This is a genomic window from Acinetobacter wuhouensis (genome assembly GCF_001696605.3).
Lineage (GTDB): Bacteria > Pseudomonadota > Gammaproteobacteria > Pseudomonadales > Moraxellaceae > Acinetobacter > Acinetobacter wuhouensis.
In genome coordinates, this window is the sequence record NZ_CP031716.1 from 1,211,100 (window position 1) to 1,672,472 (window position 461,373).

Sequence of the window (461,373 nt, forward strand, 5' to 3'; positions counted from 1 at the left end):
GTTTACTCCGCATCGTCCAAGTTAATTTCAAAATTCCAATATTATGCCTTTCTTATATAAGCGAGGCATAATGTCAAAATGAGGACAATATTTGCATTCATCATCACGCAGATGTAAGTTAAATATTGCCTTATTACTCCAAATTTAAAACAAAAGCTGATCTAGAATGAAACTCACTCAAGTCGATTTTCAGGAACGTCGTGACCGCCTCGCTGAGCAAATGGGTCCGAATAGTATTGCCATTATCGCAACCAGTCCTGAAGTGATGCGAAATGCTGACGCAGATTATAAATTTCGTGCGGACAGTAGTTTTTTCTATCTCACAGGATTTGCCGAGCCTCAAGCTGTTGCTGTGATTGAAACCGATGCGGAAGGTGAGGAATATATCTATAGTTTATTCTGCCGTGAACGTAACCGTGAAATGGAGATTTGGAATGGTTACCGTGCAGGTGTAGATGGTGCAGTCGATGACTATGAAGCAGATGAAGCCTATGCAATTGATCTGCTTGATGAAGAAATTATTGCCAAAATATTAAATAAAGAAAAATTATTTTATCGGATCGGACAGCGTACAGATTTTGATGCCAAAGTTAGTGCTTGGATCAAACAAGCACAGGATGAGAGTCGTGGTTTCGGTGTGCCTACACAATTGATTCAACTTGATCAAATTTTAGATGAAATGCGTTTGCATAAATCTGAACAAGAAATTGAATTGATGCAAATCGCTTCAAATATCAGTGCAGAAGCGCATACGCGTGCCATGCAACACGTCCGTCCAAATATGATGGAATATGCACTCGAAGCTGAATTGAATTATGTGTTTGGTCAGAATGGTTGTGTGCCATCGTACAACAGTATTGTTGGTGGCGGTAAAAATGGCTGTATTCTGCATTATGTTGAAAATAATCAACCACTCAAAGATGGTGATTTGGTTTTAATTGATGCTGCTTGTGAATATGAATGTTATGCCTCAGACATCACAAGAACTTTCCCTGTGAATGGGAAGTTTAGTCCTGAACAGAAAGTACTGTATCAAATTATTTTAGATGCTCAGATTGCTGCGATTGATGCCATTCAAATCGGCAATTCTTATAGAGAACCACATAACATCGCTGTACGAATTATGGTTGAGGGTTTAGTCAAACTTGGCATTATGCAAGGTGATGTTGATCAAATCATTGAATCTGAAAGTTATCGTCAGTTTTATATGCATGGCACAGGGCATTGGCTGGGTATGGATGTGCATGATGTCGGTGCTTATAAAGATCGTCATGGCAATGCTCGTCTGTTTGAGCAAGGCATGGTGATTACGGTTGAACCTGGTTTGTATATTGCACCTGATGATGAAACTGTAGATGCCAAATGGCGTGGGATTGGTATTCGTATCGAAGATGATGTTGTTGCGACTGCACATGGTCCATTGGTATTGACCAAAAATGTCGTGAAGTCAGTTGATGATATTGAAGCGTTGATGGCACAGTCAAAATAAATTTTGAGTTGTGAAGTTAGCTATAGATTTAATACCAGTCAGTTTAGAAATTGATTGGTATTATACTATTTGAGCTTTCTTAAATTGAAAATTGGGAAAATTTAGTTTAAAAAAACATGAAATGAAAGAATCTAATCAATTATTTCTTTGCTATAAGTTACTAATTTAAAATAATTAATATTTTTCATGATGCTCGCTCTATTCAATAGGGTGGTTATTTTTGAAGTCTTTTCCATTTTCTAATTTGCGTTCTAAAATTAGTAAAAGGAGCAACTGTATTTATGTGAATCCATTTATATACAGGCCATTGAGCAGGTGTCGTTGCCCATTTTCTTTGGTTGATTGAAAATAATTCATCATCTGTTAGGCTTTGAACCCAATCTATAACCTCATCTACTTTATTTGATAATAAAACTGTATTTTCATCAAGAGAATGCTGACCATATTCTTGGTAAAACTCTTGATATAGAGCACCTAAATTATTCCATTTAAACCCTTCTTTAGGTGTTATAACTTGTATTCCTGCCTTTTCATCCTTTTCCCATTTTAATAGTAAATTGACCCATCCTAATTGGTAGGAAATATTTTGCGAAGGAGTCTTATCAACACCATTCATTATTTTATTTTTATCGTCTTCTGAAACATGACTAAATTCTGCTAAATATTTGTTAAACGAGTTTCTAATTGCATCTATTAATTCTTCTTTGGATTCATAAATCTTCATGTTTAACTTTTCCTAAAATTAACATAAACACTTTATGCGAAATATACGTGTTTGTTAAGATATTTCAATAGCTTGTATCTATTCAAAACTGATTTTAACTCAAACTTAGTTTTCTGTGAAATTGCTCTCTTCTATAAAAAGGATTCAGACGATTTTTGTGCGAAAATTGATGGTTGTGTACCAATTCAAAACAACAATATTGATTTTCCATACAAAAATAATCGTGCTTCATGTAAGATGAAATCAATCAAGATTATAAGGATTCGGTTCGCTGAATCGCGTATAGAAAGGATCAAAGCATGCAACAAGAAGTCATCATCGTTGGCGGTGGAATGGTTGGGCTGAGTTTGGCACTGATGCTGGCAAAAGCCAATATTGCAGTAAAACTTTTAGAAGCTGTGAAATACCCAAATTATGATGATGGAACTGTTGCACCTTATCATTCAAGTTTCGATGCACGAAATACTGCATTATCCCGTCGTACTGTACAAATTTACCAAAAACTAGGTTTGTGGGATGCCTTACAAGAACATGCGACCCCAATCCTTGAAGTACATATCACCGAACAAGGAAGCTTTGGTAAAGCACGTTTGAAAGCTGATGAAGAAAAAGTCGAAAGTTTTGGTCAAGTGATTGAAAATGCTTGGTTAGGACGTGTGTTACTTACACAAGTTCGTCAACAATCATTAATTGAATTGATCGATGGTGTGCATGTGTCATCATTAAAACAAGATGGTGATTTTGTCTATGTTGAAGCAACACGTAATGACGAATATACCCATTCACTCAAGTCAAAATTGGTGATTGCTGCTGATGGACGAGATTCATTCTGTCGTCAAGCACTTGGTGTAGGTGTCGATGTGCATGATTATGATCAGGTTGCGATTGTGACTACAGTACAAACCTCTAAACCACATCAACAGGTTGGTTTTGAACGTTTTAGCCATTTAGGTCCATTGGCATTATTACCATTACCAGGTGAATGTCGTCGTTCAGTAGTTTGGCCAGTACAAAAAGGCACAGAAGGCGAATGGTTAGGTGATGAAAATGATCAACATTTCCTGGATGCTTTACAAAAAACCTATGGCGACCGCGCAGGAAAGTTCCAAAAAACAGGTAAGCGTTTTAGTTTCCCATTGTCACAAGTTTTGGCAGAGAAACAAGCGGTTGGAAGAGTGATTTTAATGGGCAATGCGGCTCACACCATTCATCCAGTGGCAGGACAAGGCTTTAACTTGTGTATGCGTGATGCAGATGTATTACTGCGTTATATTATCGAACAGATTGCCAAATCCGATGATATTGGTGAACCTGAAATGCTTAAAGCCTATGAGCAATCACGTTTAGCAGATCAAAGACGTGTGATTAAATTCTGTGATTCAGTCGTGCGTGGGTTTAGTAATCAAAACCCGATGCTGAAATTATTACGTAATACAGGTTTGGTGGCTTTTGACGTGATTCCTGGCATTAAACCGCTTGTTGCCAACTATGCGATGGGGTTAAAAGCATGAGTGATTTAAATCAACACGCAAATTTACTCGATGTTGTCATCATTGGTGGTGGCTTAGTCGGTGGACTCACTGCATTGCTATTAGCACAGGGTGGAGTGCAAGCGACGGTGTTAGATGCTGCGCCAATTCTTGATGCTGAAAAGACATTATCCGTTGCAAATCCACGTGTTTTAGCGCTCAGTCAAGCCACGATTCATTTACTTAAAACAGTCAATGTTTGGGATAAACTTGCTCGTCAAATGCCGTATACAGGCATGCAAGTGTGGAATAAAAATGGTTATGGTGAAATTAACTTCGGTCAAGCCTCAGAAAAATTTCCAACTGCTGAACAAGCTTTAGGTTCAATGGTTGAGCCAAGTTTGTTGAATCTAGTAATTCAGCAACAAATGCTGGAAAAACTGCAAGATTATCGTACTCAAGTTAAAGTGGTTCGAGTGGAACAAGGTGTCGGTTGTTGGATCATTAAATTAGCGGATGGTACTGAGCTTAAAACTAAATTGGTCATTGGTGCAGATGGTGCAAATTCATTTGTTCGTGAACAAGCTTTTATTGATTTAGATGTTCTAGATTATAAACAAGCAGGTTTGACGTGTGCGATTCGGACTACTCAACCGCATCAGTATGTGGCACGTCAGATTTTCCACCCAACAGGGCCTTTAGCATTTTTACCGATGGCAAGTTTAAAGCCTGAACAAGCGGAACATTGGATTTCAATTGTTTGGACATTACCTGATGATTATGCAGATGAATTTTCCGGTTTAAATGATCAAGATTTTTGTCAATTATTAACACGTGAAAGTCACCACATGCTCGGTGAGGTATTAGAAGCGACTCCACGAGCTAAATTCCCACTTAAAGCACGAGCAGCGCAACGTTATGTGAAAGATGGATTGGCATTAATCGGTGATGCAGCCCATGTGATTCATCCTTTGGCAGGGCAAGGCGTCAATATTGGTTGTTTGGATGCGGCTGTTTTATGCGATGTGTTATTAAAAGACAAAAAACGCGGTGTCTGGGCGCATGAGCAAACTTTAAAACGTTATGAACATCAGCGTAAAGGACAGAATGATGCCATGATGCATAGTATGTCTGCGATTGGATTTTTAGAGTCTGCTGAACTATTCCCATTTGTGTGGGCACGTAATTTTGGTTTGAAACAAGTTGAGAAACAACCATTTTTGAAAGACCAATTTATGGCTCAGGCAAATGGTTTGGCAACATTAAATCGTACTCAATATGCAGTTTAAATCTATTGGTGATATTTTTTAAACAATCACTTAAATAAAATTACGATTTTGATTAAAAAAAATTCACTTTTGTGCATTTAGATACTAGTCGAATCGGAAAGAGCTTGATACATTTCTTGCTAAAGATCACCAATTTTCAGTTGGTATATCAAAGTCATTGATGGGGAGTGCAAGATGACAGATTCAAATGATTATGATGATAATTCAGAAGACAGCGTTGTAGATGATGATGAGGCAAAAGCTGCCGAAAAAGGTGCTGCTGCCAGTGATTCTACCGTAAGTGATTCTGATCTTGCCGAGGCTGAAACTTTGACAGTAACAGCTAAGAAAAGACAACGTGAAGCCCTAGAAGATGAAGTGGCTGCATTTTTGGCACGTGGTGGAAAAATAACAGAAGTTCCACCAGATGAGTCTGCTGAATAGTCATAAAATTTTAAAATGAAGCATCACACTAGTGGTGCTTTTTATTTGGAAAAATGAGGTTGGATAATGCTTAAAATTTTAGGGCGTGCTGATTCAATTAATGTTAGAAAAGTCCTGTGGCTATGTGATGAACTGAATTTAGCGTATGAACGAGAAGACTGGGGACGAGGGTTCCAATCTCCAAGATCACCTGAATTTATACATTTTAATCCAAATGCAACCATTCCTGTTCTTATTGATCAAGAGTTTGTTCTTTGGCAGTCGAATAGCATTATTCGTTATTTAGCGAATCAATATACTGGGGAAAAGTTGTATTCAGAGCATCCTCAAAAACGGGCATTGATTGATCAATGGATCGATTGGCAGGGCATTGAACTGAATAACAGTTGGACATATGCATTGATGCATTTAGTGCGAGATTCACCATTGCATCAGGACAAGATTCAAGTGGAAAATAGTATCCAAACTTGGACAAAAAATATGGAAATATTGGATGCTCAGTTAGGAAAGACCCAAGCCTTTGTTACAGGCAATGAGTTTACACTAGCCGACATTCCTATTGGTCTATCTGTTCAACGATGGCTACTCACACCACTTGAACATCCAGTTTTAGACAATGTTCAAAAATACTATGATCTACTCAGTCAACGACCTGCCTATCTCCGTTGGGGAAATAATGGTCAGAATTAATAGGGTCTGTTGACATTTCATAAATGGCTTGCGTTGTCGGCTAAAGTAGAGCAAACGAGGCATGAAATGAAAAGAATGGTGGTTCCATTTTTAAATTTCATAACGAAGTTTGTGATAATTTTAGCCACAACCTGAGCAAGAACAAAGCACTGCTTTGTTTGCAGCGCAAGGCGCAGCGGGGGACTGGTGTATTTTTTGCTGCTACTTCGTTATGAACTACTCACTTAGAATGACTAAGTTTCGTATTTCACGCCTAGTATCAGCTAAAAAATACACAAAGTCGCAAACATAGACGAATTGTCAACAGACCCTAAATGTTTACATCATAAATTATGTAACAAGTGTCTGAGTTTAAAAAACTCAGCCACTTTAAAGATACGATTTAATTCATTTTTAGCCTGAATAGCTCAGAATTTAGTCTTCTTTTTGTGTTAATTCTAAAGCGCGTTGATACGCAACTTTCTTTTTAATCCCAGTCAAATCTGCAGCCAATTGAGAAGCAGCTTTTACGGAAAGATCTTCAAGTAAACGATTAAGTAGCTTATCGAGTTTCTCTTGATCCATGTCTTTTTCTTCTGGTGCACCACCAATGACTAAAACAATTTCGCCTTTTTGTTGATGGTGATCATTTTCGATAAAAGTCACCAATTCACCCAAAGTCATTTTTTTAATGGTTTCAAAAGTTTTGGTAATTTCACGTGCAAAACCAACAGGACGATCCGCCCCAAACACTTTCGACATATCTTTTACGCTATCTAAAATACGATGTGGCGCTTCATAGATAATCATGGTTTGGGTTTCATGTTGAAGCTTTTCGAGCTGAATTAATCGTTGAGATTGTTTCGATGATAAAAAGCCTTCAAAACTAAAGCGATCGCTGGGTAAACCGACCGCACTCAATGCCGCAATTGCAGCACAAGCACCAGGTACAGGAATCACACGAATACCATTCTCTTGCGCAGCACGAACTAATTTAAACCCCGGATCACTGATTAATGGTGTACCTGCATCACTCACCAAAGCAATGTCCGCACCATTTTTTAGTTTTTCTACAAGTATATCAATTTTGTTACTTTCATTATGATCATGACACGCTGTGAGCGGAGTTGATATATTATAATGCTTTAATAATTGAGCAGATTGACGTGTATCTTCTGCCGCAATAATAGAAACAGACTTTAATACTTCAATAGAACGAAAAGTCATATCATCTAAATGCCCAATTGGGGTCGCTACGACAAATAATTGAGCACTCATAAAGGTCTCCATGAAAAATAAATTAGTATTGAACAGTATAAAAAGAGTGGCGCTATTGGGAATAGTTGGATTTGCCGTCCAACTTCACGCAGAGATTCTGGTCATTTTACCTGAAACAGGCCCTATGTCGCGAGCTGGATTAACGATTAAACAAGGAATATTGAATGCTTCACAAGCATCAAAAAATGAAATTCCGTTGAAATTCGTCAATTCTGATCAAATTCCGATAAAAACAATTTTAAAGAAAGAGGTCAATAAAAAGACCGAGATGATCATTGGACCATTGGCGAGACCAGATGTTGAAGTTTTGGTGAGTACTAAACCTAAAATTCCTGTTTTAGCGCTAAATGAAGTATATCAGTCTGATAAGAATGTGTGGCAATTCAGCCTGTCCAAAAATGATGATGCTTTGGCGTTATTAGACTTTATCCAAAATGATAAAGTGACGAAACTCTATATTGTTCGTGAAAAAGGTACAGAAACCGAATCCATTAACTTCCTCAATGCACTTTTTTCTAACTTCTCTGGTGAGGTTGATCCTATCGATGAAATGCCTAAAGTCATTGGAAGAAATGAGGGGATATTGTTGCTTGGAACCAATAATTGGTTGTCGAGTATACCTCGACTACAGGAAAAGCGTATTTATACACAAGCCATTGCAATCGAAGAGCAAAAGACTTTGCCAAAAGGCATGAAGTTCTGTGATGTTCCTGCAATTTATGAAAAAGAGTGGAAAGAGGTCGTTAAGGCAAATAAAGAATTACCTAAATCTTTAGCGTATCAACGATTGTACGCATTTGGTGGTGATGCATGGTATATCGCTCAAAAATTTGTACTTGACCCTCAAATTAAAACATTAAGCTTCAATGGTCGAACGGGTAAAATTAAAATTGATGGAAATCGTGTTGAGCGAATTCCACAGTGTTTTGAACGTTCAAAAGCGAATTTAGTGCCTTTGTATATGTTCTTCGAAAGATCGAAAGATGTGAAATAGTTAAATTAGTTTGAAATGACGATTTTTTCTCTCGGAGCGTGGGCTGAACATGAGGCAGTCGAACTACTGATTCAGCATCATTATGAAGTTGTAAAATTGAATTATTTTTCACGTTTTGGTGAAATTGATATTATTGCAAAATTAGCACAAGATCTGGTATTTGTTGAAGTGAAAGCAAGAACACCCACTCAGATGGGGCATGCTTTTGAAGTGGTGAGTTTATCTAAACAACGGAAAATGTTGAAAACAGCACTGCTATTTTTACAAGAATATCCACAATTTGCACAATATTATTGCCGTTTTGATGTAATTGGTTTTGATTTACATCATAAAATTGCAAAAAACGTACAGCCAGACCTGAGTAAAATCTCTTATGATCGATCTTGGATTGAAAATGCATTTACTTTAGATGCAGACTTGATTAATCTGTGATGTATATTTAGGCACAGTTATTTAAAAAATAAGATATTTTCCAGCATGTTAACAATATAAAAGCATTGTTATACAGGCTAAAATCAATAGGAGTCTTGCTGAGTGTTAAAGCGTATTGTCATCACCATGATGTGTGTAGCAAGTTTGTCTGGTTGCGCAAGTTTTATATCCGGTGGTACAGGTTCTGCACCAGTCGGAACAGAAAGTGGTGTGAGATCTTTAGGGCAAGTTTTTATTGATTCTTCTATTGAGCGTACTGCTAAAATTAACTTATATAAATTAGATGTTCGCTTTAAGCAATCGCGAGTGAATATCAATAGTTTTCATAGTAATGTTTTACTCACTGGGCAAGTTCCAGATGCACATTTAAAACAATTGGCTGAAGATAACTTACGTGCAATGAGTGATGTTAAGACGGTACATAATTATATTACTGTCGGTAGCCAAATTGGTTATAGCACCATTATGCAAGATGCCACAGTGACTGCAAATACACGTGGTTTGATCATGAAAGCCCCTGTAGTTTCAGACAATAAGGTTCTTGTACATACTGAAGATGGGGTACTATACATATTGGGTCGTTTGAATAATGCTGAAGTTAATGATTTAAATGATGTTTTACAAAAGGTTGGCAATGTGACTAAAATTGTGACTTTGATTGATAATATCGAACAAGCCAATAACTCACTTCAGCCTTCAGCTTTTACAGCACCTGTAGTCGGCAATGCGCAGCAACCTGATGTACAAACACCAGTTGCAATTGATCCGAATGCGGCAGAGCCATCAAATAATGTTATTCAGCAGTAAATTACAGCCTTTAAAAAAGAAACTCCTTAAACAGTTTGATGTATTAAAGTCGCAGTACCAAGATTTTCGTTTATACGATTTAGGTAGCATCACGATTAATGGATTAACTCCGAAAAAGGGTTATTCCATTAAACACAATGTTGCTTATGGTTTGAAAGCAAGACAGCGTTTAGACCTCTATGTTTCTAATCAAACTCAACTTAAGCCATTAATTGTCTTTGTACATGGTGGTGCGTGGAGTCATGGCGATAAAACAGCGTATAAATTTGTTGGAGAGGCATTTAGTCGTTTTGGTTATGATGTTGCTGTGATGAATTACCATTTAGCACCAACACATAAATTTCCAAGTTATATTGACGATCTGGCGATTGCTTTAAACTTTTTGGAGCAACAACAGTCTCGACTGGGGATTTCAACGGCAAAAATTGCCTTGATTGGGCATTCAGCTGGTGCTTTTAATATTGCCTCCTTACTCTATCACCCGCAACATTATTCATTGGCGATAAAGCAAAATATTAAAGCATTAATTGGCATTGCTGGGCCTTATCATTTTGATTATAAAGGTGATCCATTAGCAGAAGATGCTTTTGATCAAGCTGTACCCTATCAACAAGTGATGCCTTATTATTTTGTCGAAAAGAATGAGGTGAAACATTACTTATTCTTGGCACAGAATGATCAAATCGTGAAAGATACCAATTCTTTGGACTTTAAACAGCAGCTTATTGCGCAAGGTAATCATTGTGAAATTGTGACTATTCCCAAAACAGGTCATATTTCAATTATGGGTAGTGTCTCAAGCCTGTTTAGTCGCTTCTTTAAAACACGTTCTGAGATTATTCAAATTTTGGATCGTGAAATGAAAAATCCCCAATAAATTGGGGATTTTTTTGAACATTATTTTTTGAGTAATACATTCATTCTTGATGCATAGGTGTATTGTGAATGACATGTTCAATCATAGCATGCGCAATACTACCTGAGAATGGTGTTTCTGGTAGATCATCAAATTTAAAGAAATGTGCATCACTAATTTCTTCTTCTTGCAGTACGATTTCACCTGATTCATATTCAGCTTTAAACGCCAGCATGAGATTGCTTGGAAATGGCCACGGTTGGCTAGAAAGATAGGTGACATTTTTCACCTTTAAACCAACTTCTTCCAAAGTTTCTCGTTTTACAGCTTCTTCAAGTGTTTCCCCAACCTCAACGAAACCTGCAATCAGTCCATACATACTGCCTTTGTTTTTCGCATTTTTTGCTAAAAGAATTTCATCATCGCCACGGGTAATCACAGTGATAATACAGGGTTGTACGCGTGGATACTGATGATAACGGCAAGCAGGGCAAACCATAGCATATTCAGTAGGGTGGACTTCTGTTTCATGCCCACAATGGCTGCAAAATTTATGATTTCGGCGCCATTCAAGCAGTTGTAAAGCTCGACTGGCTTGTTCAAATTCAGTTTTTGTCCATTGTGAGATCAACTGACGAATAGGAATAAGTTGGTAGCCTGCCGGAATTTGATCTTCAATAAAAAGATCTCGGGCAATGATTTGATCACCCGAGTTAAAGCTAAGATCATTTGCTAACTTTTCAACTTTAGGAAGTTGTAGGTTTTCATCCACCAACAGTTGATGATGGTGGAAGATATAAGCAAGTGATAGTTCTGAATTTTGGTCAGACATTAAGCTACCGTTTTTAAGTTTTGACTACTTGTTAGTGCGACATCAAACATTTTTTGCAAAACAGGTTGTTTGTTTTGTAAGTTTTCAATCATCATATCTGCACTTGCCAAGACATCGAGAAGTTTATTAACTTGTTCTTTGTTCAATACTTGCTCTTTCTCTAAACTTTTTTGAACAAATTCAGCAGATTGAAGTAGAGCTTTTTGACCATCACGTGCTGCAAGGAAGATCAGCGCACCGCCGATTTCACGGAATTGCGATGGAATAGATTCTAGATTGGTCTGTGGTTCTTGTAGGTATTGCACCAGTGATTGCGCACTCAAATCTACCAAGGCTTTTGTTTCAGTCAGTAGGGCATCATGTGCCTCATCTAAACGATCTAAAGAAATTTGTAAATTATTCACTTTAAGCTGTAAACGATTCGAGGTGTAGTTTCGCTCAAGAATACCAATAGAATTCATCGCAGAAAGAATACTATTCATCAGTTGTTGCGCATAGTTTTCATCTTTTAGCATATTGTCTTGAGAAAGAAGATCAGCTTGTTGTTTCAGTTCAATATATGCTTCGTTCAAATTCAAGACCTTAAACACATGTGCAAGATCAGTCAGTTTAGTTTTCAATTCTTGAGTTTTTTCATCACTCATATTTTGATAGTTAAACTCAATATCATTACGAATCTGTGACATTTCATCTGTAATGAGCTGGCTGATGCTATGCACAGTATTGAAATCAGGGCCATACAAATGACGGCTAAAAATTTGTAGTTGTGTATCTGTGAGAATATCTTCACCAATATTGATTTGATCACGGATATGTTGTGAAATTTCATCTTCTTGACTAATACAAAGACTCAGTATATTGGCTAAATCTGTTAATGATGCTTTGAAATCATTTTGATTTTTGAAGAAAGTTGAAATATTGGTTTCAATACTGATTAAGGTTCTCAGGCGTGTATCATTGAGAATTAAATTGTCAATTTGATTGAAGGCTACAGAAGTTAATGCCCAATATTGAGCACTGGTTTGGTCTTTCGCTTCATTGGCAAGATATGCACCGACCAGTTTAATTGCTTGTAAATCTAATTCAGTTTCTTGTTGTTTCAGAAGTTTATGCAAACTGAGTTTATACAGTTTATGCACATAAACTGATTTTTCCAATTCTGGAGGTTGTGGCAAAGTAAAATTCGGTGTTACACAGTCAAGAAGTGGTGCAATCGCTTGCCCTTCAGGTGTGAGTTCTAAACCTAGAGCGAGTTCTAAACGATTCAGTGTGTCGTGTAAGAATTGAGGTACCTTGACTTCACGTAAACAAATAAACTCGATATAGCGTTTGAGCATGGTCGTCCCTTCGCTCAATGCAATCACATCTTGGGTATTTACTTCACGTGGATTTTGCATGATTTTGCGCATCAATAATGCCGCAAGCTCGGTAATTTTTGCGACTTGTGGCATATCAATTAACATCAGTACATGGGCACATTGTTCAAATTGAAGTAATGCATCATCAATACCAAAAGGTAATGTTTGATCTTCAACTAAACTACTGACAGCAGATTCTACTTGTAAAATTGAATTATCAACTTCTTTTTTAATAATTAGTAATGCTGTCGGATCAAAATGTATAGAGGTTTGGTAAGACATTGATCTGCACCTATCCTGGGTATCTAAATGTTCTATATCGAGCTCTCAAAGAAGTTCGATTTTCTAAGTTTAATATAGCTGAAGAACAGAATCTTTACATAAAAAAATAATGATTTATGTCAAAAATTATTTTGCAAAAATGCAAGCTTCCCCATGCTTTTCTTGGAATTGTTTGATCCAGTTATCGTGCGCTTCAAGTTCTTCAGCTGAAGCTAAAATAACAGGAACTTCGATTTCGATTTTTTGTCGTGCGGTATTCCCCAAAGCTTGCTCAGTATGTTCAGAAATTGCATCCATGTCAAAGGATACTTGCCCACCTGTCATTGCCAAGTAGACGTCAGATAAAATCTCTGCATCGAGTAATGCACCGTGGAAGGTACGGTCACGTTGCGGAATTTCATAACGACGCACTAATGCATCCAAAGAGTTTTTCTGTCCTGGATGTTTGCTTTTCGCCATTGCCAAGGTATCTGTCACTTCACAGACTTCAGACAGTGCTTGTAAACCACTGCGTTTGAACTCCATATCTAAGAAGTTCATATCGAAGCTTGCGTTATGCGCAATAATTTCACTGCCTTTTAGGTAGTCAAAAAGCACCTGTGCAATTTCATCGTATTTAGGTTTATCTTTTAAGAATTCGTCTGTAATACCATGGATGGCTTCAGAGTCACCTACAGGTTTTTCAGGATTGATATAAATATGAATCGAACTACCTGTGAGTTTACGATTGATCATTTCAATCGCACCGACTTCAATAATACGGTCACTATCCTGATAGTAGAAACCAGTGGTTTCTGTATCGAGAATAAATTGACGAGGTCCATGTAATTTTATGGTTGCAGGTGTAATGACGATTTGTGGGTGAATATTCGTTTCTACATGAAGTGTTTCGTTATGTTCGATATCTAAGTCCATGACTTGATCATTCACCATATTGTTTTCATTATCAACTTGAACCGCTGCTTGTTCGTCAACCTGTGGATGTGACTGTGACATATTTTCAGTTGACCGGTTTTCTTCATTTGACATCATTTCATCCTCAGAATCTACGAAATCAAAACCAAAAGGGTCATCTAGTAACCAATCTTTTTCAATTTTTTTTTTATCATTTTCTATAGGATTCTGTTGTTCAATCGAATCTTGCAGGCTGCCAGTTTTTGGGCTAGTCGTAATCGAAGTTGTCGTTTTACCTGCAAGTCTTTGCTCAGTACCTAAGTTGGCTAACTGATCTGCCATCTCATTACCTGGATGTCCTGCATGTCCTTTGATCCAATTCCATTCAATTTCACGACCTTGGCATGTAGCATCTAACTTTTTCCAAAGATCTGGATTTTTGACATCTTTCCAGTTTTTCTTTTTCCAACCTTCGATCCACTCAGTAATACCACGTTTAACGTAGTTAGAATCTGTCCAAATGATCAATTTTTCAGAAATTGGGCAAAAAGCAATACCTTCGATGGCTGCGGTAAGTTCCATACGATTATTGGTTGTGTCTAACTCGCCACCACATAGTTTATGTTCTTCATTTGGCGTGATGATATATGCTCCCCAGCCACCGGGACCGGGATTGCCTTTACAAGCGCCATCGACATAAAGGATGAGTGTTTGCGACATAGATATAACCAATGAAAGTGAATTAAGCGTTGAACATCGTAGGTGAACAATTTATTGTATACGCAAATCGGCGTTTTCTACGCATGAACAGAGATTTTTTTAATTTCTTGTAACATTTGTATGCAATAAGCATTCAAATTTTGCCTTGTATGCGCGTATAGCTCTACTAAAATGGCAAAGATAAAATAATTTACTAATATGTTGTTCGGAACCCTTATGTTTAAACCTACCACAATGGTGTGGCAACCTACTGCGTCTGTTTTCTTTAAATTATCATTATTAACATCTGCATTCGCGGCACTAGGTTTGACTGCTGGGTGTTCTTCTACGCCAACATCGTCAAAAGTTCAAACATCAACCGCAGGAATGTTGGATGCGAATAGTTTAGATTCGCTCGAAGATTTACTTTCTGCAACAGATATGCGTGCAGTAGAGGGTGATCGTTTACTGATCTTAAAGCATGGTGATGTTTGGAAACGGATGTCTGTCGGTTTTAAAATGAATGAAGACCGCTGGGATCCGAGGATTGATGCACAGCGGAGTTGGTTTGCTGCACGTCAACCTTATATTGACCGCGTGAGTGCGCGTGCATCACGTTATTTATACCACACTGTAAAAGAAGCAGAACGTCGTGGTTTACCAACAGAATTAGCTTTATTGCCAATTATTGAAAGTTCTTATGACCCTGCTGCGACGAGTAGTGCGGCAGCAGCGGGGATGTGGCAGTTTATTCCAAGTACAGGGAAAATTTACGGATTAAGACAGACCAGTTTATATGACGGACGTCGTGATGTGGTTGAGTCTACTCGTGCAGCCTATGAGTTCTTAGGAAGTTTATATAATCAGTTTGGTTCTTGGGAATTGGCTTTGGCTGCTTATAATGCAGGACCTGGTCGTATTCAACAAGCGATTAACCGTAACCAAGCTGCGGGTTTGCCTACAGATTATTGGTCTTTACGTTTACCACAAGAAACAATGAACTATGTGCCAAGATTCTTGGCTGTAGCGCAAATTATTAAAAGCCCTTCTAAATATGGTGTTTCTTTACCGCCAATCGCCAATCGTCCACACTTTAGAGAAGTGGCTGTACCACCAGGTGTGCAATTGAATCAAATTGCCTCGATTACTGGGTTAAGTCGTGCTGAACTTTATGCATTGAATCCAGGGCATCGTGGTGAAAGTGTTGATCCAAATAGTACTCTACGTGTATTAATTCCTGCTGATTTAAGTCCAACCATTGACAGTAAATTAAAAGCTTTAAAACCAGGTTATGATGGAGGGCTGTGGGCGAGTAATAATAGTCCATCGACAGCAACACAAACCTTGTCTCCTACAACGGTTTCTGGTGTTACTCAATCTATTACCCCTGCAAAAGCGGTTCCACCAGTCTTAACAAGTAATCCTAAACCAACGACATCTTATTCATCGTCGAGTTCAGCCAGTCCGTTAAGTGTTTTAAAAACAACACCATCGAATGCTGATGCTTTAGCAAAATTTGCGACCAATGCAGACATTCCAAGCGCACCACGTATTCCTGTGGCAGTGACGCCTGCTACGAATGTCAAGCCAGTTGCGATTGAACCACCAATTTCAGCCAATGAAAAAGCGCAAATTCTTGCAGCCGTAAAAGCTGAAGGAGAGAAAGAGACAGTCAAACAAGTTTTAGAACCTCAAGCAACGCAAGCCGAGAAAGAAGAAGTTGTGAATGAGATTAAAGCCATTGCACCGCAAGGTACGGAGGTTTTAGATCCGTACGATGGCAAAATTAAGTTAACGGCAATTCAAACCAGTCAATCTGTTGCTAATGTACAAGGTAAGGAAAATACGGTTGGTTTTGCTTATCCAAAAGGTTTAGCGGATACAACGCCAGCCAATTCTGAAGAAGCAAAATTAAATAAAGATAAAAACTTTAAAAAGACTGACAGCGAAGTTGTAGTTGAACCACCAAAAGGTAAACGTAGTACTTACACTGTATTATCTGGTGATACTTTAGCGACGATTGCCTTAAAAAATGGTGTGAATTGGCGAGATATTGCCAAATGGAACCAAGTTGATCCAAATGGTACTTTGTTTGTTGGCGCAACTTTATATTTATATGATGCGAAACCTCAAGTTGATGCACCTTCAAAAAAATCTACAGATACAGCACCAACAACTTATGTGGTTAAACCCAATGACAGCTTAACCAGTGTTGCAAACGAGTTTGATTTATCTGTTTCGCAATTGGCGAGTTACAATAACTTGACGACGAGTAGTAATTTATTTGTTGGGCAGAAGTTGAAATTGAAAGATTCAGCTGATGATAAATTGTCTGAAATTAATAAAACTGTGGTTCGTGCAGATACATCTAAACCTGTTGCCAAAATCAAAACCAAGACTTATCAAGTTAAGCGTGGTGAATACTTAAAAGTCATCGCTGATCGTTATGCTCTATCTGTAAATGAACTTGCTGATTTAACCCCAGGACTCGATATTTCTAGGAGTTTGTATGTTGGTCAAAAAATTAATGTACCTGTCAATGAAGTAAAAGAAATTGATTCAAAACTTGAATCTAAAGTGGTTGATCAAAGTAAATTTAAAAATGTAAAAGCTGAAACTGAGTACAAGACTGAAAATTATAAAGTTCAGCGTGGTGATACATTATCCAGTATTGCAACTCAGTCTAAGTTGACACTTTCTGAATTGGCAGAGTTGAATAAAATTTCTCCGTCAAAAAGCTTGCTCGTTGGGCAGACGATTAAGATTCCAGAAGGAAGTACCACACCAGACAGTTACACTGTTCAAGCAGGAGATAGCTTAACCGCTGTCGCCAATAAATATGGGTTACAAGTCAGTCAGGTTGCAGATTTAAACGGTTTAAACACTACATCGGGCTTATTTGTTGGACAAAAGTTGAAACTCACAGGTACACCTGAACCAACAGTAAAAGATAAAGCACATTCTAAAAATGAAGTGAAAGCTCAAGCTGCAAGCAAAGACGTACATGTCGTGCAATCGGGTGAAACTTTGGCAAGTGTTGCACGAAAATATAAGCTACAGCTTTCTTATTTAGCTGACTTAAATGGTTTATCGCGTAATGCATCTTTGAATATTGGTCAGCATTTGAAGCTAGAAGGCGAAACTGCGAAGACCAATCAAATTAAAGAAGCAAAAGATCGTGAAGATGTCAAAGCATCTGCCAAAACGGTTGCAAAATTGACAGGTAAAGACACTGAAAGTTATACGGTGAAATCAGGTGAGTCGTTGAATGCGATTGCAAGTCGTGTTGGTTTGTCTGTGCAAGAATTGGCTGATCTCAATGATCTTAAGTCTCGTGCAGGTTTGCAACGTGGACAAACCATTCGTATTCCAAAAACTGTATCGGATTACAAAGTGAAAAGTGGCGACTCTTTGATTCGTATTGCAAGCAAATACGGCATAGATTCAAGTGCTTTGGCGGAAATGAATAATCTTAAGCCTACAGCTTCTTTGCGTATTGGTAGCGTGATTAAAGTTCCAAGCCTTTAATTAACAGCTTATTCTAAATAAAGGAAATTAGGGGAATGTACCTAAATTCTATCTATGTAAGTCCAATCGGGCTTACATTTGGCTTGTGCATGGCAACAATGCATTTGCATGCTGCTGTGCAGACAACAGCGTATATTGCCATTCACAATACACCTCATTATGCCAAGTTTCAGGCGATGCCCTATGCCAATATCAATGCCCCTAAAGGCGGTTATATCAGTACTTCCAGTTTAGGGACTTTTGATAATCTCAATAGTATGAATGGTAAAGGTAGTTCAACTGAAGGGATTAACTATCTATTTGATACTTTGATGGATAGTTCTTTGGATGAGGCGGGGGTACTTTATCCATTATTGGCAGAGAAAGTCACTTTTGATCCGAAAAAAACCAATTTTGTGATTTTTCATTTAAATCCAAAAGCGCGCTTTAGTAATGGCACAGCAGTCACCGCTGAAGATGTTAAATTTACTTTTGATACGATTCAGAGCAAAGCCAATCTTGGTTTTCAAATGTATTTATCGGATTTAGCCAAGACTGAAGTTTTATCTCCAACCCAAGTTAAAATGACATTCAAATCTGAACATAATCCAGATATGCCTCTGATTTTGGCTAGGATTGCGATTTATTCAAAAGCGGATTGGAAAAATAAAGACTATACCAAAGTTACGTTGCAGCCGATTTTAGGTTCAGGTCCTTATTTGATTGATCAGATCGATGCAGGGCGGAGTATTCGTTATAAGCGAAATCCAAATTATTGGGGCAAAGATTTAGCGGTAAATCGTGGGCGTTATAATTTTGATCAAATGAAGTTTGTCTATTATCGTAGCCCTGAAATTGCATTTGAAGGATTCAAGTCTGGACAGTATAGCTTTTACCAAGAAAAAAATGCACGGAACTGGGTCGCGGAATATCTATTCCCCGCAGTTAAATCGGGTTTGGTACAGAAATATACAGCAAAAATTGAAACACCAGCCCTCACACAAAGTTTGGTCTTTAATACCCGAAAAGCGCCATTCAATGATATTCATTTTAGACAAGCTTTAACCTATGCCTACGATTTTGAATGGATCAATAAAGCATTGCTCTATGGTCAAAATATCCGTCTGCAAAGCTATTTTCAAAATAGTGAATTGGCAGCGACTGGTGCGCCGAGTGCTAAAGAATTAGACATTCTTAAACCTTATCTTCACCAACTTAATCCGCTACAACGTCAAGGTACGTTGAGCAATTGGAAATATCCAGTTTCAGATGCCAGTGGATTTAATCGCCAAAACTTGCTCATCGCACGTTCAATTTTACTCAAATCAGGATACCAGTTTAAAAACGCGCAATTGGTAGATCGTAAAGGGAATCCGATTCAAATTGAATTTTTAATTCATCAAGATGGTATACAACGAACACTGTTGCCATATATTCGCAATTTAAAAAAACTAGGCATTCAAACGACGATTCGTCAAGTGGACACGCCACAATATACGGAGCGCATGCGCCGTTTAGATTTTCAAATGACGCCGATGAATATGCCACAGTCTTTAACCCCAGGGGCTGAACAGGCGCAAATGTGGGGGAGTCAAGCGGCAGATGAGATAGGCAATTACAATTATTCAGGCATTAAAAATCCTGTTGTGGATCAATTAATACAGCAGATTATTCGTGCACCGAGTAGAGAGCAATTGGTACTACATACGCGTGCCTTAGATCGTGTTTTGAGAGCAGGTTATTACCAGATATTGACCTATGGCAATGATCAAAATTGGTATGCTTATTGGAATATGTACCAGCAACCGAGTGTGAAACCTAAGTTATCTTTAGGTTTAGAATATTGGTGGTCAGATTCTACTCAAACAGAAAAAGTGACTCATTATTTAAAAAATAGGTGATTTAAAAAATAGGTGATTTAAAAAATAGGTGATTTAAAAAGTTGATGATTTAAAATCATGGTGCTTTTCAATGAAATTTGTATAAATCAACGTTTAGAAGAATAATTGTGTATAGGTATTAATCAGCTTCATTGGATTATTGGTGTTATAAAATAATACAATTATACAGTGCTGTAATGAGGTTATAAGGAACAATGTTTTAATGGGCAGATATATACTCAAAAGATTATTTTTAATCATTCCAACATTGTTCTTTGTGTTATTGATCAATTTTGCGATTACGCAAATTGCGCCAGGCGGCCCTGTTGAACAAGCGATTCAGCAAGCTGAAAACTTTCAAGGTGTTGATGGAACGACGGCAGGATTATCTACCTCAGTCAATCGTCAAGAATACCGCGGTGCTCAGGGATTAAGTGAGGAGATGGTCGATAAAATCAAAGCACAATATGGCTTTGATCGACCTGCGCATGAACGATTTTTTTTAATGTTAAAAAGCTATCTAACTTTTGATTTTGGAAACAGTTTTTTTAAAGATAAAGCCGTGACGCAATTATTATTAGAAAAAATGCCAGTCACGATTTCATTGGGTTTATGGAGTACCTTACTGATTTACCTGATTTCGATTCCACTTGGAATTAAAAAAGCCAAAAAACATGGTTTATTGTTTGATAAATCTACCTCGTTACTGCTCGCAATCGGTTATGCGATCCCTGCTTTTGTTTTTGCAATTTTGTTGATCGTGTTTTTTGCAGGTGGTTCTTATTTTCAATGGTTTCCATTGCAAGGCTTTGTTTCTGAACAATTTCAAAGTTTCAGTTTATGGGGCAAAATTATTGATTATTTCTGGCATATGACCTTGCCTTTACTGGCTATGGTATTGGGTGGTTTTGCCAGTTTGACTTATCTGACCAAATACTCGTTTATGGAAGAAATGGAACGGCAATATGTTTTAGCTGCACGCGCTAAGGGATTTGGGCAAAACTATGTCTTGTATAAACATGTATTTCGTAATGCAATATTGGTGATTCTTGCAGGTTTGCCTGAAGTAATTGTTGGCGTATTTTTTGTTGGCAATTTACTCATCGAAATTATTTTTAATTTAGATGGAGTCGGGTTACTTGGTTTTGAAGCAATTCAACAGCGTGATTATCCTGTTATTTTTGGGACATTGTTCTTTTTAACTTTGTTTGGACTGGTTTTACGACTGATTTGTGATGTGATTTATAGTGTGATTGACCCTCGAATTGATTTTGAATCGCGAGGTGCAAAATAATGTCACCGATCCTACGCGCACGGTTAAAAAAATTTAAAGGCAATCGATTAGGATACTTCTCTTTTATTTTATTCATCATTCTTTTTGTGCTCTCTCTTTCTGCAGAGTTGATCGCAAATGAGAAACCATTATTGGTGAAATATAATCAACATTATTACGCGCCAGTATTTAACGTCTACCCGGAAACAACATTTGGTGGTGTATTTGAAACGGAAGCAGATTATCGTGATCCTGTAGTGCAGCAGCTCATTGACGAAAAAGGTTGGGCAATTTGGCCGATATTACGTTATTCCTATCAAACGCCAAATTTGGATTTAAGTGTACCAGTCCCATCGCCACCGACAGCACAAAATTGGTTAGGAACAGATGATCAAGGGCGTGATGTTTTAGCACGTATTCTATATGGACTACGTATTTCATTACTCTTTGGACTTGTCTTAACGTTGTTTGCTTCGGTGATTGGAATCATCGTTGGTGCAATACAAGGCTATTATGGTGGATGGGTTGATTTAATCGGTCAAAGAATATTAGAAGTCTGGGGGGGATTACCGACTTTATTCATGGTGATGATTCTCGTCAGCATATTTACACCCAGTATTTATTGGTTATTTCTGATCATGTTGCTTTTCGGTTGGACAGGTTTAGTTGGCATTGTACGTGCTGAATTTTTAAAAGCACGAAAGTTAGAATATGTCAGTGCTGCACGGGCTTTGGGTGTGAGTGATCTGATGATTATGTTCCGACATATTCTTCCTAATGTCTTAAGTTCTAGTTTGTCGCAGCTTCCTTTTATGTTTACTGCAAATATCACAGCACTGACTGCTTTGGATTTTTTAGGCTATGGTTTACCACCAGATGCTGCTTCTCTAGGTGAGTTATTATTGCAAGGGAAAAATAATTTAAATGCGCCGTGGTTGGCTTTATCTGGCTTTTTTAGTTTGGCTTTGGTGCTTTCATTATTGATCTACATTGGGGAGGCAACACGTGATGCATTCGATCCAAGACGCCAAAAATGATCCAAATTTGTTGCTCTCAGTTCAAAATTTACATATTGAAAATGAGCAAAAAACGGTATTGGTGGAAAACCTTAATTTTGATTTACATCGCTGTGAAACGGTCGCGATTGTAGGGGAAAGTGGCTCAGGAAAGTCGATTAGTGGTTTGGCACTGATGGGGTTACTTGCTGAAAATTTAAAAGTCACGGGTCAAGCAGTTTACCATGAGCGAGATCTTTTACATCTAGATTCCAATGCTTTACTCAATATTCGGGGTAAAAAAATTGGCATGATTTTTCAAGAGCCCATGACCGCACTCAACCCTTTGCACAAAGTTGAAAAAATTGTAGGCGAAGCTTTGCTTTTAGAAGGAATGTCTAAGGATAAAGTCAGAAAACGTGTCTATGATTTACTCTGTGATGTGGGAATGGATGATCCCGAGGAAAAGTTAGATCGTTATCCACATGAGTTATCTGGCGGGCAAAGACAACGTGTTCTAATTGCTTCGGTATTGGCACAGAAACCCGAAATTATCATTGCTGATGAGCCAACGACAGCACTCGATGTAACGCTTCAATCACAAGTACTGAATTTATTACAACTATTGATTCTCAATCACAATATGGCAATGATTTTAGTCAGTCATGATCTAAATTTAGTGCGTAAATATGCCAACCATGTGATTGTGATGAATCAAGGGAAAGTAGAAGAAAAAGGCTCGGTTAAAAATATTTTTAACAATCCTCAAGCTGAATATACCAAGTTTTTATTGAATCAAGATTTTGGTGAAGCCAATAAACTACATTCTGAAAATCATTTGGTTTTATCTTTACACCGAGTCGGTGTTAAATTCCCGATTCAGCAGGGAATATTCAGTCGAAAAAAAGAGTATTTCGTTGCTGTTGAACCAATAAATTTACGTTTACATCGTGCTGAATCCATCGGAATTGTTGGAGATAGTGGTTCTGGAAAAACCTCATTGGCATTGGCAATCGCGAGATTGATTGAAAGCTCTGGGAATATTGTCTTACTCAATCAAGATTTAAATCGTTTAAGTCAACGAAAACTTCGACCATTACGTTCCAGTTTTCAGATCGTATTTCAAGATCCTTATAGTAGTCTGAATCCTCGCATGACTGTTGAACAGATTATCCGTGAAGGCTTGGAACTTCAGAAATTAAAAGAATCAGATATTATTATTCAAATGAATGAAATTTTGAATAAAGTAGAATTATCGATCACAGTGAAGCAAAAATATCCGCATGAATTGTCAGGAGGGCAGCGACAACGTGTGGCATTGGCTCGAGCGGTTGCACTAAAGCCACGATTGCTGATTTTAGATGAACCAACCTCAGCATTAGATCGAACGACACAACGAACAATTGTAAAATTATTGCGCCAATTGCAACGTGACTATCAAATCAGTTATCTATTTATTAGTCATGATTTACAAGTTGTAAAAGCACTTTGTCAGAAAATTTTAGTATTAAAAGAATCAAAAATGATTGAGTTTCAGGATACACAAGCCTTATTTGATAAGCCTTTGAACGATTATACAAAAAGATTAATCGCTGCTAGTCAATATTAAATCTAGGTCAAGAGATGGATCCGTAAATTTGAACAACTCCTATAAGTGATATTCTGCTCCTCAAATGATGTTATAAACATCAATATATGGAGTATTTTATGGCACGTAGACCAAGAAGAAATCATTCAAATGATTTTAAAGCTAAGGTAGCACTTGCTGCGATTAAAGCAGAAAAAACACTTGCTGAATTGAGTGCTGAGTTTGATGTTCATCAAAACCAAATTATTGACTGGAAAAATCAATTGATCTCAGCTTCCTCGCAAGCTTTCGATCAATCAAAAGCTCCAACAGAACCACCCATCGATCTAAAAAAACTACATGCAAAAATCGGTGAGCAGGCATTAGAAATTGATTTTTTAGAAGGTGTGTTGAAGAAACTGGGCCGCTTCAACCACAAAAGTTAATCGACGACTCACTTCAGATTTCAGTATCTAAGCAAGCTAAGCTGCTGAAAGTCTCCCGTGGTTGTTATTACTATCGCCCAAAACCTGTGAGTGCATCAGATCTGAAGCTGATGCGATGTATTGATGAATTACATATGCAATATCCTTTTGCAGGCAGTCGTATGATGCGTGATTTGTTGAATCGTCAAGGACATCATATAGGACGACGTCATACACGTACTTTAATGAAGAAAATGGGTATTCAGGCGTTATATTGCAAACCAAATTTAAGCCAGGCTAATCAAGCTCACCGTAAATATCCATATCTGCTCAAAGGGTTGGCTATTCAGCGCAGTAATCAAGTGTGGTCTACGGATATAACGTATATCCCTATGGCAAAAGGCTTTGTTTATTTATGTGCTGTGATTGATTGGCATAGCCGCAAGGTACTTGCGCATAGGGTATCGATTAGTATGGAGGTGGATTTTTGTATTTCGGCTTTAAATGAAGCGATTGAAAAATATGGTCGACCTGAAATATTTAATACAGACCAAGGCAGCCAGTTTACCAGTGATGCATTTATTGATGTATTGAAATCAAATGGCATTCAAATCAGTATGGATGGTAAAGGTCGATGGGTAGATAATGTGATGGTTGAACGATTATGGCGGAGCGTTAAATATGAAGAGGTGTATCTCAAAGCTTATAGCAGTGTCACAGATGCGAAAAAGCAATTAAGTGCATATTTTGAGTTTTATAATTTGAAACGACCTCATTCGAGTCTAGACAAAATGACACCAAATGAGTTTTACTATGATCAGCTACCCCAACAAAACAAGGTGGCTTAACTAGAGCGGAATATCACTTATAAATACGCTTTTAGTTGTTCAAACAAGTGGGACCACCTCTGTCATTTCCTCAATATTCTTTTTTATATTCACTTACAAAGTTGACAAAATGCATTGTCAAAATTACTCTTGATTTAGGATAATATTAATTTAGAGTAAAAACTCTAATCACTAAAAAGAGATTTGACCATGAGCCATCTTGCACAATCATTCGATATAAAAAAGACTACATTTAAAAACCGCATCATCAAAGGTGCAATGAGTGAAGCACTTGCCAATCATGCAGGTCAACCGAATCATTTACATCTAGGTTTGTACGATGCTTGGGGCAAAGGTGGCTTAGGTTGTGCAATCACAGGTAATGTCATGGTGGATTTTCGTGCCAAGAATGAGCCTGGTGTTGTTGTTGTTGAAACTGAACGTGATTTAGTAAAACTGACTGAGTGGGCAAATGTCGGTAAAAAGCACAAAATGGTGCAGTTAATTCAGCTTTCACACCCAGGACGTCAGTGTCCGCGTGGTTTAAATGCGGAAACTGTTGCGCCGTCGGCAGTTCCTTTTAGCCCATTATTGGCTTCTACATTTGGCACACCACGTGCACTTGAAGAAAGCGAAATTTTAGATTTAATTCAGCGTTTTGCTGAGTCAGCACGTATTTGTGAAAAAGCAGGTTTTGAAGGCGTGCAATTACACGGTGCGCATGGTTATCTGATTAGCCAATTCCTTTCACCACTGACCAATAAGCGTACTGACCAATGGGGCGGTTCGATTGAAAATCGTATGCGTTTCTTATTAGAAATTTATAAAGCTGTACGTGCCAAAACTTCTGAAAATTTCATTGTATCCGTGAAACTCAATTCGGCAGATTTCCAACGTGGTGGCATCACTGAAGAAGAAGTGATTCAAGTGTTTAAGGCAATTGATGATGCAGGCATTGACCTGATCGAAGTTTCAGGTGGTACGTATGAAGCACCTGCAATGGCAGGGGCGAAAGCTGATAAGCGTAAGGAAAGTACGATTGCGCGCGAGGCTTATTTCCTCGATTTTGCTGAGAAAATCCGTAAAGAAGTGAAGTGTCAGTTGATGGTGACAGGTGGTTTCCGTACCGCGCAAGGCATGAATGCTGCTTTAGATAGTGGGGCATGTGAATTTATCGGAATTGCACGTCCTTTGGCTGTTGAAACCGATGTAACCAATAATCTTATTGCAGGGCGTGATGTGCGTTATGCAGTTGAGCAGATTAAAACTGGTATTCCTTTTGTCGATAAAATGGCGATTATGGAAATTCTTTGGTATGCAGCACAATTCAAAGCGATTGGTGAAGGGAAGAAACCGAATCCTAAGTTGTCACCATTAAAAGTATTCTTCAATTATGCGAAGAATAATGTCAAAGCTGTGATTCAAGGTCGTGTGAATTCACGTAAGTCGGCTTGAAATATTGATGGATTAAAACTAAAAGTCATTTTTTAGTTGCAAAATGTATCAAAATTGCTCAAAAAGAAAGCGACTTGTTTATGAGTCTCTTTTTTGAGGATAAATGGCAGTTTTTAAAATGCTTAAATTATTGATTTTAAATAAAAATATAAAAACGATTTCGTATAAGCGCCATTATGTTAAATGGGATAGGAAGTTGTAAAAAGAAAGTTTTGTGTATAAGTTAAATTTTTACTTAGAAAAACGTAAAGATGAACAAATTTAAATTTTTTTATACTGACTATTGTGAAGGTAAAACAATTCCTGCTGAAGATTCAGATCAGTGGTATGTAACGAAAGAAGAAATATTACACAGCATGGATTGTGTACTCCATATGCCAGATAATTTTTTAGGAATTATAGATAAATATGAAAATACACTTCAGTTTGCTGTAAACAAGGATAGATCAATCCATATGGAAATACCGTCACCTAAAGAACTCGGATCTTATGGGAAAGAAGGTACTTTAGAAGATGCTTTAAATATTGTTAGGAATCTAGGTGAGTTGATTAGTCTAGATACTATTGATGATCTAAAATTTAAAAAGTGGAATCCTAATTAGATTTTAATTTCGTCACTAAATGACCATGATATGTATGGATATTATATAGATTTCCTAAAATTAGCATAATACAGCTTATGCGAAATCGACTATATTAGTTTAATTATTTCAATAATTTGTAATCCACAAAAAAAGCCTAGTTTTCTTAAACTAGGCTTTTTACATGAAATTTCATTGTTTCACATAAAAAATCATGGTCAAGTGGTTTAAAAACGATTTATTATGAAGATCGTGCAGGCTTTTGAATTATCCCGCCATCATTGAAAAGATGTCTATGAATCATACTATTAAACTCTGATTAATCACTTTTGTAAGAATAGAAACCACATCACTGTGATTTCTATTTATGATCATTACTGAAATTCAATAATGATTTACTCTAGATTAGGCAAACTGACCATTTTGAAAATCAACAAAAGCCTGCTGAATCTCAGCCTGAGTATTCATGACAAATGGACCATGCGCGACAATAGGCTCATTCAAAGGTTCACCATTCATCATCAATAATTTAGCATCTTGCAAACACTCAATTTCAACCTGATCAACATCATGACTTAAGTAAAGCGTTTGTAGATTATGAAAAATCTGACCATCCACTTTCACTTCACCACTTAAAACAAAGATGATGTGATTCCACGTAGGATTTAACTCAAAATGCTGTTTGGCATCTTTATTTAGACGAATATCCAATAAATTGATCGGGCTAAAAGTCTGTGCAGGACCTTTAACAGTGCGATTACCATTTGAATATGTGCCTGAGATCACACGAATAATCCCTTGATCATGTTCAAGTTGAACTTCAGGAATATTCTGCTCAGTTAATTCCTGATAACGAGGCTCCGTCATTTTGGCATGGCTTGGTAGATTGACCCAAAGCTGAATCATGTCCAAATTTCCGCCTGTTTGGGCAAAGCCTTTAGAATGATGTTCAGCGTGCATAATGCCACGACCTGCGGTCATCCATTGCACTTCATTTTTACCAATCGTACCGCTATTGCCTTTGGAATCATGATGTTCAAGTTCGCCATCATAAACTATGGTCACTGTTTCAAAACCACGGTGTGGATGCATCCCAACACCACGTTGATGTTCATCACTAGGACTGAATGGGTATTGCTCAGTATAACCCATGACTAAAAGCGGACTGGTTTGATTGCCCATTTCTTCCATAGGTAACATAGAATTGGTCGGGAAACCATCGCCTACCCATGTGCTACGGTTACTGGTATAGGTTTTTTCAATTACATTCATATTTTAATTCCTCAAATTTATTATTTCGCTTAATTGTATTAATTGAGGTATAAATGCAGGATTACAGCGTAAATTAGACAACAGATTTTTCTAAAAATGGAACAATGATGCAGAATCTCAATGATTATTACTATTTTGTTCAAGTCGTGAAATATCAAGGTTTTACCAAAGCCAGTGAAGAGTTGGGTATTACAAAATCCAAGCTTTCACGCCGTATTTCTGACTTAGAAAGTCGTTTAGAGGTTCGTTTAATCCAGCGTAATACACGTAAATTTGCGGTCACTGAGGTTGGACAACAGTTCTATGAACATTGTTTAAAAATCTTAGATGATGTCAATCAAGCCGAAAACTTTATTCAGCATACTTTGAGCAATGAACCCTCAGGTTTAATTCGATTGTCTTGCCCCGTAGCATTAGTGAATACACCTGTAGGAGAAATGGTCGCAGAATATATGCACCACTATCCTGATGTTCAAGTTCATTTATTATCAACCAATCGTCGAGTGGACTTGATTGAAGAGGGGATTGATTTAGCCATTCGCGTGGTGAGTACGCCTTTAGAAGACAGTGAATTAATCATTCGTGAATTGGATGCATGGGAACATGTTTTGGTGGCATCTCCAGAACTATTTAAACATTATAACAAACCTTCGCAATTGGATGATTTAAAGCAATTGCCAAGTATTGGTTTTCAAACACCGAAACAAGTTTGGATGCTACAAAAGCGTACTGAACAGAATGTTTTTCATGATATTGAACATCATCCAAAACTACGCACTGACAATTTCCATGCGATGAAATCCGCCGTGTTAAAAGCGGTTGGTGTTGCATCATTGCCGAAGGTTTATGTGTATGAGGAATTAAAAAATGGAAAAATGATTGAAATTTTACCTGAATATTATTTACCTAAAGGCGTGATTTATGTGGTGTATACGTCTCGGTTAGGGATGTTGCCTGCGGTACGTAAATTTTTAGAATTTTTAATTGAACAGTTTAAACAATTAAATCTCGACGAGATTAGCAAGCAGTGCCCTAAACATGATTAAGGCACTGGTATATAACATTATTTAATGTGCGCAGAATGCCATATTGAAGTATTCAAATAATTCAGGGGTGTTCAACCACAACAGCATCGACAATCCAAAAAGTAGAATCAGCCCCATCCAGATGCTACATTTTAGCCATGAAAATGTATTAGTCATCGACGACAGCCTCCTCGTTAACAAAGAAATGTACCAACACGCCAAGAACACTAAGCGCAATGGATAGCGCCCAAATGATATTGTAGTTCCCTGTTATATCATGGTTGAGACCACCAAGCCAGCCACCAAAGAAAGAGCCGACTTGGTGAGTAAAGAACACAATCCCACTAAGCATGGTCAGGTATTTGACTCCAAACATATTGGCAACAATCCCGTTGGTGAGCGGAACTGTGGAGAGCCATAAAATACCCATCACGATACCGAAGGCATAGACTGTCCAAATACTCAGGGGTAGCATTAAAAATGCGACGATGGCAACACCGCGTAAGCCATATAAGCCCATGAGTAGATGTGGTTTAGAATATTTATCACCGAGCCAACCAGCCGCATAAGTTCCCACAATATTAAAAAGTCCGACCAGTGCTAAGAAGACAGTTCCAGTTGAAGCATCAAAACCATGATCGATTAAATATCCTGGTAAATGAATTCCCAAAAATACCACTTGGAAACCACATACAAGGAAACCCAAAGCAAGCCATAAAAAGGGTTTATGATTAAATGCGATTTTTAGAATTTCTTTGAAACTTAAGTTTGGACGAGTTGCTTGACTAACTGCGTTGGGAGCGACATACATCGGTGCTTTTAACATCCACGCTAAAGGCACAATCAATACAACAAGAATTGCAGTGATGATGAGTGCAGAAGACCATCCAAAGTTTTTAATCAGGAGTAAGGTCGTTGGTAACATGATGAACTGACCGAAAGAGCCTGCTGCACTTGCGATCCCCATTGCCATACTACGTTTACTTGGATGAGCCGCTCGTCCGACTGCTGAAAGTAATACAGAAAATGATGTTGCTGATAATGCTAAACCGATAATCAATCCAACACTAAAATCAAGCAGGAGAGCATTTGAGCTGATCGACATCAGTAATAGACCAATGGTGTAGAGCACACCACCGACTGCAACAACTTTCTTACTACCGTACTTGTCTGCCAAAGCGCCTGTAAATGGTTGTACAGCGCCCCACAATAGGTTTTGAAAAGCAATCGCTAAACTGAATACTTGATGACTCCAGCCAAACTCATGACTCATTGGAACTAAATAAAGCCCGAAGCCATGACGTACACCGAGTGAAAGTGCTAAAATAAATGCACTGCCAATCAACATATAGATCAAAGGCTTAGAAAATTTTTGCTGTTGTTGCGTTGCTTCCATATATTACCTTTTATGTGACTGATACATTGTAAACTAAGCATTTTTAGACATTGTTGATAATCAACTGATGGTTTTTGAATAATAGGTTGGAATATTTTATGGAGCAATTCTGAAACTGATTATACAAAAATACAGTAAATAGATTATAATCATAATCTATAATAAAAATACATTTTTTTATTTGAAAAATGTACAGGCTCAAGCTGATTGGCTCAGTGAGTAAATGAAATTCTGATTGGGAATAGTGACTATGCCTCGTGTCTCAAAGCAATTAGCGCAAGAAAATCGTAAAAATATTGAAAATATATCTTCTCAGTTAATCCGTGATAAAGGTTTTTCTGTGAGTGTTTCTGATCTTATGAAAGCTGTTGGATTAACACATGGCGGTTTTTATAAACATTTTCAAAATAAAGATGAGTTAATTGACATTGCTTGCAAAGATACTTTTCGGCAATCTGAACAAAAGTGGAACAGTATTATTGCGGAGACAGGTTCTGAACATGAGGCGCTTAATCTAATTTTTACGCGATATTTATCTGAAAAAAATTTAGCAGATCCAGGAAAAAGTTGTCCTCTATCTTCTTTGTCAATGGATGTAGCAAGAGAAGAGGAGGGAAAGGCAGTCAAGCAAACATTTCATCAAGGTGTTGAAACTTTATTAAAAATTTTAACAACATTAAATGATCCTAAGCATGAAAATACTCAACTTTCAGAACAAGCGATTATTCAGCTCAGTTTATTGTCTGGTGCACTGACTTTGGCTAGATCTGTTGACCATGATTTGGCGTTGAATATTTTGGATACAGTCAAAGATTTTTTGATTCAATCTCAAACGACAGAATAACGGATGTTCCGAAGTAATATAAAAATACCTTTTTCTTTATCATAAAAGTGGAGACACGATAACGTCATCCGCAATTGTTTGAAATGAAGAACAAATACATCGTATTTGTTCTTTTTTTGATTGTAGTATCGTTGCTGAAGTTTAATAACGATAACCAATACCCATGTAGGTTAATAATGGATCTGTATCAATGGTTGTAGTGGCATGATTTAAAACTTGACCATTATTTTGATTGACCACGTCGATACTAATATCATTGCTTAATTTAGCATAGGATACCGAAGCAACCGCGAACCAACTTGGGGTGATGTCATAAGTAAACCCAGCAGTGACAATTGGAGCAAAGGCATCATCAGCTTTGACTTTGATTTTTGGATTAGCAGATGAAGTTTTTTTATCGAGTGATGCACCTGCTTTATTATCGAGAATATTTTGCACCATATGCCCAGAAGCGATTAAATCTGCCTGCACAGCAGGATGGGTTTTTAATTCATTGAAGTATGCGTACATCACGCCGACACCTAGATAAGGTCGGAATTTATTAACTCCTGATTTGCCAAATTGATATTGCAGTTCAAATGCAGGTGTCCAAGCACGTGCCGTAGAAACAACGTCTTGTGCTGATAGGTCAGTGATAAAAATATCCTTTTTTAATGGCATTTCACCTAAGCCGAAGAACTTAGAGGTATCACTTGGAAAGGCTGTTCCCCGCATAGGTGAATAAATTTTCCCTTTACCTTTAATATCAACTTTTGGGGGAATTCCGCCTTTCATTTCAAGTGCCCAGTTGTCAGTAAATTGATATTTCGACATGATTCCAAGTGTATCTACATCTTGTGGTTCGAGACCTGTATCTGCTGCTGTCCATTGAGATAAACCATTGATTTCAGACTCACCACTCAAGTTGGCAGGTAACACACCATTTTTAATCAATTGAAAAAATTCACCTACACCTAAAATACTTTCAAATTTGGCATATTGTTTTTTTCCTTCATCGGTTGAGGTATCAATGGATGTTTTGACCGAATCCACTGAAACTTCACCAACTTTTACACGTGTTTTTTCTTGAATTGGCGTTGTTACTCTGATCGGATTTGTTTTACCTTGAGGCATGACATGGAGCCAACCAGCGGAAATTGAAAAGCGTTTAAAACCATCACCTTCTTTCATGCTAAACAATGGGGATTTAGCAAATGACACTGTTGGAATAAGCATCAATGCCATAAAAATTTTTGAAGTTTTCATTGAGATGTCCTTCTCTTTTTTTGATTCAATTTATTTTTCAAAGAGAATTCATTAAAGAAGAAGTTACAGATGATAAGGAGGGTGTATTTTTAAGCCACATGGGGGGCATAACGGACTTTTGATTTTATTTAAAAAAAAGTGTTTAAAATACAGTTGGTTATTTTTGTTAAGTACGTTTTATAAAAAAGTTAACTTATTGTTAATAAATGTCAGTTTATGAAACAAATTGCCAAAAAATAAAAACCAAATAGTCTAACTATATGGTTTTTATATTAAATTTTAGATAAAAATAGATGATTATTTATTGCATTAGGAGATACTTAGTCTGATCAAATTAGGTTAAAAACGATAGCCGACGCCTGCATAACCTAAAATTGGATTAATCTCGATGTCTGTTTTAGCATTAATAAGTTCGCCATATTTTTCATCAGAAATGGTGATTTGAGTTTTACCTTTTAGCTGAGCATAAGACACAGAACCTACTGCAAACCAGCGGTCATTAAAATCATAAGTAAAACCTACTGTGGCTACAGGGGCAAATGCATCATCTGCTTCGAGTTTAACTTTAGGATTCCCCGAACTTTTCTTACCATCTAAGGCTGCGCCTGCTTGATTGTCTTTCATATTAATCAACATGTGACCGGCATTGATTAAATCTTGTTCAATGGTTTTATTTAGTTCTAATTCGTTAAAATATGCATACATCATACCGACGCCAATATAAGGGCGGAATTTATTTACACCTGTTTTGCCGAAGTGATATTGAAATTCAAAAGCAGGTGTCCAAGCGCGTGCAGAAGCAGCTTTATCCTGTGCACTGAGATCTGTAATAGCAATATCCTTCTTCAGTGGTAAATCACCAATAATTGCTCCAACACCAGTCGGTGAGGCAATGCCTGTGAGTGGTGCGTAGATTTGACCTTTACCAATAATATCTACTTTGGGAGGGAGACCAGCTTTAACTTCTAAAGAAATATTATCGGTAAAGAAATAATTAGACATGATCCCTAGTGTCGCGACATCATCCGCTTCTAAACCCGTTCCTTGAGCTTCCCATTGTGAAAGACCATTAATTGTAGCTTCACCTGAGACATTCGATTTTAAATATTTAGTGTCTCCTTCTTTATACGAGATCAACCCTAATAAATCTAAATCAACCGCTGTCTTTAATAGGTTTTTTTTAGTTGTTGCATTGGGTTTGCTTTCATCAATAGCACCAAGTACTGAATCCATTTTTACATCACCCACTTTGGTTTTTTCACCTTCGGCAACAGAAGTGTTGATCTGAATGGGCTGTGCTTTACCTGTTGGCTTTACATAAAGTGCGCCCACAGATACGGAAAAACGCTTAAATCCATCACCATCTTTAAAACTAAAATAAGGTGAATCGGCATAGCTCATTGTTGGAACAGCAGAACACGCTGTTGCAATACAAAATAACGTTTTTTTCATAGATTGGACTCCATGTCCGAAATTGATACTAATTTTTATAGGTTTTATTATTAAAATTATTGAGGGTAAATTTATGTAGGCATTAGAAGGCTTTTTATTTAGTGAATGTTATTTTTTTACGGTTTTATTCATTATTGGTTGAAGAATGAATGGCTTTAGGTAACTATTTTACAAGAATATTACATTTTACTTTTTATAAAGTTTATAAATTAATTAAATTAAATCATATTATTAAGTTTAATTGTTATCTATTTTAAAATGAAAAAGATCATCCTAAGATGACCTTTTTTCAATTCGATATGTTGCTTAAGTCAATGACTTACTTATTTTTGGAAGCGTGATAAATCTTCTTCTGGGCGAGCAGTGAGCACTTCGACACCATCTTTAGTGACCAGTAGGGTGTGTTCATACTGTGCAGACAAACTATGGTCTTTAGTCACAACAGTCCATTTGTCACCCATTAAACGAGTCTGCCAAACACCTGCATTGACCATCGGTTCGATGGTAAAGGTCATACCTTCTTCTAACACCATCCCTGTATTGTTTTGACCATAATGCAGCACTTGAGGCTCATCATGGAACACAGTTCCGATGCCGTGACCGCAATATTCACGAACTACACTGAAACGTTCTGATTCAACATATTTTTGAATGGCAGCACCAATATCACCAATCGTTGAACCTGGTTTTACTGTTTCCATACCACGGTACATGGCTTCTTGTGCAACTTTACATAGACGGTCTGCAATAATAGACGTTTCACCGCCCACGATGTACATCATGTTGGTATCGCCATGATAACCATCTTTAATCACAGTCACATCAATATTGAGAATATCGCCTTTTTTCAAAATTTTACTTTCAGATGGAATCCCGTGACAAACCACATGGTTCACAGAAGTACAAATGACATGTTGAAACGCTGGACGACCAGGTGCTGCGCCATAACCTAAACAAGCAGGAATCGCATCTTGCTTATTGACAATATAGTCATGACAAATCGTATCCAATTCAAGTGTAGAAACACCTGGTTTGATATGCGGTTTGATCATATCCAAAACTTCTGCAGCCAAGCGACCAGCAACGCGCATTTTTTCAATTTCATCTGCGGTTTTGATTAATCGACGGGGAGCTTCGTAAGTACTGTTCATGATCTTTAAAAACTTTTGGAAATTTGTATGTGACTATGGTATAAATAGCCGCCCAAATTATCAAATGCTTTCTGTTACTTTCTTTATGAAAGGTTTACGGAAATATTGATCAGGGTAATTTAAAAATCCGCACATATGTCGTCACATATCTCTGGGTGCCCGTAAGGGTGGAGAATGCTGGACATATGGAGGCCTAACCCAAACTTTAAGGTATATAGAAAATGGCAGATTACAACGTAAGCATGCGCGACCTTCTTACAGCTGGCGCGCATTTTGGTCACCAAACTCGCTTCTGGAACCCAAAAATGCGTCAATACATTTTTGGTGCGCGTAACCGCATTCACATCATCAACCTTGAACACACTGTTCCTGCGTTAAACGATGCTTTGAATTTCGTTAACAACCTAGCAAGCAAAAAGAACAAAGTATTGTTCGTTGGTACTAAACGTGCTGCTTCTAACATCATCCGTGAACAAGCTCAACGCGCTGGTCAACCTTATGTAGATCACCGTTGGTTGGGTGGTATGTTGACTAACTGGAAAACTCTTCGTCAGTCAATCAACCGTTTGAAAGATCTTCAAACTCAATCACAAGATGGTACTTTTGCTAAACTTACTAAACGTGAAGCATTAGAACGTACTCGTGAAATGGAAAAACTTGAACGCTCTTTAGGCGGTGTTAAGAACATGGGTGGTTTACCTGACGCATTGTTCATCATCGACGTTGATCACGAAGCGATCGCTATTAAAGAAGCTAAGAACCTTGGTATTCCAGTAATCGGTATCGTTGATACAAACTCTAACCCAGATAACGTAGATTTCGTTATTCCTGGTAACGATGATGCGATCCGTGCTGTAACTCTTTATGCTTCTGCTATGGCTGATGCGATTCTTGCTGGTAAAGAATACGCTCAAACTCAAGCAAATGCTCAAGCTAAAGGCGAAGAAGCTGCGAAAGAAGCTCCTGAGGCTTAATGCGTTTTTGACGCAAGCTTGTCATTTTTGTGATTTAAAATGATGACAAATTGAGCGTCGAGAAAGCAAAACGGCCCAGAGGTACCTTTGGGCCGTTTTTGTTGAACAGATTCATATTCTACCCGTATTTAGGAGAACAACATGACTGCAGTTACTGCGAGCATGGTAAAAGAATTACGTGACCGTACTGGTCTTGCAATGATGGAATGCAAAAAAGCATTAACAGAAGCAGACGGTGACATCGAATTAGCGATTGATAACCTTCGTAAATCTGGTCAAGCAAAAGCAGCTAAAAAAGCTGGTAACATTGCTGCTGATGGCGCAATCACAATTGCTCAAGAAGGCAACAAAGCACTTCTTTTAGAAGTGAACTGTCAAACTGACTTCGTTGCTAAAGACGAAAACTTTGCTGGTTTCTCTGCACAAGTTGCTGCTGCTGCTTTGGCTGCAAACGAAACTGACGCTGCTAAAATTGCTGAATTGAAACTTGCTGACGGTTCAACTGTAGAAGAAGCGCGTATTGCACTTGTTCAAAAAATCGGTGAAAATATCCAAGTTCGTCGTGCAACAATCGTTGAAGGCGACAACCTTGCGGTTTACAAACACGGTTTACGTATCGGTGTTGTAGTTTCTTACGCAGGTGATGCTGAAACTGGTAAAGGCGTTGCAATGCACGTTGCTGCATTTAACCCAGTTGCTGTTACTGCTGAAGGCGTTTCTGCTGAGCTTATCGCGAAAGAGAAAGAAATTGCAGAAGCAAAAGCGATCGAATCTGGTAAACCAGCGAACATCGTTGAAAAAATGGTGACTGGTTCAGTTGAAAAATACTTGAACGAAGTTGTACTTGAGCGTCAAATGTACGTAATCGACAACGAGAAAAAAGTTGCTGACGTACTTAAAGCTACAGGTACTACAGTTGCTCAATTCGTTCGCTTCCAAGTAGGTGAAGGTATTGAGAAAAAAGCTGAAATGAGCTTTGCTGATGAAGTTGCTGCTGCTCAAGCTGCCGCTGCTGCTCAATAATTTTACTGATTCAGTAGAATGAAAGAACCCCTCACTGTTGAGGGGTTTTTTTGTATCAGAATTTTTAAATATATGATGTCGCTGTAAGCTGTATTTAAAAACGGATTTATTACAAATCAAGTTGATGATTCTCGTATAATTATAAAGATCAAATTGTTTAGATACATATTTTATGGCGAATAAAACTCAACTCGGCATTGGTACTGCAATCGCATTATTGGCAGCAGCGTATTTTGGTATGGATTCCAATCAATCAAAAAACAACTCGCAAGCTCAAGCCGAATCTTCTCAACAGCATCAAATTGATAATTCTAAAAATACACAGACTCAAACAGCGACTCATACAGATATTGAATCACATTCGAACAGTCAAAATCAGCATGGCTTAGAGGTTATTCGTAAAGCCTATGATAAAAAACTTAGCAATGTTCAGGTTCAATCTATTGGTAAAGTTAAAGCAATATTAAGAGATGATAACGAAGGTTCACGTCACCAAAAATTCATTCTTTCTTTAGATAATGGTTTAACCGTACTAGTCGCACATAATATTGATTTAGCGCCACGTATTGAGAATTTGAAAAAAGGCGATATGGTGGAGTTTTTTGGTGAGTATGAATATAGCAACCAAGGTGGTGTAATGCATTGGACACATCATGATCCAAGTCGTCGCCATACGAATGGATGGTTGAAGCACGATGGAAAAACTTATCAGTAAAATTTAAAAAGTGATGTCCTAATATTTATTACATTATGGAATTTGCTTTCGAAGATATAGTTTTTAAATTCAATAAGATATAAGTAATTAAAAGTAGGTTGTTTTCATAAATTACTTGTTTCAATTTAAAGGTTGGTAGAGCCTCATTTGTTTTTCAAAATTTAGATTGGTTTGTGTAGGCGCTCTTTTACTTTTCAAAGATGAAAAGTAATAAAAATCTTTTGTTGTACTGAGGGTAAATTCATTTACCCCAGTCCAACGGGCGACATTCATGTCGCCAAACGCGATAGCACTACTACTCTAGGAATCATGATTATGAATTTTTAGATTAATTGCTAATACTTAACAAGTTTATATTTTAAAAAGTGATCGTGTTTAAGAATATTTAACGTCAGTTCGATAAATTATTTTAATAATTTCAGTAGGGTAAGGTTCATTGTGACGGAGTCTTATCGGTTTTGTTCATATATTAGGATTAGCCTTCGGCTCGACCACACTTTTGTTTCGGCAAAAGTGGGCAAAACCATTGTCCTTCGCAGAACTCGTCAGCTACCGAAATATATCAAGATTATCGCAAAAACATTAACTTGCAAGTTGAGCCCTGCCTCAAACAATTGCGAAGGACGTTTCCGCGTATCAAATTTTTGGAAGAAATCAACTCCGAACCCAGGTTATTTATTGTTTTAAGGAAAGTTATTTGTCTCTAGAAAGCAATTTTGTTCTATACCTTGTGTCTAAGCATGCTATTTTAAAGCGTCAGTAAAATATTTGAATCGAAGGCATGCTGGAGTGGGCAAACTATTTCCACCTAAAAGAGTTGGGTGGATTAGAGCTATTAAAAGCGCAATATCATCAAAAGCAATTTTCAAAGCATGTGCATGAAGGTTATTGCATCGGTGTGATTGAAGAGGGTGCGCAAAGTTTTTTTCGCACAGGGCAATTACATACAGCTCCTAAAGGTGACATTATTTTAGTCAATGCAGATGAAATTCATACAGGTTCATCTGCGGTTGAATCGGGTTGGAAATATCGTGCGATTTATCCAACACCTGAGATGTTATTGGATGCAGGACAAGATTTTTTCACTGTTAAAAATAGCGTGCCGTGGTTTCCTAGTGCAGTTGTGCATGATATTGGGCTTGCACAACAATTATCATTACTCTTTGATTTATTAGAACAAAAAGACAATGCCTTGTTAAAGGAAAGTATGTATTTATCCACATTGGCGCGATTGATTGGTCGTTATGGTCGTGCCAAATTAACCCAAGCAGAATTGCCTGAAGCGCAGCGTAAAGTTGAGTTGGTCAAAGATTTATTAAGCAGTTTTCCTGAACATGATTATTCACTGACGGATTTAGCTAATCATGTGGGGTTGAGTCCTTGGCATTTTTTACGTGAGTTCAAAAAATATACAGGTTTACCGCCGCACAGTTGGTTAGTACAAATTCGTTTACGTAAAGCGCAACAATTACTAAAACAGGGCATGAATATCGCAATGACTGCGCAAAATTGTGGATTTTCGGATCAAAGTCATTTTAATCGGCATTTTAAAAAAGCAATGGGTGTGACACCTACGCAGTATTTGAGTACTTTGAATTTATAATTTGCTTTGGCGCAATTTTTATTCTTGAAAATCCTAAATAGCAATTTTGTTCAAGTCATCAGCAAGTATTTCCAAGATACTCAAACTGTCTAGCGTTTGAGATTTTAGAAATGAGTAGTCCATCTGAACCTTGTTGTATTGAGGCGCAATCACAATCCATACTCAATAAGAAAGCATTTTTCCAAGGTGTATTTGATATTCTGCCTTTATCCATTGCAGTTTTGCCGTGGGGGATTTTAGCTGGGTCGATGGCGATCAATGCGGGATTGTCTTTTGCTCAGGCATTTGCCATGTCGGCTGTAGTCTTTGCGGGTGCAGCACAATTGGTGAGTTTGGGATTGGTGATGGCAGATGCTTCAGTATGGACGATTCTGATCACGATATTCTTTTTAACCAGTCAACATCTGATTTATGCGCTGAACTTTCGCAAAGATGTTGTACAGTTTCCCTTAAAACAGCGCTTGGGTATTGGATTTCTATTAACCGACGAATTATTTGCTGTTGGGATTGGTGAAAATAAGCAACGTACATTTGCTTATCTATTTGGTGCAGGTTTATGTTTTTATTTGGCTTGGTGCTTATTTAGTTTGTTGGGTATTTTACTAGCTCAATCCATCCCGAATTTAGAAAATTTACATTTAGATTTTTCGATTGTCGCTGTATTTATTCTGATTATTGTCCCAATGATCAAAAACAGAGCCACGCTAGTTGGTGTGATTTGCACTTTAATATTTGCCTGTATTTTTAAATATTTCCAATTTGAGGGTGGACTTGTGTTGTCAGGTATTCTCGGGATGTTGAGTGCAATGTATACGGCAAAAATTATCGGCACTGTAAATAAAGGAGCGCAAAAATGACGTGGACTTTATTGCTCAGTTTGGCGGTGATTGTATTTCTAAATCGTTATATTTTTCTTGAACCTAAATTTGCCTTCAAATTGCCTCAATTTATTGAACAGATGTTGCAGTATTCAGCACCGTGTTTACTGACTGCGATTTGCGCACCGATTGTATTTTTTAATGGTGATCAATTTCGTAGTTTGCCTTTAGATGCTTATTTTTTAACGGCAGTGATTTGTGTAATTTTGGCACTTATTTCTAAGAAAATTCTGGTGAATCTTGGGTTAAGTTTATTGTGTTTTTATGCTTTATTTTATCTATTAAATGGATAGAAAAGCAGGGAAATTTTGTTGAAAATTTCCCTTGTGCTTATTTTGCGTTAAACAGCCAGTTTTTGGCGTGTTTTCCATTTAGGTAGTACTTTAGCTAAATAGGCATCCATACACCATACAGGACCAATGAGGAGGAACTGGAGGTCTTTAAAGAAAGAAGGTTTCTTTCCTTCGACTTTATGACCATAAAATTGTCCAATCCAAGCCAGAACAAAAACGCCAATATAGAATCCTACGCCAACTGGAAGTAAGTAAATCACCCACGCCATAATAGCAACAAGTGCGACCATCGCAACGGCTAAAACGAGATCTAAGCGTGCATAAAATACTAAGGTCAGCACAATGATCAATGCCGTGAGTGTCGCGCTAAAGTGAGCCAAAATGCCAATGATGGCAAATAGAATTGCGGGAACACAAGCCCAGTGAATCATCTTATTGGTTTTGTTTTGATGGCTTTCGCTATATTCATCAAACCATTCAGTAATTGTTTTCATCGTTCTATCCTTGTGTAATCGTTTTTCTATCTTGTTTGAAAATATATACCAGAACCTAAATCTGGTCAAAATCTCAACTGACAATAAGTGCTGTATTTAAGGTCAATTAAATACTTTAATGCGTTGCTTGGTAGAAATTTAGAATCGGCGTTGCCAAAGCCTGATTCTGTAGTTTTAACGTCACTTGGATTTCTTGAAAATTAAAATCACCATCCGAATAATAATAGGCGATGCCATGTGTTTTATTCGGGTAGTTTGGAATTTGATAACTAAAATATGCTAAATTTTTTCGTGGTCGAACAATGGTGAGATATTTATGTGGGTCACAGACATATCCATATTCATTTTTGACACTTTCTTTGGTTAAATTCGGAAAATAAAGCGTTGCAGGACGCATACCACAGCCTGCACAAATTGAAGAATTATATACAGTGATGGCTTCATCTTGTTTTGGACTCATCAACATTGCAGATGCAACACCTGACGGCCCCATATCTGCGTTCATGATTTTCCAATCTTTAGGCGCTAATATTTCACCAATTCCCGGAAAATAAACAATTTTGAATTTAGATGAAAGTGAATCTGACAAATCAAAATTGAGCTTACAAGATTTAACTTTGCAATCGTCATAATCACGGTAGTACTTTTCATCATCAGAAAATGGATTCGCAATTGCGACACCGACTGCTGCGACTTTATTTCGTTTCAACTGCACCATTCCGATATTTTCAATTTTCATCGCATAGTGAATATTGGGTGAGGGATCATATTGCGGAAAAGTAGGTTTGAAAATTTCAGAACCTGCATGTGCGTATCCGATAGAAAGGAGTACGCACATGCTTGCAATCATGTGATTCGCTAAAGTTTTTCTTTTTATTATTTTCCGAAGCTTCATGTTGTGTTCTTCTTTGCGTTTTTACTGTTGAGTGGGTTGTGCTAAGGGGTAAATTTTCTGACCTTCTTTATAGGTTGCGACAATTTTAATGTCTTTGATTCGTTGAGATGGAACTTTCAGGGGATCTTGATCCAAAACCACTAAATCAGCCAATTTCCCTTGTTCTAACGTGCCTTTGGTTTTGTCCTCAAAATATTGGTATGCCGCCCAATCTGTGACCGTTTTTAAAGCAATATACGGGCTAACTTTTTGCTCTTCACCCAATACATCACCTGAGCGTGTGCTTCGATTGACTGTCGCATCTATCACCATCATGTTTTTCGGTGGAATGACAGGAGCATCATGATGTTCAGTAAAAATTATGCCACGTTTTAAAGCAGAGCCTGTTGGGGAAATACGATTCGCCCGTTCAGCACCTAACGTTTCATGTTTATGCCAATCTCCCCAGTAATATGTATGTAAGGAGAAGAAAGATGGAATTAGCCCTAAATCTTTTGCACGATCCAATTGGTCTTCACGCATGGTTTGCGCATGAATGATGACATTACGACGATCTTGTTTACCATATTGCGTATTTGCTGATTCAATCGTTTGAATATATTGGTCAATTGCTGCATCACCATTGGCATGCGCCAAAATTTGCCAATGATTTTGATAGGCTAAGTTAATGGCATCTTGCACAGTTTTGATATTTGGATAAGCAGGATAACCACGATAGTCCTTAGCTTTGCCTTCAGGTGGAATTAGATAGGGTTTTGTGAGCCATGCTGTTTTACCTTGTGGTGAACCATCTAGACTAATTTTCACTCCGCCAATTCGAAAATGGTTTTGGTAATTCAAGCTACTGCCATTTTTAAGCATATACGCTTTTTCATTCATAATGTCAGGATAGACCACGACATCTATCGGGAGTTGACCTATATTGGCAAAACTACGCCACATTTCAGAAGTTCCCGCATCTGCACGACCCTCTTGTACAGTGGTATATCCATTTTGAATATAGGTTTTTAAAGCAGTCTTCGCCATATTTTGCATGATTTCAGGGGGGACTTTGCTAAAAGCAAAGCCCATTGCAGAAAATACAGCGGATTCCTCTAGAACTCCATCGGGCACTTGGCTATTTTTTTTACGACGAATAATGCCACCATCAGGATTTGGCGTATCTTTATTTATTTTTAAAATTTCTAAGGCTTTATGGTTGACTGAAGCCAGATGCCCAGATTGATGCAAGATAATAATCGGTTGTGTGGTCGAGATTTTATCTAAATCATCCGCAGTGGGGTGGCGTTTCTCATCAATTTGAGCGTCATCATAACCATTGCCAATGATCCAACCTGAAGCGGCTTGAATAAATGCTGGGTTTTTTGCTTGCCAGTCTTTCATGGCTTGGATTAACGAAGCAATATTGGTCACTGTTCCATCTGGAGTAGGGTAGAGATTGGCAACCGTTTGTTGTAGACCTACACTATTTAAATGGCTATGTGCATCAATAAATCCAGGTAAAAGGGTATGTTGATTAAGATTGATTTCTTCAGTGTTGTTTTGTTTGAGCTGTTTTGCTTGTTTTAGACTTCCTGCATAAGTGATTTTTCCGTCACTGATTAAGAGCGCTTCCACATAGTGGGGAGACATTCCTTGCATGGTCAAAATCGAGCCACCATAAAAAAGTTTGCTCGATGTGTTTGGGGGGATCGTGACATTGGGCTGTGCATTATTTTGAGTTTGCGAGAAATGGGTACAGCCACTCAAAAGGCTAAAACTGCTTATGCAAATGATAGGTGCAATGAATTGACCGAGTTTGAATGAATTCCACTGAAACATAATGACTCACCCCTAACTTTTAGTATTGCTCTATTTGAATATATCTAACGACTTATCCTGATTAAACTAACAAACAATTCAATCCAAGTATAGGAAATTGGATTATTATTCACCTATTTTATTGTGTGAGGATGTAAGGTTTGCATCGTATGAATACGGCTTGAACTAAATCAACTTTTTTCTAAAAAGTAGCAAAGCCAGTAAACAAAGTGCCAAAGCGATGAACGATGGGCCATAGCCAATCGGGTTAGCCAGTAAACCGACGATGACCGCACCTGCGACAGCACCACCATAGTTGAAAATATTCACTCGTGCGATGACTTCATCTCGGCGATTTTCATCCAAGCGTCCTGCAGCAGAAAAAGTCAGTGGTACTAAAGCGCCTACAGCAACGCCTGCGAGTGCAAAGCCTAAAATTGCAAAGGTGAGAGAATGTCCAATTCCTGCGATTGCACAGCCTATCGCACCAATTAAAATCGTTGTGACAGCAAGCCATGCAGCATTTTTAAATTTTAAAATAAAATCTAAGCTTAACCGAGTAATGAGAATACCGATTTGGTAAGCCGCATAACCGAGTGGGGCAACTGTTGCTGAACTGGCCAATACATCTTTCAGGTAGATTGAACTCCAAGTGCTGATCGCAGAATCAACCGTAAATGCAATGAGTATGATTAGACCAAAAATCCATAACTGTTTTTGTGGAATAGGATTTTTGGTTTCTGAGATAACAGCAGAATTTTCTCTCTGTTGAAAAAGCCATTTTTTAGAACACAGTGCAGTCATGAGGGCAATAGTTACAGCAATGAATAATGCTGTGGTCGCGCCAAAGCTTGTCGACACTGTTGCAGACATGATCATGGCACCTAAAAAAGCGGCTGCGGTATAACAAGCAAAGAAACCGCCTAATGCACTTTTCCCAAGACGTTGCTCCATCATTACAGCTTGCATATTTAATGCAGCATCTAAACACCCGAGTCCAAGTCCGTACAGTAGAAAACTGGCAACCATGACCATAACACTTGAACTGAATGCCGCAACAGCAATTCCGATTGCTTCAAAAAGAAACGCAATGACAATGGCAAATCTTGAACCGAGTTTTACCGCAAGGCGATCTGCCAAAACAGAACCTAGTGCTGCTGCGATACAGACACCTAAAATAATGATTGAAAGTAGGTCTTCAGAAAGTTTAAAACGATTTTTAAATGTCGGGAGTGCGGTCATTACCGTGGCATATCCCAAACCTTGAGTGGCAAAGCCTAACGCGATCACTTTTCTTGTTTTTGCAAGTGTTGGATTTTTTCCGATAGAAACAGAGTGGTTTGAATCCATGTCTCGCTCACATTGTTATTTTCAGTTTTATTTTGATGGGTACGTCCTGTACATCTATTCTGATTTTAACTTGAATGAAGCGAAAGAAAAGGGGAATGTATGACACAGTTAAGGGGGCAAATCGGACATGCAAATATGTAAGGTAGATTTACGATGCTAAACGTAGATTTGGTGAAGCATTAAAAAAGCCACTTAAAAAGTGGCTTCGTTAAATGCATGCAGTCGTGATTTACGAGTTTGGACCATCAACGCGTTCAATGCTCACGCGTCCTGTTCCTGAATTTGTAATACCTAAACGTTTCGCAGCGCCATAAGAGAGGTCAAGTACACGGTTACCGTGGAATGGACCGCGGTCGTTTACTTTTACCACGACACTTTTACCATTGTCTTTATTCGTCACACGAATAAAACAGTTCAATGGCAGGCTACGATGTGCAGCAGTCAACTCATTCATGTCGAATGTTTCACCACTTGCTGTTTTACGACCGTGGAATTGACGACCGTACCAAGATGCAACACCAGTTTGGCTAAATTTGCGAACTGTGTTTGAAGCAACTTCATTAAGTTTATCAATTACTGAAGGCTCATCTTCAGGTACTTGAATTTTTGCTGCAATAGTTTGACGACGAACTTTGTCGGCAGAACGTTCAGTAATTGACAAACTGTTTAGGTTTGAAAAGTGCGAATTAAAATTCGTTGAGTCTTTGCTAATCACACGAGAAGCCAAGCTCGAACTTTCAGAATCATTGTTTAAATATGATGACTGAACCATTTCTGAGTTGACTTGCGTCATACTCAAACCCATGGTCAGGGCTATCATATATTTGAGTGAAGCATGCATCGTTTAACTCCTTGGAACCCCATGTTTAACTTTCTAAGTCGCTGAAAATTAACCATACGAGGTCTGTAAATTCACTTTTGCAACTGCATTTAACGAAAAGGATAATATTCAAGCTATCATAAAAGTGTCTAGTATTATTTAAATAATAGTTACAAAAAGGACAAATTCTTACAGGTTTTGATTAAAAAATAAACAATAATGTAACAAGATATTTAATTTGTATGAAATACACCCAATTTATTAAATATATTTCTTGACTTATTTGTTGTGTAGGAAATTACAAGCTCTAACGGCTTGTAATCTCAGTCCCTAAAAGCCATAACGCAGTTGCGTACATGCGACTTTTATTATAGGTGGTAATGACCTGAAAATTTGGATAAGTGATGTAGTAAATAGGTCCAAAATCATCTTGTAATTGAATAACATTGACCAAATCAAGATCATCAATTTTGACCGCAGGATTGAGCGGTGCGATGCCTAAATTTTTAATTGAGCCATAGGGAACAGGTTGAGTAAGATCTTTCGCGATAATTGATTCAGGATTGGTTCCTGTATAACGCGCTAAAAATGCAATCGGTTGATCGCGTTGCCAACCATTTTGTGCAAGGTAGTTTGCAATGGAACCAATTGCATCTACTGCTGAATTACGCAGGTCTACATGCCCATTGCCATCATAGTCCACACCAAACTTTGGAATATTACTTGGCATGAATTGTGGATAGCCAACAGCGCCTGCATAAGAACCTACAATCGAATTTGCTGGAACACCATCTTTATATGACCAAGCGATGAGTGCCGCCAGTTCATCTTGGAAGTATTGCGCACGACGTGGATAACCAAATCCGAGTGTTGCAAGTGCATCACGAGTGATGAATGAGCCTTTATTTGCCCCATATCCAGTTTCTACACCTAAAATCCCAAGAATGATCTCCTGAGGCACACCAAACTGCTGTTCTGCGCGATTTAGGGTATCTGCATATTGGTTTTGAAAACGTACGCCTTTTTGAATCGTACCTTCAGCTAAAAAGTTAGTTTTATATTGATACCAAGGTTTACTTTCACCTGGACGATCCATAATCTTAATAATATTGGGTAAGTTGCGAGAACCATTCATTGCCCAATCGACTTGTTCGTTGCTTAAACCATAGGTTTGCATGGTTTTTGCTTTAAAGTTGTTATATTCAGGGCTATTTGCAAAATCATTGGCTTGGCAAAAACTGGTCACTGAAAAAGCAGCTGCACAAAAAGATATATTTCTGACCTTTTGTAAAAACCCTAAATTAAACATAGGTTATATTTCCTAATTCTTTATGTTGAAAATGACTTTAAGTGAAAGTTACCGATGGTTGGGGCAACGAATATTAAGATTAACGATGTGTATGAATCGACATCACGATGCCAAAAGTCGCCATCAAGGTAATAATAGCAGTACCGCCATAACTCATAAATGGTAATGGCACACCGACAATAGGTAAGATACCACTGACCATGCCTGCATTTACAAATACATAAACAAAAAATGACAAAGCAAATGTGCCTGCGACTAGGCGACCAAAGTTATGAAAGCATTGTAGACTGATTTGGAAGGTCCTAAAAATAATACAAAAATAGATCGTAATCAAAAGCAATATACCAATCAGCCCAAACTCTTCAGAAAATGCTGCAATAATAAAGTCTGTATGACCTTCTGGTAAAAAATGTAAGTGGGACTGCGTACCTTCCAAGTAACCACGTCCCGTAAAACCACCTGAACCAATGGCGGTTTTTGATTGAATAATGTTCCAACCTGTGCCCAAGGCATCGGCTTCAGGATTGATTAAAGTCAGTACACGTTGCCGTTGATAGTCATGCAGTAAAAATTGCCATGCAATGGGAATAATGACTGCGACAGCGCCAATTGCACCTAAAATCATCGTCCAAGACAGTCCACTGAGAAAGAGCACGAAAATACCACTGGCTAAGATAAGTAGTGATGTTCCTAAGTCAGGTTGTTCTGCAATAAGGATAAAAGGAATTCCAATCATAATTAAAGACAGGAACACATTTTTAAAACTTGGCGGTAAAGGGTTACGTGCTAAAAACCACGCAATCATCAACGGCATTCCCACTTTTAAAAACTCACTGGGCTGCACACTGCCAAAACCAGGGATTCCGATCCAACGCTGCGCACCCATACGAACCTCACCAAAGAGTTTGACTGCGACAAGGCATACAATTCCAAACAGGTAAAAGTAGGGCGCAAAGGCTTGGTAAACTTTGGGTGGTACTTGCGCCAATGCAAACATGACCAAAAAGCCGATTCCAAAACTCATGGCTTGTTTAGAGACCAACCCCATATCTTGCGCAGAGGCACTATAAAGTACTGTCAGACCAAGTAAGGCATTTAAAAATAAAAATAGACTTAACCAGGGGTCAATATGTAGTTTTTGCCAACGAGAAGGGAGTTGGGATGTGCTGAGACCATCACGAGGTGCTTGCCGTAAAAATTTATATTGAGCGTTTGGATCCATTGGTCTGTTTTGGTGCAATAAAAATGTGTCTCGGGCATGCTATCATAATCCCTATTGATGGCAACGTATGGTAAATGTTGAAGTCAATGGTTTACGGCTATTCATGAGCAAATTGAATATGTTAAAAAGCAAAAATTAAGGATGTTTTAAGTTGCCAATGTTACTGCTATTGTGAAAAAATAAACTAAAACAATTATTTTTCATTTATTGATTGCTTAAATATTTTTAAGCTTATGATTTTTAATTGATAATAAGTAAGCTGTTAAAGCGAACGTGATTGCAAATAAAAATGCCCTCATCATGGAGAGCATTCTTATTCATTAAAAAAAACAATTAAATTTTAACGATCAATTAAAAAATAAAGTGTCGTAATATTCAGCAACTGCTTTGATTTCAACCTTATTTAAGCTTGGAATCAATTTATCAATTGCAATATGCACAGCTTTACCCACCGCAGCCGCGCCAATATCTGCACCTTTACGTTTGATCATGCCTAAATCTAAGGTTTTGTTGAAGTCACGCATGAAGTGATTAATGGTTGCATCTGCAAATTGCTTCATTTGTTCAGACAGTACGGCACGATTAGTATCGCCAGCTGATGCAACCTCTGCAAAACTATTCTTTAAATTGGTAATTAAATTTGCATCTAAAGATTCACCAACGCGGAATTGCCCTTGTGGATCTTTAAATAAGCTACGTTCAGAAAACTCGACAGAAGCACGTACAACGTTATTATCCGCTTTACTCAATAACTGCTTAAGTAAAACCGCAACAGTAGATTTTACATATCCAGCAAGTTTTTCAGCTGTGTCACGTTTGTCGCTCTCTGGAAAGCGACGAACAAGTTCAACCAAAAGCGTATCAATAATTTCTTCATTAATAAGCAAAGCTGTTTGATCACGTAAAGGATAAAGTGGTTCGTTAGAGTTTTTTTTCTCGATACCTGTCTGAATGTTCTTTAATAGTTCTTCAGAAGGTACAAAACCAAAAAAAGGCATGTGTTCAACCTCAATGTTTTATTGTCGCGCCAATCGGATTGGGCTTGGCATCCATGATTCATCAGATACACGGTAAGGGTTAATGTCTAAACCACCACGACGTGTATACGTTGCATAAACCATCAACTTTTCAGGTTTTAAATTTTGCCAAATATCGGCAAAGATTTGCTCCACACATTGTTCGTGGAAACCGTTATGCTGACGATAAGAGATAATATAAGCTAAAATGCTCCGATAACAAGGTTTATTGCCTTGATAACGGATAAAAACAGTGCCCCAATCTGGCTGACCTGTCACAGGACAATTACTTCTAAGCAAGTGAGAATATAGTTGAATATCAACGTTTTCCGCAGATTTATTCGCCTGATTATCCAATGCTAAAAGACTTGCATCAGGATGATTGACTAAGCGGTCAGGTTCTTGATCATCAATACAAATGCCTTGTGGTTTGGCAATGTCTAACTCATCCACTTGAAATAGCGTCAATGTCACAGGCGCTTGTGCTGCATTGGACAAGTCTTTTTCAACGGTGTGAATAAAAGCTTGTTGCGAATCAAACTGGGTAAAGTTCATACTATTAAAGTAGAGCTTTAATGATTTTGATTCGATTAAGTTTGGCGATGTTGCAGGTAGCGCAATGCGACCAATCGCAACTTGTGGAATCCCTTTGGCATTTAACCAAGAAATTTCGAAAACATGCCACCAATCCTTTCCTTTATATATGCCATCGACATGCGCATATTGCTCACGTGCTTCTGCACGCGAGATCGGGAAAAGGATGTCAGGTTGATAAGTTGTAGGGTAATTGGTGTCTTTACCTAATAAAGAAAGTTCGACAGACATTATTCACGCATTCCTGAACCACGAGAAAGTAAATAGTAAGCAATACCGTAAAGTACGCCACAGCAAAGTGTCACGATGATTAAAGACAACGAAACATTGACATCGCTATGACCTAAGATCCCGAAACGGAATGCATTGACCATATATACAATCGGGTTGACTAAAGAGAGATTTTGCCAAAATGGGCTTAAAGCACTAATTGAATAGAATACACCACCTAAATAAGTCAGTGGTGTTAAAACAAATGTAGGGATAATCGAAATATCATCAAATGATTTGGCATAAACCGCATTGATAAATCCGCCCAAAGAGAATAAGAGGGAAGTCACAATGACGGTATATATCGTCACGAAAATATTATGTATATAAAGGTCAGTGAAAAACAAACTCATTGCCGTCACGATTGCACCGACGAGTACACCACGACAAACACCACCAATCACATAACCACACAAAACCATGTGCAAAGGCACAGGGCTCATGATCAATTCTTCGATGCTTTTCTGAAATTTAGCACTAAAGAAACTTGAGGATACGTTGGCATAACTATTGGTAATCACAGCCATCATGATCAAACCTGGCACGATGAATTGCATATAGCTAAATCCACCCATTTGTCCAATGCGAGAGCCGACCAAATTACCAAAGATCACAAAGTACAAGCTCATGGTGATCGCAGGTGGTAATAATGTTTGTGGCCAAATCCGCATAAAGCGGCGAATTTCTTTATAAACTAGGGTGTAGAGTGCAACACGGAGTTGGGTGAAATTCATTGTGCTGCTCCTTCAAGATTTTTCTCAACCATTTTCACAAATAGCTCTTCTAAGCGGTTCGATTTATTACGCATACTGCGTACACGAATGCCTTGAGATTCTAAAAGTTGAAATAAATCATTTAAAGAATGCGCTTGATCCATCGTAACTTCTAAAGTTAAAGGATCAACCAAATTAAATTTCAAACCAATAATTTCAATATTCAATGGTTCAATCGGATGTTCTAAATCGAAAATAAAAGATTCTTCGGTCAATTGCGTCAAGAATGATTTCATTGATGTGTCTTCTTTAATCACGCCGCGGTCAATGATCGCAATTTGACGACACAACATTTCAGCTTCTTCTAAATAATGTGTAGTGAGAATGATTGAAGTACCATTCTCATTCATTTCGGTGAGGAAGTCCCACATCGAACGACGTAGTTCAATGTCGACACCCGCAGTCGGTTCATCGAGAATTAGCAATTTCGGTTCATGCATCATGGCACGAGCAATCATTAAACGGCGTTTCATACCACCAGAGAGCATACGACCTTGGGTATTACGTTTTTCCCAAAGCCCTAATTTTTCTAGATAATGTTCTGCACGTTGTTCTGCGATCTTTTTCGGAATGCCGTAATAACCCGCTTGGGTCACTAAAATATCAAAAGTTTTTTCAAACTGACCAAAGTTAAACTCTTGTGGAACGACACCTAAGCATTGTTTGGCATCGGATGGGTGAGTATCTAAATTATGCCCAAAAATTTCAACTGTACCCGATGTCTTACGGGTTAGTGAACTGATGATCCCGATTGTTGTGGATTTACCCGCACCGTTTGGTCCTAAGAGTGCATAAAACTCACCTTCTGGAACAGTTAAATTGATTCCTTTGAGTGCTTGGAACCCATTGCGATAGGTTTTCGATAAATCTCTTAACGTCAGCGCATCAGTCATGAAATTCTCACTTGGTTTTTGGAGTGTGTATTGTGAGCGATCTCAAACAATAAACCAAGTGAGTTAGGTGGAATTCTGCATTGCATATATAGGATGTTGTATAGAGCCTGCTCAGCAATTGAACAAGTTGTTTTATAAATGCTTTACCTAGTACGATTTTTTGTTATGATGTGCCCACTTCTTTTAAGCGCCCATAGCTTAACTGGATAGAGTACGGGTTTCCGAAGCCTGTGGAGTGAGTTCGAGTCTCGCTGGGCGCACCATTTTAGACACTAAAAATAATAAAACGATAATTCATCTGGTTCATAGAATATGCAAAGAATCGCTATAACTATATTCAAAATTATTCTTGGTTTTGTTATTGCTTATGTTGCACTAAATCTAATGCCTTTATGGAAATCATTTACTTTTATTTTGTATTTCATTGCTTTGATATCATGTGCTTATAGTGGATCAATAATGACATTGTTTTTGAATGAAATATCTTTTGAAAATAAAAAGTACGCAGTTATTGTGAGCATATTACTATTGATTAACACCCTCGCACTATTTTTGCTATTAAACGTCTATACAGAGCCATTAGAGCAACTGGCGAATTTCGATTTAGCATTATCAATCATTGCGATCATATTTATGTTGATTGTCTTTATTTTTAACATTCCTTTATTTTTTTATTTAATCAAAGAGTTGATTCTCTACAGTTTAACCCAAGCTAAGAAAGATAAATAAAAGTATGGTTGTATCAGTGCAAATATAAAATGAATGCTATAGGTTCAGTAAAAAACTTTTATCCTGCGTAGATTGCTATAAAAGCAATCATAATTACTGATCAATTGTGTGCTATATTTTTCAAAATTTTTAATTTAAGTGAAAATAAAAATGAAATTTTCTTTTTTTGATTTAAGTGGTAGCAAAATTAAAGGTGAATGCATTCTAGTCGAACCATCGCCATTAGCAAAAGGTGGTGCTTTGCATGACCTTGTTGCAAATGATACAGCCTTAGAAGCTGCACTTGGTGAATTTACCTTTTATGAAATGATTGATCCAGATCAAATTGAACTATGGACAAAGTTTGCCGTAGATCAAGAGAATAATGTCATGCAAAGTGATAAGTTACCTAACTTTGTGCAAATTGGGCGCGATTGGAAATTATTGGATTAACGAGCGGTGAAGTCAAATGAGGCTATTGTGATCAAGATAGCATTTAATAATGACGCATCGGGCGCAAAGTGGTGATCCATCCAATTTTATATAAAAAGATGAATACGATGATGATCGCAAGTCCGATAAAAAAGTCTTTTTTATTCTTATCCATAGCTTTTTATTTAAAGTAGTTAAAATGATGCTTATTAATAAGTGTTTTGAATACGTGCACTATTATCCTCCAATTTTACAAATTTTCAATTTCAATATTGCTGTAATAAAGTTGAATAGTGTTACCGCATCTTGCTAAGAAAATGATTACTGACTATATTAAAACTACAGTAGGTCATTAACCATATGAGGCTACTATTATAGTTGGACAGATCAATGACAGCTTATTGAGTTTATAGCTCCAGTCTAAACAAGAAATAAGCACTAGCTTTCCAACCTAAAGAGCTCGCAGAAATGCGAGCTTTTTCAATTTTGAAATCTAATGAAATAATTTTGAAGTCCCACTATTACAAAAGTAATGCACTGTAATTTATTAATTTTTATTATGATTTTGATACAAACTTACCAAGTCTTAACATTGCCATAATATCTAACATCTTCCTATGAAAACTTATATTCATGTCATGCTATAAAAACTCAGGATTAAAAAAAAGAGGGAAGAGCAATGAATCAGATGATCACCGTAAAAGTCAAAGATCAATATAGCAATGAGGTCAATGCTATGGCGTGGCTTAATAATTTGCATGAACAGGAGCATGCACAAGGTTTAGCATTGTTTAAAAAAATTGATCATATTATTGTTGAAGGTGAAAAGATTTTACCCAGTATCGAGTTGTTGTTTGAAAGCCGTGAAAGTGACAGCATTTATCGTGTTATTGAGCAAGTCAATTAGTAGGTTATTATGAATAAGCGAATTGGCTAAAATTGTATGAATCAGAAGAGTTGGATTTGGCTTTAATCCAACTCTTTTTACGTTTAGAAATATTTATAGAACTCAAACTGGTGATTGTTGTTGGTAGTTAGAAGCGATTTTTCCAAAGTTTTCGGGCAGTGAGCATTGCTTCTTCATAACTATTTACAACACCCATGGTATATAGCGCGATTCCCATTGTTTCAGGTACCGCGATTTCACCATATTCATGGTTTTGCGTACCTTCCCAAACAGCTTTGAATACAGCTAAATCAAGTTCTTCTTCTATAGGGCTGCGATTATCCGTCAGTTTTGGCAGTTCATGTTCATACAATTCGCCATTTTTAATCCCACAGATCAATGTCTTCGCATCCGGATTACGTTCAAATTCTCCACCTTCACCTTTGATCACCGCACTATTTTTATAGCCCAGTTGAAAAGCCGCCTGTTGGTGCGAACTACGATAAGCAGGGTGGAAAATTGCTTGCATGGTTGCTTTGGCATTAAATGGATTGATTAAGCGCGCGAGTGTATGAATAGGCGAACGTAATCCCATGACATTACGAAGATTAATTAAATCCTCTAAGACGGGTGAAATAACACTTAAAGGTAAATACGCAAAATTATGTTGAGCAAGTTGTTGTTTTACGTCAGTTTCATTTTGGCAAATGGGGAAGCCTAAATATTCTAAAACTTGTTCGGTATAAACACGATTCATGGTGTGACCAGAAGCGCCATGCATCACGATTTTATAACCGTGTTTGGCTAAGGTTAGTGCAGCCAATAAAAACCACGGATAATGTTTACGTTTACCTGCATAAGATGACCAGTCTAGATCCACATCCAGAGTTTGAAAATTCAATTGGTCTTTGGTCGCTTGGACAAAGCCTGTGAGTTCATTTACTGATTCTTCTTTGACACGGAGGAGCATGAGAAATGCGCCGAGTTGAACATCTAAGACTTCATCTTTCAAGATCATCGAAAAAGCTTGGTATGCTTCATCATAAGTAAGTGATCGTGCACCATTTTTTCCTTTTCCCACGATTCGGACAAATTGGGCAAAAGGGTGTTCAAAATCTTTATAGAGATTACGTTTTGTGTTCATTTTTGATAGGCGAAGATGAGAAAAAACTGTCCTCTACACTATGCCACAAATGCTAAAAATGACATAGGTATAGCAGGTATTAGACTAAGGTCTAAGCATAAATTGAATAATTATTAAGCAATTTTAACATTTGAGTTGAGATTGATGAGTAAAAATTAATTAAAATGTCATACGAATTGTGTTTTATTTTTCATCTCCTGTGCTGCGTTTATTCTTATTGGCTTATCGCGTAATAGAGAATAGATCTTAAACATCGTTATTTGTTGTCCTTCCTTTAGAAAGCTGAGGTTTTCTAAACGGGCTTTTATTTTTTAAAAATACGGTTTTCTAGATTCTTTTTAATTGAATTAAAAGGGGGTTTAGAGATGGACAACATTTAGGTGGCATTAACATTGAATATTTCTTCACAAAGAAATAGAGAAAGAATTAATTATCATGGCTAAGAAACCTCTATATAAGTCACTTTATTTTCAAGTGATTATTGCCATTATTTTAGGTGTAATCGTGGGACATTATTTCCCAACGACCACGCACTTAATCAATGGTGTTGAGAAAACTGTTCCTGGTTTAGGTGAGCAACTTAAACCCTTAGGTGATGCTTTTATTAAGCTCATCAAAATGATTATTGCTCCTGTGATTTTCTGTACTGTTGTCAGTGGTATTGCTGGTATGGAAAGCATGAAATCAGTCGGTAAAACGGGTGGTATTGCGCTTTTATATTTTGAAATTGTGTCAACAATTGCACTGATTATCGGTTTGGTGGTAATCAATGTTGCTAAACCTGGTGTGGGAATGAATATTGATCCTGCGACTTTGGATACATCTGGTATTTCAAAGTATGTAGAATCAGGTGCTGCGCAATCGACAGTTGAATTCTTCTTACATATTATTCCAAATACAGTCGTTGGAGCTTTTGCAGAAGGTGAAATTCTGCAAGTGCTTTTATTTGCATTGTTATTTGGTTTTGCATTACACAAGTTAGGTGATGCTGGTAAGCCTGTATTGAAGTTTATTGATCAGATTGCACATGTATTCTTTAACATTGTAAATATGATCATGAAACTTGCGCCAATCGGTGCGTTTGGTGCAATGGCATTTACCATTGGTAAATATGGTATCGGCAGTCTTGCTCAACTTGGACAATTGATTGTTTGTTTCTATATTACCTGTTTGCTATTCATTTTCATCATTCTAGGTACGATCAGCCGTATCTGTGGTTTCAGTATTTTAAAAATGATCCGCATGATTCGTGAAGAGTTATTGATTGTATTGGGGACTTCTTCTTCAGAATCTGTGTTACCACGTATGTTGAAAAAGCTTGAAATTGCAGGTTGTGAAAAGTCTGTGGTTGGTCTAGTCATTCCGACCGGTTATTCATTTAACCTTGATGGTACATCTATTTATTTAACGATGGCTGCGATCTTTATTGCGCAAGCAACCAATACACATTTAGATATTTGGCATGAAATTACATTGCTAGCAGTGTTATTGATTTCTTCTAAAGGTGCTGCGGGTGTAACAGGTTCTGGCTTTATTGTGATGGCTGCGACTTTGTCAGCAGTAGGTCATATTCCAGTTGCAGGTTTGGCGTTGATTCTGGGTATTGACCGTTTCATGTCTGAAGCGCGCGCATTAACGAATTTGGTGGGGAACTCATTGGCAACGATTGTTGTTGCAAAATGGGTAGGCAAATTGGATACAGCTAAACTGAATGAAGCGTTGAACAATCCTGAAGAAGTGGATCGTAAAATGCTTGAAGAATCAAAAGAAGCACATGCTTAATTTATTCTTGATTTAAAGATTCAAAAATGGAAGCTTCGGCTTCCATTTTTTGTTTCGATTTTATAATTTAAAATATCGAATCGCATTACCTCGTTCAATTAAAGCGTGTTGCAAGTGCTGAACTTGCTTATTATTGGCTTGTTGGTTTTCCAATTGTTGTTGGAGCTTCAAAGCAATCAATTCCTTTGCAAGACGCTTATTGGCATGTTGGCTACGTTCAGACATGACTTTGACACTAATTCCTGAAGCAACATGTGTCGCATGAATGGCAGAATCAGTGGTATTAACATGTTGCCCGCCTGCACCTGAAGCACGGCATGCTTGGAAGATAATGCTGTCATCAGTCGGGAGTTGTTGTGGTACTTCCATGAGTGAAACACCGACAAACCAATTTTTACGTTTATGATTTGGTCGAATTTTACTTTGAAATGTCCATTGGATCGTACCGAGCCAATTATTCAGCCAATTTTTTGCATCATCATTCACATTTAAAAGTATAGAAGAATAACCATACTTGGTTTCATTGCTTTCTATAATTTCTAAATCTATTTTCTGGTTTTTTGCTTCTTTTTGCATTTCTTGCAAAGTGTATTTTACAGCGAGTTCACATTCTGCGGGTCCAAGCGCAGCACTAATTTGGACGATAGACAATATTGGTATTCCTTTGAATTAATATAGATAAAAATATTTAATTTAAAAAGTAGATGGATAAATTGTTAATGCGCTCATTTGTGAGTCATTGATTTACTTTTTTTACAGATATAATTATAAGAAAATATCTGAGTGAAAAACAATCAAAATAAGTCAAGAATCAGCTTTAATTGAGAAATTATAAAAATTGTTTAATAAAATTCATGTTCATCTGAAGAATACTATTCGAGAATTTTTTCAAAATATGGCAGAATATGCGGTTTTAAAGATTTCAGAGGATTGGCAGCATGCGCTTTGTTGATGAAGCAGTCATTACCGTAGAGGCTGGCGACGGTGGCAATGGCGTAGCCAGTTTTCGCCGTGAAAAATTCGTACCATTTGGTGGTCCAGATGGTGGTGATGGTGGTCGTGGTGGTAGCGTATATATTCAAGCTGACGACAATACCAGTACCTTAGTAGATTACCGTTATACCCGTAAATTTCGCGCTGAACGTGGTAAAAATGGTGCTGGCGCAAACTGTGCTGGACGTGGTGGTGAATCCGTTACTCTATATGTTCCAGTCGGAACGACAATTGTAGATACCGAGTCTGGCGATATTATTGGTGACTTAATTGAAAATGGTCAAAAGGTACTTGTTGCAGGCGGTGGTGATGGTGGTTTAGGAAATACCCATTTCAAATCATCAACTAACCGTTCACCGCGTAAGTGTACTCACGGTTTTAAAGGTGAATTCCGTGAAATTCGTTTAGAACTTAAGGTTCTTGCGGATGTAGGCTTATTGGGTATGCCAAATGCGGGTAAATCAACATTTATCCGTGCGGTATCGGCTGCAAAACCAAAAGTTGCAGATTATCCATTTACCACCATGGTTCCTAACCTTGGTGTGGTCGATGCTGACCGTCATCGTTCATTCGTGATGGCAGATATTCCTGGTTTGATCGAAGGTGCAGCGGAAGGTGCAGGTTTAGGGATTCGTTTCCTTAAGCATTTGGCACGTACACGTATTCTCCTACATATTGTCGATGTACAACCGATTGATGGTTCAGATCCTGCATATAATGCGAAAGCAATTTTGGAAGAATTGAAAAAGTTCTCACCAACTTTGGCAAAATTACCTGTAGTACTTGTACTCAACAAATTGGATCAATTGCCTGAGTCTGAACGTGAAGAATGGTGCAACCATATTCTTGAAGAATTACAATGGGATGGTCCAGTATTTAAAACTTCAGGCTTAATGTCTGAGGGTACAAAAGAAGTTGTGTATTACCTCATGGATCAAATCGAGCAACAACGTGAGTTGGAAGCAGAAGATCCAGAGTATGCTGCAAAAGTGAAAGCATTCCGTGATCAGCTTGAAGCTGAAACACGTGAACAAACAATTGCCGCAAAAGAAGCTTATCGTGAAATGCGTCGTCAACAACGTCTGGCTGGTCTATTGGCAGATGATGATGAGGACGATGATGGTGACGATGGCGAAATGGAAGTGTATTACGTACGTTAATCAAGCGTACAACTGAGGACAAGATGATAGAAGTGGTAGATGGGCAACGTCAGCTCAAGGCTTTAAAACGTATCGTTGTTAAAATCGGATCATCTTTACTCACAGCAAATGGGCAAGGTTTAGATTTGGATGCAATTTCGCACTGGGCGAAACAAATTGCAGATCTACACAATGCAGGGCATGAGATTATTCTCGTGTCTTCAGGCGCTGTGGCTGAAGGTATGGTTCGTATGAAGCTTGAGAATCGACCCACCGATCTACCCAGTCTACAAGCTTGTGCTGCCATTGGGCAAATGGGCTTGATTCAAACTTGGTCTAGTGTTTTAGAAAATCATGCCATTCAAACTGCACAAGTTTTATTAACCCATGATGATTTAGCAGATCGTCGTCGTTATTTAAATTCTTGTGACGCATTGCAAAATTTGATTGATTGGCGGGTGATCCCTGTGATCAATGAAAATGACACAGTCTCTACCGATGAAATTCGTTTTGGTGATAATGACACGCTTGCTGCGATGGTTGCAGGTCAGGTGCATGCCGACTTATTGATTATTCTTACAGATCAACAAGGTATGTTTGATTCAGACCCTCGTTCAAATCCAAATGCCAAATTGTTTGATACGGTTCGTGCAATGGATGAATCGCTGTTTGATATGGCTGGCGGTGGTGGTAAGTTTGGTCGTGGTGGGATGTTGACCAAAGTACGTGCTGCCCGTTTAGCTGCGAAGTCTGGTTGTCCTACACTCATTGCCAGTGGTGAAAGTGATAATGTTCTTGCTCGCTTAATGGCGGGTGAATTACTCGGTACTTTATTCATCACTGATGATGATCGTGTAACTGCACATCAACAATGGTTGGCGGCACACTTACAAACCGCAGGACGTTTGGTAATTGATGATGGTGCTGTGAAAGCGATTAAAGAAAACCACCGTAGTTTATTGCCTGTGGGTGTAAAAGCGGTTGAAGGACATTTCGAGCGTGGTGATGTGGTGGAATGTGTCGATACACAAGGTCATCGTGTTGCTGTTGGGCGAGTTAATTTCAGTTCTCGATCTGCTGAAATCGTCAAAGGTTTAGCCTCTGATAAAGTGCATCAAGTCTTAGGTGAAGCACGTTCTTTGGAAATGATTCACCGCAATCACATGTCTATTTATTAAGTTAAAATTGGCATAATGATTTGTTTTAAATAATAAAATGATAGAAAGCATTTTTATTATTTTAAATCTTTGAAATATTGATATGGGCATATCTGCGTAGGGTAGTGCCCATTTTCAAATCCCATTCCTGATCCTCCTTGGATTGTCCTATCTTGTAAATGATTGATAAAATTTTGAAGACTAATAATTTTCCATTCTAGAAAATTTCGATCTTTTTGATTGTCGATTCTTTTTACAACATAGCTTACGGCTAAACCTGTAGCTGTGCTGAGATCTGTTAAGTCCTTAATTCGGCTTATATCCATACCAAAGCCTTGAGGGTGCATTTTACTTAAATCTTTTTCCTTAACTTCGATGAGCGTATAGCTTTGTGTATCAGGTTTATAGGCAATTGCATCAATATCACTTGGGATGCCATGCACTCTTGAATAGCCAATGTAGCCATCAAAAATGAGTCGCTGAACATATAGATCTAGTAAATATTCAAATTCAAAACTTACTAATTTTTCTTGCCAGAGATTCACAATTGATTGTGAAATTTGTTGAGGTTGAATTGTATTTACTCTGCTCGGGAAATGATTTAAAAAAGTTTCTAAGCTTGTTTTATGGAAATGATGTGTCGTGGGATCGTATTGAAATACGTTTATTTTAGGTGTTTTCAGGCTTTCATTGAAAAGAATTTGTTCTGAAATATGCCATTGATCAAAAGGGATATTTTTATCCCACTGTATAAAATATAAATGTTCACAGGGTAATTTTGAGAGTGAATCATAGATTTTTATGTAGCGATCAGGATGATCCGAACTCACTGTAAAATAGATCGGATTGATTATCGAACGTGTTTTGGGTAGTTTGGGAATGAAATAACCACCTGTGAAAAAGTTTGAAATATCTCGATTTTGACTTACCCATTCATGGAAATTGAGTTCACCGACAAAACCTTTAAAACGGCTGATATATTGCTTTTCACCCAATACATTTTTTGATAGGACAGTATGTAAGGCTTTGAGTAGATTATTTTTGGAATGATTCATTTTTAGTATTTGAAATAGAATTATATTTTTATTTATAGCAAACTATTTTATTTCAATCGAGTTAATCCCCAGCTTGAATTAAAAATTAAGCGGAGATTTGTTTCGGGTATTAAATGTTTATTTAAGATATTAGTTTATGTAATTGAAAAAATTATAATTAAGCTAATTTTCGAGCACTATTTAATCTTGGTAAATTCTGATCTTCTCCTACCATATATTTAAAATCAGCTAGGCTCAGCATTTCATTGTCTTCTATGCTATTACCATAAGCATAAATATTTTCATATTGATCAAGCTCATATTTTTCTAAAATACGGATGCGTTTTTGTTCAGAGCTACAGTCTGGCGTGGAATAGTCACCTGTAAAAATACCATTAATGATTTCTGTTTCAGTACAAATCAGGTCGATTTTTAAAATTTGACACATCACTTCAAGATAAATATCGACTGAAGCTGAAACCAAAACGACATCATCACCTTGATTCTGATGGTCGATCAGTCGTTGATATAGTGATTGATCGAGTTGTTCGATTAAGCGAGAGCAATAATCTTCTACAAGATCTAAAATTTCAGCGGCATTTGCATTTTTAAACATGGATTTAAATAATTTAATTCGCATCGCATGAGCAGGGTAGATATTTAAATAATACGCCTGAATCCACGGCAGTATTTTAATACCCTGTTTAACGATATGGCGTTTTGACAAAGCGTAAAAGATGAACCCTGTGAAACTGTCTTTTTTACACAAGGTACCATCAAAATCAAATAAGGCTAGGTTTTTATACGTTTTGCTCGTTGCATGCATGTTTCATATCGTCCGTTTACGCGGCTTGCATACCAGTTTGTATTATAATCGCGACTTAATTTAGGGCCAGAAATCACCACTTCAGGCATAATAGCATAGATTGGCTCTTTACCTGTTTTGGATTGATAGAGCTTAGACACCGCGATATATGTTTGTGTTTTTTCGAAACTGTCTTCTTTTTCTTGTTTTAAATCATTGCGTAGCTGACGAGGTGTGACCAATACATTATTTTTTGAAAATAAAGTAGTGAGCGCCTTTTCAGTTGTGGTCATCGCAGGGCGTGGGTCACCATTTTTATCATAAGATAAGAGGTCACCATCAAGATCTAAATCGATATCAGATACTTTCTCGATCATTTTCTGGAAAGCAGCATTACGACTTGAGTACATCCCTGAATTATAATCAGCAAAACGATAAATTGGCTTATCATACTTTGCTGGATACATCATCAAACGATGGATACCATAGTAAAGTCCACCAAACTCAGTATATAAGTCATCACGTAATTCATTGGTACTCATACTAGTACGCTTATGATCTTTGGCGTAATTGATGTGTACTTGCATCGAACCTAAAGTGGTAATCGGGTTTAATTTTTCAGCAAAATCTTGACCAACAAATTTGGCAGCACCAGTTAATGCACTGATATGATAATGTTTAGTCATATAGTCAAATATTTCACGATAAAGAACGTCAAGCTCTTTCTCATTTTTTACTCGACTCATTTGCTTTAAGTAGTTGTCTTCAGGTGTGGGTTGGTTTTTTAACACATCCTGAAAATAACCTGCAATTGGACCACCGATGGTTGTTCCTAATTTCGCTTCAAATTTTTCTTGCAGACGTGAGCTTACTTCTTTTACTGCTTTCGCCCCTAATCCTGGGACATTGGGATTGGCAATAAAGTTAGATTCCTGATCTACTACCGCGATAATTGAACAAATATTTTCTTTAGTTTTTGGAATTTTTAATTCTTCAGATATATCAAAAATATCTTGTGCCCATGATTTACGATCATTGACACGACTAGGGATAAGCTTACGAATTTGATCACTTTCTAAAGTCGGTTCATCATCATGTGACCACCAAGAACCATTACCACAAGCAGTTAAACCTATAGCAAGTGACACTAAACAGAGTGAACGGAGAAGGTTTTTTTGTTGACCAATTTTTTTCATACTGATGAAAACACACCTAGAAATGGATGAGCTCAGTGAGCTGATGCAGTATACTATGACTAACTTAAAATGTATGAATATATATGTATATCGGTCAGTATCAACTGTCAAATAATTTAATTGTCGCACCGATGGCAGGTGGGTTCGATATAAGATAATTATATATTTATATCAATATCTTATGTTTTTTTGTAGGCTCCATAAGAGTCTTTGCTGATAATAATCATAGATCCTTTACCTAGACAGGTAATTTAAATTGAACGTACAACAATTGATTAATTTCTTAAAGACTGAATTAGCTACGTATACGGATTAAAACCTTGGGGCTGAGGGAGCAAACATATCTAATTTGTATGGTATCTTCTTTTGCAATCCTAGTATCAGATTAATGAGAAATTAAAGCATCTACTTTATTTTACAATACATCGTTGTGCAATCTCAGCAATGTTTTGATGATCAAGATTTACATGCTCCCATTTCTGCATTTGTCCTATCATCCATTCAAAATCTGAGGCTTTGGGTGTAACCTCCTGCGGTACAAAATGCTGAATAATATGTTGAATTTTATGAAATTCAGGCACATGAACTGACTCAGAACAATCAAAACGAATAATGTTATAGTCAACGAGTATTTTCCACACTTCATTAATATTAATCGCAGAATCAATTGTAGACATCTGTTGCAAATCCTGTTGTGCCCTCATGATCGCTGTGCAAAGTGCATTGAGCGTTGCAGGATATTGTATTGCCCAATCTTGTGTGACCGCTAAAACTTTATCAGCAACTTCTGGAATAATCGCTTTACTTTCAGCAATGACATGACTGTAACCTTGAATTTCAGCCTGAATATTCCAAGGCTCTCCAACACAAAAACCATCAATCGTATGTTTGGCAATGCTTTCAACCATATAAGGCGGTGGAAAAGTCAGTAATTTTGCTGACTGTGCAATGTGTTGATCTGCCAAAGCCAACCATTCTCTTAAACAATAATGATGAATTGAATGTTTAAAAACATGTGCAAGATGAATAGTTTGCTGTTGTTGTATTGCCTGTGCAATTTTTTCAGCAGATTGTTTTGGGCTATCTTGTGTTGAAATATTTAAATCAAAGCATAATTTTTGACTGATACTGATAAATGCACGATTGACACTTAATACCAACGGCGTTTGCAAGGGAATGCCAATGTGATCTGAACCCATCATGGCTGCTGGCAGCATTGCCGATAAACAATGCGCTGCATCCAAAAAACCAAAAGCCAAACGATCACGCAAACTTGCCCAAGAGGCTTCCTTGACCAAAATCACATTTAAGCCCTGTTCAGCAAAATAACCCTGATGCTGTGCCCATAACAGTGCAATACAGTCCAAAAGTGGGACATAGCCCAACTGAATATCTGTTTTTTCTAAATGATTCATTCTGCATCCTTTATTTGACCTTGTAGCAGTGCTTGCGCATCAATAAGTCTGCGTGCCATTTCACCAATGGTCATACGATGGCTCATGGCATTTTTTCGTAGCAACTGAAAGGATTGTTCTTCATTAAGCTGATGTAATTTCATGAGTAAAACTTTTGCTTTTTCAATGTCTTTACGGTCAGCGAGTTTGGTTTTGGTATCTTTTAAATCAGCTTCAAGCTTTTTATGCTTTTTATATTGTTGAATGGAAATCTGCAAAATACTATCGAGTTTGTTTGGATCAATCCCATCGACTATATACGCCGTGACCCCTGCATCTATGGCATTTTTAATGGTGTCTTGATGACTGTTTTTGGTAAAAAGAACGGTCGGTAAATCAAACTGACTGACACAACTTTCGATGACATCCCGTTGCGGGTGATCCATGTCCAATAAAATCACATCTGCTTGTATTTGTTGTAAATAAAAAATATTTAGTTGGTCCGTGATCAGACAGGCAACCACATCAAACTGATGTTCGATCAATGTTTTTTTGATGAATTCTGCGCGTTCAGAATCATCATCAATCAAGGCTATTTTAAGTTTTGGCATGATGAATCAGGAAAAGCCTGAGGGTAATACAAGCCATAGCAATTATTATGCCATTGCAAAAATGAATGATATGGCAAATCAAGTAAAGGTTTCTCAAACAATTTGTTCGTTCATCCAGATGCTTATGCACTTGAATGATGCAAAATGCGCAAATTCATTGCATTACCAGCGTGGGCGAGATTATTTGTAATGACTTTACTTCATCAATTTATGTGTATTTTATTTTTACTAATTTATTTTCTTATTGTTCAGTAAGTAAAAACAATGGTTTGTGGTTAATTTTGAATATTGGCATAGTCATTGCTATATCTCCTATGAGTCAACGATGACTCTTAAAATTTGTAAGACGGCCAACGACGTCCGCTCTGATCGATCTGAAAAGCATTATTTATTTTATTTGCTTTTTGGAAAACCCAATACGTTCAGTTCAGGTAGGAGATGGCGATGTCTTCAAATTTAGATACGAAAAAAGCCACAAAAATCAGTCTTTTTAATTTCAGCAGTGCAGCCATGCGTGCTTTCCACATGAGTTGGCTCGCATTTTTTGTCTGTTTCTTTGCATGGTTTGCCTGTGCACCTCTGATGCCTGTAATCGCAGGTGAATTTCACCTTACGAAAGATCAAATCGCCAATATTAATATTGCTGCCGTTGCGATCACGATTCTTGTACGTCTGATTGTTGGCCCACTCTGTGATAAATACGGCCCACGTAAAACCTATACCGCATTACTGATCATCGGCAGTATCCCTGTTTTTGGTGTGGCTTCAGCAAATAGCTATGAATCCTTTTTGTTCTTTCGCTTATTGATCGGTGCGATTGGCGCAAGCTTTGTCATCACGCAATACCATACAAGCATTATGTTTGCACCAAATGTAGTCGGGACTGCCAATGCCACCACAGCAGGTTGGGGCAATGCGGGTGGTGGTGCTACACAAGCGTTAATGCCTTTGATGCTCAGTGCATTGGTGATGTTCGGTGTAGAGCAAACGATGGGTTGGAGAATTGCACTGATCGTTCCCGGTGTATTGATGCTGATTGTTGGAGCGATGTATTGGAAATTTACCCAAGACTGTCCACAAGGTGATTTTAAAGAACTACGTACGCAAGGCATCCAAGTGGGAAGCGATAAAAAAGGTGGGATTGCCATTCTCAAACATGCAGCAAAAAATTACCGTGTTTGGATTTTATTTGGTGCGTATGCAGCTTGTTTTGGCATCGAAATCTTTATTCATAACATTGTCGCAATGTATTACGTAGATCATTTCCACTTTGGCTTAAAAGAAGCAGGGATGGCAGCAGGCATTTTCGGTTTATTGGCACTGTTTGCTCGAGCTTTGGGTGGCATTGTTTCTGACAAAGTTGCGACTCAAAAAGGTTTAGATGGTCGCACCAAAGTGTTATTCGCAATGATCTTGATGGAAGGTTTATTCCTGATTGTATTCTCACAAATGAATACAGCAATCCTTGCGATTCTTGCCATGACAGTATTCGCACTCTTTACGCATATGGCATGTGGTGCGACTTATGCGCTCGTTCCATTTATTGACCGTGATGCTTTGGGTGGTGTAGCAGGCATTATTGGTGCAGGAGGAAATGTTGGTGCAGTGGCAGCAGGTTTCCTACTCAAAGGGATGTTAGACATTCAAACGACCTTGATGGTACTCGGTGGTTTAGTGGTAATCGCTGCAAGTTGTGTGCTGATGATTCGCTTCTCAGTGGAACATAAAGAAAAAGAACAAAAATTGTTTGAAGAAGCGCTATTGGAGCGTAGTCGGATGGAACAAGCTTCCGCAACCATGAAACAAAATAGTGCAGCTTAATAGATAAATAACGATAAAAATTGAGGAGAATTGAGATGAAATTAGTGATGATTGGTCATGGCATGGTGGGTCACAAATTCATTGAATCTGTGTTGGAACATGCAAGTGATGACGTAGAAATTACCATTTTGGCAGAAGAGCCACGTTTGGCGTATGACCGTGTACATTTAACTGAGTATTTCACAGGTAAATCAGCAAAAGATTTAACCCTTTGCCGTTCAGATTTTGCGGATGCTTATGGCATTGATTTACGTCTAAGCACCAAAGCTACGGCGATTGATACCGCTAATAAAACCGTGACCACCAATCATGGTGATGTAATTAGCTATGACAAACTTGTTCTTGCCACAGGTTCTTATGCATTTGTTCCACCTATTCAAGGCAATGATCGTGAAAATTGTTTTGTTTACCGTACTATAGACGATTTAGATGCAATTCGTGCTGCAAGTTTAAATGCAAAATCAGGTGTGGTGATTGGCGGAGGTTTACTTGGCTTAGAAGCTGCCAAAGCCTTACGTGATTTAGACCTAGAGACGCATGTTGTCGAGTTTGCACCACGTTTAATGGCGGTGCAAATTGATGATTTGGGCGGTAAAGTTTTACGTTCTAAGATCGAAAATTTAGGGGTGAAAGTTCATACCCAAAAAGCCACATCATCTATTGAAAATGGTGTAAATGCCATGCATGTGATGAAATTTGGCGATGGTTCTGAACTTGAAACGGATATTGTTTTATTTTCCGCAGGAATTCGTCCACGTGATGAATTGGCACGGATCAGTGGTTTAGCCATTGGTGAGCGCGGCGGTATTGTCATTAATGATTATTGTCAAACCTCTGATGCTGATATTTATGCAATCGGTGAATGTGCGCTGTGGCAAAATAAAATTTACGGTTTAGTTGCACCTGGTTATGACATGGCGCGTATTGCTGCAAAACATGTCATGGCGCAAAGCTGTACTGAGTTTGCAGGTGCAGACATGAGTACCAAGTTAAAACTGATGGGGGTAGATGTAGCCTCTGTGGGTGATGCACATGCGATGACACCAAATTCACTTAGCTATTTTTATGCTGATGAAGAATCCATGACCTATAAAAAAATCGTGGTGAATGCTGAAAAAACCAAACTGCTTGGTGCAGTTTTAGTGGGTTGCGCCAAAGAATATAATGACTTGTTGCAAATGATGCTGAACGGATTGGCATTGCCTGAAAATCCTGAAAGTTTAATCATGCCGGGTTATGCACAATCTTCAGCAAAATCAGGCGGTAGTGGTGTTGATCTACTGCCTGATAGTGCAACCATCTGTTCATGTAATAATGTCTCTAAAGCGGATATTTGTAGTGCGATTGCGGATGGTTCGACTTCTTTAGGTGCACTAAAAAAATGTACCAAAGCAGCAACGGCTTGTGGTGGTTGTGCGCCATTGGTCACTCAAGTTCTAAAATCTGAGTTACAACGTCAAGGTGTGACCGTCAATAATCATCTCTGTGAGCATTTTGCTTACTCACGTCAAGAGCTATATCACTTGGTACGGGTCAATGAAATCAATACTTTTGATGATTTGATTCAACAACATGGGCATGGTTTGGGTTGTGATATTTGTAAACCAACGGCAGCCAATATTCTCGCCTCTTGTTGGAATGATTTTGTCCTTAAATCGAGCCATGCAGGTTTGCAAGACAGTAATGACTATTATCTAGGCAATATCCAAAAAGATGGTTCTTATTCTGTTGTGCCACGTATGGCAGGCGGTGAAGTCACTCCCGATGGCTTAATTGCGATCGGTCAGATTGCCAAAGAATATGGTTTATATACCAAACTCACAGGTGGACAACGGGTCGATATGTTTGGTGCGCAAGTGCATCAACTACCTGAAATTTGGCAAAAACTGATTGATGCAGGTTTTGAATCGGGTCATGCCTACGGTAAATCTTTACGTACCGTGAAATCCTGTGTGGGTAGTACGTGGTGTCGTTATGGGGTAGATGATTCTGTGGGTTTAGCCATTTTCCTAGAAAATCGTTATAAAGGTCTACGTTCTCCGCATAAATTAAAAATGGCAGTTTCAGGCTGTACCCGTGAATGTGCCGAAGCGCAAAGTAAAGATGTGGGTGTGATTGCAACTGAAAAAGGTTGGAACTTATACGTGTGCGGTAATGGTGGGATGAAACCACGCCATGCGGAACTTTTAGCCTCTGATTTGGATACGCAAACCTTAATCAAATATATCGACCGTTTCTTTATGTTCTATATCCAAACGGCGGATCGTTTACAACGGACTTCGGTATGGCGTGACAATATGGAAGGTGGTTTAGATTACCTCAAAGATGTTGTTATTCACGATTCTTTAGGTTTAGCGGATGAACTCGAACGCCGTATGAGCCATGTCGTCGGCACTTATCAAGATGAATGGCGTACTGCAATTGAAGACCCTGAAGTGCGTAAACGCTTTGTGACCTTCGTCAATGCCAAAGCAGAACAACAGCAAGATCCACACATCCAATTTGCAGAAGTGCGTGGACAAATTCGTCCAAAAACTGATGCAGAACGTGATGTAACTCGTATTCCTGTGGTTGAAGCTTAATTTATAAAAGTAAAAACTTTTATTTAGTTTTAAAGCCCTCTTTCTAATTTCCCCCAGACGGGGAAAGGATATAGAGCTTAAATAAAAGTTTAAAAGGATAATAAAATGACGATTTTAAAAGATATGAATGAATTAGATTGGATAGATATTTGCGCTTTAGATGATATCACTGCGAATACAGGTGTAGGTGCTTTGATTGGCGAACAGCAAATTGCCATTTTTCGTGTTGCAAATGAAAAACGTGTCTATGCCCTAAGTAATCAAGACCCGTTCAGTAAAGCTTTTGTCATGGCTCGAGGCATTATTGGCGATCTACAAGGCGAGCGGGTGGTGGCGTCACCGATTTACAAACAGCATTTTAGCTTGGCGACAGGACGTTGTTTGGAAGATAAAGATCAAAAACTCTTGGTTTTTCCAAGCAAAATTGAAAATGATCGTGTCATGATCAGCCCGATACCACAAAAAACCTATATTACCAATAATGCTTCTTCTCAAGAGAAAATGAAGCTGGTGCTGATTGGGAATGGTTTGGCAGGGATGCGTTGTCTAGAAGATCTGCTCGATATGGCACCTGATCGCTATGAAGTGACCGTGATCGGTGAAGAACCATGGGGGAACTACAATCGTATTATGTTATCGCCAGTGTTATCGGGAGATAAAACCATTGATGACATTATGTTACATCCACATGCGTGGTACAGTGATAAAAATATTCGCTTCATAGCAGGCGATCCTGCGGTCAAAATCGACCGTCCACGTAAACAGGTCTATACCGAAAAAGGCTTAATGGTGGATTATGATCGCCTGATTTTAGCGACAGGTTCTAAACCTTTTGTCCCACCGATTTCAGGTGCAAATTTAAAAGGGGTGATCAGCTTCCGTGATATTTATGATGTCAATACCATGCTCGACTACTGCAAAGACAAAAAAAATGCCGTCGTCATTGGTGGTGGATTATTGGGGCTAGAAGCTGCATACGGACTAAAACAACGTGGTATGAATGTCACTGTATTACATTTGATGGATCGCATTATGGAGCGTCAATTAGATGCTAAAGCAAGCCAAATGTTGCGTCATAGCATTGAAGCAAAAGGCATTCAGATTATTACCGAAGCCAATACTGAAGCTTTATTGGGTGAAAATGGGCACGTCAAACAAGTCTGTTTAAAAGATGGCACAGTATTAGAAGCTGATTTAGTGGTTTTTGCGGTGGGTATTCGTCCGAACATGGCTTTGGCGCAAAGTGCAGGACTACGTTGTAACCGTGGTGTCATGGTCAATGACACCATGCAAACTTATGACCCAAGCATTTATGCGGTTGGGGAATGTATTGAGCATCGTAATCAAACCTTTGGTTTGGTTGAGCCACTGTGGGGACAGGCGTTTATTTGTGCATCACACTTGGCAGAGCATGGCAGTTTAACCTTTAAAGCTCCAACTGTGCCAACGCAGTTAAAAGTCAGTGGTTGTGATGTATTCTCTGCGGGTAACTTTGAACCTAAAGATGATTTTGAAGACATTATTCTAAATGATGAAAAACGTCAGATTTATAAACGTATTATTATTCAAAAAGATAAAGTCATCGGTGCGGTGTTGTTTGGTGATACTGAAGACGGTGCATGGTATGCAGAACTGATTTCTGATCAAACGCCAATTTCTTCGATTCGTAATAAATTGCTCTTTGGTAAAGATTTTGCTTTAAAGAAAGCAGGGTGATTCATTACTTATTAGCTAAATCCCTCCCAACCTCCATTTAGAAAAGGGAGGAGTATCGTGTATCTACTTTTTTGTAGTGATGCAATTACTCCCTCCTTTATTAAAGGAGGGATGGGGAGGATTAAAGCTTATGTACAAAAAATTATTTTTGCATTGATCGCAGTGGACTGAACCAAAGATACCTAATTTAGGAGCATCGCAGAAAATGAAGAGTATCCCTGTAATGGAACTGCATAGCTCCACAGAAAATATAATCAAAACAACAGATACAACTTGTCCTTATTGTGGTGTGGGATGTGGTGTCACCGCAACAGTGCAGGAAACTGCTCTAGGACAAAAAGTGTCAGTGGTTGGGGATCAAAAGCATCCATCGAATTACGGAAAACTGTGTATTAAAGGCAGTAATCTCGCCGATACAGTAGGTTTAGAAACTCGTGTGTTACATCCAATGTTTGGACGTAAAGTCGAGTCAGAACATACCTATGCCTATACGCGTCAAACAGCAGACTGGGATACAGCTACAGATTTAATTGCCAATAAATTTCAACATTATATTGATCAATATGGACGTGACAGTATTGCTTTCTATGTGTCAGGACAGTTGCTGACGGAAGACTATTATGTGGTGAATAAATTTGTCAAAGGCTATCTCGGTACAGCCAATATAGATACCAATTCACGGCTCTGTATGTCCTCTGCTGTAGCAGCACATAAACGTGCATTTGGGGAAGACCTCGTTCCTGCAAGTTATCGAGATTTTGAACATACCGATATGGTGGTGCTTGTAGGTTCAAATACAGCGTGGTGTCATCCTGTTCTATATCAACGAATTATGAAAGCCAAAGAAGAGCGAGATTTATTCGTTGTGGTGATTGATCCACGTTTTACTGCGACTTGTGAAGCTGCTGATTTACATTTACCGATTTTAATTGGTCAAGATGTGGCGCTTTTTAATGGTTTATTGCAATATCTTGTAGAAAATGGTTATGAAGATCATGAATTTATTGCAAATCATACACAAGGTTTAAATGCTGCTTTAGACAGTAGTTTAGCTGAAAAAAATATTGAAGATGTTGCTGTTAAAACAGGGATTTCACTTGAAAAATTACAATTATTCTTTGAAAAATTTGCCCAAACTGAAAAGGTGATGACCTTATTTTCTATGGGGGTCAATCAGTCCTCACGTGGGGTAGATAAAGCCAATAGCATTATTAATTGTCATTTATTAACAGGGAAAATTGGTAAATTAGGCGCAGCACCTTTTTCCATGACAGGACAGCCCAATGCGATGGGAGGTCGTGAAGTCGGTGGCTTGGCGAATATGTTAGCGGCTCACTTGGAACTTGAAAATCCTGCGCATCAACAATTAGTACAAGAATTTTGGCAGAGTCCTTATATTGCCAAGCAAGCGGGGTTAAAAGCGGTCGATCTATTTGAAGCTGTTGAAAGCGGTAAAATTAAAGCCATTTGGATTATGGCGACCAATCCTGTGGTGAGTCTACCTGATGCAGATCAAGTCAAGCGTGCTTTGGAAAAATGTGAATTTGTGGTGGTGTCTGATATTTGCCAAGATACAGATACGACTCAATATGCAGATGTACTGTTGCCTGCGCTCGGTTGGGGGGAAAAAGACGGTACAGTCACTAATTCAGAACGCCGTATTTCCCGTCAAAAAGCCTTTTTAGATGTCCCGATGCAAGCCAAAGCCGATTGGTGGGCAGTATCACAAGTGGCAAAAAAATTAGGATTTGAGGGTTTTGATTTTGAAAATAGTCATGACATTTTCAAAGAGCATGCTCAATTATCAGCTTATCAAAATGCTGAAATTTCAAAGCGTTCAGAGATCGATCATTTCCGTTATTTTAATTTACAAGGACTGACAGATCTTTCCGTTGATGAGTACAACCAACTTAAACCTGTTCAATGGCCCATAGTTCGACCTGATCAATCGAATGATGATTATGCACAATTATTTTCCAATGGTCAGTTTAGCCATGCCGATGCTAAAGCCAAATTTATTGCCACTGTAGCAATTGATCCTGTGCATCAAACAAATCGTGAATATCCGCTGATTTTAAATACAGGGCGGATTCGGGATCAATGGCACACGATGACACGTACAGGTTTATCTGCCAATTTAAGTACGCATAAAGCCGAGCCTTTTTGTGAAATTCATCCTCAAGATGCCTTAAAGTTCGGGGTTCAAGATGGGGAGTTGGTGGAGATTCAATCCGCATGGGGTAACTGTGTATTGCGTGCAACTGTAAGTGATCATATTCGCCGTGGGCAGGTTTTTGCACCGATTCATTGGAATGATCAATTCGCATCAGATGCACGGATTGGTAAAGTGGTGAATCCTGTAGTAGATACCATTTCAGGAGAACCTGAATTTAAACATACGCCTGTGATCATTCATCCATTTTATACGCAGTGGCAAGGCGTATTTTATGTCAGAGATAATTTTGCTCATTTAGTTAAAAACAGTATTGAAAATGTCGTGTGGTGGACAAAGATTCAGACGGCAAAAGCGGTGCGTTATGAACTCGCAGATCGTCACCGTTTTAGTCAAACCACGGAACGTTTAAAAGAATTATTGCCTTTAGATGATGAGAGTTTTGAATGGCTCAATCTTGAAGATCAAACCGCACATATTAGCCACACGGTGGTGTTGCAAAATGGACAATTGGTGGCAAGTTTATATATTGCACCGAAAGCACTTTTACCTGATCGGGATTGGGTGGCGAGCTTATTTAAACGTGAACGTCTGAGTGCGATGCATCGTAAGGCTTTACTTGCAGGACAAGCCATGTCGATGGGCAATAACGAAGGTGCTTTGGTCTGTAGCTGTTTTAAAGTCGGCAAAAATCGCATTATTCAGACCATTAAAGAAAATAATATTTCCAATGAAAAACAAGTCACAGCCTGTTTAAAAGCAGGTGGCAACTGTGGCTCATGCTTACCTGAAATTCGCGGTTTGATTAAAGCGTGTCAAGCGGAGGCGACTGAATGAAAACAATTCTGAAAAATATCAGCATGGGAAAAGATTATCCACCAACGGAATTGGTCATTTTGGCAGGTGGTCAGGCACGGCGCATGAATGGCTTAAATAAATTATTGCAAAAATTTGATGATCAAATCCAACTGATTAAAATTCATCAACAGCTTAAAAGTAAAGTCACTCAGGTATGGGTCAATAGTCATCGGGATGATTCTATTTATCAAAAATTGATTCCCAATATTCATTGTTATCAAGATGATGAAAAGGGTTTTCATGGTGCTTTGATGGGAATGAAAAGTGCATGGTCACATGTGCAAAGTGATTATGTGTTATTTGTCCCATGTGATGTGACATTTATTCCCAAACGTGTGCTTGAAAAACTGCATCAGGCTTTAGCACGTAATGCTTTGGCAGAAGTGGCGTATGTAGAAATCAATGGAACAGCACTCTATCCATTTTGTTTGGTAAAGCGCAGTGCTGTACAAGTCATCGCTATGCATCTTGCACAACAGCAGCGCAGTTTAAAACAGTGTTTTGCTGATTTGCACGCTCAAGTTGCAACTTTTAAAAATCACGCACTGTTTTTTCACAGCATTAATTCTTTGGATGAATTACAACAATATCGACTCTTGAAATCTCTTTAGATTTAAACCATCAGTATTTTATTTTCAGTAAAAACTCTCTTTTGCGTAATGTTGGAACACTTTTTGCAATTTTATTGTCAATAAAATGATGCAGTTTTTAAGTTTTAAAAATTGAACTTAAACAGTGCGAAAGAGTCTGTGTATGAACGCAATATCACATCGTAATATACAAAATGGCACAAGTCCCTTTGAGGATCAATTTGGTCGCCAAAAGCGCAAACTGAGAATTTCAGTGACAGACCGCTGTAATTTTAAATGTGTTTATTGCATGCCTGAACATCCACAGTGGATGAGAAAACAGGATTTACTCAGTTTCGAAGAACTCTATCAATTTTGTGATTTTATGGTGCACCGTGGTATTAAACATATCCGCATTACAGGGGGCGAGCCTTTAATGCGCCAAGGTGTGGTGCATTTTATTACCGAGTTACAACAGCTTAAAAAAAATGGACTCAAAAAAGTTTCGATGACTACCAATGCGCATTATTTAGCGCAATATGCTGCGGCATTAAAACAAGCGGGACTTGATGATTTAAATATCAGTTTAGACAGTTTAGATGCAGAGCAATTTCTAAAACTGACCCAAAAGCAACTACAAGCTGTACTTGATGGCATTCAACAGGCTCAAGAGGTTGGATTACCAATTAAAATCAATGCCGTTCTGATTAAAGGCATGAATGAAGATCAAATTCTACCTTTGGCACATTGGTCAATTCAAAATCACTGTGTTGTCCGTTTTATCGAATTTATGCCCTTGGATGGTGATGCGCAATGGTCAAAAGCGCATGTCGTGACTGAACAAGAGATTTTAAATATATTGAAACAAGATTTTGAGGTCACAACCCAACAGGGAAAATCTTCAGAACCTGCTCGGCAATATTTAATTAATGGTCATCCAATAGGGATTATTTCCACAATTTCCAATTCTTTTTGTGGGACATGTGATCGTTTACGTTTAACTGCAAAAGGAGAGTTTTATAACTGCTTATTTGCACCGCAAGGCATTGATCTGAAAACACAAATTCAAGGATTAAATACACAGCAGAGTGATGCAAGAATTAGGCTACATCACACTTTGCTGGAATATATTTGGCATAAAAAACAAGGTTTTGATGCGATTCAGCAGGAAGAGTCCACATTTAAAATATCTGCGAAAAATATCGAATCTCGCAAAATTAGTATGTATATGATTGGAGGTTAAGATGACAGATCAATGCAGTAGTAGCAAAGCGATTACAGTTAAAGTGCAGTGTTTTGGAGCAATCGAACGACAACTGCCACAAGATTTACATCTGCAATTTTCATCTCAAGTCATGATCATTGATGTGCTTGCTGTTGTAGTGCGGACATATCCTGAATCTTCTGCGCTGTTGGAACGCTGTGCTTGTGCGGTAGGCGAGGACATTATTCCACGTCAAAGCCTATTGAATACAGATACAACCTTAGTTTTATTGTCCCCTGTGGCAGGAGGTTAAGTTGATGAATATACAGGTTAAAACACCCACCAAAGATTTTAAACGCATTCAGGATGTACCTTTAAGTCAAGATAGCTTCGATGCAATTCAGGTTTTTCCTGAATGTGGTGGCATTGGCATGTTTATTGGAACAGTACGCAATCATCATGAGGGCAAAGCCGTTCAGGCACTGAAATATACCTCCTATGCACCTGTATCAGAAAAAATGATTCGTCAAATTGAACAAGACATTCAGCTTAAATACGGCGTGTCTTATGTGCGGGTAATTCATCGGGTTGGGGTATTAGAAATTGGTGAAAAAGCCATTATTGCGATTGCCTATGCAGCGCATCGCCGTGAAGCCTTTGCTGCCTGTGAGGAAGCGGTAGAACGGGTAAAACACGAAGTACCTGTATGGAAAGAGGAATTTTATGTGGATGGCACAAGTCAATATGTTGCAGGATGTTGTATTCGTAAAGATTATGCTGATTCAGAACAGATGACATCGCATTCTCATCATCATGGCACATGTGATCATCAACATACAGATGATGCTGAAAGTATAGATTTTACTGAGCAGGAATGGATGTAAATTCAGATGCTTTTCTATTCTTAAAACCATGATCTTTAAAATTAGAAACAGGAATGTGAAATGAAAAATGTGGGCATGAAAGCAGACAGTTACCGTACCGCAGTGGCAACAGGGATTTTACATGCACCGTCACATTGCATCGAACTGTTACGCAATGGTAATACTGAAAAAGGCGATGCGCTCAAAACAGCACGTATTGCAGGGATTTTGGGGGCGAAAAAAACCGATGAACTGATTCCTTTATGTCATCCCTTACCGATTTATCGAGCTGATGTCGACTATGAGCTGTTTGAAAAGCATGTCGAAATTATTGCTACTGTAGAAACAATAGGACCTACAGGGGTCGAAATGGAGGCTTTGACAGCAGTCAGTTTGGCAGGATTAACCCTTTACGATATGTTGAAGCCACATTGCGAACCTGAGGATTTATTGCTTGATGGTATCCAATTACAAAAGAAAAAGGGTGGAAAGTCACATTTCACTCGTATCCTCAAAGAAAGTCTATCGGCTTCGGTGATTGTACTGTCTGATACTGTTGCCGCAGGCAAAAAGCCGGATACCGCAGGACAGAATGTTTTAGAGATTTTACAGGAAGCCAATTTTAGCAATATTGCCTATCAGGTCATTCCTGATTCACCTGAGCAACTTTTAGCGTTAATCGAACAACAAAAAAATCACTATCCCTTGATTTTAACTGTGGGGGGTACAGGACTTGGACCGAAAGATCTGACTGTAGAAACCATTCAACCTTTATTAAAACGTGAAATTCCCGGTTTGATGGAAGCTTCTCGCAGTTTTGGGCAACGCCGTACACCCTATGCTGCGTTGAGTCGTGGCGTGGCAGGTTATATTGAAAATAGTTTGGTAATGACTTTGCCAGGGAGTCGTCAAGGTGCATTGGAATCTTTAACTGCAGTTTTACCTGCTTTAGTTCATCTATTTGATGTACAAAAGAATATTCCACATCAAGGGGGATATTTATAATGTCAGGATGTGGTGCAGAACACGGCTTAATTTCTGTTGATCAAGCTTTGAATTTAATTGTAGAAAAAACCCAAGCTTTATCAGTGGAAAGCATTCCACTACAACAAGCTTTAAATTTTTATTTGGCTGAAAATGTCTACTCACAGATCAATTTACCCTTATTTTCACAAAGTGCGGTGGATGGTTATGCAATTTGTGCAAGGGATGAGATTGAAGCAGATACGGTATTTGAATTGATTGGAGAAATTCGGGCAGGGCAAACAACCGATCTATTTTTGCAGCAAGGTCAAGCCATGCGGATTTTTACAGGTACAAAAATTCCTGTAGGAACAACTACGATTGCACGGCAGGAAATCGTAGATTTACTTGATTCAAATCAAATTAAAATTACAGAACAATTAAAACAACATGCTGATCTGCGAGATGTAGGCGAAGAAATTGCCATTGGGCAATGTCTAGCAGAGCATGGACAACAACTTTCTGTTGGGGCAATTGCAGCCTTGAGTATGGCTGGCATTCAACAAGTTAAGGTTTATCAATACCCTAGAATCGCTGTGGTGATCACTGGTGATGAAGTGGCTGAAACAATAGAGGATTTTGCATCAGGTCAAATTTTTGATGCCAATGCGCCGTTGATTCGAGCATGGTTTGCACAGCGTAACCAACAGGTCGATATTTTCCATGTGCAAGATACAGCGGAAGAAGTAAAGACCTTACTACATGATTTAACTGAAAATTATCAATTAATTTTGACCACAGGCGGAATTTCTGTTGGTGATTATGATTTTATTCGTCCTGTGGCTTTAGATTTAGGCTTTGAACAGATCTTCTGGAAAATCAAACAGAAACCAGGTAAGCCTATGTTTTTTGCCGAACTATCCAAAGTTGATCAAACACATTGTTATTTGTTGGGTTTACCGGGCAATCCTGCTGCTGTCTATGTGGGTATGCAGATTTATACGGCAACATTATTAAATGCGTTACAAAGTCAAAAACAGCTCCCGCAATGGTTTCAGGCAAGGCTCAGTCATGATTTAAAAGCGGATACACGGGAGCGTTTTCTGAGAATGTCAGCCCATTTTGAACAGGCAAATTTAACAGTAAAAAGTTTAGGCAAACAACAATCTCACATGTTGAGTAATTTGATGCATGCCAATAGTCTCGTACGCATTCCAGCACATGAACAGATGCAAGCAGGGCAAATCGTGCAAGGTATTTTTATTTAATTCAAATTTATTGATGATGAACAATAAAAGAGGAAATTCAATGATTAAAAAAATGCTTTTAGCGAGTGGATTGATCTCTTTTGTGGGCTTCAGTCATGCTGAAACCGTTAAAGTCTATGCTGCTGCAAGTTTAACCAATGCACTGACGGATATTGTCGAAATCTATGAAAAACAGCATCCTCAAACCGATATTGTCCCTGTTTTTGGCGCATCTTCAGCGCTCGCCAAACAAATTGAAGCAGGTGCAAAAAGTGATGTGTTTTTCTCTGCTGATGTGGACTGGATGAATTATTTAATCAAAAAGCAGATGATTCATGCGCAACAGGTCAAACCATTATTAAGCAATCAATTGGTGGTGATCAGCCCGAAAAACTTGAATATTTCATTCAAAGCACAACCCAATTTTAATTTTGCTCAAGCCTTTAAAGGACGTTTATGTACAGGGCAAATGGAATCTGTACCTGTTGGAAAATATGCCAAACAAAGCTTAATTAAACTCAATTGGTTGGACAGCTTAAAGGGGCGTATTGTTGGAACTGACGATGTACGTTCAGCTTTGGCATTTGTAGAAAGAGGTGAGTGTGAAGTAGGAATCGTCTATAAAACCGATGCTTTAATCAGTCAAAAAGTTAAAATTATTGGGACATTTCCACAAAATAGTCATCATCCGATTATTTATCCAATGGCTTTGACCAAACAAGGTGAAAAAAATGCTGATGCACAGCAATTTAATCAATTTGTGCATCGCAATCCTCAGGCAAAAGCAATTTTTGTGAAATATGGTTTTATTGTAAATCCATAAATCAGCCGAATTGATCGATGAACCTATTTAGCCTTAGCCCCGAAGAATTCAGCGCACTATATTTGTCTGCAAAAGTTGCGCTGTTTGCAACGGCATTTAGTTTGCCTTTTGCTATTGCATTGGCATGGGTTCTGGCGCGTTATGATTTTAAATTTAAAGTCATTGTCGAAGCTTTTTTACAACTCCCGATGGTTTTACCGCCTGTGGTCTTGGGTTATCTCTTATTGATTTTATTTGGTAATCAAGGATTTATTGGACGATATTTATCTGCAATGGGCTTTGAATTGGCATTTAATTGGAAAGGGGCAGTACTGACTTCAATGATTGTTGGTTTTCCTTTACTTGTGCAACCAATTCGCTTGGCATTTCAACTTTCAGATCGGCACTTGGAAGAAGTTGCACAAACTTTAGGTGCAAGTTTCAGGCAAATATTCTTTAAAATATACTTACCTTTGGCATATCCAGGCATTTTGATGGGCTGTATTTTAGGTTTTAGTCGTAGTCTTGGTGAATTTGGCGCAACGATAACATTCATTGGTAATATTCCTGATGAAACCCGTACCATTCCCATTGCGATTTATTCATTTTTACAACAACCTGACGGGGAAATCATGGCAATGCGTTTGGTTATATTGTCATTGATTTTGGCATTTGGAGCTTTGATTGTTAATTACCTTGTTCTTCACAAATACAAAAATGAACCAAATGGATAATATTGGGAATATTTTAAATATTGACTAAAAAATGAATGTATTTCTTTTATTTATATTACACTCTTATTGTTTAAAACTCTTTGAATAATAAATGGTTATAATTAGTTCACTTACTTTCCCTTTCATAAGCTTGTTCATCAAAAGAAGATGAACAAGCATTTGTGTGCAGATTATTAAAATCGTATGATCTTACCAACTATATTTGATACCTACTTGAAAGTTGGTTGGTGCACCATAGTAACTATTTAAAGTTGATAAATGATATTTCTCATTCAATAAGTTATTAACATTTAAATTTGCTGTGAGATTTTCATTGAATTTATAACGCGCCATTAAATCAACTATGCCATAGCTCCCTTGTTCAGATTTAAATGAATCAGTACGTGTGATATATGTGTAAATATCACTTTGCCAACGGATTCCAGCACCTACGGTTAGTGCCTCATCTAACTGTGGTAATGTATATGAAGTAAATAATTTAGCTGTATTATTTGGGACATCACTATTTAAGTTGTTACCTTTACTATCTTGGGAAATATTGCGTGTAAAACTCGCTGAAATTTGCCATAAATCAGAAAGTTTACCAGTAGCTTCTAACTCAATCCCACGGCTTTTTGTACCTGATTCAGCACGATATGGCGACACTTTTTGTCCATTCGGTAGCGTAATTTGCGGTGCACCAGTAATTAAAATAGCTTTATTGTCTTCTTTTGTTTGGTAGATTGCAGCACCGATATTTAACTGATTATCAAAAAATTCACCTTTGACCCCAATTTCAGTACTATTACCAATCAATGGATCGATAAAATTTCCATTTACATCATATCGATCTTGTGGTGAGAAAATAGTGGTATAGCTAGCATAAGCTGTCCAATTTGGGGTGAAATCGTATGTTAGCCCTACATAAGGAATGATTTCATTTTCTTTTTGCTTTTTGTTTGTCGCTGTGCCACCAGTTTCTGGATTAGTTTTTGAAATTCGTTCCCAATCATCAAATCGAGCACCGATAATCATGGCAAGTGGGTCACTTAGTTTTAAACGAGCAGCACTAAATGCAGAAAGGCTTTTTTCATCCGTACTATACCAGCCATTAGTTTTTAAATCTGGTTTAGCTGGGCTGTAGCCATCCCAAGTAAAAATATTATCTATAGTGCTAACATTCCAACCCGTTGAGCTAGGACGTTTATTTTTACTTTTGGCATAAGTAGTTCCAACAACAACTTCATGCGTTTGATTCAACAAATCAAATGAGCCATTCACGGTTAAATTGAATAAATCTTGGGTAGGTTTATAGTCCCAACGCGTTGCATAAAGCACACTACCAGCACCAGTTTCTTTATTTATTCCAGAACCAGAAAATACATAGCCGACAATTTCATCAGAAGAGGTAATGGTACGAGATGCAACCCCTTTTATTTTCCAATTATCATTAAGCTGATGCTCAATATCGGCAAAATAGCCTGTCGTTGAGCGATCAGATGTTGCCCAATTTGCGGCAGCTGAATCAGATCGTGACCAATTAATCGCTGTCCCATCTGTATAATAGGTAGGTAAACCACTACGAGCAATGCCATCTATATCAATCTGTTGATAACTCACGCCAAGGCTGGCTTTGGTTCTATCATTCAAATCTGCTTCAACAACCCCATAAGCGACTTTTCGTTCCTCGCTATAACGGTCTATATATGAATCACCTGTTTGATATGCAAATACTGTACGTCCGCGGATTGTACCTTCTTTATTGAGTGGGCTAGAGACGTCGAGATCAGTACGGTATGTATCCCATGAGCTGGCATTTGCACTCACAGATGCTTTAAAATCTTCTAATGGTTTCTTGCGTACCATATTGATACTTGCACTGGCTGTACCTGCACCAGTCATCAACCCATTCGCTCCACGAACAATTTCAACTCGATCAAAAAGTGCTGTATCTTGGCTTTGAAAAATACTGGAATATGAATTGAGTAGTTTTATACCATCTAATAAATAACTATCTACAGTTTGACCTCGTGCATAAATTGGAGAGTTGTCTGAGCCGATATTCCCCCCTTGTTTAATGGTTAATCCTGCGGCTTGATTGGCGACATCCATGAGCTGAGTAAGATTTTGATCTTCCATTTGTTGTCGAGTAACAACACTCACTAATTGTGGAGTTTCTTTTAATGACAGTGTTAAACCTGTTGAGGCTGTTGTTGCCTTGGCTGTATATGACTTAGTCCCTTCTGTCGTTAATGGGTTTTCTTGATTTGCCGTGACTATTATTGCGGGTAATTGTGTAACTTCACTAGCGGAAACGTTCAGATCTTGAGTTGTTGTATTTACTTGAGTTGTGCTGAGTTGGGAATGCTGAGTTTCACTGGCTATTTTGTGATGTGGTTTAATACTAAAACCACCATTTTCAAGTCTAACAGCTTCTAAATTGACAGGTTGTAATAACTTTTCTAAAGCTTGTTCAGGTGAATATTGTCCCTGTAATCCATTACTATTTATTTTTGAAAACGCTTGTGCATCATAGCTAATCGTTATTCCTGTTTGAATCGCAAGCTGTTTTAAAGCTTGGTCAAGTGTGCTTTTGTTTACTTTGACTGTTTGTGTAGTTGCTGCATATCCACTGGTTGATAGTACTCCTAATGTAAGTGCTGGAGTACTTAGTAGAACTGCCCGAATAGCAATAGCTAATGTGGTTTTTACTTGAAATTTCGACATAAATTTGCATCTGAAAGAATGTTTATCTATTAGTCGAATGAATAAAAAAAAGAGCTCATTGTTTTACGATTTTTTTATATGTTTTGAAATTTAAAAGATATTTTTTATTGCTATTGAGCAATCAACAAAGTTCAAACTAATACTTTTCAACATGGAGTATATATGGACTATAAAATTCTAATTTAAGACCGTTGGCATGAGCGATAGTCTCAAGGCTTTGATCAATGTTTACTAAGGAAAATACACCTGAAATTTTAATATTTTCAATATTTTGATCTATATAGTAAGTACCTTTCTGGTAGCGATATAATTCGTATAAAACCTTTTTGAGAGACCAGTTTTCAACGACGAGTAAATGTTGAGTCCAATAGGGTTGGTCATTTTTTAAAGGGATTGCATTAGATATATGTTGTGCATTAAAAACAGCACGAAATCCTTGTTTGATTATTTTTTCTTTTGCAAGCTCAGAGGAGTGAATGGCTACAGCATGTTCATAAACATTTAATTTAGTTTTCTCCTTTTCTTGCCGTACAGTAAATTGAGTACCTAATGCTTCCAATTCGCCATTTGAAGTGCTCACGAAGAAAGGACGTTTGTAAGCGTCTTTTGCAGTCTTTATATAAATTTCACCTGTAATAAGTTTAATTTTCCGTGATTGCTTTGTGTATTCGACATTGATGTAGCTATTGCTGGCGAGTATAAGTTGGGAACCATCTTCTAAAGGAATATTCTTAATTTCACCAATATCAGTGTGATAGTCAGCTTGCCATTTTGACCAAGGTAATTGATACAAAAAAAATGTGAGCATAGAAAGACCGATTATGCTCAATAACGTATTATTTTTTAAAGTTTGATGAAATTCATTCTTTGAATGAGCAAAAGATTGATGTTTTAAATTTACGGGTAGTTCATTGAGTCCTGAGATGATTTTTTGCACTTGCTCAATGGCAAGTGCATTTTCAGGTTTTTGATTTTTCCATTGTTCAAATTGTTGATATTGTTCATCATTGACTTCTCCAGAATGTAGAATTACGAGCCAATCAGTCGCTTCATCTAAAACTTGTTCGGATAGTTTTTCTGGATTTGCCATAAGTGAATTTAAATTATTGTTGTAAGCTTATACAAGCAAGAAAAGCAAGCTTCATATCGCGTTTTACTGTTGCTTCAGAAATTTGCAACTGTTCTGCAATGGTTTTGTAAGTCAAACCATCAAGTTGTGATAATAAAAACACTTGAGTTGCTCGTGCGGGTAATTTTTCCAAGACTTTATGGACTTGAAATAAAGTTTCTCTAATACAGATTTCATGTTCAGCAGATGGATAGTACTCAGCAGGCAATTGGGCTAATGCCTCTAAATATAAACGTTCAACCTGTTGATGACGCCAATGATCAATAATGACATGTTTGGCAATGCCGAGTAACCATGCTTTGGGTTCTTGAATATTTTCATGTTGATAATGGCTTTTTAGAGCACGATAAAAAACTTCCTGACTTAAATCTTCAGATTGATGATGATGTTGAAGTTTATGCTTAAACCAAGAGAGTAAAGTCGTTTGATGTGCTTGATAAACATGGCTAAACCATAACTGCTTATGTACATTTAAATTCATCGAATAGCCTTAAAACAGAATCAATCAAATCCAATTTCAAGTAAAGAAATAGAATTTAATAAAAATATTTGTTGAATCTTAATGATAATCATTATTAAATGCAATATTATTACTTACACAAAGTAACATTTATTTTGAGCTGTTTATCTATCTCATCCGTCTTAGTAGGTAACGATGCGTAATCACTGTATTACGTTTGCAATGTTAGTGGTCTAGTCATGAAATCCCATTCTTTCAAACTCAATGCTCAACAGCATTATCGATTTACTGTGTTTATACGCATTTTACTTGCCGTATTTGGTGGTTTTGGTGTGGCAAATTTAACAGTTGCTATGGTGGGATTATTCTTTCCAAGTCAACAGGCAATTGCCACATATACAGGTTTTTTGCTCAGTTTTATTGTTTGGTTGGTGTTGATCTTGGCTGTATTTAGTATGAAAAGTACTTTGAAAACAGTCTGCTTATCCATTGGTCTGTTATTGAGTCTTGGTTGTATCGTGAGTGCCTTAAAAACTTGGGGGAGTATATGAAAGAGGGCTTTCGTCAAAGTATGGCTTGGCTTCATACATGGACAGGTTTAGTTGTTGGTTGGGTTTTGTTTTTTGTATTTTTAACGGGCACAGCAGGTTATGTTCAAATTGAATTGACACGCTGGATGCAGCCTGAACAACCTTTACAGTCCAATGTATTGGTTTCTGAAAAAGAACAGGTTGATAAAGCCTATGCGTATTTAATGCATCATCCTGAAGCACAAACAGCTGAACGTTGGGGGATTAACCTACAAACCAATCAACGTGGTGCAGATGCATTTGCAGTGAATTGGACTTTGCCACCAAAAGAGGAAGGACAACGGGGTAAGTATCAGAAAGAAGTGCTTGATGTTTCATCGGGTCAACCTGTTTCAGAGCAAATTAAACCACGTGAAACGGGTGGTGGTTTTACACTTTATCGTATGCATTATGCTTTGCACTATATTCCTTATGATTGGGGTATTCAGATCGTAGGCATTTGTACGATGTTTATGTTTGTTGCCATTATTTCGGGCATTATTACTCATAAAAAAATATTTAAAGATTTCTTTACCTTTAGACCCGCCAAAGGTCAACGCTCTTGGTTGGATGCGCACAATGTCATTAGTGTGATTGCTTTACCTTTTTATATCATGATCACCTATAGCGGTTTAATTTTCTTTGCCAATGCTTATATGCCTTTGGGCGTCCCTATGGTGTACGGTGCGGGAGAGAAAAATACAGAGCGTTATTATGCTGAGCTTTATCCAACAAATTCACGTTTTAATAAGGAGCATTCTGCTGTTCCACGAACAATGGATGAAATACAACAAAAATTTGTCCCTATTCAACCTTTACTCACAAACGCTCAAAATGAATGGGGCGGGGCTGGTAAAATCAGTCAGGTAAATTTTTATCCTGATCAAGGTAAAACACCTGCAAAAATTGAATTCTACCAAACGGGTAGTGAAACGATTGCAAGAAAACGAACATCTTTAAGTTTTGATTTATATACAGGTCAAAAGATTGTTCAGGAAAAGTCCAATGAGGATAAAGCACCAATGGTCTTTGGTACAACAGTACTGGGATTACATGAGGGCTTATTTGCATCACCATTTGTACGTATTTTATATGTGCTGACAGGACTTTTAGGCACTGCCATGATTGCAACAGGTTTAGTGCTGTGGACAGTCAAACGCCGACCAAAACAATTAAAGTCAAACCGAATGAGCTTTGGGCATGCACTTGTCGAACGCTTAAATATTGCCATGATTGCAGGTTTACCTCTTGCCATCGCGGTATATTTTTGGGCAAATCGTTTGATTCCTAGCGAATTTGCTAACCGTGCCAATTGGGAAGTGCATTGCTTATATATCACGTTATTGTTGAGTTTTGTTTATGCCTTGAGTCGACCCATTGTCCGAGCTTGGATTGAGATATTGGCTTTTGCTGCTTTGGCTTATTTATTGTTGCCTATCCTTAATTTTATTACGACAGATCGTCATTTGGTTGTATCACTGCGTCATCAAGATTTCGCTTTAGCCAGTATAGATTTGGGATTTATTTTCCTCGGGGTCATCTTGGCGTGGGCAAGTTATCGCGTGTGGAGTAAGCGGGATTCTATTTTAAAACCTGTTGTTAAAAAAGCCAAAAAACCACGTGTTGCTCAGACAGATGATGTGACTGAAATTCCGCGTTCAGAGGAGTTGTCATGAGCATTGTGTCGATCAATATTTTAACTACGATATTTCTAAGTTACCTCGGATTATTCGCTTTGAATCTTTCAATGGAACGCAATGCAAAATTGGTTTTAAAAGCACCATTGTCTTTGAAAAAAAATCAGATCATCAAAGTTTTGGGATGGAGTTTTCTAGCACTTTCATTATTGCACTGTATCTGGGCATGGGGAATCTCTATAGGCATTGCTGCATGGTTTGGTGTGATTACGCTCATCGCTGGCATCATCGTCTTTATTCAATCTTATCAAGCACGATTGAATTTAAATTTATCAAGTATGGCTTTTTTGATTGTGATTGGATTGCAATTTTTTCGACTGTAAATGAGTGAGTTTTTATGAGTGATTCAACGGTAGATGTAACAAAGAAGCATCATTCTTTCGGTCGAAAATTGAAATATGGGATTGGCTTTTCTTTATTGATTGTTTTGATTATTGGGGGGGTGTATTGGAAAAAAGTCTCCAATAAACCCAAAGAAGAATATAGCCAATGGAGTAAGCCTGTTCCTGTACGTATCGTCCCTGTACAGCGCAATAACTTAGATGTTGAAATTAAAGCCATTGGTACCGTTGTCCCTGTCCATACTGTGAATGTGCAAAGTCAAGTTTCAGGGGTATTGCAACAGGTTCATTTTAAAGAGGGGCAATGGGTGAAAAAAGGGCAATTGCTTGCTCAAATTGATCCTGCACCATTTACAGTGGCTTTGGCACAGACTGAGGGTACAAGACAGCAAAATCTTGCACAACTGCAAAGTGCAGAAAATGAGCTTAGTCGTTATCAATTATTATTTAAGCAAGATTCTATTGCAAAGCAACAAGTTGAACAACAGCAAGCTTTGGTAAATCAGCTTAAAGGGCAAATCCAATCCAATCGTGCACAGGTTGATGCAGCAAAACTACAATTGTCGTATAGCAAAATTTATTCACCGATTGAGGGACGTGTTGGTTTTAAGCAAAAAGATGTAGGAAACTTGATTCAAGCCAATGAAAGCACTGCTTTGGTGACCATCACGCAAGTTCACCCGATCTATGTGCAATTTGCCATCGCTGAGAATCATCTCGCAGGATTACGTGAAACCTTAAAATCAGGTCAACAGGTCAAAGTCAGTGCATGGGACAAAGCTGAACAGCAGCAGCTCGCAGTGGGTCATGTGCAAGCTTTGGACAATCAAATAGATGTTAGTACAGGGACTTTAAAGCTAAAGGCGACATTTGATAATCGTGATGATCGCTTATTTCCAAATCAATTTGTCAATGTTCGTTTAAATGCACAGACCATTCAGAATGCTGTCAGTATTCCGAGTGATGCTGTGCAGTATGGTGCAAAAGGCACGTATGTTTATATCATCAACAAAGACCATAAAGCTGAGGTTAGAAGCCTAAAATTGGGTCTAAGTAGTAATGGTCAGTTCGAAGTTTTAGCAGGTTTAGACGGTACTGAAAAAGTGGTACTTGAGGGAATTGACCGACTTTCAGATGGTAAAGAAGTTCAAATTATTTCTGATGAGCAAAAACATCGTCCTGTAACGGAATCTGCTACTGGATAAATCATGAATATTTCAAGGTTCTTTATTTTACGTCCAGTAGCAACAACGCTTCTGATGTTGGCATTGCTAGTCAGTGGTCTGCTTGTTTGGCGAATGCTTCCTGTATCTGCGTTACCGCAAGTGGACTATCCAATTATTCAGGTGTATACCTTTCAGCCAGGTGCAAATCCAGACACTGTACAACGAACCATTACTGCACCACTTGAACGTGAAATGGGGAAAATAGCAGGCTTAAAACAGATGTCCTCCAATAGTTCAGTTGGGGCATCTGTGATTACATTACAATTTGATCTCCGTGCTGAATTGGGTGTCGTCGAGCAAGAAGTTCAGTCTGCATTAAGTACTGCAAGTAGTAAGTTACCGAGTGATTTACCTACGCCACCGATCTATCGCAAAGTCAATCCTGCTGATGTTCCTGTGATCACCCTTGCGATTAGCTCAGAAACCTTACCCTTAACCACTGTATATGACATGGTGGATACTCGAGTTGCGCAAAAGCTGTCGCAATTGACAGGTGTAGGAATGGTCAGTCTTGCTGGTGGACAGCGACCTGCAATCCGAGTGCAAATGAATCCAACTGCATTAGCGAGTTATAAAATGAGTGCTGAAGATGTTCGATCTGCCATTCATTCTGCCAATGCAAATCAGCCAAAAGGTAGTTTTGATGGACCATTTCGTAGCACAATGTTGGATGCTAATGATCAGATTCGTTCAATTGCGGATTATGAAGCTTTAATTCTTCGTTGGAATAATGGAGCACCCATTCGCCTTAAAGATGTTGCGACCATTATCGAAGGTAGTGAAGATCGCTATATGGCAGCATGGGCAGACAGCCAATCTGCAATTTTAGTGAATGTGCAACGTCAACCGAATGCCAATGTGATTCAAGTTGCTGATCAAATTAAACAAGTTTTACCGGAACTACAACAAAACTTACCTGAAAATGTCAAAATTCGTATTTTGACTGATCGAACTGAAAGTATTCGTAGTTCGATTCACGATGTGCAAAAAGAATTAGTTTTTGCAGTATGCCTAGTGGTGATGGTGACATTCTTATTTTTAAGAAATCTCTCTGCCACCATTATTCCGAGTATTGCCGTACCGCTGTCGATTATCGGTACATTTGTTTTAATGTACTTTTTAGGATTCTCAGTCAATAACTTAACCCTCATGGCGCTGACTATTGCCACAGGTTTTGTGGTCGATGATGCAATTGTGATGTTGGAAAATATTGCCCGACATCGAGAGTCAGGCGAAAGCTTGTTACAAGCGGCACTCAAAGGTTCACGAGAAATTGGTTTTACCCTGATTTCACTCACTATATCGTTAATCGCCGTGCTTATTCCTTTATTGTTTATGGGCGATGTCGTGGGGCGTTTATTCCATGAATTTGCCGTGACTTTAGCAGCGGCTATAGCATTATCTTTGGTTGTTTCTCTCACGCTTACTCCGATGATGTGCGCTTATTTACTTAAAAATACGAAACACAGGGCTTCACGTAGCCGATGGAGTTTGGATTGGGTGATTCAGCAATATGGCAAAGGTTTAGAATGGGTATTTAAACATCAAACTTTCACTTTGGTCGTGATGTTGAGTACTGTCATGTTGGCAGGTGTCATGTATTGGATGATTCCTAAAGGTTTCTTCCCTGTACAAGACAGTGGTGTGATTCAGGTCGTCACAGAAGCACCTGATGATATTTCGTTCCAAGCCATGAGTGAACGTCAACAGGCTTTGGCACAACAAATTTTAAAAGATCCTGCGGTTGAAAGTTTATCCTCCTTTATTGGTATTGATGCTAATAATCCGAAGCTCAGTAATGGCCGAATCCTGATTAATCTGAAACCTTATGCTGAACGTGATCCCGCATCACAAGTGATGACTCGTTTGCGAGGAGAATTTGATCAAGTCAAAGGTATTCAAGGCTGGATGCAGCCTGTGCAAGAGTTGAGTATTGAAGATAAAATTAGCCGAACGCAATATCAATTGAGTCTTACTGCAACTCGCAGTGCAGATTTAGAGCAATGGACACCTATTTTAGTTGATGCTTTACGTAAACAGGCTGAATTTGCTGATGTCACTAGTGATGGTGGCGGATTAGGCTTACAAGCTTTTATTGATGTCAATCGTGATGCAGCAGCACGTTTAGATTTAAATATTGAAGACATTAGTTTAGCGCTGCAAAACTTGTTTGCACAAAGACAAATTGCCACTTTATACACGCAGTCGAACCAATACCGCATCGTGTTGGAACTCGCTCCAGAGGTGACACAAGGTTTTGATGCTCTCGCACAGACTTATATCCACAATAAAAATGGTGAACCGATTCTACTCAGTTCAGTGGCAACAATTGTTCAAAAGCGTGTACCAATTCTGCTACAACAACAATCACAATTTCCAGCCAATGGGGTGTCATTTAATCTGGCACAGGGCGTGGCATTGGGTGATGCAATTCAGGTGATTCATCAAGTTGAACAAAAACTCAATTTACCGATAGATGTCAAAGTGAAATTGCAAGGTGCTGCGGCAGCCTATGAAAATTCAAAACAACATACATTTTGGTTAGTGATTGCTGCGATTGTCACTATGTATATCGTATTGGGAATTTTGTACGAAAGCTTTATTCATCCTATTACCATTCTTTCCACATTACCCTCAGCAGCAATTGGAGCTTTACTCGCCTTGTTTATGGTCAATCGACCTTTAGACATGATCGCTTTAATTGGCATTATCTTGTTGATTGGTTTGGTGAAAAAAAATGGCATCATGATGGTGGACTTTGCCTTAGCTGCTCAACGTAATGAAGGTTTATCGCCTCAACAGGCAATTCACCAAGCAGCACTCATGCGTTTCCGTCCTATTTTAATGACCACTTTAGCGGCATTAGTCGGGGCAATTCCATTGATGTTGGCATCAGGGGCGGGGGCGGAGCTGAGACAACCGCTTGGCATTGTCATGGTGGGGGGATTGTTGCTCAGTCAGGTTCTGACACTCTTTACTACACCTGTGGTGTATTTGTTTTTCGATCGCTTACAGCAGTCATTTAGCCAATCAGATGCAAGCTCATTTGTAAGCGATGATGTTGGGAGAGAGTCTTGAAATTACTCTCAGCCTTTATTCATCGACCTGTTGCAAGTGTGCTAATTGCCATTGCAATTGTACTATTAGGTGTTTTGGCATATTTGCGCTTACCTGTTGCAGCCTTGCCCCAAGCAGATATTCCAACCATTGTGGTGCGGGCAAGTTTACCTGGGGCAAGCCCTGAGAGTATGTCTGCTACAGTAGCAACACCACTGGAACGTGCCATGATGGGCGTGTCTGGGGTGAAAGCCATTAACTCGTCAAGCAGTCAAAGTTCAGCGCAAGTGGTGCTACATTTTGATTTGGCAACAGATATTAATGAAGCCGCAAGAGAAGTACAAGCCGCCATTAATGCTGCAATGTCTCAGTTACCCTCAGGTATGCCAAGTCCACCTGAATATTTCAAAGTGAATCCAAGTCAAAGTCCTATTTTTTATTTGGCATTGAGTTCACAGCATTTATCGGCAGGTAAATTATACGAAGTTGCCAGTGATTTGTTACAGCCGAATTTGGCACAATTGAGTGGGGTGGGGGAAGTTTCGATTGATGGTGCTTCTATGCCAGCGGTGCGGATCACCTTAAATCCCAATGCGCTGATTTCACAAGGGGTAAGTTTAGAACAGGTGCGTGAAGCGATTGTTAAAAGCAATCGTACACAAGCACTCGGTGTGATTGAAACTGAGCAATTACGTTGGCAAGTGGCACTTTCAAACCAATTAAAAACAGCTGAAGATTTTGCCAATCTTCCTATTCATAAAAGTGCTCAAACGATTGTACGGTTAAAAGACGTTGCAGAGGTTCAAGATTCAGTAGAAAACCGTTATGTCAGTGGTTTTCATAATGGTCAAGCTGCGGTCATTATTAAAATTAGCCGACAACCCAATGCTAATACAGTTGCAACCATTGAGAAAATTAAACAAAGATTGCCTGAATTACAAATGATGATGCCTGAGGATGCAAAACTCACCACAGTAATGGATGGTTCGAAAATTATTCGGGCAGGTTTGGACGAAGCACGAGAGACCTTATTATTTTCGATCATTTTAGTGGTGATTGTGGTGGCTTTGATGCTTGGACGAGTACAAAGTGCATTGGTGCCTGCTGTTGCTTTGATTGTAGTGTTGATTGGTGCAAGCAGTTTGGTGTATTTGGCAGGGTTCTCACTGAATAATTTGTCCATTATGGCGGTCATTGTTGCCATTGGACTTGTCGTTGATGATGCAATCGTGGTGCTTGAAAATATTGAGCGTCATATTGAGCAAGGTGAGCAACCTATTCAAGCTGCATTAAAAGGCATTCAGGAAGTTGGGACAACATTAATTGCCATGAATTTGGCTTTGGTGGTGATCTTTATTTCTATTTTGTTTATGGGCGGTGTGATTGAGCGTTTATTTAGAGAATTTTCTTTAACTTTAGTGTTCATCGTTATTTTATCTGTTGTCATTTCTTTAATATTTACACCAAGTTTATCGGCACGTTGTTTGAAACCATTGCCAAACGATCAAGCTCAAACTTTATATCAATATAGTCATCGTTGGATGCAGAAGCTTAATCAGGCTTATATCACCTCATTAAAATGGATGCTCAGACACAGTTATCTGGCGATTTTATTGTGGATCAGTGCAATCGCAGGTTCTGTTTATGTGTATCAGACTTTGCCTAAACGTGTATTACCTGAGCAAGATACAGGGCAAGTTGATGCATTTATTCGGGGCGATGATGGATTCTCATTTCAAATTATGCAGCCCAAAATTGCGGCTTTTAGTGCGTACTTATTAAAAGATCCTGCTGTGCAAAATGTCGTAGGTACATCAGGAGGTTCAGGTGGTACAACCAATTCATCTTTGATGGTGAGTTTAAAACCTAAAGCAGAACGCGATGGTCAAAGTGCGCATGATGTTGTCGAGCGTTTGAAACAAAATGCGCCGTGGCAGGCAGGCGCAATTTTTTCGGCACGTGTAAAACAGGAACTCGAACTTGATGATCCATTTGGTGGCAGTGGTCAGGATTATATGTTGCTTTTGCAATCTGACAATGTGGCTTTGTTACGTGAATGGGTACCTAAAGTTGCTTTGGCAATGCAAAAACTACCTCAACTTGAAGAGGTTGAATCCATGGGGGATGAAGGTGCACAACACGTAACGCTTGATATTGACCGTGAGGCTGCTCAACGCTTAGGGGTAAATATAGAAAGTATCGCCAGTGTGTTAAATAACTCATTTTCACAGCGTCAAATTTCAACGATTTATGATCAAACGCAACAGTTTCATGTGGTGATGGAAGTCGATAAACGCTTTACTGAACAGCCTGAATCATTAGCACATATCCGCGTACCCAATCAGCATGGTGAATCAGTTCCACTGAGTAATTTTGCCACATGGTCTTATGGTATCAGCAATGATCGAGTTTACCGCCGTAATCAGTATGCAGCGATGGGCATTGGCTATGTGGTTAAACCTGAATATAGCAATGAACAAGCCGATGCTGCGATTCGTTCAGTTTTACCTGACGTCATGTTACCAAACGAAATATTTATGACCAGTGATAAAGAGGCTGAAGCTCAAAGCTTACAAAGTGGATTAACTACACCTGTGCTGATTTTAGCGGTGATTTTGTTAATTTATATTGTTCTAGGCGTGACTTATGAAAGCGTGGTACATCCGTTTACGATTTTATCCACCATCCCCGCAGTTGCCTTAGGGGCATTATTGACGCTGTGGACATTCGGTTTTCATTTTAGCTTAATCGCTTTGTTGGGCATGTTTTTACTGATTGGTGTTGTGGTGAAAAATGCCATTCTTCTGATTGATTTTACTTTGAAGGAAAGGCGGGCAGGAAAATCAGCCAATCAAGCCATATTATCAGCTGCGGAACTACGGTTTAGACCCATTTTAATGACCAATACCGCAGCGTTATTAGGTGCTATTCCATTGGCACTCAGTTGGGGCGAAGGTGCTGAATTACGTCAGCCTTTAGGTGTCGTGATCGTAGGTGGTTTGGCGCTTGGGCAATTACTCACCTTATATACCACACCTGTGTTGTATCTAGTTTTAGAAAAAAGTGCTGAATTTTTTAAAAAATCGAAAAAAGTGCATGTAATTGGTTGAGGGAAATAGGAAATATGATGCAAAGTTTAGTTTATAAAAATGTGATCAGCCTCAGTTGCATACTCATTTTAACCGCATGTAGTTCTCATGTTGTCGTACATCCGCCTGAATATCAGATTCCAATTGTACAAGCAGATGATCAATATAAATATGCAGATTTAAATTGGACACCAACCTCAACCATTCAAATTTCTGCTGGGCAATGGTGGGAAATTTATCAAGACCCTGTCTTAAGCCAATTGATGCAACAATTAAATCTAGAAAATTTCACATTAAAGCAAGCTGAAGCACGTTATCAGCAAGCACAGGCTTTACTTGAGATACAACGTGCCAATCGTATCCCCAATATTACTGCAACGAGTTCTGCAAACCGTAATGGCGCAAAAAACACCTCAACAAGTAGTCAATTTGACTTAGGTGTTCAAGCCAGTTGGGTGCTAGATTTGTGGGGACGAGTGGCGAAAGCCATCGAAGGGCAACAAGCCAATCTTGAAGCGAATCAAGCGGATTTGGATGCGATTAAACTTAATCAACAGCTTTTAGCGACAGAAGCGTATTGGACGATTCGTGTACTAGATGCACAATCAGATGTACTAGGGCAAACTGAAAAAAGTTATCTACGTTCAGTTCAGATTTTAAAGAATCAATATCATGCAGGCATGATCGCACGTGCTGATGTGATTCAAGCAGAAACTCAATTAAAACAGGTACAAATTCAGCAGATTGAAGCTACACGAGATCGAAATTTACAAGAAAATATTTTGGCTGTGTTACAAGGCAAAAGCGTTGCTCAATTCCAATTAAGGAAACAAAAGCAGACTTTGACTGTTCCACAGCTTCCAACACAGCTGCCAAGTCGATTATTAATCCAACGTCCTGATGTGATTCGTGCAGAACGAGAATTGGCAAGCACACATGCAGCATTGGGTCTAGCACAGACAGCATGGTTACCAGATCTGACGATAGGTCTAAATGGCCGTGTAAATAGCCAAATTTTTAGTCATCTTTTTTCATCACCACACTATTTGTGGTCTACAGGTTTACAAGCGACAGCGATGCTTTTTGATGGTGGTAAACGTGATGCTGAAATCGCACAGGCACAAGCACATTATGCTGAAAAATTAGCAGCTTATAGACAGTCGATATTAACAGGTTGGAAAGAAGTCGAAGATGCTTTATTACAGGCATCAAGTTTTAAACAGCAACAAGTTGAACAAAACAAATTATTGGCTTTGGCAATTGAAAATGAGCAAGTGGCAATGCGACGTTATAACGCAGGTTTAGTGAGCTATTTGGAAGTGATCTCAGCGCAAAATCTCAGATTACAGGCTGAGCAAACAATTTTACAATTACAGCAATCGCAGTTAAATAATACGGCGCAGTTGGTTGCAGCATTAGGGGGAAGAGTGAAATGAGATGGGGCGTTAAGATATTTGAGTTTTGATATATGCTGAAATGAAAAGGCTTTCACATGGATAAGTTAAAATATGAAATACTTAAGTTTAGAAGGATTTAAAAAATTAATTGCTTAGGAAGCTGAAAATGATTTTTATGGAGCAGTTTAAGCAAATTGAGGTACAAATTACGGTGCCTATGATTGAAGCGATATTCAGTCTCTTTAAGATGCAGATAACAACATTTTCTTGTTAATTCCATTGAATTTAATTAAACGCTTTTTGGCATATCTTCAAAACGATTCAATTTCATTTACCACGAACACGACGTGCCCAAAGTAAGATCATCAAGTTCAACCACACCTTCAAAAGTAGAATTTTATTCACAAGCTTGGCTATTTTATTATGAATTTTAATGAAGCTTCATTTGCTGGAACGGACATAAATATTGGCTAATTCTGCAGTGTCAGTAGCAGTAAAATCCATGGTAAAAGAGTGAATAATTTGTCTGAATTTCGCTTCTGTAATTTTAGAACACTAATAATATCTATTTTTATATTTTATATTAATAGGTTACGATATATTTGGATATATTATCTTCCTAAGCCCACAAGATAAATTGTTCTAAAGTTTTTGACACAACTCGAACTTCAGGATTTAGAATAGCGGGGTTAACAAGTATCTCCTCTTCAAAGTGTTTAATCAATTCTTTCGCAAGTGATTCTTTGGCAAAAGTTCTAGTTTTATTGAATGTGGTTTTATCCTGATGCTTGATACGTCTATGAGCTGTATTCGTAAATCTTTTATCAACCTTTTGACGTTTTGTAATCGTTCATGTCTATCCCTATGTTCGTGCTACAATTTTTATAAATGCTACAATATTAAAAATTGTAGCACTCTTTAAGCAGTGAATACTTTGAAATATGCGAAAATGTTTGAGAATACAGGAAATTTAAAATTGAGTAAAAACAATGTTATTGCTGATTTATTCGATCGATCAAAGCATTCTCCTATATTTGTCGCGCCGATGGCAGGTGTGACTGATCGTCCATTTAGAACACTGTGTAAATACTTTGGCGCTGGGCATGCGGTCAGTGAAATGATGACCTCTGATCAAACTTTACGTATGACCAAAAAAAGTTTGTATCGTGCTAATTTTGATGGTGAACTTGCCCCAATTTCAGCGCAAATTGCAGGTTCAGAACCTGAACAACTGGCCGAGGCGGCACGCTATCAAGTCGCCAATGGTGCGCAGATTGTCGATATCAATATGGGTTGTCCTGCTAAAAAAGTCTGCAATAAACTTGCAGGTTCAGCACTGCTTAAAGATGAAGATTTGGTTGCACGAATTTTGGATACGGTGGTTGCTGCGGTGGATGTTCCTGTGACATTAAAAACCCGTTTGGGCTTTTTAAATGGTCATGAAAATATTATGCGAGTTGCCAAACGAGCAGAGGAAGCAGGCATTGCAGCGCTCGCTTTGCATGGACGTACTCGTGAAGATATGTATTTAAATACAGCACGTTATAGTTTGATTAAAGAAGTCAAAAGCATGTTGTCGATCCCTGTGATTGCCAATGGTGATATCGACAGTCCTGAAAAAGCCAAATATGTGTTGGATTATACAGGTGCTGATGCGGTGATGATTGGGCGTGCAGCTCAAGGTCGTCCGTGGATTTTTCGTGAAATTGATCATTATTTAAAAACAGGTGAACATTTAGCTGCACCTGATATTCAAGAAGTGAAAGATGTCTTACTTGGGCATTTAGCTGAGTTGTATCAGTTCTATGGTGAATACTCAGGTTGTCGCATCGCTCGAAAACATATTGCGTGGTATACCAAAGGTTTACGATCAAGCAATGAGTTCCGTCAAAATATGTATAAAGTTGAAAGCACGATTGAGCAAGCTAAGGTGGTTGAGGACTATTTTAATCACTTGCTGGATCAAGGAAATATCATGAGTGATGTGCAAGTGGAACAAGTAAATTTGTTAGAAACAAAATGAGTGGTGGATGAGATCTGATTTTAGCAGATGTGATTTGAGGAATAGTTGTGTGAAAATGAAAGTGAATTGTCTTTTAGGTGATTCATAATCAAAAGGAAAAGTCATGAAACAACAATTATTACTTATGGCTCAATACAATATTTGGGCAACAAATCGACTTTGTCTTCATCTGGAACATGTTTCTGATGAAGATTTCTACAAAGATATAGGTCTTTATTTTAAAAGTATATTTGGTACGGTCAATCACTTATTATTAGGTGAGCATTATTTATGGTATCCACGCTTTGCTGAAGGGATTTCGCCTGCGCTAAAATTGACAGATATTGTTGAGCCGAGCAAAGAGAAGTGTCTTTTACAACTACAACAAAAGTCTTATCAATGGATCGCTTTTATTGAGTCTTTAACTCAGCCACGTTTAGATGGGCTTTTAACCTATAGACGGGTCAATGGTGAAGAATTGAGTTTGCCTTTTGCAGCAACATTGATGCATGTTTTTTATCATGGTACCCATCACCGCGGGCAGATCACAGCAGCGATAACCGCTTTAGGTTATGAATGTCCTGAGCTGGATTTGGTGTATATGCTTTCTGAAAATCAGCGAAGCAAATAGACGTTATTGTAACAACGTCTATTTGAGATTTACTATGTTGGATTTAAGCGTGATTCATTTCCACAACCAATTGATTAATCAAATCAGGTGCTTCAAGTTGTCGAATTTGTGCCACATTTGAACCTGCCCAGAAAGCACCATAACCCACATCGTCATTTTTTAAGGCTAAAGCATTTAATTGTTTAGCAATGTCATAAGCGTATGGATAGGGTGCAGAATCGGGACGATTTGCTTGATCAATTTCAGCTTGCCAATGATTAATTAGACCACGAGCTGGTCGACCTGAAATTGTTGCTGTTATTTGAGTAATGGGTTGGTCGAATAGGGCTTGGCGATACGCAGCATTGGCATTTGATGATTTACATTGAACAAATGCTGTACCGAGTTGAACCGCATCAGCCCCCATTTTCATCATAGCTTTTGCTTGTGCACCATTCATTATTCCGCCTGCTGCAATGACAGGTAATGAACAGTGACGTTTAATCAATTGAACGAGGTCAGCTGTTTTAATTGCGCCATCAATATTTGCATTAAAAATACCACGATGACCGCCCGCTTCAGTACCTTGCGCGATGATAATATCAATACCCGCAGCTTCTATTGATTTCGCTTCAATTAAATTGGTCGCTGAAACCATAGTAATAATACCAGCATCTTGTAATCTTTTTATTTGATTGCTGTGCGGAATCCCAAAATGAAAACTTACTGCTTTGGGTTTCGTTTCTAAACAAAGATTTAAATAATCATCATTGTCTTTAAAACTTGGATAAATACATTTCAACTCAGTCGGTGGTGTCGCACCAAATTTCTCAAATTCAGGTTTTAAATAATTAATCCAATTTAGATTGGCTTCGACATCCGTTGGACATGATTCGTGGCAAAAAAAGTTAAGCTGAAATGGCTTATCTGTCAGTGCTTGCGTCGCTAAAATTTGCTGTCTCGCTGTTTCAACCGAATTTGCCCCTAGACCCAATGAACCTAAAGCACCTTGATTGGAAACTTCAGCAGCTAATTCAGGAGTCGAGACACCTGCCATAGGCGCGAGCAGGATCGGATGTTTAATTCCTAATTGGTTTAGTAGCGACATACTTTAACTCCTTCAGTTTGATTTAACTTTGCCGAAGCTTTTAACAATAAGCAAATTATGTTCAATATTTATTAATTAAATACATTTAAAATACATCTTATGCGGTTGCATGAATGATTAAACGGTTGAGACATTAAATAAAGAACCGATCCAACTTGAGAAAATCATTGCGAGAATGCCCCAAACTGCAACACGTAAACTACCTTTGAGCATGGATGTCCCTGCGAAATAACTAGATAATGCACCTAAAAATGCTAAAGAAAGTATTCCGACGACGAGTACAATTTTACTCAGATAAATTTCTGGGCTAAATAGTATGGCGAGTGTGGGTAAAAGTGCCCCAACTGAAAATGAAAGGGCGGAAGATGCTGCGGCTTGAATTGGTTTGGCAGTGGTCATTTCATTGATTCCAATCTCATCTCTGGCATGCGCTTCTAAAGCATCTCTTGCTGAGAGTTGGATTGCAACTTGGTGTGCAAGTTCAGGGTCTAAACCACGATGTATATAGATCTGGGTGAGCTCTTTAAGCTCTAAATGTGGGTTTTTTTCGAGTTCTCTAGCTTCAATTTTTAGATCAGCTTCTTCAATATCAGATTGAGATTTAACTGAAATATATTCACCAGCAGCCATTGAAGTTGCACCAGAAATTAAGCCTGCAATACAGGTAATTAAAAGGGTGTGACTTGAAGCACCACTGGCTGCCATACCCATCACTAAGCTGGTGACAGAAATGATGCCATCGTTTGCACCTAAAACGGCTGCTCTTAACCAACCTGTACGTTGTATAAAGTGTTGTTCTAAATGATGAGAATGCGGCATAGTGATAACTCAGTCATGTTTTAAGAATATTTAGAACTAAGTATATGATAAAAATTATGATAAAAATAAAAAAGCTCCTATTAAAAGTGCATTTTTTGAAAATGCACTTTTTAAAACGCTTGGTTTTATAATCTTTAAAATCATAAACTTATTCCAATAAATGAATCTCAATAGCATTGTGTTTATCTATTTTGTTTTAATATTTTTGGACATTTTTAGTGTTTTGGTTATATTTTACGTTAAAATGTTCAACCAATTACGCCAAGTTTACGCCCAAAATGAAGCTTCCAAAACCTAGAAAACGCGGTGAATCTTATCGAATTGAGCTCATGTTTAATGGTACAAGAATAAGCGCAACGCGAGATACTGAAAAAGAATGTGAGCAATGGGCGATGCTCAAGTTGCTCGAATTAAAAACAAATCAGCATCTCAAGGAGGATATCAAACAACATTATCCTTTTTCCGCATTAATGTCTAAATATTATGAAGAAGTTGGTAAATCTCTTAAGTCAAAAAGATTCATTAAAATATCAATTAGCCAATTTATCAAAACCTATCCAATTCTGGCTGAAACATCAATTCATGATATTACGCCACAAATACTTACTGATTGGCGTAATTCAAGATTAAAGAAAGTTAGCTCAGCCTCTGTGTTGAGGGATATTTCTTTATTTTCAGCAATCTTTTCTTATGCTCAGAAAGAATTATTTTTGATTGATAAAAATCCTTTCTCGCTAGTATCTAAACCATCCCAACCCAAGGCAAGAAATAGGCGAATCAGTGAAGAAGAAATTGCTTTAATTCTTGATGCTCATGATTATCAAATTGGACAAGTACCATCAAAACAAGAGCATTTTATTGCATGGGTATTTTTATTCGCAATTGAAACAACAATGAGACAGGGTGAGATACTTTCGATCAAGCGATCAGATATTTATGAGGACTATATTCATTTACCAATGACTAAAAATGGAGATGCTAGAGACGTTCCATTATTAGATAGCGCAAAAGAACTTTTAAAGCTCATTCCCAACAATGGATCTGAAAAGCTATTAGATATAAGTAGTACAACTTTTCAGAATATGTTTGGAAATAGAATAAGGAAAATTGGATTAACTGACTTCCATTTTCACGACACAAGGCATGAGGGAATAACAAGGATGGTGAGAAAAAGAAAAATTCCAGTTGAAATGTTGGCAAAGATTACAGGGCATAAAACTATTGGTATTTTGATTAATACTTACTACAACCCAACAGCCACAGAAATAAGCAAAATGCTAAACGAGTCTAATTGACTCGTTTAGCACCACGTTTACTTTTAGGATTTTGACTCAAGATTGCCATTGCTGTTTTGGAGTCGTACAAAAACTTTCCATCAGATCCCTGATTAAATCCATCCAATCTTTTAATGATTGTTGTTTTTGCCATCCCGTACTTCTCAACAAGCCATGCTACGGACACAAGAGTGGGTATTTTTTCCATTTCCAAGCCAACAATCTCACCACCAAATGCACTTTGACCAAGCATCACTTGAGGAGGTGTATCGCTTTCAACAGTAATAAGATATTTAAATGACCCCATCAACCTTCCTCCTTTCTGTAAGCCCAATAATCGATACTCGGCTCAGCAGTTAAAACCAAATCTTTTTTACAGTTTGTGCACTTAATATCCCATTCACCAATATGGTCATCTTCATGCACTTGATTGTTAATATCTTCTCGATTCATACCCCATGAACAGTAGGGGCAGTCAAAGTCCATCATGCTATTGCTCCCATCAAAGCCCGCACTCGATTTAATTCAACTTTAGTATGAGCAGTACCACCACTATTTATATCTAGATAAAATTGCAGAAGATCCTTTTTATTTTGAAAATCGTACATCTGGATAACGATTCGCAAATCTCGCAAAATCACACGCATCGGCAGATCATTATGCTTGATTCCAAATACTGTTAATTCGCCTTTAATAAATTTACGAATAGCAGTGAGTCGCTGCAATCCATCAACACAAACAGTCTGCTCAGGAAGGTCACCGTTTAAATCAACTTCACGCCAAGCAGGATTATTAAAGCGAATAGTTAAGCCGCTTTCATCTACAATTCTACGAAGCACATTCTCTAAAAAATTTACTTGCTGCTGTTCAGTCCAAACATGCCCACGCTGGAAGTCGGGATTAAAATCAATACCATCTGCACAATATTCACTTTCACCTTGAATCCAAGTTTCAAGATAATTAAAACCGCAGTGAAAATTACGAATAGGGCGCTCAATTGGTTTGATAAGAGCATTAAATTCACTTATTTTCATGCCCTTGCTCCTTATGCTTAGTCATAATATTTGCACCACAAAAAGGGCAATAATTTAAAGCAACACGATTTTTCTTAAATCTACCTGCGACAATTTCAAGACGTGAAGATTCACGATCTCTAATCGTCATAACTTGCGCTTCAATATCACCGTAATGATTGGTGGTTACTTCTTTTAAAGATGCACACATATTTAACCAGTTGCCAGTGTTCACGCATTGATCACTCATGCCCTTGCTCCTGTGCTTTGATCATGGCTTTACAGTATGCCGCTACTTTTTCAGCCTCTTCTTTTGTTTTGAAAATTTCGTAATATCCAATATCGTCATTTTCATCATCCCATTGAATAGCAGCAAAAACTGGATCTTGATCTAATTCATATGAGATACGATGCTCAACCTCTACGACCTCACCGACTGGTGTATCACAAAGCCAATCAGGGTCTTCACGATAGATATTTTCGCTTTCATCTAAATACCAGGTTTTGATTTCTTTAACCGGCACCAAAACAAAACCTTCCGGGATGGCTTGGGCTTTAGAAAAACTAATAGCTTTTAACCACATCGCCCAACCAGTATTCACACGGTGAAAAGTGTCATTTGCATCATCTTTATAAATCGGATCAAGACCATCTTTTACAACATAGTTACCTTGCTCCATATCAAAAACAAGGACTTCAGCACGGTCTGTCAACCAATATTTTGCTTCGAAATTTGGTAATTGCTCAGCCCAAAATGATTGTTTCTCTGCCAATGTTGGCATTCCTTTAATATCCATCACGCAACCTCACTTTTTTTACGAATTTCACGTGCGAAAAGCGCGTATGCATCATCTTCACTAAAGTTAATATCAATTAAGAAAAATCCATTTGGTGCAATCGGATCCCATTTTGTAATATCGCAATTGTCCATCATGATTTCCCAATCATCAGAAGACACAGAGCTTTCTAAATAAAAGATAACTGTCTCAATATTGAAATGATCCAGCATTGCTCCCCATGCTTCTGATGAGATGACTTCGTCATCCGAATGATATTTATCTAAGTAAGCAAGGTAAGTAGGGTGTGACCAAGTTCCCATCTCATCGCGAATAATTTCAGCAGGTTTTAATTGATTAATTTCCATCACAACCACCATAATTCTATTAAAATAAATAATTACCGTTAAATTTGAGCCTATTCTTTTATTGGAATAGGATTATGCTGCTTGCTCCCACTTAAACCCCCGTTTATCAAGCAATTCACAAAGCATGTCTTGAGCAACACGAGTTTTATTTATCAATTGCTTTTCACGCTTTGCATCTCGCTTACGGAATAATGTTGTGATTCGAAGCTCAGGGGTGATATGCCCAACAATGTGCCAATCTTCTGGTTCATGTTTTTTAATTAGATGACTTGGAGTGTCTACCAATCCAAAAACCAAGCCTGAATTCCCCTTATCCCAAAGGTGCATGTATGTGTCTAATTGCCATTCATACAGCTTTTTTTGACCTTCTTTTATAGTTAAGGGAAAGGTGTCTTTTGAGTAAGACGACTTAACATCTAAAATTAAATCTTCTTCATCCTCGCAAATATCGCACTCACCAGTGAATAGATCAGAAGTTTTACGAACCTTATTCTTGACATAAAAGTTGCCTGAAACTTGGTTGTATAAAGCAATTGTTTGATCTTCTACAGCACGACCTTTTTCAATTTCAAGCGTATTAAGATTAGGTTTCCACCCCAACATTATTTGCTTTTCCATTTCATAAATATGGGAGAGCGCACCCTCAGACAAAGTGTCTTTTTCAGGGTAAGACATAAGCTTACCCACACCTGAGGCTCTAAACTGAATCATGATCAAGCACCTCGGTTTGAGCGCGAACATAATGCTCTTGTTCACTAGTGATGTTGTAATGAGCCTTTAGTGACTCTAAATCACCTTGACCTGCTTTGATTTTAGTAATGGCTTTTTCAATTTGTGCGTCGTTTAGGGTAGGGCGAGAATCTGTTGCAATCTTATTTTCATCAGAAACATCATTGCCTACAGTGATAATTTTTCCCTCCATTTCCTCTTTGGTGTACTCATCACCAATTTCTTCAGGAAATGCTTTACGGAGAGCGCCTGCTTCAGCACATTTTGATAACTGACCACGCTTACGCTTTGTCCACATTGAATTTAAGCCACCACCTTTTACAGTTGCGCATGCTTCTTCAAAATATTCAGTGTGAGCAAAAGCAACCTTTTCACCATGAATCATTCGATAAACAGTTACGGTACAGAATTCAGGAACAGTGTGAGAAACGCCACCAAAATTAATATCAATCATTGGACCAAATACTGGAGCCTCAATTCCTGCATAACTGTTAGAGCGAGAAGCTGTAATTCGATGTTCTGCAATGGATGGCATGATAATGTCACGCCATTCGGTGTTTCCTGTTTTAGAATCCTTCACATTCATTGGGACGATGTGGCAAGGCTTTTTCATGATGTCGAGATTACGCGCTTTCGCATATTCAACCGCCATAACGATTGATTCAGGTTTCGCGCCAGGAAAGATTGATGAAGTCAGGGCAGACCACATAGCTTGATCAACATCGTAATCTTTAAGCGATACACCCAATTGATTTTCCACTTGAGCTACAGCATTCATATTCATCTCCAAGGCGGTTAGACCGCCAATTTTTTAATATTTAATAGACACGTTAGGCACAGAGTTTTTCGCAATCGCACGAATCACATCTTTCGCCATTTCTTCTGTAAGACTTGGAATCTCAAAGCAAAGAGCTTTTACTGCTTCACAATTGATTGAGCGCATGTGTTCAATATTAGCTTTACGCGCTTCTTCGGCTTTTCGCTCAGCTTCTGCTTTTGCTTCCGCTTCACGCTCAATACGCAAACGCTCAGCTTCAACAGCTTTTTGACGATCAATTTCAGCTTGCTTTTCACGCTCAATAGCTTGTTGCTTCAATTGTTGCTCACGTAATTCAGCCTGTTCTTTTTCAATCTTTAATTGAGATTCGCGCTGTTCTGCTTCAAGCTTTTCACGCTCCACACGCTCAGCTTCAAAACGTGCTTTTGCTTCTGCTTCACGTTGAGCTTTTTCAGTAGCCTCACGAGCAATAGCTTCTTCACGCTCTTTCTGTTGACGATCAATTTCAGCTTGTCGTAAGCGTTCAAGTTCCGCTTGTTCGGCTTCAAGCTTTTCACGGTCGGCTAATGCTTTGCGCAGTGCTTCCAGTGTTTCAAATTTGGCAAGCTTGGCTTGTTCTTCGAATTCCTCATACTGCGAACCAATCTCAAGGTTTTCCAAAAACTCAATATCGCCTTTTAACTTTAACGAAGTAGCATCAGCTTCAGGTGCGTGATCTTTAATAAATTGAACAGCTTCTTTATGCTTCGCCACGCGATCCTTTTCAGCTTGCTCCCAAGCATCGCGAGGCGCCAAGATTTCATTCCGAAGTTCATCAAACTTTTTAACAGTCGCAATGCGGTCATCATCAATAAGCTTGATTTGAGCCTTTTGCTCAGCAACCAATTCCTTGCCACACTTCTCAATAAATGTCTTGGATTTACTAATTTTTAGAGCGAGCGAGCCAATCTGATCTCGTCCTTTTTTAGTGGTCACATCAGGCACATGTGAACGCGCTTCTTGAGCAATGCGCTCGAACAATTCAGCAGTGCCGCCTGGTGTGCGAAATGCAGATACAACAATGTTTTGATCCGCGATTTCTAATTCAAATTTTGCATTCATATTCTTATCCTTGTGCCATTTCAAATTTTTCAACCGCATCCGCTTCAAGCCATTCATTCAACTCATAAACCTGAGATTCAGTCAGTATGAACTCAACACTCATTTTTGTTTCTTCAAAGTCAGAGCGAGTTACAACAGCAAGTGTTCTGCTATCAACTTCGAATTTTGTATATTCAACTTCATAGCCGTTTTGCGGGTTTGACTGAGGCTCTAAATAAGCCATATCAGTGAGCTGTTCACCTTTGATTTCACAATCAATTGAATACATTCCAAACGTGAAACTAAACGTCACAACATCGTGTTCAACTTCAATTGATTTCTTATCAATAGCAAAAGGAAAGCAGGGCGCGAACAATTCAGGTTTGGTTTGAGTGTTCATCATTTAACTCCAGCAATCGCAGCGTTAATCTTTCCAATCTCATAACGATCGACGTATGCGTTCACAGTCTCGTCATGACGAACCACGTTCAGAATGTCCAGAAACTCGACCGAAGCACCATCTAACGCATACTCGACATAGATGTTGTAATCGTTGGCTTTGACAGTAGCGATACAGGTCTCATTGCAAGTACGGTTAAGCACTTCATATTTTTGAGCCGTGATAACCACTTGATGACTATCATCAGCAACTTTGGCAGGCTGGAATGCGTAAGCTACTGCTATCCCCGCGCTGATTGATGCTGCAATGATTGCAGACTTGAGAATATTGAATTTAGTTGTCATAATGACCTCGTTGTGTTGAAGCCCGATTTGATGTCCAGTCCAGTCGGGCTTTTTTGTGTTTACGAGGCTTATGTTCGGTTAATCGAACAATAAAGTCAATACTTTTGTTCGGAAAATATAAAAAATAATTCGGTTATACGAACTTTTGATTTTTGATAGACAAAATAAAACCCGCCATTAATGCGGGTTCTAAAACATTTTTATTCTAATTAGATAGGCTGAACTTTTTAGCTGGTCTGAACGACCCAACGTACTTACCAACAAGAGTGCAATTATCTTTTAATGGAATTATTTGTTCGCCCCAGTTTGGGTTTAGTGGCTTTAAATAATACCCATTAGGTTCAACAATTAACGCTTTAAACGTGGCTTCACCATCACAACTAACTACAACCATTTCGCCTGTTTGAATATCACTTAAACACCAATCAGGGTCAATGCAAATTTTCTCACCTTCTTCAAAGTGCGGGGCATTGCTCAAGCCGCGAACACTTAAATAAAAACTTCGTTTCCCTGCGCCTGGCACCAGAGGGAGTTTCTCACACTCTTCTAAATTACTAATTGATTCCATATCAGTCCAACTACCTGCCTGCACCCAAGATATTACTGGCGCATAACCCACTGTTGCAATTGGATTTATATCGATACTTGAGTCAATGCGACTATTTGTGTCGCCATCTTTACCAGATAGTAGCCAAGTTGTAGATGCTCTTAAGACAACCGCAAGAGATTCTAAATATTTTGCACTTGGAGCGTTCGCACCATTAAACCATCCTGACACCGTGCCGCGCCCAGCACCAGTGGCGCGAACAATATCAGCTTGGCTCACGTTTAACTCTGAGCTTCTTCTGTTTAGGCGATCCGTAAAATTTTCCATATCAATCCCTCATATTATGTTCGGAATTATGAACAACTTTATTGACAGTTACCCGAACAAGTGGTTCAATAAGTCGAACTCATTTCGTTCGGGTAATTGAATATGCAAGTTAAAGACCTGCGAGAATTTTACGGGGTTAAAAACAACTCCCAGCTCGCAAAAGAAATTAATCGTGGTCGGTCAACAATTCACGGTTGGGAGATTGGTGGTATTCCACCAAAAACCCAAGCAGTCCTTGAGCTTTTAACAAAAGGCAAAGTAAAGGCTGATCGCAAACAACTATGCGCATAAGGACGAGCATTACACATGGGAGTCGATGATTTGAAAGAAGCAATCGAAAAAGGGTATCTGGGCGGGAAATACACCGTTCCGAAAACCATCAAATTTACACATGAAATGCTTGATGCAATCACTGTTGCTAGCGAAACCAATGAGCAAGATTTGTGTAACTGGGTGCGTGAGGTCATAGCGAAAGCTCTACTTGCTGAAGATGCTAAGTATGAGCGTATGGCAAGAGCGCGTAATCGGTCAAAGTGTACTTCGGGCACTTTGGTACACCAAAAAGAAAGCCCATCTGCTGTAACAGATGAGCTTGATGTTCAATAAGGAGTCTAACCAGCATGAACATGCCAATTTTAACACAGTTTGGAAATTCTGAACAATCAATGACTAGCTTGGAGATTTCAGAGCTTGTTAATTCAGAACACCCGCATGTGCGCACCTCAATTGAGCGCCTAGTTAAGCGTGGAGTAATACAACTTCCCCCAATGCGTAAAGTTGAAAATAATCAATCACTTAGTCCAAATAAATATACAAATGTTTATGTTTTTTCTGGTGAGCAAGGAAAATTAGACTCAATCACTGTAGTTGCTCAGCTTTGTCCAGAGTTTACGGCAGCACTGGTAAGGCGCTGGTATGAGCTGGAAAACCAAAACGCTGTGCGACTACCTCAAACATTTGCTGAAGCACTTCAACTTGCAGCAGATCAGGCGCGCCAATTAGAACTCGCAGCACCAAAAGTTCAATATTTTGACAGCGTTGCGGATCGAAAAAATCTTCTTAATGCCACACAAGTTGGTCAAAAGTTCGGCATGTCTGCAAAAGTCTTAAATAAAACTTTAGAGGATTTTAAGGTTTACAACAAAGCAATCAAGCGCAGCCGTGTATTTCAGCAATGGTTTATTGATCGTGGCTTTGGTGAATTAAAACAAACCGAATCAGGACACCCTCAAGCCATGTTCACCACCATTGGAGAGCAATGGATTCATGAGCAGTTTGTAAGTGAGGGGGTTATTTAATGAGCATGCTTAACCATCAAATGGTTGCTCTAATTGACACAATGAACGATAGGCCTATTGCTTTTAATCGCCACTATGTCGCGCTTGGTTGCGGTATCAATGGCGCTCTCATGTTGTCTCAGATGGTGTATTGGTCAAAGCGCACCAAAGACCGTAATGGTTTTTTCTATAAGACTCAGGATGAATGGGAGGAAGAAACTGGCCTTGGTCGTCGTGAACAGGAAACCGCTCGTAAAAAATTGCGTGAGCTTGGTTTTGTGTCTGAACATAAGCGCGGTGTGCCTTGCAAAGTCCACTTCAAGGTCGAGCATGATGCACTTTATGCTGCTCTTATTCAGTATGCACAAAACAGCCAATCCAGTATGGCGGATTCCGCCAAACTAGAATGTACGAATCCGCCAAACAGTAATGGCGGAAAGCGACAAACTAATACAGAGAATACAGCAGAGACTACATCAGAGAATACCAATATATATAAGGAGAAATTCAACTTTGCTGATGCTCTGGTTTCTCAAGGGGTAGATCAAAAGCTTATCTCTGAATACATGGAAGTTCGTAAAGCGAAGAAAGCTGTTAATTCAGAAACAGCATTCAAGTCTCTTATCTCTGAACAACAAAAATCTGGTCTCACTTTAAATCAGGTTATTGAACACTGTGTTGTGAACTCATGGAAGGGATTTAAGGCGGAGTGGATTAAGAGTTCAAATCAAGCCAAACCAAAGCAACAACGTGAACAAGCATGGGCCGATTACTACGCAAAACGAAATCAGCAGCAGCCGAACAACATCATTGATGTGATTGAGGTGCAGCATGACTAATTTCTTTTTTGGCCCACAGCAAGCCCAGCAGCTTATTGACACTATGCGCGTCATTCACGGAAACCTGTTTACACATCAAATGGGTAACGTGTCACCTGATCAAGTTGAAACTATCATCATAGGTGCGATGGTTGGCGTGTCAGAGGCTCAATTCCACTTCGGATTAGCACAACTAAGCACACAGCCTTATTGCCCGTCTATCGCGCAATTTAGAGCGTTATGTGTATCTGGTTCTTGGTGGTCAATTGATGAAGCTTGGGCGCGCGTCTGCGAATACACCAAAGACCGCAAAAAAAACAAGATTACCACTCTGGCTAAATACGCTTTTGACCAAGTTGAATACCTAATCAACATGGGGCAGATGAAAGAAGCTCAAAATCAATTTAAAGGGATTTATAACGCCAATCTACTCAAGGCACAGGTTAGTGGTAAATCACAGGAGTTTTACAAAGCACCTTTGCAGATCGGAATGAAGCAAATCGCTGAGGAAAAAACCACGGCACAAAAAGTAGGATTAAACGAAGAACAGCAGTTGATTTTGACTATGACTAACCGATTGCGTGAGCAGGGCATGACACCAAAAGAGGCGTTTGTTCAAGCACAAATTGCAATTCGTGGTGAGGTTAAGAAAGCAAACAAGTTTGAGCATGCTGAACACGACTTGGAAATGAAATCTGATTCTGATTATTGGCCTGACCCGTTTGATGATTTTGAAAAATACAAAGCGGCTTTGCGGGCTGAGCAAAAACCATTGCCGAATGCGGTGCGTTTTTTGGATGAACAAGTAGGGGGTGGGGTGTGAAGAAACCAAATAAACCTAAATTTATCGAAACCGAATTGGGGCGCGAAAAGCTTTGTATTCAATGCGATGAATACTGGCCATTGGATAGTGAGTTTTGGTTTACGTACTCAGGAAAGCCAAAAAGAGATGGCACTAAGAGCACTTGTTATGAAGCTGCATGCAAGAGCTGCTACTACATTCGATATAAGCCTCAGCGATTACAGCGTCCTAAAAACGCAATCCGTTCATGCCATGAGAAAGGGTGTGCACCATGAAAAAGCGCAATAAGAAATATAACCCGAACAAAATCGGAAACCTGTATCAATCACAGGCTAATCAAACTCATGTGCTCGAAATGACTTTCAATATTGATGAAGTGAACGACAGCATTGATACATGGCGTGAAGAAAATGACTTGGCTGATAAAGAGCTTACGCCTAAGCACGTGGTTTATGACGTATATCACGGTGATCTGATTATCTGTCTTAAAAACCTATTGATTCCGCTTGAGCAAGAGTGGTTTTTAGGTGTGGATTCACATTATTACTCAGTCGAAAAAGATGAAGTTTTAACAGTGCCAACGCAGTTCCAAATGCCAAAAAATGAGTTTTGAGCAATTCCGTTTTGGTTGTGATTTAAAAGTGGATCGTGGTGCAGGAATTAAAACGCGTTGGAAAGGCATTAACGATGAATTAAACATTGCTCTTGAGCAAGAAGTTCCGCTAGGTTTTGAGCGTGTGCGTAGTGATGCGCTGCTTCGTGTAGAAACGGCTTTTAACAATGTATCTGACTATCTGTATTTCAAACAAGCAAAGTTGCTTAGAACGCAAGGAGTAGCGGCATGACCACAACTACAAACAACCTAATCGAGCAAGTGGGTGGCATTGAAAAGGCAAAGGCGATTGTGGAGGGTGCGCCTGAGGAGGCAAGTCATACCAACTTAACACCTAATTATTTCAAAAACATTAGATATAAAGATTGTGAGATGTGGAATCCATATGATCAAAATTGGTTTGAAACTGATGTTTTTAGTTTTGATGTTTTTATTTCAATTAACGACCTCCGCACCGCCATTGAACACCACTATTACGGACGATCTGAGGCGGAAGAACTTGCAGCTTATGCAGAGTTAAGCCATGAGAAAATTGAAGGTGATGGAGTTATGAAATTAACCAAAATTCAACGTGCTGAATTAAAGCAAAAATTTGGCGGTCATTGTGCTTATTGTGGCGAATTGCTTGGTGATAAATGGCATGCGGATCATTTGATTGCGGTCGTACGTGACATTGAAACTGGTAAGCCATCTAAACCTGAAAATGATGTTATTGAGAATCTTGTACCAGCTTGCACAGCATGCAATCACAACAAGCGATCAATGTCGCTAGAGGCTTGGCGTGATTTGCTTGCTCACTATCGAGATGTTCAGGTTATTAGGGATTGCTCCCAAGTGCGTCATTTAGTTCGTTTTGGGTTGGTTAAATTCATACAAGAGCCAATAGTTTTTTATTTTGAAAAGATGGGGATTCCTCAAGCAATCTTGGAGGCGGAACGTCATGGATAAACAAATGACTTTTGATGAATATTGCAAGAAAAATCAACATTCAAGAAATTGCACAAGACTTGAAGCATTTTCGATGGGTCAGAGATCAAGACAGGCTGAGATTGATCGGCTTGAAGAATGGAATTCAAATCAAGCTCAAAGCATTAAAACTTATCAAGGCGAAGACAAGGATCTAAAAGCTTTGCTTCAAAAATTGATTGATGATGAGTACACAACCATGCGGCCAAGTATGGCTTATGAGATTCAGAAAGCTTTGCGAGGTGAGCATGAATAGCGAATCCATTTCATACGTCTGTTTGATTATCTTGCTTTTAGCTTGGTGGTTCAAAGAGCCATTAACCAAATTGATTGGGGGTTAAATGCAAATTCCTAAACCCCTCATCATCGGCATTGATCCAGACTTAGAAAAATCAGGGGTGGCCATCTTAGGACAGTCATTTGAGCTGAAGAATTTGACCTTTGCTGAAACTGTTGAGTTATTTCGCAGTCACCAAGATCAGATTAAGAAAGTGGTGATCGAGGCAGGGTGGCATAACAAGAAGGCTAACTTTAGAACAGGCGGGAATCATTCGAGACAAGTTAGTGAGCAAATATCACGTCGTGTTGGTTTGAATCATGCGACAGGTATTTTACTTTCTGAAATGGCTGAATCATTGGGTTTGGCAGTGGTGCTGGTAAGACCAACCAAAACCAAAAAGAATTCAGAAGAATTTAATCGCATTACTGGCTGGCAAGGTCGAACGAATCAAGAGCAGCGTGATGCGGGTATGTTGATTTGGGGGATGGGATGATGGATAGAAACGAAATGATCGTGTTGGTTGCATTTCTTTTCACGATGATGATTTTGGGTGTATTTGGGAAATAAGGGTCAATTATGAATGCAGCGGTGAGAATTGAAACGATGGATTGGAGCAAGTTTACAGCCGAGGATTGGTTTAAACAGTATGGCGCATACGTTTTAATCAATCGCATGAAAAGCGGCAATGAGCCTGATAGTCTTGGTGTGAATCAAATTTACTGGATGATATGTGAAAATAATAAAGGTGTAGCATTGCGGAAAGACCAGATCATTTGTGAAATAAGTGATTTTGAAGCTGAAGAAGTGCGCAAGTGGATTGTGGATTTTAAGAAAACATCAAGAGTTTGTGAATCTGCTAAGCGTGCAGTTATGCTGTTTATTGAAAAAAATATGCGTAATCTATCTGACCGAAGAATGGAAATAGAGTTTAAGTTGGGGCGTAACTGTTTAAGAAGCATGGTGAGCTGTGGTGCTTTCTATGTTTCAGGTCATGATAAAAGATTAAGAATCGAATAGTGTTTGACTGGCATGCCACGATATGGCATATTTCTGTTACAGTGGACGAAGTTATAGTAATTCACTACCGTTTTGCAGTTTCCATACCCACTGACTCCATCTCGTGGGTATTTTTTTGTCTGAATACTCATGGGGCTTACATGGAAAATCGTTGGCATTCTGATCAAGAAAACAATATGCGTCCTGATGTAAAAGCTTTACCTTGTCCTTGGTGTGGTGAAGGTTCAGAGCAGTTTATTGTTATTGATTCTAAGATCATGAATTTCGAGGTTTGTGGAGAAAAACAAACTCAATGGAGTGCACAAGCAAGCTGTCATGAATGTGGTGCATCTTCTCCAAGTAGTGATATTGGACCATGGCCACATCCACTGGAAGATGAATACAATCAATTGGATTGGGAAAATGAGCGTGAAGTCGTGAATTTTGCAGTCAAGGTTTGGAATTGTAGACAATAGGCTCACAGAAATGTGGGCTTTTTTGTTGTCTAAAATTTTATAAAGGTGCTTGTGACATACACAAGTGATCAATTGAGGATCGACTCATGAAAGACTGTTAGCTTTAAAAGAACTTGGATTTGTGACGCTGTGCAATTTGCTCAGCTATAAGCGCAAACGGTGGGATGCAGAAACCAGCCGTATAAATCGGTTTGAATCCAATGTGATTTCGTCACACATTGAGTTAGCCTCAGAGCCTCAAATTGTGGGTGACTCCCCGACCAATGGAATTGAAAGACACAAAGCAAATCAATAGCTAACTTTGAGATGTTTGTCGTGTTGAGTAGCGGTAGATCAGTTGCCGAGTTGATCAATATCGTAATCTAAGGCAAGGATGTGGCTGATCACCACGTCCTTTTTTTGCGCCATTAGCTCAGTTGGTAAGAGCCGTTTTGGGTCGTAGGTTCAAGTCCTACATGGCGCACTAATATTCAAGAGATCAATATGCTTAGATTATTGAAACAATTGTTCTGCGTTCACGAATATGAGTACGAATCAGATATTTTTGTGCAAATTGAATGCCGTAAGTGTGGCAAATTGAAAAAGTAACCCCGCCACTTCGGTGGCATTTTGCTGAACGTATTACGGCACATAACCCTGCTCAACTAAATAACTGAGTGGGGTTTTTCTTTTCTTATTGGTGGTGGTCATGGTTGATCGTGTAGAAGCATATAAAAACTTAGAAATACTTAAAGCAAACCAAGCGCGGTTAATGAATTACAACCATCTCTTTTCAAGCCATGCATTTAAACAAGACTGTATTGGTGAGTTAAGAAAGATTGGCAAACAGATTGCAAGCATAGAGAAGCAGCTCAATGCGAAGTCCTAAGCGGCTGGCTGAGATCAGAAAGCTTCCGTGTGTAAGGTGCGGTAATCCTAATTCACAAGCTGCTCACAGTAATTCAGCAAAGCATGGTAAAGGCAGGGGAATCAAAAGTTCTGACCTATTTGTAATTCCCCTTTGCTTTAAATGCCATGCTGCGTTTGATCGGTTTGAGTTGGGTAATCGGGCAGAAAGTGAAAAGCTATTCGAACAATGGCTAGTCAAGACTGAGTTGATGGTGGGTAAAAGGGATGAAGAATACTTTTAAACTCGAACCTGCAACATTCGTCATTAAGTCGTTTGAAGAAGTGGGTAAAGCAATTGCCTACATGCATAGACATCATGCGAATGCGTTAAGTGATGGCAAGCCTTTAGTTGTTCGGATAGATCAAAAGCAAGAAGATCGAAGCAAGGCGCAGAACAGACTTTATTGGCTATGGGTGTCGCAGTGGGCAAAACATCAGGGCACCGATAAAGACACAGAGCATTTATTTTTCAAGAAGCAATTCCTAGCACGTATTTATCATCGTGATGATGTGGGTCAATACAGAAAGACGTTTGCAGCAGTCAAGGTTTTGAAAGATCAAAAGCACCCGCAATACCAACAAGTGGCAGATGGCTTGAATGAATTGATTAGCACAACGGATGCAACGATCGATCAGTTCACCGAGTATTTGAATGACATTCATGCATTTTGTAATAAACATGGGTGTTGGTTGAATACACCTGATGATTTGATGTATTTGAGGGAATAACTATGGCATGTGAAGGTTGTGAACAACGCAGACAAAAACTAAAGGCAATGTATGACAACTCAAAAGAATCCATCACAAAAGCAATTGCTCGACTTACTAACCGAGATCGTAAAGCAGAATAATCAAGTGTTGCAGCAGAACAGTCAGCTTATTCAGATGCTGGTAACACAGAGCAGTCAGATACAGGAGCTGTTGCTCCAGTTAAATCCCGACGAGGACGAGCCAAGCCAACATGAGTACCTTGATTCATGAAACTCCCGAGACTCCAAACCAAATTGCAGGCAATGACACCGAAGGCAAATAGGTGGTGATATGAGCAACACTCCATCATGGCGCAGCGACAAGCGAACATCAAGCGAACGTGGATATAACTCAAGATGGCGCAAGGCCAGAGAGTCGTATCTAAGGTCACATCCTTTGTGTGTCATGTGTGAAGAACAAAATAAGATTGTGGTTGCAACCGTAGTCAATCACATCATTCCGCATAAGGGTGATCAGTCTTTGTTTTGGGATAAGAGCAACTGGCAAGCGGTGTGCAAATTACATCATGACTCCACCATTCAGAGACAAGAAAAGCGTGAAGTAATCATTGGTTGTGATGAGCGTGGTATTCCGCTTGATCCTAATCATCACTGGAATAAATAGAACAAAATCAATTAGATGGTGGGGGATGGGTATTCTTCAGGAGTTTTGCCTTTAGGAACCGCCCCCGAAACTCACTTTTAGTTCTATTGGGATTTTAAAGGCTGGAACACATGGCGGGAAGAAAGCGGTCAGACAGCACTCATGTCAAAACGCAATTAGTAGATGATCAGGATATTGCACCACCAGGACACGTTCAACTTCGAGATATTGACATGCCGTTTTGGTATGCACTTGTGCGCGCGCGCGTAAAGGAAAGTTGGAACACGGTAGACCTGCAACATGCAGCAAACCTAGCTCGCTGTCAGGCAGACATTGAGCGCATCCAGCAAGAGATTCTTGAGGAGGGTGACACGCTAACCAATGATCGTGGGACGGTTGTTCTAAACCCTAAGCATTCGCTACTGGAAACGCTTAGTCGCAGATCAATCGCACTGTCAAAACATATTCAAGTTCATGCAGTGGCAACGGTTGGTGAGTCAGACAAGCAACGCGGGAAAAACTCAGCAGCAGCGAAAGGCAGACAGACTGCTGAAAAAACCAAAGAATCAGATGATTTACTGGCTCGACCGAGCTGATTTTTTTAATGCCTATCGTCTTATAGGTGGAATGTATGACACGCGGTGAACGAGTAATTGCATTTATCGAAAGATACTGCAAAGCACCAGAGGGTGCGCATGTTGGTCAGCCGATCATTCTTGAGGATTTTCAAAAGAAATTTATTTTGGATGTTTATGACAATCCGCATGGAACACACACAGCAATTTTGAGCATCGCACGAAAGAATGGTAAAACCGCTTTAATCGCAGGCATCCTTTTAGCTCACTTGATTGGCCCAGAAGCAAAGCAGAACAGCCAGATCGTCAGTGGCGCATTGTCGCGAGATCAGGCAGCCATTGTTTTCAAACTGGCCGTGAAGATGATTAATCTGAATGAAGACTTGCAAGACTTGGTTCATATCATTCCATCGACAAAAACGCTCGTAGGCTTGGCGAAAAACGTCGAGTTCAGGGCGTTATCAGCAGAAGGAAAAACAACACACGGTCTATCGCCTATTTTGGCAATTCTTGATGAAACGGGACAGGTAAAAGGGCCGCAAGATGAATTTGTTGATGCGGTGGTGACAGCTCAGGGCGCACATGAAGCACCACTCTTGATGGTGATTAGTACGCAGGCTGCCACTGATGCAGACCTGCTGAGTATCTGGATTGATGATGCGCTAAAGGGTGAAGATCCAAAGACAGTGTGCCACCTATACACCACACCAATGGATAGCGATATTTTAGATAAGAACTCATGGAAGCTATCCAATCCAGCATTGGGCAAGTTTAGGTCGGAGCCTGATATGCAAAAATTAGCAGAAAAGGCCAGTCGGATGCCGAGTGCTGAAAACACTTTCCGAAACCTAAACTTGAATCAGCGTGTTTCCACCGTGTCACCGTTTATTGCCAAACAGACTTGGGATACATGCCTTGATGAATTACCGCCAATTTATGAGTGTGATGAAGTATGGGCAGGACTGGATTTGTCGGCTCGTACCGACTTGACTGCTTGCGTGTTTTTAGGAAAAAAAGACAACAAGTTTTATGTTTACCCGTATATCTGGACTCCAAGTATTGGACTAGATGACAGAGCAAAACGTGACCGTGTGCCGTACGACCTGTTTGTGAAACAAGGGCACATGTTCACCACGCCAGGCGCAACTGTAGATTATGGTTTTGTGGCACAAATGATTGGTGAAATAGCATCTGAGTTAAAAATACTTCATTCGATTGCATTTGATAGATGGCGTATTGATGTGTTTAAGAAGGAGTGCGACCTAATAGGCTTAGAGTTGCCACTAGTCCCATTTGGACAGGGATTTAAAGACATGTCTCCAGCGTTAGATACATTAGAAGCTGAACTGTTAAATGCCAGGATTGTGCATAACGACAACCCTGTTTTGGAGCTTGCAGCAGCAAATGCTGTAGTGGTTAAGGATCCAGCAGGCGGTCGAAAACTGGATAAATCAAAAGCCACTAACCGAATTGACCCTATCGTGGCCCTAGCAATGGCCTGTGGTGTTTCCAATTTTAAAGATGAAACAGTCAACTATGACATTGACGGATATTTAGAGGACATCGTGATAGCATGAGCGACTTACAAGACACGGGATTCTGGTCTCGCTTCTGGTCACGATTGACTGGAAAAACTCAATTAAAGAAAGGGGATGCTTCCTATCCGGTAGATAGTTACATGTCTTCTGGTGGTGCGGTGGTCAGCCCTGAAACATCCCTGAAGTTATCGGCAGTTTGGGCATGTGTAAAACTACGCGCTGAAACTATTTCAACATTGCCACTTCACCTATACGACACTGAAAAAAAGATTGCCAAGGACCACGAACTGTATCGAATCTTGCATGATTCACCCAATGCAGATATGTGCGCCAGTGAATTTTGGCAGATTCAATCTGCATGCTTAGATTTATGGGGTAATGCGTACAGTTATATTGCTCGCCGCAATAATCGCAGTGTTATTTCTTTAGAGCCATTGTTTCCTAGTGAAATGGTTAAAAAGCGCCTGAAAGACGGAAGCTTTGAATACCATTACACGGAAAACGGCAAAGTTAAGATCTATACCGATGATGAAATTCTGCACTTTAAGGGATTTACTTTGGATGGTTATGTGGGCTTATCGGCAATTCAGTTTTTTGCACAGACGATTGGTATGCAGTTTGATGCAAATAATCAGGCGCAGGACTGGTTCAAGAATGGCTTGAAGGTCGGTGGTTTTCTTGAGAGTGGAGAAACAACGCTAACCAAAGAGCAGCGCCATTCTTTACGTGAAAGCCTTTCTATGTTCAGCCGACCCGAGAATGCTGGAAAATACATGGTGCTTGAGGCAGGAATGAAAGTGGCTAGTGCTGCAAATATCCGAATTAATCCGGTTGATGCACAGCTTCTTGAAAGTCGTTATTTCGGTATTGAGGAAATTTGTCGGGCCTTTGGTGTGCCGCCTCAACTGATTGGACACACAAACAAAGCCAGCTCATGGGCATCAAGCCTTGAACAAACCAATCAGGGCTTTCTTACTTACTCATTAAACCCACAACTGGTTCGATATGAGCAGACAATCGCTCGGAAGTTGTTGCTACCACACGAGAAGTATCTTTATCGCCCTAAATTTGCGGTTGATGGGTTGCTACGTGCCAACAATACAGCAAGAGCTGACTTCTACGTGAAGATGACTCAGAATGGCCTATACACCCGCAATGAAGTGCGAGAGCTTGAGGATATGCCAAGGGCTGATGATCCAACCGCAGACAAGTTGATGGTTCAGATGCAAATGGTCCCATTGGGCGCCGAAAAAGGTGAAACAAATGAATAGAAAAAGTTTTAATTTAGATATTAAAGCCGTCCAAGAGGACGGTTTTTTTTCGGGTTACGGTGCGGTTTTTGGGAATCTGGACTGGTACAACGACATTATTTTGCCGGGTGCATTTAAGAATACGCTGGCCAAGTGGTCTGACAAGGGGAAATTCCCGCCAGTGCTATGGAATCACAGCACCAATGAGCCTATCGGGGTTTATACCAAGCTGGTCGAAGATGAAAAAGGCTTGTATGTCGAAGGTAAATTACTGGTTGATGATGTTCCAAAAGCAAAGTCTACACATGCTCTTTTAAAGGCTGGTGCAATCGATGGTCTAAGCATTGGCTACCGCACAGTTAAATCCAGCTACAACGAAAACACAGATATTCGTGAGTTGATTGAGTTGGATTTGGGTGAAATCTCAATTGTCACCACGCCAGCCAATGAGAAAAGCACAGTTATTTCTGTGAAATCCAAATTAGAAGAAGGCGAACTGCCAACTTTACCTGAATTTGAAAAGTTCCTGAGAGAGTCAGGCTTTTCAAAAACGCAAGCCACTGCAATCGCTGGCAAGGGTCTGCGCCATCTTTTGAGCGAGTCTGAAGATGAAAAACTACAAGCGAAATCTATTTCTACCGCATTAAATATTTTAAGAGGAAGTCAAAATGACTGATCAAAATTTAGAACAACTCGCTCAAGAGTTTAAAAAACAAGTCGATGAAGTTAAAGGTATTGCTGAAGACTTCAAAGGCAAGCGTGAGCATGGCGACAAAATTGCCGAAGGCGCAAAGCAGGCTGCAGATGAAGCAATCACTAAATTAAACGAGCTTAAAGCTCGCATCGATGAAGTTGAGCAGAAAGCTGCCCGTCGCCCGCATGAAGGTAATGAAGAGGTTAAATCTCTTGGTCGTCAATTTGTGGAATCTGATCAGTTTAAATCACTGGTTGGTTCGGCTGGACAGCGCGGCAAAGCAAACCTTGAAATTAAAGCCACCATTACTTCAGCAACCACGGATGCTGCGGGTTCGGCTGGCGATCTAGTACAAGCCACACGCATTCCAGGCATTATTGCTCCACAGGATCGTAAGCTTACGATTCGTGACCTGTTGATGCAGGGTCGCATGGATGGTAATGCTCTTGAATTTGTTCAAGAAACTGGCTTCACAAACAACGCTGGAATGGTTGCTGAGGGTGCGAAAAAACCTGAATCGGATATCAAATTCGATCTTAAATCGACTACCGCAAAAGTTATTGCTCATTACATGAAGGCATCACGCCAAATCTTGGATGATGCATCACAATTGCAGTCGTACATTGATGGTCGCTTACGCTACGGCTTGGCTTTCAAAGAAGAACAGCAAATTTTAAATGGTGATGGTACTGGTCAAAACTTGTTAGGTATTATTCCGCAAGCATCTGCCTATGTTCGCCCTACAGGTGTAACCACTACAGCAGAAAGCAAGCTTGATACTCTGCGCTTCGCAATGCTTCAGGCAATTCTTGCTGAATACCCTGCAAGCGGCCATGTGCTAAACCCGATTGACTGGGCTGCAATCGAAACCCTGAAAGACACATCTGGTCAGTACATCATTGGCAATCCACAAGGCAACTTAAACCCGACTCTGTGGGGTCTTCCGGTTGCAGAAACACAGGCGATTGCTGCGGGTAAATTCCTGACTGGTGCCTTCTCAATGGGTGCTCAAATCTTTGATCGCTGGCAGTCTCGTGTAGAGGTGGCAACTGAGAACGAAGATGATTTCGTTAAGAACTTAGTAACCATTCTTGCGGAAGAGCGTCTGGCGCTTGCTGTGTATCGTCCTGAAGCATTTATATATGGAGATATTACTCCAGCAGTTGCTGGCGGTTAATCCAAAATCCAATAAGGGCCAAATTGCTGGCCCTTATTTATTAGGAGATAGTCATGACTGAGTACGACGTTAAGCGTGAGCACTATGGCGATAAGTATTACCAAACTGGTGACAAACGCACAGCTAATCCAGCGGATGTAAAGCACTTAGTAGATAAAGGTGTTTTGGTTGAACCTGTGGAAGAACCAAAACCTAAAACAACCAAAACCACAGCAAAACGGGCGAAACCAGAATGATTGATCTCGCAAAAGCTAAGTTGCATTGTCATGTAGATCATGATGATGAAGATACTTTGATACAGACATATATCGATGCTGCCAATGAGCAAATTCAAATAAACCTAGATCGCAAAGTTATCGCAACCGAGGCTGAGCGAGTAAATGAAAACGATCTAGTTGATAACAGCTTGCTTGATGCTGCTCGACTTCTCTACGTGGGGCATCTGTATAAAAACCGAGAGGCAACATCTCAAGGGATTACTGAGTTGCCACTTGGTTACTGGAACTGCATCCAGCCTTATCGTGATATGGGGGTGTGATATGTCCCAACGTGCAGGCGAACTATGCCACCGTGTGACGATTCAGCATAAAACCACGACCTATGATGAATACAACTATGAAACCGAAGCTTGGATTGAATATAAAAAGCTTTGGGGCAAGCTTGAATTTCTATCTGTTAAAGACTCCATTAATGCCAAAGCTGCAGGATCAGAAACAACAGCGAGGCTAAAACTACGCAAGCGTGATGATATTGACTCAAGCATGCGTGTTTTATTCGATGGACAGACTTTCCAGATTGTATCACCACCTAAACCTGACAACGAGAATGGTCGTATTTACATGACGCTGGAGTTGTCGTTAGTGGAGTAAGCCATGTCAGTAGAATTCAATATTGAAGGATTGGATGAGGTTCAAGAAAAACTTAAAAGACTTGGCAATCCTCGCTTGATGAAGAACGCTGCTCGACGTTCTGCTCGTAAAGCTATGGCGATTGTCCGGGATGCGGCAAGGGCCAATGCAAAAACTCTGGATGATCCAGAAACCGCAGAAAAGATCTGGAAAAACATTGCTATTGCTGCGGGGAAAACACGAAACCCGAATGAAGTGGTGATGCGTGTCGGTGTTCGTGGTGGTGCGTCATTCTCAAACAAAAATCCACCTAAAACACCAGGTGGCGACACTCGACATTGGCGCTTTATTGAGTACCCAAGTGCCAACAATCCAGGCACACCATTCATGCGCCCAGCACTGCAAAACAACATCCAAGCCGTGACCAATAGCTTTGCTGAAAACTTCAATAAAGAAATCGACAAGGAACTCGCAAAATTATGAACATTTTACCCGTAGTTCCGACGCTGAAATTGGCTTCAGCGGTCACAACATTGCTCGGCACTAATCCTTTAAGAGTATTTGAAGATGTAGCGCCACACAAAACGCCATATCCCTATGCAGTCTGGTCAGTGGTCACAGCCAATCCTGAAAACCACTTGGATTGCCCAGCCGCTATAGACCATGTTTCATTTCAGATTGTAGTTTACGACACTCAGCAGAAAAGAGCATCCGATATCCGTGCTGCAATCAGAAAGGCTTTAGACCCACACTGTTATGTCACCAATATTCACCCAAACCATTTCGAACGCATAGCTGATACCAATATTTTTGGTCGCGGCTTTGATGCGAATTGGTTTTTGGATAGATAGTTAGTTGTTGTTTTATATTAAATTATCTTTAATTTTGGTATAATAAATAAACAAGCCCGATAAGTGTTGGAAGCACAAAACGGGCTCTAATCATAATGTTATTAAGGCTAACAAAATGACTGATATCAATTCTAAGATAACTGACAGTGATAGCGCAAACTTCACATTTGCTGATGTATTGGCTCATGCTTATGATGCATCATTGGAGCAAGATTTTGAGACAATGATTAGCTTGCTGAAATTTACAGAAAAAAATGATGATGGTAAATCTGTAACATTCTCAATGCTGCGAATGGCTGTGCAAGATGCCTGTATTTTCAATTACAAGCTTTCTGTCTCACCAGAAAAGAAACTCGGAGAAGATGAGTATTCAGTAGTTCACAGCTGGATGAAAATATATGGGCAGAGAAATGGAATAAAAATAGTAAAAGGGAAACCATTGGCAAGTGGGAAGCGCCCAGATTTTTTTGCAGAGCTTGAGGGTGAAACTGTTCCAGTTGAGTGTAAAAAGTCATTCACTAGCAAATCACTCGCTCAGCTGCTTGAATACATGCATGAAATGAATGTGAAATCTGGATATGCGATTGCTTGCGATTTCAAGGTTGACCTTCCAGATAATATTACCAAGATTATTGTTCCAAAGATGTGGATGCTCGATGAGGATTGATTACTTCATCTGATAACCATGCCTATTTGAATAAATAAATTAATTTCAAACCAATGCCACCACTCGGTGGCTTTTTTTATGCCAAAAATTTGAGGAGTAGCTACTCATGGCGCGTATTAAATCCAACGGGACACAGATTTTTGCTGTTGTCGATGGTGCAGTGGTTCGTTTCACTTGCCCAAAAGCATTTTCATTCGGTGAGGATTCGTTCTCAAAGATTGAATCAACTTGTCTTGATTCAGACACTAAAGATTATGAGCGCGGCTTGCGTGATCCGGGCGAAGGCTCACTACAAATTGATCTTGATGATGAGAACGCAAGCCATTTACAGCTTATTGCATTGGCTGATTCAGGTGAAAAAGTGGATTGGTATGTAGGCTCAAGCCATTCAAAAACACCACCAACTTACACGGCTGGAAGCGGAATTGATCTTCCAAAAGATCGTATTTGGTGGTCATTTGAAGGCTATATCAACCCCGCCGCACCAACGATTGAGCAAGACACCTTGGTTGGTTACACATTCACACTTGTTCGCACTTCAGCAGTCGTAACAACTCCACGAGTGGTGACTCCATAATGGCTAAATTAAACCTAAGCGATATTGCACAAGGTGCATTGGTTAATGATATTCATGAGGCTGAAGTTGAATTCAAGCATCATGGGAAAACTGAAACTGTTGATATTCGCATCAAGCAATTGCCCTACGCGGTTACCGAGCCATTATTTAAGCGATTAAATAAAGGTGAAGATGTGGTTGCTGAGTGGATTTCTAAAGCATTGGTTGATGATGATGGCAATGTTTATCTAACCCAAAAGCAGGTATCAACAAACTTCACACCATCTTTGGCAGGTGCTGTATTTAATAAAATTCTAGGTATTGAAAAACCACCTAAGGATGAAGAGGGAAAGTCCGATTAACACCAGATGATGAATTCTGGTGTGAATTGGTTCTTAACGGGGTTGGTGGGCGCACAATTGCTGAAGCTAAATCCAATATGACTAATGCTGAGGTTTCTCAATGGGTTGCGTTTAGAAATAAACGCGGCTCTTTTTTTACTGGAAGGCGTGTCGAACAAGGCTTTGGTAATTTGATAGCGACCTATCTTGGTTCAAAAGGTGCCAAAGATGTAAAAGCACTGTCATTTATGCCACATGAGGAGCAACCACGGGAGATGTCGCTTGAGGAATATATGCTTCAAACATACGGTGGTGAGTAAGGAATCGACTTAGGTCGGTTTCTTTTTTAACAAATAGTTAGTATCTTGTCCTGAATAACAAATATTTGGGGTTGGGTGTGGAAATAGTAATAGCAGCAATTGTTGGTGTGATTATTTGGTATGTTTTGAAAGCTAAAAAGGAAGCAAGTGAAACAAGTATAAATCCAAACCTAAACAACATTTCATACGCGTACAACATTGTTGGTGAACAGTCCTATCAAAATAACTTAAAAAAGATAGCTGGCCCCAAAGAAGAAGAATCAAAGTTTTTTGAGTGCTATGCAAAAGTCAGCTCAGAGCCATTTAATCAGTATGATAAAAATGCTGTTAAGGTTGAGATCAATGGTTTGATTGTGGGTTACTTGAGCAAAGGTGAGGCAGTCAAACTAGCAGGAAAGGTAATAAATAAAACTGTGCCGGCGGTCATAGATGGTGGCTGGAAAGATGAAGAAAGTGCAGGTAGTTATGGTGTAAAGCTCGCAATTAATAACGTTAATGATCTGGTTTAGTTGGAGCTGAGAAATGAAAAAACTATTAATGGCGATTCTGCTAACCATATCAACACAAGTTATTTTTGCTGAGGAGCGAACCCTAGATGAGCGTTGTGATGGGCATTCAAAATATGTTATGGAGCTACTGGAAAATAAATATAAAGGTGAAACCCTGAAAGAGCAGCTAGAGCTAGTTGATGAATGGGATGATCGAGAGTATAGAGAGGAAATAAAAAGAATATTAACTAATTTAATCTACACTTTGCCAAAAGAATACACAGAACAGGGTATTAAATTTCAGGCATTGGCTACCTATACGGCAGCATATAGAAGCTGTATTAAGAAATACTCTTAAAGTTTTTAAGTATTAAAGCCTCGCACCAGCGGGGTTTTTTATTGCCTGAGGAAAAGTTATGGCAGCAGCATCCCTTGGTCGGTTGACCTTAGATTTAGCAGTAAAGCTCGGTTCATACGAACAGGGTATGACGCAGGCGGAACGCAAAACCAAGCAAACCACTGATAACATGAATAAAGCTTTCGCTGGATTCAAGAATCAGGTAGCAGATGCTTTAGGTGGAACTCAACTAGGTTCGCTTGTCGATTCATTTAATACAAAAATTGGCTCGCTCAGTGGTGGGATTGGCGTTGCTAGTGCTGCTTTGGCAGGAATGGTCGCAGGCGGTACTGTTTTGGCTGTCGCCAGCCTTAGCAAAATGGCTATTGAAACAGCAAAAGCCAATAATGAACTTCAGGTTTTGGCGAATCGAGCAAATACAAGCATCGGAAGCTTTCAGGTTTTGCAGTACGCTGCCGAGGGTTTAGGGGTTTCTCAAGATCAGCTTGGAAGTATTCTTGCTGATGTGCAAGAAAAGCTCGGTGAATTTAGTGCGACCAAAGGTGGCGGGGCTGCTGATTTCTTTGATGCATTGAAAAACAATACTAAGATGACAGAGAGTCAAATCAAGTCATTTGGTAAAACCTTGCAAGGTAAAGATGGCATTGAAGCCATTCAAATGCTTAACAATAAAATGGATGAGCTTGGAGTCACATCGCAAGAGCGCCGCTTTATTTTTGAGAGTTTAGCAAGCGACCTAGCCAATTTAGCACCAATATTTGCAGAGAATGGCAAGGCGTTGGATGCATTTGATTTAGCTCTTCAACAAGCTGGATTAAAAACCACGAAAGAGGCAGCGGAACAATCTCAGTTGCTGGCAGCCCAAGTTAAGGCGGTGAACTTGCAATTCCAAGGCTGGAAGAATCAACTGGTCTCAGGGTTTATGCCTGCCATCATTGATGTTGCTAATGCATTCTTTAGCACTTCCAAAAATGGACAGCAATTGCAAAGCGTTGGTGCCGGTATTGGGTCTGTGATGAAAGCAGTGGCAAAAGTCGCTCTCGGGGTTTCGGCCGCATTCACGATTGCTGGTAAAGTTATTGGTGGGGTAGCCGCTGCAATTGCTGCCTTAAAAGGGGATAAGATTGCAACCGTTAATATGATGTTTGATGATATTGAGCAAACTTTAGCGGATTACGGTAATCGCATTGATTCGTTTAGTATAATTGGTGATTCCGCAACCAAATCTACCAACGATTTAGTTAATGCAATTCTTGATGTTAATAGTGCTGCACAGCAGTCCGCAAAGGGCCTTGCATTAGATACTAAAGCAGCTGATGAAAATGCCAAAGCCACTGAAAAACAAGCTGCGGCAAAAACCAAGGTAGCAAAAGAGCAAGAAAACCTAAATAAGATGGTTGGTGCTTCCGCATTGTCTGGGTTGCGCATTAAGTCATCTGAGGCATTTGCCGGTGGTCAGGTTCGTGGTTATACCGCCAACTTTGCACAAATGGCGCAAAAGCAACTGGGATCCGACTTAAATCGCTTTACCGCGTTCAATGACTTATATCACAAAGGCACAAACAGCAAACATGCAACAGGTAATGCCTTTGATTTCACAATTGCTGATGCCTCTAAATCAACTCAGGCTGTCAAGCAGCTTGAGGATGTTGCCAAGCGATATGGTTATGTGGTTAAGGTCTTGGATGAGTACAGAAACCCATCATCACGCGCCACTGGTGGGCATTTGCATGTTTCTGTACTTGGATTTAAAGGCAATGCTGAGGCAGCAAAACAGGCACAAGATGAACTGGGTTTAATTGCCAAAACCAATGAGGAAGCGGATCGTATTCGGGAAGAATCTCAGCGGGCACAACAATCTGTTATTCGTCAGTATTTAACTGAGCGTGAAAAACTTGAGGTAGAGCATGGCGATAAGCTTTTAGATATTAAAATAGCCTTTGCTGGTGACCAATCAGCAATTAAAAAGTACAGCGACTTGCAAAATGCTGCATATCAAAAAGACGTTACTGAATATCAGGAAGCTCAGAAACAAAAAGAGCTGAGTGATAAAAAACAACTCCTTGAAGCTAAGCGCCACTGGATATCTACTGAAGACTATGCCAAAGAATATTACGCATTAGTACGAGAAGAAATTCTTAATACTGCGGAATATTCACCTGAGATGAAAAATGCGCTAGTAAAGCAGGCGAATATTCAGCAGGGAGTAGAAGAAAACTCCAAGCGTGAACAGGTTTGGAGTGATTATCAGTCCATGATGGGGCTTGAAAAGTCTCCATATCAGCAAGACATAGATTTGCTTGCAGAAGCACGTAAGCACATGCTATTGACAGAAGAGGAGTATCAACAACAGCGTTTGGCTATGCAGATGTCATACGGTGCCCAGTACGGTGCAGATTTTGCAGGCATGATGATGGGCTTAGTTGATTCATCAAGTTCGGCTTATGCCATTCTTGGTAGTGTTCAAAAAGGCTTTGCATTGTTCTCTACTGCAATGAATAGTTATCAAGCAATTTCAGCAGCTTGGGCATCAGCACCTTTCCCATATAATTTGCCAGCAGTTGGTATTGCAACAATGGAAACTGGATTGCTTCAAGCTGCTGTTTCAGCATTGAGTCCTGTTGGCTATGCAACTGGTGGTTTTACTGGATTCGGTGGTAAATATGAGCCGGCTGGTATTGTCCACAAAGGTGAAGGGGTTTTAACGCAAGAAGAAATCGCTGCACTAGGTGGGCCGGCTGGCTTCTATGCATTGCGAGATTCAATTCGTAATGGGTTCGCTGATGGTGGATTAGCGTTGGATGCGCCTAAATTGATAAATGCTCAAAGTCCAACTATTAGCGGATATATGGAGGAGGCGCAACAAAAACAACAAGCAAATTTACAGCATCTACAAATCAATAACATCTTAGATCCTTCGATTGTAGGTGATTTCATGGGCACTTCATCTGGTACTAAAACCTTTATGAATTTCATTAAAAATAATCGATCTTCGATTAAGGCGATGATTGCATGAAATTAACAACGGAAAATTTCGGTGAGGTAATTTTGTTAACTTCGCCAGCATTGGTTGGAGGGACTGAAACATTAGGGTTTAAAACTGATGTGTTTGAGTCTAAAAATGGTACAGAAGTCAGAACTCCGCTCAAAGATAAAGCCCGGCAAACGCTGGGCTTTTCTTCAGTTGTATTACGTAATGAAATTGCACAGCATTTCAATACTCAATGGGGCGGAATACGTAAAAACTGGGCTGTTCCATTGTTTCAGGAATCTCAATTTGTTGGTGATGTATCTGCTGATTTTGTGATGTGTCGGACTGATATTTTCTCTTTTTATGATGGCTGCCTTGCATTGTTGAAAAACAACTCTGAGCAAGTATTGGTTAAAGTTGAAACAGTTGAAGTCGACCGCTTGGTGCTTACTAATGTCGTGAATATCTCGAATGCGAAGCTTTACCCAGTGCGAGTATGTTTTATTAGCGGAGATATTTCGCGACAGATTAGCAGCCTACATACACAGTCATCCATTACATTTATCGTAATTGATGAACCTGAAGTTGCTGAAAGTGTGCCGCAACAATTTTTAGGAAATGATTTGTATTGGTTTTGCCTAACTTATTCTGGTGACTCCATGGAATCTACCTTGGTGCAGCAACAGAACATGATTAATAACGAAGTTGGAGTGATTTTTCAAAACTCAGATTGGAATTTTGCGCGATATTCAAAGCAGTACCGAGCGGTGATTCATAGTGCTGAAGATCTGTATGCATATCGGCAATTTCTATTTCGCAGACGAGGAAAATACCGTCCGTTCTGGTTGCCAACGTATGAAGCTAATATGCGCTGTAAAAGCACAGGATTCATTTCATCAGTCATGCTGATTGAATCCGATCAGTATAAGCAGCTTAGTGATGTTCGCAAACATATTGCAATCAAGAGTAATGGCATCTGGACGGCTCACACTATCACCGCATCTGCACTGGTTTCGGGAAGCACTGTACAAATCACGATAACGCCTGCGTTGAATAAGAATGCTTCATCTATTCAACGCATTTCATATTTAAGCCTACATCGATTAGATGCTGATTCTATTGATTTAAATTTTCAAGGTGCTGATATTGTTGAGGCTTCAGTTTCAATTTTAGAAATAGGGGTTTGAAAAATGGGATTGAGTAAATTTTTTCAATCACTAACCAACTCTGCTGTTCGTCGTGAATTGTACGAGTTCACAAGAGGTGAAAGTAAGTTTTACTACACATCTGGTGATAAGCCTGTTCAAGATGGCGAGACTATTTATGAAGCAATTACACTCACTAGATCATCAATTGATTCAAGTAGTGATTTAGAGAAAAATTCAATCGATATTATTTTTGCTTTGAATAGTGAGTTTGCACAAGATTGTCTACGTTCAGCACTTGAAGAAAACATTCTTGTTAAAGTAAGCAAGTTGCAGTTCGGCACGATTTCAACGTTGTGGCAGGGACGTGTAACTGCTGTTAAGCCCGAAGGTGTAGAAATTACACTGAAGTGTGAAACAGACTATACAAGTTTGGGGCGAGCTGGTGCGCGTTATAAGTATCAACGAACTTGTTGTCACGACTTGTACGGAAAGGGTTGTAAGCTAGACAAGTTGCTTTGGGGTATTCAAACAACAGTCAAATCAGTAGATAAATTAAATGTACAACTACGTAATTTATCTGTTGATGATAATTATTTTAGGCTTGGTATGTTGCAAAGTAATGCAGGTGTAAATGTAGCAATTGAATCGAGCACTGGACAATCAGTCACTTTGATTCGTCGCTTAGATACGCTGTCTAGTCAAATAACAACAGATGTGGCTTTATCTGAATATAACATTGCCAAAATTGAACTTGAGCAAGCTATTGCAAATCGTGATGCTTTAGATCCATTGAGTCCGACTTATGAGCAAGATTTTCAAAATGCAAAGAATATTGTAGAACAAAAGCAAGTTGTATTTGATTTAGCAGCTCAATCAGTATTTTTTGTGACAGTCTATCCCGGTTGCATGAAATCATTAACTGCATGCCATCGATTTGGTAACACTAATAATTTTCTCGGCTTTCCGTATATGCCAGAAGATAACCCGACGACAACTAGGATTGTGTAATGTTCCCGATTATAGCTGTAGTAATATCAATCGCATCAGCTGCGTACTCATATCTAATGATGAGAAAGGGTCAAAAAACAAAGCTATCACCAGGTGAGCTTGATTTAACTGCTGCTGATGAAGGGGGATCAATTCCTGTTATTTTTGGCACTTGTGATGTTGCACCAAACGTTACAGCATTTTTAGCTGAAACACCGAAGGCAATCAAAAAATAGGTGATCTATGCAATCTGAAAATGACCATTGCTCGCAAAATGCGGGCTTTATTTTTGTCCATCATATACGTGCTTGCAGCATGTGTACGATCAAAGCAAGACGCTTTTTTTTGAATCACGGCTTAACCAATGCTGAGATAAAAGATTTTTTTGATAACGGAATGCCAATAGCGCGTTTTGAGGAACTGTTTGGCCATGATGCAATGGCGCAGCAAGTGATTATGAGGGCTAAAGAAGATGGCTAAAAAGAAAAAGCAAACGATAGGTTATAAGTATTTTGCTAGTGCTCATTTTGTTTTATGTCATGGCCCAATCGATGCAATCACCAAAATTTCATTTCAAGACAAAGATGCTTATTTGGCAGAAGAGAATACAAATAAAACTATCTATATCAATAAGCCAAGCTTATTTGGTGGAGATGAGCAATCAGGTGGTATCCAAGGAAATATTGAGCTTTTATTTGGACGTTCAGATCAGCAGAAAAGCAGTACTTTACAGCGTATTTGCGCAAAAATTTCGAATGCCTTTGGTGGATTGATTTCTGCGTATCGTGGGGTGTGTTCGGTTGTTTTTGATAATGTTTACATCGGTACTGCACCAAACATGCCTGACTCAAAATGGCGTGTGAAGCGGATTCATACACGGCATGATGGTCAAGTTCAGTGGTATGACGAAAAAGCGGAAATCAATACAAAACAGTATTTATTTAAACCTGAAGATACGATTTGGAAATATAAAAGTGTTTCAGCGTCAGATTCGGCAGATTATACAGATGTAGATAAAAGCTTATGGAACAGTGGTGCATCACCGTTTGGTGATAAATTTTTTGCAGGTCCTGGGCACTATGGTTTTCCTACATCACCAGCTACAGTAATTGAACAACAAACAATTTTGTGGGCTGAAACATTCGTTGATATTGATTCATTGAATCAAAGTTTTTTATTTGAATGTTTTTTAGATAATGGAATAACAGTCTGGGTGAATGGGATCCTAACTTTATCTGATTACAATGTGAACGCTCACTATTATTCGAAAGAGTTGAGTGCTTCATTTTTCAAACTTGGTTCAAATAGAATCACTATTAAATGTATTGATGATGGTTTTGGAGAGCGTCCAGGTAATTGGATTTGGTTTGATTTAAGGTTAAAAAATCGATCAATGAAAGAAGCAGACATTAATCCAGCACATATCATACGTGAATGTTTGACAAATCAAGTATGGGGGGTAGGCGTTTCAGAATCGAATATTGACGATGCATCTTTTAGACATGCAGCTGATACTCTCTATGATGAACAAATGGGGATGTCGATCAAATGGACTGATTCAACTTCAATTAATGAGTTTGTTGATAACATCAAAGAGCACATTAATGCACAGCTATATTTGGATCGTGTCACAAACAAGTGGAAGCTTTATTTAATTCGTGATGACTATGATGATGTTAATTTAATTTTATTGGATGAAAGTAATATTCGTAATCTTGACTTTGAACGTCGCACTCTAGCTGAATGTGTCAATTCAGTCACTGTGACGTATTGGGATCGTGAGCGTGCAAAAGATTCAACTGTGACAGTTCAAGACATCGCTCGGATTGCACAACAAGGTGGGGTCATTTCTCAGTCAGTTGATTATAAAGGGTTTACCAATAGTGATTTGGCTAGTCGTGTTTCATTGCGTGATCTGAAAACACTATCCAGCACATTGGCATCAGTATCATTTGATGTGGATGAAAGTTTTTCTGAAAACTGGCACGAAGGTATGCCGTTTAAGCTATCTGATGAAAGCTATGGGCTATCTGAAGCTGTAATGCGTATCCGAACAATAAAACGTGGCGATGGGATCAATAACACAGTTTATGTCGAAGCAATTGAAGACTCTTTTAGCAGTCCAATGCAGTCTGTTGTTGAATATGTGCCACCGATCACCAGTGGCGATAGCACTGCAAAAAACGCGACAGCCATTGCATTTGAAGTGCCGTACATTGAGCTCGTTGAGCAGTATGGGCAGGATGAAGTAGATGCCAAACTTTCAAATTATCCTGAACTTGGTTATGTCGGAATGGCAGCAATCCGTCCAAATAACCAACATGTAAATGCAAGTTTATATGTGGATGCGGGTGCGGGTTACGATGAAAGAACGACTTTAGATTTCTGTCCAAGTGCTTCTTTGAAAAATGACATCGGATATATGGATTCGAGTTTTGAACTTGAAAATGTTGCTGAATTTGAATTGCTTGACGTAAATCATCGAATCCAAGTCAATGATGAAATCATGGCTTTTGTTAGTTTTAATGCAGTAACAAATGTGGTCAATGTGAAACGTGGATGTTTTGACACAGTACCGCAAAAGCATGATGCGGGTTCAAAAGTGTTTGGTTGGGATAATTATTCAGGTCTTGATGATTTAGAGTATTTAAGCGGAGAGAATGTTTCACTTAAGGCATTAACACTGACCGGATCGGATGTACTTGATGTTAGCGAAGCAACAGCACACGACTTGACCTGCGCTGCGCGTGCAATCCGCCCTTACCCACCAGCCAATGTAAAAATTAATGGTGAATATTGGCCTGTAGATATTGAAACGGATCTGATTTTAACATGGGTAGATCGAAACCGCATACAGCAAACCGGTGGTGAAATTCTTGGGTGGTATGAAGGCAGTGTAACACTGGAAAGCGGGACCACTTACATTATTTCCATCTACGCATTTGATTATTCTAATAATTCCGAGACGCTACTTTTAACTCAAAATGTTGGTGTTGTGAATTCACATACGATAGACATTTCAAACATCACTACCGACGCGATAAAAGTAAAAATCTCATCCGAGCGAGATGGATTTTTGAGCTTTCAGAGTTTTGAGCATGTGCTTTCTTTGCGTGAAACGCGCATTACGGAGTCGGGTGAAACCCGCGTAACCGAGGCTGGCGAAATATTAATTATTTAGAATTTAGAGGAGCTCATCATGGCTAAAAAGATTTCAGAATTACCAGCAGCTACAACACCGTTGGACGGAACTGAGCTTATCGAGGTTGTTCAGGGCGGCGTAAGTAAACAAGTTGCTTCAAATAACCTTGGCGGTGGAGGGTCGTCTAGCGGAACTATAAACAGCAACTTAAATATTGAAGGTGTTGCCAGGCGTATTCTATCAAGGTTTTCTGGTTCTCCAATTTCAGATAGAACACTTTTTCAAACAATTGATGATGACAGTCAAACATCTGTAGGCGCTATACCATCTGGCACATCTAATATAAGTACCTTTACTGCATTTAGTTCATCTGATCCTAATAACTCAAACTATATGCAGATTTCAGTAGTTGGCAGTCAGTGCAGGCTTAACGCAAGTAGTGCTGGTACAGGACAAGCTGTAAATATGTCTTTCATTCTAAATGATTCCGAGGTTATGACGCTTGGTAAGGATGCAAAATTAAACCTGACAAATGTTGGAGATCTGAGCAAGCAAGCAGATATTACAGCCACAACATACGGTATAAATGGCGGTGGAATACTACATGGTAGATACGCAAGAGGTACACCAGCTGCACCAACAGGTGTTTTAAAAGGTGATATATTTTCAGGTGTTGGTGGTCGAGCCTACCATTCTGGTGGAGACTTTCAGGCTTCATCTCCTGTTTCTATCCACTGGGTTGCAGCAGAAAATCAAACACCGACTAATTATGGTTCTTATTTAAGATTCCTTACAACACCAAAAGGCTCAAATGTTCGTCAAGAACGAGTTATAATGCCACATCATGGCGGTATATTTGTACATTCTGCAAGTGGCACTTGGGATGCTTCTAATGACTTGCATACAAGTCCAATTTCCAATATTAATGACGCTGCATTGACTGTAAGTTCGTCTGGTGGTGTGCAATCAAACATTAATGTTGTTAATTATGGTGCTTCTGCATCTGCTGGTATTCGTTGTGCAACTACTGGTGGTAGTGTTGAATCCCCATCAGCAACACCAGCTAATACTATGATTGGTTTTATTACTGGTCAAGGGTACTCTACATCCGGTTGGGCTTCTGGTGCAAAAGCTATAATGTCTTTCCATTCCAATACAGTATGGAGTGATACAAATCAAAGTACATATATTGGGTTTGGAACAACAGCAGTAAACTCTGTAATAAGACAAGAAAGATTACGAATAAAGTCTTCTGGTCAGGTTAATTATGTACCACTAGCTTCAGCTCCAACAGTTGATGTTAGTGAGGGTGATGTCTATTTTGATTCAACTTTAAAAAAATTACGGTGCTATGACGGCACATCATGGATTAATTTACACTAACTAATGCGCCCAATAAGGTGCTTTTTTATTGCCAAAATTTAGGGGGCGCAAGTGAATGAACCAAGTGCATCACTTTGGAAAAAATTAAATGAAGTGACAGATAAATTGCAAAAAGTATCTGAACAACTCATTGAATCAAATGCAATTAATAAAGGGTATCACCAAGCACTTGATCAGCAACGAGTCAAAATTGAAGCGCTTGAACAGCAAAACCATCAAGCTCAAGGCGCTATCGGTTTATTGAAGTGGGGGGCAGCGATATTGCTCGGTATAGCTGTTTCGGGTGGCACATGGACCATTAATACAATCAATCAACTTAAGCAAGACACGGCAATTATTCAGAGCCATAGAGAGGATCGTAAATGAAATTAATTGAAGATTGGAAACTAGCTTGGAAACTCAAGTCGGTGCAAGTAGGCGCAATTAGCGCCTTTTTTTTTGTCTTGAGTTTATTCTCTGAGCACTTTTTAACATTCTGGAATTTGATTCCTCAGGATGTGAAAAATTCAATTCCTGAACAATGGAAAGAATACGTTGGTGCATTTGTTGGTGTGGCTATGATCTTAGCTCGGTTAAAAGCACAACCTGAACTTCATATTCAACAGTTTGCTAAAATTCAACAAGTGACAAGCAAGGTTGGTATTGATCGAATCTGTGGGTATGAGGGCTTTGAAAATGAAGCTTATCCCGATAGCGGAGGCGTTTGGACGATCGGTTTTGGAACAATCAAATACCCGAATGGGGTGCGGGTTAAAAAAGGTGATAAATGTACGCTTGAGCAAGCCAAAGCATATATGGCATATGATTTAAAATCATTTGAAAATGCTGTCAATAAAGTGAAAGTTCAGCTTAATCAAAATCAGTTCGATGCATTGGTTTCATTGGCTTACAACATTGGTGTAAGTGCTTTTCTAAATTCTACATTGCTTAAAAAATTGAATGTAGGTGATTACAAAGGTGCTGCCGAACAATTTCCGCGCTGGAATAAGGTGAAAGGTAAAGTGGTGAATGGTCTTACAAATCGTCGTTTAAGTGAAAAGAAATTGTTTGAAAAAGCCCTCTAAGGAGGGTTTTGATCTGATGATACAGTTGCGAAATATAATGAGTGCAAGAGTAAGCATGATGCGGTGGTGAAAGCCCTCTGAGTAAGTTCTTACGCCAAATTTACGCCAATTAAATTTAAATAATTGAAATTAAATATAAAAAAGCTCCTATTAAAGGAGCTTTTTGAAGGTATCGAAATTATTGTTGAGCTTTTTCTTTAACATCCGCAGCACCTTGTTCAACAGCACCCGCTGTTGCTGCAGTTGCATCTTTAGCAGCATCAATTGTAGCATCAGCGGCATTCGCAGTTGCATTTGCAGCATTATCTACAGCTGTCGCAGTTGCTGTTGCAGCATTGTCGGCTGCTTGTGCAGTTGCATTTGCAGCGTCTTGAGTTGCATTAGCCACATCATGACCTGCTTGAGTTGCCGCGTTTTCAATGTGTTCACCTGTGGTTGCACCTGTTTCAGGTGCTTTTTCTTTGTTACAACCTACAAGAGCAACAGTAGCAGCGAGACCTAGAGCAACGATATACTTATTCATTATGATTCACCTTTGTTAAACTAATTTTTGGCATCCAGCAGCTGGACAGAATCAATATAATTAGAAAAATTAATCAAATCAAAAAATAAAGTGTAAAGTTTTATATACCTATAATCTGTCATGCCAACATTTTTGATGTAAAACAAAGTATTTTTAATTTTAAAATAATACTCGTTTAATATTTAATTTGATTGATGAAATATTTTAACGAATGATAAATTTTTATAAAAATAATTGTAAATATTTTATTTAGAATTATTAAATCATAAGTTTTGGTTGTGTTTGATGTGACAATTTTTGTTTAAAAATGACAATTTTATACTTAAGCTAAATTGTAAATTGAACTTAAATTAAAAAAGAACTTTATTTAAAAAAACATATTTACAACTGAATAAAAATGGTTAGAATTGTTTTTAAAAATGTGAGTCAAATCAAATAATTTTATGGTTGCAAGAGATGTAATACATAAAATTTATATATATTTTTTTAAGAATGATGAATTATTGAACTAAATTATGGGGCATAAATATACATGTTGGATTTAAATAATTCTCGGAAGGTCCCAGACGATTTTGTAGTATTTGCTGAAAATCAAATTAGGCACTTGTTAAACTCTGTCTCTGGGATAGAGTTTGTGATGTTATGTACTTCAGACGGTTTTGAAATTGCTTTGGCGAATAAGAAAAATATTAGTAATTCTGGGAAAATTGCTGCAGTCAGTAGTTCGATTTTAGCAATGGTTACTGCTTTTACTTCAGAAATTAATCTTGTTGGATGTCAAACAATTACCTTAGATGCTGAAAATGGCAAAGCCCTTTTAACATCAGTTGCTCATCCAAAATACCCCTTAGTTTTAGTCGCGATGACAAATAGAGATATTTTGCTTGGTCAAATGCTGTATGAGGTTAAGTCGACAGCTGAACGATTAGTGAATAAGGTATAAATTATTTCATTTTAAAATAATCAATTGATAAATTATTTTAAATTTCTATTGTGTAATTAATATTTTTTATGTTATTAAAATAAGCAAGAGAAATGATTAACTAGATTGATTATCTAAATAAAATTAAAATAGGTATTCAATTAGAAGAATACACATTTTATAAAGCTTAGCTAGAGATATACTTTTAGCTAAATAGTAAAGTGTTTTAGTAAAGCAAAATAAAAATTGAATTACTAAAATGAACAACAATGTTAAATAGAAACGGGGACGCTCATGGCTCGTATTACACTAGATCAATTAACTGATATCGATGGTTTCGTTTGCGCTGCATTAGTAGATAGCGAAAGTGGTTTATCTTTAGCTACAGCTGGTACTGGCTTAGACTTAGAATTAGCAGCAGCAGGTAATACTGAAGTTGTTCGTGCTAAGCGCAAAGTTGCTAAAGCATTAAAATTAGATGATGTAATTGAAGATATTTTAATTACATTAGGTAAACAGTATCACTTGATTCGTCCACTTGATTCAAATGAAAATCTATTCCTTTACCTTGTATTAGATCGTTCAAAGTCTAATTTGGCAATGGCTCGTCATGAACTGAAAAGTTTTGAAAAAGAATTAGATTTCTCTTAATTCATTGCTTAGGTTGTAAAAAAACTCGTCTCAGGACGAGTTTTTTATTGGCGGATGATGTATAACATCAGTATCGATTTTAAAGCTGTAAGATCATGTTAGAAGCTGGAATTTATAAACACTATAAAGGAAATTTATATCAAGTCTTTCATGTGGCAACACATAGTGAAACGAGAGAGAAACTTGTAGTTTATCAATGCCTATATGGTGATTATTCAATGTGGGTAAGACCCTATGAAATGTTTATAGAAACTGTTGAATTAGAAAATGGTCAAGTGGTTCCTCGATTTGAGTTTTTACATTCAGTCTAATTGGGGGGGAGATCGCTGTATTTAAATAAAAGACGAACATAGATATTGATAATGAGTCAAATCGACAATAAAAGTAAAATTGTCATGGAAATGACGTAAATGATTGAAACAATAATATTGAGATAGATGAGGATGATCTAACATGAGTTTGAGTAGCCCATTTTTACAACGATTAAATGAGTTATACCAATCCTTTATCAAGTTTGATGCTACGCAATGCGATCGTATTAAACGTTATCGAAATATAGAGCCAGAGTCTGCTTTATTCCTAGCTATGCAAATTAGGATTCAGCAATCAAAAAGAATTTTAGAGATTGGTACTTCGACGGGTTATTCCACACTGTGGTTGGCTGATGCTGCTCAAGTCACGGGTGGTCAAGTGACTACAGTTGAGATTGATGAAAAACGCACACAGCAAGCCAAAGAATATGCTAAAGAATTACAAGTGGATGATGTGATAGATTTTTGGGTTGGTGATGCACAGCAGTTTTTAGAAAACAGTCAGCAGAAATATGATTTTATTTTACTTGATGCAGAGCGAGATGCTTATTTAAATTATTGGAAATATTTACAAAATATGATTGAAAATCAAGGTGGTGTACTTATTGTTGATAATGTTATTTCACATTCTGCTGAAGTGAAAAGTTTTATTACAGAAGTTAAGCAAGACCAACGCTTTATAACAACTACATTGCCAATAGGTGCAGGGCTTTTTATTGTGACATTTAAGAATTAAATTTGATGTACTTGTGTAGATCAGGAAGTATATCCTCCTGATCTTTTTATTTTAGAAAATTATAAAATTGATAGTCGCTTAAAATGTAAATCGTATTCTAAGTATTTATGCACGAAGGCAGTTTTATCACTACAGCGTAGTAAATTATCGTATATAAATTCTGGGACAGGATGGTAAAGTTCACCAGAACCATTGTTATAAAAAATTTTTAAATACCGTGAAGAAGCATTGTACTTCCAAGAAGTCACGGTAATCATTGATCCCATAAGCAACCCCTTAAATTTTTGATTATTTTACAGAAAATTGTTTCTCTGTATGATTTGAACTTAGTCTATTTGTATGTTGGAAAGTATTACAGTTTTGTAACTTATCACGTAATTTTTTGACTATGGATATGCTTTTTTTTGAATAATGCTATTTTCAAGGATAAGCAATAAATAAATCAGAGCATATCGTGACTATAGATTAATTTTGGCATAAATTAAAATGTTAATGAGAGCATGAATGATCATTGTATTAGATGTTGCTTACACAGAAAGCTTTGCGTATGTCGCAGGTGTTGTGTTTGAAGAGTGGACAAGTCAGTGTGTAGCTCAAACGTATACACTTAAGGTACAGGAGATTGCTGGATATGAGTCAGGGCAATTTTATAAGCGTGAATTACCTTGTCTGTTGGCATTGTTGCAAGAGGTCAAAGAGCCTATAGATTTAATTGTAATAGATGGCTATGTCACCTTAGGAGAAGATCAGCATCATGGTTTAGGGCAATATTTATATGAAGCCTTGGACTGTAAAATTCCTGTGATTGGTGTAGCTAAAAATGAATTTAAAGGGACGCCGAAATATTGTGAAATTTTACGAGGGCAAAGTCGGAAGCCTTTATATGTGACTGCGATTGGGATTGATTTGGATGTCGCCAAGAATCATGTGAAAAATATGTCTGGGAAGTTTCGTATTCCTGAATTGTTGAAAGCGGTTGACCGATTAAGTAGAGCAACACCATAATAATCTAAGTTTTATTAAACTGTTGTAAATTAAAATTATTTAAGAATTTTTATTGTGAAAAAGGTTTGGGAAAAAATGGATCAAACACTGAGTGATCAAAAAAATGCAATCAATTATATTGAGTTTAATGTTAAAGATATTCAGAAATCAAAAGCTTTTTATCAACACTTAGGTTGGACTTTTATTGACTTTGGATCGGCGTATTGTGAGTTTAATTCTGGGGCTTTAAAAGGTGGTTTTGCTCAATCTGACAATGTAAAAAGTAGTGGAGGGGCACTGATCATTTTGTACAGTCATGATCTCGAAGGCAGTTTACAGCGTGTAAAAAATGCAGGAGCAAAGATTGTGCAAGAGATTTTTAGTTTTCCTGGTGGTCGCCGTTTTCATTTTCAGGATTTGGATGGATATGAGCTGGCAATTTGGTCTGAGTAAGTACATTTGAAATCATCCAATAAAAAACCACGCTAAAAGCGTGGTTTTTCAATCAGTATGATCTAATTATAAATTAGATTTTACCAACTAAGTCGATAGAAGGAGCAAGAGTCGCTTCGCCTTCTTTCCATTTAGCAGGACATACTTCACCTGGGTGAGCGTGAACGTATTGAGCTGCTTTAACTTTACGAAGAAGTTCAGAAGCATCACGGCCAATACCACCAGCATTGATTTCGATGATTTGGATTTTACCTTCTGGATCGATCACGAAAGTACCACGGTCAGCAAGACCAGCAGATTCGATTAATACTTCAAAGTTTTTAGCAAGAGTCCAAGTTGGATCGCCAACCATTACGTATTGGATTTTTTTGATTTCTTCTGAAGAATCGTGCCAAGCTTTGTGAGTGAAATGGGTGTCAGTAGAAACTGAGTAGATTTCAACGCCTAATTTTTGGAATTCAGCATAGTTGTCAGCAAGGTCGCCAAGCTCAGTTGGGCAAACAAAAGTGAAGTCAGCAGGATAGAAGAAAACTACAGACCATTTGCCTTTAAGATCAGCTTCAGTAACTTCGATGAATTGACCGTTTTGGAAAGCTTGTGCTTTAAATGGTTTAACTTCAGTATTAATCAAGCTCATCATTATCTCCATGATTGAGGTTAGTCTTTAATTTGAAAGTAGAATAGTGCATTTTTACTTATTGGGGAAATAGTATTTTTTCATGGTTAATATCGGAAAATCCGAATCAGTCAAATTTTAACACTATTTCTTCAATGAATCGTTTTGTTCATGCAGCATCATTTCCATGTCATTAAAACATTAAAAACATGATCGCTGAATGACAAAACAATCACTTTTACTGCTAAAACAACATGCAGTCAGATGGGCTTATTTTCAAGGGTAAATTTTCAAAAAAGTTATAAAAAATATTTCAAAGCTTAAATTTTATTCAGCTAAGATAGGCTTTTTTGCTACAAATGTGTCTATGGTCACAAGTCAAATTCCGAGAGTTCTAGCTGTTATTTTTCTTTTGATTGCTTCCGTATGTGTAATTGGAGGGAACGGTTCATTTTGTCTGTATGAATATGTAGGGCAAAATACAGTCGGGTCACTTGATCAGTTAAATGGCGGTATAAGCAAAGATCCAAGTATATTTGGTATGAGTGCCATGACAGCATTGATTTTCTTTATACCTTTACTGTTGTCTTATCATCGAGGTTGGTATTTGTTATTTTTTGTTGTGTTAGTTCTTCTGTAAACAATTTTCTTGAGTACCATGATTGATTCGCCTTCAGTATTGGGCTTGGTGTATGACAGCATTGTCTATTGTCAAAATTATTGGCTGTTGGCTTGGGTGATAGGAGAATCATTATTTCTTATTTTAAGTTTGGTGTTTATTTTTTATGAATTTGAACATTAAAAATATCTTTAAAATAAACCATGATAAGTAAATGATTTTCATGTTTTTCAGTCAAATTATTTTGATTTTTATCATTTTAAATTTGATGTATCTCAATTTTTCCTCATATTGGAAATAAGAATGGTGAAAGCAAAAAAATATCAATTCCTCGCTATTGCAATTCTCGTAATTGCTTCGCTGAGTACATTTGTAGCATTTATTTATGATGATGCTTTTTGTGTGACAGGTTATGGGGTAGAAGGTATTACTTATTTAAATACGATAAGTTCCGCATCTGATGAACCTGTACTATTTGTTTTTGCAGGGATCATTGGACTATTTTTTGCCATGCTTTTGAGCTTTACTAAAACTAAATTTTGGTTTTTCGCAGTAAATATGGTCATGTTGATGTGTATGGCGATTCCGATGAGTATGTTTTCTGCTGCACCTTTTTATCAAGTTATTTATGAAAGTATTTTTCTCTGTGGTCATCGTGTATTACTTAGCACTGTTCTAATCTTTTATTTGTATTGGGGTGCTGTGGCAATTTACTTGTTAAAACTCGATAAAACTTGAAAGCGAATGGATTCATCTTTTATTCAAAACGCTTACAGCGTAAAATGTTTCGTTCAAAATTTATCTTTAGGAAAATCTATCTGTGCCAAATCAGTTTAATGTCGATCAATTGGTCATGGTTCGGGATCGTCATCGTTTAAGTCGGCTGAAAAAAGGCAAAGAGGCGAATCCTGAAAAATTTCAAGAATTATTCGAAAAATCCAATCATCAGGTCAAAAAGCGTTTTGCAAGTTTACCCACCATTAAACTGAATCAAGACCTGCCTGTAACCCAATATGCAGATAAATTGATTGAAGCGATTCAAAACAATCAAATTATTATTGTGGCAGGGGAAACGGGTTCGGGTAAAACCACACAGCTTCCACAGATTGCGATGCTTGCAGGGCGTGGTTTAACAGGTATGATTGGTCATACCCAACCGCGTCGTTTAGCGGCTCGTAGCGTATCGCAACGTATTGCAGAAGAAGTGGGACAAAAGCTCGGGGAATCCATTTCCTTTAAAGTTCGTTTTAATGAGCAAGGTTCAAATGATTCAATCGTCCGTTTAATGACGGATGGTATTCTGCTTGCAGAGCTATCCAATGATCGTTATTTAAATAAATATGACACTATTATTATAGATGAAGCGCATGAACGTTCACTGAATATCGACTTCATCATGGGCTATCTCAAACAAATCGTTAAAAAGCGTCCTGATTTAAAAATTATCATTACTTCTGCAACGTTGGATGTAAATCGTTTCAGTCAATATTTTAATAATGCACCAATTTTTGAAGTGGAAGGACGTAGCTTCCCTGTAGAAGTGGTCTATCGCCCAATTTCAGAATTGACGATTGGGGGGAGTGATGATGACGATTTCGATGATTTTGAAGAGAATTTACCTCGTGCAGTGGTATCGGCAGTAGAAGAATGTTTCCATGATGCGGAAAGCAAGGGGCATCCTGAACATGCGGATATTTTGATTTTCGCAAGCACCGAACAAGAAATTCGAGAATTACAGGAAACTTTACATAAATTTGGTCCAAAGCATACTCAAGTTTTACCACTGTATGCACGTTTAGCACTTGCTGAACAGCAGAAAATCTTTAATCCATTGGGTGGTGGACGACGCATTATTATTGCCACTAACGTAGCGGAAACAGCTTTAACTGTACCGAATATTCGTTATGTGATTGATAGCGGTTTTGCACGTATTTCACGTTATAACTACCGTTCTCGTGTACAGCGTTTACCGATTGAAGCGGTATCGCAAGCAGCAGCCAATCAGCGTAAAGGACGTTGTGGTCGTATTGCACCGGGCGTGTGTATTCGTTTGTATTCTGAGGAAGATTTCCAAAGTCGTCCTGAATTTACTGAACCTGAAATTAAACGTACTAACTTGGCGTCAGTTATTCTGCAAATGCAAAGTTTAGGTTTAGGCGCTGTTGAATCTTTTGATTTTATTGAGCCACCTGATCATCGTTTGGTGAATGATGGTCGTAAGTTGCTGATTGAGTTGGGGGCGATTCGGGATGAAGCCTCAGAGAAAAGCTCCCCTCTTGCGGAGAAAAACTCCTCACCCTTTGAAAAAGGGGGAGGTTCCCCTCTTTCTAAAAGAGGGGTTAGGGGAGATTTATCACAAGGCGAACTCACCAAAATCGGTCTACAAATGGCGAAAATGCCGATTGACCCACGCCTTGCTCGTATGATTTTAGGCGGTGCGCATTTTGGTGTGTTGAATGAAGTCCTGATTATTGTCGCGGCACTTGCGGTACAAGATCCGCGTGAACGTCCTGCCGATAAACAAATGCAAGCGGATCAAAAGCATGCGTTGTTTAAAGAAGCGGATTCAGACTTTTTGTTCTATATCAAACTGTGGAATACACTGACTGAGAACCGTGAAAATTTAAGTGAAAATAAACGCCGTGCATTTGCAAAACAGCATTTCTTAAGTTGGTTACGTCTACGTGAATGGAAGAAGACCCATGAGCAATTGCTTGATTTAGCACAAGGTTTAAAGTTGTCTTTCAATGAAAAGAAAGCCAATTATGAAAATCTGCATCGTGCTTTATTGACAGGTTTATTGTCTTTTATTGCCAATAAAACCGATGAACGCAATGTATTTATGGCAGTGCGTCAGCAAAAAGCCCGAATTTTCCCTGCATCGACTTTGCATAAAACCAATACGCCGTGGGTGATGGCATTTGAAATGGTGGAAACTTCGCAAGTGTATTTGCGAACTTTGGCGAAAATTGAACCTGAATGGATTTTATTAGCTGCTCCAAATTTATTAAAACATCATTATTTTGAACCGCATTGGGCGAAAAAGCCGGGTGTGGTCAATGCTTATGATCAGATTTCATTATTCGGATTAATTATTGAGCCGAAACGTGCGACCAATTATGAAAAGGTCGATCAGCCTGCTGCACATGAAATTTTCTTACGTGATGCACTGACCACAGGCAACTTGGGAACAACGCCACCATTTTTAAAGCATAATTTGTTAAAACTTGAAGAAGTTGAACGCGTTGAGGATAAATTGCGTCGTCGTGATTTGGTGGTGGATGAAGAAACCATTTACCAATTCTATGCTTCGAAAGTGCCTGCGGAAATCGCAAGTCGTCGTAGTTTTGAAGATTGGCGTGCGACCATTGAGCCGAAAAATCCACGTTATTTGTTCGTAAATGATGATGATTTGTGGATGAATGATCGTCCGACTACACAGCAATTTCCTGACTATTTGCATAATGGTCAATTGCGTTTGGCTGCAAGTTATCGTTTTGATCCAAGTCATGATGAAGATGGTGCAACGGTTAAAATTCCTGTGCAAGCTTTGCCACAAGTGGATGAAAATATTTGGTCGTGGGGGATTCCGGGTTGGCGTTCAGATTTGATCGAAGCTTTACTCAAAGCTTTGCCAAAAGATAAGCGTCGTAATCTTGTACCGATTCCTGATACTGCTAAAAAGTTGATGAAAGCGGTTGATGCACAACATTTAAATGCGCACATTTTCGATTTCCTTGCATTTCAGTTGCGTGGCGAACAAATTTCTGCCAAAGATTTCTCTTTTGAACGCATTGAAGAATATTTGATTCCATTGATCAAAGTGATTGATGAAAAAGGTAAGTTGATTGAAAAAGGGCGTGATTTAAGCGAGTTAAAAGCCCGTTGTCGCACAGAAACGCATAGCCCTGTGAAACAATTGAAAGGCGAATTTAAAACATTCCCTGATAAGTTCGTTTTTGAAGCTTCACAAAAAGTCACAGGCGTGGTGGTTAAACAATACCAAGCACTTGTTGTCACCAAGGACTTTGCTAAGCTCGATGCCAAAGATGAATCAGGTATTGTGATTCAGACTTTTAATGATCAAAATGAAGCCATTAAACAGCATCGTGAAGGTGTGATTCGTTTGATTCACATGCAACTTGGTGATTTGATTCGTCAGTTGAAAAAGCAAATTTCCAAACCTTTGGCTTTGGCGTATTCGCCATTGGGTGATAAGGCAAAATTGGAACAGATGTTGGTCTATGCCACCTTACAAATGTCGATTACAGATTTACCGATTAATGCAGAAGAATTTGACAAATTAGTCATCGACGTCAAGCAAAAATTCCTGTCTCATGGTCAGGATGCATTGCGTCTGATTAGTGAAATTTATATTCAATGGCAAGAGATCCGCCAAAAATTACTGATGGTCGATCAAAATGTCTTTGCCAAGAATATCGATGACATGGAAGATCAATTGGATTTGATGAATTTATCTGACTTTGTCTATAGCAAATCTTCCGATGTATGGCAGGAATATCCACGTTATTTGAAAGCTTTAATCTTGCGTTTGGAGCGTTTGCCCAATAATCTGAATCGAGATGATGATGCAATTGCACAGATTGATCCGTGGATGGATAAACTGTTTAAGTTTAAAAATGATGATCGTTTGAAAGAGCTGTATTTTATGGTTGAAGAATTACGCATTTCGATCTTCTCTCAACCGATGAAAACCAAGATGCCGATTTCGCCAACCCGACTGCAAAAAGTTTGGGAAAAGCTCGGAATCAGTTAGAATAGAAACAATTTGAAATATTTGTAAATTTGGAAAAGGAGTTTTACATGGGCATCCGTATTACAGGTACAGGTCTCTATCATCCTGAAGAAGTGATTACCAATGAAGAATTGGTCGAAAGTTTAAATGCTTATGTGGAACAATTTAACAGCGTAAATGCTGAGAAAATTGAAGCGGGTGAAGTTGCAGCTCGTCGTGGTTCAAGTGCAGAATTTATTGAAAAAGCTTCAGGTGTAAAACGTCGTTATGTGATTGAAAAATCAGGTGTACTGGATATTAATCGTTTACGTCCACGCCTTGAAGAACGTACTGATGAAGAATTATCAATTCAAGCTGAATGGGGCGTGATTGCAGCAAAACAAGCGATGGAAAATGCAGGCGTAACTGCTGAAGACATCGACGTGGTGATTTTGGCATGTTCAAACCTACAACGTGCATATCCTGCGGTTGCGGTTGAAATTCAAACTGCGTTAGGCATTCAAGGTTATGCTTATGACATGAATGTGGCGTGTTCTGCTGCTACATTTGGCTTAAAGCAAGCGTATGATGCGGTAAAAACAGGCGCGCGCCGTGTATTGCTTGTAAATGTGGAAATTACGTCAGGTCATACGGACTATCGTTCACGTGATTGTCACTTTATTTTTGGTGATGTAGCGACAGCGTCAATCATTGAAGAGACAGACAGCAAATCAGGTTTTGAAATTGTAGATACGCATTTATTCACACAATTTTCAAACAATATCCGTAACAACTTCGGTTTCTTGAATGGTTCTGAATTGACTTCTCGTGATGATAAACAATTCCGCCAAGATGGTCGTAAAGTGTTTAAAGAAGTATGCCCATTGGTGGCAAAAATCATTTCGACACAGTTGGAAAAGAACAGCATTCAACCTGAAAATGTGAAGCGTTTTTGGTTACACCAAGCCAATGCCAATATGAATGAATTGATTCTTAAATTGATCGTGGGTAAAGAAGTTGCTGAAGCTGATCCTGATCTTGTGCCGATCATTTTGGATGAGTTTGCCAATACTTCTTCTGCGGGTGTGATCATTGCATTGCATCGTACTGCGGATCAGGTGAGTGATGGTGAATATGGCGTGCTGTGTTCATTTGGTGCAGGGTATTCGGTTGGTTCGATTCTTGTACAGAAGCATGTGGTTTAAATCTTATTGATATGAACTGAATTTAGTAATTTCTTTAATTTTCTAACTTTTTGCTTACTCTGCGGAGTCTTTTCAATAAAGTTTAATTGTAGGAATTAACCTTCGGTTCGACCTACTTTTCTTTCGGGAAAAGTAGGCAAAACCATTGTCATTCGCAAAACTCGTCGATTTCTGTCTAGTTGCCAATATTTCGCAAAAACTTTATATAGCTCAGTTGGTCTTGCCTCGAACAGTTGCGAATGACGATTACGCGTATCGAATTATTCTTTAAATTCATAAGAGTAAAGTCTATATAAGAATTTTTTAGAATTATTTAGAGGTTGGGCATGAGAAAAACAGAATTAAAAATTCAGCACAATTCAAAAATTATAAAAATGATCAGTGCTTTACAACGCTATTATTTCCGACCGACTTTTCTCGGTGCTGAAAATCTCAACCCTCAAAAACCTGCCATGTATGTCGGTAATCATACCATTTATGGTGTGTTGGATTCTCCGATTCTGATCGATTACCTATTCAATGAACATAAAATTGCAGTGGTGAGTTTGGCGGATCACATCCATTTTCATCTCCCGATTTGGAAAGAAGTGGTCAAGCGAGTCGGTGGTGTCGATGGCATTCAAGAATATGCCAAAGAAGCCATGCGACAAGGCTATTCCATCCTTGTTTTTCCGGGTGGTGGGCGTGAGGTAATTAAACGTAAAGGTGAAGCATATCAATTGATTTGGAAACAGCGTTTTGGCTTTCTGAAATTAGCGCAAGAATTTGGTTATGACATTGCACCCTTTGTTGCTTTGGGTGGAGATGAAGTTTTTGAGTTGGGTTTTGATGCCAATGTTTTACTCAAACAAAAATGGTTTAACAAATTATTGTCCAATAAAAAAATTGGTTCTTTTCTACGTCAGGGTGAAGTCATTCCTTCGATTCCAACGCATATTATCCCGAAAAGAATTCCGTTTTATTTTAAATTTATGCCCCGTTTAGCCATTGATCAGATTGAAACGATGGAAGAGTTGATTGCATTTAGAGATGATTTACAACAGTTAATTTACACGGAAATAGACAATTTAAAACAGGTTCGAGACAGTGATATAGAACAAAAATAATCCATATCTGGCTTAAAAATCTTTGTGAGGCATATATGTTTAGTCTTGAAAATGATGTGCATCAAATTCTCAATCAATTATAACAACGCATCCAAACAATAAAATTGACTGAGGATGTACCACAAGATTTGATTTATATGACATTTTTAAATCAATGTGCGGATACTGAAATTACACCTGATATTGTGATGTTAGGCTTTGAACGTTCATATAATGAAAATAAATATCTTGCACAACATTATCCTGAAATCGCTAAACAAGTATGGATGATCGCTGAAACAGGGCAAGGGGATACATGGTTTTTAGATAGGAATTCATTGGACGTTTTATTTTATGACCATGATCAGGGAGAATATGAAGCACCTGAACAATTTGAATCGATGAAAATTAATTTTGCTCAGTTTTTGCAATTTGCTTGGTTGTTGAGAGCGCTAGAACATCGGATGGATGAAGCGGAGTGTACAATATTAGAATTTGCTTGTTTTGAAAATGTAGTAAATCAAATCAATCCTCAACTTTTTGAAAATTATCCTTTTCACTATTTATAAAAATAAGGACTATAAAAATGTACACAGCATCCTGCCTTTGTGGGGGTATTCAACTGAAAATTAATACCGAAATTCCACAAGTATTTGTCTGTCATTGTCAGCAATGCCAAAAAGCCCAAGGTTCAGCCTTTGTCGCAATTGCACCGATTGAAACGAAGAATGTGGAAATCGTTAAAGGGCAAGAATTATGCTCAGAATATTATGCAACAACCAATAAAAAGCGAGTGTTTTGTAAAAGTTGTGGTTCACCTTTGTTTAGTGCACGTTTGGATTTACCTGATTTGATTCGTTTAAGAGTGGGGATTATCAATGAACCCTTAAAGGCTGAGATTGCATCACATGCATTTACTGACGATAAAGCTGCTTGGTTTGAAATCTTGGATGATCATGTGAAATTTAAAGAAGCAATTTGTGAATGATTTACATTGAGTTAGTTTCTGAGTTAATCCATTTAATACTCAGCATTTAAATTTTGAAAATATGTTTCTATTTTTCATCTTTTTGATCTAGTAAATTTGTTTAAATACATGTCTTCTGTATAATTCTATTGAAAATGTATCGCGGTTGTTTGAGGACATAATGACAAGAATCGTTGTTGTAGCAAAAGAGAATAAAATATTATTACAAGACACACAGTCAAGGGAAATAAGTCTAGACCAGCCCGCTATTATTCAAGTCGGCGTAACTAAGCAAGATGTCAAAAGTTTAACTAAATCTGGTAATAACCTAATCATTACTTTAAAAAATGGTGAACAGATTGTCTTAGAAAATTTCTTTACTGTGGATACGGCTAAAGCACATTCTTTAACATTTCCTGAATCAAATGGAAGTTTTGTCGTGGCGAATTTTGATGCCAATGGCAAGTTTGTGAATTATTCAGGTTTACAAAAGTTAGATGCCTTATTGTATGAAGGGGCAGATACGGTTCCTACACAACAAATTCAAGCTTATGAGTCATCAGCAACAGCGACTTCAACAGCTGAATCAGAGTCAGATTTTTCTTTTTCTAACTTACTTTCTTCAAGCGCAGTGAAAGCGGGACTAGGGATAGCAGCAGCTGTTGGTCTAGGTTTGGCTTTGATAGATGGTGATAGTAGTACAAAAACTTCAAGTGATATTACTGCACCTAAAGCGCCAACAGCTACTTTAAGTGAAGATGGTAAAACGATTAGAGGTACAGGTGAAGCAGGAACGACAATTACTGTTATTGATAAAGATAAAAAAGTGGTTGCAACGACGACTGTAGATAAAGATGGTAATTACTCAGTCGAATTGCCTGAGGCACTGTTAAATAACAATGTTTATTCAGTAGTTTCTAAAGATAAAGCAGGAAATTCATCAAGTACTAATGTAACTGGTACGAAAGATACGATTGCACCTGATGAACCTCAAGCACAGCTAAACGATCTTGGTAATGTGGTTTCAGGCAAATCTGAGCCAAATGCAACGGTTAATGTTTATGATCCTGATGGAACGTTGATTGGGACTGCGAAAGTCCGTGCAGATGGTGAGTTTATAGTCTCTCTCAAACCTGCATTAACTGCAGGGCAAATAGGCACTGTGGAAGTTGTTGATCCATCAGGCAATAAATCTCCTAAACACAATATTGAATTAGGCAAAGATACGATTGCGCCTGATCAGCCAAAGTTGGAAGTGAGTAGTGATGGTGCAAGTGTTAAAGGTACAGCTGAAAATGGCGCTAAAGTCATTATTCAGGACGCTACAGGGACGGTGATCGGTACAGGAGTTGTCGATGAAAATGGTCAATTTGTAGTAACAGTATCACCTGCACTAAGTTCTACAACTGCGGGTAAAATCGTGATCGAAGATGCTGCTGGCAATCAGTCTGAGGCTTTAGAAATAAAAGTTGGAACTGATACATTTGCCCCAGAGCAACCTGTTGCAAAAGTTAATCCTGAAGGGACGGTCATTACTGGAACAGCAGAACCCAATAGTAAAATTACAGTTAATGATAGTAATAAGAAGGTGTTAGGCACTGCGACAACCGATGCCAATGGAAATTATACGGTCACTTTGTCGACAGTTTTGACGGAAGATACGTCTGCAACTGTTTCTGCAACTGATGCTGCAGGAAATGAGTCAAAAATCATTACTGTGACTGGAACTAAAGATGTAAGTGCTGATCCACCAAAGTTCACAAAAATTGATGATGATGTTGGCGATACCAAAGGAGATATTAAAAATAATACTTCGACTGATGATAAACGCCCAGTAATTACGGGCACAGGCGAAGCGGGTGCAACTGTAATTATTTATGATAATGGAAAGGCACTAGGTAGTGTGATTGTGGATACTGATGGTAAGTGGTCATTTAGTTTTGAAAGCGACCTCAGTGTAGGAAGTCATAGTATTACAGCAGTTCAGACAGACAAATCAGGCAATACCAGTTTAGCCAGTGATGCTCGAACTTTTACTGTTGTAGAAACAGCAGTTGAAACAAATTCAGTAAATGGTGCTTCTTTAAATCATGATCTTAGTGATACTATTGCTAACAGTACAGCGATTGGTATATCTTCGTCTCCTGTAACTGAACCAAGTAGTATTGCTCAGGTACTCGGAAATGTAGACGACAATACAAATGTTGTACATTCGTCAAGTACAGTAGACGTCGATGTGAATGATTTGATCTCGGTAAACACGTTTGATTCAGTAACAAGTCCGATTGATCAGGTGATCGCCAATTCAATTCCGCAATCGGCTCAAGATCAAAGTTCGGATAATCCACGTCAGTTGACAACTACAAATAGTGATACAGTTCTTGGGCTTCCTATTATACAGTCAGATACAATAGCTGATTTATTGAACCCTCAAGTGATCACATTCTAAATATAAAATATCGTAAATGAAGCACCTTCGGGTGCTTTTTTATTGGGGCAGATTTGGTATAAAGTAAGCTGAATCAAGCAATCAATAATCAAAAAAGTTTTAGGATAAAATTCTTCATGTCAGATTTAGATGTTCTACATCAACAGCAACTCACATCATTTAAAATCTCAGTCGATGCCGGTTCGAGTCTGAACTTTGTTTTTCAGCAGAATTCTATCCCTTTGATTCGTAACATCACTCTAAGCAGTAATAGTCGCATTGCTGAAACTAAGTTAATTATTCAAGCAAATCCTGAGTTTATTCAAAGTACAGAGATTAAAATTGCTGCAATTGAAGCAGAGCAGAGCATTGCTTTGAATAATCCAAAATTACATTTTGATATTCATTATCTTTTAAACCTTTCTGAAAATATCAAAGCATCATTGTCTTTTAAATGGGTTGATTTAGAAGGAAAGATACTTGCAGAACAACAAGAAGAGATCGAGGTTTTAACTGTCGATACATGGGGCGGTGAGAAGCAACCCTTAGAGCTGTTAGCCAGTTTTTCACAACCCAATGCTGCGTCTTTACTTCCGATTTTAAAGCGTGCCAGTGAATGGTTGAATGCGAAGCAATTGGGCAGTTTAAACGGCTATCAGGATAAAAATAATGAACGAGTATTTAATCAAATTCAGGCAATTTGGCAGTCGCTGATTGAGCAAGACCTACACTATATTGTCAATCCTGCCAGCTATATCGAACATGGACAACGCATCCGTTTTGCCAAACAAATTTTAGAAGAAAAAATGGCATGTTGTTTAGACACCACCATGTTAATGAGTTCACTTCTAGAGCAAATCGGGCTAGATCCAATTGTCATGATGGTTCAAGGGCATAGTTTTATTGGAGTATGGTTGCAGGAAACACCAATTGTGGATGTTCTCATTGACGATATTCAAACCTTGCGTAAGTGTATGGAATTGGGTGCAATCACATTTATCGAAACTACATTGATCACTTCTAAAGGAAGTTTGAAACAGGCGATAGATGTTGCGAAAGAATACCTAACAAATCCTGAAGAAATTGAAAAGTTTTATGTTGCCATTGATATTCGTCAAAGCCGTTTGCGTGGTGTTCGTCCGATCTCAACGCAGATTGATGTACAAAAGAATTTAGACACTGACGAAATTGAATGGACACAAGCTTCATTGCCTGAGTATGGTTTGACTGCAACGGATGAAAATGTTGCCACACGTGTGCAACGCTGGTTGAGACGATTACTTGATTTAAGTTTACGCAATAAATTACTCAATTTTAAAGATAATCGTCTGAGTATTCCTTTGCAGTGTTCAGAAAAAACATTGTCCTCATTAGAAGATGCATTAGCTGAGAATAAAGGATTTTTCTTTCATAGTGTGGATTATATTTCGTTTAAAGATGTGACTCGAGAGAATGAAGCACAGCATGTACAAACTTATATTGATGAAAATTTATCACGTCAATTATTATTCAGTGGTTTAGACACGGACACTTTGAATAAGCGTTTGGTTGAGGTTTACCGTGCTTCACGGACAGCTTTAGAAGAAGGTGGGGCGAATACTTTATTCTTAGCCATTGGATTTTTAGAATGGAAAGAATCTGAAAAGGCGCAGAAAACTTTTAAAGCACCACTATTACTGATTCCTGTACGGATGACACGTGAGTCTGCAAAGTCAGGTTATCGACTGTGGATGTATGATGATGAACCTCGGTTTAATTCAACACTATTACAATTACTTCGACAAGATTTTGAAATTGAAATTGCAGGTTTAGATCCTTTACCGCAAGATGATTCAGGCGTGGATGTCAATGCTGTCTTGCAACTGGTACGCCGTGCTGTAATTAACATGAAAGGGTGGGAAGTCAAAGCAGAAGCGGCGATTGGTCAATTCTCATTTTCAAAATATTTAATGTGGCGTGATTTATCTTCACGTATGCAACAACTCAAAGAGCAAGCAGTGGTCAATCATTTGATAGAAACGCCACGCGAGCCATTTCAAAAGCGAGAGGCCTTTCCGCATCCGACAGAATTAGATAAAAAATATCAGCCTCAGCAATTATTTACGCCATTGTCATCAGATTCTTCACAACTTGCAGCGGTGATGTCAGCCGCTTTGGGACGTACTTTTGTGCTATCTGGGCCACCCGGAACAGGTAAGTCGCAAACCATTACCAATATGGTGGCGCAATGTTTGGCAGATGGTAAATCGGTACTGTTCGTTTCAGAGAAGATGGCAGCCTTAGATGTGGTCTATCGTCGTTTAAATCAGATAGGTTTAGGGCATTTGTGTTTACAATTACATTCAGCCAAAGCACAGAAAATTGAAGTTTTAGATCAATTACGTGAACGTGCCGAAAATAATAACAATCCTTATGCGATTGAACAAAAACAGACTTTAGAAGAATGGCAACACTTATCCCAACAGTTGGTCAATAGTCGTGATGATCTAAATCAACATGTCGCTGTTTTACATCAACAACATCCAATAGGTTGGAGTTTGTTTGATGCGATGAGTGAGGAACTGTTGCATCGTGATGTGGTGAATTTACGTTTCAATCTTGATATTCAGAAAGTTAATGAATCATCACGGTCTCAACTGAAAGAACTTGTGGCAAAAGCAACTTTGCAATACCAACAAATTTCGCCTACAGCAATCGAGACATTGAGCGGTTTTGCGGATGGTGCAAGCTCGAATATTTGGAATTTGGCTTGGCAAGATCAATATTTGCAAGTTCAGCAAAATTTCGCTGACATTGTCAAAAAGCTCCAAATGACAGCCCAAGCTTGGCAAGATATTTGCCAGTTTTCGCAAGCTGAAAATTTACAACAAGCTCAGGCAGATTTAGCAATTTATCAGCAGCTTAAACAATTCACGCAACAGCATGATTTAAAGTTATTAAAAATTCTAGATACCATTGATATTCGTCAAATTTCAGATGCTAAAACTATTTGTGAGGAGATTTCAAAGAATCGTACGCGATTGATTTTTAAATATGATCCAACCATTTTCCAAGCAGATTTAAAGCAAATCGAGTTTAAATGGCGAGAGGCTTCAGCCAAGTTCTGGCCGTGGTCTTGGTTTGGAAAATTTCAGCTGAGAAACTTAATCCGAAGTTATCAAACTGAAAAACAAAAGCCGTCATCTACAGTGGTGGACAATGATTTACCGATTTTGATTTACTTACAGAATCATCAACAGCAATTTGCTACAATTGAAAATAGCCTAAGCAAAAGCTTGGAGCAATATTGGCAAGGGGATAAAACTGATTGGGTTCAGTTTGAAAATATTGAAAAAGCGTGGTCACAGCTAAAAAATCAATTGGCGACACGTATTCCAGATATTCAAATTCTCCGTCAAGCTGTGGATTTTGCCAATCAGCATGAACTTATTGAGCTAAATCAACAAATTCAATCGCTTGATGAAATCTATTCACAATTCTTACCCGATCTACATATACAAACTGAAAGTTTAAAAGCATATTCACAAATTGCTTTTAATTCGTTACTTGTACGTCAAACGCAATTACAAACAGTGACAGGTGAATGGCGTCATTGGTTGAATTGGCAAGCTTTAAAAACTGATCTGAAACAACAAGGTTTAGCAAGTTTTGCTGATCATTTACAAGTAGTTGATAAGTTTACACAACAAGATGCGGTTCAATTGTTAGATGTGAATCTTGCACGACAATTTATTATTCAACAATTTAGTTTACATCCTGAGTTAAATCAGTTTAATGGTGAGTTACAACAACAGAAAATCCAAAAATTCTCTGAACAAGATCAAGCACATCAGAAGTTTGCCAGCGAAGAAATTACCCGTCGTTGGCATAAGATTTTTGAAAATCCAGACGAATTCAAGAAACAGTGGGCTTTACTCAATAAAGAATTAGGCAAAAAGCGTCGCCACATCCCTGTACGTGAGTTAATTAAACAAATTCCAGATGTGATTACAGGCTTAAAACCGTGTATGTTGATGAGTCCGTTATCCGTTGCGCAATATCTCGATCCAGATTCAACCTTTGATGTGGTAATTTTTGACGAAGCCTCACAGATTCCAGTGTGGGATGCAATCGGTGCATTGGCACGTGGACAGCAGTCGATCGTGGTTGGAGACAATAAGCAAATGCCACCGACCAGTTTCTTTGGCAAAGGTGATACCGAAGAAGTCGATGAAGAGGTGACGGAAGATTTAGAAAGCATTTTGGATGAATGTTTGGCAGCTCAATTGCCTGAGTTGGTGCTGAATTGGCACTATCGCAGCCGTTATGAAAGCTTGATTCAGTTCAGTAACCAAAAATATTATAAAGGTGAATTACTCACATTCCCTGCACCTGTTGCCAAAGATACCGCGATTCAATTGCATGCTGTACAAGGCATCTATGATAAAGGTGATACACGTACCAATAAGGCAGAAGCGCAAGCCATTGTCGAATTTATTATTCAACATTTACAACAACAGTTAAATGCTGAATATAAGCAAACAGTTGGTGTGGTAACGTTCAATATTACCCAACAAAAACTCATTGAAGATTTGTTAGATAATGAATTGGCAAATCATCCTGAATTAGAAGCACTCAGTCGAGAAGGCTTTGAGCCTTTGTTTGTTAAGAACTTAGAAAATGTGCAAGGGGATGAGCGAGATATTATTATTTTCTCAATCACTTATGCGCCAGACCAAAACGGTAAATTGTTAATGAATTTTGGTGCGTTGAATCGCCAAGGTGGACAGCGCCGTCTAAATGTTGCGATTACCCGTGCACGACAAGGTTTACATGTCTTTTCAACGTTGACACCTGAGCAGATTGATTTATCGCGTACCAGTAGTGAAGGTGTTCGTGACTTGAAAGATTTCCTAAGTTTTGCCAAGACAGGTCAAATGCCATATTACGCCCAGAGCACTGAAAAAGTAAAATCTAAAGACGAGTTTATGCTGTATTTAAAACAACAACTTGAGAAACACGGTTGGACGGTTGATTTGGCTGTAGGCAGTGGTGATAGTCGTATCGATCTAGCGATTCAACATCCTGAAATTTCTGGTCAATATCTCACTGGAATATTGGTCGATGGTGATGACTACGCCAAAGCGGCAACTGCCCGAGACCGTGATCAGTTACGTCCAACAGTTTTAAAAGGGCTGGGTTGGAAAATTATTCAGCTTTGGACAGTGGAATGGTGGCTTGATCCAAATGGGAATTTAGAAAAGTTAAATCAGCAACTAGAAACTCTGAAGCAGTTGCAGAACGTGTCTTAATCTATTTTCGTGGAGAATCCCTCAAATGAGGGATTTTTTAGTTTTAAATGTTAGTTTTATTAATGTATCTATTTAATTTTTATAAATAAAAAACCTTAAAATACCCAATTCTAGGTATTTTTTTTGGCAATGAATTTTGCTTAAATCTTAGATGCTTTAGTGGCGACAAAAATATATGTCATGGGGGTAAAGGATTTTCCCTATGACATATATGATTTCTTTTGTACTCTGTACATTTTAATTTTTGACTTGTGATTATATTCATAAGTTTGGGGGTAGGTGTGAGCAAGCAAGACAATAAAACATTTCATTTTATCGCTGGGCTACCACGTTCAGGTACGACATTACTTTCTGCAATTTTATCTCAAAACCCAAAGTTCCATGCGGGCATGTCAAGTCCAGTTGCAATCTTGTCGAGCAATTTGATAGATAGCCTTTCGGTCGGAACTGAGTTTGATGGTGTTGTGAGCCGTGAAACTCGCCGTGACTTAGTTAAAGGATTATTTACCAATTATTATAAAAACAACCCACAATCGGTGGTTTTCGATACCAATCGCATGTGGTGCGCCCGTATGCAATTGGTTAAAGATGTTTTTCCTAAAGCAAAAGTGATTGCTTGCGTGCGTGATGTTGCATGGGTGATGGATAGTCTAGAAAGGCTATATCGGGCGAATCCTTATGAAAATACAAAACTTTTTGCTCATGCAGAAAAAGGAACGGTATATACCCGAACAGAAGCCTTGTTGAGTGGCAATCGTTTGCTTGGATATTCACTGTCAGCGGTTAAGGATGCTTTTTACGGAGAGCATGCAAGTTCTGTATTGTTAGTTGATTATGATTTATTGGTCGCTGAACCTGAAAAAGTGATGCGTTTGATTTACTCATTTATCGGTGAAGAGTGGTTCGAGCATGACTTTACTCGATTAAGTTATTCTGCGGAAGTATTTGACCGTGTTCATGGAATACCTGGCATGCATACAGTAAAAGCTAAGATTGAGCTGAATCAGCGTAAAAGTATTCTGCCACCAGATTTGTTTGAACGTTGCCATAAATTATCTTTTTGGCAGCAGTTAAAATCGAAGCCATAAAATCAAAGACGTAGTGTGCTGAATCAATCATCAAGCAAATCATGAGCCAAATGACGATGCAAAAATTAAAAAAAGGGAAAACGATTTGGCTCATGGGGCTAAGTGGTGCGGGGAAAAGTACGATTGCGCAGTGCTTGATTGAAAAATTACGTGCAACACAACAGATTTGTTTTGGCTTAGATGGAGATCAATTACGCGCAGGTTTAAACCGAAATCTAGGTTTTTCTGAGCAAGATCGTAGTGAGAACTTAAGACGAGCTGCTGAACTTTGCAAGTTACTCAATCATGATGGTATCACTGTAGTTGCTGCTTTTATTACACCATTGGAAAAAGATAGAACCCTGTTAAAAAGTATCATTGGCGCTGAGGATTTTTTTGAAATTCATATTGCGACACCGCTCGAAGTGTGTGAGCAACGTGATGTCAAAGGTTTATATCAAAAAGCGCGCTTAGGTTTAATTGAAAATTTCACAGGGATTACGGCAAGTTATGAAGTACCTCAGTCGCCTTTTTTGACGATAAATACAGTAGGTCTAGATGTAGATCAGTGTGCAATTCAAATCTTAAATAAAATATTCATTTGAAATTTTAACTACTGTGTAGTTTGCCTAATTTCTTAATTAAACATGTTTAATAAGTATTTAATTTATAAGTAAAATAAGTATAAAAATACCTAATTCCAGGTATATCCCCCCCCTATGTATCTTTGATCAAATAGGAAAGAATTTTTTAATATTTTATGGGGTTTTTATGAACAAAATTTATAAGGTTATTTGGAACGCACAACTAGGATGTTGGCAAGCCGTTTCAGAGTTAGCAAAAAATCATACCGCTTCGCAAAGCTCAGATGCTTCAAAGTCTACTGATAGCAGTTTGGCGCAAAAAGTTTCACGTTTGATTTTGTTTGGTATGGCGTTGTTACCATTATCCATTCATGCGGCAATTTCAAATGTTGAACTACCAACAGGCGCACACATCAACTCAGGTTCTGCAAGTTTTAGCCAAAATAATAATACTTTAAATATTAATCAAAATACTCAAAACCTGAGTGCCAACTGGAATACATTTAATATTGGTAAAGATGCTACAGTTAACTTTAATCAACCGAATCAATCATCTACCGCAATTAACCGTGTGTTAGACAGCAATGCCTCTCAGATCATGGGGCGTTTAAATGCCAATGGTCAGGTGTTTTTACTGAATCCGAATGGCGTTGTGTTCTCAAAAACAGCACAGGTCAATGTGGGGGGGATTGTTGCATCTACACTCAACTTAAATGATGCAGACATACAAAATGGTAAATACACTTTAAAAGGCGATGCCAATAGCAATGCCAGTGTAGAAAACCACGGTTTAATTCAAACTTTAAAAGGTGGCACAGTTGCCTTAATTGCTCCCAATGTAAAAAATACAGGGACAATTAAAACTCCAGATGGCATAACACATCTCACTTCAGCAAGTCAGGTGACCTTAGCATTACAAAATGGTTCTTTGACACAGTATCAAGTCGAACAAGGGGTATTGCAAGGTTTAGTGGAAAATGGTGGAGCAATTATTGCTGACAATGGCGCAGTGTATTTAACTGCAAAAGCTAAAGACAGCTTAAGTAAAGCTGTAGTTAACCATACTGGTGTGATTGAAGCCAATCGTTTAACGCAAAACGCCAAAGGTGAAATTATCCTTCTTGGGGACATGCAAGTTGGGACAACTACAGTCAGTGGAATATTAAAAGCAGAAGGTAAAAACGGTGCAGATGGTGGTTTTATTGAAACATCAGCTGCAAACGTTAAAATCCAAAAAGGCACTCAAGTTTCAACACGTTCTGATGGTGGTAAAACAGGTAAATGGTTAATTGATCCGACAGATTTTACGATTAGCTCAGGAACAGTAGATCAAACAAATAGTGGCATAGGTGCTGAAACCCTACAAAGTAATTTAGCGGCAACAGATATTGAATTACAAACGGTGAGGGAGGGTGAAGAGTCAGGCGATATTCATGTTAATGCTGATGTAACTTGGAATGCGGCGACGACTTTAACACTGACAGCACATAATAATATTAATATCAATAAAAATATCACTGCACAAAATGGTGGTTTAACTTTAAATGCTGCCAATAATATCACCGCTACAGGTAATGTAAATGTTGATACATTTACTTTAGCTCAAGGTAATTGGTTGCAAAATGCACCTACATTATTACCAAGTTTTTATGCCAAAGATTTTCGTTTAAATGGCGGTACTTTCATTCGAGCCTTAGGTGGTGATGGTTCTGTTGCAACACCGTGGAGGTTGACCGATATTTATGGTGTGCAAGGTGTTGGAACCAAATTAAATGACAATTTCGAACTGGCAAATGACATAGATGCAAGTGGTACAGTCAGCTGGAATGGAACGTCGGGTTTTAAACCAATTGGTGATTTTAAGTATAATAGCGATACAGAGATTTTTGAGGATAATAGCTTTACAGGTATTTTTGAAGGTAAAAATCATACTATTTCAAATTTAAACATCAATGCAGAAGAGCAACAAGGATATGTTGGTTTGTTTGGTCTTATTTCGGGGAAAGAAGATCTAAAAGCTGAAATTAATAATCTCAATCTCACAAATGTTGCGATTTCAGGAAGTGCTGGAAGTATCTTTGGTGGGCTAGTTGGTGGAAATTTTGGTGGTTCAATCAGTAATTCAACAGTATCAGGGACGATTTCAGGAAGTAGTTATTCAGTAGTTGGTGGACTGGTTGGTCAGAATAACTCAGGTTCGATCAGTAATTCAACAGTATCAGGGACGATTTTAGGAAGTGGTTATGCAGTTGGTGGCTTAGTTGGTCAGAATGACTCAGGTTCGATCAGTAATTCAACAGTATCAGGAACGATTTCAGGAAGTAGTTATGCAGTAGTTGGTGGACTGGTTGGTCATAATTACTTAGGTTCGATCAGTAATTCAAAAGTATCAGGAGCGATTTTAGGAAGTGGTTATGCAGTTGGTGGTCTGGTTGGTATAAATGTTGATAGTTCGATCAGTAATTCAACAGTATCAGGAACGATTTCAGGAGGTGATACTTTCGTAGGTGGTCTAGTTGGTATAAATGATGGTGGTTCGATCAGTAATTCAACGGCGAATACTAATATAGATTTAACCTTTGAAAATAATGAATATTTTGGTAATTCAGACCATAATGTGGGTGGTTTAGTTGGATATAGTAGTGATGGACAAATAATTTCATCACATGCAACGGGAGATATTACTTTAGTCAATAATGCTACGCAGACAAGAATAAATGTTGGCGGTTTAGTTGGGCAGTTCGAAGTTCGTCGTTCAGATGGAGCAATAGATTCAGAGAGTCCAGTTCTAGGTATTTCAGATAGTACAGCTTCTGGTGCAATTACAGTAACTTCAAATGTAAATAGTTCAGAAGAAAATTATTCTCGTCTTAACTTTAATATTGGTGGATTAGTTGGCGTGAATGATAGTGGGGCAATTAGTAGCTCTACAGCGACTGGAAATGTTTCTTTAAACTCAATAGTTAATGGTGAAAATGGCGATGACAGCAATATCAGCTTTAATCGTGATAATAACCTTGGTGGATTAGTTGGTTTGAATGAAGGTGGGGCAATTAGTGGCTCGACAGCGATTGGAAATGTTTCCTTAACCTCAACTGTTAATTCATCTGGTTCAGTTGATGATGGGTATAATAATAGTTCAGGTCATATCAATGTTTACAGTTATAACAATATTGGTGGTTTGATTGGTTCGAATTACCTTGGGAATGTTGTTGATTCTACAGCGACTGGAAATGTTTCTTTAACCTCAACTGTTAATTCATCTGGTTTAGTTGATGGTGGATATAATAATTCAAGTCGTATCGATGTTGACAGTTATAACTACATTGGTGGTTTGATTGGTTCGAATTACCTTGGGAATGTTGTTGATTCTACAGCGACTGGAAATGTTTCTTTAACTTCATCTATTAATTCATCTAGTTCAGTTGATGGTGGATATTTTAGTTCAAGTAGTATCGGTGTTGACAGTTATAACTACATTGGTGGTTTGATTGGTTCGAATTACCTTGGGAATGTTGTTGATTCTACAGCGACTGGAAATGTTTCTTTAACTTCATCTATTAATTCATCTAGTTCAGTTGATGGTGGATATTTTAGTTCAAGTAGTATCGGTGTTGACAGTTATAACTACATTGGTGGTTTGATTGGTGAAAATTACGATAGTGAAATTACCAATTCTCAAGCGAGTGGCTTAATAACTATATCCGACAACGGAGAAAACTTCGAAGGAAACATCGGTGGTTTAATCGGCTTGAATGAATATGGAGCAATTAGTAATTCTACAGCGAGTGGTTCAATTACTGTAACGAGCAATGGAATTGACTTTGAAGGAAACATTGGTGGTTTGATCGGCTTGAATGACTATGGAGCAATTAGTAATTCTACAGCGAGTGGTCATATAAAGTTAAATGCAAATAGCGAGACTACTGATCTTGGATTAGGTGTTGAAGCCAAACTCGGTGGATTGGTTGGTAATAACTACGGGGCTGATATACAAAATAGCCATGCAACAGGAAATGTTGATGCCAATATCACTTTGGATAGTAAAATTTTAGCAGAGCGTTATACAGACCCAGAAATTATATTAAAAGTTGGAGGGCTTGTTGGTTCTAATGATTATGGAAATATTAGCAATAGTGATGCGCTTGGGCATATAACTGCGAAAGCAATTAGCAAAGAGTCAAACGCTGGATATGATGGAGAACGCAATCCATATGTGGAAGCTGAAATATATGCGGGTGGATTAGTTGGAGAAAACTCAGGGAACATTACTCAAAGTTATGCTCTAGGTGATGTGAAGACTTCATTAACGGCTGAAATTATTAAAAAAACAGTTAATGAGGCATTTAATTCAGACAGTCATGTGTATGCACAGTCATATACTGGAGGATTGGTTGGTGAAAATTCTGGCAACATCCAAGAAAGTTATGCCTTTGGTGATGTTTCAGCGTCTGTGAAAAGTTCAGTCATAGACGGTGCTACAGGAGCAGACATCAGTTCAAGCTTTGAAGGTGGGGTACTTGCACAAGCGTATGCTGGTGGTTTAGTAGGTGTAAATATCGGGAATAACTACTCAAATGATACTCGAAATATGGATTTACCTGTTGGAACTGGACCAAGTATTCTTGATAGCTATGCCGCAGGTTCAGTCACAGCGACATCGAGTGGAGAAGCATTTGCGGGTGGTTTAGTCGGTTCTAATGGACAAGGATTTGGCGGATATAGTTCTATTGGTGGCGACATTCAAAACACTTATGCGACAGGTTTAGTCACAGCAACAGGTGCAAGTGCTGAACAAACGTATGCAGGTGGATTGCTTGGTGCAAATCATATTGTTGTTAACTACTCACACAACAATGAAAATCCAGATTCACCACTTTTAAATGCTTCAAGTGGCACTGTTTCAAATAGTTTTTGGAATACCGAAACCTCAGGTCAAACCCAAGGGGTTGGTGGATTTATTGCCGCAAATCAAGAGCAATTCGGTGATCTTTCTGCGGAAGCGTTAGCTCAAATTGATGCATTAAAACAAGTCCCAGAAAGCTTAAAAGGCATCACGACTGCGCAAATGAAACAGTCTTCGACTTTCAAAGAGGCGGGTTGGGATATTTCCAATAAAGGGGATGAGGACACTGTTTGGAGAATTTACGAAGGCTATACAGGACCGTTACTCAGAAACTTCCTAACTAAAGTAGATACCTCAAATAGTACCAGCAATATTACTTATGATGGTAAAACACATAATTTGACACTCAATAGTACTGAAGACTTAGATTCAAGCAAATTATTGGTCGGAAGTGGTACAGGTAGTGCTCGAAATGCTGGTAGCTATACAGCCCAGTTCTATTCACATCAACAAGGTTATGATTTATTGGGTGATACTGCCAATCTAACGATAGATAAAGCCAAGATTAATAATGTTACTGGTATTATTGCCAATGACCGTACTTATGATACGACCACCAATGCAAGCTTAAATACAGGTTCAGCAAAGTTCAATGGTCTAATCGAAGGTGATTCACTGACTGTTGACTCAGCAAATGGTCAGTTCGCAGACAAAAATGCGGGTGAAGGTAAAACCGTAAATATCAATGGAATTACCTTAGCTGGCGCAGATGCAGCAAACTATGAGCTTGTTGATAATACAGCAACTGCAAAAGCCAATATCGGTAAAGCCAAGATTGATCATGTGACTGGTATCACAGCCAATGACCGTATATATGATGCGACCACCAATGCAAGTTTAAATACAGGTTCTGCATCGTTCAATGGTTTATTAAATGGTGATTCATTGACTGTAGGCTTAGCAAAAGGACAGTTTGCAGACAAAAACGCAGGTACAGGTAAAACCGTAAATATCAATGGTATTACCTTATCTGGCGCAGATGCAGCAAACTATGAACTGGTTGATAACACAGCAACTGCAAAAGCCAATATTGGTAAAGCTAAGATTGATAATATTACTGGTATCACAGCCAATGACCGTACTTATGATACGACAACCAATGCAAGCTTAAATACGGGTTCAGCAACATTCAATGGTTTATTGAATGGTGACTCGTTGACTGTGGGTTCTGCGCAAGGTCAGTTTGCAGACAAAAATGCAGGTACAGGTAAAACCGTAAATATCAATGGAATTACCTTAGCTGGCGCAGATGCAGCAAACTATGAACTTGTTAATAACACAGCAACTGCAAAAGCCAATATTAGCAAAGCTAAGATTGATAATATTACTGGTATCACAGCCAATGACCGTACTTATGATACGACAACCAATGCAAGCTTAAATACAGGTTCAGCAACATTCAATGGTTTATTGAATGGTGACTCGTTGACTGTGGGTTCTGCGCAAGGTCAGTTTGCAGACAAAAACGCAGGTACAGGTAAAACCGTAAATATCAATGGTATTACCTTATCTGGCGCAGATGCAGCAAACTATGAACTTGTTAATAACACAGCAACTGCAAAAGCCAATATTGGTAAAGCTAAGATTGATAATATTACTGGTATCACTGCCAATGACCGTGTTTATGATGGAACAACCAATGTCAGCTTGAATACAGGCTCTGCAACATTCAATGGTTTATTGAATGGTGACTCATTGACTGTAGGTTCTGCGCAAGGTCAGTTTGCGGACAAGAATGCAGGCACAGGTAAAACCGTGACTATCAAAGGGATTACACTTTCTGGTGATGATGCAGCAAACTATGAACTTGTTGATAGCACAGCGACAACAACAGCAACGATCAAACCGATGGTAAATCCAGTAATATTCCAACCTAGCGCAGCATATTTACAAGCTATTCAAGCATTAGAAAGAGATAAAGATCAATTTGAACCACAAGGTGAAATCAAAATCGAAGTGATTGATGGTGGTGTAAATTTGGTTGGTTTAAATAAAATTTCTGGGGAGCATTAATTGATGAAACTACAACATAACCTTTTAGCAATTTCAATTTTTGCTTGCTCAATGTCAGTAATTGCTGCGCCTGCACCCAATGCAGGACAGTTACTGCAACAGCAACAACAAGGGCAGACCTTAGAGCCACAAACAGCGGTTGAAGTTGAAAGTGCCACAAATACTACAGCACCGAACAGCAGTGATGTACAAATCCCTGTACAAAAAATTGAAATCACAGGCAATAGTCGTTTTAGTTCTGAACAGCTACATCGTTTAGTTGCAGATGCAGAAGGAACACAGCTGAACTTAAATCAACTTTGGCAGGTGACGCAACGAATCACAGCGTATTATCAGCAACAAGGTTATGAGTATAGCCGTGCCTATTTACCACAACAAAATTTAAGTCAAGGTGTTGTACAAATCAATGTCCTTGAAGCGTATTACGACAAAACCCAAATCGACAATCAAAGTCGCACTCAAAACTGGTTGATTGAAAAAACTGTTGCACCACTTAAGCAAGGCGAACGCATTGACAGTGACCAGATGCAACAACAACTTAAATTGTTGAATCGTTTAAAAGGCGTGACAACACGAAATGTACTTGCACCAGGTGCAACAGTTGGCAGTAGCCAGCTCAATGTTGAAGTCAACAATTCATCCATGTTGGGTGGATATATTGGCGCGGATAACTTTGGGAACAAATATACCAGTCGTGTTCGAGGCACAGCAGGGATCGCTGCTTATAACCTTGCAGGTTTAGGAGATGAACTTAGCTTAGACCTGATGACTGCAGGTGAGCGCATGAACTATGGACGTGTAGGATATGCTTTCACATTTACAGGTATGGGTACTCGTGCAGGTGCTAGTTATTCTTACTTAGACTATGAACTGGGGAAAGAACTCAAAGTGCTTGGTGCAGAAGGTAGTGCAGCACAGACCAGTGTTTTTATTAGCCAACCTGCTTTATTGACCAATAATGCAGAAGTCCTACTCACATTGCAATATGATCACAAGCAGCTTGAAGATGACATTAAACTCAACCAATACTATAAACACCGCGATATTGATGTCGTTACAGCACGACTCGATGGTTCGCAGTTTGATCAATTCTTAGGTGGAGGCTTAACTCAATACGGTGCTTCAACCAGTTTTGGACACGTAAAATTTAAAAATGATGATGCATCAGCACTCGATGCGCAAACAGCCAAAACAGCAGGGGATTACTATACTGCCAGTTTAAATCTGTCACGGTTACAAAATCTGGGTAAAAATGGCACACAAGGCTATTTAGGAATTTATGGACAATACAGCCCATATAACCTAGACAGCGCGGAACAGTACTTAGGTGGAGGTCCATTTAACGTCCGTGGTTATGAGTCTAGTCAGTTTGCAGGCTCTACAGGTTATTTAGCAACAGCTGAGTTACGCCAAAGCTTATTTGCAGATGCTAAGAATCAAATCACAGGAAAAGTCTTTGTGGATACCGCAGAAGTGACTTTAAATGCGAAAAAATGGGCAGGTGTGACAGGTGACAATCAAGTTCAGATCAGCAGTGCAGGTTTGGGCGTAAATTGGACAAATGCATGGAATATTCAAGCCAATGCAGAAGTTGCATTTCCAATTGGAAATACGCCAGAGCAAATGAAAGACCGAGATGATCATCAATATTGGATTAGTTTAAGAAAGACTTTCTAAGCCAGTGTGATCAAGCAAAGGCACTGTTAGGTTAAGGATAAAAGCTTGATCTAAATGATAATGATAAAAGTGTCAGTACCCCGTGGGAAGCTTCGGCTTCCCTTTTTTATTTTAAATATGTGTAGAAAAAAATTATCGAGTAAAGACATTATTCAATTAAGGCTTATTGATTCAAGTGTGAAGAATAATTTAAAACTAAGTTCTTATCATTCCGCTGATAATCAAATCAATAATAGAGTCACCATATTTCTTTAAACTCTCAGTATCCTCAGGATTTGCGAGGAAACGTAGTGCCCCATTCATAATCATACCCACAATGTTATGCCCTGTATTTTCGCAATCAAGGTTTTCTCGAAAGAATCCGAGTTCCACACCATGTTGTAAATAGTTAGCTGTTAATACACCTGCCATTTGCATGATGCTTTGTACAAACTTGGTCATTTCAACATCAATCGAAGTGGCTTCTAACAATAACAATTTTAATGTTAAAGGATTATCTTCTGCAAAATGCCTTAATCGCTCAGAAATACGCTGACATTGTTCACGATATTCTTCAATATTATTCACGGCTTGAGGTGCATTTTCACCCGTCAGCAAAGCCATAATTTTTTGTAAAGTATCAGAAATGACATGCTGTAAAATATCGCGTTTATTTTCAAAATGGCGGTAGAAGGTCCCATGACCAACACCGACACGTTTGGCAATATCGGCAATCGCAGTCTGATGATAACCACGTTCAGAAAACTCAAGAAAAGCAGCTTCTAAAATATCCGCTTGTAATTGTAAGCGTTGACGTTCTGCGCGACTTAAATTTACTTTTTCATTCATAGGCAAAAAATACCAAATTAAATTTGAAACTGTCAAACAATGGAAATTGACAAGTCATTCCGTTTTTGACATTGTATTCCTATTGTTTATATTCTAAGCGATTTTCATCATGGATCAACACAAAAATAACAGTAAAGCGCATATTTTTTATAAAATCATCATTGTTGGTGGTGGATTCGCAGGTTTAGGCGCTGCGATTAAATTAAAAGAAGCGGGCATTGAAGATTTTATTCTTTTAGAAAAAGCTTCGGAAATGGGCGGGGTTTGGCGTGAAAACACTTATCCAGGTTGTGCATGCGATGTACCTTCTGCGTTGTATTCCTATTCTTTTGAGCAAAACCCATCATGGTCACGTGTATTCGCGCAACAAAAAGAAATTAAACAGTATTTATTCGATGTGGTCGATAAATATAAAGTCATGCCGCATGTGCATTTGAACCAAGAAGCTTTAGAAGCAAAATGGTCGGATGCAGAACAATGTTGGATCATTCAGACCAATCAAGGTGAATTAAGATCACAATTCGCTATTCTTGCCTGTGGTCCTATGCATGAGCCAGTATTGCCAAATGTCAAAGGCATTGAAGACTTCAAAGGCGAAATTTTCCATTCATCGCAATGGCGCCATGATCTTGATTTAACAGGAAAGCGTGTTGCAGTGATTGGGACGGGTGCTTCTGCACTGCAATTCGTGCCACAAATTCAGCCTAAAGTACAACAACTTACTGTATTCCAACGTACCGCACAGTGGGTTCTGCCAAAGTCTGATATGCCACTGCTTGCGCCAGTACGTGCCATGTTTAAGTTATTGCCAATGACGCAACAACTCATGCGAGGTTCAGTTTATGGAATTTTTGAAACCATTAACGGTGGTATTCAAAGTCCAGCAGCAATGAAACAATTCCAAAAACTCGCTAAATGGCATTTAAATTTCCATATTATAGATCCTATTTTACGTGAAAAATTGACCCCGAATTTCATTATTGGTTGTAAGCGTATTCTCCAATCTAACAATTGGTATCCTGCGCTTGCACAAAAAAATGTAGACGTGATTGCCAGTGGATTAGCTGAAGTGAAAGGCAATACGTTGATTGCTGCAAATGGGGAAAGTTGTGAAGTTGATGTGATTATTCTTGGAACAGGTTTTGAAATTGCAGAACCACCGATTGCCAATCGTGTTTATAATCGATTCGGACAGAAAATGTCGGATGTATGGCAGGGTAGTCCAGAGGGTTATATGGGGACAATGGTTGAGAATTGCCCGAATGGTTTCTTGATGTTTGGCCCGAATGTGGCAGTTAGTTCTTCTGCTTTCATTATCATTGAAGCGCAACTTGATTATATTATGGATGCATTAAAGCAAGCGATTGAATTGGGTATTAAAACAATTGAACCTAATCCAAAAATTACCAAAGCGTTTAATGAAAAAGTTCAGGCAGCACTTCAATCAACTGTGTGGAATAAAGGTGGTTGTCAGAGTTACTTTATTGACCGCAATGGACGCAATAGTACGGTTTGGCCGTGGACGACATTTAAGCTGCGCGAAAAGATGAAGCATTTTGAGTTAAAAGAATACTTAATTGATTATTTGCCTGAATCTCAGACTCAGAAAAAGTCTGAACATGTCGTGTAAATCACGATTTGGCTATCTCAATTTAGATCTTGATAAAAGAATATTTTGATAAACAAATTTTTAAAAAAAGTAAAAGGAATGAGTGATGTTTAAAAAACAAAAATTAAAAGGCAAAGTAGTTGCGATTACAGGTGCTGCGCGTGGTATTGGTTTAGCAACGGCAGAAGCTTTGATTGCCCAAGGTGCTCAAGTCAGCATTGGCGATGTAGATCTTGAACTTGCTGAAAAAGAAGCAAAAAGAATCGGTGCGAAAGCATTTAAAGTGGATGTGCGAAATCGTGAGTCATTTGCGCAATTCATTGACAATACCATTCAACATTATGGCAGTCTCTATGCTTTGGTGAATAACGCAGGGATTATGCCAATGGGAGCATTTTTGGATGAAGACCCAGCTTTGGCAGATGCACAAATTGATATTAATTTCCGTGGTGTGATTATCGGCATGCAGTTGGCTTTGCCTGAATTGATCAAACAGGGCACAGGTCATATTGTCAATATTGCTTCGCTTGCAGGACGTTTTGCTTTACCAGGTTCAGCAGTTTATTCAGGAACTAAGTTTGCTGTCATTGGTTTAACTGAAGCTGTAGCAGGTGAGTTCCGTGACTCTAATATTCAATTCACCGCAATTCTACCAAGTAAAGTTTTAACGGAATTGACCACAGGCACGGATCAAGCATCTAAAACCATTCCTTCAGTGACACCCCAACAAGTGGCAAATGCTGTTGTGAGTACTTTGATTAAGCCACGATTATTTATTGCTGTGCCTGATTTTTTACAAACAGTACATGGGGCTTATGGTTTGATGCCACAATGGATGCAAAAAGGTGCACGTAAGATTTTAGGCGATGATGGTATTTTAACCAAACTTGATCATTCTGCACATTCAGGTTATGCAAGCCGAATTCATAAATTAACCAAATAATGAATGAACTAAATCATCGTTTCGTTTGGATTTTTAAATACCTTGATCAGCTCAGAGTGAACACTTCACTTTGAGCTTTTTTTATTTACAAATATCTTTTTATCTTCTTGAACTGAGAATAATTTGAGTGGCTAATCCAAAGAAAACTGTGCCCATGAACCATTTTTGAAGTTTTAGCCACAAAGTATGGCGATTGAGAAATTGGGTAAATGAACTTGCTGTTAGAATAAATATTGAGTTTACAATTAAGCTGATGATGATTTGAACTAAGCCCAATGAAATGGTTTGTAGCAATACATAATTTTCATGTGGCTGAATAAATTGGGGAAGGAGTGCCAAATACATCATGGCAATTTTGGGATTGAGTAAATTGGTCAGAAAACCCATTAACAATAGTTTAGAGTTTGAATAGCTTTGCACATTCACCATTTCAAAAGGAGAGTGTGGAGAGCGAATGGCTTTCCATCCTAGATAGATCAGGTAAAGTGCGCCTGCAATTTTTAATACATCATAGGCAAGCGGAATGGTCATCAGCAAGGCTGTGATTCCGAGAGCAGCACATAACATATAGAAAACAAAACCCAATGCCGTTCCAGCTAAGGAAATAAAACCTGCTGTTTTACCTTGGCATAATGACCGTGAGATCAGATAAATCATATTGGGGCCAGGGGTGAGTGCCATGCCCAGAGAAATCATTGCAAAAGCCAGTACTGTTGTACTCATGGGTATTATACTTTCGAGATCAATTACTGCTTAACAGATGTTGTTGAATGCATTCTGCAAGTTTTACTTTGTCTTGAGGATGCAACGTAATGAAATATGCTCCGACTCGATATTGTTCATTTGCATCTAGTTCGCAATAGGCGATTTGTGCTGTAGCCGCAATATGGAAGAAATTTTCAGGATGACTTAATGTCACGTGTATAAAACTACCTTGTTTCAGTAATTGCGGATTATTAAAGCTAAAACCATTCTCCGAAAAATTCACATTTTGCGGGGTTGGTAACATGGTTTGTACAATTGAATCGTAAAGAGAACCCGTAATGAGGTTTAATTTTTGGTTGAATAAGGATAAGATTCGAGCAATTTGTTGATCTTTTTCATTTAATTGTTCTAATTCGTAGTGAAGTGCATGATCAAATTGATCTAATTCTGCAAGTAGTAGAAAATAGCGCGGTAATACAAAATTAGGATCGTATGGGTCGTTCAGCGCAACTTCTTCAGAAATGATTTGATAGTTGATTCTTAATGCAGCATCGATTCGTGACATCACACGACGTTCACTTGCTTCATTTTGTTGCTGTAACGCTTCCATAAAACACCTCGGACTAGAATGGTATGTTTAAACCAATCTCGCTGTATATAGGGTTGAGATACACTCGCGCACGGCGTAGTAATCACTTTATTTCTTTTATTGCTCTGGTTTCCATGATCGGTCTAACCTTAGGCGTTGCTGTACTCATTACAGTGCTTTCTGTTATGAATGGTTTCGACCGAGAGCTAAAGAACCGTGTCTTAGGTATGATACCTCAAGCTACTGTTTCTTCAACACAAATTTTAACAGACTGGCCAGTTCTTGCAAAGAAAATTGAACAACATGAGCATGTCACTGGCGTTGCTCCATTTACCCAGTTACAAGGCATGCTTACAGCGCAAGGTCAGGTTGCTGGAATTATGGTCACTGGGATTGAACCACAGTACGAAAAGAAAGTATCAATCGTTCAAAATCACATGGTTGAAGGTAGCATAGATCAACTCAAAAAAGGTGAATATGGCATTGTTTTAGGTAAACAAATGACAGACGCACTCGGATTGCGGTTGAATGACAATGTAACTTTGGTATTACCAGAAGCGACACCATCTCCAGCTGGAGTTGTCCCGCGTTTTAAACGATTTAAAATTGTGGGTATTTTCAGTATTGGTGCAGAAGTTGACTCTAGTTTGGGTTATATCGCACTCAATGATGCTTCAACTTTGCTACGCCTTCCAGATGGCGCACAGGGTGTACGCATGAAGTTGGATGATATTTTCCTTGCACCACAAATTTCAAATGAAATTGTCCGAGAATTACCAGGCAACTTTTATGCTTCGGATTGGACTTATACCCATGGGAATTTATTCAGTGCAATTCAAATGGAAAAGGCAATGGTAAGTCTTTTATTATTCCTGATTGTATTGGTTGCTGCATTTAATATTGTTTCTTCCTTGGTGATGGTCGTAACTGATAAAAAATCAGACATTGCGATTCTGAGAACTTTAGGTGCATCTCCAGCCACGATTACAAAAATCTTTATGGTACAAGGTACAGTGATTGGTGTAGTCGGAACTATTGCAGGGGCTGTATTGGGAATTATTTCAGCACTGGGCATTAGTAACTTTATCGGGTGGTTAAACTCAGCATTTGGATTACACCTATTCGATGCATATTTTATTAACTACCTACCTTCGTATTTAAGATGGCAAGATGTGGTCGTGATCGTTGGATTATCATTATTACTCAGTTTCTTAGCGACGATTTATCCTGCAATGCGTGCGGCAAAAATTCAACCTGCGGAGGCGCTTCGTTATGAATAGTGCTTTAGCCACCCCGATTGTTTTAGAAGCGCAAGGCGTATGTAAATCATTTACCGATGGTAAGTCGCATGTTGACGTGATCAAAGGTCTATCATTGCAAGTTCATCAGGGTGAGTTTGTATCGATCGTTGGTTCGAGTGGTTCGGGTAAAAGTACCTTATTGCACATCTTGGGTGGTTTAGATTTACCATCTCAGGGTATTGTCAATTTAAATGGTAAACGTTTTGATACCTTAGGTGAATCTGAACGTGGTTTCCTTCGCAATGAGCATTTAGGTTTTGTCTATCAATTCCATCATTTGTTGCCAGAGTTTACTGCGCTTGAAAATGTTGCAATGCCTTTGATGTTGCGTAAAGACGCTGAATTTAAGAAAGTCAAAGAGCGTGCAGAATATTTGCTTGATCGTGTCGGTTTGTCACATCGTTTGACCCATCAACCAGGTGAGTTATCTGGCGGTGAACGTCAACGTGTGGCTTTGGCACGTGCCTTAGTGACTCAGCCAAAACTCATGCTTGCAGATGAGCCAACAGGGAATCTAGACCGTAAAACAGCAAAATCTATTTTTGAATTGTTACGTGATTTACGAGATGAGTTCAATATGGCGATGTTGATCGTAACCCATGATGAGCAGTTGGCGAAATCTGCTGACCGCATTTTGCATATGCAAGATGGTGTTTGGGTCGATGAATAAAGTTAGTGTTTAAATTTAAAACATGAGTTTATAAAAACTGTATAATTAAACGGCTAAGTTCGATTGATTGAGCTTAGCCGTAAATTTTTATCAGAGCAAAATTCACTACAATTGATAAAAACAAATTTGATAACAATAAAACTGAATGATTTTCTATGTATATATACGTGCTTTTATTTGGATGGATATTTGGTATTTCATTCATGGGACATCAAATACCGCAAAATTTAAGTGTCTATATTTGCTTAAATGTCAGCTTAGTCAGTGCGCTTATACTGGGTAAGTATTTAAAGTTCAAGTATGCGCATGTATTTGCTTATAAGATGCTCTATGCCATTGCATTGGGTTTAAGCAGTTATTTACTTGGCATGTACTATGGGGATAGTGCATTAGAAAAACGCTTAAGTTTACGAGAGGTTGCGCAAAAACACACTGAACAAATTATCTATATTTCACATATCAATAAGATCAAAGATAAAACTTCAGAAAGTAATCAGGTAAATTTGCAGCAGTTTGAGGGGGAAAATTCAAAAAATCAGCAATCAATACAAAAAACTATTCAACAACGTGTCACCGTATTAACAGCGCAACAACCGATTCAAGTCATGATGTATGTCAATCCATCTCAGTTGGAGACCATTCAGCTCGGACAATATTATCGTGTTGCTGGGGAAATAAAGCCTATTCATGGTTTTGCTGTGGAAGGGGTATTTGATAAAGAAAAATGGCTTATTCAAGAGAATATTTCGGGGCAATTAAAAGCGCAATCATTTGAAGCTTTGGATGAAAATAAGGTACAGCAGTTGGGCTATGGGGCTTTTGTCCGCCAACAACATGGACTATTGAATAAAATCCAACTGGAAATTGAATCATTAAGATTGGATTTCAGAACGATGATTTTGAATTCATCATTACAAAATAAAGGTTTGTTGTTGGCATTACTTACAGGTGATGAAAGTCTGCTTTCTAATCAAACACAAGATTTTTTTAAGAAATTGGGAATCTCACATTTATTGGCGATTTCGGGACCGCATGTACTGATTTTTGCAGTTATTTTTTGTTTTATTGTCAATAAAATTATCCAAAGTATTTATCCATGCTTATTTTTGAAAATACCAAGACCGTATTTATTGGTTTTTCCTTTTTGGGCATGTGTGATTTTTTATACTGCTTTTGTTGGTTTTGAAATACCTGCTGTACGTACCCTGATTACTGTTTCAATTTTAAGTGTGATTATTTTACTGAAACAGAAAATCCAAGCTTTAAAACATTTATTGCTGACAGCCAGTGTTTTATTACTCATTGATCCATTTAGCATTCTTTCAGCTGCATTTTGGTTGTCCTTTGGCGCATGTTTTATTTTGATTCGGGTCTATCAAACCATTCAACAGCAGTCGAATGAAGCTGTACAAACATGGCAAGTAAAATCGAAACTCTTTTTACGCGTATTATTTGATTCGCAGTGGAAAACCTTTCTTGCACTATTACCTTTGGTTTTGTTTATTTTCCAGCAGTTTTCATGGATTACGCCATTCAGTAATCTCATCGCGATCCCGATGATTGGCACTTTAATTGTTCCAATTGAAGTATTTGCCGCATGTGTAAGTATGTTGTATGAGCCTTTGGGTATATTGATATTTAAAATGGCTGATGGGCTATTATCCATTTTATTGTTTTTACTTGAAAAATTAGATCAATTATTTGCATTTCAATTGAATTGGTGGGCTTTTAATACTTTAGAAATCGTGTGTATCGCATTTGCCGTACTTATTCTATTTCTTCCTAGAAGGGTGTTACCCAAGTTTTGGGCAGTAATATGTTTAGTACCGTTATTTTTACCTCAAAAAAATACTTCAATTTTTCAATTAAACATCATTGATGTTGGGCAGGGACAAGCTATATTTTTGAAATTGCCAGATCATAAGATGATGATAGATGTTGGGGGTTCTTTTGATGAGTCGCAGTTCAGTATAGGTAAAAATGTCATTATTCCATATTTGATGCGACAAGGTACTGATCAACTTGATCAGGTCATCTTAACCCATTTAGATCAAGATCATAGCGGTGCTTTTTCTGAGGTTGAAAAAGTACTCAAAATTAAAAAAGTATATTCTAATGAAAAAGATGCTCGATTTGAGCATGCCAACTTTGAGTATTGTCATCAAGGACAACACTGGCAATATGATCAAATCAAAATTACCGTGCTTTCACCACCTGAAAATTTGTTAAGCCAAGCACCATATCATCAGAATGAACTTTCATGTGTGGTCTATATTCAAATACCGCAATCAAAATCATATCAAAACTTTCTTTTGATGGGGGATGCTGGTTGGGAAACTGAATTTAACCTATTACAACAATATCCAGATTTAAAAGTTGATGTATTGGTCTTGGGACATCATGGTAGTCACAATAGTTCTTCATATGCATTTTTGAAACAACTAAAACCAAAACTTGCAATTGCTTCAGTGGGTTACGCAAATCGTTATGGACATCCACATCCATTGGTATTGAAGCGATTAGAAGTACTTAAAATTCCATTTAAAACAACCATTGAGCAAGGTTCGATTCAATTTGATTTAAATACTAAGGGAGTGATGACAGAAAGTGATTTTCGTTCAACGCGTAAATGGTTAATCTTCAATAAGGGAGCTATTGCGGACTGAATGAATCAATGCTGTCGCATCTTGCTTAGGTATATCATAGATTTTTTTCAATTCAGGATTAGCTTTAAAGCGTTTATAACTCCAGTGATAATGTACAGGATATTTTCGAATCAGCTTTTCTTGAGTATTGAAAATAAGACGCGTACCTTGATTGGCATCAACTTGGTAAATTTGTTCATCGATTGGTTCAATAAACATATCAAAACCATCATTATCATTTCGAATTGCATAAAGAAATAATGCTTTGGCTTTGGTTTTTTGGATGAGTTTAGCGCTGAGGTTACTTGAAGATAGTGGAATACCAAAATACTTAATTAGTTCACTTTGATGGTGTGGCGAATGATCAGGTAAAATCACAGTGGTTCCACCGCGTTTCAAGGCTTTAAAAATTTGACGTACGCCAGATTCATCAGTTGGAACAAGAGTAGCATTTTCGCGGCTACGTGCAGTGCGGACAAATTGATCCGCACCTGCATCTTTGATCGGTTCATACATGATGGTCATTTGTGTATATTGTGCGAACCATGCATTCATGACTTCCCATGTTCCAAAATGAGGAACGATTAAAACTAAGCCTTTACCTGCTTGGATGGCATCGTGAAAAAGTTGTTCACCTTGAATATTGTGAATGCGTGCAATATTTTTTTCATTCGATCCTCCCCAGATAGAGAAAAACTCCATATAGGATTGCAATTCATTTCGAATGGCTTGTTCAGTAATTTTTTCTCGTCTTTTCTGATCCATATCAGGAAAACAGATTTCAATATTTAGACGTATAATTTTCGATGTTTTAGTGACTTGTAATAAATTAACTAATCCAGCCAAAAAACGCGCAATAAAACGCGCAATTGGAATAGGAAGTCGACTACAAAAATTAAGTAGTCGTGTGGTTATTGTCTTTTGATTATCAGTCATCTGGGGCAAAAAATTAACGCTGAGGTGGAATTGTGTAGTGATTTGGCAAAATATTATAAGTTAAATCGTGATGATTAAATAGATTCAGTGTATATAATGCGGTATGAATAATTAATTTGGATGGTATAAATGTCCGATTGGCCACCGAAACCTCAAAATGACAAGGCAAATTTAAATTCCCCTCAAGGTGAACAACCAACAGGGCAAGAATGGAAAATTCTAGAAAAAGCTGTATTGGCTTCTGTGGAAGAGCAACGACGTAGTCGTCGTTGGGGAATTTTCTTTAAAATTTTGACAGCATTATATGTTTTTTTTGTGATTTTCTTTATGCAAAAAAGCTGCTCAATGGCGACCGATAGTGAGTCACCTAGTGTTGGTGATTCACACTTAGGCGTTGTGAATATTGTAGGGACAATTGATTCTAGTAATCAGGGTGTGAATAGTACAGATACGATTAAGTCTTTGAAAAAAGCTTTTGAAGCAAAATCTGCCAAAGCAGTGGTATTGAATGTCAATTCACCAGGCGGTTCACCAGTCCAGTCTGATGATATTTGGCAAGAAATTCAATACCTCAAAAAACAGAACCCTGAAAAGAAAGTGTATGCGGTGATTGGAGATATGGGTGCATCAGGTGCTTATTATATCGCATCAGCAGCAGATGAGATTTGGGTGAATCCATCGAGCCTTGTGGGTTCGATTGGGGTGATTATGCCGAATTATGGTGTGAGCGGTTTAGCTCAAAAATTGGGTGTTGAAGACCGTACCATGACATCAGGTAGCAATAAAGACATCCTAAGTATGACTAAGCCTGTTAATCCTGAGCAACGTGCGCATATCCAAGCCTTACTTGATAATGTACATGGTCACTTTATCACTGCTGTTAAAGAAGGTCGTGGTACTAAACTTAAGTCACAAGATCCTGCAATTTTCTCTGGTTTATTCTGGACAGGGGAACAAGCGATTAAACTCGGTATCGCGGATAAAACAGGAAATATTGAAAGTTTAAAACGTGAGCTTAAAGTGAAGAAAACTGTAAATTATACAGTTGAACGTGGACCATTTGATTCAGTCTTAGGGCGTTTAGGTTCTGAAATGGGGCATGGTCTTGGTGAGGCAATGAGCCAAAAACTCGGTATGCACCAAGATGTAAAAATGCAGTAATTTATTTGAAAATACTACGTTATTAAAATATAAGGCAGTATAGAACAAGGAAGTAATATTTAAATATATTACTTCTTTTTAAATGGAAGCAGTAAAGTAAGTAAAGAAATAGGATTCCATGGATACGATAGAACAATCAAAAACATTGATCCATTTTGGTCATGCCAATGGATTGCCTGCTCAGGTTTATACGAAATTATTTGATTTATTGGCAGATGATTATCATGTGATCTATCCATCATGCTCATTAGGGACATCTCCTGAGTTCCCTGTCGATAAAGATTGGTCAAATTTAGCAGATCAAATCATTCAAAGTATTGAACAACAAGCCAATGGACATCAGGTGATTGGAATAGGGCATTCTTTGGGTGCAGTGTCTACATTGTTGGCAAGTTTTAAGCGACCTGATTTATTTAAGCAAGTGATTTTATTAGACCCTCCTTTAATCATGGGGGTCGCTTCTTTTGCATTTGACATTGCAAAACGCTTTTTCCCAAAAAAAGTTGATCAAATGACACCTGCTAAACTCAGTTTAAAACGCCGAGATCATTGGGAAAGTCGTCAGCAAGCTTTTGATTTGTTGCATTCTAAAAAATTATATCAAGCTTTTGATCCAGCTTGTTTTCAAGCCTATATTGATTATGGGCTAGTCGAAGATGTTGTGAATGGTGGTGTAACTTTAACCATTCCTAAAGCCATAGAAGTCGAAATTTTTAGAAGTGGTCCATCTTATTGGTGGTTGCCACATAAAAAACCTGAAATGCCTGTTCATATGATTGCAGGAAGTGAAAGCCCATTTTTAAAGCAGAAATTTCCTCAGATCGCAAAAAAGAAGTTGGGCATACCATATACAGTATTTAACGGTGGACACATGTTCCCTTTGGAGCATCCTGTTGAAATTGTTGCTCTAATTCAGGATTTAATTAAAAAAATATAGCGATGGTCTTAATTTATTTTGAGATGAAAGCATAAGAACATTACATAAAATAAGCACTCAATAGAGTGCTTATTTTTATTTCAAAAGTATTAATTTGATTGAGCAATATCAAATTTTAAAATCACTTTTTTATTGGCATCTAAGAATTTTAATTCTTTTTTAGATGCGTCATATTGAGTGACTTGACCAAGTGCTTGTGAATACTTGTGAGCAATATCTGTTGCATTTAGGCATGCTTTTCTAGTCGAAGCAAGATTTGAAAATTTAATTTCAGTAGCTTTAACAGCATAATCACCCATAAAGCTATTACAACCATCTGAACCACTCACACGCTCATTGTCAAACATGATAGATGGTACAGATGACTGTGCAGGATCAGCCACTAATTTGACACCATCAATTTCACTGAGAATCCAATTCTTACCTTGTAAGTCATCTAAATTACGTTCAGTAGAGGGATTTGACATGGTTGCACAGCCCACCATAGAAAGTGTTAAAGCAGTACAAGTCGGAATGATGAGAGATTTTAACATTTAAAGTTCTCCACTTTTTATAAGGAATAAGAAAGTTATAAAGAATAAAAAAGATTAATATGTATTGAGACATATCATACTTTTCAATTTGAAAATAAGCTTTTAAATTAACTTAAAAATACACAAATGATTCAGAGTTAAAACATTTTTGCATAAGTATTGCTTTATTTTTGAACTGTTTTCATGTATCTAAAATATATATTTATTTTCCAAGTGTTAAAAAAACGCATCCGAAGATGCGTTGATTGATCAATTATATTTTAAAATTTACAAAACTGGATTGGTTGTTCAAGTAATTGCCCTTTATACAACACTTGACCATTATCCAAATGTTGAATCGTTCCATTACAGATCCATTCAACCGCTTGCGGATAAATCAAGTGTTCAAGTGCATGTACACGTTCAGCCAAAGTGGCTACGGTATCATGTAAATTAACTTTAACCACGCCTTGTGTCAGTGCCTGACCTGCATCCAATTCCGCAGTGACATAATGTACAGTACAGCCATGCAATACATCTCCCGTGTTTAAAACACGTTGATGGGTACGCATACCTTTGTAATGTGGTAACAGAGAAGGATGGATATTCACCATTTTCCCTTGCCATTTTTGGACAAAATCTGCACTCAGAATGCGCATAAAGCCTGCAAGAATCACTAAATCTACATTCCAATCGAGTAATTGTTGATGCATTACGGCATCAAATGCTTCACGGTTTGGAAATTGTTTGTGTTCAATGATCGCAGTGTCAATTCCTGCTTTTTTTGCCCGTTCCAAGGCATAAGCTTCAGCTTTATTGGAAATCACCCCAACAATCGACCCTGAGAGATTTGCATCTATCAGGGCTTGTAGGTTACTTCCACTGCCTGAAACCAGTACAGCAATTTTTATCATGTGACTTAACTATGCTTTGGACTTAGGCAAAAATCACACGGATTCTTTCGTCAGCGCCTTCAACAGATTCGGCATTGTCTTGGATTGAACCAATTTTCCAAGATTTTTCACCCAATGAGTTTAACAACTCGACAGTTTTGTCTGCATCTGCTGCATCAACTGCAATCACCATGCCTACGCCACAGTTAAATGCACGATACATTTCAAATTGATCAACACCACCTTCTTTTTGAAGAAGTTTGAACAATTCTGGCCATTCCCAAGAGGATTCGTTAATGACTGCTTGCGCACCATTTGGCAATACACGTGGTAAGTTACCAGGTAGACCACCACCCGTGATGTGTGCCATAGCGTGAACATCAACTTGTTTAATCAATTCAAGAATTGATTTTACATAAATACGTGTTGGTTCCATTGCAACATCAGCAAGTGGACGACCATCAACGATTTGAGTTAAATCAACATTTTTAACATCGAAAATTTTACGAAGTAAAGAGTAACCGTTTGAATGTGCACCTGAAGAAGCCACACCAATCAAAACATCACCTGCTTTGACTTTAGTACCATCAATAATTTTGCTTTGCTCAACGACACCTACACAGAAGCCAGCTAAGTCGTAGTCTTCGCCTTCATACATGCCTGGCATTTCAGCAGTTTCACCACCGACCAATGCACAGCCTGCAAGCTCACAACCTTGACCAATACCTGTTACCACGTTTGCAGCAACATCGACATTTAAATGACCTGTTGCATAGTAGTCGAGAAAGAATAATGGTTCAGCACCACATACAAGAAGGTCGTTTACGCACATTGCCACCAAGTCTTGACCAATGGTGTCATGACGGTTTAGGTTAAGTGCTAAACGTAATTTTGTACCTACACCGTCTGTGCCAGATACGAGAACAGGTTCTTCATAACCTTTAGGAATTTTACAAAGTGCGCCGAAGCCGCCTAATCCGCCCATAACTTCAGGACGAGTGGTACGTTTAGCGACAGATTTGATTCGATCGACAAGTGCGTCGCCCGCTTCAATATCGACACCAGCGTCTTTATAGCTTAAACCAGTGTTTGGGGTAGAAGTTGAGTTGCTCATATTTGAAGTCTCCGCATTCGCGCGGAGATTATACCCGAATATACGAAATTCTTATGTTATTTCTGCACCAAAATGCTATCTTTATTCAAATATTTTACTTTCTATAATGATTAAATCTGAAAAAGGCGTGATTACATGCACGATCGGACCTTAAAACGAATTTTTATCCTTGCTGGAATTGCTTTAGTGCTTTGGGTTTTGTACTTACTCAAACCTGTAGTGATTCCCTTTGTCGCAGCATTTTTAGTTGCTTATCTATTTAGTCCAGTTGTTGATCGACTATCCAAAATTCTACCGCGTTGGTTATCAATCACAGTCGTTTTTCTTGGGATTGGTGTGGTTTTAACTTGGGCAATGTGGTTTGTTGTACCTTTGGTTTGGAAGCAGTTGATTTACGCACGAGATAGTATTCCTGCTGGGATTCATTGGATTAATTCAACATTTCTCCCGTGGGTTTCAAATAATTTTAATGTTGAACGCATGGAGTTGGATACCGACCAAATTTCCAAAGTTGTGATGGAGTATATCCAGACCAACTACAGTGCTGACAGTATTCAAACGATGGCATTAAAAATTGCGCAATCGGGTTTAAGTTTTCTTTCCATTGGCGGAACGATTGTTTTAATTCCAGTGATTGCATTCTATTTCTTATTGGATTGGAATCGTATGTTAGAAGGCATGCGAGAGTTTATTCCACAGAAATATAAAGCCAGTACTTTAAAAATCGTCGCTGAATGTCATAGTGTTCTCGGTGCTTTTGTTAAAGGTCAATTCCTTGTGATGGTCTTACTGGGCATTGTTTATGCAGTCGGGTTACAGTTGGTTGGACTAGAAGTTGGTTTAATCATCGGGATGGTCGCGGGGCTGTGTAGTATTATTCCTTACTTAGGTTTTGGCGTAGGGATTATTGCAGCCATTATTGCGTGCTTCTTCCAGTTCGGTATGGATCCAAAACATTTACTCATGGTCTTGGCTGTATTTGGTGTCGGACAATTGATAGAAGGCTATATTTTACAACCATTTTTGTTGGGTGATAAAATTGGGCTTTCACCAGTTGCTGTTGTGTTTGCGGTGCTTGCGGGTGCACAACTAGGTGGTTTTGTCGGTATGTTGATTGCACTTCCTGTGGCAGCAGTCATTGTGGTTTTATTAAAACATCTCAAAGATTTATACCAAGAAAGTCAATTTTATAAGTCTGAAAATGCTTTGGTGAGTATACATAGTCATGGTGATTCAGATGTAATTTCAGTTGAAAGCGATAAAGTTGATCTTGATATTGAGATTAAAAACACGCAAGATACTGATGAATCAGTCAAAACTGATCAAAATCCACATAAGGAATGATTTGAATATATGCGTCAATTACAGTTGGATATAGAACCGCAACTGGATGCCAGAATCAGTGATTTTTCTGGGCCAGGTTGGGGACCTGTAATTGATGCTGTACGTCAGCTTCATGCAGGGTTGATGAATCGTTTTTATATCTACGGTGGTGCAGGAACAGGTAAAAGTCATCTATTATCTGCAATTTGTGATTCATATTTAGAAGTGGGCAAATCGGCAATTAAAGTTTCTTTGTTGGAATTACTTGATGCGCCAATTGAAGCGATTACCTCATTAGAAAATTATGATTTAGTCGCACTAGATGATATTGAAGCGATTAGCGGAGTGCCACATTGGCAAAAAGCAGTATTTCACCTGATTAATAACAATAATGAAGATGGTGGTCAGTTAGTCTTCTCATCACGTTTTGCACCAATAGAACTCAAATTAGAATTACCTGATTTACAATCTCGTTTAACCCAAGCGGTGAGTGTAAAAGTACCGAGTGGACAGTCTTATGCAGATCGTCATGCCTTATTACATTCGGTACTGGAACGTCGGGGTGTACATTTTGACCCACAAATAACGGAATATTTGCTATTACATGGACCACATCAAACCAGTACACTACTGCAATCAGTCGAGCAATTAGAAAAGTTATTGAAAGGTGAGAAAACTAAGTTGTCTCATGCAACATTAAGACAGATCTATGCATTGATTGATGAATATAGACAATAGTCTTTTTTTGATAAAGATTGAGTGTGCGTACCACATATAAGGTCGTCTATAGGATATATAAGAAAAATTCTTGAGAATTTTTCTTAGCTGTGACAAAGTACGCAAAAAGGATTTATGGCAAAGCTTAATGCTGGCTAATAAGAAATAATTAAAAGAAATCAAGGAGACTAAAATGCTCAAACAGGGCATAGGCTTAGGATTATTATGTATTGCTGGTCATGCATTCAGTGCAAATATTACTGTCACGACAACAGATGATGTTGTGAAAGCAGATGATCAGTGTTCATTAAGGGAAGCGATTGAATACGTTAATCAAGGGATGCCAGAAGCTGGTTACAATGGTTGTGGTGGCAAAAGTGCTACAGCAACGATCATGTTGCAGGCGAATAAAGAATATACACTCAATAGCCAGATACGTATTTCAAAAACTGTAAGTTTCGCTTCTGATTATGAAACTGACATTAATGATACCAGTACTGTTGTAGGTAAAAAAAATGCCATTATCAAAATGGTTGGAAAAGACCGTTTATTTCATATTGAAAAAATAATAGATCCAGAAGCAACAGCAAAGCAAGCTATGCTGACCGTCGTTTTTAGTGAAATGACTTTGAAAGGTTGTGGCCAAGCAGAATGTAAAGATCAAGGTGGTTTGATTTACAACAAAGAAACATTGATTCTGACAAATAGTCAGCTTTTAAATGGTACTGCAAGACAAGGTGGCGCTATTTATAATGCTGGAGAATATGCCGCGAATACCAGTTTGAGCACTGTTTCGATGAATAACACCTTGATGCAAGGTAATAAAGCGAAAGAAGGTGGGGTTATTTATGCTGAGATTCCAGCATTTACGATCATGCAGTCTTTGATTCGAGATAATGAAGTAACGGATAGCAATAGTTCTAATTTTGAAGTCAAAAATAAATTTTCTGAGGAAGCGATTAAAGCAATTGGAGAATCAGTTCCATTTGGATTTATCAATAGTACAATTTTCAATAATAAGGGCTATGTCGTTAAAGTATACGATGCAATGCAAGTTAATAATGTCACCATGATTTTAAATACGATGGGATTGATTATTGATGCGCCGAATAAAAAAGGCTTCGTAGCGAATAGCATTATTGCCAAAAATGGTAATGCAGACTGTACGACGATTGCAGGTGGTGAAGAGAGTCAGATCAGTAATAATTTATATTCAGTAGGTTGTGGTGGTTATAAAGGTACTGCTTTAGGCGCGACTCAACTGATTTCTGGCAGCACGGAAGGAAAATGTGATTACAATAGTAATGGCATTCTTTGCCCATTTTCTGAAGTAGAATCACTCGCTTTGGGTTATTTTTTACCAAGAATTTTACCAAGCTATACTTCTGCTGAAGATTCTTTGATTGTCAATAAAGGACCTGCTCCTCAAGACAAAATATTAAATTGTTCAACTGTAGATCAACGTGGTAAAAGCAGAAACGCAAATATGGAATTGTGTGACCGTGGTGCTATTGAATTAGTGATTGATTCATCTAGTACCACGACAGTGGGTCAAGATATTTTGTATGGTCAAACTGCTAAGTTTTCTATTGCAGATCAATTGCAAGATGGGGAGCTGGTAAGCGTTGAAAAGTGTAAACAAATTTTTAATCGTGATGTAGATGAAAATGGTAAGCCTTGGCAAATAGGGTGCCTAAAAATAATTCAAACCAATACACCATCAAAAGGTACGATGGCGATAGATCAAAATGGTGAAATTATTTATACACCAAATAGCAATTGGCAAGGTTCGGACGAGTTTAAAATCAATGTTATTACTTCAACAACAAGTTTTAATAAGTCGGATAATCCTTATATTTCGATCCCCGCGCGAATTGTCCAACGTAAACCAGATGATTTTAAAGATTATAAAGTAAAAACTTCTGGCGGTAGTTTAGGCATTATTTCAATTATCGGATTACTTGGTTTGGTAGGTTATCGACGCATAAAATACAAATAAGGGATTAAATATGAAAAATTATAAAAAAGGATTATTGGCACTAGCAATATTATCAACGATGTCATTGATGGCTGCTGATGATAAGACCATTTATGTCAATACTTTGGATGATGAAGATGGTACGAATCCGGCAAAGTGTTCATTAAGAGAAGCCATAAAAACTGCAGAAATGCGCCAAGCTTATGGTGGTTGTAGTGCTGGCCAAATATACTCCACAGTTCCGAATGTGATCCAATTAGAAGCGGGTGAGTATAGGTTAAGTAAAGAGTTGAGACCAAACTCGGATGTTATTATTATTGGTAAAGAACCCGCTGATTATAGCCGTCCTGATGTTTTAACCAATAATTACCCAGCAGAAACTGCACTTAAAACAACTATTTCTGGTCAAGGTGTAAGTCGTATTTTTAATACGATTTATGACAATAAACCAAGCCTTTCTTTGAAAAATTTGATTCTTAAAGATGGATCAAGCCTAAAAGACACCAATAACAGTGTGGGTGGGGCGATTTATGCAGGCGGCGTAACTACATTAACTAATGTAAGTATTCTGAATGCTAAAGCTAAAAATGGAGCGGCAATTTATTTAAATGATGCAACAAGCTCATTAACTGTTAACTTTGGCGTATTTGATGGAAACACTGCTGAACAAGGTAGTGTATTGGGAATGACTTGTGCAGATAATTTGCTATTTACTACACGTACGATAGAAATCACTGGTGCTAGTTTTCTTAATAATGGCGCTACAAATAGTACGAGCACATTTAGTTTTTGCGGTCAACCGAGTGTAACTTTCACGGCAAATACAATTACCAATAATATAGCCAATCCAGATTCAGGCAGTATTATTCAATTTAGTCAATTAACGCCTCAAGGCAAAGTAAATTTTAGTGATAATTCAACTTTATCATTATTAAGTAATACAATTGTTAAAAACAGTGCTTGGGCAACATTATTGTATGGCTATAATGGTGCTAAAAGTATAAGTAATAACATCTTAGCATATAATAATGGTAAGTCTTGTCGCTATGCAGATGGTGATGTGAGTGAGGTTACTGATTCAGGTGTAGTGGTCGGTTATAACGCTTTAACCTTAGCTGCTGGAAATGATCAATGTGAACTTGCAAACTCACTAACCAAAGAGGGGAAAGACTACTCACTTGATGTGAGTAATATTAATTTTTCTTCAATTTTATATGATTTAGAGCAACCAAGTGAATCAACTAGTTTTATGCCAATGTACTTCCCTAAAAATTTAGGGACTGAAAAAGATTTAGTCGATATTGGTTTTACTGGATGTAGCACTGCTGATCAACGCGGTGTAACTCGTATCATTGCGCAAAACTCTACGGGTGAGAATGATATTTCGAATTCATGCGATATTGGTTCAACAGAAATTTTACGTTTAACAGCAAATAATTTAAGTGCGAACAATACATCTGTTACAGTTGCATTGGCAAGTTATCAAAATGAATTAGATATTTATAACAAACTGATTGCAGATCCAAAAACGAATCAGGATTATATTCCATACTATAAAATTCAATCAGAGAACTATAGTAATTTAATTAAATATACGAAATCTGAGCAAAAATATCGCACTATTTTTATTGATCCATTCATTGCAAATATACCAACAGAAATCATTACTCAAGATTCAAATGGCAAGATGGTTCGTGAAGTAAAGCATTTAAGTGCTGATAATTATACGGTCACAGCAAAATCACTCGGTTTAGGTTTACTCACAGATGGTAAGTTTAATGGTAATCCTGATCCAAATTTGCATTGTGAATGGAATGCGAACCTGAAAAAGATTCTGATGTGGCGTACTGATGATGCAGTTACAGTTTCGGGTGATAATGAATTCTGTAGTTATACATTGACTTTAAAATCAGATCCAAATATTACCTCGACAGCGTATCTAATTGGAAATTTAGTAAATATTGCTCCGTCAACAACTGATACTACGTTGAACATCGAAGCAGGTTCGACTAAACCTATAGATGTTGATTTATTGCAATATGCAAATGATGATGGTGACGGTAATGCAGCAGCACTGATAACAAAACCGAATAAGCCAAAATTCTATATTAACTCTAAAGGTGAAGAACTGCCTATTCGCATCACAACTGATTTAGATCCTGTTGTGATTACTGCTGATCGTAGTGGTGCATGTCCAGGTACGGATAACAAGTACACATGTTATGGTGGTAAAATTCATATTCAGCTGAAAAACACGCTTGATCCTTTTAGTTATAAAGTGAAATATTTGGTCTATGATGCAGATGGGCTTGCATCAAATGAGGGCACAATTACGCTTGCAAACTCAGGTACTGCTGCGAACAGTCCGCGTGTGAGTGGCGGTGGATCATTCGGCTGGTTAAGTTTAGTAGGTCTTATTGGTTTAGCGGGTTATCGCCGTATGAAGATGAATAAAAAAGCGTAATATCGGTCTTTGTTATCTAAGAAGCCAGTTTCTCGAAACTGGCTTCTTTTTCTTTATCAGCAATGTATATTTTTTGCTATTTAGATAGGCATGTGCTTCAAATTGTATTATAAGTTTTAGATACAAGAGGATAGTTTGGGTACGATCCTTAACCTATTGAAAAATTTTCATTTTGAATTTATATGAAGCAATTTACTGTATTAACCCCGATTGATCAGATTTCTTATCGTGCTGAAGAGTTAGTTTCGATAAAACGTAATGATTTGGTTCCCTTATTGGATAATCAAACGCGTATGAATCTATATGCAGATCAGTTGATTCAAGGGCAATCAGTATTATTGAATGGTATTGATCCTGAGTTAACACAAAAATTAAGCCACACAATTGCACAGATTATTGAACAATTATCGGCTTCTAAAAAGAAACTAAATCAAAGAAAGTTTAATACATTACAAAAATGGTTAGGTTTAGACTTAGAATTTAGTGTGGGGCAGAATCAATATCTAAAAGATTTAGATCGTTTAATTGATGAAGCGAATAGGCTGAGTCAACGCTTACAAGTTGAAATTCAAAAATCAGAATCACGTTTCCAGCAAGCTGTGGGTTTACGTGAACAGATGGCAAAATATATTCGTGCTGCGCAAGAGTTTGCTCAAGAATATCCAGCTTTTGTACAGAATAGGCATCCTTTAGATAATTTTTCCGAGCGTTTGTCTAAAAAAATTAATACATTACAGACTTTACAAGCCAGTAATGATATTGCTTTGGCACAAATGCAACTGACGCAACAGCTTTCATTAACATTATTAGATCGGTTTAATGAGGCACAACAAGTTTTGATTCCTGCTTGGCAATATCATGTGAAACAAAGCCAAGCGCAAAGTTCTTCAAATATGACTGAAGAATTGGATCAAAGTCGTGATAAATTAATTCAATCATTAAAGAAATCATTAGAAAATAAATAGGGTAATACGATGAGCGATTCAAACACTCCAGTAACAACACAGGTGGCAACAACAGAATCACCATTAGAGTTGCAGAAGTTTGAGCAACTAAATTTAAAAGAAATTGGGTTGAATAGTGAAGACTTTAATGAAGTGCTGAATGCCCATAAAGACTTAGCTAATATTAATCATACTGCTGTGGCTGAGTATGGTAAGAATATTGCGACCAAAACATCATCTTATACAGATGAATTATTAAATCTCGTTAAGAATAAAGATCTCGATGTAACTGGGCAAAAATTGAATGAAGTTGTTCAAGTTGCACAACAGTTGAATACCTCGAGTATTTTAAATAAATCAAAAAATTCAGGCTTTATTGGTAGCATTTTAAGTAAGTTTAAAGGTGCAAAACAAAGTTTTGATCAGCAATTTAATACCACCAAAGAGCAAATTGATTCTTTGGTGAAAGAAATTGAAACCTCACAATCAGGTTTGAAAACACGTGTAGACACACTTGATCGTATGTTCAATGGAGTGCAAGAAGAATACCGTCAGTTGGGCATTTACATTGCAGCAGGGAAAATTAAACAAGACGAAGTTCAGAAAGAAATTGCCACTTTATCTGCTCAAGAGCAAGATCAAAAAACCAATCAACGGGTTTATGATTTAAATCATCTCGCCAATAATCTTGAAAAACGAGTGAGTGATTTACAAGTTTTGCAGCAATCAGCCATGCAAACTTTACCGATGATTCGGATTATTCAATCTAATAATATGATGTTAGTGGATAAGTTTTATGCCATCAAAAACATCACTTTACCTGCGTGGAAAAACCAAATTAGTTTGGCTATTTCACTGAATGAGCAACGTAATAGTGTGCAATTGGCAAATACCATTGATGATGCGACCAATGAATTGTTGAAGCGTAATGCTGACTTATTACATCAAAACTCGGTTGATACTGCAAAAGCCAATCAGCGTTCAGTGATTGATATTGAAACCCTTGAACACGTGCAAAATACCCTCATTAAAACAGTGAACGATGTGATTCAGATTCAAAAAGAAGGCATGCAAAAACGTGAAGAAGCATCTACACGAATCAAAGCTTTACAATCGAATCTGCAACAATTGGTATTGGACACCAGTACACCTAAGGCTTAATGGTATTGTCTGTTCAATGTATTTTGCCCATGAATTAAAGGTATAGCGCTTGACTGAAAAAAATCAATATCCTGCGGATATTCAGCAGATTGAGCAGGGTTTAAAAGTTCTTAAACGCAGAAAGTTTAATCTAACAGCTTCTGCGTTACTTTTATCAACCGTCGGTGTTGTGAGTTTAGTTGCAGTTTTTTTTCAGCAGGAATTGGTTTTCAATTCATTTGGCGTGGCGCAACAGGTTCAGCAAATTCATTTGCCGTATATGATTGATGGAAAATTAAGAGAATATGTCCATCAACCTGATTATTTTATGAATGCATTTTCATGGTTAGGATGGTTAATTTTAAAATTAATTGTCTCATTCATTGGTGCATTTATGATTGTTGGATTTTTAAAAAGATTTAAATTCTTTTTGATACGCTTTCAGTCTTTTATCCTTAAATTTGTCGCATGGCTCATCACATTTATTGTGCTTTGGGGCGGGTTAAGCTATGTGCAGTATGAGCTGAAAGATGATGAAGAGAGTGAGGTCAGTGCCTTTGTTCAATATGACCAAAATATTCAACAAAGTGATTTTTATCGATATTTACAAAAATCAGATATACCTGAGAATGTGCAAAGTTATTTATTGGCTCAAACTGCTTTGATGCATAAACCTGTAGATAAAGTGGTTGCAACGGTATATGCAGAAAAACTGATTAAAGCGGAACAATCTGATCCGCAATTCTTAGAATATGGTTTTAAACCTGAGCAATTGTGGACGATTCAACATCAAGTGTTTAATCAAGCAGTTTCGCCAATTGCTAAAAGTGTGGAAGCTCAAGTTGATCGTGCAAACTTTTGGTCAAATTGGGTTGGCAAGATCTTATGGGGGATTACAGCAGTTAGTTTCTTATTGAGTTTAATGGTTTATATGCTAGCAAGTCGAATTTCGAAACGCCTTGAGCGAATCGCAACGCAATTGCAATCTTAAAGTTCATGCAGTTTTTTGCTTTTTAATGATTGGATGAGCGAGCAGATTTAAAAAAGCACTTTCAATGAGGAAAGTGCTTTTTTTATAGTACGGATTTTTATTGAGAAGCGCTTTTGATTTAGAAACGACATGCAATTTAAGCGACTTCTTTACTGCGATGTAAAATTAATTCTTTTAGTTCTAAAGTATCGAAAGTTTTATCCCAAATTTCACCATCGACGATATAGTAAGGTGTTGGGTGTTTTCCGAAACTTTGCACATAGCGCGTAATTTCAGCCTGTTTATCTGCTACTTCTTTATGCTGAATTGAGCGCAATACTTTTGTGCCATCTAAGCCCATACCTTCAATAATTTGTTTCAACACTTCAGGATTTGCGATGTCCTTACCATGGGCAAAAATGGCATGAAATAGCGCTTGGGTTAGGGAAAATTGATCAAAAATATTATCCAAAGCCAAGATTGCCTGATGCGCCAAACCACTGTTTGGCATACGTTTCATGTGTTCGATATCAACGGTTAAATCTTGACTATAAGCAGCAAACTTTGCCATATCCAATTTACGATCTGCTTCTTTGGTTCCATAGCGTTCAGTCAAGTATTGATAAACATCTAAACCTTGTTCCGGAATCTCAGGTAAAACTTGCACTGGTAATAATTCGATTTTTCGAGTCGTTGGTTGATTCCAATGCTGTTTGAGTTTTTCAAATGCGACATAACTCATTGGATAGACTAGGTCGAATACGAATTCAATTTTCATTGTTTTACCTCATTGTGATTTGTATCTGAAATTAGTTCACTTCGGTTCACCATTTCAGTTTTAACTATTTCAATTTTATAAGTAAGTACTGCCTGTACTTTTGGGGAAACAACACTGTTTAGAGAAACAACTTCGTTATTTCAGATTAAAACTTTAGATAAAATTTGCACATGAATTTTTGTAGAGCGATCGTTGCAGAATGATTATTTTTATTGAAAATTAATTTAATTTTAAGTTTCGAGGTATCTATGAGCACTATTGATTTTATTGGAAATGTCCCCATATTCATACACAACCTAGATAAAACACGGTTTTGTGAATCATTGGGGTGCGTGAAATTTAAAATATTTTCATTAAACTAAAAAACCGATTGTTTTTATAAAAACAAACTGTTTTATCTATTTTTTAAATCGACGTATTATAGGTTCAACGAAAGAATTTACTCCCTTGGAGATTGTTAGCATGTTAGATACAAATACTTCTGCTCAATTAAAAACATTGTTAGAACGTCTTGAAAGCCCTATTGAAATTGTTGCTTCTTTAAACGGCACTGAAAAGTCAGACAAAATCAAAGAATTAGTCACAGAGGTTGCTGCACTTTCAGATCAAGTGACGGCACGTTTTGATGGTGAAAATGGACGTAAACCAAGCTTTGGTATCGCTAAAGTGGGTGAACAACCTCGTGTATTCTTTGCTGGCTTGCCAATGGGGCATGAGTTTACATCTTTGATTCTTGCATTATTACAAGTGTCTGGTTATGCGCCAAAAGTGTCTGATGAAATTTTAGCGCAAATCAAAGGCTTGAATCTTAAAGCAAACTTTGATGTATTTGTGTCTTTAAGCTGCCATAACTGTCCTGATGTTGTTCAAGCTTTGAACTTAATTGCAATCAACAATCCAGGTACAACTGCGACCATGATTGATGGTGCATTCTTCCAAGACGAAGTTGAAGAGCGCAAAATCTTGGCTGTACCTATGGTTTTCCAAAATGGCGAGCATATCGGTCAAGGTCGTATGACTTTGGAAGAAATCGTAGCGAAACTAGACAGCGGTGCTGCTGCGAAAGATGCTGAAAAACTCAATGCAAAAGAAGCATTTGATGTTTTAGTGATCGGTGGTGGACCTGCTGGTGCAACTTCAGCGGTATATGCTGCACGTAAAGGTATTCGTACGGGTATTGTTTCTGAACGCTTCGGTGGTCAGGTCATGGATACAATGGATATTGAAAACTTTATTTCAGTGCAAAAAACTCAAGGTCCGAAATTTGGTGCAGATATGGAAGCACATGTACGTGAGTACGGTGTGGACATTATGAACCTACAAAAAGTGAAAAACCTTGTAGGTGCAGATCAAACTGCCAGTGGTTTAGTGGAAATTGAACTTGAAAATGGTGCAAAACTTGAATCAAAAACAGTCATCCTATCGACAGGTGCACGTTGGAGAGAGATGAATGTACCTGGTGAGAAAGAGTATAAAACACGCGGTGTTGCATACTGCCCACACTGTGATGGCCCATTATTCAAAGGCAAACGCGTTGCTGTGATTGGTGGTGGTAACTCTGGTATTGAAGCCGCAATTGACCTTGCTGGGATTGTAGAACATGTCACTGTTGTTGAGTTTGATACAAAACTCCGTGCTGACCAAGTTTTACAAAACAAATTGAACAGCTTGCCAAATACCACAGTGATCATGAATGCACTTTCTACTGAAGTGATTGGTGATGGTTCACAAGTGACTGCATTGAAGTATAAAGATCGTGCAACTGATGAAGAACATGTTGTTGAACTTGCAGGGATCTTTGTACAAATTGGTTTGTTACCAAATACAGATTTCTTGAAAGAAACAGCTTTTGAATTGTCAAATCGTAATGAAATTGTGGTGAATGATCGCAATGAAACCAATGTAAAAGGTGTATTCGCTGCGGGTGACTGTACTACTGTACCTTATAAGCAAATTATCATTGCAGCAGGTGAGGGTGCTAAAGCGTCATTATCAGCATTCGATTACATCATTCGTTCAGGTCAATAAGTTTTGATCATCAATGAATAGAAAGGGAAGCCAAAATATTGAATGATTTTGGCTTTCTTCTTATTTTATTGAAAACATTTTAAATGGTTTATAGGAATTGAGTTGCTAACAGCTCAGTTCCTTTTTTATATTCGCCATAGCACCTTTTTATGGCGTATTAGTCGTAAAATTAAATTATAGATGGATGTATAAGCTAAGAATGGAATTTGTACATTTACAATAGTGTGGTGAATGATTCAGCCAATGTAATGTGGTTAAGCTTGTTTAGAATATTTTTAAAATCTATAAGGATTAAGCTTGTGAAGCATGAGCATATAAAAATTACACCTAGAGCTGTTGCGTTTAATTTTTCTGATTCTTCGATTCATTGGATTCCTGAAGATCCATTTTCATCACATACCTATAATGCGATAAATTTGTTATTGCCCGCAGGTGAGTTTTGGTTTTGCCGTGTTTTTAATAAAGCTTTACCTTTGATCAAAGATGCTCAGCTAAAAGAAGATGTCCGTGCCTTTATTAAGCAAGAAGCGACGCATGCACGTGCTCATATTCAAGGGCAAAAGTTTATGACAGAACAGCATTACAATCTTGATGAAGGTTTAAAAACCGCTGAAACGCTATTTGAGCAGCTTTTATCAGACAAACCTTTTGGTTTGGAATTATCAAAATCGAAATGGCTAGCGTCTTATTGGCTGACCATACGTGTGGGAATTGTTGCTGCAATTGAGCATTTCACAGGTGTGATTGGTCAATGGACCTTGGATCATAGTCATAATTGGGATAAATATGGTGCAGATGCTGAGATAAGTGATTTGTTCCGTTGGCATTTAGCAGAAGAGGTTGAACATCGTAATGTCGCATTTGATTTGTTTCAGCATTTATTGCAAAACAAATTAGGTTTTTATATCTCACGCCAAGTGTTGATGACGGCTGTATTTCCTATTTTTATGTATTTAATGGTCGATATCGGACGTAGTTTGGCACGACAAGATGATTTAGTTGAGATGCAGAAAATCGCCAAAGCCAGTTTCCCTCGCATGTTGTGGGAATTGCAAAAAGTCGGTAAGCAAACAGGCAATTTACCCACCTTTACTTTTTTAGCAAAATCAGTTGTGCGTTGGATTTCGCCAAATTATCATCCTGATTCAGAAGGAAACACTGAACAAGCCCTAGCATATTTTGCACGTTCAGCCGCTGTAGCCGCAGCAAAAAGCTAAATATTTCTAATTTTTCAATATAGACCAACTGGATGAAGTCGTTGGTCTATATATTTTGGAGCATATTCAAGCTGTGATTCTATGTATTGATCGTAGGATGAAGTTGTAGTACTAATTTACGGACTAGATTTTCAGCATCTAGTGCCGATTGTTCAAATAACTCACCACCATATTCCTGATATTCGATCGCAATTTCATGAAACTGTTGAATACCAATAAAGTTGAAGGCAGTTTTAACCGATGGTTCTGCATGATTCTTAAATGGTGCATCAGGATGATCAAAATCGTGTCCACCACGAGAAGATAAAATAATCATCGGTTTTTGTTGATCTAGTAATCCTATATAGGGTTGTTCGCGATTTGGATCAAAACTATAGGTTTTGTCTTTTCTGACGATATTATCAATATAGGCTTTTAAGTGGGCTGGTGGACCAAAATTATATAAGGGCATTCCCAAAACAATCAGGTCAGCCCATTTCAATTCAGCGATTAATTCATCACTGAGTTGTAAACGCTGTTGGGCTTTTTCTTCAGATTCCGCATAGCCAAATTCAGATACAATCCATTCTTCATCAATCAGTTGAGGAGGATTCTTTCCGACATCACGATGTTTGATGTGTATTGATGAATCTATTTCAGACCAAGTTTGGATAAAAAGTTCTGTTAATTTACGACTTTGTGAACCATGAGGAACTTTGCCAGCAATGCCTGTGCGGACACTTGAATCTATTCTTAAAATATTGGTCATTTATCGTTGCTCAATCTAAGAGATGAATTATATCTTTATTGAATTGTGGAGCTGTGACAAACGATCAAAATACATGCTATAAGTGAATTAGATTCATCTATATTTAGATTGCAATATGGACTTACACTATTCGTTGGAGCAACTATTGGCTTTTCAATATGTTGCTGAAAGCCTAAGCTTTAAGAAAGCTGCTGAACGTTTGCATCTTACGCCTACAGCGTTGAGTCATCGTATAAAGAAATTAGAAAATCAACTTAATCTGAAATTATTTGAACGTAAAACACGAAAAATAGAATTAACCGCAGAAGGAGAGTTCTTATTTAAACATGTACAAACAGGTTTTGAACATATTCAAAAAGCGCTGTTACAGTTGAACCAAAATCAACAACGATTATTCACCATTACGACTACGCCACCGTATGCGAGTGAATGGTTGATCCCATATTTACCTGAGTTACAAGCTTTGTATCCTGATGTGATGTTTCGAGTACATGCCAGTTATGACCCAGTGAATATGCAGTCAGGGCAATATGATTTAGCGATTCGTTATGGTCAAGGTGGTTATCAAGAATTAGATGTAGAATTATTGGCAGAAGATCAATATGTCGCGGTCAGTCACCCCTCTATAGAAAGTGAAAATATTGATTGGAATTGTGTCCCTCTAATCCATTTTTCATGGGGAGATGAATATTGCCCTAAACGAATCAATTGGCAGAAATGGTATAGCCAACAAAATATGCAAATCCATGTTGGACAACGTCAGGTTTTTTATAATGAGGAAAATCATGCGATTCGTGCAGTATTAGCAGGTCAGGGCATTGCTTTGTTAAGTAAAGTTGCGATTGCACATTATTTACAAATGGGAATGTTGAAAGTCGTGTCTAAGCATTACGTTGAAGCATTGAATTATTATTTACTCTCGTCATTAAAACAGGATGAGGTCATAGTCGGTACAAAAAAATGGTGCCGAGAAAAATTAGAAGGCACTTATAAAGTAATTTAAAAGATGATTGTATTAAAATAAAAAAGCCAAAGTACCCCCCAAATGTACTTTGGCTTTTCCGTTTAATCTTATTATTCTCCCCTTGTTTCGAGTAAGGGCGCTGATTCCCAAACTCTATTTTATTTATTGTTATTTTTATCTTGTACTTAGACAGTATTTATTGATAAGCAAAATACATTCCAAGTTTTACATTTTTATGACATTTCTCAAGTAAGTGTAGTATGTTTAACCAAACAGGCTGAGATAATAAAAACGATTTAACAATTGTTCCTTGCTCTCTACATGTGCTGGATTTTGGACAATACAATCGATCGGACAGACATCGACACAGGTTTGACGCTCATAAAATCCAACGCATTCTGTACAGCGCTCTGCATCAATCTCATAGACTTTTTCACCTTCAAAAATTGCTTGATTCGGGCATTCTGCAACACACATATCACAGTTGATGCATTGGTCTGTAATCATTAAAGCCATGGTTTTATCCTTTGATTAAATCGCTTGATAAGCCAATGATGATGCAGAAATATCAGCAGTAGAGTTTGGTAAGTTGCGAATTAATAAAGCATATTGCATATCTACATCCGCAGGAATAGGAATATCTACAATATGTCCTGAGCCTTTTGCCTCGGTGATCGAGTTGCCTTTTTTATCCAAAATTTCATTCAAAACAAAAGTGATGTTTCCTGAAGTTGTCATGAGTTCCAATGAGTCACCGACAACAAAGCGGTTTTTCACTTCAATCTTGATATAGTCGCCATGTCGTTCTAAAACTTCACCAACAAACTGTTGATGGTCAAAGCGTGAAGAACCTGTTTCATAATTCTGATATTCAGAATGCACGTGGCGACGTAAAAAACCTTCGGTATAGCCACGATTTGCCAGACCTTCAAGTTGTGTCATCAGTGCAGGATCAAAACCTTTGCCTGCAAGTGCATCATCAATCGCTTTACGATAAATTTGCGCTGTTCTGGCACAGTAGAAGTATGATTTGGTGCGTCCTTCAATTTTTAAAGAATGAATGCCCATTTGAGTCAAACGATCTACATGTTGTACAGCACGTAAGTCTTTTGAGTTCATGAAGTAAGTACCATGTTCATCTTCTTCAGCAGCAAACATGTCTTCTTCATTGCGTTGTAATAAAACCGGTTCGCCAAATTGGTGTTGTTTTTGGGCGTGTTGCTCGTCGGCATCTTTATTGTTGCAGCAGCCTGATGCTGTCTCCAGTTGTTGGACTGGAATGACATCCCCAGATGCATCTTCTGCTGCTTCGTGAACTTTATAATCCCAGCGACATGCATTGGTGCAAGCGCCTTGATTGGCATCACGTTTATTCATATAGCCTGAAAGTAAGCAACGACCGGAATAAGCCATGCAAAGCGCGCCGTGTACGAAAACTTCAATTTCCATATCAGGCACATTTTGCTTAATTTCTTCGATCTCTTCGAGGGATAATTCACGTGATAAAATCACGCGAGTTAAACCCATATTTTTCCAAAACTTAACCGTTGCCCAATTGACTGCATTGGCTTGAACAGAGAGGTGAATTGACACTTCAGGGAAATGTTCACGCACCATCATGATCAGACCAGGATCAGACATAATCAAAGCATCGGGTTGCATTGCAACCACAGGTTCAAGATCTCGGATAAAGTTTTTAAGCTTGGAATTGTGCGGTTGAATATTCACCACTACATAAAACTTTTTGCCTAAAGCATGTGCTTCGGCAATACCAATTTTTAAATTGTCATGATCAAATGCATTGTTACGAACCCGCAAACTGTAACGTGGCTGACCTGCATAAACAGCATCCGCACCATAAGCAAATGCGTAGCGCATATTCTTCAGCGAACCGGCAGGAGAGAGAAGTTCAGTAACGTGGGAAATGGTCATGTCGTAAAAGGCATAAAAACTTTATGGGTATTATTCTAGTGATAAAAAAAATAGATTCAACCTAGTAAAAAGCTCGGAATTGAAAATGATTAGCCTCAAAATATTGTCAATCTACTCATTTTAAGTTTATTATATATGGAAATACATATATCCATATATTGATATGAATCAAGTTGATTTTTTTAAATGTCTCGCTGATCAAACACGGCTCGATATTTTACTGATGATTGTGAAACAGGGTGAACGCTGTGTCTGTGATTTGACTGAAAGTTTAGCGCTCAGTCAGCCGAAAATTTCACGACATTTGGCGCTGTTGCGCACTTCACAGATTTTGCAAGATCGTCGCCAAGGGCAATGGGTCTATTATCAGTTACATGATGATTTAGCGCCATGGTGCAAAGAGATTTTGCTCAAACTTGCAGAACAGGATCAGCGTTTTAATTTAGTTGAAAATGCTGGTGCTGAAAATTCCAAATGTTGTGAATAGAGGATTGAATTAAAATGAAAATTTTATTTTTATGTACAGGTAATAGTTGTCGAAGTATTCTTTCTGAAGCTTTATTTAATGCGCAAGCACCTGTTGGTTTCGAGGCATGTAGCGCAGGCAGTCATCCCTCAGGACAGGTGCATCCACTGACCTTGAAAACCTTGCAAAGTTTGAATATTCCGACTGAAAATTTATTCAGTAAAAACATGCAGGCATGTGGGGCGTTTGCACCTGAAATTGTGGTGACGGTATGTAGCGAAGCTGCCAATGAATCTTGCCCGCTTTATTTAGGAAATGCCTTAAAAGTTCATTGGGGTTTGGATGATCCATCACATTTGGATTTACCAGAAGCAGAAAAATTACAGGCGTTTCATTCAACAGTGCAACATATCCAACGACGCTTTGATGCTTTTTTTGCACTGAATTTTGAACAATTGAATGCACAGGAATTAGCCAAAGCACTCGAAAAAATCGCTTTAATTGTGTGAATGTTCAACTATGTCTACTCAGAAACTCTCTTTTTTAGATCGGAATCTTACGCTTTGGATTTTTATCGCCATGGCTGTTGGTATTGCGATCGGTTTATTTTTACCCGAAACAGCGCAAAGCCTAAATCAGATGAGCGTGGGAACGGTGAATTTACCCATTGCCATCGGTTTGATTTTGATGATGTATCCACCTTTAGCCAAAGTAGATTATAAAAATTTAAGCCAAGTTTTTCAGGATAAGCGAACCTTGGTTTTGTCTTTGCTGCAAAATTGGTTGATTGCACCGTGTTTGATGTTCGCACTCGCAATTCTGTTTTTGCAGAACTATCCAGAATATATGACAGGGCTGATTTTGATCGGCTTGGCACGTTGTATTGCAATGGTGTTAGTGTGGAATAATCTTGCCTGTGGTGATAATCAATATGTTGCAGCCTTGGTGGCATTTAACAGTATTTTCCAGATCCTGTTTTTCAGCAGTTATGCATGGCTGTTTTTAACTTATTTACCGCCATTTTTTGGTGTTGAAGCGCAAGTGATCAATGTCAGTTTTTGGATGATCACTCAAGCAGTGCTGATTTATCTGGGTATTCCATTCTTATTGGGCTTTTTAACCCGTTTGATTCTTGTGAAACAAAAGGGTTTGGATTGGTATCAAAATCGTTTTATTCCTAAAATCAGTCCGCTGAGTTTATTGGCATTGCTGTTTACCATTGTGGCGATGTTCAGCTTAAAAGGTGCGGATGTAGTGGCATTGCCACTGGATGTATTGCGAATTGCTATTCCTCTGACGCTGTATTTTATCATGATGTTTTTCATTAGCTTTTTTATGAGCAAATGGATGGGCAATGATTATCCGAAAACCACAGCCATTTCATTTACCGCAGCAGGCAATAACTTTGAGTTGGCACTTGCAGTGGCGATCGCAACGTTTGGTTTGGCTTCGCCAGTAGCATTTACTACGGTGATTGGTCCTTTGGTTGAAGTACCTGTATTGATTGCTTTGGTCAGTGTGTCGTTGTGGTTAAGGAAAAAATTATTTAATGAGGTGGCTAATAAATGACATTGCCAAATATAGATCTAGCATTGCTTGAACATCCGCGTTTTGAAAGTGTTCAGGCACAGAAGCTTCCACATGCTCCTCGAATTTTATTGCTCTATGGTTCAAATCGGGAGCGTTCGTTTAGCCGTTTGGCAGTAATGGAAGCAGGACGAATCCTTGAGCATTTTGGTGCAGAAGTGAGAATTTTCCATCCCAAAGGCTTACCACTTCCTGAAGATGTAGCGTCAACACACCCAAAGGTTCAGGAATTACATGAACTTTTGGCATGGTCTGAAGGTATGGTGTGGTGTTCGCCTGAACGTCATGGTTCGATGAGTTCTATTTTTAAAGCACAGATTGATTGGATTCCTTTGGCAGCAGGGGCGATTCGTGCAACCCAAGGTAAGACTTTGGCTCTGATGCAGGTGTGTGGCGGTTCGCAGTCATTTAATACGGTGAATCAATTGCGGATTTTAGGGCGTTGGATGCGGATGATCACCATTCCAAATCAATCCTCTATCCCAAAAGCATTTTTAGAGTTTGATGAAAATGATCGGATGAAACAGTCATCTTATTATGATCGTATTGTGGATGTGATGGAGGAGTTGTATAAGTTTACGTTGTTGACTCGTGGGCAAGCAGGGTATTTAACGGATCGTTATTCTGAACGTAAGGAATCGGCAGAGCAGTTGTCAAAACGAGTGAATCAGAAGTCGATTTGATTGAATTGTGAGCCAGAATAATAAAATGATTCTGGCTATAAATAAGAAAGATTACCTTTATTTTAATATTGAAATTCAGCAGGATTTATTTAAGTTTGAAATTAGCTTCATAATAAAATTCTTTATTTTTATCATTTTATTTTTCAAAAAATTCAGATTTCTTAATAATGTATTTTCAAAAAAAACTTTTCAACTTCTGTAATATATGGAATGTGAAGAAATATGCTATCGATATGGGAATGGGGAAAAGTCAAAATTGCTTTTATAAACTCAAAATCTAAACCTGTATAAATAAAGAACCAATAAAAAACCGAGGCATTTAACCTCGGTTTATATTTTTAATCATTTAAATTAAAAAATTATTTCTCAACGAATGCACGTTCAATCACATAGTCACCTAGAACACCCATTTTAGGAGATTCTTTAAGACCATGTTGATCTAGAAGAGCGGCAACATCATCTAGGAACGCAGGGCTACCACATAGCATTGCACGGTCAGTTTCAGGGTTGAAACGTGGTAAACCAATTTTTTCAAATAAAGCACCTGTTTCAATCGCAGTCGTTACACGACCTTGAGTATGGAACTCTTCACGCGTTACTGTTGGGTAATAAACTAACTTTTCTTTAGCTCCTAACTCAGAGAAAAACTCATGGTTTGGAATTTCATTTAAGATTAAATCTTGATAAGCCAATTCTGAAATAAAACGTGTGCCGTGAACGACAATGATTTTTTCAAAACGCTCATAAGTTTCAGGGTCACGAATCGTAGACAAGAACGGCGCAAGACCTGTACCAGAAGAAAGAAGGTATAAGTTTTTACCAGGATTCAAATCATCAAGAACCAAAGTACCAGTCGGTTTTTTTGAAATAAGAATATCGTCGCCAACTTTTACTTTTTGCAAAATAGAGGTTAAAGGACCATCTGGCACTTTAATTGAGAAAAACTCTAACTCTTCTTCGTAGTTAGCACTTGCAATAGAGTAAGCACGCATTAAAGGCTTGCCATTTACTTCAAGACCAATCATGACAAATTGACCATTTTTAAAACGCAATGCAGTATCACGCGTGGTCTTAAAACTAAATAAAGTGTCATTCCAGTGGTGTACGTGAGTAATCTTTTCGACGTTGAAAGCAGCCATTAAAGGTCTCAATAAATTATCAAATTAGAACAGCTTACTATTCTAATCTAAAATCATTCTCTATAAACTGAATATATTTAATTGAGCTTATCAGAAAAAATGATTATGGCTGAAAATATGACTGAATTGAGTCTTCCCATCATTGGTGTTATGCGATCTCCTTTTGTGGAAAAATTTGGCATTCCACGTCAGCCAAATCTGGTACAAGTCGAATCCTATATTGAAATGCATGCGCCGTATAATGTATTAGACGCTTTTGAGGGTATCGAAGAATTTAGTCATCTATGGTTGATTTGGCAGTTCCATGATAATAAAAATCAACAAGATAAAGATAAATTCCGCCCACAAGTCCGCCCACCACGTTTAGGTGGAAATAAGAAAATAGGTGTTTTTGCGACACGAAGTATGTATCGACCTGCGCCGATTGGTTTATCTGTAGTACAACTAAAAGAAGTGAGAAAAGAGGGCAATGCAGTTCGTGTTTATTTAACAGGAAGTGATTTGCTTGATGGCACACCGATTTTAGATATTAAGCCCTATATTCATTATTCAGATGCAATTGTCGATGCACAAAGTGGCTATGCACAGGCTGAACCCGTCAGAAAACAGGTGATTTGGTCAGAAGAGGCGGAATTTTCCAAACAAGCCTTATTGAAAAATAAACAGATTCAACAAAAATATGTCGATGAGTTGGAACAAGTTTTGGGCTTAGATCCGCGACCAGCCTATCAGCATGATGATGAACGAATTTATGGACTGCGTTTTGGAGCTTTTAATATTAAATTTAGTTGTAGTGATACAAGTATTATTGTTCAACACATAGAATCTTAATTGATTCATTTAAAGTGCGTATTTATTCATAGAATGATAAATACGCATTTCTGAAACTCACTGTTGAAGCATCTATGATTTCAATGCGTTTACTTTGGCAAAATTTAGCAAATCCTGTTGTGATTGAATCAATAAACGGTTCTTCTCAGCAGCAATCCAACCCAGTGCAAACCAAACTTTAGTATCTGTTTTTACTAATTTTTTTAGTATTTCTTCCGCAACAATCAAGTCATTGTATAGCCCTAAACTTTCTTGTGCAGGTTTGATCGCTTTAATATATTGCTTCACATCCTTTTCATCACATAAAGAAGTTATAAATTCAATACTATAACGCAAGCGTTTTAAATTTTTACGGGTTTTATGCCGTGCTTCGATATCGAGTTCTAAGTAGTTTTCAGCATCCGCTTGAATTTTTTGATGTAATTTATTGATCTTTTTCAAAGCTGCTTTATGTATAGATGCATCGCTATTTTCAGTCGTATCTTGATAAATAAACTGAATCAAAGACAATATAAGATAGTTAAAGTTAGAGGCGCGAAAGAGTTGGGTGAGGCTTTGACGATCAGGCGCTTCAGATTCAGCAAGTTTAAATTTAGGTGCATCCACCGCTTCAAGTTGCGGAAGTAACTCTTCACGAATTACGTCAAGATCACGTGTCGTACCGAGTTGTCGAAATAGTTCCGCCAATTGAGTTTGCCATGTTGGATCAATACGAAGTGACCAACTTGAAAATGTTTTTAAAGCGCTACGTAGGCGACGAATCGCAACACGCGCTTGATGTACATGCTTGGAATTGAAATGACCCGAAGCGATAGCGCTACTGTTTGGCAATAAGTGCTGCAAACAATGATTAAAAATTTTCTGTAAAGCCTTTTCTTGATTGTCCTTTGCACTAAGAAAAAGCGGTGTTTGAAATTGCACAGGATTTTCTTGAATATCTTGTGCTAGGAGAGTACCTCTTTGCGCTTTAGTCCGAGTATCTAACCACAGCCCATAGCGTTTAATACGCGGTAAAATAAAGGAAATTAGATCTTGCACCGTCCCTTGTTTAAGCTCAAATTCTAATTCATTAATATCGAGTATATTTTGATGTGCAATAATTTTTCCAAAGTCATAACTGACTTCAATGTTACTATTTTGAAAATTAAATAAGGTGAATTTACGTTCAATTTTTGTTTGGAATTGAATAGCTAAAGGGTGATCAGTTTGTGTGAAAATAGATTTTACATATTTAGGAATATGCTTAGATTTTAAATAGTTGTCGAGTTGTAATGCTGTTTCATTCTTCCCTAAACTTTCTTCAAATTCTACACGTTTCAAGTGTTGTTCTGTTGGAAGTTTCAGTGTTTGAAACCATTGCTCATTTTCAAGCCGTTGCCGAAGTGAAATGGAATGTGCTGATAAATCAAATTGTGCTGTATCATAATACTTTGCGTTTAAGGCTTTCACCATGCAACTTTTTCGTTGAAAGGCTTTAAGCAAAGCGTCTTTTTTATCTTCAGAAACCTGAAATTTTAACTCCATTTCGAACATGGCTTGAAATCCATTTATGTATTCTTTTAATGAGTTTAATCTTAAAATTTAGATTTATTGCATTTTTTTATGAATGATTACAATTCAGCCGTGAAAGCGACATTGAACTTAGCATAAAGGATACAAAGTATTGTAAAGGAATGATTTAATGTTTAAATCATTCCTATCGTTAATACCTATTTTAAGAATTTACGACTCACAAGAAATTGTTCTGTCGCTTCAAGAAGTTTCTCTGCATAGACTTCTTGTTTCGCTGTCAGCCAACCCAGTGCAAACCAGTCACTGGCTTCCAAATCCGTTTGTTGTAAATACGAAGCAGAAGAGGCAAGCACTTGATATTGTTCACAAGCTTGTTGAGCATCATTCAGAGATTTGCCATATTTTTGCAAATTTTTTACATCATAAATATTGGTCAAAATCGGAAAACTAAATTTTAATTCATTTAAATGTTGTGCCAAGGCTTCAAGGCTTTCTAGATCAGAAAGATCGGCATCATTTAAACTTTCTTGAAGCTGTTTATATTGATTTTGCAGGGTATTTTGCGCATACCATTTTAAATCATGTAATGGTGCTTTTTCAGATTGTCCCAAGCTAAAGATTAATAATTCCAAATAGTGTTGCACATTTTGTGTTGATTTAACTAAATTATTCAGTTTTTCATTGGCATATAAAATATCTTTATCCAAACTTCCTGCAGTTTTTGGATTTTGCAATAAAGCCCCTAAAGTGCGTTGCATATGCTCAAAATGTTGTAGGTTTTTAAAATGACTTTCAAAGGCAGACAATTGATGTGACCATTTTTCAGTCTTGCTGTCTGTCCAATCTTTAAAGAGTGACAGGCTGAGATGTAAGTGATGTAAGGCAACCTGAGCTTGCTGAATATGTTCAGACTCAGCCACTTGAGCTGAAATGGCTGCAATATTGGGTAATAAATGTTGCAATTGGCTGGCAACCAATAGTCGTAAGTTTTTATCAGCACTGTCTTTTTTATTGAAAATAATCTCTTTGGCTTGTTTTGCAGGGCTGACTTTTTTCTCTTGTACCAATAAATTGCCAAACTCAGCTTTACTACGAACATCGAGCCACAATTGATATTTCTTCACCCATTCAAAGCTGAAAGTCAGTAGTGATTGAATCGAACCACTTTTTAACTCGAATTCAACTTCATGAATTTGTTGCGTTGCGGTTTCAGTACGTACTTCACCTATATCTAAGCTAATTTCAATTTCTGCATCTTCAAAGGTGATGACGCGCATAGTTCGTTGAATATCGGTTTCAAACTGAAGTTGCAAGTGATTAAATTGATCACCCAATGCATTTTTTAAAATTGCCAATGCTTCGGGTTTATCTTGATAAATATCAAGATTTAAATCAGGTGCTTCTGCAAGTTCGCCTAGATTAGTATTGTCTTCAAAGCGTTGTAAATGGCTTTTGGTCGCTGCTTTTAAGGTCTGTACCCAATGCGTTCCCTCTAAGCGTTGACGCAGGGCAGCCCCTTGTTGTGAGAGCAGACGATCAGGTGTGTCATAGTATTTCGCTTGTAGTTGAATAATTTCAGATTTTTTAGGGTCTAATGCTTTGAGTAACGCACTGCGACGGGCTTCTGGAATCTGAAATTTCAATTCAACTTCGAGCATGTGAAAATCCTATTTTTCTTGCTGATTCAACGATTAAACAGCATGTTGATATATAAGTATGCATTGTAGCGCAAAAAGGGAGGTAAATAGCTGTGATATTGTTTGTTTAGAGTCGTTTGTTTAAAATCATTTCTTTAAAATTGTTCGTCTATCTAAAAGCAATGCAAATTACAGATGGATTATTTCCTTAGGCTTTAAAAGTAGCTTAAAATAATCTAAGCTGATTAAAAATAAAACAGGAAAAACCCCAATGAATGCGCATGTAGAACCAAAATCGGATTTGGTACAAAGCCCTAAAATTCAAATGCCAATCAAAAATTATTCTGAATTCTATCGTTTTTATTTAACTGAACATCGCAGCATCATGAGTCGTCGTCTGCATGCAGCAGGAAGTAGTGTTGGAATTTACTTTTTTACGAAAGCGATTCGTCAGCGTAAAGCAAAATATTTTGTGTATGGTTTAGTTTCAGGCTATGCATGTGCGTGGGTAGGGCATTTTGTTTTTGAAAAGAATAAGCCTGCAAGTTTTAAACAACCACTGTATAGCTTTATTTCTGACTGGCGTATGTTGTCTGATATTTTACGTGGTAATTTGAGTTTGAAAGATCGAAAATTCGATAAAATTGACAGTTAATTTTTACGATTTTGAAATGTTTTTGAAAAGCTGAAATGATCATTTCAGCTTTTTTTTACGCGTAATATCTTGTCGATGCTTTAGGTTATGAATTTTGTGATTTAAGTTGGATGAGTATTATAAATTATAGGAATTTATAGAATTAATGGTAAAAATTAGCAGTTAACAATTAAAATCTCATTCACGATTCTTCATTGGTGAATAAGTCGAAAAATAATTGATAGTTCAAGTTAATTCGAACAGAAGACGTTTATAATGCTTGAGTCTATTTTGTAAAACCACCGTGAGGCGACTGATGTTTAAAGGCGTAGCATTGTCTATATTGGCATCGGTCACTTTTGGGATTTTGTATTTTTATTCCAAACTACTTGGGGATTTTGACAGTCAGCAAACGTTTGGTTGGCGAATTATTGCCACATTGCCTTTTTTAACGGCATTTATGTTGTGGAGTGGTGACTTTGCACATGTTAAAACTATTTTTCAACGCTTAGTCAAACAACCTTTATTAATTCTACTTTTAATGATTACCTCTGCATTAACATGCTTCCAGTTATGGTTATTCCTTTGGGGACCGATGAATGGTCGTGGTTTGCAAGTTTCGTTGGGATATTTTCTTTTGCCGTTGGTATTGGTGCTCGCTGGAAGTCTAATTTATAAAGAAAAATTATCTAAATTCCAGATGCTTGCGGTAGCTTTTGCGATTCTAGGTGTTGGACATGAGTTGTGGCGTCTAGGCAGTATAGCGTGGGAAACGGTATCTGTTGCAGTAGGTTATGCGTTGTATTTTCTCATTCGCAAGCAAATCAAAACAGATAATTTAGGTGGTTTTTGGTGGGATATTCTGATTTGCATCCCTGTTGCAATTTATTTCGCACATTCGGGCTTAAATGCTTATGGTAAATTCGTTGATTCACCGACTTTAATTATTGTCGTGCTAGGGCTAGGGTTACTGAGTGCAATTGGTTTAGGGAGTTATATTCTCGCCAGTCGTTTTTTACCGATGGTTTTATTTGGTTTGCTGAGTTATTTAGAACCTGTGTTATTGGCTTTGGTTTCACTGGCACTGGGTGAAGTGATTCAGGCAGATGAATGGCTGACGTATATTCCGATTTGGTGCGCAGTTGCGATATTGGCTTTAGAAGGTGCTTTGCATATTTATAAGCAACGAAAAAATACTGAGCATTTGAAATACAATGTTGAAAAGCTTCCAGAGCGTTTGAATGATTAGAACTTTTAAATTAAATGTTTGATGAATAAAAGATAGGTAATGAGAAGAATGATAAAACAAGAAAAATAATGAATTGCTTAAGCTATGGTCAAAGAATTGTATAAAAATAGACCATCATTTAAATAATTATTGGTATTTTGTAAAATTATAGTGAATATATGCGAATTTTTGCATTGCCATCTCAGCTTTTGATTCAATCTTGCAGAGAATTCCTTTACAATTGTCTGGATTTAAATCCATGTCTAGATATATACATAAATAGAGGACGTATCTGTGAGCAAAGACACTATCATCGCCCTACATGCAGAGCACCAAGGTCGCTGGAAAAACCGTGAAGAAATCGCGGAACGTATGATTGCATTAATTGGTCAATTATACCGTGAAAAAAACATTGTGACTTCTGTGTACGGTCGTTCTTTAGTGAACCGTTCAGTTATTCAAATTCTTAAAGCACACCGTCGTACACGCATGATGGATGTTGAGCTTTCAGTTGTTCATACTTTTCCTATTTTAGAAGCATTAGCAAAATTAGATAATATCGGTTCTGCTGAAGTTGATTTAGGTAAACTTGCTGTTGAATATAAAGAAAAAGGCGGCGACGTTGATGCATTTGTTGCTCAAGCAGTAGCTTCTTTAAATGGTCGTCCAGCATTGGTTGAGCCGAAAGATGTTGTACTTTACGGTTTTGGTCGTATTGGTCGTATCTTAGCGCGTTTAATCATCAGCCAATCAGGTCTTGGTCGTGGTTTAAGCCTTAAAGCAATTGTTGTTCGTAAATCATCTGATGGTGACTTAGCGAAACGTGCTTCATTGTTACGTCGTGACTCAATCCACGGTTCTTTCGAGGGTACAATCTCTGTTGATGAAGAAAACGAAGCAATCATTGCAAATGGTAACTTCATCAAAGTGATTTATGCGTCTAGCCCTGCTGAAGTAGATTACACAGCTTATGGTATCAACAACGCACTTGTGATTGATAACACAGGTAAATGGCGTGATATCGACGGTCTTTCTCAGCACTTAAACTGTGCTGGCGTAGGTCGTGTTGTACTGACTGCTCCTGGTAAAGGTGATATGAAGAACGTGGTGTTTGGTGTAAACCAAGCTGACATCATTGATTCAGACAAAATCATTTCTGCTGCAAGCTGTACAACTAACGCGATCACTCCTGTATTGAAAGTGTTAGAAGATAAATACAAAGTAATCAATGGTCACGTTGAAACCGTTCATTCATTTACAAATGACCAGAACTTAATCGATAACTACCACAAAGCGGATCGCCGTGGTCGTGCTGCAACGTTGAACATGGTAATTACTGAAACTGGTGCTGCAAAAGCAGTTGCAAAAGCTTTACCTCAATTACAAGGTAAATTAACTGGTAACTCAGTACGTGTTCCTACACCAAACGTATCGCTTGCAATTCTTAACTTAACACTTGAGAAAGAAGTTGATCGTGAAGAAGTGAACGAATACATTCGTCAAATCTCAATCAACTCAAGCCTTCAAGGTCAAATTGGTTATACAAACTCAACTGAAGTTGTATCATCTGACTTTATCGGTTCGCGTACAGCGGGTGTATTTGATGCGCAAGCAACAATCACTTCTGGTAACCGTTTGACAGCGTATGTTTGGTACGATAACGAAGTGGGTTATAGCTGCCAAGTATTACGTATCGCAGAACAAATGTGTGGCGTAAGCTATCCGAAAGCACCTGCTGAGACAAATGCATAATTTTAAACGTATTGTTTAAATTGTATTTGTAAGTATAAAAAACCCAACTTAATGTTGGGTTTTTTATCGCCTATATAAAGATAATAAAATTTTAATTCGGATGTTTGCTCTTAAATTCTTCAAAAAGAAAAGAATAATCGCAGAAATAAAACAATATTAATCGACTTTAATACATAAAAGTGTAAATTAAATCACAAAACAAATTAAAATAAATCATGGTCAAAAACTCAAGGAATGAATTTTGCAGCTCAAGCATGGTATTTCAATAATTGCTTTTATACTTATTGCTACAGTTTGTGGTGTATTGATCGCTATTTGGGTTTTTAAGCATTTTAGTATCTATATTCCTTTAGAGAATCAGGCGGTTAGTATTGACCTGAAAGCCCCGTTACAAGCAAAAGTACAAATACATGATGCTTTGGATGTCGATGTCACAGGTAAAGTAAACGCGGAAATTCCAATCAATGAAAAACTGAATGTGCCGATTACACAGACTTTAACACCACGAGTTTATTTTGATAACCAAGTTCCAATTGAAACGACGATCCCTGTAAAAGAAATACTTAAAATTAATCAAAACATGCCAATCGATACTAAAGTTAAAGTTCAAGTGCTAGGTAAGGATATTACTTTACCACTTAAGGGTACGATTCCGATTCAAATGGATGTACCCATTGACTTACAAGTTCCATTAAAACAGCAGGTTCATTTAAAGTTTGATGCGCCAGTTAAAACTGTGCTTAAGGAAAGTTTACATGTGCCATTGGTTACAACATTAAAAGCCAATATTCCGATTCAAGGGCATTTAAATGTTCCAATTAAATCAGCACTTGAAGCAACTGTGGATGTGCAAAATACCTTACCAGTAAAAATAGAAAAAGGGCAACTCACCATCCCACTCAATAGTTTACGTTTATCTCGAAGTATAGAAGAACCAAATAATTCTAAAGAGCATGACTTAAAAGAAAACATGACGAAAGCGAATACTTCACAATCCAATGTTGTGAAATAGGATATTTGCGATGTGGATTTTTAATTCTTTTCGAAACTTACTGCTGGCATTTATAAGTGTAGTGCTTTTGATTGCGATTGGTGTTTGGCTATATCTGAATATACAAGCGTCAATGTATGTATCTGCACAACACGCTCAAATCAATTTACCAGATTCTTTACCCACTAAAATCCATGTGGGAAATTATTTAGAAACCCAAGCGAAGGGTGCATTAGACACAGAGCTGAATATTGATCGGCAATTAAACCTACCTTTGCAAGGTAAGTATTTAGCAGGTTTGGCGTTTGAAGTTACGACACCAATTCAAGTTGATATTGATTATAGTACGACCATTCAAATTTCAACGGTAATGCCTTTAGAGACCACAACAGATTTGGTTTATCAAAATAAATTACTGCCTAAATTTCCTTTAAAATTAGATATTCCTGTCAAACTATCTGTTCCTTTTCAATTGAAACGACGTTACCAAGTTCCAATTCGAATCATGTTTAATGGAAATGTTTACTTTGAATTTGATGAAGTGGCGCATTTGTACGTCAAACATCGCTTAAAACCTATTTTGAATATTAATGATCCGATGACAATGAAAAAAATAGCTGTGTTTAATGCCACGATGTACAACACTCAGCGTCAGTCACTTGCTGATTTAGAAATGAATATTGATTTACCTGTAAAAAATATTCATCCATAAATATTCAAAATCTAGCGACTCTCTTATAGAGAATGACTCTATAAGAGAATGCAATTAATTGATATACAATGTGATTGCTGAAGAAATCTATTAATTTAATAAAGCTACTTATTCAATAAAGCTTTCACTTGATCTTGAATACTTGTAGTTTTGCGACCAATCAGATTTTCTAAATCGTTACTGTTGCTAAACATTGCACCTTTTGCTGTTTGTACATCCGCATCCACAATCACTTCGACCAATCCTACAGGGAGCCCAGCTTCTGTTAATGCTTTGCTATAGTCATTTGCGCTGATGTTTTGATATTGCACGGATTTACCTGTAGCTAAACCAATAAATTGTGCTAAATCGGTAAGGGTAAAACTGGTTGAACCAGCCAATTCATAGATTTTATTTTCATGACCATTTGACGCTAAAACTTTGGCAGCAGCTTCTGCATAATCCTGACGTGAAGCTGAACTGATCCGACCATTTTCAGCGCTACCATAAAGCGTTCCAACTTCGGCAGTATGTTGCACACTTGCAAGGTAATTTTCGCTGTACCAATTATTACGCAAGAAGGTGTAGTGCAAACCGCTTTGTTGGATTAGTGCTTCTGTTTCGCGATGCTCTTGTGCTAATCCTAATGGGTTTTTATCCGCATTGAGTAAACTGGTATAAGCAATATAAGGCACATTCGAGGCAACTGCTGCTTCAATCACAGCTTTGTGCTGTGGCGTACGACGACCAATTTCATTGGCTGAGATGAGCAATAATTTATCAATTCCAACGAGAGCAGGTGCGAGCGTTTCAGGTTGATCATAGTCGAATAATCGTAACTCAATGCCTTGTTGTTTGAGTGATTCAGCTTTTTTAAGATCTCGTACTAAGGCGATAATATTATTTGCTTCAACTTGTTTAAGTAATTCTTGAATAACCAAATGTCCGAGTTGACCTGTAGCACCTGTGATTGCAATTTTCATCATTTCACCTTTATCCATATTAAAATTGGATGTTTTTTAAACTTGATGCTATTATCTTAATTATTAAACTTACAAAATGTAAGTACATACCTAAAAGTAAGCTTATAACTGAGCGGAGAGAATTGATGAGCATCTATGCTTCAAGTCATTTAATTGGACAAGTTTTATCCAGTGAATGTCCTTCACGAGAGATATTGGAACACCTTACCAGTAAATGGTCAGTGCTGGTTTTGCGTTGTTTGAGTGATGGTGTGCTACGTTTTAGTGAGTTGCGTAATCGTATTGAGGGTGTGAGTGAGAAAATGTTGGCTCAGACCTTAAAAGTGTTAGAGCAAGATGGCTTTGTTTTACGTACAGTTTATCCCGAAGTTCCACCTAGAGTAGAGTATCAGCTTACGATTTTGGGTGCGCAAGCTGCTGAAAAGTTAAACTATTTAATCGGATGGATTGAACGTAGTTTGCCTGATATTTTAGAAAATAAGCAAAGACTAGCCAAATAAGCTGTTTGAAAATTTAAGCTTTAAATGATTCATGATGGCTTAAATTAGTCAGTCATAAGCTATGCGTGCTTAATAAAAGCCCTAGATGCTAAATGGAATGATATTACCATCTGAAAATCATTGTTAGGGCAAATACTTAATCAATATCATTGCAATATACAATTTACTGTAATGCAAATTACAGGAGTTATATTTATTCCTAAATGTTAATTACTTAGTGTTAAGTTTAGGCTTTGATTTTAAATACATTAAACCTGTGATGATTGCACCAATCGTCGCCAAGAACATATCTTTATGTGCATCCCAAATGTCGCCTTGCTGACCATTATAGTTTTCAGCTTCTTCTGGTGATAAGCCGATTGCGATCCACCATTCTATCCATTCATAAAATAAACTGGTTGCCATGACAAATTGAATCACCAATAAAAACAGAATTTTTGGTTTTAAACTTGGTAACCAAACTTGGAAAAGGCGATAGAAAAATGGATAAAGGAATAATCCATAGAAAAAATGCACAAAACGGTCGAACATATTCCGTGTCCAACCCATAGCCTGATTTAAATCAAAACCTAAATATTTGATTGCCCAATCATTATAAGGCACATAGGAATAGAGATAATGCGCTGCAATCACGTGAATAATTAAAAAACCAATATAAAGTGCAAATGAAGAAAAATTCAGCCCGATTTTTTTTAAGCAGTAGAATAGGGCTATGAGCATCAATACTGTACCAATTTGATGCAACATATAGGATGGAAATTCTAAAGGATTGATACTCGCTAAAATAATGGCAATTGCGAGTACAGCAAGCACTATCCAATGCTTTTGAGTAAGAGAATGGTAAATCATTAAGTATTTTTTCTTAAATTTATTGTCAGCATTGTAATCAAAATATAAACAAAATGCGAAATTTTAAACCTTATATTTCGAGTGTTAAATATTCTAAATAGGTTATTACAAACTTATTTTGTATGTGGTTTAACCACTTTTAGCAACCAATCTAAGTTTTTAGCAATCGAATCTATTACACTGTATTTTTTTTGAAGTTAGGGATTAGGCGTGGCTTTGATTGAAGCATTTGAGGCAAAACAAAATTGTTATTTTAATTATGATTTTGAAGAGTTGTATCAATTGACAGATGATTTTCCTGAAGAGCTTTCTGTGTCTTTACGTGGCATGTTGTATCGCCATGAAATCAAATATCCTAATGCGACGTATTATATTTATTTCAGTGATATTTTAACGGGTGAAGAGCTCGAAAAAATGAAAGCGGATTGGATGCGTTATTGTCCATTAGCTTAGTTTTATTTTTATAAAAGTAAATATATTTGTGGATCAGCACAGCCTCATCTTTTGTGTAACATTTAGACTGATTCGCGTAGGCGTTGCCTCACTTTTGAAGGATCAAAAGTGACAAAAATCCTTTGTTGAGCAAAGGGGACTTCCTTGTCCCCTTGCTCAACGGCGACATCCATGTCGCCTTACGAGATAGCACCGCTGATATTGAAAGCTTATGAGTTGAGATTATTTATTTTATATATTGAAATTCTAAAAATACATTACCTCATAGGATATTAAATGAATTTAAAGATTGGTATTAAGAATAATCCATCGCATCTTTTAAAATCCAATAAAAAAACGAAGCCGAAGCTTCGTTTTTTATTTTAAACGGGTTTAAAAATTAGATTTTAGAAATTAAATCTTTGATTTGTTTTGCTTGTTCAGCAGCATTACCTGTATATGTAGCAGGTGTCATTTCGGCTAAACGAGCACGATCCGCAGCAGGGACAGCTGAAAGTTCATTACCATTGACGAAATCAACCATCATGTCACGTGTCATTGCTTGACCACGTGTTAATGCTTTTAATTTTTCGTATGGTTTTTCAACGTTATAACGACGCATAACAGTTTGAATTGGTTCAGCTAAAACTTCTTGAGCATGATCCAGATCTTCAAGAATACGAGCAGCATTCAATTCAAGTTTACCAATGCCTTTTAAGCACGCTTCAAAAGCGATTAAGCTTTGTGCCAAACCAACACCCATGTTACGAAGAACAGTAGAGTCAGTTAAGTCACGTTGCCAACGAGAAATTGGTAATTTTTCACCTAAGTGCGCAAGTACAGCATTCGCAATACCTAAGTTACCTTCAGAGTTTTCGAAGTCGATTGGATTTACTTTGTGCGGCATTGTTGAAGAACCAACTTCACCTTCTTTCAAACGTTGTTTGAAGAAACCTAAAGAGATATAACCCCAAACGTCACGGTTAAAGTCGATCAATACAGTGTTGAAACGACGTAAAGCATCGAACATTTCAGCGATATAATCGTGAGGCTCGATTTGCGTGGTGTAAGGGTTGAACGTTAAACCTAAAGATTCAACAAAAGCTTGCGAGTGCGCAGGCCAGTTGATTTCTGGGTAAGCAGAGTAGTGCGCATTGTAGTTACCGACTGCACCGTTGATTTTACCCAATAATTCAACTTGGTTGAATTGTTTGATTTGGCGAGCTAAACGGTAAGCCACGTTCGCCATTTCTTTACCCAAAGTTGTTGGGCTTGCAGTTTGACCATGTGTACGAGACAACATTGGTTGTTCTGCATGAGTTTCAGCCAAAGCAGCAATCGCATCCACGATTTGTTGCATAGATTCAACCAGAACAGCACGACCATTTTTCAACATTAAAGCATGTGAAAGGTTGTTGATGTCTTCAGAAGTACATGCAAAGTGAATGAATTCCCCCGCATTTTTAAGTTCTGCGATATCAGCAATTTGTTCTTTCAAGAAGTATTCAACTGCTTTTACATCATGGTTAGTCGTGCGTTCAATTTCTTTAATGCGGTTGGCATTGTCTTCTGAGAAGTTTGCAACAATTGCATCTAAAGCAGCATTGGTTTCTGTTGAAAATGCAGGAACTTCAGTGATTTCAGGACGGTTAGCAAGCGCTTGTAACCAACGCACTTCAACTGTCACACGAGCATGGATTAAACCAAACTCAGAGAGGAAAGGACGGAGTGCATCACATTTGCTAGCATAGCGCCCATCTAATGGAGAAAGTGCGGTTAAAGCGTTCATAAAGATTCCCTAAACTTTGGAATTAAACGTAAAACTGAAAAAACTGTATTGAACATCAGTTATACAACCTGATATTGAAGTCGAGCAAGATCTTGAATATCTTGAAGAAGTTTACGCTTGCTAAAGATCATGTTCCATGAACTTCCACCAAGCTGACGCCAAAGATGCGCCATTTGTAAACCTGTAAATAAGCTGGCACGAATGCGATTGGTATGTGACGAGTCTTTAAATGCTTCTGCATTACCACGTACTAAAATTCGAGGATTGATTTGACCTGCAGTATCTACATAGGTCTGTGCTAAATTGGCAATAATACTTGGATGTAAATAATTATGATCAAAAAATGACAATTGCTTTAATATTTTTTGTTGGGATTGCTCAATGATTTCTACAAATTTCGGATTGCTATACACCTTTTTTTCTAAAGCCAAAAGTGACATGGCATAAGACATAGGTAATTTTGCATTGGCAAGTTTAGGAATTCGAGATTTTGGTGATGTTGAAAAAGGTTGGGTAATGCTACTTTCTAAGGTTTTTAAACCCAGTGAAATATCAGCAAGTTGATGAAAAAAATCTAATGTTTGTGCTGATTTATTATCGGAAGGGCGAATATTTAAGCTGGCTTTGATGAGTTGTTCAAAATAGAAATTACCACTTTCACCAATACTTTGACGACCTGTCATTGCAGTCATGTGCGTCAGCTGTGTTGCTTGGAACACAGCTGCTAACGCCAAAGCTTTGTTTTGGCGTTGATTCAAAGTTTGAGGCTGTTGAAAGGGCAACTCAACCATGCCTAAATTCCTTTAAATAAATTGCAATGATTAACACGTCTTTATTCAATAAAGCTATTTAATAAACTCATTCAATAAAATCAGGTTTTGGTGCATTGGTATGATGAATCACCCCGCCACCTAAACAAGCTTCATCGACATAGAACACAACACTTTGTCCAGGTGTAACAGCACGTTGTGGTTCATCAAATTCAACACGAACACCATTTGGTGTATCTGTATCTTTATAAATTGTACATGCTTGATCAGGTTGACGGTAACGAGTTTTAGCCGTGCATCGGAAACCTGTTTCAGGAATCGCTTGCTCGCCTGCAACCCAGTCAATCGCTTCTGACCATAACACGGTACTTTGCATCAATGGATGCTCATGACCTTGACCAATCACGAGGCGATTATTTTCAATATCCTTATGTAGAACAAACCAAGCACCTTCTTCAGCACCTTTAAGTCCACCTAAGCCGATACCGCCACGTTGACCGAGCGTATAGTACATTAAGCCATGATGTTCACCAACCTCTTTTCCTGTATCTAGGACAATTTTTCCAGGTTGAGCAGGTAAATATTGCTTCAAGAAGTCATTAAAGCGACGTTCACCGATAAAACAGATTCCTGTTGAATCTTTTTTCTTGGCTGTGATTAAACCTAATTCTTCCGCAATTTTACGAACTTCAGGTTTTTCAATTTCACCGACAGGGAACAAGGTTTTGTTAATTTCACGACCATGCACGGCATGCAGGAAATAGGTTTGGTCTTTATTATTATCTACACCACGAAGCAATGGCGCATATTCCTCACCACGTGAATTGGTTGCAGTTTCACCACGACGGCAATAATGTCCAGTTGCGATAAAGTCAGCACCTAAGTTTACAGCATGATCGAGGAATGCACGGAATTTGATTTCTTTATTACAGAGAATATCTGGATTCGGTGTACGACCTGCTGCATATTCAGCAAGGAAATGCTCAAAGACACGATCCCAATATTCCATCGCAAAGTTTGCTGTATGGAGTTTGATGCCAATTTTGTCGCAAACCGCTTGCGCATCCGCAAGATCTTCCATTGCCGTACAGTATTCTGTGCCGTCATCTTCTTCCCAGTTTTTCATGAAAAGCCCTTCAACTAGATAACCTTGTTGAAGAAGTAGTGCTGCAGAAACAGATGAATCTACACCACCAGACATACCGACGATGACACGTTGTTGCATAGGACTAGGCATCCAAATTTGAAATTAAAGGAGAATTTTGGTGCTCATAAACGAGCGAAAGCGGGTATTTTTGCCCAGAAAGTGCATCTTGTACAGCTTTAATCACCAATGGACTGCGTGCGCGTGCAGATTCTACTAATTCTTCAAGCGTCATCCACTTCGGACCAATAATCCCTGTATCCAGTTCTGCCTCTGGAAAATACTCAAGTACATGGGCTAAAAAGCAAAATCTAAAATAGGTACGATCTGGAAACATCGGCGGGGTATAGGTATAGATTCCGAGTAATGAATCGACCTCTACTGCATGTCCAGTTTCTTCCATTGTTTCACGAATTGCTGCTTGGATAATAGATTCACCACATTCCACATGCCCAGCAGGTTGATTGAACACTGTGTGTGTCACGCCTTCGGTATGTTCTTCCACAAAAAGAAACTTTCCGTCTTTTTCGACAACAGTCGCGACAGTAACATGAGGTGTCCAAGTGGTCATAACCAGCACCGTGGGGAATAAAGCGATATTCTACAAAATTTTAGGCGTGGTGGCTATGGTGGATATTTCCTATTCACATTGATCAGTATATTTTTAAATCACAATATAAATCAGTTATTAAAGAATTTGGTTTAGTTTTTATTAAATTTTATATTAGATTAATTAAATTAAAAATTTAAATAATTCATATACTTGTAGTTTAACGTGTGATAAAAAATACTCATACTGGAGTATTTTATGAAAATTAATAGATATTTATGTTTTTCACTGGGTATTCTTTTAAGCCAAGTGACTTTTTCGGGTGAGTTATCAGAATCGTTACAAGGTTCACCGAAACTGAATGTCAATCTATATGCGTTTGCTGCGGATGTAGATGGAAAGATCAGTAAAGGTAAAGTGAATTATGATGTAGATCAGCCTTTTAAAGAAACTTTAAAAGATTTAGATCGTTCTTTTATGGGACATGTGGATCTAAGCAAAGGCAAATGGGGAATTTATGCAGATCTACAAAAAGTAGAAACATCACAAGAAAAAAGTGTCATGCATATTCCTATAGCATTGGGGACGAAATTAGATCAGCGCAGTTATGGCATTTACTATCAAGCTTATATTTCACCTGAAAAGACAGCAAAAAACCAAGCAAAACTTATTGTTGAACCTACAGTGGGTACACATAGAACAAAAGCAGAAGCAACACTCGCTGTTCTCAATCAAGGGATTGATGTTCATGCAACTTGGGATGAGTTCTTTTGGGGTTCACGCTTTAAATATAATTTTGACTCATCGTGGAATTTAGCTTCAGAAGTGACTTTTGGTAGTGAAAATACCATTTCTGCACAAGCTTATATCGGGTATCGAATTCCAGTTTTAAGCCGCGATTTAAATCTCAGAGCGGGCTATCGTTATTTTGAACAAGACTATAAATCGGATCATTTTCATTGGGACATTCGTCAACATGGACCAGTCATCGGTATAAATTTACCTATTTTCTGAGAGGGACTGAAGTATGAATAATGCGCTAAAAAAAGTATTGTTTGCAGCAGGGCTTATGGTTGCAGCAGAAGTCGCGACGGCTTGTACACGCGTTGTCTATTTGGGCAATAATGATGTAATGACAGCACGTTCTATGGATTGGAAGAGCGATGTCGGAACAAATCTATGGATTTTGCCAAGCAACGTAAAGCGTACAGGTATGGCAGGACCACATTCCATCCAATGGACGTCTAAGTACGGTAGTGTTATTGCAACAGGCTACGACATTTCCACAACAGATGGTGTCAATGAGAAAGGTTTAGTTGCAAACTTATTGTGGTTGGTCGAGTCTGAATATCCAGATGTAAATAAGAATAAAAAACCACCTTTAAGTATTTCATTATGGGCACAATATGTCTTGGACAATTATGCAACTGTGAATGAAGCGATTGCAGCACTTGAGAAAGAACCTTTTATGGTTGTGACCGATCAAGTGCCTGGTGAAAAGCGTTTAGCGACCTTGCATCTATCTATTTCTGATTCAACTGGTGATAGTGCAATTATTGAATATGTTAATGGACAACAAGTGATTCATCACAACAAAAAATATCAAGTGATGACGAACTCTCCAACTTTTGATCAGCAATTGGCATTGAATACCTATTGGAAACAAATTGGTGGTACAACCATGTTGCCTGGGACTAATCGTGCAGCGGATCGCTTTGCAAGAGCATCATTCTATATTAATGCTATTCCAAAAGATGCAACACCAGAACACTCTTTAGCGAGTGTATTCAGTGTGATACGTAATACCTCAGTACCGTTTGGATTAAATACTGAAGAGGAACCGAATATTTCTTCAACTCGTTGGCGTACTGTGGTTGACCATAAGCGCGGTTTATATTTCTTTGAATCTGCTGTATCACCAAACGTATTTTGGGTAGACTTAAAAGATATAGATTTTAAAGATGGTAAAACCAAAAAACTGGAGTTAGGTGTCGATCAAGCGAAAGTCTATGCGGGTAAGGCAAACTCTTCGTTTAAAGTGACTCAACCCTTTAAGTTTTTGGGCATCCAATAGGGCATCAACATGATCAATAAACTTTGGTATATTCCGCTAGCTGCGCTGCTTATCACAGGTTGTGCATCAAATTCGGTTAACAACACATCAAATTTGGGTACTCAAGGGCTGTTAATTTGTCAGCCGAATGAAATTTGTCCAATCGTTACTGTGGTTTGGAACGAAGCGCACAAAGATATTTTAAAAGTGAAGCTGAGTTTAAATAGTGCTTATACGAAATATAATATTGAAAAAGTTGTATTTAGTGATGGTGTGAAAAGCCATTCATTTAATGCAATTGGACCCACTGAAATTGATTTTGCGTTCAAGGCGAATCGTTCACGTAATAGTGTATTAGTGCCAGTGAATGTGATGGCTGATTTTAGAGGCTCTCAAAGTGTATTTATGGAGATTCATACCGATCAAGGCGTAATTACGCGATACTTATTGAAAGATAATGTGAAAGCTCCTGTATTTGAAGAGTTAAGCAAATATTATAAAGTTTCGAAATGATAAATTGAGCAAGATCAAGTCATTTGATCATGTTTAAGTGTGCAATTTCATTGTATGTAATGGAATTGCACACCACCTAAAATAAAAATAGTTCGTCTGTTTATACAATTTTTAATATATCTTAATGTTTTGAAGCTTAAGTCTTTTTTTGTTCAAGCATTCATGTTGCATGATTTTAATTATGTTGGCTTTGGGGTGAATCATTAAAAATAGTAGATTATTTCAAAAATTATATTGAAATTTGGTCAATCAATCCGCATCTTAATAAAAAAGCATTTAGTCAATATTTAAGAGAATACAAATTCTATGTTATTTCATTTACCTAAAGCGCCTGCTGAGATTCGTATCAGTCATTTAAATGCCCGAATCAATGAGCAAAGAAAAAGAATCGCGCAGACTACTGCATCTAAGTTAGAGCTTTTGCAACTCACGCAACAGCTTGTTAAAGAAGCACGCGCGCGTAAAAAGAACAATCAAAAAATTTATATCCTAGATTTTAAAGGTGATGTTCAAGCTTCTGCTGTTGAAAATTTACGTGAAGAAATCACGCTGATTTTAGCGACTGCAAAAGCAGGGCGTGATCGTGTTGTGGTACGTTTAGAAAGTCCAGGCGGTATGGTGCATGGTTATGGCTTGGCAGCAGCACAATTGGTACGTTTACGTGATGCAGGGTTTAACCTTACGATTTGCGTAGATAAAGTGGCTGCCAGTGGCGGTTATATGATGGCGTGTATCGCCAATGAAATCGTTTCAGCACCCTTTGCTGTCGTAGGTTCTATTGGTGTGGTTGCACAGCTACCGAATTTCAATCGCTTACTGAAAGAACATCATGTTGATTTTGAGCTTTATACAGCAGGTCAATTCAAGCGCACAGTGACCATGTTTGGTGAAAATACAGAAGAAGGTAAAGCCAAATTTGAAGAAGAATTGCAACAAACCCATCAGCTCTTCAAACATTTTGTGGAAAAATATCGTCCGCAATTGAATGTTGAAAAAGTAGCAACAGGTGAGCACTGGTATGGTGAAGATGCGCGTGAGTTAAACCTTGTTGATAAATTACAAACTTCAGATGAGTATTTATTGAGTCTATTGCCACAACATGATGTGTATGTGATTCAAACTCGTCGTAAACCGACTTTAGGTGAAAAGTTAGGACTTCAAGCCGCTCAAATGGCAGATGCTTTGATTCCATCTGTGGTGAATAAGTTAATGAATGAAGTGACGAAGTTAAATTCATCATTGCCGATGTTTAAAGACAATAAATTTTGATGATTGATTGAGAAATTGATCGCAAATAAAAGAGTAGGTTCGTTGCCTACTCTTTTTTTATGTAAATGTCTTCACTTCAAAACACCTTATTGACAAAATTGCCCGAAAAAACTGACCTTATGCGGTCATGACAAGTGTTAAAAAAATGATTAGCATGCTTGTGATCATAAAATCAAAAACTCGGATACAAAGGAATATAGAATATGTTGGCATATGATGCAGATTTAGAATTATTCAGAGATAACTTTAAACGCTTTATGAGCGAAAACATTGCACCACATTATGAGCAATGGGAAAAAGAAGGCTTGATGCCACGTTCAGTCTGGACGCAATTGGGTGAAAATGGTTTCCTTTGTGTAGACGTACCTGAAGAATATGGCGGTTATGGTGTACCTACAGAATATTCTTTAATGTTGATCGAAGAATCAGCACGTGCAGGCTATGGCGCTTTATCTACCGCGATTTCTTGCCACTCTGAAATTGCAGCACCCTATATTCTACATATCGCCAATGAAGAGCAAAAACAGTATTGGTTGCCAAAAATGGTCGCAGGTGAAGTTGTTGGTGCGATTGGCATGACTGAACCGGGTGCGGGTTCTGATTTACAAGGTATGCGTTCATCGGCAATTTTGAATGGCGATCATTATCTACTTAATGGTTCTAAAACCTTTATTTCAAATGGTCAACATGCAGACTTGGTTGTTTTGGCAGCAAAAACTGATCCACAGGCACGTGCTAAAGGTGTTTCACTTCTACTTGTAGATACACATTTGGAAGGCTTTAAAAAGGGTACGAACTTAGACAAGATTGGTTTACATTCTCAAGATACTTCAGAGTTGTTCTTTGATAATGTCAAAGTACCAGCCAATCAATTATTGGGTAATGCAGGTCAAGGCTTTGCTTATTTGATGCAAGAATTACCACGTGAGCGCACTGCAATCGCTGCAACAGCTTTGGGTGCGATTCGTGGCGCGATTGACGTAACAACACAATATGTACAAGAGCGTCAAGCTTTTGGTCAAAAAGTGAGTTCATTCCAAAATACTCGTTTTGTCATGGCACAAGCGAAAATTGACGAATTGGCAACGGCTGCATTCTATAACCAAAACTTAGCTTTATATAAAGAAGGCAAATTGGATGTAGAAACTGCGGCAGCATTAAAGAGCTTCAGTTCAGATATGCAAATGAAAGTGATTGATAGCTTACTTCAGCTATTCGGTGGCTATGGCTATATGACTGAATATCCAATTTCACGTTTCTTTGTCGATGCTCGTATTCAGCGTATTTATGGCGGAACAAATGAAATTATGAAAGAGATTGTTGCACGTGGTGTTTTAGGGCGTTGATTGAAAGAAATGGATAGAAGTTATTTTTAATCCCCCTCATCCTAACCTTCTCCCAAAGGGAGAAGGGACTTTCAATACTGATTTTTTGTTTATTTATATTCACTTAAAGTTCAAGCTTTGATAAAGAACGCTACTTCTAAGCCCTTAAAACCGTTAAACATTCACGAATAAAAATAGGTAATTCTTGGGTAGAGCGTGAAGAAATATACAAGTTATTGTCATTCACTACATCATGATCAAATATAACCGCACCTGCATTTTTTAATTCTTGAATCATGGTTTCAATAGACGTCAGTCTGCGCCCAATGGCAATTTGCGCATCAATCAGCAAATGTGGACTATAGCAGGAAAGAAAGATCGGTTTTTGTGCATTGGCGAAACAACGTAAATAATCAATAAAACGTTCATCTTTTTTTAGGTGGTAAGGGGATTGACCACCTGGAATCATCAGCGCATCAAAATCTTTGACTGAAATATCATCGATACCTAAATCAATACTGACCGAAGATTTACGCTGTTGGCTATAAACAATATTGCCTGCTTGTTTTTCGATATTACGTACAGAATGACTTGCCGCCCGAAAGGCTTCGACGGGATGATGATATTCGGCATCTTCGAAGTCATGGGTGATGAGAACAGCGATTCTTTTATTCATATTTTATGACTCGATCTGCACGTTATTCTATTTATCATAAATCTCAATGAATAATTTTCTATAGGGGCTTTGTAAACTGCTTTATCTTGTGGGTGACATTACTTTAAACATTATTTTCAGATGAAGAGTAGAGCTGCTTAAAAGCAAGATAAAAGCAGTATTGTACAACAAATTCGCCTGAACTATTGTTATACTGTGGACGGTTTAAAATTTAAACCACTTGTGATTCCAGACTTTTAAAAGGGCGATATAACAATGATCAACGATGATCAAAACACGACTTCTCTCGATCTTGCTCAAATCCGTGAAGATATTGACTCAGTAGATCAGCAACTTCAACAACTGATCAACCGCCGTGCGCGTTTGGCTGAAGCAGTTGCAAAAGCAAAATTTGCCGCAGAAGAGAACCCGTTGTTTTATCGTCCTGAACGCGAAGCACAGGTGTTACGTAATGTGATGGAGCGTAATGAAGGTCCATTGTCAGATACCACGATGGCACGTTTGTTCCGTGAAATTATGTCTGCATGTTTGGCACTCGAAGCACCACAAAGCATTGCGTTCTTAGGTCCAGTTGGAACTTATACCCATTCAGCAGTGCTTAAACATTTTGGTCAAGATGCTGTGGTTCGTCCATTGCCAACGATTGACGAAGTGTTCCGTGAAGTGGAAGCGGGCAGTGCGCACTATGGTTTAGTGCCTGTCGAAAATTCATCTGAAGGTGTGGTCAACCATACTTTGGACTGCTTTAAGGCATCGCATTTAAATGTGATTGGTGAAGTTGAATTGCGTATTCATCACCAATTCCTGATTTCTTCAAATACCCGTAAAGACAGCATTAAACAGATTTATGCGCATCAACAAACGCTTGCGCAATGCCGTAAATGGCTCGATGCACATTATCCAGGTGTTGAGCGTGTTGCACTTAGCTCAAATGCTGAAGCGGCGCGCCGTATCCGCAATGAATGGCATTCTGCTGCGATCGCATCGGATGTTGCGGCAAGCATTTATGATTTAGAAATTTTACACGGTAACATCGAAGACAATCCTGAAAATACCACACGTTTCCTTGTAATTGGTCGTGAGAAAATTCCACAAAGTGGTAATGACAAGACTTCATTGCTTATTTCTGCGCATGATCGTGCAGGGGCGTTATTGGAAATTCTTGCACCATTTGCAAAACACCAAATCAGTTTAACCAGTATTGAAACTCGTCCTGCATTGCCTGAGAAATGGGCTTATGTGTTCTTCATCGACCTTGAAGGGCATGTGGAACAGGACAATGTCAAAGCGGCGATTGAAGAAATTCGTCCGTTAGTCAAAGAAGTGCGTGTTTTAGGTTCTTATCCTGCTGCTGTACTTTAAGTCGTTGTGAAATAGAGGAATATAGAACTCATCATGTCACAACCTGTTTTAAAAGATCAAAAGTTGTTTAAAAAAGTGGCATTTATCGGCTTGGGCTTAATTGGCTCAAGTTTGGCACGTGTCATGATTGCCGAACATTTAGCTGAAAATATTGTCGCATCTACACGTTCTAAAAAAACTTTGGAAGATGCCAAAGCTTTGGGCATTATTTCTGAGGGTTTTAGTGATCCTGCTGAAGCGGTGAAAGATGCAGATTTAGTGGTATTGGCATTGCCTGTACGTGCGACGCAAAAGGCTTTGGAAAGTATCAAACCGTATTTGTCTGAAAATGTCATCATTACCGATGTGGGGAGTACTAAAGGTAATGTCGTCGATGCAGCCAAAGCAGTATTTGGTGAAAACTTACCCGTAGGTTTTGTTCCAGGACATCCGATTGCAGGCGCTGAACATACAGGCGTACATGCAGGTAAAGTGGACTTATTTGCCAATCATAAAGTGATTTTAACGCCATTACCAAGCAGTGCAGATTGGGCAGTCGAAAAACTGATTCAACTGTGGCAAACCGCTAAAGCGGAAGTGATCTGTATGGATGTCGATAAGCATGATGAAGTGCTTGCACATACCAGTCATTTACCGCATCTAATGGCGTTTAACTTGGTTGAGCAACTTGCCAATCGTGAAGATAATCTCGATATTTTCCGTTATGCCGCAGGCGGTTTTCGTGATTTCTCTCGGATTGCTGCCAGTGATCCACAGATGTGGCACGATATTTTCTTCGCCAATAAAAAAGCCATTCTAAATGCTGTAGATGGTTTTGAAGCTCAGCTCGCAACATTACGCCAACTCATTGAAAATGAAGATTCACAAGCATTGATGGGACTGCTTGGACATGCGCAAGCCGCACGTCAGCATTTCAATCACATGCTCGCCAATAAACCTTTGATGGAGAAAAATAAGGTGACACAACAATTTACCATTTTGCCAGGTGAGAAGACATTTAAAGGTAAATTTACCGTGCCAGGTGACAAATCAGTGTCACATCGTTCCATCATGTTTGGGGCGATTGCGGAAGGTACAACGCATGTGACAGGTTTCCTTGAAGGTGAAGATGCTTTAGCAACTTTACAGGCATTCCGTGATATGGGTGTAAGCATTGAAGGCCCGAAAAATGGCGAAGTGACCATTCATGGTGTGGGTATCAATGGTTTAAAAGCACCGAAAACTGCGCTGTATATGGGCAACTCAGGTACATCCATGCGTCTGCTTTCAGGCATGTTGTCTGCACAAGATTTTGATTCTGTGATGACAGGTGATGCGTCATTGTCTAAACGTCCGATGGAACGTATTGCCAAGCCTTTACGTGAAATGGGTGCACAAATTCAAAGCACAGGTGAACGTGGTACACCACCAATTTCGATCACAGGTGCACAAGCGCTGAAAGGCATTCATTATGATTTGCCAATGGCATCTGCTCAGGTGAAATCAGGCATTTTACTTGCGGGTCTTTGGGCTGCGGGTGAAACGTCTGTAACTGAACCTGAACCAACTCGTGACCATACTGAACGTATGCTTCGTGCATTTGGTTATGATGTCAAAACTGAAGGTAACCGTATTTCACTGCAAGGTGGTGGAAAATTAGTCGGTACTGAGATTCAGGTACCCTCTGATATTTCATCAGCAGCGTTCTTTATGGTGGGTGCAGCAATTACTGAGGGTTCAGATGTAACACTTGAAGCGGTAGGAATTAACCCAACGCGTACAGGTGTGATTGAAATCCTAAAGCAAATGGGTGCAGATTTAACGGTTGAAAATGAACGCATTGCAGGCGGTGAACCGATTGCAGATATTCGTATTCGTGGTAGCCGTACATTGAAAGGTATTCACATGCCTGAAGACCAAGTGCCTTTAGCGATTGATGAATTTCCTGCATTGTTTATTGCTGCGGCATGTGCCGAAGGTCAAACCATTTTGACAGGTGCTGCTGAACTACGTGTCAAAGAATCTGACCGTATCCAAGTGATGGCTGATGGCTTAAAAACTATGGGCATCGATTGCACACCAACTGATGATGGCATTATCATCGAAGGTAAAGGTAAATCAGGTGAATGGGGTACAATCTTCACAGGTGGTGAAATTGAGTCACATCATGATCACCGTATTGCCATGAGCTTCTCAATGGCAGGTCTGCGTAATTCTGAGGAAATTAAAATTGTCGGTACTGAAACAGTAGCAACAAGTTTCCCGACATTTACTCAACTTGCAACGCAAGCAGGTTTAAACATTCAAGTGGATGAATAACAGCTGACTGAGTAAATAGTCTAATTTTTGTATATTTGTTCGACAACAGCCAAGCTTTTGCTTGGCTGTTTTGTTTTTATTGCTTATTCTAAAACCATACAACTATAAAGCCTTTTGGATGAAGCAATGAGAACATTACAATTTACTGCAAACTGTGAAAATCATATTAAAAATGATGCTCAGGGCAATGCATGTCATGTCACTCAAGCCTATGTGACAGACTTATTATCGACACAACTTGCTGAATATGGTTTTAAAGCTGAATCAACAAGTTCAGAAGAAAACTTAGCAGTAAGTGTGGAAAATCATCCGATTGGTTTAGGTGTGAATTGTCGTTTAAATGATGATGGACTTTTGACTTGTCAAATTTCAGCACATGCTGATGAAGAACAAGTATGGTTTAAAAAGATTGCGACACAAAGTATGATCAAACAATTAGCAAACGCAGTAGAGAATACTTTAAAAAAAGATGAAGCATTTAGCGGCTTTGAATGGAAAGTTTAGACAAAATTAGTTTTGGAATGGCAACTTAAATTTGCCATTCCATTCACATATAAAATTAATCAATACGCTTTAAAATTATTCTACTTTTAACCACGTCTGACTACGACCAACAGCAGAAACTCCTAAATAACCGCGTAAAAATAGCTTCTTCCCATTTGGGCTTACACGACCTTTGAGGCGGTAAATTTTACCTGAAACAGGGTCGATGATTCGTCCATCTGTATAATTCACTAGATCCGTTGTTTTTAAACCTGAAATGACTTGCATCCCAATGATGGGTTTATTGGTATAAGGTGCAGGACAGTTGGTACAAAATTCTTTTGGGGTATAGCCTGGACGTGGTGTGGATTTCAGTGCTGTGCCAGAAAATGTACCATTACTTTGCTTTTCGATTTTCACCAGACCTTTGGCTTCACCTGTTTTATCATCAATGTAGCGCCATGTCCCTGTGATATCGTCTGCATATGCAATTGAACTGATACATACGATTGCCAATGTCCCAATAAGAGTTTTCATTATTCCCTACACCTTAGTTAAAGTATTTTAATTGCATTAAAAATAGTTAAGATATTGATTATATAACTAAAGGTGGATAATTTTATTCGCATAAAACGCCAATAATGAATGAATAATCAATTGAAATAGAAAGTAATGCTTGAGATTTTAGACAATAAAGAAAAGCCTTTTAAACATTTCTAATTATGATTGATAAGCTAAATTAAAGTGAGTGCTATACACAAACACTCACTTTGAAAATATTATTTAAATTCTCGAATTTTATTTCACAATTGATAAATTTTTGAATCATCTCTGCTTGGGTTTTGGTATGTTCACTAATGATTTGAGCTGTAAATTCACCACCTTGACCTAAAGCCATTGGTAGAAGGAGTTGGTCAGCTAGATATTCATCTGCAATTGCTTCAGTTGCTAAATAAGCTTTTACTTCTTTGGCTAAATCATGCGCAACTTTCTCTGCACTTTTCTTCATTTCACCTAAGGCTGAAAAGACTTGTTGGTGGTGTTCATAGTTAAGCACCACGAAAGCCGTATTTCCCTGACTAATACCTTGGAAATTTAATCGCTTACGATTGTTTAAATCCAATTTATTATGCAAAACTTCAAGTTCTCGATCTGCAATATTACTTGGAATATTTAAAGCCGATGCATAGCCATTTATTTCAATCAATTTACCACGATCTAAAGCTGTATATTTGGTCTGTTTTGCCCAAGGATGAATTGTTGCATTGATCTGACCTGCTCCAATTGGGAAAAAACCCGCACGTTCGCACTCAAAATCAATATAAATTTCTAAGCGCTGAATGGTTGGCAAAAAGCATTGTTCAATAAAATCAGCAGTTGGCGCCATTGGGTTATGTGTTCCGCCGTGGATGCTGATTTGACTGGTTTTGTCTTGCATCATCAGCACAGGCAGTAAAGTTTGTAAAACTAAAATAGTGCTACCTGCGGAACCAATTTGAAAATTGTAGTGTCCTGCTTGAACCTGTTGTGGCTGAAAATACAAGCGTTGCGAATGCAGTTCAGCACCCTCAACGGTTGCATTGCTGATACGTTGTGAGGCTTGTACACAAACCAGATGTTGGCGCATCAAGCCTGGTTTTTTTCTTCCTGCACGGATATTCACTAATTCAAAAGGAATGCCAGTGAGCATGGATAATGAAAGGGCAGTGCGGAGGATTTGTCCACCGCCTTCGCCTTGTGAGCCATCGATTCTGATGGTTTTGTTTTTTACTCTTGCATTCATATTTTTTCTTTATAAATAATTAAGGTGAACATACTGTCAGTACATGGTAGTGTTGAGTGAGTTGTAACTTTGCTTTCGCAAAGGTTTTCCTTGTACATTGTGATGGGTTGATGTGTGCTTAATTTTTTAAGCTGACCCACTCGCTCTGCAAGCCGCTACACATTATTTTCAATCCTGTGTTGTGGAGGTAGGGGATCTTGCACTCGCTCAGTATGTTCTGGTTTATTCTAAAACATAAAATTGCTTTAGAAAAAGTGAAATATATTGTCAGCACTTGGTGATGCAATGTGAATAATGACTTTGATTCACAAAGATTTAATGGATGAATAGTGATGGATTGATTGGTGCGATTGCGCCATAAATCCACTTAGCTCATTACCCAAAAATGTTGCCTTCTTTTATTTCAATCTATTTGGCATTAGATCTAGTACTCGCCCAATATATTTCGGATTTGACATAGCGAACTATGTCAAAACTTTGCATGTATTAATTTAAAGCTCAAGTAAATCTACTTGCCAGTTGGTCGCTTGAATCAATACATTTAAATCTCGTAATTTGGCACTGATATCATCGGCTTGTTTTTGCAAGGATGATACTGGAATCACTTTATGCCATTTGATCTCACGGGTACTATAACGATCAGGCTCACGGTGTGTATTGCTGATCGCAGAAGTCAAAATTTTATGACGTTCCACAAGTTCATCACGTTGTGTTAATAACGCAAGCAACGAGCGTCCATCAGCTAATTTTGCCAAGGCATTGGTTTGATGAATCGCCAAAACCAACTTTTGTGATTCTTGCGTTAAAGCAAATACTTGCTTTAATAGCTCATTTGGATCTTCTGATGGCTCATCACCATCTTGTACCAATACGTTTGCATTGATACGTTGTTTGAGTGAAGCGAGTTTCTTTTGTTGATCGCTTCGTAAGAGTAATGCTTCTGCAAGTTTCATTCTATTTTCCTTTTAATTTAAAATTTGTAATTGATCAAATGCCGAGTCATACATATATTGATATTCAGGTGGAATATCATTGCGTTCAACTGTTTTGGTTAGTGCATTGATCAGAATTTCATTTGTTCTTAACTCTTTAAGCCATTGATTCATTGTTGAAATTAATTTTTCATTTGCAAAAGCTTGATCATAACTATTGTCTGAAAAATCGTAATGAAGCATTTGAATCAAATTAAGCAATGCTGTTGGATGATTGAAGTGTTGTTCCCATGTTTTTAATAAAGGTCGAATATCCAATTCTGCCAAATCAAACATAATGATGAATTGATCTATAGGTTCCATTTCTTCAAATTTCATTAACTGCATTTGAAAATAGCATTGTGCAAAACGTTGCATAAATTCAATTTCTTCAGCTAACCATGCATTTTTCAGTTGTATATGGCAGTTTCTGAGATTGATTTCATTGCTGTGACAAATTTTTAAATCTTGTGCTAAAAAGTCCAAAATTTTAGGTAATAAATACTTCATTTGTTGTGATATTGCATATTGATCATTTGTTTCAGCCGCATTTAAATATTGGTAAATCAAACGATGATCAAGCTGTTCTAATGGTAGAGTAAGCAGTAACTCACAATCTTCCATTGCCATACAATGCCCACAACAGGCTTCGATTTTTGAACCAATTTTATAAGAGGAAAATAATGAATACGCTTCTTCAATTAAGGCTTTTAATTCAGTTACATCATTCATTTTACTTTCCTCATTTCATTCTTTTAGCGAATATTTAAAATTACAACTTGTTGAACATATTCATCGGGTGAATAGCCTGTACAAAATTTTGCATGTTCAATCATTTCCTTAAAACTTTCATTTTCATGCCAAGTAGTCAGAAACATTACATCATCAGGTGGATCATAATTAAACTGTTCAATAAAGCTTAAATCTAAATCCAATTCCCATTGTGAACAGTCAAAACCCCATGTCATAGCGTGATAACACTGCGCATTTTTACAATCCAATCACAAATTGCATAACGCCATTCTTTCTCTACATTTTGACTATGAATCGCAATCACCAAAATGTATGGTGTTTGCGGTAAATCACAGAGAATCTCTTGATTGACCATTAATTCAAAAGACAAAATATTAATTTTAGAATGGCTAGTATTCATGTTTTAACCTTTCACACACACAACCTGATTCAGTGTATAAACCACTTCCACCAAATCACTTTGCGCTTTCATCACATCTTCAATCGGTTTATAGGCAGAAGGAATCTCATCAATCACCGCTTCATCCTTACGACATTCCACGCCTTGAGTTTGCTCAATCTGATCTTGCACAGTAAACAACTTCTTGGCAGCAGTACGGCTATGTACACGACCTGCACCATGCGAACATGAACAGAAAGATTCCTGATTTCCTTTACCTTTGACAATAAAAGACTTCGCACCCATTGAACCCGGAATAATCCCATACTCACCCAAACGCGCACGTACAGCACCTTTACGCGTCACTAGAACTTCCTGACCGAAATGTTCTTCTTTATCCACATAATTATGATGACAATTCACCGCTTCAACTTTGGCATTAAACGGTTTATTAATAATAATCCGTAAAGCTTGCACTGCTGCTTCCATCATTAACTCACGGTTTTTCATGGCAAAACGCTGCGCCCAACCCACAGCAAACCAATAATCATCAAAATGTTCAGTTCCTTCAACCAAATAGGCTAAATCTTTATCAGGTAGGTTAATGAAATGCTTTTGCATATCTTGTCGTGCAAGCTCGATAAAATGATTTCCGATCGCATTTCCAACACCACGAGAACCTGAATGCAACATAATCCAAACCTGTTGATGTTCATCTAAACAGATTTCAATAAAGTGATTTCCAGTTCCCAAAGTTCCCAATTGTTTACGGTTATTGGTATTCTTTAAACGTGGATGCTTGGCACAAATATATTCAAAATCTGTCACCAATTCGGCCCAAACTTGATCTACACGTTCAGGTGCATTTTCCCAAGAACCTCGGTCACGACGTCCACGTCCTTTGGTCATTCCATGTGGGATTAAACGCTCAAGTTCAGTACGCAATCCATGTAAATTATCAGGTAAATCAGAAGCGGTTAATGAAGTACGTGCTGCCATCATTCCACAACCGATATCTACACCGACTGCAGCAGGAATAATCGCGCCTTTGGTTGGGATGACGCTACCAATCGTTGCACCGATTCCTACATGCACGTCAGGCATTACCGCCATCCATTTATAAATAAACGGCATTTGCGCTGTTTTTAATAATTGATCTTTCGATTTCTCATCGACAGGGACGCCTTTGGTCCACATCTTAATTGGAACGCCTTTAGCATCTTGAATAATATTATAAGCACGTTCATTCGATGCTTGTTTTTCGATTTGTTCAATTACTGACATTGTCATTGCTTTATCCTTTTTCTAAACCTGCCTGCCAAGCGGTTGCAGGCAGGTGATGTTGTTATACATCCCATGATGTATGATTCTTATAATGCAGAGAGTGTGCCAAGTTTGATTTTTAATTAAAAATATTTTTTAAATATTTGATATTTATTGAAATTTAAAGAATTGCAATTAGTTTTTTAATTTTTTATACAATTTCTTAAATTGAAATAAATATATAAAAAGATATTAAATTATGTTTTTTTATATTTAAAATAAAACAACCAAGATCCTAGGCATACAATTAGACAGAAAAGACAACTAAAGCCAATGGCGTACAGGAGTGGAACTTTAGATGATTGGAAATATAGGAAGAGCATGCTTGAAAATAAAAAGTTGTAAATCCCGCTCAGTAAATACTTACCTTTAATGGGAGCAAGTTTTGTGGTGAGATAGCCAAGCCCGATGGTGGATAAAACTACGATCGCAAGCAGATAATAATACATATTTGCACAAGATCTTGGATTTGGTGTAAATCCGCAACCTAAAGCGATGGACAGCCCGATCACAACGGAACTGAAAAATATAATTGTAAAAAGGATCAAAGGTAAAAGCAAAAATCCAAGCCAAATACGCATTTTTTTATAGTTCTTTATGTGTTTAGTAGAATTAAGTATAGCGATGATTTGAGATTGGGAGAATGGCTTCTCCCAAGGGATCGAGTTAAACCTGTTTGAGTGTACCAGTGGCATCTAGTTCAAATGCAATCAAATCTTCCGCCATAAACAGTTGCCCTGTATAAAATTGCTTAGCTTCCTGTTCCAACAAGGCAATCCCTTTTGCATCATGATAACGTGGGCTAAAGTGCGTTAGAATTAGGTTCGGTAAGTTTACTGATTCAGCAAATTCCGCCACCATTTTTGCTGAACTGTGCATCGGGCTTGCACCAACTTTTTCTAAAGTTTCCTGCGTATAGGTACTTTCGTGGATGAGCAGCGCTGCATTTTCACAAGCTTGATGTAATAATTCAGGTTGATCATTATCCCCTGAAACAATGGCTTTGACCTCTTGTGTGGTGATTTCAACAAAATCCTGCGCTTGTAAAGTTTCACCATTCCATTCGATATTTTTGCCTTGTTGTAAATCGCCCCACAGTCTACCTTTAGGAATAGACAAAGCATTTAAAGCATCGACATTCAGCTTTTTCTGTTGTTGCATGACTTCAATGGCAAAAGCATAGCTCGCCACCCGATGATGCAAAGCATAGGCTGAAATGGTGAGTTCAGAATTAATCTGAATCGGTGCATTTATCGTTGCGACATCAATAAAATGGATTTCATACGGTAAATAAAGCTCAGTCAGTTGCATTGAACTTGCAAGCCAAGCCTGAATTTCTTTCGGGGCAATCAGTGTTAGCGCATCTTTCCGTCCATTCATCCCTGCGCTTGCGAGTAGACCAAGTAAACCATAGCAATGATCGCCGTGTACATGGGTGATGCAAATCGCTTTTAAATTTTGCAAAGTCAGATTTGTCTGCTGAATGCGGTGCTGTGTGCCTTCACCTGCATCAATCAAGATCCAATCTTTATTTTTGCTGTGTCGTACGGCTAGACCTGACACGTTGCGGGTCAGCGAGGGTACACCTGAAGATGTCCCTAAAAATGTAAACTGTAGCATAGGAAATAAAACCTAATTTTTCTAAATAAGCGTATAAAATCAATATTTTTTGGCAAAAAACCGAAGAAGAATCCATCAAGAAATGTCATTGCAGACGGTGATGGCGAAAAAGGAAGGGCAGTTTTGTGCGGAGTGATTATAACACGTTATTTATTCAGTATTGCTTAGTCGTATGGACTTCTTGCGGTAGTTTGTTTCAGATTGATTTAGATCAATTTTGAATATTCCCTTTTCTAAGCAAGTTTTAAAGCACTGTTTTAAAATAAAGCACCAGTGAAAGCTAGGGGGATGTTTTTCTTAAGATCCCTCATCCTCTTGCGGAATTGCTTCCTCATCCCTGAGCCATATATGGCGCAAGAGAAGGGACTTCCAATATTTTTTAGATATGTTTTGACTCTAAAATTTGAACATTTTATCACTTACGCAAAAGGTCTTATTTATATGCATAGTTTAAATATTAGATATTCGCTATATTAAACCCATTGAAATTATAAAATTTTATAGAAAATATGGAAAAGTCTAAAAAAACAGTGGTTATCGGTTTTGTGGGGTCGACTTTAGATCAAGGCAAAAAAGAAGAACGCTGGCAGCGTTGGCGTCCAACCATGAGTTTGCTGATGCATGAAGATTTATTGGTTGATGAATTGGTACTTTTGCATGACCGCCGTAGTGTAAGTTTAATTGAGCATCTAAAAAAAGATGCTATGCAAATTTCACCCTCTACGCAGATCACAGGACAACAGGTCAATATCCGTGATCCGTGGGATTTTTCCGATATGTATGGCGCATTGTATGACTTTGTAAAATCCTATCCATTTGATACAGAAAAGAATAATTACTTTCTACATATCACCACAGGTACTCATGTTGCACAAATCTGTTGGTATTTACTCATAGATGCACATTATTTACCTGCAAAACTCATTCAAAGCTCACCGACAGGCAAGCAACAGCCCGAAGGTGAATATCGCATTATTGATTTGGATTTATCACGTTATGCGGCTTTAACACAGCGTTTTGAAAATGAACAATCTGCCAATTGGCAACAACTCAAAGCCAATATTGCTACGAAAAATAAAGACTTTAATCAACTGATTCAAGAAGTTGAATTGGTTGCAACACGTTCCACAGCGCCCATTTTAATTATGGGGGCGACAGGGGTGGGTAAATCGCATTTAGCTAAACAAATCTATCAACTGAAAAAAGAGAAATTTCATTTAGAAGGACGTTTGGTCGATGTGAATTGTGCGACTTTATGCGGTGATGGCGCAATGTCAGCGTTGTTTGGACATATCAAAGGTTCATTTACAGGTGCAGCCAACGCCCGTACAGGCTATTTAAAAAGTGCCGATGGGGGGATTTTATTTTTAGATGAAATTGGTGAATTGGGACTCGATGAACAAGCCATGTTACTCAAGGCTTTGGAGGATAAATCCTTTTTTCCTGTTGGTGCAGACAAAGAAGTTCAGGCAGATTTTCAATTGATTGCAGGAACAAATAAGGATTTACGAACAGAAGTGCAGGCGGGACGTTTTCGGGAAGATTTGTGGGCACGTTTAAATACTTGGACTTTCTTTTTGCCTGATTTAAAACATCGCCGTGAAGATATTGCACCGAATATTGAGTTTGAATTACAGCGTTTTGCTATGCAACAACAGCGTCAGTTACGTTTTCATAGTGATGCTTTGGAAAAATATTTAAAATTTTCGCAATCTTCTGAAGCGACATGGCAGGGTAATTTTCGTGATTTAACCGCAAGTGTAACCCGAATGGCGACTTTGGCGAATGGTGAGCGAATTGGTTTACTTGAAGTTGAGGCGGAAATCAAAAGGCTACAACGCTTATGGCAATTGCAGACTGAACCTGAAAAAGTCTCCAATTTAACCACATTATTCAGTACAGAACAGTTGGCGGAAATTGATGAATTTGATCGGATTCAGCTTGAAGGGGTGATTAATATCTGTCAGCAGTCAAAATCAATGGCAGATGCAGGCAGACGTTTATTTGCCATTTCCCGTGAACAACGCCAAAGTACCAATGACTCAGATCGGGTCAAAAAGTATCTGGCGAAGTTTGGTTTAACGTGGGCGGATATTGGTTAAGCCTTGAATTTAAGGTACCAAAAGAAAACGAGAGATTGCGATACGCAATTGTTTCAAATAACCCGTAAAGAAGTGATTTGCACCTGGTAACACTGTGATGATATGACGTTGTGGTTTCGCCCATTCCAACACATCACACAGTTTAGTCGTTGGATCAGCTTCGCCATGTACAAACAAAATATCCCCTTTAATCGCAGGGGTTTCATAGTGACGAACACCATCGACAGTCGCTGTAGGTAAGCCACATAAGATCACTTGTTTCGGTTTAATTTCATCAGGCAGGTGATAATAGGCTTTTGCCATGACATGCGCGCCAAAACTGAATCCACCGACATAGAAAGGTAGACTTTTGTGTAATTGCCGAACATGTTTGATGACAGCTAAAATATCGTCAGTTTCGCCAAAGCCTTCATCGTGAACACCTTCACTTTGACCTGAGCCACGGAAACTTGGACGATAAACGATACAACCCTGTTCATTCAGGATTTGTGCGAGTAAAGCTGGAACTTTATGTTGAGGAGTACCACCTTGTAATGGATGGGGGTGACTAACGACAGCAAATCCTTTTACTTCGCCTACAGGATAATCAACAAATACTTCGATTTTGCCGACCACGCCTTGAATGAACATTTGTTCGGACATAATTTAAACGATCAGAGCAGGGAAGTGGTATAGTTTAGCGATTTTGTTCACAGAAAACACGAATTGGATTTAAAATAATCCGACTGTTATAGTTTGATTAGTTATTTTTTGATCAGGAAAACCATGCTCGCCTTAATTTCCCCTGCTAAGACGCTCGATTACGAAACTGCACTTCCGACTGATATACATACTTTACCAAGACTACTCGACCAATCTCAACAGCTTATAGACCTAAGTCGTAAACTTTCAGCGTCAGAAATTGCAAAATTGATGACGGTGAGTGAAAAAATCGCCAATCTGAATGTAGCGCGTTTCCGTGACTGGAATGCTGATTTTAGTTTTGCCAATGCACGTCAGGCGATTTTTGCCTTTAAAGGCGATGTTTATACGGGTTTAGATGCGTATAGTCTGTCTGAAGATGATTTGCAATTCGCCCAAAATCATTTGCGTAGTTTGTCAGGATTGTATGGTTTATTACGTCCATTAGATTTGATGATGCCGTATCGTTTGGAAATGGGTATTCGTCTGAAAAATGATCGTGGTACAAATCTTTATGATTTTTGGGAAGATCGAATTACCAATTTAATTAACCAAGATTTAGAACAAGCGGGTTCAAAAGTACTGGTGAATATTGCGTCTGATGAATATTATAAGTCAGTCAAAGAAGCCAAAATTAATGCAGAAATTATCAAACCTGTATTCTTGGATCAGAAAAATGGCAAATATAAAGTTATCAGTTTTTATGCCAAAAAAGCCCGTGGTTTAATGGCGCGTTACATCATTCAAAATAAATTGGAAAAGTTAGATGATTTAAAGTCGTTTAATACCGATGGTTATTATTTTGATGCGGAAAGCTCAATTCAAGGTGAGTTGGTGTTTAAACGTGATGAGCAAGTGGCTTAACTAAATGAATTAAAATGAATAAGGATTGTGTCCAATGCAAAATTTTACCGATCAATTTCTGCAATATTGGGCGCAATTCTCAGCTGAATTAAATATTCCTAAGAACCAGTCTGAATCATTATTGTCGATACTTTCATTCTCTTATTCACAGAATTATTATCATACACATCAGCATATTATTGAATGTCTTGAATTATTTCACCAAATTAAAGACCGATTAGAAGATCCAATCGCTATTGAATTGGCAATTTGGTTTCATGATGTGGTTTACAATCCCCAAGCCTCAGACAATGAAGAACAAAGTGCAAAGCTCATGCAAAAGCATTGCGTGGGTATACTTAAAAAAGAAAAGCTGGAAAAAGTTGCACAATGGATTATTGCCACAAAGAAACATCAACCCTCAAAAGATCATGATTTAAATTATTTACTGGATATAGACCTCGCAATTTTAGGTAGTTCACCACAACGTTTTGCTGAATATGAACAGCAGATTCAACAAGAATATTCATGGGTTGAGCCTGAAATGTATAAGATAAAAAGGGCAGAGGTTTTAAAGCATTTTTATCAGATGAAGCCTTTGTATCAAACTGAATATTTTAGAGATTTGTTGGAAGAACATGCGAAAAGAAATCTTTCTTTAATCGGCTAATTCATTGATAAGCAGGTCACACGTGATATTAGATTAGATTTTTGAATTTCGCTGACAGATTTGGACGTCGATGTAGGTTACTATTCCAAGTTCATCATAGTACAGCTCAAATACACAGCTAAGATTCTAAAAAGTCGCTACGATTCTCAGCTATAATCAATCCACATTAAAATTTTTGGATGATACCATGCGCGGTCTTTACCTCATCACCAACGATGACCCTTTAGAATTATTACTGGCAAAATTGGAAGGGGCAATGGCAAATGGTGGCATCGCTGTGTTGCAATATCGTCGTAAAAAAGTCGCAAAAGAAGATCAATTTTACGAAGTGGAATATATGAAAGCCATGTGTGCAGAATATGGCGTGCCATTCGTAATTAACGATGATCTTGAAATGGCAGTCAAATACGGTGTTGGCGTACATTTAGGACAAGGTGATGGCTCTATTGTTGAAGCTGTAGCACAATTACCAAATAATGTTTTGATTGGACGTAGTTGTAATAATTCTTTGGAATTGGCTGAACAAGCGATTGCAGATGGTGCAAATTACGTGGCGTTTGGTGCAATCTATGCAACAGATACTAAACCAGAAGCAGGGAATATTGGTTTAGAAACTTTAAAACAAGCTAAAGCTCAACTTAACGTACCGATTTGTGCAATTGGTGGCTTAACTGTTGAAAATTCAAAAATTGTGATTGAGTCAGGTGCAGATTATTGTGCTGTGATTAGTGATATATTAGGTCGTCCGATGAATGCCATTCCTGAACGTTTGGATGAATGGTCTGCGCTTTTTGATACTACAGCATAAATATGTATTGGGTATTATCGTAATAGTATTAAAGTTTTTGGTTGAATTTTAGAAAGGGTAAATTTATGAGCTTATCTCCAAAGCAAGAGCAATTGTTTAAACAAGCCAGCAAACATATTCCAGGTGGTGTGAATTCACCTGTACGTGCGTTTAATGGTGTGGGTGGTACGCCAGTATTTATCGAAAAAGCCAAAGGGGCTTATTTATACGATGTCGATGGTAAACGCTATGTCGATTATGTCGGTTCTTGGGGTCCCATGATTTTGGGGCATGCACATCCTGAAATTATCAAAGCAGTTCAAGAAGCAGCAGTGGATGGCTTGAGTTTTGGTGCGCCAACAGTGCATGAAACAACTTTAGCGGACATTATCTGTGAAATTGTACCTTCGATTGAATTGGTTCGTATGACCAACTCAGGTACAGAAGCCACTATGACTGCAATTCGTTTGGCACGTGGTTATACTGGTCGTGACATGATCGTGAAATTTGAAGGCTGTTATCACGGTCATTCAGATTCACTTTTAGTCAAAGCAGGTTCAGGCATGTTGACCATGGGCGAGCCGACCTCTAAAGGTGTACCTGCGGATTTTGCGAAGCATACATTAACTCTCCCATATAATGATATTGAAGCCGTAAAAGCATGTTTTGCCAAGTTTGGTAATGAAATTGCAGGTGTGATTGTTGAACCTGTTGCTGGCAATATGAATCTTGTAAAACCGATCAAAGGTTTCTTGGAAACGATTCGTGAGCAATGTGATCAATATAAATCAGTCTTTATTATCGATGAAGTGATGACAGGTTTCCGTGTGGCATTGGGTGGTGCGCAAGCGTATTACAATGTAAAACCTGATTTGACTACATTAGGTAAAATCATCGGTGCAGGGCTTCCAGTCGGTGCATTTGGTGGTAAACGTGAAATTATGGAATGTATTGCACCTTTAGGTGGTGTGTATCAAGCAGGGACTTTGTCGGGTAATCCATTGGCAATGCGTGCAGGGATCAAAATGTTTGAAACCCTGCGTCAACCTAACTTCTATACAGATTTATCAGCAACATTGGATAAATTGTTGAAAGGTTTACAAGCAGCTGCAGATGAAGCAGGCATTCCATTCTTCACGCAACAAGCAGGTGGTTTGTTTGGTATTTATTTTACAGATCAAACTGAAATTACCAGTTTTGACCATATCTTAAAATGTGATGTTGACGCATTCCGTAAATTCTTCCACGGTATGTTGCAACGTGGTGTAAACCTTGCACCATCAGCATTTGAAGCAGGCTTTATTTCGGCTGCGCATAGTGATGAAGATATTCAGTTCACCATTGATATGGCAAAAGAAGTTTTTGCGGAAATGAAATAAAAGTCTACTGATTTTGATCATCACTCTATTTAAAATAAGCTCGTAGTTCGCTACGGGCTTTTTTATTTCAAATAGGATTTTGAGAATGAAAACTAGACATTATTTAGTACTATCTGATGCTGAATTTTTGTTAAATCAGGCGCATCAATATGCAGTGGAACATGCATTTAAAGTCAGTATTTGTATTGTCGATGAAACAGGCAATTTATTAGCGATGAAGCGTATGGATGGGGCTTAGCCCATGACTGCAAATTTGGCTGTAGAAAAAGCCAGATGTTCTGCGATCAGTCGTCGTCCATCAGCTGTGTTTGAAAATTTGATTAAAAATGGTCAAATGGGTTTTCTGACCATGAATTCCTTTTCTGGAATGCTGGAAGGTGGTGAACCGATTTTGTATGACGGACAATTGGTTGGTGCTATTGGCGTTTCAGGTGTGAAATCTTTTCAGGATGCAGAGATTGCTCAATTTTCGATTGATAAGTTTTTAAAGCAAGTTGATTAAAAGTGGATAGATCGAATATGCAATTATTAGAAAGAAAACCTTATCATTGGGAATTGTATAGGGATAACGAAAGCCTATATTTGAATGTGATTATTAACTTAAGAATAGCAACTTATGAAAAGACTGTTGTTCTAGATGAAGATGCCAAGCAGGCTTACAAATCACGAGGAAAAGATTTTATTCAACAATTGGCTAAGCAAATTGAAAGTAGCCAATTTAGAAAAGATTATGATCGGTTTTATTCATATCCTGATGCAACGAAAGAGCAAAAAGAACAAATGAATAAAGTTTTGAACTTAAAACAGTCAAATTACTAAGTATTTTTTACCATTTTAAAAAGCTGTTAACACAATGGATATTAACCCTTGAAACAGGTTTATGTGTACCTGACTTAGATAGTCTTGATGACTACACACATTGGCTTAGGCATATCAATGAGGCTGAGATTATTTATGAAATTTTATTCAGTGTTTTTTATTAACCTAAATATTTAGAATTTTATAAATAGCACTTATATAAAATACAATAAGTTAAGTTTTGTGCGCTTAACTTATTGAAAATAAATTATAAGCGATAGAACTGTTTGGCATTGTGATGGAATACTTTTTCTAAAGCCGTTTCATCATATTGCTGCACAATATCACTAAAGGCATCAATGATATTGACCAGACTGGTATTGACTCGATCCATCGGAAAATTTGAAGCAAACATCACACGATATGTCCCAAAACTTTCCAATGCATGCAGAATCAAAGGAGAAACAAGGTCAATAATTTGCTGCTTTGAAGCCAATTGCTTCTTTTTATAAAATTGATGCCCCAAAACTGGCATAAATAAGCCTGACATTTTCGTATAGACATTCGGACATGTCGATAATTCAGCAATATAGTCTTGCCATTGGTAAAAAATATTTTCACGCGCCGTTTGAGTGAGCCCTGTATTTTGCCCAACTTTTCCAAATAATCCTGCTGGCGTACCTAAATGATCTAACACAATGGATGTTTCAGGAAATCTTTTTGCCAGCGCAATCACATCTGGAATTTGTTGTGAATAAACCCATGCATCAAAACTGAGATTGTGTTGCGCGAGTTGCTCAAAACCTTTTAGAAATTTTTTATCGGTATATAAGCTAGGGTTTTCTGTCCAATTGTGAATGCCTTTATCTTCATGATATGAAGCCATCCGACGTATACCACGCAAATGCGGCGAGGCTTTTTGATGTAATTTGAGGATCTTTTTAAAATTACTGTCACAAGGATCAGCTGTTGCAACAATCCCACCGAGCTTTACAGTGTCTTCACCAAACGGAAGTGATTCAATAAATTCTGTTTCGCCTACAACACCTTTACCTTTGTGTTTTGCCCAACTGGCTTCGATATGAACCACTTGTTCCACATGATATTGTCCAAGATCATTTTTATAATCTTGAGGTAAATAAGGACGAGTAATATGCGAGGTCAACCCAATGGTATCAATCAAATCTTTAGATTTGACTAAACGAACCATTTTATCCAATAGATATGGACGTTTACCTAAAAGTTTGACCGCAAGTGCAGCTGCATGTGGGGTATTGTAGGGATCCCATTGATGAATATGTGGGTCAATAATGGCGAAGTCTATTTTTTGCATATAACGTCCAAATTGTTATTTCTTATCAAATAAATACAATACCTTATTTTTGTAAATTGTGAATGTAGTGAGTTGTTAAATTTTATGCATTATCTTTTTATTGATTGATGTTACGCACTTTAAAAAACAAAGCACCTTTCAAATTGTTTTAGGGCACACTCGGCGGAGTCGCACATCGAAAGTTTTAATTTCAGGGTTAGCCTGCGGCTCGCCCTACTTTTTTTTCGGAAAAAGTAGGCAAAACCATTGTCATCCGCAGAACTCGCCAACTCACGTCAAAATATTGAATATATCGCAGAAACATTTATAGTCAGAAGTAGTCTTGCCTCAGACAAATGCGGATGACGTTATCGCGTATCCACTTTGTATCTAGGTACAATCTACAATTTTGATATGACTACGCAACATCAGTTATAGAAATAAAAATACGCGCGATCTTATTCAGACCGCGCGTATTTTAAAACCATGACTTTGATTTAAATCAATCAGTGTTTATGGTCATCGTGATCATGCTTGTGAGTATGGAAATCTTCATTTTTACGGAAACGTAAATAGTTTTCAAACTGTTCACAATATTCGTCGTAGTTATCTTCAAGCATCATTTGAAATTGCTGTAATACATAAGACATCACTTGTTCTTTGGCATCACGCATTTCATCGCCATCTTTAAAGGTATTGGCTGCAACCCAAGTATTAAAACGTGCAGTTGCAAATAACATCGCGGCACTGACTTGACCACGTAATTCTTCAGGGTTTGGCTGTTGCCCTTTTGGTGGACGGCAAAATTCGTTGGCTTGTTTGATAAATTCATCAGCACGCTCAAAAAAAACAGCATTTAAAGCTTCTTCTTCGGTGATATCAGTAGCATCGATTTTTTGAGACATGACTTTTCCACATAGCGTATTTCATTGGTTGGGTATTATAGGCAATCTATGCCTGACAATCCATTAACTAAAAGACTGCTTTACGTCCTCATCATCTTCCGTTTTTGGGAAATACGTTTCAAAATTATCTGCATATTCATCCAGATTATTTTCCAGCATGCTTTTAAATTGTTCCATGTAATAATCTAAAATGACTTGGCGATCTTTGATGAAATCTGAAGCTTCACGATATGAACACGCTGCATTCCAGACACTATAACGTGCATTTGCAAACATGAATGATGCACTTACTTTCCCAGGTTCAGCAGTCAAATGTGTTACTTGATGAGTAGAATCGGCAAAGTTATTTGCTACAGCAATGAATTCATCCGCACGCTCGAAAAATTGATCTTCAGCTTCAGCATTTTCACTATCTTCATATAAATCATCATTATTAGACATCATATTTCCTTAAAGAGATGTTGTTTCAATACGTTGACTATAGCATACTCAAAATAGCCTAAGCATTATAATTACTTAAGGAGTAAATCATGCAGGATGCGATTGCCATACAAAGTCTAAAAAGTGATATTGCTTTATTACGACAAAATATTTGGCCGCCTGCAAATTTAGCCCATGTTGAAGGTTTACCGATTTATTATGGTTCAAAATCAGAGGTGGATACTTATTATCGACAATGGATAGGTCTGATTGAAAGGGCACAAGAATTGTTTCAACCTTTTATGGAAGACGAAGTCTTGGATGCGATTCAGCTACCGAGCCATTTAAATTTACCATTGTTCTTTTTTCATGTAGATCGTATTCGTATCAATAAAACACGGGCAAAAGAGTCGAAAACGTTTCGTGGAATTGCATCACTGATTGAAAAGTGTGGTCAATTTAAACCTGAACAAATTTTGAAAATGACCCATTGGCTGAATAGTGATGATACAGCTGCATTGGTTGCGCATCGTGAATTTATCGATTTAAGAACTTATATTTTTCAACATGGTGCAAGTGAATATACCCGTACTCGTTTTTATGTGAATGGTTTGATTTTAAGTACAGAAAAAGATTTTGAATTGGTTGATGCACGAGATAAGCCACGTAAACAACGCAATGATAGTTATAGTGATCCACTTGCGGATAATGAGGTTTGGAAAGTTTTTGGGAAATATCGGTAAAATTGCTGTGAATAAACAGGCAGATTTAGCTGGCAAGTGTGATATTAAAAAGGTCAGATTGATAAATTTAATCTGACCTTTACACTGTGTGTTTAAAATTTCAAATAATTGCTTTCGATTGTTTCTGAAGCAACCTCATTATAAAATTCACAATTATTGTATTTTAAATGCTCTAGATCTTTTTTGAATTTTACTTTTTCATCTTCATCAAAAGATTCAACAATGCTCTCAAGGCTATTAATTTTGTCATTAATATTATAATAGATTCCACCTCTAAAATACTCAACAAAGCGGCGAACGCCGTTATATTCAATAATACCGTAGTCTGATATATAGTTATTATCTTTTTCAAAAAAGCCTGTGATATTGAACATATTCACGATGAAAGATGTTGGTGAGTTTTTTAATTCACTCCAACTTTCAATATCATATTCATGTGTAGATGTTTGGCTTAGCAAACTAATATCTGTGCGAATAAATGGAATATTAGATTCTTCAGTAATGACGCTAAAACACTTCGATCCAGCTGGAAAGATGGTTTCATTTTGCCTTTTGAACCAATTGTACATGGCTGTACCAACTATACTATTGACCCATTTCCAATCTTGATAACTGGTCATGATATTGAACTGTTCATTAAATACATTATTGAGTACTTTTTGTCCTGATATATCTATGGTTTTAATCTTTTTTGTGAAAATTAAATCAGCTGTATTTAACTGGGTTGTATATGGTGTATACGAAATTTCTGTATCAGATTTCTTTAAAATATTGCCAATTTGAGTGCCATATTTTGTCGAAGTTTGATTGTTATGATAAATACCCATTGGGCTAAAATATAATGGATCTAATGGTTTGTATAATGATTCAGCTGTATTTATTATTTGGTTATATACGTTTCCATTTTCAATGGTCAAAGTTTCTTTTTGAAAACTAACACTATCAAAACCAGTCGCTGTATAGTTGCTCCATGTTCCATTATTGTTTTGTGGAGTTGTATTCACAGGTGCTTGTTGCGGTTCTATAGGAGCTTGCGCTTGGTTAGCAGCTAAGTTTTGATTATCATTGTTTGGATTGTTGGATCCTGAACCTCCACCACCGCCACAAGCTGTAAGTGTTAAACAAGATACGATGATGGAAGATAATATTTTAACATTCATGGTGTCACCAATTATTTTAATAGTGTGATGTAATTCCCATAATAAAAAATACACTAGAATTTTGAGAACACAATATTAATGTGATGGGTGTCACATTATTTTGTTTTAGCTAAAATAAAGAAAAAATAAAGAATAAGGAAGATTTTTTCATTTCCATTAATTTTTTTCTATTTAAAGTTTATTGTTGTTAAGTTTATCTAAATTTAAACACGGAATTATGAGTGAATTTGATTTTGTAAAATTATGTTACTATAGAATTTTACTATAAAACTAATGACTAATATTATTCTATCAGTGAAGTTAATGCCTACTAATAAATACGAGATTAGTAGGCATTGGATTTTAATTAACGAACGGCATCAATTGCGACACTCGCTGTTTTGTTAAATAAGGCACATTCAGTTTTTAGTCCGTTTAAATAAGCGTCTTGAACTTGAGCCTCGGTACTATTTTTTCCAAACTTTTGAACTGCATAAGCTAAATCTCTTTCATACTCAGCAATATGCTCGGCTAGAGTATAGTAAGTGCCTTTTTTATTAAATTCGGCAGAATAATAATTAGCGCCAATTTTCGTTGTAGCTTCAGATTCTAGGTAGTAGTCTAAATCTGTAGCTAAATATAAAGGATAATTCCCCATAGAGATTGTTTTATATCCACCATCAAAATATGAATTTGGCTCATATATTGATGAGTCATATGTTAAGTCAACATAGGCAAAATCATTATTACTTGATGAAGATACTGATCTTAAACAAGTCGAACCCTCAGGAAAGGTTTTCCCTTGTAGCTTTTGTACATAATAAGCAGGATAGCTTCCTACTTCTGATTTCAATGCATTATTGAGACCTGCATAATGTTCGAAACCACTTAGGTATTCACTAATTGACTTACCAGCTAGATTTACTTTTTCAAATTTCTCAGTCAGCTGTAGTGCTGTATTTCCACTATTTGACTGTGGTGTATAAGTCCATACGGTATCAGTGTATGAAGTAAACTTACCAAAATTATAACCAAGTTCGGACTTGGTCTTTGCTGGATCATAGAAACCATCATTGGCTAAATATGATTGCATATATTCAGAAATATCAATGTTGCTTAAGTTATTATCCGCTGTATATTCAACATTGATGTATGCTTCTTTATTTGAAATTGAGTATTTTATCTTGGTAAAAAGATAAGGATCTGATGTAGATGTTCCAACATAATACATAGCCCATTCACTATTATTATTATTCACGGTTTCATTAGAATTCGTTTTTGAAGAATCAGAATCGCCACCGCCACATGCCGTGAGTAATAGTGATGATAAAATTGCGAACGAAAGTGCTTTAATTTTCATGTGTAATCCAAGGTTATAATAAAGTGATATAAAAAACACTTTGTAATAATAGGTATTTTTTTATTTTTTGCAATATTGTTTAAACAATAGTCTATGAATGATTCTACTAGGCAAGACTTCTAAGGCTATATCAACTTATTTTTTCATACTCAAATAGTCGTTGTGTTGTAAGTTACGCAACGACATTTGTAGGTATTCATTTGAGTTTAGCTATTGAAGATAGACATGTTAACTTCTATTTTGACACAAAATTCATTCATTAAATTAAAGTGCTAATGGTTCTAAGCCTTTTACGATATCGTTAAATTCAGAGCCATTTAGCCAAAAAGATTTCTTTAAAAACAAGGTAGTCATAATACTTTCAGCATCGTCGCTGTTGGTATTTTCACAGAACAAACCATACTGACTGCCTAGGACGTTATTGTTTTCGATCAGGCGGATATAGTACGCATGTTGTTCATCTGCATAACCAAGAATTGCATCACGTTGAGTCGCCATTTTTATGTCTCCACATAGAAAATCATTCAATTAAGTGCATATTGTGATCAGAGAACTTATTCATAGAGATCAATACATTAGTAGAAAATTTTAGTTGAATATTTCATTCTAAGTTATTGATTTATGATAAGTATATTGAATATCTTCAGACTTCCATGTAAAACAAGATGGTTCAAAACTGATCGATAGCGTTATTGTTATGCAAAAATAAATTTACGTCAACTTGAATTTGTAACTTTTTCGAGTTATATTGATTTTACTGGTTTTATATAGCATACAGGATAAAAAATGACTAAAAAAGTGGAGTTTGAGCATGGAGGTGCTAGGGCAAATGCAGGGCGAAAGGCGCAGTTCAATGAGCCGACAAAAGTTATCCGTGTACCTGAATCTCAAGCTGATTTTATCAAAAATTGGTTACTCAAAAATTTCAAAAATGCGCAACAGAGTGACTTGTCTACCTCATTGAATATTCAAACTGTACAAGCAAAGAATGATAAAATTTATCAAATTCCCTTAGCAACAGAGCGTGTTGCAGCAGGGATGCCAGTTGCTGTTCAAGATACGATAGAACAGTCTTTGGACATGAATGAATATTTAATTCGCAATGAAAACTCAACATTTATTGTCAAAGCCAATTCTTTGTCTATGCTAGATGTAGGCATTGATATTGAGGATCCTTTGGTTGTTGATCGGAGTCTTTCTGCGAAATCTGGCGATATTATCATTGCACGAATAGACAATGATTTTACGGTGAAACGTTTGATGATCGATAAACAGTTTGATCCACCAAAAGTCTGGCTCAAAGCTGAAAATCCTGATTTTAAAAATATTTATATAGAAGAAGGACAAGAGTTTGAGATTTGGGGCGTTGTGACCTACAACTTAAAACCGATGCGCTAAATATTTCTATTTCATGGTTTTATCTTAATATTATTCTTTGATGATTCACGTTGATTATATTTTTTGTAGTCACTTTTTTAGTTTTATGTGCTGATTAACTGTGCCTAGTACGTCATTATTTGTCGTATTGGGTGTTTTTCAGCCTAGTATTCATCTCTATCTTAAATATAATAGATACTATAAACACGATGAGATCTAAGAATGAAAGATTTAAATACGATACGCGAAACTTTAAAAAATATTCAAAATCGACAAAATAAGAATCAAGCCATTTTTTTAATTGGCATGGTAGATTTAAATGATTTAGATATTTCATGGCTAATTGACGAAAACTATATTGAAATTGATGATGCAATTTCTTATTTAGATAATAAGGATACTGTTTTTATTAAAGATATAACTTTTAAGGGTAAGAAACTTTTATACCAGCTAAGTATTTAATTGATTGAATTTTTTTTAAAACATAAAATTTATTTTTTATCATAAGGTTAAGTGAAGATACTAATGAATTAAGTCGGTTTGAAATAACAAAAATGCTTTATTTGATCCAAATCAATTTTGATCAATTGATTTGGATTTTTATTTAAATCAATCAAACAGAGATGGATCCGTAAATTTGAACAACTCCTATAAGTGATATTCTGCTCCTCAAATGATGTTATAAACATCAATATATGGAGTATTTTATGGCACGTAGACCAAGAAGAAATCATTCAAATGATTTTAAAGCTAAGGTAGCACTTGCTGCGATTAAAGCAGAAAAAACACTTGCTGAATTGAGTGCTGAGTTTGATGTTCATCAAAACCAAATTATTGACTGGAAAAATCAATTGATCTCAGCTTCCTCGCAAGCTTTCGATCAATCAAAAGCTCCAACAGAACCACCCATCGATCTAAAAAAACTACATGCAAAAATCGGTGAGCAGGCATTAGAAATTGATTTTTTAGAAGGTGTGTTGAAGAAACTGGGCCGCTTCAACCACAAAAGTTAATCGACGACTCACTTCAGATTTCAGTATCTAAGCAAGCTAAGCTGCTGAAAGTCTCCCGTGGTTGTTATTACTATCGCCCAAAACCTGTGAGTGCATCAGATCTGAAGCTGATGCGATGTATTGATGAATTACATATGCAATATCCTTTTGCAGGCAGTCGTATGATGCGTGATTTGTTGAATCGTCAAGGACATCATATAGGACGACGTCATACACGTACTTTAATGAAGAAAATGGGTATTCAGGCGTTATATTGCAAACCAAATTTAAGCCAGGCTAATCAAGCTCACCGTAAATATCCATATCTGCTCAAAGGGTTGGCTATTCAGCGCAGTAATCAAGTGTGGTCTACGGATATAACGTATATCCCTATGGCAAAAGGCTTTGTTTATTTATGTGCTGTGATTGATTGGCATAGCCGCAAGGTACTTGCGCATAGGGTATCGATTAGTATGGAGGTGGATTTTTGTATTTCGGCTTTAAATGAAGCGATTGAAAAATATGGTCGACCTGAAATATTTAATACAGACCAAGGCAGCCAGTTTACCAGTGATGCATTTATTGATGTATTGAAATCAAATGGCATTCAAATCAGTATGGATGGTAAAGGTCGATGGGTAGATAATGTGATGGTTGAACGATTATGGCGGAGCGTTAAATATGAAGAGGTGTATCTCAAAGCTTATAGCAGTGTCACAGATGCGAAAAAGCAATTAAGTGCATATTTTGAGTTTTATAATTTGAAACGACCTCATTCGAGTCTAGACAAAATGACACCAAATGAGTTTTACTATGATCAGCTACCCCAACAAAACAAGGTGGCTTAACTAGAGCGGAATATCACTTATAAATACGCTTTTAGTTGTTCAAACAAGTGGGACCACCTCTAAACATCATTATAGATCGTTTTTTAAATGCGCTTTAAGTAGCAATTGCTTGTTTATTTCCTAATCTCACGTTAAATATAGATTGATAAAATTCAAAAATAAAAGGATTTAGAGTGAAAAGACCAAAGCATATTCACAAATCGGAATGGAAAGCGCGTTGTCAGTTGGCTGCACTGTATCGTTTGATTGCTTATTATAAAATGACGGATTTAATTGATACACACATTAGTCTGCGTGTTCCGGATGAACCCAATCATTTTTTGATTAATCGTTATGGTGTAACTTTTGATCAGATGACAGCATCAGATTTGGTTAAAATCGATCACGAAGGAAAGATCGTTGCTGACTATGATCAAGGGAAAATGGTCAATGTCGCAGGTTTTGTGATTCATTCTGCATTGCATCATGCGAGCGAAAATATTCACTGTGTAATACATACTCATACCGCAGATGGGATTGCAGTTTCTGCTCAGGAGAAAGGTTTACTCCCTTTATCACAACATGCGCTCAAGTTTTATAATAATATCGCGTACCATGAGTATGAGGGGATTGCATTTTCTACCGAAGAACGTGAGCGATTGGTGAATGATTTAGGCACACATCGTTGTATGATTTTGCGTAATCACGGGTTGTTGGCGACAGGGGACTCAATCGCACGAGCATTTCATGAGATTTATTTTTTGGAGCGAGCTTGCCAGATTCAAATCAAAGCAATGAGTAGTACTAAATTGCATTACCCAAATAAAGAAGTGTGTGAATATACGCTAAAACAATTTGAAAGTGATGCTGCGGAACCTATTATTCATGCTGCTTGGAATGCAGCTTTATCACTCATTAAAGATCAAAAGAAAGATTATTGTTCTTGATTCATTTTTCAGAACTTCGTTAGGGTCTGTTGACATTTCATAAATAGCTTGCGTTGTCGGCTAAAATTGAGCAGACGAGGCATGAAGTGCAAAGAATGGTGGTTCCATTTTTAAACTTCATAACGAAGTTTGCGATAATTTTAGCCACAACCCTTCGGGACTAGTGTATTTTTTGCTGCTACTTCGTTGTGAACTACTCACTTAGAATAACTAAGTTTCGTATTTCACGCCTAGTATCAGCTAAAAAATACACAAAGTCGCAAACATAGACGAATTGTCAACAGACCCTAATTCCCAGAACATAAAAAACCTCCATATTGGTATATGGAGGTTTTTCTTTACCAATGATGATTAGTTGTTGAGATCAAACCAAATGAATTGGCTATTTTCTTTAGCAACAATGGTAGCATCCTCATCAAATAGATAAGCATCACCTGGTTTTACGATTTGACCTGCAATATCAATTTCACCTTCAATCACATGTACATAGTTGAACTTTTGAGTTGCTTTGACTTCAAGTGAATGACCATTTTCCAAATACGCTGCTTTGATTTCAGCATTTTGGCGTATATGCATAGGTGCATTATCATTCGGTCCTGCAATCAATTGCCATTCATTCGGTGATTTTTTAGGATCACGTTCAATTTGTTGATAATCCGGTTCAGCATCACGTACATTTGGAATCACCCAGATTTGAAGCATATGTACAGCTTCATCTCCCTGATTCATTTCACTATGTTGTACACCTGTACCTGCGCTCATCAACTGCCATTCACCCGCATTGATATGGCGCTCATTACCCATGGTGTCTTTATGAGAAATTGTACCTTTGAGTACACAGGTCAAGATTTCCATATTGTCATGTGGATGAGTACCAAAGCCATTATGTGCAGCGATGGTGTCATCATTAATCACGCGCAATGAACCAACACCCATGTATTTAGGATCGTACCAACTCCCAAACGAAAAACTATGTTTGCTGTCTAACCAACCAATTTGGGCATGACCACGATTTTCACTGTGATGTAAGAATGTATTCATTTCAAATCTCCAATTCTTTATTTTTTAACTTGAGCTCAGTTTATGCTTTATATAATTGGGATAAAACCTTAAAAATACAACGTATCGTTCTGATTCTGAAATGATCAAAGATTGTATTGAATCAGCCTTTTTAGTTAAGGCTTTTGATAGATTTTATTTTGGCTTATTTTAATAAAAATTATGAACTTGCGATCAATTCGGGCAACCCAATAAAAAACCAGTGCCTTAACACTGGTTTTTTGATATGTACTGTAAATCAAAAATTATTCTAAGAATTTAACAGTAACACCAGACTTAACTTTTCGACCTAAATCATTGGCATCCCAGTTGGTTAAACGAATACAACCATGAGAAGCAGTTTTTGAAATTGCTGAAGGGTTCGGTGTACCGTGAATACCAAATGACTTTTTGCTTAAACCAATCCAGATATTACCTACAGGACCATTTGGACCAGGTGGTAATGACAATGGTTTACGGTTATTGCCTTGTAAGAAGTTACTTGGTGAATATCCATACCATGGATTTGGAGCTACACCTGTAACTTTATATGTACCTGTCGGAGAAGGTGTGTCTGAGCTACCAATTGTTGCTGGGAATGATCCAACCATCTGATTTTGTGCATTAAACAAATAAAGTTGTTTAGCACCTTTATGGGCAACAATTAAATGAATATTTTCAGGTAAGTCATTACGGATATTGGTGACAATGATTTTTTCACCCGCTTTTTTGAAAGTTGCTTTAGGATTTAATTTCTTTAAGAAATCCTCATCCATATGGAACTTTTCACCCAACATTTCTGTGACACGAGTGTAATACAACCCTTTCATTTTGGCTTGTAATGCGTAATCACGTGGGATTGAGGCTGCATATGGACCTTTTAGGTCAGCATCTGTCAATGTGTATTCAACAAAAGCAGGTTTATTACCTTGTTTAGCAATTAAAGCATCCCATGTTTCTTTGGTGAGTTCACCAGTCGGTTTAATTCCGTTCATTTGTTGGAATGAAGCAATTGCCTTTAAAGTATTCATACCGCTAGAGCCATCAATTGCACCTGGCGAAGCATGTGAGTTATTTAACATTACATGCGCGCGCGCATAGACAGGGAACTGTCCTTTACCGATATTTTCATACCATGACGCGTTGTTCATACCATCTAAAGTCCAAGAGGCTTTAGGTGCATTTGGATTGCTGGCTGTTTTTGCAGTAGCAGGAGCTGTCGTAGTGGTAGCCGTTGGTGCTTGAGCTGTTTCTGAGTTCTTAGACTCTGTTTGTTCTAAATTTTGCAGTGTATCTGCTGCTTTATTTAAATCTTGTTGCTCTTGCGGGCTAATCTGAGCCTCAACACTTGATGCTGAATTATCAATAGCAAGTGGATCAATTGGATCCTCTACAGGAGCTGCAACTTTTTTAGGTGTGAGAGGTTGCTCCGCCGTAGATGCAGCAAAAGCTGTACCTGTTAATAAACAGCTTAAACTCAAAGCAAGAATTGAGCGAACGAACATGTAAATCAACCTTAAGAATTATTCATAATGTATAACAAAAAATCCTAGCAAGTATTACAGAATTTAGAAGGTGTTGCAGTATTTGTTTTGTGTTGATCATTTTTTCCTATAGAAATTTTAACTCAAAGATGGTTTTGTTTTATTTTCGTATATGCATTTACAATTTAAATCAATCAAATAATCCATAAACTTTATCAATAAATAGTGCGTAGAAATGATTAAATCACAAGCCTTTTTGCTATGATGGGGAGAATTTAATTTTTAGATTGGGAAAGTAAATGACGACCTTAAAAAATGATCGCTTTCTACGTGCCTTATTGCGTGAGCCTGTAGATACAACACCAGTATGGATGATGCGACAAGCGGGACGTTATTTACCAGAATATCGTGCAACACGTGCGACAGCAGGTGACTTTCTTTCCCTTTGTAAAAATAATGATTTTGCTTGTGAAGTGACTTTGCAACCTTTGCGCCGTTACGATCTTGATGCTGCAATTCTATTTTCTGACATTTTAACAGTTCCAGATGCATTGGGTTTAGGGCTTTATTTTGAAACAGGTGAAGGTCCTAAATTTCACAAAACAGTGCGTACCGAACAAGATGTGGCGAATTTACCGAAATTCAATGCCAAGTCTGATCTTGATTATGTAATGAATGCTGTAACAACGATTCGCTCAGCGCTGGGTGGTCAAGTTCCTTTGATTGGTTTCTCAGGCAGCCCTTGGACATTGGCGACTTATATGATTGAGGGCGGTTCAAGTAAAGATTTCCGCTTTACCAAACAAATGATGTATGCCCAGCCAGAAGTTCTCCATGCTTTGTTAGATCGTTTAGCAGACGCTGTCATTGACTATTTAAATGCTCAAATTGATGCAGGTGCACAAGCAGTACAAATTTTTGATAGTTGGGGTGGTGCATTAGCACATCGTGAATATTTAGAATTTTCTTTGAAATACATGCAGAAAATCGTTGCAGGCTTAAAACGTGAAAATGAAGGGCGTAAAGTGCCTGTGATTTTATTCACCAAAGGCGGTGGTCAATGGTTAGAACCAATGGTTGCCACAGGGGCGGATGCTTTTGGTTTAGATTGGACGACACCATTGAATGTGGCGCGTCAAACAGTCAATGGTCGTGCGGCGCTACAAGGGAACTTAGACCCTGCAACATTATATGGATCGGCTGCAACAATTGAAAAAGCCACCAAAGCAATGTTAGACGATGCGTATGCCAATGGCGAAAAAACAGGTTATGTGGCGAACTTAGGTCATGGGATTACGCAATGGGTTGATCCTGAACGTCCGAAAGCGTTTATCGATACTGTACATGAATATAGCGCGAAATATTTAGGTTAATGGAATATCTAAAAGACCTATGTTGATATTTTCATGATCTATTTCAAATCATTATTTGAATTCCTTTATAAGGCAGCATCGGCTGCCTTATTTGGTATTTTATTGCTCATAGCTTTTGTGTTGACAGCGCATATGGAAAGCCATGAGTTTTATGGTTTCTTTCGCTATGACTATTTACTATTTTATGCCCTGATCATTCAAGTGTGTTTGCTCTATTTAAAACTTGAATCATGGTCAGAAGCCAAAGTCATTGCTTTATTTCATATCATGGCAATGGGGATGGAGATCTTTCTTACGCACCCACAAATTGCATCTTGGCAATATCCTCAACCTGCGGTTTTCAAATTATTAACAGTCCCTTTATTTGCTGGATTTATGTATTCAGCAGTGGGTAGTTTTTTTGCACGATCCTTACGACTCTATCAAGTTTCATTTTCAAAACTACCTAGTTTTGCCAATATGCTCAGTTTGGCAGTGTTGTCCTATATCAATTTTATGAGCAAGTTTTTTATTCCAGATTTTCGAAATTTACTTTTTTTATGGAGCGTTGTGATTTTTTGGAAAACCAAAATTCGCTTTGAATTACAACAACACCAATTTCAATTACCGATGCTTCCAGTGCTTCTTATTTTGGCATTCTTGATATGGATTGCAGAGAATATTAGTACCTTTTATAAAATTTGGTTATACCCAAGTCAAGTCGATGCTTGGCACATGGTCGGGTGGGGAAAACTAGGTTCTTGGTACTTATTGCTACTGTTAAGTCTCGTTTTAGTGCTCAAGATTCTTGGTATACGTACGAAAGGTGGTGATTGGTCACTAAATAAGTACAATAAATAGTCTTTGAATTGTCATATTTTGATTTGCTTATCTAAATTTATGTGATAAATCTAAACAGGTGTAATAGTGTTTACACAAAATTGAAAATAACAATTTACATATGTTGAGTTTAAAAATAATACATATGAAAATTCTGGAGAATTATATGTTAAAAAAAATCGCTTTAGCTGCTGTATTGGCTGCTGGTTCTAGTGTTGCAATGGCTGATCCAGATGTGGGTTGTGGTGTGGGTTCACAAGTGTGGGCAGGTCAATCTGGTAAAATTCCTAAAATTTTAGCTGCGACGACCAATGGTATTTTTACTAACCAATTACTCGGTATTACATTCGGTACTTTGGGTTGTAATGGCAATGGTAAAGTGACTGCACAAGCTGTAACGTTTACCAATGAAAACTCTGAAGCACTTGCTCGTGATATGGCTGTAGGTCAGGGTGAAAGCTTGAATGTTCTGGCTTCTTTATTAAACATCAAAGATGCAGATAAAGCGCATTTCAATGCTGTCGCTAAATCAAACTTCTCTAGTATTTATTCAGCTCAAAATCAAAATTCTCAACAAGTTCTTGCAGCACTTCAACAAGTAATGGCTCAAGATCAAGTATTAAAAGCTTACGTTTAATATAGAATCAACCCTGCCTTGTTGCAGGGTTTTTCTTGCCCAAATTTTATGAAACAAACGGTATTGGATACTGAATCTTTCAATATAAACATGAGAATTATATTTAAAATGGATTTATATTCATCCAATATCAACATGATATAACAACGAAAAATTGACGATTGAATGAAATATTTAGCATTGAGTTTAGCTGTAATCAGTACGTTTTCTACCATTCATGCTTATGCGGAATCTGTGGCTGTAGCTCCACAGACCATTGAGAATTATTTAAATATTGCTAAAGAAAAAAAAATAGATCAGCAAATTACATGGAAGCGTTTACTCTATGCAGAAGATTCACCACAGAGTGAAGTGAGTTATTCTGGTTATTTTCTCGCACAAGATGGGCGACAAAATATTCAACATGAACTGAATGTTGACATCGCGGCTTTATTTCAAAATGCAGAACCAAACCAATCGATTCGTTGTCGATTACCCGCACGTAGCCAGTGGCTGATGCAACAACTCAATATTCCCGAGTCGCAATTACCTAAAGTTGAATGCCCTGAATTTGATCAATGGTATAGTCAAATCAAACCCCATAAAGCTACATTGATTTATGCCACGGATTTTATGGGTAATCCAAGCTCTATGTTCGGTCATACATTATTACGTATAGATCCCAAAGACCAAAAAGAACTGAATTTGGTTTCTTATGCGGTCAATTATGCGGCTACTGTGAATAGCGAAGACAATTGGTCTTACGCATGGAAAGGGCTGATTGGTAAATATCCAGGCGAATATTCGTTGATGCCATATTATCGTAAAGTCAAAGAATATGGTGATTTTGAAAGTCGTGATCTCTGGGAATATGAACTCAATTTAAATCCTGAAGAAACAGCATTTTTGGTTAAACATATGTGGGAAATGCAAAAGGTCAGTTTTCCATACTATTTTGTCAGTGATAATTGTGCCTATCGTTTATTGGGTTTAATTGATTTGGTTCGTCCAAGCTCAAATTTACGTAAACAATTTACTTATGCCGCAATCCCAATTCAAACAATTAAAGCCATTGATCAAGAGGGTCTGATTAAAGAAACGGTATATCGTCCTGCTTTAGAAACGCAACTCAATTCTCAAGCAAAGCAACATGGTCATGCCTTAGCAAAAAAAGCCCATCAAGTTGCGATGTTAGAACCCAGTGCAATGCAATCGGCGATAGCCAGTTATACGGAAGCTGATCGTGCCAAAATTTTAGAAATGGCGTATGACGACTTGTACTTACAATTTGTTGCACGTCAAGTGGATAGCACATTTACGCAGCCACGTTTTAGGCAGTTATTGGGTTTACGTAGCCAAATTCAAATTGGAAAACAACGCCAAGAACCTCAGCGTCCTCAAGTTGATCCAGTGGATAGTCATGATTCACGTAAGTGGTCAGTTGAAGTGGGGGAGGTGCAGGGTGAAAAGTATATCGAGATTGGTCATCGCCAAGCTTATCACGAACTCAAAGACCCTCAAGGTGGCTTACGTACAGGGACGCAGTTGTTATTTTTAGATGGCACAGCACAATGGCGTGATGATCAACTCAAACTTGAAGAATTGAATTTACTTACGGTTAATTCATACAATCCAATTACACCGTTTAAAACTCCGATTACGTGGGGCTTTACATTAGGTTGGCAACAAGAAGCGCTTCAAAATGGTCAATTTAGTGAACATCAGCAACATGGTGTCGTGAGCAGCAAAGTGCAATCAGGTTATACCATTGCAGATGATGATCGAAAACACTTGTGCTATGCAGAATTGCAGACACAGCTACAAGCAGGAAGCTCTCTAGATAAAGGATGGAGAGTCGGCGTAGGTCCGACAGTGGGTTGTCAAAATCTTTGGATAGATCGTTTGAATAGTATTGTGCAAGTTGAATTGCCCTATTGGCAGGATTCAAGTCAGTGGAATTTAAGACTCAATAGCACTTTGCAATATTCATTAAATAAGCAAAATTCTTTAAATATCAATTGGGAATATCAGCAACAAAACCATTTGGATTGGCAAAAAATTGGTTTAGGTTTTGTGCATTATTTTTAAAGAATCTAAGAGTTAAATATGTATCACATCGATTTTCAGCAGACTTTAGAACAATTATATCAACAGCTTAAACAAATCGAAATTGCAGACCCTAGCACGTGGAATATTTCCACAAATGGTTCTATGCAACATTGGCAAGATATTATTAGCCAGATCGAAGATACATTAGAATCAGAAGTGTCTTGGTTCGATACGGAACATGATTTTAGTGAATATGATGTTTATAGCTTTATTGAACAGGCAATGCTACTTAAAGACTTTTGCCTTGAAATGACTTATCTATTACGTCTGAGTTATGATTTAGGTGTAGATCGTGAGCTTAGAGCTGAACTCTACCATACGATTTTAGATCTTTGGTTTGCCTATGCAGATCTATTGCTATTTATCCAGTCCGAAGATGAAACCTATAGCACGATAGCATTAAATTTAGATGTTGATTATAGCTTTGCACTATTACTGCTCAATTGCGCTATTGTGTTAGATCAAGGCGAGAGTGTTGTAAAAATCGTTGATGGATTATTGCATTATCAAAATGATCGTTTATTGGATATTCTGAGTTATCCATATTTTGAAAATCCTTCAATCAGTGAGGATTATCAGATCACTTATCCTTACCAACAGTTAGATTCAATTTTAAATACCACTGTTGATGAAAAGACAATTTCGACCTATTTAACCAAAATTGCTCAAGATCAAGAAAGTGGTCGATATTTTGAAAAGAAACGATTTCATAAATTAAGCGTACTGGGTCAATGGAGTTTTGAAGTGCTTGGCTTATGTGCTGTCTACCAAATTGCCCCTACTTTATTTAAAGACTTTAAGTCGATGCCTTATACATTTTGAAAATTTGCAATCATGTCTATTGAGTTTGCATGATTTTTACATATTGAAATAATTGATGATTTTTTGCCTATTGTTGATCAGGTTTAGCCAATGATTGGCATAATGCACCAGCGATAAAAATAAGATCAATGCTTCTGACAATTGACCAAAAAGCTTACAAAATTTAAAACATAAGTTAGCTACAGCACAATGTATGATCAAAAAGTTGTGGTGTGTGAATAAAAATAAAACCAATTCAAAGGAAATGTAATGTCCGCTTTAAATATTCCACAACTTGTCGCACCGATGATTCCTCGCACTTTATTCAGTGCTGAACATGAACAATTCCGTCAAACTGCACGGCGTTTCTTTGAAACTGAAATTGCACCACACAATGAAAAATGGGCAGCGCAGCAGCATTTAGACCGTAATTTATGGAATCGGGCAGGTGAATTAGGCTTGCTATGTTGCACGATGCCTGAAGAATATGGTGGCTCAGGTGTAGATCGTTTGTATTCAATGATTTTGATGGAAGAACAGGCACGCGTCGGGGATTCCGCATCAGGCTTTTCGCTACATTCGGATATTGTGGCAAATTACATTAACAACTTTGGAAATGAGCAACAAAAGCAAGATTGGTTGCCGAAAATGGCAACAGGTGAGGTGGTGGGTGCGATTGCGATGACTGAGCCGGGGACAGGTTCTGATTTACAAGCTTTGCGTACGACAGCAGTTGAAGATGGTGATGATTATATTATCAATGGTTCTAAGATTTTCATTACCAATGGTTATTTGTGCGATATGGCTGTGGTTGCGGTCAAAACAGGTAAGGGCGAGAGCGAAGCACAGAATGTATCTTTGGTGATAATCGAAGCATCCCGTGCAGGATTTACCAAAGGGAAACCATTGAAGAAAGTGGGTTTGCATGGTCAGGATACGTGCGAATTGTTCTTTGATAATGTGCGTATTCCAAAAAGTAATTTACTGGGTATGGAAGGCATGGGCTTTATCATGTTAATGAAAGAGTTAGCATGGGAACGGATGATGATTGGTATCATTTGTGCAGCAGGCGCAGAGTTTGCTTTGGCAAGTACAGTAGAGTATGTCAAACAGCGTAAAGCGTTTGGAAAACCTGTTTCTGCATTCCAAAATACTCGTTTTAAATTGGCGGAAATGCGTTCTGAAGTTCAAATTGCACGGACGTTTGTTGATCAGTGTATGCAGCTTGTTTTGAAGAATGAATTGTCAATTGAAGCCGCATGTACAGCGAAATATTGGGTATCTGATCTTGCCTGTAAAGTGGTCGATGAGTGTCTGCAATTGCATGGTGGCTATGGTTATATGATGGAATATCCAATTGCCCGTGCGTATTTGGATATGCGTCCAAATCGTATTTATGGTGGTACCAATGAAATCATGAAAGAGTTGATTTCACGGACGATTTAAATAGTGATAGGTCATCGTGACGGAGTCGTACTATTTCATTGGCAGATTTCAGATAGACCTTTGGTTCGACCTACTTTTGTTTCGGCAAAACTCGGCAGAAACTATCTCGAATATATACATCGCAGAAACAGGATAGAACAGGTGTAGTCCTGCCTCAAACAGTTGCGAATGACATCTCCGTGTATCATAAGTTGTTTCATGAAACCTAAATGAGAATAATTAAGAAAGGAATAAAAATGTCAGAATTACGTTTTGATGGACGTGTAGCCATTGTCACAGGTGCAGGTGGTGGTTTAGGACGACAACATGCACTCACCCTTGCTGCACGAGGCTGTAAAGTGGTGGTCAATGACTTGGGTGGTGGCGCACATGGTTCAGGTCAGTCATCTTCGGCGGCGGATCAAGTCGTGGAAGAAATTCGTGCCGCAGGCGGTGAAGCGGTTGCCAATTATGACTCGGTGGAAAATGGTGAAGCCATTGTTCAAACTGCATTAGATCATTTTGGTACAGTAGATATTGTCATTAATAATGCAGGGATTTTACGGGATGTCAGTTTTGCCAAAATGACTGAGCAGGATTGGGATCTGATCATGCGTGTGCATTTGAATGGTTCGAAAAGTGTCTCACATGCAGCTTGGCCAATCATGCGTGAAAAAGGCTATGGTCGTATTATTATGACCACGTCGGCAGCAGGGATTTATGGAAACTTCGGGCAAGCCAATTATTGCGCAGCGAAATTGGGTATTCTTGGATTAGCCAACTGTTTAGCCGAAGAAGGTCGTAGCAAAAACATTTTCGTCAATACCATTGCCCCTTTGGCAGCGTCACGTTTGACTGAAACGGTGATGCCACCTGATCTATTGGCTTTACTGAAGCCTGAAGCGGTGAGTCCTTTGGTGGCTTGGCTTGCCCATGAAGACTGTAAGGAAAATAAAGGCTTATTTGAAGTCGGTGCAGGCTTTGTTGCCAAACTGCGTTGGGAGCGAACAGAGGGCTATATGTTTCCGAACAAACGCCCATTCAATGTCGATGATGTAGCACGTCATTGGGATAAAATTACCGATTTCACAGAATCAACTCATCCAAACTCAACCACAGAATCATTCACGCCGATTTTGGAAGGCATCAACCATCCAAACTTGGGTGGTAATGAATTCATTGACTTAGATGTTGCATCCAAAGCCAAGCTTGAGATCGAATCGTCTTATGATGAACGTGATTTATCGCTTTATGCATTGGGCATTGGTGCGGCACAAAATCCATTGGACAGTTCAGAACTTGCTTATGTCTATGAGTTGGGCAGTGAATTCCAAGCCTTTCCAACTTATGGCGTGATGCCACAAATGAATGCCATGTTGCAAATGGCAAAACAGGGCGTTTCACTTCCGGGTATGAATTATGGCTTCGACCGTGTGCTACATGGTGAGCAATATACTGAAATTAAACGACCTTTACCGCCACATGCCAAGTTACAGCATACATTTACCCTAAAAAGTGCCTATGACAAAGATCCAAATGCAGTGGTGACTTTTGCAATTTCGTCTAAAGATGAAAATGGTGAAGAACTCATTTACAACGAAATGACCGCATTTGTCCGAGGCGCAGGTGGTTGGGGCGGTGATCGTGGTGATTCAACAGAAATCAATGTTGCACCTGAGCGCGAACCTGATGCTGTGATTGAAGAAAAAACCGATGTCAATCAAACGCTGTTGTATCGTTTATCAGGCGATTGGAATCCTTTGCACGCAGATCCTGCATTTGCCAAAGCTTTTGGTTTTGATCGTCCAATTTTACATGGCTTATGTACTTTTGGTTTTAGTGGTCGCCATGTGATTAAAGCCTTTAGCAATAATGATGGACGTTATTTCAAAAGTATCAAAGTCCGTTTTGCCAAGAGTGTCTATCCGGGCGATACCCTTGTCACCAAAATGTGGAAAGAATCGGATACCAAAATCATTTTTGAAACGTGGGTGAAAGAACGTAATGAAGTGGTGATTAAGAATGCTGCCATTGAATTATATACAGAAATTCCTAAGGCAAAAGCCAAAGCAAAAACTGAGCAAGCATCTGTTCAGGCAGTACAGACTTCTAATGAGCCTGATCGTTTAATTGCTAAAGATGTGTTTAAAGTGATTGCAGAATATGTTGCACATCATCCTGAATTGGTGGATAAAACCAAGACTTCATTCTTATTCAAACTCAAAAATCCTGATTCAATGTGGACGCTTGATCTGAAAAATGGCGCAGGTTCATGTACGCAAGGTGAAATTGCCAATGCTGATGTGACACTTGAAATGGATGAGGAACATCTTGAAACGGTGGTGACAAGTTCATTGGCAGATGTACAAAAATTGTTCTTTGGCGGTCAGTTGAAAATTGGCGGCAATGTCATGGCTTCCAATAAGCTGATTGTATTGCAAGAGATTGATTCTAAATTATTTGCTGAGGCGAAAAATCAACGTATTGCCAATGGCAGTAATGCAGGATCATCCGATAGTTCAACGGATTCTGCATCTACAGTAAATACGGAGATCACGCTTGCCGATGTCTTTACTGCGGTAAATCAACATATTATAAATACAGCAGGGATTGTTGATAAAACCAAAACTTCATTCCAATTCAAACTGAAAAATCCTGAGTCATTGTGGTTTATCGACCTGAAAAATGGTGCAGGCAGTGCAGGTGCTGGTGAAGTTGCCAATCCTGATGTAAGCCTTGAAATGGATGAAGAGCATGTGCCAACCGTGTTTAATGGCTCACTTGCCGATGTACAAAAGTTGTTCTTTGGTGGTCAGCTAAAAATTGGTGGCAATGTGATGGCATCCAATAAATTGATCGTTCTACAAGATATGGACAAAAAGTTGATTGATCAGGCTCGTGATACACGTGTGGCTTCGGGTGATACAACACAGGCTGCGGCAGCACCGACAAGTACAGCCAAAGTGGCAAAAGCACCTGAGATTTTCACGGCTCTGCAAAATCGTTTGCAAGGTGAAAGTAATGCTAACCACTCTTATCAATTTAACATTACTGAACCGAATGAGTCATGGACAGTGAATTTAGCCAATGGCAGTGTGCAACAGGGTAGCGATGCCAATGCTGATGTGACTTTGACCTTGTCTGATCATCATTTGGCAGAGTTGGTTTCAAGTCAGCGTGAGATTCGTGACTTGTATCAGCATGGTGATGTAGTGGTGGATGGTGATATTCGTTTGGTGCATCAGATGCAGTTTTTGCAGAATTTGGCTTGATGATTATTGAGTTGAAAGCACTGCCACAATGAGCTGTACAAAGTTTAAATTGATTTGCGTAGGCGATGCCTTACTTTTCAAAGATGAAAAGTAACAAAAATCTATTGTTGGGTGAGAGGTACGTCCTCTTGCGGAGTTTTACTCCTCACACCCAACGGCGACATCCATGTCGCCTAACGCGACTTCAATATGAGTATTTAAATTAAAAGGATTGTTGATTCATAAGTTCTAAATGAGTCACCAAAAAAATTATCGAATGGACATTCCATTATCAAAGTTAAATAAATATTAATTGATAATGGAATAAAAAATAAATCAAATCAGGGTATAAAAATGAAAAGACGTGTCAATGTAATTGGTGTCGGCATGACCAAATTCGCCAAACCAGGTGCAAGTGCTGAATATTATGAAATGGCAAAGGAAGCAGGGCAAAAAGCCTTACAGGATGCCAATATTCAATACAATGAAATCGAACAAGTTTTTGCAGGCTATGTGTATGGTGATTCGACCTGTGGACAGCGTGCAGCTTATGAACTTGGATTAACAGGTGTGCCGATTGTCAATGTGAATAATAACTGCTCTACAGGTTCAAGTGCTTTATTTCTTGCCCGTCAAGCCATAGAAGGTGGATTGGCTGAATGTGTACTCGCACTCGGTTTTGAGAAGATGGAAAAGGGCGCATTGGGTGCAAAATTCAATGACCGTGAACCACCGATGGGTCAACATGCGCAAGTGATGTTAAATGTATAAGGTTTCAATTCTGCACCGCCTGCGGCACAAATGTTTGGTGGCGCAGGGCGTGAGTACCGTTGGAAATACGGCACGAAAAAAGAAACCTTTGGACAGATTGCAGTCAAAGCCCGTAAACATGCGAGTAACAATCCTTATGCCTTATTTGGTCAAGTGCTGTCATTAGAGGAAATCATGGCATCGGACAATGTCTTCGATCCATTGACCCGTTTTCAATGTTGTCCGCCAACTTGTGGTGCAGGTGCAGTCATTTTATGTTCTGACGAATTTGCCAAAAAGCATGGTATTTCCAATCCTGTTTATATCGCAGCGCAGTCAATGACCACCGATTATGCCTCGAGTTTTGAAGAACAAAGCATGATAAAAATGGTTGGCTATGACATGACCAAACAAGCTGCAAATCAAGTCTATGAAGCGGCGGGCATCGGTGCAGAAGATGTCGATGTAATTGAATTACATGACTGTTTTACGGCTAATGAATTGCTCACCTACGAGGCTTTGGGGCTTTGTCCTGAGGGTGAAGCTGAAAAATTCATTTGGGATGCAGACAATACCTATGGTGGTAAATATGTCACCAACCCATCAGGTGGCTTATTGTCTAAAGGGCATCCATTGGGTGCAACAGGCTTGGCGCAATGTACTGAATTGGTGTGGCAATTACGTGGTACAGCCGATCAGCGTCAAGTTCAAAATGCCCGAATCGCTTTACAACATAACCTCGGCTTGGGTGGAGCGTGTGTCATTACCATGTATCGCCGTGATTAAAACTGCATCAAATTCAGCAAAATGGATTTTCATGACATGGAAATGAGTTGAAATGACATAGCGAATTGTACCCATACGGGTACAATTTTGTTAAGGACATCACGTCAATTCAAATAAATATAGACAGGATTCAGCTATGGGTATTCTACAGAAATTTATTAAATCTACGGTTTATCATGAGCCATTACCAATTCGCCGTGATATCCGTTTTGACTTACCTGCAGATCGTATCGCAGATTGGCATACAGAAGCGGGACCGATTTTTACTGCATTATTGAATACTTTCTCCATTGTTTTGCCAATTGGTGAGCGATTCTTTATTGATGCAGTACGTGCGCATCGTGATTTGGTTGAAGACCCTGAACTTAAAAAAGCGGTGACTGCATTTATTGGTCAAGAAGCCATGCATGGTCGTGAGCATGAAGACTATAACAGTGCTTTGTTTGCACGAAATCCGATTGCGCCGAAGTTTGAAAGCTTTGTACTTGGTGTATTTGGTTTAATGAAAAAGCATTTACCTGCATCATATTCGCTTAGTGCAACCATTGCACTTGAACATTTTACAGCGTTGCTCGCAGACTCTGTGTTGCAAATTCCTGAATTATTTGATGGTGCAGAAGAACATTATGCCAACATTTGGCGTTGGCATGCTTTTGAGGAAACTGAACATAAAGCTGTAGCTTATGATGTTTGGAATACAGCAATGGGTCAGGGGATCTATGCTTATTTATTGCGTAGCTTTGGTTTAGTCGCTGCAACTATCGTGTTTTGGGGTTTTGTACTGCCTGTATTTACCAAAATCGTAATTGATGAGAAAAAATTGACAGATCTTCCAAGTTGGAAAAAAGCGTATAAATATACCTTTGGTGAAGTGGGTGCATTGCGTAGGCAATTGGGCAATTATATTGATTATTTCCGCCCGAATTATCATCCTTGGGATCACGATAACCGTGAAAAAATGATGGCTTTACAAGATTTAATTTATCAATTGGCTGATGCAACAGCGGCTAAACATAAAAAAGTATCTTAATCTCCAATGATTGAAAAATGATTGAAAAATGATTGAAAAATGATTGAAAAACACAGGTCTAAATAGCCTGTGTTTTTTATTGGAAAATGTTGAGTTATTTGAATAATGTCCCTGCGTGTGACAAAACGTTTTTCCCATTCTTTGTTACTTCTAATGTGACATCAGGTGTTTCATCTGTTCCTAAAATATTTCTATAGACGATGTATTGATAAGCACCGCTTTTAAAAATAAAGTTATGATTGCCACCTGAACCATCCATAACAATTTGTCCATTATTTAAAATCAAGTCAGGCTTTTGAATTTGAGCTTGGTTACGTCCCCATGACGCATAACGATATTTTCCATTGTTCATTTGATCAATTCGAACTTGGAATTTTGAAGTTTTAAATTGTAATTCAGGTGCTTTAAATGTTTTGAGTGATGGATGTAAATTATTTTTTTGTTTGGCAATAATTTGATTTTTATAACGTTGTTCAGCATCGCTACTATAATTTACTGCAGTGATTTGTTTGTCACTGATCCAAACAGTACCGCTATCTAGCATGATGCCACGCCAACCGACACTTTGCCATTGTGAGAGTTTTGAGTTGGCGATATTCTTCACTAACTTCTGATCAAAGACTTGGTTAAAGCGTTGTTTCATCTGTGCTTTATTATCAATACTTGGAATCGGTTCTTCACGAATCAAGGGATAACGAATACTGTTTGCAATTGCATTTTGATCGTTTTTCTTAAACAGATTGATGATGTCTTGAATTTCTTTTTGTTCAGTCGAGTTAAGATTATCTGCAAAAGCAGCATGACTACTGAGAAGGAGTAGACTTAAAATGATTTTTTTCATAGAAAATTATACTGTCTGATCGGCTAGGTTAATTATATGATCTACGAAAAAGAGTGCATGAAAAGATGAATGATAAATGTATGAATATTGAAATAAAACAACAACTCAATGAACAAGTCTTGGATATTTATCATTTAATCGAAATTGCAGACTTATTGAGAAAGAATCCTTTAGAATTTAAAAGTTTGATTGATCCCAATGGTGGAAAGCAATGGGAAAATATAGCGATGATGCTACCTTATCTTCCACTTGAAATGATTGAAGAAAATATTGATCATTTGCTTGAAGGTTTTATGGATTTGAATTGGTTGGGGAGTCGAGTGCTTTATGCTTATTTACCGCAATTGGATATTCGTATTCTAAAACCTGCATTAAATCGGGTGATTCATCATGCGATTGATTTAAATGATGATGATTGGATATATTTTATCAATTCATTTCTTGAAAATGAAAGCTTAGGATTGGCAAACTCCTATCGTGAAGAAATAGAGCTATCTCAAAACTATTTAGTGACGAAAGGAATTTATGAATAACTGATTTGAAGTATTGTTAAACTTAAGCATCGACCACAACAAAATATTTTTTCACCGCTTCAACCACTTCAAAAGTGCCTTTAAATGAGGGCGGAATTACGCCTGCTTCACCTGCTTTGACCTCAATAAACGTATTATTTTCTGCATCATGAATACGGACAATACCTTCAATAATATTGAAAAACTCCTGCTTATTGTTTGCAAATACAATATTCCAAGCACCAACTTCACATTGCCAAATTCCACAATTCATATTGGGGTGTTCATATAAACTTTGGGTTAAGCGTTTTGGATTGCCATTTACCAAACGATCAGGACGTGGGTAATCTACAGTCGTTTCACTGTGTGCTAAACCTTGACCTGCTAAATATAAATTTGTCATTACATGATCCTGATTGCTATATTTTTTTATTGCACTGATAAAACAAAGCCCCAATAAAATTGAGGCTTCGAACAGTATTGCTAAATCTTAGTGTGCTTCAGGTACAGCCGATAAAAATTCACGACGTGCTTCTTTATCCGTTTTAAAATCACCAACAAAAGACACAGTACGGGTTGTGGATTCTTGTTTACTTACACCGCGCATCATCATACACATGTGTGCAGAATCAATCACTACGGCAACACCGCGAGCATTAGTCACTTCTGCAACTGCATCGGCAATTTGCTTGGTGAGTTGTTCTTGAATTTGCAAACGACGAGCAAACATTTCAGTGATACGGGCAAATTTAGACAGACCTAAAACATTACCTGATGGTAAATAGGCAATATGCACACGACCATGAAATGGCAATAAATGGTGCTCACATAACGAATAAAATTCGATATTTTTTACTAACACCATTTCGTCATTGTCAGAAGGGAAGACCGCATTATTGGTCACTTCTTCAAGTGTTTTGCTATAGCCAGACGTCAAGTACGAAAAAGCTTTAGCCGCACGCATAGGCGTATCTTTTAGACCTGGACGATCGAGGTCTTCACCAACGGCAGTTAAAATATTTGCGTAGGATTGCTGCATAGACATAAAACGTGTTCACTTATAACGGTTCGAACAAGGACGGCATTGTAGCAGAAAAAACCATATTTTTTGCTATCTATAAGATAAACCGTCACTTAGGAGAGTGATTAGCTTTGAAAATAAATGGTTAAGGTGTTGAATTAAATTTTGGATTTTTTTCAGCACGTTTTAGAAGCACTAAAACCGCACCTGTACCACCTTGTTTTTCAGGCGCACTGACAAATGCCAATACATCACGATGCTGACGTAACCAACCATTGACATAGGTTTTGAGAATCGCATCAGGTCCTTTGCCATGTACGATTTTAATTACGTTTTGGTTCTCTTCTTTCGCGATCTGAATGATTTGTAAGACAGCAGAACGCGCATCTTCAACCGTACAACCATGCAAGTCCACCGCTTCGAACCAACGGAGATTACCCGCTTTTAAATCTTCAAAAACTTTGTGCTGTAAAGTCGCAATGCGATAGCTCAAGGCTGCCTGACTTGCGACAGGGTTTAAAACTGCTTGAGTATCAGAGAGTTCTGCATCATCAGTTTCAAATGCACCTTCAGCGGCAGCACGTTTAGCTAAAGTTTTGGCATCAGGTTTTTTACGAATATTTGTCCGTTCAATTTTGGCAATATTACTATTGTCAATTTTCTTCACACCGCCTAACGCCGTTTTAAATAAATCGGCATCGCTGATTTCTTCAGGTGCGACTTCTTGTTTTTTCTTCGGCTCAGGCTGTGATGCCACTTTGGAAGAATGTGGATGAGTGATTTGTTTTTTGAATTGTTTTAATAAATCGAGCTGTGATTTTGAGAAAGGTGAATCTGAATTACTCATATTTGCAAAAACAGTAAATGACCAAATTTACTATGAATTATAGTCTGAATTTAAGGAAAATTGAACTGAAATACATACATGGTTTAGTATTGTATTCAATGAGAAGATTTGCACAATTAGAATGCGATATTCTAGTGATAAAAATTAAAATGAGTGTAGGTAATTTATGGAATTCAAAAGTACTATCGCCCTTATTATTTCTTTCATCTTTTTTTCTTTTGTCTTAGTAGGATGCATAAAGAAAGATGATCAAATTGCTGTAGATGCTTATTACAAAGCTGTGAAATATTATTCGGGAGAAGATGGGGGGAAAGATGAAAAAAAAGCTTTTGAATATATGGAAAAGTCAGCAAAACTTGGTTTTCCAAAAGCTCAAAATGATTTGGCTAGTATGTATTCTGAGGGAGTCGGCGTAGAAAAGAATCCTAAACTGACTTTATATTGGTTAAATGAAGCTGTTAAGCAAAATTTCCCAGCAGCCCAGTACAATTTAGCTATTATTTATGATAAGGGGGAATTGGTTAAGAAAAATAGGAATGAAGCCGTAAAATTATACCATTTGTCCGCTAATAATGGTTTTGCTAGAGCTCAATATAATTTGGGAAACGCTTATTTGAAGGGAAATGGAGTAGTCCAAGATACCCAAAAAGCGATTGAATATTATCAAAAGGCAGTAGAGCAAAATTTGCCAGATGCTCAATTTAATTTGGCGAATATCTATTTGGATGGTAGAGCAGGTGTTGTGGATGAAAAAAAAGCACTAGATTTATATACTTTGGCTGCAAATCAAAATTTTGTTTATGCGCAAAATAATCTTGCTCATTTGTATTTAAATACATATGAAAATCATATTCAAGCGAAATATTGGTATCAAAGAGCTTATGAAAATGGTTATTTAGAGGCTAAACAAGCCCTTGAACAATTAGAGAGTTTAGAGAAAAAATAATTATTGTGAATGATGCTAGATGATTTTTTTAATTTAATTCAGATGGGCAAGTAAACTTGTCCATCGTGAATATATTAATTTGGTCTAATCTAATTTAAACCTTCTCAGGCACACCAAACAATTCAGTAAATGCAAGATCAGGGCGAGGCTGTTTCATAAAACTTTCCCCGACCAAAAAGGCATGAATATCATGTTCCTGCATTTTGCGTACATCATCAGGTGTGGCAATACCACTTTCAGTGATCAGTAAGCGAGATGGATCGAGTAATTTTTTCAAACGGAATGAATTGTTTAAATCCACATCAAAGGTTTTTAAATTACGATTATTCACGCCCAATAAACAACGATCAGACAATTTCAATGCACGTTCAAGTTCATCTTCATCATGAACTTCAACCAAAACATCTAGATTTTGCTCAAAAGCAGTTTTAGACATTTCTTCAAGTTGCTGATCAGACAAACTCGCAACAATCAATAAAACACAATCTGCATGCAAAGCACGTGCTTCGATCACCCCATAAGGGTTAATCAAAAAGTCTTTACGTAGGGCAGGCAGTGAACAATGACTGCGTGCAATTTCAATATTTTCATCTGCACCTTGAAAAAAATCGATATCTGTCAAAACCGACAAGCAAGCAGCGCCCGCATTTTCATATTGCTGTGCAATTTCCGCAGGATTAAAGTTTTCACGAATAATCCCTTTAGATGGCGATGCTTTCTTAATTTCAGCAATCACCGCAGGACGTTTACTGTACAAAGACTGCGCAAAACCACGTACAGGTGTTGCCGCCTGAGCAAGTTCTTCAATATCTTTCAAACTGCGTTGCTTTAAACGTGAAGCAAACTCTTCATATTTACGATCAACGATTTTACCAAGCATAGTATTGGCAATATCCACCATAATAATTTCCTTAATTCGGCTTCGAAGTGCTTAAGCTTCGTATTCTTTTAATGTTTTGGTAAATTCAGACAACACGCCCATTTTTTCTAAGGCTTGACCGCCATAGATAATGTCATGTGCCAAAGCTACACCTTGTTTGTAGGTATTGGTTAAACCTGAAACATAGATGCCTGCGCCCGCATTGAGTGCGATCATACTTGCTGCTTTTTCGCCTTTCGGTGATTTTTTCTTACCCAAAGCATCTTTAATTAATGCCAAGCTTTCAGCAGCGCTATCTACGGCTAAACCTGTTAATGTTTGCGATTCAATATCGACATCTTCAGGCTGAATCATCCATTCAGTGACTTCGCCATCTTTCAGTTCAGCCACATAAGTCGCAGATGCAAGACTAATTTCATCTAAACCATCACGTGAATGAACCACCATTACATGTTCAGCACCGAGTTGTTTTAACACTTCAGCCATTGGGCGGCAAAGTTCAGTTGAAAACACACCAATCACAAAACGTTTCACCCCAGCCGGATTCGTAAGCGGGCCAAGTAAATTGAAAATGCTACGGAAACCCAATTCCTTACGTGGGCCCGCAGCATATTTCATGGCTTTATGATGATTGGGTGCAAATAGGAAACCCACGCCCATTTCACGGATACAACGTTCGGTTTGTTGCATATTTAGATCAAGATTAATACCCGCTTGTTCTAATAGATCAGAAGAACCTGATTTAGAAGACACACCACGATTACCATGTTTGGCAATGGTTGCACCTGCGGCAGCAATCACAAAAGAAGATGCAGTAGAAACGTTAAACAGGTTTTGACCATCACCGCCTGTACCGACAATATCAATCAAATAAGGAATATCACTGACATCAATTTTAATCGCAAACTCACGCATCACGCGTGCAGCGGCTGTGATCTCGTCAATACTTTCACCTTTTAAACGTAAACCCATCATCAATGCACCGATTTGGGCATCTGTCGCTTCACCACTCATGATGGTACGCATCACTTCTTCCATCTGCGGTTGAGTGAGTTCAATATTTTTAGTGACATTATTTAAAGCTTGTTGAATATTCATTTTTTAACTACGCATAAATTTCTAAGAAGTTTTTAAAGATTTGGTGACCATGTTGGCTCAAGATTGATTCAGGATGAAACTGCACGCCTTCGACAGGCAATGTCTTATGTTTAACACCCATGATTTCTTCCATAGAACCATCGGCTTGATTGGTCCAGCAAGTCACCTCCAAAGATTCAGGTACAGTCGCTTGATCAATCACCAATGAATGATAGCGTGTTGCTGAAAATGGAGAAGGTAAGTTACTGAAAATGCCTGTGTTACTATGATACATATCAGACAAACGCCCATGCATCACAGTTTTGGCACGAATAATATCGCCACCAAAAGCTTGTCCAATTGCCTGATGTCCTAAACAGACACCTAGCGTTGGAATCTTTCCAGCAAAATGCTGAATTGCAGGAATAGAAATACCCGCTTCAGACGGTGAGCAAGGACCAGGACCAATCACTAAATACTTTGGTTGCCATCGCTCAATATCCTCTAAAGTCACGGCATCATTGCGAACAACTTTCACTTCTTGATTTAACTCGCCAAAATATTGGACGATGTTATAAGTAAAGCTATCGTAATTGTCGATCATCAGAAGCATGAGCTCATTAACCTATAGAAATGTACGCACTAAATTGTGCTTAATTGTCAGATAATAATTGACTATTCCACGCGGGTTTTCTCAGATTTTACGATCATGAGCCGGATGAAATAGTAAATACCGCATTATCATAGCAAAACTAAGTCCTGCTGTGTGCGTATTTCAATACGGTTAAGGGGAAACTTTGGTTCAAAAACTATACGCAAGTGAAGTTAGATAGATGAGGTTGGAATAGCAAAAATTCAAAGACTAAGATTTTACACAGCATCTGATTCATATTAGTGTTTTTATCGCAAAGCAGGGAATAGTGACACAGATTTAATTTTGATTACTTTTTAATTAATTTTGTTTAATAAGTTAAATGTGTTTATTTAATTTAAATAATAAGTGTGTTTATAAAGAATAAGTAAATTTATTATAGTTTTATTTTTAATTTCGATTTAATAATTAAAATTAATGATTTGTTTAATGCAGGATATTATTTTTTAATTTAATATATTTTATTGAAGTTATTAATCTATTTTTTTAATATATATTATTATATTATCGTATTTTATAGAGTTAAAAGTGTTTTTTAGCTTGTATATTTTTTTTGATTTTATTTGTAGTGATGTATATTATATTTCTTATATAAAAGTGATACCATAGTCACAATATTTGCAAGGCGTGGGACTAAATGAGAGAAGAAATAAAAATTGCCATATTTGGTTTGAGTTTAAATGTACTCGATACAATTAAGCAAAAAGTTCGTTTAATGTATGATGACTCATTGGATGTGAGTTGGGCAAATATAGCTGACCCTCATTTAGATATTTTACTTGTTAATGATATGTTCTTTAGTTCTCCAACCATACAGAATTTAGTTGGTGCTAAAAAAGTTCCCTATTTACGACTGGTGAATAAAAATGAAAAATCAGGGCAAATTGAAGGGGATAAACTGTATTTACCTTTTATTGCCACAGATGAGATCCGAAACTGGTTTAAAGACCGCTATCTTGATGTGCCTGTCAGCATTAAAGCTGTAAATATTGTTAACCAGATTTCAAAAAATGTGGATATTACGAAAGTGATTCCAGAGCTGTTTAATGAAAGAAATGGCAATGTACAGATTTTTGATGGTAAAGGTAATATTGCTTTGGCGAGTATTCGTACTCAGCAAGTGTGGCCAGATGTATCAAGAAAAATACAAGGTACAGATGCTTCTTTAAATTATACTTATGCAACGATGCAAATGGCACAGGCTGTAAGTGTTCAGCAGGGTGTAGATTTAACGTCGTGGCTTTGGGATCTATTGTGGTATTCAGATGTAGTCAATGAGAAACACAATTCATCAAATTGTTATAAATTGCTAGATTGGCCGCAACCTATTCATCAGAATGAAAGACAAATGATTTTTAAGATTGCAGCATGCTTTGAACGTGGTGCGAGTATTCAGCAAGTGGCTCAAAAAACTGATTATAGTGAAGCGGAAATTAATAGATTTGTTTCAGTTGGTTTATTGAGCCAAGTATTGAAAAAAATTTCAGCAGATGAAACAAAATTGGTTGAAAAAGTAGAGCAATCATCAGGTGTCTTGCGTGGTTTCTTTGGTAAATTACGGAAAAAATTGGGACTTTAGCTTTTTAGATAGATAGGTACAAATGCTAATTAATCATATGAGTACTTGATCTAAAAGTTAAAGAAAAACTGATGAAATTTAATAGATTTAAATGTAAAAATTGAAGGATGAATACGTGATCTTACATAAATATAAAATTGTTTTTGGCGGTAAAATGGGGGCGGGGAAAACCCAAGCGATAAAATCATTATCAGAAATTTCAGTATTATCTACAGAAGCACAAAATACCGATGAAGATGCACATAGCAAAGCATTAACAACCGTTGGAATCGATTATGGTGAAATTCGATTGGATGATGGTGTAGTTATTGGCTTATACGGTACGCCAGGACAGGATCGTTTTGATTTCGTATGGTCGGTGATTTGTAAAGGAGCGATCGGAGCTGTAGTCTTGATTGATCATTCTCAAAAAGATGCACTTGAAGATCTAAAATTTTATTTTCAGACATTTAAAGAATATTTAAACAACATTGTTGTTGGTGTAACACATGTGGATGAAGATCCACAAAATCTTTTGAAGCAATATAAAGATTGGATGCATTTAAATGAATACACCATGCCAATTTTTGCTGTTGATGCACGAAAAAAAGATGATGTATTGTTAATGGTTGAATCTTTGATTGCTCGAGCGGAAGTTGAATTTAGTTGATCACACAATAAAAGTGATCATTATCGACGATTTAAAATTTTTTCATCATGAATAATAGTAATACTTTTTAAGCGTAAATTTTATATTTACGCTTTTTTTATCTTAGGAACGCAGATTGGCTTTTTGTGAGGTCAGTCTTTTTAGCAAAAAATAAGCACCAATTTAATCCAGTTCAGAATAATTGCACAAAAATAGTGCATCAAAGTTGTGCTTTATAATTTAAAAATGAGAAGTGTGTGTGAATATGGTGCAATTCTAAATTCTCTAAGTATAATAGATGAAATTTAATAGTTGCTAAGCTTATTTTCTAATATGAAATTCAACATATTAGCAATTATTTTAAAAGTTGGTACGCAAATTGCTATATAAATACCAACTACTAACACGCACTTCACAAGTGCAACAAAAATTCATTGGAGCAAATGAGCATGGCGAACAAGGTCCTTCAACTCATACAAGAAAGTGGCGCAAAATGGGTCGATTTTCGCTTTACTGATACTAAGGGTAAAGAGCAACACGTAAGTTACCCATCTGATACGATCGACGAAGATACTTTCGAAGATGGTAAGATGTTTGATGGTTCTTCAATCGCGGGTTGGAAAGGCATTGAAGCATCTGACATGATCTTACGTCCAGATCCAGAAACAGCTTTCCTTGATCCGTTTTTTGCTGAAGCGACTGTCGTGATCACTTGTGACGTTATTGAACCTTCAACTGGTCAAGGTTATGACCGTGATCCACGTTCGATTGCTCGCCGTGCAGAAGAATACCTAAAATCTACAGGTATTGGTGATACTGCATTTTTTGGTCCTGAACCAGAATTCTTTGTATTTGACGAAGTGAAATGGGACATCGACATGTCTGGTGCTCGTCATACATTGATCGCTGAAGAAGCAGCTTGGTCTACAGGCAATTCTTATGAATCAGGTAACTCTGGTCACCGTCCTCGTGTAAAAGGTGGTTACTTCCCAGTTCCTCCTGTAGATTCTTCACAAGACATGCGTGCTGAAATGTGTGCTCGTATTGAAGACATCATGGGCCCTGGTCGTGTAGAAGTTCATCACCACGAAGTTGCATCTTGCCAATTAGAAATTGGTGTAAGTTTCAACACGATGGTTCGTAAAGCTGATGAAGTTCAACAGTTTAAATATGCAGTTTGGAACGTTGCTCACCAATATGCTAAAACTGCGACTTTCATGCCTAAACCAATGGTTGGTGATAATGGTTCTGGTATGCACGTTCATATGTCTATCTCTAAAGATGGCAAGAACTTGTTTGCTGGTGATGAATACGCTGGTCTTTCTGAAATGGCGTTGTATTTCATTGGTGGTATCATCAAGCATGCTCGTGCGTTGAATGCAATCACAAACCCTTCAACAAACTCATATAAGCGTCTTGTTCCGCATTATGAAGCACCAATCATGTTGGCTTATTCTGCGCGTAACCGTTCTGCTTCTATCCGTATTCCTTACGTTTCAAGCCCTAAAGGTAAACGTATCGAAGCGCGTTTCCCTGATCCAATGATGAACCCGTACTTAGGTTTTGCTGCATTGTTAATGGCTGGTCTTGACGGTATTCAAAACAAGATTCACCCAGGTGAAGCAGCTGATAAAAACTTATATGATCTTCCTCCAGAAGAAGAAGCTAAAATCCCTACAGTTGCACATAGCTTAGATATGGCAATTGAGGCGTTGAAAGCTGATCATGACTTCTTGTTAAAAGGTGGCGTGTTCACTAAAGATATGCTTGATGCTTATATTGAGCTTAAAACTGAAGATGTACGTCGTCTTAACACGACTACTCACCCAGTTGAATTTGATATGTACTACAGCTTGTAATTCGTTCACGAATTTAAGCAATAAAAAAACCTGCACTCGATGCAGGTTTTTTATTGAATGCGTTAAAATATAAAAATATCAATGAATGATTTAAATTGTTATGGCAAAACCACGAAAAAAACACACTGGATTTTTTCCTTGGATTGATCCACAAGATCATGAAAAAGGATTTAAATTAAATTTTTCTGAAGTGACATATCTTGAAATTGGACGAACAATTGAAGGATATAAGCAAGCTGAATTTGTTGAGTTGAGAAATCCAGAATTGGCTTTGGCTTTTGATTACCCAAAGAGTTTTTACATTAGTAGTGAAGGACTTGTGTTGATTAAAACACCTCAAGGTAAGTTTGAAGTGATAGCTAAGACGGATAATGTCTAACATAGCAATGTGATGATGGACTAAATCTGTGATTGATAAGAATTGCAGGGCAAGTGATTGAATCAAAAAAAGCCAGTGAGGACATTCACTGGCTGTAATTTCTAAAAAAATTTAATGAGTGGCAACTGTGTTTAATTGATATTTTTGCATATATTCTTCGCGAATATCATTGCGTTGTTCAGCTGTTGTTGCTTTTTGCATTTTTTGACGCATTTCATTGCGTTCACTACTGCTCATTTGTTGCCAGACTTCACGCATTTTTTGCTTTTCTTGTTCAGGCAGCTGGGTGAACCAGTCCATGCGCTGTTGTAAAGCTACGCTTTGATTGGTTGGGATCTCTTTTAGATTTTGATAGCGCTTAATTAGTGCTTTCTGTTCTTCTTCAGAAAGCCCATCCCATGTTTCGTTGACTTGAGTATTTGCATCTTTAGAAAAAATCCAAAAACGCTCAAATCCAGCAAAACTTGTTTGTAGAAAACCAATAGCACAAAATGCCAAAACTAATTTTCTAGCTGCCATGGGAATTTTTATCCTCGCCAAATACAGAAAGCATGTCTAAATCTTCCATCATTTGAGGTGAGAGTTTAGGGCTAACCACCACTTGTTGCGGTGTTTGAGCATCTTTTGATAAGTCAAAAGCATTTGGAATAACCACAAAACCAGTGATTGCAGCTGCAAGTGCAAATCCTGTCATTTTCCAATGTGCAAAACGTGATGTTTGCTTATGCTCAATATGGTCAAGTACGTTATTGATCACAACTGCCTTATTACGGTGATTGCGAGCAATTCCATCCAATTTGGTGGTCACTTGTTTGGTAAAATCATCATTATTCATGTGATGAACCTCCATACGGATTTAGATGTGATAGCGTGGCTCTCAATCCTTGAATCGCCCTGTGATAATGGGTTTTCACGCTACCTTCAGTACAGTTCATAATTGAAGCTGTTGTTTGTGTATCAAAACCTTCCCAAGCACGTAACATAAATGCTTGTTGTTGACGTACAGGGAGGCGACTGATGGCTTCTTGAATCTCTTCTACAGTGACATCTTGATCTAAGAATTGAAGTGGGTTTGGTGTAGATTCATCTACAATTTCCATCACTTCTTCTTCGTCAGAATCTAGATCAATTTTACGAAATAAAGAGAATGGGGAAGCACGTCGCGCTTCTTTGCGACGCCAGTCTTGTAACTTATTATTTAAAATTGTGTAGAACAGGGGATACCATTCTTCTGTGGACTTGTCAGCATAGGATTTATACAGGGAAATAAACGCTTCCTGTACCAAATCCATTGCAATCCCATTATGACCTTGGGTCGCATTTTCCATCATCACTAAGGCACGACCTGTCACATCCTGCATAAAAAAACGCAGACGCTGTTCAGCTGTACTCGCTTGAGTACTGGCTAATTCAGACTGTGACTTCTTCGGTGCTAAGTCCATAGAGATGGAAAATCCCGTCATTGGGTACCCACCATACATATTTTAAATTCGTATCCATATAACGTTTAAAATCAGTGATGGGTTGACATGAAATCAATTATTTTTTTAGTTTAAATGATTTTTGACAATAACGGGCATAATTTAAAATAAATTAACGATTATAGGCGCTGTCTGACCATTTCAAAGAAGCAAATTGACCCAGCAACAGCAACGTTGAGAGACTCTTGACCACCTGGTTGTGGAATGCTTACGGCTTCTGCATGTTGTAATGCGAAGTCTGATACGCCTTGACCCTCATTACCTAAGATCCACACACACTGTTTTCGCAATTGTTTTGAATAAAGGCTTTCTGCGTTATGTGAGCTAGTGACATAAACTGGAATTTTAAATTGTTTGAGTATGTCTTCGAGTACAACATTTTCATAAGTTTGTAGTGAAAAATGTGCGCCCATACCTGCACGGAGGACACGTGGTGACCAAAGTGATGCAGAGCCTTTGGTACAGACGATTTGTTCAATTCCTGCCGCTGCTGCTGAACGTAGTAGTGTACCTACATTTCCAGGATCTTGAATATTTTCAAGAATTAAGGTGTCTTCTGTAAAATTCAAAGCTTCACGTGATGAGGGTAGGTCTACAATTGCTAGGCAGGCGATAGATGTGCCTAAAGTGCTGAGATCTTTATATAACGCTTCGCTTAAGACAAAAACGACACCTGTGTATTGAGAAAAAATTTCATCAAAATCAGGGTGTTCAAGTGCATGTTCGGTAGTAAAGATCGACTTGATTTGGCGGTTTTTTTCAAGCCAAGCGAGTGTTAGATGTGTTCCCTCAAGAACGGTTTGTCCTTGTTTTTTACGATAGGTATTTTGTTCAATTAAGCCACGTAAGTGTTTAATTTTGGGGTTATCACGTGATTCTAAAAATATGGTAGGCATGGGAGTGCATCCAAAAAATGTAAATCGGGGTTGTGCATCTGCAACAACCCCTGAATGGACTTACTCCCTGAAGCAGAGAGTAAAAAATTTTAAAAACTTAGTTGTGGTAGCTTGTTACAAGCTCAACTTCATTTTTCGAACCAATCACCACAGGAACACGTTGGTGTAATTCTGTCGGTTGAATATCTAAAATGCGGACACGACCAGTGGTTGATGCACCACCTGCTTGTTCCATGAGCATACTCATCGGGTTTGCTTCATACATTAAACGTAAGCGACCTGCTTTTTGAGGATCTTTGGTATCGTATGGGTAAAGGAAAATACCACTACGGCATAGGATACGGTGAATGTCACCTACCATACATGCGACCCAACGCATGTTGAAGTCTTTTTCACGTACTGAAGTTTTACCCGCTTGTAACTCATCAATATAACGTTTTACAGGTGCTTCCCAATGGCGTTGGTTTGATGCATTAATTGCATATTCTTTGGTATCTGCAGCCACTTGAATGCTTTCAGAAGTCAGTAAAAATTCTTTAGATTCAGGATCAAAAGTGAAGAATACTGTGCCAGCGCCGACAGTCAATGCCATCATGGTAGATGGACCATAAAGTACATAACCCGCAGCAGCTTGGTCTTTACCCGCTTGCATAAAGTCTTCAGCTTGAGTGACTGCATTTTTTGCATTTAAAATAGAGAAAATTGTACCAACACACATATTAATGTCGATGTTGCTTGAACCGTCTAATGGATCAAATAAAACTAAATATTTACCATTTTCTTGTGCAGGGGTGAATTCATCTAATTCTTCAGATGCTAAACCACCGACATTTTTATTGATTTTTAATGCATCAATTAAGTAGTCATTTGAAATAACGTCAAGTTTCTTTTGTTCTTCACCCTGCACGTTTTCATGTTGTGCACTACCCAATACACCTGCCAAAGCACCTTTTTGAAGAAGTTGATCAATTGCTTTACAAGTCGTGGCAATTGTTTCAATAACATTTGCGAGTTCAGGTGTAAGGTTCCCTTGTTGTTGTTCTAAATATTGGGATAGAGTGCGATATGACATATCAGGGGTGCTCCAAAAGCAAAATAGTCGATCAAATTAAACAATCTGCCTATTTTAGATGAGTTCAGACAAAAATAGAAATGATCCTGTGTTATTTGTCGTGAAATTGCCCTTGCAAGTATTTTATAAAGTGTTATGTTGAAGCTATAACGATATGGAAAGAGGGAGCACTGAGATGACAACAGCAAAGTTTGAAGCGACTCCGACACAAGGTGAAGGTATTGATTTAAAAGAAATCAGTACTGAAAGTGTGAAAGATGCATGGAAGGATTATGAAGCGAAACCTGAGTTTAAAAAATTCAATAAACATGACATGATTGAATCCATGCAAAGCCCCAAGCCAGAGCAGTCCAAGGCTTAATTTGTAAAAGAGCGTTCATTTTTAAATGGACGCTTTTTATTGGACTGGATAATAACTAGGTAAAGTGAGAAATAAAAAAATGCCCAATTTATTGAGCATTCTCTATAACGATTTAAGAACTTAAAATCTATTCATGATTTAGAAATTATTTCAAAAGCGGTGGAACAGCTTCGTAGTTAATTTCTACGCGGCGGTTTTCTTTCCATGAAGTTTCATCATGTCCTGTTTTGATCGGCATTTCTTTACCGTAGCTGACTGCTTCAAGCTGATTTGCTTTGACACCATTGGTAATTAAATAGCTTTCAACTGCTTTTGCACGGCGTTCACCCAAAGCCATGTTGTATTCACGTGTACCACGCTCATCTGTGTGACCCGTTAAAGCCACTTTAGAGTTTGCATTGGCAATCAAGAATTGTGCATGCGCTTGAAGTGTTTGATAGTCTTCATTCGACAAATCACTGCTGTCATAATCAAAATGTACAACACGTTTCGCTAAGAATGCTTTATTCGCTTCAGTTACACCTTTAGACGATGCACCAATTAAGTTTTGAGCATTTAAAGCAGCATCTTCACTTAGACCTTCGGTATTTACAGTCGTTGAGCCACTTGGATTTGTGCCTGATTCAATTGTTGCAGCAGGTTTACGGCTTGCACAACCTGTCATCACGAGGCTAACTGCTAATAAGGGTAAAGCTAGATATTGAATTGATTTCATCTTGATCTCCAGTACTTCAATTTTGAATTGATTGAATATTAAATTAACGAAACATTTACAAATTTTAAAACAAACGATTATTTGGGTGCCCAAGCAGGTTCACGGACTTCACCTTGCTCACTTGGTAAATTCATACGGAAGCGACCATCGGTTGACATGATCGCCAATAAACCTCGATTACCTTCACGTGTTGCATAAACCACCATTTGTCCATTTGGAGAGAAACTTGGTGATTCATCTAAACTGGTTGGGGTGAGAATATTGGTGATTCCTGTCGAAATTTCTTGAATCGCAACTTTATAGTTACTACCCGATGGACGATGTACCAATGCAACATATTTACCATCCGCACTTAAAGTACCACGTGCGTTGAATGCACCACGGAAAGTTAAACGTTTAGTCGTACCATCAGCAAAGTTATAACGATAAATCTGTGCAGATCCACCACGGTCAGAAGTGAAAATAAATGATTTTCCATCTGGTGAATAACGTGCTTCTGTATCGATTGCGCTATCGTTGGTAATGCGTTTGACTTGGCGTGAGTCTAAATCCATTTGATAAACTTCAGGATTACCATGCATTGAAGCGGTAAATAGCATTGATTTACCATCAGGTGAGAAGCTTGGCGCACCATTTAAACCACGGAATCCAGCCAGTTTTTCACGTGTACCTGTTGCCAAGTCTTGAACATAAATTGCTGGGCGTTTGGTTTCAAAAGAAACGTATGCAATTTTTTTCGCATCAGGTGTCCAAGCAGGGGAAAGGATTGGGTCGCGTGAGCTTAAAATGGTTTTTGGTTGTTCGCCATCTGTATCTGCAATTTGCAAGGTGTAGCGCTGTTCAGGTGTTGCTGGGTTACGTAATACATAAGCAATACGTCCAGTGAAGTCACCTTGAATACCTGTAAGTGCTTGGTAAATTGCGTCACTGATCATGTGTGCAGCTGAACGTACTCGTGATTTTGGGACAGTGAGTAATTCATTCAATAAGAATTTTTGTTTTTCAACGTCATATAGTTGGTAATGAATCGCCAATGAGCCATCTGCATTGGTTTTTGATTCACCTAATACTACATAAGGGACACCAGCTGCTTTCCATGCTTCAGCATTGACATTATTTAAACTTGCTGTTGCTGGTAGGTTTTTCGAAGCACTGGTAAAACGACCTGAACGGTTTAAATCTTGTTCCACAATCGGATAGATTGCTTGATCATTGCTAAAAGGGATGATTGCAATTTTCGGTGCAGATTCAGGTGCTTTGGCAATTTCGAGTTGGAGCTGTGCATAGCTTGTCGTAATCAGTGCAGGACTAAATGCAGCAAAAATTGCTAATCCTAAGAGATGTTTAGGGATGATTTTCATGGGGCGTCATTAACTCAAATATTGGTTTTTTTAACTGTGTTAGCTTTGTAGCATAAAGACATGATTTTAATCTATATAAAGCATGTAATTATGAACAAAAGATTACTTAAGCGAAAAGTTATATTCATACTATAAATAGTTGTGCTTAAAATCTTACATTGATGTGATGATTATTGAGTTAGTTGTATTCACTTATATCGTTTTAGTTGAGTCATTCTGTTGAGTCATTCTGAAGTAAGAATACATAGACTATTCAACCTTAAAAGAAGCACTAAAGCTTCGAGCTTGGCGTCGTGCATCAGGATCGGATGGCATTGGATAAGGTGCAGCAGCTCGAATAGCGCGTTCTATACTGGATTTTACTTCAGGATCAGAAGCATTTATACTGACAGAAGCTACTGAACCGTTTTCACTCAAACTAACTCGTGCTGTTGCTTGTTGTCCTGATGAATTTATTGGTACTTGCCAAGCCCTTTTAACTTTATTTTCAAAGTCTCGTTTAGCCGAGGATGCAATTTTTAATGCTTCAGTATTTTTATTCAGTGGAGCATCAGCTCGCCTTTTGACTTCCGTAGTTTTTTCTACAACTGGAATATTCTTTTCAACAGAAGGAATGTTGATTGTATTTGGGTTGAGCTCGGTATTTGCAAATGTATAGCTACAAAATAATGATAAAACGAGACATGGTAATAGTTTCATAAGTAAACCATATTGATAATTGATCATGTAAAAATTCACCCTACCGAAGTAGGGTGAATCAACATTTTATTTAACTGTGAAATTAGCACTAAAACTACGCGCCTCACGACGTGCATCTGGATCAGATGGCATCGGATAAGGTGCAGCAGCGCGTACAGCTTGTTCTACACTGGCTTTTACATCAGGATCGCTTGAATTCACAATCACTGAAGCGACTGAGCCACTGTCTGTCAAAGTTACCCGTGCAGTTGCTTTCTGCCCAGAAGAACCTGCAGGCATACGCCAAGCATTTCGAACTTTATTTTCAAAATCACGCTTTGCAGAAGAGGCAACTTTACGTGCTTCAGCCTTTTTATTAGCAGCCGCGTTTTTGGCTTGCTCAGCAGCAGACGCTTTTTCATCGTCTAATTCACGGGCAAGATCAGCTTTACGTTTGGCATCTGCTTTGGCTTTTGCATCGGCATCTGCTTTACGTTTAGCTTCTGCATCCGCTTTTATCTTAGCATTAGCCTTAGCTTTGGCATCCGCATCGGCTTTTGCCTTCGCATTAGCCTTTGCTCTGGCGTCCGCATCCGCCTTGGCTTTAGCATCAGCTTTTGCTTGTTGCGCTTTCTCCGCAGCATCTTTACGTGCTTTTTCAGCAGCTTCCGTTTTGGCTTTTGCTACTGCATCAGCTTTTGCTTGTTGGGCTTTATTTGCCGCTTCTTTACGGGATTTTTCAGCAGCTTCTGCTTTAGCTTTAGCTTTTGCTGCAGCATCAGCTTTCACTTGTTGTGCTTTATCAGCGGCATCTTTTCTAACTTTCTCAGCCGCTTCCGCTTTACGTTTAGCATCTGCGGCTAATTTGGCTTGACGAGCTCTTTCATTCGCTTCAGCTCTTGCAAGTTGCTTCGCTTTTTCCGCTGCCTCAGCTTTGGCTTGAGCATCTGCAACAGCTTTAGCCTTGTCAGCAGCATTCTTGGCTTGCTTCACTTTTTCAGCCGCTTCTTGTTTCGCCTTTTCAGCTGCATCTGCTTTAGCCTGAGCCAGTTTTGCTGCTTTATCTTGCGCTATTTTCGCAGCTGCAAGCGCGGCTTGTTGTTCTAAAGCGGCAGCTTTGGCTTCATCAGCAGCCTTTTGCTGATCAATGGTTGTAGTATCAGGTTTTTGCTCAGTCGGAATATTCGGTGCATCTTGAACAGGTTCAGCAGTTTGTTGAATCTTTTCTGCAACTTGGGTATCCGCAGTTTCTACTGAATCTGAATCCACTACAGGTTTTGGCTCTGGAGGAGGTAAGTCTTCAGGTTTGATTAATACTGTTTTAATCTGTTTAGGTGGTTCAGGTGGTTTACTTAAGCCGAGAAAAAGTAAGCCAGTCAGTGCCACCACATGGATTCCAATCGTAAATCCAAGTGCAATCGCTGTTTCTTTAGATTGTGGCTTTTGATTATTTTTCATAACTTACTTTTTAACAGACTCGGTCAATAAACCTACTTGGTTTAAACCTGCATCTTGAAGAGCAGACATGAGTTGCATGACTTCACCATAAGGACGCGATTGGCTACCATTGATCAAAACAGACAATTGCTTTTGATTCGCATGTGCTTGTTTTTGATTTTCTGTCAGTATGGTTTTTAATTCATCGAGTGTTAGTACATCATTATTATGTGTTTTATCTTCGAGTTTGATTGAACCATCCGCTTCAAGCGTGACAATCGCAGGACGATCTTCCGATTGAATTGGCGGATTATTATTCGCCTGTGGTAGGTCTACTTTTACCCCAGTGGTGATCATCGGTGCAGTGACCATAAAAATCACCAATAAAACCAACATGACGTCGATATACGGTACGACATTCATATCACTTTTTAACGGTTTTTTGATACGGTCAAAACTGCCAGAGCGTCGGATTGCCATTATTCAACTTCCTGTGTAGTACCCACAGATTGACGTTGTAATAGCGCCACCATTTCTTCCGAGAATAAAGCTCGATCAGAATAAATTTCTTCGCCTTTCGCCGTGTAATGGTTAAATGCCAATACCGCAGGGATCGCAGCAAATAAACCAATTGCTGTTGCAATAAGTGCTTCTGCAATACCCGGTGCAACAGTGGCTAAAGTCACTTGTTCAACTTGAGCTAAACCAATGAAAGCACTCATGATGCCCCAAACTGTACCAAATAAACCAATATAAGGTGCAACAGAACCGATACTTGCAAGTGAGCTTAGACCTTGTTCTAAACGACCTTGGTCACGACTTAAACCGACGCGTAAAATACGCTCAGTGCCTTCGATCATCGGTGCAGTATCTGCATGACGCTTTTTAAGCTTTAGAAATTCACTTAAACCTTGATAGAAAATATCTTCTAAACCGTCTCGTTTAGAATTGAGTTGAGCATTGTTATATAAAGTATTGAGTTCAGCACCTGACCAAAAGATTTTTTGAAAGTGTTCATCGCCTTGGCGGGCTTTTTTATAGCCCATATGTAACTTGGCAATCAGAAACCAACTAAAAATTGAAGCTAATACAAGGATTAGCATGACCAATTGAACCACGGGGCTCGCTTGTAAAATTAAATCAGAGATATGTAGAGAAGATTCTAGTTGTGTTGCCATAGTTACATGTGCCAAAAATATTTTTATTCGTGGGCTAATTCTCTAAGAATTAAGTCACGGATTTCATCAGGAATTCGACGAGGTTTCATGTCTGTACTTAAACATGCCAATTCAACCTCGCCTGAAGCTAGCATGATTTCACCACGATATATATTCTGTTGCAACACAAATGACGAAGCTTTACATGAAACTACACGTGCGGTAACAGTAATAAGATCATCCATAAGTATAGGACGAGAATATTTCAAAGCAATTTTATGTACAACAAAATTATAATCTTTTTGATGCCAATAATGATCTATGCCAGATGCGCGAAGCCATTCTGTACGTGCTCGCTCCATAAAGCGAATATGATTGGCATGATAAACGATACCACCTGCATCGGTATCTTCAATATATACACGGATTTGAAACTCGAATTTATTCGCCATAATCATTTACCAGTTTGCACATTTACAAGGTGTTATATTTTTTGAGCATGGAAGGGAGTTGTGAGCTGTAAAATTGCTCAAATCTATGCTCTTTAACGGTTTGCAGTTTAGCATTCTGATTTAATTGTCCAATGGCACAAGGTTTCAAATCTTATCATTGATATAATTTATGACTCATGGAGTCTGGAGATTTAATCATTGATAATCAAATCTCAAATGTCTAACTTTAAGATGTTGACTGCTGTTTGTTCGAGATGTAAGCCTAAATATTCAGCAATTAAATACTGATGCTCTTTTTCTCTTAATTTTTTTCGTTTTGGTAATAGAGATTTGAAAGTTTCATAAATATATGCGATTGCAAGGAATCCGACTGAAAATACAATAAATTCAAAAATTTTCCCATATTGATCATTGATATTAAAGATGAGGTAAATGCTGAAGATCATTGTTATTACGGCAATACATATATACAACCTATTAATTTTTGCAGGGGATGCTTTGTCTTTAGCTAAATGTTCTATATCTTCTTGATAATACACTCCGATAAATATAATGGCTGAGGTAAGGTTAAATTTAATATTTTCAATGATATAGTCTGAGGAAGATCGCGCTATTTTCTCAAAATCCTGTATTTCAATTTCAAATATTTCTTTTGTTTTGATATTTTTCACAAAAATATCAAGGTGGACGTTATTTTCAATATTGAGCAATTCTTCTAGATAATTCATTTGCGCATGATTGAGTTGATCTAAAGGAATATGACGCGGGATCGTGAGATTAATAAGATCAGCAGAAAATTGTGCCAAATAATCTAATTCAATTTTTTTAATGATTTGTGTTTCATTCATCTTATTATCTTTGAGTTTTTTAAATCGTGAATTTGAATGTCGAGTTAGATCAGGGAGAATAATCTCCCTTTGATACTAATTTTTCGGTTCAGGCGGTGTCATCCCAAACTGTAAATAAGCTTGATTGGTGGCAATTCGCCCACGTGCAGTACGCATCGCATAACCTTGCTGAATCAAATAAGGTTCAATCACATCTTCCAATGTCCCTGAATCTTCCGCCATTGCCGCAGCCAAGGCTTCTACGCCCGCAGGACCGCCATCGAAGCGTTCTAACAGCATGGATAAATAACGACGATCTAGTGTGTCTAGACCATCTTTATCGACATTCAACATATCTAAAGCACGTTGCGCCATCTCTTGGGTCACTTCACCAGTCCCTTTGACTTGAGCATAGTCACGCACACGTCGTAACAGGCGGTTGGCAATACGCGGTGTACCACGTGAGCGTCGTGCAACTTCAACTGAACCTTCATGGGTAATTGGTACATCCATAAGATTGGCTGAACGAGTCACAATATGGGTTAAATCTTCTACAGAATAAAATTCAAGACGTTGCACGATCCCAAAACGATCACGCAAAGGTGAGGTGAGTAGACCCGCACGTGTGGTTGCGGCAACCAGTGTAAATGGCGGTAAATCCAACTTGATCGAACGAGCAGCAGGGCCTTCACCAATCATAATATCGAGTTGATAATCTTCCATTGCAGGGTAGAGAATCTCTTCAATCACAGGAGAAAGACGATGAATTTCATCAATAAAGAGTACATCACCTTCTTCAAGATTGGTCAGCATTGCCGCCAAATCACCTGCACGTTCCAGTACAGGACCAGACGTGGATTTGAGATTGCCACCCATTTCACGTGCGATGATATTCGCAAGCGTCGTTTTACCTAAGCCTGGTGGACCAAAGATTAAAGTGTGGTCGAGTGCTTCACCACGTCCTCGTGCCGCACCAATAAAGATTTCCATTTGCTCTCGTACCACAGGCTGACCAATGTAGTCATCGAGTGAAGTTGGGCGAATGGCACGATCAAAATGATCTTCGGGTTTTTCAGAACCACTGATTAAACGGTCTTGCATAGCGTTTATAAATCTAATTTCCGAAATTGTTTTGATAATAATGCCATTATGGATTTTGATAATGGTCATTACTGCGGAGTCTTATCGATCAAGTTTAAATTTTAGGTTAAACCTGCGGTTCGCCTTACTTTTGTTTCGCCAAAAGTAAGCAAAAGCATTGTCATCCGCAAAACTCGTCAACTACTGGACTATTTCAACTATATCGCAGAAACATATTATTTCAAAAGTAGTCCTGCCTCAGACAGTTGCGGATGACTTTTACGCGTATCAAATATTTGCTAGAAGTTTGTAATTAAAACTACTTATTCATCGATTTAAGTGCTGCACGGATAATATCACTTGCTTCAGTGAAATCACCTTTGGCTGCATTGACCAATTTCTGTGCTTCTTGTGGTTTATAACCTAATGATTGCAATGCGGCTTCTGCTTCGGCAACCGCTGAATTCCCAGCAAATTGAATTTGTGTCGTGGTTGATGTTGAAGATGTTCCACCCACTGTGAAGGCTTTAAAACGATCACGTAGTTCAATCATCAGGCGTTCCGCAGTTTTTGCACCTACACCCGGTACTTTAACCAGTGTTTTTACATCACCATTTTCAACAGTATGTACCAACATTTCCACGCTTAAGGTTGAAAGAATGCCTAAAGCCATTTTAGGACCAACGCCATTCACTTTAAGCAAAGTGCGGAAAATGATTTTTTCTTGTTGATTTAAAAAACCATACAGGAGTTGAGCATCTTCACGAACGGCTAAATGCGTCCAAAGTGTAACTTTTTGACCTTTTTGCAGTTGGCAAAAAGTTGAAAGCGGGGTGTCAATTTCATAGCCCACACCATTTACATTTAAAAGTACAGTCGGTGCTTCCAAAGCTAAGACTTCACCAATTAGACATCCGATCATTGCATGTGTTCACTTATTTTGTTCATGGTTTAATAGTAGTTGCCATTTGCTCTAAACGCAAAAGTGCTTTGAGGATTTCTTTGCGATTTCGTGCGGATTTTATCCAAGCAGGGAGGCGAGAGTAATAACTTGAATTGCCTGTATTTTGTGTGCGTTCTCTTAAATTGGCTTCTACAAAAGCCTTTAAATCTGTTAATTGCTTTTGATTATAGACAAATAAGTCACCCCAACGTGTTGGTGTTTTTAAATATAAATCTAAGCCAAATTTTGTGTATCCTAATTGTTTGTCATACTCAAAATGAATTGTATATTCTTCAAATTGTGTGAAGTGATGACAATATGTACATTGTTGCTCAATATATTTAGGAAGAGAACCAGAATTTACTAGTTTTTCTTTTGGATAAAGCCATTGTCCACCACATTTACGACAACGACCATCAGCTCTAGCGTAGTAATATCCATTTTCAGTATTTTGCTTTGAGCCATTCAAAGTATATAAGCAATTCTTACATGTAAAACTGAAATGACCCTCTGTAAAATATTGAGTTTGACCGTCACAGGGGCTGTACGAAAGGACACTTGGTAATTTACATTGAGGGCAAATAACATCCTGATTTGATAAATAGTACTCATAGTTTGTTATTCCATGATCTAAATGACGTTTATTCATCAGAAAAAACCAACCTTATTACCCTGTAACTCTTGCGCCAAGTTATAGGCTTGATGATCTGAAAATTTACTGACAATATCTAAGACTTGCATAATATTGTCATAATGATCATCACTAAAACGTGCTCCAAAACGCTCCAAAATCGACATTAAACGACCATCTTTAAAGCTTAGGGTTTTATTCGGTGTAGTCAATGGAATAAAAGCATCTAAAATATGTTGTAAACTTTGATGGGCGATAATTTCCAAACCTGACTTTTGCGGATGCTCAAAGATTTTTTCACGTGCTAGGTTTTTCGCACGATCGATACCAATCTCAATATCTTCTGAGCAATATTGCAGTAACGAACCTTTGAGTTGACCTGATAAAATTTGAAAATGCTGTTTGGCAAATGCGGTGGTGACCTCATCTACAAGGCGTTTCATTACACGCCCACGCAAAGCCGCAATTTTTTGTTGCCACGTGGTATAAGGCATATTCAGTTCAGCAGGAATACCAAAATCACCTAGTAAATCTAGGAAAATCGGTTCAACTTCTTCATAAGTCAGCATATTTAAAATAATGCCATCTTCAAGATCGATTAGCGCATAACAAATATCATCTGCTGCTTCGAGTAAATAAGTCAAAGGGTGACGACACCAATGATCTTCGCCTAACTGAATTAACCCTAATTGAGTGGCAATTTGTCGAAGAATATCTTTTTCCGCTTGATAGCAACCAAACTTGGCACGTTTACTTGCTGGCGTATCACCTTGGGATTCGATGGTTTTTGATAACCATGGGTACTTTAAGTAAGCCCCTAACGTTGCGTAAGTAAGGCGCATTCCGCCATCATTGGGATGATAATCAATTTTGGTGAGTAGTCTTAGACCTTGCGCATTGCCTTCAAATTGGCGGACATCGGCTTGTTGTTCTGCACTCAAATCTTTTAAAAAATCAGTATGTGAGGCATCGTCAAACCATTCTCGAATCGCATATTCACCTGCATGTCCAAAGGGTGGATTTCCAATATCATGCGCCAAACAAGCGGCTTGAATAATTGCCCCAACATCGGCAGGGGAAATCCACATCGGGAGTTCATCTTTGATTTTTTCAGCAGCAAGCATCCCGAGCGAACGCCCAATACAAGACACTTCGAGGGAATGGGTTAAACGGGTGTGAATACCATCATGTTGTGTGAGCGGATGAACTTGCGTTTTACGATTTAGTTGACGAAAACTTTGTGAAAATATAATACGGTCATAATCTTTATGAAATGGGCTACGTGCCTGTTCTGTACTTTGCTTTTTACTGCCTAAACGAACTGTGGAGAGCAGTTCTAACCAACGCATTTGTGTCATTTATCGTTATTCACCTATTACTTATTTGCATCATGCCAAATTAATTGAGAATGTACTAGAGTAGGGCGACATAAGTTGACGAATTAAATCATGTGTTTGGAATGATGGTTCAATTTTAAAAATGAAGATTTGAAAATAAATAATAAGCAAAATTTAAATCAATCGGTGTTTAAATCTTGCTTATTGACAATAAAACAGTCGCTTATGATTCATTTATTGATGTTTGGACTGTTTCAGATTCGAGCATACATTTCAGAGTACAATAGCTTTGGTCTGAATATGTGGCTAAAGGGCCATCATAATTTGGGTCAAGTTCGTTTGCATTTACAAGTTCTTTGCAAGTCGTACAACGCTCAAGCGTTAATGTTGAAGTTTCGTCCAAAGTAGATGATATTGTGTCTGACATATAGCAACGCTCTTGATGTGAATTAAAACACATAAATATAATATGGGTTTATTGTATGTCTAAATGAAATAAAAGTGTTATAAAAATGAATATTTAAGGAAAATATGATTATTAATTAGTCTATTAATTTTAATATATGGGTTTAAAATAAGATAAATTAGTGATTTAAAAATAGTCTAAGCTGATGTTCACATAAGTAAATTAAAACCATGTAAAAGCAAAATTGGAGAAAAATTTGCAGGAAAATAACAATCAAGATCAAGAAGAAAAATTTGATTACAAGTTAGAAATAAAAGCACATTTCTTCGCTTATGGAATTTGGATTGTTGTCGGTTTATTTCTCTATGGTTTTATTCAGTTTTTATCACTGTTTGAACCTAAAACTCGTTTGAAATATGCAGATGTGACTGTGGAGGAACGACTTCGCAATTCACCTAAAATTTTTAGTTATTTCAATGATCAAGCACAACTCATTTTTGCTGAAAAGTTAGCACCGTTTAAATATGATGATATCTCATGGGTACCTCAGAAAATGCCTTATAAACTGTTCCAATTTGAAATATCAGACATTGAGTTAAAACAGCAACAATTTGAAGAAATTTATATTTCAAAGTTAAAGGAAAATGGTTGGGAACGAATCCCAGATACTCAGGAGTCAATGTACTACTTAGGCTCAGCAGATTATAGCTTTATGGATCAATATGGTCATCGAATTTTTATTTATCAACCGATTCATAACTTAGAAAATCCACATTATTGGAAAATTTCAATGGTTGAAAATTCAGGAATATATGAATATAACAAGACTTTGGTAAAACACTGAAAATTCAAAAGGTAATATGACTAAAAAATTAGTATTGATGAGCGCACTTCTTTTATCCGCTTGTAGTCAATCTGAGCAAAAACAGCTTAATTCAAAGCCAGACGCTGAAACACAGAACAAGGCTGAAAAAGAGCATTCTCAAATTGAAGAAAGTATTCCTGCAAAACCTGAAACACTAGATTTGCCTATAGCGACTTTTGCATTTCAAACCGATGGCGATCAGATTATTCCTAAAAATTGTGTTTGGACGGATGATGCTCATGCAGAAGGGAAAAGTTATTGGGCAATTTCAGCAAGTAGTGAAATCAATGGTAAATCTGAGTTTAGTAAAGAAGACCTTCAAGTCGAAAAAGTGAAACTCGGGCAAGCAGTTAAAAATTGTCAAAGTGGTTTCGCTACTGAAACTCAAAAATACGCTTATGCCATCAGTCGCGAGGGAGATTTAATTAACTTTATTGCCCTTAAATCAGATCGACTCATTCAAAATAAAGATCATCGTTACAGTATTGACCTGAATAAAAATGGCAAAGCTGAAAAAGTGTATGTCTGTTACAACACGGAAAGTTTAGATGCATTTTTTATAGATTCATCAACTAAGCATCCTGATCTACATCATGTCAATGTTCAGCTTTCATTTAGTATTGACGGTGGAATAGAAGAAGATATTTCTTGTGGTGATGTGTTTTATAAAAAGAGTGGCATCATTGCCAAAGAAAACGCACAGACAGGTGAATTCAGCTATTCAGTCAAGTAAATCAATTGTTACGAATCATGTTTGAATTTGAAAGTCAAAGTAAATAGAGCATTTTAAACGAAGAAAACTTAATTTTTTAAGTCAGAGATGACTAGCTCAAAACTTGCTTTCACAGTAGAATATGCGCTCTCTTCAAGTCACATTGCGGTAGGTTGTCTAGACCTGCCCGTGGAGCCAAAAACAGCATGTTTATCGTTGCCGGTGCACCTGCACACTCTTCTTTTAAGCAAACACAACTATTAGCACGCCTTGCGTCAATCAGTTCTGTTCAATCAATAGAAAGCCAATGGGTTTACCTTTTCGACCAAGCGCTCAACGAGCAACAACAGCAATCTGCTTTACAGCTTTTAAACGATGGCGCATCGTTTGAAGTTCGCAAAGCTGCAAGTGACGAAGTCCAGATTTTAGTGACACCTCGTGTCGGTACAATTTCGCCGTGGTCATCTAAGGCAACTGATATTTTTGCCAACTGTAATACGCCTGTACACCGCCTAGAACGCGGTGTTTTGTTTACTTTAAAGGGTATTTCTGACGTATCTGATGAAGTTAAACAGGTTTTACATGACCGTATGACGGAAAGTGTTTTCAATCAGATTGATGACGCTGCTGCATTATTCTCTGAAACTGCACCAAAACCTTTAAATTCAATTGATATTTTAGGTCAGGGCAAAGATGCACTGGTGAAAGCAAACTCTGAGTTTGGTTTTGCGTTGTCTGATGAAGAAATTGATTATTTAGTTGCGGCATTTAATAAACTGGGTCGTAACCCACACGACATCGAACTGATGATGTTTGCTCAGGCAAACTCTGAACATTGCCGCCATAAGATCTTTGGTTCTGAATGGACAATTGATGGCGAAGTTCAGCCATTGTCTTTGTTCCAGATGATTAAAAATACCTATAAAGAATCTCCAACAGACGTATTGTCAGCATATAAAGACAACGCATCTGTAATCGTGGGCTTTGATACACAACGTTTCTATCCGAAAAAAGACGAAGCGACAGGTCACCACGTTTATAAATACAAGAGTCAAGCCGCTCACATTCTGATGAAAGTGGAAACCCATAACCATCCAACAGCGATTGCACCATTTGCAGGTGCAGCGACAGGTTCAGGCGGTGAAATCCGTGATGAAGGCGCAACAGGTCGTGGTGGTAAACCAAAAGCAGGTTTAACAGGTTTCACAGTTTCTAACTTAAATATCCCAGGTTTTGAACAGCCTTGGGAAGACAACTACGGCAAACCATCACGTATGGCTTCACCTTTACAGATCATGATTGATGGTCCTTTAGGTGGTGCAGCGTTTAATAACGAATTTGGTCGTCCTGCGTTGAATGGTTATTTCCGTACATTTGAACAGAATGTAAATGGTGATGTGAAAGGTTTCCATAAACCGATCATGATCGCAGGTGGTTACGGCAACATCCGTCCTGACCATGTTGAAAAAGATGCGATTCAACCAGGTGACTTACTGATCGTTCTCGGTGGTCCTGCAATGCTCATCGGCTTAGGTGGTGGCGCAGCGTCTTCTGTAGACAGTGGTAAATTAGGCGAAAATCTTGATTTTGCTTCAGTTCAACGTGAAAACCCAGAAATGGAACGCCGTTGTCAGGAAGTGATCGATGCCTGCTGGCGCATGGAAGACTTCAACCCAATCGTATCTGTACATGATGTGGGTGCGGGTGGTATTTCCAATGCAATGCCTGAACTTGTTAATGATCACGAGTTAGGCGCAATCCTTGATCTTCGTAAGATTCCATCCTTAGAGCCAGGTATGTCTCCAATGGAGATCTGGTCAAACGAAGCACAGGAACGTTATGTCCTTGCGATCAAACCAGAATCTTTAGAATTATTTGAATCCATCTGTGCGCGTGAACGTTGCCCATTTGCTGTTCTTGGTGAAGCAACTGAAGCACGTCAGTTGACTGTTAACGATCCATTGTTTGATAACAAAGCTGTGGATATGCCAATGCAGGTGATGCTTGGTGGTACACCTCGCATGAGCCGTTCATACGAAACAATTGAACGTAAAGGCGATGATTTTACTGCGGCTCAAGTAACTGATTTAAAAGATGCGATTTTCCGTGTCTTAAAAAATCCAACGGTTGCGTCTAAATCATTCCTGATCACCATTGGTGACCGTTCGATTACAGGAATGGTTGCACGTGATCAGATGGTGGGTCGCTGGCAGGTTCCAGTGGCAGATGCTGCTGTAACAACCACTAGCTTACAAGGCTATACAGGTGAAGCAATGGCAATGGGTGAACGTCCACCTGTGGCATTGTTGAATCCTGCTGCTTCAGCTCGTTTATCAGTTGCTGAATCTATTTCTAACATTATGTGTGCCAATATCGAACAGATCAGTGACATTAAACTGTCTGCAAACTGGATGGCAGCTGCGGGTCAGAAAGGTGAAGATCAGGCATTATTCGAGGGCGTAAAAGCCATCGGTATGGAAATGTGTCCTGCACTCGGCATCGCAATTCCAGTGGGTAAAGACTCATTGTCAATGCGTACCACTTGGAATGACGAAGGCGAAGACAAATCTGTAACTTCTCCAATGTCTGGCGTGATCACTGCATTTGCACCTGTTTTAGATGTACGTAAAACATTGACACCTGAACTGAAAAATGAAGATTCAGTACTGGTTCGCATTGATTTATCTAAAGGTCAGTTCCGTTTAGGTGGTTCGATCCTTGCACAGGTTTATAAGGCAATCGGTTCAGTGACACCTGACGTAGACAGTTTTGACGATTTCAAAGCATTCTTTGCACTGGTTCAGGACTGGAACAACCGTGGCTTGATCAAAGCGTACCATGACATCGGTGATGGTGGTTTACTTGCGACAGTTGCTGAAATGATGTTTGCTTCACGCTTAGGTGTAGCACTTGAAAATAAATCGACTGAAAGCTTATTTGCAGAAGAAATTGGTGCAGTATTGCAGATTTCTAAAGCAGATTGGGTAACTCTGGCAGACGAAGTTGCTGCTTCAAGCTTGAAAGATGCGATTGCTGTTGTCGGTACAGTGAATGATTCAGACACGTTATCTGTGAATGGTTTAGTGCTTGAACGTGCTGAATTACAACAGGCGTGGACTGAAGTTTCTCATCAGATCCAGCGCTTACGTGATAATGTTGAAACAGCTGATTCTGAATATTCATTGATTACTGATAAAAACCATAAAGGTATTATTGCCTTACCAACATTCGATTTGAATGAACCTGTAGAAGCGCCGTATATCAATGAACGTCGTCCGAACATGATGATTTTACGTGAACAAGGCGTAAACGGTCATGTGGAAATGGCTGCGGCATTCGACAAAGTTGGCTTTAACACTGTCGATGTTCACATGAGCGATTTACTCTCAGGTCGTATTGATTTAGATGACTTTGAAGGTTTAGTGGCGTGTGGTGGTTTCTCTTACGGTGATGTATTAGGTGCAGGTGGTGGTTGGGCTAAATCAGTCTTGTTCAATCCAAAACTACGTGATCAGTTTGAAAAATTCTTTAACCGTGACAATACCTTCTCTGTTGGTATCTGTAATGGTTGTCAGATGCTTGCACAGCTTGCTCCACTGATTCCAGGTGCTGATAACTGGCCTCGTTTCCGTCGTAATACGTCTGAAATGTTTGAAGCGCGTGTTGTGAACGTTAAAGTTGAAAAATCTCCATCTATTCTTTTAGAAGGTATGGAAGGTTCAATTTTACCAATCGCAGTAGCACATGGTGAAGGTCGTGCTGATACTACTGCTGAGAACTTTGCATCGTTGAATGCAGGTAATCAGGTGATCTTACGTTATGTAGACAGTCAGGGTAATGCAACTCAACAGTATCCGATGAACCCGAATGGTTCGCCTGAGGCGATTTCTGGTGTGACGTCGAAAGATGGTCGCGCAACGATTATGATGCCGCATCCTGAGCGTAACTTCCGTGCAATTCAGCATTCTTGGAAACCTGAGGAATGGACTGAAGATGGTGCATGGTTACGTATGTTCCGTAATGCACGTAAGTTTATTGGTTGAATTTGACCGAATAAAAAAACCACCTTAAGGTGGTTTTTTTATTTTTAAAATTATATATTTATTTAAAATTTATGAAAAATTTAATATGGACAACCGAGAAAAAATTCTTAAAGTAGAAAGTATGCAAAACTTACTTATTGCTCATGCTACTGGAAGTAATGAAAACAGTTCAGAGTATGAAACATTGAGATTTTATTTACTTAAGGAATTAGACGTTAAGGGTTTATTACCAAAATATGTGATGACTTGCAGAAATTTACAGCAATTTTGGCAATATATAAAATATGAATATGCAACTTATGGTGAACGCCGTGAGTTTATTTGGAAATCGTTTCAACCCATTTTAGATAAACTTGAATTAAATGATTTAATTCCATCTGACCAGCTTGTTACGGATATTGTTCATAAGATAGATTCAGAATATATTCACAATATTTGGCAGAAAGCACTAGAAAGAAGATCATCTGATCCAGAAGGTGCAATCACATTAGCACGAACACTTTTAGAATCCACATGCAAATATATTCTTGATGAATACAAAGTTGAATATGGAAATTCACCTGATATTAATCAACTTTATAGATTAGTAGGAAAGGAATTAAATTTATCACCATCTCAGCATACGGAGCAAACCTTTAAACAAATCTTGGGAGGGTGTACTTCAATAGTTGAAGGATTAGGTTCTCTAAGAAATAAAGTAGGTGATGCACATGGTCAAGGAAAGAAAAATTTTAAACCATCTGCAAGACATGCAGAATTAGCTGTGAACTTGGCAGGCACTATGGCAGTTTTTCTTTTTTCATCGTGGAATTTAAAAAATGAATAAATATTGTTACATTTGAAAACTTGGTTTATTTTTTGCTTCATTTAAATTGTTCAGATAAGGATAGATTTTTTGCTCCATATCTTATCAATTCAGTGAAGAATAAATGAGGGTGCTAAAATGATAAAAACAGTCAATTATCAGAGTATAGATCGGGTCGCATTACGCCAAAAAGGTTGGATGTGGTTCTGTGCCATTATGAGCTTGCAAATATTTATTATTTTAACTGCTTATTTTTTTGCATAGATTTGCTGTTTGGATTGGCAAAAATACAGTTAGGTTTTGTACTTTAATAAAAAACCACCCGAAGGTGGTTTTTATCTCAAATCCTAAAATTAATGCGTTGCATCAAAATTATAAGATTTTTGTTTTTCAGTATCGAACTTGCCTTCCCATTTACTAATCACAAGAACAGCAAGTGCATTACCAATCACATTCAACACAGTACGCGCCATATCTAAGATACGGTCAATACCTGCAATAAATGCAAGCCCTTCAAGCGGAATATCGACACTACCTAAAGTTGCCAATAACACTACGAAAGACACGCCTGGTACACCAGCGATTCCTTTAGATGTTAGCATAAGCGTAATCACTAAAGTGATTTGTTGACCGATTGATAAGTCGATACCATAAAGCTGTGCAATGAAGATCGCAGCAATGCTTTGATAGAGTGTAGAGCCATCTAAGTTAAACGAATAACCGATTGGTACGACAAAACTAGTAATTGACTTCGGTGCACCATAAGCTTCCATTTTTTCCATCATACGGGGTAAAACGGTTTCAGAGCTCGCAGTTGAGTAGGCGAGGATTAATTCATCTTTTAAGATTTTGATCAGCGTGAAAATACTGAATCCACAGAATTTAGCCACAAAACCTAATACGATAAAGATAAAGAATAAGATTGCGCCATAAACCAGAGCAGCGAGTTTGACGAGTGGAACAAGAGAGCTGAAACCAAAGTTAGCAACAGTTGCAGCGATCAAACCGAATACACCAAAAGGTGCAAACATCATGATCATGTGAGTGACTTTGAACATTGTTTCAGAAACAGCTTTTAACACATCAATTAAAGGCTGTTTAGTTTCTTTAGCCAAAGAACCTAAACCGATACCAAAAATCACAGCAAAGAAAATAATTGGCAGCATGTGCCCATCATTCATTGCTGTAAAAATATTTGGTGGAATTACTGAAAGGATGACATTAATAATGCCATGCGCATGTTCATTGACATCACTATTTGTCTGTTCGTATTGAGAAATATCAGAAGTGGTCAGTGTAGACATATCAATACCAGCACCAGGCTGGAACACATTCGCAGCAACTAAGCCGACGATAATTGCAACTGTAGTAATTACCTCAAAATAAACAATGGTTTTAAAACCAAGTTTACCGACACTTTTACTATCTCCAGCATTGGCAATCCCTAAAATCAGCATGGAAAGCACAAGCGGAACGACAATCATCTTAATAAGATTGATGAAAATCTTACCCAATGGTTGTAAGAAATTCGCAACAATATCACCGCGAAGTTCGGGAGTGTTGTGCAGGAATGCACCAACAAGAATACCTAAGAAGAGCGCAATAACAATTTGCCAAGCGAGGCTAATTTTCATTTTCTTCATACTGAGCCCTTAAAATTCAGATTTTGGCGAAAAGGAAAACTCTATGACAAACACGCAAAAAATCCCCCGACAAGTACTGTGGGAGTTGTATTTGGGAGATTCTGAATGTTCAGAGTATTTCGAAAATGGTCTATTTTGACGCTATTTTTGTGCGTATTACTAACATTTTTGTCGAAAATGTGTTTGATTGTTTAAAAATAATTCAGTTTAATTTAATGATTCAATGGGATTGCTTAGTTTAATTAATTACATAAATAATAGTTAGAATATTGATGCTTATTTTTTATAAGTATTACTCAATCTGTAATACGCCAAAATCATCAAAACAAATGTTAAGCAAACCAGATAAATCAATTTAGGTACTATGGTAGAGCTTGGTACACCCATTTGATTAAGTTGAATAAATAAATTAATGCCTTGTGTGGAAGGTAAAATACTAGAAAAATGTTGCATCCATGTCGGCATGGTTTGGAGTGGCCAAGCTGCACCAGACAGCAGAAACAGCGGAATGGAGGTAAACACGATCAAATGTCCTGCACGCTCAGAAATATCAAGATAACTGGCTAAAACCATTGCCATAGCAATCACGCAACTGATAAAGATAGGTACAGCAAAGAGCATGCCCCAAAAGTTCCCACCACGTGGATAATCATTCAGCCAAAAGGTAAAACCAAATAGATAGAAACAGCCCATACAACCTATGCTCAGTGCTGCTAAATATATGCCAAAAAATTCAGGGGCTTTTGCCCTCCATTTTTGCTCACGATAACCTGCAATCAACATACACAGCCCCAAAACAATGGTTTGGTGAATGATGAGTGGGGCAATCGCAGGGAAAATATAGCTTCCATAACCTGATAATGTGTTAAACAATGGGATTTGATGAATCGGAATTGCTGGATGAAAATGGCTTACTTTGCCAAATTTTTGCATCTGTTCTGCAATGGTATTTTCGATAGCAGTACCAAGTCCAACTCCAATTTCTTTGGTTTTTAGAAAATATGCACTACTGAGATATAAACCAATACCACCAGTTTCACCACGCATAACACTATTGCTTAAATTTTCAGGCAGTAACAAAATACCATCTGCTTTTTGTTGCTGAATCATTTGTTTGGCATGTTCAAAATTACCAGTAACTTCTGCAATTTTGACATTAGGACTTTTGGCAACTTGGGAGATAATCGTGTTGCTTAGAAAACTTTGTTCTTCATCGACAATAATTATCGGCAGATTTTCAGCAGTTTCTGCTTTATAAGCGGTTGGATAAAAAAAACTATAGAGCACAATGGATAAAACCATCGTGGTAAAAATAGATGAGTTTTTAAATATATTTTTAAAGGTTTGCAGATAACCTCTTAAAAGTGCTTTAAAGAAAGGCTCGTGATGATTATGCGCCATGTGCTGCTCCTTTAAGATTCTTCTTAAGAAGTACACTTGCAATGAAGTAATAAAAAACACAATAAGCGAATAATATAGCTAGAGGGATCATTGAAATCATGATCGGACTACCCACCACCCATTGTTCTGTTTGTAATTTTGCATAGGGGGTATAAGGGATAATATTGGCCCAAAACTTTGTAAAAATAGGTGCATTATTTAGGGGAAGCGTAACACCTGCAAAACTTAAAGATGATCCTCCATAGACCGCAATAAAGCCAAAGGTTTTAGACAGATTTTGTGTTGCGAGTACCACTGTACTGCTGATGAAGGCATAAGCCGAATACAGTAAAAATTGTCCTATCAGAATCATCCAGAGGCTACCTGCTACAAACCATCCACGTATTTCAACCAACCAAAACATCCATAGCCAAGTCCAAAAGCAGAAAATCAGCACATAGACTAAATTTTTAGCCAATAATGCGCTAAAAACAGATTGTTGATTGACCCATTGATGAGTGGTTTTATATTTAAGTTCTTGACCCACTGAGAACGCTACACAACAGCATAAGAGTAGATGCAAAATTGCTGGAATTAAAAACGGTTCTAAATAAAGTTCATAACTGAGGTTTGGATTGAATAAGGGAGAAATTTTTACATTGGCTGTAGGAAACTCAACATAAGGTATTTTATTTGCTAAATATGTATTTTTACTAAAGTCACTGATGGCTTCTACGGAAGACATTAACATGGCAGATGAGATTGTATTACCGATACTAAAATAAGATTGGTTAAACGCGATACTGATCTGTGCATCCTGCGCTTGAACTAGACGCTGTTCTGCACCATTGGGAATATGTACATAACCCCAAACCTGAGTCTGATTAATGAGTCGTTCAACTTCATTCGGATTATCTGTAATTGTATGGATTGAAATTGCACTGTTATGACTTAAATATTCCTCGATTTTATGGCTAAGTTCGCTGTGATCTTGATCAATAATTGCAATAGGTAAATGTTCAGCCTTACCCTCATAAAACATACATGCAAATAAAACGATGACAAAAAGTGGGGCAAGCGTGACTAAGCATAAGTCCCACTTATGCTGAATTAGGTAACGAAGTTCTCTTAACATGCCTGCCCACATGTTTATTGGCTCTCTTTTAATTTAAAAATAACACTCATACCGACTTTTAAATCAGCAAGTGGCTGGTTTGGTGTAAGTTTGACTTTAAAGCTACGAATATCGTAGCCACCAGTCTGACGTGTGGTTTTAATCGTGGCAAATTCACCTTCAGCATCAATATTTTTAATATCGAATGCAACGGTCTTATTCAGTGCAGGAATATAGCCATCAATCGTCTTACTTTGATAGACCTGTGCATATTGGTCTTCACGAACATTTAAGTTCACCCATTTTTCTTCATCTTGAATAATACTAACAATCGGCACACCCATAGCAACCAATTCAGAAGGTTTGCCATAGGTTTTAGAGACTGTGCCTGTAACAGGAGAAAAGAGTTTGGTTTCGGCATCTAAGGCATTGGCTTCAGCGACAGCTGCTTTGGCAATTTCAACCTGTGCATCAGCAGTCGATTTTTGTTCATTTGTGCTACCGCGTTTAGCACGTGCATATTGTTGATAAGCCGCTTCTGTCATTTGAGTTGCAGATTGAGCGGCTGCATGCATTTCGTCACGGCGTTGGCGGGAAATGACCCCTTGGGCATACAAATTAGCGCCACGCTGATAGGTGGTATTTGCAAGATTTTGTTGAGCTTTTAAACTCTGCCAATTGGCGTATAAGCTATCAATGTTTTCTTGTTGTGAACCACGATCTGCGGTGGATTGTAAGGCAAGGGCAGATTGAAGGCTGGCGAGTGCCTGTTGTTTCTTTGCATCTATTTCTGGACTACTTAATGTGACGAGAAGCTGACCTTTTTCTATTTTTTGTCCATCACTGACAAAAATACCCTCGATGCGACTCGGGACTTTGGTGCTGACATGTAAAGTTTCAGCTTCAACACGACCTTGTACATCGACAGTTTTAGGTTGATAACTTTTCCATAAACCATAAGCAATGAAGCCGAGTAGGGCAATCAGTACAATTGCAGACACAGCAATGATTAGTTTCTTTTTTGTGGGTTGTTGCGCTGTTTGTTCCGCAGTTTGGACATGATCGCTTTTTGTAGAATGAAGTTGTTCTGATAAAGAAGATTCAGGTGAAGGTTGCTCTGATGATGGATTGGACTGCTCAGTATTGTCGCTATTTTGCTGTGCATCTTTCTGCGTTGCAGTGGTTGGATCTGTATCGGGAGTCGATTGATCTTGCTTTACGTTGTTTTGATCAACTTCATTTTGATTCATGTCGTGCTCCACTTAACGAATATAATCAGTATTCGACTGATTTACATAATTTTTAAATTGATCTATTGAGCCATGACTGTGTAATAAGCTTGCAAGTGACATCACATATTTATAAGCATTGATGGCTTTTTCCGTTTTGAGCAAACTTAATTGGTTTTGTGCATCAATGACTTGTGTCGCAGTGCCCATGTCTTCTTTAAATGACAATTGTTGAATGCGTAAGTTTTCTAATGCTGCTTGTTCATTTTGTTGTAAGAGTTGATTCGATTGTTGTGCCGTGCTGAGTTCACTATAAGATTTATAAATAATATTCTCAATTTCCTGTTGTGTTCGAGCAGTCATAAGTTCAGTCGCATAACGTTGTAATTCGGCAGCTTGTACATTTTTATTCTTATCAATGCCTGAAAATAAATTATAACGTGCGGCAACGCCCACGATCCAATTTTGATCTTGATCTAAACTATATTCACCAAAAGCAAATAGCGTCGGTTTTTTTGCTGCATTTTGCATTTTGACATTTTGCTGAGCAAGTTGTGTATCCATGTGCATTTTACGCACAAGATTTGAGGTTTCTGGATAAGATGCTAGAAGTTGATTTAACGATTGGCTTTGCTGTTTATTGACAAAAAGTGGTGTGGTCAATTGTTCAATATTTTGTTTATTGAGTAAATTTTTGAGTTGAAATTGTGCACTATGTAAATTACTTAAATTACTTTGTTGTGTGCGTTCGGCATTATTTCGTGCAACTTCAAACTGCATGCGTTGCCCCTTGCTAATAAAACCTTGCTTCTCAATTTTGAGTGCATTGTCATAGTGGTTTTGCATGGCTAAAAGGTTTGTTTGACTTGCTTGTAAAAGTTGTTGTTGTAATTGCACATTGAAATATGCCTGAATGATTTCAAAGCGTTGCATATCTTGTTGTTGTTTGGCATCAACTTGACTGCGTTCTGCTTTTAAATTGGCAATGTGTTTTGTTGTTGTCGTTAATCCACCAGTATAAAGAGGCATCATCACTGAAACAGTGGGGCGTACAACTTCATCTTCGAGTATGACATTTGCTGTATCTGGAATAAGTCCAATACCACTATGAATGCCCCGAGTTAAACCTTGCTTTAACGGATCGGTAATGTCGGAAGGAATATTTTGCTCAGTTTGCCATTGATCAACACGTTCACTGACGCCTTGTGAAAGTGTTTGCTCTAAATTATTTTTTACACTGTTTAATGGAATATCTGTTTCAGTATGAAATTTATAAGCACGCACATTTAGGTCAACGCGGGGTAATCCAATATTTTTAACGGCTTCAGCTTGCAGTTTGGAAGCTTGGTTTAGCGCATTATTGGTCTGAGTTGTATATGAGTTTTCAAGCAAAAATTGCTCGGCTTGTGCATAGCTAATATTTTCAGCATGGCTGAGTGGTGCTGCTAAACAAAGAAGTATGAGGCCACATGAATAGTGTGACTTTTGCAGTGCAGAAAAGAATACTTTTTGTTTTTTTAAATGGTGTGATTTGATCAGCATCATCTTTTTCATCTGACTAAATTTAAAACTAGTTTACATGGAAAGATGTAGAGTAAATAACTTAAATGTAAAAAATGAACTGTATTATTTTGTTGTTTGAATTGGTTAAATACATAAAAATAATCTTCATTTCAACTACTATAATCGAATGCCCCACTAAATGAGGGCTAAGTTAAAAATGAAGTTTTAGGCTAAAAGATAAGGAAAATAAAAATGGCTCGAATCGAAGTACAATCATGGGTTTATGCGCCAATCGATGTGGTTTGGAATACGTATAACAATCCACAAGATATTCAACAATGGAATACCGCTTCACCTGATTGGCACACAGTTAATTCTCAGAATGATTTGCGTGTCGGTGGTCAATTTTCAAATCGAATGGAAGCCAAAGATGGCAGTATGGGTTTTGATTTTGCAGGAGTCTATACAGAGGTTATTTCACATGAAAAAATTGCCTATTCCTTTGGTGAACGGAATGCTGAAATTTTATTTCAACAACAAAATGAAGGTGTGCTGATGACGATTACATTTGATCCTGAAAATCAATATCCACTTGAACAACAACAAGCAGGTTGGCAGGCGATTTTGGATAATTTTAAACGCTATGTGGAAAGTAAATCGTAAAGCTTGTTTTTCATGTTAATGAGGATATGAATGATTGAATTTGAAATAGCAAAACAATTACTAGATAAAGAGTTGAGCAAAATATCACAAGATAATGGTACGGACTGCATGATTTACGGTATTAAAGGTGATATTGAGACTGGATGGTTGTTTTCTTGCAATACTGTAGAGTTTCTTAAAAATAATCAATCCATTTAAGTACTTGCAGGAAATTTACCATGATTTATCTCGAAAGATGGTGAGTTAAGCTATTTGCAAATAAGTTCAAACGCATAGATAAAATGATATTTGGATAATAATTGTTTATTTTGCAAATCATCACAAGTCGAATAAATCAAAGCAGAATTAAACATGGATCATGAAAAAATAGTCATTCAATCATCTCGAATCACATTAAAACCTTTTACTGCACAGGACGCTGATGAAAGTTATGTTTGTATTACTCCAACATTGACACGTTTTATGTCATGGGAACCACCTGAAAATCGTCAAGTATATGATGGAATTTGGCAAGGATGGATTCAGCACATTGCAGAAGGAAGTGAGTATGTATTTGTGATTCGCCATGCTGAAAGTGAGGAGTTTTTAGGGTTGGGTGGCTTGCATGATGTTCAATCGAAAACACCTGAGCTGGGGATTTGGATTCGAGAAGATCGTCATAGTGCAGGTTATGGCAAAGACGCTGTGACAGCAATTGCAAATTGGGCATCCTCGAACTTTGATTTTGAACATTTTATTTATCCAGTTGCGATTGAAAATCATGCGAGCTGTCGTATTGCAGAATCACTAAATGGTATAGCAATGTATTGCACACAAAAACAAAAATACAAAGCAGTCACCTATTTCATTGCAAAAAAATAGTGAACATTCAAATTTTCTTATTGAAATATCAATTCTAAATCTTTAAAGACATTGAAAGATTGACTGACAAAGCTACTGCAAGAACAGGCAAATTGTGGTTAAATGCGCCTATTTCATTCGTTTCACTTTAAAAAGGGAAAACTCATGCGCGCGTACAATTTCTGTGCTGGTCCTGCTGCATTACCTACTGCCGTTTTAGAAAAAGCTCAAGCTGAGTTGTTGGATTGGCGTGGTAAAGGCTTATCCATCATGGAAATGAGCCATCGTAGCAAAGACTATGTGGCTGTCGCTGAAAAAGCAGAAGCAGACTTACGTAAACTCATGAACATTCCTGAGAACTACAAAGTGTTGTTCTTACAAGGCGGTGCTTCACTACAGTTTTCTGCGATTCCTTTGAACCTGTTGGGTAAAAACCCGAAAGCGGATTATATCCATACTGGGATTTGGTCAGAAAAAGCGACTAAAGAAGCACAACGCTATGGTGATATTAATATCATCGAAGCAGGTACAAAAATTGATGGTAAATTAGCCATTACCGAGCAAAGCCAATGGAACTTATCGAATGATGCAGCTTATGTGCATTATGCAGATAATGAAACGATTGGCGGTATTCAATTTGCCAATATCCCTGAAACAGATAAACCATTGGTTTCTGATTTTTCATCAAGCATTTTATCTGCACCGTTAGATGTATCTAAATTTGGTTTGATTTACGCAGGTGCGCAAAAGAATATTGGTCCTGCGGGCTTAACTTTAGTGATTGTCCGTGATGACTTATTAGATCAAGCAAAACCTGAAATCCCAAGCTTATTGAAATATGGTTCACAAGCCAAAAATGATTCGATGGTCAATACGCCAGCAACTTATGCATGGTATTTATCTGGTTTAGTGTTTGAATGGTTACTTGAGCATGGTGGTGTTGAAGCAATGCACAAAACCAACCTAGAAAAATCTAAATTGCTTTATGGTTATATTGATTCTAGCGATTTTTATAATAACCCGATCGCAGTGCAAAACCGTTCAATCATGAATGTACCATTTACTTTGGCTGATGAAGCTTTAGATAAATTATTCTTGCAAGAAGCAGAAGCAAATCATTTGTTAAATCTTGCGGGTCACCGTTCAGTGGGTGGTATGCGTGCAAGTATTTACAATGCTGTACCATTAGAAGGTGTACAAGCACTGGTTAACTTCATGGATGACTTTGCAAAACGTCATGGTTAATTGATTTTTATTTCCTCTTCCTTTTTTGAATATTTAAAAATATTGATAAAAGGGGAGAGGGAAATATAATTCATGAATAAAAAAAATCCCTCATATATTGAGGGATTTTTTTATTCAAATGTGTAGATTAAGCAGTCGGAAATATGCCTAAAAGATGAATAATCACTGCAGCTAAAAACATACCCAGAACAAAAAAGCAACAAGCTCCTTTATCCAAGCGTAAGCGAAAACCGCTATTTTCATGAATCAGACTAATTGATTGTTCAGGTATAATTTTCATCACTGAGCCCAGATTTTTAAATTATTGTTAAATCCTATTGGTTCGTCGTATTTTTAACATAGATGGTCGGTTAAATAAAGCGCTAAATATTATTATTGTCCGATCAAAACTTATAATAGAGTCGAATAATTAAATTGATTATGAATTTAAAAATGTGATTTTATGGGCGGATTGTGGATAAGTTGGTTTTATTTTAGACAATATTGAGAAAAATGATCTTATCTATAAATTTTGGTGAGTAAAAAGACAGCCAAGCACATGATATTTATTGGTTTAAAAATAACCAATAACGAGCTGTTTTTAAATTCATTTTTGAATTTATATTATGATGGATTTTAAATCTGTGGACGGTTCTCTATATACTGAATTAGTTACTTTAAATCCTATAGTTAAAAATTAATTAAATAAAATGATTATCTATTTTTAAATTTAAATTGTGGATAACTTGGTATTTTGAATTCAAAACAAAATAAATAAGGTAAAAATATTGAAAAATAAAAAAATGTTACAAGGTATGTAATAAAGCATTGGGAATAAAAAAAGCATGCTGATTTGAGCATGCTTTAATTGTTGGGATAACTAATTTATGCGATGGAATAGATATTTGCCTGAATCCAAATATTGCCACGGATATATTGTCCAATTTCAAAGCTTTTATAGGCATCATCTTTGGTGGCAATACGAACCAGAATAGCAGGTTGGTTTTCTTCAAGAATTAAAGTGACATCGTAAAGGGCGTAGTCTTGTTGCATAAACTGCATTTGAGTTTTGCCGACCACTTTGCCTTGGAACCATGCTTCATCTTCTTGTCCAAGAGTTTCGCCGTAGAGGTAAGCCACCATTTTCGAAAAATCAACAGTGACAGGCGCTTTGTCATCTTCAGACTTTGGCTCCCAAGCATCTAATAGTTCTTGAAGATTCTCTGGTGCAACACCGTTATTTTGAGAAAGAATATCGTTGAGCGCACGGTGGTGTTTGATTGATGCAGGATCATCGACAATGATTTGCTCGTGATCAGAAACTTTTTCAAGTTCGTATGCCCAAGCATTGAGTTGTACTTTATATTGCTGATTTTTATCATAGCGATGGCCATTGACACTATATAAGCTATCAAAAGCATACACGACACTGTTGCTACCCACTTTTAAACTGAGCACAGCTTGAGTATTGGTTTTACAAGTGATAATACGGTCAATAGAAGCATTCAGTTGGTAAGGACTTTCAAAACTTGGAAATGCAGTTTTAACTGCTTTGGGCTTATTATTTTCAACATCAATCACTTGACAAAGCTGAATTGCAGAACCATTTGGACCTTGAATCAACCAAGTTGATTCGTCCATATCACATTCTTTTGAACATAAACCCATGGGCATCACAGGTTCATTCAGCGCCAAACCTAACCACTTTGGAACTTCCAAGGTCGGGTCTTCTGTTAACAGATTCCAATGTTCAACGTGGCTGCCAAAATTTTGATCTTCTATGATAATTGTTTCAGGGCTGTTTTGATTGTTCATATTCGCAATATTCAATGCTTCGCTTATGTTATTAAATCGAGGGTGATTGTCATATTTCAAGTCTGGAAATGTAAAATCATAAGAAAAACTTGCGATTAAATATAAATATGACTCAAACTTGTATAATTTGAGCAAAGTTAGAAATGATTATTTAGAATAAATACTATTCCTCTACAACCCATTGATATTAATTCAGTCGATTTCCGAAAAATTATCCGAGATAGAAAAGACAGTCTTAGGTGGTTTTGTTAGAATCAATTTATGGATTTATGTCGAGAGCTGTAGTGCTACCATTTAAACTTTGGGTCGATGCAGATGCATTACCTAAAATTCTACGTGATGTGATTATTCGAGCATCGGATCGTTATCAACTTGAAGTCACTTTTGTTGCCAATCAATCTGTCGGAATTACGCCTTCAGTACGAATCAATTCGATTCAAGTGATGCATGGCGCAGATCAAGCGGATAAAGAAATCATCGACCGTATGAAGGAAAATGATATTGTCATGACACAAGACATTCCTTTGGCAGCGCAAGTAATTGAAAAGGGTGGTGTGGCGATTCATCCACGGGGTGAGGTGTATACAACTGCCAATGTCAAAGCACGCTTACATTTACGTGATTTTATGGATACGCTACGTGGTGCTGGTGTACAAACAGGGGGACCACCTCCTATTTCTGAACGTGATAAGCGTGAGTTTTCAAGTAGCTTGGATCAAACGATTCAAAAGCAAAAGCGTAAAACTGCTGTTTAATCCGCATCAATTTCAGTGTTGTTTCGACTGACCTTATTCACATGCAGTGAATATTTTTTGCATTAATCCTAATTAAAGCAGTATTGAATCTTAGAAAAATTTTCAATGTGTTTTTCAATTTAATTTCATATCTAATATTTATTATGGAAAACAAGGCTTGTGAATATCTCACAAACTTTGAGTTGTCAGTGAATCACCGACAATCTATCTATTCGACAGACTGATTAGGAAACATTATGCCCACCAAATCTAACCTTGTGATGACCTATATTTTATTGGTCTTCATCTGGGCGAGTACACCTTTAGCGATTGTCTGGAGTGTGTCTGATTTACATATGATGTGGGCATTGGTTTTACGATTCTTTATTGCCTTACCGCTTGCAGGTTTACTTTTACTGATTCTTCAAGTAAAGCTTCCCCTTAATAAAATTGCGCTACACAGTTATTTAGCAGGTTCTTTTAGTTTTATTGGTTCGCAAATATTTACTTATGCAGCAACCAGTTATTTGAGTTCAGGCATGATCGCATTGATGTTTGGACTCGCACCAATCATGGCGGGTTTGATTGGTCGTTTTGGTTTTGGTCAACGATTATTGGGCATTCAATGGTTGGGAATGCTCGTTGCAGTATGTGGTTTAGCGATTATTTGTACCAGTAGTGGTGCAAGTCAGCATGTACATCCGATTGGGATTGCACTGATGTTGATGAGTGTGTTTACTTACGCACTGTCGATCTTTTGGGTGAAAAAAGTTAATGCAGACGTTGTCCCAATGGCTCAGGCAACGGGTTCTATTCTCGTTTCAACACTGTTTGCAATTTGTATTATCCCTTTTATTTGGCAACATATGCCTACCCATATTCCCAATACAAAATCATTGTTAGCATTGATGTATACGGTGTTTATGGCATCTTTATTGGCAATGTTCTGCTATTTCAAATTGGTACAAAATATTAAAGCAACGACACTATCACTGACCACAGTGATGACTCCGATGATTGCGATGTTTTTAGGAGCAATGTTAAATAATGAAAAACCGACTGTATCGGTATTTTTCGGTGCTGCGGTTTTAATCTTTGGTTTAATTTTATATTTCTATAAAGACTTTAAAGCTTCTAGAACGCTTGAGCATAAAATGAAAAGTTAATGATTCAATCAAAATAAAAGAATTGATCGACTGACTGATTATTAACAGATGTTACGCATTTAAACTACGTCTAAAACTGAGAGTGCTCAAAATTTTTACTATTTAACAATATTCTTGAGTTAGCACAGCCTCATTTGCCTTGCAAAGTTTGAATTACTTTGTGCAGGCGTTTGTCACTTTGAAGGATCAAAGTAACCAAAATCCTTTGTTGGATATGAGAAGTGAGGCTTCGCAAGATCTCCTGTCTTCGGAGTATACTTCTCATGTCCAACGGCGACATCCCTGTCGCCTAACGCGATAGCACCACTGATTTGAAATCACAGCCCCTAGTAATTTTGTAATAATCATTGATGGTAATCAGCCCTCATACATTAAAAATGTAGAAGCGTCCCATAATGTACTCTCTGAGTAACATCAGTTATTTAGTTATGAAGCTGTTTCAGGGTATTCAACTTCTTCGCCTTTGTTATAGCTTGCAAAACGCGGTTGATCTCTTTTAAACACTGGTGCAGTCGATTCCCAAGGCCATTTTCCAAAATGTGTTTGGCGATAGCGGGCAAATGCGGTGTTGAGTTCTTCATCAGAATTCAGTACGAATGGTCCACGCATTGCGACAGGTGCGCCAATCGGTTCACCTTCCAGCCACATGATTCGTCCAATTTCTGCGCCATTTTTTAGATGAATATCCACATCTGATTTCAACTCAACCAAGTGTTTAAATGGAATCGTTTCACCTTCAATCTCTAAAGTCGGTCCATTATAAAAATAGCAAAAGCGGTTGGATGTCGCTGTAGTCGCAGGAATTGTCAGTTCAGCATGTGGATCAAGCTGAATCATGAAAATATTTACTTTATTTTCTTTGGCATGTGCCCAAGAGTTTTTTGGGCGTTCTAAAGCTTGTTGGGATTTAAACTCACCAGATACCACACGAATATCTGTCTTTACACCTTGTGCATCTGTTTCGATGACATGCGGAATATGTTCACGCCACATCATTTTATACGCTGGATCTTCGGTTTTCTCTTGCGGAGATGAGTTGAACCAAATTTGAAATAATTCAAAAGGATTTTCTTTATCTGTATGTAAAAGTGGGAACATTTCACAGTGCTCAATACCATTTCCTGTACTCAGCCATTGCACATCGCCTGCACCATAACGACCACTATTGCCTAAAGAATCAAAATGATCAACATAGCCACTTTCAACAAAGGTAATGGTTTCAAAACCTGTATGCGGGTGTTCTGGAAAACCTGGCACTCCAGTTTCGCTATAGTACATACGATAAGGTTTTTCATCGGTTGGTGGCGTGACAGGTTGCATTTGCTCATTGCCTATAGGGAAATGGTCAATATGATGCGCTGTAAAAAGGAACGGATCTTTCAAATCTAGTCGAAATTCGATGGGTTGAATTGCATAAATGATTTCGTGATTGCTTATTTTTTCTTGTTCTGACATGGATGTTATTCCTTCATTTATCGTGGATCATGTCAATCAAGTATAACGATGATTAGGTTAAATAGTTGATGAAATCATGTATCGAATTGAGAACAATCTGTTCTAAAAATGCATTTAATCAGCATATCGTTCAAATCAAATACAGGGTTTTAATTGAAAATTCATTGAATATTAAAATCATATTCATGCATTGAGTTATATATTAATTCTAGATAATAAATTTAAAATTTATGATAAATAAAAAACTCATAATGTTTAAATAATTTTGAATAAAGAAACATCATTAAATAACTTAGGATGAAGATAATATTATTTATCGCGTGAATAGAGATGACTAAAAAGATTAGTTTTAATGCCTTTGAAATGAATTGTATAGCACATCAATCTCCTGGTTTATGGCGACATCCTGCCGATCGTTCAACAGAATACAAAGATATTGAATATTGGACAGATCTTGCCAAGATTTTAGAAAAAGGGTTGTTTGATGGTATTTTTATTGCGGATGTACTTGGAATTTATGATGTCTATCATCATAGTGCTGAACATGCGCTAACAGGTGCTGTACAAGTACCTGTCAATGATCCTTTGCAAATTGTCCCTGCGATGGCAGCCGTCACTAAGCATCTAGGTTTCGGGGTGACGACATCGATTTCTTTTGAACATCCTTATCCTTTTGCTCGTCGAATCAGTACTTTGGATCATTTGACTAAAGGGCGAGTCGGTTGGAATATTGTCACGTCTTATTTGGAAAGTGGTTCAAAGAATCTGGGTTTAAAAACGCAACTCAATCATGATGATCGCTATGATATTGCTGATGAATACTTAGAAGTTTTATATAAATTATGGGAAGGTTCTTGGGAAAATGATGCAGTTTTAAGAGATAAACAAGCAGGCATATTTGCAGATCATAGTAAGGTTCATCCTATTGAACATGAAGGAAAATATTTTAAGGTTCCAGGTATTCATATTTGTGAGCCTTCACCTCAACGGACTCCAGTATTGTATCAAGCAGGAGCTTCATCTCGTGGGCAGCAGTTCGCCAGTCAAAATGCTGAATGTATCTTTATTGCGCCTCCTTCAAAAATCGCTGCGAAGAAAGTGGTTCAGAGTATTCGACAAAAATTGCGTGAAGAAGGACGTGATCCATATTCTGTTAAAATTTATACCTTATTATCTATTGTGACGGATGAAACAGATCAGAAAGCACAAGAAAAGTTCAAAGAATATCAATCTTATGGGAGTTATGATGGCGCATTGACTCTGGTTTCGGGATGGTCAGGTGTGGATTTTTCACAGTACCAACCGCATGATCAAGTTGAATATATTAAAACCAATGCGATTCAATCGATGTTAGATGCTTATGTCAATGCAGACCCTAATCGGGTGTGGACGATTGAAGAAATCGCACATTGGAATAGTGTTGGAGGTAATGGTCCGGTATTGGTTGGTTCAGCCTCGACGGTTGCAGATGAATTGCAACATTGGGTGGATGATACCGATGTCGATGGTTTTAATTTAGCTTATATACTTGCACATCAAAGTTTTATCGATGTGGTTGAGCATATTGTACCTGAGCTACAACGCCGTGGTGTTTATCAAACTGCGTATCGTGAGGGAACTTTGCGAGAGAAGTTGTTTGGTGCAGGGGCGCATTTACCTGAGCATCATCGTGGTGCACAGTTCCGCCATTCTCATGATAAGGAGAACTCAGGAAAATTTTCTGAAGCCAGTTAGTTATATAGCGTTTTATATAGAATTTTCTGTTTAATAGACCTCTTGCGAAAGTGATTTCCAAAGTGAATGAGCCAAAAATGGAGGTTCCCTCTCCTGGCAGGAGAGGGTTAGGGAGAGGTTCTCTTTAAAAAATCCCCTCATCCTCTTGCGGAGTTACCTCCTCATCCCAAAGGGAGAAGGAACTCCTGATACTTTTTAGATTAATATTTGGATTTAATGTTTGCTTGTTTTTTGATTTACGCAAGAGGTCTAATATATAAAGTTATTTAAGATTTAACCATTTTAATGATTATTTAAATCGTCTTATTCAGAATGATTGTGTCTAAAATATATTAAAAGCCTAAATAAACATTGTTTTATTTAGGCTTTATTTGTTTTTTATGAATTATCATTTTTTGTGATAAATTTATAAATTCAGCCTGAATAATAAAAGCATTTATTTGTATAAATATAATCAAAAAATAGTGCTAGTTTAAATTCATACCTATTTAAAAAAGAGTATTTGTAATGACTGATTTAAATCAAAATAATTTTTCTTCTCAGACGGCTGTACCTTTACAATTTTTCGAATTGAATCATGATGCGCATGTGATTCAATCTGATGAAGAAGCTATTCAAGTGGCACAGAATTTAGCCAAAGAATTTGCCAAAGAAGCATCTCAACGTGACCATGAACGTCGTTTACCACTTGAAGAAATTCAACAATATTCACAAAGTGGCTTGTGGGGCATTAACATTCCTAAAGCATTTGGTGGCGCAGGGGTAAAATATCGCACTTTGGCAGAAGTGGTTAAAACCATTTCAAGTGTAGATCCATCATTGGGGCAAATTGCACAAAACCATTGGGCGTTCATTGAACATTTACGTTTAGATGCAAGCCCAGAACAACAACAATTTTTCTTCTCAGAAATTTTAAAAGGTCGTCGCCTAGGGAATGCATTCTCAGAAAAAGGCAGTAAAACCGTTGGGGATTTAGAAACCAAGATCCATAAAACGGCACAAGGTTATGAAATTAATGGTCAAAAATTCTTTGCAACCGGTGCATTGTTGGCACATTGGGTTCCTGTCGTTGCAGTGAATGAGCAAGGTTTACCTGTAGTTGCATTGACACCACGTACAACCAATGGGCTTGAAATTGTCAATGATTGGTCTGGTTTCGGTCAGCGTACTACAGCAAGTGGTACCGTGTTGTTAAAACAAGTCCAAGTTGATGAAAAATATATTGTTCCAATTCATCAAGCTTTTGAGCGACCAACTGCGGCAGGTGCAATTTCACAATTTATTCAAGCTGCTGTGGATGCGGGGATTGCACGTGGTGCGATTGAAGAAACCATTCAATATGTCCGTTTGCACTCACGTCCTTGGATTGATTCAGGTTTAGAGAAAGCAACGGATGATCCTTATACCATTGCTAATATTGGTGAGTTAAAAATTAAATTACGTGCAGCAGAAGCGGTGCTCGACTTAGCAGGTGATGCGATTGATCGTGTAATTGCAAATCCAACTGAAGAAACGGCGAATGAAGCGGCACTATTGACTGCTGAAGCAAAGGTTTTGACCACTGAAATTGCATTACTTGCATCAAATAAACTGTTTGAATTATCAGGGACGCGTTCAACTTTATCCGAGCTGAATTTAGATCGTCATTGGCGTAATGCGCGCACCCATACTTTACATGATCCTGTGCGTTGGAAATTCAACTTGGTGGGTAATTATTATTTAAATAACGTTCATTTGCCACGTCATGCGTGGAGCTAAGAAGAATAATAAATAATTAAAAAGAGGAGTTTTAAAATGGGTAATTTAGATATTCAGAATCGCTTTTTAGAAGATTTATCAGTCTCTGCGGATTATGAAAAAGTTGCTGCGAAGTATCGTCCAATTTTTGAAAAAATTGCAGAGGGTGTCGTAGAGCGTGAAAAAAATCGAATCTTGCCTTATGAGCAAATCAATTTGCTTAAGCAAGCAGGATTTGGCGCGTTACGTGTACCTGTGAAGTTTGGAGGTGATGGTGTTTCTATCCCTCAATTATTTCAATTATTGATTGAGCTTGCTAAGGCAGATTCAAATATTGTTCAGGCTTTGCGTGGGCATTTTGCATTCGTTGAAGATCGTTTAAATGCGCATAAATTTGAAAGCCAAGAACTGTGGTTCAAGCGCTTTGTTCAAGGTGACTTAGCAGGCAATGCGTGGACTGAAATTGGTCAGGTGAAAATCGGTGATGTTATTACCCGTGTGACGCAAAAGGGCAATCAACTCTTGGTGAATGGTAAAAAATATTATTCAACAGGGACAATCTTTGCCGATTGGGTGGATTTATTCGCCTATGATGAAACGACTGATCAGCATGTGATTGCTGCGATTTCACGTCATGCTTCAGGCGTGGAAGTTCTAGATGATTGGGATGGTTTTGGTCAAAGAACCACGGGCAGTGGCACATTAACATTGAACGATGTTGCTATCGAACGTGATCATATTTTACCTTTTGATCAGCGTTTTAAATATCAAACTGCATTTTACCAAGTGTTTCATTTAGCAACATTGGCGGGTATTGCACATGCAGCCGTTGCAACATTTGTGCATGAAGTGCAAAAGCGTGACCGTATTTTCAGTCATGGTAATGCTGATTTGGTACGTAATGATCCACAAATTTTACAAGTGATTGGTAAGGCATCTTCACAGGCTTATGCAAGTGAAAGTATTACTATCCGTACAGCTGAAGCGCTGCAACGTGCTTATATTAGCCACTTTGGTGAGTCTGAAGTTAAAAATATTCAAGCCAATAATGATGCGGAGCTTGAGTCTTCTCAAGGGCAGGTGGTTATTTCTGAATTGGTATTGGATTTGACTAGTCAATTGTTTAATTCATTGGGTGCTTCGGCAAGTACAACAGCAAAACAGCTTGATCGCTTTTGGCGTAATGCACGAGTAGTTTCTTCGCATAATCCGCTTATTTATAAAGAGAAAGTTATTGGTGATTGGGAAGTCAATCGTGAACCTTTACCTTTTGTTTGGCAAATTGGGGCAAGCCCTAAAGTGGGTGCAGCTTGATTTTGGATTGAGATAGATTTTTTAAGAAAATTGATAGCTATTAAATGAAAGTAACTGTATTCATCCAAACATTATTTCACTGAAAGTTACAAAAACTTGCTTCGGCAAGTTTTTGTTTTCTATGCAAATGAATTTAATTTTTAATTAATGTACTCATGAGTATATAAATTGGCACATTTTGTACTATGAGCTTAAAACAAAGTTAGAGTAGATTAGGATGGTGAAAACAAAAAATTAAAGAGGACAGTATGTCATTAAAGGGAAAAACACTATTTATCACGGGTGCAAGTCGTGGTATCGGACGTGAAATTGCATTAAAAGCAGCTAAAGATGGTGCAAATATTGTCATTGCGGCAAAGTCGGCTGAAGAACATCCCAAGCTCGGTGGTTCAATTTATACCGTTGCCAAAGAGGTCGAAGAGGCGGGCGGACAAGCTTTAGCGATTCAACTGGATGTACGTGATCAAGATGCAGTTGCAATCGCCATGAAGCAAGCCGCAGAGCATTTCGGTGGCATAGATATTCTCATTAATAACGCAGGCGCAATTAAACTGTCGGGTGTGGAATTGCTTGATCCTAATCGTTTTGATTTGATGTATCAGATCAATACTCGTGCGGTGTTGGTGTGTAGCCAAGCGGCTTTACCATATTTAAAGAATAGTGAAAATCCTCACATTCTTAGCTTATCTCCTCCACTAAACTTAGATGAAAAATGGTTTGCGAGCTATGCACCATACACTATCACCAAATATGGCATGAGTATGTTGACGATCGGAATGAATCAAGAATTTTCGAATTATGGTGTGAGTGTTAATTCTTTGTGGCCAAGAACGATTATTGCGACAGCAGCGATTGAGTTTTCATTGGGTGGAAAACAATTGTTTAATCAGGCACGTAAACCGAATATCATGGCAGATGCGGCTTATGAAATTTTAACAAGTCAGAAACGTGCGATTACAGGACGTCTAATCATTGATGAAGAGATTTTACGTGAGTCAGGTGTAACCGATTTCTCAGAATATCGTTATGCGGAATCCGAAGAGCAGTTGATGGTGGATCTGTTTGTTAAAGAATAGTTCGGAATGAAATAAATTATAGTCCCTCTTTTCTTTGTTATTCTCTAGCGATGAGGAAAGAGGGAATTTAAATTGAAAAAAAATTACATCTGATATTGGTTTATTTGTTTAAAATCGGTGCATTTAGGCATTGGAAAAAATTCAAAAAAAGTGGAAGATAATCACTTGAATACAAAAAATGTGTGAGATGTTATTTCGTGTTTGAGTTGGATTGTAAGTTACTCAGTATTTTTTACTATATCTATAAATTTAAAAGCGTTTCCGTCGCCGCAGATCATTTGGCGATGAGTCAGCCTACTGTCAGTAATATTCTCAATAAAATTCGTTCGCACTATAACGATCCGTTATTTTTACGTATTGGCAATGAAATGGTGCCAACCGAATTGTCCAAACAGCTTTATCCATTGGTGAGTGAAGCTTTAAGCAAAGTTGAAATTATCAATAATTTCAGTGTGGATTTTGATCAAACAGCTTCACAACAACAGTTTACAGTGGCAATGACCGATGTTTCGCATTTGGTCTTATTGCCGAAAATTTCTCAATATTTAAAAGAACATGCACCGCATGTAAAACTCAATGTCCGTGCGATCACTTCTGAAACCAGTTATCAAATGGCGAATGGTGAAATTGATCTTGCGATTGGATTTTTACCACAGTTGGAAAATGGTTTTTATCAACAAAAATTGTTTGAACAGTTTTATGTGGTGATCGCTTCCAAAGATCATCCACGTTTAAATAATCACAGTATTTCGGTTGAGCAATATTTAAATGAATCTCACATTGATATTGATGCAGGCGTAGGGCATTACCATATTGCCAATGAGTTGTTAAATTTAGATTTAAAACGTAATGTGTTGATGCGCATCCCGAGTTATTTGGGCGTTGGATTGGTGGTTCAAGACACTGATTCGATCGCAACAGTGCCGTATTATTTGAGCGAAGTGTTACTTTCACGTGGCAATCTACAGATTCTTCCTGCACCGATTTCATTCCCAACCTATTCGATCAAGCAGTATTGGCACATGTCTTGCCATCATAAGACCAGTCATCAATGGTTAAGACATATGTGTTATGAAATTTTCAGTCAGGTCAATTCAATGCCTTTACCGAGTCAGTTATTGAATACACATGAAGCAGAATAATCACTGATGGTTAATTCGGATGAATGATGTTTAATGTTCAAAAAATTAGACAAGATCTTGATTCAGAAATAAATGTAGATGGCAAAGTCTGTAAGCAATATGCCCATGAAATTGAAGAATATGTATTGGAGCTAAAAAAATTCCCAAACGAAATTTTTCAGATTTATTTACAGCTTCTAGATTCACCAAATTTTTTTCAATTTCATGGAATTTATCATTTTTTCAAACAGTTATACTTTGATTTTGAAAAGCTATCACCATTACAAAAGCAACAGCTCAAAATTAAAATTATCGAGTGTTTACAACATCCTGTTGAAAATAATCTAGAACTTTGGTTGTCTGAAATTATTCAAAACAAATATTAAATCATTGTTGATCTGAACTTATTCCGCTTGTAATTCAGCTTCAGTCAACTTGTCTGGTGTCATGAGTGCTTGATTAACATAAAGTTTAATTAAGCGTTCACGTGAACCGATCGACTTTTGATAATGCGTTGAATTGAGTAGTAATGATGCGCCGTAAGTGATCGTCCAAATATAAGATAAATAATCACGAATCGACATAATACTATTCAGCGATTTCAGATGTGCACCAAATAAGTCTTTAAGTTCCAAAATACGTTGTTCACGGATGGTATATAGTTCTTCGAATAAGTCTTTGAGTTTGCGCTCATTATTGGTTAAACGTTCTTCTATGACATGCAATAAAATAGTTCGATTCGAATTGAGCATGTTGTAGAGCATGTATTGTGATACATAAATTTTGATGTCGTGATGATAAGCTTTTGAAATATCTAAAAGTCTTTTTTCATTCAAAATAATCAATTCAAGATAAAGCTGATTTTTGCTTTTAAAATGTTTATAGATTGTCCCTTTGGCAATATCAAGTTCTGCGGCAAGCTCACTTAACGTAATATCCTGATTATTATCTAGTAATAATGTCTCTGCCATGGCTAAAATTTTCTCTTTACGTAGTAGAAAATTTTGTTGGCGAACTGAACTCATCCTATTGTTCCAAACCATTGAAAGCACTGGCTTAGAGTATATCAGCTATTTATTTGTTTCAATCAAACTATAGTCAATGACCCATAAGAAAATGTTTCAAAATAAAAATACTTATCCAATAATTTAACGTTTTACAAAAAATGAATCTGTTGATTTTTTATTGTCAATGAAAATGAACCTGTGAGATCATTTTATGTAAATATATTTCCATTTTATTTGAATTTGATTTATTGTTTTTCGCATGTTTTTAAAATTTGAAAATCTTACATTAACCTTGTAATTATTATGTTATGTGTATATTTTTTTGAATAAATAAATTCTAAGTTAAAGTTGTGTTTAATCTTTTTTTGGGTGATTTTGTTCAAGTTATTGATATAAATAGTGTTGATGGATATGCAATGCTTTTCAGTATTATTCTTTGAATAAAGAGCAAAAAAGCCAATAGATACATTGATTTTGATTTAAAAATAAATGACTTTTCACATGGTTTATTGTGGAGGGCGATTGAAATAGATAATTTTTATATGTGTTTATTTCAATAATGAGTGATTTATACAGCACTTTTCGTTGATCTAGAAAAGAAAAGTTGAGTAACAAGGAAAGCCGGAATGCCGATTTACAATGCGCCACTTAAAGACATGGAATTTATTCTCAATGATGTATTTAAGGCTGATGAGTTTTGGCAAAATACTGAGAATTTAGCTCATCTGGATATGGCAACTGCCAATGCAATTTTGGAAGAAATGGCGAAGTTTTCGAAGAATGTCATTCTAGATTTAAACCGTTCAGCGGATGAAGAAGGCGGTGCGCAGTTCAATCAAGGTGTGGTGACTACACCGAAAGGTTTCAAAGAAGCATTTCAACAGTTTGCAGATGGTGGTTGGATTGGTTTAGGGGCGAATGAAGCTTTTGGCGGTCAGGGCATGCCAAAAATGCTGACTGTACTTGCCGATGAAATGATCTGGAGTACCAATCCATCATTTATGCTGTATCCACTTTTGACTGTGGGTGCAGGCATGGCGATTGATCAGGCAGCTTCAGAGGAACAAAAGGCAACGTATTTACCAAAATTCTATACAGGTGAATGGTCAGGAACAATGTGTCTGACTGAGCCGCATTCAGGTACAGATCTAGGCATTATCAAAACCAAAGCTGAACCAAATGCTGATGGTTCTTATGACATCACGGGAACAAAAATCTTTATTACCAGTGGTGAGCATGATCTTTGTGAAAATATTATTCACCTTGTTTTAGCGAAAACGCCTGATGCACCTGCGGGTTCTCGTGGTATTTCTTTATTCATCGTACCGAAGTTTTTAGTCAATGAAGATGGTTCTTTGGGGGAACGTAATACCTTAGGCGCAGGTTCGATTGAGCATAAGATGGGGATTAAAGGTTCTGCAACTTGTGTGATGAATTTTGATGCAGCCAAAGGTTTCCTTGTTGGTAAGGAAAATCAAGGTCTGGCTGCGATGTTTATCATGATGAACTATGAACGTTTGTCGATGGGTATTCAGGGCATTGGCGCATCTGAATATGCGTATCAAAATGCAGCACAGTATGCGACGGATCGTTTGCAGGGTCGTTCGGCAACAGGTGTGAAATCTCCTGAAAAGCCTGCGGATTCAATCTTGGTACATGGTGATGTGCGCCGTATGTTGTTGAATGTACGTGCCAATAATGAGGCATCTCGTGCATTTGCCGTCTATGTTGGTCAGCAACTGGATATTACTAAATTCTCAAATGATGCCGAAGCGGTACGTAAAGCCAATGATCGTGTCGCGTTATTAACACCGATTGCCAAAGCTTATTTAACGGATAAAGCGTTGGATTCAGCTTTAGAAGCACAAATGTGTTTCGGTGGTCATGGTTATATCCGTGAATGGGGCATGGAGCAGTGTATTCGTGACTTACGTATTTCACAGATTTATGAAGGTACAAATGGCGTTCAGGCGATTGATTTGATTGGTCGTAAAACCATTAAATCCAATGGTGTTTTTATTGCGGAATATATTGCTGAAATTCGTGAATTTGCAGCGTCTATGGATGATGCTTTAAGTATTAAAGCTGTAACTTTGGATGTGTGTCATCAGGTTGAAGCATTGACGCAGTTTATTATTGAACAAGCAAAGTCGAATCCTGATTTCTCAAATGCTGTGGCAGTAGATTATTTACATGCTGTTGGTTTGTTGAGCTTCACATATATGTTTGCACGTATTGCGCAGGCTGCTCAGGTGAAATCTGAAAACTTCTATCAGAATAAGTTGGTTCTGGCGCAGTATTATGTGGCGAAAGTGCTTCCTGATCTGGCTACACGTGTTCAGCGTATTCAGGCAGGTGCGGAGTTGGTGATGCAGTTGCCTGAGGATTATTTTACAGCGCAGGCTTGATGAGTTTTTTATTTATTTAGATCACTTTTATTAATGATAATCCCTCCCTTGCGGAGCAGTGCTCCTCACCTTTGAAAAAGGGATGAGTATGAATCTAATGAAAGTGAAAAGATCGTAACTTGAAAGTTTCAAGTAATGAAAAACTCCCTCCTTTGAAAAAGGAGGGTTGGGGAGGATTTAATAATTCTTTTCAGTAATTTATTCAAACATGATTCAAGATGAATTATGGAAAGTTTTGAGTCAGTCAGCTGACTCAAAATTCACAACAAGATTGAAAATAGATGGAACAGGTAGATAACAATGATCGTGATTGTAGAAGCAGTACGTACCGCAATGGGCGGTTTTCAAGGTGCATTATCGGCATGTACAGCACCTGATCTCGGTGCAGTGGCAATTAAAGAAGCAGTTGCACGTGCAGGCTTACAGCCAACCGATATTGATGAAGTAATTTTTGGTTGCGTACTTCCTGCGGGTTTAAAGCAAGGTCCTGCACGTCAGGCGATGCGTCAGGCAGGTTTGCCTGATACCACAGGTGCAACCACGATCAATAAAATCTGTGGTTCGGGTATGAAAGCAGTGATGCAGGCAGCCGATGCAATCAAAGCAGGTTCTGCAAGTATCGTGGTCGCAGGTGGTATGGAGTCAATGTCCAATGCACCGTATTTACTCGATAAAGCCCGTGCAGGCTATCGCATGGGACATGGTAAAGTCACAGATCACATGTTTCAGGAAGGTCTGGAAGATGCTGAAACAGGTTTGTCGATGGGAATCCTTGCACAGGAAATGGCAGATAAAAAAGGCTATACCCGTGAGCAGCAGGATGCTTATGCAATCAGCTCTTTAAATAAAGCGGTTGAAGCAGTAAATAATGGCTATTTCAAAGCGGAAATTGTCCCTGTAACAGTATCATCCCGTAAAGGTGATGTGGTTGTTGAACAGGATGAACAACCTCTAAATGCCAAAGCAGACAAAATTCCAACCTTACGTCCTGCATTTAAAAAAGATGGCACAATCACAGCTGCCAATGCCAGTTCTATTTCAGATGGTGCATCAGCACTAGTTGTGACTTCAGAAGAAATTGCAGCAGAACGTGGCTTAAAACCATTAGCCAAAGTTGTGGCATACGCAACTAATTCACAGCATCCATCTGAGTTCACGATTGCACCTGTAGGTGCAATTGAAAAAGTATTGAAGCAAACAGGTTGGGCTGTTGAAGATGTTGATCTTTGGGAAGTGAACGAAGCTTTTGCCATGGTCGCGATGCTTGCAATTGATGGTTTTAATTTAGACCGTGAAAAAGTCAATATCAATGGTGGCGCATGTGCGCTCGGGCATCCACTCGGATCATCTGGTTCACGTATTATTGTGACCTTGATTCATGCTTTAAAACGCACAGGCGGTAAAAAGGGTATCGCATCATTGTGTATCGGTGGTGGTGAGGCGACTGCGATTGCGATTGAATTGGTTTAATTTTTCAATCCCTTATTTTTAAAATTTAATTACTCAAGATTGACCAACATCCTTGTACGCAAGGGTGTCGGATGGTTGCATGCTGTATTTCTATTTTTTAGCTGTTTTTAGCAGTATTTTTGAGATTTTTTAAATGATTAACGGTTTAGAGCGTATTCGCTGTGCAGCTTTGCACGACAAAGTCATGTCTGTAGAAAAGGCAATTGAACTCATTCAAGACGGTGATGTCGTGGGGATGAGTGGTTTTGGTGGTGCAGGGGAAGCGAAAACTGTTCCGCTGGCTTTGGCGGATCATGCGCAGAATCATCCGATGAAAATTACTTTGGCGACAGGTGCGAGTCTGGGCAATCGCATTGATGGGCGTTTGAGTGATGCGCATGCTTTGGAGCGCCGTTATCCTTATCAAGCCGATCCGACATTACGCAAAGCCATTAACAATGGTGAGGTAATGTATATCGATCAGCATTTGTCAGAACTTGCCGATAATATTCGCCATAAAAACCTCCCTAAAATTAATGTTGCGGTGATCGCTGCGACTGCAATTACAGAAGATGGACAAATTATTCCGACAGGTTCATGTGGCAACTCTGCAAACTTTGTTGAAATGGCTGATCATGTCATTGTAGAAATTGATAATACCATCAGCCCTGTACTTGAAGGTGTGCATGATATTTATGTGCCCAAAGCGCGTCCGAACCGTGATCCGATTCCATTAACCGCGGTCGGTGACCGTATAGGGACAATTGGTATTCAGGTAGACCCAAGCAAAATCTCAGCGATTGTGATCAATGATTTGCCTGACACTTCATTTAAAATGGATGAGGCAGATGATGAAACTCTTGCGATTGCCAAACATTTGGTTCACTTCTTTGAAAATGAAGTTGCTGTAGGGCGTTTGCCCGAAAATTTAGGACCACTTCAGTCAGGTGTAGGCTCGATTGCCAATGCTGTTTTTGCAGGTTTTGAACATTCTGATTTTCATGATCTGGAAATGTACTCAGAAGTGCTACAGGACTGTACGTTCCAGTTGATTGATTCAGGGAAGATGAAGTTTGCTTCGGGCAGTTCAATGACCTTGTCGGATGATTGTGCCAAACGTGTAATGAATAATTTTGAGCAATACAAAGACAAAATCGTCATGCGTCCACAGGAACTGTCGAATAACCCTGAACTTATTCGTCGTTTAGGCATCATTGCCATAAACACGGCACTTGAGTTTGACATCTATGGTAATGTCAATTCAACCCATGTGACGGGTACGAAAATGATGAATGGTATTGGTGGTTCAGGTGACTTTACCCGTCATGCGCACTTAGCGATTTTCGTGACCAAATCCATTGCCAAAGGTGGTGCAATTTCTTCAGTTGTACCGATGGTGAGCCATTGTGATCATGCTGAACATGATATTGATGTATTGGTGACAGAGCAGGGCTTGGCGGATTTGCGTGGACTTGCGCCACGTGAGCGTGCTTTGAAAATTATAGAGAAATGTGCACATCCAAGTTATAAGGCTGATTTGTTGAGCTATTTTAATCGTGCCTGTGCATTGGGTGGTCAGACTCCACATGTGCTACGTGAGGCGTTGGCTTGGCATGCACAGTTTGAAGAAACGGGTAGTATGAAGTCAGCATAATGATTTTATAATGAGCATAAAAAAACCTGATCATGAGATCAGGTTTTTGCTGTTTAGAAGAATATTTCTATTCTACAAAACTTAGTCAGCACGACGCCAAATCGTACCTTGACGGGTATCTTCTAACACCACACCTTGATCGAGTAAAGACTGACGAATTTCATCGGCTTTGGCAAAGTCTTTGCCTTTCTTCGCATCGACACGTTGTTGAATCAAATCTGCAATTTGTTCTTCAGATAAACCCAAAGCTTCTTGTCCAATATCTGATTTTAAGAAGTCTTCAACATCATGTTGTACTAAGCCCAAAATATTGGTCATGTGACGTAAAGTAGAATAGTAAATCGCAGATTGCTCAGCATTTTCTTCTTTAACCGCACGATTGAGTTCTTTATTCACTTCAAATAACACAGCAATGGCTTCAGGTGTATTGAAGTCATCACACATTGCATTGTTAAAACGTTCAACCAAAGCGCCATCTAAAGTTTCGGCGGTTTTGTCACCATAGGCTTGTTGATAGGTTTTAAAAGAATTATAAAAACGAGAAAGGGTATTTTTCGCTTCTTTTAATGCAACATCTGAATAGTTCACTGGGCTACGATAGTGTGAAGACACAATAAAATAGCGCACTACTTCAGGATGGAACTTTTCAATCACATCACGAATGGTAAAGAAGTTGCCTAAAGACTTAGACATTTTCTCACCATCAACATTAATGAAACCTGCATGCATCCAATAGTTTACATATTGTTCGCCAGTTGAAGCTTCTGATTGTGCGATTTCATTTTCATGATGTGGGAATGTTAAATCTGCACCACCACCGTGAATATCGAAATGATTGCCTAAGCAGCAAGTTGACATTGCAGAACATTCAATATGCCAACCCGGACGTCCATTGCCCCAAGGTGAAGCCCATGCAGGTTCATTTTCTTTGGCATGTTTCCACAGTACGAAGTCAAATGGATGTTTTTTCTCAACTTCTACATCGACACGTTCAGATGCGCCTGCTTGCATATCTTCAAGTTTACGACCTGAAAGACGACCATATTTTGCGAATTTTTCAACTTCAAAATAGACATCACCATTTTCAGATGGATAAGCTGTGCCTTTATTCACCAAGTTGCCAATCATATTTTGCATTTGATCAATATAATCAGTTGCGCGAGGTGCTTCATCAGGTGGGATACAACCTAATTTGGCAAAATCTTCATTCATTGCGTCGATGAAGCGCTCAGTCAGCTGAGAAATCGTTTCACCATTTTCATTGGCACGTTTAATGATTTTGTCATCAATATCCGTGATATTGCGGACGTATTTTACTTTCCAACCTTGACTACGTAGGAAACGGTTGATGTAGTCAAATGCAACCACTGTACGTGCATGACCAATATGACAGTAGTCATAAACTGTCATACCACACACATACATGTCGATATGTCCTTCTTTACGTGGAACAAATTCAACTTTTTTACGTTGTTCTGAATTATAAAGAACGAATGGTTGCATAGGTCTTCTAAGTGCTTCTATATAAGGGTGGTTTATCTTAACCTAAGCATTTTTATTCATAAAGTTAAAATCAAAATAAAGATGGGTTTTCGAATGTTTTATATTTCAAACGTATTTGATTTCTGTAACAAAGGTATTCATCGCTTTTAATTTTTGAAGCGCAGGTATTGTTTTTGAAATTCACAGGACTAGATCTAATTTGTAATTTCTCCATCAAGATAGAAATTCTGTACAATTCGTGAAAACTTAAACATTTAACAAAGCAGTCTATTGTATTGCTATGCTAAAATATGAAAATATTCCATTTGATATTCAAAACTCTGCTTAGAGTTAAGGTTAGTCCATTTTGAATCCTGAAAATCTGCCAAACCAAGTTGATTTCCAAAAAGTAGCTTTGGAAACCTTGCGCATTGAAGAACAAGCTTTAGAAATTCTCGCAACCCAGATTGACGAGCGTTTTGATCGTGCATGCCAAATCATTTTGCAGTGCAAAGGTCGCCTTGTAATTACAGGTATGGGCAAGTCGGGACATATCGGACGCAAAATGGCAGCAACCTTTGCATCAACAGGTACACCATCATTCTTTATGCACCCTGGCGAAGCAGGGCATGGTGACTTGGGAATGTTAGTCAAAGGTGATGTATTGATCGCAATTTCAAACTCTGGAAAGAGTGATGAAATTATGATGCTGATGCCACTGATTAAGCATTTAGAAGTGCCTTTAATTACCATTAGTGGTGATGATAAAGGGCCAGTGCCACAGAATGCAGATGTTGCATTGACACTCGGAAATATCAAAGAAGCTTGTCCTTTGGGATTAGCGCCAACATCGAGTACAACTGCGACTTTAGCGTTGGGTGATGCATTGGCTGTAGCATTACTAGATGCACGTGGTTTTACCGCAGACGATTTTGCAATGTCACATCCTGCTGGTGCTTTGGGTAAACGATTGTTGTTGCATGTAAAACATTTGATGCATACAGGAAATGATTTACCAAAAGTACATCCTGATACACCGATGAATAAAGTATTGTACGAAATATCAAATAAACGCTTAGGTTTAACCACGATTGTGGACGAAAATGACACATTATTGGGTATTTTTACCGACGGTGATTTACGTCGTTTGATTGATAAACAACAAGGTTTTGATGTCAATCAAGCTGTGTCAGAAGTGATGGTAAAAAATCCTTCAACCATTTCTAAAGAAGCACGTGCAGTTGAGGCTTTAGAGAAAATGAATGACAAAAAAATTAACCAATTTATTGTTGTAGATGATGCCAATAAAGTGATTGGTGTTATTAGCATGCATGACCTGATTCAAGCTGGAGTAAATTAATCAATGGCTTCTTATGTTTTACTGGAACAAGCGCGTCATATTGAAGCATTGGTTTTAGATGTAGATGGTATTTTAAGTGATGGTTTTGTAACTTTGACCAATACCGGTGATGAAATTAAATCATTCGATATTCGTGATGGTTTAGGCATGAAGTTGGTGCAAAAATCTGGCATTAAAGTCATCATCATCACGGGTCGTAAAAGCAATATTGTTGAAAAACGTATGGCTGACTTAGGTGTCGATTTAGTTTTTCAAGGTCGTGAAGATAAAGGCGTAGCGCTACGTGAAGCATGTGCGCAATTTGATTTAGACCCTGAAGATTGTTTGTATATGGGTGATGACTGGCCAGATCTGTCTGCATTTGCAATTGCTGGGATGAAAGTAACAGTACCGAATGGACATGTAGAAGTACGTAAACGTGCAGATTTAGTCACTCAAGCAATGGGTGGGCGTGGTGCAGTACGTGAAGTTTGCGATATGTTACTGATGGCAAAAGGCACTTACCAAGAACTACTTGAAAAATATACAGCTATACCGCATTAATAGCTTATTCAAATGATCAAATGTTGAATGTAATTTATGGATACTAAGGTTTTATATGTCACAGCAGTTGTCATCGCGGCAATGGGTGGTGGCTATTACTATTTCAGTGGAAACGGCAAAAAGTTGGATGTAGATTCATCTCAAAGTATGAAGTATTCTGCTGAAGGTATCCAATTGGTTCAAACTGATGAAAAAGGTAATTTGCATGTGCGAGCGCATGTTGATCATTTGGAACAAGATTTACAAAGAAAAACTTCGCAACTGAGTCATTTAAATGCATCTATGTTTCAAAACAATCAAGTTGATTCAACTTTTTTTGCAAAAGAAGCAAGAGGCTTTAATGATAATGAAAAGGTTATTTTAACAGGTGATGTTAAAGCGACTAAAATTGGTGATGGCGGAACGATGGTATTTTTAACAGATGAGTTGACGGGTTATCCTAAGCAACGTCTGTTCGAAACAAATCACCAAGTGACTGTTAATGCACCAGATGCAGAGTTTATCAGCCAAGGTTTAAAAGCGGATTTAAATCAAGGTCAATATGAGTTTGCACATATTCGAGGAAAGTATGTACCTAATTAAGCCATTTTCGATTCAAAACTCTTTCCTAAAAAAAGCAATTTGTAGTGTTGGTTTGATGTGTTTTTCAGTGGCGTCATTTGCGCTACCATCAGACCGTAACCAACCGATTTCATTGGTTGCAGATAAAGCAACGTATAATGAGCGTACTGGTGTAACGACTTATTCAGGTAATGTCATTATCGAACAAGGGACAATGAAGTTACAAGCGGCTTCAATTGTTGCTCAGCTCAATAAAAATAAACAGATTAGTACGATTACGGCTACAGGTTCACCTGCGAAATTTCAGCAACAAGTGGATACTGCGAAAGGTATTGCCCGTGGTGAAGCACAGAAAATTATTTACAATGCTGAAACAGGTATTTTGAACTTGGTGGGTAATGCTTATCTTTATCAAAATGGCGCGAGTATTCGTAGTAATACTTTACGCTATAGTATGAATAAAGGTGATATTGAGGCTTCTGGTAGTTCAAATGAAACAGGATCACCAAAAGGTCGTGTGCAAATCATTATTCCGCCAAACAGTACCAAGTCATTCCCTGGGGTGCGTGATTAATGCAAGCTGAGAATCAAGTACAGACATTGTGTATCAAACACCTAGCTAAAGTGTATAGTAAGCGCTGGGTAGTGAAAGATGTTTCTTTTACAATGCAAAGTGGACAGATTGTAGGACTACTTGGGCCAAATGGTGCGGGTAAAACCACCAGCTTTTATATGGTGGTCGGTTTGGTTCGCATGGATAAGGGTGAAATTCATTTAGATGATGAAGATATTTCAGACTTAGCGATGCACCAGCGTGCGCGGAAAGGGATTGGTTATTTACCACAAGAAGCCTCAATTTTTAGAAAGTTGACCATTGCTGAAAATATCATGGCAATTCTTGAAACACGTAAAGACCTAGATAAACAACAACGTCAACAACGTCTTAAAGAGCTTTTGGAAGATTTTAAAATCTCGCATATTAAAGACTCTTTAGGCATGAGTGTTTCTGGTGGTGAGCGACGTCGTGCTGAAATTGCACGAGCTTTGGCAGCTGATCCGAAATTTATGCTTTTGGATGAACCTTTTGCAGGGGTTGATCCGATCTCTGTCGGAGATATTAAGGATATTATTCGTCAGCTCAAAGGGCGTGGTATCGGTGTTCTCATTACAGACCATAATGTACGTGAAACTCTTGCAATTTGTGAACACGCATATATTGTTAGTGAAGGTGCTGTCATTGCAGAAGGGACACCTGAAGACGTCTTAGCCAATGAAACAGTACGAGAAGTGTATTTGGGTGATGATTTCACTGTATAAGTGGATTTGATTGAATAGAAAAAGGTGAAGCAAATGCTTCGCCTTTTTTATTTGATTTTTTGTTTATAGAGAAGAATTAAGGTATAAGCAACTGATGATGTCTTATTCATGGAGTTTATTATTTAGATACACATTTGCTTTAAAAATAAACAATTGTGATTTTTTAGTTTAAATAATACCCATAAGTTCTAGATGGTTTTTTATGCAGATTAAAAATTAGACAGAATGGAGGTTTGGCTTAATCTGTCATTGTCTAAAGACTCAGTTTGTTTAGATAATATTTATAAATTCAAAATATTAATAATAATCATATTTTATTATTTAAATAAAAAAATAATTTAATTTACCTAAATTTTATGATTTAAAACACATGGGTAAAGTGGATTTTAATTATTTAAAATTTAATATAGTGTGATGTTGAGCACATTTAATTTCTCTGGGTTGTTTTAAATATATTAGTGGTTTTTATGAAATATCTTATTTTATAAATATGTGAATTTTTTATTTTAAAATTAACTACTTGTGAAATTTGTCGCATTTAATTATCTTTTTGTAGATGGGTGAAGTATAAAATAAGGAATTATTATGACAAATATCACAATTTACGAAAAAGGAACGGCAAAAGTATTAACTCAAGATGTAGTTAATAGCCATCACTCAGTTTATAAAGTAAATATTGAGAAAAATAATATTGCTAAGGCAATAAAAGTTAATAATAATTTGGAAGTATATTTACTAAATGGTGAAAAAGTTGTCATTGAGGACTTCTTTGTTGGTGAAAAACCGAAAGAATTTACGATTGAAACGGCTGATGGACAACATTTTTTATTAAACTTTTTAGCATTTGATACAGAAGGTGTTGCTACAAAAATTGATTATTTGAGTATTTCAGATTTTCATGAATATTTAGTTGGTGATGATTCTGCGGTCGTGCCAATTTGGGCATGGGTTGCAGGAGCGGCAGGGTTGATTGGTATAGCCGCAGCGGCAGGTGGCAGTGGTGGCTCTAGTCATTCAGATAATGGTGCGAATAGTGGCGATCATACTGGCCCTAAATTAACTATTGATGTTATTGATAATAAAAAATAAATATTAAAGCTGATGAAGCCAGCAAAATTGAGATTAAAGATGCTAATGGAAATACCATAGGTTCTGGGAAATTAAATCAAGCGGGAGAAATTGACATTACTTTGTCCCGTCCACTTCAAGATAATGAAACAATTACGATTATCGCAACAGACACATCAGGGAATAAAACACCAGAAACAATTAATGTTGGTGATGTTACTAAACCAGAAGTTAGTGTGGATATTGTTGATGAAAATACCATTCAAATTGATTCAAATGAACCTGGTAGTAAAGTCGAAATTACGGATAGTGCAGGCAATAAAATTGCAGAAGGTATAATTGATGAGAATGGACAGCTTATTGTTGATGTTGATAAGCCATTAAATCCTGGTGATAAAATTATTGTCAATGTAACAGATGAAGCAGGCAATAAAACTACAGAAGAAGTCCCCATTGATGAATTTACTGGTGGTGGAAATAGCGGTAGTGCAGATAAACAACCGCCTGTATTTGAAAGTGCGGACGTTAATACTTTAGGACAAATTGAGCTTCATTATTCGGAAGAATTAGATGCAGATAATTTGCCAGCTGCTAATCAATTTGTTGTTAAGGTTGATGGCAAAACTATTCCAGCTGAAAACATTACAGTGAGTGTTATTGATCAGCAAGTGATTTTAACTTTAAATCCGCCTATCTACACGGGTCAAACCGTAACGGTAAGTTATCAAGATGCTACTGTAGGTGATGATCTCAATGCAATCCAAGATCTTCGTGGAAATGATGCGGCTGATCTTCCTGAAACGGCATTAACAAATAAATCAACCGTTGTTGATCCAACTGATAAAACTCCTCCAATCATTAAAACTGAAGTTACAGATGCGACTCATATTGAAGTGACTTCAAATGAATCTGGTACTGTTGAAATTAAAGATGTCGCAGGCAATGTGATTGGTAGTGGTACGATTACTGGAAATGATACACCTGATAATATTCAATTGACTCGTCCATTGGTGGATGGTGAAACAGTCACAGTTGTGGTTACTGATGCTGCGAAAAATGAAGGGAAAGAAACAGTTAAAGTGGGTGATGTGACTGCTCCAATTTTGACAAATACCTCGGTCAATGTGGATGGGGAATTGGTGCTTAGTTTTAATGAGCCATTGGATGAGGACAATCCACCGCAAGCGACTGACTTTACCATACTGATCGGTGGTGTACTGACGGCTCCAAGCACAGTAACTGTTGAAGGTAAAGACGTAATACTTACTTTTGACCCGCCAATCTATGCAGGTCAAAGTGTACAAGTGATCTACAAAGATCCAACGGCTGGTGATGATATCCAAGCGATTCAAGATATTGACGGTAAAGATGCAGCAAGCTTCAACGAAACTGTAAAACCATTGGACAACCACTCAACTCAACAGCCCCCGACGACACCAGACACAGTAGCGCCATTACTTAAAACAGCAGTGGTCGACCCAACTGGAAAAATTATTTTGACCTTTGATGAAGCACTTGCTGGAGAAGCTGCGACAGTTGAAGATTTCAAAGTGATGGTCGATGGACAAGCGGTAACCGTCCAAAGTGTTGAGGTAATAGGTGATACAGTCACAGTGGTGACCAGTCCCGTAATTCCAGCAGGTTCTACTGTTGTCGTGAGTTACAAAGACGTAGATACCAGTGATGGTACTACCGACAATGGCGTACTTGAAGATGCGGCAGGCAATGATGTTGTTAGCTTTGATAAAGTGATTGGTGGTAGTGACAATGGATCAACTCAACAGCCCCCGACGACACCAGACACAGTAGCGCCATTACTTAAAACAGCAGTGGTCGACCCAACTGGAAAAATTATTTTGACCTTTGATGAAGCACTTGCTGGAGAAGCTGCGACAGTTGAAGATTTCAAAGTGATGGTCGATGGACAAGCGGTAACCGTCCAAAGTGTTGAGGTAATAGGTGATACAGTCACAGTGGTGACCAGTCCCGTAATTCCAGCAGGTTCTACTGTTGTCGTGAGTTACAAAGACGTAGATACCAGTGATGGTACTACCGACAATGGCGTACTTGAAGATGCGGCAGGCAATGATGTTGTTAGCTTTGATAAAGTGATTGGTGGTAGTGACAATGGATCAACTCAACAGCCCCCGACGACACCAGACACAGTAGCGCCATTACTTAAAACAGCAGTGGTCGACCCAACTGGAAAAATTATTTTGACCTTTGATGAAGCACTTGCTGGAGAAGCTGCGACAGTTGAAGATTTCAAAGTGATGGTCGATGGACAAGCGGTAACCGTCCAAAGTGTTGAGGTAATAGGTGATACAGTCACAGTGGTGACCAGTCCCGTAATTCCAGCAGGTTCTACTGTTGTCGTGAGTTACAAAGACGTAGATACCAGTGATGGTACTACCGACAATGGCGTACTTGAAGATGCGGCAGGCAATGATGTTGTTAGCTTTGATAAAGTGATTGGTGGTAGTGACAATGGATCAACTCAACAGCCCCCGACGACACCAGACACAGTAGCGCCATTACTTAAAACAGCAGTGGTCGACCCAACTGGAAAAATTATTTTGACCTTTGATGAAGCACTTGCTGGAGAAGCTGCGACAGTTGAAGATTTCAAAGTGATGGTCGATGGACAAGCGGTAACCGTCCAAAGTGTTGAGGTAATAGGTGATACAGTCACAGTGGTGACCAGTCCCGTAATTCCAGCAGGTTCTACTGTTGTCGTGAGTTACAAAGACGTAGATACCAGTGATGGTACTACCGACAATGGCGTACTTGAAGATGCGGCAGGCAATGATGTTGTTAGCTTTGATAAAGTGATTGGTGGTAGTGACAATGGATCAACTCAACAGCCCCCGACGACACCAGACACAGTAGCGCCATTACTTAAAACAGCAGTGGTCGACCCAACTGGAAAAATTATTTTGACCTTTGATGAAGCACTTGCTGGAGAAGCTGCGACAGTTGAAGATTTCAAAGTGATGGTCGATGGACAAGCGGTAACCGTCCAAAGTGTTGAGGTAATAGGTGATACAGTCACAGTGGTGACCAGTCCCGTAATTCCAGCAGGTTCTACTGTTGTCGTGAGTTACAAAGACGTAGATACCAGTGATGGTACTACCGACAATGGCGTACTTGAAGATGCGGCAGGCAATGATGTTGTTAGCTTTGATAAAGTGATTGGTGGTAGTGACAATGGATCAACTCAACAGCCCCCGACGACACCAGACACAGTAGCGCCATTACTTAAAACAGCAGTGGTCGACCCAACTGGAAAAATTATTTTGACCTTTGATGAAGCACTTGCTGGAGAAGCTGCGACAGTTGAAGATTTCAAAGTGATGGTCGATGGACAAGCGGTAACCGTCCAAAGTGTTGAGGTAATAGGTGATACAGTCACAGTGGTGACCAGTCCCGTAATTCCAGCAGGTTCTACTGTTGTCGTGAGCTACAAAGACGTAGATACCAGTGATGGTACTACCGACAATGGCGTACTTGAAGATGCGGCAGGCAATGATGTTGTTAGCTTTGATAAAGTGATTGGTGGTAGTGACAATGGATCTACACAAGTGCCACCAACAACAGAAACTCCTCCAATTTTATTATCAAGTGTTGCAACACCAGAAGGAGAAATTATTTTAACATTTGACCAAGCATTGTCTTCAGATTTACCAAATGCGAGTTCATTTGTCTTACTTGTAAATGGTCAAAGTGTGACAATTGATTCAATTAGTTTCACAGATACAACCCATGAAAGTATTGTGCTTCATACCAGCCCAGCGATTCCCAAAGACGCGATAGTTTCACTGATTTATATGGATCCAACTTCATCCGATGATGCAAATGCAATTCAAAATGTAAATGGATTAGATGGTGCAAGCTTCCAAGTTGTTGTTAATACATTGAATGGACTTGATCCACTTTTAGCTAAAAATGATTTCAATACAGTTGATTTTGGATTGGAGAGTGTTGCTGTATGGGACGATATTATCAATGCTCATGATACCAAAGTTATTGAACTACTTAGTAGTAATACTGAAAGCTCAGGTGTTGAATTTACATTACCAAAAAATGGTGATTCCACTATAGATTATTCAAGTGATGTGTTGATCACGATACAGCAACAAGATTTACTTTCTGTTGCTACTGGTTTTTCAGTCATTATTATGCGTAAAAATGACCAAGGGGAATATGAGCAGTATGCTGTTAAAACTGTACAAAATGGTGGTGTAATTGCTGATAGCTCATTATTACAAGTATTAGGTATTGTTGGAGATGGAAACACGATTGCAGTAAGCCTTGACGATTTACCGGAAGGTGATTACAAAGCTGTAATAGCAAGTGATCAAAGCGTATTATCCGATGTGTTGACAGAACTAACGCTTGCTGAATTAGCAAGTGGAGAAAAGCTTCTCGGTGCAGAAAACGAAGAATTAGTAATTAATACTTTGAAAGCGTTATTAGAGGCGAAAGGGCAAGGTAATTTATTATCAACAGTTGTTGTAGGATTGGTTTCAGGCTTATTAGATACCGTCAATGGTGTTCGGTTAGATGTGTTGGTGAAGGCTTTAACTGACTTGCCAATACTAAAAAATGTATTAAATGCCGCAGATTTTATAACAGGAATTGTTGCGGGATTAGTTGCAAGTACATTAACAATCTATGAGCAAACAGACATTACGATTTCTGGTAAGGATTATTATTTTGAACCTAAGACGATTACTGGTTCATTGTATGAGGAAGTTAATAAACCGCAAAATGATGATCTATTAGGTTATCAAGCCTCTGCGAAAGTTACACTTATTCAAATACTAGACAGTAGTGGGCAAGTTATTGCTACTCAGACAATTGATCCACAAGATGCAGAAACTGAAATTGTAGGTCTGTATGGAACATTTACTTTATATACTGATGGAACGTATAGCTATTCGGCAAATGGATCACATGTTTCGATCGGGCAAAAAGAATATATTAACTATACAATCAGTGATGGTTATAACCAAGATTCCTCAGCTCAATTACAAATTACTATTCGTGGTCAAAATCAAACACCAGTAACCCCAAGTGGTCAAGAACTGTATGCTACAACTGATATTAAAGTGGGTCATTTAGAAATTATACCTACTATAACGAATATTGCTCAAACAGGTAATGATATTACAATTGGTGGTTATGTTGCGAAAAAAACTGGTTTTATCACTGTTGGATTAGATTTGGGTCCTGTACTTGATTTAGGGTTACTTGAAAGCAGTAGTAATACGGGTAATCAAAATGTTGGTATCAGATTGAGTGTCGGTTCTGGTAAAGTCGAAGAATTAAATATCAAAGCAGATGTGGGTGGTGTTGTTATTGGAACAATGGATTTTTATGTTTATAAACTCAATGTGACAACAGGTTATTATGAACAATATCTCGCTAAACCTGATTGGTTTGGTGCATTCTTAGGAGGGGTTTCACCTTTAACCCCACTTACTTTAACTGAAGGTGATTATGTTTTATTAATGAATGCTGGAAGTGGGCTGGCTGCATTAACGGGTTATACGCTGTATGTCATTAATGAGAAGGTATATGATTATAATAGCGTAGATGGTATTAAGTTAGATGGTTCAACGAATTTAACTTTAGAAGGTAATGTACTGACAGATAATTCAGGTTATGGTGTTGATAAACTGACAACTGATGCAAAATTATATGCAGTAAATGGCGTTAAATTTGGGAGTGATACTTCTATTACTGTGAACGGTAAATATGGCACGCTTACAATTAATCAAGATGGCACTTATAGTTATACTATTAATCCAACAGCTACAGGTTATGTTGGCCAAAAGGATACATTTAGTTATACGCTATACGATGCAAAACTTGGTTTATCTTCAACTGCGAATTTAATTATTGATTTAACTACACTTAATTTAAAAGCAGATTTTGATGCTGTACAGCTAGTTAATACAGCTGATCCTATAGTAGTAAATGCAAATTTGGTTAATGCTAGTCCTTTAGTTACTCTGAGTGATGTGAATAAGACTAAAACGTATAACTATAATTTTACGATTAATCCTGATAATTTATATCATGATACCAATTACAATATTAAAGTGACTCGGACAGGTTTAGGTGGAGGAACATTCGAAGCAAAAATCATTAATAAAATAACAAATGAAGTAATAATACTTAAGGAGCCAACAAGTATTGGAACTGGTATTACGATCAGTAATTTGTTAGGGAATTTATCATCAGGTGAATATCAATTAGTTATTACTTTGGTTCAGACTTCTGGAGTTCCGACTTATAGTTTAGATGCTAATATCAAAACGACTACATCAGGTAAATATATAGAAGCAGATAGTACAACGGCTGTCGTTAAAACTGGAAATATCTTTAGTAATGATGATTTGGGTAGTGTAACAACGCATGGTAAAGTACTGATCAGTGGTAAAGAAATGTACCTCAATAGTACCATTACACAAGATTCATCGAGTTTAACTATAACTGGTTCTTATGGGACTTTGGTTTTAGAAAAAAGTGGGAATTATACCTACACCGCCAATGGATCGGGTTATGGTATAGATAAATTTACCTATACAATCGTTGCTGCTGATGGAACAAGTGAACAAGCTGTACTTTCGATTAATGTAGGAAGTAAGTTTGTCGGGTCTATTTATCAAGACATGCTATATAGCACAGCGGGTAATGATACTATTTCGACTTCAGGTAGCTCCGATACCGTCATTTTCAAATTATTGTCTAATACAGACGCAACAGGCGGAAATGGCAAAGACACATGGACAGATTTCCACGTTGGAAATGTTACAACTGATGCTGAGGCAGATAAAGTTGATCTTTCAGCACTACTGATTGGATTTAACAGTGCAAATATTACTAGTGATCTCACAGCTTCTACGGCTTATTTGAAAAATTATCTTGGTGTGAAAGTAGATGGTGATGATGTAACTCTTACTATCGATAGAGATGGTGCAGGAACAGCATATACAGTGAAGACGGATCTATTACAAATGAATGGATTAGCTCAAACGGGTGCAGCATTTAATGGCAAAACTGAAGATGATATTTTGAAACTATTACTTCAAAATCATCAACTAGGATTTTAATTGAAGCGACTTAATCATTGATTCGAGAAACCCTAAGTTCGCTTAGGGTTTTTTATTGCATCAAGTATTTTGATTCATCCATAAATAAACGATTCCTAGCCGTCATTTATGCAATAACACGCTATAATCACAGCATATTGAGTTTAAATTTTTTATTTCCCTTATGGCTTTTACCTTAGCAACTGAAACGACGTTTGAAGAGGACATTAAAAAGAGTCGCTTTCAAGCGATCGCTGCACCTGTAGAAAATGAACAGCAGGTCAAAGAATTTCTAGAAAAGCACCTCGACATTAGCACCACACACCAATGCTGGGCTTGGAAAATAGGACACAATGTTCGTTTTAATGATGACGGTGAACCCTCAGGCACAGCAGGGCGTCCAATACTGGCAACCATTGAAGGTAATGAATTAACCAATACCATTGTTTTAGTCAATCGTTGGTATGGTGGAATCAAACTCGGTACAGGAGGTTTAGTCCGTGCCTATGGTGGATGTGCAGGGCAGTGCCTATTACTCGCTGAAAAAATAGAATTAATAGAAAAGAAAAAAGTTTATTTTCAATGCCAATTTAACGAATGGGCAATCTTTCAATATGAATTGAATACCCAACAAATTGAATACACAGAACAATATACTGCTGAAGGTGTGCAGGTCGATGCCTTATTACAAATCCATCAAATTGACGCATTAAAACTTAAAATCCAAGATGTGACTAGAGGACGTGAACAGTTAAAATTATTAGACGAATAGTGTGCATACGTCCTCTCTTGCGAGGCAGTGCCTCTCAGGACGTGAACAGTTAAAATTATTAGACGAATAGTGTGCATACGTCCTCTCTTGCGAGGCAGTGCCTCTCAGGACGTGAACAGTTAAAATTATTAGATGAATAGTGTGCATACGTTCTCTCTTGCGAGGCAGTGCCTCATAGGACGTGAACAACTCAAAGTGGTAGAGGAAAACGATGACTGAACAAGATCCATTACTGAAGTATCGTGAACAACACAAACATCGTTTAAATTATATGCCGTGGTTGTATTATTCACTCAAAGCTAAAAATAAAGTCTGGGCGGAGCAGTGGCAACACGAGTATCAAGCTTATCTTAAGGCAATGGAAACGGTTGAAATAGGTGAAAATTGCTTTATTTCACCCTTGGCACATATCTTTGCAGAACCTGGACGCAAAATTATTATCGGTGACAATACCTTTATTGCTGCGGATTGTACCTTGCATGGGCCATTGGAAATTGGCAATGAAGTTGCGATTAACCATCACTGCATTTTAGATGGTGGGCGTGTCGGTATTAAATTGCACGATCAAGTGCGTATCGCAGCTTATTGTCATCTCTATGCCTTTGATCACGGCATGGATTTAGAGCAACCAATTTACCAACAAGCGGTAACATCGAAAGGTATCGAAATTGGACAAGATGTCTGGTTAGGCGCACATGTAGGCATCAAAGATGGTGTGAAAATTGCTTCTAAAGCAGTCGTGGGAATGAACAGTATGGTAACCAAGAATGTTGAAGAACGTGAGATTGTGGCAGGGAATCCTGCGCGATTTATCCGATTCCGTGAGTGAATTCACGCTTTGTACAAATCCTTAATAAAAATAAGGATTGATTACATAAAGCTGTCCAAACTTGCCAAAACTTATGCTAATTTTAAATAAAGAAAACCCAGAGCTGGAAAGCTAAAGCGAGGTTAAAATGAATAGAGTCGTGGCGTGTATTGATTCTTCTCCGTGTATCAATGCATTGGCAGAAGCAGCTGCTTGGATTGCTCAGAAAACAGGGCGTGAGCTGGTTTTATTACAAGTTTTGGACTATTACCCAGCAAGTTATCATTTAGGTGAAATTAGTGGGGTCATTGGTTTTGAAAGTAATGCCATGTTACTCAAAGAGCTTGCCGAGTTGGAGCAGAAGCAAAGTGAATTAGCACTAGATTATAGTAATAATTTACTGAAGCACATTTCAGAAATGATTCAAGAAAAATATGGGATCACACCGACTCAAATTCAAATGAAAGGCGATTTTCTTGAACAAAGTTTTAGTGAACTCACTGTGGATGATATTGCCGTGATCGGTCGTGTTGGTGAGCGATCTGCTGAAAAGAATAAAGTACTAGGAAGTAATGTAGAAAACTTTATTCGTGGTACAAAAAGTACGGTTTTGACTGTAGGCGAAACCTTTAAGCCACCGACACGCTTTATTTTTGCCTATGAGCTTTCCGAAGCCTGTCAAAAAATGCTTAAACGTGTAGAGAAAAGTGACTTGTTACGGCTATTGCAATGCCATTTAGTCTATGTTGGAGATCATCCTGAAATATTAAATGAACCTGCACAACGTTTAAGAGATGCAGGTTTGGATGTTGTTGTTGAATATCGTTATGGTGATATCGCTGAAAATATTCTAGATTATCAAAATCAGCATCAAATCCAGCTGATTGTATTAGGTGCATTTAGTCATAGTAAGATTCATCAGTTTTTCCTCGGTAGTGTTACAACAACGATTTTTAGGAATTCATCTGTTCCATTATTGGTGACTAAATAGGGTTCTGTTTTTTGATGAAAGTTTTGATGACCGTTTTGATGAAAATTACGATCAATCGTTATTTATTTCATCATTGTTTTTGAGTAAATTATTTTAATAATTATTGAATAGTTAAGTAAATTACGTAATTCAATAATTGTTTTTACAGAGCCGTAAATCTACAAATTTACGGCTTTTATATTTTTAAATGATAAAAATAATTTGGATAAATCTTGCTTTTTCAAAAGCAATAGTTTTTTAAATATTGCATATTTTAACTGATTAAAAAATAATCTTTTAAATAAATTTCATAATATTCATTGGTTTAAAAAGCTATAACTGAGTTATCCACAATTCTACAAACAAGTTCAGGGGATAACTCAAATATATGAAGTATTCAGTGGTATAAAAATAGGAAAATTAAAAATAAAAAAGACCACGATGTAGTCGCAGTCTTTTTTAGTTGAAAAGTAAAATATTTAGGGTTTATTTTACAATTGCGATTGCAAAACCATCATGACCTTTACTACCAACTGTTTGCAATGCAGTACAAGATAAAATTTTCGGATGGTTTTGCATAGCTTTATACATATCACGGATGCCTTCGATACTTGGCTTAACATTTTCAGGGTCAAGAATATCTCCGGCACGAATCACATTGTCCAATACAATCACTGTGCCTGAGTGTGAAAGATTTAAGCTTAATTCCAAATATTCAGGATAGCTTTGCTTATCCGCATCGACAAATATAAAGTCAAAAGCTTCTGTATCTGCTGGCAAAGCTTTAAGAATGTCAGCAGCCCGACCACATTTTAATTCTATAGTTTGTTTAAGTTTGGCATTATCAATATTTTCTTGCCCTAAAGCGGCATGGGTATCACGACCTTCGATCGTTAAAATATAACCATCATCGGGTAGTGCACGAGCTAGCCACATGGTGCTATAAGCTGCAAAAGTACCAAGTTCTAAAACACGTTTACATTTGTTCATTTGAATCAGCATTTGCAACAACATACCTTGATTGGCTGCAACTGCGAGGTGATCTGGAAATCCTCTGTCAGCCGTATGTTTTAAGGTCTGAGTCAGGATTGGATCTTCAGGAATTAAATGTGATTCGATATAAGCATCGATGTCTGACCACATTTGTTGCATGTTTATCACCTAATTTGGAGTCGCAGGGTTGGTATAGGTGCATTTTAATCGTTTAAACACAGAGTGCAATTTTAATAAAGGTTGTTGCTTTATTTTTGTTCAATTGTGCTTTTGCTGTGCAGATATGAGAAATATGAAGAAATGGCGACAATAAAATCTAAATGACCAATAAAGAGGTTTTAGTTGTAATAATCCTTTAACATTTTGCTAAAACTCAGTAAGAAAGAACTTAAAATGATCAACATCATCGAAAAACTACAGCAAAAGAAAATAATTTTTTGATAGCTTTGCGTGCAACTATTCATTAAAGGTAAATAATAGACCCGATACATTGAGCGGAAAGTTTGCATGATCAATATAAAAAGGCTGATGAAACTAAAGCTAATCACTATATTTTGAATCATAAAATATTGACTTACTTCAGACAATAAAATGTAAATAATCAGACAACTCATACAGATAATAAAAGTCAGCATACTGGTCGAACTGAGCATTTTTAGAAAGGTTTCGTGCCATTCTTTGCGACTAAGTAAGGAGATTCTGGACATTGTACTGGTCATATTCACTGCTCATTTTATGTATATTTTAGCCGATAAAAGATGCTTAAATTTTGTTTGTACGACGTGACTTGACGTGTGTTTGCATAATTTTAAATCGTAGTTTTATGACATCAACATGAAATATTACAATTCAAAGCTGAAAAATTTTATATTTTAAAAATTAAATACAGTTTATTACATATTGAATTTTAAAGATTTTTAATTAAATCAAATGCAAATCATCAATTATCACAAAAGCGTAATAAAGCTGTAACTTATTTGTCATATTTTAAAATCAAAATGCAGTTATCGGAAAAGCACGACACAACAAAAAACTGAAGTGGCGTCTTTCAAATATCGCAGCTTATTTTAAGAGAGAAAAGAATGCGCATTAATCATATCGCACTTGCTTTAGCAGTTTCAGGGGCAGCACTAGCAACTACAGCAAATGCTCGTGATACAATTCAAATCGCTGGTTCTTCTACTGTACTTCCTTTTGCAAGTATCGTTGCAGAAGAATTTGGTAATACTTTCCCTCAATTTAAAGCACCTGTAGTTGGCTCAGGCGGTAGTTCTGCTGGTCTAAAACAGTTCTGTTCAGGTGTGGGCGATAACACAATTGATATCGCAAATGCTTCTCGTAAAATTAAAGACACTGAAGTTGCAGCTTGTAAAAAAGCGGGCGTAAATAAAATCCAAGAAATTAAAATTGGTTATGACGGTATCGTTTTCGCGTCTAACTCAAACAAAGCAGCGTATAAATTACGTCCACAACACGTATTTGCAGCTTTAGCAGCTGAATTACCATCAAATGGTAAATTGGTTCCTAACCCATATACGCGTTGGAATCAAATTGACAAATCATTGCCAAATGAACCAATTACTTTAGTTGTTCCTGCATCTAACCACGGTACACGTGAAGTTTTCCAAGAGAAAATGGTTGAATCAGGTTGTGAAGCGTATGATTACTTCAAAAAGTTAGATAAAGATGCTCAGAAAAAAGCATGTTCAAACTTCCGTAAAGACGGTAAAGTGATTGAAATTGCAGGTGATTATACTGAAACACTTGCACGTTTAAAAACTTCTCCTAGCGCAGTAGGTGTATTTGGTCTTGGTTTCTATGATCAAAACAAAGACAAATTACGTGTTGCTACTGTAAACAATGTAGTTCCATCTGAACAAACTGTTCTAAATGGTACATACCCAGTATCTCGTCCTTTATACTTCTATGTAAAAGGTGAACATTTACAAGCAATCAAAGGCTTAAAAGAATTTACTGAATTCTTCTTGAGCAAGAAAGTTTCTGGTAAGGGTTCTAAACTAGATAAAGCAGGTTTGATCTCTTTATCTGACTCAGAACGTGCAAAAGTACTTGCTGGTTTCAAAGCTGGTAAATAATAAAACCGAACAATTGAGCTGATGGTGGGAGACTACCATCGGCTTTCATTGCTAAGAAGAGTTTTTTCAAATAATGAAAATTGAAAAAACGGTGGAGAATACATGAATCTGCTACTCATTGGCGTGTTATTAGCTTTAATCGCTATCGCATATCAAATCGGGCTACGTAAAAGCCGAAGCCTAGCAGGTAAGGGAAATAACACTGCAATTTTACATTCACGTCCAGGCTATTATGGCTCTTTGGTGGCGTTGTGGTGTGGAATCCCAGCTTTTTTAATTTTGATTGTTTGGAACTTAGTAGAACCAAGTGTTCTACAACATCTTATTTTAAAAAATGTTCCAGCAAATATTGCTTCTTCATTAGATGAAGCAGGGGTACATGTTCTGGTAGAGCGTGTTCAAGCGATTGCTTCAGGATTTGGTGTGACGGATACACCAGCTGCTTATGAAGTTGCAGCCGCAGAGCAGTTGTCAAAATTTGAACGTATTGGGGCATTTGCTAAATTTGCAGTCGTCGTCTGTATTGCAATGCTTGGTTTAGTCTGGGCGCGTAAAAAAATTACGCAACAGTTTCGTGCGCGTAACGAAGTTGAAAAAACCATTAATATCGTTTTGATTCTTTGTTCTGGTGTTGCCATTCTCACTACTGTCGGTATCGTGATGTCGATGTTCAGTGAGGCAATGCACTTTTTCCAATTTGTGAGTCCAATTGATTTCTTCTTTGGTACTGAGTGGAATCCTGGTTTTAGTACTTCTGGGAATGCAGAAGGTAGTTATGGATTATTACCATTGCTATGGGGAACACTCATGGTCAGTGGTATTGCATTATTAGTTGCTGTCCCTCTAGGGCTGATGATTGCAATCTATCTAGCTGAATATGCTTCGCCAAAGTTCCGTTCATGGGCAAAACCAACAATTGAAGTTTTAGCGGGTATTCCAACGATCGTTTATGGTGTATTTGCCATGATGGTGATTGGCCCGATCTTCAAATCTATTGGTGATGCAGTGGGTATCGAAGTCAATGCAACCAGTGCTTTAACAGCAGGTTTTGCAATGGGGATTATGATTATCCCATTCGTATCATCACTTTCAGATGACATTATTACTCAAGTACCACGTTCACTACGTGATGGTTCTTTAGGTTTAGGCGCGACCAAATCTGAAACTATTCGCCAAGTGGTATTACCTGCGGCATTGCCAGGTATTACAGGTGCATTTTTACTTGCAGTTTCTCGTGCAGTAGGTGAAACCATGATTGTGGTTCTTGCAGCAGGGAACAGTCCGTTACTGCATATCAATCCACTTGAAGCAGTGTCGACAGTAACCGTGACGATTGTAAAACAATTAACGGGTGATACTGACTTTGCGAGTCCACAGGCATTGGTTGCCTTTGCATTGGGTCTGACCTTATTCACTATTACATTGTGTCTAAACATTGTCGCACTTTATATTGTGCGTAAATATCGTGAGCAATACGAATGAGTACAAATACATCTCCTATGGATCAAAATGTATTTGATCCTCAAGCAGCAGCAGAACTGCGTGAAAAACGTAAGGCAAAAATTGCCAGTACTTTGTCAAAACGCCATCGTAAAGAAAAAGTATTTCGCATAGTTGGTTTTTCAGCGGTTATTACTGGTCTTGCATTTGTTGCAATATTATTTGGCAGTATTTTGTATAAAGGCTTACCTGCATTTTGGCAAGCCAGTATGACTGTTCCTGTTTACTTTGATCCAACAGTGATTGATGCAGGTCCTAAACCAACTCAGAAAGTGGGTGAGTCGCCTGCGGTATTCCAAGAGCGTTATGTTGATTGGCAAACCAAAATGGGGATGGTGGATTGGGATGCATTAATCGTGAATGGTTTGATTGCAAAAGATCCATCACTCGAAAGCCATCGTGATGAACTTTCTAGCTTATATACCAGTTCTGAGTCGTATCGTATCCGTGATATGGTCTTTAAAGATCCAGCATTAATTGGGAAAAAAGTTGAATTAAACTTCCTTGCTGATGCCAATATTGATGTTTGGCTAGCAGGAAATATTGATCGTACACTTCCAGATGAACAGCAACAATTAGATCCTGAGATTCGTCAACTTGCAGATAAAATGGAAGCTTCGGGTGTGATTAGCCGTACGTTTAATACACAAATGTTCAGCAATCCAGACTCACGCAGTTCACCAGCAACAGCCGGTTTAGCAGGTGCATTCATGGGGTCATTATTCATGATGCTCATCGTGATTGCGATCTCTATTCCACTGGGTGTTGCAAGTGCGATTTATCTAGAAGAGTTTGCACCAAAGAACTTTATCACCGATATTATTGAAGTAAACATTAATAACCTCGCAGCAGTACCTTCGATTGTATTTGGTTTACTGGGTGCTGCCATCTTTATTGGATGGATGCATTTACCAATTTCAGCACCGCTAGTGGGTGGTTTGGTACTCAGTTTAATGACTTTACCAACGGTGATTATTACTACACGTGCTTCATTGAAAGCTGTGCCACCATCAATTCGCCAAGCAGCCCTCGGTATCGGAGCATCACGTCTACAAACTGTATTCCACCATGTATTGCCTTTGGCTTTACCAGGAATTATGACGGGTGCAATTATTGGTATCGCACATGCATTGGGTGAAACTGCTCCGTTACTATTGATCGGGATGAGTGCTTTCGTTGCCAATATTCCAGTATCACCAATGGATCAAGCAACGGCTTTACCTGTTCAAGTTTACTTATGGCAAGGTAACGAACTACGTAACTTCTTCGAAGGGCGTACCGCTGCTGCAATTATTGTGCTCTTAGCGCTGATGGTCGGACTAAATAGCTTTGCAATTTGGTTACGTAAGAAATTTGAAGTTCGTTGGTAAAGGGCAGAATATATGAATACTGTAGAAACTAAAAATTCCTTAAAGCAGGATATAAACGTGAATTCTGAACAATCTCAATTTACATCGACTGAACAAACTCAAAAGCAAGCAAATACTTCTTTTGTCTCTCAGTTTGAAGCGTCGTCACCGAAGAAAGAAAAAAATACAACAGTTAAGCTTAGTGCAGAAGATGTACATGTTTACTATGGTGAATCAGAAGCAATTAAGGGTATTGATCTTCAAGTTTATGAAAATGAAGTGATTGCATTTATTGGGCCATCAGGTTGTGGTAAATCTACATTCTTACGTACTTTAAACCGTATGAACGATACGATTGATAGTTGTCGTGTGACTGGTAAAGTACGATTAGATAATCAAGATATTTACGATCCAAACTTAGATGTCGTGTTACTTCGCGCTCAAGTGGGTATGGTGTTCCAAAAGCCAAACCCATTCCCTAAATCAATTTTTGAAAATGTTGCTTATGGCCCTAAGCTGCATGGTTTAGCCAAAGATAAGTACGATCTAGAAGAAATTGTAGAAAGTAGCTTGCGTAAAGCAGGTCTCTGGGATGAAGTGAAAGATCGTTTAAACCAACCAGGTACAGGTCTTTCAGGTGGTCAGCAACAACGTTTGTGTATTGCACGTACGATTGCTGTAAGCCCAGAAGTGATTTTGATGGATGAGCCTTGTTCTGCACTCGATCCGATCGCTACGGCAAAAGTTGAAGAGCTTATTTCTGAACTGTCTAATCAATATACCATTGCGATCGTAACGCACTCTATGCAACAAGCAGCACGTGTTTCTGACCGTACGGCTTATTTCCATCTAGGCGATTTGATTGAAGTGAACTCAACTGAGAAAGTGTTTACACAACCTGATCATCAGTTAACAGAAGCATATATCACAGGTCGTTTTGGTTAATCTAAATGGTGTGTGAAATAAAAGAGCCGAAAGGCTCTTTTTTTATCAATAAATTCTGAATTAAATGGCTTTAGGTGATGCTGTTTTGTATGAGGAAAATGCTTCTCCACGCCAAATCACTTAATCCATATAATTATTCGCGACTTTGACATAATGTCTTGCGGAATAGGGTAAAAACTCTTTTTCTTTATCGGTTAAAGGACGAACCTTTTGTATAGGGCTTCCGACATATAAATATCCACTTTCCAAAACTTTACGTGGTGGAACTAAAGAACCCGCACCAATCATCACATCATCTTCAATAATCACGTCATCGAGAACAATACTATTGATACCCACCAAGACGCGATTACCAATCGTGCAGCCATGTAGTGTGACATGATGACCAATCGTGACATCTTCACCGATGATCAGCGGTGACCCATTTGGTTTAGCATCATTTTTATGGCTGACGTGTAGCATGCAATGATCTTGGACATTGGAGTTGCGACCTATTTTAATGCTATTCACATCACCGCGAATCACTGCAAATGGCCAAACAGACACATTTTCAGCCAAAGAAACTTCACCAATGACAACTGATAAATCATCAACGTAGCATGTAGAGTCAATTTTTGGATGATGTTCTAAATAAGGACGAATATTCTTTTTCATTGATACACTCCATGTCTATAAAAGTAATTGTTCATGATTATAAAAGAAAAAGCACCCAAATCGTTGAGATGGATGCTTTTGTCTAATCTTTAGAAGCGATTAATTCATGCTGAATTAACACATCGAATTAAAATAAGTTGCTAAAGAACATTTTGATATGGTCGATCATGCGAGAGAAGAAACCAGCTTCTTCAACAGCTTTTAACGCTACAAGAGGCTTTTCAGCAATCACTTTACCATCCAGTGTTGCAGTCAATTTACCGACAACTTGACCTTGTTTTAAAGGTGCATTCAAATTCGGTTGAACAGTCACTTGAGTTTTGATGTTGTTGGCTTGACCCTTAGGCATGGTCACGTTGAAGTTTTCAGCTAAACCAATTTGAACATCATTGTCTTTACCGAAGTACACTTTTGCTTTAGCAAGGACTTGGTTGGCAGGCTGAACGCTCACAGTCTCAAAGTTTGAATAACCCCAAGCAAGAAGAGAACGGGTTTGGTTCGCACGTTCATTCATTGAAGGTGCGCCAAAGATTACAGAGATCAAACGCATTGGGCCACGTTTAGAAGAGGTGGTTAAACAAAAACCTGCTTCATCTGTATGACCAGTTTTTAAACCATCTACACTTGGATCTGTATAAAGCAAGGCATTACGGTTACCTTGTTTAATTCCATTAAAAGTAAACTCTTTTTGAGAATAAATCGGGTAGTATTTTGAGCTGTCATGGATGATATGTTTCGCTAAAAGCGCCATATCTTTTGCAGTTGAGTAGTGACCATCAGCAGGCATACCTGTTGCATTGATGAAGTTGGTATTCGTCATGCCGATACGTTTTGCTTCTTGGTTCATTGCATAAGCAAAAGAACCTTCATTACCTGAAATATGTTCAGCCATTGCTTTAGACGCATCATTACCTGATTGGATAATAATCCCACGAAGCATTTCAAGAACCGTTGCAGTACCATTTAATGGAACATACATACATGATTCTGTGCTACTCCCTTTACACCAAGCTGACTCATTCATACGAACTTTTTCGTCTTCTGTCAGTTCACCTTTTAGTAGTTTCTGCTCAATGATGTAACTGGTCATCATTTTGGTCATTGAGGCAGGCGCGAGTTTTTCATTTTCACTCTTTGACGCGAGAATTTGCCCTGTCTCATAGTCCATTAAGACATACGATTTATTATTTAATTCTGGCGGGGTAGTTAAGACGGTTGCTGCATAAGAAAATGAAGGCAAAAGTAATAATGCAGCAATGGCGCTTTTTGGGTTCATTCTAGGTCGTTCCAATCGTTATATAAGCACAAAACAGGCTAGCATTTTAGGGCAAAGCAAAGCCGACTTCTATAAGGAAAGTCGGCTTATTTCTTACTTATTGTAACCAATTAGATTCAGTAGCGATAATCAGCAACTTCTTGACACATTTCAGCATTCTCTTTCTTGCTGAATTTGGCTGATACTTTTTGAACATCTTTTAATTTCAGCTGAAAATCCTTTTGCTTCGCCAAGGTTTGAACAAAAGTTTTAGGGTTTGCTTCATTCGGCAACACTTTTTTCAACTCTACATCATAAGCTTTTTCAAAAGTTGCTTTGTCCTTCACAAGTGATGGGCATAGTTTTGAAAGATTATATACAGTTGCAATTTCTTCTAAAGATGCTTGATCTTGAGATACATCAATATTTTGTTCTTGAGCTGGAGCTTTTTTTGATGCTGCAAATGCAGGCGTGATCAAAAAAGTACTTGCTGAAATAAGGCTAATTGAAAGCATTTTTAAAGACATATGCATGATGAACCTAATCAATAGTTAATTTAAGAATGGACATAGATTAAAGTGAAAAACAGTGAAAACGATAGAGAAAATGTATCGAAGTTGTAGTATTGGTTAATATTTTTTTGAATTTATAGCTGAGAGATCAAATGAAGCGACTACTCAGCTTAAATTTAAAATGCTTTAAACTTTTTTGTATTATGATTCTAAATCAATGACATCTTGGCAAACCATTTTTTGTTCAGCTTGATCAACTTCTTTTGTGTTGGCACGTGCTTCTTTTAAAGCAGTTTGGTATTCAGCGTCTTGTTGAAGTTGGGTTAAAGTTGTAGTTTTTGATAAATCCTTTAATAATGTTTGAGTAAGCGCATCAATTTTAGTTTGAAATATTGGATTATTACCCAGTAAAGCAGGGCAAACTTCAGTCAGTACTTGCGTTGCAGCAATATCTTCTTTGGCTAAAAGATCAGACTCTTGTTGCGTTAAAGTTTCTGAAAATGCAGATTGTGTGCAAAGCGTGATGAAAGCAATAGAAATTGTACGAGTAAGAGAACGTGTAATCATCTTTTTAGTCACAAGTTAGATTTAAAATTGAGCTAGTAACTATATATAATTATTGAATAAATTTGAATTGAATAACTCGTGAGTCATTTAATTTAAATTGTAACGATGAATGAGTAAGTAGGTTTTTGTGAATATTTTGATTGCCAATGATGATGGTGTGTTTGCGCCAGGTATCCAAGCTTTAGCCAAAGCATTAAGTCCTTTAGGTCGTGTAGTGATTGTTGCACCAGAAAGTGAACGTAGTGGATTTTCCAGTGCGCTAACTTTAGATCGACCACTTCGCCCGATCCAAGTTGCACCAGATATGTGGGCAGTCAATGGCACACCTGCGGATTGTGTTTATCTGTCTATGAACGGTCTATTTGATTTTGAATTCGATTTGGTGGTGAGTGGAATCAATAGCGGTGCAAATCTAGGTGATGATGTTTTATATTCAGGAACTGTGGGAGCTGCATTTGAGGGACGTTTGATGAAGCAACCTGCAATCGCTGTATCTTTAGCAGGAAGTAATGTCCGCGCTTATGAAAGCCCGAATGATTATGCTCAAGCGGCAAATTGGGTGTATCAGTTCATTGCTAAAGGTTTACCAGAATTGCCACCACGTCATATTCTCAATATTAATATTCCAGATGTTGCTGAAATTCAAGGTGCGCAAATTACTTATCAAGGTCGCCGTATTCAATCAAAACCGATTACCAGTCAAGTTGATCCACGTGGCCGTCAAGTGTATTGGATTGGGCTGGCAGGTGAAGCAGTAACAGATCCTAAAAAGAACATGGTTAATATTCAATCTGATTTTTTTGCGATTGCAAATGGGTATGTCAGTATTACTCCGATTCAGATGGATGCAACGAATTATGGGATTCTAGAAACGTTACAATCTCAGCTCTCACATAGTCATTTTGATGTATGAGTGTTATAAGTTTGTGAAAAAGCACTGTTAAACAGTGAAATGAGTGTGTTTTTTGCTACTCTTAGCAAAATATTTTAAATTTAAGATTGTAGAGAGGGAAATCAATGCTTGTGGCTCGGTCTCAGTTTCAAATTCAAATGCCTAAGCAATGGATAAGAACAATTTTATCTGTCGTTGTTATCACATCTACAGTGCTCATTACAGGTTGTGCATCCAAGCCTCAGATTAATAACCCAACACGTTATGCTGTTGCACCCGATTATTATACAGTTCGCTCAGGAGATACGTTAAGTGGTATTTCTATGCGTTATGGATTGAGTTATTTGAGTGTTGCTGAAATGAATGATATTGCAGCACCATATCGGATTTATGTTGGGCAATCGCTACGTTTGAAAAAAGGTGGTTCAAACTCGACACGTTCAACAACCAAAGCATTGGCCAATAACGAACCACAGATTCAACGTCAAACGATCAATTTACCAACTCAGCAATCGACCTACACGCCACCTGTACAGAATGCTACAACAGCACCAGTTCAACAAAATACAGTGACTCAGCAGGCAGCAACCACGGTTCAATCAACACGATTAAAATGGGTAAAACCATCCAATGGCGCGGTGATTGCAAATTATAATTTAGCAAACAATATTAAAGGTATTCGTTTCGGTGGGAATATCGGAGATCCAATTTTTGCTGCTGCAGATGGGCAAGTCGTTTATGCTGCTGATGGTTTAAAAGAATATGGTAATCTTGTTCTTGTTAAACATATAGATGGTTATATCACTGCTTATGCGCACAATAGTAAAATGATGGTCAAAAGTGGACAAAATGTGACAGCAGGTCAAAAAATTGCAGAAATGGGCGCTTCTGGTGCAAGTAGCACAATGTTGGAGTTTCAGGTGCGTTTAGATGGTAAACCTATCAATCCGATAAATATTTTACCAATTAACTAAATAATTAGATGCAAAGTATAATTTTCTTCGTATAATACAATGAGTTGCTTTAAATAAAAAATGTGAAGTAGCTCATAATTTCAGAGGGGAATTTATGTTAGATCAACTTCGAGCAATGGGTGTATTTGCTTGTGTTGTTGAAAAAAGCTCTTTTAGTGGTGCCGCGCGTGATCTTGGCATTACAACAAGCGCAGTGAGTCAGCAAATTCGATCGTTAGAAAATGAAATGGAAGTTACTCTGTTGCATCGTTCTACTCGTAAGCTGAGCTTAACTGAGGCTGGTCAAGCTTTTTTCCACAGTTGCCAAGAAATGCTCGCTGCGGCTGAGCGTGGAAAAATCAGAATTAATGAGTTGAGAGACGATTTAGTCGGTGATTTACGCATAGCGACCACCCCAGAAATAGGTGCAACACATGTTGTTCCTGCATTATCACATTGGATGTCTGCACATCGTGGTTTAATGGTTCATTTTGAAGCAGATAATCAATATATCGACTTAATCCAAGAGCGTATTGATATCGCGATTCGTATGTCGTCTAAGATCGAAGATGCGAATAACTTGAGCTGTACACCGCTTGCACGCGTAGATCAAATCTTGGTGGCATCGCCAAGTTACTTGAATCAAACTGCGCCAATTTCTCGTCCTGAAGATTTACAGAATCATGATTTGATTCCGATCAATATTATGAAAAATTCACAGCATTTTTCATTTCAGCACGGTGCAACTGGTGAAGTTGTAAATCTAGAAATGAAGCATCGTATTCAAACAAATAATGTATTTGTTGCAAAATCACTGTGCCAAAATGGTCACGGTATTGCACGTATTCTTTATTTAGATGTACAAAAAGAATTGATGAATGGCACCTTGGTTGAAGTGCTTCCAGAATGGAAGTTACCGACATTTACATTAAGTGCTGTGACATTGAAACGTGAACAACAACCAATGAAAATTCATCGTTGCCTAGATGCTTTAAAACAATATTTTAGCCAACTACCTGGTGGCAGAATTTTCCAAGAAGCTTCATAACAATTAATCTAAACCAGTTTTACTATGAGAGCCGCTTTAAAGCGGCTTTTATATGTCTGGAATTTACCTCATTTATAATGACTCAAAAAAACTAAGGGCTATATCAAATAGCCCTTAGTTTAAAAACGATGTTATATAATGTTCAAATTAAGCAAGAAATTTCTTAATCGCAGGAACTAAACGCTTCAACAAATCATCAGCTTGTTCATGATTCATGTTGAGTGCTGGAAGCAAACGTACCACATTGCCTGAAGTAACATTGATAATTAAATGATGTTCATCACGAGCAATATTCACCAACTCACCACAGTCTTTAGGTAATTCGATTCCGATCATCATACCGAAACCACGTACTGTGACATTTTGATCTGCAAGTTGAGTGCGGAATTGATCAACCAGATAAGAACCAATGTTGGCAGCATTTTCAACAATATTTTCTTTTTGAATCAAATCAATCACAGTATAAACAACACGTGAACCTAAGTGTGTGCCGCTATAGGTAGAACCATGATTGCCAGCAGTTAAAACTCCTACACCACGACCTTGGGTCATGACAGCACCGATTGGGAAGCCATTCCCCAAACCTTTTGCAGTCGTCATCACATCAGGCACGATATTGGTATGTTGATATGCAAAGTATTTACCTGTACGACCATTACCAGTTTGAACTTCATCGAGCATCATGAGCCAGTTATGCTGATTACAAATACGACGAATGTCTTCTAAGTAGCTAAAGCCTTGTGGTGCTGTATTTACACCGCCTTCACCTTGGATCGGTTCAACTAGGATTGCCACAATGTCAGGATGGTTAATTGCAGCTTCTTCAATCGCTTCAACATCACCAAAAGGTACGCGGATAAAACCTTCAACCAAAGGTGCAAAACCTTCTTGCACTTTTTTATTGCCTGTCGCAGAAAGCGTTGCAAGGGTACGACCATGGAAAGAATGATCAGCAACAATGATTTTAGGATTGGCTACACCTTGTAGATGACCAAATTTACGCGCAATCTTGATCGCACCTTCATTTGATTCTGCACCACTATTCGAGAAGAAAATTTCTTCCATACCAGATACTTCAGCAAGCTTTTGTGCTGCTGCAGTCTGCCAAGGCACTTCATAAATATTACTGGTGTGAATTAGCGTTGCAGCTTGCTCTGCAATGGCTTCTGCAATCACTGGATGCGCATGTCCCAAACCACAAACAGCAATACCTGTTAAAGCATCTAAATATTCAGTACCATCTTCGGTATACAGATAAGAACCTCGTCCTCGGACAAAGCTGATCTGTTGACGGCTGAATACAGGCATCAAATGAGAAGGTTGATCAGTTTGGACTGGAGCGAGGGTAATGTTAGTCATGACGAACTCTTATCTGTCAGGAATGAAAAATATAAACAATCATCTAACCAAAATATTCAGAAAATATAAAGCCTAAATACAAATAAAATTGGAAATAATCTTGAAGTCATACTCTTTGTGTAGGATTTAGGTATAATGCGGGCAGATGAGTTGAGGATTTAATCAATGACTGAACAAGCACGTGATACAGAAGCGTTAATTCGCGATCAAATTGCTAAACATGCTGTACTTCTTTATATGAAAGGTACACCACAATTTCCACAGTGTGGTTTCTCTGCACGTGCAGTTGAAGCATTAAGCCAAATTGGTCGTCCATTTGCTTATGTAAATATCTTGGAAAATCAAGATATTCGTTCTATGTTGCCACAAATTGCAAACTGGCCTACATTCCCACAATTATGGATCAATGGTGAGTTGATCGGTGGTAGTGATATTATGCTAGAAATGTTCCAAAATGGTGAATTAAAACCGTTAGTAGAACAATATAGCCCAGCACCTGAAGCTTAATTGCTGAAGATGTAAAAAAGCACCGAAAGGTGCTTTTTTGTTGTTTGTGATTTATACAATCACATCACAATATTTTGAATCAATACAAGCCATGAATTAACAGGGCTTGTATTGTGTAGAAGGACTACTTCCGCTTATTTTGCTTTGCGCTAACTTCTGGTTGATTTTCATCAACTTGAGTAACTTTATCAGCTTTCTCTCTTTTTTCCTTCTTTACTTTCTTGTCTTTTTTCTTTTTCTTCGGCTTTTCTTCGATTTGAATCCCGTCTTCGAGTGCTTGCCAATATTCCAATTGCGCCATCACAGCAGCATAAATTGAACCTTTGGTGTAGCGACCTTTTTTATCGAGTGTACCGACAGAGCGAGCCATTAAAATTTCTAAAGCTTGGTCAATAGTATCAATCGCATGAATATGGAATTGATTTTCATTGACTGCGTCAATCACATCTTGACGCAACATCAAATGTTGCATGTTTTGACGCGGAATAATGACACCTTGTTTGCTTGTTAAACCTTGCAGTTTACATGCATCAAAGAAACCTTCAATTTTGGCATTTACACCACCGATCGGCTGAACTTGACCCAATTGGTTCATTGAACCTGTAATTGCCCAAGATTGATCAATCGGGATCTGGCTAATGGCTGAAATTAATGCAGACAATTCAGCTACAGTTGCGCTATCACCATCCACTTGACCATAACTTTGTTCAAAAGCAAGCGCCGCAGAGAAGTGAAGAATTTGCTCACGACCAAAGTGTGCTTTTAAGAAACTCGACATCAGTAACACGCCTTTGGCATGCAACGAACCGCCCAGTTCTACACTACGCTCAATATCGAGAATATCACCGCCACCTTGATAAACTGATGCGGTTAAACGAGAAGGCAAGCCAAATTCAACATCTGCATATTGAATTACAGATAGGGCATTGATTTGTCCTAAGCGATGACCATGCGTTTCGATCAACTGCGTACCACGTGAAAGATCTTGCCAATACAACTCTCTCAAATAGCCTAAGCGATATTGACGATGCTTGAGTGCGGTATTGATATGATACGATGTGACTAATTTTTCATCGGCTTGTGCAGCATGATGATGTGATTCACGAATCAAATCACCCAAAGTTAAAGCATGTAATGACAATGAACTTTGATCTTCTGCTTGACGACTTGAATCTGTTAGTAATGCTGCAAGGGCAGAACGGTCGAACGGTAATAATTTATCCTGTTGTACATAGTCAGCAATCAACTGCATATAGGCTTGTTCATTGTCATCATTGCGTTGTAAGGTGTCGGTAAAGTCTGCACGAATTTTAAAGACACTGCCAAGTTCAGGTTCAACTTCTAGGATTTGATAATAAACTTCGGGTTCAGCCAATAACACGACTTTCAAATTCAGTGGAATTGGTGCAGGTTCAATCGAAATGCTTCCTGTTAAAGTCAGCATGTGTTCTAAGGATGAAAGTTTGAGTTGTCCTGATTTCAAAGCACGTTTAAGACCTTGCCATGCATAAGGTTGTTCTAAAAGCTGTTCAGCTTCTAAAATTAAAAAACCGCCATTGGCTTGATGTAAGACACCAGGACGGATCAAAGTGAAGTCTGTGGTAATGGTACCGTTTTGCGTGAGTTGCTCAACATGACCTAATAGGTTGTAATGTGTCGGGAAGTCTTCAAAAACGACAGGCGCACCAGAATTCGGTTTATTGCTGACGACGACATTGGCTTGATAACGTGCAGGGACACGATTAAACAAGGCAGGTGAAAATTCTTCACCTTCTTGGTCTAAAATCGTTTCAACATTGTCAATAATATCTGTAGCATAAAGTTTTAAGTATTGTTCAAGCCCAACAACAGTTTTGAATTTCGCTAAAATCTGTTCCATTCGTGGAATAACGACTTGTTTAGCAATATCTCGATTCAGCTCAGACACTTGATCACGTGCATCATCTTCTAAATCACCAAGTTGTAAACCTAAGCGCTCTAACTTTTTATCCATGTAGCGCATATTGGAATTGATTTCTGCACGTTGTTTGCTATCTAGTGCATTCATATCTTCCTGCGACATTTCTAAAACTTTGTCGTCTTTGAAATGAATTGGAACAAAAATATGTTCATCATTACGATTCACAAGTTTTAAGTCTAGCTCTTCGCCTTCTTTGGTCAGTTCAACTAAAGCCTGTTGTTGCTCATTTCCAGTCACTTGGCGAATACGTTCAATGCGATTGTGATAAGTTTCAGCACTAAAACGACGTTCTAGCTGTTTCACAATCGTTTGCCAAGTTTGATGGAGTAGTGCTTCAAACTTGCTTCCTTGACCTGCAGGGAATTGTAATGCGATCGGTTGACGTGCATTTTTGAAATTATAAACATAAACCCAATCATCAGGCGTTTGCATGGTTTTGGCATGTTGCTGTAGTAAACGTTTGATCATGGTTTTTTTACCAAGACCTGCTGTACCTACGGCAAAAATATTATAACCAGAATAAGGTAGGGCAATGCCTGCTTCTACTGAAGCTTTTGCGCGATCTTGACCCAAGAAGTTATTTAAAGGCTTGATTCTTTTTGTTGATGTTGGAATCTTCGCTAAGTTTGGAATATGAGTCAGTTGTTCTGATTTTAAGGCTGTCTGTGTCAATGTATTCTGAATTTCCGTCTGATCAAAAGCTGAAGGTAATGTATTTTCGGTTTTTTGTAATGTGGTTGCAGTTGAAATATTTGAAACAGTAGAGCTAATTTGATCGTGTCTTTGGGTCACAGGTGAAATCCAAAACTAAATGTGAGTTGAAAGTTTAAAGGTATACAGGAATGGAGGGAAAGATCAAGCGCCAAAAGCGGAAAAATCTGTAAAAGGCATCATCTGTTGCATAAAAATGATTGAAACTCTCAGCATTAAGCGGTTGAATAGCATTCTTGCTTTTAAGACAAAAAAGAACGTAATGACAATACAATCTTCAGGATGGAAATCTGCCTTTACCGCATTTTTAGATCGCCGTGCTTTAATCATGCTGTTTTTAGGTTTTTCTTCAGGGATTCCAATTTTTCTTATTTTTTCAGTGTTATCGTTTTGGTTAAGCGAAGCTGGAATTCAACGTAGCGCAATTACCATGTTTTCGTGGGCGGCTTTAGCTTATGCGTTTAAGTTTATTTGGGCGCCGTTGATTGATAAATTGCCATTACCTTTTTTGACGAAAAAACTTGGAAAAAGACGAGGATGGTTATTGCTTTCGCAAATATTGGTGACGATCGCTATTTGTATGATGGCATTTACTGATCCGAGTATTCATGGCGGACAAGTTGGCTCTATTTCGAGTTTAACTTTTATGGCATGTTCGGCAGTATTTTTAGGTTTCACTTCAGCGACTCAAGATATCATTGTAGATGCATATCGTATTGAATTAACGCAAGATCCGAATGTTCAGACGGTATTGGCATCGACTTATAATGCGGGCTATCGCATCGCTACAATCATTACTCAACTCGGCGCGTTATTATTTGCGGCTTCGCTTGGGACGTCAATGGGTAACTATATTTATGAGGCTTGGCGATCAACATATTTGCTCATGGCATCTTTAATGGTTGTAGGATTGATTACAACATTAGTTATTCATGAACCTGTTGTGCAAGTTGAAGAAAAAAAATATCAAACAAAAGACTATCTTCAACTTTTTATCGTATTCATTATTTCTACAGCTGTTTTTGTATTTAGTTTTATACAAATTGGTGGGCTGATTTCAGCTTTGAGTATTGATGATGCTTTTTTAAGTTTCATTGTACAAGTTTTTCGTTTTGTTGCTAGCGTCGCTTCTGCTGTATTAATTGTTTTTTTATTGGTGCGCACAAAACTGATTGATCAAAATATTGTTGTTGAAACATGGCTTTCTCCGATCTTAGATTTCTTCAAACGTTATGGTTTAAAAGTTGCACTTGCGATTTTGCTTCTGATTGGTTTTTATCGTATTTCAGATATTGTTGCAGGTGTAGTCGCGAATTTATTTTACTTGGATCTTAATTTTGACAAAGAAGAGATCGCTTGGTTCAATAAATTTTTTGCGATTTTCTTTGTGATTATTGGGGGATTTCTAGGTGGTTTAATGGCACAGCGCTTTAACATTATGAAGATGATGTTGGTCGGTGCAATTATTGCCAGTACAACCAATCTGATTTTCGTCGGTTTGGTTAAGTCAGGTTCAACCATGAACGATGTTCATGTGCATGTTGGACAAGCGCAGTATCAAGTACAACCCGATGAAGTTGGAAACTGGACTTTGAAAGTACCTGCGAAGTCATTTGCTGGTGCGCAAGAAGTTAAGGTGCAATCAAAACCAGATGATTATGAGCAACCATTAAGCTTAACCATTCCTGTGCAAAATTATAATTCAAATCAAGACCCACAGATTTTTGTTCAGGCGATTGGCGGTGACAATCAGCTGTATCAAGATGAACGTAGCAAAGATGTGATTGTTCGTGGTGTTGTTTCGAATTTATCTGAGCAAGACCAATTAACGAAATTGCAAGTTAAACTTGGTAATCAACCTCCAATAGACGCAAAACTGGATCAGAAAAATTGGAGTGTGGTTATTCCTGGTGCGCAGTTTAATGGGCAACAACAGCTATCTGTACAAGCTGATATAGCATTCAAAGGACAAAAAAGCACGTTAAATACTCAACATGCATTTGCAAATCATTCTGACATACAACCACGTTCACGAATGAGCATGGGCGAATTATCAGCAGTCAATACCAATCAAGCTGATGATGTAGAGCTCAAAGGTAAAGTGATTGTACCCTATAGCAAAATATGGCTCGTGATGGGTATTATTTTTGATAATTTGGCTTCAGGTTTGGCTGGTGCTGTATTTATCGCTTTCTTATCGAGTTTAACCAGTGTTTCATTTACTGCGATGCAATATGCAATCTTCAGTTCATTAATGTTGCTTTTGCCTAAAATGATCGGTGGTTATTCGGGTACAATAGTCACAAATTTTGGATACTCAACATTCTTCTTTATGACCTTTTTAATGGGACTCCCAATTTTAGTATTGGTTATATGGGTTGAAAAGTTGTTGAATCAATTAAAAAGTAATTAGTTTAAATAGATAGGTGAAATAGACATGCGCATGCTACATACCATGTTACGCGTAGGCAATTTAGAACGTTCTTTGGCGTTTTATACTGAAGTGCTCGGTATGACTTTACTTCGTAAACGTGATTATGAAGAAGGACGTTTTACTCTAGCATTTGTTGGTTATGGTGATGAAGAAAGCCATACAGTATTAGAATTGACTCATAACTGGGATACAGACAGCTATGAGTTGGGCAATGCTTATGGACATATTGCTATTGGTGTTGACGATGCATATAAAGCCTGTGAAGAGATTAAAGCACGTGGTGGAAATGTAGTACGTGAAGCCGGTCCAATGAAAGGCGGTGTGACTGTAATTGCTTTTGTTGAAGATCCAGATGGCTATAAAGTCGAATTGATTCAACAAGATCAAGATGCTCGAAACAATTAAAATCTATTCATTGCTTACATAGGTTGAAGCAGGTTTTATGTAAAACATATTATATAAAGTTTAAGTGTTTAAATTAAATAGTGAACATTTTGCTCAAAAAGTAGCTAAACTCAATAAGCCCAGTAAGATGAAAGTTTACCTTTAGGTAAAACTGATCTTGTTGGGCTTTTTTAAAAGCTTTTATTTCATTCAAAAGATAGGATGCTTAATATGAATGTATTAAAAATGCTTGCTTTAGATCGCTTCACAATTTTGCTGATTGTAATGGTGGTTTTAGCAACATTTCTACCTGTGCATGGGCAAGCTGCTGACATTTTTGGGAAAATAACCACGATTGCAATCGCAGTGTTGTTTTTTTTACATGGTGCTAAGTTATCTCGTGAAGCAATCATTGAGGGTGTCTTGCATTGGAAACTACATGCAGTCGTTTTTGCATTTACATTTGCGGTATTTCCAATCATAGGTTTGTTGGCTAAACCTGTTTTATTGCCTTTGCTTGGGCAAGAGCTTTATTGGGGTTTCTTGTTTATGTGCTTTTTGCCATCGACAGTGCAATCTTCAATCGCATTTACATCCGTTGCACGAGGGAATGTTGCAGCAGCCGTGTGTAGTGCTTCGTTTTCCAACTTAATTGGGATGTTCATCACCCCTGTGATGGTGAGTCTGTTTATTTTTGGTCAATCTAAACATGATTATGATCCGACATCATCGATTATCGAAATTACCTTATTGTTGCTTGTGCCTTTTATCGCAGGGCAGTTATTAAGACCTTATGTATTTCCATTGATGCAGAAAGTACCGAGTATCGTCAGAACTTTTGACCAAGGTACGATTTTGATGGTGGTTTATGGTGCTTTTAGTGGTGCAGTCGTTGCAGGTTTATGGCATCAAGTGAGTTGGACAACTTTGATTTACTTGACTTTGGCGTGTTCAGTCTTCTTGACGATCATCATGTTGTTGGCATTGTATATCCCGAAATGGTTGGGTTTTAATAAGCCTGATCAGATTGCTATTTTCTTCTGTGGTTCGAAGAAAACATTGGCAAGCGGTGTTCCTATGGCACAGATTTTATTTATCGGACAGCCGATTGGTATGATTGTTTTGCCAATTATGATCTTCCATCAAATCCAATTGATGGTCTGTGGCGTTATTGCAAACTATTGGTCTAAGCAAGATCATGAAAATGTCAAAATTCAGGAAGATTCTGTCTTAGATTAGTCGCATTATTGCAAAAAAGTGGGTATAATAATGCCCACTTGTTGTGCTTAGCTCTGACACTTATAGTCTCGGTGGGCTCAAAAGAAATGGTCTGTTGTGGTGTTGATCTGCAGATTTATTTAAATATGAATGATTTAAATGAATCGCTTATTTCCTCATTTTGAGAGTGATCAATTGCGATGACAGCTAAACCTTTCTTAACTTAGGAGAATCGACCATGCGCGCCGATATTCACCCAAAATATGAAACTTTAGTTGCTACTTGTTCATGTGGTAACGTTATCGAAACTCGTTCAGCTTTAGGTAAAGAAACTGTATACCTAGACGTATGTTCAGCTTGCCACCCATTCTATACTGGTAAACAAAAGAATGTAGACACTGGCGGTCGTATCGATAAATTCAAACAACGTTTTGCTGGTATGTCACGTTCTGTTAAACGTTAATACCCAAAACAAAAAAGAACGGGCTTTAGCCCGTTTTTTTATACCTGAAATTCGAATAACTATATGAATATATGAAATTTAATAATATGAAAAAATACCCTCGATTCAAATCTGAAAAGAGGGTGTTGCGTTAAGCACAGTGCTACTTATAGTTGTGGGTTATTGGTCTTGAACGTCAGTTAAATGATCCAGTTTTTTCTGGAAATATTCACCTTGCAGAAAACGGACATCGACATTCCAAGCATTGGCAAAAGATCCCATATCATTTAAATTTTTCAATAACATTTCAACGGGTTTAATCGCATGGAATCTTTCCAATGTGTGTTGGAATTCGGTCATACCTTTGTCGGTATTTAACTTTTCAGTAAATGATTCATCAAGTGTTAATAAGTTTACATCAATTTGTTTTAAAATTGACTCACTTGAAATACTGGCACCAAAACGACGAATTGAAATTTCAGCGCCGTGATTACGGAGTACCTGAATTTGCTTTTGTGACTCAATGACACTCTTCGCAATATCTTCTTCATCAAACTGTAAGATCAATGGATGCGATTGGCGGCTTCCAACTATGGTTAAAAGTTTAGAAATTAGTTCAGGGAATTGTTTATCATGGAATAAGACATGACGATTTAAATTCACAATTAATTTTGCTTCTGGGTATTGGGTAATAAAATTATGTAATTGTTTACATGCTTCAACCAAAATCCAACGATCTAGTTTAATCGATAATTCAATATCATCATCTAATTCAACAAGATTACTTACTTTTTTCCACTGATTTTCAAAGATAAAACCGCTGCTAACTTCATAGGTGTTTAGATTACTATCTTCTTTATCGTAGAGTTGTTGGTATTTTAATTTAACTTCGCCTTTTTCAAGTGATTGCGAAATTTTTTCTAAAACTGGTGAAGTTTTGAAAATAGGGCTTGCTTGAGTAGGCTTTTCATTGGACTCAATAGGCGCATCGGCTATTTGCACATGCGCTTTAGGTTCAAGTTCAAAAGAGCTGGTTTCATAGGAGATCGGTTGAACTTGTTCAGACTGTGGTTCGATTGAAAGTTTAGGCTCAACGACAGCTAACTCAATTTTTGTTTCTTGTAATGTTGCGCTCAGCTGTTGGTCTAAAACGGAGTTTGTTTTATTTAAACGTTGGTCATAAGCTTGTGCTAAAAGTGCTTCAAAATTTGCTTCTATAAAAGTATCTTGTTGAATATTTGCATAGCCAATTTTTATGTTTAATGGATATGTTGTGCCATTAAGCTCAAGCAATTGTGGCTTTTCTAAAGCTTGTAAGCCTTGGATACGAGATACTAAAATAGCATCAGATTCTGCTTGTAATACGACAGCATAGATCATCATATCAATTTGATGAACTGTAGTATTAGTTTGTTCCTTGATGAAGTTCTTAAAACCTTTTAAATATTCGAAAGCAGTTTGCCAATTGGCATTCAGCACTTGATCGGGGCAACTGGCAAAGCTAAATATAATCAAAGCATTTGATTTTGCTGGTTGATTAATGAGTGAATAGTGGATGTGTTGAAAACTACTAGCGATTGATGATAGCCCTTTTTTTGGAAGGTCAGACGATTGAGTTGTCGACTTTTGAGCTACAGTATTCGTTTCAATCGCAATTTGAATGCTGTCATTCTCATTTGTGGGTAAAAACTCAATTTTTAGCGGATTCTCTGTTTTGGCATTTTCATTTAGTGTGTCAATTTCAAAACGTGCAAACTCAAATTGACCTTGAGTTATTTTTCTAAAACGTTGTTTGAAATCATTGAGATTTTTAGGCTTTAAAATATCTAGGAGTGGTAATCCAATCAGTTCAGATTCATCACTTAAGCCGAATAGTTTTAAGTATTCAGCATTGGCTTCGGTATGGATGCCTTCTTGAATAATCGCAACAGCTTTGTGTTGTTCTTCAACCAGCGCTTGGGCTTGATTTTTTGCATTTTCAAGGTCATTTAAAAGGTGGTTCTTTGTCTGTTGCGTTCGACTATAAGATAAAGCTCGAATAAGGCTGACATAAAAACGCTCAGTATATTCAAGATTTACGACATCATAAATGCCTTTTTGGATATATGAGAGATACTGTTCTGGTTGATAATCTTCAGGTTTTAAAAATAAAACAGGAATATCAACTTCAGAAGATGCTTGAATTAGGGTGATCGCTTGTTCAATTTTAATATCGTAAGCACGGCCAAAAATGATGAGATCCCAAGTTGTATTGAGTTGCTTCTCGAAACTTTTCAATTCATCGAGCAAGAGTGCTTGGACTTGATGATTCTTACTTTGAAATAACTCAATGATTTCATTATAACGAATTTGGTTGTCATCAATAATGAGCAATCGAGTTTCAGAGAGTTTTAGTTTCTTCGATAGTAATAAATTTCTCACTTCAAGGCTTCCCATACATCTTGATTATTCAAATTGGTTGATTGTTTCTGAATGAATTGTTCAATCAAATGATTCTGTTCATCATTCATGAGTTCAAACTCATATTGAGCAAAACTTTGAGTAATTAACAGTGTTTTCGTTAAATAAACCTTAATTTCTTCTGTTTCTAAGCGCAAATAAATGGCTTGCTGCTCTTTGAAAAAAGGTAAGTTTGGCAAAATGATTGAAATATCAGATTCGTTTAAATTTTGTACGATCACCATTAGGCAGGGGTGAAAATTTACAGTCGACCGATCGGCAGGTACTTTGACAGCGCAAGGATAAATGTCTTGAGCCAATACCTCTAAACCAACTTCATACGTTTTGTTGACAGATTGTTTAATCCAACGAATGATCGCACCTTTCCATTTATTATTTAGGCTTTCATTGATTAAAATGAACTCACCGGTTCTTAAACTTTTAGGGGCCACATTGTCCCAACGAATTCGATAGCCATTCATACTGATGTCAAGGACTTGTGCTTGATATATTTGCTTTGCTTCACGGTCTAAATGTTTAATATCACTAAAGTTTGAAGCGACGTCAGAACCCGAAGCAATAGATGAATGCTTATTTGACTCAGATTGGAGTCCGTAATTGTTATTTAAATTTAAAGTTTCGGCAAAGTTTTTTGCTTTTGATAAATAAAAATGCGCTGTTGGTATGCTGAAACACATTTGTAGTTGCGCAGAATATTCATAACGCTCATGTTGACGTTCTGTGGTTGTTCCCAAAACATTTTGAACGTGAAATTTAAGCGCAGCAGATAAGTAAAGCTGCTCATTTTTAGATAAGTACTCAGATTCTCTATGAATAGTTGAGTTTACGTGTTCGAGTAAGTTTTGGGTTGAAATATATAAACTGGTATGAAAATTAACATGTTGTTTGCGATTATAGATCGGAGGAACGTCTTTAGAACCATCGACGATATAACGAGAAAGCATGGTTTCACGAGGTAATACTTGAACCAATTTCACCCAATCAAAAGTACATTGATACAGTGCTTGGGTCTCTGTTGGACGAATCTGATGCGTATTAAAAATATCCAACAACAATACTTGCGCATAGGCTTGTTGAATATTTTGAATGGTAAAATGTGTACCTTGTAGCTGATTTATATTGATATTGTGTTCTTGGTTTTTAACTGCAAGTTCATAAAGGTGATGCGTCGCTAACCACTGATGTGTTAAGCGTCCGCTATAAATCATTTGTTGCTGAATCAATAACAAACCGAGTTGTTCTAGGGCATAAAAAGTCGCAAGTGTACGTGCTGTTTTTAGATTACGTTTTTGCTTAAAGTTAAAAAATGAAAGTTTATTTGAAGTAAGTTCTTGGTGGCTACGTTGTACAATGTTGATATAAACATTGGTAAAATAAGTACGAATTCTTGACGATAAATCAACAATATGATCAAGTCTTTCAGACTGAGAAAGTCCTTGATTTAAAATATTTTTTTCTAAGCTGGATAAAATACTTTCTGTAATTGGATGTAAGATTTGAATCAGATCAAAGCGCAGAGTTTCACTGCAATTCAATTCACTAATCTCACAAATCGCTTGCAAGACAGACTGAGATGTATCCCCGAGTTGCATGATTGATAATGTCGCAACCCAAGCAGTGACAGACTCTACTGAACTATCAGCAAAACTCAACTTGTCTCTTTGTAAAACCGTGATATTTTGAAAAATTTCAGAAATTTCTTTATTTATCATGAGTATTTTCAACTCTTAAAAGGTTGTGACTCCAAATAGCGGTGTCTTATTATTTTCTCCCGCAACCTCACGTACTAGTTTTGGCACTAGATAGCCAGGTAAGTTCGCTAAGACTTCCTTATAAATGTGATCAATTTTTTCTGCCCCTAAATCAAAATGATGTGCACCTTTTACTTTATCTAAAACATGCAGATAATAAGGTAAAATTTGTGCTTCAAAAAGTCGCTGACTTAAATCAACTAAAGTTTGTGCAGAATCATTCACACCTTTCAGTAAAACAGCCTGATTCAACACAAGAATATTTTGTTTTGCTAAGTAGGATAGCTTCGAACAGGTCAAATCATCTAACTCAGCAGGATGGTTTGAGTGTACCACTAGAATTACACGTAGCCTACTGTTTTTCAATAAAGAAACCAGTTCTTCGTCGATTCTTTCAGGAATGACAATCGGAACACGTGAATGAATTCGCAAGATTTTAATTTGTTTGAGAGATTCTAGACGTTCTATCCAAAGTGCTAATTTACGATTAGATAAAGTTAAAGGGTCACCACCACTGAGGATCACTTCATTAATTTCAGAATGTGCTTCTAAATAATTTTTGATGTTAAGCCAATCTTCACTTTTGGGTAGATTTTCTTGATAAGGAAAATGACGGCGGAAACAATAACGACAATGAACAGCACATGCACCTGTTAAGGTCAGTAAAAAACGTGATTTATATTTATGTAGGACGCCTGGAATCTGATTGGCTTGCTCTTCACCTAAAGGATCAGTTACAAAGCCTTCATGTTCTTCCAGTTCTAAGTGATGTGGTAAAACTTGCAGAAGCAGGGGATCCAAAGGATTGCCAATATCCATTTTTTTCACAAAAGCACGTGGCACACGTAATTTAAATTGTTGCGATGCCAAAATCGCACCTGACAATAGCTGATCTACTGAAAGTTCGAGTACTTCTAATAGTTCAAGGGGATCTGTAATGAGGTCACTCATTTGAGCTTGCCAGTTTTGCTCTTGATAAAGGTAATTCAACATGCCATCTATGATAAAAATAAAATATGGGAATTGCTTTTCGTCACGAAGAAATTTTTAAACAGGTCTGAATCAAGTCATTAAGCTGATTTAATTTATAGATTCATCGTGTTTAACTGAGACTAAAGCCAATGAATCGGAGATTTTACCCTCAATCTGACCAATCCGGGGTAATTTTTCATTGCTTCACGATGTATTGCTCATTTAGAATACGAAAAACGTAAAATACATTCTCTACGCTGATGTTTTTGTATTGTGATAGATCGGGTGATTTTTTGCAGTATCTCAGTAGAGATTTAAATTAGTAAGTTCGGAGTGAGCCTTTCATGGCCTATTATTCTACAAACGATTTCAAAGCTGGCCTAAAGGTTATGCTGGATGGTAACCCATGTTCAATCATGGAAAACGAATATGTAAAACCAGGTAAAGGTCAAGCATTTAACCGCGTAAAACTACGTAATCTTAAGTCTGGTAAAGTTCTCGAAAAAACTTTCAAATCAGGTGATTCTTTAGAAGCTGCTGATATTGTAGAAGTTGAAATGGATTACCTTTACAACGATGGTGAAATGTGGAACTTCATGGATCCTGTATCTTTCGAGCAAATTGCAGCGGATAAAACTGCAATGGGTGATGCTGCGAAATGGTTAAAAGATGATTCTAACGAAAAATGTACAATCATGTTGTTTAATGGTGTTCCATTAACAGTGAATCCACCAAACTTCGTTGTTTTAAAAATCGTTGAAACTGATCCAGGTGTTCGTGGTGATACTTCTGGCGGTGGCGGTAAACCAGCTAAACTTGAAACTGGTGCTGTTGTACGTGTTCCATTATTCGTTCAACAAGAAGAAAGCGTTCGTGTAGATACTCGTACTGGCGATTATTTAGAACGTGCTTAATCATTTTTGATATAAAATGATGATGCAAAGGATAGCGAAAGCTATCCTTTTTTTTGGATAAAAACATAATAAAAATAGAAAATTTTTATAGAAATGTAATTTTTACAAAAAAAATAGAGTTATAGACTAAAGTCGTAGATCGACGCTAGGTGAATAATAGTAGAGTCAAATAGTCTGAATATTAAAACGATTTAATTAAAAGAATACAATGCTCAGACTGAGGTCATTGTGATGTCACGTTAAACGTACATATTCAAACCAGTTTTACTGCTTAAGTCTTAGATGAAAATAAATATATGAGGAGTAGAGTCCACAGGGAAAGAGTCACACGGAAATGCATTACGCTTTATAAAAACAATGGAACTGCTTTTTGTAATCAAGATGTGAGGTTTTAATGGAAAATATTCAATCAAAATCATCACCCTTATCAAAACTGGTTTGGGTGATTGTCGCCATCATTGGCGCAGTATCATTTGGGATACTTGCGGTCAGTAAAGGGGAGCATGTAAATGCCGTTTGGCTGGTGCTTGCCGCAGTCTGTGTATATAGCATTGCATATCGCTTTTACAGTTTATTTATCGCAACTCGAGTTTTTGAGCTTAATTCAAGACGCCTAACACCTGCACATCGTTTAGCAGATGGTTTGGATTATGTTCCCACCAATAAATATGTGTTATTCGGTCACCATTTCGCAGCCATTGCAGGTGCAGGTCCATTAGTTGGTCCGATCCTTGCGGCGCAAATGGGTTATTTACCAGGTACAATTTGGCTCTTGGTCGGGGTTGTACTGGCAGGTGCTGTTCAAGACTTTTTAGTATTGTTCATTTCAACACGTCGCGATGGGCGCTCTTTAGGTGAAATGGCGAAGCAAGAGCTTGGTTCATTCGCCGGTGTCATCGTAATGCTAGGTGCTTTGGGGGTAATGATCATTATCCTTGCTGTATTAGCGCTTGTTGTTGTTAAGGCACTGACCAATAGTCCATGGGGTGTATTTAGTATTGCAGCGACAATACCGATTGCCTTATTCATGGGTGTGTATATGCGTTTTATACGCCCAGGAAAAATTGCTGAAGTTTCAATCATCGGTTTTGTACTGATGATGGCTGCCATTATTTATGGTGGTGATATTGCTGCACATCCTTATTGGGGACCATTCTTTACTTTGACTGGTAAAGAGTTGACTTGGGCGCTGATCATTTATGGTTTTGTTGCTTCAGTATTACCCGTTTGGTTATTGCTTGCACCACGAGATTATTTATCGACATTCTTGAAAATTGGTGTGATCGTTGGTCTAGCAGTGGGTATCATGGTTGCAATGCCAATGCTCAAAATGCCTTCGGTAACTCATTTTGTTGACGGTACTGGCCCTGTATTTGCAGGTTCAATGTTCCCATTCTTATTCATTACCATTGCATGCGGTGCGATTTCAGGTTTCCACGCATTGGTATCTTCAGGTACAACACCAAAACTAGTAGATAACGAAGCCAATATTCGTGTTATTGGTTATGGTGGTATGTTGATGGAGTCATTTGTTGCAATTATGGCAATGATCTGTGCAACAGTACTTGAGCCAGGTGTGTATTTTGCAATCAATGCGCCAGCAGCAGTATTAGGAACAACAGTTGAAAGTGCAGCAGAAGCAGTACGTACTTTAGGCTTTGTGGTAACACCAGAGTCATTGTCATTACTTGCAAAAGAAGTAGGTGAATCTACGATTCTCTCTCGTACTGGTGGTGCACCAACATTTGCAATTGGTATGGCACATATCATCACTGAGATTTTCAACAATCGCTCAATGATGGCATTTTGGTATCACTTTGCAATTTTATTTGAAGCATTATTCATTTTAACTGCTGTAGATGCGGGTACACGTGCTTGCCGTTTCATGGTTCAGGATACTGTTGGTATTGTTATTCCTGCGCTTAAAAACTCGCATAACTTTGTCGGTAATTTAATCGGTACGGCTGTTGCTGTTGCAGGTTGGGGCTTCTTTGTATACCAAGGTGTCGTTGATCCATTGGGTGGTATCAATAGCTTATGGCCTCTATTTGGTATCGGTAACCAGATGTTGGCAGCAATGGCATTGATTCTCGGTACAGTCATTTTATTCAAGATGAAGAAAGAGAAATATGTGTGGGTGACAATTGTTCCTACGGTTTTCTTATTCATTACCTGTATGACAGCGGGCTGGCAAAAAATATTCCATTCAAATCCAAAGATTGGTTTCCTTGCACAAGCGGATAAGTTCTCTGCTGCGATTGCCAAAGGTGAGATTTTAAAACCTGCGAAAACGCTTGAAGAGATGCAAACTATTGTTTTGTCCAATCAAATTAATGCCGCACTTTGTGCATTCTTTATGATTGTGGCAATTATTATGGTGATTGCAGCGATTGGTGTGATTCGTCGTGCTTTAGCAAGCCCTACACCAACTGTAAATGAAGCTCCAGCAGTTTATGCAGATCCTGAAGAAACTATTGTAACTTCAGCAAAACATTAATCGGTTTGAGAGGTGAGTAAGATGAATCTTAAATTCGCCAAAGGTGGAAAGACGGTGATTTATAAAATCATCAAGATGACCATCATGTCGCAAAAAGAACTGATTTTTAATCCTAAAAATTGGTCGCGTATTGCGACGCTGTGGACGCGTTTACAGCAAAGTTTCCGTTTGATGGTGGGTGTTCCAGATTATCAGAACTATTTGGAACACATGAAAAAAAACCATCCTGATCTTGATGTGATGGATGAAAAGACTTTTCATCGCTATTGTGTCGATGCACGTTATCCATCTGCGAAAGGCGGCTTGAAGAAGTGTCCGTGTTAATTGACATTTGAATAGACAAAAAACGGCATTTTAGGATGCCGTTTTTTTTATTGAAATTTATTTATTTTGGGTGTTATTGATAAACTGATTGGTATATTGGGAAAGCCTGTTACCTAAGTGAAGATATTTATTTTTGACCGCTACAATGTCAACCTATGGCTCAAATGTATTAAGCTATATATCAAAAGTGTAAAATAGAAATAGCCCTTGTATTTGCTTTGAGTATTCCTTAAAACCGTGTATGTTAATCAAATTGCTTAAAATTTTTATTGGGGAATAAAAACGTGATTTGGGGAACAACAGCGCAAAAAGTGTCGGAACAAAATAATGCCAATGAATATTCAGATTTAGCTGCCTATTACCCAAAAATTGATGAATTTTTAACGAAAATCAACCAAATTATTTTAGATAAAGAACAGCAAACTAAACTCGCATTATGCAGTCTGTTAGCTGGCGGGCATTTACTGTTTGAAGATTTGCCAGGCTTGGGGAAAACGACATTGGCAAGTAGTTTGTCACATCTTGCAGGTTTGGATTTTCAACGTATCCAATTTACCAATGACATGCTGGCAAGTGATGTGATCGGTATCAATATGTTTAATCAGAAAGAACATCAATTTGAATTTAAACATGGCCCTATTTTCACGCAAATTTTACTTGCTGATGAGATCAACCGCTGTAGCCCCAAAACCCAAAGTGCGCTTCTAGAAGCCATGGAGGAGGGGAATGTCACTGTAGATGGAACGCGTTATGAATTGCCTAAGCCATTTTGGGTGATCGCAACACAAAACCCATTGTTCCAAAGTGGAACATACAGTTTACCTGAATCCCAACTTGATCGCTTTCTGATGCGTTTGTCACTTGGTTATCCATCACGAACAGCAGAAAAACAGCTCTTACAACAAAGTTCACGTCATGATTTGATTGGAAATTTAAAAGCAATATTCGAACAGCAAGAAATTTTGCAATTACAAAGTAATGTTAATCAAATTACGATGAATGATTTAATTTTGGATTATATCCTTGATTTAGCAGAAGAAACTCGCAAAGGTCGTCATGGATTGTCTACTCGAGGTGTATTGGCTTTAAAGAAAGCAGCTCAAGCCTATGCCTTGATTGAAAAACGTAACTTTGTCATTGCAGATGATATACAAGCAGTCTTTGTCGCTGTGGTATCTCACCGTATTGGTTTAGGTGAGTCCGAAAGTTTTGCGTTGATGCAAAAAGTTGCAGTTAAGGGTTAATGGAGCATCATTATGCTACGTCAACGCTTTGAAAAATGGCTACATCTTCGTTTTCGTTATACCAGTATTCGTACGCTGAAACAAAATGAAGTCTTGGTTTTTATTTACCAACAAGGCTTTTTGTATCTAGTCCTGATTCTAATTACTTTTATTGCAGGGATTAATTATGCAAATAATCTAATCTTGGCTTTCTGTTTTTTAATTAGCGCGATTCTATGTATCAGTTTTTACCTGAGTTTTAAACAATTACATGCTGTGACAATACAAGTCATTGCAGATGAAGTTGGGCGAGTGAATGAAGCTTTTACAGTGAAAGTTATTCTGCAACAAGCAAAGGCAACACCGAAATTTCTCAACTTTAAAATCAAAGAAATAGAACAGTTTGATTCGCAAATTTCAACTGATTTAACAGAAACGAGTGTTAGTTTAAATCGTTCTAAAACCAAACCTTTTAAAAGCAACACGGCTTTGTTGCATAAACATTCAAAAGCTGAGTTTTCCCCAATCCATTCAAATTTAAGTGACAACTTGGGTGTGAGGTCTACCTAATTCCGTAAATCTATTCAGAACTGCCACACGCGCATGAATTTCATTGACCTGACTTTGAAAATGTCTTGCCGTCAGCTTATCTCCTAATAATTTGATGCAATGCATCTTGGTTTCCACCAAACTACGACGGTGATAACCCGACCATTTTTTCCATAGGGTTCTGCCTAAATGTTTAACCGTTTGAAGTAACTCATTTCGTTCTATTGAACTTATTTTAGAATCTTTCCAGGGCTTGGCATTCTTTCTGGGTGGAATTACTGCATGTGCTTGACGATCTGAAATCACTTTTCTGCAGCACTTCGTGTCGTACGCGCCATCGGTATAGACAGAATCTATTCGCTCATCTAGTGGAATTTGATCCAGTAAATCACCTAGTACTTGTGAATCACTGACATTATTTGTAGTAAGCTGAACGGCACGTATTTGCAGTGTTTCAGCATCTATACCAATATGCAGTTTACGCCATTGCCGACGGTATTCAGGCTGATGTTTTTTACGCTTCCATTCGCCTTCACCTAAAAACTTTAAACCCGTAGAGTCGACAAGTAGGTGTAACCCATCATGACTTTTCTGATAGCTTATCGCAATATCAATATGCTTTTGTCGTCTACAAAGGGTGGAGTAATCTGGTGCTGTCCAATTCAAGCCACAGAGTTTAATCAGGCTTTGAACAAAGCCAGTAACCATACGTAAAGAAAGACGGAATAGAGATTTGATCATTAAACAGCATTGAATCGCTGTATCGGAATAAGTTTGATTTCGTCCTTGCTTGCCTTGTGGTTGTGCATACCATTGCGTCTTAGGATCAAACCAGATTGAAATATTTCCTCGCTTGATTAAAGCTTGGTTATACGAGGACCAATTGGTTGTACGGTAAGTTTTAGGTGCAGGCTTCTTCATCTGGAAATTATATTGCTAAAGAAGCCCTCAAGAATAGCTTTGTGCAACAAAGCCAAGCAACACTAAAAAAGTCGATGAGAGAATTCAATCTGAACTTTTTGCGGAAAAGCAGAAAATTGTCGAGTTAAAGTTTATTCCCAAACAACGTGGAGAATTTAAAGTTCCTGCGATTCAAATTTTCTCAACCTATCCGTTGGGTTTGGTTCGGGCATGGACATATATTTATTTAACAGAAAGTTATTGGATTGCACCTGAAGCAAAACCTCTAGCATTAAATTTTAATCATTCCTCAAATACGGGTGAACCTGATTATGACGAGTTTAAAGAACTTCGAAATTTTAAATTAGGAGATTCTTTGCAAAGTATTTCGTGGAAGCATGCATCGCGTGGGCAAGGTTTATTTGTAAAGCAATTTGAAGATTTGGTTGATGCACATTCGGTCTATATCGATTACGCCAAAATGCCCAGTGCAGATCATGAAGAAAAGCTATGTTTTATGATGGAATTGGTTGATCAATGTGAGCAAGTTCAGACACCATATTGTGTCATTCTTCCTTATGCACAAACTGAAAATGGCGTCGGTCTAAGTCACTATAATCATGTCAAAATACTTTTGGCACAGGCTTGAGGTTTGCAGATGTATCGTTCTATACAAATCTCAATTTTACTTGCTTTGAGCTTAATTTGGCTTGCTCAAATTGCATTTATACCTATAGCATTATCCATTTTATTTTTAATCAACCTGATTGGATTAGGATTTTATTATTATAAATATAATCAACATGCGCTTATAGGTTTTCCTAAATATCCAAAACTTATCTTTGCTTTTTTGGCATTGGTCATTATTTACTTTGATGCAAAAACATTTTTAGGTGTAGAAGCTGGGACAGCTGTACTGTCTACATTTTTATTTGCTAAAGCATTAGAAACGAAGAATAAACGTGATTTTATCATCCTGTTTAATTTTGCTTTATTCGTCAGTGCATGTTTATTTCTACATAGCCAAGCTTTTTGGATGGCACTTCTGGTTCTGTGTTGTCTGATCAGTTGTTTGGTCGGTTTATACCGTGTTCAAACAGCACATTTCGATATTCAACAACCTGTATTTCAGTCATTGAAATCTGATTCCTTGCATATCGTGAAGTTTATTGGTTTAGCCTTACCGTTTTTTATTTTATTGTTTATGTTTTTTCCACGTTTGCCACCGCTTTGGCAAATCCCAATTCCGAATAATAAGGCGACAACTGGTCTGAGTGATACCATGTCGCCTGGTGATATCGCGGAACTTTCACAATCGAGCGCTTTAGCATTTCGTATTATTGGTGATATGCAACAGTTGCCAAAACGAGATCAACTCTATTGGCGAGCACTAGTTCTAGATCATTATGATGGAATCACTTGGACAAGTGATGGTACAAATAAGCAACCTAAATCATTGACAAATATACAAGGTCAAGTAGATGGCATTCATTACCAATATTTAGCGACTGATCCGACTCAGCAATGGATCACTGGTTTAGACAAATCTATACCTGTTGAGCAACGCTTTAATTTACATCAAGATTGGTCGATTACACCAAGAAGATTGGTGCAGCGTACTCAACCGATTCAATTACAATGGATTGGTGATCAAGTTCGTGATGTTGTAGATGAAAAATCTGCTCAATTTCTATTTAAAAATAATCTGAATTATCCCCAAAATAGTGATCGTCAAGCACAACAATTTGCCTTAAAAATGTTTCAGCAGAGTCAATCGAATCCGCATATTTATATTCAAAATATTCTAAATTGGTATAAGCAAGAACAATTTATCTACACACTTAGCCCTGGAACACTCGGCAGCAATCGCATAGATGCATTTTTATTTCAGTCTAAACAAGGTTTTTGTGAACACTATGCATCTAGCTTTGTCATGTTGATGCGCTATGCGGGTATTCCTGCACGTGTTGTCACAGGCTATCAAGGTGGTGAGTTGGCACCTGATGGTCAAAGTTGGGAGGTGCGTCAGCTTGATGCACATGCTTGGGCAGAGGTGTATCAAGATGGACAATGGCATCGTATTGATCCAACGGCAATGATTGCGCCAATGCGTTTGAATCAAGGCATGCAAAATATGATGCGTGACAATATTGCAATTTTTGGTGATGCAACATATTCAAACTTAAGGTTACAACAGTTATCTGTATTAAGAACATTGAGAATTTGGAGTGATTACGCCAGCTATCAATGGCAAAGTAAGGTCGTTGGCTATGATACAGATAAGCAAAATAGTTGGATGAAAAAATTAGGGCTAGATTCATCGTATAGTTATGGGCTTGTGCTTATATTCGGTATTTTAGGCTTATTGGCTATGTATTGGGGAATAAGCAAATTTTATCATCGTCAGCAATTGTCAGCATTTGAACAGATCATGTTGAATTTTAATCAAAATCTAGAGCCTGATTATCAAAAAGCGCAATCTGAAACCTTCCAACAATGGATGAAGCGTTTATCTCAACATACAGGGCAACAGGATTGTTTTGAACAAGCCAATCAAATTTTCCAAAATATCGTTTATTTACCGACTAAAAATCAGCAAGATATTCAAAAATTTAAGTTTTTGCTCAAAGAATGTGCTGACGCATTAAAGCAAAGAAAATAACCCTTGAGATATTATAAAAAAATGATAATATTCTCAGCACTTCAGGTTTATAGCTCAGTTGGTTAGAGCGCTACGTTGACATCGTAGAGGTCACCAGTTCGAATCTGGTTAAACCTACCAAGATTCATGCCTTATGGCATAAGGGTTTTAAGTTATCACAATGACTTAAAGCCCTTTTTTATTGCGAACAATATCATGTCAATAATAATGATGCTTTACACTATTTAATAATTTGATAGAGATTATTATTTTTTAGTAATTATTTGATTTTTAATAATTTTAAATATATTTAGACTTAAGTCGCTAGATTTGAATTTCGCATTAAATCATTGTATTTTACTTCCAAGCTAGGATGCTCATTAAGCGTAATTTTCTGGAATGATATTTGCTTATATAAGAAATACTCGAGGGAAGAATAATGCCACAATTAAAAGTTAAATCGACGAATCAAGTCTTAGACCATATTGATACACTTGGACGATGGGATCAAAAATATGTACAAATATCATCAGGAAAATTTGAAGGTTCAATTACGGAAATTGAAGTCGAAGGTTTAAATATTTTCCGTGAAAAAATGAACATGTCCGTTCAGCAAATGACTTCACCACCACCAGATACATTTGCGGTTTCAGTGTCACTCAATCAGTGTAAATTAGAATATTTAGATTGGCGCAAAAGTTTGCAAAATGGTCAAGGTTTAATGAATTTTAAATCAAAATATCACTTATTAACCAATCTCAGTTCAGATCTTCTAGTTCTCGATATTTGCCAAAATAAGTTAAATGAACGTGCCGAAAAATTAGGATTTATAGATTTGCCTAAAAAGAATCTAGGCATTCATTTAACTCAAGATTGCATAGAAACAGCCTTACAATTACTCAAAGGTGATGATTTAGGTGAGCAGTTTTATTCGCAAGCAAGTAGGCAAATATTAGATGAAATTTTATTATCATTAAATGCACCTATTGAGCCGAATAAAATTAATTACTGGAAATCGGATCGAAAAAAGATCGTGAATGATGCGTGTTATGGTGCATTGGAATCTGGTGTGAGTTCGATGAATTTAGAATCATTATGTCAGTTCTCAAATGTAGGTGTCCGAATTTTGCAGTTAGCATTTAAAGAAGTCCTTGGGATCTCACCATTAAAATGGTTGAAAATTGCGAAATTGAATCAAGTGAGAAAGCAATTATTAACATCGAATGATTTAAAAATAACAGACATCGCCTTAGATCATGATTTCAATCATTTTGGGCGCTTTTCAGCGGAATATAAGCAACTTTTTTTAGAATATCCCAGTCAAACAGCGAGAGATTTAGCAAAATCATTGAAATGATTTATGCAATTTTCACGTGTAGATGCATTGATTTAAATACCTTGAAGATAAAGCTTTTATTGAGTATTCGTAATTTGGATATTGGAATTTTGTATTAGCTGTTAGAGATATTGGACTTCAATTTTGAAGTTAATTCAATATCTTAAAGGTGATACAAATGAATAAAATTCTTTTAATGGGCATCCTTCCACTCATATCAAGTCTAAGTGCTTTTGCTCAAGATCTCGATGAAGCAGCCACACAGAATGAAAGTTTAAAAATTTCGGGATTTGCACGTGCGAAATACGAACTGAAAGATTACTCTAGCAATGATGAAAAACTTACATTTGATGCACTTAAGTTAAATGTTAAATATAATAAAGAAGATGTTTTTGGTGGCTTAGAATATCGTTGTTATCAATTCAAAACCTTATGTGACTTTTCTGCTTTGGTTGACGCTTATGTCGGCTACAATTTTCATTCACAAAATTCTTTAAAATTTGGTATCCAACCTGTTGTATTTGGACCTAGTCGTTTTTGGGAGAGTAATTATTATGGTGGAATTGTTTCTCAAGTCGGTTTAGCCGATATTCATAATCTTGGGCTTAATTATTCATTGAACTTCTTTGATAACAATAATTTAAATTTAGGATATTTTTATTCCGATGGTGGTCGCTATTTTGGACATAGTAGAGACGCAGCACGATATACCTCTAACTTTGTTCAGTCAGAACCAAATGATGACGTTCAAATGAATCTGAGTGAGAAAAATATACTGAGTATTTCACTGGATAGGAAAATTGAATTAAATCATGAAAATACTAACCTAATATTAGGTGGTTCTTTTTTATCTTCCACAATCGAGGATGATTTTTCAAATCAAGATGGTGATCGAAATGCTTGGGCTGTATTTGGAAATTTAAGCTATAAAAACCTAGCAGTGATGCTCACAGTCGGTCAGCAAAGAATAAATGGTTTGGGTAAAAATGGCTTAGTGATGGGCTCGTTTGATGACACATATACTGTTGCGAATGACGGAAATTTTTATACATTGGATGTTAATTATAAATTTGGTCAGTTTTATGTATTTGATAATGTAAGTATTTATGGAATGTTGAGTCAGTATAAGAAAGAAAATAATGATAACAATTCAAGTCGAAATATTTTTGGGGTGTCTTTGATCAAGGATAAGTTTGAGATCGCTGCGGAACAAGTTATCGGCAAAAATGATCCTTCAATCGGTGGTGGAAAATACGATTTAGCGAAAGGGGATGATGCAAAAGGGAATCTGACCAAGATTAATTTTTTATACCATTTTTAACTGAGCGAATGTTCGTTTTTTGGATATTTAGTCAAATCTGAGTTATGCAATAGTGTTGAAACAGTATAAATCAAGGATGTTTTATAAAAGTGATTGAATAACACAATGACTTTTATATCAGGAGTTAAAAATGAATTCACAACTACAAAATTGTATTTCAATCAATGAACGTGCAAATAATTTTGAAGAACTGGATAAAAAAGTTCAATTTCATCCTTTTACCGATGCTAAAGCCAACCTTGAGCAAGGTGGATTTATTATTGAAAGAGGTGAAGGTATTTATGTTTATGATATTTATGGTAAAAAATATTTAGAAGGTATGGCAGGGCTGTGGAGTGTTGCAGTTGGTTTTAATAATCAACGCTTAATTAATGCTGCTGTGAAACAGTTAAATACTTTGCCGTTCTATCATCAGTTTTCACATAAAGCAGTTTTGCCAAGTATTGAACTTTCAGAAAAATTAATTGAAATGTCACCTGTGCCAATGAGTAAAGTCTTTTTGGCAAACTCTGGTTCTGAAGCCAATGATACAGCGATTAAACTGGTTTGGTATTACCAAAATGCAAAAGGCAATACTCAAAAGAAAAAAATTATTTCTCGTAAAAATGCATATCACGGTATCACCACTGTTTCAGCAAGTTTGACGGGTATCCCAACGATTCATAAAGGTTTTGATTTACCGTTGAAAGGTTTTCATCATCTAACATGCCCGAATTATTATCGTGAAGCATTGGAAGGTGAGTCTGTTGAGCAGTTTGTTGATCGTTTAGCACAAGAGTTTGAAGACTTGATCCTTGCGGAAGGTCCTGAAACTATCGCGGCATTTATTGGCGAACCTGTGATGGGTGCAGGTGGTGTAATCGTTCCACCAAAGAGCTATTGGGAAAAAATGCAAGAAATTTGTAAACGTTACGACATTCTTGTGATTGCAGATGAAGTGATTTGTGGCTTTGGTCGTACAGGGCAAATGTTCGGGTCTGAAACATTCAATATCAAACCCGATATGTTGGTGGTTTCTAAGCAGCTTTCATCGTCATATCAACCTATTTCAGCGTTGATGATTAATGAAGAAATTTTCCAACATGTTGCTGAACAAACCTCTGTATATGGCGCATTTGCACATGGCTTTACAGGGGGCGGGCATCCAGTTGCAGCTGCAGTTGCATTGGAAAATTTAAAAATCATTGAGGAAGAGGGCTTGGTTGAGCGAGCGCGTCGTGTCGGTTCAAGAATGTTTAACAATCTAAAAGCATTGGAAAATCATGATTTAGTCGGAGAAATTCGCGGAGTAGGCTTAATTGGTGCCATTGAATTAGTTGATTGTAAAACCAGTAAAGCACCATTTGAAACTGCTGGAAAACTTGGGCGTTATTTCTGTGCACGTGCACATGAGCATGGCTTAATCATTCGTAATATTGGAGATGTAATTGCACTATGTCCACCTCTTATCATTTCAGATGAAGAGATCGATGAAATGGTCAATCTTTTGCAGAAAGCACTTAAAGATACCTATAACTGGCGTCAAACTTTTGAATAAATAATCACAAACGGTAACTCAATCAGTTCGTATGCGTAACATGAAAATCAACGATTTCATCAGCGCATAGGGATTGTATTATTGATTTTAATAAGGAATGTTAAAATGAGTTTAATTGAAGAAAAAGTGAGTGATTTAAAAACAGGGTTAAAATCTCGGCATATTACCATGATGTCTATCGCTGGCGTTATTGGCGGAACACTTTTTGTTGGTTCGGGGAGTGTAATTCACAGTGCTGGACCAGCTGCAATTCTAGCTTATATTCTCGGTGGGTTAATTCTTTTATTAATCATGCGTATGTTGGGTGAAATGGCTGTCGCAACACCAGACACAGGCTCTTTTTCAACTTATGCTGATAAATCAATTGGTCGCTGGGCAGGTTTTACCATTGGTTGGATGTATTGGTTGTTTTGGGGGACGGTCATGGCTTGGGAAGCCTTTGTCGCTGGGAATATTTTAAATGTGTTTTTCCCCGCAATCAGTTCCAATTGGTTTGTACTCATTGTGACACTGGCTCTATTGGTCGTTAACTTCTTTAACGTGAAAAATTATGGTGAATTTGAATTTTGGTTTGCGTTGATCAAAGTGATTGCCATTGTCAGTTTTATTGCACTCGGGTTCTTGGTTGTATTTAATATTTATAATATTGAAGCCCCACATGGAATTAGTAATTTTACAGCTCAAGGCTTTATGCCGAATGGAATTGCTCCCGTATTTGGTGCTGTATTGGGAGTGATGTTCGCCTTTGTTGGTGCTGAAATTGCTACGATTGCTGCATCTGAAACTGAAAATCCAGCGCGTGAAATCAAAAAGACCAATAAAACCATTGTTTGGCGTATTTGTATCTTTTATATCGGTTCAATCTTCTTCTTGATCTGTATCGTACCTTGGAATGATCCGTTATTAGGTCAATCAGGCTATGGTGCTTATCGCAGAGCATTAGAAATCATTGGTATTCCAGGTGCTCAAACTTTAATGAATATCGTGGTGTTAACATCACTCAGTAGTTGCTTGATTTCTGCGCATTATGCAGGTTCAAGAATGCTTTATTCACTTGCTTTACGTGGTGATGCACCTGCAATTTTAAAGAAGACAACTCAGAAAACGGGTGTTCCAATCGCTGCGGTACTGGCAACAAGTGTCATTGCGGTTACATTTTCCCTGATCAATCTAAACCCTGCTTTTTCTTCAAAAGATATGCTGATCACTTTGATGAATTTAACGGGTGCAATTGGATTACTGATTTATCTGGTTATCGCATGCTCTCAGTTAAAGATGCGTAAACAACTTGAAGCCAAAGGTGTAGAACTCGAAATTAAAATGTGGCTTTATCCTTGGCTGACTTGGGCTGTGATTGTTTTCATTATCCTATTCTTGATTGGTATGTTGTTTATTGAAGAGTATCGCTTATTGGTTGGTTCTACAGCAATGACCATGGCAGGGATTGCAATGGTCGGTATTATTAAACAAATAAAATCAAAGGTCGCAAAGCCACCTGTGATCACTGAGTTTTCATAAACATAAATCGTTTTATCTCAAAAAATATTTCGGAATAAAAAATTAATATTAGGATGTAATGAAAATGTACACAAATACAAAGCTATATATTGATGGTGATTGGAAATTATCAAAAACTGATCAAGCAATTTCAGTGTTAAATCCTGCAAATGAGTCAATTATTGGAGAAGTATCGAAAGCGTCATTAATCGACCTACAAGCTTCAGTAGAAAGTGCAGAACATGGTTTTAAAGTCTGGAAATCGACCCCTGCATTGGAACGGGCAAAGATTTTAAATAAAGCTGCGGATCTTTTACGTGAACGCGTTGAGGGTATTGCTCGGACAATGACTCTGGAGCAAGGCAAACCACTCAAACAATCAAAAATTGAAGTTTTATCTGCTGCCGATATTATCAATTGGTTTGCTGCTGAAGCCGTGAGAAGTTATGGTCAAGTGATCCCTTCACGTAGTCATGATGTATTGTCTTATACATTAAAAGTTCCTGTAGGAATCGTGGCAGCATTTACCCCATGGAATTTCCCAATTAATCAAATCGTTCGGAAAATTTCTGCCGCATTAGCAGCAGGATGCTCAATCATTGTAAAAGGTCCAGAAGAAACGCCTGCATCACCTGCGCAATTGGTACAGGCTTTTCATGATGCAGGGCTTCCATCAGGTGTGATTAGTTTGGTTTTTGGTGATCCGCAAGAGATTTCGACGTATTTGATTGAACATCCAAAGGTCAAGAAAATATCGTTTACTGGATCAACACCGATTGGAAAACAACTTGCTTCACTTGCAGGCAAGCACATGAAAAAAGTGACCATGGAGCTAGGTGGTCATGCGCCTGTGTTGATTTTTAAAGATGCCGATATTGATAAAGCACTTCATCAGGTCATTAATTTTAAATTTAGAAATGCTGGGCAAGTGTGTATTTCACCGACTCGTTTTTTGATCGAAAAAGAAGTTTATGAGCAAGTTGTTGAAAAAATTGCCCAGCTTGTCAAAGCTTTAAAAGTTGGAAATGGCTTAGATGAAAGTACAGATATTGGCCCCGTGATTCATAGTCGGGCTTATGGTAATTTAAAATCAATCGTTGCTGATGCATTGCATCATGGTGCGAAATTGGTCTGTGGAGGAGAACAAATACAGGGCGAGGGTTATTTCTTCCAGCCTACTGTACTCAAAGATGTTCCATTAACAGCCCAGTGTATGAACAGTGAACCGTTTGGACCGATTGTTATTTGTAATTCTTTTGATGACTATTCAGATGCAATTGAAGAAGCCAATCGCTTGCCATTTGGTTTGGCTGCTTATGCTTTTAGTCAAAATAATAAAACGTGTATCGAGCTTGGGCGTGACCTCGAATGCGGTATGTTGTCAATTAATCATATCGGTTTGTCTTTCCCAGAACTTCCATTTGGCGGTATTAAGGATTCGGGCTATGGCACTGAAGGTGGCAGTGAAGCGATCAATGCTTATCTGGATACACGTTTGGTGACGGTGTCTGCATAAGTTATTTCAATATAATTGGTTTTTAAAAAAGATGGGATTGAAAATAGCTTAATGCTTTATAATAAAAAGCAGAATTGAATAAATTCTGCTTTTTATATTTCAAAATATCTCAAATTAATTTAATTTTTTTGAAAGAAAATCTACAAATAAACGAGCCCTACGCGATAACTTTTGGTTTTTGGGGCATGCTACATAAAAATAACGGATCTGACTTTTATAATCTTCAAGACATTTAATCAATTGTTTAGATTCTATATATCGTGTGACGAGGAACTCTGGCAAATAGACAATACCTTGGTGTTGCAAAGCAAGGTCGACAAGGAAGTCTCCATCATTACACTTAAATTTAGGAAAACAGTGCAGGGTGACAGGTTCACCCTGATGGCTTAGGTAAATTTTATTCTCAGGTTTATTGTGAAAATACATTAACAGATGATGATTGATTAATTCATCCTGCTTTTGAGGAATGCCATACTTTCTATAATATTCAGGCGTTGCATAAAAGTTTAAATTAAATTGTTGCAGGATAATATTTTCAAAATTGTCATTTAATGTCGTTCCAATTCTGAGTGTCAAATCATAATGATGATCATAAATGTCCTTTACCTCATCCGATAATGCCAATTCAATTTCAATATCAGGATAACTGAGAATAAATTCAGAAACTATGAGATTGAGTTTATGACGACTAAATGAGGCGGGTGCATTTATTTTAAGTGAACCTTCGGGATAAAAATGATCGTGAACAATTTCAAGTTGAGCGATTTCATATTCACTTAATATAATTTTACAGTGCTGATAAAACTTCTCGCCTGTTTCAGTGAGATTCATTTTACGTGTCGTACGCAATACCAGTGTGGCATTGAGATGTGTTTCAAGATAGCTAATTCGTTTTGCAACCAAATCACGGCTGATATTTAAAGCCCGAGCAGCTTTACTAAAATTTTGATGCTCTACGACATGATAGAAAGTCTTTATACAATCTAACTTATCCATAAAAAGACTCAATCCTTAAAATAATTCTTAAATTCATATTTCATCTGCAATTAAGAGCAAGTGTTTTATGTTTGATAAATATGTAAAATTTTTGATTGTATTCAAATTGAATACACATTGCTGTTCAATAATGCGTATTACTTTACATTAAAATTTGCTTATATAACACTCATTCGAATTTCTCATGAAATATAAAAGACAGAGGAAAACTCATGACTGATGTTCAGATGATCTTAAAAAACGGAAAGATTACTACACTGAATCCAAAGCAACCTGAGGTTCAAGCAATCGCTATTGCAGAAGGTAAAGTGATTAAAACAGGTAGTGTAGATGAGGTCATGAAGTTGGCAACATCTACAACAAAGGTTGTTGATTTAAATGGTCGCCGTGTTATTCCTGGTTTGAATGATAGTCACTTGCACATTATTCGTGGTGGTCTAAATTACAATATGGAACTACGTTGGGAGGGTGTTCCATCGGTAGCAGATGCATTACACCTTCTCAAAGAACAAGCAGATAATACACCTGCGCCGCAGTGGGTGCGTGTAGTTGGCGGTTGGACTGAGTTTCAATTCGCTGAGCGTCGTATGCCAACGATTGAAGAAATTAATAAAGCTGCACCTGATACCCCCGTGTTTATCCTCCATTTATATGCGAGTGCCATTCTCAATAAAGCTGCAATTCACGCTTTAGGTTTTGATAAAAATACTCAAGACCCACCAGGTGGTCGTTTTGAGCGTGATGCAAAAGGTGAGTTGACAGGTTTAGTACTGGCAACGCCTGCAGCGACGATTCTTTATGCAACTTTGGGCAAAGCACCAAAATTACCACTTGAAGATCAAATTAATTCAACACGTCATTTCATGCGTGAATTAAACCGTCTAGGTTTGACTTCTGCGATTGATGCGGGTGGTGGTGGTCAAAATTACCCAGATGATTATGAAGTGATTCAATCACTGCATAAAAATGAACAAATGACGGTTCGTATTGCTTATAACTTATTTGCGCAAAATGCTGGTTCTGAGCTTGAAGACTATAAGAAATGGACGGAAATGACTTTTCCTGGCGATGGTGATGCACTATTTAAAGTCAATGGTGCGGGTGAGAATCTGACTTGGTCTGCAGGGGATTTTGAAAACTTCTATGAACCTCGTCCAGATTTGCCAAAAAAAATGGAAAAAGAGCTAGAGAGCATTGTTGAACTGTTAGCTGAGAAGAAATGGCCATTCCGTATCCATGCAACCTATGATGAGAGTATCGATCGTTTATTGACAGTTTTTGAGCGTGTCAATTCTCGTCAACCTTTTGCGACTCGTTTCATCATTGATCATGCCGAAACAGTTTCAGATAAAAATATTGATCGTATTGGAGCACTGGGTGGTGGTATTGCGATTCAGCATCGTATGGCATTCCAAGGTGAATTTTTTGTACAACGCTATGGTGCTGACGCAGCAAAAGATACGCCACCAGTGAAGAAAATGTTGGAAATGGGCGTACCTGTAGGTGCGGGAACAGATGCGACACGTGTTGCTTCATACAACCCTTGGGTCTGTTTAGGTTGGTTGGTCACGGGTAAAACAGTAGGTGGCATGCCTTTGTATGATGAAAAAGACCTTTTAGATCGTCAAACAGCACTGAAACTTTGGACCAAAGGTTCTGCATGGTTCTCTGGTGAGCAGGCGGACAAAGGTGCTTTGGTCGAAGGTGAACATGCGGATTTAGCAGTACTTTCAGATGATTACTTTGCGGTAGAAGGTGATGATATTCAATGGATTGAGTCAGTATTTACAGTCATGAACGGTAAAGTGGTTTATGCAGGTGCTGAATTTAAACAGGACGATCCGCCAATTCCACCAGCTTCTCCAGATTGGTCACCTGTAAAACGTTTTGGTGGTCAGTGGCGCTTGTCTGAAAACCGTAATGCACCGTCTTTACAACCTTTACAGAAAAATTCTGCAATGTGTGCATGTTCAAGTAGTTGTGGCATGCATGGGCACAATCATGCATGGATGCTTGATGTTCCTATTGATCCAAAAGACAAACGTTCATTTTGGGGTGCACTCGGCTGTTCTTGCTTTGCATTCTAAAAAGCAAACCTTTCTTTTTTCTTAAATATTTTAGTTTATTTAGACGGTTCTATTTCCACTGTGGAAATAGAGCCACAGAGGTCTTATGAAAATTTATTTACTCTCCCTTGCTGTAGGCTTACTCGTTGGCGTTTTATATTATGTGTTGAATGTAAAATCTCCAGCGCCGCCCTTGGTTGCATTATTGGGCTTATTGGGTATGGTGATAGGTGAACAACTGATTCCTGTCATTCGAAATTTAATGAACTAATGACTGAATAAGAATTTTAAAATGGCACATCTCAATCGATTGTTAAGTTTCAATGCCGGTTATGTGGATACTGCAAGCTTCCTCGCAATCCATGGGCTTTTCGCAGCACATGTGACAGGAAACTTTGTTACCCTTGGTGCTGCATTGGTTTCCAATAACCATGCAGGAGCATGGGCTAAGCTCTCTGCCTTACCTATGTTTTGTATTACAATTTTATTGGTAAAATTGCTTGATCAATTTTTTATAAAACGTGCAAAAACATCTTATCCGACCTTATTAAAAATGATGTTTCTATTTTTTATTTTGGCGGCTGTGATTTCGGTATTCTATTTACCATTTCCGTTTGCTGATACGTGGTCAAGTTTTGCTGTAGGGATGTTACTGGTCGCAGCAATGGCAATCCAAAATGCAATCCATCGTTTACATTGGGTGAAAGAGTCTCCAACGACAGTGATGACAGGTTCAACCACACAATTGATGTTAGATGTCGGAGAACTTTTTTCTCAAAGCAATCCTGAGAAAAGGCAAATCATACAACAACGATTTAAATCAATTTTCCCTACGATGCTGAGTTTTGCTTTAGGTTGCGCAGTCGCTGCGATTGTTTTTAAATTTGCTTTACTTTGGTTGTTTATTGTTCCACCTGTATTGATGGCTTTAATCTACTGGAAAAAAGAGAATTATAAAAAAGCGTGAGTGTAGTTTGATATTTCCATTTATCCAATGCATTGTTTTATCACATGTAATTTAAATCAGGTTGTTGCGTTAACAGGAAAGTCTAAGTATTAATCGCTTAAAGAATGGCAGTTTCACAGAAAATTACTTTTAAAAAATAGGGTTATTATGAGTCTTATAAATACACAAGAAAAAAGAGTGCCTTTTTGGCAAAATTGTCGCGAATCCGTCATTTTGACTATTGTTGGCGGTGCAATCGATACGATCGGTTTTATTGCATTATTTGGTTTTTTTACCGCGCATGTGACAGGTAACTTGGTTTTAGCTGGAGCTGTTTGGGTCAATGGTGGTAAGGGTGTTTGGATCAAACTTGCGGCGATACCTCTGTTTATTTTTACCGTGATTGTCACGAAATATTTAATTGAAAGATTTGATCATAAACATAAAATTCTCGCTTCGTTATTTCTAGCAGAAGCTTTTTTCCTTACAGCATTTATGATCGCAGGGCTTCTATTTGAGCCATTTAAGCATGCTGAGGCGGTGAGTGTTGCGATTACAGGTGGCTTAGGTTTAATTGCATTGGCGATTCGTAATACATCGAGTAAAACACTGATTAAACATATTAGCCCAAGTACCATGATGACAGGGAATACCACACAGTTGGGTATTGATATTTCAAATTATTTGAGTCATCCGACAGAAGAAAATCGAGTGTCTATGGTGAATAGCCTGAGTATTATTCTTGGTTTTGTGATCGGGGCTTTTTTAGGTGCATTCCTTTATTGGCATTTGGATTTTTGGAGTGTGGCATTTTTTATTTTTCCGATCTTATATTTGGCATATCTAGCGTATAATCAAAAATTTAAGACTCCATCGTAATGATAAAAATTGCTTGATCATGAATGTGGTATTCATAATGAAGAATGTATTAATGTTCAGAAAAGGTGATCTAGTAGATTGATTTATTAAAATTTTACCGTGAATTGAAGTCATTGGTGTGCAATATTTGAGTCAACTTTGATCTATGGCGTTCAAAGTTCGTGATGTATGAGGTAAGTTGATGGATAAATTTAGCTAAACAATATGTTATAATTTGTAATATATCACCGATAAAAAAGCGTGAAACGCTCAAATCCAATATAAAGCTGCCAAATGCGCAGCTTTTTTAATTGATGTGCATTTTATGCAATGTTTTTTTATCGGAAATGTCATTTTGGTACATTTATTGGATGCTGAATTGTGGTTGAATCTCAGCCATGTTTCATTTTTAAATGAACTCGATTTTATCAACGAATAGCTCAAACTGATCAGGGGCTCAACAATGACGAATCCAAATCCTTCAGCGGGTTTGCTCGAACGCTTATTTAAATTAAGTGAGAACAAAACAACCTTTAGAACGGAAGTCCTTGCGGGTTTTACGACATTTTTAACGATGTGTTACATCATTATTGTCAATCCAGGCATACTTTCTATAACAGGTATGGACCATGGTGCAGTTTTCGTTGCAACTTGTTTAGCCGCTGCAATTGGCTGTTTTGTAATGGGAATTGTAGCGAACTATCCGATCGCACTTGCACCAGGTATGGGCTTAAATGCCTATTTTACCTTCTCTGTATGTCAAGGTATGGGTGTGCCATGGCAAACCGCATTGGCTGCTGTATTTGTATCCGGTTTAGTCTTCATTGCAATCAGCATGTTTAAAATACGTGAAGCAATTGTCAATGCTATCCCAATGTCGTTGAAGTTTGCGATTGGTGGCGGGATTGGTTTATTCCTTGCACTGGTTTCTTTAAAAACTTCGGGTATCATTGTTGCCAATGACGCGACTTTAGTGAAATTAGGTAATTTGAATGATCCTAAAGTTTTACTGACTTTATTAGGCTTTATTCTCATTGTGATCATGCATCACTTTAAAGTGCGTGGCGCAATTATTATCAGTATTTTGGCAATTACCGCGATTGCAACTGCGTTGGGTTTAAATCAATTCCAAGGTGTGGTTGGCGCAATTCCATCCTTAGCACCAACATTCTTGCAAATGAATTTTGAAGGTTTATTTACAGCAAGTTTGATTGGGGTAATTTTCGTTTTCTTCCTTGTCGATTTGTTTGACTCAACAGGAACATTGGTTGGTGTATCACATCGTGCGGGCTTACTGAAAGACGGTAAATTGCCACGTTTGAAAAAAGCTTTATTTGCTGACTCAAGTGCAATTGTTGCAGGTGCCGCTTTAGGTACATCTTCAACAACACCTTATATTGAATCTTCTGCAGGTGTTGCCGCAGGTGGTCGTACTGGTTTAACAGCAGTCGTTGTTGGTGTATTGTTCCTTGCGTGTTTATTCTTTGCACCATTGGCTCAGTCAGTGCCTGGATTTGCAACTGCACCAGCATTATTGTTCGTTGGTGTGTTGATGATTCAAGGGATCACCAATATTGAATGGGATGATATTACGGAAGCAGTTCCTGCATTCTTAACTATCGTATTTATGCCATTCTCATATTCAATTGCAGATGGTATTGCGATGGGCTTTATCAGCTATGCATTGGTGAAATTATTCACAGGCAAAGCAGCGACAGTACCCTACATGGTCTGGATTATTGCTGTACTTTGGGTGATCAAATTTGTTGCATTTGGCGGCTAATTCAAAATTTACATGAAAGGGTGTAGGCAAGTGTCTGCACCCTTTTTTATTTTATAGATATTCGTATTTGAGGAAATAACATGAACAGATTAGAACTCATTCGTGCCATACCTAAGGCAGAACTCCATGTACATATCGAAGGAACGTTTGAGCCTGAACTGATGTTTGCCATTGCTCAACGTAATCAAATTGATATCCCTTATAAATCTGTAGAAGAAGTCAAACAAGCTTATAACTTTCATAATTTACAATCTTTTTTAGATATTTATTATGCAGGCGCGGCTGTACTGATTCATGAGCAAGATTTTTATGATCTGGCTTGGGCATATTTTGAGAAATGTGCTGAAGATAAAGTTGTACACACTGAAATGTTCTTTGACCCACAAACCCATACTGATCGTGGTGTGGCATTTGCAACGGTGATCAATGGTTTACAACGCGCTTGTGATGATGCTTTAACTAAATTAGGCATTAGTTCGCATCTCATCATGTGTTTTTTACGTCATTTGAGCGAAGAAGCAGCATTTACAACTTTAGAACAAGCTTTACCTTATAAAGATCAAATTATCGGTGTGGGCTTAGATTCAAGTGAGGTCGGGCATCCTCCATCTAAATTTGAACGTGTTTTTGCCAAAGCACGTGAAGCTGGCTTTTTAGTGGTTGCGCATGCAGGTGAAGAAGGTCCAGCGGAATATGTGTGGGAAGCTTTAGATTTATTGAAAGTGAACCGTATTGATCACGGTGTACGCTCTGAAGAAGATCCGAAATTGATGGCACGCTTAATTGATGAAAAAATGCCTTTAACCGTATGCCCACTCAGTAATTTAAAACTCTGTGTGGTTGATGATATGGCACAACATAATATTCAACGTTTATTAAAACAAGGTGTGCACGTCACAGTAAATTCAGATGATCCATCCTATTTTGGTGGTTATATGAATGATAATTTTATTGCGATTGCAGAAGCTTTGTATCTTAGCCATGATGAAATCAAAGTATTAGCAAAAAATTCATTTGAAGCTTCGTTTATTTCCAACGAACAGAAGCAAAAATGGAACAATCAAATTGATGCATTGGCGTGATTCTAGGTTTATCCTATGCATTATCAAAAAGCAGTGTTTTATCACTGCTTTTTTCATGAGGAAAATATTGTGAGATTTTTAACAACTTTAACTTTATTGGCAGTTGTTCCAATCACTGTAGCATGTGCGGATTCAGATCCACATGCGATGCGACAAAAATTGTTAAAGCCATTAATCGAACAACAGTGTCAGAGTGAACTGAAATCTTCAAAAATTTGGCAAGCGGCATCTATATTTTGGAGTGATTCACAACAACAGCATGCACAACAAAAAATCTGTGGCTGTGTCAGTGATAGTGCATTGAAAGATATATCAAATAAAGATTTAGTGATGGCTTCTGTGAATGAAGAAACAAAGAATAAAGTCATTCATCAAGCGGTATTAAACAGTATCAAAGGCTGTGTGCAGGAAGTTTTAAAATAGCTTAAGCAAATTTTATTTTTATTCTAACTGTAAAAAAAGCACATCCGTCGATGTGCTTTTCATATAAATTTGAATGGATAATCGTGAACTTAGATCATAGCTTAAATGCTATCGAAGCTTAATCGCTTTGACGTGTCATACTCTTTAACACATTGTCTTTGTCGATGAAGTGATGCTTCAAGGCTGCGCCAATATGTCCAATTAAGAGTAAACCTGCCGCCCAAGAAATATAAATATGTAAAGGTTTTACGATTGCAGTCAAATCAGGATTATCTTGTACCAATTTTGGAATTTCAAATAAATATAGAACTGGTACAGGATGCCCAGCACTCCAGCTAAATAAACAGCCTGTGATTGGTAAAGCAAGCAAAACTAAATATAATGCTAAATGTCCAAAATGAGCCATTTTTTTCATGGTCGGTGACATGCTTTCAGGTAACTCAGGTGCAGGGTGGGTATAGCGCCAAAAAATACGAATCACCACTAAAAAAATAATCACAGAGGCAATATTTTTATGTAGGGTAATGACATCACCCTTAAAACTACCGTCAGATTCATAACTTAGGAAGTTACCACTATAAAAACCGATGACATAGGCAACAATAAAAATAATCGCCATAGACCAATGAAGCCATTGTGCCGTCCTTGTGTAGTATTTTGATTTTTGTTGCATGAGAAGTATTCCGATTAAACTTAATCACTATAATATGAATTTTAGATGATGAAATCAGCCTTAAAAATTCAACGTAATGTTTTAAATTTGCAACGTTAAAGTCGAAAAGTGAGAAGTAAATATACGATTACCATTCAATTACATGAATAGTGATAATTTATAGTTTATTCTGTGCTTAAGATTAGGCAGAATAGCGCCACAAAGTAATATAACAAGGACTTTACTGTGAAAAAATTAATTGCTGTTCTAGCACCATTCGCTCTTGTACTTTCAGCTTGCGCAACGACAGATGGAACAACAGGTGGTTCTGCAATGCAGACAACAGGTCAACAACTCGGTATGACGGCACTTAAAATTGGGATCAATGCCAAGTGTACAACTGAATTAAATAATCTACCTGCTTGGAAAACAGCAACACGTGTGATGACTGCTGAACAAAAAACCAATGTACAAACGGAAATTTGTGGATGTGTCAGTGAAAAAGCACCAGAGAGTGTAACTGCAGTAGATTTAGCAACGGCTGCACTTGATCCGCAGGCACGTGCAACGATCGTTTCAAATGTTGTCACTAAAACGATTAATTCGTGTGTCGCTGAAGCTGTGAAATAAAATGCTTTGAAACCATGTTAGAATTATAAAAGGCTGACTCGTTCAGCCTTTTATTTTGATAGGAATGAAAATGTTAATTGCTGGTGTAGATGAAGCGGGTAGAGGACCATTGGTGGGTTCGGTTGTGGCTGCTGCCGTAATTTTAGATCCAAATAATCCGATTGAAGGATTAAATGATTCAAAAAAATTAACGGAAAAAAAACGTGAAAAGTTATTCGTTGAAATAAAAGAAAAAGCTTTGGCATGGTCAATTGCAGAAGCATCTCATCAAGAAATTGATGAAATTAATATTCTTCAAGCATCATTATTGGCTATGCGTCGTGCTGTAGAAGGCTTAAGAATCCCCCCAGAACATGTACTTGTAGATGGAAACAAAGTACCTAAAGGCCTACAAATGAGCTGTGATGCTGTTGTTGGCGGGGATGCATTACACGCAGAAATTAGTGCTGCCAGTATTCTTGCTAAAGTGACTCGTGATCATGAAATGGTGGAATTAGATCAGCAATATCCACAATTTGGTTTTGCTAAACATAAGGGTTATCCAACCAAAGCACACTATGAAGCGATTGCTGAACATGGTGTGATCGACCAGCATCGCCGTAGTTATGGACCTGTAAAGAAGGCATTAGGTATTGAATAAATTATTCAATAACACAATTAAAAACATATAGTTAAAAAATTTAAAGCGACCTTTTGAGTCGCTTTATTTTTCAAAACAAGATTTAACCTTAACGGTTATACGTGTTCTGCGCATTATCATCTTCATAAGAAGGTTGATAATCTTGATCAATATGTTGCAAATGTTCGTGCATAGCACGTTCATGTTGAATACGTTGATAAATTTCTTCGCGGTGTACAGAAACTTCTTTTGGTGCATTCACACCAATACGAACTTGATTGCCTTTAACACCAAGCACAGTAACACTGACTTGATCCCCAATCATCAAAGTTTCTCCGACACGACGGGTCAGAATCAGCATGTTTATCTCCTTGCTTAAACGCTAAACCTGCGACAATTTCTAAAATTAGAAAACACAACCTTAAATAGCAAAATAATTCTAACAGAATAATGTGACAAGTTTTTCACTTTTTCATCACTCTGTCGAAAATTTTCTAAAACCTCAAACCTAATATAACAGAGCCACTATAGAAAACACTATAGTGGCTCAGTTTTTTTATTGGTCAAAATAGCAAATAAATTGCGTTACTTGATCAAATATTATGCACGAACGCTTGATTCACCATGTTCACGGTCTAAACCGAAAGCAGTGTGAAGCGTACGAACTGCAAGTTCTAAGTAATTTTCTTCAATAATCACAGAAATTTTGATCTCTGAAGTTGAAATCATTAGGATATTGATGCCTTCATCAGCAAGTGCAGTAAACATTTTACTTGCAACGCCTGCATGTGAACGCATACCTACACCCACGATTGATACTTTAACAATATCATCACGTGTTGCAACTTCACGCGCACCAATTGCACGTGCTGTTTCTTCTAAAATCGCTTTAGCTTTTTTCAATTCACCACGATTTACTGTGAATGTGAAGTCGGTTGTACCATCTTCTTCAACGTTTTGGATAATCATATCCACTTCAACATTTGCAGCACCAATCGGTGACAAAATTTTAGAGGCAATACCTGGTTCATCAGGAACACCTAAAATAGTTAATTTTGCTTCGTCACGGTTAAATGCGATACCTGAAATAATAGGATTTTCCATGTTGTCTTCCGCTTCAGTGGTGATTAGTGTTCCGACGTTTTTCTTAAATTCTTCGTCGAATGCGCCATCATCGTCATTATCAAAACTTGATAATACGCGTAAAGGCACCTGGTATTTTCCTGCAAATTCTACAGAACGAATTTGAAGAACTTTTGAACCAAGCGATGCCATTTCAAGCATTTCTTCAAATGAAATGCGATCAACTTTTTTAGCTTTTGGTGCAACACGAGGGTCAGTGGTATAAACACCGTCCACATCGGTATAAATCTGACATTCATCCGCTTTCAATGCAGCTGCAAGTGCAACACCTGAAGTATCCGAACCACCACGACCTAAGGTTGTGGTATTTCCTTCAGCATCAAAACCTTGGAAACCAGCAACGACAATCACACGACCTGCATCCAAGTGCCCAGTCATTACATCTGTGTCGATTGATTCAATACGTGCTTTGGTGTATGAATTGTCGGTTTTAATCCCAACTTGGCGACCAGTAAGTGACTTCGCAGCAACACCAATTGAATTGAGTGCCATTGCTAACATTGAAATCGTTACCTGTTCACCCGTAGACACCATTTGGTCAAGTTCACGAGGATCAGGGGTTTCGGTAATGGCCTTCGCTAAAGCCAATAAGCGGTTGGTTTCACCACTCATTGCTGATACAACTACGACAACCTTGTGTCCGTGATCATGCCAACGCTTTACGCGACGAGCAACATTTAAAATGCGCTCAGGAGTACCCATAGAGGTACCGCCATATTTTTGAACGATTAATGCCATGTTTGTTCCATATAAGCAGTGACTCTAATTGGCATTAGAGTCATTTACACAAAAGGTGAAGTTATTATTTTTGAGCAAGCCAGGCAGTAAGATCTGCCATAACTGGTTCAAACTTCTCGTTTAGTGGCGCGCCACCTTGTGCTAAGTCAGGTTTACCACCACCTTTACCACCCAGCTCAGTCGCTAAGTGTTTGATGATGTCGCCCGCTTTTAGATTTGCAGTGAAATCTTTCGCTACAGATGCAATCAAGCTGACTTTGTCAGCGTCAACACCTGCGAGTACGATCACTGCATTGTCTAATTTAGATTTGACACTGTCATGAAGATGGCGAACAGATTTCGCATCCTGACCATGAACAGTGGCAATAAGTGTCTGGCGACCTGCGATGTCCTGAACTTGACTCATTAGTTCAGATGCTTGGAAATTCGCCAGTTTTTGATTCAATTGTTCAATTTGCTTTTGCAATTGATGTGCTGTTTCAACAGTTGCTTCAACTTTTTCAACAGTCTGATCTTTTTGTGCTTTTAACAAGTCATTGATGTGAACAATGTCTGCATCAACTTTTTGTACAGTTTCAAGTGCTTTTGTACCAGTTACTGCTTCGATACGACGTACACCCGCAGCAACACCACCTTCTGAGGTGATTTTGAATAAACCGATATCACCTGTACGCTTTACATGGATACCACCACACAATTCGATCGAGAAGTTTTTCTCATCTTTTGTGGTACCCATAGAAAGAACACGTACTTCATCGCCATACTTTTCACCGAACAGCATCATTGCGCCTTTTTCTTTGGCAGCGTCGATGTCTAAAAGTTCAGTTGAAACCGCAGTGTTGGCAATCACTTCAGCATTGACAATACGTTCAATCTGTTGAATTTGAGCAAATGTCACGGGTTGGTCATTGGCAAAGTCAAAACGTAAAATGTCAGACGCAACCAAAGAACCTTTTTGTTGTACATGTTCGCCTAATACTTGACGTAAAGCCGCATGTAGCAAGTGAGTGGCAGAGTGGTTACGTGCAGTTGCTTCACGGATATCTGCTTTGACAATCGCTTCAACCGCTTGAGTTGCTTTTAAGCTACCTACAGTCACGATACCTTGATGAACGAATGCGCCACCTGACTTTTTAGTATCCTGAACTTCGAAAATACCAGTATCGTTTTTGAAGATACCTGTGTCACCAATCTGACCACCGCTTTCTGCATAGAAAGGCGTCTGGTTCAATACGATGAGTGCTTCATCACCTTCAACAACTTCATCAACCTGTTCGCCATCTTTGTAGATTGCAACAATCTGACCTTGACCTTGGGTTGCATCGTAGCCATCAAACTGAGTTTCACCATCCACTTTGACAATTGAGTTGTAATCAACAGCGAATTTACCTGCATCGCGGGCACGTTGACGTTGAGCAGCCATTTCAACTTCAAAGCCAGCTTCGTCAATGGTTAAATCACGTTCACGTGCAATATCAGCGGTTAAATCTGTTGGGAAACCGTAGGTATCATAAAGCTTAAATACTGTTTCGCCAGCAATCACATTGCCTTTTAAGTTCGCCAGTTCACCTTCAAGCAATTTCAAACCTTGCTCTAAAGTTTTTGCAAACTGTTCTTCTTCACGGATTAATGCAGTTTCAATCACCTGACGACGTTCAGCAAGCTCTGGATACGCTTCGCCCATCACGTCGATTAAAGGTTGCAACATTTTGTAGAAGAATGTACCTGTTGCGCCCATTTTATTACCATGACGTACAGCACGGCGGATAATACGACGTAGCACATAACCACGACCTTCATTCGACGGATTCACACCATCCGCAATCAGGAAGCAGCAAGAACGTGCATGGTCAGCAACGACTTTAAGTGAAGCAGGGTATTCAACAGGGCTGTTGTTTGCTTGTGCAGTTGCAACAGCTTCTGTGGTATCTACGCCGATAATTTCAGCAGCAGATTTTAACAGGTGCTGGAACAGATCAGTTTCGTAGTTTGAATTTACATGTTGTAAAACCGCAGAAATACGCTCTAAGCCCATACCTGTATCAACAGAAGGTGCAGGAAGATTATGCAATACACCATCCGCAGTACGGTTGAACTGCATGAATACGTTGTTCCAAATTTCAATGAAACGGTCGCCATCTTCTTCAGGTGAGCCAGGTAAGCCACCCCAGATGTGATCACCGTGGTCAAAGAAAATTTCTGAACATGGACCACAAGGACCTGTATCACCCATCGCCCAGAAGTTATCTGATGCGTATTTTTCGCCTTTGTTATCACCAATACGGATGATACGGCTTGCATCTAGACCAATTTCTTTGTTCCAGATGTCAAATGCTTCATCATCGGTATGATAAACAGTGGCATAGAGTTTATCTTTTGGTAATGCTAACCATTCTTCGCCAGTCAAAAAGTCCCAAGCGAAACGGATTGCATCATGTTTGAAGTAATCACCAAAAGAGAAGTTACCCAACATTTCAAAGAAGGTATGGTGACGTGCGGTATAACCGACATTGTCTAAGTCGTTGTGTTTACCACCTGCACGAACACATTTCTGTGAAGTGGTTGCGCGTACATAGTCACGTTTTTCAAGACCTAAGAAACAGTCTTTGAATTGGTTCATCCCTGCATTGGTGAACAGCAGAGTAGGGTCGTTGGCGGGTACAAGTGAACTCGACGCGACACGTGTATGTCCTTGCGATTCAAAGTAACGCAAAAATGCTTCACGTATTTCAGCAGTTGTCATAAAACGAGTACTCACAACCAAGTCACTCCTCAATTTTCTATTGGCTAAAAGTGTGTATCTAAGTCTGATTTTTATGCTTAGTCAACACACGGGCTTAATTTTTAAAAACGCCAAAGTATAACGGAAAAACACCATTGTACCAATGGCTTTCAGGCGAATTATGGGTTTTTCTATTGTTTTGTGGAAAGCACAATTTTAAATTCTATCGCTTTGCAGAAAATTACGTTCATTAAAAATATACCGTTCGCCATTAAACTTTATAATATGTTGACGTTTATATTTATTTTTACTCGTTTTGCAGGTTTTATAATCTGAGCCGTGGGACGTTTTTGTTTCTTTAATGATGATGTCTTGTAGACCGTGATGTAATTGATCTGAAAGGATCAGTTTTCGATCGACCAAATCCGTTGTTGCATCATGGCATTGAGAGCGAGATAGCGTTGAGTAGGTATAGCTAGGAAAATGATATAAAATTTGTTGAATTTTTCCAGATACGTTCAATTTAAATAAATTGAGTTCATGGTTGCTCCAACTTGGATCACCAAATTTACTTTCACGACTTGTAAGTCCAAATACAGTTGTATTATTTAATGTTGAGGATGCTACATTTTCAAGGCGAATTCCTTCAAACTCTAAACCACTAAATGGGAAAAAATTCTTTTGTTCTAGTCTGCTTAATAGCTTCTGATCAGTATCCAAAACAAGAATGGAAAGGTTGTAATCTTGATTTTCATTCGAATCTGGACTGTCCTCTGAGATATAAGCAAAGATGAATTGATGATTGGGTGTTGTTTTTATACAGGCATAGTCGTTAAATGAATTTACTGGGGTGTTTTGAAGGGCTTCTGGTCGTAATTTAAGTGTATGGCGTTGGTTAATCTGCTTAATTTCTATGGTTGAACACACAGCATATTTTTCAGTTGCAAAGCTTTGTGTACTCATCATGAGCATGATTACACTCAAAAATAGTGTAAATTTAAATTGTAATGGCATCATCATTGCAACCTATGTTTAAAAAGGATCTATACCCAGTAAATTGTGATGCTGTAATTTGTATTCTTTGCCATTAAATTTCAAAGTTTGTTGTTGTTTGAACGTATTCCTTTTTACTTTGCATGTATTTTCATTGCCAATGATTTGATTTTTTTGTTCTTTTAAAATGATATTTTGTAAACCATTACTTAGTTGATTGCTTAAAACAAAAATGCGTTTTACTTCTGAGAATGGATTGTCTTGACCACAGCTGGCATTGACGTAGCCGCTATCATCAGTGCCTATACCACTAAAAATTTCTTTAATTGGCTGTTTGGAATCAATTTTAAATAAAGCCAGATTGTTATGGCGATAAGAAAATCCACCTTCGTGTGAACTACCAGTCTCTACACCAACGACATGCGTATTGGTGAGTGTTGAAAATTTTGTGGTATGCAATTTCACACCATCATAGCGTTCTGCATCTGTTATGTGACTGCTGGGATCTTTATATCGCTGTAATATTTTATTTGATGATGAATCAATGAGATAAAGATTTAAGTCATGTTCCATATCATTATAATCTTGGTATGAAATGGGTTGGCTAATGGCAATCAGTTGGATTTTTTGCTGTTGGTCTAAGTTGATGCAGCTTTTATATGTTTTTACGTCAGTTTGGTCAAACTTATGCGTCAGTAATTTAAATTTTTGAATGATTTGTTCTTGTTGTTGTTCTGAACAACGCTGATAGGTTTCTGCAGCATGGCTTTGCATAGTACACAATAAAGCATTTAAGCCGAGCATCAGGAGTAATGGTAATTTTAAATGCATTGTTTGTCTCAATTTAGAATGAATAAGGGGAGATCCCCGCAAGATTGTTGTGTTGTAATTTGTATTGCTTTTCATCATTTTTAAGAATTCAGATAATAACATATCTTATAAATGACAATCATTGAAGCCAAGATTAGAGACATTGTTTAAAGATCAAAATCATAAAATATAGCTTTGCATTTAAGAACAACTATGCACATAAATATTAGTCAGAATTGTCAGTTCAGCCATTGTTGAATAAACGCACAGACCATTACTCTCGGTTATCGTCATTTTGATTAAAATAATTTTAAGGAACAAAAGTGAACAGTAAAGTAGAGTTATCTAATAAGCATGGACGCATTGCCATTGTGGATGCGGTGCGTACTCCATTTGCCCGTATTGCAACACACTATAAAGATTTGAATGCGATTGATTTAGGCGTAATGGTGGTCAATGAACTGATCAAACGCAATAATTTAAATAAAGATGACATCGACCAATTGGTTTTTGGTATGACCGTGATGATTCCAGAAGCGCCATTTATTGCCCGTGAGATTGCTTTACAGGCGGGACTGGAAAATGTTGATGCATATAGTATTACACGGGCATGTGCGACCAGTTTTCAAACCATCACCAGTGCGGCTGAAACGATCTTGGCGGGTAATGCAGACATTATCATTGCAGGTGGAACAGACTCGACCAGTAGTGTGCGTTTACCCATGTCTGCAAAATTTTCTGCAACATTGCGTGATGTCAATTTTGCCAAAACGCTGAAAGATCGTTTGAAATTGCTGTCAGCTTTACGTCCGAGTGATATTTTGCCACAACAACCGTCGATTACAGAATATTCTACCCATGAAACTATGGGGCAAAGTTGTGAACAAATGGTGAAAAAATGGGGCATCAGCCGTAGTGAGCAAGATGATCTTGCATTTAAATCACACTTTAATGCGGACAATGCGTGGAAACAAGGCTATTTAGATCAGCAAGTGCTGACAGCAACTTTAAGTTCAGGCAAAACTTTAAAAGAAGATAACCTTGTCCGTCAAAATCCGAAGCGTGAAGCTTATGACAAATTAAAACCTGTTTTTGATCTTTCAGGCAAAGGTACGGTGACAGCAGGTAATGCAAGCCCGCTGACAGATGGTGCTTCGGCTGTTTTGCTGATGAGTGAAGAAAAAGCCAAAGCTTTAGGTTTTGAACCGATTGGTTATATTCGTTCTTATGCTTTTGCTGCGAAAACACCTAAAGAAGATTTGTTAATGGGACCTGTGTTGGCAGCGCCAATTGCCTTGGAACGAGCAGGTATTCCACTTGCTGAAATGACACTGATTGATATGCATGAGGCTTTTGCAGGTCAGGTTCTATGTAATATTAAAGGTTTAGCCTCAGACAGTTATGCCAAGACAGTATTAAACCGTTCGCATGCGGTGGGCGAAGTGAATTTTGATCTTCTCAATGTGAATGGTGGTTCAGTTGCTTATGGTCATCCATTTGGGGCAACGGGTGGGCGTGTGATCGGTCAGACCGTACATGAGCTGAAACGCCGTGGCGGTGGTGTGGCTTTAACCACGGCATGTGCTGCGGGTGGTATTGGTGCTGCGATGGTGTTGGAAGTCGATTAATACTTCAAATTGAATTTACGCAGATTGTTAGTAACAGAACGGATGCTAATCCGTTCTGTTGTCGTAATAGAAAAAATTTAAATCAGAAATTTTCACTTTATTATTTTATTCATCTTTCAAATCCTCAGAAATGAGAAGTAAATTTTTATTGATTTGGTAGGACTCTCCATTAAATTTTAACAATTGTTGCTGTGTTTGATTGACTCGTTTGGTTTTACATTTTTCATCGGTATCGACAGACTTTTTAGTTTGTTTGAGTAAAATATCCTCTAATTGATGATTCTGATTATTTTTCAAAATAAAAATACTTTTTATCTCATCACTGGTACTTTCATCACAATCATACATAGGTCGCCAACTTGATTGGATTTGAGTATTTAGGCTTTTTAAAACCCATTGAATTTTATTGTTTTTAGCAGTCGAAGTGCTGTAAATAATGCGGAATAAATTGAATTTATCTAAGTCATAGCTGTGCTCACCGATATTGTAGAGATGAGTTTTTAATCCAATTACATGTTGTTCAGCTAAGTTTGAGTATGGGACACGATCAAATTTAATTGATGAGAATCGACCGTTTGCTTCTGAAACAAATTGAGGATGCTTATAGCGCATCAATAGCCTATGTTTGTGAATATCAATTAAATCAAGATTGATCTGATAATTATCTTGTTTCGCATCTATCATATTGGCTGTTGCAATCAATACTTGTGAATCATTGAGTTGAATGCAATCAGCGCGATTTTCAATTTCCTCATGTTTTATCGTTAGATCGGATAAGAGATGGAGTTTTTGAATAAGCTGTAAGCTTTGTTGCATATCGCAAGAAATATAAATTGGTTTTGCATGAAGTGTAGGGCTTGAGAAAATGATAGAAGCTAAGAAAAGATATAAGACTTGTTTTAAATTCACCATTTTAAAATTCTCAATTTTATCAAAAGTTGCTGTATTGTTTTTAAGTTGAATATTTCTAATTCATTTTGACAAATATCCTCCCTAAAGCCAAGAAATCCGATAACATAAGCATGAAATCCCTTGTTTCAACTTTAAGGATCAACGATGCAACGTGTGGCGATTAACGGATTTGGGCGAATTGGACGAAATGTACTCCGAGCTTGGTTTGAAAATCCAAAACCATTCCATTTTGAAATCGTAGCGATCAATGATGTTGCAGATGTTGAAACCTTAGTTCACTTATTTAAATACGATACAACCCATGGTCGTTTTGATGGTGCTGTAAATATTGAAGAAGAAAATAACAAGATTTATTTATGTATAGATGCACGTCAAACCAAACTGCGTGTTCAAATTTTAAGACAGCCGAAACCTGAATTATTGCCGTGGCAAGATTTAAATGTAGACATCGTGCTTGAATGTACAGGTCTTTTCCGTTCTCGTGAAGCTGCAACTCAACATATTCTAGCTGGCGCTAAACGTGTGATTATCGGTGCTGCACCATTTGACACAGTTGATGCTGCAATCGTCTATGGTGTCAATCACCATGATGTAAAAGCAACGGATCAAATCATTTCCAGTGTGTCATGTACCACACAAGCTTTAGTACCTTTGGTAAAAATTATTGATGATGCTTTTGGGATTGATACGGCTTTAATGACCGAAATTCATGCGGTGACAGCGGATCAATCTGTTTTAGATCATGCACATCGGGATTTGCGTCGTGCTCGAGCTTCAGGACAAAATATTATTCCGACTACATCATCCGCTTTGGGTGCTTTAAAACAAGTGATGCCAAAAATGGATGGGCGGATTGATGGTTTTTCGATTCGTGTTCCCACCATTAATGTTGCTGCGATTGATTTAACTTTTATTTCAAAATCACCCGTTACAGCACATCTGATCAATCAGACACTGATTAAAGCTGCAAAGTATGATTATGCTGAAATCATGTCTGTTACGGATGAACTATTGGTTTCAAGTGACTTTAACCATTCACCTTATTCATTGGTGGTGGATTTAACCCAAACTATGGTGGTCGGTCATCAGGCAAAAGTTTTTGCGTGGTATGACAATGAATGGGGCTATGCCAACCGATTATTAGACTTATGTGAATCATTTATTGCTTAGTATTTAAAAGACAATTGAGCATTGATTGAAGCGATTAGTTTTTACTTTTGAAAATTAGAACGATTTTATTAAATGGATATGGGGGAAGTATGGTTTTTATTTATATCGGGATGGGCATTATCTATTTGGCAATGATGTTATTGATTTGGCAAATGGGGAAATTAACCAAGGAAAATAAAGCGCTTGCTGAAGCAGTAGAAATAAAAACTCAAAAGATCCAATCTCAAGAGCAACATTTAAAACAAACTTTGGAAATCATGCAAGATTTAGCCAAGAAGATGCATGTGCAACAAGAGGTATTGGACAATACCTCAAATCGTTTGACGCAGGTTGAGTTTCAAAATGCTGAATTAATCAAAATATTGCAAAGAAATACTTCATCTTAATTCAATATTTTAAAGTCAAGCCAATTGGTGTTTGAGATACCTTAGACCAAAAAGTATCTCAAAAGACCTGTGGCAACGATACTGATCAAAACTGTCGGTAATAATGATAAATAGCATGCAGCAAGAAATGTAATAGTGATTGCAATTAAATTAGCAGGATTGTCTGAAACAAAATACGGTGCAATCACTGAAATCAGTACACATCCTGGAATCACTTGTAAAATCTGTGTCGTTCTTTTGCTTAATTTTCTGTTTTTAAGCAATAAGTAACCCAAAACTCGTGTGGAATAGGTGGTTAAAGCAACACAAATAATGGCAATGAGTGTAGGAATATGGATCATTTTTCATCTCCAATAAACAATATTGCTGCGATAATGCCAGTCACGGAACCGACTAAGACATACCAACCTTTCGGTAAATAAAGATAAGCCAGTGCAGCAGCAATTAAACTCATCAACCACGGAAGAGCAGGTTTAAAGCCTTTCCACATGCCACGTAATAAAACTAAGAACACGGCAGGAAATGCCATGTCAAAACCAAATTTCGTGACATCGCCTAAAAATGAGCCAATTCCTACGCCCAAAGTGGTAAACACGACCCACATTACATAGAGGGCGAAACATAAACCGATATAGAAGAACACACTAAAACCTGCATAGGGATTTCGTGGGTTATTTTTGTGTGCATCGGTAATGCTTAAAGCCCAGCTTTCATCGCACATAAAGAACAATAACGGTAAGGCTTTACGATTAGGTAAATGGCGAATATATGGTGCTAAACTTGCCCCCATTAAAATATGACGACTATTGACTAAGAAAGTGATCAAAATCAAAAACATCAGTTGAGGTGGTTGAGTCCACACTTCAATAATCGCAAATTCTGAACCGCCTGCGAAATTCAGCCCAGTCAATAAGGGAACTTCTAGCGCAGAAAAGCCTTTCTGTGCTGCTTGAGTGCCTAAAACCAAGGCAAATGGAATAATCCCCAAAAGCATAGGAATTGAAATTTTCACACCACGAAGAAACTCACTATATTCAATAGATTCATTGATCTCATTGGTAGAGCTTTTGAACTTGAACATGGTGGTAACTCAATTACATTACTGGTGATTGGAAAATTATTTTATGCTTTTATGGACGCTATATTTTACTTTATTCACTTGTTTGAATTTTATATTTAAAATTTTATTGCTGAAAATGTGCTATTTTTAATATTAAATAGCTTTATTATTCTGGGTTGCATGATGGATCAAATGGATAAGCGTATTCTGCATGCTTTACAGCAGAATGGAAAATTACAAAATAATGATCTTGCTGAAAAAATTGGCTTGTCACCATCGCCGTGTTTAAGACGCGTTAAACAGCTTGAAGAAGAAGGGGTGATTGATCGCTATGTGGCATTGGTCAATCCACAGAAGGTAAATTTAGGGCTTACAGTCTTTGCTCGAATTTGGTTGAAAAGCCAAGATGAAAAGACGGTAAATCAATTTATTGATGCAATTATGAATATCCCTGAAATTGTGGAATGTCAGTTGATGGCGGGGGATTGTGACTTCTTTTTAAGGATAGTCGTTTCTGATTTAGAAGCTTACCGTAAATTTCAGATTAATCACTTAAATAAAATTGCAGGAATTCAGAATGTAAAAACGGAGATTCCATTGCAAAAAATAAAATTAACGACAGTGTTACCTTTGACTTGATATTAGTATTGTTGCTATTACTGAGTTCAGTGAAATTTTCTAATTTGCCATAAAATTTAATCATTAAAAAGATAATATTAAGGACGTATGAATAATGAAAAATTACCAAAGACTAATGATGATATTGTCTCTGTTGGGAATCGGGTTGTCGGGGTGTGCTACAACCCTTTTAACAGTAGCTGTTCATGAACAAGATCACTATAGTACAAAAAAAGTATTGGTGATGCGAGATCAGTTGATTGCAATTGGGCGTGCGAGTCAGCCTATCTCAGGTTATGAAGATGCATTGGTCATTGCAGGTGAAAAGTATAGCTATTTAGTGACTTCGGATCAGAAGTCGAAAATAACAACTCAAAACTTGAATCAAATTTTACAACAGTTCGATTTGCAAAACTTAAGTTTGTATCAAGCAGGGTGGGACACAAACTTAGCACTGGGTTTGGTGCGGAATGAAAACCCTAAAAATCCCATCCTATTTGAGATGAAAAAAGAGCGTGAAACCCAAGGGAAAAATATGCATGCAAATATTTATCTCGTTTATCGAAAATCTTTGCAACATGTGAAGCCACAAGACCAAGCAAAGCTTAAACAGTTTGATTTTGAATGTGTAAAGAGTAAGGTGGAATTGCAGTGTAAATTGGACATTGCTGTGGATTTACGTTTGGCACAGCAAGTTGCCAATAAAAACCAGTTACAGCATCGCTTCAAACAACCTGTTGATTTGGTTGTTTATCAAACGATTGAAAAATCAAAAGTGGCGCAAACTGCCAAGAATATTGCTTTATATCCGTTAGCAATCACCTTTGATATTGTTACCAGTCCTTTACAATTAATTGGTTTTTTGACTTGGAAAACACCATCTATATAGCCCAAGTTGATATATGAACACTTGATAAGTCGAAATAGATCACAAGGAATCACAATAAAAGTTAATTTAAAATATCTATAAATCAAGTAAAAGACCAAAAAGCATTTAATTGGGTATGAAACGCATTTTTTCTGCAAAAGTCTAATGCACAGTGCCAATGATCGTGCTAAAATTAGAGAAATCGGGTGTGTTCCCGATTTTTTTATGCGGATTAGTTCCGCGCAGACAGGATTTAGGTTTACAACATGCCCATTTCAGAGACATGGTTATTACCTGATGGTGTAGCTGATGTATTACCAGAGCAAGCGCAAGTCATTGAACAATTGCGCCGTAAAGCTTTAGATTTCCTCGCATCTCGAGGTTATCAACTGGTGTATACGCCATTTATCGAATACATCGAATCTCTTTCTTCTCTCTCCGAATCGAATCAAGATTTAGACTTAGCCACTTTTAAAGTCATCGACCAACTTTCAGGTCGTTTACTTGGTGTGCGTGCCGATATGACACCGCAAGTGGCTCGTATCGATGCCCATGTACATCAAGTACAAGGTGTGGCGCGTTACTGCTATGCAGGAACAGTACTTCATACTAAACCACAAGGTTTCAATACCACGCGTGCGCCTTTACAGTTAGGTGCAGAATTATTTGGTTCAGACAGTATAGATGCAGACGTTGAACTGATCGATGTGATGCTGAACTTGATTAAAACAGCAGGTTTAGAAGACGGTATTCATTTGGATTTAGGGCATGTTGGCTTATTCAGAAGTTTAGTTAAACATGCGGGTCTAAATAAATCGACTGAACGTCAGTTGTCTGATCTTTATCAACGTAAAGCTTTACCTGAGCTTGCTGAATTTACTCAAGATTTAAAATTTGGTGCAGATTTTTATGCCTTAGGTCGTTATGCAAGTGATTTTGAAGCTTTGCAAGCGAACTTAAGCACAGAAATTCTTGCGGATGTTGCGTTTAAACAAGCAGTTGATGCACTTCGTACCACACAAACAGAAATCCAAGCACGTTGGCCAAATCTAAAAATTGGTATCGATGTTGTAGAGCTTCGTTCATATCACTACCACACTGGGTTAATGTATGCAGTCTATGCACCAAATCGTGCAGAGCCATTAGCCAAAGGTGGGCGTTATGATGGTATTGGCGAACACTTTGGACGTGCGCGTCCTGCAACAGGTTTCTCTTGTGACTTATATACTTTAAGCGCAGGGCAGCATCAAAAAATCGAGAAAGTGGTTGCGCCGAAAGGAACAGAACCTGCTTTACTTGATGCGATTGCAACAGCACGTACACAAGGCTTAAGTGTAATTCAGTTATTGGGTAATGATGATTTAAACTCTGTACCGTATGCAACGCACAAAATGGTGAATGTTGCGGGTGAGTGGAAGATCGAAACTATTTAAGTATCAGATTGAATATTCATCAAATTCGATTTGGTTTTCTATTTTAACAGCATGATGTAATGAGGCTATTATGGGCAAAAGTGTTGTGGTACTCGGTACCCAATGGGGCGACGAAGGTAAAGGTAAAATCGTTGACCTGCTCACAGATCAAGCAGCAGCGGTAGTACGTTATCAAGGCGGACATAACGCAGGGCATACGCTTGTCGTTGGTGGTAAGAAAACAGTTCTTCACCTCATTCCATCAGGTATTTTACGTGAAAACGTACTGTGCTTAATTGGTAATGGTGTGGTACTTTCACCAGAAGCTTTGATCAAAGAAATGGATATTTTAGAGAAAGAAGGCGTGCCTGTACGTGAACGTCTACGTATCTCTCCAAACTGTCCGTTGATTCTTCCTCACCATATCGCACTTGACCAAGCGCGTGAAATAAAACGTGGTAATGCCAAAATTGGTACAACTGGTCGTGGTATTGGTCCTGCGTATGAAGATAAAGTTGCGCGTCGTGCGATCCGTGTTGCGGATTTAGTACGTGGTGGCGATCATCTTAAAGTGCAACTTGAAGAGCTTCTTGAATACCATAACTTCCAATTGACTCAATTCTTCGGTGTTGAAGCAGTTAAGGTTGAAGATGTACTTGCATTGTGTGATCAATGGCGTGAAGTGATTAAACCACTAGTAATTGATGTAATTACTGAGTTGCATAACTACCGCAAAAATGGTGAAAACATCATGTTTGAAGGGGCTCAAGGCTCACTTCTAGATGTTGACCACGGTACATATCCGTATGTAACTTCATCAAATACAACTGCGGGTGGCGTAAGCTCAGGTTCAGGTCTTGGTCCATTGCACCTTGATTATGTATTGGGTATTACTAAAGCATATACAACTCGTGTAGGTGCTGGTCCGTTCCCAACTGAGCTTGTTTACGATGCTGCTAACGATGTTGGTGATGCGATTGGTAAACACTTAGGTACTGTTGGTTCTGAATTTGGTGCGTCTACTGGTCGTCAACGTCGTTGCGGTTGGTTCGATGCTGAAATTCTACGTCGTTCTGTAGATGTGAACTCACTTTCAGGTATTTGCTTAACTAAACTTGACGTTTTAGACGGTTTAGAAGAAGTTAAAATCTGTGTAGGTTATGAAGCAGCGGATTCTGGTTGTGTGGGTTCATCTGATGCTCTTGCATTTGAAACTTTAAAACCAATCTATGAAACAATGCCTGGTTGGTCTGAATCGACTTTCGGTGCAAAATCGATTGATCAATTGCCACAGAATGCTATTAACTATGTAAAACGTCTTGAACAATTGATTGAATGTCCAATTGACATCATTTCAACTGGTCCAGATCGTGATGAAACAATCGTTATGCGTCATCCTTTTGATGCTTAATTGTTTTTGCAGTTATAAGTGATTTAAAAGCCTCGAAATTTCGGGGCTTTTTTATACATAATTTAAGATTTTTAATAAAGACTAAAGTCGACAAAAAATTGACTAGGTTTTCATATTTAGCTTGTTAAAATATATCTTTAGATACACATTGAGTTTGTAGAATGCAAAAAAATATATCAGCCACGATATTTTATTCCTTAATTTTTGCAATGGGTGGGGCGCCTACAATCGCGCTATCGATTATTCATGCGCAGACCAATGATCCTGAAATTATCAACAGTGCTTTGCTTGGGTTAAGTGTGATGGTGGCATGTATTTTGGTACCTATTATTTTAATCCAAAATGCTTTTTTATTTGCAAAAAGAAAAAGTCCAACTTTAGAAGAAAAAATAGAACCTCTCAAAATTATTTACTTAGGATTAAATATTATTTGTTTAGTCTATTGGTTAATCATTCAGTTTTTTTAAGTGATTTATTTACATAATTAATATGAATTTAAGACTTGTATTGATTTATGCTTAGCATACATTTGCATATAATTTAAAATGCTTAAATTTGTTCTCTATGGAGTTGATTATAATGAACAATAAATTATTACTTAGCCTTTGTACTATCACTGCTATTTCTATTTCAGGATGTACAACGATTGCAGACATGGCTGGGGCTGATTCCGCGACTTTAAATATGAATGCTACACAAGGTTTTAATAAAACCGTGCAAGAAGCGCGTAGCAAAAATACTTTAGACACTTCTTCTGCAACGTATAAGAAAATTAATTCTGCATTTATTCGTTTAAAGCCGTACGCAGATCAAATGAATAAGACAGGTCAAAAATTTGATTGGCAGTTGGCTGTATTAAAATCAGATACTGTGAATGCTTATGTTGCACCAGGTGGTAAAGTTGTTTTCTATACTGGTATTGTAAATAAATTAAACTTATCAGAAGCTGAAGTCGCTGCAGTAATGGGTCATGAAATGACGCATGCACTAGAAGAGCATTCTAAACAAAAAGTAGGCGCTCAAGCTTTAACTAACCTTGCTGTTGGTATTGGTAAGTCATACGCTGGCGCACAACTTGGTGAGCTAGGTAATGCTGCAATTGATTTGGGTAGCCAAGTGGGTGTAGGTCTGCCATATTCACGTAGCTTAGAAAGTCGTGCCGATGAAGGTGGTTTAATCATGATGGCGAAAGCTGGTTATAACCCACAATCTGCGATCACTTTATGGGAAAAAATGGCGAAAAATAGTGGCGCTCAAGGCTCTGCATTGCTTTCAACTCACCCATCAGATGCGAACCGTATCAATGCGATGAAAAAGAATTTACCAGAAGCGATGGCAGTTTATAACGCACGTGGCGGTAAATAATTAAATTATTGATTGAGCTAAATCAAGAAAAGGATGCTTTTGCATCCTTTTTTAATGCTTAAAAATGAGTGATTGGAGTTTTTTTACGTCCATCGAAGCATCGAAATTAAGGTGCTTTTTTTAAATGTATCAAAGCTCAGTAACTACGGTGCGTTTTCTAATTGTTTTAAAGCATGGCAAATACAGTGCGTTTTCTAAAAGACAATTAAAGCTATGCTTTAATTGTCTTTTAGGGAGCGGGATTAGGCTGTAGTTTATGAATAGCTTCAATTTCAATTAGAATTTCATTAGATAAATCAACATCAAAAGCCTGAACATTTTCTTTAAGTTGCGCTAATGTTGTTGCTCCGATGATGGTGCTACTTACAAAAAATTGCTGTTTAATAAAAGCCAGTGCAAGTTGTGTGAGGCTTAAACCATGCTTTTCTGCCACTAAAGCATATTGTTCAGTTGCCCAGTCACTTTGCGGATTGCTATAGCGGCTAAAGCGTGAATACAGGGTAATTCGCCCATCTGCAGGACGTGCTTCGTGACGATATTTTCCAGTTAAGTAACCAAAAGCCAAAGGTGAGTATGCGAGTAGCCCTACGCCTTCATATTTGGCAATCTCAGCCATACCAATCTCATAGGTACGATTGAGTAAGCTATATGGGTTTTGCACGCTGACCACTTTTTCTAGACCCAATTGCTCGGCTAAATGTAGAAATTTCAAGGTTCCCCATGGGGTTTCATTGGATAAGCCAATATGGCGGATACGTCCCTTTTTGACCTCTGATGAAAGTGCTTCTAAAGTTTCAGCAAGTGGGGTGATATCCTGATCAAGATTAGCAAGCTCATTGCCATATCCAAGGGGGCCAAAGAAGTTGGCAGGGCGTTGAGGCCAGTGCAATTGGTATAAGTCGATGTAATCCGTCTGTAAGCGCTTTAAAGAGCTATCAATCGCTGCGGGAATGTCAGAAGCATTAAATTTCGTCTGACCATTGCGGATTTGGCTACCACCTTGGGCAGGTCCTGCTATTTTTGTTGCAAGAATGAGTTGATCACGTTGTCCATTTTGCGAGATCCAATTTCCAATAATCGTTTCAGTTGAACCTTGAGTTTCAGGCTTTGGGGGAACAGGGTACATTTCTGCTGTATCCCAGAAATTCAAATTATTATCGAGTGCATAAGCCAATTGTTCAAATGCTTGTTGTTGATTATTTTGTTCACCAAAAGTCATCGTACCCAGACAGATTTCAGGGACAACAAGTTCGGAACGACCTAAACGATTTAATTTCATTCTATTTCCTTGAAAATATTAGAACTATTTCAAAAATATTTATCATATTCAATAGATCATAACCTAAAATTATGTGAAGAAGTGTATGTAAATAATGTTCATATTAGAAATAAAAGATATAAAAATCTCAAATAGTGATAACAGTGCCAATACGCATTTAGAAGAAAGCGTAGCCAAATAAAAACAGGGCGTAAAAAAAGCAAACTCGAAAGTTTGCTTTTAAAATATTATTTAGGCTTTATGAGAATATTAATATTTATCAGTTCGAAATAAATTTTATTCGGAAACTAAGCACTCATATCAGCATCAATAATTTTATTCGTCATCTTGATCTGCATCGTCTTCAGAGAATTTAGACTCTTCTAAAGAAGCATCAAAAATTAGAATAGCTTTACCATCAGTTTCAATCATACCTTGTTCTTCAAGTGTTTTAAGAACACGACCGACCATTTCACGTGAACAGCCTACGATACGACCGATTTCTTGACGTGTAATACGGATTTGACGACCATTTGGGAGAATCATTGCTTCTGGTTGAGCAGAAAGGTCAATCAAACAACGCGCAATACGACCAGATACATCGATAAATGCAAGGTCAGTTACTTTACGTGTTGTGTTCTTTAAACGGCGAACAAGCTGAGCAAAAACAGCGTAGCTTAAATCTGGATATTGTTTGCTGATTTCGTGGAAATTGTCATAAGAAATTTCAGCAATTTCACAAACGTCACGCGTTCTTACTTCCGCAGTACGTTGAGGATTTTGCTCAAATAATCCCATTTCCCCAAAAAAATCCCCAGGGTTCAAATAAGCAACAACGATTTCACGCTCATCATCTTCACGTAAAATAATTGAAACTGAACCTTTTAAAATTAAATACAGAGATTTTGACTCTGAACCTGCATCAACAATGGTTGAACGTTTTGGAAAACGATTGATGTGGGCTCTTTTGAGCAAAGCTTTGACTGACTCAGGTAATTGACCAGGAGACAAAGCATCTGTACTAAGTTGTGCAAAATTAGAAGACATGCTTAAAAATTCCGAATTGGATAATAACTAGATCTTTTGACCTAAATTGAACTCGTCACGTAGAAGCAGTAGAGATGAAATTCCTTATCAACTCATTTTATGCTAGTGTACAGGTACCCTGTAAATTTATAGCTTTTTTTAGGTAGTTGCAATGCAAACTAGCGTACATTGGTTAGAGAATGTTGCTTTTGAAGCAAAATCGGATAGTGGACATCAAATTGTCATGGATGGTTCGGCAGAATATGGTGGTGAAAACCGTGGCCCACGTCCTATGGAATTGATATTAATGGGACTTGGTGGTTGTGCTTCATTTGATATTGTGACTATATTAAAGAAATCTCGCCAAGATGTGACAGATGTTGTTTGTCAGCTTAAAGCTGAACGTGCGGATACAATACCTGCTGTTTTTACAAAGATTCACTTACATTTTGTTGTAACTGGTCATGATGTAAAAGAGAAGCAGGTCGCTAAAGCTGTTGAATTATCAGCTGAAAAGTATTGTTCTGCGAGCAAAATGTTGTCAGATAGTGGGGTAGAAATTACCCATGATTATGAAATCATTGCTGCTGAATAATGATACAAATCATAAAAAAGCCAATAAATTTATTGGCTTTTTTATTTTATATCGCACTTAAAATGAGAATGACCAAAACGTTCAAAATTTGTAAAAATAAATTATTACAAAATGTGTATTTTTGTAAGTATTTCTCACTTTATAACGAAAATTCAAATTATCCCTATTATTTGAGATAAAAAATTAAGGCGATAAAAATAACTGTGGGTCAACACGAGCATTGTTCAAACTCATTCCCCAATGTAAATGTGCACCTGTAACACGCCCTGTTTTCCCGACTAAGCCTAACACTTCACCTTGGTTCAGTTTTTGACCTTTGGTAACTTTGATCTGACTGAGATGGCAGAACATGCTGATCAAGCCTTGTCCGTGATCAATCAAAACAGTCTGACCATTAAAAAAATAATCTCCTGTACCCACCACGACCCCAGAAGCAGGAGCAACGACTTTTTGACCTACAGGTGCAGGAATGTCTAAACCTGAGTGGGGTGCACGTTCTTCACCATTAAAAAAGCGTTTACGCCCAAAAGAATTACTGAATTTACCTGCTGTAGGGCGGATGAAATGTGGAAAATCTGTCCATTGTGCAGCTGTAAATGAGGTATAAATATCATTTTGCTCTTTGGCTTCACGCGCATAACGATCCAGTTGTTCTTGTTTGGGATTGACATAGTCCTGATTTTTAACCGTTAAGCGCTGTTGTGCATATTTATAATCTTTCACTTCGATTTGAATCGGTTGGCTGTTGGTTTGTAGTTCCAATGTGCCTACAGGCGTAGATAATGGAATACCAAATACCGCATAGCGTTGAGAATTGGGCTGCGTGACCAGGACAGGAAGTCCGTTGTATTTGACCTCAGTCACATTTTGCGCAAGAGGAATGACTGCAATACCGCCTGCACGGCGAGAGTCTTGCGGTAAGCCAAACACTTGCGTTGTGGTGATTAATCCACAAAGCATCAATATTTTTTTGAAAGAAAGCATAGATCTTCAACATTTTCTATTTGAGATATTATGAAGTGTTTGTTGTGATCTGCTCAAGTTCAAGATTGTGAATAAAATAGCCTAAGCCATATTGAGATTGATAAATTTTCTATTTCACAAGCTGATTTCGCATTATCAAAATTTCATAGCATTTCAGCAAAGTAAAATACATTTCCAAATAAAAAATCACATGCCGAATCAATTCAGCATGTGATGGTTGTTTATGATCAATCAATGGTTCAATTAGGATTTATACGGCTTGGCACGACGCAGTTGATGCAATATTGAAACCAATAAATCAATCTCCTCAGTCGTATTATAAAATGCAAGAGAAGGGCGCACTGTGCGTTCTACACCGAAACGGCGCAAGATCGGTTGCGCACAATGATGTCCTGTACGCACTGCAATACCATACTGATTCAGTACTTTACCCACTTCTTCCGTTTCATAACCTGCAAGGGTAAAAGACATCACACTGGCCTTATTCAACGCAGTCCCGATAAGACGTAAGCCTGAAACACTTTGCAATGCGTGTTGTCCATACTCAAGCAGATCATGTTCATAACGTGCAATATTGTGAATACCAATACTTTCCACATATTCCAGTGCTGCACCTAAACCGACTGCATCAGCGATGTTTCCTGTACCTGCTTCAAATTTATTCGGTGCAGGTTGGTAAATCACATTGTCAAAAGTCACATCCTGAATCATGTTACCGCCACCTTCCCAAACTGGCATGCTGTCGAGCAATTCAGTTTTGGCATAGACGGCGCCGATGCCTGTAGGACCGAAAACTTTATGCCCTGAAAAGACAAAGAAGTCTGCATCAAGTGCGGTGACATTGGTCGGCATGTGCGACACAGACTGCGCACCATCAATCAATACACGGACACCTGCGGCATGCGCCAAGGCAATAATTTCCTGCGTCGGTGTTACAGTGCCTAAAGCATTGGAGACTTGGGTAATGGCAACCAATTTGGTTTTCGGATTGAGCAGTTTAATAAACTCATCAATGCGAATCTGCCCCGTATCATCCACAGGAATAACACGTAATTTTGCCCCTGTTTCCTTGGTGAGTTGGAACCACGGCACAATATTGGCATGATGCTCAAGATTGGACACAATGATTTCATCACCTGCACCAATATTTTGCTTACCCCACGATTTTGCAATCAGGTTAATGCCTTCTGTCGTACCTCGGACAAAAACAATATTTTGTGCAGAAGGTGCACCGATAAAACGAGCCACCACATCACGAGCATGTTCATAAGCATCGCTTGCACGTGCCGCAAGTTCATGCGCTGCACGGTGAATGTTGGAATTTTCATGTTCATAAAAATATGAAATTCGATCTATCACCGCTTTAGGTTTATGTGTGGTTGCTGCATTATCCAACCAAATTAATGGTTTACCATTCACACGTTCCTGCAAAATCGGAAAATCACGACGGATCTGCAAAATATCAATCGGTTGATGATTTTGTGCAGTGGTCGGGATTTGCAAATTTTGCTCACGCTGAAACTGTGATTGCTCAACACTTGGCGCAGAAGCAAAATAATAGCCCGATTCAGTAGTCGCAGGTTTGTCATTGCGATCTTTGAGCAAGCCTTTGAGTTGATGATCATCGACAACATGATAGTCATCAAAAGCAAAAGGATTACGCAATACATCACTTGGCACTGTTGCTTGTAGTGCATCAGGCTTTGGAATGTCTAAAAAGTAATAAGCAGATTGCCCCTGCGCCGTATTTTGTTGCGATATTGCAGATGCACTTGGTGTTTCTGTTGTAGCAGAAGGCAAGTGAATCCGATTCGATAACGCAGACGGATCAGGATTGTGCGCACCCCCAATCACAGGCGCTGAAGATAAAATTCGACGCTCAGGATGATCGGCTGTTGGATCAGCGAATCGTTGTGTCGCACTTGGGTTCAGGCTGCTTTGTTGCACCACAGCAGGCACACGACCACTCAATGCCGCAATTGGATCTTTCGGCTGCGGTGGATGGCTAATGCCATTGCCTGTTGCATGTTCAGGTAAATCCAAGTTTAAACCTTGTGCATTCTGCTTTGGCAAAGCAGAGAAAAACTCTGCTGCCAATTGTGTAAGCACAGATTCACTGATCGGTGCATCCGCTTGTACAGATGCCGTATCAGTCGGTAATGAATTACTTGTAAGTGCTTGGATAGTCATGGTATTTATCAACCTCCACATCTTCAAGTACAGCCAAAGCATCTTCAGTCAGTACCGCCAAAGAGCAATATAATGAGATCAGATAAGATGCAATTGCATTGCGGTTAATCCCCATGAAGCGTACAGACAAGCCCGGCGCTTGTTCACCTGCAAGACCCGGTTGGAATAATCCGACCACACCTTGACGTTTTTCACCGACACGTAACAGGATGATTTTAGTTTTACCATCTTCTACAGGAATTTTATTCGATGGAATCAGTGGAACACCACGCCATGTGATGAACTGAGAACCGAATAGGCTAACGGTTGGAGGTGGCACGCCACGACGGGTACATTCACGACCAAATGCTGCAATTGCATCAGGATGAGCAAGGAAGAAGCCTGGTTCTTTCCATACTTTGCGTAGTAAGTCATCAAAATCGTCAGGCGTTGGCGCACCTGTCAAGGTTGAAAGACGCTGACTGTCAGCCACACTTGCCAATAAACCATATTCAGGATTATTGATCAGCTCACTTTCCTGACGCTCTTTAATGGTTTCAATAGTTAAACGTAATTGTTCTTTGATTTGATCATGTGGGCTACTGTACAAATCTGAGACACGGGTATGGATGTCTAAAACCGTTGAAACGCCATTGAGAAAATATTCACGTGGGTTAAGTTCATAGTCCACAAAAGTTTGCGGTAATGTCGCTTCGTCACGTTGAGTACACGCCACCTGAATATCATCAGTATTGCTGACTTGGTTGACACGGTAAATACCCGCTTCTACAGGTGTCCATTGCAATAAATGTGTTAACCAACGGGGCGTAATCGTCGAAAGCTGTGGAACGGTTTTTGTTGCATTGGCAAGCTGACGGGCAGCCTGATCACTTAACGATTGGCGGGCTACTTCTTGGTTTTTAGCCATTTTTATACATCCTAAAATTCTAAAGAAAACATTTCAAAAATGAAGTATTACAGTTGGTTTACGTTTTTTTAGACAAAAGTGATCCTCTCCCAAGTTATTGAAGTTTTAGTCAAAAATAAGAATTGAATTAAAATTGAGCGTCAGCTTTAGGGCGAATTTGTAATTCGCCCGAGTGATTTATTCTTGTCGCCAAGGCAATTGGTGAAAACGCCAACCATTAAAAGCCCCGCGATGATTGTCTTCATCCAAATCACCTTCAAAGCCTTGTTCAATGTTGTAAATATTTTCAAAGCCTGCATTAAACGCCACATTTGCCGCAGCAGCCGAACGCTTACCACTACGGCATAAAAGTAGAATCACTTTGTCTTTACCCACTTTTGTTTCAAGTTCTTTGGCAAAACGAGGATTCCGATTCAGCGCTGTACCTGTCGCCCATGGAATGTGAATGGTGTCTTCGACATAGCCTACAAATTTACGTTCTTCATTGGTACGTACATCCACAATCACCGCATGACCTGCCTGAAATAAAGCCCAAGCTTCATGTGGCAAAACAGTGCCAGTAAATTCAAGATAATGATCTTCAACCCGTTGTTTAGCATCGGCAAAGATTTGCTGAATCTTGTTGTCATCCAATTTTGGAAGTTCAATCTTAGTTGCACTATTCATGTTACACACCTGAATCAAATCCTGAATAAAGCAGTTTTTAAGCTAAGCTATGCAGAATTTGAAATAATCTATTAGAGAAGTTGATATTAAATATAATGATTTTTTATATTCTGAAAATGAATAAAAATTGAATTACTTATTCTTATTTTAGGAAAGAGCGTTTTTATGATTCTAATATTAAACTTCTTGCGAAAGTTATTTTCATTGAGATTTGAATCAATATTGAATGTTCCATCATCCTTTCAGGATGAGAAACATCGTTTCGCAAGAGGGAGAGGTTTTTTATTTAAAAGTTCCCTCATCCTAGCCTTCTCCCAAAGGGAGAAGGGACTCCCGATATGCATTCAAACATGGCATCGACTTTAACTGTGGCTAAATGCAAAATTTCGATAAAGATATATCAACAATGTTTATCTAAAACTTGGCAAATAAAATAATATTCTCTACAAGATTTGAATAAAGAATATTGAACCGAATACTTTATTCATATAATGATAAAAGAAATCTCATGCAGGCAATCCAATGACCCAATGGAATATTCAAAATATCGTCACTGAGTTACAGCAAGCGCGTAATGAATGGCGTACACAGCAGAAAAGTCTAAAAGATTTTGGTGGGCGAGAGTTGCCCTCTAAAGAAGAAATTAAAAAAATCATGAATGATCTGTGTGGCATCTTATTTCCAATGCGTTTGGGACCTCATGATCTACGTCAGCAAAGTGAAAATTTCTACATTGCACATACACTTGAAAAGACGCTACATGCTTTACTTGAGCAAGTGAAACTAAATTTAACTTATGATTATAAGTATAAAAAACATCATGAAAATATTGAAGTTACGGAGGTGCTTGCTCAAAGTATCGTGAGTGAATTTGCGCAAAAATTGCCGAGTTTACGTCGTATTTTGGACACTGATGTGATTGCAGCTTATGACGGTGACCCTGCAGCGCGAAGTGTAGATGAGGTTTTATTGTGCTATCCGGGCATACTCGCCATTATTTATCATCGGATTGCGCACGAGTTTTATAAAAAAGATTTGCCATTATTGGCTCGTTTGATTGCTGAAATTGCGCATTCTAAAACAGGGATTGATATTCATCCCGGTGCGCAGGTCGATCAGGGCTTTTTCATTGATCATGGCACAGGTGTAGTGATTGGTGAAACCTGTGTGATTGGTAAGAATGTCCGTATTTATCAAGCAGTCACCTTGGGCGCAAAACGTTTTGAGGTGGATGATGCAGGGCGTTTACAAAAGGAATATGCACGTCATCCGATTGTTGAGGATAATGTGGTGATCTATGCAGGGGCAACGATTTTAGGTCGTATCACCATTGGGCAGGGTGCGGTGATTGGCGGGAATGTGTGGATTACCCAAAGTGTGCCTGCCAATAGTGCGGTGTCGCAAAGTTCTGCAACCAAGTCACAGGTGTAGTTGTATATAAATTTAAGATGAATGAGAGAGGCTGATCAAATTGCAATATTTGTTCAGCCTTTTATAAATTCACGTTTAATGAATATTAACATTTTTCAGATTCTAAAATTGTCCAATAAGGCTTAGTCTAAATGCTAAGTTGATCAATAATATAAGGACATTTCAAAACATATATTTTTCTAAAGTACTGACTTGAAAAAAGTTGAATCAGCACAGATATTAATACTGAAATCTATTCTGACTAAAATAGTAAGTTTTTGAAAAATATATAAAATAATTTAATTTGTCTATTGAAATCCGACTAAGCGTTCCCATTTATTATTCAAGTACAAAATTTGTTGTGAGGAATAACAAGAATGCGATTTGAAAAATTTACCAACCGCCTACAGCAAGCCTTATCAGATGCCCAATCTTTAGCGATGGGGAATGATAATACCGCGATTGAGGGTATTCACATTCTTTCCGCTTTATTGGAAGAGCCATCGAACCTGAGTTTATTGCAACAGTCAGGTGCAAACCTTCCTGAGCTGAAAACGAAGCTGCAAAAGGCAATCAACGATGCACCAAAAATCGGTACGCCTACAGGGGATATTAACCTTAATCCTGAAGCGGTTCGTGCGCTTAACTTAGCAGACAGTTATGCACAAAAGGCAGGCGATGAGTTTTTGTCGACTGATTGGGTGATTTTGGCGCTCGCTGAAACAGGTGTGACCAAAACATTATTCACAAGCGTAGGTGTGACGACAGACAAACTGCGCAAAGCAATTGAAAATATACGAGGTGGTGAGCAAGTTATGGCGAATAATCATGAAGATCAACGTGATTCGTTAAATAAATATACCGTTGACCTGACTGAACGTGCAACAGATGGGAAACTGGATCCAGTGATTGGTCGTGATGAAGAAATTCGCCGTACTATACAGGTCTTATCACGTCGTACCAAAAATAACCCTGTGTTGATTGGTGAGCCGGGTGTGGGTAAAACTGCGATTGTTGAAGGTCTTGCACAGCGTATTATTAAAGGTGAAGTGCCTGAAAGTCTGAAAGGAAAACGAGTCCTTTCACTTGATTTAGGCTCTTTACTTGCAGGTGCAAAATACCGTGGTGAGTTCGAGGAACGTTTAAAAGCGGTTTTGAAAGATTTAGCCAAATACGATGGTGAAATTATCCTGTTCATTGACGAGTTACATACACTCGTGGGTGCCGGTAAAGGTGATGGCGCAATGGATGCGGGTAATATGCTCAAACCTGCATTGGCACGTGGTGAATTGCGTTGTGTGGGTGCAACGACTTTAGATGAATATCGTCAGTTCATTGAAAAAGATGCGGCACTTGAGCGTCGTTTCCAGAAAGTCTTGGTGGATGAGCCGAGTGTGGAAGATACCATTGCGATTTTGCGTGGTTTAAAAGACAAATATGCGACCCATCACGGTGTGCAGATTTTGGACTCAGCGATTATTGCTGCGGCGAAAATGTCACATCGTTACATCACAGATCGCCAATTACCCGATAAAGCGATTGACTTGATTGATGAAGCTGCTTCACGGATAAAAATGGAAATTGACTCAAAACCTGAGCCATTAGACCGTTTGGATCGTCGCTTAATCCAGTTGAAAATGCAGTTGGAAGCGGTGAAAAAAGATGCCGATTCTGTGTCTAAAGCTGAAGTTGAACATCTCGAAAAACAGATTCAAGAAGTTCAAAAAGAGTATAGCGATCTTGAAGAAGTGTGGATTGCGGAAAAACGTTTAGTTGATGGTACAAATCAGGCACAGGTTGAGTTGGATAAAGCACGTACAGCTTTTGAAAAGGCACAGCGTGAAGGTGATCTGGCTGAAGCAAGTCGTTTGCAATATGGCGTGATTCCTGAGTTGCAAAAACGCTTGAATGAAGAAGAAGTTGCGGAAACCAATGAAGAGCCAAAACTGATTCGTACCAAAGTCACTGAAAACGAAATTGCGGAAGTGGTCAGTGCTGCAACAGGGATTCCTGTCTCGAAAATGTTGCAAGGTGAACGTGAGAAACTTCTTCACATGGAAGAATTCTTACATAACCGTGTGGTTGGGCAGGATGAAGCTGTGGTTGCGGTGTCGAATGCAGTGCGCCGTTCACGTGCGGGATTATCTGACCCGAACCGTCCAAGTGGTTCATTCTTATTCCTTGGACCAACAGGTGTGGGTAAAACTGAATTGACCAAAGCCTTGAGTAATTTCTTATTCGACAGTGATGATGCGATTATTCGTATCGACATGTCTGAATTTATGGAAAAACACTCAGTCAGTCGTTTGGTGGGTGCGCCTCCAGGCTATGTGGGCTATGAAGAAGGTGGTGTACTGACTGAAGCGGTACGTCGTAAACCATACAGTATTGTATTGTTTGATGAGGTTGAAAAAGCACATCCTGATGTATTCAATATTCTCTTACAAGTGTTGGATGATGGTCGTTTGACGGATTCACAAGGTCGTTTGATTGACTTTAAAAATACCGTGATTGTGATGACATCGAACTTAGGTTCAAGTGATGTACGTGAACTTGGCGATGGTGCTACGGATGAAGAAGTTCGTGCAGTGGTAATGGGTGCGGTATCGCAACATTTCCGTCCTGAATTTATCAACCGTATTGATGAACTGGTGGTATTCCATTCATTGAAGAAATCGCAGATTCGTGGCATTGCCGATATTCAATTGGATCGTTTACGCGCTCGTTTAGCTGAACGTGACATTGGATTGAAAGTGGATGATCAGGCTTTCGATATTCTGATTGATGCTGGTTTTGACCCTGTATATGGTGCGCGTCCGTTGAAACGTGCGATCCAGCAACAGGTTGAAAATACTTTGGCACAACGTATCTTGGCAGGTGATTTTACTGCGGGCGATACGGTTTTAATCAGTGCTGAAGATGGTCATCTTGATTTTGGGAAATTAAAATTGAGTTAATCATTTTCCTATTAAGACCAAAACCTAAAAAACCTAGCTTCGGCTAGGTTTTTTTTATTGGCATTAATAACTTAACACTGAAAAATCTAATGCTAACTTAAATCTACCCAATCCGAACGTGATAAGTAGCTAATATGCTCAGTACGATAATCATCTAAAAATTGATTATATTTATCATGTTCAGTGTGATGGTGTTTAAAGCCACATTTGGCTTGAGCTTTATGCGATTTTTCATTATCAACAAAATAACCACACCATAAAGCCTGCATATTCAAATTTTCATAAGCATGTTGCATCACTGCTTTAACCGCTTCGGGAATTAAACCCTGCCCCCAAAATGGAACACCAATCCAGTAGGCAACTTCGGCTTCGTTATCATCAATTTCAAAATTACTTTCTGCTCCAATCAGTAAACCGACCATGCCAATAGCACGGTTATCTGCTTTTAAAGCAACTGCAAATACGTGTTCACTCGCAAAAATGGTCTGAATATATTCTAAACTTTGTGCTTCACTTTCATGTACTGGCCAACCTGCAATAGGTCCAACGCGTTCATCTTTTGCATATTCATATAAACTTGCTGCATCACTTTCTTCCCAAGGACGAAGGATTAAGCGTTCTGTCTTTAAAATCATGATTTAAGTACTCTCGTAAAATCAAATAACTGGGAGAGAACTTTAAGCAGTTTCAAGATTTGCTTCTATCATCATATCAAAGTAAATTAGGTACTTTTGAAAACAAATATCGTATAATTGATAGTAAAATAGATTTTTTTTAGTTGAAATGAAAAATATTCAGGATTTTTTACAACAAAATACGGTTGATTATATTTGGACGGAAAATAAACTTACTGAACACATGAATAAACCTTTGTCTCTTGCTTATTGCACACTGGTTTTGGTCAAACAAGGGTATGCTGATTTAACTATTCAATTTAAGCCTTATCATTTAAAAGCTGGTGATTTGTTAGTCCTTGCTGACGATCAGTTAATCATGGTGCAAAACCAATCTCTAGACTTTAGCTGTCATTATTGTGCCTTCAATCGTGATTTTGCAGCTGAAGTGGCATATCGTTTGCCTAACTCATTATTTGCTTATCTCAATCTAGTTCCTTTGTTTTCACCGACTATTGATCAGCTTGATTTAATTAAAATATGGGAACATCAGACAGATTTTATTATGCAATCCACAAATATATATCAACGTATTTTGTTATGTAATCATTTACAAAATTTTTTTCTTATCCTCGCTGAGATAGTAGATCGTAATCAACAACTTCCTCAAAATGAACATAGCAGAAAAGAAAAACTGTGTTGGCACTTTTGGGAGATGATTGCAAAGCACAGCCAAACTCAAAGAGAGGTTGTGTTCTATGCTCAGGCATTGAATATTACGCCTTATTATTTATCGCAATTGTGTAAACAGTTTTTTAATGACAGCCCTAAAACATTAATTGATCGACAGGTGATACTTAAATTGAAGGAGTTGCTGAAGACAAGCACACGATCCATTCAAACGATTGCCGATCAGATGAATTTCAATGATACTTCTTATATGTGCCGTTATTTTAAAAAACATACAGGTTATACTCTACGACAATATAGAAAAGCGATGTAGTGTTTATCGTTTTCCAAAATATAAATATTGGGCATTTACAAGAAAAATAAATTTGCTCTATATCGTTACCTGTTATCGGGTTTGTTAAACATTGATTGCAACACATGTTGAAAATTGTTAATTTTTAAACAGGAATAATAAAAAATGGAAGGTCGATCATGAAGATCATGGGTAAGAATAAATCTAATTATTTGAAAATAATGGGTACTTTGTTGGTGACCTTTAGTGCGACAAATGTCATTGCAAATAAATTGGATGATCAAAGTCTTGCAGAGCAATCTGTGGGGGTGATTAAGTTAGCACCCATTGTGATTCAGGCAGTGAAACAGGATGCACAACAATCAGTAGATGAACAGAATCAATTACATGGAAAAGCTGCGCAGCAGAGTGCTGATGAAGCAAAAAAAGATTTGGTGTATACAACAGTTTTAACGGACTTTGAATGGCAGAAAAAAGATCCTGATCCTAATAAACCAGATGATAAATACTTACAGCCTATCCAAAAGTATAGATTGATCGACGTTCGCTATAATCCATATCAGCGTCATGATGTACGAATTACAACAGCCGACTCGGTGACCTTTTGGCCTGGTCACGAAGTCGATGGTGTTGGTTTTGTAAAATAAATTGTCGTCTATGGAAATTACACAGGGAAGTGCTTAATTTTCCATGCACGGTGAATTTTTTGATTACGTTTAAAATCTAAACCAATGGTTTCATTGGTGATTTCTTGCACATCAAACATGGCTTCAATTTCTTCATCCATCTCAAATCCACGATAGTTATTTGAGAAATATAAAGTTCCGTCTGTAGTTAAACGGTTCATGGCACGTTTTAATAATGAGATATGATCACGTTGTACATCAAATGTTCCGTAGAATTTTTTAGAGTTGGAGAATGTCGGTGGGTCAATAAAGATCATGTCATATTGTTCATGACCTTCTTTTAACCATTCAAAACAATCGCTTGAGAAGAATTGATGCTGTTCATCAGGGTGATCAACGGTTAAACCATTTAAAACAAAGTTTTCTTTGGACCAATTCAAATAGGTATTGGATAGGTCGACACTGGTGGTACTTGCTGCGCCACCTAGTGCTGCATGTAAACTTGCTGTAGACGTGTAGCTGTACAGGTTTAAGAAGTGTTTACCTTTTGCTTCAGCAGCAATACGCAGACGCATTTGACGATGATCCAGGAACAAACCTGTATCCAAATAATCGGTCAAATTGACCAAAATTTTTGCTTTGCCTTCCTGAACGATGAAACGCTTAGATGCTGTGCTTTGTTTGGTATATTGTGTTTTACCTTCTTGGCGAGCACGGGTTTTGATAAAGATCGCATCACGACCTAAACCTGTTACAGCACGAATCACAGCCAAAGCGAGGTTGAAACGCTTTTTAGCTTTTTCGGGATCAATGGTTTTGGGTGGTGCATATTCTTGAACGTGTAAACGATCGCCATACAAATCAATCGCAACGTTAAAATCTGGCATGTCTGCATCATAAAGACGTAGACAATAAATATTTTCTTTGACAGCCCATTTCTTTAAAGTTTGCATATTTTTTTGCAAACGATTGGCAAAATCTTCAGCACCTTCAATTTTTTCAAATTGTTGTGGTTGCCATTCTGCCAGGAATGGACGACTTACAGTTGCTGGTTTGATTGTACCGAAGCGAATATAAATCGGTAATTTACCATTCATCAAACGTAAAATTTGAGGATCGTTAAATGCAAGTACATCGGCTTGTTCAACTGCTGCTGCAATAACTGCGGCATATTGATTTGGGAAATTTTTCTGTAGGAGTGCTGAAAGACCTAAATACAATGCACGATTCGACGCTTTTTCACCTAGACGCTCACCGTAGGGTGGATTGGTCACCACAAATGAAGTTTTACCTTCAGCCTGGAAGTCTGGCCAATCTGCCAAAGTACGTTCTTCAATTTGGATTTGATCGAGCAGTGATTCAAAACCAGCAGCAATAATATTTTGTTTAGTCGCTTTCACCGCTTCCCAATCTGCATCGTAGGCATAGAATTTTGGAAGAGGTTGTTCCAATGCTGCTTTATGACGGTCAGCGGCTTCAGCTTTGATAGACATCCATAGATCATGGTCATGACCATTCCAACCATTGAAGCCAAAACGACGAACAAGGCCAGGCGCACGATCAGTAAGAATCATTAAAGACTCAATAATGAATGTTCCTGAACCACACATTGGATCAAGAATAATGTCAGGATTGCGTTCTTTAAGTTTAGCTTTTTGTAGAATCGCAGCCGCCAAGTTCTCTTTGATTGGCGCATCGGTCATATAACGACGATAGCCACGTTTATGCAAGGAATCGCCTGATAAATCCAGGCAATAGGTATGTTCTGTTTTTCCTGCAAGCGCGTAGATCGTGATTTCAGGTTGTTTAATATCAATACTTGGACGTTTACCAACGGCTTCCATAAATGAATCGACGATACCGTCTTTCACGCGCAGGGTCGCAAACTGAGAGTTCACTTTAATATCGCGTTCAATATGCAGGCGTACAGCAAATGTGCTTTGTGGAGCGAAGATCAGTGACCAATCAAAATTGATTGCGCCTTCATACAATTCTTCAGCAACATCGCGTGCATCATGCGTAAATTCAAGCTCATGGACATGAATTGGTGTTAATACGCGAGAGGCAAGGCGTGACCACATACAAATGCGATAAGCATCTTCAAGTTTACCTTTGAAGATTAAACGACCTGGAAATTTTTCAATATTTTGAATCCCTAAACCTTGAATTTCTTCTTGTAATAAGGTTTCTAGTCCATCCGCACAGGTGACCCAATATGTAGAAAGACGTGGTTTCGAATTCATGAAAATTTCCAGAGACAATAAAGCAATCGCATATTTTAGCGTATTTTGATGACGAAAACTTGTCGATTAAACGTTAAAGACTGATTTTTTCCAAAAAGCAGAAAATAATTGCAGATAATTTAAGTTATTCAAAATTATTGCTTGAAATATATTCAATAAGTCTCAATCAAATCTTCATCAAAATATTAAGATTTTAAGAATAATGCTCAGTTTAATCATTTCAATATTTACATTTTCATTATCAATGTCGATTTCACCAGGCCCAGTGAATCTTGCGATTCTTAGTAGTAGCATGAATTATGGAGTTAAAAAGACGTTTGCATTTATCTCTGGTGCAACCATTGGTTTTACTCTGTTATTGATAGCTGTTTGTCTTGGGCTGTATCAGGTTTTGGTATTGTATCCAATTCTCTTGGATGTGATTACGCTTTCAGGTACAGCTTTATTGGTTTGGATGGGGTGGAATATTTTAAGGGCCAAAGGCGAATCAATTCAAACGCAGACATTTGAGGTTGAGAAGATTCCAACATTTTTACAAGGTGCTTTGATGCAATGGCTCAATCCTAAAGCATGGATTGCGGCAGTCGCAGGTACAGCTTTATTCTCCGCATCAAAATTTGAAAATGCTTTGGTTCTATTTGTTTTGATTTATTTCGTGGTTTGTTATTTATCCTTATGGATTTGGGGAATTGCAGGTGAGAAATTAGCGAATTTTCTGAATGTTGGAAATCGCGCGAGAATTTTTAATATTTTGATGGGATTGGCATTGATGCTGATTTCACTGGAAATGTGTTGGAAGCATTTTTCTCATTAATACGTTTAGATTGGAGATAGTCGAATAAATCTGAATAGAACAGACAAGCATTGATGGAAAAAAATATGATAAATAGGAAGAAGGATGTTGTTAAAACAAATATTGAAGTTTTTAAAGTTCTAATTGAATGGTTCTCACCAGAAAATGGTGGACGACATCATATTCCTAAACAGAGTATATACTATTGCACAACGGAAATTGTCCGAAAACAAAAGAAATCTGTTTGGAGTATCGCACTTAAACTAAATGAAAAGTCTCCCGATGAAGCTGATATGTGGTTTTTATTTAATGATGATGAGTGCCGAGTTGAGGTGGGAGTAATATTAAGCCTATTGGAAGGCTCTCGTTGTGTAGGTCAAATCATGATTCAAAGAAAAACTTGATGAATTGAATTTCAAATAGATTTTGCTAGATGATGTATATAAATTGGTACACAAATTGCTTAATCATTCACCATATTGGTCGTTATTTTGATTTAAAAATTAATTGAATATTAAATTGATGAGTGAGGGGAATGATGATGCAACAAGTAATGAACACCGGATTTACTGCACATGGGGATGCTTTTTCAATCGGGGCTTTAATCCTTACACGGTTAAGACGTGTGTCTGGGCGTGTGATTGATGTTATGTATATGGTTGAAAATAAAATGTATGCTCAGTATGTGATAGAGATGTCTTTGGCGACAAAAGATTCTGAACTCAATCGTTATGCATTGCGATTACAGTCCCTCATAGATCAAGAGCAACCTACACCAGTTGTTGAAACTGTAGAATCATATCCAATTGAAAATGAAGAACTCATCCAATCTGGTGCAACGGAAGAAGAAATTTATAAAGCTCAAGTTTCACATCACTATATTGGTGCATTGAGATAAGATGATGCGGTTCTATTCAGTTTAGAACCGCAACCTTGATTAATATTTTTAGTTCAGCAATTTTTATATCTTAGAGCTCCATTGAAAGTTGAGTTAAATTAACTTATTGAAATACGGTTAAGAATTTTTATTTTAAAATTCAATAAATAATGAGTTTTTTATTTAAGTGCTGAAAACTTCATCTGCCTTGGAAAGATAAAATCTGTATAATGCGTTAACTTAACCTCTAAGGAATCTCTCATGCACTTGGCGGCATTGCATACACCGAGCCAGATTCAACTCAATAAAGATGGAAATCTCAAACATTTCATCACGATCGAAGGGCTTTCTAAAGCAACCCTCACCAAAATTCTCGATACTGCCCATTCTTTTATCAATGATCAAAATCAACTTGTAACGAATAACCTCCTAGAAGGTCGTACAGTGATGAATTTGTTTTTTGAAAACTCAACACGTACGCGTACTACCTTTGAAGCCGCAGCAAAACGTTTATCGGCAAATGTTTTGAATATTGACATTGCCCGTTCAAGTACTTCAAAAGGGGAAACTTTACGCGATACATTGTGGAATTTAGAAGCAATGGCAGCGGATATTTTCGTGGTTCGTCATTCATCTTCAGGTGCTGCACATTTTATCGCTGAAACGGTTTGTCCACATGTTGCCATTATTAACGCAGGTGATGGACGTCATGCGCATCCAACACAAGCGATGTTGGATATGTTGACGATTCGTCGTGAAACCAAGAAAAAATTTGAAGACATCAGCTTGGCAATCATTGGTGATATTAAACATTCACGTGTTGCTCGTTCTGATATTGCCGCATTACAAACTTTAGGTTGTAAAGATATTCGTGTGATTGCACCAAATACTTTATTGCCACACGGTTTTGATGAATATGGCGAAGGAGTTCGTTTGTTCAATAAAATGGACGAAGGCATCAAAGACTGTGATGTGATCATTACCTTACGTATTCAAAATGAACGTATTGATTCGCCTGCATTATCATCACAAGCTGAATTCTACAAAATGTACGGTTTAAACAAAGAGCGTTTGGCTTTGGCAAAACCAGATTGCATCGTGATGCATCCTGGTCCAATGAACCGTGGTGTTGAAATTGATTCAAGTATTGCAGATGGTGAGCAATCGGTGATTTTGCATCAAGTGACCAATGGTATTGCAGTACGCATGGCGGTTTTAGCATTGTCAATGCAAGGTCAGTTGCAAGAAAAAGGTTTGTTAGAAGCGATTGCGGTTTAAGGTTGAGGATAAAGTCATGAGTATTGTAAAAATTGAAAATGTCCGTGTCTTAGACCCAATCAATAAAACGGATAGTGTTCAAACGGTCTATCTTGAAGATGGTAAATTACTTGCTTCACAACCTGATCAAAGTCAAATCACTGAAAATATTGATGGTCAAGGCAAATGGTTGATGCCAACGATGGTTGATTTGTGTGCACGTTTACGTGAGCCAGGTCAGCAACAGCATGGAACATTAAAATCGGAAGGTAAAGCTGCACGTGAAAATGGTATTTTGCACGTGTTTACACCACCAGACTCGCAACCAATTGTCCAAGATAATGGCGCGCTTATTCATGGTTTGGTTGAAAAAGCAAAATTGGATGGTGGTATCCACCTCCAAGTGATTGGTGCACAAACCCAAGGTCTAAATGGTAAACAACCCGCAAATATGGCAGGTTTGAAAAAGGGCGGTTGTACATCGGTTTCAAATGCCTATGCCACATTTGAAGATGATGATGTCGTGTTACGCACTTTAGAATATGCTGCTGGTTTAGACATGACAGTGGTGTTTTATCCTGAAGAGCATCAAATTGCCAAAGATGGTTGCGTGCATGAGGGATTCATTGCTTCTCGTCAAGGTTTACCTATGATTCCTGCATTGGCTGAAACCATTGCGATTGCCAAATACTTGTTGATGATTGAAGTCACAGGTGTACGTGCTCACTTTGGCTTATTGTCATGTGGCGCTTCGGTTGAATTGATTCAAAATGCCAAAGCCAAAGGTTTGCCTGTGACTGCGGATGTGGCGATGCATCAATTGCATTTAACAGAGCAATTGATTGATGGTTTTAATTCTCTAGCTCATGTTCGTCCTCCTTTACGTGCTGAACAAGACAAAGAATTGTTACGTCAAGGTGTGAAAGATGGCGTGATTGATGCGATCTGTACCCATCATGAACCACTCAGCGGTTCGGCTAAACTTGCGCCTTTTGCTGAAACTTTACCAGGGATTACTGCATTCGATACTTATGTATCTTTTGGGGTGCAATTGGTTAAAGAGGGTTTATTTGAACCTTTAGAATGGGTTGAGAAAGTCACGCTTGCACCTGCACGTGTTGCCAATATGACACAACGATGGGAAAAAGAATTTGGTTGGGTATTGGTTGATCCAGATTTAGAATGGACTGTAAGTAAAGACAGTATCATTTCTCAAGGTAAAAATACGCCGCTAATTAATCATACAATGACGGGTAAAGTGATCTATACTTTTGCTGCTTAAACCCTTAAAAATTGAGTAAGAAAGTCAGCTTCGGCTGGCTTTTTTTGTTTTATGATTATGTAGAAATTCTAGATTTATGATTAATTCATATTGAAATGAAAAGTTCAGCTACAAAAAACTATTATAAAAATCAAAAATTAATAATAGAATGAAAAGTGATCAATAACTGATTCTAATGTGACTCATACAACAACGAAATAGGAGCGTCCAGAATTATGAATATTATTGAGCTTTTAAAACAACAAGTAACAGCTAAAGTTCTGCAGGGTGATAATCAATTTCAAGACGAAAAAATTGGTGCACTCAGCGCATTTTATCCCATTCTATTAACAGTTTTAAAGTCAAAACCAGAACTGATTGATATACTTCGTCAAAATCTTAACCCGCGACTTACGGATATATTTAGTCATAACCCTGAAACAGTGAATCATTTTCTTGGGCTTGTGGGTGGTGATGCACCTGCACAAGAAATTGAAACAACTTTGAACCATTCTATTGCACCAACATTATCCTTGCTCGCAGATCAAGCAGGTACAGATGATAAACAAGTTATATTTGATCTCATCAAAGCACAATGGGACAATATTCAAGGATCTTTACCTGCTTGGGCTACGGGTTTATTTACAACATTAGGTCTAAGTGTTGCTGGTCTAGGTTTAGGTGGAACACTTGGAAATGTTGGAGGTGCACTAGGTGGGGCTCTAGGCGGTGTTGGTGATAAATTAGGAAATGTAGGTGAGACGCTTGGAAATGTTGGCGCATCAGTAAAAGAAACTGTCACTGAAACAGCTTCAAAAATTCACGACGCAGGCGAAAACATAATTAACAAGTCATCAGAAACCATTTCTTCAGCTGCATCGACTGTGCAAAATAAAGCACATGAAGTAGTGAATGAGGCTGAAAAGAAATCGAATTGGCTTCTTCCGATTATTGCATTACTGGTACTTGCCGCGATTGCTGCATTGTTGTTTAAACAATGTAGTTCTAAACCACCAGTAGCAGGTGGTGCTGTTGCTGACGGGGCTTCACAAGCTGTCGCGGACTTACAGGCAGCGGAACTTAATCTTACAACTGATGCGCAAGGTAATTTAGCAACGGTAACAGCATCTTCAAGTAGCCAAAGTTTACTTGATAAATTGAAAGCATCTATTGGAACTGTTTTCGGCAATGCTGATGCTTTACAAGCGACAGCAAACCCTGCGTATGCGGCAGATTTACCTGATCAAAATGCGATAGATCAAGTTTTAGCAAAAATCAAAGGTCTACCAAATGTTTCATTGGCGTGGATTGGTAATCAATTGACTATTCAATCTCCAGATCTTGCACAAGCGCAGAAACTCGCGGATGAACTTAAAGGTTTAGTGCCTAATTTACAAGTTTCAGCAAGTCAGTCAACGGATGCTGGCACTGCAAATACAGGTGATGCAACGACAAATGTCGATGCGAGTAACTCTCAAGCTGACGCCGCACTTTCAAGCATTCAAGCAGATAAAGCCAATGTAAATGATATTGCTTCAGCATTGAATTTACAGGTGATTAACTTTGCTACAGGTTCTGCGGGTATTCCTGATGCCAATAAAGCAATTTTAGATAAAGCTGCTGGACTGTTAAAACAACTGCCAGATGCAAAATTGGTGGTGAAAGGATTTACGGATAATGTGGGTAATCCTGATTCGAACAAAGCACTTTCTGAGAAGCGTGCAAAATCAGTTGTGGCATATCTCGTTGAAAAAGGTGCAAGTGTAGGTCAATTAACTGCTGAAGGGCATGGTCAGGACAATCCAATTGCGGATAACTCAACCAAAGAAGGTCAATTTAAAAACCGTCGTATTGAGTTTGAAGTTGCTGGTGCAACTACGCCGTAATTGAGCCTATTAATTTAATTTAACCATACGGATAAAAGCTTCTTCCGAGAAGCTTTTATTTTTTGCTCGAAAATAAAACTGAAATTTGCTTAAATAGCAGACATAAAAATACGATTGGATAAACAATGAAAAAATTATTAACCCCATTATTCATTATTACAGCTGTTTCAAGCACATTGATGTTGAGTGGATGTGATTATTTTAAAAATAAAAAAGAAGCAAGCAATGCAAGTCTTTCTGAGTGGAGTTGTACCAATCCAGAAAATCTAAAACAGATACAAGATTATTTAAAAAATGAGTATTTAAATGAAGTCTCGAATCGCTTAAATGATTCACATTATGAAGCAGACCAAGCTCTTTTACAGAAAATTAATAATGGTCTTAAATTTGAAATTAAGTCTGTGCGTACTGTTACTACTGACCCTAATAAAACCAATCAATTAGAATGTGAGAGTCAGTTGGTGGTGCAATTTCCGAAAGGTTTACAACAACGTGCTGAAAATGCTTATCAAGAATATAAGCAACAGTGTGAAGAGTGTGAAGAAGACTATGGTAGTTTACGAGAGTCGATAGAGTCAGGTGAATCAAAGCTGATATTAAACAATGATCAGTTAAAAGGTAAGTTTAACTATAATGTAGTTAAAACAGATCAAGATGGTTTATCACTGGATGTGTTAAACCAAGATGCGGTTATTGAAGGAGTGGCGACTGTAACTGTCAAAGCTGTCCAATATGCTGCCTATATGGAACAAAATAAAAAAATGAATGAACAGGCGGAAGTGAGTGCTACAGAAAATGCGGCACAAACTCAACTTGCACAAAAAGCAATGAATATTCGTAAAAAAGAATTGGATGAGGAAAATGCGAAACAAGTCGAGCGTTTAAATCAAACTTGGGATCGTTTGAGCGAAGAACAAAGAGTTCAGCAAAAACAAGATCAAGCGGATTGGTTTGAAAAGCGTGATGTCGATTGTAAGGTGATTTCACAAAAGTCTGTAGGTGATATTGCTGAAAATGAGCGTGAAACCTATCAACGGCAGTATGCTTATTGGGACGATGCAATGCAGCAACAGAATCAAGACATGCAATATACCAAGTGTTTTAATCAGCGTACGGCTGAACGAATTATTTACTTAAACAATTCGATCAGAGATGGATCCGTAAATTTGAACAACTCCTATAAGTGATATTCTGCTCCTCAAATGATGTTATAAACATCAATATATGGAGTATTTTATGGCACGTAGACCAAGAAGAAATCATTCAAATGATTTTAAAGCTAAGGTAGCACTTGCTGCGATTAAAGCAGAAAAAACACTTGCTGAATTGAGTGCTGAGTTTGATGTTCATCAAAACCAAATTATTGACTGGAAAAATCAATTGATCTCAGCTTCCTCGCAAGCTTTCGATCAATCAAAAGCTCCAACAGAACCACCCATCGATCTAAAAAAACTACATGCAAAAATCGGTGAGCAGGCATTAGAAATTGATTTTTTAGAAGGTGTGTTGAAGAAACTGGGCCGCTTCAACCACAAAAGTTAATCGACGACTCACTTCAGATTTCAGTATCTAAGCAAGCTAAGCTGCTGAAAGTCTCCCGTGGTTGTTATTACTATCGCCCAAAACCTGTGAGTGCATCAGATCTGAAGCTGATGCGATGTATTGATGAATTACATATGCAATATCCTTTTGCAGGCAGTCGTATGATGCGTGATTTGTTGAATCGTCAAGGACATCATATAGGACGACGTCATACACGTACTTTAATGAAGAAAATGGGTATTCAGGCGTTATATTGCAAACCAAATTTAAGCCAGGCTAATCAAGCTCACCGTAAATATCCATATCTGCTCAAAGGGTTGGCTATTCAGCGCAGTAATCAAGTGTGGTCTACGGATATAACGTATATCCCTATGGCAAAAGGCTTTGTTTATTTATGTGCTGTGATTGATTGGCATAGCCGCAAGGTACTTGCGCATAGGGTATCGATTAGTATGGAGGTGGATTTTTGTATTTCGGCTTTAAATGAAGCGATTGAAAAATATGGTCGACCTGAAATATTTAATACAGACCAAGGCAGCCAGTTTACCAGTGATGCATTTATTGATGTATTGAAATCAAATGGCATTCAAATCAGTATGGATGGTAAAGGTCGATGGGTAGATAATGTGATGGTTGAACGATTATGGCGGAGCGTTAAATATGAAGAGGTGTATCTCAAAGCTTATAGCAGTGTCACAGATGCGAAAAAGCAATTAAGTGCATATTTTGAGTTTTATAATTTGAAACGACCTCATTCGAGTCTAGACAAAATGACACCAAATGAGTTTTACTATGATCAGCTACCCCAACAAAACAAGGTGGCTTAACTAGAGCGGAATATCACTTATAAATACGCTTTTAGTTGTTCAAACAAGTGGGACCACCTCTATCAATTAAAGTCATTCATTGATTTATGACCATCTGCAAGATTATGTATTCAGTCGATGTTATAAATGAATGTAGATTTGGAAAGGGATGAATTGATTCATCCCTTTTTTCTTGGCATGCTGTGGTTCTATTGAAAAAGATCAGATTTTATATGCGTATCAGTTTTATTGGTTCAGGTCGTGTGGCGACACATTTGGCGAAAGTATTATCTAAACAGCATCAAATTGTTCAGATTTACAGTCGAAACATAGCTCATGCTGAAAAACTTGCGCAGTTGGTGAATGCGGAAGCGATTGTAAATGATCAAAAATTAGTAGCTGATATTGATCTGTTGATCATCGCAGTGAGTGATCAAGCTATTTCGCAAGTCATTCAAGCTGTAGGTCGTTATTTGGAAAATGTACTAATCGTACATACTTCTGGCAGTACCAATTTGGATGTGTTGACTCAATATTATGCAAAGTCAGGTGTGTTCTATCCTTTACAGACGTTTAGTGCAGAACGTGAAATTGCTTGGGGAAATACTCCATTATTTGTCGAAGCTGCATTTGCAGATGATCAAGATATTTTAACTCAATTGGCAAATAGCCTAAGCAATCGTGTTTATCAATATTCATCTGAACAACGTTTAAGTTTGCACTTGGCTGCAGTATTTGCATGTAATTTTAGTAATTATTGTTATGACATGGCAAAGCAGGTGGTCGATTCGAAACAAGTTGACTTTAGTTTACTCTATCCTTTGATTTTGGAAACTGCCAACAAGGCAACACAGAATGACCCGCGAGCTATGCAAACAGGACCTGCGATACGTGGTGATTTGAATATTTTAAATATGCATGAAAAAATGCTTGAAGCTGATGAGCGAGAGGATCTGAAAAAAATCTATCACATGCTGAGTCAGGGGATTCAAACAGGACAGCATTGATTTGTAATGTAGTTTTACGTAGCAGTAAAATCTATTTTAAATCGTTAGTATTTGATTGTTTTTTAAATTTTAAGATACAAGATGTTTAAATCACTTGTATCTTATTTTAGATGTTTATATATTGATCTAAATCAAAAAATAATTATAGTACAAATGAATATTCAACAACGATTATTAAAAGAAGTCGCTTGGAAAGATTTAGTTCAATTGGATAAAAAAGCAATTTATTCTGAATTGCTGATTTCTTTACCTTGGCTCGTCGCATCATTCTATTTTGCTTATTTAGCATGGTATATTCCTGCATTATTTTGTTCATTTATGTTTTTTTTGACAGGTCTAAGACAAGTTCATAATGCTTTTCATTTTGCACTGGGCATTAGTAAACAAAGCACACATTGGGCAATGTTTATTCTCAGTATACTCATGCTCGGTTCAATGCATGCAGTACAAATTAACCATTTACGCCACCATCAGCACTGTATGCAAGATGAAGATGTAGAAGCCAAAAGTGCCCGAATGAAGTGGTGGCAAGCTTTGCTCTTTGGTCCATTTTTTCCAATTTTATTACATCGAAAAGCATTTCAAGTCGGTACAAATACGCAAAAAAAGTGGATGATTGCTGAGTTATTTGCCAATTTTTTGGTATTGATCACCATCTTTGTCGTTTTAGATATTACATTGCTTAAATATCACGTAATAGCCATGTTGATTGGGCAATGTATGACCGCTTTTTTTGCAGTTTGGACGGTTCATCATGATACTGAAGATCATATTTATATGGCGAGAACGGTTCGCCATGAGCTTAAGCGCGTTGTAACTTATAATATGTTTTATCATGTTGAACATCACTTATTTCCTGCTGTTCCTACACGACATCTGCATATTTTGGCAAAGCGCTTAGATCAATATGATCCTAGTGTTGAAATTCGTGAAGTATTTTGATTTACGAATTTAAAAAGAATCTAAACCTGAAGTTTGGGAGAGAATCAGGTCTAGATTTAAATGAAATTTCAATGACTTAATTAAGTGCTGCGTGATCCCAACCAATGGTCACGATCACACCAATACAGAACAGGGCACAATAAACAAAAAACCAGAGAATCATGCGCTTAAAGGCTTTATCTGAAATAGAGCTGTCTGCATATTGTGGTTTTTTAGGACGTTGATCATTATTCATCGCAAAATCTCTTTCTGCTTAATATGAATCGATTATCTAGCGAGATGATGCAAGGCAGTAGATACAAAAAAATTAAAAAAAACTATAACAGATGGGTCATATATTGAGACATCTGTTATAGCATTGAATATTATCCATTCATTTGGTTTTGTATAATTTCTACCAATAAATTCAAGGCATTTTGAATACGCTCATTAATTTCAAATGAGCAATTAATACGGATGAAATGATGATTTTGATCAGTAATATTAAATAGATGGCTTGGTGTAATACTTACGCCATGTTCAAGCATGGTGTGGTAAATGACATTACTATTCACCTGTTCAGGTAATTCAATCCATAGAAAATATCCAGAGGGATAATAATGAATTTGACATGAGTCTGGTAAGTGATTTTTGAGATAATTAAAATATTGTTTTTTAAATCGTTGTAAGGTTGAACGAAGTGTTTTCAAGTGCTTTTCATAATGTCGATGAGAGAGATATTCAACCAAAGCATTTTGAATAAAAGAATTGACTGACAAGGTACTCATGAGTTGACTATGTTGAATATGCTCCGAAAATTTTCCTGCATAAACCCAGCCAATTCGAAAACCAGCACCTAAAGTTTTTGAAAATGATGAGCAATGTAGTACCCAATTCTGTTGATCAAAATATTTCATTGATAAGGGTTTTTTCTGATCATAATGTAGTTCTTCATAAACATCATCTTCAATGAGGTAAATCTGGTGTTTATTTAATAGCTTGGCAAGTTCTAATTTAATTTCATCGGACACCGTAAACCCAATCGGATTTTGACTATTTAACATCAACATGCAAACTTTGATGGGGTATTTTAGAATGGCTTGTTCAAAAGCATCGAGGTCTATTCCATGTACAGGATGCTCAGGAATCGTAATTACTTTTAAACCTAAGCGTTCAGCTGCTTGCCATGCACCGTAAAAAATAGTCTGTTGCAATACAATATAATCGCCAGCATGGGTCAGTGCTTGTAGCGATAGATTTAAGGCATCTAAACCGCCCGAAGTAATCACTATATCGGAAGGATCTGTCGGAATTCCTTGCATGGCATATTTTTGAGCGATGATTTTTCTGAGTTCATAATTTCCAGGCGGAAGACTCGGTGTTTGTTCATAGCTGCGACGTTGTCGTGCCAATTGTCCCAAAGTTTGAATCAGTTTTGCGGAGTAGAGTAGTTGACTGTTGGGAAAAGCAGAACCTAAAGGGATAATATTTTCGGATTGAATAGATTTTAAATATTTAAAAACAATCGAGTTAATTTCAATTTTTTCATTGATGGCATGTACAGTTTCTTTTGCTTGTTGTTCTGCAACAAAATAACCTGATTTTTCTTTTGAATAAATCAAGCCCTGTGCTTCCAGTTCCTGATAGGCATTCATCACAGTGATTAAGCTTAAACCTGATTGTTCAACCTGCTGACGTAAGGATGGGAGCTTTTGATTGGCTTTCCATGTTCCATTTTCAATCAAGAGTTTTAAGCTACGTGCTAACTGTTCAGATTTATACATAAATACTTCAAAAGGATGATCTGTATCGAAATGACTATAACAGATTGCAGGATTTTGAAGAAATCTGTTATATATTTTTTCCAAAATTTTGTGGCTATTATTTTATGCTATTTATTTAGAGAATAGGGGAAACTTGACCTGTAGAATGAGGCTAGACAATGTTTGTCACAATGCAACTTGATGTATTGACAACAATTTTGACTGATCATGGATGTGTAAAATCGGTTTTAGAGAATTTAAATCGAAAATTTGTAAATATTGAAGCCACTTTACTCAGAGCCAAAGTTTTACGTGAGTTTTCTAAACAGAAGCATACCGCCATTATTCAATCTGCCATTACGAACCATGATGGGCAAGACGATCACACCAAACTGGCATATTTGTTTGCGCCATTTATTCTGTCAAATTTAAATCAAACTGTAATTTATTCAACGCCTTTGACTGAGCCTGTACTCAATATTTTAAAACGGTATTATCAAGTTGAAAAAACTTTAAATCTCAAAAAAATAGATGACAATGTTTTAGAGAGTTTAAATCTATTTTTAGATTTTCATGATTCAAATGGGTCTGATGCTGAATTTGTATTGATGCAATTAATCAATGCGTTAACTCAAGCTGAAGTATCAACGATTTTTCTAATTTCTGACTGTCTCATCAGTAGTGAAGCATTATTTGAAATAGAGAAGTTTTTTCATGTCAGAATTTTGCAGATTCAGCCTACGCAACAAGCGCTTTTATTGAATCATACATTTGATGCATCACAATCACCATTGGAAATGCAAAAACTGCTTTTTAAGCGTAAAGATGATTTTCATATTGACCTATGTCGTAGATATGCTGAGTTAAATGCACAAATTTTATATTTATCAGGTTTATATGATTTTGAGCGTGCCAAGAATTTGGTGGATGATATGTTTTATTCTGAGCATATTTATGAAAAATTATCCGTCTATGCAGAATATATGCAGACTCAGTTGCAGAATAAAGTCTTTGATCGGCATGCACAGCAACTTTTTGCATGATCAAATGGTTTAAAAATGATTTAGCGTGTAAATTTACTGGACTAGAGCCTGTGCTATTTAAGTTATTCATACGTTTAGAAAGCTTAAATCTCTAGATCTAAAAACAAACAAAGCCGTAAAAAATTACGGCTTTGTCATCTACGATATTCGCAATAAAAATCTTGTTGAATTAACTAATTTTCTTAAAAATAAAATCGTTAATTTTGTGACCTGATTCGATACCACGACGTTCAAACTTAGTCTGTGGACGCCATTCAGGACGTGGATAACTATTGCCTTTGCCTGCAAGATTTTCCAAACGTGGACGATTATCTAATACATCCAGCATCCATTCCGCATACGGTTCCCAATCCGTTGCTGAATGGAACGTACCACCGATTTCCAACTTTTCCTCAACCAAAGGCATACGGTCATGTGATACAAAACGACGTTTAAAATGACGTTTCTTCTGCCAAGGATCAGGGAAGTAAAGTTGTATCGTATTGATACTATTATCAGGCATTTCACGAAGCACTTGAATCGCATCCGCATCTAAAACACGTAAGTTCTTAACTTTAGCAACACCAGCTTCATAAACACATTGCGCAATACCTGGAATATGAACCTCAATACCGACAAAGTTACGCTCAGGATTGGCTTTTGCCATCAGTACCAATGAACGCCCCATACCAAAACCGATTTCAACAGTAAGTGGACGTTCAGGATGTTCAAAATGCTGACGTAAATCACCAACAGGATATTCCAAAATCATTTCACGATGTTGTTCAAGCGCAGTCGTTTGTGAAGTATTCAGCGGTGATGATCTACGCATGAAAGTCACAATTTCACGGTGTTCTTGCAAATTATCCAAGTCTACAACTTGCGCTTCAATTTGATCGTTTGACATGATTCGACAATATTAAAAATCTAAAAGGCGTATTGTAAGACCTGAGTTCGTCAAGTCAAATTTTTTGATAGAATCCAAGTGAATTAAATCAGAATAAAATGTCATAAAATATTCATTGCTTTGTCATTTATAAAAATTACCCTAATTTGAATTTCAACAAATGATAAAAATCATGAAAATACTAAAACCTCATACACTATGTTTAAGCTTAACGCTGTTAGGTTGCTCATTTCCAAGCTATGCACAATTGATGTTTAGCCAATATATTGATGGTACAGCCAATCGCAAAGGTCTGGAAATTTATAATCCTGATGGTGCAACAGTCAATCTTGCAGATTATCAAATTCAGCAACAAAGCAACGGCACAACAGATAAGCCTGTGACCTTTAATTTACAAGGCAGTATTGCGAGCAAAGCTAAATTTTTAGTTGGTCGCTCTGAGCTTCAAGCTGAACTTGGAAATAAAGTTAATCAAGTGGCTGGTTTAGCTTTTAATGGTGATGATGCCTTGGTACTTTTGTATAAAGGCGTACCTGTTGATCGTTTTGGTAAAGTGGGTGAGAAGCCTGCCAATAATGGTTGGGGTACAACGATTTCAAGCTATCAAAACAGTTTAAGTCGTATCAAAACCAGTAATAATGTGACTTCTGTCGATCCGACTGCAAACTTTGATTTGGACAGTGAATGGACAAAATGGTCAGATCGTAATGCATTTAGCACATATTTAGGGGCTACAACCACGACACCGCCTGTAAGTTCAGTCAGTTGTAGTACAGCAGATACACCGATTGCTGATTTACAATCAGCAACCCAAAATCAGCAATACGTGGTTCGTGGCATCATTACAGCGGATTACCGTTATGACAATGGTTTTTCAGGTTTTTATATTCAAACCCAAGACAGTAAAGCGAAGCCAAATTTAACCAATGCGATCTTTGTTTATCTTCCTGCAGGAAGTACCATCACAGGTGGTAAAGTCGGTGAAGAGGTGATTTTTAAAGGGCGTTTAACCTCTTATCAAAATCAATTACAACTCGATCAACTCAGTAGCAATATCGAAACGTGTAATAATCAAGCTTCAAATCTTGTGAGTGCAACGCCATTACAATTACCATTTACAAGTTTAACTGATACCAATGGTAATGTGCCAAAACGCTACCAAGGCATGTTGGTTAAAATTCCTCAGACTTTAACGGTGAGTGAAAACTATAATTATGGTCGCTATGGTGAACTCTCATTAAGTTTGGGGCGTTTATATATTCCAACCAATTTATATCCTGCAAAATCGACAGAAGCGGTAAATCTTGCAAAACAGAATTTATTATCCAAAATTATTTTAGATGACGGTTATAACAATCAAAATAGAACACCGTGGTTACCTCAAAATTTTAACGCACTCAATACATTACGCGCAGGTTATCAGGTTAAAAATGTCGAAGGGATTTTAGAGTATCGCTTCAATGCATGGCGTATTCAACCGATTCAAAGCAAAGCATTACCCGAGATTTTGAAAGATTCAAATCCTCGAACAGCGACGATCCTTGCAAAAGAGAGCAAGCAAATTCGTGTGTCTTCTTTTAACGTTCTGAACTATGACAATGGTTTGGAAAAAGGTTTTCCTACAGAACGTGGTGCATCATCTAAAGCAGAGTTCGATAAGCAACACGCCAAGATTGTCAGTGCAATGAAAACCATCGATGCTGACGTTTATGGGTTAATGGAAATTGCCAATAACGGCTATGGTGAAAATAGCGCAGTAGCTTACTTAACGAAAGCTTTGGGTGCGGATTGGAAATATGTGATTCCACCAAACAGTGCGAAATTAGGTACAGATGCGATCGCAGTTGCAATTATTTATAACAGTAAGCGAGTAAAACCAGTGGGTGTACCCGTCATTTATGATGATTTAACACAGAAGAATCGTGTCACGATGGCACAGTCTTTCCAAGGTGTGAATGGTGGGAAATTATTTACAGTTGTCCCAAATCATTTAAAGTCTAAAGGCAGTTGTCCTGAAGACACTAAATCAGTCGATGCCAATCAAGGTGATGGGCAAGGCTGTTGGAATGCAACACGTTTAACTGCGGTGCAAAAACTGATGCAATGGATAGCGACTAATCCAACCAAAGCGGAAAAGCCAAACTATTTATTGGTTGGGGATATGAACAGTTATGCCAAAGAAGATCCAATTTTGGCATTAGAGAAAGCCAACTATAAAGTGCTTTTAAATGATGAAAAAGTTGGGCAGGGTAAGTCTGCTTATAGCTATGTATTTGGCGTTGCAAGTGATGCGGATGGTTATGGTGGTGCAGGGAATCTAGATCATGCGATAGCTGATGTAAATCTATATCCAATGGTGAAACGTGCGTTTGCATGGCATATCAACGCCGATGAACCTACAGCACTAGACTATAATGAAGATTATAAAACATCTGAACAAATTACAGCCTTCTATAATGCTGATGCTTTCCGTTCTTCGGATCATGATCCAGTGATTGTGGATTTAGATTTAAATAATGAAACTACTTCAACGAGTAAAAGTAGTGGTGGTAGTACAGGATTGTGGTCATTACTGGGTTTAATGATGTTAACTGTAAGTTCTGTTGTGATGCGTTCAAGAAAGAAATAATGTGAATTAAGTTTATAATTTTCGGGTAGACAAAGAGCAATTCGAAGATATTCGATTGTTCTTTTTGTTTAGATTAACTGACCTTTGTGTTATGCGGTAAAAGGCAAACTAACTTTTAAAATAGTTTGACCAGATTGTGAGTTGATTTCAAACTGCCCATTTAAGCGGCTTACACGTTGTTGCATACTATGCAAACCGACATGTAGTCCAGCTTCAACTTCATGAGGAATAAAGCCAATACCGTTATCTTCAATCACTAAAATCAGATTTTGTTGCGCTTCATAAAGTGAAACTTTAACTTCAGTCGCTTGACTATGTTTGACAATATTATTCAGTGCTTCTTCCGCAACACGTGCCAAAGTCAAACATTGTAAAGTTGAAGGTGTGCTTTGCCATTGTGGCATGATGTCCCATTTTGAACTGATTTCCATTTCTTCAAAAATCATCACAAAACGGTGCCGTATATTCGCTGCCCAAAGAATAGGTGTATCAGGAATTTGTGATTCTTGGCTTGAACCAAAATCAATGGTCTGACGCAAATCATTACGTAATAACTTTAAAATAGACAGCATTTGATCTTTTTCAATATGATCATACTTTTCAAGCAAGATAAGCGAGCGCGAAATAGAACCTCCTAATCCATCATGCAAATCATGTGAAAAATGGATGCGTTCTTGTAATTTTACGTTTTCTAATGCCAATTGATGTTGATTATTTAACGATACAGACAGTTCATCTTTCGCTTGAATAACACTTTGCTCCAAAGTTTTATTAAACTGAGCAATGCTTTTTGCATTATTCGACAGACGATACGCAAGCACTAAGCCTACAGTAATGGTACTAATCGGTGCTGTATAGGGAGAAAGAATTTGCCCTTTCAGGGTCAGCATATAAATTGCATCATTGATCGCAATTGGGAAGAAGAATAAATATTGCAAGGAGAGGAAATAAGCCTCTTTTAATTTTGATTTATAAGCAATATAAGGATATGTTAAACATTTTAAAATAAAGATGATCACCCCAATAAGAAATACAAGATTCAGTGTTGTTGGGAGATACTGAATTGGGACGAAAAGAATAATAATGGTTGAAAATATACAAAAAAACAAAAGTATTTTTTCTGCTTTTGGAAATGTACTTTTTGCAAAACGCCATGCTGCAATACAACCGACAGAGGCATAAATAGAAAAAGTAATGACACTGAAACGATCAATAGTTGTACTTGTTAATGAAAGAAGTGGATCAGATCGCAACACTAGATAACTATAGATTAACCATAGAATAGTCACGAAACCAAACCATTTAAAAGCATATTCGCTACGGATAAATAACCATACGATTAAACAAAACAAACCTACAATTAAATTTACAAATAAATTAAGAGAAGGGAGGCTACGCTTTTCTAATACAGCCTGTTTGTAAATATCCATTATTTGGGTATGTTCACCCAGATGAACTGGCCCCAACCCTGATTTTTGAGTTGGCGTACCAACAACACGAATCCATAAGGTATTTTGACCTTGTTTTAAGCTTGAACTCGGCAGAATCCAATAACGTGGATTATGCCAACTGCGAGAAAGTGGTTCGACTAAGGACTGATCTTTCCAGAGAAACTCATCATTGAGATAAATTTCACCAGCCATATTGATATGGCTGATAGTGAGAGTCACAGGTTCTTGTATATTGGAAGGGCACTTATGAGTCCACAATACTTTATACCAAGCACTACTGTGATAGCCTTTCCAACGCTTATCCCAATAATCAGGAAGTGAGCTGACATTTTCCCATGCTTGAGCTTTGATTTGACTTGGGTTATTAGCATCTGATTGAACAATTTGGACGGAATGAATATTTGTTTGGCAGTTTTGTGTCGTTGTAGGCACAGTTGCTTTACTGAGTTGCGGATTTAGTAAAAACAATAGAAATAAAAAAAACGAGAAAGCATAATAAAATGTATTCAAGTTAATACTTTTCTTACGTTCTAGCATTCCTAAAGCCCTAGCCAATGAATAACACAATTCTAGGTTGAATGTGTTAAATTTTAATTCGTATCATATCTGATTAAATGAAATTAAATAGAGACACATTTATTGGAATCTAAATAAAATGTATCGTAGTAAATATTAATTTCTAAGTTTTTAATCACCTTAAAATACATTATTCTTTCATCGGTAAAATAGCGCGAATCACAGTTAAACCAGATTGTGAAGTAATTTCTAACTCTCCACCCAGACGTTTAATTCTGACTTGCATACTTTGTAGTCCTACATGTAGTCCTTTCTCAACAGCATTCACTTCAAAGCCATGACCATTGTCTTTAATTTCTAAGATCAGTTCATTTTGATCATTCTCAAACAATGAGACTTCGACATCTGTGGCATCGCTATGTTTGACAATGTTGGTTAAAGCCTCTTCTGTCACACGGGATAATGTTAAGCAATATAATGGTGGTGGCTTAATATTCCAGTGATTAGAAAAAATCCATGTGGATTCAATTTCCATTTCTTCAAAAATCTGTACAAATCGATGTCGAAGAGGTGCAACCCACATCACAGGGCTTTCAGGAGTTTTTGCACCAATACTTGATCCAGAATCAATCACTTGTCTGAGGTCACTTCGAAGTAACTTAAACATAGACATGACTTGATTTTTTTCAACATTTTCAGCGTGATCAAGCAAAATCATTGAGCGCACAATCGAGCCACCTAAGCCATCATGCAACTCATGTGAAAGGTTTAGGCGTTCTTGTAAACGCATATTTTCGAGTTGTAAATGATGCTTTTTAGCTAAAGATTGCTCAAGATCAAATGTTACGGTTTCGACTGTTTCCTCAAGTGTTTGATTAAATTTCTCGATATGGCGCATATTACGTGCAATACGCCAAGAGAGGATAAAAGATATGGCAAGGCTAGTGATTGGTGCTGCAAATGGTGTCCAATAAATGGATTCCAAATTACTATTCGACATCAAAGACAGGTCATGGAGCATAATCACCATGAATAACATAAATACTGCCGCAAGCAGATAAATATCTATTTTTTTCTTTTTATAAGCAATCCACTGAATAAAAAAACAATTTAAAATATAAATTACACTGCTGTATAAAAAAGCGATGGACATAACTGTAGACAAATGATCATCTGGAGTGAGGAGCAGAGCCAAGCTAAATAATAGTACGAATGTGGCTAACGTTTTTTCTAAATGCTTAAATTTTTCATGGCTAAATCGCCAAACAAATAAGCATGCTGTATATGCGTATACCAATAAAAATATAATATTTAATCTGGCATGTAACAAAGAATCTGTAAACGGAAATGGTGCAGTCAAAAGCGTATTGCAAATAAAAAGTGACCAAAACAAAGAATTTATACTAAACCAGCCAAAAGCAGTTTCCTGACGTCTGAATAACCAAATTAAAAAACCTATGGTTCCTAAAACCATAGTAATTAATAAATTGATGAGGAATAAAGTTCTGCGTTCAAAGACTAATTCTTTATGTAGATCGGTAATACTTTTTACGTCTCCAATTTTAACAACGCCCAGTCCTGATTTTTGGGATTGGACACCGACGACACGAACTAAAATCTCATTGTGCTCTTGCTTCAATGATGAAGAGGGAAGTAACCAATAGCGAGGCTTATTCCAACTCCTAGATAAGGGTTCTACAAGTGAGGCATCACGCCATATTAGTTCGTTATTGCTATAAACAATACCTGCCATATTTATTCGATCGACGACAAAGGCAAAGGGGGGGGCGCTGATACTTTCGGAGCAATTTAAACGCCAAACAACTTTATACCAAGCTGAACCTGTATAGTTGTCCCAGCGTTTTTCCCAGTTGTCTGGAAGTTTGACATCGATCCAACCTGTTTGAGGAACAACAGCCAAATCACTTTTAGCTTTAGCCACTTGTGTACTTATAATCTGAGCTGAACACTTGTTATTTTGATTTTTAGGATCAATTTCAAGACGAGTTTCTGCAAAGGCTGTTTGCATCAACCCGAATAAAATATAGAAAAAAACAATACAGTGAAATCTTAGTCGAGTAAACCAAGATGACGTGCTGTGTCGATCGCTTTGGCTCTGTTGCATACCGCAAGTTTCCGATAAATATGTTTGATATGAGATTCAACGGTATAACGTGATAGGCTCAGTTGATCTGCGATCTCTTTATTACTCAGCCCTTGCGAGACGAGTTCTAAAATCCCCATTTCTCGTTTTGAAAGTACTGCTTCAATATCATTTGTTTTTTGTTCATTACTCGGTTTATTGGGTGTAATTTTTTCATTGAGCTGTAACTGTTTTAAGATTTTTTGTGCAATGAATGGATCAATAGGAGCTCCTCCACGAAGTACACTTTTTATAGATAATGACACTTCTAAATCATCTCTTTCTTTTAGGACATAACCTGTTGCACCTGCACTTAATGCATTCAAAATAGCATCTTCTGTACTCCATGCCGAAATCACCAGTATGGTGATGGTTGGATCATACTTTTTTAAGCTTTCTATAAATTCGATGCCATTGCCATCGGGTAAGCCCAAATCAACCAATGCAAATGAAGCTGAGTATTTTTCTAAAAGCTTGTTGGCTTGAGATAAATCTTGTGCAAAGTATAGGTTTTCTGCTTGGTAACCGATTGCAAGCAAAATATCATTTAACCTTTGTTGAATTAATGGTTCATCCTCGACCACAATTACAGGCACGGGTAAACTTAAATCATTATTTACCATAGAAATATTCTCATTATTTACCTTTAAACATATTTTGATCGTATTTGTAAATTTTATCTATACCTGAAATTGGGTATTTTACACATTTGTTTTAAATACGCGTTGTCTTATTATGTTATTTTTATGGAAAAGTAAACGAAATATTCTTTAATATTTATTTAAATACAGTGTGTTATATATTTTTTTGTGTTTTTCAAATAAAATAAATTGCATGAAAAATATGTTTAATTTTTTGTTTTATTCCGCGTGTGTCATTTAGATGGTTTTTGTTTGTTATTTAATCGATTTGTTTATTGTGAATAATATCTATATTTTTATTTAAGTAATATTTATTTATTAGTTAATCTATATTATTTTTGGTGTTTATATCTTTGGTATATTTTTTTAAAATTATTGTGATTTAGTTTGTATTTGTTTTTTTATTTACCAGTTGGTAAAACCATAGTTTTTTTAATATTTTAAAATAAATATTTTAATTATATTTTTATTTATTTTAATTTAATATTAAAAATAAGTTATTGTAATTTAATATTATGATTTTGATGTTTTATTTTTTCTACTCTTCATTGTATATTATTTTATATATCCTTGTTAAGTTAAAATTAACATTATCTGATAAAAATCACTAGTTCCAGGTATATCGAATGATTTTTTTTAATGATCAAATAAAAAAAGGTTAATTGAAGGCCGTTAAATAATTCTATTCGGGGATAATATTATGAACAAGATATTTAAGAAAATTTGGAGTAAGACACAGGGGTGTATGGTTGTTGTGTCTGAAAATGCTAAAAGTGAAGGTAAAAATAATACCACTACAGGTATTATTTGTGAGGATTCAGCTCAAGTAGGTGTAGCTGAGTCTAAGACGTCGAGTTTGAAGCGTGCGAGTTTAAGTATTTTGGCTGTAGGCGTGATGTCTGCAATGGGGAGCAATGCTTGGGCTGATCAAGACTCGTGTGTAACTCTTACTTACAACACTCAAGGATATGTATGCTATGAGATAGCTGCTGATGGTTCTGTTAATTATTCACAGATCGTGTTAGGTGGTGGGACTGCTAGTACAACGATTTCAGGTGTAGCGGGTGATGCAACAGATCTTGCAGATGATGCGACATCATCTGGAACTAATGCAGCAAATTTAAATCAAATTCGTGCAGTAAATACTATTGCAACTGAAGCACAACAAACAGCAAATAACGCGTCAAGTGCAGCAGCTGCTGCACAAGCAAAAGCAGATACATCAGTTCAGTATGATGCAGGAAATGGCTCTATCACATTAGCTGCTAATAGTGGTACTGGTACTACGATTAAAAACTTGGCGGGTGCAGTAGATGCTGGAACTAGTGAATACGTTGCTGATGCTACAGATAATCAAAATGCAGCAAATCTAGGTCAATTACGTACTGTACATGGAGTAGCAAATGATGCAAAAACTGCAGCGGGAACAGCAGAAATTAATGCAACGCAAGCATTAACATTAGCAGAAAATTCAGTTCAGTACACTAATGCAACTAAAAGTGTTATCAAATTAGGTGGCGCTGATGGAACTACCATTAAAAACGTGGCGGGTACGGTAGGTCAAATAAAAAATGTTAATCCGGCAAATGATCTAAATGCGGCAAATTTAGGTCAAGTTCGAGCAGCATATCAAGCAGCAGATGCAGCACAATCAAAAGCTAACAACGCCCTCGGATTAAGAGGTGATGAAAACATATTCACTGCGCGTAATCTAATCATTGCTGATGTGGCGGGTGATGCAACAGATCTTGCAGATGATGCGATATCATCTGGAACTAATGCAGCAAATTTAACTCAAGTGCGTAAAGTAAATGAGACTGCAGTTGATGCAAAAGAAGCAGCAGATGAAGCATTATCATATTTTGATGGTGCAAATGGCGTAAACAGCTTCACTGTGGGTAAAAACAATATTGCAAATGCTCAAGGAAGCATGTCAGTTGGTACAAATAACAAAATCCAAGATGATACAGCTAAAAACAGTATTGCTGTAGGTAAAGGCAATACGATTCATGCTGCAAATGCATCTGCATTTGGTCGCCAGAATGAAGTAAGTGGGGTTGGTTCTGTTGCATTTGGTCGTGAAAATACAATTCAAAGTGCTGCTACAAATGGTAGTGCGTTCGGTATAAACAATACGGTTAATGGGGAAAATGCTGTCGCTGTAGGTTTTAAATCTCAAGCTAACGCGAAAAATTCTGTTGCGATGGGTAACGGTGCTATCGTAGCTGCTGGTGCTGATAGTTCTATAGCTTTAGGTACAGGTTCAGAGGCGACAGAAGCTAACACTGTTTCAGTTGGGGATGCTACAACTCAGCGTCGTATTGTAAATCTTGCTGAAGGTACAGCGGATACAGATGCAGTAAATGTTCAACAGTTGAACAAGGCAAAAACAGATCTTACAGCTGACATTAATACTTTAGATACTAAACTTACAGATGATATCGGTGCTTTAGATACCAAACTTACAGGTGATATCGGTGCTTTAGATACCAAACTTACAGGTGATATCGGTGCTTTAGATACTAAACTTACAGGTGATATTGGTGTTTTAGATACCAAACTTACAGGTGATATCGGTGCTTTAGATACCAAACTTACGGGTGAAATCGGTACTTTAGATACTAAACTTACAGGTGATATAGCTATCCTCTCTGACAAAGCAGTTCAGTATGCATCTTCAACCAAAGATGAAGTCGTGCTTGGTGGGGCAGCTGGAACTACAATCAAAAATGTTGCGGGTACAGAAAGTGATATTGTAGAAGATGGTAAAAATGCTGCAAACGTAGGGCAAGTATTTAGTGTTCAAACGACTGCACAACAAGCATTGGATGATGCAAAACAAGCCAATGATTGGATTGATCAAGTTAATCCATTATTTGCAGGTAATAACTACACAGACAATGTGGTATTTGGTCGTGGTAATTCTGCTGAAGGTGTTTTTGCGACAGCTGTGGGAATTCAAAATACAGCTTCTGGTGATGTAAGTAGCGCATTTGGTGCATTTAATGAAGCTTCTGGTGACGCAAGTAGCGCTATGGGTGCAGGAAATACAGCTTCAGGCTTAGCTAGTAGTGCTATCGGTGCAGGAAATAAAGCTTCAGGTCAATTCAGTGCTGCGGTGGGTACTTTTAACTATGCAGCAGAAACAGGAAGTACAGCTCTAGGTGGTGCGGCAGGATCATCGCAATTAAATATTGGATTGAATAAAGCAGGTACTAAGATTACATCGATTAATGGTATTCCAGTGACTGCTTCAAGTCTAGATACTAATAGCATTACAGCAATTAATGGTGTAACCGTAACCTCTGCTCAGAGAGAAGATTTTCTAAACGCTGTTCAAAATGGTGGTAGTGTTTCATTTGGTGCATATAGCACTGCTGTAGGAAGTAAAAATACAGCGATCGGCACCGCAAGTACAGCCTTGGGGCATAATAACTTAGCACTTGGTGAGAACAGCACTGTTTTAGGTGTAAACAGTCAGGCGACAAAAGAAAATGCAATCGCAATTGGTTCGAGTAGTTCAGCAACAGCAAAAAATGCAATTTCTGTCGGTAGTGAAAGTAAAGCAGAAGCTGTAAATGCAATCGCATTGGGGAATCAGTCATCTGTAAGCACAGGTGCAAAAAATGGTATTGCAATAGGTAATGCTGCTTCAGTAACGAAAGATGCAGCAAATTCGATTGCATTGGGTTCAGGGTCTCTTGCTGATAAAGCGAACACATTGTCTGTGGGTAGTACAGGAAATGAAAGAACCATTTCTAACCTAGCTGCGGGTGAAGCAGACACAGATGCTGTCAATGTCAAACAGTTGAAAGATCAAATTCAAAATGATCTTGGCGATTTGCCAGAACTTGCAGTTAAATACGACTCAAGTGCTAAAGATACAATTACTTTAGGTAATGGTACTCAAACTGCAAAAATCACTAATTTAACAAAAGCAGATCTTAGTGCGACTTCTTCAGATGCAGTGACTGGCGCTCAATTATTTGAAACAAATGCAAAAGTGACTGCTGTTGAAACTGGTGTAGGTGCTATTAATACACGCCTAGACTCTACTAAGTTGGCTTTAGGTGGTAATTCTGCAGCAGTTGGAAATAATACAACAGCTGTCGGCGCATACAATGTTGCTGTTAAAAAAGGAAGTAGTGCGCTAGGTGCTTCAGGTAAAGTAGGAACATTTGTCAACAATCCAGATGATGCGTTTATTACAATCAATGGCTATACAGTCCAAGTTGAAAAAGACAGTAACGATGTCATCACTAAGTTGAATGGTGAAGTTGTTGATGCGGATACTTTGGCAGCAATTGAAGCGGCAGCTAAAAATGGCGGTAACATCACACTTGGTAAATACAGTACTGCTGTTGGTAATGCGAACCTTGTAATAGGTAACAACAGTGTTGCACTGGGTGATAACAACTTTGTATCTGCAAACAATGCTGTAGCATTAGGCTCTGGTTCTGTAGCAGATGAAGACAATACCGTTTCTGTCGGTAATTCTTCTACGCAACGCCGTATCACCAATGTGGCTGCGGGTACAAATGCTAACGATGCTGTGAACTATGCACAACTTTCTAATATTAGTTCACAAACTCAAGCGTGGATTGGTGGGGGAGCAAATTATGCAACAGGTACAGCACCTACATTTACCATTCGTGGACAAAGCTATGACAATGTCGGTTCTAGTTTTGAAGCTGTAGATAAAGCGCTTTCTGGTTTAGATCAATCCATTGCAGATAGCTTAACAAGTGCTAAGCAATATGCTGATCAGCAAGCTGCAGATGCTTTAGCACAAGCAAAAGCGGATGCGACTTCAAAAGCAAATACAGCTGAAAGCAATGCTAATGGCTATACAGACCAAGCGAAGAAAGATGCAATCACATCTTCAAATCAACATACAGATA

At 37.9% G+C, this 461,373-nt stretch carries 424 protein-coding genes, 3 tRNA genes and 4 pseudogenes (2 of these 431 running past the window's edge); 273 read left to right on the forward strand and 158 right to left on the reverse strand.

Annotated elements, in window-relative coordinates:
• Positions 1-25, forward strand: the 3' end of a protein-coding gene (locus BEN71_RS06375) for a UPF0149 family protein (protein ID WP_068974831.1). It extends 608 nt beyond the left edge of the window; 25 of the gene's 633 nt are visible here — the last part of the coding sequence; the start codon falls outside the window, past its left edge; its stop codon occupies positions 23-25.
• Positions 26-166: 141 nt separating this feature from the next.
• Complete coding sequence (gene pepP / locus BEN71_RS06380) at positions 167-1,489, forward strand: Xaa-Pro aminopeptidase (protein WP_068974832.1); 1,323 nt, start codon at positions 167-169, stop codon at positions 1,487-1,489.
• A 214-nt stretch (positions 1,490-1,703) separates the two neighbouring features.
• On the opposite strand, the gene BEN71_RS06385 is transcribed toward pepP, so the two are convergent.
• Positions 1,704-2,213: a ClbS/DfsB family four-helix bundle protein gene (locus tag BEN71_RS06385; RefSeq protein ID WP_068974833.1), complete on the reverse strand. Its 510-nt coding sequence runs from the start codon at positions 2,211-2,213 to the stop codon at positions 1,704-1,706.
• A 299-nt stretch (positions 2,214-2,512) separates the two neighbouring features.
• On the opposite strand from BEN71_RS06385, the gene ubiH reads away from it, so the two are divergent.
• The 4 genes from ubiH to BEN71_RS06405 all read left to right on the forward strand — a co-directional run bounded on the left by ubiH (position 2,513) and on the right by BEN71_RS06405 (position 6,084).
• On the forward strand, positions 2,513-3,724 hold the full coding sequence (gene ubiH / locus BEN71_RS06390; protein ID WP_068974834.1) for a 2-octaprenyl-6-methoxyphenyl hydroxylase: 1,212 nt from the start codon (positions 2,513-2,515) through the stop codon (positions 3,722-3,724).
• Entirely contained in the window at positions 3,721-4,971 is a 1,251-nt protein-coding gene (locus BEN71_RS06395) for an FAD-dependent monooxygenase (protein ID WP_068974835.1), read from the forward strand. Before ubiH ends, BEN71_RS06395 begins: the two co-directional genes overlap by 4 nt.
• A gap of 174 nt (positions 4,972-5,145) precedes the next feature.
• Positions 5,146-5,394, forward strand: a complete 249-nt coding sequence (locus BEN71_RS06400) for a hypothetical protein (RefSeq protein ID WP_068974836.1) — start codon at positions 5,146-5,148, stop codon at positions 5,392-5,394.
• A 66-nt stretch (positions 5,395-5,460) separates the two neighbouring features.
• Positions 5,461-6,084 (forward strand): glutathione S-transferase family protein, encoded by a 624-nt coding sequence (locus BEN71_RS06405; protein WP_068974837.1) that lies wholly within the window; start codon positions 5,461-5,463, stop codon positions 6,082-6,084.
• 414 nt (positions 6,085-6,498) lie between these two features.
• On the opposite strand, the gene rsmI is transcribed toward BEN71_RS06405, so the two are convergent.
• Positions 6,499-7,341, reverse strand: coding sequence for a 16S rRNA (cytidine(1402)-2'-O)-methyltransferase (gene rsmI, locus BEN71_RS06410; RefSeq protein WP_068974838.1), 843 nt, complete (start codon positions 7,339-7,341; stop codon positions 6,499-6,501).
• Between the two features lie 10 nt (positions 7,342-7,351).
• Here rsmI and BEN71_RS06415 point away from each other — a divergent pair, with 10 nt between their 5' ends.
• The 4 genes from BEN71_RS06415 (at position 7,352) to BEN71_RS06430 (ending at position 10,451) form a co-directional block, all read left to right on the forward strand.
• Positions 7,352-8,335, forward strand: coding sequence for a penicillin-binding protein activator (locus BEN71_RS06415; protein WP_068974839.1), 984 nt, complete (start codon positions 7,352-7,354; stop codon positions 8,333-8,335).
• Positions 8,336-8,350: 15 nt separating this feature from the next.
• Complete coding sequence (locus BEN71_RS06420) at positions 8,351-8,767, forward strand: YraN family protein (protein WP_068974840.1); 417 nt, start codon at positions 8,351-8,353, stop codon at positions 8,765-8,767.
• A 102-nt stretch (positions 8,768-8,869) separates the two neighbouring features.
• A complete protein-coding gene (locus tag BEN71_RS06425) occupies positions 8,870-9,574 on the forward strand; it encodes a BON domain-containing protein (protein WP_068974841.1) in 705 nt (234 codons plus the stop codon).
• Positions 9,558-10,451 (forward strand): alpha/beta hydrolase, encoded by an 894-nt coding sequence (locus BEN71_RS06430; protein WP_068974842.1) that lies wholly within the window; start codon positions 9,558-9,560, stop codon positions 10,449-10,451. Before BEN71_RS06425 ends, BEN71_RS06430 begins: the two co-directional genes overlap by 17 nt.
• Positions 10,452-10,491: 40 nt before the next feature.
• Here the strand turns inward: BEN71_RS06430 and nudC are convergent, their stop codons facing one another.
• From nudC to dnaQ, 3 genes are all read right to left on the reverse strand, one after another.
• On the reverse strand, positions 10,492-11,262 hold the full coding sequence (gene nudC, locus BEN71_RS06435) for an NAD(+) diphosphatase (protein WP_068974843.1): 771 nt from the start codon (positions 11,260-11,262) through the stop codon (positions 10,492-10,494).
• Entirely contained in the window at positions 11,262-12,902 is a 1,641-nt protein-coding gene (locus BEN71_RS06440) for a chemotaxis protein (protein ID WP_068974844.1), read from the reverse strand. The genes nudC and BEN71_RS06440 overlap by 1 nt, the downstream gene beginning before the upstream one ends.
• A gap of 126 nt (positions 12,903-13,028) precedes the next feature.
• Positions 13,029-14,516 carry a DNA polymerase III subunit epsilon gene (gene dnaQ / locus BEN71_RS06445; RefSeq protein WP_068974845.1) on the reverse strand — a complete coding sequence of 496 codons (1,488 nt, stop codon included), beginning with the start codon at positions 14,514-14,516 and terminating at the stop codon, positions 13,029-13,031.
• Positions 14,517-14,732: 216 nt separating this feature from the next.
• Between dnaQ and BEN71_RS06450 the strand changes: the two genes are divergently transcribed.
• The 8 genes from BEN71_RS06450 to BEN71_RS06485 all read left to right on the forward strand — a co-directional run bounded on the left by BEN71_RS06450 (position 14,733) and on the right by BEN71_RS06485 (position 27,026).
• Positions 14,733-18,023 carry a LysM peptidoglycan-binding domain-containing protein gene (locus tag BEN71_RS06450; protein ID WP_068974846.1) on the forward strand — a complete coding sequence of 1,097 codons (3,291 nt, stop codon included), beginning with the start codon at positions 14,733-14,735 and terminating at the stop codon, positions 18,021-18,023.
• Between the two features lie 89 nt (positions 18,024-18,112).
• A complete protein-coding gene (locus BEN71_RS06455) occupies positions 18,113-19,903 on the forward strand; it encodes an extracellular solute-binding protein (RefSeq protein ID WP_406565267.1) in 1,791 nt (596 codons plus the stop codon).
• A 202-nt stretch (positions 19,904-20,105) separates the two neighbouring features.
• Positions 20,106-21,176: a microcin C ABC transporter permease YejB gene (locus tag BEN71_RS06460; RefSeq protein WP_068974848.1), complete on the forward strand. Its 1,071-nt coding sequence runs from the start codon at positions 20,106-20,108 to the stop codon at positions 21,174-21,176.
• Positions 21,176-22,192 carry an ABC transporter permease gene (locus BEN71_RS06465; protein WP_068974849.1) on the forward strand — a complete coding sequence of 339 codons (1,017 nt, stop codon included), beginning with the start codon at positions 21,176-21,178 and terminating at the stop codon, positions 22,190-22,192. Before BEN71_RS06460 ends, BEN71_RS06465 begins: the two co-directional genes overlap by 1 nt.
• The gene (locus BEN71_RS06470) at positions 22,164-23,759 is read left to right on the forward strand and encodes a dipeptide ABC transporter ATP-binding protein (protein ID WP_068974850.1); all 1,596 of its coding nucleotides are present in this window, start codon (positions 22,164-22,166) and stop codon (positions 23,757-23,759) included. Before BEN71_RS06465 ends, BEN71_RS06470 begins: the two co-directional genes overlap by 29 nt.
• A 98-nt stretch (positions 23,760-23,857) precedes the next feature.
• Positions 23,858-24,990, forward strand: a protein-coding gene (locus BEN71_RS06475) for an IS3-like element ISAba14 family transposase (protein ID WP_223155595.1) whose coding sequence is annotated in 2 segments (ribosomal slippage) — positions 23,858-24,110 and positions 24,110-24,990 — 1,134 coding nt in all. Because the reading frame shifts where the segments join, the coding sequence is not laid out codon by codon here.
• 189 nt (positions 24,991-25,179) lie between these two features.
• A complete protein-coding gene (locus BEN71_RS06480; protein WP_068973931.1) occupies positions 25,180-26,424 on the forward strand; it encodes an NADH:flavin oxidoreductase/NADH oxidase family protein in 1,245 nt (414 codons plus the stop codon).
• A gap of 251 nt (positions 26,425-26,675) precedes the next feature.
• The gene (locus tag BEN71_RS06485; protein WP_068973932.1) at positions 26,676-27,026 is read left to right on the forward strand and encodes a hypothetical protein; all 351 of its coding nucleotides are present in this window, start codon (positions 26,676-26,678) and stop codon (positions 27,024-27,026) included.
• A gap of 384 nt (positions 27,027-27,410) precedes the next feature.
• On the opposite strand, the gene BEN71_RS06490 is transcribed toward BEN71_RS06485, so the two are convergent.
• Complete coding sequence (locus BEN71_RS06490) at positions 27,411-28,277, reverse strand: pirin family protein (protein ID WP_068973933.1); 867 nt, start codon at positions 28,275-28,277, stop codon at positions 27,411-27,413.
• Between the two features lie 107 nt (positions 28,278-28,384).
• Here BEN71_RS06490 and BEN71_RS06495 point away from each other — a divergent pair, with 107 nt between their 5' ends.
• Positions 28,385-29,323 (forward strand): LysR substrate-binding domain-containing protein, encoded by a 939-nt coding sequence (locus BEN71_RS06495; RefSeq protein WP_068973934.1) that lies wholly within the window; start codon positions 28,385-28,387, stop codon positions 29,321-29,323.
• 21 nt (positions 29,324-29,344) lie between these two features.
• Here BEN71_RS06495 and BEN71_RS19435 read toward each other — a convergent pair whose 3' ends face one another.
• On the reverse strand, positions 29,345-29,479 hold the full coding sequence (locus BEN71_RS19435) for a hypothetical protein (RefSeq protein WP_264757108.1): 135 nt from the start codon (positions 29,477-29,479) through the stop codon (positions 29,345-29,347).
• Positions 29,472-30,698 carry an MFS transporter gene (locus BEN71_RS06500; RefSeq protein WP_068973935.1) on the reverse strand — a complete coding sequence of 409 codons (1,227 nt, stop codon included), beginning with the start codon at positions 30,696-30,698 and terminating at the stop codon, positions 29,472-29,474. Before BEN71_RS06500 ends, BEN71_RS19435 begins: the two co-directional genes overlap by 8 nt.
• A 250-nt stretch (positions 30,699-30,948) precedes the next feature.
• Between BEN71_RS06500 and BEN71_RS06505 the strand changes: the two genes are divergently transcribed.
• On the forward strand, positions 30,949-31,542 hold the full coding sequence (locus tag BEN71_RS06505) for a TetR/AcrR family transcriptional regulator (RefSeq protein ID WP_068973936.1): 594 nt from the start codon (positions 30,949-30,951) through the stop codon (positions 31,540-31,542).
• Between the two features lie 141 nt (positions 31,543-31,683).
• On the opposite strand, the gene BEN71_RS06510 is transcribed toward BEN71_RS06505, so the two are convergent.
• The 3 genes from BEN71_RS06510 to map form a co-directional block, all read right to left on the reverse strand.
• Positions 31,684-32,787 carry an OmpW/AlkL family protein gene (locus BEN71_RS06510; protein WP_068973937.1) on the reverse strand — a complete coding sequence of 368 codons (1,104 nt, stop codon included), beginning with the start codon at positions 32,785-32,787 and terminating at the stop codon, positions 31,684-31,686.
• A 339-nt stretch (positions 32,788-33,126) separates the two neighbouring features.
• The gene (locus BEN71_RS06515) at positions 33,127-34,239 is read right to left on the reverse strand and encodes an OmpW/AlkL family protein (RefSeq protein ID WP_068973938.1); all 1,113 of its coding nucleotides are present in this window, start codon (positions 34,237-34,239) and stop codon (positions 33,127-33,129) included.
• 323 nt (positions 34,240-34,562) lie between these two features.
• The gene (gene map / locus BEN71_RS06520; RefSeq protein ID WP_068973939.1) at positions 34,563-35,390 is read right to left on the reverse strand and encodes a type I methionyl aminopeptidase; all 828 of its coding nucleotides are present in this window, start codon (positions 35,388-35,390) and stop codon (positions 34,563-34,565) included.
• A 221-nt stretch (positions 35,391-35,611) separates the two neighbouring features.
• On the opposite strand from map, the gene rpsB reads away from it, so the two are divergent.
• The 6 genes from rpsB to BEN71_RS06550 all read left to right on the forward strand — a co-directional run bounded on the left by rpsB (position 35,612) and on the right by BEN71_RS06550 (position 40,876).
• Positions 35,612-36,364 carry a 30S ribosomal protein S2 gene (rpsB, locus tag BEN71_RS06525; RefSeq protein WP_068973940.1) on the forward strand — a complete coding sequence of 251 codons (753 nt, stop codon included), beginning with the start codon at positions 35,612-35,614 and terminating at the stop codon, positions 36,362-36,364.
• A gap of 141 nt (positions 36,365-36,505) precedes the next feature.
• Complete coding sequence (gene tsf, locus BEN71_RS06530) at positions 36,506-37,387, forward strand: translation elongation factor Ts (RefSeq protein ID WP_068973941.1); 882 nt, start codon at positions 36,506-36,508, stop codon at positions 37,385-37,387.
• A 172-nt stretch (positions 37,388-37,559) separates the two neighbouring features.
• Positions 37,560-38,102: a DUF3465 domain-containing protein gene (locus tag BEN71_RS06535; RefSeq protein WP_068973942.1), complete on the forward strand. Its 543-nt coding sequence runs from the start codon at positions 37,560-37,562 to the stop codon at positions 38,100-38,102.
• A 781-nt stretch (positions 38,103-38,883) separates the two neighbouring features.
• Positions 38,884-39,705, forward strand: coding sequence for an AraC family transcriptional regulator (locus tag BEN71_RS06540; RefSeq protein ID WP_068973943.1), 822 nt, complete (start codon positions 38,884-38,886; stop codon positions 39,703-39,705).
• 110 nt (positions 39,706-39,815) lie between these two features.
• Positions 39,816-40,562: an AzlC family ABC transporter permease gene (locus tag BEN71_RS06545; protein ID WP_068973944.1), complete on the forward strand. Its 747-nt coding sequence runs from the start codon at positions 39,816-39,818 to the stop codon at positions 40,560-40,562.
• Positions 40,559-40,876 carry an AzlD domain-containing protein gene (locus tag BEN71_RS06550; RefSeq protein ID WP_068973945.1) on the forward strand — a complete coding sequence of 106 codons (318 nt, stop codon included), beginning with the start codon at positions 40,559-40,561 and terminating at the stop codon, positions 40,874-40,876. The genes BEN71_RS06545 and BEN71_RS06550 overlap by 4 nt, the downstream gene beginning before the upstream one ends.
• 47 nt (positions 40,877-40,923) lie before the next feature.
• Here BEN71_RS06550 and BEN71_RS06555 read toward each other — a convergent pair whose 3' ends face one another.
• From BEN71_RS06555 to BEN71_RS06605, 11 genes are all read right to left on the reverse strand, one after another.
• A complete protein-coding gene (locus tag BEN71_RS06555; RefSeq protein WP_068973946.1) occupies positions 40,924-41,370 on the reverse strand; it encodes an Mpo1 family 2-hydroxy fatty acid dioxygenase in 447 nt (148 codons plus the stop codon).
• Between the two features lie 115 nt (positions 41,371-41,485).
• Positions 41,486-42,220, reverse strand: a complete 735-nt coding sequence (locus BEN71_RS06560) for a DUF4850 domain-containing protein (RefSeq protein ID WP_068973947.1) — start codon at positions 42,218-42,220, stop codon at positions 41,486-41,488.
• A gap of 66 nt (positions 42,221-42,286) precedes the next feature.
• Complete coding sequence (locus BEN71_RS06565) at positions 42,287-44,086, reverse strand: amidohydrolase (RefSeq protein ID WP_068973948.1); 1,800 nt, start codon at positions 44,084-44,086, stop codon at positions 42,287-42,289.
• Between the two features lie 165 nt (positions 44,087-44,251).
• Positions 44,252-45,415 carry an MFS transporter gene (locus BEN71_RS06570; protein WP_068973949.1) on the reverse strand — a complete coding sequence of 388 codons (1,164 nt, stop codon included), beginning with the start codon at positions 45,413-45,415 and terminating at the stop codon, positions 44,252-44,254.
• Positions 45,416-45,644: 229 nt separating this feature from the next.
• A complete protein-coding gene (locus BEN71_RS06575) occupies positions 45,645-46,256 on the reverse strand; it encodes a septal ring lytic transglycosylase RlpA family protein (protein WP_068973950.1) in 612 nt (203 codons plus the stop codon).
• A gap of 286 nt (positions 46,257-46,542) precedes the next feature.
• A complete protein-coding gene (gene mltB, locus BEN71_RS06580) occupies positions 46,543-47,544 on the reverse strand; it encodes a lytic murein transglycosylase B (protein ID WP_068973951.1) in 1,002 nt (333 codons plus the stop codon).
• Positions 47,545-47,623: 79 nt separating this feature from the next.
• Positions 47,624-48,766 (reverse strand): rod shape-determining protein RodA, encoded by a 1,143-nt coding sequence (rodA, locus tag BEN71_RS06585; protein ID WP_068973952.1) that lies wholly within the window; start codon positions 48,764-48,766, stop codon positions 47,624-47,626.
• 347 nt (positions 48,767-49,113) lie between these two features.
• Positions 49,114-49,764, reverse strand: coding sequence for a hypothetical protein (locus tag BEN71_RS06590; RefSeq protein WP_068973953.1), 651 nt, complete (start codon positions 49,762-49,764; stop codon positions 49,114-49,116).
• Positions 49,765-49,782: 18 nt separating this feature from the next.
• Positions 49,783-50,607: an NADPH-dependent 7-cyano-7-deazaguanine reductase QueF gene (gene queF, locus BEN71_RS06595; protein WP_068973954.1), complete on the reverse strand. Its 825-nt coding sequence runs from the start codon at positions 50,605-50,607 to the stop codon at positions 49,783-49,785.
• On the reverse strand, positions 50,607-51,380 hold the full coding sequence (locus BEN71_RS06600) for an ABC transporter permease (protein WP_068973955.1): 774 nt from the start codon (positions 51,378-51,380) through the stop codon (positions 50,607-50,609). Before BEN71_RS06600 ends, queF begins: the two co-directional genes overlap by 1 nt.
• Positions 51,377-52,312, reverse strand: a complete 936-nt coding sequence (locus BEN71_RS06605; protein WP_068973956.1) for an ABC transporter ATP-binding protein — start codon at positions 52,310-52,312, stop codon at positions 51,377-51,379. The genes BEN71_RS06600 and BEN71_RS06605 overlap by 4 nt, the downstream gene beginning before the upstream one ends.
• Positions 52,313-52,499: 187 nt before the next feature.
• On the opposite strand from BEN71_RS06605, the gene BEN71_RS06610 reads away from it, so the two are divergent.
• From BEN71_RS06610 to BEN71_RS06625, 4 genes are all read left to right on the forward strand, one after another.
• Positions 52,500-52,575 (forward strand) — tRNA-Arg (locus BEN71_RS06610).
• A gap of 49 nt (positions 52,576-52,624) precedes the next feature.
• Entirely contained in the window at positions 52,625-53,041 is a 417-nt protein-coding gene (locus BEN71_RS06615; protein WP_068973957.1) for a hypothetical protein, read from the forward strand.
• A 150-nt stretch (positions 53,042-53,191) separates the two neighbouring features.
• On the forward strand, positions 53,192-53,473 hold the full coding sequence (locus BEN71_RS06620; protein WP_068973958.1) for a hypothetical protein: 282 nt from the start codon (positions 53,192-53,194) through the stop codon (positions 53,471-53,473).
• Positions 53,474-54,131: 658 nt separating this feature from the next.
• Positions 54,132-54,359 (forward strand): hypothetical protein, encoded by a 228-nt coding sequence (locus tag BEN71_RS06625; protein ID WP_068973959.1) that lies wholly within the window; start codon positions 54,132-54,134, stop codon positions 54,357-54,359.
• Between the two features lie 127 nt (positions 54,360-54,486).
• On the opposite strand, the gene BEN71_RS06630 is transcribed toward BEN71_RS06625, so the two are convergent.
• Positions 54,487-55,482, reverse strand: a complete 996-nt coding sequence (locus BEN71_RS06630) for a glycosyl transferase family protein (RefSeq protein ID WP_068973960.1) — start codon at positions 55,480-55,482, stop codon at positions 54,487-54,489.
• Between the two features lie 435 nt (positions 55,483-55,917).
• On the opposite strand from BEN71_RS06630, the gene BEN71_RS06635 reads away from it, so the two are divergent.
• A complete protein-coding gene (locus tag BEN71_RS06635) occupies positions 55,918-57,264 on the forward strand; it encodes a dicarboxylate/amino acid:cation symporter (protein ID WP_068973961.1) in 1,347 nt (448 codons plus the stop codon).
• 60 nt (positions 57,265-57,324) lie between these two features.
• Here the strand turns inward: BEN71_RS06635 and prfH are convergent, their stop codons facing one another.
• Complete coding sequence (prfH, locus tag BEN71_RS06640) at positions 57,325-57,915, reverse strand: peptide chain release factor H (RefSeq protein ID WP_068973962.1); 591 nt, start codon at positions 57,913-57,915, stop codon at positions 57,325-57,327.
• Between the two features lie 287 nt (positions 57,916-58,202).
• Between prfH and cgtA the strand changes: the two genes are divergently transcribed.
• Both cgtA and proB read left to right on the forward strand, forming a co-directional pair.
• A complete protein-coding gene (gene cgtA, locus BEN71_RS06645; protein WP_068973963.1) occupies positions 58,203-59,417 on the forward strand; it encodes an Obg family GTPase CgtA in 1,215 nt (404 codons plus the stop codon).
• Between the two features lie 23 nt (positions 59,418-59,440).
• Positions 59,441-60,574, forward strand: coding sequence for a glutamate 5-kinase (proB, locus tag BEN71_RS06650; RefSeq protein WP_068973964.1), 1,134 nt, complete (start codon positions 59,441-59,443; stop codon positions 60,572-60,574).
• A gap of 56 nt (positions 60,575-60,630) precedes the next feature.
• Here proB and BEN71_RS06655 read toward each other — a convergent pair whose 3' ends face one another.
• The 5 genes from BEN71_RS06655 to BEN71_RS06675 all read right to left on the reverse strand — a co-directional run bounded on the left by BEN71_RS06655 (position 60,631) and on the right by BEN71_RS06675 (position 65,593).
• Positions 60,631-61,608 (reverse strand): hypothetical protein, encoded by a 978-nt coding sequence (locus BEN71_RS06655; protein WP_068973965.1) that lies wholly within the window; start codon positions 61,606-61,608, stop codon positions 60,631-60,633.
• Between the two features lie 157 nt (positions 61,609-61,765).
• Entirely contained in the window at positions 61,766-62,413 is a 648-nt protein-coding gene (locus BEN71_RS06660; protein ID WP_068973966.1) for an HAD-IB family hydrolase, read from the reverse strand.
• On the reverse strand, positions 62,380-63,588 hold the full coding sequence (locus BEN71_RS06665) for a DUF1615 family protein (RefSeq protein ID WP_068973967.1): 1,209 nt from the start codon (positions 63,586-63,588) through the stop codon (positions 62,380-62,382). The genes BEN71_RS06660 and BEN71_RS06665 overlap by 34 nt, the downstream gene beginning before the upstream one ends.
• 410 nt (positions 63,589-63,998) lie before the next feature.
• Positions 63,999-65,003 (reverse strand): ABC transporter substrate-binding protein, encoded by a 1,005-nt coding sequence (locus BEN71_RS06670; RefSeq protein WP_068973968.1) that lies wholly within the window; start codon positions 65,001-65,003, stop codon positions 63,999-64,001.
• Complete coding sequence (locus BEN71_RS06675; protein ID WP_068973969.1) at positions 65,000-65,593, reverse strand: ANTAR domain-containing response regulator; 594 nt, start codon at positions 65,591-65,593, stop codon at positions 65,000-65,002. The genes BEN71_RS06670 and BEN71_RS06675 overlap by 4 nt, the downstream gene beginning before the upstream one ends.
• Before the next feature lie 438 nt (positions 65,594-66,031).
• Between BEN71_RS06675 and BEN71_RS06685 the strand changes: the two genes are divergently transcribed.
• The 12 genes from BEN71_RS06685 (at position 66,032) to modB (ending at position 81,125) form a co-directional block, all read left to right on the forward strand.
• Positions 66,032-67,414 carry an MFS transporter gene (locus BEN71_RS06685; protein ID WP_171404990.1) on the forward strand — a complete coding sequence of 461 codons (1,383 nt, stop codon included), beginning with the start codon at positions 66,032-66,034 and terminating at the stop codon, positions 67,412-67,414.
• A 35-nt stretch (positions 67,415-67,449) separates the two neighbouring features.
• Positions 67,450-69,996, forward strand: a complete 2,547-nt coding sequence (nirB, locus tag BEN71_RS06690; RefSeq protein ID WP_068973972.1) for a nitrite reductase large subunit NirB — start codon at positions 67,450-67,452, stop codon at positions 69,994-69,996.
• Between the two features lie 105 nt (positions 69,997-70,101).
• Entirely contained in the window at positions 70,102-71,712 is a 1,611-nt protein-coding gene (gene nirD, locus BEN71_RS06695) for a nitrite reductase small subunit NirD (RefSeq protein ID WP_068973973.1), read from the forward strand.
• Positions 71,713-71,917: 205 nt separating this feature from the next.
• On the forward strand, positions 71,918-74,722 hold the full coding sequence (locus BEN71_RS06700; protein ID WP_068973974.1) for a nitrate reductase: 2,805 nt from the start codon (positions 71,918-71,920) through the stop codon (positions 74,720-74,722).
• Positions 74,719-75,354 carry a molybdenum cofactor guanylyltransferase gene (gene mobA / locus BEN71_RS06705; protein WP_068973975.1) on the forward strand — a complete coding sequence of 212 codons (636 nt, stop codon included), beginning with the start codon at positions 74,719-74,721 and terminating at the stop codon, positions 75,352-75,354. The genes BEN71_RS06700 and mobA overlap by 4 nt, the downstream gene beginning before the upstream one ends.
• Positions 75,355-75,496: 142 nt before the next feature.
• A complete protein-coding gene (gene moaA, locus BEN71_RS06710; RefSeq protein WP_068973976.1) occupies positions 75,497-76,555 on the forward strand; it encodes a GTP 3',8-cyclase MoaA in 1,059 nt (352 codons plus the stop codon).
• A gap of 1 nt (position 76,556) precedes the next feature.
• Positions 76,557-76,829 (forward strand): MoaD/ThiS family protein, encoded by a 273-nt coding sequence (locus BEN71_RS06715; RefSeq protein ID WP_068973977.1) that lies wholly within the window; start codon positions 76,557-76,559, stop codon positions 76,827-76,829.
• Positions 76,830-76,833: 4 nt separating this feature from the next.
• Positions 76,834-77,400 (forward strand): molybdenum cofactor biosynthesis protein MoaE, encoded by a 567-nt coding sequence (locus BEN71_RS06720; protein WP_068973978.1) that lies wholly within the window; start codon positions 76,834-76,836, stop codon positions 77,398-77,400.
• Between the two features lie 60 nt (positions 77,401-77,460).
• Positions 77,461-78,384 (forward strand): bifunctional molybdenum cofactor biosynthesis protein MoaC/MoaB, encoded by a 924-nt coding sequence (moaCB, locus tag BEN71_RS06725; protein WP_068973979.1) that lies wholly within the window; start codon positions 77,461-77,463, stop codon positions 78,382-78,384.
• Positions 78,384-79,610, forward strand: coding sequence for a molybdopterin molybdotransferase MoeA (locus BEN71_RS06730; protein WP_068973980.1), 1,227 nt, complete (start codon positions 78,384-78,386; stop codon positions 79,608-79,610). The genes moaCB and BEN71_RS06730 overlap by 1 nt, the downstream gene beginning before the upstream one ends.
• Before the next feature lie 40 nt (positions 79,611-79,650).
• Positions 79,651-80,412: a molybdate ABC transporter substrate-binding protein gene (gene modA / locus BEN71_RS06735; protein WP_068973981.1), complete on the forward strand. Its 762-nt coding sequence runs from the start codon at positions 79,651-79,653 to the stop codon at positions 80,410-80,412.
• 17 nt (positions 80,413-80,429) lie between these two features.
• Positions 80,430-81,125 (forward strand): molybdate ABC transporter permease subunit, encoded by a 696-nt coding sequence (gene modB / locus BEN71_RS06740; protein WP_068973982.1) that lies wholly within the window; start codon positions 80,430-80,432, stop codon positions 81,123-81,125.
• 189 nt (positions 81,126-81,314) lie between these two features.
• On the opposite strand, the gene BEN71_RS06745 is transcribed toward modB, so the two are convergent.
• From BEN71_RS06745 to BEN71_RS06755, 3 genes are all read right to left on the reverse strand, one after another.
• Positions 81,315-83,831, reverse strand: a complete 2,517-nt coding sequence (locus BEN71_RS06745; protein ID WP_068973983.1) for a TonB-dependent siderophore receptor — start codon at positions 83,829-83,831, stop codon at positions 81,315-81,317.
• 136 nt (positions 83,832-83,967) lie between these two features.
• A complete protein-coding gene (locus BEN71_RS06750) occupies positions 83,968-84,921 on the reverse strand; it encodes a FecR domain-containing protein (RefSeq protein WP_068973984.1) in 954 nt (317 codons plus the stop codon).
• A 13-nt stretch (positions 84,922-84,934) separates the two neighbouring features.
• The gene (locus tag BEN71_RS06755) at positions 84,935-85,441 is read right to left on the reverse strand and encodes a sigma-70 family RNA polymerase sigma factor (protein ID WP_068973985.1); all 507 of its coding nucleotides are present in this window, start codon (positions 85,439-85,441) and stop codon (positions 84,935-84,937) included.
• Between the two features lie 218 nt (positions 85,442-85,659).
• On the opposite strand from BEN71_RS06755, the gene BEN71_RS06760 reads away from it, so the two are divergent.
• Genes BEN71_RS06760 through BEN71_RS06790 form a run of 7 tightly spaced genes read left to right on the forward strand, consistent with a single transcriptional unit; the run spans position 85,660 to position 96,835 of the window.
• On the forward strand, positions 85,660-85,971 hold the full coding sequence (locus tag BEN71_RS06760; protein WP_068973986.1) for a hypothetical protein: 312 nt from the start codon (positions 85,660-85,662) through the stop codon (positions 85,969-85,971).
• Entirely contained in the window at positions 85,968-87,665 is a 1,698-nt protein-coding gene (locus tag BEN71_RS06765) for a PepSY-associated TM helix domain-containing protein (protein WP_068973987.1), read from the forward strand. Before BEN71_RS06760 ends, BEN71_RS06765 begins: the two co-directional genes overlap by 4 nt.
• Positions 87,662-88,009, forward strand: a complete 348-nt coding sequence (locus BEN71_RS06770) for a DUF3325 domain-containing protein (protein WP_068973988.1) — start codon at positions 87,662-87,664, stop codon at positions 88,007-88,009. Before BEN71_RS06765 ends, BEN71_RS06770 begins: the two co-directional genes overlap by 4 nt.
• 14 nt (positions 88,010-88,023) lie before the next feature.
• Entirely contained in the window at positions 88,024-89,232 is a 1,209-nt protein-coding gene (locus BEN71_RS06775; protein ID WP_068973989.1) for an efflux RND transporter periplasmic adaptor subunit, read from the forward strand.
• Positions 89,233-89,235: 3 nt separating this feature from the next.
• Positions 89,236-92,331: a multidrug efflux RND transporter permease subunit gene (locus BEN71_RS06780; RefSeq protein ID WP_068973990.1), complete on the forward strand. Its 3,096-nt coding sequence runs from the start codon at positions 89,236-89,238 to the stop codon at positions 92,329-92,331.
• Positions 92,328-95,420, forward strand: a complete 3,093-nt coding sequence (locus BEN71_RS06785) for an efflux RND transporter permease subunit (RefSeq protein ID WP_068973991.1) — start codon at positions 92,328-92,330, stop codon at positions 95,418-95,420. The genes BEN71_RS06780 and BEN71_RS06785 overlap by 4 nt, the downstream gene beginning before the upstream one ends.
• Before the next feature lie 17 nt (positions 95,421-95,437).
• Entirely contained in the window at positions 95,438-96,835 is a 1,398-nt protein-coding gene (locus BEN71_RS06790) for an efflux transporter outer membrane subunit (protein ID WP_068973992.1), read from the forward strand.
• Between the two features lie 97 nt (positions 96,836-96,932).
• On the opposite strand, the pseudogene BEN71_RS06795 reads toward BEN71_RS06790, so the two are convergent.
• A pseudogene (locus tag BEN71_RS06795) lies at positions 96,933-97,342 on the reverse strand (hypothetical protein).
• Between the two features lie 499 nt (positions 97,343-97,841).
• Here BEN71_RS06795 and dusB point away from each other — a divergent pair.
• Together dusB and BEN71_RS06805 are read left to right on the forward strand one after the other, a co-directional pair.
• Complete coding sequence (gene dusB, locus BEN71_RS06800) at positions 97,842-98,819, forward strand: tRNA dihydrouridine synthase DusB (RefSeq protein ID WP_252152076.1); 978 nt, start codon at positions 97,842-97,844, stop codon at positions 98,817-98,819.
• Positions 98,820-98,922: 103 nt separating this feature from the next.
• Positions 98,923-99,429, forward strand: coding sequence for a DinB family protein (locus tag BEN71_RS06805; protein WP_068973993.1), 507 nt, complete (start codon positions 98,923-98,925; stop codon positions 99,427-99,429).
• Between the two features lie 43 nt (positions 99,430-99,472).
• Here BEN71_RS06805 and BEN71_RS06810 read toward each other — a convergent pair whose 3' ends face one another.
• Together BEN71_RS06810 and BEN71_RS06815 are read right to left on the reverse strand one after the other, a co-directional pair.
• Complete coding sequence (locus BEN71_RS06810; protein WP_068973994.1) at positions 99,473-100,516, reverse strand: NAD(P)H-dependent flavin oxidoreductase; 1,044 nt, start codon at positions 100,514-100,516, stop codon at positions 99,473-99,475.
• Positions 100,517-100,633: 117 nt separating this feature from the next.
• Positions 100,634-101,335: a VIT1/CCC1 transporter family protein gene (locus tag BEN71_RS06815; RefSeq protein ID WP_068973995.1), complete on the reverse strand. Its 702-nt coding sequence runs from the start codon at positions 101,333-101,335 to the stop codon at positions 100,634-100,636.
• Positions 101,336-101,613: 278 nt separating this feature from the next.
• Between BEN71_RS06815 and BEN71_RS06820 the strand changes: the two genes are divergently transcribed.
• Positions 101,614-102,630, forward strand: a complete 1,017-nt coding sequence (locus BEN71_RS06820) for a tyrosine-type recombinase/integrase (RefSeq protein ID WP_068973996.1) — start codon at positions 101,614-101,616, stop codon at positions 102,628-102,630.
• On the opposite strand, the gene BEN71_RS06825 is transcribed toward BEN71_RS06820, so the two are convergent.
• The 12 genes from BEN71_RS06825 to BEN71_RS06880 all read right to left on the reverse strand — a co-directional run bounded on the left by BEN71_RS06825 (position 102,623) and on the right by BEN71_RS06880 (position 108,971).
• Positions 102,623-102,916, reverse strand: a complete 294-nt coding sequence (locus BEN71_RS06825) for an SMI1/KNR4 family protein (protein ID WP_068973997.1) — start codon at positions 102,914-102,916, stop codon at positions 102,623-102,625. The genes BEN71_RS06820 and BEN71_RS06825 overlap by 8 nt on opposite strands.
• Positions 102,916-103,098: a hypothetical protein gene (locus tag BEN71_RS06830; RefSeq protein ID WP_193925001.1), complete on the reverse strand. Its 183-nt coding sequence runs from the start codon at positions 103,096-103,098 to the stop codon at positions 102,916-102,918. Before BEN71_RS06830 ends, BEN71_RS06825 begins: the two co-directional genes overlap by 1 nt.
• On the reverse strand, positions 103,095-103,643 hold the full coding sequence (locus BEN71_RS06835; RefSeq protein ID WP_068973998.1) for a DUF262 domain-containing protein: 549 nt from the start codon (positions 103,641-103,643) through the stop codon (positions 103,095-103,097). Before BEN71_RS06835 ends, BEN71_RS06830 begins: the two co-directional genes overlap by 4 nt.
• Positions 103,630-103,872 (reverse strand): hypothetical protein, encoded by a 243-nt coding sequence (locus tag BEN71_RS06840; protein ID WP_068973999.1) that lies wholly within the window; start codon positions 103,870-103,872, stop codon positions 103,630-103,632. The genes BEN71_RS06835 and BEN71_RS06840 overlap by 14 nt, the downstream gene beginning before the upstream one ends.
• Positions 103,865-104,419 (reverse strand): hypothetical protein, encoded by a 555-nt coding sequence (locus BEN71_RS06845; RefSeq protein ID WP_117276774.1) that lies wholly within the window; start codon positions 104,417-104,419, stop codon positions 103,865-103,867. Before BEN71_RS06845 ends, BEN71_RS06840 begins: the two co-directional genes overlap by 8 nt.
• On the reverse strand, positions 104,419-104,766 hold the full coding sequence (locus BEN71_RS06850) for a hypothetical protein (RefSeq protein WP_068975877.1): 348 nt from the start codon (positions 104,764-104,766) through the stop codon (positions 104,419-104,421). Before BEN71_RS06850 ends, BEN71_RS06845 begins: the two co-directional genes overlap by 1 nt.
• Positions 104,767-104,838: 72 nt before the next feature.
• Entirely contained in the window at positions 104,839-105,477 is a 639-nt protein-coding gene (locus BEN71_RS06855) for a hypothetical protein (protein ID WP_117276775.1), read from the reverse strand.
• On the reverse strand, positions 105,464-106,273 hold the full coding sequence (gene bet, locus BEN71_RS06860; protein WP_068975879.1) for a phage recombination protein Bet: 810 nt from the start codon (positions 106,271-106,273) through the stop codon (positions 105,464-105,466). The genes BEN71_RS06855 and bet overlap by 14 nt, the downstream gene beginning before the upstream one ends.
• A 33-nt stretch (positions 106,274-106,306) precedes the next feature.
• Entirely contained in the window at positions 106,307-107,374 is a 1,068-nt protein-coding gene (locus tag BEN71_RS06865; protein WP_068975880.1) for a coiled-coil domain-containing protein, read from the reverse strand.
• 4 nt (positions 107,375-107,378) lie between these two features.
• The gene (locus BEN71_RS06870; RefSeq protein ID WP_117276776.1) at positions 107,379-107,753 is read right to left on the reverse strand and encodes a hypothetical protein; all 375 of its coding nucleotides are present in this window, start codon (positions 107,751-107,753) and stop codon (positions 107,379-107,381) included.
• On the reverse strand, positions 107,753-108,097 hold the full coding sequence (locus BEN71_RS06875; protein ID WP_068975871.1) for a hypothetical protein: 345 nt from the start codon (positions 108,095-108,097) through the stop codon (positions 107,753-107,755). The genes BEN71_RS06870 and BEN71_RS06875 overlap by 1 nt, the downstream gene beginning before the upstream one ends.
• 205 nt (positions 108,098-108,302) lie before the next feature.
• Positions 108,303-108,971 carry a LexA family protein gene (locus tag BEN71_RS06880; protein ID WP_068975872.1) on the reverse strand — a complete coding sequence of 223 codons (669 nt, stop codon included), beginning with the start codon at positions 108,969-108,971 and terminating at the stop codon, positions 108,303-108,305.
• Positions 108,972-109,073: 102 nt separating this feature from the next.
• Between BEN71_RS06880 and BEN71_RS06885 the strand changes: the two genes are divergently transcribed.
• The 43 genes and pseudogenes from BEN71_RS06885 to BEN71_RS07095 all read left to right on the forward strand — a co-directional run bounded on the left by BEN71_RS06885 (position 109,074) and on the right by BEN71_RS07095 (position 137,798).
• Positions 109,074-109,262, forward strand: coding sequence for a helix-turn-helix domain-containing protein (locus BEN71_RS06885; protein WP_068975873.1), 189 nt, complete (start codon positions 109,074-109,076; stop codon positions 109,260-109,262).
• Between the two features lie 15 nt (positions 109,263-109,277).
• Positions 109,278-109,577: a hypothetical protein gene (locus tag BEN71_RS06890; RefSeq protein WP_068975874.1), complete on the forward strand. Its 300-nt coding sequence runs from the start codon at positions 109,278-109,280 to the stop codon at positions 109,575-109,577.
• Between the two features lie 14 nt (positions 109,578-109,591).
• Positions 109,592-110,269, forward strand: a complete 678-nt coding sequence (locus BEN71_RS06895; protein WP_406565268.1) for a phage antirepressor KilAC domain-containing protein — start codon at positions 109,592-109,594, stop codon at positions 110,267-110,269.
• A complete protein-coding gene (locus tag BEN71_RS06900; RefSeq protein WP_068975875.1) occupies positions 110,269-111,087 on the forward strand; it encodes a hypothetical protein in 819 nt (272 codons plus the stop codon). Before BEN71_RS06895 ends, BEN71_RS06900 begins: the two co-directional genes overlap by 1 nt.
• Complete coding sequence (locus BEN71_RS06905; RefSeq protein ID WP_117276777.1) at positions 111,080-111,889, forward strand: hypothetical protein; 810 nt, start codon at positions 111,080-111,082, stop codon at positions 111,887-111,889. The genes BEN71_RS06900 and BEN71_RS06905 overlap by 8 nt, the downstream gene beginning before the upstream one ends.
• Before the next feature lie 250 nt (positions 111,890-112,139).
• Positions 112,140-112,481, forward strand: a complete 342-nt coding sequence (locus tag BEN71_RS19315) for a hypothetical protein (protein WP_068975315.1) — start codon at positions 112,140-112,142, stop codon at positions 112,479-112,481.
• Entirely contained in the window at positions 112,471-112,713 is a 243-nt protein-coding gene (locus tag BEN71_RS19320; protein ID WP_068975314.1) for a hypothetical protein, read from the forward strand. The genes BEN71_RS19315 and BEN71_RS19320 overlap by 11 nt, the downstream gene beginning before the upstream one ends.
• A 317-nt stretch (positions 112,714-113,030) precedes the next feature.
• Positions 113,031-113,429, forward strand: a complete 399-nt coding sequence (locus BEN71_RS06920) for an HNH endonuclease (protein ID WP_117276793.1) — start codon at positions 113,031-113,033, stop codon at positions 113,427-113,429.
• A 4-nt stretch (positions 113,430-113,433) separates the two neighbouring features.
• Positions 113,434-113,703 (forward strand): hypothetical protein, encoded by a 270-nt coding sequence (locus BEN71_RS06925; protein ID WP_152033033.1) that lies wholly within the window; start codon positions 113,434-113,436, stop codon positions 113,701-113,703.
• 85 nt (positions 113,704-113,788) lie between these two features.
• Positions 113,789-114,220 (forward strand): RuvC family protein, encoded by a 432-nt coding sequence (locus BEN71_RS06930; protein ID WP_068975312.1) that lies wholly within the window; start codon positions 113,789-113,791, stop codon positions 114,218-114,220.
• A gap of 83 nt (positions 114,221-114,303) precedes the next feature.
• Positions 114,304-114,744: a hypothetical protein gene (locus tag BEN71_RS06935; protein WP_068975311.1), complete on the forward strand. Its 441-nt coding sequence runs from the start codon at positions 114,304-114,306 to the stop codon at positions 114,742-114,744.
• Positions 114,745-114,884: 140 nt separating this feature from the next.
• Positions 114,885-115,199 (forward strand): hypothetical protein, encoded by a 315-nt coding sequence (locus BEN71_RS06940; RefSeq protein WP_068975310.1) that lies wholly within the window; start codon positions 114,885-114,887, stop codon positions 115,197-115,199.
• A 401-nt stretch (positions 115,200-115,600) separates the two neighbouring features.
• Positions 115,601-115,662, forward strand: a tRNA-OTHER gene (locus BEN71_RS06945).
• A 225-nt stretch (positions 115,663-115,887) separates the two neighbouring features.
• Complete coding sequence (locus tag BEN71_RS06950; RefSeq protein WP_068975309.1) at positions 115,888-116,067, forward strand: hypothetical protein; 180 nt, start codon at positions 115,888-115,890, stop codon at positions 116,065-116,067.
• Positions 116,054-116,329, forward strand: coding sequence for a DUF968 domain-containing protein (locus BEN71_RS06955; RefSeq protein WP_068975308.1), 276 nt, complete (start codon positions 116,054-116,056; stop codon positions 116,327-116,329). Before BEN71_RS06950 ends, BEN71_RS06955 begins: the two co-directional genes overlap by 14 nt.
• Positions 116,313-116,816, forward strand: a complete 504-nt coding sequence (locus tag BEN71_RS06960; RefSeq protein ID WP_068975307.1) for a hypothetical protein — start codon at positions 116,313-116,315, stop codon at positions 116,814-116,816. The genes BEN71_RS06955 and BEN71_RS06960 overlap by 17 nt, the downstream gene beginning before the upstream one ends.
• A 312-nt stretch (positions 116,817-117,128) precedes the next feature.
• Positions 117,129-117,461, forward strand: a complete 333-nt coding sequence (locus tag BEN71_RS06970; RefSeq protein WP_068975306.1) for an HNH endonuclease signature motif containing protein — start codon at positions 117,129-117,131, stop codon at positions 117,459-117,461.
• A gap of 110 nt (positions 117,462-117,571) precedes the next feature.
• Entirely contained in the window at positions 117,572-118,036 is a 465-nt protein-coding gene (locus BEN71_RS06975) for a TerS protein (protein WP_068975305.1), read from the forward strand.
• Positions 118,037-118,071: 35 nt separating this feature from the next.
• Entirely contained in the window at positions 118,072-119,592 is a 1,521-nt protein-coding gene (locus tag BEN71_RS06980; RefSeq protein WP_068975304.1) for a terminase large subunit, read from the forward strand.
• The gene (locus tag BEN71_RS06985) at positions 119,589-120,824 is read left to right on the forward strand and encodes a phage portal protein (protein ID WP_068975303.1); all 1,236 of its coding nucleotides are present in this window, start codon (positions 119,589-119,591) and stop codon (positions 120,822-120,824) included. The genes BEN71_RS06980 and BEN71_RS06985 overlap by 4 nt, the downstream gene beginning before the upstream one ends.
• Positions 120,817-121,479, forward strand: coding sequence for an HK97 family phage prohead protease (locus tag BEN71_RS06990; protein ID WP_068975302.1), 663 nt, complete (start codon positions 120,817-120,819; stop codon positions 121,477-121,479). The genes BEN71_RS06985 and BEN71_RS06990 overlap by 8 nt, the downstream gene beginning before the upstream one ends.
• Entirely contained in the window at positions 121,472-122,674 is a 1,203-nt protein-coding gene (locus BEN71_RS06995) for a phage major capsid protein (protein ID WP_086322802.1), read from the forward strand. The genes BEN71_RS06990 and BEN71_RS06995 overlap by 8 nt, the downstream gene beginning before the upstream one ends.
• A gap of 53 nt (positions 122,675-122,727) precedes the next feature.
• Entirely contained in the window at positions 122,728-122,910 is a 183-nt protein-coding gene (locus BEN71_RS07000; RefSeq protein ID WP_068975300.1) for a hypothetical protein, read from the forward strand.
• Positions 122,907-123,212: a head-tail connector protein gene (locus BEN71_RS07005; protein WP_068975299.1), complete on the forward strand. Its 306-nt coding sequence runs from the start codon at positions 122,907-122,909 to the stop codon at positions 123,210-123,212. The genes BEN71_RS07000 and BEN71_RS07005 overlap by 4 nt, the downstream gene beginning before the upstream one ends.
• Position 123,213: 1 nt before the next feature.
• Positions 123,214-123,543: a phage head closure protein gene (locus tag BEN71_RS07010; RefSeq protein WP_068975298.1), complete on the forward strand. Its 330-nt coding sequence runs from the start codon at positions 123,214-123,216 to the stop codon at positions 123,541-123,543.
• A 3-nt stretch (positions 123,544-123,546) separates the two neighbouring features.
• On the forward strand, positions 123,547-124,005 hold the full coding sequence (locus BEN71_RS07015; protein WP_068975297.1) for an HK97-gp10 family putative phage morphogenesis protein: 459 nt from the start codon (positions 123,547-123,549) through the stop codon (positions 124,003-124,005).
• Positions 124,002-124,373: a DUF3168 domain-containing protein gene (locus tag BEN71_RS07020; RefSeq protein ID WP_068975296.1), complete on the forward strand. Its 372-nt coding sequence runs from the start codon at positions 124,002-124,004 to the stop codon at positions 124,371-124,373. The genes BEN71_RS07015 and BEN71_RS07020 overlap by 4 nt, the downstream gene beginning before the upstream one ends.
• A gap of 115 nt (positions 124,374-124,488) precedes the next feature.
• Positions 124,489-125,040 carry a PD-(D/E)XK nuclease family protein gene (locus BEN71_RS07025; RefSeq protein ID WP_068975295.1) on the forward strand — a complete coding sequence of 184 codons (552 nt, stop codon included), beginning with the start codon at positions 124,489-124,491 and terminating at the stop codon, positions 125,038-125,040.
• A 106-nt stretch (positions 125,041-125,146) separates the two neighbouring features.
• Positions 125,147-125,617, forward strand: coding sequence for a phage tail tube protein (locus BEN71_RS07030; RefSeq protein ID WP_068975868.1), 471 nt, complete (start codon positions 125,147-125,149; stop codon positions 125,615-125,617).
• Entirely contained in the window at positions 125,617-125,958 is a 342-nt protein-coding gene (locus BEN71_RS07035) for a phage tail assembly chaperone family protein, TAC (protein ID WP_068975865.1), read from the forward strand. Before BEN71_RS07030 ends, BEN71_RS07035 begins: the two co-directional genes overlap by 1 nt.
• A gap of 26 nt (positions 125,959-125,984) precedes the next feature.
• Complete coding sequence (locus BEN71_RS07040) at positions 125,985-126,257, forward strand: phage tail assembly protein T (protein WP_227542662.1); 273 nt, start codon at positions 125,985-125,987, stop codon at positions 126,255-126,257.
• Between the two features lie 77 nt (positions 126,258-126,334).
• Positions 126,335-126,766, forward strand: coding sequence for a hypothetical protein (locus BEN71_RS07045; RefSeq protein WP_068975866.1), 432 nt, complete (start codon positions 126,335-126,337; stop codon positions 126,764-126,766).
• 13 nt (positions 126,767-126,779) lie between these two features.
• A complete protein-coding gene (locus BEN71_RS07050) occupies positions 126,780-127,103 on the forward strand; it encodes a hypothetical protein (protein ID WP_086322818.1) in 324 nt (107 codons plus the stop codon).
• Positions 127,104-127,161: 58 nt separating this feature from the next.
• Entirely contained in the window at positions 127,162-130,119 is a 2,958-nt protein-coding gene (locus BEN71_RS07055; RefSeq protein ID WP_117276778.1) for a phage tail tape measure protein, read from the forward strand.
• Positions 130,116-131,261, forward strand: a complete 1,146-nt coding sequence (locus tag BEN71_RS07060) for a hypothetical protein (protein ID WP_068975513.1) — start codon at positions 130,116-130,118, stop codon at positions 131,259-131,261. Before BEN71_RS07055 ends, BEN71_RS07060 begins: the two co-directional genes overlap by 4 nt.
• Positions 131,262-131,264: 3 nt before the next feature.
• Positions 131,265-132,230 (forward strand): baseplate hub domain-containing protein, encoded by a 966-nt coding sequence (locus tag BEN71_RS07065; protein ID WP_068975512.1) that lies wholly within the window; start codon positions 131,265-131,267, stop codon positions 132,228-132,230.
• The gene (locus BEN71_RS07070; protein ID WP_068975511.1) at positions 132,230-132,445 is read left to right on the forward strand and encodes a hypothetical protein; all 216 of its coding nucleotides are present in this window, start codon (positions 132,230-132,232) and stop codon (positions 132,443-132,445) included. Before BEN71_RS07065 ends, BEN71_RS07070 begins: the two co-directional genes overlap by 1 nt.
• Positions 132,446-132,452: 7 nt before the next feature.
• Entirely contained in the window at positions 132,453-132,689 is a 237-nt protein-coding gene (locus tag BEN71_RS07075; protein ID WP_068975510.1) for a hypothetical protein, read from the forward strand.
• On the forward strand, positions 132,682-135,390 hold the full coding sequence (locus BEN71_RS07080) for a phage tail protein (RefSeq protein WP_068975509.1): 2,709 nt from the start codon (positions 132,682-132,684) through the stop codon (positions 135,388-135,390). The genes BEN71_RS07075 and BEN71_RS07080 overlap by 8 nt, the downstream gene beginning before the upstream one ends.
• An 18-nt stretch (positions 135,391-135,408) precedes the next feature.
• Positions 135,409-136,734 carry a hypothetical protein gene (locus BEN71_RS07085; protein WP_068975508.1) on the forward strand — a complete coding sequence of 442 codons (1,326 nt, stop codon included), beginning with the start codon at positions 135,409-135,411 and terminating at the stop codon, positions 136,732-136,734.
• Positions 136,735-136,785: 51 nt separating this feature from the next.
• Positions 136,786-137,100 (forward strand): hypothetical protein, encoded by a 315-nt coding sequence (locus BEN71_RS07090; RefSeq protein WP_068975507.1) that lies wholly within the window; start codon positions 136,786-136,788, stop codon positions 137,098-137,100.
• Positions 137,097-137,258 (forward strand): annotated as a pseudogene (locus BEN71_RS19565) (DUF7940 domain-containing protein); the annotation flags it as partial. The gene BEN71_RS07090 and the pseudogene BEN71_RS19565, both read left to right, overlap by 4 nt.
• Positions 137,259-137,291: 33 nt before the next feature.
• Positions 137,292-137,798: a lysozyme gene (locus BEN71_RS07095; RefSeq protein ID WP_117276794.1), complete on the forward strand. Its 507-nt coding sequence runs from the start codon at positions 137,292-137,294 to the stop codon at positions 137,796-137,798.
• Between the two features lie 178 nt (positions 137,799-137,976).
• On the opposite strand, the gene BEN71_RS07100 is transcribed toward BEN71_RS07095, so the two are convergent.
• Positions 137,977-138,321: a hypothetical protein gene (locus BEN71_RS07100; RefSeq protein WP_068972739.1), complete on the reverse strand. Its 345-nt coding sequence runs from the start codon at positions 138,319-138,321 to the stop codon at positions 137,977-137,979.
• A gap of 532 nt (positions 138,322-138,853) precedes the next feature.
• Between BEN71_RS07100 and BEN71_RS07105 the strand changes: the two genes are divergently transcribed.
• The 4 genes from BEN71_RS07105 (at position 138,854) to BEN71_RS07120 (ending at position 140,941) form a co-directional block, all read left to right on the forward strand.
• The gene (locus BEN71_RS07105; RefSeq protein WP_068972740.1) at positions 138,854-139,264 is read left to right on the forward strand and encodes a roadblock/LC7 domain-containing protein; all 411 of its coding nucleotides are present in this window, start codon (positions 138,854-138,856) and stop codon (positions 139,262-139,264) included.
• Between the two features lie 273 nt (positions 139,265-139,537).
• The gene (locus tag BEN71_RS07110) at positions 139,538-139,894 is read left to right on the forward strand and encodes a roadblock/LC7 domain-containing protein (RefSeq protein WP_068972741.1); all 357 of its coding nucleotides are present in this window, start codon (positions 139,538-139,540) and stop codon (positions 139,892-139,894) included.
• Positions 139,895-139,986: 92 nt separating this feature from the next.
• Positions 139,987-140,205: a DUF1653 domain-containing protein gene (locus tag BEN71_RS07115; protein WP_068972742.1), complete on the forward strand. Its 219-nt coding sequence runs from the start codon at positions 139,987-139,989 to the stop codon at positions 140,203-140,205.
• 142 nt (positions 140,206-140,347) lie between these two features.
• Positions 140,348-140,941, forward strand: coding sequence for an O-methyltransferase (locus tag BEN71_RS07120; protein ID WP_068972743.1), 594 nt, complete (start codon positions 140,348-140,350; stop codon positions 140,939-140,941).
• A gap of 59 nt (positions 140,942-141,000) precedes the next feature.
• Here the strand turns inward: BEN71_RS07120 and BEN71_RS07125 are convergent, their stop codons facing one another.
• Positions 141,001-141,207 carry a KTSC domain-containing protein gene (locus BEN71_RS07125; protein ID WP_086322726.1) on the reverse strand — a complete coding sequence of 69 codons (207 nt, stop codon included), beginning with the start codon at positions 141,205-141,207 and terminating at the stop codon, positions 141,001-141,003.
• Positions 141,208-141,445: 238 nt separating this feature from the next.
• Between BEN71_RS07125 and BEN71_RS07130 the strand changes: the two genes are divergently transcribed.
• Entirely contained in the window at positions 141,446-141,946 is a 501-nt protein-coding gene (locus BEN71_RS07130; protein WP_068972744.1) for an endonuclease V, read from the forward strand.
• A 75-nt stretch (positions 141,947-142,021) separates the two neighbouring features.
• Positions 142,022-142,378 carry a VOC family protein gene (locus BEN71_RS07135; protein WP_068972745.1) on the forward strand — a complete coding sequence of 119 codons (357 nt, stop codon included), beginning with the start codon at positions 142,022-142,024 and terminating at the stop codon, positions 142,376-142,378.
• Between the two features lie 73 nt (positions 142,379-142,451).
• Here BEN71_RS07135 and ahpC read toward each other — a convergent pair whose 3' ends face one another.
• Positions 142,452-143,015 carry an alkyl hydroperoxide reductase subunit C gene (ahpC, locus tag BEN71_RS07140; RefSeq protein WP_068972746.1) on the reverse strand — a complete coding sequence of 188 codons (564 nt, stop codon included), beginning with the start codon at positions 143,013-143,015 and terminating at the stop codon, positions 142,452-142,454.
• Between the two features lie 901 nt (positions 143,016-143,916).
• Between ahpC and BEN71_RS07150 the strand changes: the two genes are divergently transcribed.
• From BEN71_RS07150 to BEN71_RS07205, 12 genes are all read left to right on the forward strand, one after another.
• Entirely contained in the window at positions 143,917-144,351 is a 435-nt protein-coding gene (locus BEN71_RS07150) for a hypothetical protein (protein ID WP_068972748.1), read from the forward strand.
• A gap of 115 nt (positions 144,352-144,466) precedes the next feature.
• Positions 144,467-148,390 (forward strand): DUF3418 domain-containing protein, encoded by a 3,924-nt coding sequence (locus tag BEN71_RS07155; RefSeq protein ID WP_406565275.1) that lies wholly within the window; start codon positions 144,467-144,469, stop codon positions 148,388-148,390.
• Positions 148,391-148,437: 47 nt separating this feature from the next.
• Complete coding sequence (locus BEN71_RS07160) at positions 148,438-149,553, forward strand: beta-ketoacyl-ACP synthase III (protein WP_068972750.1); 1,116 nt, start codon at positions 148,438-148,440, stop codon at positions 149,551-149,553.
• 326 nt (positions 149,554-149,879) lie between these two features.
• Positions 149,880-150,659, forward strand: coding sequence for a lysophospholipid acyltransferase family protein (locus BEN71_RS07165; RefSeq protein ID WP_068972751.1), 780 nt, complete (start codon positions 149,880-149,882; stop codon positions 150,657-150,659).
• A 137-nt stretch (positions 150,660-150,796) separates the two neighbouring features.
• Positions 150,797-151,207, forward strand: a complete 411-nt coding sequence (locus BEN71_RS07170) for a hypothetical protein (RefSeq protein WP_227542663.1) — start codon at positions 150,797-150,799, stop codon at positions 151,205-151,207.
• Between the two features lie 17 nt (positions 151,208-151,224).
• A complete protein-coding gene (locus tag BEN71_RS07175; protein WP_068972752.1) occupies positions 151,225-151,626 on the forward strand; it encodes a GFA family protein in 402 nt (133 codons plus the stop codon).
• A 160-nt stretch (positions 151,627-151,786) separates the two neighbouring features.
• The gene (blp2, locus tag BEN71_RS07180; protein WP_068972753.1) at positions 151,787-154,054 is read left to right on the forward strand and encodes an Ig-like repeat protein Blp2; all 2,268 of its coding nucleotides are present in this window, start codon (positions 151,787-151,789) and stop codon (positions 154,052-154,054) included.
• A gap of 116 nt (positions 154,055-154,170) precedes the next feature.
• Positions 154,171-159,324: a DUF4011 domain-containing protein gene (locus BEN71_RS07185; RefSeq protein ID WP_068972754.1), complete on the forward strand. Its 5,154-nt coding sequence runs from the start codon at positions 154,171-154,173 to the stop codon at positions 159,322-159,324.
• 281 nt (positions 159,325-159,605) lie between these two features.
• Entirely contained in the window at positions 159,606-160,412 is an 807-nt protein-coding gene (locus BEN71_RS07190) for a sulfotransferase family protein (protein WP_068972755.1), read from the forward strand.
• A gap of 56 nt (positions 160,413-160,468) precedes the next feature.
• Positions 160,469-160,996, forward strand: a complete 528-nt coding sequence (gene cysC, locus BEN71_RS07195; protein WP_227542664.1) for an adenylyl-sulfate kinase — start codon at positions 160,469-160,471, stop codon at positions 160,994-160,996.
• 166 nt (positions 160,997-161,162) lie between these two features.
• Positions 161,163-167,894 (forward strand): YDG domain-containing protein, encoded by a 6,732-nt coding sequence (locus tag BEN71_RS07200; RefSeq protein ID WP_117276779.1) that lies wholly within the window; start codon positions 161,163-161,165, stop codon positions 167,892-167,894.
• 3 nt (positions 167,895-167,897) lie between these two features.
• Positions 167,898-169,571 (forward strand): ShlB/FhaC/HecB family hemolysin secretion/activation protein, encoded by a 1,674-nt coding sequence (locus BEN71_RS07205; RefSeq protein WP_068972758.1) that lies wholly within the window; start codon positions 167,898-167,900, stop codon positions 169,569-169,571.
• A 195-nt stretch (positions 169,572-169,766) separates the two neighbouring features.
• On the opposite strand, the gene BEN71_RS07210 is transcribed toward BEN71_RS07205, so the two are convergent.
• Positions 169,767-170,399, reverse strand: coding sequence for a TetR/AcrR family transcriptional regulator (locus tag BEN71_RS07210; RefSeq protein ID WP_068972759.1), 633 nt, complete (start codon positions 170,397-170,399; stop codon positions 169,767-169,769).
• A 109-nt stretch (positions 170,400-170,508) separates the two neighbouring features.
• Here BEN71_RS07210 and BEN71_RS07215 point away from each other — a divergent pair, with 109 nt between their 5' ends.
• Together BEN71_RS07215 and BEN71_RS07220 are read left to right on the forward strand one after the other, a co-directional pair.
• A complete protein-coding gene (locus tag BEN71_RS07215) occupies positions 170,509-172,029 on the forward strand; it encodes a flavin-containing monooxygenase (RefSeq protein WP_068972760.1) in 1,521 nt (506 codons plus the stop codon).
• Positions 172,030-172,114: 85 nt separating this feature from the next.
• Entirely contained in the window at positions 172,115-172,951 is an 837-nt protein-coding gene (locus BEN71_RS07220; RefSeq protein WP_068972761.1) for an SDR family oxidoreductase, read from the forward strand.
• Between the two features lie 99 nt (positions 172,952-173,050).
• Here the strand turns inward: BEN71_RS07220 and BEN71_RS07225 are convergent, their stop codons facing one another.
• Both BEN71_RS07225 and BEN71_RS07230 read right to left on the reverse strand, forming a co-directional pair.
• Positions 173,051-173,674, reverse strand: coding sequence for a LysE family translocator (locus BEN71_RS07225; protein ID WP_068972762.1), 624 nt, complete (start codon positions 173,672-173,674; stop codon positions 173,051-173,053).
• Positions 173,675-173,693: 19 nt separating this feature from the next.
• Positions 173,694-174,266 carry a PilZ domain-containing protein gene (locus BEN71_RS07230; RefSeq protein ID WP_068972763.1) on the reverse strand — a complete coding sequence of 191 codons (573 nt, stop codon included), beginning with the start codon at positions 174,264-174,266 and terminating at the stop codon, positions 173,694-173,696.
• A 23-nt stretch (positions 174,267-174,289) separates the two neighbouring features.
• On the opposite strand from BEN71_RS07230, the gene BEN71_RS07235 reads away from it, so the two are divergent.
• The 3 genes from BEN71_RS07235 to BEN71_RS07245 all read left to right on the forward strand — a co-directional run bounded on the left by BEN71_RS07235 (position 174,290) and on the right by BEN71_RS07245 (position 178,882).
• The gene (locus BEN71_RS07235; RefSeq protein WP_068972764.1) at positions 174,290-175,525 is read left to right on the forward strand and encodes a lipoprotein-releasing ABC transporter permease subunit; all 1,236 of its coding nucleotides are present in this window, start codon (positions 174,290-174,292) and stop codon (positions 175,523-175,525) included.
• Positions 175,518-176,216: a lipoprotein-releasing ABC transporter ATP-binding protein LolD gene (gene lolD / locus BEN71_RS07240; RefSeq protein ID WP_068972765.1), complete on the forward strand. Its 699-nt coding sequence runs from the start codon at positions 175,518-175,520 to the stop codon at positions 176,214-176,216. The genes BEN71_RS07235 and lolD overlap by 8 nt, the downstream gene beginning before the upstream one ends.
• 203 nt (positions 176,217-176,419) lie before the next feature.
• Positions 176,420-178,882, forward strand: coding sequence for a DNA internalization-related competence protein ComEC/Rec2 (locus BEN71_RS07245; protein ID WP_227542665.1), 2,463 nt, complete (start codon positions 176,420-176,422; stop codon positions 178,880-178,882).
• Here BEN71_RS07245 and BEN71_RS07250 read toward each other — a convergent pair.
• Entirely contained in the window at positions 178,850-179,797 is a 948-nt protein-coding gene (locus tag BEN71_RS07250) for a lysophospholipid acyltransferase family protein (protein ID WP_068972767.1), read from the reverse strand. The genes BEN71_RS07245 and BEN71_RS07250 overlap by 33 nt on opposite strands.
• 129 nt (positions 179,798-179,926) lie before the next feature.
• Between BEN71_RS07250 and sppA the strand changes: the two genes are divergently transcribed.
• Complete coding sequence (sppA, locus tag BEN71_RS07255; protein WP_068972768.1) at positions 179,927-180,958, forward strand: signal peptide peptidase SppA; 1,032 nt, start codon at positions 179,927-179,929, stop codon at positions 180,956-180,958.
• 118 nt (positions 180,959-181,076) lie between these two features.
• Positions 181,077-181,895: an alpha/beta fold hydrolase gene (locus BEN71_RS07260; protein WP_068972769.1), complete on the forward strand. Its 819-nt coding sequence runs from the start codon at positions 181,077-181,079 to the stop codon at positions 181,893-181,895.
• An 89-nt stretch (positions 181,896-181,984) separates the two neighbouring features.
• On the opposite strand, the gene BEN71_RS07265 is transcribed toward BEN71_RS07260, so the two are convergent.
• The 3 genes from BEN71_RS07265 to purM form a co-directional block, all read right to left on the reverse strand.
• A complete protein-coding gene (locus BEN71_RS07265; RefSeq protein WP_068972770.1) occupies positions 181,985-182,428 on the reverse strand; it encodes an META domain-containing protein in 444 nt (147 codons plus the stop codon).
• 260 nt (positions 182,429-182,688) lie between these two features.
• Complete coding sequence (purN, locus tag BEN71_RS07270) at positions 182,689-183,321, reverse strand: phosphoribosylglycinamide formyltransferase (protein WP_068972771.1); 633 nt, start codon at positions 183,319-183,321, stop codon at positions 182,689-182,691.
• A 22-nt stretch (positions 183,322-183,343) separates the two neighbouring features.
• Entirely contained in the window at positions 183,344-184,414 is a 1,071-nt protein-coding gene (gene purM, locus BEN71_RS07275) for a phosphoribosylformylglycinamidine cyclo-ligase (RefSeq protein ID WP_068972772.1), read from the reverse strand.
• A 135-nt stretch (positions 184,415-184,549) separates the two neighbouring features.
• Between purM and cxpE the strand changes: the two genes are divergently transcribed.
• The 7 genes from cxpE (at position 184,550) to BEN71_RS07310 (ending at position 193,971) form a co-directional block, all read left to right on the forward strand.
• Entirely contained in the window at positions 184,550-185,758 is a 1,209-nt protein-coding gene (gene cxpE / locus BEN71_RS07280; protein WP_068972773.1) for a chloramphenicol efflux transporter CxpE, read from the forward strand.
• A gap of 9 nt (positions 185,759-185,767) precedes the next feature.
• Positions 185,768-186,475, forward strand: coding sequence for a DnaA regulatory inactivator Hda (gene hda, locus BEN71_RS07285; RefSeq protein ID WP_068972774.1), 708 nt, complete (start codon positions 185,768-185,770; stop codon positions 186,473-186,475).
• A gap of 172 nt (positions 186,476-186,647) precedes the next feature.
• The gene (gene rbtA, locus BEN71_RS07290; protein WP_068972775.1) at positions 186,648-188,453 is read left to right on the forward strand and encodes a rhombotarget A; all 1,806 of its coding nucleotides are present in this window, start codon (positions 186,648-186,650) and stop codon (positions 188,451-188,453) included.
• Between the two features lie 10 nt (positions 188,454-188,463).
• Entirely contained in the window at positions 188,464-190,896 is a 2,433-nt protein-coding gene (locus BEN71_RS07295) for a CSLREA domain-containing protein (RefSeq protein ID WP_068972776.1), read from the forward strand.
• Positions 190,897-191,078: 182 nt separating this feature from the next.
• A complete protein-coding gene (locus BEN71_RS07300; protein ID WP_068972777.1) occupies positions 191,079-191,861 on the forward strand; it encodes a tellurium resistance protein in 783 nt (260 codons plus the stop codon).
• A gap of 9 nt (positions 191,862-191,870) precedes the next feature.
• Positions 191,871-193,001, forward strand: a complete 1,131-nt coding sequence (locus tag BEN71_RS07305; protein WP_068972778.1) for a toxic anion resistance protein — start codon at positions 191,871-191,873, stop codon at positions 192,999-193,001.
• A 49-nt stretch (positions 193,002-193,050) separates the two neighbouring features.
• Positions 193,051-193,971: a hypothetical protein gene (locus BEN71_RS07310; RefSeq protein WP_068972779.1), complete on the forward strand. Its 921-nt coding sequence runs from the start codon at positions 193,051-193,053 to the stop codon at positions 193,969-193,971.
• 136 nt (positions 193,972-194,107) lie between these two features.
• Here BEN71_RS07310 and BEN71_RS07315 read toward each other — a convergent pair whose 3' ends face one another.
• Positions 194,108-194,728 carry a DsbA family oxidoreductase gene (locus BEN71_RS07315; RefSeq protein ID WP_068972780.1) on the reverse strand — a complete coding sequence of 207 codons (621 nt, stop codon included), beginning with the start codon at positions 194,726-194,728 and terminating at the stop codon, positions 194,108-194,110.
• 462 nt (positions 194,729-195,190) lie between these two features.
• Here BEN71_RS07315 and ahpF point away from each other — a divergent pair, with 462 nt between their 5' ends.
• Together ahpF and BEN71_RS07325 are read left to right on the forward strand one after the other, a co-directional pair.
• Positions 195,191-196,756: an alkyl hydroperoxide reductase subunit F gene (gene ahpF, locus BEN71_RS07320; RefSeq protein ID WP_068972781.1), complete on the forward strand. Its 1,566-nt coding sequence runs from the start codon at positions 195,191-195,193 to the stop codon at positions 196,754-196,756.
• Between the two features lie 248 nt (positions 196,757-197,004).
• The gene (locus tag BEN71_RS07325; RefSeq protein WP_068972837.1) at positions 197,005-197,973 is read left to right on the forward strand and encodes a metal-dependent hydrolase; all 969 of its coding nucleotides are present in this window, start codon (positions 197,005-197,007) and stop codon (positions 197,971-197,973) included.
• Positions 197,974-198,052: 79 nt separating this feature from the next.
• Here the strand turns inward: BEN71_RS07325 and BEN71_RS07330 are convergent, their stop codons facing one another.
• Complete coding sequence (locus BEN71_RS07330) at positions 198,053-198,721, reverse strand: FMN-dependent NADH-azoreductase (protein WP_068972782.1); 669 nt, start codon at positions 198,719-198,721, stop codon at positions 198,053-198,055.
• A 115-nt stretch (positions 198,722-198,836) separates the two neighbouring features.
• On the opposite strand from BEN71_RS07330, the gene BEN71_RS07335 reads away from it, so the two are divergent.
• Complete coding sequence (locus BEN71_RS07335) at positions 198,837-199,724, forward strand: LysR family transcriptional regulator (protein WP_068972783.1); 888 nt, start codon at positions 198,837-198,839, stop codon at positions 199,722-199,724.
• A gap of 225 nt (positions 199,725-199,949) precedes the next feature.
• On the opposite strand, the gene BEN71_RS07340 is transcribed toward BEN71_RS07335, so the two are convergent.
• Both BEN71_RS07340 and trhP read right to left on the reverse strand, forming a co-directional pair.
• Entirely contained in the window at positions 199,950-200,201 is a 252-nt protein-coding gene (locus BEN71_RS07340; protein ID WP_068972784.1) for a YfhL family 4Fe-4S dicluster ferredoxin, read from the reverse strand.
• 15 nt (positions 200,202-200,216) lie between these two features.
• Positions 200,217-201,617: a prephenate-dependent tRNA uridine(34) hydroxylase TrhP gene (gene trhP, locus BEN71_RS07345; RefSeq protein WP_068972785.1), complete on the reverse strand. Its 1,401-nt coding sequence runs from the start codon at positions 201,615-201,617 to the stop codon at positions 200,217-200,219.
• 163 nt (positions 201,618-201,780) lie between these two features.
• Between trhP and BEN71_RS07350 the strand changes: the two genes are divergently transcribed.
• The 4 genes from BEN71_RS07350 to arsH are packed head-to-tail and all read left to right on the forward strand — an operon-like array spanning position 201,781 to position 204,353.
• Complete coding sequence (locus BEN71_RS07350) at positions 201,781-202,104, forward strand: ArsR/SmtB family transcription factor (protein ID WP_068972786.1); 324 nt, start codon at positions 201,781-201,783, stop codon at positions 202,102-202,104.
• A 14-nt stretch (positions 202,105-202,118) separates the two neighbouring features.
• Positions 202,119-202,592: an arsenate reductase ArsC gene (locus BEN71_RS07355; RefSeq protein ID WP_068972787.1), complete on the forward strand. Its 474-nt coding sequence runs from the start codon at positions 202,119-202,121 to the stop codon at positions 202,590-202,592.
• 10 nt (positions 202,593-202,602) lie between these two features.
• Positions 202,603-203,652: an ACR3 family arsenite efflux transporter gene (gene arsB, locus BEN71_RS07360; RefSeq protein ID WP_068972788.1), complete on the forward strand. Its 1,050-nt coding sequence runs from the start codon at positions 202,603-202,605 to the stop codon at positions 203,650-203,652.
• On the forward strand, positions 203,649-204,353 hold the full coding sequence (gene arsH / locus BEN71_RS07365) for an arsenical resistance protein ArsH (protein ID WP_068972789.1): 705 nt from the start codon (positions 203,649-203,651) through the stop codon (positions 204,351-204,353). Before arsB ends, arsH begins: the two co-directional genes overlap by 4 nt.
• A 359-nt stretch (positions 204,354-204,712) precedes the next feature.
• Here the strand turns inward: arsH and BEN71_RS07370 are convergent, their stop codons facing one another.
• Positions 204,713-205,492, reverse strand: coding sequence for a ferredoxin--NADP reductase (locus tag BEN71_RS07370; RefSeq protein ID WP_068972790.1), 780 nt, complete (start codon positions 205,490-205,492; stop codon positions 204,713-204,715).
• Positions 205,493-205,609: 117 nt separating this feature from the next.
• Here BEN71_RS07370 and tsaA point away from each other — a divergent pair, with 117 nt between their 5' ends.
• Positions 205,610-206,323, forward strand: a complete 714-nt coding sequence (gene tsaA / locus BEN71_RS07375) for a tRNA (N6-threonylcarbamoyladenosine(37)-N6)-methyltransferase TrmO (RefSeq protein ID WP_068972838.1) — start codon at positions 205,610-205,612, stop codon at positions 206,321-206,323.
• A gap of 72 nt (positions 206,324-206,395) precedes the next feature.
• On the opposite strand, the gene BEN71_RS07380 is transcribed toward tsaA, so the two are convergent.
• Both BEN71_RS07380 and BEN71_RS07385 read right to left on the reverse strand, forming a co-directional pair.
• Positions 206,396-207,856: a CYTH and CHAD domain-containing protein gene (locus BEN71_RS07380; RefSeq protein ID WP_068972791.1), complete on the reverse strand. Its 1,461-nt coding sequence runs from the start codon at positions 207,854-207,856 to the stop codon at positions 206,396-206,398.
• Between the two features lie 176 nt (positions 207,857-208,032).
• Positions 208,033-209,493 (reverse strand): CYTH domain-containing protein, encoded by a 1,461-nt coding sequence (locus tag BEN71_RS07385; protein WP_068972792.1) that lies wholly within the window; start codon positions 209,491-209,493, stop codon positions 208,033-208,035.
• 250 nt (positions 209,494-209,743) lie between these two features.
• On the opposite strand from BEN71_RS07385, the gene BEN71_RS07390 reads away from it, so the two are divergent.
• The 5 genes from BEN71_RS07390 (at position 209,744) to BEN71_RS07410 (ending at position 214,789) form a co-directional block, all read left to right on the forward strand.
• Complete coding sequence (locus BEN71_RS07390) at positions 209,744-210,127, forward strand: DUF962 domain-containing protein (protein ID WP_068972793.1); 384 nt, start codon at positions 209,744-209,746, stop codon at positions 210,125-210,127.
• A gap of 295 nt (positions 210,128-210,422) precedes the next feature.
• Positions 210,423-211,355, forward strand: a complete 933-nt coding sequence (gene rarD, locus BEN71_RS07395) for an EamA family transporter RarD (RefSeq protein ID WP_068972794.1) — start codon at positions 210,423-210,425, stop codon at positions 211,353-211,355.
• Between the two features lie 273 nt (positions 211,356-211,628).
• Positions 211,629-213,086 carry a glyceraldehyde-3-phosphate dehydrogenase gene (locus tag BEN71_RS07400; RefSeq protein WP_068972795.1) on the forward strand — a complete coding sequence of 486 codons (1,458 nt, stop codon included), beginning with the start codon at positions 211,629-211,631 and terminating at the stop codon, positions 213,084-213,086.
• 238 nt (positions 213,087-213,324) lie between these two features.
• Positions 213,325-214,098 (forward strand): MFS transporter, encoded by a 774-nt coding sequence (locus BEN71_RS07405; RefSeq protein WP_406565276.1) that lies wholly within the window; start codon positions 213,325-213,327, stop codon positions 214,096-214,098.
• 10 nt (positions 214,099-214,108) lie between these two features.
• On the forward strand, positions 214,109-214,789 hold the full coding sequence (locus tag BEN71_RS07410) for a hypothetical protein (RefSeq protein ID WP_068972797.1): 681 nt from the start codon (positions 214,109-214,111) through the stop codon (positions 214,787-214,789).
• 104 nt (positions 214,790-214,893) lie between these two features.
• Here the strand turns inward: BEN71_RS07410 and BEN71_RS07415 are convergent, their stop codons facing one another.
• Positions 214,894-215,751 carry an SDR family oxidoreductase gene (locus tag BEN71_RS07415; protein WP_068972839.1) on the reverse strand — a complete coding sequence of 286 codons (858 nt, stop codon included), beginning with the start codon at positions 215,749-215,751 and terminating at the stop codon, positions 214,894-214,896.
• Between the two features lie 125 nt (positions 215,752-215,876).
• On the opposite strand from BEN71_RS07415, the gene BEN71_RS07420 reads away from it, so the two are divergent.
• Positions 215,877-216,251, forward strand: coding sequence for a winged helix-turn-helix transcriptional regulator (locus tag BEN71_RS07420; RefSeq protein WP_068972798.1), 375 nt, complete (start codon positions 215,877-215,879; stop codon positions 216,249-216,251).
• 210 nt (positions 216,252-216,461) lie between these two features.
• On the opposite strand, the gene BEN71_RS07425 is transcribed toward BEN71_RS07420, so the two are convergent.
• Positions 216,462-217,100, reverse strand: coding sequence for a DUF2238 domain-containing protein (locus BEN71_RS07425; RefSeq protein ID WP_068972799.1), 639 nt, complete (start codon positions 217,098-217,100; stop codon positions 216,462-216,464).
• Positions 217,101-217,310: 210 nt separating this feature from the next.
• On the opposite strand from BEN71_RS07425, the gene BEN71_RS07430 reads away from it, so the two are divergent.
• Entirely contained in the window at positions 217,311-217,553 is a 243-nt protein-coding gene (locus BEN71_RS07430; RefSeq protein WP_068972800.1) for a hypothetical protein, read from the forward strand.
• 379 nt (positions 217,554-217,932) lie between these two features.
• On the opposite strand, the gene purB is transcribed toward BEN71_RS07430, so the two are convergent.
• The 4 genes from purB to BEN71_RS07450 form a co-directional block, all read right to left on the reverse strand.
• A complete protein-coding gene (purB, locus tag BEN71_RS07435) occupies positions 217,933-219,321 on the reverse strand; it encodes an adenylosuccinate lyase (RefSeq protein ID WP_068972801.1) in 1,389 nt (462 codons plus the stop codon).
• A gap of 59 nt (positions 219,322-219,380) precedes the next feature.
• The gene (gene hflD, locus BEN71_RS07440; protein WP_068972802.1) at positions 219,381-220,112 is read right to left on the reverse strand and encodes a high frequency lysogenization protein HflD; all 732 of its coding nucleotides are present in this window, start codon (positions 220,110-220,112) and stop codon (positions 219,381-219,383) included.
• A 67-nt stretch (positions 220,113-220,179) separates the two neighbouring features.
• Entirely contained in the window at positions 220,180-221,316 is a 1,137-nt protein-coding gene (gene mnmA / locus BEN71_RS07445; protein WP_068972803.1) for a tRNA 2-thiouridine(34) synthase MnmA, read from the reverse strand.
• A gap of 4 nt (positions 221,317-221,320) precedes the next feature.
• On the reverse strand, positions 221,321-221,806 hold the full coding sequence (locus tag BEN71_RS07450; protein ID WP_068972804.1) for an NUDIX hydrolase: 486 nt from the start codon (positions 221,804-221,806) through the stop codon (positions 221,321-221,323).
• 237 nt (positions 221,807-222,043) lie between these two features.
• On the opposite strand from BEN71_RS07450, the gene BEN71_RS07455 reads away from it, so the two are divergent.
• The 5 genes from BEN71_RS07455 (at position 222,044) to BEN71_RS07475 (ending at position 226,966) form a co-directional block, all read left to right on the forward strand.
• Positions 222,044-222,799, forward strand: coding sequence for a porin family protein (locus BEN71_RS07455; protein WP_068972805.1), 756 nt, complete (start codon positions 222,044-222,046; stop codon positions 222,797-222,799).
• 13 nt (positions 222,800-222,812) lie between these two features.
• Positions 222,813-223,859 carry a linear amide C-N hydrolase gene (locus tag BEN71_RS07460; RefSeq protein WP_068972806.1) on the forward strand — a complete coding sequence of 349 codons (1,047 nt, stop codon included), beginning with the start codon at positions 222,813-222,815 and terminating at the stop codon, positions 223,857-223,859.
• A 9-nt stretch (positions 223,860-223,868) separates the two neighbouring features.
• Positions 223,869-224,351, forward strand: a complete 483-nt coding sequence (locus BEN71_RS07465) for a hypothetical protein (protein ID WP_068972807.1) — start codon at positions 223,869-223,871, stop codon at positions 224,349-224,351.
• Positions 224,352-224,657: 306 nt separating this feature from the next.
• The gene (gene sohB, locus BEN71_RS07470; protein WP_068972808.1) at positions 224,658-225,620 is read left to right on the forward strand and encodes a protease SohB; all 963 of its coding nucleotides are present in this window, start codon (positions 224,658-224,660) and stop codon (positions 225,618-225,620) included.
• Positions 225,621-225,823: 203 nt separating this feature from the next.
• Positions 225,824-226,966: an acyl-CoA dehydrogenase family protein gene (locus BEN71_RS07475; RefSeq protein ID WP_068972809.1), complete on the forward strand. Its 1,143-nt coding sequence runs from the start codon at positions 225,824-225,826 to the stop codon at positions 226,964-226,966.
• Positions 226,967-227,102: 136 nt separating this feature from the next.
• Here the strand turns inward: BEN71_RS07475 and BEN71_RS07480 are convergent, their stop codons facing one another.
• Complete coding sequence (locus BEN71_RS07480) at positions 227,103-227,621, reverse strand: DJ-1/PfpI/YhbO family deglycase/protease (RefSeq protein WP_068972810.1); 519 nt, start codon at positions 227,619-227,621, stop codon at positions 227,103-227,105.
• A gap of 255 nt (positions 227,622-227,876) precedes the next feature.
• Here BEN71_RS07480 and pheA point away from each other — a divergent pair, with 255 nt between their 5' ends.
• The 3 genes from pheA to BEN71_RS07495 all read left to right on the forward strand — a co-directional run bounded on the left by pheA (position 227,877) and on the right by BEN71_RS07495 (position 231,785).
• Positions 227,877-228,983 carry a prephenate dehydratase gene (gene pheA, locus BEN71_RS07485; protein WP_068972811.1) on the forward strand — a complete coding sequence of 369 codons (1,107 nt, stop codon included), beginning with the start codon at positions 227,877-227,879 and terminating at the stop codon, positions 228,981-228,983.
• Between the two features lie 33 nt (positions 228,984-229,016).
• Entirely contained in the window at positions 229,017-231,281 is a 2,265-nt protein-coding gene (locus BEN71_RS07490; RefSeq protein WP_068972812.1) for a bifunctional prephenate dehydrogenase/3-phosphoshikimate 1-carboxyvinyltransferase, read from the forward strand.
• A 126-nt stretch (positions 231,282-231,407) separates the two neighbouring features.
• A complete protein-coding gene (locus BEN71_RS07495) occupies positions 231,408-231,785 on the forward strand; it encodes a hypothetical protein (RefSeq protein WP_068972813.1) in 378 nt (125 codons plus the stop codon).
• Positions 231,786-231,860: 75 nt separating this feature from the next.
• On the opposite strand, the gene BEN71_RS07500 is transcribed toward BEN71_RS07495, so the two are convergent.
• From BEN71_RS07500 to BEN71_RS07535, 8 genes are all read right to left on the reverse strand, one after another.
• A complete protein-coding gene (locus BEN71_RS07500) occupies positions 231,861-232,301 on the reverse strand; it encodes a DUF2147 domain-containing protein (RefSeq protein WP_068972814.1) in 441 nt (146 codons plus the stop codon).
• A gap of 214 nt (positions 232,302-232,515) precedes the next feature.
• Complete coding sequence (gene rtcA / locus BEN71_RS07505; RefSeq protein WP_068972815.1) at positions 232,516-233,547, reverse strand: RNA 3'-terminal phosphate cyclase; 1,032 nt, start codon at positions 233,545-233,547, stop codon at positions 232,516-232,518.
• Positions 233,548-234,038: 491 nt separating this feature from the next.
• Positions 234,039-234,500: a DIP1984 family protein gene (locus BEN71_RS07510; protein ID WP_068972816.1), complete on the reverse strand. Its 462-nt coding sequence runs from the start codon at positions 234,498-234,500 to the stop codon at positions 234,039-234,041.
• 12 nt (positions 234,501-234,512) lie between these two features.
• Positions 234,513-235,250: a hypothetical protein gene (locus BEN71_RS07515; RefSeq protein WP_068972817.1), complete on the reverse strand. Its 738-nt coding sequence runs from the start codon at positions 235,248-235,250 to the stop codon at positions 234,513-234,515.
• A 23-nt stretch (positions 235,251-235,273) separates the two neighbouring features.
• Entirely contained in the window at positions 235,274-235,486 is a 213-nt protein-coding gene (locus BEN71_RS07520; protein WP_068972818.1) for a DUF7684 family protein, read from the reverse strand.
• Positions 235,483-235,671: a hypothetical protein gene (locus tag BEN71_RS07525; RefSeq protein WP_068972819.1), complete on the reverse strand. Its 189-nt coding sequence runs from the start codon at positions 235,669-235,671 to the stop codon at positions 235,483-235,485. Before BEN71_RS07525 ends, BEN71_RS07520 begins: the two co-directional genes overlap by 4 nt.
• Positions 235,672-235,674: 3 nt before the next feature.
• Positions 235,675-236,934: an RtcB family protein gene (locus BEN71_RS07530; protein WP_068972840.1), complete on the reverse strand. Its 1,260-nt coding sequence runs from the start codon at positions 236,932-236,934 to the stop codon at positions 235,675-235,677.
• Between the two features lie 705 nt (positions 236,935-237,639).
• Positions 237,640-238,593 carry a ribonuclease Z gene (locus BEN71_RS07535; RefSeq protein WP_068972820.1) on the reverse strand — a complete coding sequence of 318 codons (954 nt, stop codon included), beginning with the start codon at positions 238,591-238,593 and terminating at the stop codon, positions 237,640-237,642.
• A gap of 509 nt (positions 238,594-239,102) precedes the next feature.
• Here BEN71_RS07535 and rtcR point away from each other — a divergent pair.
• Positions 239,103-240,695, forward strand: a complete 1,593-nt coding sequence (rtcR, locus tag BEN71_RS07540; protein ID WP_068972821.1) for an RNA repair transcriptional activator RtcR — start codon at positions 239,103-239,105, stop codon at positions 240,693-240,695.
• Between the two features lie 9 nt (positions 240,696-240,704).
• Here rtcR and BEN71_RS07545 read toward each other — a convergent pair whose 3' ends face one another.
• Entirely contained in the window at positions 240,705-241,337 is a 633-nt protein-coding gene (locus tag BEN71_RS07545) for an alpha/beta hydrolase (RefSeq protein WP_068972822.1), read from the reverse strand.
• Positions 241,338-241,460: 123 nt separating this feature from the next.
• Between BEN71_RS07545 and yaaA the strand changes: the two genes are divergently transcribed.
• From yaaA to BEN71_RS07575, 6 genes and pseudogenes are all read left to right on the forward strand, one after another.
• Positions 241,461-242,240: a peroxide stress protein YaaA gene (gene yaaA / locus BEN71_RS07550; protein ID WP_068972823.1), complete on the forward strand. Its 780-nt coding sequence runs from the start codon at positions 241,461-241,463 to the stop codon at positions 242,238-242,240.
• A 34-nt stretch (positions 242,241-242,274) separates the two neighbouring features.
• Positions 242,275-242,889, forward strand: a complete 615-nt coding sequence (locus BEN71_RS07555; protein ID WP_068972824.1) for an HD domain-containing protein — start codon at positions 242,275-242,277, stop codon at positions 242,887-242,889.
• A gap of 187 nt (positions 242,890-243,076) precedes the next feature.
• Positions 243,077-243,697, forward strand: a complete 621-nt coding sequence (gene thiE, locus BEN71_RS07560) for a thiamine phosphate synthase (protein ID WP_068972825.1) — start codon at positions 243,077-243,079, stop codon at positions 243,695-243,697.
• Positions 243,698-243,762: 65 nt separating this feature from the next.
• Entirely contained in the window at positions 243,763-245,055 is a 1,293-nt protein-coding gene (gene hemL / locus BEN71_RS07565) for a glutamate-1-semialdehyde 2,1-aminomutase (protein WP_068972826.1), read from the forward strand.
• A gap of 85 nt (positions 245,056-245,140) precedes the next feature.
• Positions 245,141-245,557: pseudogene (locus tag BEN71_RS07570) on the forward strand (GlcG/HbpS family heme-binding protein).
• 17 nt (positions 245,558-245,574) lie between these two features.
• A complete protein-coding gene (locus BEN71_RS07575) occupies positions 245,575-245,874 on the forward strand; it encodes a hypothetical protein (protein WP_068972827.1) in 300 nt (99 codons plus the stop codon).
• A 247-nt stretch (positions 245,875-246,121) separates the two neighbouring features.
• On the opposite strand, the gene BEN71_RS07580 is transcribed toward BEN71_RS07575, so the two are convergent.
• From BEN71_RS07580 to BEN71_RS07595, 3 genes are all read right to left on the reverse strand, one after another.
• Entirely contained in the window at positions 246,122-247,186 is a 1,065-nt protein-coding gene (locus BEN71_RS07580; protein WP_068972828.1) for an amidohydrolase family protein, read from the reverse strand.
• A 485-nt stretch (positions 247,187-247,671) separates the two neighbouring features.
• The gene (locus BEN71_RS07590) at positions 247,672-248,070 is read right to left on the reverse strand and encodes a DUF3144 domain-containing protein (RefSeq protein ID WP_068972829.1); all 399 of its coding nucleotides are present in this window, start codon (positions 248,068-248,070) and stop codon (positions 247,672-247,674) included.
• Between the two features lie 63 nt (positions 248,071-248,133).
• A complete protein-coding gene (locus tag BEN71_RS07595; RefSeq protein ID WP_068972830.1) occupies positions 248,134-248,511 on the reverse strand; it encodes a DUF3144 domain-containing protein in 378 nt (125 codons plus the stop codon).
• An 89-nt stretch (positions 248,512-248,600) separates the two neighbouring features.
• Here BEN71_RS07595 and BEN71_RS07600 point away from each other — a divergent pair, with 89 nt between their 5' ends.
• Complete coding sequence (locus BEN71_RS07600) at positions 248,601-249,233, forward strand: hypothetical protein (protein ID WP_068972831.1); 633 nt, start codon at positions 248,601-248,603, stop codon at positions 249,231-249,233.
• A gap of 92 nt (positions 249,234-249,325) precedes the next feature.
• Here the strand turns inward: BEN71_RS07600 and BEN71_RS07605 are convergent, their stop codons facing one another.
• The 3 genes from BEN71_RS07605 to BEN71_RS07615 form a co-directional block, all read right to left on the reverse strand.
• On the reverse strand, positions 249,326-250,393 hold the full coding sequence (locus tag BEN71_RS07605; RefSeq protein ID WP_068972832.1) for a hypothetical protein: 1,068 nt from the start codon (positions 250,391-250,393) through the stop codon (positions 249,326-249,328).
• Positions 250,394-250,739: 346 nt separating this feature from the next.
• Positions 250,740-251,732, reverse strand: coding sequence for a hypothetical protein (locus BEN71_RS07610; protein WP_068972833.1), 993 nt, complete (start codon positions 251,730-251,732; stop codon positions 250,740-250,742).
• A gap of 264 nt (positions 251,733-251,996) precedes the next feature.
• Complete coding sequence (locus BEN71_RS07615) at positions 251,997-252,230, reverse strand: hypothetical protein (RefSeq protein WP_068972834.1); 234 nt, start codon at positions 252,228-252,230, stop codon at positions 251,997-251,999.
• Between the two features lie 288 nt (positions 252,231-252,518).
• Here BEN71_RS07615 and BEN71_RS07620 point away from each other — a divergent pair, with 288 nt between their 5' ends.
• The 4 genes from BEN71_RS07620 to BEN71_RS07635 all read left to right on the forward strand — a co-directional run bounded on the left by BEN71_RS07620 (position 252,519) and on the right by BEN71_RS07635 (position 255,875).
• Positions 252,519-253,130, forward strand: a complete 612-nt coding sequence (locus BEN71_RS07620; protein WP_068972835.1) for a LexA family protein — start codon at positions 252,519-252,521, stop codon at positions 253,128-253,130.
• 201 nt (positions 253,131-253,331) lie between these two features.
• Entirely contained in the window at positions 253,332-253,571 is a 240-nt protein-coding gene (locus tag BEN71_RS07625) for a hypothetical protein (protein ID WP_068972836.1), read from the forward strand.
• Positions 253,572-253,816: 245 nt separating this feature from the next.
• A protein-coding gene (locus tag BEN71_RS07630; RefSeq protein WP_223155595.1) for an IS3-like element ISAba14 family transposase occupies positions 253,817-254,949 on the forward strand; the annotation gives its coding sequence in 2 pieces (ribosomal slippage) (positions 253,817-254,069 and positions 254,069-254,949; 1,134 coding nt in all).
• Between the two features lie 173 nt (positions 254,950-255,122).
• Positions 255,123-255,875: a class II aldolase/adducin family protein gene (locus tag BEN71_RS07635; protein WP_068976119.1), complete on the forward strand. Its 753-nt coding sequence runs from the start codon at positions 255,123-255,125 to the stop codon at positions 255,873-255,875.
• A gap of 351 nt (positions 255,876-256,226) precedes the next feature.
• Here BEN71_RS07635 and BEN71_RS07640 read toward each other — a convergent pair whose 3' ends face one another.
• Together BEN71_RS07640 and BEN71_RS07645 are read right to left on the reverse strand one after the other, a co-directional pair.
• Positions 256,227-256,916 carry a pirin family protein gene (locus BEN71_RS07640; RefSeq protein WP_068976118.1) on the reverse strand — a complete coding sequence of 230 codons (690 nt, stop codon included), beginning with the start codon at positions 256,914-256,916 and terminating at the stop codon, positions 256,227-256,229.
• 263 nt (positions 256,917-257,179) lie between these two features.
• Positions 257,180-258,418, reverse strand: coding sequence for a L,D-transpeptidase family protein (locus BEN71_RS07645; protein WP_068976117.1), 1,239 nt, complete (start codon positions 258,416-258,418; stop codon positions 257,180-257,182).
• A 278-nt stretch (positions 258,419-258,696) separates the two neighbouring features.
• Here BEN71_RS07645 and hemE point away from each other — a divergent pair, with 278 nt between their 5' ends.
• From hemE to BEN71_RS07690, 10 genes are all read left to right on the forward strand, one after another.
• Complete coding sequence (hemE, locus tag BEN71_RS07650) at positions 258,697-259,770, forward strand: uroporphyrinogen decarboxylase (protein WP_068976116.1); 1,074 nt, start codon at positions 258,697-258,699, stop codon at positions 259,768-259,770.
• 33 nt (positions 259,771-259,803) lie between these two features.
• Complete coding sequence (locus BEN71_RS07655) at positions 259,804-260,610, forward strand: DUF817 family protein (protein WP_068976115.1); 807 nt, start codon at positions 259,804-259,806, stop codon at positions 260,608-260,610.
• Between the two features lie 145 nt (positions 260,611-260,755).
• Positions 260,756-261,226 carry a DUF3015 family protein gene (locus tag BEN71_RS07660; protein ID WP_068976114.1) on the forward strand — a complete coding sequence of 157 codons (471 nt, stop codon included), beginning with the start codon at positions 260,756-260,758 and terminating at the stop codon, positions 261,224-261,226.
• A gap of 165 nt (positions 261,227-261,391) precedes the next feature.
• Positions 261,392-263,293: an Lnb N-terminal periplasmic domain-containing protein gene (locus BEN71_RS07665; protein WP_068976113.1), complete on the forward strand. Its 1,902-nt coding sequence runs from the start codon at positions 261,392-261,394 to the stop codon at positions 263,291-263,293.
• An 18-nt stretch (positions 263,294-263,311) separates the two neighbouring features.
• On the forward strand, positions 263,312-264,136 hold the full coding sequence (locus tag BEN71_RS07670) for a PoNe immunity protein domain-containing protein (RefSeq protein ID WP_068976112.1): 825 nt from the start codon (positions 263,312-263,314) through the stop codon (positions 264,134-264,136).
• A gap of 249 nt (positions 264,137-264,385) precedes the next feature.
• Positions 264,386-265,561: an acyl-CoA dehydrogenase family protein gene (locus BEN71_RS07675; protein WP_068976111.1), complete on the forward strand. Its 1,176-nt coding sequence runs from the start codon at positions 264,386-264,388 to the stop codon at positions 265,559-265,561.
• 236 nt (positions 265,562-265,797) lie between these two features.
• On the forward strand, positions 265,798-268,812 hold the full coding sequence (locus tag BEN71_RS07680; protein ID WP_068976110.1) for a peroxisomal multifunctional enzyme type 2: 3,015 nt from the start codon (positions 265,798-265,800) through the stop codon (positions 268,810-268,812).
• 333 nt (positions 268,813-269,145) lie between these two features.
• Positions 269,146-269,562 carry a thiolase family protein gene (locus tag BEN71_RS19440; RefSeq protein WP_264757109.1) on the forward strand — a complete coding sequence of 139 codons (417 nt, stop codon included), beginning with the start codon at positions 269,146-269,148 and terminating at the stop codon, positions 269,560-269,562.
• 30 nt (positions 269,563-269,592) lie between these two features.
• Positions 269,593-270,327 (forward strand): thiolase C-terminal domain-containing protein, encoded by a 735-nt coding sequence (locus tag BEN71_RS19445; RefSeq protein WP_264757110.1) that lies wholly within the window; start codon positions 269,593-269,595, stop codon positions 270,325-270,327.
• A 136-nt stretch (positions 270,328-270,463) separates the two neighbouring features.
• Positions 270,464-271,357: a metal-dependent hydrolase gene (locus BEN71_RS07690; protein WP_068976109.1), complete on the forward strand. Its 894-nt coding sequence runs from the start codon at positions 270,464-270,466 to the stop codon at positions 271,355-271,357.
• A 94-nt stretch (positions 271,358-271,451) separates the two neighbouring features.
• Here BEN71_RS07690 and BEN71_RS07695 read toward each other — a convergent pair whose 3' ends face one another.
• The gene (locus BEN71_RS07695; protein WP_068976108.1) at positions 271,452-272,198 is read right to left on the reverse strand and encodes a hypothetical protein; all 747 of its coding nucleotides are present in this window, start codon (positions 272,196-272,198) and stop codon (positions 271,452-271,454) included.
• An 80-nt stretch (positions 272,199-272,278) separates the two neighbouring features.
• Between BEN71_RS07695 and BEN71_RS07700 the strand changes: the two genes are divergently transcribed.
• Positions 272,279-272,731: a hypothetical protein gene (locus BEN71_RS07700; RefSeq protein ID WP_086322718.1), complete on the forward strand. Its 453-nt coding sequence runs from the start codon at positions 272,279-272,281 to the stop codon at positions 272,729-272,731.
• 22 nt (positions 272,732-272,753) lie between these two features.
• On the opposite strand, the gene BEN71_RS07705 is transcribed toward BEN71_RS07700, so the two are convergent.
• The 3 genes from BEN71_RS07705 to BEN71_RS07715 all read right to left on the reverse strand — a co-directional run bounded on the left by BEN71_RS07705 (position 272,754) and on the right by BEN71_RS07715 (position 274,578).
• Positions 272,754-273,113: a cupin domain-containing protein gene (locus tag BEN71_RS07705; RefSeq protein WP_068976106.1), complete on the reverse strand. Its 360-nt coding sequence runs from the start codon at positions 273,111-273,113 to the stop codon at positions 272,754-272,756.
• Between the two features lie 87 nt (positions 273,114-273,200).
• Positions 273,201-273,749, reverse strand: a complete 549-nt coding sequence (gene folE / locus BEN71_RS07710) for a GTP cyclohydrolase I FolE (RefSeq protein ID WP_171405017.1) — start codon at positions 273,747-273,749, stop codon at positions 273,201-273,203.
• A gap of 127 nt (positions 273,750-273,876) precedes the next feature.
• Complete coding sequence (locus BEN71_RS07715) at positions 273,877-274,578, reverse strand: Smr/MutS family protein (protein ID WP_068976104.1); 702 nt, start codon at positions 274,576-274,578, stop codon at positions 273,877-273,879.
• Between the two features lie 166 nt (positions 274,579-274,744).
• On the opposite strand from BEN71_RS07715, the gene BEN71_RS07720 reads away from it, so the two are divergent.
• On the forward strand, positions 274,745-275,524 hold the full coding sequence (locus BEN71_RS07720) for a tetratricopeptide repeat protein (protein ID WP_068976103.1): 780 nt from the start codon (positions 274,745-274,747) through the stop codon (positions 275,522-275,524).
• A gap of 94 nt (positions 275,525-275,618) precedes the next feature.
• On the opposite strand, the gene trpC is transcribed toward BEN71_RS07720, so the two are convergent.
• From trpC to BEN71_RS07735, 3 genes are read right to left on the reverse strand one after another with little or no spacing between them, the layout of a single operon-like run.
• Positions 275,619-276,425 carry an indole-3-glycerol phosphate synthase TrpC gene (trpC, locus tag BEN71_RS07725; protein WP_068976102.1) on the reverse strand — a complete coding sequence of 269 codons (807 nt, stop codon included), beginning with the start codon at positions 276,423-276,425 and terminating at the stop codon, positions 275,619-275,621.
• Between the two features lie 30 nt (positions 276,426-276,455).
• On the reverse strand, positions 276,456-277,502 hold the full coding sequence (trpD, locus tag BEN71_RS07730) for an anthranilate phosphoribosyltransferase (protein WP_068976101.1): 1,047 nt from the start codon (positions 277,500-277,502) through the stop codon (positions 276,456-276,458).
• Positions 277,503-277,509: 7 nt separating this feature from the next.
• Positions 277,510-278,094 carry an anthranilate synthase component II gene (locus BEN71_RS07735; protein ID WP_068976100.1) on the reverse strand — a complete coding sequence of 195 codons (585 nt, stop codon included), beginning with the start codon at positions 278,092-278,094 and terminating at the stop codon, positions 277,510-277,512.
• Between the two features lie 676 nt (positions 278,095-278,770).
• Here BEN71_RS07735 and BEN71_RS07740 point away from each other — a divergent pair.
• From BEN71_RS07740 to BEN71_RS07755, 4 genes are all read left to right on the forward strand, one after another.
• Complete coding sequence (locus tag BEN71_RS07740) at positions 278,771-279,712, forward strand: hypothetical protein (RefSeq protein WP_068976099.1); 942 nt, start codon at positions 278,771-278,773, stop codon at positions 279,710-279,712.
• 115 nt (positions 279,713-279,827) lie between these two features.
• Positions 279,828-280,361, forward strand: coding sequence for a GTP-binding protein (locus BEN71_RS07745; RefSeq protein WP_068976098.1), 534 nt, complete (start codon positions 279,828-279,830; stop codon positions 280,359-280,361).
• 422 nt (positions 280,362-280,783) lie between these two features.
• Positions 280,784-282,199: a type I glutamate--ammonia ligase gene (gene glnA, locus BEN71_RS07750; RefSeq protein ID WP_171404991.1), complete on the forward strand. Its 1,416-nt coding sequence runs from the start codon at positions 280,784-280,786 to the stop codon at positions 282,197-282,199.
• Between the two features lie 100 nt (positions 282,200-282,299).
• Entirely contained in the window at positions 282,300-282,578 is a 279-nt protein-coding gene (locus BEN71_RS07755) for a hypothetical protein (protein ID WP_068976096.1), read from the forward strand.
• A 111-nt stretch (positions 282,579-282,689) separates the two neighbouring features.
• On the opposite strand, the gene BEN71_RS07760 is transcribed toward BEN71_RS07755, so the two are convergent.
• The 5 genes from BEN71_RS07760 to BEN71_RS07780 all read right to left on the reverse strand — a co-directional run bounded on the left by BEN71_RS07760 (position 282,690) and on the right by BEN71_RS07780 (position 286,027).
• Positions 282,690-283,097, reverse strand: a complete 408-nt coding sequence (locus tag BEN71_RS07760) for a DUF3106 domain-containing protein (RefSeq protein ID WP_068976095.1) — start codon at positions 283,095-283,097, stop codon at positions 282,690-282,692.
• Positions 283,087-283,413 (reverse strand): hypothetical protein, encoded by a 327-nt coding sequence (locus tag BEN71_RS07765; protein WP_068976094.1) that lies wholly within the window; start codon positions 283,411-283,413, stop codon positions 283,087-283,089. The genes BEN71_RS07760 and BEN71_RS07765 overlap by 11 nt, the downstream gene beginning before the upstream one ends.
• Positions 283,406-284,020 carry an RNA polymerase sigma factor gene (locus BEN71_RS07770; RefSeq protein WP_068976093.1) on the reverse strand — a complete coding sequence of 205 codons (615 nt, stop codon included), beginning with the start codon at positions 284,018-284,020 and terminating at the stop codon, positions 283,406-283,408. Before BEN71_RS07770 ends, BEN71_RS07765 begins: the two co-directional genes overlap by 8 nt.
• Before the next feature lie 158 nt (positions 284,021-284,178).
• Complete coding sequence (locus BEN71_RS07775; protein WP_068976092.1) at positions 284,179-284,955, reverse strand: TrmH family RNA methyltransferase; 777 nt, start codon at positions 284,953-284,955, stop codon at positions 284,179-284,181.
• A 97-nt stretch (positions 284,956-285,052) separates the two neighbouring features.
• Positions 285,053-286,027, reverse strand: coding sequence for a class 1 fructose-bisphosphatase (locus BEN71_RS07780; RefSeq protein ID WP_068976091.1), 975 nt, complete (start codon positions 286,025-286,027; stop codon positions 285,053-285,055).
• Between the two features lie 175 nt (positions 286,028-286,202).
• Here BEN71_RS07780 and BEN71_RS07785 point away from each other — a divergent pair, with 175 nt between their 5' ends.
• Entirely contained in the window at positions 286,203-286,388 is a 186-nt protein-coding gene (locus BEN71_RS07785; RefSeq protein WP_068976090.1) for an NF038105 family protein, read from the forward strand.
• 145 nt (positions 286,389-286,533) lie between these two features.
• Here BEN71_RS07785 and pal read toward each other — a convergent pair whose 3' ends face one another.
• The 13 genes from pal to BEN71_RS19105 all read right to left on the reverse strand — a co-directional run bounded on the left by pal (position 286,534) and on the right by BEN71_RS19105 (position 297,433).
• The gene (gene pal, locus BEN71_RS07790) at positions 286,534-287,103 is read right to left on the reverse strand and encodes a peptidoglycan-associated lipoprotein Pal (protein ID WP_068976089.1); all 570 of its coding nucleotides are present in this window, start codon (positions 287,101-287,103) and stop codon (positions 286,534-286,536) included.
• Between the two features lie 77 nt (positions 287,104-287,180).
• Complete coding sequence (tolB, locus tag BEN71_RS07795) at positions 287,181-288,464, reverse strand: Tol-Pal system beta propeller repeat protein TolB (RefSeq protein WP_068976088.1); 1,284 nt, start codon at positions 288,462-288,464, stop codon at positions 287,181-287,183.
• A gap of 249 nt (positions 288,465-288,713) precedes the next feature.
• Entirely contained in the window at positions 288,714-289,163 is a 450-nt protein-coding gene (locus BEN71_RS19540) for a cell envelope integrity protein TolA (protein WP_406565269.1), read from the reverse strand.
• 66 nt (positions 289,164-289,229) lie between these two features.
• Entirely contained in the window at positions 289,230-290,600 is a 1,371-nt protein-coding gene (gene tolA, locus BEN71_RS07805) for a cell envelope integrity protein TolA (protein WP_068976086.1), read from the reverse strand.
• A 3-nt stretch (positions 290,601-290,603) separates the two neighbouring features.
• The gene (tolR, locus tag BEN71_RS07810) at positions 290,604-291,059 is read right to left on the reverse strand and encodes a protein TolR (RefSeq protein ID WP_068976085.1); all 456 of its coding nucleotides are present in this window, start codon (positions 291,057-291,059) and stop codon (positions 290,604-290,606) included.
• The gene (tolQ, locus tag BEN71_RS07815; protein ID WP_068976084.1) at positions 291,059-291,757 is read right to left on the reverse strand and encodes a protein TolQ; all 699 of its coding nucleotides are present in this window, start codon (positions 291,755-291,757) and stop codon (positions 291,059-291,061) included. The genes tolR and tolQ overlap by 1 nt, the downstream gene beginning before the upstream one ends.
• Positions 291,758-291,780: 23 nt before the next feature.
• Complete coding sequence (gene ybgC / locus BEN71_RS07820; protein WP_068976122.1) at positions 291,781-292,188, reverse strand: tol-pal system-associated acyl-CoA thioesterase; 408 nt, start codon at positions 292,186-292,188, stop codon at positions 291,781-291,783.
• A 212-nt stretch (positions 292,189-292,400) separates the two neighbouring features.
• A complete protein-coding gene (locus tag BEN71_RS07825) occupies positions 292,401-293,036 on the reverse strand; it encodes a hypothetical protein (protein WP_068976083.1) in 636 nt (211 codons plus the stop codon).
• Between the two features lie 75 nt (positions 293,037-293,111).
• Positions 293,112-294,116, reverse strand: coding sequence for a Holliday junction branch migration DNA helicase RuvB (gene ruvB, locus BEN71_RS07830; protein WP_068976082.1), 1,005 nt, complete (start codon positions 294,114-294,116; stop codon positions 293,112-293,114).
• 298 nt (positions 294,117-294,414) lie between these two features.
• The gene (ruvA, locus tag BEN71_RS07835) at positions 294,415-295,017 is read right to left on the reverse strand and encodes a Holliday junction branch migration protein RuvA (protein ID WP_068976081.1); all 603 of its coding nucleotides are present in this window, start codon (positions 295,015-295,017) and stop codon (positions 294,415-294,417) included.
• Positions 295,018-295,039: 22 nt separating this feature from the next.
• Positions 295,040-295,687, reverse strand: coding sequence for a hypothetical protein (locus BEN71_RS07840; RefSeq protein ID WP_068976080.1), 648 nt, complete (start codon positions 295,685-295,687; stop codon positions 295,040-295,042).
• A complete protein-coding gene (locus BEN71_RS07845; RefSeq protein ID WP_068976079.1) occupies positions 295,687-297,027 on the reverse strand; it encodes a deoxyguanosinetriphosphate triphosphohydrolase in 1,341 nt (446 codons plus the stop codon). The genes BEN71_RS07840 and BEN71_RS07845 overlap by 1 nt, the downstream gene beginning before the upstream one ends.
• Positions 297,028-297,229: 202 nt before the next feature.
• The gene (locus BEN71_RS19105; protein ID WP_152033034.1) at positions 297,230-297,433 is read right to left on the reverse strand and encodes a hypothetical protein; all 204 of its coding nucleotides are present in this window, start codon (positions 297,431-297,433) and stop codon (positions 297,230-297,232) included.
• A 235-nt stretch (positions 297,434-297,668) separates the two neighbouring features.
• Here BEN71_RS19105 and BEN71_RS07850 point away from each other — a divergent pair, with 235 nt between their 5' ends.
• The 5 genes from BEN71_RS07850 (at position 297,669) to BEN71_RS19450 (ending at position 304,101) form a co-directional block, all read left to right on the forward strand.
• A complete protein-coding gene (locus tag BEN71_RS07850) occupies positions 297,669-298,256 on the forward strand; it encodes a hypothetical protein (RefSeq protein WP_068976078.1) in 588 nt (195 codons plus the stop codon).
• 16 nt (positions 298,257-298,272) lie between these two features.
• Positions 298,273-299,010, forward strand: coding sequence for a hypothetical protein (locus BEN71_RS07855; RefSeq protein ID WP_068976077.1), 738 nt, complete (start codon positions 298,273-298,275; stop codon positions 299,008-299,010).
• A 185-nt stretch (positions 299,011-299,195) separates the two neighbouring features.
• Positions 299,196-303,032, forward strand: coding sequence for a phosphoribosylformylglycinamidine synthase (gene purL / locus BEN71_RS07860; RefSeq protein WP_068976076.1), 3,837 nt, complete (start codon positions 299,196-299,198; stop codon positions 303,030-303,032).
• 85 nt (positions 303,033-303,117) lie between these two features.
• Positions 303,118-303,858: an abortive infection family protein gene (locus BEN71_RS07865; RefSeq protein WP_068976075.1), complete on the forward strand. Its 741-nt coding sequence runs from the start codon at positions 303,118-303,120 to the stop codon at positions 303,856-303,858.
• Positions 303,859-303,975: 117 nt separating this feature from the next.
• Positions 303,976-304,101 carry a KGW motif small protein gene (locus tag BEN71_RS19450; protein ID WP_264757111.1) on the forward strand — a complete coding sequence of 42 codons (126 nt, stop codon included), beginning with the start codon at positions 303,976-303,978 and terminating at the stop codon, positions 304,099-304,101.
• Between the two features lie 89 nt (positions 304,102-304,190).
• On the opposite strand, the gene gltP is transcribed toward BEN71_RS19450, so the two are convergent.
• The 5 genes from gltP to BEN71_RS07890 form a co-directional block, all read right to left on the reverse strand.
• Entirely contained in the window at positions 304,191-305,480 is a 1,290-nt protein-coding gene (gltP, locus tag BEN71_RS07870) for a glutamate/aspartate:proton symporter GltP (RefSeq protein ID WP_068976074.1), read from the reverse strand.
• A 276-nt stretch (positions 305,481-305,756) separates the two neighbouring features.
• On the reverse strand, positions 305,757-306,881 hold the full coding sequence (locus tag BEN71_RS07875) for an ABC transporter permease (protein ID WP_068976073.1): 1,125 nt from the start codon (positions 306,879-306,881) through the stop codon (positions 305,757-305,759).
• A complete protein-coding gene (locus tag BEN71_RS07880) occupies positions 306,871-308,007 on the reverse strand; it encodes an ABC transporter permease (protein ID WP_068976072.1) in 1,137 nt (378 codons plus the stop codon). The genes BEN71_RS07875 and BEN71_RS07880 overlap by 11 nt, the downstream gene beginning before the upstream one ends.
• Positions 308,008-308,009: 2 nt before the next feature.
• Complete coding sequence (locus tag BEN71_RS07885) at positions 308,010-309,224, reverse strand: HlyD family secretion protein (protein ID WP_068976071.1); 1,215 nt, start codon at positions 309,222-309,224, stop codon at positions 308,010-308,012.
• A 12-nt stretch (positions 309,225-309,236) separates the two neighbouring features.
• Positions 309,237-310,757 carry a TolC family protein gene (locus tag BEN71_RS07890; protein WP_406565270.1) on the reverse strand — a complete coding sequence of 507 codons (1,521 nt, stop codon included), beginning with the start codon at positions 310,755-310,757 and terminating at the stop codon, positions 309,237-309,239.
• 201 nt (positions 310,758-310,958) lie between these two features.
• On the opposite strand from BEN71_RS07890, the gene BEN71_RS07895 reads away from it, so the two are divergent.
• The 4 genes from BEN71_RS07895 (at position 310,959) to serC (ending at position 313,454) form a co-directional block, all read left to right on the forward strand.
• Positions 310,959-311,369: an SRPBCC domain-containing protein gene (locus BEN71_RS07895; RefSeq protein ID WP_068976069.1), complete on the forward strand. Its 411-nt coding sequence runs from the start codon at positions 310,959-310,961 to the stop codon at positions 311,367-311,369.
• Positions 311,370-311,399: 30 nt separating this feature from the next.
• Complete coding sequence (locus BEN71_RS19135) at positions 311,400-311,567, forward strand: hypothetical protein (protein ID WP_161553508.1); 168 nt, start codon at positions 311,400-311,402, stop codon at positions 311,565-311,567.
• Between the two features lie 153 nt (positions 311,568-311,720).
• Positions 311,721-312,230, forward strand: a complete 510-nt coding sequence (locus BEN71_RS07900) for a GNAT family N-acetyltransferase (RefSeq protein ID WP_068976068.1) — start codon at positions 311,721-311,723, stop codon at positions 312,228-312,230.
• 144 nt (positions 312,231-312,374) lie between these two features.
• On the forward strand, positions 312,375-313,454 hold the full coding sequence (gene serC / locus BEN71_RS07905) for a 3-phosphoserine/phosphohydroxythreonine transaminase (protein ID WP_068976067.1): 1,080 nt from the start codon (positions 312,375-312,377) through the stop codon (positions 313,452-313,454).
• 127 nt (positions 313,455-313,581) lie between these two features.
• On the opposite strand, the gene BEN71_RS19190 is transcribed toward serC, so the two are convergent.
• Together BEN71_RS19190 and BEN71_RS07910 are read right to left on the reverse strand one after the other, a co-directional pair.
• Complete coding sequence (locus tag BEN71_RS19190; RefSeq protein WP_162994938.1) at positions 313,582-313,734, reverse strand: hypothetical protein; 153 nt, start codon at positions 313,732-313,734, stop codon at positions 313,582-313,584.
• A gap of 584 nt (positions 313,735-314,318) precedes the next feature.
• Positions 314,319-315,248, reverse strand: a complete 930-nt coding sequence (locus tag BEN71_RS07910; RefSeq protein WP_068976066.1) for a hypothetical protein — start codon at positions 315,246-315,248, stop codon at positions 314,319-314,321.
• 269 nt (positions 315,249-315,517) lie between these two features.
• On the opposite strand from BEN71_RS07910, the gene BEN71_RS07915 reads away from it, so the two are divergent.
• Both BEN71_RS07915 and BEN71_RS07920 read left to right on the forward strand, forming a co-directional pair.
• A complete protein-coding gene (locus BEN71_RS07915) occupies positions 315,518-316,003 on the forward strand; it encodes a YaiI/YqxD family protein (protein ID WP_086322720.1) in 486 nt (161 codons plus the stop codon).
• Positions 316,004-316,239: 236 nt separating this feature from the next.
• The gene (locus BEN71_RS07920) at positions 316,240-317,148 is read left to right on the forward strand and encodes a DMT family transporter (RefSeq protein WP_068976065.1); all 909 of its coding nucleotides are present in this window, start codon (positions 316,240-316,242) and stop codon (positions 317,146-317,148) included.
• A 426-nt stretch (positions 317,149-317,574) separates the two neighbouring features.
• Here BEN71_RS07920 and BEN71_RS07925 read toward each other — a convergent pair whose 3' ends face one another.
• Positions 317,575-318,603 carry a pirin family protein gene (locus tag BEN71_RS07925; protein ID WP_068976064.1) on the reverse strand — a complete coding sequence of 343 codons (1,029 nt, stop codon included), beginning with the start codon at positions 318,601-318,603 and terminating at the stop codon, positions 317,575-317,577.
• A 330-nt stretch (positions 318,604-318,933) separates the two neighbouring features.
• Between BEN71_RS07925 and BEN71_RS07930 the strand changes: the two genes are divergently transcribed.
• From BEN71_RS07930 to BEN71_RS07955, 6 genes are all read left to right on the forward strand, one after another.
• Positions 318,934-320,337: an LLM class flavin-dependent oxidoreductase gene (locus BEN71_RS07930; RefSeq protein ID WP_068976063.1), complete on the forward strand. Its 1,404-nt coding sequence runs from the start codon at positions 318,934-318,936 to the stop codon at positions 320,335-320,337.
• Positions 320,338-320,844: 507 nt separating this feature from the next.
• Entirely contained in the window at positions 320,845-322,095 is a 1,251-nt protein-coding gene (locus BEN71_RS07935) for an SfnB family sulfur acquisition oxidoreductase (protein ID WP_068976062.1), read from the forward strand.
• A gap of 36 nt (positions 322,096-322,131) precedes the next feature.
• On the forward strand, positions 322,132-323,388 hold the full coding sequence (locus tag BEN71_RS07940; RefSeq protein ID WP_068976061.1) for an acyl-CoA dehydrogenase family protein: 1,257 nt from the start codon (positions 322,132-322,134) through the stop codon (positions 323,386-323,388).
• Positions 323,389-323,636: 248 nt separating this feature from the next.
• A complete protein-coding gene (locus tag BEN71_RS07945; protein ID WP_068976060.1) occupies positions 323,637-324,464 on the forward strand; it encodes an SDR family oxidoreductase in 828 nt (275 codons plus the stop codon).
• A 197-nt stretch (positions 324,465-324,661) separates the two neighbouring features.
• The gene (locus tag BEN71_RS07950; protein WP_068976059.1) at positions 324,662-325,606 is read left to right on the forward strand and encodes a LysR substrate-binding domain-containing protein; all 945 of its coding nucleotides are present in this window, start codon (positions 324,662-324,664) and stop codon (positions 325,604-325,606) included.
• A gap of 26 nt (positions 325,607-325,632) precedes the next feature.
• Positions 325,633-325,971, forward strand: coding sequence for a hypothetical protein (locus BEN71_RS07955; RefSeq protein WP_068976058.1), 339 nt, complete (start codon positions 325,633-325,635; stop codon positions 325,969-325,971).
• An 18-nt stretch (positions 325,972-325,989) separates the two neighbouring features.
• On the opposite strand, the gene BEN71_RS07960 is transcribed toward BEN71_RS07955, so the two are convergent.
• A complete protein-coding gene (locus BEN71_RS07960; RefSeq protein WP_068976057.1) occupies positions 325,990-326,610 on the reverse strand; it encodes a TetR/AcrR family transcriptional regulator in 621 nt (206 codons plus the stop codon).
• 608 nt (positions 326,611-327,218) lie between these two features.
• On the opposite strand from BEN71_RS07960, the gene BEN71_RS07965 reads away from it, so the two are divergent.
• From BEN71_RS07965 to BEN71_RS07975, 3 genes are all read left to right on the forward strand, one after another.
• Complete coding sequence (locus BEN71_RS07965) at positions 327,219-329,000, forward strand: acyl-CoA dehydrogenase C-terminal domain-containing protein (RefSeq protein WP_068976056.1); 1,782 nt, start codon at positions 327,219-327,221, stop codon at positions 328,998-329,000.
• A 294-nt stretch (positions 329,001-329,294) separates the two neighbouring features.
• On the forward strand, positions 329,295-330,470 hold the full coding sequence (locus tag BEN71_RS07970) for a thiolase family protein (RefSeq protein ID WP_068976055.1): 1,176 nt from the start codon (positions 329,295-329,297) through the stop codon (positions 330,468-330,470).
• 133 nt (positions 330,471-330,603) lie between these two features.
• A complete protein-coding gene (locus BEN71_RS07975; protein ID WP_068976054.1) occupies positions 330,604-332,103 on the forward strand; it encodes a succinate CoA transferase in 1,500 nt (499 codons plus the stop codon).
• An 81-nt stretch (positions 332,104-332,184) separates the two neighbouring features.
• Here the strand turns inward: BEN71_RS07975 and cysS are convergent, their stop codons facing one another.
• Positions 332,185-333,606, reverse strand: coding sequence for a cysteine--tRNA ligase (gene cysS / locus BEN71_RS07980; protein WP_068976053.1), 1,422 nt, complete (start codon positions 333,604-333,606; stop codon positions 332,185-332,187).
• 361 nt (positions 333,607-333,967) lie between these two features.
• On the opposite strand from cysS, the gene BEN71_RS07985 reads away from it, so the two are divergent.
• From BEN71_RS07985 to BEN71_RS08030, 10 genes are all read left to right on the forward strand, one after another.
• A complete protein-coding gene (locus tag BEN71_RS07985) occupies positions 333,968-334,945 on the forward strand; it encodes a KpsF/GutQ family sugar-phosphate isomerase (protein WP_068976120.1) in 978 nt (325 codons plus the stop codon).
• Positions 334,946-334,948: 3 nt separating this feature from the next.
• Positions 334,949-335,488, forward strand: a complete 540-nt coding sequence (locus BEN71_RS07990; RefSeq protein WP_068976052.1) for a KdsC family phosphatase — start codon at positions 334,949-334,951, stop codon at positions 335,486-335,488.
• 36 nt (positions 335,489-335,524) lie between these two features.
• Positions 335,525-336,070, forward strand: a complete 546-nt coding sequence (lptC, locus tag BEN71_RS07995) for an LPS export ABC transporter periplasmic protein LptC (RefSeq protein ID WP_068976051.1) — start codon at positions 335,525-335,527, stop codon at positions 336,068-336,070.
• Positions 336,057-336,623 (forward strand): lipopolysaccharide transport periplasmic protein LptA, encoded by a 567-nt coding sequence (gene lptA, locus BEN71_RS08000; RefSeq protein ID WP_068976050.1) that lies wholly within the window; start codon positions 336,057-336,059, stop codon positions 336,621-336,623. Before lptC ends, lptA begins: the two co-directional genes overlap by 14 nt.
• On the forward strand, positions 336,623-337,366 hold the full coding sequence (gene lptB, locus BEN71_RS08005) for an LPS export ABC transporter ATP-binding protein (RefSeq protein ID WP_068976049.1): 744 nt from the start codon (positions 336,623-336,625) through the stop codon (positions 337,364-337,366). Before lptA ends, lptB begins: the two co-directional genes overlap by 1 nt.
• 585 nt (positions 337,367-337,951) lie before the next feature.
• Positions 337,952-338,455 carry a BapA/Bap/LapF family prefix-like domain-containing protein gene (locus tag BEN71_RS08010; RefSeq protein ID WP_068976048.1) on the forward strand — a complete coding sequence of 168 codons (504 nt, stop codon included), beginning with the start codon at positions 337,952-337,954 and terminating at the stop codon, positions 338,453-338,455.
• 56 nt (positions 338,456-338,511) lie between these two features.
• On the forward strand, positions 338,512-345,555 hold the full coding sequence (locus BEN71_RS08015) for a BapA/Bap/LapF family large adhesin (protein WP_264757115.1): 7,044 nt from the start codon (positions 338,512-338,514) through the stop codon (positions 345,553-345,555).
• Between the two features lie 163 nt (positions 345,556-345,718).
• Positions 345,719-346,306 carry an IMPACT family protein gene (locus BEN71_RS08020; protein WP_068976046.1) on the forward strand — a complete coding sequence of 196 codons (588 nt, stop codon included), beginning with the start codon at positions 345,719-345,721 and terminating at the stop codon, positions 346,304-346,306.
• A 211-nt stretch (positions 346,307-346,517) separates the two neighbouring features.
• Complete coding sequence (locus tag BEN71_RS08025) at positions 346,518-347,135, forward strand: acyltransferase (RefSeq protein ID WP_068976045.1); 618 nt, start codon at positions 346,518-346,520, stop codon at positions 347,133-347,135.
• A 127-nt stretch (positions 347,136-347,262) separates the two neighbouring features.
• A complete protein-coding gene (locus BEN71_RS08030) occupies positions 347,263-348,105 on the forward strand; it encodes a universal stress protein (RefSeq protein WP_068976044.1) in 843 nt (280 codons plus the stop codon).
• 465 nt (positions 348,106-348,570) lie between these two features.
• Here the strand turns inward: BEN71_RS08030 and BEN71_RS08035 are convergent, their stop codons facing one another.
• Positions 348,571-349,236, reverse strand: coding sequence for an O-methyltransferase (locus BEN71_RS08035; RefSeq protein ID WP_068976043.1), 666 nt, complete (start codon positions 349,234-349,236; stop codon positions 348,571-348,573).
• A 923-nt stretch (positions 349,237-350,159) separates the two neighbouring features.
• On the opposite strand from BEN71_RS08035, the gene BEN71_RS08045 reads away from it, so the two are divergent.
• The 4 genes from BEN71_RS08045 to pstB all read left to right on the forward strand — a co-directional run bounded on the left by BEN71_RS08045 (position 350,160) and on the right by pstB (position 354,967).
• On the forward strand, positions 350,160-351,173 hold the full coding sequence (locus tag BEN71_RS08045) for a substrate-binding domain-containing protein (RefSeq protein ID WP_068976042.1): 1,014 nt from the start codon (positions 350,160-350,162) through the stop codon (positions 351,171-351,173).
• Between the two features lie 102 nt (positions 351,174-351,275).
• Positions 351,276-352,655 (forward strand): phosphate ABC transporter permease subunit PstC, encoded by a 1,380-nt coding sequence (gene pstC / locus BEN71_RS08050; protein WP_068976041.1) that lies wholly within the window; start codon positions 351,276-351,278, stop codon positions 352,653-352,655.
• Positions 352,652-354,043 (forward strand): phosphate ABC transporter permease PstA, encoded by a 1,392-nt coding sequence (gene pstA, locus BEN71_RS08055; RefSeq protein WP_068976040.1) that lies wholly within the window; start codon positions 352,652-352,654, stop codon positions 354,041-354,043. Before pstC ends, pstA begins: the two co-directional genes overlap by 4 nt.
• A 12-nt stretch (positions 354,044-354,055) precedes the next feature.
• A complete protein-coding gene (pstB, locus tag BEN71_RS08060) occupies positions 354,056-354,967 on the forward strand; it encodes a phosphate ABC transporter ATP-binding protein PstB (protein ID WP_068976039.1) in 912 nt (303 codons plus the stop codon).
• A 120-nt stretch (positions 354,968-355,087) separates the two neighbouring features.
• Here pstB and BEN71_RS08065 read toward each other — a convergent pair whose 3' ends face one another.
• From BEN71_RS08065 to BEN71_RS08080, 4 genes are all read right to left on the reverse strand, one after another.
• A complete protein-coding gene (locus BEN71_RS08065; RefSeq protein ID WP_068976038.1) occupies positions 355,088-355,621 on the reverse strand; it encodes a gamma carbonic anhydrase family protein in 534 nt (177 codons plus the stop codon).
• Between the two features lie 127 nt (positions 355,622-355,748).
• Entirely contained in the window at positions 355,749-356,897 is a 1,149-nt protein-coding gene (gene dacC / locus BEN71_RS08070) for a D-alanyl-D-alanine carboxypeptidase PBP5/6 (RefSeq protein WP_068976037.1), read from the reverse strand.
• A 116-nt stretch (positions 356,898-357,013) separates the two neighbouring features.
• Positions 357,014-357,409 (reverse strand): MCR_0457 family protein, encoded by a 396-nt coding sequence (locus BEN71_RS08075; RefSeq protein WP_068976036.1) that lies wholly within the window; start codon positions 357,407-357,409, stop codon positions 357,014-357,016.
• Between the two features lie 180 nt (positions 357,410-357,589).
• Complete coding sequence (locus BEN71_RS08080) at positions 357,590-357,955, reverse strand: MCR_0457 family protein (protein ID WP_068976035.1); 366 nt, start codon at positions 357,953-357,955, stop codon at positions 357,590-357,592.
• A gap of 127 nt (positions 357,956-358,082) precedes the next feature.
• Here BEN71_RS08080 and surE point away from each other — a divergent pair, with 127 nt between their 5' ends.
• From surE to BEN71_RS08095, 3 genes are all read left to right on the forward strand, one after another.
• Positions 358,083-358,868, forward strand: a complete 786-nt coding sequence (gene surE, locus BEN71_RS08085) for a 5'/3'-nucleotidase SurE (protein ID WP_068976034.1) — start codon at positions 358,083-358,085, stop codon at positions 358,866-358,868.
• A 104-nt stretch (positions 358,869-358,972) separates the two neighbouring features.
• Positions 358,973-359,821, forward strand: coding sequence for a peptidoglycan DD-metalloendopeptidase family protein (locus tag BEN71_RS08090; RefSeq protein ID WP_068976033.1), 849 nt, complete (start codon positions 358,973-358,975; stop codon positions 359,819-359,821).
• 94 nt (positions 359,822-359,915) lie between these two features.
• A complete protein-coding gene (locus BEN71_RS08095; protein ID WP_068976032.1) occupies positions 359,916-360,848 on the forward strand; it encodes a LysR family transcriptional regulator in 933 nt (310 codons plus the stop codon).
• 147 nt (positions 360,849-360,995) lie between these two features.
• Here the strand turns inward: BEN71_RS08095 and BEN71_RS08100 are convergent, their stop codons facing one another.
• Positions 360,996-362,207, reverse strand: a complete 1,212-nt coding sequence (locus BEN71_RS08100; protein WP_068976031.1) for an aspartate aminotransferase family protein — start codon at positions 362,205-362,207, stop codon at positions 360,996-360,998.
• Between the two features lie 165 nt (positions 362,208-362,372).
• Here BEN71_RS08100 and grxD point away from each other — a divergent pair, with 165 nt between their 5' ends.
• On the forward strand, positions 362,373-362,714 hold the full coding sequence (grxD, locus tag BEN71_RS08105) for a Grx4 family monothiol glutaredoxin (protein WP_068976030.1): 342 nt from the start codon (positions 362,373-362,375) through the stop codon (positions 362,712-362,714).
• Between the two features lie 124 nt (positions 362,715-362,838).
• Here the strand turns inward: grxD and BEN71_RS08110 are convergent, their stop codons facing one another.
• Positions 362,839-365,445 (reverse strand): Lon protease family protein, encoded by a 2,607-nt coding sequence (locus BEN71_RS08110; RefSeq protein WP_406565278.1) that lies wholly within the window; start codon positions 365,443-365,445, stop codon positions 362,839-362,841.
• A 202-nt stretch (positions 365,446-365,647) separates the two neighbouring features.
• On the opposite strand from BEN71_RS08110, the gene BEN71_RS08115 reads away from it, so the two are divergent.
• The 4 genes from BEN71_RS08115 to rpmE all read left to right on the forward strand — a co-directional run bounded on the left by BEN71_RS08115 (position 365,648) and on the right by rpmE (position 369,884).
• Positions 365,648-367,798 (forward strand): AmpG family muropeptide MFS transporter, encoded by a 2,151-nt coding sequence (locus BEN71_RS08115; RefSeq protein WP_068976028.1) that lies wholly within the window; start codon positions 365,648-365,650, stop codon positions 367,796-367,798.
• Positions 367,799-367,822: 24 nt separating this feature from the next.
• The gene (gloA, locus tag BEN71_RS08120; protein ID WP_068976027.1) at positions 367,823-368,224 is read left to right on the forward strand and encodes a lactoylglutathione lyase; all 402 of its coding nucleotides are present in this window, start codon (positions 367,823-367,825) and stop codon (positions 368,222-368,224) included.
• Between the two features lie 210 nt (positions 368,225-368,434).
• Positions 368,435-369,442, forward strand: coding sequence for a bile acid:sodium symporter family protein (locus tag BEN71_RS08125; protein WP_068976026.1), 1,008 nt, complete (start codon positions 368,435-368,437; stop codon positions 369,440-369,442).
• A gap of 217 nt (positions 369,443-369,659) precedes the next feature.
• Positions 369,660-369,884, forward strand: a complete 225-nt coding sequence (gene rpmE, locus BEN71_RS08130) for a 50S ribosomal protein L31 (protein WP_068976025.1) — start codon at positions 369,660-369,662, stop codon at positions 369,882-369,884.
• Positions 369,885-370,043: 159 nt separating this feature from the next.
• On the opposite strand, the gene BEN71_RS08135 is transcribed toward rpmE, so the two are convergent.
• From BEN71_RS08135 to epmB, 3 genes are read right to left on the reverse strand one after another with little or no spacing between them, the layout of a single operon-like run.
• Positions 370,044-372,299, reverse strand: coding sequence for an EAL domain-containing protein (locus tag BEN71_RS08135; RefSeq protein ID WP_068976024.1), 2,256 nt, complete (start codon positions 372,297-372,299; stop codon positions 370,044-370,046).
• Positions 372,281-374,035, reverse strand: coding sequence for a GTPase (locus tag BEN71_RS08140; protein ID WP_068976023.1), 1,755 nt, complete (start codon positions 374,033-374,035; stop codon positions 372,281-372,283). Before BEN71_RS08140 ends, BEN71_RS08135 begins: the two co-directional genes overlap by 19 nt.
• A gap of 15 nt (positions 374,036-374,050) precedes the next feature.
• Entirely contained in the window at positions 374,051-375,067 is a 1,017-nt protein-coding gene (gene epmB / locus BEN71_RS08145; protein ID WP_068976022.1) for an EF-P beta-lysylation protein EpmB, read from the reverse strand.
• 323 nt (positions 375,068-375,390) lie between these two features.
• Here epmB and efp point away from each other — a divergent pair, with 323 nt between their 5' ends.
• The 5 genes and pseudogenes from efp to BEN71_RS08170 form a co-directional block, all read left to right on the forward strand.
• Positions 375,391-375,960 carry an elongation factor P gene (gene efp, locus BEN71_RS08150; protein WP_068976021.1) on the forward strand — a complete coding sequence of 190 codons (570 nt, stop codon included), beginning with the start codon at positions 375,391-375,393 and terminating at the stop codon, positions 375,958-375,960.
• Positions 375,961-376,354: 394 nt separating this feature from the next.
• Entirely contained in the window at positions 376,355-378,457 is a 2,103-nt protein-coding gene (locus BEN71_RS08155; RefSeq protein ID WP_068976020.1) for a carbon starvation CstA family protein, read from the forward strand.
• A 21-nt stretch (positions 378,458-378,478) separates the two neighbouring features.
• The gene (locus tag BEN71_RS08160) at positions 378,479-378,781 is read left to right on the forward strand and encodes a YbdD/YjiX family protein (protein ID WP_068976019.1); all 303 of its coding nucleotides are present in this window, start codon (positions 378,479-378,481) and stop codon (positions 378,779-378,781) included.
• A 284-nt stretch (positions 378,782-379,065) separates the two neighbouring features.
• Positions 379,066-380,025: an AAA family ATPase gene (locus BEN71_RS08165; protein ID WP_068976018.1), complete on the forward strand. Its 960-nt coding sequence runs from the start codon at positions 379,066-379,068 to the stop codon at positions 380,023-380,025.
• A gap of 12 nt (positions 380,026-380,037) precedes the next feature.
• A pseudogene (locus tag BEN71_RS08170) lies at positions 380,038-380,320 on the forward strand (DUF58 domain-containing protein); the annotation flags it as partial.
• A gap of 221 nt (positions 380,321-380,541) precedes the next feature.
• On the opposite strand, the gene BEN71_RS08175 reads toward BEN71_RS08170, so the two are convergent.
• Positions 380,542-381,474, reverse strand: coding sequence for an IS5-like element ISAha3 family transposase (locus tag BEN71_RS08175; RefSeq protein ID WP_039251835.1), 933 nt, complete (start codon positions 381,472-381,474; stop codon positions 380,542-380,544).
• A gap of 193 nt (positions 381,475-381,667) precedes the next feature.
• On the opposite strand from BEN71_RS08175, the gene BEN71_RS08180 reads away from it, so the two are divergent.
• The 8 genes from BEN71_RS08180 (at position 381,668) to BEN71_RS08215 (ending at position 391,301) form a co-directional block, all read left to right on the forward strand.
• Positions 381,668-382,102: a DUF58 domain-containing protein gene (locus tag BEN71_RS08180; protein ID WP_227542666.1), complete on the forward strand. Its 435-nt coding sequence runs from the start codon at positions 381,668-381,670 to the stop codon at positions 382,100-382,102.
• A 9-nt stretch (positions 382,103-382,111) separates the two neighbouring features.
• Positions 382,112-384,115: a transglutaminase family protein gene (locus tag BEN71_RS08185; protein ID WP_068974260.1), complete on the forward strand. Its 2,004-nt coding sequence runs from the start codon at positions 382,112-382,114 to the stop codon at positions 384,113-384,115.
• Between the two features lie 43 nt (positions 384,116-384,158).
• Positions 384,159-384,235, forward strand: a tRNA-Val gene (locus tag BEN71_RS08190).
• Between the two features lie 298 nt (positions 384,236-384,533).
• Positions 384,534-385,451 carry a helix-turn-helix domain-containing protein gene (locus BEN71_RS08195; protein ID WP_068974259.1) on the forward strand — a complete coding sequence of 306 codons (918 nt, stop codon included), beginning with the start codon at positions 384,534-384,536 and terminating at the stop codon, positions 385,449-385,451.
• 157 nt (positions 385,452-385,608) lie between these two features.
• Positions 385,609-386,751: a hypothetical protein gene (locus tag BEN71_RS08200; protein WP_068974258.1), complete on the forward strand. Its 1,143-nt coding sequence runs from the start codon at positions 385,609-385,611 to the stop codon at positions 386,749-386,751.
• Between the two features lie 130 nt (positions 386,752-386,881).
• On the forward strand, positions 386,882-388,288 hold the full coding sequence (locus BEN71_RS08205; RefSeq protein ID WP_086322775.1) for an aspartate aminotransferase family protein: 1,407 nt from the start codon (positions 386,882-386,884) through the stop codon (positions 388,286-388,288).
• 105 nt (positions 388,289-388,393) lie between these two features.
• Positions 388,394-389,806, forward strand: a complete 1,413-nt coding sequence (locus tag BEN71_RS08210; protein WP_068974257.1) for an amino acid permease — start codon at positions 388,394-388,396, stop codon at positions 389,804-389,806.
• Positions 389,807-389,870: 64 nt separating this feature from the next.
• On the forward strand, positions 389,871-391,301 hold the full coding sequence (locus BEN71_RS08215) for an NAD-dependent succinate-semialdehyde dehydrogenase (RefSeq protein WP_068974256.1): 1,431 nt from the start codon (positions 389,871-389,873) through the stop codon (positions 391,299-391,301).
• Between the two features lie 114 nt (positions 391,302-391,415).
• Here BEN71_RS08215 and BEN71_RS08220 read toward each other — a convergent pair whose 3' ends face one another.
• Positions 391,416-392,297: a LysR family transcriptional regulator gene (locus BEN71_RS08220; protein ID WP_068974255.1), complete on the reverse strand. Its 882-nt coding sequence runs from the start codon at positions 392,295-392,297 to the stop codon at positions 391,416-391,418.
• Between the two features lie 212 nt (positions 392,298-392,509).
• Here BEN71_RS08220 and BEN71_RS08225 point away from each other — a divergent pair, with 212 nt between their 5' ends.
• From BEN71_RS08225 to BEN71_RS08255, 7 genes are all read left to right on the forward strand, one after another.
• Complete coding sequence (locus BEN71_RS08225; RefSeq protein ID WP_068974254.1) at positions 392,510-394,384, forward strand: amidohydrolase; 1,875 nt, start codon at positions 392,510-392,512, stop codon at positions 394,382-394,384.
• A gap of 85 nt (positions 394,385-394,469) precedes the next feature.
• A complete protein-coding gene (locus BEN71_RS08230; protein WP_086322776.1) occupies positions 394,470-394,634 on the forward strand; it encodes a DUF1427 family protein in 165 nt (54 codons plus the stop codon).
• 21 nt (positions 394,635-394,655) lie between these two features.
• The gene (locus tag BEN71_RS08235) at positions 394,656-395,330 is read left to right on the forward strand and encodes a YoaK family protein (protein ID WP_068974253.1); all 675 of its coding nucleotides are present in this window, start codon (positions 394,656-394,658) and stop codon (positions 395,328-395,330) included.
• A gap of 147 nt (positions 395,331-395,477) precedes the next feature.
• Positions 395,478-396,188, forward strand: coding sequence for a YoaK family protein (locus BEN71_RS08240; protein WP_068974252.1), 711 nt, complete (start codon positions 395,478-395,480; stop codon positions 396,186-396,188).
• Between the two features lie 442 nt (positions 396,189-396,630).
• Positions 396,631-397,950, forward strand: a complete 1,320-nt coding sequence (locus tag BEN71_RS08245) for an NCS2 family permease (protein WP_068974251.1) — start codon at positions 396,631-396,633, stop codon at positions 397,948-397,950.
• An 80-nt stretch (positions 397,951-398,030) separates the two neighbouring features.
• Positions 398,031-399,032: an adenosine deaminase gene (locus tag BEN71_RS08250; RefSeq protein ID WP_068974250.1), complete on the forward strand. Its 1,002-nt coding sequence runs from the start codon at positions 398,031-398,033 to the stop codon at positions 399,030-399,032.
• 69 nt (positions 399,033-399,101) lie between these two features.
• On the forward strand, positions 399,102-399,455 hold the full coding sequence (locus tag BEN71_RS08255) for a hypothetical protein (protein ID WP_068974262.1): 354 nt from the start codon (positions 399,102-399,104) through the stop codon (positions 399,453-399,455).
• A 118-nt stretch (positions 399,456-399,573) separates the two neighbouring features.
• On the opposite strand, the gene BEN71_RS08260 is transcribed toward BEN71_RS08255, so the two are convergent.
• Complete coding sequence (locus tag BEN71_RS08260) at positions 399,574-400,128, reverse strand: cytochrome b (RefSeq protein ID WP_068974249.1); 555 nt, start codon at positions 400,126-400,128, stop codon at positions 399,574-399,576.
• A gap of 225 nt (positions 400,129-400,353) precedes the next feature.
• Here BEN71_RS08260 and BEN71_RS08265 point away from each other — a divergent pair, with 225 nt between their 5' ends.
• On the forward strand, positions 400,354-400,737 hold the full coding sequence (locus tag BEN71_RS08265; RefSeq protein WP_068974248.1) for a hypothetical protein: 384 nt from the start codon (positions 400,354-400,356) through the stop codon (positions 400,735-400,737).
• Positions 400,738-400,807: 70 nt separating this feature from the next.
• Positions 400,808-401,377: a ribonuclease HII gene (gene rnhB, locus BEN71_RS08270; RefSeq protein WP_068974247.1), complete on the forward strand. Its 570-nt coding sequence runs from the start codon at positions 400,808-400,810 to the stop codon at positions 401,375-401,377.
• A gap of 88 nt (positions 401,378-401,465) precedes the next feature.
• Here rnhB and csrA read toward each other — a convergent pair whose 3' ends face one another.
• The 5 genes from csrA to BEN71_RS08295 form a co-directional block, all read right to left on the reverse strand.
• Positions 401,466-401,717, reverse strand: coding sequence for a carbon storage regulator CsrA (gene csrA / locus BEN71_RS08275; protein ID WP_068974246.1), 252 nt, complete (start codon positions 401,715-401,717; stop codon positions 401,466-401,468).
• Between the two features lie 239 nt (positions 401,718-401,956).
• Positions 401,957-403,237: an aspartate kinase gene (locus BEN71_RS08280; protein ID WP_068974245.1), complete on the reverse strand. Its 1,281-nt coding sequence runs from the start codon at positions 403,235-403,237 to the stop codon at positions 401,957-401,959.
• Between the two features lie 64 nt (positions 403,238-403,301).
• A complete protein-coding gene (gene alaS, locus BEN71_RS08285) occupies positions 403,302-405,995 on the reverse strand; it encodes an alanine--tRNA ligase (protein ID WP_171404993.1) in 2,694 nt (897 codons plus the stop codon).
• A gap of 180 nt (positions 405,996-406,175) precedes the next feature.
• Positions 406,176-406,973, reverse strand: coding sequence for a hypothetical protein (locus tag BEN71_RS08290; protein WP_152033035.1), 798 nt, complete (start codon positions 406,971-406,973; stop codon positions 406,176-406,178).
• Between the two features lie 18 nt (positions 406,974-406,991).
• Complete coding sequence (locus BEN71_RS08295; RefSeq protein ID WP_068974242.1) at positions 406,992-407,783, reverse strand: PA3715 family protein; 792 nt, start codon at positions 407,781-407,783, stop codon at positions 406,992-406,994.
• A 302-nt stretch (positions 407,784-408,085) separates the two neighbouring features.
• Here BEN71_RS08295 and fadI point away from each other — a divergent pair, with 302 nt between their 5' ends.
• Positions 408,086-409,390, forward strand: a complete 1,305-nt coding sequence (gene fadI, locus BEN71_RS08300) for an acetyl-CoA C-acyltransferase FadI (RefSeq protein ID WP_068974241.1) — start codon at positions 408,086-408,088, stop codon at positions 409,388-409,390.
• 105 nt (positions 409,391-409,495) lie between these two features.
• Here the strand turns inward: fadI and BEN71_RS08305 are convergent, their stop codons facing one another.
• The gene (locus tag BEN71_RS08305; RefSeq protein ID WP_068974240.1) at positions 409,496-410,302 is read right to left on the reverse strand and encodes a hypothetical protein; all 807 of its coding nucleotides are present in this window, start codon (positions 410,300-410,302) and stop codon (positions 409,496-409,498) included.
• Positions 410,303-410,446: 144 nt separating this feature from the next.
• Between BEN71_RS08305 and BEN71_RS08310 the strand changes: the two genes are divergently transcribed.
• Both BEN71_RS08310 and BEN71_RS08315 read left to right on the forward strand, forming a co-directional pair.
• Entirely contained in the window at positions 410,447-411,472 is a 1,026-nt protein-coding gene (locus BEN71_RS08310) for a type I glyceraldehyde-3-phosphate dehydrogenase (protein ID WP_068974239.1), read from the forward strand.
• Between the two features lie 89 nt (positions 411,473-411,561).
• Positions 411,562-411,858: a hypothetical protein gene (locus BEN71_RS08315; RefSeq protein WP_068974238.1), complete on the forward strand. Its 297-nt coding sequence runs from the start codon at positions 411,562-411,564 to the stop codon at positions 411,856-411,858.
• Positions 411,859-411,899: 41 nt separating this feature from the next.
• On the opposite strand, the gene BEN71_RS08320 is transcribed toward BEN71_RS08315, so the two are convergent.
• Together BEN71_RS08320 and BEN71_RS08325 are read right to left on the reverse strand one after the other, a co-directional pair.
• Entirely contained in the window at positions 411,900-412,199 is a 300-nt protein-coding gene (locus tag BEN71_RS08320) for an AzlD family protein (protein WP_068974237.1), read from the reverse strand.
• Complete coding sequence (locus BEN71_RS08325; protein ID WP_068974236.1) at positions 412,196-412,939, reverse strand: AzlC family ABC transporter permease; 744 nt, start codon at positions 412,937-412,939, stop codon at positions 412,196-412,198. Before BEN71_RS08325 ends, BEN71_RS08320 begins: the two co-directional genes overlap by 4 nt.
• A 162-nt stretch (positions 412,940-413,101) precedes the next feature.
• Between BEN71_RS08325 and BEN71_RS08330 the strand changes: the two genes are divergently transcribed.
• The 6 genes from BEN71_RS08330 to BEN71_RS08355 all read left to right on the forward strand — a co-directional run bounded on the left by BEN71_RS08330 (position 413,102) and on the right by BEN71_RS08355 (position 418,592).
• On the forward strand, positions 413,102-413,557 hold the full coding sequence (locus BEN71_RS08330; protein ID WP_068974235.1) for an Lrp/AsnC family transcriptional regulator: 456 nt from the start codon (positions 413,102-413,104) through the stop codon (positions 413,555-413,557).
• Between the two features lie 118 nt (positions 413,558-413,675).
• On the forward strand, positions 413,676-414,425 hold the full coding sequence (locus tag BEN71_RS08335) for a YidX family protein (protein WP_152033036.1): 750 nt from the start codon (positions 413,676-413,678) through the stop codon (positions 414,423-414,425).
• Between the two features lie 245 nt (positions 414,426-414,670).
• Positions 414,671-415,837 carry an ATP phosphoribosyltransferase regulatory subunit gene (locus tag BEN71_RS08340; RefSeq protein WP_068974233.1) on the forward strand — a complete coding sequence of 389 codons (1,167 nt, stop codon included), beginning with the start codon at positions 414,671-414,673 and terminating at the stop codon, positions 415,835-415,837.
• 70 nt (positions 415,838-415,907) lie between these two features.
• A complete protein-coding gene (locus BEN71_RS08345) occupies positions 415,908-417,227 on the forward strand; it encodes an adenylosuccinate synthase (protein WP_068974232.1) in 1,320 nt (439 codons plus the stop codon).
• 161 nt (positions 417,228-417,388) lie between these two features.
• A complete protein-coding gene (locus BEN71_RS08350; protein WP_068974231.1) occupies positions 417,389-417,694 on the forward strand; it encodes a hypothetical protein in 306 nt (101 codons plus the stop codon).
• Positions 417,695-417,806: 112 nt separating this feature from the next.
• The gene (locus BEN71_RS08355) at positions 417,807-418,592 is read left to right on the forward strand and encodes a M48 family metallopeptidase (protein ID WP_068974230.1); all 786 of its coding nucleotides are present in this window, start codon (positions 417,807-417,809) and stop codon (positions 418,590-418,592) included.
• A gap of 229 nt (positions 418,593-418,821) precedes the next feature.
• Here BEN71_RS08355 and BEN71_RS08360 read toward each other — a convergent pair whose 3' ends face one another.
• The gene (locus tag BEN71_RS08360; protein ID WP_068974229.1) at positions 418,822-419,871 is read right to left on the reverse strand and encodes an NADP(H)-dependent aldo-keto reductase; all 1,050 of its coding nucleotides are present in this window, start codon (positions 419,869-419,871) and stop codon (positions 418,822-418,824) included.
• Between the two features lie 315 nt (positions 419,872-420,186).
• Complete coding sequence (gene crp / locus BEN71_RS08365; RefSeq protein ID WP_068974228.1) at positions 420,187-420,897, reverse strand: cAMP-activated global transcriptional regulator CRP; 711 nt, start codon at positions 420,895-420,897, stop codon at positions 420,187-420,189.
• A 151-nt stretch (positions 420,898-421,048) separates the two neighbouring features.
• On the opposite strand from crp, the gene BEN71_RS08370 reads away from it, so the two are divergent.
• Positions 421,049-421,471, forward strand: coding sequence for an OsmC family protein (locus tag BEN71_RS08370; RefSeq protein WP_068974227.1), 423 nt, complete (start codon positions 421,049-421,051; stop codon positions 421,469-421,471).
• Between the two features lie 183 nt (positions 421,472-421,654).
• On the opposite strand, the gene BEN71_RS08375 is transcribed toward BEN71_RS08370, so the two are convergent.
• From BEN71_RS08375 to BEN71_RS08390, 4 genes are all read right to left on the reverse strand, one after another.
• A complete protein-coding gene (locus tag BEN71_RS08375; protein ID WP_068974226.1) occupies positions 421,655-422,455 on the reverse strand; it encodes a M23 family metallopeptidase in 801 nt (266 codons plus the stop codon).
• Positions 422,456-422,698: 243 nt separating this feature from the next.
• Positions 422,699-424,645, reverse strand: coding sequence for a family 2A encapsulin nanocompartment cargo protein cysteine desulfurase (locus tag BEN71_RS08380; protein WP_068974225.1), 1,947 nt, complete (start codon positions 424,643-424,645; stop codon positions 422,699-422,701).
• A complete protein-coding gene (locus BEN71_RS08385) occupies positions 424,620-425,552 on the reverse strand; it encodes a family 2A encapsulin nanocompartment shell protein (RefSeq protein WP_068974224.1) in 933 nt (310 codons plus the stop codon). The genes BEN71_RS08380 and BEN71_RS08385 overlap by 26 nt, the downstream gene beginning before the upstream one ends.
• Before the next feature lie 177 nt (positions 425,553-425,729).
• Positions 425,730-426,218: a rhodanese-like domain-containing protein gene (locus BEN71_RS08390; RefSeq protein ID WP_068974223.1), complete on the reverse strand. Its 489-nt coding sequence runs from the start codon at positions 426,216-426,218 to the stop codon at positions 425,730-425,732.
• Positions 426,219-426,740: 522 nt separating this feature from the next.
• Between BEN71_RS08390 and epsC the strand changes: the two genes are divergently transcribed.
• Positions 426,741-427,649 carry a serine O-acetyltransferase EpsC gene (gene epsC / locus BEN71_RS08395; protein ID WP_068974222.1) on the forward strand — a complete coding sequence of 303 codons (909 nt, stop codon included), beginning with the start codon at positions 426,741-426,743 and terminating at the stop codon, positions 427,647-427,649.
• 356 nt (positions 427,650-428,005) lie between these two features.
• Positions 428,006-430,585, forward strand: coding sequence for an ATP-dependent chaperone ClpB (gene clpB, locus BEN71_RS08400; protein WP_068974221.1), 2,580 nt, complete (start codon positions 428,006-428,008; stop codon positions 430,583-430,585).
• 92 nt (positions 430,586-430,677) lie between these two features.
• Here the strand turns inward: clpB and BEN71_RS08405 are convergent, their stop codons facing one another.
• The gene (locus BEN71_RS08405; protein WP_068974220.1) at positions 430,678-431,220 is read right to left on the reverse strand and encodes a GNAT family N-acetyltransferase; all 543 of its coding nucleotides are present in this window, start codon (positions 431,218-431,220) and stop codon (positions 430,678-430,680) included.
• 148 nt (positions 431,221-431,368) lie between these two features.
• Between BEN71_RS08405 and BEN71_RS08410 the strand changes: the two genes are divergently transcribed.
• Together BEN71_RS08410 and BEN71_RS08415 are read left to right on the forward strand one after the other, a co-directional pair.
• Entirely contained in the window at positions 431,369-432,202 is an 834-nt protein-coding gene (locus BEN71_RS08410; protein ID WP_068974219.1) for an AraC family transcriptional regulator, read from the forward strand.
• 158 nt (positions 432,203-432,360) lie between these two features.
• A complete protein-coding gene (locus tag BEN71_RS08415) occupies positions 432,361-432,828 on the forward strand; it encodes a hypothetical protein (RefSeq protein ID WP_068974218.1) in 468 nt (155 codons plus the stop codon).
• 17 nt (positions 432,829-432,845) lie between these two features.
• Here the strand turns inward: BEN71_RS08415 and rlmKL are convergent, their stop codons facing one another.
• Positions 432,846-435,050 (reverse strand): bifunctional 23S rRNA (guanine(2069)-N(7))-methyltransferase RlmK/23S rRNA (guanine(2445)-N(2))-methyltransferase RlmL, encoded by a 2,205-nt coding sequence (gene rlmKL, locus BEN71_RS08420; RefSeq protein WP_068974217.1) that lies wholly within the window; start codon positions 435,048-435,050, stop codon positions 432,846-432,848.
• Between the two features lie 244 nt (positions 435,051-435,294).
• Between rlmKL and BEN71_RS08425 the strand changes: the two genes are divergently transcribed.
• The 10 genes from BEN71_RS08425 (at position 435,295) to BEN71_RS08470 (ending at position 445,421) form a co-directional block, all read left to right on the forward strand.
• Positions 435,295-435,864: a LysE family translocator gene (locus BEN71_RS08425; protein ID WP_227542667.1), complete on the forward strand. Its 570-nt coding sequence runs from the start codon at positions 435,295-435,297 to the stop codon at positions 435,862-435,864.
• Positions 435,865-435,917: 53 nt separating this feature from the next.
• A complete protein-coding gene (locus BEN71_RS08430) occupies positions 435,918-436,247 on the forward strand; it encodes a hypothetical protein (protein ID WP_227542668.1) in 330 nt (109 codons plus the stop codon).
• A gap of 137 nt (positions 436,248-436,384) precedes the next feature.
• A complete protein-coding gene (locus BEN71_RS08435) occupies positions 436,385-436,741 on the forward strand; it encodes a hypothetical protein (protein WP_068974261.1) in 357 nt (118 codons plus the stop codon).
• Between the two features lie 240 nt (positions 436,742-436,981).
• Positions 436,982-437,998 carry an aspartate carbamoyltransferase catalytic subunit gene (locus BEN71_RS08440; protein ID WP_068974214.1) on the forward strand — a complete coding sequence of 339 codons (1,017 nt, stop codon included), beginning with the start codon at positions 436,982-436,984 and terminating at the stop codon, positions 437,996-437,998.
• A 16-nt stretch (positions 437,999-438,014) separates the two neighbouring features.
• Positions 438,015-439,259, forward strand: a complete 1,245-nt coding sequence (locus BEN71_RS08445) for a dihydroorotase (RefSeq protein WP_068974213.1) — start codon at positions 438,015-438,017, stop codon at positions 439,257-439,259.
• Positions 439,260-439,474: 215 nt separating this feature from the next.
• The gene (locus BEN71_RS08450; protein ID WP_068974212.1) at positions 439,475-441,124 is read left to right on the forward strand and encodes an OmpA family protein; all 1,650 of its coding nucleotides are present in this window, start codon (positions 439,475-439,477) and stop codon (positions 441,122-441,124) included.
• A 125-nt stretch (positions 441,125-441,249) separates the two neighbouring features.
• The gene (locus tag BEN71_RS08455) at positions 441,250-442,311 is read left to right on the forward strand and encodes a hypothetical protein (RefSeq protein WP_068974211.1); all 1,062 of its coding nucleotides are present in this window, start codon (positions 441,250-441,252) and stop codon (positions 442,309-442,311) included.
• Between the two features lie 49 nt (positions 442,312-442,360).
• Positions 442,361-443,493 (forward strand): IS3-like element ISAba14 family transposase gene (locus BEN71_RS08460; RefSeq protein WP_223155595.1). Its coding sequence is split into 2 segments (ribosomal slippage): positions 442,361-442,613 and positions 442,613-443,493, totalling 1,134 coding nucleotides; the frame shifts between segments, so codons are not numbered across the junction.
• A 212-nt stretch (positions 443,494-443,705) separates the two neighbouring features.
• Complete coding sequence (locus tag BEN71_RS08465; protein WP_068974478.1) at positions 443,706-444,479, forward strand: Rossmann-like and DUF2520 domain-containing protein; 774 nt, start codon at positions 443,706-443,708, stop codon at positions 444,477-444,479.
• A 153-nt stretch (positions 444,480-444,632) separates the two neighbouring features.
• Positions 444,633-445,421 (forward strand): fatty acid desaturase family protein, encoded by a 789-nt coding sequence (locus tag BEN71_RS08470; protein ID WP_068974479.1) that lies wholly within the window; start codon positions 444,633-444,635, stop codon positions 445,419-445,421.
• A 76-nt stretch (positions 445,422-445,497) separates the two neighbouring features.
• Here BEN71_RS08470 and BEN71_RS19200 read toward each other — a convergent pair whose 3' ends face one another.
• Both BEN71_RS19200 and BEN71_RS08475 read right to left on the reverse strand, forming a co-directional pair.
• Complete coding sequence (locus BEN71_RS19200) at positions 445,498-445,656, reverse strand: hypothetical protein (protein ID WP_162994936.1); 159 nt, start codon at positions 445,654-445,656, stop codon at positions 445,498-445,500.
• Between the two features lie 130 nt (positions 445,657-445,786).
• Complete coding sequence (locus tag BEN71_RS08475; protein WP_068974480.1) at positions 445,787-447,184, reverse strand: aminotransferase-like domain-containing protein; 1,398 nt, start codon at positions 447,182-447,184, stop codon at positions 445,787-445,789.
• 158 nt (positions 447,185-447,342) lie between these two features.
• Here BEN71_RS08475 and BEN71_RS08480 point away from each other — a divergent pair, with 158 nt between their 5' ends.
• Positions 447,343-448,206, forward strand: coding sequence for a hypothetical protein (locus BEN71_RS08480; protein ID WP_068974481.1), 864 nt, complete (start codon positions 447,343-447,345; stop codon positions 448,204-448,206).
• 169 nt (positions 448,207-448,375) lie between these two features.
• Here BEN71_RS08480 and trmB read toward each other — a convergent pair whose 3' ends face one another.
• A complete protein-coding gene (gene trmB, locus BEN71_RS08485) occupies positions 448,376-449,092 on the reverse strand; it encodes a tRNA (guanosine(46)-N7)-methyltransferase TrmB (RefSeq protein ID WP_068974482.1) in 717 nt (238 codons plus the stop codon).
• Positions 449,093-449,264: 172 nt separating this feature from the next.
• Between trmB and BEN71_RS08490 the strand changes: the two genes are divergently transcribed.
• Positions 449,265-451,721 (forward strand): ExeM/NucH family extracellular endonuclease, encoded by a 2,457-nt coding sequence (locus BEN71_RS08490; RefSeq protein WP_068974483.1) that lies wholly within the window; start codon positions 449,265-449,267, stop codon positions 451,719-451,721.
• Positions 451,722-451,810: 89 nt separating this feature from the next.
• Here the strand turns inward: BEN71_RS08490 and BEN71_RS08495 are convergent, their stop codons facing one another.
• The 3 genes from BEN71_RS08495 to BEN71_RS08505 form a co-directional block, all read right to left on the reverse strand.
• Positions 451,811-453,709, reverse strand: a complete 1,899-nt coding sequence (locus tag BEN71_RS08495; protein ID WP_086322684.1) for a sensor histidine kinase — start codon at positions 453,707-453,709, stop codon at positions 451,811-451,813.
• A 169-nt stretch (positions 453,710-453,878) separates the two neighbouring features.
• The gene (locus tag BEN71_RS08500; RefSeq protein WP_068974484.1) at positions 453,879-455,813 is read right to left on the reverse strand and encodes a sensor histidine kinase; all 1,935 of its coding nucleotides are present in this window, start codon (positions 455,811-455,813) and stop codon (positions 453,879-453,881) included.
• Positions 455,759-456,454: a LuxR C-terminal-related transcriptional regulator gene (locus BEN71_RS08505; RefSeq protein WP_068974485.1), complete on the reverse strand. Its 696-nt coding sequence runs from the start codon at positions 456,452-456,454 to the stop codon at positions 455,759-455,761. The genes BEN71_RS08500 and BEN71_RS08505 overlap by 55 nt, the downstream gene beginning before the upstream one ends.
• 718 nt (positions 456,455-457,172) lie before the next feature.
• Between BEN71_RS08505 and BEN71_RS08510 the strand changes: the two genes are divergently transcribed.
• Positions 457,173-461,373, forward strand: partial view of an ESPR-type extended signal peptide-containing protein gene (locus BEN71_RS08510; protein ID WP_086322685.1) — the 5' portion only. It continues 842 nt past the right edge of the window; the window shows 4,201 of its 5,043 coding nt (coding positions 1-4,201); the start codon lies at positions 457,173-457,175; its stop codon lies beyond the right edge, outside the window.

Coding starts and splice junctions, on each gene's coding strand:
- BEN71_RS07460 (WP_068972806.1), top strand. CDS start 222,813: ATGAATAATGCGCTAAAAAAAGTATTGTTTGCAGCAGGGCTTATGGTT.
- BEN71_RS07695 (WP_068976108.1), bottom strand. CDS start 272,198: ATGAAAAAAATCATTTTAAGTCTACTCCTTCTCAGTAGTCATGCTGCT.
- BEN71_RS07475 (WP_068972809.1), top strand. CDS start 225,824: ATGTTGGCATATGATGCAGATTTAGAATTATTCAGAGATAACTTTAAA.
- BEN71_RS06500 (WP_068973935.1), bottom strand. CDS start 30,698: ATGGAAGCAACGCAACAACAGCAAAAATTTTCTAAGCCTTTGATCTAT.
- BEN71_RS06885 (WP_068975873.1), top strand. CDS start 109,074: ATGCAAGTTAAAGACCTGCGAGAATTTTACGGGGTTAAAAACAACTCC.
- tolA (WP_068976086.1), bottom strand. CDS start 290,600: ATGAAAAATAATCAAAAGCCACAATCTAAAGAAACAGCGATTGCACTT.
- rtcR (WP_068972821.1), top strand. CDS start 239,103: ATGGAAAAGTCTAAAAAAACAGTGGTTATCGGTTTTGTGGGGTCGACT.
- BEN71_RS07015 (WP_068975297.1), top strand. CDS start 123,547: ATGTCAGTAGAATTCAATATTGAAGGATTGGATGAGGTTCAAGAAAAA.
- BEN71_RS06470 (WP_068974850.1), top strand. CDS start 22,164: ATGCATTCGATCCAAGACGCCAAAAATGATCCAAATTTGTTGCTCTCA.
- BEN71_RS07735 (WP_068976100.1), bottom strand. CDS start 278,094: ATGCTTCTGATGATCGACAATTACGATAGCTTTACTTATAACATCGTC.
- nudC (WP_068974843.1), bottom strand. CDS start 11,262: ATGTCTGACCAAAATTCAGAACTATCACTTGCTTATATCTTCCACCAT.
- BEN71_RS06810 (WP_068973994.1), bottom strand. CDS start 100,516: ATGTCGCTACTAAACCAATTAGGAATTAAACATCCGATCCTGCTCGCG.
- lptA (WP_068976050.1), top strand. CDS start 336,057: ATGTACCTAATTAAGCCATTTTCGATTCAAAACTCTTTCCTAAAAAAA.
- BEN71_RS07910 (WP_068976066.1), bottom strand. CDS start 315,248: ATGAACAATCAAAACAGCCCTGAAACAATTATCATAGAAGATCAAAAT.
- BEN71_RS07340 (WP_068972784.1), bottom strand. CDS start 200,201: ATGGCTTTAATGATTACAGACCAATGCATCAACTGTGATATGTGTGTT.
- BEN71_RS19135 (WP_161553508.1), top strand. CDS start 311,400: ATGATTGAATTTGAAATAGCAAAACAATTACTAGATAAAGAGTTGAGC.
- BEN71_RS07215 (WP_068972760.1), top strand. CDS start 170,509: ATGGATCAACACAAAAATAACAGTAAAGCGCATATTTTTTATAAAATC.
- trpC (WP_068976102.1), bottom strand. CDS start 276,425: ATGGTGGATATTGCCAATACTATGCTTGGTAAAATCGTTGATCGTAAA.
- BEN71_RS07845 (WP_068976079.1), bottom strand. CDS start 297,027: ATGACACAAATGCGTTGGTTAGAACTGCTCTCCACAGTTCGTTTAGGC.
- BEN71_RS08020 (WP_068976046.1), top strand. CDS start 345,719: ATGGCTTTTACCTTAGCAACTGAAACGACGTTTGAAGAGGACATTAAA.
- BEN71_RS07295 (WP_068972776.1), top strand. CDS start 188,464: ATGAAAAATTATAAAAAAGGATTATTGGCACTAGCAATATTATCAACG.
- BEN71_RS06555 (WP_068973946.1), bottom strand. CDS start 41,370: ATGAAAACAATTACTGAATGGTTTGATGAATATAGCGAAAGCCATCAA.
- BEN71_RS07370 (WP_068972790.1), bottom strand. CDS start 205,492: ATGGCTGCTTTCAACGTCGAAAAGATTACTCACGTACACCACTGGAAT.
- BEN71_RS08295 (WP_068974242.1), bottom strand. CDS start 407,783: ATGCATTTAAAATTACCATTACTCCTGATGCTCGGCTTAAATGCTTTA.
- BEN71_RS07655 (WP_068976115.1), top strand. CDS start 259,804: ATGATCTATTTCAAATCATTATTTGAATTCCTTTATAAGGCAGCATCG.
- BEN71_RS07325 (WP_068972837.1), top strand. CDS start 197,005: ATGTGGTTAAGCTTGTTTAGAATATTTTTAAAATCTATAAGGATTAAG.
- BEN71_RS08115 (WP_068976028.1), top strand. CDS start 365,648: ATGACAATACAATCTTCAGGATGGAAATCTGCCTTTACCGCATTTTTA.
- hemL (WP_068972826.1), top strand. CDS start 243,763: ATGAGCTTATCTCCAAAGCAAGAGCAATTGTTTAAACAAGCCAGCAAA.
- lptC (WP_068976051.1), top strand. CDS start 335,525: ATGGATACTAAGGTTTTATATGTCACAGCAGTTGTCATCGCGGCAATG.
- serC (WP_068976067.1), top strand. CDS start 312,375: ATGCGCGCGTACAATTTCTGTGCTGGTCCTGCTGCATTACCTACTGCC.
- BEN71_RS08135 (WP_068976024.1), bottom strand. CDS start 372,299: ATGGGAAGCCTTGAAGTGAGAAATTTATTACTATCGAAGAAACTAAAA.
- BEN71_RS07350 (WP_068972786.1), top strand. CDS start 201,781: ATGAATCAAGTTGATTTTTTTAAATGTCTCGCTGATCAAACACGGCTC.
- BEN71_RS06805 (WP_068973993.1), top strand. CDS start 98,923: ATGAAACAACAATTATTACTTATGGCTCAATACAATATTTGGGCAACA.
- BEN71_RS06460 (WP_068974848.1), top strand. CDS start 20,106: ATGGGCAGATATATACTCAAAAGATTATTTTTAATCATTCCAACATTG.
- BEN71_RS08095 (WP_068976032.1), top strand. CDS start 359,916: ATGTTAGATCAACTTCGAGCAATGGGTGTATTTGCTTGTGTTGTTGAA.
- lolD (WP_068972765.1), top strand. CDS start 175,518: ATGAATAGTGCTTTAGCCACCCCGATTGTTTTAGAAGCGCAAGGCGTA.
- BEN71_RS07210 (WP_068972759.1), bottom strand. CDS start 170,399: ATGAATGAAAAAGTAAATTTAAGTCGCGCAGAACGTCAACGCTTACAA.
- BEN71_RS08030 (WP_068976044.1), top strand. CDS start 347,263: ATGAATAGAGTCGTGGCGTGTATTGATTCTTCTCCGTGTATCAATGCA.
- BEN71_RS06820 (WP_068973996.1), top strand. CDS start 101,614: ATGAAGCTTCCAAAACCTAGAAAACGCGGTGAATCTTATCGAATTGAG.
- trpD (WP_068976101.1), bottom strand. CDS start 277,502: ATGAATATTCAACAAGCTTTAAATAATGTCACTAAAAATATTGAACTC.
- ruvA (WP_068976081.1), bottom strand. CDS start 295,017: ATGATCGGATGTCTAATTGGTGAAGTCTTAGCTTTGGAAGCACCGACT.
- BEN71_RS06990 (WP_068975302.1), top strand. CDS start 120,817: ATGAATAGAAAAAGTTTTAATTTAGATATTAAAGCCGTCCAAGAGGAC.
- BEN71_RS07940 (WP_068976061.1), top strand. CDS start 322,132: ATGGGTAATTTAGATATTCAGAATCGCTTTTTAGAAGATTTATCAGTC.
- BEN71_RS08280 (WP_068974245.1), bottom strand. CDS start 403,237: ATGGCATTAATCGTTCAAAAATATGGCGGTACCTCTATGGGTACTCCT.
- BEN71_RS07720 (WP_068976103.1), top strand. CDS start 274,745: ATGGAATTCAAAAGTACTATCGCCCTTATTATTTCTTTCATCTTTTTT.
- pheA (WP_068972811.1), top strand. CDS start 227,877: ATGATCAACGATGATCAAAACACGACTTCTCTCGATCTTGCTCAAATC.
- BEN71_RS07495 (WP_068972813.1), top strand. CDS start 231,408: ATGAGAACATTACAATTTACTGCAAACTGTGAAAATCATATTAAAAAT.
- BEN71_RS06845 (WP_117276774.1), bottom strand. CDS start 104,419: ATGGATATTAAAGGAATGCCAACATTGGCAGAGAAACAATCATTTTGG.
- BEN71_RS06865 (WP_068975880.1), bottom strand. CDS start 107,374: ATGAATGCAAAATTTGAATTAGAAATCGCGGATCAAAACATTGTTGTA.
- BEN71_RS06685 (WP_171404990.1), top strand. CDS start 66,032: ATGGCGATGTCTTCAAATTTAGATACGAAAAAAGCCACAAAAATCAGT.
- BEN71_RS08185 (WP_068974260.1), top strand. CDS start 382,112: ATGTATCGTTCTATACAAATCTCAATTTTACTTGCTTTGAGCTTAATT.
- BEN71_RS06995 (WP_086322802.1), top strand. CDS start 121,472: ATGACTGATCAAAATTTAGAACAACTCGCTCAAGAGTTTAAAAAACAA.
- BEN71_RS07095 (WP_117276794.1), top strand. CDS start 137,292: ATGATCTTAGCTCGGTTAAAAGCACAACCTGAACTTCATATTCAACAG.
- BEN71_RS07545 (WP_068972822.1), bottom strand. CDS start 241,337: ATGTCCGAACAAATGTTCATTCAAGGCGTGGTCGGCAAAATCGAAGTA.
- BEN71_RS06560 (WP_068973947.1), bottom strand. CDS start 42,220: ATGATTGCAAGCATGTGCGTACTCCTTTCTATCGGATACGCACATGCA.
- BEN71_RS06870 (WP_117276776.1), bottom strand. CDS start 107,753: ATGAACACTCAAACCAAACCTGAATTGTTCGCGCCCTGCTTTCCTTTT.
- rtcA (WP_068972815.1), bottom strand. CDS start 233,547: ATGAATGCAAGAGTAAAAAACAAAACCATCAGAATCGATGGCTCACAA.
- ruvB (WP_068976082.1), bottom strand. CDS start 294,116: ATGCAAGACCGTTTAATCAGTGGTTCTGAAAAACCCGAAGATCATTTT.
- epmB (WP_068976022.1), bottom strand. CDS start 375,067: ATGTTGAATTACCTTTATCAAGAGCAAAACTGGCAAGCTCAAATGAGT.
- BEN71_RS08330 (WP_068974235.1), top strand. CDS start 413,102: ATGGATCAAATGGATAAGCGTATTCTGCATGCTTTACAGCAGAATGGA.
- BEN71_RS08450 (WP_068974212.1), top strand. CDS start 439,475: ATGAATATTATTGAGCTTTTAAAACAACAAGTAACAGCTAAAGTTCTG.
- rbtA (WP_068972775.1), top strand. CDS start 186,648: ATGCTCAAACAGGGCATAGGCTTAGGATTATTATGTATTGCTGGTCAT.
- BEN71_RS06430 (WP_068974842.1), top strand. CDS start 9,558: ATGTTATTCAGCAGTAAATTACAGCCTTTAAAAAAGAAACTCCTTAAA.
- BEN71_RS07915 (WP_086322720.1), top strand. CDS start 315,518: ATGTCGAGAGCTGTAGTGCTACCATTTAAACTTTGGGTCGATGCAGAT.
- BEN71_RS06400 (WP_068974836.1), top strand. CDS start 5,146: ATGACAGATTCAAATGATTATGATGATAATTCAGAAGACAGCGTTGTA.
- mltB (WP_068973951.1), bottom strand. CDS start 47,544: ATGTTTAATTTAGGGTTTTTACAAAAGGTCAGAAATATATCTTTTTGT.
- dacC (WP_068976037.1), bottom strand. CDS start 356,897: ATGAACCCAAAAAGCGCCATTGCTGCATTATTACTTTTGCCTTCATTT.
- thiE (WP_068972825.1), top strand. CDS start 243,077: ATGCGCGGTCTTTACCTCATCACCAACGATGACCCTTTAGAATTATTA.
- BEN71_RS06855 (WP_117276775.1), bottom strand. CDS start 105,477: ATGATTCAGTTTAGAGCCTCAGGTGTGGGTAAGCTTATGTCTTACCCT.
- purN (WP_068972771.1), bottom strand. CDS start 183,321: ATGATAAAAATTGCTGTACTGGTTTCAGGCAGTGGAAGTAACCTACAA.
- BEN71_RS06485 (WP_068973932.1), top strand. CDS start 26,676: ATGAACAAATTTAAATTTTTTTATACTGACTATTGTGAAGGTAAAACA.
- crp (WP_068974228.1), bottom strand. CDS start 420,897: ATGTCTTCTAATTTTGCACAACTTAGTACAGATGCTTTGTCTCCTGGT.
- BEN71_RS08415 (WP_068974218.1), top strand. CDS start 432,361: ATGAAGATCATGGGTAAGAATAAATCTAATTATTTGAAAATAATGGGT.
- BEN71_RS08090 (WP_068976033.1), top strand. CDS start 358,973: ATGCTTGTGGCTCGGTCTCAGTTTCAAATTCAAATGCCTAAGCAATGG.
- pstB (WP_068976039.1), top strand. CDS start 354,056: ATGAATACTGTAGAAACTAAAAATTCCTTAAAGCAGGATATAAACGTG.
- BEN71_RS07335 (WP_068972783.1), top strand. CDS start 198,837: ATGGACTTACACTATTCGTTGGAGCAACTATTGGCTTTTCAATATGTT.
- BEN71_RS08350 (WP_068974231.1), top strand. CDS start 417,389: ATGCAAAAAAATATATCAGCCACGATATTTTATTCCTTAATTTTTGCA.
- rodA (WP_068973952.1), bottom strand. CDS start 48,766: ATGGATCCAAACGCTCAATATAAATTTTTACGGCAAGCACCTCGTGAT.
- BEN71_RS06570 (WP_068973949.1), bottom strand. CDS start 45,415: ATGGATTCAAACCACTCTGTTTCTATCGGAAAAAATCCAACACTTGCA.
- trmB (WP_068974482.1), bottom strand. CDS start 449,092: ATGTCAAACGATCAAATTGAAGCGCAAGTTGTAGACTTGGATAATTTG.
- BEN71_RS07155 (WP_406565275.1), top strand. CDS start 144,467: ATGGTTCGGGATCGTCATCGTTTAAGTCGGCTGAAAAAAGGCAAAGAG.
- BEN71_RS06760 (WP_068973986.1), top strand. CDS start 85,660: ATGAAATCCCATTCTTTCAAACTCAATGCTCAACAGCATTATCGATTT.
- hda (WP_068972774.1), top strand. CDS start 185,768: ATGCGTCAATTACAGTTGGATATAGAACCGCAACTGGATGCCAGAATC.
- BEN71_RS06675 (WP_068973969.1), bottom strand. CDS start 65,593: ATGCCAAAACTTAAAATAGCCTTGATTGATGATGATTCTGAACGCGCA.
- BEN71_RS07760 (WP_068976095.1), bottom strand. CDS start 283,097: ATGGCAGCTAGAAAATTAGTTTTGGCATTTTGTGCTATTGGTTTTCTA.
- BEN71_RS08155 (WP_068976020.1), top strand. CDS start 376,355: ATGGAAAATATTCAATCAAAATCATCACCCTTATCAAAACTGGTTTGG.
- BEN71_RS07300 (WP_068972777.1), top strand. CDS start 191,079: ATGAAGCAATTTACTGTATTAACCCCGATTGATCAGATTTCTTATCGT.
- BEN71_RS08100 (WP_068976031.1), bottom strand. CDS start 362,207: ATGACTAACATTACCCTCGCTCCAGTCCAAACTGATCAACCTTCTCAT.
- modA (WP_068973981.1), top strand. CDS start 79,651: ATGATTAAAAAAATGCTTTTAGCGAGTGGATTGATCTCTTTTGTGGGC.
- tolQ (WP_068976084.1), bottom strand. CDS start 291,757: ATGGCAACACAACTAGAATCTTCTCTACATATCTCTGATTTAATTTTA.
- BEN71_RS06850 (WP_068975877.1), bottom strand. CDS start 104,766: ATGGAAATTAATCAATTAAAACCTGCTGAAATTATTCGCGATGAGATG.
- BEN71_RS06490 (WP_068973933.1), bottom strand. CDS start 28,277: ATGAATGTAATTGAAAAAACCTATACCAGTAACCGTAGCACATGGGTA.
- BEN71_RS08335 (WP_152033036.1), top strand. CDS start 413,676: ATGATATTGTCTCTGTTGGGAATCGGGTTGTCGGGGTGTGCTACAACC.
- BEN71_RS07975 (WP_068976054.1), top strand. CDS start 330,604: ATGATTAACGGTTTAGAGCGTATTCGCTGTGCAGCTTTGCACGACAAA.
- BEN71_RS07945 (WP_068976060.1), top strand. CDS start 323,637: ATGTCATTAAAGGGAAAAACACTATTTATCACGGGTGCAAGTCGTGGT.
- BEN71_RS07965 (WP_068976056.1), top strand. CDS start 327,219: ATGCCGATTTACAATGCGCCACTTAAAGACATGGAATTTATTCTCAAT.
- BEN71_RS07575 (WP_068972827.1), top strand. CDS start 245,575: ATGCAATTATTAGAAAGAAAACCTTATCATTGGGAATTGTATAGGGAT.
- BEN71_RS07085 (WP_068975508.1), top strand. CDS start 135,409: ATGGCTAAAAAGATTTCAGAATTACCAGCAGCTACAACACCGTTGGAC.
- mnmA (WP_068972803.1), bottom strand. CDS start 221,316: ATGCAACAACGTGTCATCGTCGGTATGTCTGGTGGTGTAGATTCATCT.
- BEN71_RS07060 (WP_068975513.1), top strand. CDS start 130,116: ATGAAATTAACAACGGAAAATTTCGGTGAGGTAATTTTGTTAACTTCG.
- BEN71_RS06925 (WP_152033033.1), top strand. CDS start 113,434: ATGACTTTTGATGAATATTGCAAGAAAAATCAACATTCAAGAAATTGC.
- BEN71_RS08370 (WP_068974227.1), top strand. CDS start 421,049: ATGCAAACTAGCGTACATTGGTTAGAGAATGTTGCTTTTGAAGCAAAA.
- BEN71_RS08490 (WP_068974483.1), top strand. CDS start 449,265: ATGAAAATACTAAAACCTCATACACTATGTTTAAGCTTAACGCTGTTA.
- BEN71_RS08470 (WP_068974479.1), top strand. CDS start 444,633: ATGAATATTCAACAACGATTATTAAAAGAAGTCGCTTGGAAAGATTTA.
- BEN71_RS07765 (WP_068976094.1), bottom strand. CDS start 283,413: ATGAATAATGATGATTTTACCAAACAAGTGACCACCAAATTGGATGGA.
- BEN71_RS06825 (WP_068973997.1), bottom strand. CDS start 102,916: ATGGGGTCATTTAAATATCTTATTACTGTTGAAAGCGATACACCTCCT.
- BEN71_RS06550 (WP_068973945.1), top strand. CDS start 40,559: ATGACGTGGACTTTATTGCTCAGTTTGGCGGTGATTGTATTTCTAAAT.
- BEN71_RS07030 (WP_068975868.1), top strand. CDS start 125,147: ATGGCGCGTATTAAATCCAACGGGACACAGATTTTTGCTGTTGTCGAT.
- BEN71_RS07455 (WP_068972805.1), top strand. CDS start 222,044: ATGAAAATTAATAGATATTTATGTTTTTCACTGGGTATTCTTTTAAGC.
- grxD (WP_068976030.1), top strand. CDS start 362,373: ATGACTGAACAAGCACGTGATACAGAAGCGTTAATTCGCGATCAAATT.
- BEN71_RS06755 (WP_068973985.1), bottom strand. CDS start 85,441: ATGAATTTAAATGTACATAAGCAGTTATGGTTTAGCCATGTTTATCAA.
- BEN71_RS07605 (WP_068972832.1), bottom strand. CDS start 250,393: ATGAATGTTAAAATATTATCTTCCATCATCGTATCTTGTTTAACACTT.
- BEN71_RS06715 (WP_068973977.1), top strand. CDS start 76,557: ATGACAGATCAATGCAGTAGTAGCAAAGCGATTACAGTTAAAGTGCAG.
- BEN71_RS07410 (WP_068972797.1), top strand. CDS start 214,109: ATGTGGATTTTTAATTCTTTTCGAAACTTACTGCTGGCATTTATAAGT.
- BEN71_RS07555 (WP_068972824.1), top strand. CDS start 242,275: ATGCAAAATTTTACCGATCAATTTCTGCAATATTGGGCGCAATTCTCA.
- BEN71_RS07355 (WP_068972787.1), top strand. CDS start 202,119: ATGAAAATTTTATTTTTATGTACAGGTAATAGTTGTCGAAGTATTCTT.
- BEN71_RS06830 (WP_193925001.1), bottom strand. CDS start 103,098: ATGATGGACTTTGACTGCCCCTACTGTTCATGGGGTATGAATCGAGAA.
- nirB (WP_068973972.1), top strand. CDS start 67,450: ATGAAATTAGTGATGATTGGTCATGGCATGGTGGGTCACAAATTCATT.
- BEN71_RS19445 (WP_264757110.1), top strand. CDS start 269,593: ATGTTTGGTGGCGCAGGGCGTGAGTACCGTTGGAAATACGGCACGAAA.
- BEN71_RS06535 (WP_068973942.1), top strand. CDS start 37,560: ATGGCGAATAAAACTCAACTCGGCATTGGTACTGCAATCGCATTATTG.
- BEN71_RS08310 (WP_068974239.1), top strand. CDS start 410,447: ATGCAACGTGTGGCGATTAACGGATTTGGGCGAATTGGACGAAATGTA.
- BEN71_RS06465 (WP_068974849.1), top strand. CDS start 21,176: ATGTCACCGATCCTACGCGCACGGTTAAAAAAATTTAAAGGCAATCGA.
- BEN71_RS06605 (WP_068973956.1), bottom strand. CDS start 52,312: ATGACTGATGCGCTGACGTTAAGAGATTTATCGAAAACCTATCGCAAT.
- BEN71_RS07900 (WP_068976068.1), top strand. CDS start 311,721: ATGGATCATGAAAAAATAGTCATTCAATCATCTCGAATCACATTAAAA.
- BEN71_RS07770 (WP_068976093.1), bottom strand. CDS start 284,020: ATGGACTTAGCACCGAAGAAGTCACAGTCTGAATTAGCCAGTACTCAA.
- hflD (WP_068972802.1), bottom strand. CDS start 220,112: ATGGTTGAGTTGCCCTTTCAACAGCCTCAAACTTTGAATCAACGCCAA.
- BEN71_RS07235 (WP_068972764.1), top strand. CDS start 174,290: ATGTTTAAACCAATCTCGCTGTATATAGGGTTGAGATACACTCGCGCA.
- BEN71_RS07160 (WP_068972750.1), top strand. CDS start 148,438: ATGGGCATCCGTATTACAGGTACAGGTCTCTATCATCCTGAAGAAGTG.
- BEN71_RS06630 (WP_068973960.1), bottom strand. CDS start 55,482: ATGAACACAAAACGTAATCTCTATAAAGATTTTGAACACCCTTTTGCC.
- BEN71_RS07130 (WP_068972744.1), top strand. CDS start 141,446: ATGATCATTGTATTAGATGTTGCTTACACAGAAAGCTTTGCGTATGTC.
- BEN71_RS07535 (WP_068972820.1), bottom strand. CDS start 238,593: ATGCTACAGTTTACATTTTTAGGGACATCTTCAGGTGTACCCTCGCTG.
- modB (WP_068973982.1), top strand. CDS start 80,430: ATGAACCTATTTAGCCTTAGCCCCGAAGAATTCAGCGCACTATATTTG.
- BEN71_RS06905 (WP_117276777.1), top strand. CDS start 111,080: ATGACTAATTTCTTTTTTGGCCCACAGCAAGCCCAGCAGCTTATTGAC.
- glnA (WP_171404991.1), top strand. CDS start 280,784: ATGAGCATGGCGAACAAGGTCCTTCAACTCATACAAGAAAGTGGCGCA.
- BEN71_RS08125 (WP_068976026.1), top strand. CDS start 368,435: ATGAATGTATTAAAAATGCTTGCTTTAGATCGCTTCACAATTTTGCTG.
- cysS (WP_068976053.1), bottom strand. CDS start 333,606: ATGCAACCATTCGTTCTTTATAATTCAGAACAACGTAAAAAAGTTGAA.
- arsH (WP_068972789.1), top strand. CDS start 203,649: ATGACATTGCCAAATATAGATCTAGCATTGCTTGAACATCCGCGTTTT.
- BEN71_RS08235 (WP_068974253.1), top strand. CDS start 394,656: ATGGCACATCTCAATCGATTGTTAAGTTTCAATGCCGGTTATGTGGAT.
- yaaA (WP_068972823.1), top strand. CDS start 241,461: ATGCTCGCCTTAATTTCCCCTGCTAAGACGCTCGATTACGAAACTGCA.
- moaCB (WP_068973979.1), top strand. CDS start 77,461: ATGAAAAATGTGGGCATGAAAGCAGACAGTTACCGTACCGCAGTGGCA.
- BEN71_RS08315 (WP_068974238.1), top strand. CDS start 411,562: ATGGTTTTTATTTATATCGGGATGGGCATTATCTATTTGGCAATGATG.
- BEN71_RS07625 (WP_068972836.1), top strand. CDS start 253,332: ATGAAAGATTTAAATACGATACGCGAAACTTTAAAAAATATTCAAAAT.
- BEN71_RS07580 (WP_068972828.1), bottom strand. CDS start 247,186: ATGCAAAAAATAGACTTCGCCATTATTGACCCACATATTCATCAATGG.
- ahpF (WP_068972781.1), top strand. CDS start 195,191: ATGTTAGATACAAATACTTCTGCTCAATTAAAAACATTGTTAGAACGT.
- BEN71_RS07420 (WP_068972798.1), top strand. CDS start 215,877: ATGAGCATCTATGCTTCAAGTCATTTAATTGGACAAGTTTTATCCAGT.
- BEN71_RS08035 (WP_068976043.1), bottom strand. CDS start 349,236: ATGCAACAAATGTGGTCAGACATCGATGCTTATATCGAATCACATTTA.
- BEN71_RS07895 (WP_068976069.1), top strand. CDS start 310,959: ATGGCTCGAATCGAAGTACAATCATGGGTTTATGCGCCAATCGATGTG.
- BEN71_RS08465 (WP_068974478.1), top strand. CDS start 443,706: ATGCGTATCAGTTTTATTGGTTCAGGTCGTGTGGCGACACATTTGGCG.
- BEN71_RS07520 (WP_068972818.1), bottom strand. CDS start 235,486: ATGACATGGGGTTTTGACTGTTCACAATGGGAATTGGATTTAGATTTA.
- BEN71_RS07935 (WP_068976062.1), top strand. CDS start 320,845: ATGACTGATTTAAATCAAAATAATTTTTCTTCTCAGACGGCTGTACCT.
- BEN71_RS07010 (WP_068975298.1), top strand. CDS start 123,214: ATGTCCCAACGTGCAGGCGAACTATGCCACCGTGTGACGATTCAGCAT.
- BEN71_RS07755 (WP_068976096.1), top strand. CDS start 282,300: ATGGCAAAACCACGAAAAAAACACACTGGATTTTTTCCTTGGATTGAT.
- BEN71_RS07645 (WP_068976117.1), bottom strand. CDS start 258,418: ATGTTCGTTCGCTCAATTCTTGCTTTGAGTTTAAGCTGTTTATTAACA.
- BEN71_RS06420 (WP_068974840.1), top strand. CDS start 8,351: ATGACGATTTTTTCTCTCGGAGCGTGGGCTGAACATGAGGCAGTCGAA.
- BEN71_RS07055 (WP_117276778.1), top strand. CDS start 127,162: ATGGCAGCAGCATCCCTTGGTCGGTTGACCTTAGATTTAGCAGTAAAG.
- BEN71_RS07305 (WP_068972778.1), top strand. CDS start 191,871: ATGAGCGATTCAAACACTCCAGTAACAACACAGGTGGCAACAACAGAA.
- bet (WP_068975879.1), bottom strand. CDS start 106,273: ATGAATGCTGTAGCTCAAGTGGAAAATCAATTGGGTGTATCGCTTAAA.
- BEN71_RS06935 (WP_068975311.1), top strand. CDS start 114,304: ATGAATGCAGCGGTGAGAATTGAAACGATGGATTGGAGCAAGTTTACA.
- BEN71_RS08500 (WP_068974484.1), bottom strand. CDS start 455,813: ATGCAACAGAGCCAAAGCGATCGACACAGCACGTCATCTTGGTTTACT.
- BEN71_RS06395 (WP_068974835.1), top strand. CDS start 3,721: ATGAGTGATTTAAATCAACACGCAAATTTACTCGATGTTGTCATCATT.
- BEN71_RS07000 (WP_068975300.1), top strand. CDS start 122,728: ATGACTGAGTACGACGTTAAGCGTGAGCACTATGGCGATAAGTATTAC.
- BEN71_RS06950 (WP_068975309.1), top strand. CDS start 115,888: ATGGTTGATCGTGTAGAAGCATATAAAAACTTAGAAATACTTAAAGCA.
- BEN71_RS07925 (WP_068976064.1), bottom strand. CDS start 318,603: ATGTCAGAACAAGAAAAAATAAGCAATCACGAAATCATTTATGCAATT.
- BEN71_RS08260 (WP_068974249.1), bottom strand. CDS start 400,128: ATGCAACAAAAATCAAAATACTACACAAGGACGGCACAATGGCTTCAT.
- BEN71_RS07245 (WP_227542665.1), top strand. CDS start 176,420: ATGGGACATCAAATACCGCAAAATTTAAGTGTCTATATTTGCTTAAAT.
- BEN71_RS07260 (WP_068972769.1), top strand. CDS start 181,077: ATGGATACGATAGAACAATCAAAAACATTGATCCATTTTGGTCATGCC.
- pepP (WP_068974832.1), top strand. CDS start 167: ATGAAACTCACTCAAGTCGATTTTCAGGAACGTCGTGACCGCCTCGCT.
- BEN71_RS07135 (WP_068972745.1), top strand. CDS start 142,022: ATGGATCAAACACTGAGTGATCAAAAAAATGCAATCAATTATATTGAG.
- BEN71_RS07885 (WP_068976071.1), bottom strand. CDS start 309,224: ATGAATCAAAATGAAGTTGATCAAAACAACGTAAAGCAAGATCAATCG.
- BEN71_RS06940 (WP_068975310.1), top strand. CDS start 114,885: ATGGAAAATCGTTGGCATTCTGATCAAGAAAACAATATGCGTCCTGAT.
- BEN71_RS07205 (WP_068972758.1), top strand. CDS start 167,898: ATGAAACTACAACATAACCTTTTAGCAATTTCAATTTTTGCTTGCTCA.
- BEN71_RS07515 (WP_068972817.1), bottom strand. CDS start 235,250: ATGAATGATGTAACTGAATTAAAAGCCTTAATTGAAGAAGCGTATTCA.
- BEN71_RS07920 (WP_068976065.1), top strand. CDS start 316,240: ATGCCCACCAAATCTAACCTTGTGATGACCTATATTTTATTGGTCTTC.
- BEN71_RS08355 (WP_068974230.1), top strand. CDS start 417,807: ATGAACAATAAATTATTACTTAGCCTTTGTACTATCACTGCTATTTCT.
- BEN71_RS06775 (WP_068973989.1), top strand. CDS start 88,024: ATGAGTGATTCAACGGTAGATGTAACAAAGAAGCATCATTCTTTCGGT.
- BEN71_RS08440 (WP_068974214.1), top strand. CDS start 436,982: ATGCACTTGGCGGCATTGCATACACCGAGCCAGATTCAACTCAATAAA.
- BEN71_RS07425 (WP_068972799.1), bottom strand. CDS start 217,100: ATGATTTACCATTCTCTTACTCAAAAGCATTGGATAGTGCTTGCTGTA.
- BEN71_RS07380 (WP_068972791.1), bottom strand. CDS start 207,856: ATGTTCGAAATGGAGTTAAAATTTCAGGTTTCTGAAGATAAAAAAGAC.
- BEN71_RS08230 (WP_086322776.1), top strand. CDS start 394,470: ATGAAAATTTATTTACTCTCCCTTGCTGTAGGCTTACTCGTTGGCGTT.
- BEN71_RS07705 (WP_068976106.1), bottom strand. CDS start 273,113: ATGACAAATTTATATTTAGCAGGTCAAGGTTTAGCACACAGTGAAACG.
- dusB (WP_252152076.1), top strand. CDS start 97,842: ATGGCAGGTGTGACTGATCGTCCATTTAGAACACTGTGTAAATACTTT.
- trhP (WP_068972785.1), bottom strand. CDS start 201,617: ATGACCATTTCCCACGTTACTGAACTTCTCTCTCCTGCCGGTTCGCTG.
- hemE (WP_068976116.1), top strand. CDS start 258,697: ATGACGACCTTAAAAAATGATCGCTTTCTACGTGCCTTATTGCGTGAG.
- BEN71_RS08065 (WP_068976038.1), bottom strand. CDS start 355,621: ATGAAAAAGAATATTCGTCCTTATTTAGAACATCATCCAAAAATTGAC.
- BEN71_RS07220 (WP_068972761.1), top strand. CDS start 172,115: ATGTTTAAAAAACAAAAATTAAAAGGCAAAGTAGTTGCGATTACAGGT.
- BEN71_RS08220 (WP_068974255.1), bottom strand. CDS start 392,297: ATGGATAAGTTAGATTGTATAAAGACTTTCTATCATGTCGTAGAGCAT.
- rarD (WP_068972794.1), top strand. CDS start 210,423: ATGTTTAAAGGCGTAGCATTGTCTATATTGGCATCGGTCACTTTTGGG.
- BEN71_RS07330 (WP_068972782.1), bottom strand. CDS start 198,721: ATGACCAATATTTTAAGAATAGATTCAAGTGTCCGCACAGGCATTGCT.
- BEN71_RS07170 (WP_227542663.1), top strand. CDS start 150,797: ATGACATTTTTAAATCAATGTGCGGATACTGAAATTACACCTGATATT.
- BEN71_RS06615 (WP_068973957.1), top strand. CDS start 52,625: ATGCAAAGAATCGCTATAACTATATTCAAAATTATTCTTGGTTTTGTT.
- sohB (WP_068972808.1), top strand. CDS start 224,658: ATGTTATTTCATTTACCTAAAGCGCCTGCTGAGATTCGTATCAGTCAT.
- BEN71_RS08390 (WP_068974223.1), bottom strand. CDS start 426,218: ATGAATAGTGCAACTAAGATTGAACTTCCAAAATTGGATGACAACAAG.
- BEN71_RS06955 (WP_068975308.1), top strand. CDS start 116,054: ATGCGAAGTCCTAAGCGGCTGGCTGAGATCAGAAAGCTTCCGTGTGTA.
- BEN71_RS06780 (WP_068973990.1), top strand. CDS start 89,236: ATGAATATTTCAAGGTTCTTTATTTTACGTCCAGTAGCAACAACGCTT.
- BEN71_RS07050 (WP_086322818.1), top strand. CDS start 126,780: ATGAAAAAACTATTAATGGCGATTCTGCTAACCATATCAACACAAGTT.
- rnhB (WP_068974247.1), top strand. CDS start 400,808: ATGTTAATTGCTGGTGTAGATGAAGCGGGTAGAGGACCATTGGTGGGT.
- BEN71_RS08320 (WP_068974237.1), bottom strand. CDS start 412,199: ATGATCCATATTCCTACACTCATTGCCATTATTTGTGTTGCTTTAACC.
- BEN71_RS08495 (WP_086322684.1), bottom strand. CDS start 453,709: ATGCTAGAACGTAAGAAAAGTATTAACTTGAATACATTTTATTATGCT.
- tsaA (WP_068972838.1), top strand. CDS start 205,610: ATGACTGAATTGAGTCTTCCCATCATTGGTGTTATGCGATCTCCTTTT.
- BEN71_RS07670 (WP_068976112.1), top strand. CDS start 263,312: ATGTATCACATCGATTTTCAGCAGACTTTAGAACAATTATATCAACAG.
- BEN71_RS07500 (WP_068972814.1), bottom strand. CDS start 232,301: ATGAAAACTCTTATTGGGACATTGGCAATCGTATGTATCAGTTCAATT.
- BEN71_RS06450 (WP_068974846.1), top strand. CDS start 14,733: ATGTTTAAACCTACCACAATGGTGTGGCAACCTACTGCGTCTGTTTTC.
- BEN71_RS08375 (WP_068974226.1), bottom strand. CDS start 422,455: ATGCTTTCTTTCAAAAAAATATTGATGCTTTGTGGATTAATCACCACA.
- BEN71_RS08425 (WP_227542667.1), top strand. CDS start 435,295: ATGTCGATTTCACCAGGCCCAGTGAATCTTGCGATTCTTAGTAGTAGC.
- ubiH (WP_068974834.1), top strand. CDS start 2,513: ATGCAACAAGAAGTCATCATCGTTGGCGGTGGAATGGTTGGGCTGAGT.
- BEN71_RS08215 (WP_068974256.1), top strand. CDS start 389,871: ATGTACACAAATACAAAGCTATATATTGATGGTGATTGGAAATTATCA.
- BEN71_RS07715 (WP_068976104.1), bottom strand. CDS start 274,578: ATGAGTAATTCAGATTCACCTTTCTCAAAATCACAGCTCGATTTATTA.
- BEN71_RS06405 (WP_068974837.1), top strand. CDS start 5,461: ATGCTTAAAATTTTAGGGCGTGCTGATTCAATTAATGTTAGAAAAGTC.
- BEN71_RS07075 (WP_068975510.1), top strand. CDS start 132,453: ATGCAATCTGAAAATGACCATTGCTCGCAAAATGCGGGCTTTATTTTT.
- BEN71_RS07825 (WP_068976083.1), bottom strand. CDS start 293,036: ATGAATGAAACACAAATCATTAAAAAAATTGAATTAGATTATTTGGCA.
- BEN71_RS07480 (WP_068972810.1), bottom strand. CDS start 227,621: ATGAATAAAAGAATCGCTGTTCTCATCACCCATGACTTCGAAGATGCC.
- BEN71_RS07105 (WP_068972740.1), top strand. CDS start 138,854: ATGTTGGATTTAAATAATTCTCGGAAGGTCCCAGACGATTTTGTAGTA.
- BEN71_RS08430 (WP_227542668.1), top strand. CDS start 435,918: ATGGAAAAAAATATGATAAATAGGAAGAAGGATGTTGTTAAAACAAAT.
- BEN71_RS07660 (WP_068976114.1), top strand. CDS start 260,756: ATGTTAAAAAAAATCGCTTTAGCTGCTGTATTGGCTGCTGGTTCTAGT.
- BEN71_RS19200 (WP_162994936.1), bottom strand. CDS start 445,656: ATGAATAATGATCAACGTCCTAAAAAACCACAATATGCAGACAGCTCT.
- BEN71_RS08345 (WP_068974232.1), top strand. CDS start 415,908: ATGGGCAAAAGTGTTGTGGTACTCGGTACCCAATGGGGCGACGAAGGT.
- moaA (WP_068973976.1), top strand. CDS start 75,497: ATGAACGCAATATCACATCGTAATATACAAAATGGCACAAGTCCCTTT.
- BEN71_RS08175 (WP_039251835.1), bottom strand. CDS start 381,474: ATGAAGAAGCCTGCACCTAAAACTTACCGTACAACCAATTGGTCCTCG.
- BEN71_RS19540 (WP_406565269.1), bottom strand. CDS start 289,163: ATGAAACTATTACCATGTCTCGTTTTATCATTATTTTGTAGCTATACA.
- BEN71_RS07855 (WP_068976077.1), top strand. CDS start 298,273: ATGACTAAAAAATTAGTATTGATGAGCGCACTTCTTTTATCCGCTTGT.
- BEN71_RS19315 (WP_068975315.1), top strand. CDS start 112,140: ATGAAAAAGCGCAATAAGAAATATAACCCGAACAAAATCGGAAACCTG.
- BEN71_RS08075 (WP_068976036.1), bottom strand. CDS start 357,409: ATGCATATGTCTTTAAAAATGCTTTCAATTAGCCTTATTTCAGCAAGT.
- gltP (WP_068976074.1), bottom strand. CDS start 305,480: ATGAAGAAAATGAAAATTAGCCTCGCTTGGCAAATTGTTATTGCGCTC.
- BEN71_RS08405 (WP_068974220.1), bottom strand. CDS start 431,220: ATGATTTTAAAGACAGAACGCTTAATCCTTCGTCCTTGGGAAGAAAGT.
- pstA (WP_068976040.1), top strand. CDS start 352,652: ATGAGTACAAATACATCTCCTATGGATCAAAATGTATTTGATCCTCAA.
- BEN71_RS08380 (WP_068974225.1), bottom strand. CDS start 424,645: ATGACTATCCAAGCACTTACAAGTAATTCATTACCGACTGATACGGCA.
- BEN71_RS06565 (WP_068973948.1), bottom strand. CDS start 44,086: ATGTTTCAGTGGAATTCATTCAAACTCGGTCAATTCATTGCACCTATC.
- epsC (WP_068974222.1), top strand. CDS start 426,741: ATGACCCAATGGAATATTCAAAATATCGTCACTGAGTTACAGCAAGCG.
- BEN71_RS07175 (WP_068972752.1), top strand. CDS start 151,225: ATGTACACAGCATCCTGCCTTTGTGGGGGTATTCAACTGAAAATTAAT.
- BEN71_RS06890 (WP_068975874.1), top strand. CDS start 109,278: ATGGGAGTCGATGATTTGAAAGAAGCAATCGAAAAAGGGTATCTGGGC.
- BEN71_RS08480 (WP_068974481.1), top strand. CDS start 447,343: ATGTTTGTCACAATGCAACTTGATGTATTGACAACAATTTTGACTGAT.
- BEN71_RS07615 (WP_068972834.1), bottom strand. CDS start 252,230: ATGGCGACTCAACGTGATGCAATTCTTGGTTATGCAGATGAACAACAT.
- BEN71_RS06970 (WP_068975306.1), top strand. CDS start 117,129: ATGAGCAACACTCCATCATGGCGCAGCGACAAGCGAACATCAAGCGAA.
- BEN71_RS06455 (WP_406565267.1), top strand. CDS start 18,113: ATGGCAACAATGCATTTGCATGCTGCTGTGCAGACAACAGCGTATATT.
- BEN71_RS07680 (WP_068976110.1), top strand. CDS start 265,798: ATGTCAGAATTACGTTTTGATGGACGTGTAGCCATTGTCACAGGTGCA.
- BEN71_RS07875 (WP_068976073.1), bottom strand. CDS start 306,881: ATGGCGCATAATCATCACGAGCCTTTCTTTAAAGCACTTTTAAGAGGT.
- BEN71_RS08435 (WP_068974261.1), top strand. CDS start 436,385: ATGCAACAAGTAATGAACACCGGATTTACTGCACATGGGGATGCTTTT.
- BEN71_RS06515 (WP_068973938.1), bottom strand. CDS start 34,239: ATGAAAAAAACGTTATTTTGTATTGCAACAGCGTGTTCTGCTGTTCCA.
- ybgC (WP_068976122.1), bottom strand. CDS start 292,188: ATGGCGAATAAATTCGAGTTTCAAATCCGTGTATATATTGAAGATACC.
- BEN71_RS06880 (WP_068975872.1), bottom strand. CDS start 108,971: ATGGAAAATTTTACGGATCGCCTAAACAGAAGAAGCTCAGAGTTAAAC.
- BEN71_RS07165 (WP_068972751.1), top strand. CDS start 149,880: ATGAGAAAAACAGAATTAAAAATTCAGCACAATTCAAAAATTATAAAA.
- folE (WP_171405017.1), bottom strand. CDS start 273,749: ATGCAGCAATCCTACGCAAATATTTTAACTGCCGTTGGTGAAGACCTC.
- rlmKL (WP_068974217.1), bottom strand. CDS start 435,050: ATGAATTCGAAACCACGTCTTTCTACATATTGGGTCACCTGTGCGGAT.
- BEN71_RS06745 (WP_068973983.1), bottom strand. CDS start 83,831: ATGTCGAAATTTCAAGTAAAAACCACATTAGCTATTGCTATTCGGGCA.
- purM (WP_068972772.1), bottom strand. CDS start 184,414: ATGAGCAACTCAACTTCTACCCCAAACACTGGTTTAAGCTATAAAGAC.
- cgtA (WP_068973963.1), top strand. CDS start 58,203: ATGCGCTTTGTTGATGAAGCAGTCATTACCGTAGAGGCTGGCGACGGT.
- BEN71_RS08025 (WP_068976045.1), top strand. CDS start 346,518: ATGACTGAACAAGATCCATTACTGAAGTATCGTGAACAACACAAACAT.
- BEN71_RS08205 (WP_086322775.1), top strand. CDS start 386,882: ATGAATTCACAACTACAAAATTGTATTTCAATCAATGAACGTGCAAAT.
- BEN71_RS07960 (WP_068976057.1), bottom strand. CDS start 326,610: ATGAGTTCAGTTCGCCAACAAAATTTTCTACTACGTAAAGAGAAAATT.
- BEN71_RS07610 (WP_068972833.1), bottom strand. CDS start 251,732: ATGAAAATTAAAGCACTTTCGTTCGCAATTTTATCATCACTATTACTC.
- BEN71_RS06980 (WP_068975304.1), top strand. CDS start 118,072: ATGACACGCGGTGAACGAGTAATTGCATTTATCGAAAGATACTGCAAA.
- BEN71_RS06385 (WP_068974833.1), bottom strand. CDS start 2,213: ATGAAGATTTATGAATCCAAAGAAGAATTAATAGATGCAATTAGAAAC.
- pstC (WP_068976041.1), top strand. CDS start 351,276: ATGAATCTGCTACTCATTGGCGTGTTATTAGCTTTAATCGCTATCGCA.
- BEN71_RS06750 (WP_068973984.1), bottom strand. CDS start 84,921: ATGGCAAATCCAGAAAAACTATCCGAACAAGTTTTAGATGAAGCGACT.
- BEN71_RS07780 (WP_068976091.1), bottom strand. CDS start 286,027: ATGTCATATCGCACTCTATCCCAATATTTAGAACAACAACAAGGGAAC.
- gloA (WP_068976027.1), top strand. CDS start 367,823: ATGCGCATGCTACATACCATGTTACGCGTAGGCAATTTAGAACGTTCT.
- BEN71_RS07385 (WP_068972792.1), bottom strand. CDS start 209,493: ATGCTCGAAGTTGAATTGAAATTTCAGATTCCAGAAGCCCGTCGCAGT.
- pal (WP_068976089.1), bottom strand. CDS start 287,103: ATGAAATCAATTCAATATCTAGCTTTACCCTTATTAGCAGTTAGCCTC.
- BEN71_RS06480 (WP_068973931.1), top strand. CDS start 25,180: ATGAGCCATCTTGCACAATCATTCGATATAAAAAAGACTACATTTAAA.
- BEN71_RS06660 (WP_068973966.1), bottom strand. CDS start 62,413: ATGCATGCAACGAGCAAAACGTATAAAAACCTAGCCTTATTTGATTTT.
- BEN71_RS07620 (WP_068972835.1), top strand. CDS start 252,519: ATGACTAAAAAAGTGGAGTTTGAGCATGGAGGTGCTAGGGCAAATGCA.
- BEN71_RS06835 (WP_068973998.1), bottom strand. CDS start 103,643: ATGAAAATAAGTGAATTTAATGCTCTTATCAAACCAATTGAGCGCCCT.
- tsf (WP_068973941.1), top strand. CDS start 36,506: ATGACTGCAGTTACTGCGAGCATGGTAAAAGAATTACGTGACCGTACT.
- BEN71_RS06575 (WP_068973950.1), bottom strand. CDS start 46,256: ATGCATGCTTCACTCAAATATATGATAGCCCTGACCATGGGTTTGAGT.
- rpmE (WP_068976025.1), top strand. CDS start 369,660: ATGCGCGCCGATATTCACCCAAAATATGAAACTTTAGTTGCTACTTGT.
- BEN71_RS07990 (WP_068976052.1), top strand. CDS start 334,949: ATGGCTTCTTATGTTTTACTGGAACAAGCGCGTCATATTGAAGCATTG.
- BEN71_RS06900 (WP_068975875.1), top strand. CDS start 110,269: ATGAGCATGCTTAACCATCAAATGGTTGCTCTAATTGACACAATGAAC.
- BEN71_RS07100 (WP_068972739.1), bottom strand. CDS start 138,321: ATGAATAAGTATATCGTTGCTCTAGGTCTCGCTGCTACTGTTGCTCTT.
- BEN71_RS19435 (WP_264757108.1), bottom strand. CDS start 29,479: ATGACTAATACATTTTCATGGCTAAAATGTAGCATCTGGATGGGGCTG.
- BEN71_RS07465 (WP_068972807.1), top strand. CDS start 223,869: ATGATCAATAAACTTTGGTATATTCCGCTAGCTGCGCTGCTTATCACA.
- BEN71_RS08360 (WP_068974229.1), bottom strand. CDS start 419,871: ATGAAATTAAATCGTTTAGGTCGTTCCGAACTTGTTGTCCCTGAAATC.
- BEN71_RS07065 (WP_068975512.1), top strand. CDS start 131,265: ATGGGATTGAGTAAATTTTTTCAATCACTAACCAACTCTGCTGTTCGT.
- BEN71_RS19450 (WP_264757111.1), top strand. CDS start 303,976: ATGATAAAAACAGTCAATTATCAGAGTATAGATCGGGTCGCATTACGC.
- csrA (WP_068974246.1), bottom strand. CDS start 401,717: ATGCTGATTCTGACCCGTCGTGTCGGAGAAACTTTGATGATTGGGGAT.
- BEN71_RS08045 (WP_068976042.1), top strand. CDS start 350,160: ATGCGCATTAATCATATCGCACTTGCTTTAGCAGTTTCAGGGGCAGCA.
- BEN71_RS08195 (WP_068974259.1), top strand. CDS start 384,534: ATGCCACAATTAAAAGTTAAATCGACGAATCAAGTCTTAGACCATATT.
- BEN71_RS07005 (WP_068975299.1), top strand. CDS start 122,907: ATGATTGATCTCGCAAAAGCTAAGTTGCATTGTCATGTAGATCATGAT.
- queF (WP_068973954.1), bottom strand. CDS start 50,607: ATGTCTGTCGAACTTTCTTTATTAGGTAAAGACACCAATTACCCTACA.
- BEN71_RS06415 (WP_068974839.1), top strand. CDS start 7,352: ATGAAAAATAAATTAGTATTGAACAGTATAAAAAGAGTGGCGCTATTG.
- BEN71_RS08080 (WP_068976035.1), bottom strand. CDS start 357,955: ATGATTACACGTTCTCTTACTCGTACAATTTCTATTGCTTTCATCACG.
- BEN71_RS07530 (WP_068972840.1), bottom strand. CDS start 236,934: ATGTCAGTAATTGAACAAATCGAAAAACAAGCATCGAATGAACGTGCT.
- BEN71_RS06655 (WP_068973965.1), bottom strand. CDS start 61,608: ATGAATCATTCCAAAAATAATCTACTCAAAGCCTTACATACTGTCCTA.
- BEN71_RS07510 (WP_068972816.1), bottom strand. CDS start 234,500: ATGAAACTTGCAGAAGCATTACTCTTACGAAGCGATCAACAAAAGAAA.
- BEN71_RS06505 (WP_068973936.1), top strand. CDS start 30,949: ATGCCTCGTGTCTCAAAGCAATTAGCGCAAGAAAATCGTAAAAATATT.
- BEN71_RS07315 (WP_068972780.1), bottom strand. CDS start 194,728: ATGAAAATTGAATTCGTATTCGACCTAGTCTATCCAATGAGTTATGTC.
- proB (WP_068973964.1), top strand. CDS start 59,441: ATGATAGAAGTGGTAGATGGGCAACGTCAGCTCAAGGCTTTAAAACGT.
- BEN71_RS08290 (WP_152033035.1), bottom strand. CDS start 406,973: ATGCCATTACAATTTAAATTTACACTATTTTTGAGTGTAATCATGCTC.
- BEN71_RS07080 (WP_068975509.1), top strand. CDS start 132,682: ATGGCTAAAAAGAAAAAGCAAACGATAGGTTATAAGTATTTTGCTAGT.
- BEN71_RS06495 (WP_068973934.1), top strand. CDS start 28,385: ATGCAGAATCTCAATGATTATTACTATTTTGTTCAAGTCGTGAAATAT.
- BEN71_RS07035 (WP_068975865.1), top strand. CDS start 125,617: ATGGCTAAATTAAACCTAAGCGATATTGCACAAGGTGCATTGGTTAAT.
- BEN71_RS06720 (WP_068973978.1), top strand. CDS start 76,834: ATGAATATACAGGTTAAAACACCCACCAAAGATTTTAAACGCATTCAG.
- BEN71_RS08250 (WP_068974250.1), top strand. CDS start 398,031: ATGAACAGATTAGAACTCATTCGTGCCATACCTAAGGCAGAACTCCAT.
- BEN71_RS08340 (WP_068974233.1), top strand. CDS start 414,671: ATGCCCATTTCAGAGACATGGTTATTACCTGATGGTGTAGCTGATGTA.
- tolR (WP_068976085.1), bottom strand. CDS start 291,059: ATGGCAATCCGACGCTCTGGCAGTTTTGACCGTATCAAAAAACCGTTA.
- BEN71_RS07595 (WP_068972830.1), bottom strand. CDS start 248,511: ATGTCTAATAATGATGATTTATATGAAGATAGTGAAAATGCTGAAGCT.
- BEN71_RS07225 (WP_068972762.1), bottom strand. CDS start 173,674: ATGAGTACAACAGTACTGGCTTTTGCAATGATTTCTCTGGGCATGGCA.
- BEN71_RS07590 (WP_068972829.1), bottom strand. CDS start 248,070: ATGTCTCAAAAAATCGATGCTACTGATATCACCGAAGAAGAAGCTTTA.
- BEN71_RS08445 (WP_068974213.1), top strand. CDS start 438,015: ATGAGTATTGTAAAAATTGAAAATGTCCGTGTCTTAGACCCAATCAAT.
- BEN71_RS07390 (WP_068972793.1), top strand. CDS start 209,744: ATGAATGCGCATGTAGAACCAAAATCGGATTTGGTACAAAGCCCTAAA.
- BEN71_RS06770 (WP_068973988.1), top strand. CDS start 87,662: ATGAGCATTGTGTCGATCAATATTTTAACTACGATATTTCTAAGTTAC.
- BEN71_RS06665 (WP_068973967.1), bottom strand. CDS start 63,588: ATGAAAAAAATTGGTCAACAAAAAAACCTTCTCCGTTCACTCTGTTTA.
- efp (WP_068976021.1), top strand. CDS start 375,391: ATGGCCTATTATTCTACAAACGATTTCAAAGCTGGCCTAAAGGTTATG.
- BEN71_RS08010 (WP_068976048.1), top strand. CDS start 337,952: ATGACAAATATCACAATTTACGAAAAAGGAACGGCAAAAGTATTAACT.
- BEN71_RS07110 (WP_068972741.1), top strand. CDS start 139,538: ATGGCTCGTATTACACTAGATCAATTAACTGATATCGATGGTTTCGTT.
- BEN71_RS07880 (WP_068976072.1), bottom strand. CDS start 308,007: ATGTGGGCAGGCATGTTAAGAGAACTTCGTTACCTAATTCAGCATAAG.
- BEN71_RS07265 (WP_068972770.1), bottom strand. CDS start 182,428: ATGTTAAAATCTCTCATCATTCCGACTTGTACTGCTTTAACACTTTCT.
- BEN71_RS07450 (WP_068972804.1), bottom strand. CDS start 221,806: ATGACCACTTGGACACCTCATGTTACTGTCGCGACTGTTGTCGAAAAA.
- BEN71_RS07120 (WP_068972743.1), top strand. CDS start 140,348: ATGAGTTTGAGTAGCCCATTTTTACAACGATTAAATGAGTTATACCAA.
- BEN71_RS06790 (WP_068973992.1), top strand. CDS start 95,438: ATGCAAAGTTTAGTTTATAAAAATGTGATCAGCCTCAGTTGCATACTC.
- rpsB (WP_068973940.1), top strand. CDS start 35,612: ATGGCAGATTACAACGTAAGCATGCGCGACCTTCTTACAGCTGGCGCG.
- BEN71_RS06840 (WP_068973999.1), bottom strand. CDS start 103,872: ATGAGTGATCAATGCGTGAACACTGGCAACTGGTTAAATATGTGTGCA.
- BEN71_RS06920 (WP_117276793.1), top strand. CDS start 113,031: ATGAAATTAACCAAAATTCAACGTGCTGAATTAAAGCAAAAATTTGGC.
- BEN71_RS06635 (WP_068973961.1), top strand. CDS start 55,918: ATGGCTAAGAAACCTCTATATAAGTCACTTTATTTTCAAGTGATTATT.
- BEN71_RS07415 (WP_068972839.1), bottom strand. CDS start 215,751: ATGAAAATTGCAATCACAGGTGCTACAGGTCAACTCGGACATTTGGTT.
- BEN71_RS07955 (WP_068976058.1), top strand. CDS start 325,633: ATGTTTAATGTTCAAAAAATTAGACAAGATCTTGATTCAGAAATAAAT.
- BEN71_RS06620 (WP_068973958.1), top strand. CDS start 53,192: ATGAAATTTTCTTTTTTTGATTTAAGTGGTAGCAAAATTAAAGGTGAA.
- tolB (WP_068976088.1), bottom strand. CDS start 288,464: ATGAAAATCATCCCTAAACATCTCTTAGGATTAGCAATTTTTGCTGCA.
- BEN71_RS06540 (WP_068973943.1), top strand. CDS start 38,884: ATGCTGGAGTGGGCAAACTATTTCCACCTAAAAGAGTTGGGTGGATTA.
- lptB (WP_068976049.1), top strand. CDS start 336,623: ATGCAAGCTGAGAATCAAGTACAGACATTGTGTATCAAACACCTAGCT.
- purL (WP_068976076.1), top strand. CDS start 299,196: ATGTTTATCGTTGCCGGTGCACCTGCACACTCTTCTTTTAAGCAAACA.
- BEN71_RS08225 (WP_068974254.1), top strand. CDS start 392,510: ATGACTGATGTTCAGATGATCTTAAAAAACGGAAAGATTACTACACTG.
- BEN71_RS07230 (WP_068972763.1), bottom strand. CDS start 174,266: ATGGAAGCGTTACAGCAACAAAATGAAGCAAGTGAACGTCGTGTGATG.
- BEN71_RS06590 (WP_068973953.1), bottom strand. CDS start 49,764: ATGCCTTTTTTTGGTTTTGTACCTTCTGAAGAACTATTAAAGAACATT.
- cxpE (WP_068972773.1), top strand. CDS start 184,550: ATGCACGATCGGACCTTAAAACGAATTTTTATCCTTGCTGGAATTGCT.
- map (WP_068973939.1), bottom strand. CDS start 35,390: ATGAACAGTACTTACGAAGCTCCCCGTCGATTAATCAAAACCGCAGAT.
- BEN71_RS07020 (WP_068975296.1), top strand. CDS start 124,002: ATGAACATTTTACCCGTAGTTCCGACGCTGAAATTGGCTTCAGCGGTC.
- BEN71_RS07490 (WP_068972812.1), top strand. CDS start 229,017: ATGTCACAACCTGTTTTAAAAGATCAAAAGTTGTTTAAAAAAGTGGCA.
- BEN71_RS07640 (WP_068976118.1), bottom strand. CDS start 256,916: ATGAATACATTCTTACATCACAGTGAAAATCGTGGTCATGCCCAAATT.
- BEN71_RS07700 (WP_086322718.1), top strand. CDS start 272,279: ATGAATATTGAAATAAAACAACAACTCAATGAACAAGTCTTGGATATT.
- BEN71_RS08475 (WP_068974480.1), bottom strand. CDS start 447,184: ATGTATAAATCTGAACAGTTAGCACGTAGCTTAAAACTCTTGATTGAA.
- BEN71_RS06625 (WP_068973959.1), top strand. CDS start 54,132: ATGAATCAGATGATCACCGTAAAAGTCAAAGATCAATATAGCAATGAG.
- BEN71_RS06545 (WP_068973944.1), top strand. CDS start 39,816: ATGAGTAGTCCATCTGAACCTTGTTGTATTGAGGCGCAATCACAATCC.
- BEN71_RS07200 (WP_117276779.1), top strand. CDS start 161,163: ATGAACAAAATTTATAAGGTTATTTGGAACGCACAACTAGGATGTTGG.
- BEN71_RS07785 (WP_068976090.1), top strand. CDS start 286,203: ATGACAACAGCAAAGTTTGAAGCGACTCCGACACAAGGTGAAGGTATT.
- BEN71_RS07125 (WP_086322726.1), bottom strand. CDS start 141,207: ATGGGATCAATGATTACCGTGACTTCTTGGAAGTACAATGCTTCTTCA.
- cysC (WP_227542664.1), top strand. CDS start 160,469: ATGCAAAAATTAAAAAAAGGGAAAACGATTTGGCTCATGGGGCTAAGT.
- BEN71_RS06975 (WP_068975305.1), top strand. CDS start 117,572: ATGGCGGGAAGAAAGCGGTCAGACAGCACTCATGTCAAAACGCAATTA.
- BEN71_RS06700 (WP_068973974.1), top strand. CDS start 71,918: ATGAAGAGTATCCCTGTAATGGAACTGCATAGCTCCACAGAAAATATA.
- BEN71_RS07740 (WP_068976099.1), top strand. CDS start 278,771: ATGAGAGAAGAAATAAAAATTGCCATATTTGGTTTGAGTTTAAATGTA.
- BEN71_RS06765 (WP_068973987.1), top strand. CDS start 85,968: ATGAAAGAGGGCTTTCGTCAAAGTATGGCTTGGCTTCATACATGGACA.
- sppA (WP_068972768.1), top strand. CDS start 179,927: ATGTCCGATTGGCCACCGAAACCTCAAAATGACAAGGCAAATTTAAAT.
- BEN71_RS07025 (WP_068975295.1), top strand. CDS start 124,489: ATGACTGATATCAATTCTAAGATAACTGACAGTGATAGCGCAAACTTC.
- BEN71_RS07775 (WP_068976092.1), bottom strand. CDS start 284,955: ATGCCTACCATATTTTTAGAATCACGTGATAACCCCAAAATTAAACAC.
- BEN71_RS06895 (WP_406565268.1), top strand. CDS start 109,592: ATGAACATGCCAATTTTAACACAGTTTGGAAATTCTGAACAATCAATG.
- BEN71_RS07865 (WP_068976075.1), top strand. CDS start 303,118: ATGGACAACCGAGAAAAAATTCTTAAAGTAGAAAGTATGCAAAACTTA.
- purB (WP_068972801.1), bottom strand. CDS start 219,321: ATGAACGCTTTAACCGCACTTTCTCCATTAGATGGGCGCTATGCTAGC.
- BEN71_RS06985 (WP_068975303.1), top strand. CDS start 119,589: ATGAGCGACTTACAAGACACGGGATTCTGGTCTCGCTTCTGGTCACGA.
- BEN71_RS07675 (WP_068976111.1), top strand. CDS start 264,386: ATGTCCGCTTTAAATATTCCACAACTTGTCGCACCGATGATTCCTCGC.
- rsmI (WP_068974838.1), bottom strand. CDS start 7,341: ATGAGTGCTCAATTATTTGTCGTAGCGACCCCAATTGGGCATTTAGAT.
- BEN71_RS07690 (WP_068976109.1), top strand. CDS start 270,464: ATGGGTATTCTACAGAAATTTATTAAATCTACGGTTTATCATGAGCCA.
- BEN71_RS06930 (WP_068975312.1), top strand. CDS start 113,789: ATGCAAATTCCTAAACCCCTCATCATCGGCATTGATCCAGACTTAGAA.
- BEN71_RS08200 (WP_068974258.1), top strand. CDS start 385,609: ATGAATAAAATTCTTTTAATGGGCATCCTTCCACTCATATCAAGTCTA.
- BEN71_RS07250 (WP_068972767.1), bottom strand. CDS start 179,797: ATGACTGATAATCAAAAGACAATAACCACACGACTACTTAATTTTTGT.
- BEN71_RS06960 (WP_068975307.1), top strand. CDS start 116,313: ATGAAGAATACTTTTAAACTCGAACCTGCAACATTCGTCATTAAGTCG.
- BEN71_RS08245 (WP_068974251.1), top strand. CDS start 396,631: ATGACGAATCCAAATCCTTCAGCGGGTTTGCTCGAACGCTTATTTAAA.
- BEN71_RS08325 (WP_068974236.1), bottom strand. CDS start 412,939: ATGTTCAAGTTCAAAAGCTCTACCAATGAGATCAATGAATCTATTGAA.
- BEN71_RS07070 (WP_068975511.1), top strand. CDS start 132,230: ATGTTCCCGATTATAGCTGTAGTAATATCAATCGCATCAGCTGCGTAC.
- BEN71_RS07185 (WP_068972754.1), top strand. CDS start 154,171: ATGTCAGATTTAGATGTTCTACATCAACAGCAACTCACATCATTTAAA.
- BEN71_RS07525 (WP_068972819.1), bottom strand. CDS start 235,671: ATGAATACTAGCCATTCTAAAATTAATATTTTGTCTTTTGAATTAATG.
- arsB (WP_068972788.1), top strand. CDS start 202,603: ATGTCTACTCAGAAACTCTCTTTTTTAGATCGGAATCTTACGCTTTGG.
- BEN71_RS08140 (WP_068976023.1), bottom strand. CDS start 374,035: ATGATAAATAAAGAAATTTCTGAAATTTTTCAAAATATCACGGTTTTA.
- BEN71_RS08455 (WP_068974211.1), top strand. CDS start 441,250: ATGAAAAAATTATTAACCCCATTATTCATTATTACAGCTGTTTCAAGC.
- BEN71_RS06730 (WP_068973980.1), top strand. CDS start 78,384: ATGTCAGGATGTGGTGCAGAACACGGCTTAATTTCTGTTGATCAAGCT.
- BEN71_RS19440 (WP_264757109.1), top strand. CDS start 269,146: ATGAAAAGACGTGTCAATGTAATTGGTGTCGGCATGACCAAATTCGCC.
- BEN71_RS19190 (WP_162994938.1), bottom strand. CDS start 313,734: ATGAAAATTATACCTGAACAATCAATTAGTCTGATTCATGAAAATAGC.
- BEN71_RS07150 (WP_068972748.1), top strand. CDS start 143,917: ATGGTGAAAGCAAAAAAATATCAATTCCTCGCTATTGCAATTCTCGTA.
- BEN71_RS08240 (WP_068974252.1), top strand. CDS start 395,478: ATGAGTCTTATAAATACACAAGAAAAAAGAGTGCCTTTTTGGCAAAAT.
- BEN71_RS08305 (WP_068974240.1), bottom strand. CDS start 410,302: ATGGTGAATTTAAAACAAGTCTTATATCTTTTCTTAGCTTCTATCATT.
- BEN71_RS08210 (WP_068974257.1), top strand. CDS start 388,394: ATGAGTTTAATTGAAGAAAAAGTGAGTGATTTAAAAACAGGGTTAAAA.
- BEN71_RS19320 (WP_068975314.1), top strand. CDS start 112,471: ATGAGTTTTGAGCAATTCCGTTTTGGTTGTGATTTAAAAGTGGATCGT.
- blp2 (WP_068972753.1), top strand. CDS start 151,787: ATGACAAGAATCGTTGTTGTAGCAAAAGAGAATAAAATATTATTACAA.
- mobA (WP_068973975.1), top strand. CDS start 74,719: ATGAAAACAATTCTGAAAAATATCAGCATGGGAAAAGATTATCCACCA.
- BEN71_RS07600 (WP_068972831.1), top strand. CDS start 248,601: ATGCAGGATGCGATTGCCATACAAAGTCTAAAAAGTGATATTGCTTTA.
- BEN71_RS08385 (WP_068974224.1), bottom strand. CDS start 425,552: ATGGCTAAAAACCAAGAAGTAGCCCGCCAATCGTTAAGTGATCAGGCT.
- BEN71_RS08505 (WP_068974485.1), bottom strand. CDS start 456,454: ATGGTAAATAATGATTTAAGTTTACCCGTGCCTGTAATTGTGGTCGAG.
- BEN71_RS07840 (WP_068976080.1), bottom strand. CDS start 295,687: ATGAATAAACGTCATTTAGATCATGGAATAACAAACTATGAGTACTAT.
- BEN71_RS06875 (WP_068975871.1), bottom strand. CDS start 108,097: ATGACAACTAAATTCAATATTCTCAAGTCTGCAATCATTGCAGCATCA.
- BEN71_RS06815 (WP_068973995.1), bottom strand. CDS start 101,335: ATGCCGCATTCTCATCATTTAGAACAACACTTTATACAACGTACAGGT.
- BEN71_RS07930 (WP_068976063.1), top strand. CDS start 318,934: ATGACTAAAAAGATTAGTTTTAATGCCTTTGAAATGAATTGTATAGCA.
- BEN71_RS06510 (WP_068973937.1), bottom strand. CDS start 32,787: ATGAAAACTTCAAAAATTTTTATGGCATTGATGCTTATTCCAACAGTG.
- BEN71_RS06440 (WP_068974844.1), bottom strand. CDS start 12,902: ATGTCTTACCAAACCTCTATACATTTTGATCCGACAGCATTACTAATT.
- clpB (WP_068974221.1), top strand. CDS start 428,006: ATGCGATTTGAAAAATTTACCAACCGCCTACAGCAAGCCTTATCAGAT.
- BEN71_RS19105 (WP_152033034.1), bottom strand. CDS start 297,433: ATGTCAGACACAATATCATCTACTTTGGACGAAACTTCAACATTAACG.
- BEN71_RS07890 (WP_406565270.1), bottom strand. CDS start 310,757: ATGAAAAAGATGATGCTGATCAAATCACACCATTTAAAAAAACAAAAA.
- dnaQ (WP_068974845.1), bottom strand. CDS start 14,516: ATGTCGCAAACACTCATCCTTTATGTCGATGGCGCTTGTAAAGGCAAT.
- BEN71_RS06670 (WP_068973968.1), bottom strand. CDS start 65,003: ATGAATCATTTAGAAAAAACAGATATTCAGTTGGGCTATGTCCCACTT.
- ahpC (WP_068972746.1), bottom strand. CDS start 143,015: ATGAGCTTGATTAATACTGAAGTTAAACCATTTAAAGCACAAGCTTTC.
- BEN71_RS06600 (WP_068973955.1), bottom strand. CDS start 51,380: ATGAATTTCACCCAACTCCGTGTTGCACTCTACACCCTAGTTTATAAA.
- nirD (WP_068973973.1), top strand. CDS start 70,102: ATGACGATTTTAAAAGATATGAATGAATTAGATTGGATAGATATTTGC.
- BEN71_RS08410 (WP_068974219.1), top strand. CDS start 431,369: ATGAAAAATATTCAGGATTTTTTACAACAAAATACGGTTGATTATATT.
- BEN71_RS07665 (WP_068976113.1), top strand. CDS start 261,392: ATGAAATATTTAGCATTGAGTTTAGCTGTAATCAGTACGTTTTCTACC.
- BEN71_RS08160 (WP_068976019.1), top strand. CDS start 378,479: ATGAATCTTAAATTCGCCAAAGGTGGAAAGACGGTGATTTATAAAATC.